Source organism: Xanthomonas sp. NCPPB 4037, from assembly GCF_041475695.2.
GTDB classification, from domain to species: Bacteria; Pseudomonadota; Gammaproteobacteria; order Xanthomonadales; family Xanthomonadaceae; genus Xanthomonas; species Xanthomonas campestris.
Window position 1 is genome coordinate 4352097 of record NZ_CM191261.1, and the last position, 461373, is coordinate 4813469.

382 protein-coding genes, 3 tRNA genes, 17 other RNA genes and 6 pseudogenes (2 of these 408 running past the window's edge) are annotated in these 461373 nt (G+C 65.8%); 200 read left to right on the top strand and 208 right to left on the bottom strand.

The annotated features are described in order from the left end of the window. A protein-coding gene (locus ACCQ01_RS19120) for a M28 family metallopeptidase (RefSeq protein ID WP_228431388.1) crosses the window boundary here: on the bottom strand, nt 1–150 show its 5' end (the start). It extends 1500 nt beyond the left edge of the window; only the first 150 of its 1650 coding nucleotides appear in the window; it begins with the start codon at nt 148–150; its stop codon lies off the left edge, out of view. Between the two features lie 226 nt (nt 151–376). Between ACCQ01_RS19120 and ACCQ01_RS19125 the strand changes: the two genes are divergently transcribed. After that, nucleotides 377–2605, top strand: a complete 2229-nt coding sequence (locus tag ACCQ01_RS19125) for a TonB-dependent siderophore receptor (RefSeq protein ID WP_228431390.1) — start codon at nt 377–379, stop codon at nt 2603–2605. A 36-nt stretch (nt 2606–2641) separates the two neighbouring features. Here ACCQ01_RS19125 and ACCQ01_RS19130 read toward each other — a convergent pair whose 3' ends face one another. Together ACCQ01_RS19130 and ACCQ01_RS19135 are read right to left on the bottom strand one after the other, a co-directional pair. Further along, nucleotides 2642–3622, bottom strand: a complete 981-nt coding sequence (locus tag ACCQ01_RS19130) for a GGDEF domain-containing protein (RefSeq protein ID WP_175611690.1) — start codon at nt 3620–3622, stop codon at nt 2642–2644. A gap of 238 nt (nt 3623–3860) precedes the next feature. Further along, nucleotides 3861–5348 (bottom strand): SulP family inorganic anion transporter, encoded by a 1488-nt coding sequence (locus ACCQ01_RS19135; RefSeq protein WP_228431392.1) that lies wholly within the window; start codon nt 5346–5348, stop codon nt 3861–3863. A 212-nt stretch (nt 5349–5560) separates the two neighbouring features. On the opposite strand from ACCQ01_RS19135, the gene ACCQ01_RS19140 reads away from it, so the two are divergent. Continuing rightward, nucleotides 5561–7015, top strand: coding sequence for a cellulase family glycosylhydrolase (locus tag ACCQ01_RS19140; RefSeq protein WP_228431394.1), 1455 nt, complete (start codon nt 5561–5563; stop codon nt 7013–7015). Between the two features lie 499 nt (nt 7016–7514). Beyond that, nucleotides 7515–9641, top strand: a complete 2127-nt coding sequence (locus ACCQ01_RS19145; RefSeq protein ID WP_175611873.1) for a methyl-accepting chemotaxis protein — start codon at nt 7515–7517, stop codon at nt 9639–9641. A gap of 903 nt (nt 9642–10544) precedes the next feature. Here the strand turns inward: ACCQ01_RS19145 and ACCQ01_RS19150 are convergent. Further along, the gene (locus ACCQ01_RS19150; protein WP_372358820.1) at nt 10545–13142 is read right to left on the bottom strand and encodes a sensor domain-containing diguanylate cyclase; all 2598 of its coding nucleotides are present in this window, start codon (nt 13140–13142) and stop codon (nt 10545–10547) included. Between the two features lie 98 nt (nt 13143–13240). Between ACCQ01_RS19150 and ACCQ01_RS19155 the strand changes: the two genes are divergently transcribed. The 3 genes from ACCQ01_RS19155 to ACCQ01_RS19165 all read left to right on the top strand — a co-directional run bounded on the left by ACCQ01_RS19155 (nt 13241) and on the right by ACCQ01_RS19165 (nt 17640). Then, nucleotides 13241–13315: non-coding RNA, sX9 sRNA (locus tag ACCQ01_RS19155), on the top strand. Nucleotides 13316–13506: 191 nt separating this feature from the next. After that, nucleotides 13507–16386 (top strand): M16 family metallopeptidase, encoded by a 2880-nt coding sequence (locus tag ACCQ01_RS19160; protein ID WP_228431396.1) that lies wholly within the window; start codon nt 13507–13509, stop codon nt 16384–16386. A gap of 306 nt (nt 16387–16692) precedes the next feature. Further along, a complete protein-coding gene (locus ACCQ01_RS19165; protein ID WP_285447824.1) occupies nt 16693–17640 on the top strand; it encodes a GAF domain-containing protein in 948 nt (315 codons plus the stop codon). A gap of 891 nt (nt 17641–18531) precedes the next feature. On the opposite strand, the gene ACCQ01_RS19170 is transcribed toward ACCQ01_RS19165, so the two are convergent. Then, complete coding sequence (locus ACCQ01_RS19170; protein ID WP_267131959.1) at nt 18532–19542, bottom strand: hypothetical protein; 1011 nt, start codon at nt 19540–19542, stop codon at nt 18532–18534. 154 nt (nt 19543–19696) lie between these two features. Beyond that, nucleotides 19697–20449: a DNA-formamidopyrimidine glycosylase family protein gene (locus tag ACCQ01_RS19175; RefSeq protein ID WP_228431399.1), complete on the bottom strand. Its 753-nt coding sequence runs from the start codon at nt 20447–20449 to the stop codon at nt 19697–19699. Nucleotides 20450–20534: 85 nt separating this feature from the next. Here ACCQ01_RS19175 and ACCQ01_RS19180 point away from each other — a divergent pair, with 85 nt between their 5' ends. The 4 genes from ACCQ01_RS19180 to ACCQ01_RS19195 all read left to right on the top strand — a co-directional run bounded on the left by ACCQ01_RS19180 (nt 20535) and on the right by ACCQ01_RS19195 (nt 25114). Then, nucleotides 20535–21326 (top strand): DUF72 domain-containing protein, encoded by a 792-nt coding sequence (locus ACCQ01_RS19180; RefSeq protein ID WP_228431400.1) that lies wholly within the window; start codon nt 20535–20537, stop codon nt 21324–21326. Nucleotides 21327–21578: 252 nt separating this feature from the next. Further along, nucleotides 21579–23252 (top strand): alpha,alpha-trehalase TreA, encoded by a 1674-nt coding sequence (gene treA / locus ACCQ01_RS19185; protein ID WP_228431401.1) that lies wholly within the window; start codon nt 21579–21581, stop codon nt 23250–23252. Between the two features lie 352 nt (nt 23253–23604). After that, nucleotides 23605–24300 carry an AIM24 family protein gene (locus ACCQ01_RS19190; RefSeq protein ID WP_012437307.1) on the top strand — a complete coding sequence of 232 codons (696 nt, stop codon included), beginning with the start codon at nt 23605–23607 and terminating at the stop codon, nt 24298–24300. Between the two features lie 151 nt (nt 24301–24451). Then, nucleotides 24452–25114, top strand: coding sequence for a hypothetical protein (locus ACCQ01_RS19195; RefSeq protein WP_116888959.1), 663 nt, complete (start codon nt 24452–24454; stop codon nt 25112–25114). Nucleotides 25115–25193: 79 nt separating this feature from the next. On the opposite strand, the gene ACCQ01_RS19200 is transcribed toward ACCQ01_RS19195, so the two are convergent. Together ACCQ01_RS19200 and cycA are read right to left on the bottom strand one after the other, a co-directional pair. Then, entirely contained in the window at nt 25194–26111 is a 918-nt protein-coding gene (locus ACCQ01_RS19200; protein WP_161962052.1) for a CorA family divalent cation transporter, read from the bottom strand. A 140-nt stretch (nt 26112–26251) separates the two neighbouring features. Further along, nucleotides 26252–27631 (bottom strand): D-serine/D-alanine/glycine transporter, encoded by a 1380-nt coding sequence (cycA, locus tag ACCQ01_RS19205; protein WP_228431402.1) that lies wholly within the window; start codon nt 27629–27631, stop codon nt 26252–26254. A 733-nt stretch (nt 27632–28364) separates the two neighbouring features. Between cycA and ACCQ01_RS19210 the strand changes: the two are divergent. After that, a pseudogene (locus ACCQ01_RS19210) lies at nt 28365–30136 on the top strand (expansin EXLX1 family cellulose-binding protein). 480 nt (nt 30137–30616) lie between these two features. On the opposite strand, the gene ACCQ01_RS19215 reads toward ACCQ01_RS19210, so the two are convergent. Next, nucleotides 30617–30841: a hypothetical protein gene (locus ACCQ01_RS19215; RefSeq protein ID WP_228431403.1), complete on the bottom strand. Its 225-nt coding sequence runs from the start codon at nt 30839–30841 to the stop codon at nt 30617–30619. 172 nt (nt 30842–31013) lie between these two features. Here ACCQ01_RS19215 and ACCQ01_RS19220 point away from each other — a divergent pair, with 172 nt between their 5' ends. Then, nucleotides 31014–31784, top strand: coding sequence for a transporter substrate-binding domain-containing protein (locus ACCQ01_RS19220; protein ID WP_228431404.1), 771 nt, complete (start codon nt 31014–31016; stop codon nt 31782–31784). Between the two features lie 168 nt (nt 31785–31952). On the opposite strand, the gene ACCQ01_RS19225 is transcribed toward ACCQ01_RS19220, so the two are convergent. Continuing rightward, nucleotides 31953–32828, bottom strand: coding sequence for a DMT family transporter (locus ACCQ01_RS19225; protein WP_012437301.1), 876 nt, complete (start codon nt 32826–32828; stop codon nt 31953–31955). Nucleotides 32829–33139: 311 nt separating this feature from the next. On the opposite strand from ACCQ01_RS19225, the gene ACCQ01_RS19230 reads away from it, so the two are divergent. Continuing rightward, nucleotides 33140–34081, top strand: coding sequence for a class I SAM-dependent methyltransferase (locus ACCQ01_RS19230; RefSeq protein ID WP_267131960.1), 942 nt, complete (start codon nt 33140–33142; stop codon nt 34079–34081). A 22-nt stretch (nt 34082–34103) separates the two neighbouring features. Here the strand turns inward: ACCQ01_RS19230 and ACCQ01_RS19235 are convergent, their stop codons facing one another. Further along, a complete protein-coding gene (locus tag ACCQ01_RS19235; protein ID WP_228431430.1) occupies nt 34104–34394 on the bottom strand; it encodes a hypothetical protein in 291 nt (96 codons plus the stop codon). A gap of 154 nt (nt 34395–34548) precedes the next feature. On the opposite strand from ACCQ01_RS19235, the gene ACCQ01_RS19240 reads away from it, so the two are divergent. Beyond that, nucleotides 34549–35085: a hypothetical protein gene (locus ACCQ01_RS19240; protein ID WP_228431405.1), complete on the top strand. Its 537-nt coding sequence runs from the start codon at nt 34549–34551 to the stop codon at nt 35083–35085. A 189-nt stretch (nt 35086–35274) separates the two neighbouring features. On the opposite strand, the gene ACCQ01_RS19245 is transcribed toward ACCQ01_RS19240, so the two are convergent. Further along, nucleotides 35275–35637 carry a hypothetical protein gene (locus tag ACCQ01_RS19245; RefSeq protein ID WP_228431406.1) on the bottom strand — a complete coding sequence of 121 codons (363 nt, stop codon included), beginning with the start codon at nt 35635–35637 and terminating at the stop codon, nt 35275–35277. A 291-nt stretch (nt 35638–35928) separates the two neighbouring features. Between ACCQ01_RS19245 and ACCQ01_RS19250 the strand changes: the two genes are divergently transcribed. After that, on the top strand, nt 35929–36477 hold the full coding sequence (locus ACCQ01_RS19250; RefSeq protein WP_228431407.1) for a hypothetical protein: 549 nt from the start codon (nt 35929–35931) through the stop codon (nt 36475–36477). 338 nt (nt 36478–36815) lie between these two features. Here ACCQ01_RS19250 and ACCQ01_RS19255 read toward each other — a convergent pair whose 3' ends face one another. After that, on the bottom strand, nt 36816–37733 hold the full coding sequence (locus ACCQ01_RS19255) for an NAD(P)/FAD-dependent oxidoreductase (protein ID WP_228431408.1): 918 nt from the start codon (nt 37731–37733) through the stop codon (nt 36816–36818). A gap of 218 nt (nt 37734–37951) precedes the next feature. On the opposite strand from ACCQ01_RS19255, the pseudogene ACCQ01_RS19260 reads away from it, so the two are divergent. Continuing rightward, nucleotides 37952–38131: pseudogene (locus ACCQ01_RS19260) on the top strand (hypothetical protein); the annotation flags it as partial. A gap of 294 nt (nt 38132–38425) precedes the next feature. Here ACCQ01_RS19260 and ACCQ01_RS19265 read toward each other — a convergent pair. Both ACCQ01_RS19265 and ACCQ01_RS19270 read right to left on the bottom strand, forming a co-directional pair. Continuing rightward, nucleotides 38426–38872, bottom strand: coding sequence for an Rrf2 family transcriptional regulator (locus ACCQ01_RS19265; RefSeq protein WP_016944769.1), 447 nt, complete (start codon nt 38870–38872; stop codon nt 38426–38428). A 128-nt stretch (nt 38873–39000) separates the two neighbouring features. Further along, a pseudogene (locus tag ACCQ01_RS19270) lies at nt 39001–40886 on the bottom strand (diguanylate cyclase domain-containing protein). Between the two features lie 495 nt (nt 40887–41381). Here ACCQ01_RS19270 and ACCQ01_RS19275 point away from each other — a divergent pair. Continuing rightward, complete coding sequence (locus tag ACCQ01_RS19275) at nt 41382–42473, top strand: DUF1615 domain-containing protein (RefSeq protein WP_228431409.1); 1092 nt, start codon at nt 41382–41384, stop codon at nt 42471–42473. A gap of 160 nt (nt 42474–42633) precedes the next feature. Next, complete coding sequence (locus tag ACCQ01_RS19280) at nt 42634–44958, top strand: S9 family peptidase (RefSeq protein WP_228431410.1); 2325 nt, start codon at nt 42634–42636, stop codon at nt 44956–44958. 355 nt (nt 44959–45313) lie between these two features. On the opposite strand, the gene ACCQ01_RS19285 is transcribed toward ACCQ01_RS19280, so the two are convergent. Continuing rightward, nucleotides 45314–47284, bottom strand: a complete 1971-nt coding sequence (locus ACCQ01_RS19285) for an alpha/beta hydrolase family protein (RefSeq protein ID WP_228431411.1) — start codon at nt 47282–47284, stop codon at nt 45314–45316. Between the two features lie 167 nt (nt 47285–47451). After that, nucleotides 47452–47787 (bottom strand): DUF3817 domain-containing protein, encoded by a 336-nt coding sequence (locus ACCQ01_RS19290; RefSeq protein WP_228431412.1) that lies wholly within the window; start codon nt 47785–47787, stop codon nt 47452–47454. Between the two features lie 307 nt (nt 47788–48094). Here ACCQ01_RS19290 and ACCQ01_RS19295 point away from each other — a divergent pair, with 307 nt between their 5' ends. From ACCQ01_RS19295 to ACCQ01_RS19345, 11 genes are all read left to right on the top strand, one after another. Next, nucleotides 48095–48721: a YiiX/YebB-like N1pC/P60 family cysteine hydrolase gene (locus ACCQ01_RS19295; RefSeq protein ID WP_228431413.1), complete on the top strand. Its 627-nt coding sequence runs from the start codon at nt 48095–48097 to the stop codon at nt 48719–48721. Nucleotides 48722–48952: 231 nt separating this feature from the next. Beyond that, nucleotides 48953–49966 (top strand): glycosyltransferase family 2 protein, encoded by a 1014-nt coding sequence (locus ACCQ01_RS19300; protein WP_228431414.1) that lies wholly within the window; start codon nt 48953–48955, stop codon nt 49964–49966. Between the two features lie 2 nt (nt 49967–49968). Further along, the gene (locus ACCQ01_RS19305; RefSeq protein WP_228431415.1) at nt 49969–50712 is read left to right on the top strand and encodes a hypothetical protein; all 744 of its coding nucleotides are present in this window, start codon (nt 49969–49971) and stop codon (nt 50710–50712) included. Beyond that, complete coding sequence (locus ACCQ01_RS19310) at nt 50709–51857, top strand: glycosyltransferase family protein (RefSeq protein ID WP_228431416.1); 1149 nt, start codon at nt 50709–50711, stop codon at nt 51855–51857. The genes ACCQ01_RS19305 and ACCQ01_RS19310 overlap by 4 nt, the downstream gene beginning before the upstream one ends. Continuing rightward, a complete protein-coding gene (locus tag ACCQ01_RS19315; protein WP_228431417.1) occupies nt 51854–52780 on the top strand; it encodes a fatty acid desaturase family protein in 927 nt (308 codons plus the stop codon). Before ACCQ01_RS19310 ends, ACCQ01_RS19315 begins: the two co-directional genes overlap by 4 nt. Before the next feature lie 108 nt (nt 52781–52888). Then, on the top strand, nt 52889–53869 hold the full coding sequence (locus ACCQ01_RS19320; RefSeq protein WP_228431418.1) for an alpha/beta hydrolase: 981 nt from the start codon (nt 52889–52891) through the stop codon (nt 53867–53869). Between the two features lie 65 nt (nt 53870–53934). Then, entirely contained in the window at nt 53935–55212 is a 1278-nt protein-coding gene (locus ACCQ01_RS19325; protein ID WP_372358821.1) for a M1 family metallopeptidase, read from the top strand. A 478-nt stretch (nt 55213–55690) separates the two neighbouring features. Further along, a complete protein-coding gene (locus tag ACCQ01_RS19330; RefSeq protein ID WP_372358822.1) occupies nt 55691–56434 on the top strand; it encodes a M1 family aminopeptidase in 744 nt (247 codons plus the stop codon). Between the two features lie 336 nt (nt 56435–56770). After that, entirely contained in the window at nt 56771–57256 is a 486-nt protein-coding gene (locus ACCQ01_RS19335; RefSeq protein WP_043921970.1) for a MarR family winged helix-turn-helix transcriptional regulator, read from the top strand. A 78-nt stretch (nt 57257–57334) separates the two neighbouring features. Beyond that, nucleotides 57335–58210: a CPBP family intramembrane glutamic endopeptidase gene (locus tag ACCQ01_RS19340; RefSeq protein WP_228433909.1), complete on the top strand. Its 876-nt coding sequence runs from the start codon at nt 57335–57337 to the stop codon at nt 58208–58210. Nucleotides 58211–58488: 278 nt separating this feature from the next. Beyond that, nucleotides 58489–58950: a DUF4126 family protein gene (locus ACCQ01_RS19345; protein WP_019237241.1), complete on the top strand. Its 462-nt coding sequence runs from the start codon at nt 58489–58491 to the stop codon at nt 58948–58950. Nucleotides 58951–59115: 165 nt separating this feature from the next. Here the strand turns inward: ACCQ01_RS19345 and ACCQ01_RS19350 are convergent, their stop codons facing one another. The 3 genes from ACCQ01_RS19350 to ACCQ01_RS19360 form a co-directional block, all read right to left on the bottom strand. Continuing rightward, nucleotides 59116–59508 carry a VOC family protein gene (locus ACCQ01_RS19350; protein WP_012437278.1) on the bottom strand — a complete coding sequence of 131 codons (393 nt, stop codon included), beginning with the start codon at nt 59506–59508 and terminating at the stop codon, nt 59116–59118. Nucleotides 59509–59601: 93 nt separating this feature from the next. After that, nucleotides 59602–60573: a glutathione S-transferase family protein gene (locus ACCQ01_RS19355; protein ID WP_228433911.1), complete on the bottom strand. Its 972-nt coding sequence runs from the start codon at nt 60571–60573 to the stop codon at nt 59602–59604. Between the two features lie 153 nt (nt 60574–60726). Continuing rightward, nucleotides 60727–61899: a hypothetical protein gene (locus ACCQ01_RS19360; protein ID WP_228433912.1), complete on the bottom strand. Its 1173-nt coding sequence runs from the start codon at nt 61897–61899 to the stop codon at nt 60727–60729. A gap of 382 nt (nt 61900–62281) precedes the next feature. Here ACCQ01_RS19360 and ACCQ01_RS19365 point away from each other — a divergent pair, with 382 nt between their 5' ends. Continuing rightward, nucleotides 62282–63868 carry an SDR family NAD(P)-dependent oxidoreductase gene (locus ACCQ01_RS19365; protein WP_228433914.1) on the top strand — a complete coding sequence of 529 codons (1587 nt, stop codon included), beginning with the start codon at nt 62282–62284 and terminating at the stop codon, nt 63866–63868. A 141-nt stretch (nt 63869–64009) separates the two neighbouring features. On the opposite strand, the gene ACCQ01_RS19370 is transcribed toward ACCQ01_RS19365, so the two are convergent. Both ACCQ01_RS19370 and ACCQ01_RS19375 read right to left on the bottom strand, forming a co-directional pair. After that, nucleotides 64010–64504, bottom strand: a complete 495-nt coding sequence (locus tag ACCQ01_RS19370; protein WP_228433916.1) for a hypothetical protein — start codon at nt 64502–64504, stop codon at nt 64010–64012. A gap of 142 nt (nt 64505–64646) precedes the next feature. Further along, on the bottom strand, nt 64647–65408 hold the full coding sequence (locus tag ACCQ01_RS19375) for a DJ-1/PfpI family protein (protein ID WP_228433918.1): 762 nt from the start codon (nt 65406–65408) through the stop codon (nt 64647–64649). A gap of 205 nt (nt 65409–65613) precedes the next feature. On the opposite strand from ACCQ01_RS19375, the pseudogene ACCQ01_RS19380 reads away from it, so the two are divergent. Continuing rightward, nucleotides 65614–65820: pseudogene (locus ACCQ01_RS19380) on the top strand (GFA family protein); the annotation flags it as partial. Between the two features lie 78 nt (nt 65821–65898). Next, the gene (locus ACCQ01_RS19385) at nt 65899–66027 is read left to right on the top strand and encodes a hypothetical protein (protein WP_256267585.1); all 129 of its coding nucleotides are present in this window, start codon (nt 65899–65901) and stop codon (nt 66025–66027) included. 189 nt (nt 66028–66216) lie between these two features. Here the strand turns inward: ACCQ01_RS19385 and ACCQ01_RS19390 are convergent, their stop codons facing one another. The 5 genes from ACCQ01_RS19390 to ACCQ01_RS19410 all read right to left on the bottom strand — a co-directional run bounded on the left by ACCQ01_RS19390 (nt 66217) and on the right by ACCQ01_RS19410 (nt 69300). Next, complete coding sequence (locus tag ACCQ01_RS19390; protein ID WP_147424138.1) at nt 66217–66453, bottom strand: hypothetical protein; 237 nt, start codon at nt 66451–66453, stop codon at nt 66217–66219. Between the two features lie 225 nt (nt 66454–66678). Beyond that, nucleotides 66679–67833 carry an XVIPCD domain-containing protein gene (locus ACCQ01_RS19395; protein ID WP_228433920.1) on the bottom strand — a complete coding sequence of 385 codons (1155 nt, stop codon included), beginning with the start codon at nt 67831–67833 and terminating at the stop codon, nt 66679–66681. Between the two features lie 34 nt (nt 67834–67867). Further along, complete coding sequence (locus ACCQ01_RS19400; RefSeq protein WP_228433922.1) at nt 67868–68275, bottom strand: hypothetical protein; 408 nt, start codon at nt 68273–68275, stop codon at nt 67868–67870. Nucleotides 68276–68632: 357 nt separating this feature from the next. After that, nucleotides 68633–69031 (bottom strand): SymE family type I addiction module toxin, encoded by a 399-nt coding sequence (locus tag ACCQ01_RS19405; RefSeq protein WP_228433924.1) that lies wholly within the window; start codon nt 69029–69031, stop codon nt 68633–68635. Continuing rightward, complete coding sequence (locus ACCQ01_RS19410) at nt 69028–69300, bottom strand: XAC0095 family protein (protein WP_228433926.1); 273 nt, start codon at nt 69298–69300, stop codon at nt 69028–69030. The genes ACCQ01_RS19405 and ACCQ01_RS19410 overlap by 4 nt, the downstream gene beginning before the upstream one ends. A gap of 379 nt (nt 69301–69679) precedes the next feature. On the opposite strand from ACCQ01_RS19410, the gene ACCQ01_RS19415 reads away from it, so the two are divergent. From ACCQ01_RS19415 to ACCQ01_RS19425, 3 genes are all read left to right on the top strand, one after another. Continuing rightward, a complete protein-coding gene (locus tag ACCQ01_RS19415) occupies nt 69680–70405 on the top strand; it encodes a hypothetical protein (RefSeq protein WP_228433927.1) in 726 nt (241 codons plus the stop codon). A gap of 165 nt (nt 70406–70570) precedes the next feature. Then, nucleotides 70571–71002 carry a hypothetical protein gene (locus ACCQ01_RS19420; protein WP_168960109.1) on the top strand — a complete coding sequence of 144 codons (432 nt, stop codon included), beginning with the start codon at nt 70571–70573 and terminating at the stop codon, nt 71000–71002. Further along, complete coding sequence (locus tag ACCQ01_RS19425; protein ID WP_323370339.1) at nt 70999–73473, top strand: XVIPCD domain-containing protein; 2475 nt, start codon at nt 70999–71001, stop codon at nt 73471–73473. The genes ACCQ01_RS19420 and ACCQ01_RS19425 overlap by 4 nt, the downstream gene beginning before the upstream one ends. A 24-nt stretch (nt 73474–73497) precedes the next feature. Here the strand turns inward: ACCQ01_RS19425 and ACCQ01_RS19430 are convergent, their stop codons facing one another. Then, a complete protein-coding gene (locus ACCQ01_RS19430; RefSeq protein WP_228433929.1) occupies nt 73498–73911 on the bottom strand; it encodes a very short patch repair endonuclease in 414 nt (137 codons plus the stop codon). Nucleotides 73912–74040: 129 nt separating this feature from the next. Here ACCQ01_RS19430 and ACCQ01_RS19435 point away from each other — a divergent pair, with 129 nt between their 5' ends. Further along, nucleotides 74041–75363 (top strand): DNA cytosine methyltransferase, encoded by a 1323-nt coding sequence (locus tag ACCQ01_RS19435; RefSeq protein WP_228433931.1) that lies wholly within the window; start codon nt 74041–74043, stop codon nt 75361–75363. A 122-nt stretch (nt 75364–75485) separates the two neighbouring features. On the opposite strand, the gene ACCQ01_RS19440 is transcribed toward ACCQ01_RS19435, so the two are convergent. The 5 genes from ACCQ01_RS19440 to ACCQ01_RS19460 all read right to left on the bottom strand — a co-directional run bounded on the left by ACCQ01_RS19440 (nt 75486) and on the right by ACCQ01_RS19460 (nt 82878). Further along, on the bottom strand, nt 75486–76316 hold the full coding sequence (locus ACCQ01_RS19440; protein ID WP_228433933.1) for a hypothetical protein: 831 nt from the start codon (nt 76314–76316) through the stop codon (nt 75486–75488). 55 nt (nt 76317–76371) lie between these two features. Continuing rightward, entirely contained in the window at nt 76372–79059 is a 2688-nt protein-coding gene (gene aceE, locus ACCQ01_RS19445; protein WP_228433935.1) for a pyruvate dehydrogenase (acetyl-transferring), homodimeric type, read from the bottom strand. A 459-nt stretch (nt 79060–79518) separates the two neighbouring features. Beyond that, nucleotides 79519–80520 carry an arabinogalactan endo-1,4-beta-galactosidase gene (locus ACCQ01_RS19450; RefSeq protein ID WP_103702798.1) on the bottom strand — a complete coding sequence of 334 codons (1002 nt, stop codon included), beginning with the start codon at nt 80518–80520 and terminating at the stop codon, nt 79519–79521. Between the two features lie 385 nt (nt 80521–80905). Further along, a complete protein-coding gene (locus ACCQ01_RS19455; protein ID WP_228433937.1) occupies nt 80906–82222 on the bottom strand; it encodes an XVIPCD domain-containing protein in 1317 nt (438 codons plus the stop codon). Beyond that, nucleotides 82219–82878 carry a hypothetical protein gene (locus ACCQ01_RS19460; RefSeq protein WP_228433980.1) on the bottom strand — a complete coding sequence of 220 codons (660 nt, stop codon included), beginning with the start codon at nt 82876–82878 and terminating at the stop codon, nt 82219–82221. Before ACCQ01_RS19460 ends, ACCQ01_RS19455 begins: the two co-directional genes overlap by 4 nt. A gap of 126 nt (nt 82879–83004) precedes the next feature. On the opposite strand from ACCQ01_RS19460, the gene ACCQ01_RS19465 reads away from it, so the two are divergent. The 4 genes from ACCQ01_RS19465 (at nt 83005) to ACCQ01_RS19480 (ending at nt 86630) form a co-directional block, all read left to right on the top strand. Further along, entirely contained in the window at nt 83005–85065 is a 2061-nt protein-coding gene (locus ACCQ01_RS19465) for a SpoIIE family protein phosphatase (protein ID WP_372358823.1), read from the top strand. Further along, nucleotides 85066–85497 (top strand): ATP-binding protein, encoded by a 432-nt coding sequence (locus ACCQ01_RS19470; protein ID WP_228433939.1) that lies wholly within the window; start codon nt 85066–85068, stop codon nt 85495–85497. Further along, on the top strand, nt 85494–85913 hold the full coding sequence (locus ACCQ01_RS19475) for an STAS domain-containing protein (protein WP_014509125.1): 420 nt from the start codon (nt 85494–85496) through the stop codon (nt 85911–85913). The genes ACCQ01_RS19470 and ACCQ01_RS19475 overlap by 4 nt, the downstream gene beginning before the upstream one ends. 93 nt (nt 85914–86006) lie before the next feature. After that, nucleotides 86007–86630 carry an HAD family hydrolase gene (locus ACCQ01_RS19480; RefSeq protein WP_228433940.1) on the top strand — a complete coding sequence of 208 codons (624 nt, stop codon included), beginning with the start codon at nt 86007–86009 and terminating at the stop codon, nt 86628–86630. A 1098-nt stretch (nt 86631–87728) separates the two neighbouring features. Here the strand turns inward: ACCQ01_RS19480 and ACCQ01_RS19485 are convergent. From ACCQ01_RS19485 to mdcA, 9 genes are all read right to left on the bottom strand, one after another. Continuing rightward, nucleotides 87729–88448 (bottom strand): GntR family transcriptional regulator, encoded by a 720-nt coding sequence (locus tag ACCQ01_RS19485; protein ID WP_011038701.1) that lies wholly within the window; start codon nt 88446–88448, stop codon nt 87729–87731. A 79-nt stretch (nt 88449–88527) separates the two neighbouring features. After that, entirely contained in the window at nt 88528–89883 is a 1356-nt protein-coding gene (locus tag ACCQ01_RS19490; protein WP_115575947.1) for an SLC13 family permease, read from the bottom strand. Between the two features lie 89 nt (nt 89884–89972). Continuing rightward, nucleotides 89973–90893 carry a malonate decarboxylase subunit epsilon gene (gene mdcH, locus ACCQ01_RS19495; RefSeq protein ID WP_228433942.1) on the bottom strand — a complete coding sequence of 307 codons (921 nt, stop codon included), beginning with the start codon at nt 90891–90893 and terminating at the stop codon, nt 89973–89975. A gap of 163 nt (nt 90894–91056) precedes the next feature. After that, nucleotides 91057–91896: a triphosphoribosyl-dephospho-CoA synthase MdcB gene (mdcB, locus tag ACCQ01_RS19500; protein WP_228433944.1), complete on the bottom strand. Its 840-nt coding sequence runs from the start codon at nt 91894–91896 to the stop codon at nt 91057–91059. A gap of 314 nt (nt 91897–92210) precedes the next feature. Continuing rightward, nucleotides 92211–92852 carry a malonate decarboxylase holo-[acyl-carrier-protein] synthase gene (gene mdcG / locus ACCQ01_RS19505; RefSeq protein WP_228433946.1) on the bottom strand — a complete coding sequence of 214 codons (642 nt, stop codon included), beginning with the start codon at nt 92850–92852 and terminating at the stop codon, nt 92211–92213. A 2-nt stretch (nt 92853–92854) separates the two neighbouring features. Then, the gene (gene mdcE, locus ACCQ01_RS19510) at nt 92855–93559 is read right to left on the bottom strand and encodes a biotin-independent malonate decarboxylase subunit gamma (protein WP_115007173.1); all 705 of its coding nucleotides are present in this window, start codon (nt 93557–93559) and stop codon (nt 92855–92857) included. Further along, entirely contained in the window at nt 93556–94452 is an 897-nt protein-coding gene (locus tag ACCQ01_RS19515) for a biotin-independent malonate decarboxylase subunit beta (RefSeq protein ID WP_228433982.1), read from the bottom strand. Before ACCQ01_RS19515 ends, mdcE begins: the two co-directional genes overlap by 4 nt. Nucleotides 94453–94891: 439 nt before the next feature. Continuing rightward, nucleotides 94892–95209, bottom strand: a complete 318-nt coding sequence (mdcC, locus tag ACCQ01_RS19520; protein WP_228433948.1) for a malonate decarboxylase acyl carrier protein — start codon at nt 95207–95209, stop codon at nt 94892–94894. A gap of 9 nt (nt 95210–95218) precedes the next feature. After that, nucleotides 95219–96865, bottom strand: coding sequence for a malonate decarboxylase subunit alpha (gene mdcA / locus ACCQ01_RS19525; protein WP_228433950.1), 1647 nt, complete (start codon nt 96863–96865; stop codon nt 95219–95221). Between the two features lie 197 nt (nt 96866–97062). On the opposite strand from mdcA, the gene ACCQ01_RS19530 reads away from it, so the two are divergent. Together ACCQ01_RS19530 and ACCQ01_RS19535 are read left to right on the top strand one after the other, a co-directional pair. Continuing rightward, nucleotides 97063–97596: a PadR family transcriptional regulator gene (locus tag ACCQ01_RS19530; RefSeq protein WP_042597227.1), complete on the top strand. Its 534-nt coding sequence runs from the start codon at nt 97063–97065 to the stop codon at nt 97594–97596. Nucleotides 97597–97708: 112 nt separating this feature from the next. Further along, the gene (locus tag ACCQ01_RS19535) at nt 97709–98497 is read left to right on the top strand and encodes a siderophore-interacting protein (protein WP_228433952.1); all 789 of its coding nucleotides are present in this window, start codon (nt 97709–97711) and stop codon (nt 98495–98497) included. Between the two features lie 358 nt (nt 98498–98855). On the opposite strand, the gene ACCQ01_RS19540 is transcribed toward ACCQ01_RS19535, so the two are convergent. Together ACCQ01_RS19540 and ACCQ01_RS19545 are read right to left on the bottom strand one after the other, a co-directional pair. Continuing rightward, on the bottom strand, nt 98856–99578 hold the full coding sequence (locus tag ACCQ01_RS19540) for a YceI family protein (RefSeq protein WP_012437248.1): 723 nt from the start codon (nt 99576–99578) through the stop codon (nt 98856–98858). Between the two features lie 90 nt (nt 99579–99668). Then, a complete protein-coding gene (locus ACCQ01_RS19545; protein ID WP_228433954.1) occupies nt 99669–100259 on the bottom strand; it encodes a malonic semialdehyde reductase in 591 nt (196 codons plus the stop codon). 135 nt (nt 100260–100394) lie between these two features. On the opposite strand from ACCQ01_RS19545, the gene ACCQ01_RS19550 reads away from it, so the two are divergent. The 7 genes from ACCQ01_RS19550 (at nt 100395) to ACCQ01_RS19580 (ending at nt 106187) form a co-directional block, all read left to right on the top strand. Next, complete coding sequence (locus ACCQ01_RS19550) at nt 100395–101342, top strand: mitochondrial fission ELM1 family protein (protein WP_228433956.1); 948 nt, start codon at nt 100395–100397, stop codon at nt 101340–101342. A gap of 51 nt (nt 101343–101393) precedes the next feature. Then, on the top strand, nt 101394–102245 hold the full coding sequence (locus tag ACCQ01_RS19555; RefSeq protein WP_228433959.1) for a DUF2145 domain-containing protein: 852 nt from the start codon (nt 101394–101396) through the stop codon (nt 102243–102245). Continuing rightward, on the top strand, nt 102242–102751 hold the full coding sequence (locus ACCQ01_RS19560) for a hypothetical protein (protein WP_372358824.1): 510 nt from the start codon (nt 102242–102244) through the stop codon (nt 102749–102751). The genes ACCQ01_RS19555 and ACCQ01_RS19560 overlap by 4 nt, the downstream gene beginning before the upstream one ends. Before the next feature lie 156 nt (nt 102752–102907). Next, complete coding sequence (locus ACCQ01_RS19565) at nt 102908–103465, top strand: VUT family protein (protein ID WP_115556866.1); 558 nt, start codon at nt 102908–102910, stop codon at nt 103463–103465. Between the two features lie 798 nt (nt 103466–104263). Next, a complete protein-coding gene (locus ACCQ01_RS19570; RefSeq protein WP_228433961.1) occupies nt 104264–105292 on the top strand; it encodes an alpha/beta hydrolase in 1029 nt (342 codons plus the stop codon). A 272-nt stretch (nt 105293–105564) separates the two neighbouring features. Further along, nucleotides 105565–105939, top strand: a complete 375-nt coding sequence (locus ACCQ01_RS19575) for a cyclophilin-like fold protein (RefSeq protein ID WP_228433962.1) — start codon at nt 105565–105567, stop codon at nt 105937–105939. Between the two features lie 173 nt (nt 105940–106112). Further along, nucleotides 106113–106187, top strand: a non-coding RNA gene (locus ACCQ01_RS19580) — sX9 sRNA. A gap of 4 nt (nt 106188–106191) precedes the next feature. On the opposite strand, the gene glnE is transcribed toward ACCQ01_RS19580, so the two are convergent. The 8 genes from glnE to ACCQ01_RS19620 all read right to left on the bottom strand — a co-directional run bounded on the left by glnE (nt 106192) and on the right by ACCQ01_RS19620 (nt 116131). After that, nucleotides 106192–109014: a bifunctional [glutamate--ammonia ligase]-adenylyl-L-tyrosine phosphorylase/[glutamate--ammonia-ligase] adenylyltransferase gene (glnE, locus tag ACCQ01_RS19585; protein ID WP_228433963.1), complete on the bottom strand. Its 2823-nt coding sequence runs from the start codon at nt 109012–109014 to the stop codon at nt 106192–106194. A 188-nt stretch (nt 109015–109202) separates the two neighbouring features. Further along, nucleotides 109203–109562 carry a DUF3325 domain-containing protein gene (locus ACCQ01_RS19590; RefSeq protein WP_228433964.1) on the bottom strand — a complete coding sequence of 120 codons (360 nt, stop codon included), beginning with the start codon at nt 109560–109562 and terminating at the stop codon, nt 109203–109205. Then, the gene (locus tag ACCQ01_RS19595; RefSeq protein ID WP_228433965.1) at nt 109550–109870 is read right to left on the bottom strand and encodes a DUF3649 domain-containing protein; all 321 of its coding nucleotides are present in this window, start codon (nt 109868–109870) and stop codon (nt 109550–109552) included. The genes ACCQ01_RS19590 and ACCQ01_RS19595 overlap by 13 nt, the downstream gene beginning before the upstream one ends. Further along, nucleotides 109867–111465, bottom strand: coding sequence for a PepSY-associated TM helix domain-containing protein (locus tag ACCQ01_RS19600; protein WP_228433966.1), 1599 nt, complete (start codon nt 111463–111465; stop codon nt 109867–109869). The genes ACCQ01_RS19595 and ACCQ01_RS19600 overlap by 4 nt, the downstream gene beginning before the upstream one ends. A 55-nt stretch (nt 111466–111520) precedes the next feature. After that, entirely contained in the window at nt 111521–114049 is a 2529-nt protein-coding gene (locus tag ACCQ01_RS19605) for a TonB-dependent siderophore receptor (RefSeq protein ID WP_228433967.1), read from the bottom strand. 402 nt (nt 114050–114451) lie between these two features. After that, nucleotides 114452–114523: non-coding RNA, sX9 sRNA (locus tag ACCQ01_RS19610), on the bottom strand. A gap of 60 nt (nt 114524–114583) precedes the next feature. Then, a complete protein-coding gene (locus ACCQ01_RS19615; protein WP_183111968.1) occupies nt 114584–115609 on the bottom strand; it encodes a FecR domain-containing protein in 1026 nt (341 codons plus the stop codon). A 12-nt stretch (nt 115610–115621) separates the two neighbouring features. Then, on the bottom strand, nt 115622–116131 hold the full coding sequence (locus ACCQ01_RS19620) for a sigma-70 family RNA polymerase sigma factor (protein ID WP_042597244.1): 510 nt from the start codon (nt 116129–116131) through the stop codon (nt 115622–115624). Between the two features lie 490 nt (nt 116132–116621). On the opposite strand from ACCQ01_RS19620, the gene ACCQ01_RS19625 reads away from it, so the two are divergent. Both ACCQ01_RS19625 and ACCQ01_RS19630 read left to right on the top strand, forming a co-directional pair. Continuing rightward, on the top strand, nt 116622–117140 hold the full coding sequence (locus ACCQ01_RS19625) for a cupin domain-containing protein (RefSeq protein WP_228433968.1): 519 nt from the start codon (nt 116622–116624) through the stop codon (nt 117138–117140). After that, nucleotides 117140–118057, top strand: a complete 918-nt coding sequence (locus ACCQ01_RS19630) for an SMP-30/gluconolactonase/LRE family protein (protein ID WP_228433969.1) — start codon at nt 117140–117142, stop codon at nt 118055–118057. Before ACCQ01_RS19625 ends, ACCQ01_RS19630 begins: the two co-directional genes overlap by 1 nt. Before the next feature lie 210 nt (nt 118058–118267). Here the strand turns inward: ACCQ01_RS19630 and ACCQ01_RS19635 are convergent, their stop codons facing one another. Together ACCQ01_RS19635 and ACCQ01_RS19640 are read right to left on the bottom strand one after the other, a co-directional pair. After that, the gene (locus ACCQ01_RS19635) at nt 118268–120715 is read right to left on the bottom strand and encodes a hypothetical protein (protein WP_228433970.1); all 2448 of its coding nucleotides are present in this window, start codon (nt 120713–120715) and stop codon (nt 118268–118270) included. Between the two features lie 411 nt (nt 120716–121126). Next, nucleotides 121127–123304, bottom strand: a complete 2178-nt coding sequence (locus ACCQ01_RS19640; protein WP_228433971.1) for a translocation/assembly module TamB domain-containing protein — start codon at nt 123302–123304, stop codon at nt 121127–121129. 169 nt (nt 123305–123473) lie between these two features. Here ACCQ01_RS19640 and scpC point away from each other — a divergent pair, with 169 nt between their 5' ends. Then, complete coding sequence (scpC, locus tag ACCQ01_RS19645; protein ID WP_228433972.1) at nt 123474–124988, top strand: succinyl-CoA:acetate CoA-transferase ScpC; 1515 nt, start codon at nt 123474–123476, stop codon at nt 124986–124988. A 189-nt stretch (nt 124989–125177) separates the two neighbouring features. Further along, the gene (locus ACCQ01_RS19650; RefSeq protein WP_267132168.1) at nt 125178–125303 is read left to right on the top strand and encodes a hypothetical protein; all 126 of its coding nucleotides are present in this window, start codon (nt 125178–125180) and stop codon (nt 125301–125303) included. Between the two features lie 821 nt (nt 125304–126124). Here ACCQ01_RS19650 and ACCQ01_RS19655 read toward each other — a convergent pair. Further along, nucleotides 126125–127198 carry a 3-deoxy-7-phosphoheptulonate synthase gene (locus tag ACCQ01_RS19655; RefSeq protein WP_228425164.1) on the bottom strand — a complete coding sequence of 358 codons (1074 nt, stop codon included), beginning with the start codon at nt 127196–127198 and terminating at the stop codon, nt 126125–126127. A 408-nt stretch (nt 127199–127606) separates the two neighbouring features. Beyond that, a non-coding RNA gene (locus ACCQ01_RS19660) (sX9 sRNA) lies at nt 127607–127681 on the bottom strand. A gap of 367 nt (nt 127682–128048) precedes the next feature. Here ACCQ01_RS19660 and yjjJ point away from each other — a divergent pair. Then, nucleotides 128049–129425: a type II toxin-antitoxin system HipA family toxin YjjJ gene (gene yjjJ, locus ACCQ01_RS19665; RefSeq protein ID WP_115541135.1), complete on the top strand. Its 1377-nt coding sequence runs from the start codon at nt 128049–128051 to the stop codon at nt 129423–129425. Between the two features lie 71 nt (nt 129426–129496). Here the strand turns inward: yjjJ and ACCQ01_RS19670 are convergent, their stop codons facing one another. Next, nucleotides 129497–132283 (bottom strand): TonB-dependent receptor plug domain-containing protein, encoded by a 2787-nt coding sequence (locus tag ACCQ01_RS19670; protein ID WP_228433984.1) that lies wholly within the window; start codon nt 132281–132283, stop codon nt 129497–129499. Between the two features lie 369 nt (nt 132284–132652). On the opposite strand from ACCQ01_RS19670, the gene xopX reads away from it, so the two are divergent. Then, complete coding sequence (gene xopX / locus ACCQ01_RS19675; protein WP_228433973.1) at nt 132653–134926, top strand: XopX family type III secretion system effector; 2274 nt, start codon at nt 132653–132655, stop codon at nt 134924–134926. A 301-nt stretch (nt 134927–135227) separates the two neighbouring features. Here xopX and groL read toward each other — a convergent pair whose 3' ends face one another. Then, nucleotides 135228–136868, bottom strand: a complete 1641-nt coding sequence (gene groL / locus ACCQ01_RS19680) for a chaperonin GroEL (RefSeq protein ID WP_011035771.1) — start codon at nt 136866–136868, stop codon at nt 135228–135230. A gap of 145 nt (nt 136869–137013) precedes the next feature. Further along, the gene (locus ACCQ01_RS19685) at nt 137014–137301 is read right to left on the bottom strand and encodes a co-chaperone GroES (RefSeq protein WP_003483210.1); all 288 of its coding nucleotides are present in this window, start codon (nt 137299–137301) and stop codon (nt 137014–137016) included. Nucleotides 137302–137573: 272 nt separating this feature from the next. Here ACCQ01_RS19685 and ACCQ01_RS19690 point away from each other — a divergent pair, with 272 nt between their 5' ends. From ACCQ01_RS19690 to ACCQ01_RS19700, 3 genes are all read left to right on the top strand, one after another. After that, complete coding sequence (locus tag ACCQ01_RS19690; protein ID WP_228433974.1) at nt 137574–139364, top strand: endonuclease; 1791 nt, start codon at nt 137574–137576, stop codon at nt 139362–139364. A 601-nt stretch (nt 139365–139965) separates the two neighbouring features. Beyond that, nucleotides 139966–140298, top strand: coding sequence for a divalent-cation tolerance protein CutA (gene cutA / locus ACCQ01_RS19695; RefSeq protein WP_228433975.1), 333 nt, complete (start codon nt 139966–139968; stop codon nt 140296–140298). A gap of 5 nt (nt 140299–140303) precedes the next feature. Further along, complete coding sequence (locus ACCQ01_RS19700; RefSeq protein ID WP_228433976.1) at nt 140304–142610, top strand: protein-disulfide reductase DsbD family protein; 2307 nt, start codon at nt 140304–140306, stop codon at nt 142608–142610. Nucleotides 142611–143681: 1071 nt separating this feature from the next. On the opposite strand, the gene ACCQ01_RS19705 is transcribed toward ACCQ01_RS19700, so the two are convergent. Beyond that, nucleotides 143682–143957: a helix-turn-helix domain-containing protein gene (locus ACCQ01_RS19705; protein WP_228433977.1), complete on the bottom strand. Its 276-nt coding sequence runs from the start codon at nt 143955–143957 to the stop codon at nt 143682–143684. 83 nt (nt 143958–144040) lie between these two features. Between ACCQ01_RS19705 and ACCQ01_RS19710 the strand changes: the two genes are divergently transcribed. The 8 genes from ACCQ01_RS19710 to accC all read left to right on the top strand — a co-directional run bounded on the left by ACCQ01_RS19710 (nt 144041) and on the right by accC (nt 152928). Further along, nucleotides 144041–145039 carry an AAA family ATPase gene (locus ACCQ01_RS19710; protein WP_228433978.1) on the top strand — a complete coding sequence of 333 codons (999 nt, stop codon included), beginning with the start codon at nt 144041–144043 and terminating at the stop codon, nt 145037–145039. A 159-nt stretch (nt 145040–145198) separates the two neighbouring features. Beyond that, complete coding sequence (locus tag ACCQ01_RS19715; RefSeq protein ID WP_228433979.1) at nt 145199–147586, top strand: S8 family peptidase; 2388 nt, start codon at nt 145199–145201, stop codon at nt 147584–147586. A 280-nt stretch (nt 147587–147866) separates the two neighbouring features. Beyond that, nucleotides 147867–148969 (top strand): IS3 family transposase gene (locus tag ACCQ01_RS19720; RefSeq protein ID WP_372358826.1). Its coding sequence is split into 2 segments (ribosomal slippage): nt 147867–148125 and nt 148125–148969, totalling 1104 coding nucleotides; the frame shifts between segments, so codons are not numbered across the junction. 95 nt (nt 148970–149064) lie between these two features. Further along, a protein-coding gene (locus tag ACCQ01_RS19725) for an IS5 family transposase (protein ID WP_372358827.1) occupies nt 149065–149863 on the top strand; the annotation gives its coding sequence in 2 pieces (ribosomal slippage) (nt 149065–149336 and nt 149335–149863; 801 coding nt in all). 244 nt (nt 149864–150107) lie between these two features. Then, nucleotides 150108–150554, top strand: a complete 447-nt coding sequence (gene aroQ / locus ACCQ01_RS19730; RefSeq protein ID WP_011035767.1) for a type II 3-dehydroquinate dehydratase — start codon at nt 150108–150110, stop codon at nt 150552–150554. A 79-nt stretch (nt 150555–150633) separates the two neighbouring features. Next, nucleotides 150634–151116, top strand: a complete 483-nt coding sequence (accB, locus tag ACCQ01_RS19735; RefSeq protein ID WP_228434249.1) for an acetyl-CoA carboxylase biotin carboxyl carrier protein — start codon at nt 150634–150636, stop codon at nt 151114–151116. Between the two features lie 77 nt (nt 151117–151193). Continuing rightward, nucleotides 151194–151571, top strand: a complete 378-nt coding sequence (locus tag ACCQ01_RS19740; protein WP_372358828.1) for a four helix bundle protein — start codon at nt 151194–151196, stop codon at nt 151569–151571. Next, nucleotides 151561–152928, top strand: a complete 1368-nt coding sequence (gene accC, locus ACCQ01_RS19745; RefSeq protein WP_014509173.1) for an acetyl-CoA carboxylase biotin carboxylase subunit — start codon at nt 151561–151563, stop codon at nt 152926–152928. The genes ACCQ01_RS19740 and accC overlap by 11 nt, the downstream gene beginning before the upstream one ends. Nucleotides 152929–153264: 336 nt before the next feature. Here accC and ACCQ01_RS19750 read toward each other — a convergent pair whose 3' ends face one another. Next, the gene (locus tag ACCQ01_RS19750; RefSeq protein WP_011035763.1) at nt 153265–153630 is read right to left on the bottom strand and encodes a hypothetical protein; all 366 of its coding nucleotides are present in this window, start codon (nt 153628–153630) and stop codon (nt 153265–153267) included. After that, a complete protein-coding gene (locus ACCQ01_RS19755) occupies nt 153627–154547 on the bottom strand; it encodes a hypothetical protein (protein ID WP_228434251.1) in 921 nt (306 codons plus the stop codon). The genes ACCQ01_RS19750 and ACCQ01_RS19755 overlap by 4 nt, the downstream gene beginning before the upstream one ends. A 408-nt stretch (nt 154548–154955) precedes the next feature. Here ACCQ01_RS19755 and prmA point away from each other — a divergent pair, with 408 nt between their 5' ends. Then, nucleotides 154956–155876 carry a 50S ribosomal protein L11 methyltransferase gene (gene prmA, locus ACCQ01_RS19760; protein ID WP_228434252.1) on the top strand — a complete coding sequence of 307 codons (921 nt, stop codon included), beginning with the start codon at nt 154956–154958 and terminating at the stop codon, nt 155874–155876. A gap of 1 nt (nt 155877) precedes the next feature. Here the strand turns inward: prmA and ACCQ01_RS19765 are convergent, their stop codons facing one another. Then, nucleotides 155878–156372: a hypothetical protein gene (locus tag ACCQ01_RS19765; RefSeq protein WP_228434253.1), complete on the bottom strand. Its 495-nt coding sequence runs from the start codon at nt 156370–156372 to the stop codon at nt 155878–155880. Nucleotides 156373–156520: 148 nt separating this feature from the next. On the opposite strand from ACCQ01_RS19765, the gene ACCQ01_RS19770 reads away from it, so the two are divergent. The 3 genes from ACCQ01_RS19770 to fis all read left to right on the top strand — a co-directional run bounded on the left by ACCQ01_RS19770 (nt 156521) and on the right by fis (nt 159041). Then, complete coding sequence (locus tag ACCQ01_RS19770) at nt 156521–156898, top strand: helix-turn-helix domain-containing protein (RefSeq protein WP_011035759.1); 378 nt, start codon at nt 156521–156523, stop codon at nt 156896–156898. A gap of 475 nt (nt 156899–157373) precedes the next feature. Further along, nucleotides 157374–158654: a DUF3426 domain-containing protein gene (locus ACCQ01_RS19775; RefSeq protein WP_228434254.1), complete on the top strand. Its 1281-nt coding sequence runs from the start codon at nt 157374–157376 to the stop codon at nt 158652–158654. 114 nt (nt 158655–158768) lie between these two features. After that, nucleotides 158769–159041 (top strand): DNA-binding transcriptional regulator Fis, encoded by a 273-nt coding sequence (gene fis / locus ACCQ01_RS19780; protein ID WP_228434255.1) that lies wholly within the window; start codon nt 158769–158771, stop codon nt 159039–159041. 180 nt (nt 159042–159221) lie between these two features. Here fis and ACCQ01_RS19785 read toward each other — a convergent pair whose 3' ends face one another. The 8 genes from ACCQ01_RS19785 to ACCQ01_RS19820 are packed head-to-tail and all read right to left on the bottom strand — an operon-like array spanning nt 159222 to nt 167166. After that, entirely contained in the window at nt 159222–160196 is a 975-nt protein-coding gene (locus ACCQ01_RS19785) for a phosphatidate cytidylyltransferase (RefSeq protein WP_161962068.1), read from the bottom strand. Continuing rightward, the gene (locus ACCQ01_RS19790; RefSeq protein WP_228434256.1) at nt 160193–160825 is read right to left on the bottom strand and encodes a lysophospholipid acyltransferase family protein; all 633 of its coding nucleotides are present in this window, start codon (nt 160823–160825) and stop codon (nt 160193–160195) included. The genes ACCQ01_RS19785 and ACCQ01_RS19790 overlap by 4 nt, the downstream gene beginning before the upstream one ends. After that, nucleotides 160822–161469, bottom strand: a complete 648-nt coding sequence (locus ACCQ01_RS19795) for a CDP-alcohol phosphatidyltransferase family protein (RefSeq protein ID WP_019237209.1) — start codon at nt 161467–161469, stop codon at nt 160822–160824. Before ACCQ01_RS19795 ends, ACCQ01_RS19790 begins: the two co-directional genes overlap by 4 nt. Next, nucleotides 161469–162962 carry a TIGR04222 domain-containing membrane protein gene (locus ACCQ01_RS19800; protein WP_228434257.1) on the bottom strand — a complete coding sequence of 498 codons (1494 nt, stop codon included), beginning with the start codon at nt 162960–162962 and terminating at the stop codon, nt 161469–161471. Before ACCQ01_RS19800 ends, ACCQ01_RS19795 begins: the two co-directional genes overlap by 1 nt. Continuing rightward, complete coding sequence (locus ACCQ01_RS19805) at nt 162959–163402, bottom strand: hypothetical protein (RefSeq protein ID WP_228434258.1); 444 nt, start codon at nt 163400–163402, stop codon at nt 162959–162961. Before ACCQ01_RS19805 ends, ACCQ01_RS19800 begins: the two co-directional genes overlap by 4 nt. Next, complete coding sequence (locus ACCQ01_RS19810) at nt 163399–164736, bottom strand: phosphatase PAP2/dual specificity phosphatase family protein (RefSeq protein ID WP_228434259.1); 1338 nt, start codon at nt 164734–164736, stop codon at nt 163399–163401. Before ACCQ01_RS19810 ends, ACCQ01_RS19805 begins: the two co-directional genes overlap by 4 nt. Then, a complete protein-coding gene (locus tag ACCQ01_RS19815; RefSeq protein WP_228434260.1) occupies nt 164733–166496 on the bottom strand; it encodes a bifunctional alpha/beta hydrolase/class I SAM-dependent methyltransferase in 1764 nt (587 codons plus the stop codon). The genes ACCQ01_RS19810 and ACCQ01_RS19815 overlap by 4 nt, the downstream gene beginning before the upstream one ends. Before the next feature lie 55 nt (nt 166497–166551). Continuing rightward, a complete protein-coding gene (locus tag ACCQ01_RS19820) occupies nt 166552–167166 on the bottom strand; it encodes a CDP-alcohol phosphatidyltransferase family protein (protein ID WP_040940510.1) in 615 nt (204 codons plus the stop codon). Nucleotides 167167–167241: 75 nt separating this feature from the next. Here ACCQ01_RS19820 and purH point away from each other — a divergent pair, with 75 nt between their 5' ends. The 4 genes from purH to yccS all read left to right on the top strand — a co-directional run bounded on the left by purH (nt 167242) and on the right by yccS (nt 173354). Continuing rightward, complete coding sequence (gene purH, locus ACCQ01_RS19825) at nt 167242–168825, top strand: bifunctional phosphoribosylaminoimidazolecarboxamide formyltransferase/IMP cyclohydrolase (protein ID WP_228434261.1); 1584 nt, start codon at nt 167242–167244, stop codon at nt 168823–168825. Between the two features lie 23 nt (nt 168826–168848). Next, nucleotides 168849–169694, top strand: a complete 846-nt coding sequence (locus ACCQ01_RS19830) for a hypothetical protein (RefSeq protein WP_228434262.1) — start codon at nt 168849–168851, stop codon at nt 169692–169694. A gap of 33 nt (nt 169695–169727) precedes the next feature. Continuing rightward, complete coding sequence (purD, locus tag ACCQ01_RS19835; protein WP_228434263.1) at nt 169728–171023, top strand: phosphoribosylamine--glycine ligase; 1296 nt, start codon at nt 169728–169730, stop codon at nt 171021–171023. A gap of 117 nt (nt 171024–171140) precedes the next feature. Then, the gene (yccS, locus tag ACCQ01_RS19840) at nt 171141–173354 is read left to right on the top strand and encodes a YccS family putative transporter (RefSeq protein ID WP_228434264.1); all 2214 of its coding nucleotides are present in this window, start codon (nt 171141–171143) and stop codon (nt 173352–173354) included. 186 nt (nt 173355–173540) lie between these two features. Here yccS and ACCQ01_RS19845 read toward each other — a convergent pair. Continuing rightward, a non-coding RNA gene (locus tag ACCQ01_RS19845) (sX9 sRNA) lies at nt 173541–173615 on the bottom strand. A 61-nt stretch (nt 173616–173676) separates the two neighbouring features. Continuing rightward, nucleotides 173677–174867, bottom strand: coding sequence for an MFS transporter (locus ACCQ01_RS19850; protein WP_042597284.1), 1191 nt, complete (start codon nt 174865–174867; stop codon nt 173677–173679). Nucleotides 174868–174967: 100 nt separating this feature from the next. Between ACCQ01_RS19850 and ACCQ01_RS19855 the strand changes: the two genes are divergently transcribed. The 5 genes from ACCQ01_RS19855 (at nt 174968) to ACCQ01_RS19875 (ending at nt 179260) form a co-directional block, all read left to right on the top strand. Further along, entirely contained in the window at nt 174968–175870 is a 903-nt protein-coding gene (locus ACCQ01_RS19855; protein ID WP_228434265.1) for a LysR family transcriptional regulator, read from the top strand. Nucleotides 175871–175937: 67 nt separating this feature from the next. Then, a complete protein-coding gene (locus ACCQ01_RS19860) occupies nt 175938–177860 on the top strand; it encodes an MFS transporter (protein WP_228434266.1) in 1923 nt (640 codons plus the stop codon). A 334-nt stretch (nt 177861–178194) separates the two neighbouring features. Further along, a complete protein-coding gene (locus ACCQ01_RS19865; protein WP_014509198.1) occupies nt 178195–178539 on the top strand; it encodes a CD225/dispanin family protein in 345 nt (114 codons plus the stop codon). Then, a complete protein-coding gene (locus ACCQ01_RS19870) occupies nt 178539–178949 on the top strand; it encodes a DUF2752 domain-containing protein (RefSeq protein WP_014509199.1) in 411 nt (136 codons plus the stop codon). The genes ACCQ01_RS19865 and ACCQ01_RS19870 overlap by 1 nt, the downstream gene beginning before the upstream one ends. A 17-nt stretch (nt 178950–178966) precedes the next feature. Continuing rightward, entirely contained in the window at nt 178967–179260 is a 294-nt protein-coding gene (locus ACCQ01_RS19875) for a hypothetical protein (RefSeq protein WP_228434267.1), read from the top strand. Nucleotides 179261–179264: 4 nt separating this feature from the next. Here the strand turns inward: ACCQ01_RS19875 and ACCQ01_RS19880 are convergent. Further along, a non-coding RNA gene (locus ACCQ01_RS19880) (sX9 sRNA) lies at nt 179265–179307 on the bottom strand. 81 nt (nt 179308–179388) lie between these two features. Between ACCQ01_RS19880 and ACCQ01_RS19885 the strand changes: the two genes are divergently transcribed. Then, a non-coding RNA gene (locus ACCQ01_RS19885) (sX9 sRNA) lies at nt 179389–179463 on the top strand. Nucleotides 179464–179521: 58 nt separating this feature from the next. Here the strand turns inward: ACCQ01_RS19885 and ACCQ01_RS19890 are convergent. The 5 genes from ACCQ01_RS19890 to ACCQ01_RS19910 all read right to left on the bottom strand — a co-directional run bounded on the left by ACCQ01_RS19890 (nt 179522) and on the right by ACCQ01_RS19910 (nt 183187). Further along, a complete protein-coding gene (locus tag ACCQ01_RS19890) occupies nt 179522–180415 on the bottom strand; it encodes a hypothetical protein (protein WP_228433113.1) in 894 nt (297 codons plus the stop codon). A gap of 136 nt (nt 180416–180551) precedes the next feature. Continuing rightward, entirely contained in the window at nt 180552–181451 is a 900-nt protein-coding gene (gene nudC, locus ACCQ01_RS19895) for an NAD(+) diphosphatase (RefSeq protein ID WP_228418663.1), read from the bottom strand. Between the two features lie 76 nt (nt 181452–181527). After that, complete coding sequence (erpA, locus tag ACCQ01_RS19900; protein WP_011035737.1) at nt 181528–181914, bottom strand: iron-sulfur cluster insertion protein ErpA; 387 nt, start codon at nt 181912–181914, stop codon at nt 181528–181530. A 79-nt stretch (nt 181915–181993) separates the two neighbouring features. Further along, complete coding sequence (locus ACCQ01_RS19905; RefSeq protein WP_011035736.1) at nt 181994–182446, bottom strand: bactofilin family protein; 453 nt, start codon at nt 182444–182446, stop codon at nt 181994–181996. Between the two features lie 3 nt (nt 182447–182449). Beyond that, nucleotides 182450–183187 (bottom strand): DUF6776 family protein, encoded by a 738-nt coding sequence (locus ACCQ01_RS19910; RefSeq protein WP_228433112.1) that lies wholly within the window; start codon nt 183185–183187, stop codon nt 182450–182452. Nucleotides 183188–183314: 127 nt separating this feature from the next. Between ACCQ01_RS19910 and ACCQ01_RS19915 the strand changes: the two genes are divergently transcribed. Genes ACCQ01_RS19915 through ACCQ01_RS19925 form a run of 3 tightly spaced genes read left to right on the top strand, consistent with a single transcriptional unit; the run spans nt 183315 to nt 188236 of the window. Next, nucleotides 183315–183941: a DUF4126 domain-containing protein gene (locus ACCQ01_RS19915; protein WP_011035734.1), complete on the top strand. Its 627-nt coding sequence runs from the start codon at nt 183315–183317 to the stop codon at nt 183939–183941. A 38-nt stretch (nt 183942–183979) separates the two neighbouring features. Further along, the gene (locus ACCQ01_RS19920) at nt 183980–185932 is read left to right on the top strand and encodes an EAL domain-containing protein (RefSeq protein ID WP_014509205.1); all 1953 of its coding nucleotides are present in this window, start codon (nt 183980–183982) and stop codon (nt 185930–185932) included. A 39-nt stretch (nt 185933–185971) separates the two neighbouring features. After that, nucleotides 185972–188236 (top strand): ATP-binding protein, encoded by a 2265-nt coding sequence (locus tag ACCQ01_RS19925; protein WP_228433121.1) that lies wholly within the window; start codon nt 185972–185974, stop codon nt 188234–188236. 309 nt (nt 188237–188545) lie between these two features. Here ACCQ01_RS19925 and bfr read toward each other — a convergent pair whose 3' ends face one another. The 3 genes from bfr to ACCQ01_RS19940 form a co-directional block, all read right to left on the bottom strand. Next, a complete protein-coding gene (gene bfr, locus ACCQ01_RS19930; protein WP_011035731.1) occupies nt 188546–189016 on the bottom strand; it encodes a bacterioferritin in 471 nt (156 codons plus the stop codon). A 222-nt stretch (nt 189017–189238) separates the two neighbouring features. Further along, nucleotides 189239–189448 carry a (2Fe-2S)-binding protein gene (locus tag ACCQ01_RS19935; RefSeq protein WP_228433111.1) on the bottom strand — a complete coding sequence of 70 codons (210 nt, stop codon included), beginning with the start codon at nt 189446–189448 and terminating at the stop codon, nt 189239–189241. 80 nt (nt 189449–189528) lie between these two features. After that, on the bottom strand, nt 189529–190146 hold the full coding sequence (locus ACCQ01_RS19940; RefSeq protein ID WP_070689517.1) for an RNA pyrophosphohydrolase: 618 nt from the start codon (nt 190144–190146) through the stop codon (nt 189529–189531). Between the two features lie 117 nt (nt 190147–190263). Here ACCQ01_RS19940 and ACCQ01_RS19945 point away from each other — a divergent pair. Further along, nucleotides 190264–190340: transfer RNA gene (locus ACCQ01_RS19945), tRNA-Met, on the top strand. 54 nt (nt 190341–190394) lie between these two features. Beyond that, a tRNA-Gln gene (locus tag ACCQ01_RS19950) sits at nt 190395–190469 on the top strand. 814 nt (nt 190470–191283) lie between these two features. Here ACCQ01_RS19950 and rpsI read toward each other — a convergent pair. Beyond that, nucleotides 191284–191676 (bottom strand): 30S ribosomal protein S9, encoded by a 393-nt coding sequence (rpsI, locus tag ACCQ01_RS19955; RefSeq protein WP_011035728.1) that lies wholly within the window; start codon nt 191674–191676, stop codon nt 191284–191286. A gap of 2 nt (nt 191677–191678) precedes the next feature. Beyond that, nucleotides 191679–192107, bottom strand: a complete 429-nt coding sequence (rplM, locus tag ACCQ01_RS19960) for a 50S ribosomal protein L13 (protein WP_003483082.1) — start codon at nt 192105–192107, stop codon at nt 191679–191681. Between the two features lie 183 nt (nt 192108–192290). On the opposite strand from rplM, the gene coq7 reads away from it, so the two are divergent. Further along, on the top strand, nt 192291–192944 hold the full coding sequence (gene coq7 / locus ACCQ01_RS19965; protein ID WP_228433110.1) for a 2-polyprenyl-3-methyl-6-methoxy-1,4-benzoquinone monooxygenase: 654 nt from the start codon (nt 192291–192293) through the stop codon (nt 192942–192944). Between the two features lie 399 nt (nt 192945–193343). On the opposite strand, the gene ACCQ01_RS19970 is transcribed toward coq7, so the two are convergent. Both ACCQ01_RS19970 and speD read right to left on the bottom strand, forming a co-directional pair. Beyond that, nucleotides 193344–193658 carry a DMT family transporter gene (locus tag ACCQ01_RS19970; RefSeq protein WP_011035726.1) on the bottom strand — a complete coding sequence of 105 codons (315 nt, stop codon included), beginning with the start codon at nt 193656–193658 and terminating at the stop codon, nt 193344–193346. 163 nt (nt 193659–193821) lie between these two features. After that, nucleotides 193822–194616, bottom strand: a complete 795-nt coding sequence (gene speD, locus ACCQ01_RS19975) for an adenosylmethionine decarboxylase (RefSeq protein ID WP_042597304.1) — start codon at nt 194614–194616, stop codon at nt 193822–193824. 137 nt (nt 194617–194753) lie between these two features. Between speD and crp the strand changes: the two genes are divergently transcribed. Next, on the top strand, nt 194754–195446 hold the full coding sequence (gene crp, locus ACCQ01_RS19980; protein WP_011035725.1) for a cAMP-activated global transcriptional regulator CRP: 693 nt from the start codon (nt 194754–194756) through the stop codon (nt 195444–195446). Between the two features lie 340 nt (nt 195447–195786). On the opposite strand, the gene ACCQ01_RS19985 is transcribed toward crp, so the two are convergent. The 11 genes from ACCQ01_RS19985 to rpe form a co-directional block, all read right to left on the bottom strand. Further along, on the bottom strand, nt 195787–196503 hold the full coding sequence (locus tag ACCQ01_RS19985; RefSeq protein ID WP_014509211.1) for a haloacid dehalogenase-like hydrolase: 717 nt from the start codon (nt 196501–196503) through the stop codon (nt 195787–195789). Then, complete coding sequence (gene trpC / locus ACCQ01_RS19990) at nt 196496–197293, bottom strand: indole-3-glycerol phosphate synthase TrpC (RefSeq protein WP_115556899.1); 798 nt, start codon at nt 197291–197293, stop codon at nt 196496–196498. Before trpC ends, ACCQ01_RS19985 begins: the two co-directional genes overlap by 8 nt. 123 nt (nt 197294–197416) lie before the next feature. Continuing rightward, nucleotides 197417–198454 carry an anthranilate phosphoribosyltransferase gene (trpD, locus tag ACCQ01_RS19995; protein ID WP_076037336.1) on the bottom strand — a complete coding sequence of 346 codons (1038 nt, stop codon included), beginning with the start codon at nt 198452–198454 and terminating at the stop codon, nt 197417–197419. A gap of 124 nt (nt 198455–198578) precedes the next feature. Beyond that, a complete protein-coding gene (locus tag ACCQ01_RS20000) occupies nt 198579–199211 on the bottom strand; it encodes a flavin reductase family protein (protein WP_042597311.1) in 633 nt (210 codons plus the stop codon). 129 nt (nt 199212–199340) lie between these two features. Further along, nucleotides 199341–199919, bottom strand: a complete 579-nt coding sequence (locus ACCQ01_RS20005) for an anthranilate synthase component II (RefSeq protein ID WP_040940494.1) — start codon at nt 199917–199919, stop codon at nt 199341–199343. Nucleotides 199920–199929: 10 nt separating this feature from the next. Then, nucleotides 199930–200718: an SIMPL domain-containing protein gene (locus tag ACCQ01_RS20010; protein ID WP_228433120.1), complete on the bottom strand. Its 789-nt coding sequence runs from the start codon at nt 200716–200718 to the stop codon at nt 199930–199932. A gap of 18 nt (nt 200719–200736) precedes the next feature. Further along, nucleotides 200737–201813 carry a threonine aldolase family protein gene (locus tag ACCQ01_RS20015; protein WP_228433109.1) on the bottom strand — a complete coding sequence of 359 codons (1077 nt, stop codon included), beginning with the start codon at nt 201811–201813 and terminating at the stop codon, nt 200737–200739. Further along, nucleotides 201813–203288 (bottom strand): anthranilate synthase component I, encoded by a 1476-nt coding sequence (trpE, locus tag ACCQ01_RS20020; RefSeq protein WP_011035712.1) that lies wholly within the window; start codon nt 203286–203288, stop codon nt 201813–201815. Before trpE ends, ACCQ01_RS20015 begins: the two co-directional genes overlap by 1 nt. Before the next feature lie 468 nt (nt 203289–203756). After that, a complete protein-coding gene (gene yegS / locus ACCQ01_RS20025; protein WP_228433108.1) occupies nt 203757–204686 on the bottom strand; it encodes a lipid kinase YegS in 930 nt (309 codons plus the stop codon). 389 nt (nt 204687–205075) lie between these two features. Continuing rightward, nucleotides 205076–205567, bottom strand: coding sequence for a GNAT family N-acetyltransferase (locus tag ACCQ01_RS20030; RefSeq protein ID WP_042597322.1), 492 nt, complete (start codon nt 205565–205567; stop codon nt 205076–205078). Continuing rightward, nucleotides 205564–206265, bottom strand: coding sequence for a ribulose-phosphate 3-epimerase (gene rpe / locus ACCQ01_RS20035; protein WP_016945174.1), 702 nt, complete (start codon nt 206263–206265; stop codon nt 205564–205566). The genes ACCQ01_RS20030 and rpe overlap by 4 nt, the downstream gene beginning before the upstream one ends. A 279-nt stretch (nt 206266–206544) precedes the next feature. Here rpe and ACCQ01_RS20040 point away from each other — a divergent pair, with 279 nt between their 5' ends. After that, nucleotides 206545–207384 (top strand): outer membrane protein, encoded by an 840-nt coding sequence (locus tag ACCQ01_RS20040; RefSeq protein WP_103700922.1) that lies wholly within the window; start codon nt 206545–206547, stop codon nt 207382–207384. A 403-nt stretch (nt 207385–207787) separates the two neighbouring features. On the opposite strand, the gene ACCQ01_RS20045 is transcribed toward ACCQ01_RS20040, so the two are convergent. After that, nucleotides 207788–208117, bottom strand: a complete 330-nt coding sequence (locus ACCQ01_RS20045) for a J domain-containing protein (RefSeq protein WP_011035707.1) — start codon at nt 208115–208117, stop codon at nt 207788–207790. A 335-nt stretch (nt 208118–208452) separates the two neighbouring features. Between ACCQ01_RS20045 and ACCQ01_RS20050 the strand changes: the two genes are divergently transcribed. The 3 genes from ACCQ01_RS20050 (at nt 208453) to ACCQ01_RS20060 (ending at nt 212182) form a co-directional block, all read left to right on the top strand. Beyond that, nucleotides 208453–209379 (top strand): phosphoribosylaminoimidazolesuccinocarboxamide synthase, encoded by a 927-nt coding sequence (locus ACCQ01_RS20050; RefSeq protein ID WP_161962832.1) that lies wholly within the window; start codon nt 208453–208455, stop codon nt 209377–209379. 223 nt (nt 209380–209602) lie between these two features. Continuing rightward, nucleotides 209603–210268, top strand: a complete 666-nt coding sequence (locus tag ACCQ01_RS20055; protein WP_228433119.1) for a hypothetical protein — start codon at nt 209603–209605, stop codon at nt 210266–210268. Between the two features lie 51 nt (nt 210269–210319). Next, complete coding sequence (locus ACCQ01_RS20060) at nt 210320–212182, top strand: C40 family peptidase (protein ID WP_323370331.1); 1863 nt, start codon at nt 210320–210322, stop codon at nt 212180–212182. Nucleotides 212183–212373: 191 nt separating this feature from the next. On the opposite strand, the gene ACCQ01_RS20065 is transcribed toward ACCQ01_RS20060, so the two are convergent. Beyond that, nucleotides 212374–212448: non-coding RNA, sX9 sRNA (locus tag ACCQ01_RS20065), on the bottom strand. 320 nt (nt 212449–212768) lie between these two features. Between ACCQ01_RS20065 and ACCQ01_RS20070 the strand changes: the two genes are divergently transcribed. After that, complete coding sequence (locus tag ACCQ01_RS20070) at nt 212769–214364, top strand: M4 family metallopeptidase (RefSeq protein ID WP_228433107.1); 1596 nt, start codon at nt 212769–212771, stop codon at nt 214362–214364. A 3-nt stretch (nt 214365–214367) separates the two neighbouring features. Here the strand turns inward: ACCQ01_RS20070 and ACCQ01_RS20075 are convergent. Beyond that, nucleotides 214368–214442: non-coding RNA, sX9 sRNA (locus ACCQ01_RS20075), on the bottom strand. Nucleotides 214443–214758: 316 nt separating this feature from the next. Here ACCQ01_RS20075 and ACCQ01_RS20080 point away from each other — a divergent pair. Beyond that, entirely contained in the window at nt 214759–215244 is a 486-nt protein-coding gene (locus tag ACCQ01_RS20080) for an Mpo1 family 2-hydroxy fatty acid dioxygenase (protein WP_042597335.1), read from the top strand. Nucleotides 215245–215291: 47 nt separating this feature from the next. Here the strand turns inward: ACCQ01_RS20080 and ACCQ01_RS20085 are convergent, their stop codons facing one another. Beyond that, complete coding sequence (locus tag ACCQ01_RS20085) at nt 215292–216194, bottom strand: NAD-dependent epimerase/dehydratase family protein (RefSeq protein WP_223646884.1); 903 nt, start codon at nt 216192–216194, stop codon at nt 215292–215294. Nucleotides 216195–216358: 164 nt separating this feature from the next. Here ACCQ01_RS20085 and ACCQ01_RS20090 point away from each other — a divergent pair, with 164 nt between their 5' ends. The 6 genes from ACCQ01_RS20090 to ACCQ01_RS20115 are packed head-to-tail and all read left to right on the top strand — an operon-like array spanning nt 216359 to nt 222320. Next, a complete protein-coding gene (locus tag ACCQ01_RS20090; protein ID WP_228433106.1) occupies nt 216359–219187 on the top strand; it encodes a monovalent cation/H+ antiporter subunit A in 2829 nt (942 codons plus the stop codon). Then, nucleotides 219187–219561 (top strand): Na+/H+ antiporter subunit C, encoded by a 375-nt coding sequence (locus tag ACCQ01_RS20095; protein ID WP_005990640.1) that lies wholly within the window; start codon nt 219187–219189, stop codon nt 219559–219561. Before ACCQ01_RS20090 ends, ACCQ01_RS20095 begins: the two co-directional genes overlap by 1 nt. Then, a complete protein-coding gene (locus ACCQ01_RS20100; RefSeq protein ID WP_228433105.1) occupies nt 219558–221117 on the top strand; it encodes a monovalent cation/H+ antiporter subunit D in 1560 nt (519 codons plus the stop codon). The genes ACCQ01_RS20095 and ACCQ01_RS20100 overlap by 4 nt, the downstream gene beginning before the upstream one ends. Beyond that, nucleotides 221114–221620: a Na+/H+ antiporter subunit E gene (locus tag ACCQ01_RS20105; RefSeq protein WP_228433104.1), complete on the top strand. Its 507-nt coding sequence runs from the start codon at nt 221114–221116 to the stop codon at nt 221618–221620. Before ACCQ01_RS20100 ends, ACCQ01_RS20105 begins: the two co-directional genes overlap by 4 nt. Next, nucleotides 221617–221901 (top strand): K+/H+ antiporter subunit F, encoded by a 285-nt coding sequence (locus ACCQ01_RS20110; RefSeq protein WP_011035695.1) that lies wholly within the window; start codon nt 221617–221619, stop codon nt 221899–221901. Before ACCQ01_RS20105 ends, ACCQ01_RS20110 begins: the two co-directional genes overlap by 4 nt. Beyond that, nucleotides 221898–222320, top strand: coding sequence for a Na+/H+ antiporter subunit G (locus tag ACCQ01_RS20115; RefSeq protein WP_076053420.1), 423 nt, complete (start codon nt 221898–221900; stop codon nt 222318–222320). Before ACCQ01_RS20110 ends, ACCQ01_RS20115 begins: the two co-directional genes overlap by 4 nt. Before the next feature lie 111 nt (nt 222321–222431). Here ACCQ01_RS20115 and ACCQ01_RS20120 read toward each other — a convergent pair whose 3' ends face one another. Beyond that, the gene (locus ACCQ01_RS20120) at nt 222432–223058 is read right to left on the bottom strand and encodes a lectin (RefSeq protein WP_228433117.1); all 627 of its coding nucleotides are present in this window, start codon (nt 223056–223058) and stop codon (nt 222432–222434) included. A 215-nt stretch (nt 223059–223273) separates the two neighbouring features. Here ACCQ01_RS20120 and ACCQ01_RS20125 point away from each other — a divergent pair, with 215 nt between their 5' ends. After that, nucleotides 223274–223864: a hypothetical protein gene (locus ACCQ01_RS20125; RefSeq protein WP_228433103.1), complete on the top strand. Its 591-nt coding sequence runs from the start codon at nt 223274–223276 to the stop codon at nt 223862–223864. 96 nt (nt 223865–223960) lie between these two features. Here the strand turns inward: ACCQ01_RS20125 and ACCQ01_RS20130 are convergent. The 5 genes from ACCQ01_RS20130 to hppD form a co-directional block, all read right to left on the bottom strand. Further along, a non-coding RNA gene (locus tag ACCQ01_RS20130) (sX9 sRNA) lies at nt 223961–224037 on the bottom strand. Nucleotides 224038–224344: 307 nt separating this feature from the next. Further along, nucleotides 224345–224419: non-coding RNA, sX9 sRNA (locus tag ACCQ01_RS20135), on the bottom strand. A 138-nt stretch (nt 224420–224557) separates the two neighbouring features. Continuing rightward, a complete protein-coding gene (hmgA, locus tag ACCQ01_RS20140) occupies nt 224558–225862 on the bottom strand; it encodes a homogentisate 1,2-dioxygenase (RefSeq protein ID WP_228433102.1) in 1305 nt (434 codons plus the stop codon). A gap of 99 nt (nt 225863–225961) precedes the next feature. After that, a complete protein-coding gene (locus ACCQ01_RS20145) occupies nt 225962–226354 on the bottom strand; it encodes an endonuclease domain-containing protein (RefSeq protein ID WP_228433101.1) in 393 nt (130 codons plus the stop codon). A gap of 277 nt (nt 226355–226631) precedes the next feature. After that, the gene (gene hppD / locus ACCQ01_RS20150; protein ID WP_228433100.1) at nt 226632–227747 is read right to left on the bottom strand and encodes a 4-hydroxyphenylpyruvate dioxygenase; all 1116 of its coding nucleotides are present in this window, start codon (nt 227745–227747) and stop codon (nt 226632–226634) included. Between the two features lie 122 nt (nt 227748–227869). Here hppD and ACCQ01_RS20155 point away from each other — a divergent pair, with 122 nt between their 5' ends. Next, complete coding sequence (locus ACCQ01_RS20155) at nt 227870–228358, top strand: MarR family winged helix-turn-helix transcriptional regulator (protein WP_011035688.1); 489 nt, start codon at nt 227870–227872, stop codon at nt 228356–228358. A gap of 492 nt (nt 228359–228850) precedes the next feature. On the opposite strand, the gene ACCQ01_RS20160 is transcribed toward ACCQ01_RS20155, so the two are convergent. The 3 genes from ACCQ01_RS20160 to ACCQ01_RS20170 form a co-directional block, all read right to left on the bottom strand. Then, on the bottom strand, nt 228851–229441 hold the full coding sequence (locus ACCQ01_RS20160) for a thioredoxin family protein (protein WP_012437177.1): 591 nt from the start codon (nt 229439–229441) through the stop codon (nt 228851–228853). 11 nt (nt 229442–229452) lie between these two features. Then, the gene (locus tag ACCQ01_RS20165) at nt 229453–230973 is read right to left on the bottom strand and encodes a peptide MFS transporter (RefSeq protein WP_040940481.1); all 1521 of its coding nucleotides are present in this window, start codon (nt 230971–230973) and stop codon (nt 229453–229455) included. Nucleotides 230974–231382: 409 nt separating this feature from the next. Then, nucleotides 231383–232279 carry a tryptophan 2,3-dioxygenase gene (locus ACCQ01_RS20170; RefSeq protein ID WP_011035685.1) on the bottom strand — a complete coding sequence of 299 codons (897 nt, stop codon included), beginning with the start codon at nt 232277–232279 and terminating at the stop codon, nt 231383–231385. A gap of 403 nt (nt 232280–232682) precedes the next feature. Between ACCQ01_RS20170 and ACCQ01_RS20175 the strand changes: the two genes are divergently transcribed. From ACCQ01_RS20175 to ACCQ01_RS20200, 6 genes are all read left to right on the top strand, one after another. After that, nucleotides 232683–236264, top strand: coding sequence for a lamin tail domain-containing protein (locus ACCQ01_RS20175; RefSeq protein WP_228433099.1), 3582 nt, complete (start codon nt 232683–232685; stop codon nt 236262–236264). A 177-nt stretch (nt 236265–236441) separates the two neighbouring features. Continuing rightward, entirely contained in the window at nt 236442–237530 is a 1089-nt protein-coding gene (gene pdhA, locus ACCQ01_RS20180) for a pyruvate dehydrogenase (acetyl-transferring) E1 component subunit alpha (RefSeq protein ID WP_042597367.1), read from the top strand. Further along, nucleotides 237523–238593, top strand: a complete 1071-nt coding sequence (locus ACCQ01_RS20185; RefSeq protein ID WP_042597370.1) for an alpha-ketoacid dehydrogenase subunit beta — start codon at nt 237523–237525, stop codon at nt 238591–238593. The genes pdhA and ACCQ01_RS20185 overlap by 8 nt, the downstream gene beginning before the upstream one ends. Before the next feature lies 1 nt (nt 238594). Next, a complete protein-coding gene (locus tag ACCQ01_RS20190) occupies nt 238595–238978 on the top strand; it encodes an SH3 domain-containing protein (protein ID WP_040940478.1) in 384 nt (127 codons plus the stop codon). Next, entirely contained in the window at nt 238975–240441 is a 1467-nt protein-coding gene (locus tag ACCQ01_RS20195; RefSeq protein WP_228433098.1) for a dihydrolipoamide acetyltransferase family protein, read from the top strand. The genes ACCQ01_RS20190 and ACCQ01_RS20195 overlap by 4 nt, the downstream gene beginning before the upstream one ends. Before the next feature lie 554 nt (nt 240442–240995). Continuing rightward, nucleotides 240996–242273, top strand: coding sequence for a DEAD/DEAH box helicase (locus tag ACCQ01_RS20200; RefSeq protein WP_228433097.1), 1278 nt, complete (start codon nt 240996–240998; stop codon nt 242271–242273). A gap of 206 nt (nt 242274–242479) precedes the next feature. Here the strand turns inward: ACCQ01_RS20200 and ACCQ01_RS20205 are convergent, their stop codons facing one another. The 5 genes from ACCQ01_RS20205 to ACCQ01_RS20225 form a co-directional block, all read right to left on the bottom strand. After that, entirely contained in the window at nt 242480–242812 is a 333-nt protein-coding gene (locus tag ACCQ01_RS20205) for a DUF6172 family protein (RefSeq protein ID WP_042597375.1), read from the bottom strand. Nucleotides 242813–243142: 330 nt separating this feature from the next. Beyond that, nucleotides 243143–243889, bottom strand: a complete 747-nt coding sequence (locus ACCQ01_RS20210) for an NADPH-dependent F420 reductase (protein ID WP_115556918.1) — start codon at nt 243887–243889, stop codon at nt 243143–243145. A gap of 355 nt (nt 243890–244244) precedes the next feature. After that, complete coding sequence (locus ACCQ01_RS20215) at nt 244245–247334, bottom strand: efflux RND transporter permease subunit (RefSeq protein ID WP_228433096.1); 3090 nt, start codon at nt 247332–247334, stop codon at nt 244245–244247. After that, a complete protein-coding gene (locus ACCQ01_RS20220) occupies nt 247331–248446 on the bottom strand; it encodes an efflux RND transporter periplasmic adaptor subunit (protein WP_228433095.1) in 1116 nt (371 codons plus the stop codon). Before ACCQ01_RS20220 ends, ACCQ01_RS20215 begins: the two co-directional genes overlap by 4 nt. A 75-nt stretch (nt 248447–248521) precedes the next feature. Further along, nucleotides 248522–249139 (bottom strand): TetR/AcrR family transcriptional regulator, encoded by a 618-nt coding sequence (locus ACCQ01_RS20225; RefSeq protein WP_164497988.1) that lies wholly within the window; start codon nt 249137–249139, stop codon nt 248522–248524. Nucleotides 249140–249229: 90 nt separating this feature from the next. Here ACCQ01_RS20225 and ACCQ01_RS20230 point away from each other — a divergent pair, with 90 nt between their 5' ends. Beyond that, nucleotides 249230–250702: an efflux transporter outer membrane subunit gene (locus ACCQ01_RS20230; protein ID WP_040940471.1), complete on the top strand. Its 1473-nt coding sequence runs from the start codon at nt 249230–249232 to the stop codon at nt 250700–250702. A 202-nt stretch (nt 250703–250904) separates the two neighbouring features. Here the strand turns inward: ACCQ01_RS20230 and ACCQ01_RS20235 are convergent, their stop codons facing one another. Then, a complete protein-coding gene (locus ACCQ01_RS20235; RefSeq protein ID WP_115576010.1) occupies nt 250905–251336 on the bottom strand; it encodes a VirK family protein in 432 nt (143 codons plus the stop codon). 320 nt (nt 251337–251656) lie between these two features. After that, nucleotides 251657–253066 (bottom strand): FAD/NAD(P)-binding protein, encoded by a 1410-nt coding sequence (locus ACCQ01_RS20240; RefSeq protein ID WP_186829722.1) that lies wholly within the window; start codon nt 253064–253066, stop codon nt 251657–251659. A 327-nt stretch (nt 253067–253393) separates the two neighbouring features. Here ACCQ01_RS20240 and ACCQ01_RS20245 point away from each other — a divergent pair, with 327 nt between their 5' ends. Further along, nucleotides 253394–254152 carry an SDR family NAD(P)-dependent oxidoreductase gene (locus ACCQ01_RS20245; RefSeq protein WP_228433094.1) on the top strand — a complete coding sequence of 253 codons (759 nt, stop codon included), beginning with the start codon at nt 253394–253396 and terminating at the stop codon, nt 254150–254152. A 674-nt stretch (nt 254153–254826) separates the two neighbouring features. On the opposite strand, the gene ACCQ01_RS20250 is transcribed toward ACCQ01_RS20245, so the two are convergent. The 8 genes from ACCQ01_RS20250 to glgA are packed head-to-tail and all read right to left on the bottom strand — an operon-like array spanning nt 254827 to nt 267985. After that, nucleotides 254827–255459 carry an NAD(P)H-binding protein gene (locus tag ACCQ01_RS20250; RefSeq protein ID WP_228433093.1) on the bottom strand — a complete coding sequence of 211 codons (633 nt, stop codon included), beginning with the start codon at nt 255457–255459 and terminating at the stop codon, nt 254827–254829. A 16-nt stretch (nt 255460–255475) separates the two neighbouring features. After that, the gene (gene glgX / locus ACCQ01_RS20255) at nt 255476–257638 is read right to left on the bottom strand and encodes a glycogen debranching protein GlgX (protein ID WP_011035667.1); all 2163 of its coding nucleotides are present in this window, start codon (nt 257636–257638) and stop codon (nt 255476–255478) included. 42 nt (nt 257639–257680) lie between these two features. Beyond that, a complete protein-coding gene (locus tag ACCQ01_RS20260) occupies nt 257681–257869 on the bottom strand; it encodes a DUF2934 domain-containing protein (RefSeq protein ID WP_011035666.1) in 189 nt (62 codons plus the stop codon). Next, nucleotides 257866–260484, bottom strand: coding sequence for a malto-oligosyltrehalose synthase (gene treY / locus ACCQ01_RS20265; RefSeq protein ID WP_228433092.1), 2619 nt, complete (start codon nt 260482–260484; stop codon nt 257866–257868). Before treY ends, ACCQ01_RS20260 begins: the two co-directional genes overlap by 4 nt. Further along, nucleotides 260481–262412: a 4-alpha-glucanotransferase gene (locus tag ACCQ01_RS20270; RefSeq protein ID WP_228433091.1), complete on the bottom strand. Its 1932-nt coding sequence runs from the start codon at nt 262410–262412 to the stop codon at nt 260481–260483. The genes treY and ACCQ01_RS20270 overlap by 4 nt, the downstream gene beginning before the upstream one ends. Then, entirely contained in the window at nt 262409–264166 is a 1758-nt protein-coding gene (treZ, locus tag ACCQ01_RS20275; RefSeq protein ID WP_228433090.1) for a malto-oligosyltrehalose trehalohydrolase, read from the bottom strand. Before treZ ends, ACCQ01_RS20270 begins: the two co-directional genes overlap by 4 nt. 1 nt (nt 264167) lies before the next feature. Then, the gene (locus ACCQ01_RS20280) at nt 264168–266402 is read right to left on the bottom strand and encodes a 1,4-alpha-glucan branching enzyme (RefSeq protein WP_228433089.1); all 2235 of its coding nucleotides are present in this window, start codon (nt 266400–266402) and stop codon (nt 264168–264170) included. Beyond that, nucleotides 266399–267985 (bottom strand): glycogen synthase GlgA, encoded by a 1587-nt coding sequence (gene glgA / locus ACCQ01_RS20285; RefSeq protein WP_012437158.1) that lies wholly within the window; start codon nt 267983–267985, stop codon nt 266399–266401. Before glgA ends, ACCQ01_RS20280 begins: the two co-directional genes overlap by 4 nt. A gap of 484 nt (nt 267986–268469) precedes the next feature. On the opposite strand from glgA, the gene ACCQ01_RS20290 reads away from it, so the two are divergent. Further along, nucleotides 268470–270092, top strand: a complete 1623-nt coding sequence (locus ACCQ01_RS20290) for a GGDEF domain-containing protein (RefSeq protein ID WP_115541196.1) — start codon at nt 268470–268472, stop codon at nt 270090–270092. A 111-nt stretch (nt 270093–270203) separates the two neighbouring features. On the opposite strand, the gene ACCQ01_RS20295 is transcribed toward ACCQ01_RS20290, so the two are convergent. Continuing rightward, on the bottom strand, nt 270204–271145 hold the full coding sequence (locus ACCQ01_RS20295) for a DUF808 domain-containing protein (protein WP_228433088.1): 942 nt from the start codon (nt 271143–271145) through the stop codon (nt 270204–270206). A 214-nt stretch (nt 271146–271359) separates the two neighbouring features. Between ACCQ01_RS20295 and ACCQ01_RS20300 the strand changes: the two genes are divergently transcribed. Continuing rightward, nucleotides 271360–273084 (top strand): ABC1 kinase family protein, encoded by a 1725-nt coding sequence (locus ACCQ01_RS20300; RefSeq protein WP_011035657.1) that lies wholly within the window; start codon nt 271360–271362, stop codon nt 273082–273084. Nucleotides 273085–273863: 779 nt separating this feature from the next. Continuing rightward, complete coding sequence (locus ACCQ01_RS20305; protein ID WP_228433087.1) at nt 273864–275972, top strand: phosphoglycerol transferase I; 2109 nt, start codon at nt 273864–273866, stop codon at nt 275970–275972. A 1033-nt stretch (nt 275973–277005) separates the two neighbouring features. On the opposite strand, the gene ACCQ01_RS20310 is transcribed toward ACCQ01_RS20305, so the two are convergent. Then, nucleotides 277006–279429: a DUF3772 domain-containing protein gene (locus ACCQ01_RS20310; RefSeq protein WP_323370332.1), complete on the bottom strand. Its 2424-nt coding sequence runs from the start codon at nt 279427–279429 to the stop codon at nt 277006–277008. 593 nt (nt 279430–280022) lie between these two features. Between ACCQ01_RS20310 and ACCQ01_RS20315 the strand changes: the two genes are divergently transcribed. After that, nucleotides 280023–280364 carry an HPF/RaiA family ribosome-associated protein gene (locus tag ACCQ01_RS20315; protein WP_040940458.1) on the top strand — a complete coding sequence of 114 codons (342 nt, stop codon included), beginning with the start codon at nt 280023–280025 and terminating at the stop codon, nt 280362–280364. A gap of 130 nt (nt 280365–280494) precedes the next feature. Here ACCQ01_RS20315 and ACCQ01_RS20320 read toward each other — a convergent pair. Further along, nucleotides 280495–280571 (bottom strand) — tRNA-Arg (locus ACCQ01_RS20320). Nucleotides 280572–280837: 266 nt separating this feature from the next. Here ACCQ01_RS20320 and ubiA point away from each other — a divergent pair. Further along, nucleotides 280838–281743: a 4-hydroxybenzoate octaprenyltransferase gene (ubiA, locus tag ACCQ01_RS20325; RefSeq protein ID WP_228433086.1), complete on the top strand. Its 906-nt coding sequence runs from the start codon at nt 280838–280840 to the stop codon at nt 281741–281743. 392 nt (nt 281744–282135) lie between these two features. Here the strand turns inward: ubiA and ACCQ01_RS20330 are convergent, their stop codons facing one another. Next, entirely contained in the window at nt 282136–282861 is a 726-nt protein-coding gene (locus ACCQ01_RS20330) for a ComF family protein (protein WP_228424947.1), read from the bottom strand. A 49-nt stretch (nt 282862–282910) separates the two neighbouring features. Between ACCQ01_RS20330 and bioB the strand changes: the two genes are divergently transcribed. The 7 genes from bioB to lpxO all read left to right on the top strand — a co-directional run bounded on the left by bioB (nt 282911) and on the right by lpxO (nt 290108). After that, on the top strand, nt 282911–283945 hold the full coding sequence (bioB, locus tag ACCQ01_RS20335; RefSeq protein WP_228433085.1) for a biotin synthase BioB: 1035 nt from the start codon (nt 282911–282913) through the stop codon (nt 283943–283945). Nucleotides 283946–284044: 99 nt separating this feature from the next. Continuing rightward, on the top strand, nt 284045–285250 hold the full coding sequence (bioF, locus tag ACCQ01_RS20340; RefSeq protein WP_228433084.1) for an 8-amino-7-oxononanoate synthase: 1206 nt from the start codon (nt 284045–284047) through the stop codon (nt 285248–285250). Between the two features lie 2 nt (nt 285251–285252). Then, nucleotides 285253–285618: a DUF7079 family protein gene (locus tag ACCQ01_RS20345; protein WP_228433083.1), complete on the top strand. Its 366-nt coding sequence runs from the start codon at nt 285253–285255 to the stop codon at nt 285616–285618. A 31-nt stretch (nt 285619–285649) separates the two neighbouring features. Further along, nucleotides 285650–286411 (top strand): pimeloyl-ACP methyl ester esterase BioH, encoded by a 762-nt coding sequence (gene bioH / locus ACCQ01_RS20350; RefSeq protein ID WP_228418769.1) that lies wholly within the window; start codon nt 285650–285652, stop codon nt 286409–286411. 754 nt (nt 286412–287165) lie between these two features. After that, the gene (locus tag ACCQ01_RS20355) at nt 287166–287948 is read left to right on the top strand and encodes an SDR family oxidoreductase (protein WP_228433082.1); all 783 of its coding nucleotides are present in this window, start codon (nt 287166–287168) and stop codon (nt 287946–287948) included. Nucleotides 287949–288044: 96 nt separating this feature from the next. Further along, nucleotides 288045–288929, top strand: coding sequence for a malonyl-ACP O-methyltransferase BioC (gene bioC, locus ACCQ01_RS20360; RefSeq protein WP_114997021.1), 885 nt, complete (start codon nt 288045–288047; stop codon nt 288927–288929). A 273-nt stretch (nt 288930–289202) separates the two neighbouring features. Then, a complete protein-coding gene (gene lpxO, locus ACCQ01_RS20365) occupies nt 289203–290108 on the top strand; it encodes a lipid A hydroxylase LpxO (RefSeq protein ID WP_011035636.1) in 906 nt (301 codons plus the stop codon). A gap of 162 nt (nt 290109–290270) precedes the next feature. Here lpxO and ACCQ01_RS20370 read toward each other — a convergent pair whose 3' ends face one another. From ACCQ01_RS20370 to ACCQ01_RS20380, 3 genes are read right to left on the bottom strand one after another with little or no spacing between them, the layout of a single operon-like run. Then, entirely contained in the window at nt 290271–290690 is a 420-nt protein-coding gene (locus tag ACCQ01_RS20370; RefSeq protein ID WP_076037385.1) for a nuclear transport factor 2 family protein, read from the bottom strand. 43 nt (nt 290691–290733) lie between these two features. Next, complete coding sequence (locus ACCQ01_RS20375; RefSeq protein ID WP_228433081.1) at nt 290734–291285, bottom strand: YdcF family protein; 552 nt, start codon at nt 291283–291285, stop codon at nt 290734–290736. Nucleotides 291286–291335: 50 nt separating this feature from the next. Beyond that, nucleotides 291336–292295 carry a pyridoxal-phosphate dependent enzyme gene (locus ACCQ01_RS20380; RefSeq protein WP_228433080.1) on the bottom strand — a complete coding sequence of 320 codons (960 nt, stop codon included), beginning with the start codon at nt 292293–292295 and terminating at the stop codon, nt 291336–291338. 157 nt (nt 292296–292452) lie between these two features. Here ACCQ01_RS20380 and ACCQ01_RS20385 point away from each other — a divergent pair, with 157 nt between their 5' ends. From ACCQ01_RS20385 to ACCQ01_RS20395, 3 genes are all read left to right on the top strand, one after another. Then, a complete protein-coding gene (locus ACCQ01_RS20385; protein WP_076037387.1) occupies nt 292453–292923 on the top strand; it encodes a hypothetical protein in 471 nt (156 codons plus the stop codon). Nucleotides 292924–293475: 552 nt separating this feature from the next. After that, complete coding sequence (mnmG, locus tag ACCQ01_RS20390; protein ID WP_228433079.1) at nt 293476–295380, top strand: tRNA uridine-5-carboxymethylaminomethyl(34) synthesis enzyme MnmG; 1905 nt, start codon at nt 293476–293478, stop codon at nt 295378–295380. Nucleotides 295381–295707: 327 nt separating this feature from the next. Further along, entirely contained in the window at nt 295708–296418 is a 711-nt protein-coding gene (locus tag ACCQ01_RS20395; RefSeq protein ID WP_372358829.1) for a DUF2490 domain-containing protein, read from the top strand. Between the two features lie 83 nt (nt 296419–296501). Here ACCQ01_RS20395 and ACCQ01_RS20400 read toward each other — a convergent pair whose 3' ends face one another. Together ACCQ01_RS20400 and ACCQ01_RS20405 are read right to left on the bottom strand one after the other, a co-directional pair. Beyond that, nucleotides 296502–297470: an alpha/beta hydrolase gene (locus ACCQ01_RS20400; RefSeq protein ID WP_228433078.1), complete on the bottom strand. Its 969-nt coding sequence runs from the start codon at nt 297468–297470 to the stop codon at nt 296502–296504. Nucleotides 297471–297759: 289 nt separating this feature from the next. Continuing rightward, entirely contained in the window at nt 297760–298617 is an 858-nt protein-coding gene (locus ACCQ01_RS20405) for a PA4780 family RIO1-like protein kinase (RefSeq protein ID WP_011035628.1), read from the bottom strand. Between the two features lie 151 nt (nt 298618–298768). Between ACCQ01_RS20405 and ACCQ01_RS20410 the strand changes: the two genes are divergently transcribed. After that, on the top strand, nt 298769–299629 hold the full coding sequence (locus tag ACCQ01_RS20410; RefSeq protein ID WP_011035627.1) for an IclR family transcriptional regulator domain-containing protein: 861 nt from the start codon (nt 298769–298771) through the stop codon (nt 299627–299629). A 15-nt stretch (nt 299630–299644) separates the two neighbouring features. On the opposite strand, the gene ACCQ01_RS20415 is transcribed toward ACCQ01_RS20410, so the two are convergent. The 9 genes from ACCQ01_RS20415 to ACCQ01_RS20455 all read right to left on the bottom strand — a co-directional run bounded on the left by ACCQ01_RS20415 (nt 299645) and on the right by ACCQ01_RS20455 (nt 308112). After that, nucleotides 299645–300571: an alpha/beta hydrolase gene (locus ACCQ01_RS20415; protein ID WP_228433077.1), complete on the bottom strand. Its 927-nt coding sequence runs from the start codon at nt 300569–300571 to the stop codon at nt 299645–299647. A gap of 490 nt (nt 300572–301061) precedes the next feature. Further along, complete coding sequence (pcaC, locus tag ACCQ01_RS20420) at nt 301062–301475, bottom strand: 4-carboxymuconolactone decarboxylase (RefSeq protein WP_103700881.1); 414 nt, start codon at nt 301473–301475, stop codon at nt 301062–301064. Nucleotides 301476–301502: 27 nt separating this feature from the next. After that, nucleotides 301503–302285: a 3-oxoadipate enol-lactonase gene (gene pcaD / locus ACCQ01_RS20425; RefSeq protein ID WP_040940445.1), complete on the bottom strand. Its 783-nt coding sequence runs from the start codon at nt 302283–302285 to the stop codon at nt 301503–301505. 9 nt (nt 302286–302294) lie between these two features. Further along, nucleotides 302295–303647, bottom strand: coding sequence for a 3-carboxy-cis,cis-muconate cycloisomerase (locus ACCQ01_RS20430; protein ID WP_487247914.1), 1353 nt, complete (start codon nt 303645–303647; stop codon nt 302295–302297). Nucleotides 303648–303880: 233 nt separating this feature from the next. Beyond that, on the bottom strand, nt 303881–304444 hold the full coding sequence (gene pcaG, locus ACCQ01_RS20435) for a protocatechuate 3,4-dioxygenase subunit alpha (RefSeq protein WP_228433075.1): 564 nt from the start codon (nt 304442–304444) through the stop codon (nt 303881–303883). Between the two features lie 4 nt (nt 304445–304448). Continuing rightward, complete coding sequence (gene pcaH / locus ACCQ01_RS20440; protein ID WP_040942205.1) at nt 304449–305180, bottom strand: protocatechuate 3,4-dioxygenase subunit beta; 732 nt, start codon at nt 305178–305180, stop codon at nt 304449–304451. 78 nt (nt 305181–305258) lie between these two features. Further along, the gene (gene pcaF / locus ACCQ01_RS20445; RefSeq protein WP_228433074.1) at nt 305259–306467 is read right to left on the bottom strand and encodes a 3-oxoadipyl-CoA thiolase; all 1209 of its coding nucleotides are present in this window, start codon (nt 306465–306467) and stop codon (nt 305259–305261) included. Next, nucleotides 306464–307252 (bottom strand): CoA-transferase subunit beta, encoded by a 789-nt coding sequence (locus ACCQ01_RS20450; RefSeq protein ID WP_042597505.1) that lies wholly within the window; start codon nt 307250–307252, stop codon nt 306464–306466. The genes pcaF and ACCQ01_RS20450 overlap by 4 nt, the downstream gene beginning before the upstream one ends. Next, nucleotides 307249–308112, bottom strand: a complete 864-nt coding sequence (locus ACCQ01_RS20455) for a CoA transferase subunit A (protein ID WP_012437130.1) — start codon at nt 308110–308112, stop codon at nt 307249–307251. Before ACCQ01_RS20455 ends, ACCQ01_RS20450 begins: the two co-directional genes overlap by 4 nt. 253 nt (nt 308113–308365) lie before the next feature. On the opposite strand from ACCQ01_RS20455, the gene ACCQ01_RS20460 reads away from it, so the two are divergent. The 6 genes from ACCQ01_RS20460 (at nt 308366) to glpK (ending at nt 316133) form a co-directional block, all read left to right on the top strand. Further along, on the top strand, nt 308366–309442 hold the full coding sequence (locus ACCQ01_RS20460) for an aromatic ring-hydroxylating dioxygenase subunit alpha (RefSeq protein WP_014509300.1): 1077 nt from the start codon (nt 308366–308368) through the stop codon (nt 309440–309442). Between the two features lie 159 nt (nt 309443–309601). After that, nucleotides 309602–310585 carry a PDR/VanB family oxidoreductase gene (locus ACCQ01_RS20465; RefSeq protein ID WP_228433073.1) on the top strand — a complete coding sequence of 328 codons (984 nt, stop codon included), beginning with the start codon at nt 309602–309604 and terminating at the stop codon, nt 310583–310585. A gap of 235 nt (nt 310586–310820) precedes the next feature. Beyond that, nucleotides 310821–311642, top strand: a complete 822-nt coding sequence (locus tag ACCQ01_RS20470) for a DeoR/GlpR family DNA-binding transcription regulator (RefSeq protein WP_012437127.1) — start codon at nt 310821–310823, stop codon at nt 311640–311642. Between the two features lie 348 nt (nt 311643–311990). Next, nucleotides 311991–313517: a glycerol-3-phosphate dehydrogenase gene (glpD, locus tag ACCQ01_RS20475; protein ID WP_228433072.1), complete on the top strand. Its 1527-nt coding sequence runs from the start codon at nt 311991–311993 to the stop codon at nt 313515–313517. Nucleotides 313518–313741: 224 nt separating this feature from the next. After that, nucleotides 313742–314566, top strand: a complete 825-nt coding sequence (locus tag ACCQ01_RS20480) for an MIP/aquaporin family protein (RefSeq protein WP_011035613.1) — start codon at nt 313742–313744, stop codon at nt 314564–314566. A 67-nt stretch (nt 314567–314633) separates the two neighbouring features. Beyond that, complete coding sequence (gene glpK / locus ACCQ01_RS20485; RefSeq protein WP_076053336.1) at nt 314634–316133, top strand: glycerol kinase GlpK; 1500 nt, start codon at nt 314634–314636, stop codon at nt 316131–316133. 49 nt (nt 316134–316182) lie between these two features. Here the strand turns inward: glpK and ACCQ01_RS20490 are convergent, their stop codons facing one another. Continuing rightward, nucleotides 316183–316695, bottom strand: coding sequence for a nuclear transport factor 2 family protein (locus ACCQ01_RS20490; RefSeq protein ID WP_014509305.1), 513 nt, complete (start codon nt 316693–316695; stop codon nt 316183–316185). Between the two features lie 216 nt (nt 316696–316911). Further along, nucleotides 316912–318096, bottom strand: coding sequence for a 4-hydroxybenzoate 3-monooxygenase (pobA, locus tag ACCQ01_RS20495; protein WP_228433071.1), 1185 nt, complete (start codon nt 318094–318096; stop codon nt 316912–316914). A 92-nt stretch (nt 318097–318188) separates the two neighbouring features. Here pobA and ACCQ01_RS20500 point away from each other — a divergent pair, with 92 nt between their 5' ends. Beyond that, nucleotides 318189–319085 (top strand): helix-turn-helix domain-containing protein, encoded by an 897-nt coding sequence (locus ACCQ01_RS20500; RefSeq protein WP_228433070.1) that lies wholly within the window; start codon nt 318189–318191, stop codon nt 319083–319085. Between the two features lie 27 nt (nt 319086–319112). On the opposite strand, the gene ACCQ01_RS20505 is transcribed toward ACCQ01_RS20500, so the two are convergent. From ACCQ01_RS20505 to ACCQ01_RS20530, 6 genes and pseudogenes are all read right to left on the bottom strand, one after another. Then, the gene (locus ACCQ01_RS20505; RefSeq protein WP_228433069.1) at nt 319113–320594 is read right to left on the bottom strand and encodes a benzaldehyde dehydrogenase; all 1482 of its coding nucleotides are present in this window, start codon (nt 320592–320594) and stop codon (nt 319113–319115) included. Between the two features lie 36 nt (nt 320595–320630). Then, nucleotides 320631–321398, bottom strand: coding sequence for a coniferyl-alcohol dehydrogenase (locus ACCQ01_RS20510; protein ID WP_011035607.1), 768 nt, complete (start codon nt 321396–321398; stop codon nt 320631–320633). Between the two features lie 32 nt (nt 321399–321430). Beyond that, nucleotides 321431–321889 (bottom strand): annotated as a pseudogene (locus ACCQ01_RS20515) (transporter); the annotation flags it as partial. Between the two features lie 74 nt (nt 321890–321963). Further along, nucleotides 321964–322440, bottom strand: a complete 477-nt coding sequence (locus tag ACCQ01_RS20520; RefSeq protein WP_075285217.1) for a MarR family winged helix-turn-helix transcriptional regulator — start codon at nt 322438–322440, stop codon at nt 321964–321966. A 764-nt stretch (nt 322441–323204) separates the two neighbouring features. Then, nucleotides 323205–324446: an HD-GYP domain-containing protein gene (locus ACCQ01_RS20525; RefSeq protein WP_228433068.1), complete on the bottom strand. Its 1242-nt coding sequence runs from the start codon at nt 324444–324446 to the stop codon at nt 323205–323207. A gap of 148 nt (nt 324447–324594) precedes the next feature. After that, a complete protein-coding gene (locus ACCQ01_RS20530) occupies nt 324595–325905 on the bottom strand; it encodes an MFS transporter (RefSeq protein WP_228433067.1) in 1311 nt (436 codons plus the stop codon). A gap of 889 nt (nt 325906–326794) precedes the next feature. Between ACCQ01_RS20530 and ACCQ01_RS20535 the strand changes: the two genes are divergently transcribed. Continuing rightward, a complete protein-coding gene (locus tag ACCQ01_RS20535; protein ID WP_042597523.1) occupies nt 326795–327340 on the top strand; it encodes a gamma carbonic anhydrase family protein in 546 nt (181 codons plus the stop codon). An 81-nt stretch (nt 327341–327421) separates the two neighbouring features. Next, nucleotides 327422–328315 (top strand): DUF2167 domain-containing protein, encoded by an 894-nt coding sequence (locus tag ACCQ01_RS20540; protein WP_228433066.1) that lies wholly within the window; start codon nt 327422–327424, stop codon nt 328313–328315. A gap of 398 nt (nt 328316–328713) precedes the next feature. Here ACCQ01_RS20540 and ACCQ01_RS20545 read toward each other — a convergent pair whose 3' ends face one another. Then, the gene (locus tag ACCQ01_RS20545) at nt 328714–328980 is read right to left on the bottom strand and encodes a YkgJ family cysteine cluster protein (RefSeq protein ID WP_228433065.1); all 267 of its coding nucleotides are present in this window, start codon (nt 328978–328980) and stop codon (nt 328714–328716) included. A 55-nt stretch (nt 328981–329035) separates the two neighbouring features. On the opposite strand from ACCQ01_RS20545, the gene ACCQ01_RS20550 reads away from it, so the two are divergent. Both ACCQ01_RS20550 and ilvD read left to right on the top strand, forming a co-directional pair. Then, nucleotides 329036–329834, top strand: a protein-coding gene (locus ACCQ01_RS20550; RefSeq protein WP_228433064.1) for an IS5 family transposase whose coding sequence is annotated in 2 segments (ribosomal slippage) — nt 329036–329307 and nt 329306–329834 — 801 coding nt in all. Because the reading frame shifts where the segments join, the coding sequence is not laid out codon by codon here. Nucleotides 329835–330108: 274 nt separating this feature from the next. After that, the gene (gene ilvD, locus ACCQ01_RS20555; RefSeq protein WP_012437115.1) at nt 330109–331947 is read left to right on the top strand and encodes a dihydroxy-acid dehydratase; all 1839 of its coding nucleotides are present in this window, start codon (nt 330109–330111) and stop codon (nt 331945–331947) included. Nucleotides 331948–332068: 121 nt separating this feature from the next. On the opposite strand, the gene ACCQ01_RS20560 is transcribed toward ilvD, so the two are convergent. Next, a non-coding RNA gene (locus ACCQ01_RS20560) (sX9 sRNA) lies at nt 332069–332139 on the bottom strand. A gap of 76 nt (nt 332140–332215) precedes the next feature. Then, nucleotides 332216–333199, bottom strand: coding sequence for an integron integrase (locus tag ACCQ01_RS20565; protein WP_228433114.1), 984 nt, complete (start codon nt 333197–333199; stop codon nt 332216–332218). Nucleotides 333200–333752: 553 nt separating this feature from the next. Here ACCQ01_RS20565 and ACCQ01_RS20570 point away from each other — a divergent pair. The 10 genes from ACCQ01_RS20570 to ACCQ01_RS20615 all read left to right on the top strand — a co-directional run bounded on the left by ACCQ01_RS20570 (nt 333753) and on the right by ACCQ01_RS20615 (nt 342190). After that, the gene (locus tag ACCQ01_RS20570; protein WP_228433063.1) at nt 333753–334514 is read left to right on the top strand and encodes a hypothetical protein; all 762 of its coding nucleotides are present in this window, start codon (nt 333753–333755) and stop codon (nt 334512–334514) included. Between the two features lie 2395 nt (nt 334515–336909). Then, a complete protein-coding gene (locus ACCQ01_RS20575; RefSeq protein WP_006449292.1) occupies nt 336910–337716 on the top strand; it encodes an IS5 family transposase in 807 nt (268 codons plus the stop codon). A gap of 125 nt (nt 337717–337841) precedes the next feature. After that, nucleotides 337842–338351 carry a hypothetical protein gene (locus tag ACCQ01_RS20580; protein ID WP_012437101.1) on the top strand — a complete coding sequence of 170 codons (510 nt, stop codon included), beginning with the start codon at nt 337842–337844 and terminating at the stop codon, nt 338349–338351. 67 nt (nt 338352–338418) lie between these two features. After that, complete coding sequence (locus tag ACCQ01_RS20585) at nt 338419–338820, top strand: hypothetical protein (RefSeq protein ID WP_228434059.1); 402 nt, start codon at nt 338419–338421, stop codon at nt 338818–338820. Between the two features lie 218 nt (nt 338821–339038). After that, entirely contained in the window at nt 339039–339497 is a 459-nt protein-coding gene (locus tag ACCQ01_RS20590; protein ID WP_228434058.1) for a GNAT family N-acetyltransferase, read from the top strand. 65 nt (nt 339498–339562) lie between these two features. Further along, entirely contained in the window at nt 339563–340354 is a 792-nt protein-coding gene (locus ACCQ01_RS20595) for a hypothetical protein (RefSeq protein ID WP_228434057.1), read from the top strand. 153 nt (nt 340355–340507) lie between these two features. After that, nucleotides 340508–340582: non-coding RNA, sX9 sRNA (locus ACCQ01_RS20600), on the top strand. A gap of 70 nt (nt 340583–340652) precedes the next feature. Continuing rightward, complete coding sequence (locus ACCQ01_RS20605) at nt 340653–341039, top strand: VOC family protein (RefSeq protein WP_228434056.1); 387 nt, start codon at nt 340653–340655, stop codon at nt 341037–341039. 243 nt (nt 341040–341282) lie between these two features. After that, nucleotides 341283–341660: a YfeK family protein gene (locus ACCQ01_RS20610; protein WP_119960548.1), complete on the top strand. Its 378-nt coding sequence runs from the start codon at nt 341283–341285 to the stop codon at nt 341658–341660. A gap of 83 nt (nt 341661–341743) precedes the next feature. Then, the gene (locus ACCQ01_RS20615; protein WP_323370342.1) at nt 341744–342190 is read left to right on the top strand and encodes a methyltransferase family protein; all 447 of its coding nucleotides are present in this window, start codon (nt 341744–341746) and stop codon (nt 342188–342190) included. 33 nt (nt 342191–342223) lie between these two features. Here the strand turns inward: ACCQ01_RS20615 and ACCQ01_RS20620 are convergent, their stop codons facing one another. The 3 genes from ACCQ01_RS20620 to ACCQ01_RS20630 form a co-directional block, all read right to left on the bottom strand. Beyond that, nucleotides 342224–344389 carry a methyl-accepting chemotaxis protein gene (locus tag ACCQ01_RS20620; protein ID WP_228434054.1) on the bottom strand — a complete coding sequence of 722 codons (2166 nt, stop codon included), beginning with the start codon at nt 344387–344389 and terminating at the stop codon, nt 342224–342226. Beyond that, nucleotides 344386–344829 carry a hypothetical protein gene (locus ACCQ01_RS20625; RefSeq protein WP_014509331.1) on the bottom strand — a complete coding sequence of 148 codons (444 nt, stop codon included), beginning with the start codon at nt 344827–344829 and terminating at the stop codon, nt 344386–344388. The genes ACCQ01_RS20620 and ACCQ01_RS20625 overlap by 4 nt, the downstream gene beginning before the upstream one ends. Before the next feature lie 707 nt (nt 344830–345536). Then, on the bottom strand, nt 345537–345965 hold the full coding sequence (locus ACCQ01_RS20630) for a winged helix-turn-helix transcriptional regulator (RefSeq protein WP_011035577.1): 429 nt from the start codon (nt 345963–345965) through the stop codon (nt 345537–345539). A gap of 135 nt (nt 345966–346100) precedes the next feature. On the opposite strand from ACCQ01_RS20630, the gene ACCQ01_RS20635 reads away from it, so the two are divergent. Together ACCQ01_RS20635 and ACCQ01_RS20640 are read left to right on the top strand one after the other, a co-directional pair. Further along, nucleotides 346101–346988 (top strand): SDR family oxidoreductase, encoded by an 888-nt coding sequence (locus ACCQ01_RS20635; RefSeq protein ID WP_228419657.1) that lies wholly within the window; start codon nt 346101–346103, stop codon nt 346986–346988. Nucleotides 346989–347755: 767 nt separating this feature from the next. Continuing rightward, nucleotides 347756–349195: an OprO/OprP family phosphate-selective porin gene (locus tag ACCQ01_RS20640; protein ID WP_014509334.1), complete on the top strand. Its 1440-nt coding sequence runs from the start codon at nt 347756–347758 to the stop codon at nt 349193–349195. A 180-nt stretch (nt 349196–349375) separates the two neighbouring features. Here the strand turns inward: ACCQ01_RS20640 and ACCQ01_RS20645 are convergent. From ACCQ01_RS20645 to ACCQ01_RS20665, 5 genes are all read right to left on the bottom strand, one after another. Continuing rightward, nucleotides 349376–349450, bottom strand: a non-coding RNA gene (locus ACCQ01_RS20645) — sX9 sRNA. Between the two features lie 86 nt (nt 349451–349536). After that, the gene (locus ACCQ01_RS20650; protein ID WP_103700555.1) at nt 349537–349962 is read right to left on the bottom strand and encodes a DUF1801 domain-containing protein; all 426 of its coding nucleotides are present in this window, start codon (nt 349960–349962) and stop codon (nt 349537–349539) included. 130 nt (nt 349963–350092) lie between these two features. Continuing rightward, on the bottom strand, nt 350093–351091 hold the full coding sequence (locus tag ACCQ01_RS20655; RefSeq protein WP_228434053.1) for an NADP-dependent oxidoreductase: 999 nt from the start codon (nt 351089–351091) through the stop codon (nt 350093–350095). Between the two features lie 58 nt (nt 351092–351149). Further along, nucleotides 351150–351992: an oxidoreductase gene (locus ACCQ01_RS20660; protein ID WP_372358830.1), complete on the bottom strand. Its 843-nt coding sequence runs from the start codon at nt 351990–351992 to the stop codon at nt 351150–351152. A gap of 184 nt (nt 351993–352176) precedes the next feature. Continuing rightward, entirely contained in the window at nt 352177–352788 is a 612-nt protein-coding gene (locus ACCQ01_RS20665) for a TetR/AcrR family transcriptional regulator (RefSeq protein WP_228434051.1), read from the bottom strand. Between the two features lie 572 nt (nt 352789–353360). Here ACCQ01_RS20665 and ACCQ01_RS20670 point away from each other — a divergent pair. Further along, entirely contained in the window at nt 353361–354296 is a 936-nt protein-coding gene (locus ACCQ01_RS20670) for an NAD(P)-dependent alcohol dehydrogenase (RefSeq protein ID WP_115529690.1), read from the top strand. Nucleotide 354297: 1 nt separating this feature from the next. After that, a complete protein-coding gene (locus tag ACCQ01_RS20675) occupies nt 354298–354996 on the top strand; it encodes a helix-turn-helix transcriptional regulator (RefSeq protein ID WP_228434050.1) in 699 nt (232 codons plus the stop codon). A gap of 96 nt (nt 354997–355092) precedes the next feature. Here the strand turns inward: ACCQ01_RS20675 and ACCQ01_RS20680 are convergent, their stop codons facing one another. Next, nucleotides 355093–355830: an SDR family oxidoreductase gene (locus ACCQ01_RS20680; protein WP_228434049.1), complete on the bottom strand. Its 738-nt coding sequence runs from the start codon at nt 355828–355830 to the stop codon at nt 355093–355095. Between the two features lie 411 nt (nt 355831–356241). On the opposite strand from ACCQ01_RS20680, the gene kdgT reads away from it, so the two are divergent. Beyond that, nucleotides 356242–357216, top strand: a complete 975-nt coding sequence (kdgT, locus tag ACCQ01_RS20685) for a 2-keto-3-deoxygluconate transporter (protein ID WP_228434048.1) — start codon at nt 356242–356244, stop codon at nt 357214–357216. Between the two features lie 63 nt (nt 357217–357279). On the opposite strand, the gene ACCQ01_RS20690 is transcribed toward kdgT, so the two are convergent. From ACCQ01_RS20690 to msuE, 3 genes are all read right to left on the bottom strand, one after another. Beyond that, a complete protein-coding gene (locus tag ACCQ01_RS20690; protein WP_115541240.1) occupies nt 357280–358311 on the bottom strand; it encodes a methionine synthase in 1032 nt (343 codons plus the stop codon). Continuing rightward, nucleotides 358304–359323, bottom strand: a complete 1020-nt coding sequence (locus ACCQ01_RS20695; protein WP_228434047.1) for a DUF1852 domain-containing protein — start codon at nt 359321–359323, stop codon at nt 358304–358306. Before ACCQ01_RS20695 ends, ACCQ01_RS20690 begins: the two co-directional genes overlap by 8 nt. A 171-nt stretch (nt 359324–359494) precedes the next feature. Next, a complete protein-coding gene (msuE, locus tag ACCQ01_RS20700) occupies nt 359495–360088 on the bottom strand; it encodes an FMN reductase (protein ID WP_161960251.1) in 594 nt (197 codons plus the stop codon). A 97-nt stretch (nt 360089–360185) separates the two neighbouring features. Between msuE and ACCQ01_RS20705 the strand changes: the two genes are divergently transcribed. From ACCQ01_RS20705 to ACCQ01_RS20715, 3 genes are all read left to right on the top strand, one after another. Beyond that, the gene (locus ACCQ01_RS20705; RefSeq protein WP_228424868.1) at nt 360186–361091 is read left to right on the top strand and encodes a LysR family transcriptional regulator; all 906 of its coding nucleotides are present in this window, start codon (nt 360186–360188) and stop codon (nt 361089–361091) included. A gap of 109 nt (nt 361092–361200) precedes the next feature. After that, nucleotides 361201–362076, top strand: a complete 876-nt coding sequence (locus tag ACCQ01_RS20710) for a methylenetetrahydrofolate reductase (RefSeq protein ID WP_228434060.1) — start codon at nt 361201–361203, stop codon at nt 362074–362076. Nucleotides 362077–362352: 276 nt separating this feature from the next. Next, nucleotides 362353–364308, top strand: coding sequence for a choice-of-anchor X domain-containing protein (locus tag ACCQ01_RS20715; protein WP_228434046.1), 1956 nt, complete (start codon nt 362353–362355; stop codon nt 364306–364308). Between the two features lie 621 nt (nt 364309–364929). Here ACCQ01_RS20715 and ACCQ01_RS20720 read toward each other — a convergent pair. After that, a complete protein-coding gene (locus ACCQ01_RS20720; RefSeq protein WP_228434045.1) occupies nt 364930–365688 on the bottom strand; it encodes an SDR family oxidoreductase in 759 nt (252 codons plus the stop codon). A 97-nt stretch (nt 365689–365785) separates the two neighbouring features. Here ACCQ01_RS20720 and ACCQ01_RS20725 point away from each other — a divergent pair, with 97 nt between their 5' ends. Continuing rightward, on the top strand, nt 365786–366703 hold the full coding sequence (locus tag ACCQ01_RS20725; RefSeq protein WP_228434044.1) for an AraC family transcriptional regulator: 918 nt from the start codon (nt 365786–365788) through the stop codon (nt 366701–366703). A gap of 90 nt (nt 366704–366793) precedes the next feature. On the opposite strand, the gene purU is transcribed toward ACCQ01_RS20725, so the two are convergent. The 5 genes from purU to ACCQ01_RS20750 form a co-directional block, all read right to left on the bottom strand. Beyond that, nucleotides 366794–367645: a formyltetrahydrofolate deformylase gene (gene purU, locus ACCQ01_RS20730; RefSeq protein ID WP_076037419.1), complete on the bottom strand. Its 852-nt coding sequence runs from the start codon at nt 367643–367645 to the stop codon at nt 366794–366796. Nucleotides 367646–367863: 218 nt separating this feature from the next. Then, nucleotides 367864–368256, bottom strand: a complete 393-nt coding sequence (locus ACCQ01_RS20735; RefSeq protein WP_115005373.1) for an XVIPCD domain-containing protein — start codon at nt 368254–368256, stop codon at nt 367864–367866. Nucleotides 368257–368611: 355 nt separating this feature from the next. Beyond that, nucleotides 368612–369487, bottom strand: coding sequence for an NAD(P)-dependent oxidoreductase (locus ACCQ01_RS20740; protein WP_228434043.1), 876 nt, complete (start codon nt 369485–369487; stop codon nt 368612–368614). A gap of 52 nt (nt 369488–369539) precedes the next feature. After that, the gene (locus ACCQ01_RS20745; protein WP_503257143.1) at nt 369540–370637 is read right to left on the bottom strand and encodes an NADH:flavin oxidoreductase/NADH oxidase; all 1098 of its coding nucleotides are present in this window, start codon (nt 370635–370637) and stop codon (nt 369540–369542) included. An 81-nt stretch (nt 370638–370718) separates the two neighbouring features. Continuing rightward, nucleotides 370719–371600, bottom strand: coding sequence for an NAD-dependent protein deacetylase (locus ACCQ01_RS20750; RefSeq protein ID WP_014509346.1), 882 nt, complete (start codon nt 371598–371600; stop codon nt 370719–370721). Between the two features lie 698 nt (nt 371601–372298). Between ACCQ01_RS20750 and ACCQ01_RS20755 the strand changes: the two genes are divergently transcribed. Together ACCQ01_RS20755 and ACCQ01_RS20760 are read left to right on the top strand one after the other, a co-directional pair. After that, nucleotides 372299–374824, top strand: coding sequence for a TonB-dependent receptor (locus tag ACCQ01_RS20755; protein ID WP_228434041.1), 2526 nt, complete (start codon nt 372299–372301; stop codon nt 374822–374824). 68 nt (nt 374825–374892) lie between these two features. Then, nucleotides 374893–375921, top strand: coding sequence for a phospholipase C/P1 nuclease family protein (locus tag ACCQ01_RS20760; RefSeq protein WP_228434040.1), 1029 nt, complete (start codon nt 374893–374895; stop codon nt 375919–375921). Between the two features lie 205 nt (nt 375922–376126). On the opposite strand, the gene ACCQ01_RS20765 is transcribed toward ACCQ01_RS20760, so the two are convergent. After that, complete coding sequence (locus ACCQ01_RS20765) at nt 376127–377395, bottom strand: MFS transporter (RefSeq protein WP_228434039.1); 1269 nt, start codon at nt 377393–377395, stop codon at nt 376127–376129. Nucleotides 377396–377492: 97 nt separating this feature from the next. On the opposite strand from ACCQ01_RS20765, the gene ACCQ01_RS20770 reads away from it, so the two are divergent. Continuing rightward, nucleotides 377493–378380 (top strand): LysR family transcriptional regulator, encoded by an 888-nt coding sequence (locus ACCQ01_RS20770; protein ID WP_228434038.1) that lies wholly within the window; start codon nt 377493–377495, stop codon nt 378378–378380. A gap of 286 nt (nt 378381–378666) precedes the next feature. Here the strand turns inward: ACCQ01_RS20770 and ACCQ01_RS20775 are convergent, their stop codons facing one another. Next, entirely contained in the window at nt 378667–379536 is an 870-nt protein-coding gene (locus ACCQ01_RS20775) for a hypothetical protein (RefSeq protein ID WP_228434037.1), read from the bottom strand. A gap of 134 nt (nt 379537–379670) precedes the next feature. Here ACCQ01_RS20775 and ACCQ01_RS20780 point away from each other — a divergent pair, with 134 nt between their 5' ends. Then, on the top strand, nt 379671–379823 hold the full coding sequence (locus tag ACCQ01_RS20780; RefSeq protein WP_228434061.1) for a hypothetical protein: 153 nt from the start codon (nt 379671–379673) through the stop codon (nt 379821–379823). A gap of 16 nt (nt 379824–379839) precedes the next feature. Here the strand turns inward: ACCQ01_RS20780 and ACCQ01_RS20785 are convergent, their stop codons facing one another. Then, a complete protein-coding gene (locus ACCQ01_RS20785) occupies nt 379840–380646 on the bottom strand; it encodes a TatD family hydrolase (protein WP_228434036.1) in 807 nt (268 codons plus the stop codon). 252 nt (nt 380647–380898) lie between these two features. Then, nucleotides 380899–381816, bottom strand: coding sequence for a LysR family transcriptional regulator (locus ACCQ01_RS20790; RefSeq protein ID WP_011035553.1), 918 nt, complete (start codon nt 381814–381816; stop codon nt 380899–380901). Between the two features lie 127 nt (nt 381817–381943). Here ACCQ01_RS20790 and ACCQ01_RS20795 point away from each other — a divergent pair, with 127 nt between their 5' ends. The 7 genes from ACCQ01_RS20795 to ACCQ01_RS20825 all read left to right on the top strand — a co-directional run bounded on the left by ACCQ01_RS20795 (nt 381944) and on the right by ACCQ01_RS20825 (nt 391898). Beyond that, nucleotides 381944–382996 carry a Rieske 2Fe-2S domain-containing protein gene (locus ACCQ01_RS20795; RefSeq protein WP_228434035.1) on the top strand — a complete coding sequence of 351 codons (1053 nt, stop codon included), beginning with the start codon at nt 381944–381946 and terminating at the stop codon, nt 382994–382996. 17 nt (nt 382997–383013) lie between these two features. Next, nucleotides 383014–383973, top strand: coding sequence for a PDR/VanB family oxidoreductase (locus ACCQ01_RS20800; protein ID WP_228434034.1), 960 nt, complete (start codon nt 383014–383016; stop codon nt 383971–383973). Nucleotides 383974–384427: 454 nt separating this feature from the next. Continuing rightward, nucleotides 384428–385741, top strand: coding sequence for an NCS2 family permease (locus ACCQ01_RS20805; protein WP_228434033.1), 1314 nt, complete (start codon nt 384428–384430; stop codon nt 385739–385741). 121 nt (nt 385742–385862) lie between these two features. Beyond that, on the top strand, nt 385863–387431 hold the full coding sequence (locus ACCQ01_RS20810) for an adenosine deaminase family protein (RefSeq protein WP_228434032.1): 1569 nt from the start codon (nt 385863–385865) through the stop codon (nt 387429–387431). Nucleotides 387432–387560: 129 nt separating this feature from the next. Continuing rightward, nucleotides 387561–388724 (top strand): nucleoside hydrolase, encoded by a 1164-nt coding sequence (locus ACCQ01_RS20815; RefSeq protein WP_228434031.1) that lies wholly within the window; start codon nt 387561–387563, stop codon nt 388722–388724. 133 nt (nt 388725–388857) lie between these two features. After that, nucleotides 388858–390318, top strand: coding sequence for an AtzE family amidohydrolase (locus ACCQ01_RS20820; RefSeq protein WP_228434030.1), 1461 nt, complete (start codon nt 388858–388860; stop codon nt 390316–390318). Continuing rightward, nucleotides 390318–391898 carry a gamma-glutamyltransferase family protein gene (locus tag ACCQ01_RS20825; RefSeq protein ID WP_228434029.1) on the top strand — a complete coding sequence of 527 codons (1581 nt, stop codon included), beginning with the start codon at nt 390318–390320 and terminating at the stop codon, nt 391896–391898. Before ACCQ01_RS20820 ends, ACCQ01_RS20825 begins: the two co-directional genes overlap by 1 nt. Before the next feature lie 601 nt (nt 391899–392499). Here the strand turns inward: ACCQ01_RS20825 and ACCQ01_RS20830 are convergent. Further along, a non-coding RNA gene (locus tag ACCQ01_RS20830) (sX9 sRNA) lies at nt 392500–392574 on the bottom strand. 158 nt (nt 392575–392732) lie between these two features. Between ACCQ01_RS20830 and ACCQ01_RS20835 the strand changes: the two genes are divergently transcribed. Further along, on the top strand, nt 392733–393287 hold the full coding sequence (locus ACCQ01_RS20835) for a DUF2199 domain-containing protein (RefSeq protein ID WP_228434028.1): 555 nt from the start codon (nt 392733–392735) through the stop codon (nt 393285–393287). 204 nt (nt 393288–393491) lie between these two features. Here ACCQ01_RS20835 and ACCQ01_RS20840 read toward each other — a convergent pair whose 3' ends face one another. Both ACCQ01_RS20840 and ACCQ01_RS20845 read right to left on the bottom strand, forming a co-directional pair. Beyond that, complete coding sequence (locus ACCQ01_RS20840; protein WP_372358908.1) at nt 393492–395990, bottom strand: S9 family peptidase; 2499 nt, start codon at nt 395988–395990, stop codon at nt 393492–393494. Nucleotides 395991–396070: 80 nt separating this feature from the next. Next, nucleotides 396071–397126, bottom strand: a complete 1056-nt coding sequence (locus tag ACCQ01_RS20845; RefSeq protein WP_372358831.1) for an alpha/beta fold hydrolase — start codon at nt 397124–397126, stop codon at nt 396071–396073. 154 nt (nt 397127–397280) lie between these two features. Between ACCQ01_RS20845 and ACCQ01_RS20850 the strand changes: the two genes are divergently transcribed. Then, the gene (locus ACCQ01_RS20850) at nt 397281–398258 is read left to right on the top strand and encodes a LysR family transcriptional regulator (RefSeq protein WP_372358832.1); all 978 of its coding nucleotides are present in this window, start codon (nt 397281–397283) and stop codon (nt 398256–398258) included. Between the two features lie 150 nt (nt 398259–398408). Here ACCQ01_RS20850 and clsB read toward each other — a convergent pair whose 3' ends face one another. From clsB to ACCQ01_RS20875, 5 genes are all read right to left on the bottom strand, one after another. Beyond that, nucleotides 398409–399533 (bottom strand): cardiolipin synthase ClsB, encoded by a 1125-nt coding sequence (gene clsB / locus ACCQ01_RS20855; RefSeq protein ID WP_503257152.1) that lies wholly within the window; start codon nt 399531–399533, stop codon nt 398409–398411. A 38-nt stretch (nt 399534–399571) separates the two neighbouring features. Further along, nucleotides 399572–400306 carry an endonuclease/exonuclease/phosphatase family protein gene (locus ACCQ01_RS20860; protein WP_228434023.1) on the bottom strand — a complete coding sequence of 245 codons (735 nt, stop codon included), beginning with the start codon at nt 400304–400306 and terminating at the stop codon, nt 399572–399574. 207 nt (nt 400307–400513) lie between these two features. Continuing rightward, the gene (locus ACCQ01_RS20865) at nt 400514–401710 is read right to left on the bottom strand and encodes an MFS transporter (RefSeq protein ID WP_228434022.1); all 1197 of its coding nucleotides are present in this window, start codon (nt 401708–401710) and stop codon (nt 400514–400516) included. A 783-nt stretch (nt 401711–402493) separates the two neighbouring features. Continuing rightward, complete coding sequence (locus ACCQ01_RS20870; protein ID WP_372358833.1) at nt 402494–402862, bottom strand: hypothetical protein; 369 nt, start codon at nt 402860–402862, stop codon at nt 402494–402496. Nucleotides 402863–402895: 33 nt separating this feature from the next. Next, nucleotides 402896–403789: a LysR family transcriptional regulator gene (locus ACCQ01_RS20875; protein ID WP_228432749.1), complete on the bottom strand. Its 894-nt coding sequence runs from the start codon at nt 403787–403789 to the stop codon at nt 402896–402898. A 313-nt stretch (nt 403790–404102) separates the two neighbouring features. Here ACCQ01_RS20875 and ACCQ01_RS20880 point away from each other — a divergent pair, with 313 nt between their 5' ends. The 8 genes from ACCQ01_RS20880 to ACCQ01_RS20915 all read left to right on the top strand — a co-directional run bounded on the left by ACCQ01_RS20880 (nt 404103) and on the right by ACCQ01_RS20915 (nt 410724). Next, entirely contained in the window at nt 404103–405374 is a 1272-nt protein-coding gene (locus tag ACCQ01_RS20880; protein WP_228432750.1) for an allantoate amidohydrolase, read from the top strand. Beyond that, nucleotides 405364–406620, top strand: coding sequence for a pyridoxal-phosphate-dependent aminotransferase family protein (locus tag ACCQ01_RS20885; protein ID WP_115572100.1), 1257 nt, complete (start codon nt 405364–405366; stop codon nt 406618–406620). Before ACCQ01_RS20880 ends, ACCQ01_RS20885 begins: the two co-directional genes overlap by 11 nt. Beyond that, nucleotides 406617–407507, top strand: a complete 891-nt coding sequence (puuE, locus tag ACCQ01_RS20890) for an allantoinase PuuE (protein WP_228432751.1) — start codon at nt 406617–406619, stop codon at nt 407505–407507. Before ACCQ01_RS20885 ends, puuE begins: the two co-directional genes overlap by 4 nt. Further along, nucleotides 407504–407899, top strand: a complete 396-nt coding sequence (gene hpxZ / locus ACCQ01_RS20895) for an oxalurate catabolism protein HpxZ (RefSeq protein ID WP_228432752.1) — start codon at nt 407504–407506, stop codon at nt 407897–407899. Before puuE ends, hpxZ begins: the two co-directional genes overlap by 4 nt. Next, nucleotides 407896–408387 carry a 2-oxo-4-hydroxy-4-carboxy-5-ureidoimidazoline decarboxylase gene (uraD, locus tag ACCQ01_RS20900; RefSeq protein ID WP_076038125.1) on the top strand — a complete coding sequence of 164 codons (492 nt, stop codon included), beginning with the start codon at nt 407896–407898 and terminating at the stop codon, nt 408385–408387. The genes hpxZ and uraD overlap by 4 nt, the downstream gene beginning before the upstream one ends. Continuing rightward, nucleotides 408384–409805, top strand: a complete 1422-nt coding sequence (hpyO, locus tag ACCQ01_RS20905) for an FAD-dependent urate hydroxylase HpyO (RefSeq protein WP_228432753.1) — start codon at nt 408384–408386, stop codon at nt 409803–409805. Before uraD ends, hpyO begins: the two co-directional genes overlap by 4 nt. Further along, nucleotides 409775–410134, top strand: coding sequence for a hydroxyisourate hydrolase (uraH, locus tag ACCQ01_RS20910; protein WP_228432754.1), 360 nt, complete (start codon nt 409775–409777; stop codon nt 410132–410134). Before hpyO ends, uraH begins: the two co-directional genes overlap by 31 nt. Before the next feature lie 116 nt (nt 410135–410250). Further along, nucleotides 410251–410724, top strand: a complete 474-nt coding sequence (locus tag ACCQ01_RS20915) for a YehS family protein (RefSeq protein WP_040940393.1) — start codon at nt 410251–410253, stop codon at nt 410722–410724. Nucleotides 410725–411030: 306 nt separating this feature from the next. Here the strand turns inward: ACCQ01_RS20915 and ACCQ01_RS20920 are convergent. Then, nucleotides 411031–413148, bottom strand: a pseudogene (locus tag ACCQ01_RS20920) (methyl-accepting chemotaxis protein). Between the two features lie 161 nt (nt 413149–413309). Here ACCQ01_RS20920 and hrpB point away from each other — a divergent pair. Both hrpB and ACCQ01_RS20930 read left to right on the top strand, forming a co-directional pair. After that, on the top strand, nt 413310–415811 hold the full coding sequence (hrpB, locus tag ACCQ01_RS20925) for an ATP-dependent helicase HrpB (RefSeq protein WP_228432755.1): 2502 nt from the start codon (nt 413310–413312) through the stop codon (nt 415809–415811). Between the two features lie 393 nt (nt 415812–416204). Then, a complete protein-coding gene (locus ACCQ01_RS20930; protein ID WP_011035529.1) occupies nt 416205–416636 on the top strand; it encodes a hypothetical protein in 432 nt (143 codons plus the stop codon). A gap of 355 nt (nt 416637–416991) precedes the next feature. Here ACCQ01_RS20930 and ACCQ01_RS20935 read toward each other — a convergent pair whose 3' ends face one another. Next, nucleotides 416992–417555 (bottom strand): pseudouridine synthase, encoded by a 564-nt coding sequence (locus ACCQ01_RS20935; RefSeq protein ID WP_228419800.1) that lies wholly within the window; start codon nt 417553–417555, stop codon nt 416992–416994. A gap of 385 nt (nt 417556–417940) precedes the next feature. On the opposite strand from ACCQ01_RS20935, the gene ACCQ01_RS20940 reads away from it, so the two are divergent. Next, complete coding sequence (locus ACCQ01_RS20940) at nt 417941–418168, top strand: hypothetical protein (RefSeq protein ID WP_228424803.1); 228 nt, start codon at nt 417941–417943, stop codon at nt 418166–418168. Here the strand turns inward: ACCQ01_RS20940 and ACCQ01_RS20945 are convergent. Then, nucleotides 418158–419012, bottom strand: coding sequence for a class I SAM-dependent methyltransferase (locus ACCQ01_RS20945; RefSeq protein ID WP_114996851.1), 855 nt, complete (start codon nt 419010–419012; stop codon nt 418158–418160). The genes ACCQ01_RS20940 and ACCQ01_RS20945 overlap by 11 nt on opposite strands. Nucleotides 419013–419207: 195 nt before the next feature. On the opposite strand from ACCQ01_RS20945, the gene ACCQ01_RS20950 reads away from it, so the two are divergent. From ACCQ01_RS20950 to ACCQ01_RS20965, 4 genes are all read left to right on the top strand, one after another. Then, the gene (locus ACCQ01_RS20950) at nt 419208–420176 is read left to right on the top strand and encodes an aldo/keto reductase (RefSeq protein ID WP_228432756.1); all 969 of its coding nucleotides are present in this window, start codon (nt 419208–419210) and stop codon (nt 420174–420176) included. Nucleotides 420177–420288: 112 nt separating this feature from the next. Then, nucleotides 420289–421317, top strand: a complete 1029-nt coding sequence (gene curA / locus ACCQ01_RS20955) for an NADPH-dependent curcumin/dihydrocurcumin reductase (protein ID WP_228432757.1) — start codon at nt 420289–420291, stop codon at nt 421315–421317. Nucleotides 421318–421384: 67 nt separating this feature from the next. Next, the gene (gene dkgB / locus ACCQ01_RS20960) at nt 421385–422188 is read left to right on the top strand and encodes a 2,5-didehydrogluconate reductase DkgB (protein ID WP_115572108.1); all 804 of its coding nucleotides are present in this window, start codon (nt 421385–421387) and stop codon (nt 422186–422188) included. Between the two features lie 162 nt (nt 422189–422350). Then, nucleotides 422351–422653, top strand: coding sequence for a hypothetical protein (locus ACCQ01_RS20965; protein WP_011035523.1), 303 nt, complete (start codon nt 422351–422353; stop codon nt 422651–422653). Nucleotides 422654–422834: 181 nt separating this feature from the next. Here ACCQ01_RS20965 and ACCQ01_RS20970 read toward each other — a convergent pair whose 3' ends face one another. Next, nucleotides 422835–423251 carry a hypothetical protein gene (locus tag ACCQ01_RS20970; RefSeq protein WP_228432758.1) on the bottom strand — a complete coding sequence of 139 codons (417 nt, stop codon included), beginning with the start codon at nt 423249–423251 and terminating at the stop codon, nt 422835–422837. Between the two features lie 446 nt (nt 423252–423697). Beyond that, nucleotides 423698–423772: non-coding RNA, sX9 sRNA (locus ACCQ01_RS20975), on the bottom strand. Between the two features lie 48 nt (nt 423773–423820). On the opposite strand from ACCQ01_RS20975, the gene ACCQ01_RS20980 reads away from it, so the two are divergent. Continuing rightward, nucleotides 423821–424558: a DUF2884 family protein gene (locus ACCQ01_RS20980; protein WP_372358834.1), complete on the top strand. Its 738-nt coding sequence runs from the start codon at nt 423821–423823 to the stop codon at nt 424556–424558. 131 nt (nt 424559–424689) lie between these two features. On the opposite strand, the gene ACCQ01_RS20985 is transcribed toward ACCQ01_RS20980, so the two are convergent. After that, entirely contained in the window at nt 424690–425391 is a 702-nt protein-coding gene (locus tag ACCQ01_RS20985; RefSeq protein WP_228432759.1) for an alpha/beta fold hydrolase, read from the bottom strand. Nucleotides 425392–425704: 313 nt separating this feature from the next. On the opposite strand from ACCQ01_RS20985, the gene ACCQ01_RS20990 reads away from it, so the two are divergent. After that, a non-coding RNA gene (locus ACCQ01_RS20990) (sX9 sRNA) lies at nt 425705–425779 on the top strand. Between the two features lie 4 nt (nt 425780–425783). Here the strand turns inward: ACCQ01_RS20990 and ACCQ01_RS20995 are convergent. The 6 genes from ACCQ01_RS20995 to ACCQ01_RS21020 all read right to left on the bottom strand — a co-directional run bounded on the left by ACCQ01_RS20995 (nt 425784) and on the right by ACCQ01_RS21020 (nt 430623). Further along, nucleotides 425784–426815: an alpha/beta hydrolase gene (locus ACCQ01_RS20995; protein ID WP_228432760.1), complete on the bottom strand. Its 1032-nt coding sequence runs from the start codon at nt 426813–426815 to the stop codon at nt 425784–425786. 20 nt (nt 426816–426835) lie between these two features. Next, on the bottom strand, nt 426836–427264 hold the full coding sequence (locus ACCQ01_RS21000; RefSeq protein ID WP_011035519.1) for an organic hydroperoxide resistance protein: 429 nt from the start codon (nt 427262–427264) through the stop codon (nt 426836–426838). A gap of 97 nt (nt 427265–427361) precedes the next feature. Then, nucleotides 427362–427823: a MarR family winged helix-turn-helix transcriptional regulator gene (locus ACCQ01_RS21005; RefSeq protein ID WP_228432761.1), complete on the bottom strand. Its 462-nt coding sequence runs from the start codon at nt 427821–427823 to the stop codon at nt 427362–427364. A 286-nt stretch (nt 427824–428109) separates the two neighbouring features. Further along, the gene (locus tag ACCQ01_RS21010) at nt 428110–428697 is read right to left on the bottom strand and encodes a hypothetical protein (protein WP_228432762.1); all 588 of its coding nucleotides are present in this window, start codon (nt 428695–428697) and stop codon (nt 428110–428112) included. A gap of 89 nt (nt 428698–428786) precedes the next feature. After that, complete coding sequence (zapE, locus tag ACCQ01_RS21015) at nt 428787–429881, bottom strand: cell division protein ZapE (protein ID WP_014509389.1); 1095 nt, start codon at nt 429879–429881, stop codon at nt 428787–428789. Nucleotides 429882–429960: 79 nt separating this feature from the next. Then, nucleotides 429961–430623: an alpha/beta hydrolase gene (locus tag ACCQ01_RS21020; protein ID WP_076037950.1), complete on the bottom strand. Its 663-nt coding sequence runs from the start codon at nt 430621–430623 to the stop codon at nt 429961–429963. 66 nt (nt 430624–430689) lie between these two features. On the opposite strand from ACCQ01_RS21020, the gene ACCQ01_RS21025 reads away from it, so the two are divergent. Both ACCQ01_RS21025 and xopR read left to right on the top strand, forming a co-directional pair. Beyond that, on the top strand, nt 430690–431577 hold the full coding sequence (locus tag ACCQ01_RS21025; protein WP_075285186.1) for a DMT family transporter: 888 nt from the start codon (nt 430690–430692) through the stop codon (nt 431575–431577). Nucleotides 431578–431673: 96 nt separating this feature from the next. Continuing rightward, entirely contained in the window at nt 431674–432876 is a 1203-nt protein-coding gene (xopR, locus tag ACCQ01_RS21030) for a type III secretion system effector protein XopR (RefSeq protein WP_228432829.1), read from the top strand. 175 nt (nt 432877–433051) lie between these two features. Here the strand turns inward: xopR and ACCQ01_RS21035 are convergent, their stop codons facing one another. Further along, nucleotides 433052–434377, bottom strand: a complete 1326-nt coding sequence (locus ACCQ01_RS21035; RefSeq protein ID WP_075285184.1) for a GTP-binding protein — start codon at nt 434375–434377, stop codon at nt 433052–433054. A 61-nt stretch (nt 434378–434438) separates the two neighbouring features. Here ACCQ01_RS21035 and ACCQ01_RS21040 point away from each other — a divergent pair, with 61 nt between their 5' ends. Further along, nucleotides 434439–434822: a MerC domain-containing protein gene (locus ACCQ01_RS21040; RefSeq protein ID WP_075285183.1), complete on the top strand. Its 384-nt coding sequence runs from the start codon at nt 434439–434441 to the stop codon at nt 434820–434822. Nucleotides 434823–435030: 208 nt separating this feature from the next. Here ACCQ01_RS21040 and ACCQ01_RS21045 read toward each other — a convergent pair whose 3' ends face one another. Further along, nucleotides 435031–436749 carry an ExeM/NucH family extracellular endonuclease gene (locus ACCQ01_RS21045; RefSeq protein WP_228432763.1) on the bottom strand — a complete coding sequence of 573 codons (1719 nt, stop codon included), beginning with the start codon at nt 436747–436749 and terminating at the stop codon, nt 435031–435033. A 204-nt stretch (nt 436750–436953) separates the two neighbouring features. Next, nucleotides 436954–437472: a c-type cytochrome gene (locus tag ACCQ01_RS21050; RefSeq protein ID WP_011035509.1), complete on the bottom strand. Its 519-nt coding sequence runs from the start codon at nt 437470–437472 to the stop codon at nt 436954–436956. A 273-nt stretch (nt 437473–437745) separates the two neighbouring features. Here ACCQ01_RS21050 and ACCQ01_RS21055 point away from each other — a divergent pair, with 273 nt between their 5' ends. Genes ACCQ01_RS21055 through ACCQ01_RS21070 form a run of 4 tightly spaced genes read left to right on the top strand, consistent with a single transcriptional unit; the run spans nt 437746 to nt 440669 of the window. Then, nucleotides 437746–438393, top strand: coding sequence for a DUF4198 domain-containing protein (locus tag ACCQ01_RS21055; RefSeq protein WP_228419704.1), 648 nt, complete (start codon nt 437746–437748; stop codon nt 438391–438393). 19 nt (nt 438394–438412) lie between these two features. Then, entirely contained in the window at nt 438413–438724 is a 312-nt protein-coding gene (locus ACCQ01_RS21060; protein ID WP_228419705.1) for a DUF3649 domain-containing protein, read from the top strand. Continuing rightward, nucleotides 438721–440337: a PepSY-associated TM helix domain-containing protein gene (locus ACCQ01_RS21065; RefSeq protein WP_228432764.1), complete on the top strand. Its 1617-nt coding sequence runs from the start codon at nt 438721–438723 to the stop codon at nt 440335–440337. The genes ACCQ01_RS21060 and ACCQ01_RS21065 overlap by 4 nt, the downstream gene beginning before the upstream one ends. Continuing rightward, the gene (locus ACCQ01_RS21070; RefSeq protein WP_042596762.1) at nt 440334–440669 is read left to right on the top strand and encodes a DUF3325 domain-containing protein; all 336 of its coding nucleotides are present in this window, start codon (nt 440334–440336) and stop codon (nt 440667–440669) included. Before ACCQ01_RS21065 ends, ACCQ01_RS21070 begins: the two co-directional genes overlap by 4 nt. A gap of 297 nt (nt 440670–440966) precedes the next feature. Here the strand turns inward: ACCQ01_RS21070 and ACCQ01_RS21075 are convergent, their stop codons facing one another. From ACCQ01_RS21075 to ACCQ01_RS21085, 3 genes are all read right to left on the bottom strand, one after another. Beyond that, complete coding sequence (locus tag ACCQ01_RS21075; protein WP_011035504.1) at nt 440967–441503, bottom strand: RES family NAD+ phosphorylase; 537 nt, start codon at nt 441501–441503, stop codon at nt 440967–440969. Beyond that, on the bottom strand, nt 441500–441874 hold the full coding sequence (locus tag ACCQ01_RS21080; RefSeq protein ID WP_014509401.1) for a hypothetical protein: 375 nt from the start codon (nt 441872–441874) through the stop codon (nt 441500–441502). Before ACCQ01_RS21080 ends, ACCQ01_RS21075 begins: the two co-directional genes overlap by 4 nt. Nucleotides 441875–441959: 85 nt before the next feature. Beyond that, on the bottom strand, nt 441960–442577 hold the full coding sequence (locus tag ACCQ01_RS21085; protein ID WP_225043221.1) for a TetR/AcrR family transcriptional regulator: 618 nt from the start codon (nt 442575–442577) through the stop codon (nt 441960–441962). 128 nt (nt 442578–442705) lie between these two features. Here ACCQ01_RS21085 and ACCQ01_RS21090 point away from each other — a divergent pair, with 128 nt between their 5' ends. From ACCQ01_RS21090 to ACCQ01_RS21105, 4 genes are all read left to right on the top strand, one after another. After that, entirely contained in the window at nt 442706–443869 is a 1164-nt protein-coding gene (locus ACCQ01_RS21090) for an isovaleryl-CoA dehydrogenase (RefSeq protein ID WP_116902543.1), read from the top strand. Nucleotides 443870–443879: 10 nt separating this feature from the next. Further along, nucleotides 443880–445490: a carboxyl transferase domain-containing protein gene (locus tag ACCQ01_RS21095; RefSeq protein ID WP_228432765.1), complete on the top strand. Its 1611-nt coding sequence runs from the start codon at nt 443880–443882 to the stop codon at nt 445488–445490. A 239-nt stretch (nt 445491–445729) separates the two neighbouring features. Then, on the top strand, nt 445730–447772 hold the full coding sequence (locus ACCQ01_RS21100; RefSeq protein ID WP_228432766.1) for an acetyl/propionyl/methylcrotonyl-CoA carboxylase subunit alpha: 2043 nt from the start codon (nt 445730–445732) through the stop codon (nt 447770–447772). A gap of 102 nt (nt 447773–447874) precedes the next feature. After that, nucleotides 447875–449968, top strand: a complete 2094-nt coding sequence (locus ACCQ01_RS21105; RefSeq protein ID WP_115576104.1) for a S9 family peptidase — start codon at nt 447875–447877, stop codon at nt 449966–449968. Between the two features lie 204 nt (nt 449969–450172). Here the strand turns inward: ACCQ01_RS21105 and ACCQ01_RS21110 are convergent, their stop codons facing one another. Then, nucleotides 450173–451369 (bottom strand): putative peptide maturation dehydrogenase, encoded by a 1197-nt coding sequence (locus ACCQ01_RS21110; RefSeq protein ID WP_228432767.1) that lies wholly within the window; start codon nt 451367–451369, stop codon nt 450173–450175. An 86-nt stretch (nt 451370–451455) separates the two neighbouring features. Here ACCQ01_RS21110 and ACCQ01_RS21115 point away from each other — a divergent pair, with 86 nt between their 5' ends. Continuing rightward, nucleotides 451456–451794 carry an NHLP-related RiPP peptide gene (locus ACCQ01_RS21115; protein WP_161960243.1) on the top strand — a complete coding sequence of 113 codons (339 nt, stop codon included), beginning with the start codon at nt 451456–451458 and terminating at the stop codon, nt 451792–451794. Here the strand turns inward: ACCQ01_RS21115 and ACCQ01_RS21120 are convergent. The 4 genes from ACCQ01_RS21120 to aceB all read right to left on the bottom strand — a co-directional run bounded on the left by ACCQ01_RS21120 (nt 451734) and on the right by aceB (nt 458735). Further along, complete coding sequence (locus ACCQ01_RS21120) at nt 451734–454394, bottom strand: putative peptide modification system cyclase (RefSeq protein WP_103700497.1); 2661 nt, start codon at nt 454392–454394, stop codon at nt 451734–451736. The genes ACCQ01_RS21115 and ACCQ01_RS21120 overlap by 61 nt on opposite strands. Nucleotides 454395–454397: 3 nt before the next feature. After that, entirely contained in the window at nt 454398–455441 is a 1044-nt protein-coding gene (locus ACCQ01_RS21125) for a GGDEF domain-containing protein (RefSeq protein ID WP_114996766.1), read from the bottom strand. Nucleotides 455442–455631: 190 nt separating this feature from the next. After that, on the bottom strand, nt 455632–456927 hold the full coding sequence (gene aceA, locus ACCQ01_RS21130; protein ID WP_228432768.1) for an isocitrate lyase: 1296 nt from the start codon (nt 456925–456927) through the stop codon (nt 455632–455634). Between the two features lie 185 nt (nt 456928–457112). Next, the gene (gene aceB / locus ACCQ01_RS21135) at nt 457113–458735 is read right to left on the bottom strand and encodes a malate synthase A (protein ID WP_228432769.1); all 1623 of its coding nucleotides are present in this window, start codon (nt 458733–458735) and stop codon (nt 457113–457115) included. A gap of 120 nt (nt 458736–458855) precedes the next feature. Between aceB and ACCQ01_RS21140 the strand changes: the two genes are divergently transcribed. The 3 genes from ACCQ01_RS21140 to ACCQ01_RS21150 all read left to right on the top strand — a co-directional run bounded on the left by ACCQ01_RS21140 (nt 458856) and on the right by ACCQ01_RS21150 (nt 460999). Further along, entirely contained in the window at nt 458856–459812 is a 957-nt protein-coding gene (locus ACCQ01_RS21140; protein ID WP_228432770.1) for a LysR family transcriptional regulator, read from the top strand. Between the two features lie 46 nt (nt 459813–459858). Then, a complete protein-coding gene (locus ACCQ01_RS21145) occupies nt 459859–460584 on the top strand; it encodes a helix-turn-helix domain-containing protein (RefSeq protein WP_228432771.1) in 726 nt (241 codons plus the stop codon). 73 nt (nt 460585–460657) lie between these two features. Continuing rightward, nucleotides 460658–460999, top strand: a complete 342-nt coding sequence (locus ACCQ01_RS21150; RefSeq protein ID WP_372358835.1) for a VOC family protein — start codon at nt 460658–460660, stop codon at nt 460997–460999. A gap of 222 nt (nt 461000–461221) precedes the next feature. Here ACCQ01_RS21150 and ACCQ01_RS21155 read toward each other — a convergent pair whose 3' ends face one another. Beyond that, nucleotides 461222–461373: the end of a TetR/AcrR family transcriptional regulator gene (locus ACCQ01_RS21155; protein WP_012437039.1), read on the bottom strand. It continues 481 nt past the right edge of the window; only the last 152 of its 633 coding nucleotides appear in the window; its start codon lies off the right edge, out of view; it ends in the stop codon at nt 461222–461224.

Genomic DNA, 461373 nt, shown 5'->3' on the forward strand with positions numbered 1-461373 from the left:
GCCGGCAGTGGCCGGGCCACGGCCTTCATAGGCGTCGGAGGCCAGCTCCTTGACGTCACGCGAGATGCGCGCGCCATCGAACGTCGGCGTTGCCGCCATCAGTGCGGTGGAGACCGCCATTGCCAGCATTCCCAGTCCAACTCGCTTCACTGCAGCACCCCGGTGTGATCAAAGACAGCCCCGGAGTGTAGGCCACCGCGCGGCGACGCCACGTGCCATTGGATGGGTTGCACAGCACGCACGTACTCGACGCCCGCGCGCAACTTTAATAATATTCATTCTCACTTACGCGCTGCGCAACGTGCCTGCCCCTTGCGGCGGCAACGCCGTGCCTGCCGCATGCGCGTGCCTTCCCCCTTCGTTGCCGAGTGTGTCCATGCCCGTTGCCCTGCTGCGCTCTGTGCGCGCCCACTCCCGCTTGTTGCTGGCGCTGCAGTGCGCCTGTGCGCTGTGTGCCACCGCCGCGCATGCGCAAGACAATGCCCCCGCACCGACAGCGAACACGCTGGACCAGGTGCTGGTGACCGGGCGCACCGAGGGCTACCAGGTGCGCGGCACCAATACCGCCACCAAGTTGCCGCTGACGTTGCGCGAGACGCCGCAGTCGTTGACGGTGTTCACCCGCCAGCGCATCGAAGACTTCAACCTCATCACCATCGCCGAGGTGTTGCAGCAGACGCCAGGCGTCACCGTGCAGTCCTACGACAGCAACCGCACGCTGTTCACTGCGCGCGGATTTGCAATCAACAACTTCATGTTCGATGGCGTGCCGACCAACTACACCACCGGCGCCGGCGGCAATTCGATCCTCAGCGACACCTCGATCTACGAGCGTATCGAAGTGGTGCGCGGCGCCAGTGGCCTGGTGACCGGCTCGGGTAATCCATCGGCCACCGTCAACATGGTGCGCAAGCGCCCCACCACGGCGTTCCAGGCCAGTACCAGCCTCAATGTCGGCTCCTGGGACTACCGCCGCGCCGAACTCGATGTGGCCGGCCCGCTGACCTCCGGCGGGCGCGTGCGCGGCCGCGTGGTGGGCGCCTACACCGAAAAGGACAGCTGGGTGCGCTTCCAGCAGGACCGCTCGCCCAGCGTGTACGGCGTGCTCGAAGCCGACCTCACCGACAGCACGCGGCTGCGCGCGGGCATCGACCACCTCGCCACGCATTCCGATGGCGGTGCGTGGAGTGCCGCGCCGCTGTTCTTCAGCGATGGCGCACCGGCACGGCTGCCGCGCTCCTACAGCGCCGCGGCACGCTGGAACCGGTGGGAGCGCGAAAGCACCAATGTCTTCGCCACCCTGGAACAGCAGTTTGCCGGCGGCTGGAGCGGGCGGCTGGCCTACAACCATCGCGCCACCGATACCGACAGCCTGCTGTTTGCCGGCTCCAACAGCGCCTCGTTCGCCGATGCGCGCACCGGGTTGGGATTGCGCGTGTCCGACACCTACGGCGTGTCGGAAACCCGCGAGAACGCGCTGGATCTCTACGCCTCCGGCCCGTTTCAGTGGTTGGGCCGTGCGCATGAGCTGGTGGTCGGCGCCAACCACTACAACCGCGATCTCGGCACGCTGCGCACCGCCATCACCGCGCGTCCCTACAGCCTGACCGCCTTCCCCAGCATCTTCGACTGGAATGGCGATGTGGGCCAGCCGACCACCACCAATGCCGACATCCCCAGCAGCATCACCAACACGCAGGAAACCGGCTATTACGCGGCCGTGCGGCTCAATCCCACCGATGCGTTGAAGCTGATTGGCGGTGCGCGGTATTCCAGCTGGAACACCGCCACGGACAACTATTCGCCGGCCAATCAGTTCACCGGACGCAGCGCCGACTACGACGCCAACGCGCTTACCCCGTACCTGGGCGCGATCTACGATCTGAGCCGGCACCTCTCGGCGTTTGTGTCGTATTCGGATGTGTTCCAGGCACAGAACCTGCGCGACCGCACCAACCAGCAACTGGATCCGGTGGTGGGTGCCAATCTCGAATACGGCTTCAAGGGCGAGTTCTTTGGCGGTGCGCTCTACGCCGCGCTCAACGGCTTCCACATGCAACAGGACAACGTGGCCGAGATCGATCCGGAAATAGCGCCCAACAGCCTGCCCGATGGCAGCTCGGCGTATCGCGCGGTGTCGGGTGTGGAATCCTGGGGCGGCGAGTTCGAAGTCTCCGGCGCGATCACCCCGGACTGGAGCATGACCGGCGGCTACACCTACGCCTACAGCACCGACCAGCGCGGCGCACGGGTGTTCACCACCAGCCCGATGCACCTGGCGCGCTTCAACACCACTTACCGGTTCGGCGACTGGACGCTGGGCGGCGGGATCAGCTGGCAGAGCGCGGTGTATCAGAACCAGACCATCCCCACCGGGCGCTTCACCGCGGCCGGGGCACCGATCACGCGCAGCGGGCGGGTCACCCAGGGCGGCTATCTACTGGTGGATCTGATGGGCCGCTACCGCATCAACGAGCAGCTGAGCGTGGGCGTGACGGTGACCAACCTGTTCGACAAGGTCTATTACCGCAACGTGGGCTTCTTCAATTCCGGCTATTGGGGCGAACCGCGGCGGCTGCTGTTCAATCTGCGCGCGAATTTCTGAGCGCATGGCGTGCCGTCAACGGCGCGCCATGCAGGCTCAGAACAGGTCCACGCTACCGGTCTGCTGGTCCACCCGCTGCATCTGCCCGCTGGCAATCAGTTCGCTATACACCGCCGCGCGGTTGCGGCCGTGCTGCTTGGCCCAGTACAGCGCCTTGTCGGCTTCGTCCAGCATCTGGCTGACCAGCCGGCCGTCGCTAAGTTCGACGATACCGGTGCTCAAGGTCACCGTGCCCACTTGCGGGAAACTGTGCTCGGCCACCGCGCGCCGGAATCGCTCGAACAGGCTCACCGCGGTGTCGCGGTCCACCCCGCGCAGCACGATCACGAACTCCTCGCCACCGAAACGGAACAGCAGATCGTCCTGGCGGAAGCAGCGCTGCATCAGCTGGGCCACCAGCAGCAGCACCTCGTCGCCATACAGATGCCCGAAGGTGTCGTTGACGCGCTTGAAATGGTCGATGTCCACGATGCCCAGCCACACCGCGTTCTCCTGCGCGCCATCCGCGTTGGCGGCGAACAGGCGCAGGATCATGTCGTCGAAGGTCTTGCGATTGCGCAGGCCGGTGAGTGCGTCGCGCTGGGCGTCGTCGAGCAGGCTGCGGTAGTTCTGGAAGAAGCGTGCAAAGCCCTGCAGCAAGAGCTGCTCGGCAGCGCCGGGGGCCTGCGTGCCGCCCACGCGCAGGCAGGTGCGGATGCCGCGCGCTTCCATCATCGGGTAGACCAGCAGCGCGCGGCCGTCGTGCTGCAGCTGCACCACCTCGCCCGGGCCGCGGACGTCTGCCAGCAGCGCGCGCGTGGCGGCGTCGTGAATCTCGGCCACCGTCAGCGACAGCCGGCCGTCCTCGCGCAACCGGGTTTCGGCCATGCTGCGGCCATCGGGGGCGATGCGCAGCAGCGACAATTCTTCGGCCGCACACACTTCGCGCACGGTGCGCAGCAGGGTGAGGTCGAGCAGATCGGCGTCGCGGATGGCGGTGAGGTCGACCATCCGTTCCAGCAGGGGCGCTTCGGTCATGGTGGCGGCACCGCACGCACCGCCGCCCGCCGGGAACACCGGTGGCAGGCAGGCTCAGGCCTGTGGCGGGTACGCACTGGCATCACGACAGATCACCGCAATCAGAGATGTCGGTTCATCGGCGTCCGGGGGGCGAACTTGAGTCCGCTGCCCGGCCCCGCTCAGCGCGCGGCCAGCAAGGTCAATCCCGCCGTTGCCGGCCCCTGACGCCGTGCGGGTACAGGGGCCGCGGCCTGGCTCAGGGCAGCGCCGATTCCAGCGCATCCTCGCCCAGGGCGTGGGCCTGCATCAGCCGCCGGCTGGCGGCATTCAGGCCCTGCACCCGGACCTGCAAACCGTGGTGGCGCAGGCGCTGCACCACCTTGTCCAGCGCCGCCACCGCGGTGATGTCCCAAAAGTGCGCGCGGGTCACGTCGATGATGACCTGCTGGCCGGGCACCTCGCGGGCATCGAAGGCGTCGATGAACACATCGGCCGAGGCGAAGAACACCTGCCCGCGCACGCTGTAGGTGCGCAGCCCGGTGGCCGCGTCGCTGGGGACGATCTGCAGCAGCCCGGACACCTTGAAGGTGAAGAACACCCCGCTCAGCAGCACGCCCACCGCCACGCCAGCGGCCAGGTTGTGGGTGGCCAGGGTCACTGCGACCGTGGCCAGCATCACCACGCTGGAGGTGCGCGGGTGGGTGATCACGGTGCGCAGCGAGCGCCAGTCGAAGGTCTCGGCCGAGACCATCACCATGATCGCCACCAACGCCACCACCGGCACCTGCGACACCCACGGCTTGAGCAGCACCATCAGGATCAGCAGGAACACGCCGGCAAACAGCGTCGACAGCCGGCCGCGGCCGCCGTATTTCACGTTGCCCACGGTCTGCCCGATCATGCCGCAGCCGGCGATGCCGCCGAACAGGCTGGCGGCCGCATTGGCCAGGCCCAGGCCGGTGCATTCGCGGTTCTTGTTGCTGGGCGTGTCGGTGAGTTCATCGACCACGCGCGCGGTCATCATCGATTCGAGCAGGCCCACCATTGCAATGGCCAACGCCGGCAACGCGATGATGCGCAAGGTCTCCAGCGTCAACGGCACGCCGGGCCATTGCAGGAACGGCAGCGCGGTGGGCAGCTTGCCCAGGTCGGCCACGGTCTTCAGCGGCAGGTGCAGCGCGCTGCTGGCCACCGTGAGCAACAGGATGCACAGCAGCGGCGACGGAATGGCCGAGACACCGGGCAGCCGCAACCGCGGCAGGCCGTAGATGATGGCCAGGCCCACGCCCAGCGTGACCCAGGTGGTGGGGTTGGCACCGAGCAGATGCGGCAGCTGTGCGGCGAAGATCAGCACCGCCAGCGCGTTGACGAACCCGGTCCGCACCGAGCTGCTGACAAAGCGCATCAGCACGCCCAGGCGCAGCAGCCCGAACACGATCTGCACCAGCCCGGCGAGCAGCCCGGCGGCGAGCAGATACGGCAACCCGTGCGTGGCCACCAACGGCGCAGCCACCAGCGCCACCGAGCCGGCGGCTGCGGAAATCATCGCCGGCCGTCCGCCACAAAACGCGATCACGATGCCGATCACAAACGACGCGAACAAGCCAACCTGCGGGTCCACGCCTGCGACGAACGCAAAGGCGATGACTTCGGGAATCAGGGCGAACGTGGCAACGGCGCCAGCCATCAGTTCGCGCGCAGGCGAGGCGCGCCATTGCGCCAGTTCGGTGCGCAGGAAGGACATGGGGGACACTCCAGGGACAAGAACGACAGTCCTGCGGACAGTGCGCAGGGGGCACTAGTGTGCGGGAAAGCGACCGCTCCCGCAGCCGCGATGTGATCGGTGCGGCAATGGTGTTTTCTGTGGGGACGATCACGCCACCCGACGCGCGCACAGACCAAGATGCCCGCCTTACCGCGCTCGGGTGTCGAGCCCGGTTCTCTAGGGAGATCACCATGTCCATGTTCAGGACCGCAAGCACGCTCGCTTTGGCCACCGCCCTCGCACTGGCCGCCGGGCCGGCCTTCAGCTATTCCATCAACAGCAGCAGGCAGATCGTCGACGACAGCGGCAAGGTCGTGCAGCTCAAGGGCGTGAACGTGTTCGGCTTCGAAACCGGCAACCACGTGATGCATGGCCTGTGGGCACGCAACTGGAAGGACATGATCGTGCAGATGCAGGGCCTGGGCTTCAACGCCGTGCGCCTGCCGTTCTGCCCGGCCACGCTGCGCAGCGACACCATGCCGACCAGCATCGACTACAGCCGCAACGCCGACCTGCAGGGCCTGACCTCGCTGCAGATCCTCGACAAGGTGATCGCCGAATTCAACGCGCGCGGCATGTACGTGCTGCTGGATCACCACACCCCCGATTGCGCCGGCATTTCCGAGCTCTGGTACACCGGCTCCTATACCGAGGCACAGTGGCTGGCCGACCTGCGCTTTGTGGCCAACCGCTACAAGAACGTGCCGTATGTACTCGGCCTGGATCTGAAGAACGAACCGCACGGCGCCGCCACCTGGGGCACCGGCAACGCTGCCACCGATTGGAACAAGGCTGCCGAGCGCGGCTCGGCTGCGGTGTTGGCGGTCGCGCCGAAGTGGCTGATCGCGGTGGAAGGCATCACCGACAACCCGGTGTGCTCCACCAACGGCGGCATCTTCTGGGGCGGCAACCTGCAGCCGCTGGCCTGCACCCCGCTCAACATCCCGGCCAACCGACTGCTGTTGGCCCCGCACGTGTACGGCCCGGACGTGTTCGTGCAGTCGTACTTCAACGACAGCAATTTCCCCAACAACATGCCGGCCATCTGGGACCGCCATTTCGGCCAGTTCGCCGGCACGCATGCGCTGTTGCTGGGCGAGTTCGGTGGCAAGTACGGCGAAGGCGACGCGCGCGACAAGACCTGGCAGGACGCGCTGGTGAAGTACCTGCGCAGCAAGGGCATCAACCAGGGCTTCTACTGGTCGTGGAATCCCAACAGCGGCGACACCGGCGGCATCCTGCGCGATGACTGGACCAGCGTGCGCCAGGACAAGATGACCCTGCTGCGCACGCTGTGGGGCACCGCCGGCGATACCACGCCGACGCCGACTCCCACACCGACACCGACGCCTACCCCCACGCCAACCCCAACGCCGACGCCCACCCCGGGCGCCAGCACCTTCAGCACCAAGGTGATCGTGGACAACAGCTGGAACGGCGGCTATTGCAACCGCGTGCAGGTCACCAACACCGGCACTGCCAGCGGCACCTGGTCGATCGCAGTGCCGGTCACCGGTACAGTCAACAACGCCTGGAACGCGACCTGGTCGCAGAGCGGCAGCACGCTCAGGGCCAGCGGCGTGGACTTCAACCGCACCCTGGCAGCCGGCGCCACCGCCGAGTTCGGCTTCTGCGCCGCGAGCTGAGTGCAGCGTGGCGGGCATGGCTCCCGTGCCCGCTACCTCTGCAACATCCAGTGGAATTGTGGAGGCGCTGCGTAGCAGGTTGATGATCACCTGCAGCGCCTAACCCACGACCTCGTAGGAGCGCCCTTGGGCGCGATGGGCATTCCCGATAACGCCCCATCGCGCCCAAGGGCGCTCCTACGTTTTTTGTGGCATCGGAACGTCGTCCAGCGTCTGCACGGTCACCTGGTTGGCGAAGACGCCGCAAGATCGCAGCGACAGCCGTGATCGGGTAGCAACACCGCAGAACCACCCAATCTTCCTGTAGGAGCGCCCTCGGGCGCGATGAGGCATTGCCGATAACGCCCATCGCGCCCGAGGGCGCTCCTACCGGTTTCCGTGCGACTGCAGACAAGCAGGCGCGGCCGCAGATAGCATTAAATCGCCGCGTGAAACAGCCGATATCCACGACAACGCTCCCGCGTCTTTGTGGACATCCTTCATGTATCTCGTCAGTTCGTTGCGCCGGCATGTTGCCAATCTCCCGCTCACCCGCAAGTTCGTCCTGTTGTGCACGCTGCTCGCAGTTGGCGTGATCCTGCTGGCGGTTGCCGCCGCGCGCCTGCAGTACCTGGATCTGGTCGAAGCACGCAAGCTCAGCGTCAAGACCGAAGTGGAAATGGGCCTGACGGTGATGCAGCACTACGCCGACAAGGTGAAGGCCGGCGAGCTGAGCAAGCAACAGGCCATGGAAGCGGCGCGTACCACGCTGGCGGACATGCGCACCAATGACGGCGTGGATTACTTCTTCATCGTCGACCCGCAGATGCGCATCCTGATGCATCCCAAGCGGCCGGTCGGCACGGACATGTCCGATTACAAGAGTGACGCGGGGCAGTACGTCTACCGCGACATCAAGACCGCCATCGACAGCGGCGATGGCTTCAGCTACTACGACGCGCCCAAGCCCGGCAAGAAAGAGCAGTTGCCCAAGATCAGTTATGCCAAGGTGTTTCCGGCCTGGAACTGGGTGCTGGTGATGGGCGTGTATGCCGAAGACATCCAGGTGCAGGCGTGGGGATTCACCCGCACGCTGACGCTGATCGGCGGCGCGCTGGTAGCGATGGTGATCGGCCTGTGCTGGTTGATTGCCTCGGCCATGGCTGCACCGCTGCGTGCTGCAACGCGCACCGCCGAGGCGATCGCTTCGGGCCGCTTCGACAACGACATCCGCGTCGAGTCGCGCGATGAAACCGGCCAGCTGATGCACAGCATGGCGCAGATGCAAACCCAGCTGCAGCGCTTCAACGGCGAGATGCAGACCATGATCCGCCTGCAGCAGGGCGAAAACATCGCGCACCGCATCCCGGAGGATTTCCCCGGCGATTACGGCAGCCTGGCGCATGGCGTGAACACAGTGGTGTTTGAGCACCTGGACGCCATCAACGAAGCGATGGATGTGATGAGCGACTATGGCCGCGGCGATCTGCGCCGCGACATGCGCCGCCTACCCGGCCAGCGTGCAGCGCTGCATGAGGCGCTGGACACGGTGAAGACCAATCTGTCGGCGATCAATGGCGATATCGCGCGGCTTGCCGATGCCGCCGCGCGCGGCGATTTCTCTGCACGTGGCGACCAGGCGCGCTATCAGTTCGCGTTCGCCGAAATGGTGCAGGCGCTCAACCGTTTGATGCAGCAGGCCGACGCCGGCCTGGACGATGTTGGTCGCATCATGGCCGCGATCGCCGACGGCGATTTGTCGCAGCGGGTGGAATCGCATTACGAAGGTGCTTTCGGGCGCCTGGCCAATGCGGCCAACCGCACCGCGATCCAGCTCACTACTATCGTGCAAGGCATCCAGCAGTCGGCAGAGATGATCAACACTGCGGCCGGTGAGATCGCCAGCGGCAATTCCGACCTGTCTACGCGGACCGAGCATCAGGCCGCCAACCTCGAAGAAACCGCTGCCTCCATGGAGGAGCTCACCTCCACCGTGCGCCAGAACGCCGACAACGCGCGCCAGGCCAATCAACTGGTCAAGGGCACCGGTGACGTAGCCGAAAGCGGCGGCCGCGTGGTGCAGGAAGTGGTCAGCACCATGCTGGCGATCACGCAATCGTCCGCACGCATCTCCGACATCATCGGGGTGATCGACGGCATCGCGTTCCAGACCAACATCCTGGCATTGAACGCCGCGGTGGAAGCCGCACGTGCCGGCGAACAGGGCCGCGGCTTTGCGGTGGTGGCCAGCGAAGTACGCGCACTGGCGCAGCGCTCGGCTGGCGCGGCAAAGGAAATCAAGCAGTTGATCTCCGACTCGGTGGAAAAGGTCGAGCAAGGCTCAGGCCTGGTGGAACAGGCCGGCAGCACCATGACCGAGGTGGTGAGTTCGGTGAAGCGGGTGACCGACATCATGGCCGAAATCACCGCCGCCAGTACCGAGCAAAGTGCTGGCATCGAGCAGGTCAGCACCACGGTGATGCAGCTGGACGAAATGACCCAGCAAAACGCAGCGCTGGTGGAAGAAGCCACCGCCGCAGCGCGCAGCCTGGAAGATCAGGCCGCCGAGCTGACGCGTGCGGTGTCGGTGTTCCGTCTGGCGCCGGCGCAGGCCGAGCAACGGCAGCGGCACGTACAGGCCGCCTGACGTTCTGTATAAGGCGGGCACTGCACACCGCGGATGTTGGTGTGCAGTGCGCTAGCCGTTGCGTGGTACGTGGCGGGCCAGTGCGCTAGCAGACTCGTAATGAAGTGCCAGGGTTTCGGAAGCGCTTGTGGTTGAGCGTAGGTGTCTCGTATTGCGTCCTGCAGTGTCAGACCAGGTTCGCCAGCTGCATCGGCTACCTGCGAAGCATTGACGATCCATACCGCGTGCGGAGGCCGCACCCTCAACGCGCTTGGCAACACTCTTCTGCCATCTTCTCCAGGCGAGATGGACGCAGTTGTTCGGTTGCATTGAAGTAACTGCTAACCGCCACACCTCGCATGCGCTCACGTGTTTGATTGCTGCTTTTTGCAATGCAGCCGTTCTATGTGCATTCGACTTGCCGTTCGATTGATCTGGCGCCCGTACCCTCATCCGCCCTGCGGGCACCTTCTCCCGACGGGAGAAGGAAGTGGTTGATCGGCTTGCTTCTAACGGCTGCTGGCGACTGCGTTTCGCCATGCACTGATGCAATTGATGGCTGCTTTGTAGTGCCGCGGCTCATGCGTGCAACGCATTGACCGGCCGGCAACGCGTTGCCGATGCGATTGATCTAGCAGCCGTACCCTCATCCGCCCTGCGGGCACCTTCTCCCGACGGGAGAAGGAAGTGATTGATCGGCTTGCTTCTAACGGCTGCTGGTGACTGCGTTTCGCCATGTATTGACGCAATTGATGGCTGCTGTGTAGTGCCGCGGCTCATGCGTGCAACGCATTGACCGGCTGGCAGCGCATCAACGATTTGATTGATCCAGCGCCGCACCCTAATCCGCCCTGAGGGCACTTCTTCCGATAAGAGAAGAAGACACGGCATGCAGACATCGTCGGTACAACCGCACACAGAAGCTCAGCGCGCCGCGTCACGCCCAGTGGGTGTATCTCCATCGCCGCAGCGCGCACGCTTGGCGGCATACATCGCTTCGTCGGCGGCGTGCATCAGGCTAGCGGTGTCGGCGGTGGTGCCGCGTTGCCAGGCCACGCCGATGCTGGGCTGGATCGGCAGCCATTGCTCGCCGAAGGTGGTGCCAGCAGCCACGGCGTTGCGGATACGCTCGGCCACGGCGGCGCATTCGCGCTCCGGGGCGTGCAGGTCGTCCAGCAGCACCACGAATTCGTCGCCAGCCAGGCGTGCCACCAGGTAGCGCGTGCCCACTGCCTGCTGCAGGCAGCGGCCGAACGCCACCAGCACGGCGTCGCCGGCGCGATGGCCGTGCACGTCGTTAATCCGCTTGAAGCCATCCAGGTCCAGGAACATCACCGCCACCGCGGTGTGCTGCTGCTGTGCATGCGTCACCGCGGTCTGCAATGCTTCCGACCAGGCGTGACGATTGGGCAGGCCAGTGAGCGCGTCGCGGGTAGCGCGTTCGTGCATCAAGCGGTGCAGAGTCTTGTGCGCGGTGACATCCTGCGCCATCAGGAAAAACCCTTGCACTTGCGCCTGCGTGCCCTTGGTTGCCGGCACCAGGGTGATCTCCACATCGCGTGCGCTCGCACCGGCCTGCAGCACGTAATCGAAGGTGGCGCGCTCGCCGCGGGCGGCCGCAGCGAGCGCGGCGTACACCGGCTCGCCCAGGTCATCGCCCAACAGGCGGGTGATGTGACAGCCGACCAGACTGGCCGGGTCCACGCCCAGCCAGCTGCGGTGTGCCTCGTTGGCGAACAGGCAGCGCTGCGCGGCGTCGAACTGGCTGACCAGCGTGGGCGTGGCGTCGCTGATCGCCCGCAGCCGCGCTTCGCTTTCGGCAAGCCGTTCGGCGGCGACATGCTGTTCGGTAACGTCCAGTACCTGCGAGACGAAATGCACCGGCGCGCCGTCGCTATCGCGCACCAACGACACCGACAGCAGCGTCCATAGCACCGCGCCCTGCCGGCTGACATAGCGCTTGGACAAGGTGTAGCTGTTGCGCTTGCCGTCCAGCAGCTCACCGAGCAAGGCCAGATCCACATCCAGATCGTCCGGGTGGGTGACGTCCTGGAAGGTCATGCCCAGCAGTTGCGTGCGTGAGTAGCCCAACAGGGTGCAGAGCGCAGAGTTGATCTCGCTCCAGCGGCCTTCCAGCGAGACGATGGCCATGCCCTGCGGCGCGGTGTCGAAGGCGCCACTGAAGCGCTTGGCGGCCAGCTGTGCGGCGGCCTGCGCCTGCAGTTCGGCGGTGACGTCGATGGCCATCGCCAGGTAGCCGGTCAGGCCCTGCTGCGCGTCCTGGATCACGTTGAAACTCAAGCGCACGCGGCGGTGGCTGCCGTCCTTGCGCAGCAGCGTCCACACTTCCTGCTCCAGCAGGTCACCAGCTGCGGCGGCAGCCAATGCCACATACGAAGGTGCGGGCACGGCCAGCGTGGCGCGGTGGCGTGCGAGTTCTTCGGGCAGATGGAATCGTGTCGGGCACTGCCCCATGACCTCGGCGGCGCTGTAGCCCAGCAAGCGTTCGGCCCCCGGGTTGAAGACCTCGATGTGCCCGCGCGGGTCGAACACGATGATGGCCACATCGCGCGAGGCGTCCACCAGGGCCTGCAGGCGCGCGCGCTCGGCTGCCAACGCGGCGGAGGCATCCTTGAGCTGGGTGATGTCGTGCATCACGCACACCGCGCCCAGGGCCACGCCGTGGTCGCCATCGATGGGGTCGGCGTTGCACAGCACGCTGCGTGGCGGCTGGCCGGTGGCACGGATCACCAGTTCGGCGTTGCGCACATGCTCGCCGCGCCAGGCGCGCACCAGCGGGATCGCGTCGGTCGGCAGCACGGTGCTGCCATCGGCGGCGTAGAGATCGAAGTGCTGTGCCCATTGCGCCGGTGGCAGCACGCGCGGGTCGGTACCGTGCCATTGCCGCGCGGCATGATTGAATTCGCGCAGCAGGCCGTCGGTGCCGCAGGCCACCACGCCATCGGGCATGGATTCCAGCAACAGGCTCAAGGTCTGCCGCTGCGCCTGCGCATCCAGGCGGTCGCGGCGCGCCTCCAGCTGATTGACGGCCTGACGCGCCAGCCGGATCAAGGCCTGTTTCTGGTTCTCGTCGAGCACACGCGGCTTGGTGCTGAGCATGCACAAGGTGCCGTAGGCATAGCCCTCGCGGCCGATCAGCGGCACGCCGACATAGGAGCGGATGCCCGGCGCGGCGGTCACCAACGGATTGTGCGTGAACCGTGGGTCGGCGATGGCATCGGGCACTTCCAGCAGGTCGGTGCCCATCACCGTGTACGAGCAGAACGACACGCTGCGCGGCGTGCCCTCCAGATCGGTGCCGCAGCGCGCCTTGAACCATTGACGGTCGGCATCCAGCAGGGAAATCAGCGCCATCGGCGAACCGCTGATATGCGCGGCCAGCCAGGCGAGGTCGTCGAATTCGGCTTCGGCCGCGGTGTCCAGCACCCCCAGCCGGCGCACCGCATCCACGCGCAAGGCGTCGTTGGCGGGGATCGGGACGGGCGGCGACAGGGCGGTCATGAAGGAATCGGCTGACAGGTCGGATGACGGTAGGTCGCCCCAGGTAACGGCAAGGCGACGGGCAACTTGAGCGGGCGCGGCCGGTGCTCGGAATCGGCATGTACCTCCGTACACTCCGGTTCCTCCGCGCCGTCCGCACCCACCTGACGACTGCTCGCTACGTTTTGTTAGCCGCGCTTAGTCCCGTGGCCATTGCCGCCTTGCCCACGTGGCGGCATGGTCCCGATGGCACGCTCATCTGCTTGCTGCGGTGACAGAGATTTGCCAGGCATCCGGCCAGCCCGCCCTCCCCTGACCACCGGCATTTGCGACGCCGCCAGGCAGCCACTACCCTCGGCCGATTGTCCTGCCCCTGGAGTGTCACATGCTGCGTCCGTTGTCCTTGTTGATCGCCGGCGTGCTCGGCGTTGCTGCCGGTACCGTTCCGCCCGCCGCACAGGCCGCCCCGGCCAGCCTGTCCAAGACTGCGAACAGCAGCGCCATTCCCGACATCGCCTACACCCGCTTCACCCTGCCCAACGGCCTGACCGTGGTGGTGCACGAAGACCACAAGGCGCCGGTGGTGGCGGTGAGCATCTGGTACCACATCGGTTCCGGCGATGAGCCGGCCGGCAAGACCGGCTTCGCGCATCTGTTCGAGCACCTGATGTTCTCCGGCTCGGAAAACAACAAGGGCAGCTTCTTCGCGCCGCTGGAAAAGGTCGGCACCACCGACATGAACGGCACCACCTGGTTCGACCGCACCAATTACTTCGAAACCGTGCCGACCACCGCGCTGGATACCGCGCTGTGGCTGGAATCGGACCGCATGGGCCACCTGCTCGGCGCCATCGGCCAGGAAGAACTCGACACCCAGCGCGGCGTGGTGCAGAACGAAAAGCGCCAGGGCGAAAACCGCCCCTATGGCCGCGTGGACCAAAACATCCTGTCCAACCTGTTCCCGGCCAACCATCCGTACCAGCACGACACCATCGGCTCGATGGAAGACCTGGACGCGGCCTCACTGGCGGATGTCAAACAGTGGTTCAACGATAACTACGGCGCGGCCAACACCACACTGGTGCTGGCCGGCGACATCACCGTGGCGCAGGCCCGCGCCAAGGCCGAGCAGTATTTTGGCGATATCCCGTCCGGCAAGCCGGTGGCGCGTCAGCAGCCGTGGGTGACCCCGCTGGCCGCACAGAGGCGCGGGGTGCAGCACGACCATGTGTCGCAGCCGCGCATCTACCGCACCTGGGCCGCGCCGCAGCTGGGCACCGACGACATGATCCAGCTGGATCTGGCCACCACCGTGCTGGGCGGCGGCAAGACCTCGCGGCTGTACCAGCGCCTGGTCTATCAGGACCAGCTGGTGGACGACGTCTCCGCGGCGATCCAGCCGTTCGCGCTGGCCAGCCAGATGCAGATCCAGGCCGACGTGAAAGATGGCGTGGACCCGGCCAAGGTCGAGGCCATCATCGATGAAGAGCTGAAGAAGTTCCTCGCCGAAGGGCCCACCGCCGACGAACTGCAACGTGCCCAGGTGGCCTACCGCGCCGGCTTCGTGCGCGGCCTGGAGAAGGTGGGCGGCTTCGGTGGCAAGGCGGTGATCCTGGCCGAGGGCCAGGTCTATCGCGGCGACCCGGGTGCCTACAAGCAGGATCTGCAGCGCGGCCAGGCCGCCACCATCGGCAGCGTCAAGCAGGCCGCATCGACCTGGTTCGGCAAGGGCGACTACCTGCTCACCGTACTGCCGGCCGGCAAGGACTTCGACCCCGCCGCCGAAGACAAGGCCGTGGTCGCGCGCGGCACCGAGCCGGGCAAGCCCGCGCCCAAGCTGCCGGCGGCGGGCAAGTACAAAGTCACCGCCAGCAAGCTCGATCGCAGCAAGGGCGTGCCCGACACCGCCAGCTTCCCGGACCTGAGCTTCCCGCAGCTGCAGCGCGGCAAGCTGAAGAACGGCGTGGAAGTGATCCTGGCCGAACGCCACACCATCCCGGTCACCCAGGTGGAGCTGTTGTTCGACGCCGGCTACGCCGCCGACCAGGGCAAGAAGCTCGGCACCGCCAGCTTCAGCGCCGCACTGATGAACGAGAGCACCGCGTCGCTGGATTCGGTGGAAGTGGCGCAGCGCCGCCAGCGCCTGGGCGCCATCACCGAGGTGGGCTGCGATCTGGACAGCTGCAGCGCCTCGCTGAATGCCCTCAACGACCAGCTGCAGCCGTCGCTGCAATTGTTCTCCGACATCGTGCGCAACCCGGCCTTCAAGACGGCGGACATCGAGCGCATCCGTGGCCAGTGGCTGGCCGGGATCGCGCAGGAAAAGACCCAGCCCAACAGCCTGGGCCTGCGTGCGCTGCCGCCGCTCATGTACGGCGACAAGCATCCGTACGGCATCCCGCTTACCGGCAGCGGCACCGAGGCGGCGATCAAGAGCCTCAATGCCAAGGACCTGCAGGCCTTCCACAGCCAATGGCTGCGTCCGGACAACCTGCGCATCCTGGTGGCCGGCGATACCACGCTGGCGCAGATCATCCCGCAGCTGGATGCCGCCTTCGGCGACTGGAAGGCCCCGGCCGCACCGGTGCCGAAGAAGAACCTGGTCAACGTGGCCGCGCAGCCCAAGCCGCGCGTCTACCTGATCAACCGCCCGGACGCACCGCAATCGGTGATTCTGGCCGGCCTGCTGGCACCGTCGACCAAGGCGCCGGACAACCTGGCAATCACGGTGGCCAATGGCGCCTTCGGCGGCACCTTCACCTCGCGCTTGAACATGAACCTGCGTGAGAACAAGCGCTGGGCCTACGGTGCACGCACCCAACTGGTGGATGCGCAGGGCCAGCGGCCGTACATGTTCTCCGCGCCGGTGCAGACCGACAAGACCGCTGAGTCCGCCAATGAAATCTTCAAGGAAGCCACGGCCATCATCGGCGACAAGCCGCTGACCACCGAGGAGATCGAGAAGATCAAGAACCAGCGCATCCGCGCCCTGCCCGGCAGCTTCGAAACCACCGGTGCGGTGCTCGGCGCGATCGAAGGCATCGTGCAGTTCGACCGCCCGGACAACTACGTGCAAACGCTCAAGCCGCGCCTGGAAGCGATCGATCAGCCGGCCGCGCAAGCCGCCATCAAGGACATCATCGCGCCCAATGCGATGACCTGGGTGATCGTGGGCGACCTGAAGAAGATCGAAGCCCCGGTGCGCGCGCTCAAGCTGGGCGAGGTGCAGGTGCTGGACACCGACGGCAAGCCGGTCAAGCGCTGAGCGCGCTGATCGGCACGGCCGCGCAGCCCTCACAGGCAGGCGCGGCCGATCCGTGGACACCGATAGGCATAACGTGAGCGGCGGTTTCTGCGAGCCGTCCGCACGCGTCCAGACGTTGGCCTGCTGGATCTCGGCAGCCGTGCGAACGCCGAGTCTTGCAGCCACATGGCAACGCGCACTGCAGCGCGCGTTACCGTTAGTGCATGATCGCGTTCACTGCCTGCCTGCGCGCAGGCGATATCCACGCCACGTTATCGGCCTGCCCGCTAGCGTGGCGTCCTTCCTTTTGCTGACATGGCGCATTCAATGAAAGACATGCCGATGGCAGACGAAGCGTCGCGCCAACAGGTGTTGGACGGCTATCGCATCGTCGACAGCCTGCCCGAAGACACCTACCAGGACATCGTGCAGGTAGCCGCCTCGCTGTGCGAGACGCCGATCGCCCTGATGTCGCTGGTGGACCGCGACCGCCAGTGGTTCAAGGCCCGCTTAGGCCTGGACCTGCAACAGACCGACCGCAGCCAGGCGGTGTGCGACCACGCGATCCGCAGCCCGGACCACTTGATGGAAGTGCCAGACCTGAGCAAGGACCCGCGCTTCACCGATATTTCGGTGGTCACCGGCGAGGTGGGCGCGCGTTTCTACGCGGGCATGCCGCTGGTGACTTCCGAAGGCGTGGCGCTGGGCACGGTCTGCGTGCTGGACACCGAACCGCGCGCCCTCAACGAGGCCCAGCGCACCGGGCTGCAAGCGCTGGCGCGCGTCGCCATGCGCCTGCTGGACGAACGCCAGCGCGAACTGCAGCGCGAACGTGACGCCATCCTGCAGCCGGCCGCTCCTGCGGCAGCGGCGGGCACCGCGACCATTACCGATGCCGACACCGGCTATCACCTGGTGATTCTGGAAGTGCAGGAACTGGCCGCCCTGGCCCAGCAGCAAAGCGAGCGCCTGCTCGGACGTGCGTTGCAGCAGCTCGACCAGACCCTGGCCAGCTTTCTGCAGGCCAGCGGCGACAGCGTGGACCGGGTCACCGACAGCGCCGAGTTCATCGCGGTGCTGCGCGGCAACGATGCCGAACGCAAACTGCAGGGGCTGCGCGAGATCGCCGAGCAGCAGCGCGCGCACGGCCTGACCGTGCTGGTGGGCGAGGCTTACGCCGGGCGCGCCGACGAGCCGATTGGCCAGGTCTTCCTGCGCGCCGAAGTGGCACTGAGCGCAGAGAAGGATCGCTACCGGCAGGGACTGGCGCAGTAGCGCCACAGGACCGCAGGTACGCAGGTACGCAGGTACGCAGGTACGCAGGTACGCATCCGCAGCGTTGTGGATGTGTGCGGTGGTAGTGGCGGCGGCCGTTGAGGATGCTGATGTCTTCGCCAGCCCGACGTAATGCTGCATCGGTTTGAACAACGCTGCTCATGTAAGCACTGCCGCATCCGCATTTGCAGAGCGCTGCAGACCTGGAACTACGTCGTCTCAGGTACCGCTTACTTTAAAAAAATTGGACGCCCCCTGCGCACGTCCTTGCCCGGCACTCACACCAGACAGCAACCGCACCTTTAACGGCGCAAGCGCAGTTGCATTGATGCGCTGATGCAGCGATCACCCTGCACCGCCACGCCGTCGTCCATCCGACTGGATCTACGTCGTCTCAGGTACCGCTTAGCCTTCAGAAAAAATGGACGTCCCTTGCGCACGTCCTTGCTCGCATCCACGGCAAGCAGCAACCGCACTTTCAACGGCCCGCGCGCAGTTACATTGATGCGCTGATGCAGCGATCACCCTGCACCGCCACGCCGTCGTCCAGTCGAACTGCGCGCACTTAAGCAGCTGAGATGCGCTGCTGCGTTGCACGGATCGATGACCAAGGACCATCGCAGCGCCGGCAAAGTACGTCCCTGGCGGTGGCGGTGGCGGTGGCGATGGCGATGGCGATGGCGATGGCGATGGCGATGGCGATGGAAGGTATAAGACGCCACGCCTACGCAATCCACGCGCGGCATCGGCGCCCCAATTCGCAACGACGACGCGCATCGAAACAAGCGCACCACACAAAACCGCGACCGCCAGCGCACTCAACGCAATGCCCCGCGACTGGTCACGCGAACCATAGCCTTCGCAACGAACCCTATGCGATGTGCACGCGGATCAGCCAGCGGCGCACTGCTTGAGTTGGCGATCCGCGTACCACAGCGCGCGGCGCGCCAGGTCGTAGGCGCTGTCGGCCTGCCGCGGCAGCAACTGCGCGGCCAGGACCGGATCGGCGCCGTTGTTCAAGGCATGCTCGGCGCGCTCCAGGTCGGCCAGGTGGCCGCGGACCGTGCTGAGCAACGGCGTGCGCGTGGCTGCTTCGCAACGCGCGCTGCGTTGCTCCAGCGCCGCCAATGCATCGCGGATGCGCCGGCTGGCCTCGCCCTTGAGATCGGGCAGGCTCTCATGCGCGATCGGCGCGGCCTTGTAGGCATCGCCGGTGGCAGCGCTGCCCATCTCGGCCTGCTTGCCGGCCAGCGCCGGGTTGAAGCGCACATCCGGCGGCGGCCGCGCCTTGGCCACCTGCGTCTGCGGCCCGTTGATCTTGTCGTTGAGCTTCTTCATGCCGCGATTGAGTCCCTGCATCGCCACATCGCCCAGCGTGCCATCGCTCTTCCAGTCCTTGGCAAAGCGCGTTTCCTGGTACTGCACCGGGTTGACCCGCTCCATCACGCTGCGCGTTTTGGCTGCCACGCGGGCGTCGTCCATGCCCGGCGGCACCGCACCGGCCTGCGCCAGCGGATCGATCTGCGCGCCAGGCGGCATGCGCAGGCGCCCTTCGCGGGTGTACAGCTGGGCGGCCATCGACGCCTCGGCGGGTGCGGTCGCGGTGGATGCGGCCACCTGCCGGGGTGGCGGCGGCGTGCGTGTGGGCGGCGGTGCGGCGCGGGCCGCGGCGGTGGCGGCACGTGGGCGTTGCGCACGCTGTTGCGGTGTGGCCGGCTGCACAGCCTGCGGCAGGGTCGGCAGCGCACGCGGCACGAAGTACACCTGCAAGCTATCGTCGTGTCGCACGCTGTCGCGCGGCGGCGGCATGTACAGCAACAGACAGGCAAGAAAGAACAGAATCGCGCCCGTGCATGCGGCCGCGGCAACATGCGGGATAAGCGATTCCTGCTTGCGAGTCATCACAATGCGGCAGACCAAAAGGGGGGTGATAAGCGGGCGTCGACGCATTGGGGCGCCGCGCAACGCGCAAATCTAGCGGGCCGCGCGCACCGGCGCGTTTGGAATTCGTTGTCTGCCGGCATCGGGCCAGCCGCCATTCACGTTGCGACGGCGGTCACGCTTCCTCCAGCCGGTAGCGGCGCTGGCACACCTCGCAGAAGAAGGCCCGCCGGCCGGCCTTGCCCAGATGCTTGCGGTATTGCAGCGGCGCGCCATCGCGCGGGCAGGTGGTTTTGGTGTGCACCTGGTAGTGCTTCTTCAGCACGAAGGCCTTTTTCCAGGTGTAGAAATCAAAACTGTAGTCGCGCGCCTGCGTGACCAGTTCGCCCAGCTTGCGCGCCGGCAAGGCGCCGACCTGGCTTTCCGGATGCACGCGGATGCGGTGCAGCACTTCGTTCTTGATGATGTTGCCCACGCCGGAAAAAATACTCTGGTCCAGCAGCGCATCGGCAGCCAGCAGCTGCGGGGCTGCACGCAACTTGCGCCGTGCCTGCGCGGCATCCCACAGCGGATTCATGACATCCGCGCTCCAGTCGTACACCTCATCCAGCGGGCGCTCGATGAATTGCACCGAGCAGGCGTAGAAATTGAGTGTCTCGCCCTTGGAAAATTCCAGTCTCAGCCGCGGCACGGCGTTGGGTTTGTCTTCGTTGATGCGGTAACTGCCGAACAACAGGAAGTGGATGCGCACGCTGAACTGAGCGCATTCGATCAACAGATGCTTGCCCCAGCTGCGCAGCGCCAGCACTTTTTGCTGTTGCAGGCGCGCGATGTCCTGCTTGCTGTTGCCCTGCACGCGCAGGATCTTGCGGCCGACAAACGCCGCAGCTTCTTCGCGCAGGATGACAAGGGAGGGACCTTCAGGCATGCCATCAGTATCGAAGCGTGGCGTGAGTCGGCCGTGAGCGCAGTGCAGACATCGTGCAGACGCGCCTGCCTGCATACAGTGCGGCGTGTCCACCTCCGCACCGCCCCCGCAGCCCGCTGCCGCCGCCCTGCCACGGGTGTACTGCGGCTGCGCAGGCTGGTCGATTCCCGCAGCCGAGCGCGCACAGTTCGGCGCCGGCAGCAGCGTGCTACAGCGCTATGCCACGCGCCTGGATGCGGTGGAGATCAACTCCTCGTTCTATCGCCCGCATCGCGCGTCCACTTACGCGCGTTGGGCCGACAGCGTGCCGGCGCACTTTCGCTTCTCGGTCAAGCTGCCGCGCAGCATCAGCTACGATGCGCGGCTGCACCAGGCCGGGCCATTGCTGGACGCGTTTTTGGCGCAGGCGGGCGCGCTGGGCGAGCGCCTGGGCTGCCTGCTGCTGCAGTTGCCGCCCAGCGCGGTGTTCGATGCACGCGTGGCGGCCAGCTTCTTTGCCGTCCTGCGCCGGCGCTGGGACGGCGCAGTGGTATGCGAGCCGCGCCATCCCAGCTGGTTCACCGCCCAGGCGCAGTCGCTGCTGCACCGCCACCGCATCGCGCGGTGTGCGGCCGACCCGGCACCGGTGCCTGCCGCCGCGCTGCCCGACGCGCCAGGGATGCCCGGCGCGCCGGCATATTGGCGCTGGCACGGCACCCCCACGGTCTATTACAGCGGGTACGACAATGCGGCCTTGCAGCGCCTGGCGGCCGCGGTCCGCAGCGGCATGGCCGCGCATGCGGCGAGCGAGCAGTGGGTGATCTTCGACAACACCGCTGCCGGGCTGGCCGTGCCCAATGCCTTGCAGCTGCAACAGCTGCTGGGAATCGACCGCTAGCGCGCGGTGGCGCGCATCTTGCAGCAGCCCTGACGTGTGACACGCACCGCCGTGTGCTCAAGCTGCGCTGGCACGGGCCGATAGGCCTGAATCGGCAGTGTGGCCTTGCACCACGCGGCATTGCGCGAGATCACGTTGCTGAACCCCGTTTGCCGCGTGCGGCGTGCCGGTCCCCCGACACAGCGCCTGCGGCTCCACCCGCCACTTCGGTCGTTTACCATGCCGCACGCCCCCGCCCGTTCTGGAGATGCCATGAGCGCTGCTGCGCCCCCGTGCTGCACCTCGTTGCTTGGTCTGTCGCTGAGCATGTTCGTTGCGCCCTGCGCCCTGGCGGCCACGCCGCTGGAAGGTGCGGTGGTCAGCGCGCCCGCGCCCACGCCGCCCACGCCCGACCTGGCGTATCCGGAGCTGTTCCAGGCCGTGCAGCGCGGCGAGCTGTTCGACGACCAGAAGCACTTCGTCGACTTTCTGCCGCTGCGCGACCCGGCCCTGATCAACGCCGATTATCTGGCGCAGCACGAACATGCCGGCTTTGACCTGCGCAAGTTCGTGGATGCCAACTTCGAGGAATCGCCGCCGGTACAGACCGATGCGATCCGCCAGGACACCGCGCTGCGCGAGCACATCGACGCGCTGTGGCCCAAGCTGGTGCGCAGCCAGACCAACGTGCCCGCACACAGCAGCCTGCTGGCGTTGCCGCACCCGTACGTGGTGCCGGGCGGACGCTTCCGCGAGGTGTATTACTGGGATTCGTACTTCACCATGCTGGGGCTGGTGAAAAGTGGCGAAACCACCCTGAGCCGGCAGATGCTGGACAACTTCGCCTACCTGATCGACACCTACGGGCACATCCCCAACGGCAACCGCACCTACTACCTGAGCCGCTCGCAGCCGCCGTTCTTCTCCTACATGGTGGAACTGCAGGCCGGCGTGGAAGGCGAGGCGGTGTACCAGCGCTACCTGCCGCAGCTGCAGAAGGAATACGCGTACTGGATGCAGGGCGGCGACGATCTGCAACCCGGCCAGGCCGCACGCCATGTGGTGCGCCTGGCCGATGGCAGCGTGCTCAATCGCTATTGGGACGAGCGCGATACGCCGCGCCCGGAAGCCTGGCTGCACGACACCCGTACTGCCGCCGAAGTGAAGGACCGCCCCGCCGCCGATGTCTACCGCGACCTGCGCGCCGGCGCCGAAAGTGGCTGGGACTACACCAGCCGCTGGCTGGCCGACGGCAAGACGCTGAGCACCATCCGCACCACCGCGATCGTGCCGATCGATCTCAACAGCCTGCTGTATCACCTGGAACGCACCCTGGCGCAGGCCTGCGCGCACACCGGCACCGCCTGCAGCCAGGACTACGCTGCGCTCGCACAGCAGCGCAAGCAGGCCATCGACGCGCACCTGTGGAATGCAGCCGGCTACTACGCCGACTACGACTGGCAGACCCGCACGCTGAGCAACCAGGTCACCGCGGCAGCGCTGTACCCGCTGTTCGCCGGCCTGGCCTCGGACGACCACGCCAAGCGCACCGCCACCAGCGTGCGTGCCCGCCTGCTGCGCCCCGGCGGCCTGGCCACCACCGCGTTGAAGACCGGCCAGCAGTGGGACGAACCCAACGGCTGGGCGCCATTGCAGTGGGTGGCCGTGGACGGCCTGCGTCGCTACGGCGAAGACGGCCTGGCCCGCACCATCGGCGAGCGCTTTCTCACCCAGGTGCAGGCGCTGTTCGCGCGCGAGCACAAGCTGGTCGAAAAATACGGCCTGGACGCCGATGCAGCCGGCGGCGGCGGTGGCGAATACGCCCTGCAGGACGGCTTTGGCTGGACCAATGGCGTCACCTTGATGCTGTTGAACCTGTACCCCTCACAGGGCGCCATCCAGGCGCCGGCCAAGACCAAGCGCAAGCCCGAGCCCGCCGCGCCCTGAGCGTGGCGGTGGTTGGCGCATGCCACGCCATCAGCGCCGGCAGCATTGCGGCCTGATCGACGACGGCTGGTAGGAGCGCGCTTGCGCGCGATGGCGCTTTACCGAGAGCGTTGCATCGCGCGCAAGCGCGCTCTCCTACGACGCAGCTCGTGGCCTTCGTCACGCATCGCAACTGGCCACCGGCCAGCACATGCGGCGTATGCGACAACGGCGCAGCTGTGAAGGGAACTGCACCTCAGGCAATCGGCCACGCGCACGGAAGCCTGCGGGCAGCGCATGCATCGCCTTGCCTGCCTCCAGGTACGCGGGCGGCGAGTATCATGCGCACTCTTTACACTTCCAGGACGGACCCATGGCCGTACGCACGCTCAACGAATTTCTCGCCCATTCCAAGGAAAAGGACGTCAGCCCCGATCCGTTCGAACTGGAAAACCCGCATCTGCTCGAGGTGCGCCTGGACGGCATGGTGTGGTCCAAGGCCGGCGCCATGGTCGCGCGCACCGGCAACGTCAAGTTCACCCGTGAGGGCCTGCTGGAACAAGGGCTGGGCAACCTGCTGAAAAAGGCAGTCAGCGGTGAAGGCATGCAGCTGATGAAGGCCGAAGGCCAGGGCCGGGTGTATCTGGCCGACCTCGGCAAGCTGGTGACGCTGCTGCGTTTGAACGGCGAGGCGATCTTCGTCAATGGCAACGACGTGCTGGCGTTCGAGTCGGGCGTCGAACACAAGATCACGATGATGCGCAAAGTGGCCGGCATGCTGTCCGGCGGCCTGTTCAACGTGCGCCTGAGCGGCCACGGCATCGTGGCGATCACCTCGCATTACGAGCCGCTGACCCTGCCGGTCACCGCCGCCAGCGGCCCGGTGTTCACCGATCCGAACGCCACGGTGGCCTGGTCCGGCACGCTGACCCCGGAGCTGGTGACCGATGTGTCGATCGGCACGCTGTTCGGCCGCGGCTCGGGCGAAAGCCTGCAGATGCGCTTCGCCGGCGAAGGTTGGGTGGTGGTGCAGCCGTACGAAGAAGCCAGCTTCCAGGCCAAGGGCTGATACCCGTTGCCCAGCTGCGTATTGCGTGGCTGGGCAACACACCTCCATGTCGGCCACGTTATCGCCAGCCGTAATCGGCGGCGATGCACGTTGCTTCGACAACGCCGTGTCGAGTGCAACGGTTCTGGCGCCACACGCGTGAGCGACGACAATGACGACGAAAGCCGAATTCAAAAAGCAGCTTCAGCATCGGATCGACGCCGCACTTGGTGAGCTGGGATACAGCTACAACAGGAGTCGGGCCGCGTTCGTCAAACAGACCGCCGCCTGCGAGGCCAGAATCGGTTACGACATCACCGCCGCCGGCTATCCAAAGAATATCGTCTCGGTCGATGTGTTGGTCTTTGTCGACCTGCCCGAGGTCAATCGCATTGGCGAGACGCTTTTCGCTCCTCCAGCGGTCAACCCGGCCACGCTCTGGGGAAACCTACGTCTGTTCACGCCAGCCAATAGCGCGAGGGACACCAGCTACTATTTCGACGTATCGGGCAATGGGGATCAGCACGTCAAAGCTCTTGTAGAGGACCTGGGCATCTTCGATGCATTCGCATCGAAGATTTTCGACCTCAGCGCACTGTCGAACACCCACCTTTCAAAACTGCCGCGCATCTATCGAAACTTTGCGGGAGGGCTGACTCATGACTACAAGTACGGCCTGCCGCAATTGATTTCCATCCTGCATGCATTGAACGATGAGTTTGCGCAGGCGCGCGCCTGCGCCGATCATGCAGCGCATCTCACCCTTGCCGAAAAATCGGCATTGCATGCATTTATCGATACAAGAAACGCGCAACCAACCGGCACTACTGGTTAGCGCTAGCTGGTCGATTACCAGCTGCCAGACAGCACCAACGCGTTGTGAAAACGGGCAACGCGCAACCCTGGGCGGCGCATCACACCCATCCGCGCTTGCGGAACCAGGCCAGTGGCACCACCACGCTCAGCGCGATGACGCCCAGCGCCCAGTAGTACGCGTCGTGCCATTTGAGCTCGGGCATATGCGCGAAATTCATGCCCCAGATGCCGACCAGCACCGTGGGCGGAATGCCGACCACCGAGGCCACCGCCATCACCTTCATGACGTTGTTCTGCTCCATGTTGATCATGCCGAGCACGCTGTCGAGCAGGAACTCGATGCGGTCGTCCATGTGCTGCTGGAATTCGCTCAAGGTGGTCAGGTCCTTGTGCAGTAGCCCGATGCGCCTGGGCGCATCGTCGCCAAACCACTCGGGGGCGGCGCCATCCAGGTACGTCACCAGCCGCAGCAGCCCCTGCCCGGCGTTGTGCAGCCCACCCAGGCGGCGCCCCATGTCGCCCACCTGGTGCAGCATGCGCTCCAGCGCGCCCGTCTTGGTCTTGGCAGAGGTGTCGAAAACCGCGCGAGTGGTCTCGGTGATCTCTGCTTCCAGCGCTTCCAGACGGTCCGCCAGGTGGCCGACCAGTTGATCGAAGATGCGCAGCAGCAGGTCGTCGCCGCCCCGGCAGGGCGCGTGCGCCAGCCGCGCGGCCACTGCATCCAGCGAGCCCATCGGCTGCTCGCGTTGGGTGACCAGCATGTGGGGGGAGACCGCAAAGCCCAGCGGCGCGGTCGGGCCGTCGTCGTCCTGGAAGCGCGGCACGTTGAGGAACAGCACATCGCCTTCGTGCCGCACCCGGCTACTGAATTCGATCTCGCCGATCGCCGCGCGGTCGGGCAGCGCAAAGCCCACGCGTTTGGCCGCCTCGGCCAACTCCTGCGCGCTGGGCTGGCACAGGTCCACCCACCATCCCTGCGTGTGATCGGCGGCGGAGGTGGAGTGAATGGTGATCATGCGGTGGGCCATGGCGGAAGACTGCTGGCGAGCATCCGGTGCCGCCTCACCCGCGTCAACGCCGCCGGCTGTCTGCACTCAGCTGGCGGTCGTGTTTGCCCCATGTGCCCGCGCCGCCCGCATGCGGCGGCGGCGCACACTCAGCGGGCTGTGGGCAATTGGTTTTGCTTCACCCAATAGGCAATCGCCAGTACCAGAAACCACAGCGGGCTCACCAGCAGTGCATGCAGCGTGTCCGGCTGCAAGGTCAGCAACACGATGATGAAGGCGAAGAACGCCAGGCACACGTAGCACATCAACACGCCACCGGGCATCTTGAACGCCGAAGCTGCATGCTGCTCCGGGCGCTTGCGCCGGTATGCGATGTAGGCGCACAGGATCAGCGACCACACGAACATGAAGAGCACGGCCGACAAGGTGGTGACCAGCGTGAATGCGGTGACCAGATCGGGAATCAGATACACCAGCATCGCGCCCAGCAGCAGGCAGATGCACGAGAACAGCAGGCCGCGCGCCGGCACCGCCGCCCGCGTCAGCTTGGCAAAGCCCCTGGGCGCGTTGCGTTCTTCGGCCAGGCCGTAAAGCATGCGGCTGGTGGAAAAGATGCCGCTATTGGCCGATGAAGTGGCCGAGGTGAGCACAACGAAATTGATCAGACTGGCCGCCGCCGGCACACCGGCCAGCACGAACAACTCCACGAACGGGCTCTTGTCGGCCACCACCTGCCGCCACGGCGTCACCGCCATGATCGCGATCAGCGCCAGCACGTAAAAGATGAGGATGCGCACCGGGATCGAGTTGATCGCCTTGGGCAGATTACGCTGCGGGTCGGCGGTTTCCGCAGCGGTGGTGCCCACCAACTCGATGCCAACGAAGGCGAATACCGCGATCTGAAACCCGGCAAAGAAGCCGCCGATTCCCATCGGGAACATGCCGCCGTCGTTCCACAGATTGCTCAGCGATGCCACGTGGCCGGAGGGCGACCGGAAGCCCCACATCACCAGGCCCGCACCGGTGATGATCAACGCGCAGATCGCGATGATCTTGATCAGCGCGAACCAGAATTCCAGCTCGCCAAACAACTTCACCGTGACCAGGTTCAACGCCAGCAGTAGCAGCACGCACAGCACCGCCGGCACCCACGGCGCCAGTTCGGGAAACCAGAACTGGGCGTACGCTGCAATCGCGATGACATCGGCAATGGCGGTGATGATCCAGCAGAACCAGTATGTCCAGCCGCAGAAGAACCCCGCCCAGGGCCCGAGCAGATCGGTGGAGAAGTCGATGAATGACTTGTAGTCCAGGTTGGACAGCAGCAGCTCGCCCATGGCGCGCATCACGAAGAACAGCATCACGCCGATGATCAGGTACACGAACAGGATCGACGGCCCGGCCAGGCTGATCGTTCTGCCGGAGCCCATGAACAGGCCGGTGCCGATCGCACCGCCGATCGCGATCAGTTGCAGGTGGCGATTGGACAGACTGCGTTGCAGGTGATCGGGCGCGGACGGGTCGGACATGGGCACGGTACCAACGGTGAGCAAGCAGACAAAAATACGAGATCGCGCCGGCGCGCACCAGCGATATGCGCAGCTGCGTCGTGTGGCGCGAAGGACGCACCTCAACGTTCGCTCATGCTTGGTGCGCGCGTTTCCTACGCCATGGCTGGTGGTGCTGTGGTTTTGCGGCGTGGCACTGCTGGTGGCAGTGACCAAGATTGGATGACGCGAGGTGAGTGAGTGCTAGCCGGCGTTGCGGCGTGCAAGGGCGTTACTCAAGATGCCCCGGGTGAGGGCTCGCGGCTGAATGACACGCTGTTTGCTTGCTTCGCAATGCGGCGCCGACCGATGGACCTGCATCATTATCGCTCTGAGCTTCGACACGACCATGGCGCGACGACATAACTTTCACCTGCAACTTTCTGCCCCACCTTGCGTGTCAGTCCGGATCGGCAGCGCACAGTCGCGGCCCGTACGGGGCGAGCAGCATGACGCGCAGCTGTCGTTGCACACGATGCCTTGCGCAGATGCTGGTATCGATTCGATGCTCGCCATGTCAATGCACCGGCGAAGATCACTGAAACCTGCAACCAGGAGAGCGACGACACCACCGCAGACGAAAGGCGATGCGCGTCGCAGGCCGTTGTTTCATTCGGCACACCGCGCATGCTCCTGCCCGCTTCCTTGACTGCGCGCACGGACCGCCGAGGCGATAGCTGGTCTCCTGCGCGGGCCCAATCCTCAGGAGAGTTCCATGAATCCACGTGCTCAGTGGCTGGTCGCATGCGCGGCACTGGCCCCGGTCGTTGCCTGCGCCATGCAGGTCGACGCTCACGGACAGCTGCGCGACACCAGCGGCCACGCAGTGCAGCTACGCGGCGTGACCTGGCCTGGCTTTGATGGCGCATCGCATGTCGCGCGTGGCTTGCAGGACACCACGCTGCAGCAGGCACTTGATCAGATGCAGGCCGCGCAGATCAATGCGCTCCGCATCCCGGTCTGCCCCGCATCGCTGCAGGCCCAGCCACTGGTCGCGCGCGACGTGGCCGGTGAGCCGGCGCTGCGCGGCGCCACCGCACTGCAAGCGCTGGACGCGGTGGTCAGTGCAAGCACGCAACGCGGCATGCAGGTGATGTTGGCGTTCGCCAATGGCGGATGCGATGACCAGGCACCGCAGCTGAGTGCAGACACGACAACCTGGACACGCGGCCTGCGCATGCTCGCGCAGCGCTACCGCACCAACACCGGCGTGATCGGCGTCGACCTGGGCAGTAGCGGGTATCGCAACGCCACGTGGGCAGGCAATCCATCTGCAAGTGACTGGAACCGCGTTGCCACACGCGCGGCGGCAGCGGTGCTGCAATACGCGCCGCGCTGGGTCATCGGCGTGGAAGGTGTTGGCAGCAATGCGGTGTGCAGTGACACGGCGCGCAAGGCACCTGGCAGCAACCTGCAACCGCTGGCCTGCGTGCCACCCCGCATCGCGGCTGCCAACCTGGTGTTGATGCCCAAACTGGCCGGGCCCGACCGCGATGCGGCCGAGGCGTTCGCAGCGCGCGATTTCCCCGATGCACTGCCCGCCACATGGCAGCGCGATTTCGGCACGCTGGCTGCCACGCATGCCGTGCTGCCGGTCAGCACGGGCGGCGGGCTGGGCGATGGCGACCCGCGCGACCCTGCCTGGCAACAGGCGCTGAGCACCTATCTGGATACCACCGGCCTGCGCAGCGCGTTTCTTGGCAGTTGGGAGATCGGCGATGCGAACAACGGCGGCCTGCTCGCCCGCGATGGCACGCCGCGCGCCGACAAACTGCAGGTGCTGCACCGTGCGTGGGGCGTGTCGACGGCCCTGCCCGCAACCGCGTCCGCCAAGCACGCGAGCGCAGCCGATGCGAGCAAGGCGACCGGCTGGGACAGCACCTTCAGCGGTACGGCGACCTACACCGGCTCAGGCTATTCGGGCGGCGCGCTGCTGCTCGATCCATCCCCAGCACGGCCTTCATCACCGCGCTCAACCCGGTGCAGCTGAACTTCGGTGGCGTCAAGGCCGCGCTTGCCGGCGCGTACCTGCAGGTGACCGGCCCAAAGGGCACCACCACGGTCTACGTGACCGATCTATATCCGGAGGGCGCAACCGGCGGTCTGGATCTATCGCACAACGCGTTCGCGGCGATCGGCGACATGGTGCAGGGGCACATCCCGATCAGCTGGAAAGTGGTGCGCGCGCCGGTCACCGGCAACCTGCAATACCGCATCAAGGAAGGCAGCTCACGCTGGTGGGCGGCGATCCAGGTGCGCAACCACGCCTATCCGGTGGTGAAGCTGGAAGTGAAGCAAGGCAGCACCTGGAAGAACCTGCAGAAGATGGACTACAACCATTTCCTGGGCGAGCAACTGGGCGACCAACCGCTAACCCTGCGCATTACCGACATTCGCGGCAAGGTCCTCACCGATACCTTGCCACGTCTGCCAGAAGACGGCAGCAAGCCGGCGTATTTCGAACCGGGGCATGTGCAGTTTCCGTAGCGCGAACACGTGGTTTGCCTGAACTGGTGGTTGGCTTGGTTAACGCGCGTGAGCTTGTTAGCTCGTTTGCTTGTTTAGAGCGACAAGCGCTTTCAACGCCACTAGTTGATCTCGTTGGGTCAGCCCGTGCGTGCGGGTCGCTGTCACGCACCGGCTGCACGCACCGGCCGTCGCCACGCAAGTTAGTGCGCGTGCAAGTGCTTCACGCATGCATTGCCAGAGACACAGTCATCCGCTTCAGCGAGCCAGCCTTACGCAGTTTCGCGCGTGTGGCCAGCGCTTGGCCGCTTGAGTAGAGCACCGTGAATCGCCAGCAATACCGACCAAATAGCGGCATGCGCGAACTGGCGCTGTTGTAAGCAGCAGTGAGGCATGCGGTTATTCACCATGCCCTTCCCGCCGCGAGCGGCGGCGCAGCCTCTAAGCAACGTCGCACCGGCGTCTACTCGCGTAGTGTCCGCCGGTGCGACTCCACGTGCATCAACCACCCGCCAGGCCACCACCGACGCGCCCGGGCAATGCGTGATCGTCGTCGTTCTCGGGGTTGTCGAGATCGCCCACTTCATCGTCGATACCGCCGCGCCGTGGCGAGGGGTCGTTCGAGGGCGGCAAGTCGTCGTCGCGCTGCGGCCCCGGCGTGCCGTGCAAGCGAAACTGCGAGACAACGGACGCAGGCGGATCGGTGTTGAGCGAATACAGGATCATGCGACATTTCCGGCTGGGAACCAGTACCCGACGCTAGTGCGCGCAGCGCTAGCAGGCCGTGAGGCGTAGCGCGTGGGCGCTGACATGCCGTTGACGGTGAGCGCGCACCGCTGCGCTGTGGTTGCCTGCGTGCCAGTGGCTATCATGGGGCTCCGCCCTCCAGGCCGCTGTCATGCGCCCACGTCTTCTGATCATGCTGCTGCTCCTGTGCGGCACCGCGACGGCAGCAGCACCCGCCTCGCGCCTGGATGCGGTGGTGCGCGCCGGCGTGCTGCGTGTCTGCACCACCGGCGACTACCGCCCATATTCGCTGTTGCGCGCCGATGGGCAGTTCGAGGGCAGCGATATCGCGCTGGCACAGGCGTTGGCAGACAGCCTGGATGCGCGGGTGCAGTTCGTCCGTACCAGTTGGCCACAGCTGATGCACGACCTGCTGGCCGATCGCTGCGACCTGGCGGTGGGCGGCATTTCGGTGACCTTGCAACGGCAGCGCCAGGCCAGTTTCAGCAGCGTGCTGGATGTCGACGGCAAGATCCCGCTGGTGCGCTGCGCCGATCAGGCGCACTATCGCAGCGTCGCCCAGATCAATCGCCCGGAGGTGCGTGTGATCGAGCCGCCCGGCGGCACCAACGAGGCGTTCGCACGGCGCCAACTGCCGCAGGCGAACCTGCGGTTGTTTGCAGACAACACCACCATCTTCGAAGAACTCCGGCAGGGCCGCGCCGACGTGATGATTACCGACGCCTCCGAAGCCACGTTCCAGCAAGCACGCCTGCCCGGCCTGTGCGCGGTCGCACCCGAGCAGCCCCTGCAATACAGCGAGAAAGCCTTCCTGCTCCCGCGCGACGACGCGGCATGGAAGGCGTACGTGGATCAATGGCTGCACCTGAGCAAGGCCAGTGGCGACTATGCGCGCATCGTCGAGCATTGGCGGGGGCGCTGACGATCACGCTGTGATGTCGGGAATGGGGAATGGGGAATGGGGAATGGGGAATGGGGAATGGGGAATCGGGAATCGCAAAGGCGCTGCGCCGTAATGATCAGCGCCAGCAGCTGCTCTTACGATTCCCGATTCCCGACTCCCCATTCCCGCGGCGCTACGCGCCGCACCTCACACAATCTTGGTGCGTCGCCACCAACGCGATACCTGCTCCTCGCGCACCAGGGTGAACAGGCCGGCGCCCAGGATCAGTGCGATGCCAACCGCCATTGGCCAATCCAGGTGGTCATGGAACAACAGGTAGCCGAAAGCAATCGCCCACAGCATCTGGCTGTACTGGGTAGGCGCCACCACGCTGACCGGGGCCATGCGCGTGGCGTACATCAGGCAGATCGCCGCCAGACCCGCCAACAGGCCGTAGCCGGCCAGCAGGCCCCATTGGTACAGCGTGGGCCACACGAAAGTCGGCAGCATCAAGATCGCGCCCATCACCAGCGGGCCGATCACGCCGGCACCGTACAGGGTGAGGCGTTTTTCGCTGTGCCCGGCCATGCGCAAGGTGATCACCGAAATCGCACCGACCAGGCCACACACGATCGCGGCCACATGCCCATGGGTGAGGTGGCGGAAGCCCGGCCGCAGCACGATCAGCACACCGATAAAGCCGACGATCACCGCCGACCAGCGCCGCCAGCGCACTTCCTCCTTGAGGAACACCACCGACAGCACCGTGACAAAGATCGGCATCAGAAAGATCAGCGCGAACGCTTCGGCCATCGGCAAGGTAGTGAAGGCGATCACCGAGGTCAGGTTGCCGATGGCGCCGGTCAGCGCACGCAACAGCCACAGCGCCGGCTGCTTGGCCATCACCAGCTCGCGCAAGCGGTCTTCGGGCTTCTTCAGGAACGGCACCGCCACCAGCATCAGTAGCGCGCCCAGGCACAGCACTTCATAGGCCGGCAGCGTGCCTTCCAGCAGCTTCACAAACGCATCGCTGATCGAATAGGCCGCGTAGCACGCAAACCCCAACAACACACCCTTCAGCATGGACCGCACTCCGCAGTGGCGCTGCATCCGACGCGGTGTCGATGCCGGCATGGCCAAGTATGCGGCGCGATGCGCTCAAGCGGAATTGGCGCGCAGTGAATCCGGGCACGGCAGTACCGCGATAGCAGCGACATGGCGGGTTGTTGGCCCAGCGCGGCCCGCTTGCGGAGCGCAGTCGCTTCGAAATGTGCATGCCACGCAGTGCAGAAGCGCATCTTGCGTACCGGATCGTCGGTCGCGCGCACCCAAGGGTGGCCAAGCCGCCAGCGCTACGCCAGCACAACGGCCGCCAGCACGCATCCACTGCCCCGATGCCACGGCGCAATGGCTCAGGTACGCTGCCGGTCCCTCCCCTTCAGCCTGGTCGTGCATGTGGCGCGGCCCGGTGCAGACCCGTCATCGTGTCCCATTACTCCGGCCCCCTGCTGACCCGCTCCGACGCCCTCGCCCTGCTTGCCGCGCGCGACCACGGCCACCCACGCTGGACCGGCTCGCTGGACCTGGGCCGCACCACGGCCACCGCCGAGCTCGATGCGCAGACCTGGCAGTGGCAGGGCAAGGGCTACCCGTATCCGGGCAAGCTCAAGGACCGCACGCTGTATTTCTGGGATGGCGACGACTTCGAACCCATCTCGCGCTTCGGCAGCAGCTTGATCAAGCTGGTGCCCACCGACTGGGGCGCGCCAACCTTCGAGATCGATGGCATCAAGATGCTGCCCTCCGCGCAGCTCTCGCCGTTCGAGGATGCGCAACGCAAGGTGGCGCTGGTGGAACCGCGCGGCAAGACCGTGCTCGACACCTGCGGCGGCCTCGGCTACTTCGCGGCCTGCTGCCTGGAGGCCGGCGTCGCGCAGCTGCAGTCGTTCGAGAAGAACGCCGACGTTCTGTGGCTGCGCACGCTCAACCCCTGGTCACCGGATCCGGACGCAGCAGCAGCGGCCGGCCGCCTGCACCTCACCCATGGCGATGTGGCGCAGCACATCACCACCCTGGCCGATGCAGCATTCGATGCCATCCTGCACGACCCGCCACGCTTCGGCATTGCCGGGGAGCTGTATTCGCAAGTGTTCTACGACCAGCTGGCGCGCGTGCTGCGTCCGGGGGGGCGCCTGTTCCATTACACCGGCGCGCCCAACAAGCTCACCAGCGGCCGCGACGTGCCCAACGAAGTGAGCAAGCGGCTGAGCAAGGCCGGGTTTCGCACCCAGCTGGCGCTCGATGGCGTGCTGGCGGTGCTGCCGCCGCGGCGGTGATGCGCGTCTGAGGCAATCAGCGTCAACCTCGCAGGATGATGACGACCAGCACCATCACGCCGGGAATGACGCTGAGCACCGCACCGGCCCATGCGAGCGGCGCATAGCGCTCGTTGTTGAGCCGCGACAGCATCAGGCACGCCAGCCCGATGACGGCCGCCACGCAGACCGCGACCATCAGCCCGGCAATCGCCGCGCCGTAGCCGCCATAGCCGGCGGCGGCGATGATCCCGACACCACCACCCACCGGCACCGCCAGCAACGACAGCCCACCGAACACCGGCGGCCGCCGCGCGGCCTTCAGGGTTTCCATCTCCACGCGGTGCGCTCCGTTTGCAGTGCCGGGAGTCTAGCAATGCAGGCGCATTGCCCAACGCTTGGGCCGCTGCATCCCTGGGCTGGATGATCTAAAGGAAGGAGCAGCCAGCGCATCTGCCATACTGCGGCGCCATCGACACGGACGTTGCATGCGCCTGCCAGTTGCCGCCAGCACCCTCGCACTCGGTTTGATGCTCGCTTGCCTGCCGGCAGACGCACAGACTCCCGCCGCCGCATCGTCACCGGTGACCACGCGCCATCCGGTGACCACCGCCACCCTGGCGGGCCGGGTCCTGCAGTTGGGCGAACGCGATGGCCAATGCGTGATCCAGTGCGATGCCGAGAGACTGCCGCTGGGCATTCCGGCACCCTGCTATTTCAGCACCGGGCGCGATCACGCTGCACAAGTGCATGTGTTCAACGGCACGCCAATCGTGTTGATCCAGCATGCCAAGCCCAGTACGCGCACCGATTGGAACGTGGCAACCGACGGCCCGATCTGCGACTACGCCGCGCAGGCCGTGCGCGATGTGGGCGGAAAGCTGGAACCCGGCATCGCCGCTAGCGGAAGTTCGCCACGCTGCGACCCCACCGAGGGCACCGACCAGAAGAACTTCGTCTACGGCTACGACACCTGGCCGAATCTCAAACCGAAGAAGCCAGCGGCTGGGCAGCCCACACGCTGAGCGGGGATGGCCGAACTGCGGCCGTGATGGCGCTTGATCATCAAGCAATACGCTCGATGCAGCGCCATGCCGCGCCGGAATGCGCAATGCACGTCACGTCTCAGAACAGCGCTGCGTTGATGCGCGGTGCTGGCAGAGCGCTGCCATGCGCAAGACGCACCGCTGCACAACAATGCGCTAAACGCGGCATCAGCGCCGCTGCAGCCACCACATGCGGGCGATCACCAGCAGCAGCACCAACAAGCCACCTGTCAACGCCGCATCCCAGCCAATGGCGATCCAGTAACGCTGCGGATCCGCCTCCAGCAGGAAAATGCGTGTCGGCCGCCCACGGATGACGCTGACATAACGCCCCTTCACCACGGCCTCGACCAGCAGCGCCAGCCGCATGCAGCAGGCTGCCGCCACCAGTAGCATGCCCGCACCTTGCAGCACCGCCGCGATGCGCTCCTTGCGTGAATTGGGTGCTGGTACAACTGCACGGCGACGGGGTGGTTTCAACGTAGTGCCATCGCAACGAATCGTTCGCCAGTTTACCGATGTCGCATGCACGCACCGCTACGCACAGATCCACGCTGCCAATACCGGCGCCTACCGCACAGCACGCGATGCAGGATTGAGCGCGTGCAGATCGCGCTTGAGCGGGCAAGGCCGCATGCATCTGACGACGGCCGCTATACTCCATGCCGTAGCGCACCCGCATCGTGGGATGGACCCAAGCGCTGCTTCGTATCAAGGAAGATCGTCCGCATCGGTCGCGATGCTGCAGGCCGTTGGCGCTTCCTTGGTGTTCTCCTGTTCGCTGCGGCCCTGCCGCGGAAAACCCGTACCAAGGACTCTGCTTTGAAGACTTTCACCGCGTTTGTCGTGCTTTCCTTCAGCCTGCTGCTGTCTGCCTGTGGCGGAAGCGATATCGCCAGCGGCGCCTCCAAGATGTCCTCCAGCGACTATCTCCTGCATAACATCTCGGTCTGGAACGGCGTGGTCCAAATCGTCGACCCATGGGTGTCGGGCGAGCGCGGTCAGTCGCTGATGGCCGATGCCATCGCGCACAAGCCGCTGGAGCAGTACAAGATTGCACTGGCCGGCCAGCGCAAGGCCCTGGCCGCCAATACGCAGGCCAACACGATGATGGCCTCGGGCGTGCCCGATAACGCCAAGGAGCTGGATGCCAAGCTGGTTGCCACGCTCAAGAGCGCCGACGCCACCATGGCCGCGATGGAGCAGATTGCCGCGTTGCCGGATGGCTACACCAAGGAGACCCTGGCACCGCTGGGCAAGCAGCTGCAGACCACCGCCAACGGCCTGGTGGCCGACATCCAGGCCTTGAACACGGCGCAACGTGCGTATTCCAAGGAACATAACGTGCCGTTCCAGGAAGTGCAGCAGTAACAGCAGAGACGACTGCGCACTGCAGTCGTCACCACGCGCCCGGTACAGGGAGATCGGCAGACACTACGGTTTGCTGCCGATCTCCCTGCACCGGGCGTATTTGTATGCGGCCGATGCGCAGACGCAACGGTGTTGCTGCGGGCGATTCGCAAACCACTGCAGCGGCTGACGCAATGCTGCGCGCACTCGTCAGTAAATGCAGAGGGCGAGCGCACGCTTCGGCATAGATCGCGGTACATGGCTGTTACCGCCGACCAACATTCATTAGCTGGATCCGGTGCAAAATGGCTGCGATAACAACGATCACGCGCGCGAGTTCTCTCTTCGCCGCTCCGCGGTCACTGCGCCGGCTCAGCTGACGCCGGCAAGCCAAAGATCAGCGAGCGATGCGCGGCCACGCCGGCCATGGCACCGCTGGCCACCGCGAAGGTCACCGAGGCTGCGGGGCTGGCAATGTCGCCGCATGCAAAGACCCCGGGAACCGAGGTCGCCTGCATTGCATCCACCGCTACATGGCTGCCCAGTGGCCCGTCCGCCAGGGCGCACCCCATTGCCGTCACCACAGGGCTGATGTGGGTTTGCGTGGTGATGAACAGGCCGTCTAGTTGTGTGGTTTGCCCATCGCGCAGCACCACCTCCACATGCGCGTCGTCGCCCTGGATGCGGGCCACCGCGCCTGGCACCAGGGTCACGCCGCGTGCCTGTAGTTGGGCGTTCTGCGTGGCGTCCAAGGCCAGCGCGTCGTTCAAGAACAAGCGGGTGGCGCCCCAATCCGGCAGCATCGCGGCCTGATGCACCGCAAACTCAGACGTGGCCAGCACGCCAATTTGTCCCTGCTCCAGTTCGTAGCCATGGCAATACGGACACACGAAGATCTGCTTGCCCCAGCGCTCGGCCAGGCCCGGGATATCCGGCAGGCGGTCCACCACACCCGTGGCAATGATGAGACGGCGCGCCATGTGGGCCCCACCATTGCCAAGCGTCACGCGGAATGCCTCTGCGGTGCCGTCCACCTGCGTCACCTCGGCATCGGCCCAGTGCGCATCGGGATACGCGCGTAACTGCGTGCGCCCGTGCGCGGCAATCTGCGCAGGCGACTCGCCGTCGCGGCTCAAAAAACCATGCGAGGTTGCGGCAAAGCGATTGCGGCGCAGACCACTGTCCACCACCAGAATGCGGCGGCGTGCACGCGCGAGCTGCAAGCCGGCCGAGAGTCCCGCGTAGCTGCCACCGATGATGATCACGTCGTAGTGCATTGCGCTGCCTTGCCTTTTGCTTCTTTATGTACTTTTCGATGTTACATGAGTGGGGCAGCGGTTCAAGCGGTTACCGGAGGGCTATGTGATTGTGCATGCGCTTATCAGCGAGCTCAGCGGCTGCGCTGTTGTCGAGACTGGAGTCAGCACTTGAAGCGACTGTGTGTGCCGTGTTGATCGCATGGCCACTGCAGGGCGACAGCCTGGAGTGAAGCCAGCCGGGGACGCAGCTCTATGGCTTCAAGGTACTGGGCGACGCCGGCAACGGGCGCGATTCGTTGATGATCAAGGCGGTGCAGCACGTGACCAACCTCAACGCGCGTGCCGGCGAGCTGGTGATCCACGGCGTCAATCTGTCATGCCCTGCAACGCCAAGCACTGCGAGATTGCGGAGGTTGCGAGGCGATTACGCGCACCGCGCTGATCACATGGCCAACACCGCGCCACGTACAGCGTGCAGCCTGCCGCGTGATTGCCTGCAATGCGTAGCACTGCGATGAGCAAGGCCTACAGAGACCACAAGTGCATGCGTCGCCCGTCACCTCATTCGACGCGCAGCGATTGAACTACTCATTTCGTTGAAGCAGCATCAGGCTGCATGCAAGCAGACAGATCAGTCAACCATCGCTGGCAAGCGAGGATCCCAGCAACCGAGCGCACCCACCACAAGGCCACCGGCGCTGCCGAACCGCTCAATCGCGCCGTACGCGCTTGGCTTTTCCCGCGGCTTGCACGGGCGTGGCGGTCTTGCACAAGGCATCGAAGTCGCTGGCCAGGTCTGCCAGCGTTACTGTCCCCAAGCGCTCCAACAGCAAGGTTTCGGCGGCGGTGAGCGCGTCGGCGATGGCGGCATTGACCACACGCTCCACACCGCATTGCGGGTGGTCCTGGTCGGTGCCGATCGCGAACAGATGCGGGCCACCGACAGCGCGGTGCACATCCAGCAATGTGACCTGGGCGAGATCGCGCGCCAACTGCCAGCCACCGTGGTGGCCCTTGGACGATTGCACGTAGCCGGCCTCGCGCAGGCCGGCCATGGTCCGCCGCACCACCACCGCATTGGTCGACAGCATGCGGGCGATCTGTTCGGAGGTCATCGGCTGCGCACTTCTGGCCATGTGCAACAGCACATGCAGCATGCGGGAAAGGCGGCTATCGGTACGCACGGAATGGCATCGCTGAGCAGGCAGGAGGTGCGGCAGCGCCGCGCGCAAAGTGTGCCGCAGTGCGGCGCCATTGTCGCACTCCACCAGCGCGCGCACCTGCACTACGCGCCGTACACGGCCCATTGGTCGCGTCCGGCGGTCTTGGCGGCGTACAGCGCCAGGTCGGCCTGACTCAGCAGCACGTCCAGCCCGGTTGCCGGGGTGACGCGCACCGCGCCCAGGCAGAAGCGCACCGGCGCATCTGCTGGCAAGCCTGCGATGGCAATCGCCGCGACCGCACTGCGCAGACGCGCGAACACGTTGCCGATTTCGTCAGCGGTGCAGCCGGGCAACACCAGCAGAAATTCCTCGCCGCCCAGGCGGCCGAGCTGGTCGCGCTCGCGCAGGGCGCGCCGGGACGCGGCAGCCAGCGCCTTGAGCACCGCGTCGCCGGTGGCATGGCCGTGCACGTCGTTGATCTGCTTGAAGTGGTCCAGGTCGATCAAGGCCAGCATGCAGGAGGTGCGCGTACGCAGCGCATGCTCGATCTGCTGCTGCGCCTCGGTGCGGATCGCGCGACGGTTGGGCAGGCCGGTCAGTTCGTCGCGCATGGCCAGGGTGGAGAGCTGGCGGCGATGGCGCCAGCCCACCGCCACCACCACCAGCGCGGCGATCAGCAACAGGCAGGCCGCACACAGCGCGATCCACAAGGTGCGCTGGCCGGCTTCGCGCGCCTGCAGCGCCAACTGCGCGGTTTCGCTGCGGCGGCGCAATTCCGCGGTTTCCGCACTGCGGCGTGCATCTTCGTAGCGTGCCTGCAGCCGCAGCATTACGGTGTCGCGCTGGCCTTCCTGGCTGCGCTCACGCAAGGCGTTGGCACGTTGCAGCTCGGCGTAGGCCTGCGCGTGCTGGCCCATCGAGGCCAACGCCGCGGCAATGGCGTCGGCCAGGTCCACACGCCGGCTTGATGCCAGCCGCGGGCCATCGGCGCGCCTGGCCGCGGCGATCTCCTCGCCCAGGTGCGCATCCTTCAGCGCGGTCATCGCCTTCAACAACACCGCGTGACAGGCGCGACGCGGCCGATGTTGCCCTGCGCCTGCATCAGCGGCAGCGCTTCGTTGGCGGTGACGAGCGCCGCGGCGGCATCGCCGGTCTCGATCAAGGCTTCGCTGGCGCTGGTCAGTGCCGCTGCCACGCCGGCCTGATCGCCCAGCGCGCGACTCAAGGCCAGTGCGCGGCGGAAATGCACCAGCGCCGCGTCCGGCTGCTGCAGCGCCAACGAGGCACCGTATTCGTATTCGTATTCGATCAGGCTGCGCTGGAAGCGTGCCGGCAGGTCCCCCAGGCGCGCCAATGCGCGCAGCAGATATGCTTCGGCTTCGTTTTCCTTGGCGGTGCGCCCGCCCACGCGGCTGGCCAGTGACCCCAGTTGTGTCAGCGCATCCAGCTCGAGCGACAGCGATCCTTCGCGCACCGCACATTGGTAGCTGGCCTGCGCGGCATTCCAGGCCTCATCGCTGCTGCCCGATGCGAGCATGCTCCACATGTCCACCGCATCGATTTCGCACAGCAGGTCACGGCGGCCCAGCGCGCGCGCCTGCCGGCGCAATTCTTCCAGGCGCGCCACCATGGTGTGATTGGGGTTTTCGCGCACGTCGCTCAGTGCCTGCACCGTGTCCAGCCACAGCCGCGCCTGTGCGCCGCTGCCATGCAGCTGGTCCAGCACGTCGCGTGCCTGCGTCAGCGCCTGTGTGCGGCGTGCACTGTCTTCCAGCGAAATCAGCACCCGCGCCTGTGCCAAGGCCGCCCAGAACGTGGCATCGGCCTGCCCGCTTGCGCGCGCCTGGCGCAGCTGTCGCTCGGTGGCCTGCAGCGCGGCGGTGGGGTCGTCGAGCAGCATGGCTTCGGTCGTGGCCCAGGGTTGCGGCTGGCTCCAGGCCGCGCCACTGACCCACAGCAGTGCAGTGCACAGATGCGGAAGCCACCACGCCGTGCGCTGACGTTTCATCGCACACGCATCGCGCTCACCATGGCATCGCGGCCGTGGCACGCAGGTGGCCCTGGTGAGGAGGTACTGATTGCTGTGGCATGGCGCAGTCCTCCGTCGTAGGTGATGGAACCGATGCTGCAGTCGCGCGCAGTGCCCGACCAGGCGATCGCGCAGATGGTCGAGCTCGTTATCGGCCGTGTGGCCAGGGTCTTGAATGGCGCCCGCTGAACGTGGCAGCGCTGCGCGCTCTACGAAGCGTGCTACGAAGCGCCGCCCGAGCTGTGGCGGGCGCCGGTCCTGCACCCGTCCCCGCACGCAGCGCGTCGCCGCGGCCATTGGCGCCCGTGTGACAAGCCGTATGGCCAGTAGCAAACGCGCTGTCCCGGTGAACCACGCCATGCCACCGGCAAGCCGTGCATGCGCCTGCCGCCGCCATCTGCCCTCCGCAGCCCGCCAACAGCGCGCCACGTAAACTGCCACCCGGCAGTACCACCCGCCTTTCCCGGAGACGCCGTGACCCGTTCGATTCCGCGCCTGTTGGCGCTTGCCGTGCTCGCCCTGTTGTCGGCCTGTGCGACGCAGGCGCCCCGCGTGCCGCAACGTTCGCCACAGGCCGTGCAGGCCGATATCGCGCGCCGCCTGCCGGCATCGCTCAGCGACCGCGCCGGCTGGGCCAGCGACGTCTACGTGGCGCTCGCCTCGCAGGACATCGCCACCACGCCCGAACACATCTGCGCGGTGCTGGCGGTCACCGAGCAGGAGTCCACCTATCAGGCCAATCCGCCGGTGCCGAACCTGGGCAAGATTTCGCGCGCGGAGATCGACCGCCGCGCCAGCGCCCACCACCTGCCCGGCTTCATGGTCGATGCCGCGCTGCGCATCACCTCGCCCGATGGCCGCAGCTATGCCACCCGCATTGCCGCTGCGCGCACCGAGCAGGAGCTGAGCGGCATCTTCGAAGACTTCGCCGGCAGCGTGCCGCTGGGTGGGCGCTTGTTTGGCGGGCTCAATCCGGTGCGCACCGGCGGGCCGATGCAGGTGAGCATCGCCTTCGCCGAGCAGCATGCCGACCGCTACCCCTACCCGCCTGACGACTCCATCCGGCATGAGGTGTTCAGCCGCCGCGGCGGGCTGTGGTTCGGCACCCGGCATTTGCTGGGTTACCCCGCCCGCTACGACGCGCTGCTGTACCGCTTTGCCGACTTCAATGCCGGTTGGTACGCCAGCCGCAATGCCGCGTTCCAGGCCGCGCTGAGCAAGGCCAGCGGCATCGCGCTGGCGCTGGATGGCGACCTGCTCACCCCGGGCGCCAGCCTGGACGCACCCGGCGGCACCGAACGCGCCGCACGGGCGCTGGCCAGCCAGCTGGGCATGAATGACCGCCAGATCCGCGCCGCGCTCGAAGACGGCAACCGCGCCGATTTCGGCGACAGCCCGCTGTATCGCCAGGTCTTTGCGCTGGCCGAGCGCGACGGCCGCGCGGCGCTGCCACGCGCGGTGCTACCGGGCATCACCCTGGAGAGCCCCAAGATCACCCGCACCCTCACCACCGCCTGGTTCGCCCAACGCGTCAACGACCGTTGGAAGCGCTGCATGGCCAAGTAGCAGCACCCGCTGCGCGGCACGCGCCGCGTCTGGCACCACGCCCGCAGCTGCGCGCCGTGGCAAAGCACGACGTATGGCAGGGTCGCAGGCCCCGCCCGCGCACGTAGCATTGCCGGGTTGCGCCACTCTGCTCGGCGCGCGTCCTTTTGATGAGGTCCACATGCCCACACCGTTGCCGATGCACCACCTGCTCACCGCCCTGGCCGTTGCCCTGCTGCCCACACTGGCCAGCGCGCAGGCGCCCAGCGTGACCGCCGCCGATTACGCGCGCGCCGAACGCCTGGTCAGCTATCTGGCGCAGCCGCTGGTGGACCACGCCGCCACGCAGGTGACCTGGCTGGACCCCACGCATGTGGTGTATGTGGACCATGACGCCAAGGGCGACCGCCTGCTGCAGCTGGACACCGCCACCGGCAAGACCGCACCACTGTTCAAGCCTGCCCGGCTGGCCACCGCGCTCAACAGCTTGCTCAAGACCGGCGACAAACCGCTCAAGGCCGCCACGCTCGCGCCCAAGGTCAGCCTCACCGCCGATGGCCGCTACCGTTTCGAGATCCGCGACACCGACGTGATCTGCGATGCGCGCGCCGCCTGCAGCAAGGTCTACGCCAGCGACAAGGCCGAACCGGGCGTGCTGTCGCCGGACAAGACCCGCGAGGCCTTCATCCGCAACTGGAACCTGTGGGTGCGTGAGCTGGCCACCGGCAAGGAGACCCAGCTGACCCGCGATGGCGTGGAAAACTTCGGCTACGCCACCGACAACGCCGGCTGGCAGCACAGCGACAAGGCCATCGTTGCGTGGTCGCCGGACTCGCGCAAGATCGCCACCTTCCAGCAGGACCAACGCAAGACCGGCGATATGTATCTGGTCAGCACCAAGCTCGGGCATCCGCAACTGCAGTCGTGGAAGTACCCGCTGGCCGGCGACAAGGACGTGACCATGATCGAGCGCGTCATCATCGACGTGCCCACCGCCAGCGTGGTGCGCCTGAAGCTGCCACCGGACCAGCACCGCTCCACCCTGTGCGATGACGTGAGCTGCTCGCCGGGCCTGTGGGACGACGTGAAATGGGCGCCGGACAGCAAGACGCTGGCGTTCGCCTCCACCTCGCGCTTTCACAAGCAGGTGTGGCTGCGCATTGCCGACGCCAGTACCGGCGCGGTACGCACCGCCTTCGACGAAACCGCCAAGACCTATTACGAAAGTGGCCAGGTCGCGGCGAACTGGGCCTATCTGCCCGGCAGCAACGAAGCGGTGTGGTTCTCCGAGCGCAGCGACTGGGGCCAGCTGTATCTGTACGACCTGCAGACCGGCAAGCCCAAACGCGCGATCACCAGCGGCGAAGGCAATGTCACCGAGCTGCTGCGCGTGGACACGGTGAGCCGCACCGCGTGGTTTGTCGGCGTGGGCAAGGTGCCGGGCGTGGACCCGTACTACCAGCAACTGTGGAAGGTGAGCCTGGACGGCGGCGCACCGGTGCTGCTGACGCCGGAAGCGGCCGACCACAGCATTGCACTCTCACCCGATGGCGCGCGCTTCGTCGACACCTATTCCACCACGCTCACCCCACCGGTCAGCGTGCTGCGCGACGCAGCCGATGGACGCACGCTCAGCACCGTCGCCACCGCCGACATCACCCGCCTGAAGGCCGCCGGCTGGGTCCCGCCGGAACCGATCACGGTGAAAGCGCGCGACGGCAAGACCACCTTGTACGGCTTGCTGTTCAAGCCCACCCACTTCGACCCGGCACGCAAATATCCGGTGATCGATTACATCTACCCCGGCCCGCAGACCGGCTCGGTGCGCGGGCGTGGCTTCTACGCCGGCCATGGCGACAATCAATCGCTGGCGGAACTGGGCTTCATCGTCATTGCCATCGACGGCATGGGCACGCCCTGGCGCTCCAAGACCTTCCACGACACCTGGTACGCCAACATGGGCGACAACACCCTGCCCGACCAGGTGGCTGCGGTGAAGGAACTCGGCCAGCGCTACCCGTGGTTCGACACCACCCGCGTCGGCATCTGGGGCCACTCCGGTGGCGGCAATGCGTCCACCGGCGCGATGCTGCGCTACCCCGAACTGTTCAAGGTGGCATGGTCGGAAAGCGGCAACCACGACAACCGCGGCTACGAAGACGACTGGGCCGAGAAGTACCACGGCGAGCACATCGTCAACAAGGACGGCACCTCCAATTACGACGACCAGGCCAACGCGACCCATGCAAGCAAGCTGCAAGGCCGGCTGATGCTGGTGCACGGCACGCTCGACGACAACGTGCCGCCGTATCTCACCCTGCTGGTGGCCGATGCGCTGATCAAGGCCAACAAGAACTTCGACATGCTGATGCTGCCCAATGCCAAGCATGGCTATGGCGACCTCACACCGTATGTCACCCGCCGCCGTTGGGACTACTTCGTGCAGTACCTGCTCGGTGCTACGCCACCGGCGCAGTACCAGATGCAGCCGATGCCGCAGAAGTAAGCGGCGCGGGACACGGCACCGTTGACCACCGGCGGTGCCGTGCTATCGGGTAGTTGAAAGGGGGAGCGCCGAAAAAGCGGCGATGCAGCTGGCCTGTTCCGTCGGGCAGCAACTGCCTTAGGTGCAACACTAACGCTCCAATGCACCGTGCATCGCTCGCACGGCCAGCAAAGAACTGTAGGAGCGGCCCTGGCCGCGATGCCTTACCCATAGGCCGCATTCTTTCGCAACGCAGCGTCGCGAAGAATGCGGGCGACTGCACAACGCAGTCAACGCATCACGTTTCGTGCAGCCCCACCGCAGGCGCTCTCGATCACGCGTTCCATCAGCCGACGCCTGATGGAACGCCAACGCATCACTTCGCCGTCCCACCACCCAGCTGCTTGCTCAAGAACGCCAGCAAGTGCGTGTAGTACTCACGCCGATGCGCTTCGGTGTAGAAACCGTGGCCTTCGTTGGGGAAGTACAGCGACTCCACCGGCACACCGGCGCCCTTCAACGCGCGCTCCATGGCCTTGGTGTGTTCGATCGGGGCGCGCTCGTCCTTGCCGCCGGCCGCCAGGAACACCGGCACCTTGATCTGCCGTGCCAGGGTTACCGGCGAGCGCGCGGCCAAGGTGTCGCGTGCGCCCAGCCAATCGACCGTCCAGTTCTTGGCCCAGCGCGCGGAGCGCCCGGTATCACGCGCCATCATGTCCAGATCGTAGACACCCACATAACCGGCCGCGCAGCGATACAGCGCTGGCTCCTTGGCCACGCCCATCAGCGCCGCGTAGCCGCCGTAGCTGGCGCCGTAGATGCAGATGCGCGACGCATCGGCAATGCCTTCACCGATGGCCCAGCGGGTGGCATCGGTGACATCGTCCTGCATGCGCCCGCCCCACTCCTTGGCACCGGCCTGGGTAAACGCGTAGCCGTAGTTGGCCGAGCCGCGGTAGTTGACGCGCAGCACCGCATAACCGGCTGCGGCCAGCAGCTGGGTGTCGTCATTGAACTCCCACTTGTCGAAAATCCCGAACGGGCCGCCATGCGGCATTACGATCAACGGTAACGGCTTGCCGGCTTGCGCATGCAATGGCTGCGTCAGGTAGCCATGCAGCAGCAGGCCATCGCGCGCCTTGAAGCTCACCTGCCTGGTCGCCGGCACGCCATCGGGCGCAAACCATTCGCGGCGGCTGAACACACGATCGGCCTTCTTGCTGACCGTGTCGAACAGATAATAATCGCCGTTGTTGCGATCGCTCCACACATACACCAGCACCAGGCGGCGGTCGCTGGTGGCCGAGGTGATATAGACCGCGTTGCCATCGAAGGCCTTTTCCAGGCTGCGGTACAACTTGGCGGTAGGCGATGTCTCGTCGAAAAAACGATTACGCACGCGATCGCTCATGTACGACGCACCGATCGGCGTGGTGCCATCCAGATCGCGCAGGATGCGGTACGGGTCCACGGCATCGTCGTGCAGGAGCGGTGTTGTCTTGCTGGTTGCCGGATCCCACGCCACCAGCACATCGGTGCCGGCGGCCTGCTCCACTTGCAGATATGCGCGGCCGCCATCGGCAGAAAAACCCAGTGGAAACTGGCGCTGTTTGCTGGTGGCCGCATCATTGATCAGCCGCCACGGCGCATCGTCGTTGTCGCGGTAATACAACTTGCTGACGTTGCTGATGTCCAGGCCGTTGGCAAAGCGGATACGCCCTTGCTGGTCTGTCACAAACCCCGCCCGGCGTACCGGCGAGGTGGCCACGGTTGTGCGCCGGCCGCTCTGGATGTCGAGCTTGTCGATGCGGACGTTGGGATCGCCCACGAACGGAACCGCCGACACCAGGATGTTGCGCGCGTCGCCGGGCAAGGTGTCCAGCATGTAGGTCGCCGGGTCCAGGTCCATCTTCAACTGCGCGCCATTGATGTCCGGATTGGTGCCGTACGGGCTGGCCAACAGGCGGCCATTCTTGCCATCGGCATCGATGGCATGCAGCTGGCCGATCGCCACCGGCTCGTCGCGCGAGCCCAGCCGCTGCGCCATCGACACCACGATGCGCTCATCGCTGGCCCACCAGAAATCATCCACCACGCTGTTGACGCCGCCGGTGACCTTGGCCGTGGCCACCTTGTCCTGCCGCCGCACGATGCCCAACACGGTGCGATCTTCCAGCGGCATGGTCAGTGCGAAGTACGCACCGGACGGCGAGATCTTGATCCGCTCGAACTGGTCGCTCTTGAGATACGGCGCCAGATCCACGGTTTGCGGCGCGCTCTGCGCATATCCCGGGCTCGCCACTCCCCACACCAACACACTCAGCACGCCTATCGTCCAACCACGCATATCGCCCCCACGACCTGTCCTTGAGAGGCGCATGGTGGCAAACGACCGCTGCCGCGTCCACGCCCCCATCATCGCAATCGGTGAGGGAGGAGCGCTGCAGTTGGCTGGCGTGATGCGCTCGACCTACTGCGGTCGATGCCGCAAGCGGCCGGTGCGCATGCGCCACCTCACCCTGCAGACGGCGTCCGCACACCCAACAAACCAATGCGCCGGAACCAAAGTTCCAACGGCACCGTCACCAGTGGCGGCAGTGCGGCCAGCAGGCTCAGCGCCCAGGCCCACCACGGCCAACGCAGCCGCACCGCGGCCAGCACGCTTACCACCACATAGAACAGAAAGGCACCGCCGTGCAGGCGGCCAAACAGCCAGACCACCGTCTCGGTGGTCTGCAGGCCATATTTGAGCCACATGCCGATCAGCAGACCGGCCCAGGTGATTCCTTCGATCAGGGCGGCCACGGCAAACAGCCGGCCGATCGGCGACAACGCAGCAGACGAACGCATGCAACACTCCAGGCGACCAAGGCAATGCCGCGACACGATGGCGACGGCGACGCCCGCTGGCCTGCGTAGTCTACAAAACACGGGCCAGGCTTGGGCTTTCGTTGTTGCGATCCAGGGCAAGCCAGGGCTTATTGCAAGCCGCTGCGGCTGGAACCCCCGATCGCCAGCGGAGCAGACGCCTCGCTGCGTGCACCACGCGGCCAACAGCCGCTGCCCTCGCCCCGGGCTGCGCCTTCCTCGGCATACGCGCCGAGACAGGCGTTGTTGTCCATAATCGGTACGTCCTGCCACCGCCAAGCATCCACACATGCACACGTTCCGGCTGTTGTTGTCCCTGCTCCTGCTGGCCTTGCTGCCGACCTCGGCGCTGGCCCTGCGGCTGCACGATGGCGATCTGCTGTTCGTCACCGCCGCGCGCACCGGCCTGAGCGGCGCCATCGACGATGCCACCGCCACCCAGGGCGCACCGAGCTTCGATCATGTGGGCCTGGTGGCCCATGACGGCCGCGCGCGCGTGGTGCTGCATGCCGACGAGGAAGGCTCGCGCCAGCAACCACTTGCCGACTTCATTCAGCAGGCGCGTGCCAAACAGCGGCAGATCTTCGTGTACCGGCTCAACGTCGCGCAGCGTGCGGCGATTCCCGATGCCATCGCACAGGCCCGGCGCATGCTCGGCAAGCCCTACAACCTGACCTACGTGCAGGACGACAACAGCTATTACTGCTCGGACTTCATCGAGCGCGCCTTCCGCGCGCATCAGGTCTTCGCGCTGCAGCCGATGAACTTCAAGAATCCGCAGAGCGGGCAGATGTCCGCGTATTGGACAGAGTTTTACCGCAGTAAGGGCATGGAGGTGCCACAAGGTCTGCCCGGCACCAACCCCAACGATATGGCGCGCGCACCAGCGTTGCAGGCGCTTGGACCACTGGAGTGAGCTGACCGCAGCGCGACCGTTGCGGTCGCACTGATGCGGCACGCTGGGCGTCACGGCTACTTGCACACCAGGCTGCACGTCGAACGCGGTGACATGGGGTACCGGGACCCGCCAGCCGTCCCAACCCGGGCTTTCCCGGTATAGTCGCGCAACTCTCGGCACTTGATGGCATCTGCGCTCCGTCCAACGGCGCAGCTGCCGGGAGATCACGACGTCACAGGGATCCGTACGATGTCCACGCCGATTGCACCGCGCTGCGCCCTGGTCCTGGAGACCAACAACCTGCGCGGTGGCGACGCAGCACACAACGCTGTGCTGGAGAGCCTGCAGCGCGCAGTGGCCGCACTGGCCGCGCAAACGGTTCCGCTCACGGCGCTGGCGCAGCTGATCGTGACCCACGACGGCCTGAGCGAAACCGCCTGCGCCGCGCTCAGCGGCATCGCCGGGCGGCCGGTGACCTTTGTCCGCATTGCGCCCACCACCGGCTATTACGATGCGAAGAACAGTGGCTTTGCCGCCACCGATCCGGCGCTGTGCGACTACGTGATCTTTGCCGATGCCGACTGCCTGCCGGCGGCGGACTGGTTGGCCGAACTGTTACTGCCCTTCAGCACACAGCCGCAGCTGGCAGCAGTTGCCGGGCGCACCAGCTACGCGGCCACGCTGGTGGGCACCGCACTGACCACGCTGGATTTCATGTATTTCCCCAGCCCTTTGCAGCCGCAGGCCACGCGCAACTTCTATGCGAACAACGTGGTGTTCCGGCGCGAGATCTTCGCCGCGCATGCCTACCAGCCATTGGATGGCGTCTACCGCGCGCACTGCCAGGTGCTGGGGCTGCATCTGCAGGCCTGCGGCATCGCGGTGCACTACGCACCCCGTGCGCACACGGTGCACAAGCTGCCCGACACCCGTGGCGAAGCACTGCAGCTGCGCTGGTGGCGCGGTCAGGACACGCTGGGCCTGACCCCGCACCTGGTCAAGGCGTATCTACCGGCATCGCTGCACTGGCTAGCGCGCAGCGGGCCGGTCGGGCCGCTGTGCGTGCTGGCATCGCGTCTGTGGTTCAGCGCGCTCGCCTTGAACACACAGGACCTGCCGCCCGTACGCGGGCTGCGCCGGGGCGCCGCGCTGGCACTGATCGCCGCGTTCTCCGCGGTGGACATGCTCGGCAGCCTGGCCGCCGGCCTGGGCTGGCGCCGCCGCCGCGCCGATGCGCAGGCGCTGTCTTACCACCACTCCTAGCAGTGAGCAGCACGCTGCCAGCTGACCCCGGCACCGGTGGCAGCGTGCCGCTCCTGGCGCTGCAGCCACCGCCCCTGCGTGGCTGGGCGCGCACCCAGGCGTGGCTGGTCGATCGGATCAAGGCGGCCGCATTACGTCAGCTGCATGCCAGCGTCGCCGGCGAGTGCTTGCTGATGCGGATGTATCTGGTGGGCGAAGAGGCCACCGAGCTGGCCTTGCAGCGCGAGGTGCCGGTGCAGCGGCCTGCGTGGCTGGTGCCGCTGATGGACCAGCATCTGCAGGAAGAGCAGTGGCATGCAGAGGCGTTCGCCGCCGCGCTGGCCGCACGCGGTGCCGCACGGCCCTCCGCGCAGCCCGATGCCCTGAGCCGGCGCAAGATTGCGCAGTGGCATCGGCTGGCAACACATCATGCGGGTGAATTCCGGCAGGGCCTGCTGGTGCCTGCGTTTGCAATCGGGCTGTGCGCCGAGCAGATGGCGTCGCGCGTCTTGCAGCGGCACTGCGGCGTGTTGCCTGACGGCCACGCGCTGCAGCCGCTGCTCACGCGCGTGCTCAGCGATGAGCAACGCCACGTGCAACAGTGCCAGAGGATCCTGCAGCGGCTGGTGCCTGCAGGTGAGCAGGCAGCGCTGCAGGCACTGCTGGCGAAGGTGCGGCGGATCGACCGTGCATTCGGCGTCAGTGGTGCGCTCGGCATGTATGCCGCCGGTGCGGTGCTGCGTGTACGGGCTTACCTGTGGCGGTGAAGCGCCCGCGCCTGCTGTACCTGGCCACCGCCGACGCACGCGGCCACCTGATGCGCGCACAGCTGCTGACGCATGCGTTGCAGGCGCAGGGCGCCGCGGTCGAGATCATCACGACCTCGGCAGCCGGCGCACAGTTTCTCCACACCTTTGGCATCCAGGCAAGCGTGTTGTCGCCGCATTACGCCGTGCAGTTCGATGCGCGCCAGAACATGCGCGCGGCCGCCACCGATGCCAACGTCGCCGCCTATTTGCTGCATCCGGCGCGGCTGCTGCGCGATGTCCTGCAACTGCAGCGGCGCCTGCGCGAGGTCGACCTGGTCCTCAACGATTCCTTTCATCCGGCGCTGCTGGTGATGGGCATGCTGCCGGTCTGGCGGCACAAGATCGTGCACATCTATGGCGGCAGCTTGCGCGCCGCCCTGCAGGGCAATTTCGAAGGCCGGCTGCCGCGCGTGCTGGCTGCGCTGTTCTCACGCGCCATCGGCTGGCAGATCGACCGTGCCGCCGCGCAACTGGAGCACGACTTCGCGCAAGCACAACCGCACGCCAGCGGACGACGCGTGCGGCTGCCAACGCCGGTAGCGATTGCATCCCCATCTGCCAGCCCCACGGCGCCAATGGCCGCGGTCTATCTCAACCCGCACTTCCGCGACCCCGCGCTCGCGCAGGCACTGGAGCTAGGACTGGTACGCGCCGGATTGGGCAGCCTGTGTATCGGCGAGGGCTATGCGCAGCGCCCCGGCTGGCAGGCCGACCACCCACAGTGGATCGACCACGCCGCAACCAGCACGCTGCTGATCTCGGCGCCCGGCATGGCCGCGCTATCGATTGCGCAGGTGTACCGGCGGCCCATCCTGCTGATCGTCACCGGGCAGCCGGAGCAACAACGCAATGCCGCGCATGCCGCAACCTGCGGCCTGGCGCATCAAATCGTTGCGTGGACGGGCGATGCAGACGCCTTCGCGCACGCCATCCACCGCGCCTGCGACGCGTTGCGCACAACCCCGCCCGCCGCCGGGCACGACGCGTCCACGCTGGACGCGCCACAGCGCCTGCAGCTGTGGGTCAGCCTGATCCTGGCCTTGGCACGCGGCGCACCTGCACAGGCATGGGTGGAACTCACAGCCACCGGACAGCACGCATGAGCGCTACGGTGCCGATCGCGCTTGCCCGCCTGCAGCCCTGGCGCAGCGGCATGGCACTGGCCGCCGACTGGGCCGTGATCGCGCTGTGCTTTGGCGCCGCCATGCTGTATCCGCATCCGGCGGTGTATGCGTTGGCGCTCGTGGTGATTGCCCGCACCCAGCTTGCGCTCGCGGTGATGATGCACGAGGGCGCCCACCGCCTGCTGGCGCATCACCAGTCACGTAATGACCTGGTGGCGCAGGCACTGGCCGCCGGCCCGCTGTTCCTGTCGCTGTTCGCCTACCGGCAAGGGCATTTGCAGCATCACCGCGCACCGATGTCGCCGGATGATCCGGTGGCCATCATGTTCGGCATTGCCGACTACCCTGTCTCGCGCCGTGAGCTGGCGCTGCGATTGCTCCGCGATGTGACCGGCATCGGCTACGTACTCGCCATCCATGGTGCGCTACGCAGGCGCGGTACACAACCAGCCAGTGCGCACACCCGTACCGTGCCGCAGCGTGCGGGGTTGGTTGCCGGCACGATCCTGCTCAGCAACGGGCTGCTGTTCGGGGTTCTCGCCGCCCTTGGTCACCCTCTGCTGTATCTGGGCCTGTGGCTGCTGCCGGCGTTGACGCTGCTGCAACTGTTCGCCCGCATCCGCGCCATCACCGAGCATGCCGGCTACGCCGCGTGCGAGGACCAGCGCCACAGCGCGCGCACCATCGTCGCACGCAGCTGGCAAACCTTTTTTTGCGGCCCGCATGGCATCCACTACCACATCGAACACCACCAGCATGTGCGCGTGCCGTTCTACCAACTGCCGGCCTTGCATCGCTGGATGCACGCGCAAGACCAGCTGCCCACCGCGAATCTCTACCATGGCTACGGCGCCGTACTCAGGGACGTGAGCCGGGGCGCGCCTGATGACGATCAGCGTTGACGCTGCAGCCTCCTCAACGCCATGCGCTGGCGATCCGCTCATGATCTGAACGCATGCAATCATCACCCCCTGTCCGCACGACGGACCATACGCAACTTCAGGCTGGGAATGTCTTTGAATCGAATCGGATTGATCGGGTTGGTCGTGCTGTTGCTGAGTGCGTGCGACAACACCGCCAAGGCGCCGCCCGCCGCAGCAGCACCTGCAGTCACCAGTCAGGCCATTGCAACGCCGCCACAGGCCACGCCGCTGGGCGGGCAACGTGGTGGTGGCAAGCCCTATGAATTGGTCGACAGCGAGGTCTGGGACGTGCCCGACCCGGCAACAGGTCGCACGTACCAGGTCTTCGTCGCCCTGCCACGTGGCTATGCAGACAATCCGCAACGCCGTTACCCGGTGCTGTACGCCACCGATGGCGACTATGCGTTTCCCCTGGTCAAGCAGATCGCGCGGCGCTTGAATGGCGAAGGCCCGGCGATCGAGGACTTCATCCTGGTCGGCCTGTCCTACGCCGTCGGCGACGAGCCCATGCCCAGCCGGCGGCGCGATTACACGCCCACACCGGAAGACGGCCCAGGCGCGGCGCCGGTTGCGACCCATGGCAAGAGCGCCGACTACATCCGCTACCTGCGCGATCGCGTGCTGCCGTTCGTTGCCAGCCGCTACCGAACCGACGAGCAGCGGCGTCTGTATCTCGGGCATTCGTACGGCGGTCTGCTAGGCACGCAGATCCTGTTGAGCACACCGGACATGTTTGCCGGCTACATCCTGGGCAGCCCATCGTATTGGTATGGCGAGCACGCGATGGTGGCGCAGGAAAAAACCTTTGCCGCCTCGCATACAGACCTGCCAGCGCTCGTCTATCTATACGTTGGCGAGTACGAGCAAGTGCGCTACCACCAGAATCACGACATGGTCGTCGACACACAGAACATGGCGCAGGCATTGCGCGCGCGGCACTATCCGTCGTTGCATCTCACGCTGGACGTTCTCAATGACGAGGACCACCTGACCATCGGGCCACGCGGCACCACCCACGGCTTGAAGGTCTTGCTCGGGATCAAGACGGCTGATCGGAGCGAGCGGTGACACATCGAGGACTCACTGGATACACGGTCCTGCTTGCACTGTTGGCACTTGTATCGTCCTCGGTGATGGCCGCAGCGCCGACACTGCCAGGCGCGGGGTTCGAGGTCGAGGGCTATCAGCTGCAACTGCGCCCGGACCTCAGCACCACCGCGCTTTCCGGCGTGCAGCGCATTCGCCTACGCAGCACCTCCGACTACCTCACCCAGCTGACGTTCTCGCCTAATGCACTGCAGGTCCTCTCGGCCGAACTGAATGGTCAGCCGATCGCAGTGACCAGCACCACCGATGGCATCACGTTTGCGTTGCCAAGCGCGCTTGCCAAAGGCGCCCGCGCGTCGCTCACCTTCAAGATCGTCGGCGTGCCGGCCCAGGGTGTTGTTCGCGCGGCCAGTGGCTTCTACACCAGCTACTTCGCGTGCGACTGGATGGTCTGCCTGCAGGACAGCCCCGGCCAAAAAGCGTCTTTCGCTTTGGATCTGTTCGTGCCTGCCGGCATCGATACGTTGAGCATCGGCGCAGGCTTGCCCCAGAAGGTGCTTCCCAACGGCCTGGTGCTGCACCGCTGGCGCGCTACCAGGCCGTATTCGGCCTATCTGTTCGGATTTGCGGTTGGCAGCTTCTCGCAGCAGTCATCCAAAACCACGGCCGGGACGCTCGTCTATCTCGATGGCACAGGTCGAGGTGCGGACCTGGCAGACGCATTCCAGCAGACACCCTCCATTGCGGCATTTCTTGCGCAGGCGGCAGGCGTATCGCTCCCGGATGGTCGTTACACCCAGCTGCTTGTGCCCGGACAGGAGGCGCAGGAGGCGGCCACCTTCTCGCTCATTGGCGTGCAAGCACTGCAAGACGAGCAGGAAGACCCCGCTTCGTCATGGATCATCGCGCATGAAATGGCGCATCAGTGGTGGGGAAACCTTGTCACCTGCGCATCGTGGCAAGACTTCTGGTTGAACGAGGGCATCACCACGTTCATGGTCGCCGCCTGGAAGCAACACGCCTTCGGCGAGGCGGCCTACCAGCAGGAGTTGAATGAAGCACGCCGCCGGCTTGCCATCGCCCGTGACGCCGGCTTCGACAAACCGCTGGCCTGGTCAGGTGAGTACCCCTCGTTACGTGTCCGCCGCGCCGTGCAGTACAGCAAAGGCGCGCTGTTCATGGCGCACTTGCGGCAGACGCTGGGTGAGCAGGCGTTTTGGGCGGGTATGCGCCGTTACACCCGCAAGAACGTGGGCAGAACCGTCGTCAGCCACGATCTTCAGGGAGCAATGGAGCACGCCAGCGGGCGCGATCTTTCAGCACTGTTCGCGCAGTGGGTGTATGGCGACGAAGCGACCAACTGACGACGGCCAGCCAAAGCCATCAAGACCACATGCTCCGCAGCTTGGCCGTGCGCGGAACAGCGTAGCGCTGCTGTGTAAGAGTGCGTCTTGATCGTTGCACCCCTGAGCCACGTGGTGCGGTGCCGCCAGCGTGTGATGCGCGCGACGCGCCAGCTCTTTCCGCAGCCGGCAGTCCAGAACCGATCAGCGCATCCATCGATACGCCCCCATTGGTTTCGCGCGATCCCGCAATGTCATGCAGCGGCAGCGCCGAAGCCTTACCCGACCCGCCGCTAGCGCTGGCAGATGCCAATACTTCTGGCACAGGCGCAATTACAACAGCGCTTATACATTTCGGTCATGACCCCACCTGCACCTACCCTTGGCACCCTGGTCCGGCAACTCATCGAGCGACTCGATGGTGATCTGGAAGGTGTCTACGCGGCTGCGGGGCTAACCTGGCGGCCACGCTACACCCCCGTGTTACGCGCCCTGCTGCGTGTTTGCGGTTGGCAGCTTCTCGCAGCAGTCATCCAAAACCACGGCCGGGACGCTCGTCTATCTCGATGGCACAGGTCGAGGTGCGGACCTGGCAGACGCATTCCAGCAGACACCCTCCATTGCGGCATTTCTTGCGCAGGCGGCAGGCGTATCGCTCCCGGATGGTCGTTACACCCAGCTGCTTGTGCCCGGACAGGAGGCGCAGGAGGCGGCCACCTTCTCGCTCATTGGCGTGCAAGCACTGCAAGACGAGCAGGAAGACCCCGCTTCGTCATGGATCATCGCGCATGAAATGGCGCATCAGTGGTGGGGAAACCTTGTCACCTGCGCATCGTGGCAAGACTTCTGGTTGAACGAGGGCATCACCACGTTCATGGTCGCCGCCTGGAAGCAACACGCCTTCGGCGAGGCGGCCTACCAGCAGGAGTTGAATGAAGCACGCCGCCGGCTTGCCATCGCCCGTGACGCCGGCTTCGACAAACCGCTGGCCTGGTCAGGTGAGTACCCCTCGTTACGTGTCCGCCGCGCCGTGCAGTACAGCAAAGGCGCGCTGTTCATGGCGCACTTGCGGCAGACGCTGGGTGAGCAGGCGTTTTGGGCGGGTATGCGCCGTTACACCCGCAAGAACGTGGGCAGAACCGTCGTCAGCCACGATCTTCAGGGAGCAATGGAGCACGCCAGCGGGCGCGATCTTTCAGCACTGTTCGTGCAGTGGGTGTATGGCGACGAAGCGACCAACTGACGACGGCCAGCCAAAGCCATCAAGACCACATGCTCCGCAGCATGGCCGTGCGCGGAACAGCGTAGCGCTGCTGCGTAAGAGTGCGTCTTGATCGTTGCATCGTTGCTGAGCCACGTGGTGCGGCGGCGCCAGCGTGTGATGCGCGCGACGCGCCAGCTCTCTCCGCAGCCGGCAGTCCAAAACCGATCAGCGCATCCATCGATACGCCCACATCGGTTCGCGCGATCCCGCAATGTCATGCAGCGGCAGCGCCGAAGCCTTACCCGCCGCTAGCGCTGGCAGATGCCAATACTTCTGGCACAGGCGCAATTACAACAGCGCTTATACATTTCGCTCATGACCCCACCTGCACCTACCCTTGGCACCCTGGTCCGGCAACTCATCGAGCGACTCGATGGTGATCTGGAAGGTGTCTACGCGGCTGCGGGGCTAACCTGGCGGCCACGCTACACCCCCGTGTTGCGCGCCCTGCTGCGTGTGGGCCCGGTTCCCATCAAGGTGCTCGCGCAGGAGATCGGCATCAGCCATTCGGCCGCCAGCCAGACGGTGGCGCAGATGACCACGCACCGTCTCGTTGCCTTGAAACCAGGCACGGACGCGCGCGAACGCATCGTCGTGCTGACGCCCAAGGCGAAAAAGATGATTCCCGCGCTGGAGCGGCAATGGGCCGCGACCAATGCCGCCGCTGCGCAGCTCGATGCAGAGTTGTCCGTCCCACTGTCCCGCATTCTCAGCGAGGCCATCGACGCGCTGAACCAGCGTGCGTTTTCCACCCGGATTGCAGACGCATCCAACGCGTCATCCCGCTCCACCACCCGCTAGCAACCACACCACATGGAGTCGTACATGCACGCATCAACGCAATCGGTTGCCGGACAGTCCTTGGCCACGACCAGACAGATGAGCCGCCCGATCGAACTGGGTGAGCGCAAGTTCCTGCATCCCGGACGCCTGCGCTGGCTCCGCGCCATCGCCTGGGCGGTGCTGTTGCTGGTCGTGGTTGCCACGCTGGCGCCCATGAGCGGCCGGTTCGTCAGCGGCCTGCTGCCCAAGGACTCCGGCCCGCTACAGCTGCTGGCCAGCCTGGTGGGCATCGCGGTAGGCCTGGGCGTGTACGTGCTTGCGGTGCGCCTGGCCGAAGGGCGACGCGCCAGCGAGCTCGCGGTGCGGCCGATGGTGCCGCACGTGCTCCTCGGCCTGCTGATCGGCGCGGCGATGTTCGCCTCGGTCATGGGCATCATGGCGGTGTTCGGGCTGTACGACATCCAGTCCCTTGGCATGGCGCCGGCATGGACTGCGGTGCGCAAGGCATTGCAGGCGGGCGTGATCGAAGAGCTGATGTTTCGCGCGATTTTCCTGCGCCTGGTCTGGCGTGCGTTCGGGCCGTGGATCGCCTTCGCCGCGTCCGCCGCGCTGTTCGGTTTCGGCCATATCGCCAATCCGCACGCCACGGCATTCGCGGCGATCTGCATCGCGCTGGAAGCCGGCATTTTGCTGGGCGCGTTCTATGCCCTGACCGGCCGCGTGTGGATGTCGATCGGTGTGCATATCGCCTGGAACTTCACCCAGGGCTATCTGTTTGGCGCAGCCGTCTCCGGCACCGACATGGGCCCGGCCATCGCGCGTAGCACGGCCCGCCCGGGATTTCCCGAATGGCTCACCGGCGGTGCGTTTGGCCCGGAAGCGTCGTTGCCTGGCGTGCTGATCTGCCTGGCGGTCGGCCTTGCCGTGCTGGCAATGGCGTGGCGCGCAGGCCGGTTTGCGAAGCAGCCCTGATGCGCATCCGCCACGCTGCAGCGCCCACAAGGTGATGCAGCGTGGTGGCACCTGCCACGCACCACAGCGGCGCGGTGCCTGCAGGGCGTCACCATGTTGCGGCAGAGATCAGCGGCCAGGCGGACACAGCGTTGTCCTCATCACCTACGTCGCATCGCCCTGGCACTGCCTTGCCATCTCGCACACATCTGACCTCCTAGGCTCTGAGCACCAATAACCTGATGCGCGCCTGCGGGCTCCATGGCGGAGCACGTCGATGCGTACCTGCAGAGGTGCACATGGCTCTGATTCATTCGATTTTGATGGGCGCCGTCGCTGGCATGCGCTCGATGACCCCGCTTGCCGCGGTCGCCAATGCGGCACGCACCGGCACCCTGCCACGCGACAATGGCGCTCCGCGGCTACTCGCCAACCCACTGGCGTCTGCCGGCATGCTGGCGCTGGCAGGCGGCGAGTTGGCGGGCGACAAGATGAAAACCGCGCCAGACCGCATCGTGCTGGCCGGCATGATGGCCCGCGTCGCCACCGGTGCCATTGCCGGCGCCGCGTTGGCGCCGCGCCATCAGCGCGGCATTGCGGCCCTGCTGGGTGCCGGCACCGCGGTCGCGGCGGCCTATCTCACCTTCAATGCGCGGATGCGCGCGATCGAACGCTACGGGCAGACCAGCACCGGTGCGGTTGAGGATGCTATCTCCGTGGGTGCGGCCACGTTGATCGTGCGTAGCGCTGCCGAAGAGTGAGCGGCCGATAGGCCACGTCGGCAGGCAGCATTTAACGAGGGACTGCGCGGGGTCGTTGCCGAGCGCGCGGTCGATCCGAATGCGTTTGCCCGTCTTGCCTACGTAACGCCCGTCTCAAGGGCCGCGCCGCATCAGCGCGTCGCGCGGCCCGCAGTACACGAAGGCTTACGGCCGATGGATGGCGCAGAGTTTGTTGCCATCCGGGTCGCGCACATACGCCAGCCAGGTCGGCCCCATGGTGCTGTCACGCAGACCAGGCGGCTCCTCGATACTGGTGGCACCTGCCGCAACCGCCGCATCATGAAATGCCCGTACCTGCTCGGGCGAGTCGCAGACGAACCCAACCGTGGTGCCGTTGCCCGGGCTGGCCGGCGCGTCGTCGATGGGCTCGCTGACGCAGAAGCTGCTGCCCGCATGCCGATAGAACAGCCGCGTATGCCCGGAGTTGGCCTGGTTGACGAACGCCGCCGGCGCGCCGAACACGCTCCCCAGCAGCGTGTCGTAGAAGGTCTTCGAGCGGGCGATGTCGTTGGACCCGACCATGACGTGACTCAGCATGCAGCACTCCGGTGTATTCGCAGGGCGCGCAGCATAGGGCAACCCGCGCGCAACGGTAAACCGCCCACCCACTGCGAGCGACCATGGCCGCCATCATCCCCGGCCGTGCGGCGCATCCAGGTCCAGCACCGGCCCCATCGGCACGATCCCGGTGGGATTGATCATGGCGTGGCTCTGGTAGTAATGGCCCTTGATGTGCTGGAAATTCACCGTCTCTGCGATGCCCGGCATCTGGTAGAGCTCGCGCAAAAATCCCGACAAGTGCGGGTAGTCGGCAATGCGCCGCAAATTGCATTTGAAATGCCCGACGTACACCGCATCGAAGCGGATCAGCGTGGTGAACAGACGCCAGTCTGCTTCGGTGAGGTAATCACCGCACAGATAGCGCTGCGTGCTCAGGCGCGTGTCCAGCCAATCCAGTGTGTCGAACAACGGCACCACGGCTTCTTCGTACGCCGCCTGCGTGGTCGCAAAGCCCGCCTTGTACACCCCGTTGTTGACGGTGTCGTAGACGCGTTCGTTGATGGTGTCGATCTGCGCACGCAGCGCTTCCGGATAGTAGTCGCCCTCTGCCGCGCCCACCGCATCGAACGCACTGTTGAACATGCGGATGATGTCGGCTGACTCGTTGCTCACCAACGTATTGCGCTCGCGATCCCACAGCACCGGCACCGTCACGCGCCCGGAATACTGCGGATCGGCCTTGAGATAGACCTCATACAAATACTCGGCATGGTGGATGGGATCGCCCACCACACCGGGGCCATGTTCGAAGGTCCAGCCCTGCGTGCCCATCAGCCAATGCACCACCGACACATCGATCAGCGATGCCAGGCCCTTCAGCTGCCGGAAGATCAATGCGCGATGCGCCCACGGGCAGGCCAGCGACACGTACAGGTGGTACCGCCCAGGCGCAGCCTGAAAGCCGCCTTCGCCATGCGGCCCAGCACGCCCATCGGCTGTCACCCAATGCCGAAACTGCGACTGCGAACGCTCGAATCGCCCATCGCTCTTGTCGGTTTCATACCAACGGTCTTGCCACTTGCCGTCGACCAGCAGGCCCATGGTGTCTCCCGGAAATAGGTCAGCACTTACCGTAGCGCACGCCATTCCAAAGACATGTGATCGGCGAACACAACGGCGGCGCAACTGAACACCGCAGCACACGGAGCGGTCGCATTGTTCCAACCGCGCCTTGCGATCCGCTGCATGACGTTGCTAATGCATCGGTATAACGCGGTCGCCTCCGCCCACCGAGCTCCAGCCCGCCACGTCGTTCCAGTACCAGAAGCTGGCCGCTTCGTCGCAGTGCTTGCGCTTGGCAACGCATACCAGCCCGCGTGCATCGCTGCTCCAGAGCAAGCGGGGATAACGGCGCGAAACAATCAAGGCACTTGCTGCGCCATTGACGATCAACTCCACCCACGGGTCTGCAAGCGGCGCCACTGGATCGGCCAACGCCATCAAGCGCTGCGGTAGGTAGGGCACCACGGTCAGTACCAGTCCGCCGACCGGTGCGGGAGGAAATTCGCCCGTTTCTAATTGACGCACCTGTTCCAAATAGTACGCTGGCACCATGAGATCACCGATGTTCACCATCGGAACTGCACAGGCATGTGCGATCACGTCGTCGATCAATACGCAAAGCATGGTTCCGTCCTTGTGCACGCGACTACCCCAGCCGTGGATCTCGGTCGCGGTGACGGCATGAAGCGCGACAAAACTTTCGCGCTGCGTGAAACGGCACAGGATGCGTGCCTGCCGGTCATAGATCAGCAGCCCCCAGAAACCGGTGGTTGGCATCGGTGAAACGCAGTAGCGGCCATCTGGAGAAAACATCAGCGCCGTACCCGCTCCAAACAGCACGCTGCCATCGGGAAACAGATAATCGTATTGCAGCGGAGCACTATTGCGCACTTCGTGGCAACCGATCATGCGTATCTGCCCACCCTCCGGCGTCAGCGGTGCCGGATCGTCAACGACGCGTCCGGATGGCCGCCCGGGCCCTGCGATGCGCGTAAACGTTGGGCCCTTGCTTGGGCGTTCGATTGAAAGCCCAGCAAGCTTCTCCCATGCCTTTCCCAGCACCACAAGAACCGCGAAAACGGCCACCCCCGCCAGCAGCGCGACGGTGCGCGATGGAGCAACCTGAGCGACGGCATAACTGACGCCAATGCAGGCCCCCAATCTGTAGAGTGGCATCCACTCGACACGACCAAAAACGCGCTCTTCGGCCCACTCAAACAGCAGCGTCCCGCCGAGGTACAGCCATGCCAGCGGTGGCGACAGCAAAAGCGGTAGAGCCAATGGCGCCAACACCAGAACCGCATCAAGCAGCAGGCGCCCTAATGCACCTGCGAATGACTGATCCTTGTCGACTGCGGACTGCATGAGCAGCATTTCCGGTAGCAAAACTGACTATGAGGGTAACCCACCTCTGACTGGCCCCGTTGTTAGTCTTGACTCGCACAGGATCCACGCGAAGAGCATTGTCCTTTCAGCGCTGTTGCAGGTGCACGGCAGCAGGTGCAAATGCCCACCCGTGTGTTCCGCCGAAGCGGACCGCCAACGCCACAACACGCCGGCCGCCTCGGGGCGCTCGGACACCACCCCGGGCCCCGGATTGGCGCTGCCGCCGCCAATCGGCGAAAATGGCGCCCAGCCTGAAACTCACTGGCAAAGCCCACGTTTTCTATGGGGCTCAGCACCGTCTTGCCCACCGGCCGCCTGCCGCCACACCCACGGCTTTCAGCCGCTTCTGCCCGGATCTGCCTTGAATACCACCGCCTCGCCCCTGCCCGCCGACGACCTGCCGCTCACCGACCGCCTGCGCGCCGCGCTGGATGTGCTGGAGGCCATCGAGGCCGACCGCAGCGTGCTCGATACGCTCTCCGAGGCCGACCGCGTGCGGCTGCATCAGGTGGTGGCCAAGGTCTACCACCCCGAGCCCAAGGCGCGCCGCCAACTGCTCAAGCAGCGCGAGCGCGAACGCCATCAGGAAAAGGTCCGCAAGGCCGAGGCCTTGCTTGAGCAGACCGGTATCCGCGCGTTGCGGCGCAAACCGGTGTTCAGCACGCCGAACTATTTCCCGCCGCACGCCGCTGGCCTGCACGATGCACACAATGGCGAAGGCGTTACCGCTGTCGAGGCGCCACAGCAATCGCCGGAACTGCGGCACTGCTATGTGTGCAAGCAGAAGTTCACCCAGCTACATCACTTCTACGACCAGATGTGCCCGGCCTGCGCGGAGCTGAACTTCTTCAAGCGCACCGAAACCGCCGACCTGCGCGGGCGCGTGGCGCTGCTCACCGGCGGCCGGGTCAAGATTGGGTATCAGGCCGGATTGAAGCTGCTGCGTGCCGGCGCCGAACTCATCGTCACCACGCGCTTCCCGCGCGATTCGGCCGCGCGTTATGCGGAAGAACCCGACTTTGCCGAATGGGGCCATCGCCTGCAGGTGTTCGGGCTGGATCTGCGCCACACGCCCGGCGTGGAAGCGTTCTGCAGCCAGTTGCTGGCCACGCGCACGCGGCTGGATTTCATCATCAACAATGCCTGCCAGACCGTACGCCGCCCGCCGCAGTTCTACGCGCACATGATGGCCGGCGAGACCGCCGCGCTGCACGACCTGCCCGAAACGGTGCGCAAGCTGGTGGGCCATTACGAAGGCCTGCGTACACCCGAACTGTTGCGCGACGCCTCAGCCACCGCGCTGCCGGCCGTGCACGGACGCGGCCTGGACGGCGCCGACGGCCTCACCCGCGCCGCCGAGCTGTCGCAGGTCGCGCTGCTGGACGACGAGCTAGTGGGCCAGGAGCACCTGTTCCCCGAAGGCCGTCTCGACCAGGATCTGCAGCAGGTCGACTTGCGCGGCCGCAATTCCTGGCGCCTGCTGCTAGCCGAGGTGCCGTCGGTGGAATTGCTGGAGACGCAACTGGTCAACGCCATCGCGCCTTTCATCATCAATGCGCGCCTCAAGCCGCTGATGCTGCGCACGCCCGAGCGCGACAAACACATCGTCAATGTCTCGGCGATGGAAGGGCAGTTCTACCGCAACTTCAAGACCACCCGTCACCCGCACACCAACATGGCCAAGGCCGCGTTGAACATGATGACGCGCACTTCGGCGGCCGATTATCAAAACGACGGCATCCACATGAACAGCGTCGACACCGGCTGGGTCACCGACGAAGATCCGGCCGACATCGCCGCGCTCAAGGTGCAGCAGGAACGCTTCCACCCACCGCTGGACATCGTGGACGGCGCCGCCCGCATCGTCGACCCGATCATCCACGGCTTCAACACCGGCGAGCACGTGTGGGGACAGTTCCTGAAGGACTATGCGCCGACGGATTGGTGAGGCCGGTCAGTAGCGGAGCGCATCGGCCGGCGCTGCCAGCGGTGCAGAAAGGACGCTGTTGAATCATGCAGCAGGCGAACTACGTGTTCGCCGCGCTGGGATCGCCGGAATAGCGCTTTGGATGAGTCGATACAGCCTGACTCAGGCACCGTGCGCTGCTTTCTGAAACTCGATCGGCCCGTGATCACCTGGGTATTTCTTCTTGATCAAGATGTGATCGGAGGGCCTGACACAGCCGCCCTCAAGAGAATGCTCCACATGCCCCTCGTCCACGAAGAACGCTTCGTACGGTAACTGCAGAACTGATCTCTTCCCACCCTGATCAAACCTCAGCACCAGACTGTCATCGCGCTCGAAGCACAGGGTCGTCCATTTGAATTCGGTGAGCTTACCTGCCTCAACCACCGCCGAATCCTTGCCGGCCAGCAGCATCGCGACATGATCGGAGAACTGCTTCTGCGAGATCGGCGCCTCCGTCGCCGCGCATCCTGCAAAGGTAGCAACCACCACTGCGGCCGCTATCGAAACGTGGGACCGGAAAATAACGAATGGCATCCGGCGCGGCTCCTTGCTGCGGTAAACAGTGCTTTTATCAGAAGTGCGCAGCGCATGCGTGCCTGGAAGAAGATCAACCATCCGCGCGGCGACAACCACATCTCACGACTTGGGCGCGGGCTGCGTCAGCAGATAGATTGAGTCGCTAACGAGAGAGCTCGGACGAGCTTTGGCAGGCGTGTTCATTGCCCCGATCCAGCGACGCATCCGAGCACTCCTTCGCTCACCCAGCGTCGATCGCGGCAGTAAACGGATCGTTGGTGGAATCCGCGTTCCAGCGGTACTCGGCGATATCGGCGGCCTGCTTGGCGGCATCGGGGCCGAACAGTTTTGCGATCAGGGCCAGCGCCATGTCCGTACCCGCGGAGACGCCAGAGGAGGTGAACACATGGCCGTCCTCCACCCAGCGCGCTTGCTTCACCCACTCTACCTTCGGCCCCTGCGTCGTTACCCAGTTGAAGGCGCGCTTGTTGGTCGTGGCACGCCGCCCATCCAGCAGACCGGTGCGCGCTAGAAGCGCCGCTCCGGTGCAGATGCTGGCGACGTGTGGCGCCGAGCGCGCCAGGCGCGTGATGCCGGCGATGAGTGCGGCGTTGCCCACCTCGCGCCGTGTCCCCATGCCGCCCGGAACCATCAGGATGTCGATGTGCGGCGCCGCGCCCAACGCATGGTCAACGGCAACCGCAGGGCCGGCGCTGCTGGCGACCATGCCAGCGTGCTCGCCCAGGATGACGATCCTTACCTTGCCATCAAGATTGCCGAACATATCCAGCGGACCGAACACATCCAGTAGCTGGAAGCCGTCGAACACCACCATTCCCAACGTCAACTGGGCGCTGCGTTTGGATAAATCGCCACTGGCCGCGCTGGCCGGGCGCAGGTCTTTCGCCATCGCAGCCGTGCCCGGCGCCATCATCGCCGCGCCCGTCAGCAGGGCATTGCGCAGTAGCGTGCGACGCGCACAACTTGCCTGGGTCTGATCCACTTCGATAGACATGGCAGCTCCTTGATGATTCGGTGGGTGTGGGCTTGCGCGCCTGCCGGATGAGCTCCTATTGGGGACCTAGCCCAGCGGGGCTCAAGGCGCAAACCACTGTATTCACCCGGACGAAGTGCGATGTGACGGGCACGCGCGTCTGGATTCCAACCTGCTAGATTGCGGCGATTGCGCACGGACACAGGGATTCGAGGTGGCACCAGACACACTCAGCGGTAGCTGCCATTGCGGCAGCGCAGGCTGGCACCTCTCCGGTGACCCAAGCGCGGTCACGGCTTGCAACTGCACGCTGTGCCGGCGCTACGGCGCGCTCTGGGCGTACGACGTTGAACACGGGCGCATAACGCTACACGGGCCAACGCAAACCTATGTCCGTGCCGAGAAACAAGACCCCACGCTAGAGATTCACTTCTGCCCTGCCTGCGCCTGCGTGATCTGCTGGCGCGGCCTGCGCCTCGAAGCCGACGGAAGCCGGCGCATGGCAGTCAACATCAGGCTCGCCGATCCAGACGCCGTCGCGCACTTGGCCATCGACCACTTCGATGGTCTGGACAGCTTTGACGACCTGCCGCCCGACGGCCGTTGCGTTCGTGATCTGTGGTTCTGAGGTGCGTGAGTGCACTCACTCGCGAGCCAGATGGCCGAATTTCAAGCACAAGCATCTGGCCACTACTGCTGGGTTTGCTCTTTCGCTGCATCCCATTTAGTTACTGCAGTTGGCCAAGGGTTGCGCGATCGGTTGGCGATCGCGTCACCCGTGTTCATGTCTGTCATCTTGAGCGTGCTGTCATTCAACTCACTGACAGCGACGATACTGGCTAACCGATTTGCCATCAGAGATCACCAGATAGTCGCCTTTCAGAATGTAAAGGTCATCAGTTCTGATATCTGGCGCGATATCCGACTTAGCGGAAACCAGCCAAGCATGTGGATCAGAAGAAACACGCCTGATCGATATGGGCGTCTGCTGGTGCTCGTGGCCACGCAACCAGGTCTTCTCGATATGTATCGGCGTATCGGAGTCAGGATTCATGGGTAGCTTGCAAGCGTGAGGGCCTAGGTCCCATATGCCCTGAAGCTCTTACGGATACGCAACAGACTGGCGCACCTTAGTAGCCGACGCGGCGCCGGTGCCAAGCAGCAACGGTAGGGCTAAAAGAAACCCGGTCATCATCCGCATACACTCCTATCCCGTCGGTGTGTTCAGCACGCCAGGCTTGGTACGGTGACTGGCTCTGCCTATTTCTCTTGAAAAATATCAGCGCGTCATCGACGGACCGGCCTGTGAGACGGCTTGCTGCGACTGTTCCAATGCCTGCTGCTGCTCGCGCGCCTGGGCCTGAGTCTGGTTGAGTGCCTGCAGGCGATCGAACGACTGGGTCTCAGGTGTCTGCACGGCTTCTATCGTTGGCATATGTGCCCGCTGGTGTGCTGGGTCATTGAGCGCGCCTTGTACAACGAAGACCTTCTCGCCGCCGGCCAGCTGAGGCGTGGGGTTGTTGAGTGCAACATGGTCCACCCGCGACAGCCCGTCCTCTTTTGCCAACGCAAGCAAGCTGGCGGTCATGCGCTGGCTGGCCCCATCCCACTGTTTGCCGTGTTCGGCGTCGAGCTGCATCACGCCGCTTTTGATCTGCTGGTAAAGCGCGTGGTCCGCATGGCCTGGCTGTGAGGGCAACAACGCGGTCTTCGGTGACGCCGAGGGTGATTCAGGACCAAGTCCACCCTGCTTCACATCAGAAGTAGTGATGTCGCCAACGACTCCGGGTTCCGGTCGCCCCTGTTTGCGTTGCAGCGGTGCAATATGTTTATCGTAGTAATCTCCGTAATATTGTTCATATGTCTTACTTGGACCAACAGAAGGTTTTTCCGTCTTGAAGACCTGAGCAATCTGGTTCAATGCAGCATCGCGCGTGATGCGACCTGACATTTGTTGATCTGCAATTGCCTGGTACTGCTGTGGCCTTGTACCGCTTCCAGAGATACCGATATCCGGTCCCTTATTATTTATAATCTCACGCCGAATTAGTGCGTTGCTAAGCGTTGCTGCAGCTTCGCCGCGGAGCATGCTCGTGACGTACCCATTCTTGGAGGACTGATCGGATTGCTCAGAAAATCGATGATGTCCAATTTCATGCGATAGCGACCGAGCGATGCGCGCACCGTTTCCAATTGCATTTTCGTCAATAACTACTTGCGTGCGAGGAACGAGATAGGTGCCGGCACCGGCAGTCCCCCATACCACCCCAATGTTGTCCCGATTCAGCTGCGCGAGGCCTGCCTGAAGTGTTGGAGACCTCTGCAAGAAAGGCGTGACCGAAGGATCCGATAGCGGAGAGGACGGCTTCACTGCAGCGGCTCCTGACACCGATTGCTGCGGCTGCGGATACTTCGACTCGTCGATATTTTCCATCATGCACTCCGTTGCGGGAACCCAACTCAGCAACTTATTTCTTGCTGATTGTGATGTAGCTTAGACCAGACTGATCTTGGTTCAATCCAAAGATGACAGTTGCCGTTTCTCTCTGCATCGACCAGTAAGCGCTCGAGCCGGCCGCGTCTGGGCGCGGTGGGTAGAGGGAAGCATCTGGCGAGGGCATACCCTCGAACTTCGGCCCAGGCGGCGAAAAGTCAAGCACAAGAGTCGCATGCGAAGGGGCATCCTGATTACTGCGAAGCTCAATGCGCTTCAAGGCTGCACCGGCCAGCACACCACTTACACCGGCCCGTATCACCATCACACCTTGCGATCCACCTGGGCCCAGTTGCGTTTGAAGCTGAGCGTTAAGTGCTGCGATATCGTGGAAGTCAGTTGCGATCAAACGATCCACATCTTGCTTGAGGCGTTCCGTCACGTCTTTGCTCCTGGTTTCAACGGAGGACTTTGCAGCCGCTACGGCTGGCTGATCGCGTGGAGTGCTGAGGGCACATCCCGCATGAAAAGTGCATAGTGTCAGCAGCGCAACTGGTAACAACGCTGCCCAAGGGAGGGCATTACGTCCTTGGTCAACTTGCCGGCCATGGGATTTCCCAAGGTGAAGGGCCATCTCTCTGATCCTGCGCTAAGAGTGTCGCTGAAATTTACCACGTCAATAACCTCGGATCAGGCCGCGGCAGCAATCCGCCTCACGTGGCCTGCGGTTGCAAGATCGACCAGCGGCGCACAGGCATGCACCTGAATGCGGCCGGCGGTGCCAGCGACGCGTCCTAAGTCATTTTGCAGGCACCTCCACCGGCGCCACCACCTCCATCACCAACTGCCCTTCGCTTGCAGTAATCCGCAGCTTGCTACCGATCGCAAAGCCCAACTGCTCCAGCCATAGGCCACTGAGGCGGACGTGGGGCACGTGCTGGTCGCCGGCGTGGTCGTGGGCGCCGGGGTAGAGGGTGTAGCTGACGGTGCATTGGCGCGGGCGGCGGGCGCGGCGGGGTGCATGCAAACGGCCGGGGCCTTGCGGCGTTGTGTCCGGCTCGGGCGGCAGCATCGGTGGCAGCTGGGTGCGATCGGGTTCGACGATGACCCACTGCACCCGCTTGGGTGGCGCAGGGCGCGCACGTTGACGGGTGGGCCGTGCGGTGGCGGACGCGTTGGGTGGGCGGCGGCGCGTCATGGCGCCCCCGGGTGGCGAGTGTTGGTGATGGATGCAGCAACGCACTGCTGCAGCGCCACGTCGATGCGGGCGGACAGGCTGCGCAAGGCCTGCGACAACACACCGGGCTGGCTGAGCAGCTGCTGCGCGGGATCGTCGCTGGCCTGCTCAATAGCTGCGCGTGCAGCCAGCCGGCGCAGCACCTCGCCTACATCCCACAGCAGGCCGTGAGCGGAGGCTGGCAACAGACAACCCGGCACCGATGCCGGCGTGGATGGTGCGGTAGACATGGCAACGCCCTCCTGGAACAACCCAAGAACCGCCGCCAACGGCGACGGGATGTCGGGAGGTTCGAAACCGTACATAGTCGGCGGGCATATTCCCCTTGCGGGTGTTGTATTAGCCGCCCTCCCGACGCAGGCATCGCATCGGCTTGTACCTGCAGGATGCAGGCACAAAAAACCCACCGGTTTGACGGAGGTGGGTACCGCTATGTACGGAGTTTCGACGCTCCTTAGGCTTAGATTGCGAGTGCAAGGTGTGGCGTGTCAATAGCAACCGAGGAAGAGACTCGACGCGCTTGAGTAGCGCGCTGGCGCGCTGTAGGCAGCTGAGGAATACTGACCATCACAGATGCATGTCGCACGCGCGATCGCCGAGGGAGGCTAGATGAGTTCAGTGGATGAAGCGGTAGCGAAACGCAGCGCCGACATCGATGGAGAGGCAGTCAAGCTCACAGACCCGAGCTTTCCATCGCTCTCTGCGGCGATGGCTCACTACGCACAGGTGACCGAACAGAGCCGCGCCGGCCCAGTCGAGCGCTGGAGCCTTGCGATTGGCCTGATCGGTGCGGGCGTCGGGATCTTGGCCGGTACTTTGCTGGATGGCAAAACTGGCGCTTACTTGGCCGTTATTGGCCTTGTCACTGAGTTGATAGGCTTTGTTGTGTCGGCAGCGCTAACCGTCAAGCGCGAATGGCCTGGGTTCCGCCGCCCCTATGCGGATCACGCAGACCTGATGGAGCGGGAGTTCCACCAATATCAATCGATCGTTGCATCGCTTCGCAGATTTCCGCTGGAACAACGACGTCGACGCGAGGCATTTATGCGTGACCGTCGCACCAACATGCACGACCGCCTGGGACTGTTCACCGGTGGCATTGAGAAGCTGGGATTCATGCCCGTCTTGCTTGCCTTGTATCTGCAGCTGAAAGACTGGCGTATAGGAGACTGGACGGTATTGAGCAAGATCACCCTGATACAGGGCGTGCTGGCCTTCACGCTCCTGTTTGCCTTTGCGATGTCATGGCATCTCATTCGCCTACGTATACGCGTGCAGTCGTACGAGCAATTATTGGCTGAGGCAAATCGGCAAGATAGCGCCTCTAGCAAGTAAGCGGCCACCAAGCACGATATGCCACTTATGGTGCAATAATGAGTAACCACGCTTGCCGATGCCGCACCCTTGCTGGTTGCCCTTGGCACGACGTAGCACAACGACCATTGCCTATCGCCCTGTTCGATAAGCCATACCATTTGGACCAGCAAGAAAGGAATTGAGATGTCATCGACATTTGAATGGGTAGATTTGCCAGCAGGTCGGGCCCGTTTTTCGGGCGGCATCCGGGGTGCTGACGAGCTTGGGCACGAAACCTTCGCCATTGAAATTGATGGCACGGAGTATTTTGGAGAGCTAAAGAATGATTGGCTTCCAGACCAAACCCACTATGACGTAGCAGTTGTTTCTTTTGGATTTTCGGTAGAGCTTCAGGTCGGGATGCCAATTACCGCCTGGTCAGTTCGCCCTTTCACCGATGACGAGCTTGAATCCATAAAGACCATCATCATCCAATTAATACAGACTGGAACTACCTTTACGAAAAAGCCGCTAATCATTAGTGAAAGCGGAGGGGCGATCTTCACGGGAAAGATCATTTTTAATGAGAACTGGGCATTGATCAAGCGCAACGATCAACCCGGAGTTCAGAAATGAACGACCACGCCGCCTCGATCTCCCTGATAGAGAGAGCAAAGTCTCTAGATGAAATATCTGAAATTGCAAGGTCGTATTCTGCAAAATCGGTTGATCAGGGCGGAATTCTTTATAGTCGTTGGGTTGGGGATGTCTCATCCGAGGTTATGGCGGTTGAACTTTCTGACAGGACTGGACTTCCCATCATCAACGATACTCCGCGCGCCAAGTTCCTCATGGAAGCCAGGACTGCCATCGAGGAGAAGGCTTCCGAGATTTTCAGATCTCAGGGATTGCCTCCGAAGATGGCCAAGGAGTCTGCTGCGTCGTTTTTGTTCGGCGACCCGGCGGTTCCATCACAGAGCCCCACGTCCTTGTCGAAATGCCTCTGGGGAGAGGCCTCGCACGAATTCGCAAGCTCGCTGCGTGGCGACATCAAAGTAGTGGCTTCTGCTGCCAACCTGGAACGTGTCTTCGGTCAGGTTGAAGTGCCTGCTGTGCTGAACAACCCAAATGTCAATTCGCTGGGCGGTCAACCGATTCCCAAGTTGCAGGCACTGTACGCACAAGGTGGCGCAGGCGCTGTACTGCCGGAGGTGCAAACACACTTTATCCAGGCGGCACCCAAGGGCATCTTTGTAGCGCCAGAGAGCATCGGCTCAAAGATTGAAAGGGTTACGTTTTCGCGTGAGTTCGCTGGGAGCTTAGAACTGCAGCAAACACACTTCAAGCCATCCGCAGAACTCACTGCATCCGGCATGGTCCGCGCACCGACCGGGCTTGATGTGCCAGCCGCGAACCTTGCAGAAACAGCGCTTACCGCAGAAGCAGCAGCATCGCGCAGGCTCTCTCCCGGCACCGTCCGTGGGCTGGGCGTTGTGGGCGCGGCGGCGGCGGTGTACGACCTGGGCGGTACTGTGAGGAACAACGAGCGGCTGGACGCGCAGGGCAACAGCACTGCGGCCGATGCAGAGGTCACTCGCTATGCCACACGAAATCTGGGCACCTTTGGCGGGGCTGTGCTTGGCAGTAGCGTAGGCGCAGCGCTAGGCGTGGAGTCTGGCCCAGGCTTGCTGGTCACAGGTGCGGTTGGCGGCATTGTTGGCGCGGTGGGCGGCGACAAGCTGGCCGATGTGATCAATGATCATCGCATTTCCCATCAACAAGATGCGCAAGGCAATACGTGGCGCCTTGAGAATCACCAAACCGGAGAACGGTGGGCGCGGGACGTCAGCACTGGTGAGGTCGATCCAGCCGCTGTCGCCTTTGGAGAGGCCGGCGTGCCGCTCTTCAAGACGCGGACCGAAGTTGCCACGCCGGAAGTCGCGGACTTACTGACCTTCAAAGCATCTCGTACGTCTATCGAGCTGGCACTCGGCTCGCCGCCGCAGAATAAAGATCCCTACACCCAACCGGCCAACGAGCACGACACGCGCAGCCTGCGTGAGTCACCGTGGGTACACAACGCGAATACGCAGCAGTGGACGCGCCAGGTAGCCGATGGCCTGATTGATCGCACGATGAGTACGCACACCGAAACGGCGAGCTCTCAGCGTGCGTCCCAACTCGATGAAGCTTCGCAGCAAATCATCAAGCAGAACGCGATGCACACGCCAGCAGCGATGGCCGCGCACTACAAGGAGACCTACGAGCAGAATGGCTGGGAGCGTCACGCCTACATGCCCGCCGCAGTACATGACGCACTGAAGCATCCCGGCCGGATCGTCGGCTCAGACGGCGACCTCTACGAACGTGGCAAAGATGGTCAATGGACCCATGACGGTATGCTCTGGGACAGCCAGGCCAAGGGAAATTTAAAGCAAGAGCTTGATGGAACCTACGCAGCCCAGACCCTAGGCACACAGCGTACGGCTGCACAGCCGGTGGCAGAGGCTGCTGCCGAACCGATCAAAACGCTAGAGACGGTCCATGTCACTGCGCCGCGGACGCAAAGCCACAACAACACGGACACCTCTTCGAAGAAAACTCAGGAAGACGCAGATGTACGCGGCCATAGCGCCCCCGCACGGCCGCAAGCCTCGGGCCCGCAAGATCCGGATCATCCCGATCACCACATGTTGAAGCAGATCCGCGAAGGCGTGGCCAAGATCGATGAAAGCGTTGGCAAGCCGTATGACGAGATGAGCGAGCGCGTCAGCCGCTGCCTGCTGGCCGCGTGCAAGGACAATCGCGAGCGTTATCCAGACGCCGACAACACCTCGCTTGCCGCTAATGCACTGCAGCGCGTGGATCACGTGCTGATGGGAAAGAACGGCAACCTTGTCGCGATCGAAGGGCGCATCGACGACCCAACACACAAGCGCGCAGCTGTCTCTATCGACCAAGCAATTAATGTGCCTTTGGAGCAGTCGGATGCAAAGCTGCAGGCCGCCAACCAAGCCATTGTCCAGGAGCAGACACAGACACGACAGCAAGAAATGACGCGAAGCCAACAGCAAGATGCGCAGCAGGCGCCGCGTATGAGTGTCTGACAAATTCCTGCATCTAGAGTTTTTCTAACAATGCAGGCTATCGATCACGCGTACGAGCTTATCCGACAGCTTGGAGGGATCTTTCAGCTCGCATTCCCACACGGTGAGTACATGCCAGCCAAGCGCACGCAGCAGCTTTCGCTTCTTCGCATCCCGCTGACGATTGGCTTCGATCTTAGACCCCCAGTACTCCACCCTCGACTTCGGCATCTTGTTGCGCTTACACGCATGACCGTGCCAGAAACATCCGTGAACAAAGATGGCGGTTTTACGGCCGGGGAGGACCACATCAGGGGTGCCGGGCAGATCTCGACGGTGCAACCGAAATCTGAACCCCAGTCCATGCAGCAACGACCTTAATGCAAGCTCTGGCTTCGTGTTTTTCGAGCCTATCCTGGACATCAGCCAGCTGCGCCGCTCCGGAGTCAATCGATCCACAGATCCTCCGTCTCAAACCTTGAGACAGTATTGCCGCAACATCCGGCACTCTTAAGAGAAGGATCTCTGATCATGCAAAATGACCTCTTCCGATCGACAATGGAGCGAGGGCCTACTATACTTCCCACTATGAGCAGACCCCTAGGAATCGACCTCTTCGCCGGCGCCGGCGGCCTTAGCCTTGGTTTCGAACAGGCTGGATTCGACGTAGTTGCGGCAGTGGAGATAGATCCAGTGCATGCAGCCGTCCATGAGTACAATTTCCCGCATTGCCGAGTGATCCCGAGATCAGTTACAGAGTTAAGCGGAGCGACCATTCGCGCGGCGGCAGGGATAGGCGAACGCACTGTTGACGTAGTGTTCGGAGGCGCCCCTTGCCAAGGCTTCTCGCTTATCGGGCAACGCGCACTGGACGACCCGAGAAATTCATTGGTGAAGGACTTCGTGCGGATCGTTCGCGAATTGGACGCAAGCTATTTCGTCTTCGAAAACGTCAAGGGACTTACGGTCGGCAAGCATCGAAAGTTCCTCGTCGAGATCATCGAAGAGTTCAAGATAGCGGGCTACGACGTCGTTGAGAACTGGAAGGTCCTCAACGCCTGCTCTTATGGAGTACCCCAAGATCGGCAACGCCTTTTTCTTATCGGAGCCAAGCGGGGACTTCCGCTCCCATCCTATCCGATACCGACGACCCGCAAGCCCGGAACCCTAGAGACCGAGCTTCCTACGGCACCAACCTGCCTCGATGCTCTGAGCGATTTACCGGATGCCGAAAGATTCGCTCGACTGAATGGAAACGAAGCTGTGCGCGTAACAAACTGGAACGACACCAACAGCTATGCTTCCCGAATGCGCTGTTTGGATTCGACCGGCTGGGAATATGGATATAAGAGAGACTGGAATCCCGCCATTTTGACTTCGAGCGCGCGCTCTAATCATAGCGACATATCGCGCGAACGCTTCGCTTCAACGCCTCCAGGCGAGGTAGAGCCCGTTTCCCGCTTCTTCAAGCTTCACCCTGAGGGCGTATCAAACACGCTTAGAGCAGGAACAGATTCGGCGCGCGGCGCTTTTACCAGCCCACGCCCAATCCATTACAAATGGAATCGTTGCATCACCGTACGCGAGATGGCCCGACTTCATGGCTTTCCCGATTGGTTCCGCTTCAATGGGACGAAGTGGCATGGTGCGCGCCAGATCGGAAACGCTGTACCGCCTCCTCTCGCTCGATCAGTAGCAAGCGAGGTGATGCGCGCTCTGGGGATCAAGCCACAACGTCCTAGGAAAGTCGTTTCGCTTGGAGACGATGCCCTGCTACGCTTCGGCACGACCGAGGCGGCGGCCTACTGGGGTATAGCAAATCCAATCGGTCGCAGGGACAAGAAAAGCGGAATAAAGAAGCGTAAGCAGTCAGAGATTTCGCCAATTGCCAGTCTCAATTTGAGACCATAGATTGGCGCACCTTATGAGCAACCTCTTCGAAGCCGTGCCAGCCACAAATTTCGATGAGATATTTAAAAGAGGTGCCGGTTACCGACACCTCTTTGCTCGTGCATCCAAACAATTAAAACTTTTTAGATCCCTCTGACAGCGGGAACTAAGCGATAGAGAGCATCAGAAGAAAATTCTAAGTCGACAAAACTTCCAAGCAAGGCACGTGAAACGGACTTGAACTCTATAACGTGAATTCCGAGATCCTTTTCGGACCTAATGGCGATAGGAACGACCAAATCCGCATTTGTTGTTTCAAATGCAGCTCTAACCTGACTCATTATTTGGCCAGTTAATATTCGCTCGCTACCTTTTTTTGCTTCGCACGTTATAAAAACGCTGGAATAGCCCGGAACATTAGCTAGATACAGTGCGTCAATTTCAGTGGCTCGCAGCTTTACCGTCATTTGGAGATGCGTAACCTCTTTGACCTGCAGCGCGGAGACGGTGGCCATATGCTGCTCGATTACACGCAGGTTTACAGCAGTTTGGATTAACCAAGCCTCGTCTGATCGACCCAGTTCCCTTGAGGCCAAGGACATGCTTACCGACTGCATGTCTATTCTTTCGGTTTTATCTGTTACTCGATAGAGATCGGGAAAGGGCTCATCATAGCCAGCAGATAAAGGAACGAACTCGAAAGAATCGCCCGTTCCGGTACGCTGCTCGCCGGTATACCCAAGAAGCGCTATTTTTCTTGGCCAAATCTTCGAAGCCCCACGGCTACGTATCACGTCCTTAAGGAAGTTCGCGGGGTTTCTATCGCTACGATCTTTACCGTCTTGAGCATTGCAAGCACGAATCGCTTCCGCGACATCTTGCAAAGTCATAAGCGTTTTAGTGAGTCGAAGGCTGCCAGGATCCCAGTACTTTTCGAACAGGTGCAGAATTACGTCCGTTTTATCTGAAGCCATTACTTATCCTCATGCAAGGCTGCGCCGCGCTTTTTGTAAAGCGCGGCGCTCCGCATCAAACTCCAACCGGATTCGCCTTCTCAGGATCAATCTTGTACTGCTTGATCGCCCGAGCCACGTCCTTCCCCGTCATCTTGCCATCCTTCGCAAGCGCGGCAATCGCCGCATGCGCGATGTAGTAACGGTCAACCTCGAAGAACCGACGCAGGTTCGCACGCGTATCCGAACGACCGAACCCATCCGTGCCGAGCACGGTGTAGGTCATCGGGACGAAGGCGCGGATCTGGTCGGCGAACAGGCGCACGTAGTCCGTTGCGGCGATTGCCGGGCCCTGGCGGCCTTCCAGCAGCTGGGTGACGTAGGGCTTGCGCTGTTCGGCCTCCGGATGCAGGCGGTTCCAGCGTTCGGCGGCGAAGCCGTCGCGGCGCACTTCGTTGAAGCTGGGGCAGGACCAGATGTCGGCGGTGACGCCGAAGTCCTTGTCCAGCAGCTCGGCTGCGGCAATGGACTCGCGCAGGATGGTGCCGCTGCCCAGCAGCTGCACGCGCAGCTCGCCCTTCTTGGGCTTGCCGGCGTCCTTGAGCAGGTACATGCCCTTGATGATGCCCTCGGCTGCGCCTTCCGGCATGCCGGGGTGGGCGTAATTCTCGTTCATCAGGGTGATGTAGTAGTACTCGTCGATCTGGTCTTCCATCATCGCCTTCATGCCGTGCTGCATGATGACGGTGACTTCGAAACCGAAGGTCGGGTCGTAGCTACGCACGTTCGGGATGGAGCCGGCGATGACCTGGCTGAAGCCGTCTTCGTGCTGCAGGCCTTCGCCATTGAGCGTGGTGCGGCCGGCGGTGCCGCCGAGCAGGAAGCCCCGCGTGCGCATGTCCGCTGCCTGCCAGGCGATGTCGCCCACGCGCTGGAAGCCGAACATGGAGTAGTAGATGTAGAACGGCAGCATCGGCACGTCGGAGACCGAGTAGCTGGTGCCGGCAGCCATCCACGAGGCGATGGCGCCCGGCTCGCTGATGCCCTGCTGCAGCACCTGGCCGGTCTGGTCTTCGCGGTAGTACATCAGCTGGTCGGCATCGACCGGCTTGTACTTCTGGCCGAACGGGGCATAGATGCCGATCTGGCGGAACATGCCTTCCATGCCGAAGGTGCGCGCCTCATCGGCCACGATCGGCACGATGCGCGGGCCCAGTTCCTTGTCGCGCAGGGCGATGTTGAGGCTCTGCACAAACGACATGGTGGTGGAATAGCTGCGCTCGCCGCTGTCCTTGAGCAGGCGCTCGAACTTGTCCAGCGTGGGCGCGACGAACGACTTGCTGGCCTTGGGACGGCGCGACGGCAGGAAGCCGCCCAGCACGTTACGGCGTTCTTTCAGGTACTGCACTTCCGGGGAATCTTCGCCGGGGTGGTAGAACGGCACCTGGCCGTCTTCCAGCTGGGCGTCGGTCACCGGGATGTTGAAGCGGTCGCGGAAGTGCTTGACCGCCGCGTCGTCCAGCTTCTTGGTCTGGTGGGTGGGGTTGAGCGCCTCACCGGCCGAACCCATGCCGTAGCCCTTGACCGTCTTGGCCAGGATCACGGTGGGCATGCCCTTGGTGTTCACGGCCTGGTGGTAGGCGGCGTACACCTTGTGCGGGTCGTGGCCGCCACGGTTCAGGCGCCAGATGTCGTCGTCGGACAGGCCGGCGACCATGGCCGCGGTCTCCGGGTATTTGCCGAAGAAGTTGGCGCGGGTGTAGGCGCCGCCGAAGGCCTTGCAGTTCTGGTACTCGCCGTCGACGGTTTCCATCATCAGCTTGCGCAGGACGCCGTCGGTGTCCTTGGCCAGCAGGGCATCCCAGTAGCCGCCCCAGAGCAGCTTGATGACATTCCAGCCGCCGCCACGGAACACGCCTTCCAGTTCCTGGATGATCTTGCCGTTGCCGCGCACCGGGCCGTCCAGGCGCTGCAGGTTGCAGTTGACCACGAAGATGAGGTTGTCCAGGCCTTCGCGGCCGGCCAGTGCGATGGCGCCGAGGGTTTCGGGCTCATCCGACTCGCCGTCGCCGATGAAGCACCACACCTTGCGGTCGGACTTCTCGATGAGGCCGCGGTTTTCCAGGTACCGCATGAACTGCGCCTGGTAGATGGCGGCCAGCGGGCCCAGGCCCATCGAGACGGTGGGGGTCTGCCAGAACTCGGGCATCAGCCACGGGTGCGGGTAAGACGAGATGCCCTGGCCGTCCACTTCCATGCGGAAGTTGTCCAGCTGGGCTTCGTTGATGCGGCCTTCCAGGAAGGCGCGGGCGTAGATGCCCGGGGCGCTATGGCCCTGGATGAACAGCAGGTCGCCCGGGTGCTGGTCGCTAGGCGCACGCCAGAAGTGGTTGAAGCCCACGTCGTAGAGCGTGGCGCTGGAGGCGAACGAGGCAATGTGGCCGCCCAGGTCACCCGGCTTGCGGTTGGCCCGCACGACGGTGGCCATGGCGTTCCAGCGGATGATCGAGCGGATCTTCCACTCCAGCGCGGAGTCGCCGGGGTTCTTGGCCTCGTTGGCCGGAGAGATGGTGTTGACGTACTCGGTGGTGGGCGAGAACGGCAGGTAAGCGCCGGCGCGGCGGGTCTGTTCGACCATGCCTTCCAGCAGCTGATGGGCGCGCTCCGGGCCTTCGACGTCGATGACGGCCTTGATCGATTCGAGCCACTCCTGGGTCTCGAGCGGGTTCGGATCGTTGTGCAGCACTTCGTTCAACCAGTTCATTAGCGCTCCCGGGGGGACACACCCCGCGGGTGTGTCGACATCGTGAATTCGTGAACCCCCAAGTGTACCGCACGCACCTGTTGGCATTCCTCGCTACGGGTGCGTATGGAATGGGACGGTGTTGTGCGGTGAATGCGTTGGTGGCGGATGCCACGCATGCGGCCGCTACTGGTGTACGACCAAAGGATAAGGGCCGCTGGCGGCGGAGTCGCCGCATGCCCCCCCCTTCTCCCATCGGGAGAAGGTGCCCCGCAGGGGCGGATGAGGGTACGGGCGAAGCCTCGTGCAGTTGTAATTACACGAGGGCTTCGCCCGTACCCTCACCCCAACCCCCCGCTGCGCGCCCCGGCCCGCGCTTGCGGCGCGGGCGCTCCAAGGCACGCGCGCCAGTGGCGCGCAAGCCGTGCCTTCTTGCCCCGAGGGGAGAGGGGCGGCGAATGGGCAAGCAAACGACGCCGATCAGAACGCCTGCAGCGCTTCGGTGAGCCGGCCATTGTTGTCGACGGCGCCCATCGTGTAGCCCTGCCAGCCTGGGTAGGCGTTGGGTTCCCAGTAGAAGATGCCGAGCATGCGTGAGCCGATGGCGTTGCTGCGGGTGATCAGGTTGCCGAGCATGGCGCGGGTGGTGGCGGCCTGCTGCCAGTCCATGCCGACTTCGGCCACGATCACGTCGCTGCCGTAGCGGGAGATCATGTCGCGCAGGTTGGTGTCCAGCCTGCTGTTGTAGTCCTGCCAGCTGCCGACCGGCGGATAATGCGACATACCGATGACGTCCCACTTGCCGCCGGCCGAGCGCAGGTTGTCGAAGAACCAGCGGAAGTTGGCGTTGTCGTAGCCGTTGGCCAGATGCACGATGACCTTGGCGTTGGGATACACCGCCTTGGTGGCGTTGTAGCCGCTGTTGATGAACTGCCCGAGGTTGGCGAAGTTGGGCGTCTTGCCCTGGTCCCACAGCATGCCGCTGTTGATCTCGTTGCCCACCTGCACCCAGGTGACGGTGATGCCGTTGTCCTTGAGATATTTGAGGATGCCCTGGGTGTGGTTGTAGACGTCGGTATTGAGCTGAGCCACGGAATGACTGGCCCAGGCGGCCGGTTTGGTCTGCTTGCCCGGGTCGGCCCAACTGTCGCTGTAGTGGAAGTCGATCATGATGCGCATGCCCTGCGCGGCGGCGCGCTTGGCCTTGTCGAGGGTGTCGCGGCCATCGTTCCAGCCGCCTTGCGGGTTCACCCACACGCGCAGGCGGATGGCGTTGCCGCCCACGTCCTTGAACAGCTTGATGAAGTCGGTGGTCTTGCCCGATGCATCCTGAAACACCTGCGGCGGGTTGGCGGCGGCCTGCTGATTGATCCAGCTGACATCGGCGCCCTTGGCCAGCCCTTGCGCGCCCGCACCGGCACTGACGATGCACAGCACCAGGATCAGCAGCAGACGGGTGTGACGCGTAGAAAACATCCTCATGAAACGCTCCCTTGATCGATGGATGACGCGCCAGGTGGCGCAGTACCGGATCCCCCCGATGTGCACTGCGTCGCGCGCACGTACTGCTGTTTCCAGCTGGCCAACGTGCTACGACGAACCGCTGGCGATTCAAGCATGGCGATCCAGCGCGGTCGAGGTCGCTATAGGCGAACTGTGATTGCGGAATATCTCAGCGCGAGAAAACACCGCACTGGCGCACCTGAGCATTGGTTGCGGGCGGTTCTGTTGTGCGTGTGCAGCACAAACCCGGTGCATCCGTGCGCAAACAGACAACGAAAACGCCGGCAAGCCGGCGTTGTGTCGAAGTGCTGGAGGTGGCGCGATACGAGGTAGCGCGCGCCACCCCAATGCAATCGCGGCGCACTCAGCCTATGGCGCGCGCGCCCTGCTGCTGTTGCTGGGTCTGCGTTTGCTGCTGTTCCAGCGCCACGGCCTGACGCGCGGAGTTTTCTGCCACGCGCTGGCTGCTCTGCTCCAGCGGGGTGTTCATTGCGGTCATGGTGTCGACGCTGACGCGCAGCTGCGCCGGATCATCGGCACGGCCCTGCACGGCAAACGTGCGCGCCGCATCCGGGCTCATGGCCACCGAATCGATACGCTGGCCGCCAGCGGCGTGCATCTCCGAGGCGAGCACGCCCGAGAGCTGCGCGCTTTGGTGATCCGGCGCACGGCCGGCACGCAGGTCCTGCGCATGCACGCCGCGCTGGGCGTCCTGAAACAGCGGGTTGCCAGCGTGGCCGGGCTGATCGATGCGCAACGAGGTGTGGTCGTTGCTGTGATCGCGCTTGGCGGGCTCGCCCGGGGCTAGCGGGCCGCGGACTGCGTTGATCAAGTCCGTTTGAAGCCCACCAGGTCCACGCCCAAGCAACGTGATGCCTGCACGAATCTCATCTAAATCAGAGCGGTACTCGTTGATCATTCTCTTGTTTTGATCGGCGAGCTGACGCGCTTGCGGATCATTGAGCGGAGAACGCTCATCCAGGAAATTCTTGATCGTGTGCGAACCCAACGAATTGACAGCAGAGGCGACGGGTGAGTCAGGGATCAGGAAATTCACCCTGCTATTGCTATAGCCCATTGCACTCAGCATCGCGACCTCATTCGGCCGGGCATAAATACGCACTTCGCCGTAGTGCGGAGATGCTGCACTGACAGGATCAGCCGCCATGACATGGTTGATCATGCTCGTACCGCCTTCCGGGATCCGGTAGGCCAGGCTCGCTGCTCCGTAAGCGTTGAAGGTCTCACCTTTGAGATCGAAATGATGCGCGCTAATTTGCGCTAACGCCCCACCCAATGAATGCCCCGTCACGGTCACCTCGGGAGCGTGGCCGGTCCGTTGTTCCTGCTTGGCTGCATAACCAAGCGCGCTTTTTGTCAGTGCTATCGCATCTTCAGCCTGCGGGTTGGTGCGCTGAAAAACCATAGAACCATCGGCTTGCACCGCATCGCGATAGATCTCCTCGGTCCCTCTGTGCGCGACAACAATATCTCCGCCACCCACGCGCTGATAAATGGTGCCCTGGTATCCCGTCTTCGGATTATTGACGTGCTCCAGAATTTCATAACTCTCGCCGCCAACATCCACCCGCTCACGGTCACCGGGGCTTCGCTTGCCCACCTTGTGGTCCACGTATCCCTCGTTGGAGAGAATGGCGTATTGCTGCGAGGTCGGCTTCACGGTGAAACCTCCTTCGCCATCAGGGTCACGGAGAACAGCTCGTCACGCAGCTCCGGCTTGAAATCAGAGGCGGAAGGCAAGCCGTTGTCGGCGTAATCCTCGATATCTTCCCTGGGATAGCCGCCCTTCCAGAAGTACAAGGTGACCGGCTTGCCGGCGATGACGTCCTTGGTCTCAATAAACGGAAGAAAGGCTGTTTCTTCCTGCTTGCCACTTGCCTTTAAAGAGACGCGCGCACCGGTCATCTCCCAATGGCACTCCCCTCGCCCGTAGTAATCCTCATCCTGCATGAGGTCGAGGTAGAGAACCCCGCGGTATTGCTGGTCGGAGACTTTCTTGAGCGAGATCGATTCGCTGCTGGTAATGCGCTGGCCAACACCCGTCTGCGGATGAATCTGACCGCACTCGCGATCGTTACTCACATCGTATTGCGCATACCCATTCACGGCCGCAAATACACCCGGCGCCTTGTCTAATGTGAGCGTTAATTCATACGCACGGCGCGGGTCGGGATTCAACTTGGCAAGGCCGCGGCCACCCGCTTCGACGTCAGCTTCTGCGGCGGCCTCGGTGGCGGGGGATTGGGTCTGGGTCATGCTGGTCTCCGGGGCGCTACAGGCCGAAAGCAAAAGGGCCAGCAGGCTCGGGGTGAGAATCTGGCGCAAGGCCGGCCTCCATGGCGGTAGGGGGGCCAATCTAGTCCGCTTGAGCCCGCGAGGTCAATTTACGGCAGCTAAGCCCGCACCCGACGTGCGGCCATTGTGGGCGGCCGCAAAGCTGCGATGATCCTGGGCATCTGCCAGGGAGCGCATGCCATCACCACCGGCCCCATTCCACCTGTTGAGCGGGTTGCGGTCATCACCCCGCGCGTGCGCTGGCAACGCAGCCTGCGCATGCGTGTGCTGCTGGCAGCCACCGGCGTGCTGGTGGTGTTGCTGGCGGTGCTGGGCACGCTGTTTTATCTGGGCGCCCGCGCAGAGCTGGTGGACGCCGCACGCAACGAGGTGGACGGGCTGACCGAGCAGACCGCGCGCAGCCTGGCGGCGATGCTGGATTCGGTGCAGGTGAGCGGGCGCACGCTGGCGGCGAGCAGCAGTGCGGTGGGGCTGCAGCCGTTCAATCTGCGGGCGTTGTTGCTGGCCACGCTCAGCGGCGACCCGGATACCGGTGCGGCGCGCCTGATCATTGCGCCCGGCACGCAGAAGGCCAACGACACCGGATTTGTCTGGTACGTGCGCCGCGATGGCACGCGCATGGTCGAGCATTCGGCGCAGGAGCTGGGCTACGACTACCGGCGCATGCCGTGGTACCTGCGCACCCAGCGCGAGGGGCGTGCGTGGTGGTCCGAGCCGTCCGTCAACAGCGCCGGTGGCGGCGAGTTGTACACCAGCTACAACCTGCCGTTGCGCCGGCCCGGCGATGCGCCCGATGCCGCGCCAGTGGGCATGGTGAGTGTGGATCTGCCGCTGCGGCATCTGCGCGAGATCATCGACCAGCTACCGCGCGATATCGGCATCCAGCCGATGCTGTTGTCGCCGGAAGGCATGCTGGTATTCAGCCCGGACCCGGCGCTCAACCTGCGCCGCACGCTGGCCTCGTACGTGGCCCGTTCGCGGCCGGATCTGGCGCCGTTGCTCAAGGCGGTGGCCGCCGGCCAGCCGATTTCGTTTTCGCACACCGCGCCCGATGGCGAGCGCTTCCTCACCCATAGCGCAGCGGTGGGGCATAGCGGGTGGACGTTTGTGCTCTCGGCCTCCGAAGGCTATGTGTTGTCCGGCCTGAACTGGCTGGCAGCCTGGGTGGCCCTGGCGGCCTTGGTGGGTGCGTTGGTGTGGTGGTGGCTGATGCAGCGCATCACCCGCAAGTTGACGCGGCCGATCGAGGAACTGACCGATACCGCCGAGCATTTCCGTCGTGGCGAGTTCGAGTACCCGCTGCGGCATATCGAACGCGACGACGAAGTGGGCGTGATGGCGCGTGCGTTCGATAGCGCGCGCGGCGCGATCCGCGACCATATCGCCGAGATTGGCGAGATGACCGCCGCACGCGAACGCATGCAGAGCGAGCTGCAGATTGCGCGCGAAATCCAGCAGGCGATGCTGCCTTCCGGGCGCACCTTCGACCGTGCCAGTTCGCACCTGGAAACCTGCGCATGGCTGGAGCCAGCCAAGATGGTGGGCGGGGACTTCTACCACTTCGTGGAGACCGAACCGGGGCTGCTGTGGTTCGTGGTGGGCGATGTCTCCGACAAGGGCGTGCCGGCGGCCTTGTTCATGGCGCGCGCGGTGAGCGTGCTGGAGATTGCCGCGCGCCGCCACACGCGCCCGGACGGGATCTTGATCGCCGCCTCCACACGGCTGGCCGAGAACAACGAGACCTGCATGTTCGCCACCGTGCTGTGCGGGTTGATCAACGTGGTGAGCGGCGACTACTGGCTGGCCAGTGCCGGGCACGAGCCGCCGCTGTTGATCGACCTGGACGGCCAGGCGCGGCCGCTGCCATTGGAAACCGGCGCGCCACTGGGCATCGAGGTGCAGGACCATTACCCGGTGCTGCAGGGGCGCATGACGGCCGGGCAGACCTTGCTGGGCTACACCGACGGCGTGATCGAGGCGATGGACGAACACGGCGCCAGTTACGGGCTGCCGCGGCTGCTGGCGGCCATGCACCCGCGGCGCAGCGCGGCGGCGCAATGCAAGGCGCTGATCGCGGACATTGCCCGCTTCACCGGCCAGGCCGACCAATACGACGACATCACCCTGCTGGCGATCCGGCTGCGCCAGGAGCATGCTGGCACGGTCGACACCGCTGGCCGGGAGGATCCCGGGGAGGCCGGGACCTAAATGAAGCTCGATCTGGCCATCGCCCCGTCGCTGGCGCAGCTGGCCGGCGCCAACGACGTGCTGGAAGACTCGCTGGCCCGTGAAGGCCTGCACGCCGAGCGCCTCGGCCAGGTGCGGCTGATTGTGGAGGAGCTCGGTTGCAACGCGCTTACCCATGGCCAGTGCGCCGAGCAGCCGCTGCAGCTGTATCTGCAGCTGGACGCGCAGGCACTGGTGCTGGAACTGCGCGACCCCGGCAGCGCATTCGACCCCTCCCAGGCCGGCACGCCGGAATTGGAGGCCGACCTGGAGGCCCGCCCCATCGGCGGTCTGGGCCTGTATCTGGTGCATCAGTTCGCCGATCACATCCACTACCACCGCGATGGTGCATACAACGTGGTGCGCATCACCCTGTTACAGCCGTACGCCCCCGTCCCCGAGGCATTGCCATGACCACGCTCGCCATTCAGATCGACCCGCCGCAAGACACCCGCCAACGCGTCATCCTCAGCGGGCGCCTGGACACCCACACCTTCCACGACCTGGACGAAGCGCTGTCGCCGCTGCTGGCCACGCCCATCACCACCCTGGTGCTGGACCTGGCCGACCTGGAGTACATCTCCAGCGCCGGCATCCGCAGCATCTTCAAGGCACGCAAGGCCCTGGCCACGCGGCATGGCAAGGTGCTGGTGGCGCACCCGCAGCCGCAGATCCGCAAGGTCTTCGACATGGTCAAGGCCGTGCCATTGAGCGATGTGTTCGCCTCCACCGAAGAACTGGACGCGTACTTGTCCACCATGCAGCGCAAGGTGATCGAAGAACACGCAAACGGCGATGCGCCGATCGTGTCGCACTTCGCCAACGCCTGACGCCATCGCCTGCGCGCGCACGTGGGGACGTGTGTGCGTGCGGCGAACGTGTGCCGGCGCGTACGCTAGGGCGCCCCATATCCCTGCGTCGCAATGCCCGCACTGATCATTTTCGATTTCGACGGCACGTTGGCCGATTCGTTCGGGTTCTTCCTGAGCACCCAGCGCACCCTCGCCGCCCGCCACGGCTTCCGCGCCGCCGAAGCGCATGAAGTGGATGCCGCACGCCGGCTGACCACCCGCGAATTACTCAAACACTCAGGCCTACGCAGTTGGCGTGTGCCGCTGGTGGCCGCCGACTTCATCCGCCTGATGCGCGCCGCACCACCGCCCGCACTATTCCCGGGCGTGGACGCGGCACTGCGCGCCCTCCAAGCCAGCGGCACACGGCTGGCCCTGGTGTCGTCCAACTCGGTGGAAAACGTGCAACGCGCCCTCGGCGCGGAGCTGAGCGCCCTGTTCGCCGTGTTCGAAGGCGGCGCCCACCTGCTAGGCAAACACCGCGCCCTGCGCCGCGTGCTACGCGCCACCGGCCACACCCCCGCACAAGCCATCTACGTCGGCGACCAAGTCGCCGACTGGGAAGCCGCACAGGTCCTCGGCCTCCCATTTGCTGCGGTTGCCTGGGGTTACGCCCATCCGGACGTCTTCATGCAACTGCCAAACACACACCTGATTGAAGAGGTTGAGGGATTGCTTGCGTTGCCTGGGCGTTAGCGCTTCAACTGTCGCCTGGCCTGTCCTTTGGATCGTTGTTCGAGGAAAGCCAAACGTGCTGGACGCATCTGCCCAACATGCACTGATTGAACAGGTTGAGGGATTGCTTGCTTGCCCGAGCGTTAGCGCTGCAGCCGCAGCCTCGTCTATTTGTTAGGCACCTTGCCGGAGCAGAGCCGGAAGTGCTGGACGCATCTACCCAACATGCACTGATTGAACAAGTTGAACGATTGCTTGCGATGCCCGAGCGTTAGCACTGCAGCCGCCTCGTCTTTTCCTTTTGCGCCTTCCCGGATGAGAGCCGGACGTACTGACGCGACTGCCCAACACGCACCTGATTGAACATCTGAGCGGATTTACTCGAATTGCTTGGGCCTATTGCAGCACCGCGCTCTCATGACCTTCGGGAACCTTCCCGAGAGGAGCCGGGCGTACAACGCACCTCTCCACATACACCTGACGACCACTGAGCTGGCTGCTAGCTTTGGCCAAGCGTAGTGCAGCACCCGTACCCTCATCCGCCCTTCGGGCACCTTCTCCCGAAGGGAGAAGGGAGTGGTTTACGTGTTCGTGCGGATCGCCTCTAGCCCACATCCACTCTGCCTCTGCCTCTGCCCATATTTTGAGCGTTAGCCTTTGCTCTGTCGTTGGCCTTTGTCGTCGGCCTTTGCTCTGCCGTTGGCCTTGCCCTGCCGTTTGCTTTTGCTCCCTCCAAGTCGCCTTAAAGCAAGCCGAGCACCGCAGTCACGCGTGGCCGAAGAGGCGCCCTTGTCTGAGCGTAGCGAGTTTGGGCGCCGTGCCGCGCGTGGCGAGGAGCGCAGGGCACCGGTGCGGCTTCACCGCACCGGATTGCGTCGGCGACAGCGGTTTTGGTTCCTTTTGCCAAGACAAAAGGAACTCGCGCCGCAGGCGCGAAAGCCCTGCACTTGCCGTGCTATGCACGTTGTCGTGCTCCGCACTTCGCAATTGCACCGCACCGCACCGCACTCAGAACACCCCGAAATACCGCCCAAGATTCGCTACAGCGAAACAGCCACATGCCGCTGCACCCTCACCCACCCAGCGAACAACGCCTCAAAACAGCAGAACGAAAACCCCCTAAACCCCACCCGACCGCGGCAACGGCGCAGGCACATTCAACATCCCCCCCGCCGCCACATACGCCGCCAACGCCTGCCCCTGACTCAACAGATGCGTGTGCATGGTCCGCTCGGCACCTTCCGCATCGCCGCGCCGCACGCACTCCATCAACTCCCGATGCTCGGCCAACGACTGCGCCATGCGCCCGGGCGTGAGCAACTGCCTGCCGCGGTGCATCTTGAGGATGCGGTGCAGATCGTGGGTGACGCGGATCAACCACGGATTGCCCGCGTAGTGCTGCACGGTTTCGTGGATCAGATAATTGTTGCGGTAGTACTCGGCAAGGTCGCCAGCAGCAGAGGCCGCTTCCATCGCCGCATGCAGTTCCTCCAGCCGCTGCACACCGGCCGCATCGATGCGCTTGACCGCGTCGTGGGCGCAGCGGCCTTCCAGCATCGCCATCACCGGGAATAGCTGATTGAGGTCTTCCAGCGACAAGCGCGTGACGCGGCTGCCACGGCCGGCGTCCAGCTGCACCAGGCCTTCGGCCGCCAGCAGCTTGAGGCTCTCGCGCAGCGGGGTGCGGCTGATGCCCAGTTCCTCGGCCAGGGCGGGTTCGTCGATCCATTCGCCCGGTGGCAGCACGTAGTCGTAGATCTTCTGGCGCAGGCGCTCGGCCACTTCCTCGTAGAGCGGTACGCGCTTCTTGGTCGTGCGCGAATCGGGGGCGAGGGTCATGGCGGGAACATCGTCGTGGCAAGGAAGAGGGCGCCCATTCTACGGGCGCGCCCCCCTGCCCTGCCGGCGGCGTGCCGGCTCACAGCCAACCCGGCACCACGAACAGCAGCCACGCCGCCAACGGGCCGAGCACCACTACCAGGCCGCTATAGACCAGGAAACGGCGGAACAGCGCGTCGCGCTCTTCCTTGGCGGCCGAGGCCACCACCAGCGCGCCGTTGGTGGAAAACGGGCTGACATCGACGATGGTGGACGACACCGCCAGTGCGCAGATCACCCCGGCCGCACCCAGATGCCCTTGCATCAGGAAAGGTACCGCCAGCGGAATGGTGGCACCGAGCACCGCCGCCGACGACGCGAACGCCGACACGATGCCGCCCACATAGCAGACCAGCAACGCGCCCAGCAGCGGCATGCCGATGTGCGAGACGCCGGTGCCGATGTAATCCACCGCACCGGCCTTTTCCAGCACCGCCACATAGGTCACCACGCCGCTGATCAACAACACCGTGGACCAGCTGATGCCATCCACCGCGCCCTTTTGCGCGCTGGGCGAAATCAGTGCCAGTGCCACCGCAACGGTGATCGACACCAGGCCGACGTTGAGGTTGTAGACCAGCGCAGCCACGCCCAGCCCGAGCAGGCCGACCAGGGTGATCACGCGGTCGCGGGTGATGGCCACCGCTTCCAGCGCAAGCGGGTTGGTCGACAAGGTGCCGCCGCCGGCCGCCACCAACGCGCCGTGGCCTTCGATGGCGAACGGCCGCTTGGAGGCCTGGTCGTCGGCTACCGGCACGTACTGCGCATCGGCCAGCGACAGCTCGTTGCGGCGCATCAACTGCAGACCACCAAAGGCGCAGAAGCAGATGATCGCCATCATCAGGTTGAAGCCCAGGCTGGTGAGGAATACGGCCATCTCGGTGACATCGAGCCCGGCCTTTTCCACCACCTTGTTGGTGATGCCGCCATACACGCTGATGGGCGAAAACCCGCCGCCCTGCGCGCCGTGGATCACCAGCAAGCCCATCATCAAGGGATTGATGCGGTACTGCTTGGCAAAGCGCAGTGCCACCGGGCCGATGATGGCCACCGCCGCCGGCCCCAACGCACCAAACGCGGTGAGCAGGCCCGTGATGAGGAACATCACCCACGGGATGGCCACGATGCGCCCACGCACTGCGCGGACCGCCCAGTGCACCAGCAGATCGATGGTGCCGTTTTTCTGCGCGATGGCGAACAGATAGGTGATGCCGACCAGGGTGAGGAACAGATCGCCCGGGAAGCCTGCCAGGACCTCCTTGCCATCCAGCCCCACCCACACGCCACCGATGATGAAAGCCAGCGCGAAGGCCACCGCACCCATGTTGATGGGCAATGCGGTGGCCACGATGAACATGATCACCAAGCCAAGAATCGTTGCAATTTGCGGGGTCATGCGCCCTCCCAGACACCTGATACGCGTACAGCACGGATGGCCGCCCGCCACCCCAGGGTTACTACCTGTGCACCACGGTCAACCGCACCTCACCCCACACGCTCGCAGGCGGCGCTCACCCACTCGGCGGCACCGTCCAGGCTGTGGAAATCTTCCACCGAGCGCGCTTCGCACGCAGGCAGCAGCTCACGCGCCATGCGTGCCAGCGCGCTGCCCGGGCCAAGTTCGAGAAACACCCGCGCGCCACGTTCGGCGGCCTGCACCAGCACGTCATGCCAGCGCACGGTGCGCGCGATCTGCGCAGACAGGCTGCTCACCACCGCCTGTGGCGTGGTGACGGCACGCGCATCGATCCCGGCCAGCACGCGCTGCATCGGCGCACGCACGGCGCTGTCCTGCAGCACCGCGGCGAATGCATGGGCGGCCGGCTGCAGCCAGTGCGTATGCGCGGGCACGCTGACCGGCAAGTGGGTGACGCGGGCCCCGCGCGCGGACGCGTCGTTGCCCAGTGCGGCCAGCGCACTGCGCGGCCCGCCGAGTACGGCATGGTCGTCGCCGTTGATGATCGCCACGGCCACGCCATGGCTCTGGCAGAGTGCGTCCAAGGCGGGGATCGACAGGCCGACCACGGCCATCAGGCCGGCGTCTGCCGGGCTGGCAGCATCCATCACCCGTGCGCGGGTGGCCGCGAGGTGCAGGCAGGTAGGGATATCGATGCTGCCGGCCACCGCGTGCGCGGCAAGCTCGCCCACGCTGTAGCCGAGTACCAGCGTCGGGGTGGGCAACTGCGCACGCAACGCCTGCCAGTGCGCCAACGTGCCTGCGCAGACCAGCGGTTGCGCGATGGCGTTGTCGAAGCGATGTGGATCGGCAGCGAGTGCGATGGGATCAGTGCCAAGCACGCTGGCAGCGGTGGCGATCACCTCGGACGCCGCAGGCAGCTGCGCGATGCGCGCGAACATGCCGGCGTGTTGGCCGCCCTGCCCCGGGCACAGGATGGCGAAGCTCACGCGCAGCCTCGCGATGCGTGCGCCTGACGCGTGCCGCGCGTGTCGTTGTGGCGGCGTACGCGTTGGCCATTGCCGCGCAGGTGGTGCTGTTTGCCCTGCAGACCTGCCGCGCATGCAGCAGGCGCGCAAGAAAGCTGTGCTGCCAGCAGTGCGGCGCGCATGCTTACAGCGCCTCCTGCGCATGCAGAAACCACGCACAGGCCAGCAGGTCGGCGCTGCCGCCCGGGCTGAGCCGGCGCGCGACGAATCCATCACCGATGTGCGCCAGCTGTGCACGCCAGCCCCCCTGTGCAATGCCGCCGGCCGCCAGGAACGCGCGCGCCTGCTGTTGCGCATGCGCCAAGCCGGCCTGGCCGCCACGATGCAGCAGATTGAGATCGTCCACCTCGGCAATGAGCTGCATCAACGTCTGCGCCAAGGCCGCCTCACGCGATGCGCCACCAGCCAGCGCGGCACGCAGCGACGGCAAGGCCACATTGCGTAGCAGCGGGTAACCGGCTGCGGCCTGCTCGCGCACGCCAGCCACGCGGTACTGCGCACGCATGCGTTGGCCGTGACTTTGGGAATCCAGCGGTGCAGCCTGCAGCGCGACGCTCCACGCCTGCACCGCGCAACACACCTGCTCGCCGCTGGGGCTACGCCCATGCAACGCACGCAGGCGCGCTGCCTGTGCAGTGAGCAGGCCGAGGCTGAAGATCGCGCCACGGTGGGTGTTGATACCGCCGGTGGCACGCGCCATCGCGGCTTCGGCAGCAATGCCGAGCTGGCGCAGATGCTCGAATGGCGCCTGCGCAAATCCGGCCTGCGCGATGGCGACAAAATAGCCACGCAACGCAAACAGGCTGCGCAGGAAGGTGGACGCATCCATATCGCTATGACTGCCTGCATCGAACGGCGTGACCAGACCCGGCTTGGGCGCGCAGGCCAGCTCGGCGTGCAGCGCGCATACCGCAAGGCGGCCCAAGCGGTGGGCCAGGGGCGATGCAGTTGCTGCAGAGGTCACGCCCGCGGGGGTGTGCGTCTCCGTGTCAGTGATAGCGCTTGCGTGTGGAACGTGGCGCGGTCTTTCTCCTGTAGACACTGGAACTTGCCGAGGCGCCGCATCGGCATGGAGTGCCTGCATAACGCGATTCGGCAGCGTGCTGCTGCTTGAAGTGTCAGGCTCTGATGCTAGGCCGGTAGTGACCGAGGACATACGAGCGCATTCCATATAGATAGCGCACGCTGTTTCGGGCGTGTTACCGGGAGTGCTTGTCGCGCCCAGGCGCGCTCCTACGGGGGTAGCGGTGAGGGTGGGTGATACGGCTGCACGCATATTCATGCCGCGCACCGCTCTGGAAACAGCGCGGTGCGCGGCAGCAACCGGCATCCGTCGTTGCGCTTCACCAGCACCTGCTGCGCGTCGCCGGCATATTCGCGCCAGTTCACCGCGTACCCTTCGGGCAGCAGCAGTTCGCCATCGGCACGTCGTGCCGTGACGTGTTCCCATTGCTGCAGCAGCGTGACCACCGCGTGCGCCTGCGTAGGCGTGTCCAGTGTCCACAGCAGATCCACGTCCGAAGCGGCATGCACATACGACAGCCCGGTCACCGCCTGAAACGCAAAGCTGCCGAAGACGCGCGGCTGCATGCCGATGGCTGCGGCCTGCGCCTGCAGTGCCTGCAGCGCGCCTTGCCATTGCGGTGGCGCATGGGAGATGACCTCGGGCAAGGCCAGCGCAGGCACGCTGCGGGCGATGTCGCTCACTTGCGCGCACAACGCAATGCGCTGTTTGCCTTGCGCAGGTGCCAAGGGCACGCCCAGCCGCACCTGGCCGGGCTGTTCAGCGCCATCCCGGCGTGCAACCACCGCCGGAAATCCCGCTGCAAACCAGACCTGCAGCCGAGGCTGTGCTCCAGGCGTGAGCGCCTGCCACGGCGCATCTGCCCGTAACCACACCAGGGCGTGGCGGCCGGCCATGCTCAGGCCTCGCCCGCTGCCACGGCGGCGCTGACATCGCGCGCCAGCGTGCGGCCACCGCGCTCGGCACCGAGCGTACGCCGCTGATCACCGGTACCGGGCGTTGCCAGGGCGTCGAGCAAGGCTTGCGCCAGGTCGCCGTCCCACAGCGATTCCACTGCGCCCATGCGCACGTAGTTTTCGACGCCCGGCGCGAACACCGGCGAGCTCTTGCTCAAGGCCTGCAAGGTGTCCACGGTCTGCTTGGTCACGCGCGCCATCGCACGCAGATCCATCACGCGGATCTGCGCATCCGGCAGGGCGTGGATGTGGTCGGCCATCAAACCGAACGACAGAAACCCGCCGCTCACCGATTCGCCATACACCAGCGTCACCAGCCGTGCGCCGCGTGCACGCGCCAGATCGAGCGACTTGGCCAGATGCGCGAAATAGCCATTGATGCCCAGCAATTCGTCACGCCGTGCCAGCCGTTGCCCGGCGGTGTCGGCCAGCATCACAATCGGCCGCTGCGGATGCGTGCGCGTGCTGGCCAACACCGTGGCGGCCAGGGCGAGCGCATGGTCCACACCGACCTCCAGCTTGTTGGCGGTGCCGATCACGGTGACCTCGCCGGCTGCGGTGGTGGCGCTGCCGGTCAGCACATCGTCGTTGCAGGCGATGGCGTGGCCCAGCGGAAACAGCTGGTCGAATAACGCGCTCAGGGTCATGGCGTGCTCCGGTCGGCAGTGGCCGCGAGAAAGGCGTCGGTGTCCAGCAGCGGCAAGCGCTCCGGGTCGGCAATGCCCTGGCGGCGCCAGATCTCCACCCCGTCGCGGCAGTCGCCATACGCGGTGATGCGCGCAGCCAGCGCGTGGTGTTCGCGCTCCAGTGCCTGCAACGCGGCATCGCCCTGCGGTTCGGCCAGTGTGTCCAGCGTGGTGGCCGCGGCGTCTGCAAAGGCGGCAATGCGGTCGGGCACCAGCGTCTGTGCATCGCCAATCAAATAGCGATGCTTGCCACCGGTGACGCGCCATACCAACGCACGATCGCGTGCGTCGAATTCTTCCACGCCACGCACGGTTTCGATCACATCCGGGCCGGACAACGACAGCCGCCCTTCTTCGGAAATGATCACCGCACTGCAGCAGCGCGCCACGATGCCCATGCCGCCGAAGGCGCCATTGCCGCTGCCGATCAGCGCCAGCACCGACACGCCGGCCGCGCGGGCACCCAGGGTGGCGCGCATGATTTCGGAGATGGCGATCAGGCCGGCATTGGCTTCGTGCAGGCGCACGCCGCCGGTGTCTAGCAATAGCAAGATGGCATCGGACGTGGTGGCCGCGGCGCGTTCCAGCAAGCCGGTGAGTTTGGCGCCATGCACTTCGCCAACGCCACCGCCCATGAAGGCGCCTTGCTGGGCGGCGATGAGGACGTGGCGTCCGCGCAAGCGCCCTTCGCCGACCACGATGCCGTCGTCGAACGCGCCGGGCGTGTCGAGTTGCGCCAGGTGCGGGCTGATCAGGCGGCGACGTGGGCCGACGAATTCAGTGAAGCTGCCGGCGTCCAGTAGCCCGTCGATGCGCTCGCGCGCGTCGGCTTCGTAGTAGCTGCGCTCGGCCATGGGAATGGTGGTGCTCATGCGCGGCTCCGGATGGCGTGTGTAGCAGCGCAGGTGGGCGCGATTGAGGCGTTGTTACTGGTAATGCCCATCGCGCGCGAGCGCGCTCCTACGGTGCTGATGCGTTGGCTGATGACTGCTTGTGTAGGAGCGCACTTGTGCGCGATCGAGGCATTACCGGTAACGCCCATCGCGCGCGAGCGCGCTCCGACGGTGCTGATGCGGCGGCTGGCGACTGCTTGCGTGGGAGCGCACTTGTGCGCGATCGAGGCCTTACCGGTAACGCCCATCGCGCGCGAGCGCGCTCCTACGGTGCTGATGCGTTGGCTGGAAACTGCTTGCGTAGGAGCGCACTTGTGCGCGATCGGGGCATTACCGGTAACGCCCCTCGCGCGCAGGCGCGCTCCTACGAGGTCATGCGTGTGTGCTGGATCGTGGCGGCTCATGCGTCGGCTCCTTGCAGCACGTCGATGGCCTGCTCCAGACGCAGGCTCACCACCGCCGGCGTAGCGCCGACATCGTTGATGCTGATGCGCACGTCTTGCAGCGAATGACGCGCGGCGAAATCGTCCAGCACCGCTTGCCAGATCTCACCAAAGCCGCGTGCGGCGGTGACGATTTCGATCTCCATCGCACCGCTTAGCGGCACGCGCTCGACCAGCACTTCCAGATTGCCGGAGGCAACCACGCCGACCAGGGCGTGATCGAGCCCGGTGCGTGCGCTATTGCGGCCATCGAAGCGATAACGCAGGGTTTCCATGCACTACCCCTACCAGTTGCGAAAACGTTTCGGCGGGTCGTACAACCCACCGGACCAGCGCACCAGGTCCTTGACCGTGCGCGCGGCAAGCAGATCGCGCGTGGCATCGCGCGGGCGGATGCCCAGATCGTCGGGGCGCTTGATGACCCCGCGGTCGCGCAGGTTTTCCACCATGCGCTTGTCGCGGCCCAGGCCGACCGCGGTGTAACCGGACACGCCGCGAATCGCCTGCTCGCGTTCTTCCGGCGTGCGGCACAGCAGTAGATTGGCGATGCCTTCTTCGGTGAGCACATGGCTGACGTCGTCGCCGTAGATCATTACCGGCGGCAGCGGCAGGTTGGCGCGCTCGGCCAGCTCCCACGCATCGAGCTTGTCGACGAAGGCCGGCGCCATGTGTTCGCGAAAAGTTTCCACCATCTGCACCACCAGCTTGCGCCCGCGCGGCATCTCGCCCGGCCGTGCGGCTTCACGCCCGGCCTTGAGCCACGCAGCGCTTGCATGGCGGCGGCCCCGCGCATCCGAGCCCATATTCGGCGCACCCCCGAAGCCGGCGATGCGATCGCGCGTGGCGGTGGAACTGTTGCCTTGCAAATCGATCTGCAAGGTGGAGCCGATGAACATGTCGCAGGCGTACAGGCCCGCGGTCTGCGAGAGCGCGCGGTTGGACCGCATGCTGCCGTCGGCACCGGTGAAGAACACATCCGGGCGCGCGGCGATGTACTGCTCCATGCCCAGTTCCGAGCCGAACGAATGCACCGATTGCACGAAGCCCGACTCAATCGCCGGGATCAGCGCCGGATGCGGATTCAGCGCCCAATGCCGGCAGATTTTGCCCTTCAGCCCCAGCGACTCGGCGTAGGTGGGCAGCAGCAATTCGATGGCAGCGGTATCGAAACCGATGCCGTGATTGAGCCGGTCCACACCGTATTCGGCGTAGATGCCCTTGATAGCCATCATCGCCATCAGCACCTGGATCTCGGAAATCTGCGCCGGGTCGCGGGTGAACAGCGGTTCGATGTAATTGGGCTTGGGCGCGTGGGTGACGAAGTCCACCCAGTCGGCCGGGATGTCCACGCGCGGCAGCGTGTCCAGGATTTCGTTGACCTGCGCAATGACGATGCCGCCCTTGAACGCGGTGGCCTCCACGATCACCGGCGTGTCTTCGGTGTTGGGGCCGGTGTAGAGATTGCCGTGGCGGTCGGCCGCCTGTGCGGTGACCAGCGCGATGCGCGGGGTGAGGTCGATGAAATAGCGGCCGAACAATTCCAGGTAGGTGTGGATGGCGCCGATCTCGATGCGCCCTTCGCTCACCAGCCCGGCCAGGCGCGCGGCCTGCGGGCCGGAGAACGAGAAATCCAGACGCTTGGCGATGCCGCGTTCGAACACGTCCAGGTGCGCGGGCAGCGACAGCACCGACTGCACCATGTGCAGGTCGTGCACGCGCGCCGGGTCCACCTCGGTGAGGCAGCGCGCCAGGAAATCGGCCTGCTTCTGGTTGTTGCCTTCCAGGCAGACGCGGTCGCCCGGCTCGATCACCGCTTCCAGCAGCGCCACCACATCGTCGGCGGCCACCACCCGCCCGCGGGGCGCGAGCGCGGCGGCGCGCTGCAGGCGCTGGCGGCGGCTCTCGGCCTGGGTGTCCCACTGTCGACTCATCGCGTACGCCTCACCGGGCCGAGCCCGTAATGTCGAAGTAATTACATCGTAATTATGCAGACCTTCCCTGTCTAGCGGCGCTGCAGCATCAAGCTGCGCCGAGCAGTTTCCGTGCTGGGCAAGTCAGCTGGGCGACAGCTGCGCACTTGCTGCAGCCCGCATTTCGATATATCGTTTCGAAAACTTCGATATATCGAATGCAAGCTCCTTCCGACCCCATCGCCGCGTCAGATTTCGACACTCCCGCCGGGCGCGCCCGGCGAGCTGGCACCGCGCGCCCGCTTGGCCATGGCGACCTGCGTCTGCTGTTGCTGGCGCTGATCGAGCAGCAGCCGCGCCATGGGTACGAGCTGATGCGCCAGATCGCCCAGCTGTTCAAGGGGCTGTATACGCCCAGCGCCGGCACGATTTACCCGGCGCTGGCGCAGTTGGAAGCCGACGGTTGGGTGCTCACCGACCAGGACCACGGGCGCAAGCGTTACCAGATCACCGAAGCCGGCCGCGGCCACGCCAGTGCGCACCGCGATGCGCTGGACGCCGCCCTGGCACGCACGCACCGGCGCGCGCGCGACCTGATCAAGGCACAGACGCCGGCGCCGATCCGCGACGCCATCCACCGCATCAAACACGGCCTGTTCGCCCGGCATGGGCAATGGACCGAGGCCGAAACCGCGCGCATTGCCGCGCTGCTCAACGCCGCCGCCGACGGCATGGAGCCGGGCGACACCTGAGCCTGCGCACCGCGCTTGTACCGTGACATTGGCCCGCCGCCGCCAGCCTGACCGCGCCGACGCGCCCCTCCCCCGCCACGTGCTGCGTGGCCTTCCCCAGGAATTGCACTCCATGGCTGTCCACACCAATACCCAAGTTCGCCGCGATCCCCACCTGCGCTCCGTGCAGGTGCTGCGCTGCGAAACGATCACCCCGCAGATGCGCCGCATCGTGTTTGGCGGCAGCGAGTTGGCCGGTTTCCAGAGCGATGCCCCGGACGACCACGTCAAACTGTTCTTTCCCAATGCCGACGGCGCCTTCGTGCTGCCGACGATGACGGCCGAGGGCCCGCGCTACGACGCAGGCGCCGTGCCCTCGCCCGGCCGCGACTACACGCCGCGCTATTTCGACCCGCAGAGCGGCGAATTGAGCATCGATTTCGTGCTGCATGGCGATGGCGTGGCCTCCAGCTGGGCGGCACAGGCGCAGCCCGGCGATGACTTGAAGATCGGCGGCCCACGCGGCTCGTTCCTGGTAGCCGACGATTACGACCACTACGTGCTGCTCGGCGACGAAACCGCATTGCCGGCAATCGGCCGCTGGCTGGAAGCCATGCCGGCCGACATGCACGTGGAGGTCTACATCGAAATTGCCGACGCGGCCGAGCGCCAGGAGCTGCTCAGCGCTGCCGACGTGGATATCTACTGGCTGGAGCGCAACGGCTTCGACGCTGCGACGAGCACGCTGCTGGAAGACAGCCTGCGCGACTACGAGCCGCACGACGGCGATACGTTCTACTGGATCGGCGCCGAATCGATGCGCGCGCGGGCAATGCGCAAGTTCCTGGAAGAGCACCTGCAGGTGGACAAGGAATCGGTGCGTGCAAAGGGCTATTGGAAGGCGAATCCGGCTGGGGAGTGAGGCGTTGGTGCGTGGTTTACGCGTGCGTGGTGCGTGGAGTTGGGCTGAGGGTGGAGCCCTCGCGGCCTAGGCCGCTCCTACACGAGCTGATTGGTCGTGCGTGGTGCTGGGGCTGAGGGTGAAGCCCTCGCGGCCTGGGCCGCTCCTACAAAAAACTGATTGGTCGTGCGTGGTGTTGGGCTGACGGTGAAGCCCTCGCGGCCAAGGCCGCTCCTACACGAGCTGAGCGGTTGTGGTTCACCGCATCACTGCATGGCGCCGGTCACGCGCACAAACAAAAAGCCCGCCAATTGGCGGGCTTTTTGTATTCCACACATCGGTGCGATTGCGCGCACCGGTGCGTCGGCAGCGCGGCGAATTACTTCGCGGCAGCGTCGCCGGCCTTGGCCTGCAGGGCCTCGGTGGTGATGCGGATCTTGACCTCGTCGCTGACGTTCGGCGCGTACTGGCCCACGCCGAAATCGCTGCGCTTGATCGTGGTGGTGGCGTCGAAACCAGCGGCCGGCACCTTCTTCATCGGGTGCTCGCCGGCACCGTTGAGGGTGACGTCCAGCACGACCGGCTTGGTCTGGTCCTTGATGGTCAGATCGCCGGTGACGGTCAGCTTGTTGGTGCCGGCCGACTCGACCTTGGTGCTCTTGAAGGTGGCGCTCGGGAACTTGGCCGCGTCGAAGAAATCACCGCTCTTCAGGTGTTCGTCGAACTTGGCGGTGAAGCTGTTCAAGCCGGACAGCGGCAGGGTCACCTGCACGGTCGACTTGGTCACGTCGGCCGCGTCGTACACCAGGGTGCCGTCGACATTGCCGAAGTGCGCGGTGGGGTTGGAGAAGCCGAAGTGGCTCCACTGCGCCAGCACGTCGGTGTGGGTCGGGTCCAGCGTGTAGGTGCCGGAGGCCACCTGCACGGCCGGCGCGGTCGACGCATCGGCAGCCGGTGCGGGCGCAGCAGCGGCGGCATCGGCCGGGGCGGTGGCGGCCGGGGTTTCGGCAGCCGGCGCGGCGGCGTTGTCGGCCGGCTTCGAGCAGGCGGCGATGGCCAGGGTCAGGGCGAGCGGCAGCAACAGCTTATGGGTGGTCTTCATTGAAACTCCTTGAGATGGGTGAGCGCGCCGAGGCGACGCGATGGGACAGGGGCAGACGGACGAGGACTGCGGGAAACAGCGACCGCGCGCTTAAGCGATGCGTGCGGCTTCGTCGAAACTCAGGCGCGGCAGGCGCGGGAACAGCCCGGCCGGGTCACCGTACCCGAGATTGACCAGAAAGTTGGATTTAATCGGCGTGCCGGCAAAGAACGCGGCGTCCACCTTGGCATTGTCGAAGCCGGACATCGGGCCGGCATCCAGGCCCAGCGCACGCGCGGCCAGGATCAGGTACGCGCCCTGCAGCGAGCTGTTGCGGAATGCCGACTCGGTGCGCGCCGTACGCGGGCCGTCGAACCAGCTCTTGGCATCGGCATGCGGGAACAGGTACGGCAGCTTTTCGTGGAACTCCTCGTCGGAGCCGACGATCACTGTGACCGGTGCGGCCAGGGTCTTGGCGGCGTTGCCTTCGGACAATGCCGGCTTGAGCTTTTCCTTACCCTCGGCGGTGGTCACGAACACGAACCGCGCCGGCGAGCCATTGGCCGCGGTGGGGCCCCACTTGACCAGGTCATAGAGCTCGCGCAACAGGTCTTCGCTGACCGGCGTATCGAGGAAGGCGTTCTGCGTGCGGGCGGTGCGAAACAGCTGATCCAGCGCGGCAGCGTTGAGCAGGTCGGACATGGAGACTCCGGGAGACAGTTGGATGGCGACAGTAGGGTGCAGCAACGGCGCCAGTGTGAAGACCCGCAGTGTAGAGTGGTGCGATTGCTGGAACACACGCTCAATCTGAAACAAATCTATGTCGGATCTGAAACGATGGCAGTGACCTGGGCGGTGAGCGACGGGCGCGCCGGCAATGCCCGCCAGGCCGAAGCGCTGGCCCGCGCCCTGCACCCCGACACCGTGCATGCACTGCATCTGCAGGCCAGAGCGCCCTGGCGCTGGGCCGCGCCGCGGCGCCTGCCCGGCGCCAACTCGGCCTTCGGGCCGGCATTTGCCGCGCAACTGCAACAGCCACCCGGCCTGGTGATTGGGTGCGGACGCCAGGCGGCGTTGGCCACGCGTCTGTTGCGCGCCCGCGGCAGCGTGGCGGTGCAGATCCTGGACCCGCGACTCGACCGGCGCCAGTGGGACCTGGTGGTGGTGCCCGAGCACGATGCACTGCTTGGCGAGAACGTGCTCACCCTGCTTGGCAGCCTGCATCCGGTGGACGACGCCTGGCTGGCCGCCGGCCGCGCGGCATTCCCCGCAGTGGGCAGGTTGCCGGGCCCACGTGTGGCGCTGCTGATCGGCGGGCCCACCGCGCAGGTGCCGTGGACACCGCAGGCGCTGGCAGCGCAGTGCAATGCGGTGCAGGCGCAGGTGCGCGCCGCAGGCGGCAGCCTGCTGATCACCGCCTCGCGCCGCACGCCGCCGGAGGTGGTTGCGCTGTTGCGCACCCTGCAGCAGGGCAACCCCGGCCTGCTGTGGTGCGACGCGCGCGATGGCGCCAACCCGTATGCCGGCCTGCTTGGCTGGGCGGACGCGATCGTGGCCAGCGCCGATTCGGTCAACCTGCTCTCCGAAGCCTGCGCCACACCCGTGCCGGTGGTGGCTGCTTGTGCAGAGGTTGCGCGCGGCCGTGTCGGCGCCTATGTGCAGGCACTGCAGCAGCGCCAGCGCCTGTGCGCAGCCGATGGAGTTCTGGCTACCACGGCCGCTATGACACCGGTACGCGAAACCGAACGGATTGCGGCGCAGGTGCGTATGCGCCTTGGCCGATGATGAAAGGCGCGACCATAGCAACCGCCCACAAGGACGATGAGGAAGCCAAACATGCACTGGATCACACCGACGTCTCGTGCCGTCATCGGCAGCGCCCTGCTTGCGCTGTTGCCGCTGACCGCTGCCGCCGCAACACCGCAGTGCGCCGAGCGCTATCCGACACCGGCCAGCAGCGCGGCGATGTTCGATATGGCGGCCTCCACGGCGCAGGCGCTCGATGCACTGGCCGACGCCCGCGTGGTGGTGCTGGCACGCGGTGGCCAGGATCTGAGCCGCTACGGACTTCAACATAGTCATCTGGCCTTTGCCATGCGCGATGACGACGGCATCTGGCGCGTGCGCCATCTACTCAACCGCTGCAAGAGTGATGCCTCCCAGCTGTATCTCGAAGGCCTGAGCAATTTCATCGGCGAAAGCGCGACCAAGAGCAGCGTACGCATCGGCGTCCTCGCATCTGGCGTGCAACAGCGTCTGTTGCAGATGCTTGGCGGCGCGGGCACGTCCGCGCATCGCCTGCATGCGCCGCGCTACAGCATGGTTGCCTACCCGTTCTCCACCGAGTACCAGAACTCCAACCAGTGGGTGCTCGAAGTGCTGGCCGCGGCACTGGCTGCGGATGCGCAACCGGCGGTGACCATCACCGATCGCGCCGAAGCGCAGCGCTGGCTACGCGCTGCACGCTATCACCCCACCAAGCTGCACCTGGACCTGAGCCAGCGCATTGGCGCACGCATTGCCGTGGTTAACGTCGCGGTCACCGACCACCCAGCCAGCGAGCGAATTTCCGGCAACTACTCGGTGGTTACCGTCGAATCGGTGTTCGACTTCCTGCACCAGCGCGATGCGATTGCGCAGGAGCTGTCCATCCCGCCTGCACTCACTCCAACCGGAGCATTGCCATGATCTCGTTGCGCTCGCTGTCTTGCGGTGCAGTGATGCTATTTGCTGCCGTGGCCCCGCCGAGCATCCATGCCGGAGAAGTCAACACACCCGGCGAAAAATCGGCGTTCTACGTGACGGTGTCAGTGGCGGTACCGATCGCATTATCGGTAGGTGCGGTCGGCTCAACCCTCAGTGGCCCCTACTTCGCATCACAGGCAATCCGCGATCGCAGCGGCAACAAGCGCGCCGGCACGGTGGCGCCGATGCGCGTCGAGGCCGTGGAGACACTGCCCGACGGTGCGCGTCAGGTGCGCTTGCAGGACCCGCAACAGGCCGACAACGCGGCGCTGTTGCGCTGGCAGGCACGGCAGGATGACCCGGCCGCGGGCTTCCATGTTGGCCAGATGGTGTCGTTCCAGCCCACGCCCGCGGGCAGCGGCTGGCTGGTGCATGCACCGCAAGGTGAACCATTGGCTTTTCTGCCAACCGATGAAGCAGCGGCATCCAATAGCAGCCATACCTGGTGATGCCAAGGCACTGCCAACACCGGTAGGCCGCGACGGCAACCGGTATTGTGGCCGCGGTGAGAGCCTCAGGTTGCCGAGCCAGTGTTGCGCTTGTTGGCGCACTGGCCCGGCAGTGCCGGCATGCGGATAATCGACACACCATCTTCGTGTCCCGCCATGCCTGCCGCCCCTGCTCCCACCTTCGCACCGCTCACCGTTCGCGCCCTGTTGTGGGCGGTCTCGGCCATGGGCGCGGTGGTGCTGCTATCCAACATCCTGGTGCAGTACCCGATCAACGACTGGCTGACGTGGGGCGCTTTTTCGTATCCGTTGGCGTTTCTGGTGAGCAACCTGATCAATCGGCGCTTCGGCCCACGCGCGGCGCGCACGGTGGCCTGGTGCGGGTTTGCGCTGGCGGTGCTGTTATCGATCTGGCTGGCCACACCGCGCATTGCCGCTGCATCGTGCACGGCCTTCATCGCCGCGCAATTGCTGGACATCACCGTATTCGACCGGCTGCGTCACGGCCGCTGGTGGCGCGCGCCGATCGTGGCGACCACCTGCAGTGCCACCCTGGATACCGCCATCTTCTGGAGCATCGCCTTTGCCGGCGCCGCGCTGCCCTGGCTGAGTTGGGCGGCGGGCGATCTGGCCGTGAAACTGGGCATGGGCGTGTTTTTGCTCGGCCCGTTCCGCGCCTTGCTCTGGCGTGGTGTCCCGCACGCCAATCCATGAGTGTGCGCGAGCAGGCTGCTTGTACGAGCGCAGCCGCGCTTGTGCACTGCATGCACCGGGGCTGATCGCTGAGCGTCCAAGCGCGGGCAGCCCGGTAAATTCTTTGATGGCGTGCTGTCGGCGTGTCGCATGCATCCACCATGCCCCCACCCACGGCGGGCACACTCAAGTTCCTTGTCATAGCGACACGCGGCAACGGCCAGTTGGGTGGTATGTAGATGCACTGCTGCCACCGCAGCTGTCACGTCTACCGTTGTGTTTCGATGCCGCCAATCAGGCAAAGCGGACCGACGCTGTTGTGCTGCTTGAGCCGGACACTGCCTCACCACGCGCGCTCTATTCCAGCTTGTGAGCGTCGCTGGCATTGCGACGCCACTCGACAGCACAGGTGGGGTTGCGATCACTCGCCGCTCGTCGCCATGCACACCACTCATGAAACGGCCACATGAAGGCATGCACGGAGCGGTAATGCTCCCGCGCACCGGCTGACCTACAGTAGGCCACCGCGAGATACAGCAGCAGCAATCACGTTAGTCACGGCCACCTGTAGTCGCAGGTAGCGAACATACAAATGCTGCCATGCGGTTACGTGTCGCTTTGCGCAGTCAATCGCGGAATCTCCGCCGTCAGTGCAGCGCGGTCATTGGCAAGACAGCACTGCGCAATTGCGAAGCGATGCAAAGCAATAACAGCGTCTCTCGCGAACGCACTGCCGCGGCACCCACTCCATCCACCAGCAAGCGCAGTGCAACCACCGAAACGGTGTGCTGTGGCGCGCGCCCTCCATGAGAATCCACCATGCAACTGCGCCTTCTTGTTCTGCTGCTCTTGCTGATCTCACCCACTATTTTCGGAGCAGATATGTCCCATGACGCGAATAATTTCTACACCAGCGACAAGGTGACCCTGCAGCAGGTCACCTTCAAGAACCAGTACCAGATGACCGTGGCCGGCACGCTGTTCGTGCCCAAAGGCCTGGACACCGGCAAGCGCCATCCGGCCATTGTGGTCGGGCACCCGATGGGTGCGACCAAGGAGCAGAGCGCCAACCTCTATGCCACCAAACTTGCCGAGCAGGGCTTTGTGACGTTGTCGCTGGACCTGTCGTTCTGGGGCGCAAGCGAGGGCCAGCCACGCAATGCGGTGTCGCCGGATATTTATGCGGAAGACTTCAGCGCAGCGGTGGATTTCCTGGGCACGCAGGCATTTGTGGACAGCGCGCAGATCGGTGCGCTGGGCATCTGCGGCAGTGGCAGCTTCGTGATCAGCGCGGCCAAGATCGACCCACGCATGCGCGCCATTGCAACGGTGAGCATGTACGACATGGGCGCGGCCAACCGCAACGGCCTGCGCCATGGGCTCAGCCTGGAACAACGCAAGCAGATCATTGCCGCAGCTGCCAAGCAGCGCGCGGCCGAACTCAGTGGCGGGCCGGTGGAGTACACCGGCGGCACGGTGCTGGCGCTGACGAAGGACTCCAATCCGATCGAACGCGAGTTCTATGATTTCTACCGGACGCCACGTGGCCAGTACACCCCACAAGGCCAATCGCCCGATCACACCACGCGCCCGACGCTGACCAGCAACGTCAAGTTCATGAACTTCTACCCGTTCAACGATATCGCCACCATCTCGCCGCGGCCGATGCTGTTCATTGCCGGTGAAAACGCGCATTCAATCGAGTTCAGCGAAGAAGCGTACCGTCTGGCCGGCGAACCCAAGCAACTGGTGATCGTGCCCAACGCCGGCCACGTGGACCTGTATGACCGCGTCGCGCTCATCCCGTTCGACACGCTGACTGCATTCTTCCGCAAGAATCTGCAGTAAGCGCAACGCCATGGCGCGGTATATGGCGATGCGTTTGGCACGCACAGCGGGCGGAGACGCAGGTTCATGGCGTAACAAGTCCAGGCCGCACCTACCTGACGGCAGCACATGTGGTGTGTGAATTACCTAAACGTTCGAGGGCAACACCAATGCCGACGCTTCGCACGCACACGTGCCTGCAAACCCTACTGCTGGGGTGCGCCTTTCTGGTCACCGCGTGTTCGGCGGCCACGCCACCGGCAGTGACCCACCCACAGACACCGGAGCGCATCATGCGCATCACCCTCACCATTGGCAGCGATGTCGTGGCGGCGGAGTTGGTCGACAACTCGGCCACCCGCGACCTGTTGGCACAGTTGCCGATGAAGCTCGACTTCGAAGACTTCCATGCCACCGAGAAGATCAGTTACCTGCCGAGGAAACTCGACCTGTCCGAGGTGGGCCCGGCTGGCAAGGCGCAGGCGGGCGACCTGATGTATTACGTGCCGTGGGGCAATCTGGCGGTGTTCTACCGCGGCTATACGCCGTCGCGTGATCTGGTCCGGCTGGGGCGCATCGTCGCCAATCCGCAGGCCCTGACACGCTCGGCCAGCTTCACCGCCACCGTCGAGCGTGCCGCACCTGCGGCACCCGCACCGCGACCCTGACACGTAAATCGCACGGCAGCGCGGAGCACGCGGGCTGCGTGCATTGTGCATTGCATCAGCGACAACGCGTCTGCTCGACGGTCTCTAACCCCACGCCCCTGGCACACCGTTAAAGCAGCTATCAAGACGACTGCGCAGCCGCCAGGCGGGCGCGGCCGGTGCTCGGAATCGGCATATACCCCCGTACATTCCGGTTCCTCCGCGCCGTCCGCACCCACCTGACGGTTGCTCGCTACGTTTTGTTAGCCGCTCTTAGTCCCGCGGTGCGTCGCGCCCGCGTGGAAACGCCAGGCCTTGCGCCTGCGCGCAATCGAAGATGGTGCGCGTGGCGTCCTGGATGGCCGCAGTTGGCGTGATCAGGCGCGGCCGCCGGTCCAGCGTGCAGGCCAGGCCAGCGTCCACCAACGTGGCATGCGCGCCGTGCAATCGCTGCGCGGCATCGGCGGCCAGCCACTGTGCCTGCGCCAGGGCATCGATCAAGGCCGGCGTGTCGCAGGCCTGCAGCAATGCCGGATGCTGCGCGGCCTGGCCGAGCACGCCGGCCTGCAGCAGGAATTCCAGGTCGACCAGACCGCCGGCCCCCTGCTTGAGATCCAGACGCCCGGCATCGCTGCGGTCCAGCTCCGCACGCATGCGCGCACGCATCTTGCACACATCGGCCAGCAGCAACGCGGTGTCGCGCACGCGCGCCAAGGTGTCCTGCCGCACCTGCGCAAATGCGGCGCACAGCGCCTGATCACCGGCCACCGCGCGTGCGCGCACCAGCGCCTGGTGTTCCCAGGTCCAGGCACGCTCGCGCTGGTACTCGCGGTAGCTGGCCAACGACGACACCAACGCGCCCTTGCCGCCATCCGGGCGCAAGCGCACGTCGATGTCGTAGAGCCGGCCTGCGCCGGTTTCGGCACCCAGCAACGCCATTACCTTTTGCGCGAGGCGCGCAAACCAGCGCCCGGATTCCAGCGGGCGCGCGCCATCGGAGGCTTCCACCGCGCGCGGGTGATCGTAGAGAAACACCAGATCCAGGTCCGAGCCGAAGCCCAGCTCCATCCCGCCCAGGCTGCCGTACCCGATGATGGCGAACGCACCGCCCGGGACCTGCCCATGCGCGGCCTGCAATTGCGTCTGCGCCAGCTGCAGCACCGTCTGCACCACCGCTTCGGCCAACCAGGCGAGTTGGCGGGTGCTCTCCACCGCCTGCTGGCGCCCATCCAGCGTGGCCAGCGCGATGCGGAAGCTCAACGCAAGCCGGCGCTCGTTGAGTTCGCGCAGCGCCGCTTCCGGGTCGTCGATCTGCAGTGTGTCTACGCACGCGGCATGCAGTGCAGCGCGGTCCGGCAACGGCCCCGCAATGTGGGTGTCGAGCAGTTCGTCCAGCAGCAGCGGATACGCAGCCAGGCGCTCGGCCAACAAGGCACTGCGCGAGAGCACATCGACCAGGCGAGCCAGCGCGCTGGGTTGCTCGTCGAGCAGCGCCAGGTAGCTGGTGCGGCGCAGCGTGGCCTGTAGCAGGCCAAGCACGCGCCGCAACGCGGCGTCTGGCTGGGTCGCGCGGATCGCTGCATGCAGCAGCGCCGGCATCACCCGGTCCAGCCGCGTGCGCGCGCCATCGGACAGTGCGCGCACGCCGGAGGACTGTGCGAAATCGGCCAGCATGTGATGCGCGTTGTTGGGATCATGCAGGCCGATGCCCAGCAACGGCGCCGCATCGCCCTCGGGCAGCGCGCGCCAGTAGTCGGCCAGCGTATCGGGCGCGGTGGCGTGCACGCGCGGTGCCAGCAACTCGGCAAATTCCGCCGCCACCCGCGTGCGGTGCGGTGCCAACGCCTCCAGCAATGCCTGCCAATGCGCATAGCCCAGACCGAGCGCGATGCGTTCGCGCTCCGGCTCGCCCTGCGGCAAGGCATGCGTCTGTGCATCGCGCAGCATCTGCAGGCGGTTCTCCACCCGGCGCAGGAAGCGGTAGGCCTCGGCCAGCGCCTGGCCGGTGGGTGGATCGATCTGCCCGAGGTCCACCAGCGCCTGCAAGGCTGGCAACAAACGCCGCTCGCGCAAGCTGGCTTCGCGCCCACCGCGAATAAGCTGCAGCGACTGCGCCAGGAATTCGATCTCGCGGATGCCGCCCGGCCCGCGCTTGATGTCGTCCAGGCGTGCATGGCGCGCCACTTCAGCGGTGATCGCGGCCTTCATGTCGCGCAGCCCGTCGAGCGCAGTGAAATCCAGGTAGCGGCGATACACGAACGGGCGCAGCGTTTCCAGCCACGCCTCGCCGGCAGCGATGTCGCCGGCCACCGGGCGGGCCTTCAACCAGGCATAGCGCTCCCAGTCACGGCCTTCGCGCTGGAAGTACTGGTCCATGCCGTTGAACGACAACGCCACCCGCCCAGCAGTGCCGAACGGGCGCAGGCGCAGATCCACGCGATGGCTGAAGCCATCGGCGGTGGTTTCGTCGAGCAGCTTGGCCAGCTGTTGGCCCAGCCGCGCGAAATATTCTTCGGCCGCCAGCGGGCGCGTGCCATCGGACTGCCCGGACTGCGGATACGCATAGACCAGATCCACGTCGGAGGAAAAATTCAGTTCGCCACCACCGAGCTTGCCCAGCCCGAACACCACCAGCCGCTGCACGCTGCCGTCTTCGGCAATCACCTGCCCATGGCGGGTGGCGAATTGCTGTTCCAGTGCCTGCAGCGCGCATTGCAGGCAGGTTTCCGCCAGCGTGGTGGCACCGGCCAGAGTGGCGTCCACCTCGTCCAGGCCGAGCACGTCGCGCCACACCAGGCGCGCGGAGGCGGCTGCGCGGTAACGGCGCAGTTGTGCGGCCCACTCCTGCGGCTGCGCCGGGTCCAGGCGCGGCACCGGCAGCGGCGGCGGGTCTGGCTGTGCCAGGTGGGCGAGCAGTGCAGGTTGGCGGGCGAGCGTGTCGACCACGAAGTCGCTGGCCAGCGCTACGCGTGTCAGCGGGTGCTCAACACCTTCGGGCCACGGTGCATCGGCAGGCAGGGCGTGGCGGACGCGCGCCACGGCCCGCTCGATCAGAGCGGCCAGCGCAGGAGAGGCAGACGGAATGGGCTGTGACATGGCCCGATTCTGGCATCCTTGCCGGGTAGCACCATGTGCAGATGCGCTGCCGCGCGTGCGCCGCCACCGCTGTGCCCAGTGGGAGCGCACGCGTGCGCCAACGCGTTACCGGCACTGCCAAGCGCGCGCGAGCGCGCTCCTACCCAGGCAATGACGCACCCGCTACGCATCTGTGCGCTGCGCTCGCGCTAGCCGAGCCCCAGCACCGCGCCGGCCGCAGCCACGCCGCCCAGGCATCCCACCGCTACCGCCACCCAGGCACTGCGGCGCGGCGCATATGCCAGCCCCAGCGCCACCCACAAGGCCCCAGCGCTCGCCATGCCCAGCCATAGCACCGTGCCCGCACTGCCGCCCCAGGCGCGCACGCACACGCCCAGTGCGCTCAGCAGCAGGCACGCACCGAGCACGCGCAACTGCCAGCGCTGCGCACGCGGCGCATTGCGCTGGCCGGTGAGTTGTTCGTAATGGCGATGCATCGCTACGCAAATCGCCATCATGCCGGCGTGGCATAGCGCCAACGCGGTGAGCGAGGCGATCATGCCGGCCATGCACTGCCCCGCAGCACCCAGTCGATGCCTCCCAGCACCGCCAGCGCGACGAGCATCGACAACCACATCCGCCACGCACTGCGCGCGCGGAACATCCACATCGCCAGCAGCGTGTAGACCACGAAACTCAGCAGCGTGGTCGCCAGCACCGCAATCGCCGGCGCCATACCCGCCACGCGGGCCAGTAGCTGCGCGGCCACGCCGCTGCCACTGGCGGTGAGCGCATAGCCGCCCATGCTGGCCGCGAGCACGCGCCCGGCGACGGCGCCGCGGTAACGCCATGGCGATGCCTGTGGCGGTTTACTCATGCACCGGGCTCCGCTGCCGGCGTGCGCCGCGCCGCACGCACGGGTGGCGGCGCACTGATGCGCTGCTGCACGCGATACGCGGCGTAGGCAACGCTCACACCGAAGCCCACGGCGGTGAGTTCCACCGCGGCGCGCTGCAGATCGCCATCGAGCAGATAGCTGCCCAGATGCTGCCCCGTGCTGGCCGCGTTGAGCAGTGGCAGGCCAATGCACAATGCGGCGGTGATACCTAATTGCTCCACCCAGGCACGCAGCGGTGGGCGCAGCAGGCCATGCAGCAACGTGCCGGCCCACACCCACAGAAACACCCGGATTTCCGTCTGCGCACGCGCCTCCAGCTCTGCCGGCAGCAAGCGGTTGGCATAGAAGTACACAATGCAGGCCAGCGCGGTGCCGGCCAGTGCGGCCACGTTGCACGCTTCCACCACCCGATAGATGCTTGCCGTGGCAGCGCCGAATTCCTGCTCGCTGCGGCGCCGGCGCTTGACGGTGAACAACACCGTGCCGGTGGCGATCATCGCGGTACCGGCCAGGCCACAGACGAAGTACAGCCACTTGGCGGTCCAGCCGCCAAACCCGGCCACATGCAAGGTCTTGATCGTCGCATCCACATCGGCGGCTTGCAGCGGTGTGTGCGCCGCAACGGCATGCCGCTCCAGTAGCGCGCCGCTGCCGGTATCGAACACCACGCTGGCCGGTGGATTGAGCAACTGCCGCGAGTGCGCGGTGTCGGCAACACGCGCAATCACCCGCAGCGTGCCACCAGGCTGGTCCGGGCGTTGGATGACCAGTGTTTGCGCAGGCTGACCATTGAGCGCTGCGGCGCGTTGCACAAGATCGGGCAGATAGGTGTGCATACGCTCGTGCTGGGTTGGCTGCGCCGCTGGTGCTGCGGCGGCAGGCGACAACGCCGCCTCGTACCGGGCGTAGGCGTCTTCGTCCTGGCCATACAGCGCATGCAGCGGAGCGGAGAGATAGCTGGTGGAGAAATACGCCAGCCCGGTGTAGACGATCATCAGCAGGAACGGCAGCGTGAGCACGGCGGTGGCGTTGTGCGCATCCAGCCACGAGCGCTGCCCCTTGCCCGGGCGGAAGGTGAAAAAGTCCAAGAAGATGCGCTTGTGCACCACCACGCCGGACACCAACGCAATCAGCCCGCACATCGATACCCAGCCCACCAGCCAGTAGCCGGGAATGCCGCCCTGCAAGGTGTAGTGGAAGCTCATGAAATGCCGCCCGCCCTCGGTCTGGCGGCCCCATGGCGCGGGCAGGACTTCGCCGGTGATGGGGCTCAGCGTGGCCTGGCCGGCGCCAGCGGGTCCACGCCAGACCACATCCAGGGTGTCGCCCGGGTGCACCGGCAAACTGATGCGCCACAGCGTGGCCTGCGCCGCCTGTTGGCGCAGGTGTGCCAGCGCGCGTGGCACCAGCTGTGCCTGGGGCAGCGGCGCATGCGTCGCGGCGCCGGGCAGTGCCGGCCTGGCCTGCATCCAGCTGGTGATCGGGTAGCGGAACACGCTGAGCGTGCCGGTGAGGAAGATCGCGCACAGCAGCCAGCCGCAGGTGAGGCCGCACCAGGTGTGCAGCCACGCCATACTTTGCCGAAACCCCTCCCTCATGCGGCCATCGCCCCGTGCATGCAGTGGCGCATCACAGCGCGCCGCGCAGGGTCACCATCACGTTGCGCGGCTCGCCGTAATAGCGGCCATTCACGAAGCTCGACAAGGTGCTGTAGTAGCGCTTGTCGAACACGTTGTTGAAGTTCACCGCCAGCGACCACTGCCGGTTCACCTGGTAACGCGCCAGCGCATTCCACACCGCACGCCCGGGGATATCTGCAGTGGCCGCGCCGATCTGCCGATATGCCGCACTCTGCGCGCTCACGCCGCCCCCCACGGTGACATCCTGCAGCACGCCCGGCAGCCGGTAGGTGGTCCACACCCGCAGCAGGTGCTTGGGCGTGTAGCTGTTGAAGGTCTGGCCCTGGCTGCTGACATCCTGCAGATAGGTGGTGCGGTTGAAGGTGTAGCCGGCGAACAGGTTCCAGTCGCGCAGCACTTCGCCACTGACTTCCGCATCGAAGCCGCGGCTGCGCACCTTGCCGGTGTCGATGTAGCAGAAGTCGTTGTTGCGGCAGGTGGGGCTGGTGCTCAGGTCGGCCTGCGCGCGGTTCTTCTGCTCCACCTGGAACAGCGCAAAGGCGGTATTGATGCGTCCGTCCAGCCACTCGCCCTTGAGCCCCAACTCGTAGTTGGCGCCGGTCATGGGCTTGAGCATTTCACCGGCTTCGTTCTGCGCATTCTGCGGCTGAAAAATATCCGCATAACTGGCATACGCCGACCAAGTGGGCGTGAGCGCGTACAGCAGGCCGGCATACGGGGTGACCTGCCCGGTTTCGCGGGTGTGTTCGATCGACTGCGAGGGCGACAGACCAGTGGTGGTGGTGTTCCATTTGGTGTCGTGCCAGCTCACGCGTGCACCCACGATCGCCTTCAGCGGGTCGGTCAGCTGCCAGCGCAACGCGCTGTACAGACCCAGCTCGCGCGAGGTGCCGTGACGCGCCTCGCGCGCACTGGCAAAGATTTCCTCATCGCTGATCGCGCGCACGTTGCGTTGCAGCGAAAACACGTTGAAGGTCTGAAAGTTGTTCTTGTTGCCGTAGACCGTATCCACTGTGGTTTCGGCGTAGTTGCTACCTAACACCAACTCGTGGCGCCGCCCGAGCGCGTTGAAATGACCAATCACATTGGCATCGACGCCGGCCACGTCCGCTTCGGAAATCGTGCGCGCCGCCAGCAGGGCGCCGGTGCCGTTGGCCGGGTTGATCGCGCGGCTGGAGCTGGCGTACTTGAGGTTGTGCCGCTCATGCACCTGCACCGCGCTGAGCTTGAACACCCAATCGGCGTTGAAGCGATGGTCCAGGTCCAGGTACAGGCCGCGGTTGGACGAAGATTGCCGGTTCCACTGCGCGCCTAAATTGGTGCTGCGCGGCAGGCCGATGTCGCGGCCGTCGGTGTAACTCGGCAGGCCGCCAAAAAATGGCCGGCCTTCGACTTCTTCGTAGCTGGCGGCCAGGCTGACCTGGGTCTGCGGCGAGACGCTGTAATCCAGCGTGCCGTAATAGGTGGGCGTGCGCCGCTCCACACCATCGACGAACGAGCGCTGGTCCTGGTAGTCGATCACGCCGCGCGCGCGCAAGGCGCCATCGTCGGTGAGGTTGGCGCTGGCATCCAGCAAGGCGCCGTAGCGGTCCCAGGAGCCGGCCTGCAGCATCACGCTCACGCCAGGCACGTCCAGCGGGCGCTTGCGCACCAGGTTCACCGCACCGCTGGGATTGCCCGCGCCCTGCAGCAGGCCGGCGGCGCCGCGCAGCACTTCGGCACGGTCGTAGATGCCCATGTTGGCGCTGTAGTTGCTGGCGCGGCCATACATGCCGCGATTGAGCGGCACGCCGTCGTACTGCACGGTGGTGATGTCGAAACCGCGCGCATAGATGTATTTGCCACCCTGCGGGCTCTGCACGATGGTGATGCCGGTGGTGCTGGCCAGCGCGTCGTAGACCGAGGTGATGTTCTGCTCGTCCATCAGTTGGCGGGTGACCACGCTGATCGACTGCGGGATGTCCTTCAGGCGCTGCTCGCCACGGCCGATGCTGACCGCACGCGCGGTATAGCTGCCGGTGCCGCTGGTAACGGCGCGGCGTTCGGCCTGCGCGGTGACTTTTACCGTCGGCAGCAGCCAGGCATCGGCTTCGCCCTGGCTGGTCACCGCCGCAGGCGCCGGGCGCAACACGTAGCCGCCGGTCTGCAGTGGAACGGCCTGCAAGCCACTGCCGGCCAGCACCGCAGTCAGCGCGCCGGCAGCGGTGTAGTCGCCGTCCAGCCCGGCGGTGGTGCGTCCATCGGTCTGCGCAGCGGTGAAGCTCAGCAACAGGTTGGCCGAGCCGGCCAGGCTGCGCAGGGCCGGTGCCAGCGGCCCGGCCGGGATGCTGTAGCGCTGCCGGGCCGCGGACGCGGTTTGGGCATCCTGCGCGGCGGCAGCGGGACTGGTGGCGAGCACCGTCAGGCCGCACAGGGCCAGCGCAATCGCAGTGGCGATGGGCCTGGGCAGTGCAGCCCGCGGCAGTGAGAGGTGCAGCGAAACAGCGTGGTGGCCGCGGCGGCGGTCGGAGATGGACATGGGGTTCCCACAATCTGAGGTGGCGTCGCACTGACACCGTCATCAAGGAGGTGCCACGAGCGCGCCGATCGGGCAGCCCATCTCGCAACTTTTTTTCGGGTCTCGCAGCGGCGGTGTCTGCCGGGCGTCTGCAGACGCGGGCCGGACTGGCTGATGACCGCAGCGCGCGGTCGTCGGACAGAGGTGTCTTGCGCGAGCACCCGCAGTGAGCGCGTTGGGAACTTCGGGCGCATACCGACTCGCCGACACCACGGCGTTGCGTGCCTGGCAGCCGTTCCAGACCCCCGACCAGCCCGGCGATACGCGCCTCGCCCATCAGAGTGCCCACCCCGTTCAACTCTGCGCTGCGCCACGTGCTGCGCGATCTGCGGGGCGCCGCAGCGCGATCGCCGCGTTTGGATCCGCGAAAAACGTAGCGAGCAATCGTCAGCAGATGCGGACGGCGCAGAGGAACTGGAGTGTCCGTAGGACCATCAGAATTTCGAGCAACGGCGGCACCCGCCTCGCAGCTACGCAGTCGTTTGATCGCTGCGCCTAACCGGCCGCCTGGATGCTCACCCAGTAGCGGCTGCGCTGGCGTACCCGCACTGGCAGCACGCTGGGCAGCATGGCCAGGATGCGGTCGGTATCGTCCAGCGGAAACACCCCGGAGACGCGCAAGCCGGCCACCGCCGGGTCGCAGCGCAGCAGCCCGGGGCGGTAGCGCTCCAGCTCGGCCACGAACGCATCCAGCCGCAACTCGTCGGCAATCAACTGCCCGCGCTCCCAGGCGGTGGCCTGCGCATCGGCCGGCCCCGGCGCCTGCAGGAACGCGGCATTGAACACGCATTGCTGGCCGGCCTGCACGCGGCGCGCGGCGTGAGTGGCATCACGCGGGCGGATCTCCACCGCGCTCTCCAGCACGGTGACACGGCTCTGCGCCTGGTCCTGGCGTACGCAAAAGCGCGTGCCCAGCGCGCGGACATCGCCGTGCACGGTGCGCACCAGCAGTGGGCGCGGGTCCTGCGCGGCGCCCAGCGCGTGCGCGGTCACCACCATGATCTCGCCGGCCACCAGATCCAGCAGGCGCTGGTGCGTATCGAAGCGCACATCCACCGCGCTGCGCGTGTTGAGGGTCAGGCGGGTGCCGTCGTCCAGCTGCAGTACCCGGCGCTGCCCGGTGGCGGTGGCGTAGTCGGCCGTTGCCTGTTGCCAGCGCTGGGTGCGGGTGGCCAGCAGCCCGGTGGCGCCGGCCACCCCGCCCCACAGCACCAGGTTGAGCGCCTTGCGCCGGCCCGGCGAGGCGGGGCGCTTGCCGTCGGCATACGGCGACAGGCTGCGGTAGGCCGCCTGCGGTGCCAGGGTCTTCAGCCGGCCGGTCACCGCCTCCAGATGCGCCCAGGCCCGCGCGTGGTCTGGATGCGCGGCGCGCCAGTGTTCCCAGTCACGCAATTGCGCCGCGCTGGCGGTGCCGGACATCAGCACTGTCAGCCACTCGGCAGCCTGGTCGGCCACCTCTGCGCTGATCGGCTGCCCGCCGGCCAGGGGCGTACGCGGCGTGCTGGCGTTGCTCGCAGACATCCGTGCCGCCACTCAGGCCGACACCGCGAACAGGCACTGCCGGTTGGCGCGCGTGAGGTATTGCTTGACCGAGCTGCTGGACACCCCCAGGCGCTGCGCGATCTGCGCGTAGCTGAGCTCGTGCAGGTGCGCCAGCAGGAAGGCCTCCTTCACTTTCGGCGGCAGGCCGTCCAGCGCCTGGTCCAGCTGCTGCACCGCCTCCAGCGCCAGCAGGTGCAACTCCGGCGAAGGCGCCAGCTCTTCCGGCAACGCGGCCAGCATCTCCAGGTAGCTGGCCTCCAGCAGCTTGCGCCGCTGGCGGTGCGCCATCAGCCGCCGCGCGATGGTGGCCAGGAACGGCCGCGGCTCGCGGATCTGGTCGGCCGCGCCGGCATCGATCACGCTGATGAAGGTGTCCTGGGCCAGGTCGGCCGCCACGCACCCGTCGCCCAGCTTGCGCCGCAACCAGCCCTGCAGCCAGCCGTGGTGGTCGGTGTACAGGCGCTCCACCTGCTGCTGAAGCGCGACTTGCGTGGCCGACACGATGACCTCCTGGACGCCGGACCCGGGCAGGGTGCACCCGGGATTAAATGAGAATTGATCTCATTCTAACGGATGCGGCGCCGTGTTGCAGACGCGACCGGGTCTGAGTGGTTCCGGCAGCGGCAGCGCTTTTGGCTGCAGCGGAGGTCAGTTGCCGCTGGTGGGAATTCCTGCAATCCCAGCCGTGGGCAGGTAGGCCGCGATACACGGCTGCAATCTCAGGACGTGCGTATCGCGCTCAGGCGTCAGGCAGTGCAGCTGAAGCTACGCGCCGACCACGCGCCGGCGACCGACGCGCCTGCTCAAACTGCGCGCCAAGGCATGCCACGCTGATGTCATCGCCATCGTCAGCAAGACCCCGCGCACCTGCCAGCAAGGCCGTATGCACCCGTCCACAGTCGCCCTGTGCACCGGTTCGACCTTTTACGCCCCGCAGACAACGCCCTGACAAACGCCGTGCTGCACTGCGGTTTTCGCACGAGGTCACCGCATGTCGCCCACCCTGTTACCCGCTGCGGCCCTGCCCTCGCAGGTCGCGCTGCATAACGACGGTACCGATCAGTCCCTGCCGCCCAGCCTGCCGTTCCTGCATCTGTGGACCGGGCCGGACGGGCTGAGCCGGCTCAACACCTCGCAGTTGGCCGGCTTCCAGAGCAAAAGCGTGGGCGGTGGCGCCGCGCCGCAGTGGCTGCGGCCGTTTCCCGGCGAGGTGGTGGGTGTGCAGTTTGCGGTGCTGCCGGTGGGCTGGGTCGGCGACTGGCACGAAAGCCCGCACCCGCAGTGGGTGATCCCGCTGCGCGGGCGCTGGTTTATCGAAACCGGCGACGGCACGCGCGTGGAAATGGGCCCTGGCGATATCCATTTCGGCCAGGACCAGGGCACCACCGACGCACGCGGCCACCGCTCCGGCCAACTGGGCGACACGCCCTGCCTGCAGATGATGGTGCAGTTTGCGCACTCCCCCGGCGTGGCGGCAGCGCACCCGTTCGCTGAAACAGCGGCGCCATGATGGACAGCCATTGCCGCGTCCGGCCGGCCGGCCCGGCCGTTCCCGCCGACTGCGACCCGCCCCGCACCACGCACGCCGGGCTGGCCACACGCCTGGGCAATGCGCGCCTGCTCACCCTGTACGACCAGGCCACCTGGAGCGAAGGCCCAGCTTGGTGGGAGGCCCAGCGCACGCTGGTGTGGAGCGACCTGGTTGGCCGCCGTGTGCTGGGTTGGCGCGAAGACGGCGCCGTGGATGTGCTGCTGGATGCCACCGCCTTCACCAATGGCAACGCGGTGGATGCGCAGCAGCGCCTGGTGCACTGCGAACACGGCAGGCGCGCCATCACCCGCAGCGATGCCGATGGCCAGGCCCACCTGCTGGTGGGCCGCTATGCCGGCAAGCGGCTCAACTCGCCCAATGACCTGATCGTGGCGCGCGATGGCGCGATCTGGTTCACCGACCCGCCGTTCGGCCTGCGCAAACCCAGCCAGGGCTGCCCGGCCGATCCGGAGCTCGCCTACCACAGCGTGTACCGGCTGCCGCCGAACGGCGGCCCGCTGCAGCGCATGGCCGACCTGGACCACCCCAACGGCCTGGCGTTCTCGCCCGACGAGCAGACCTTGTACGTCTCGCAGACGCCGGAGCAGGGACACGGCAGCGTGGAAATCACCGCGTTTGACTGGCGCGATGGCGCGCTGCACGACCGCCGCCACTTCGCCAGCGTCCCGGACGGGCTGCCGGATGGCTTTTGTGTGGATCGCGGCGGCTGGCTGTGGAGCAGCTCCGGCACCGGCGTGTGCGTATTCGATAGCGACGGGCAGCTGCTCGGGCACATCCCCACCCCGGGCACCGCCTCCAACTGCACCTTCGACCAGGCACAGCAGCGGCTGTTCATCACCGGCGGGCCGTGTCTGTGGATGCTGCCGCTGCCCTGAGCACGTGCGCAGACTCACGGCGTAGACTGTTCAGGCAATAAAAAAGCCCGCTTGCAGCGAACTGCCAGCGGGCTTTGCTCCCTCCCCCACGTCGGGATGCAGGATCATAGTGCGCGCCTGTTCGGCGACTTGCACGCTGCACTGCAAAACAATACCCGGCAGTACAGAACTAGAGTTTTTCCTTCACACCGGATCCGCCACGCGGGGGCCTCAGCGCAACAGATCCGGCTGCGCGCGATACCACTCGGCGGCGCGCAGCAGATGCCATTCGGGCGTGTCGTTGCGCAAGCCCACCGCCGCGCTCAATACACCCCAGCGCGCCAACAGGCTGCCGCTGCGCTGCGTGCCACGCAGACGCAAACGCGCATCCACCTGATAACGCGCGTTGTGCGCCTGCAAACGATCCACGATCACTTCCTCGCCTTGCCAATGCACGCGTGCGGTGAGCTGCGCCTGGCCGGCATCCACCAGCCGCACCATCCAGTTGGGCAACGACCGATCGCGTGCATAGATGGCCATCAAGAACGCCAGGTCACGCACGTCGATGCGCACGCGTCCGTCCACACCCACTGGCGCATGCCAGTGCATGTGCGTGTCATCCAGCACGATGCGCGCCCACCAGCCATCGCGTCGCTGTCCATCGGGGCCGGTGAAACCGACATTGCGCAGGTTGATCTGGCTGGCATCAAGGCGGAAATTTTCTGCACGCAGATCGCCGCGTTGCAGTCGCAGGTTTGCATCCACATCGCCGCGCAACGCGAGCCCGGCAAACTGCAGGCGTGCCGCCCGCGCGGCGATGCGCAAACCGCCCTTGCCGATACGTCCGCCCGGCTCGATCTGCAGATCGCCACTGAGCGCACCGCTGCCCCCATCGAACCGCAGCTGCTGTTGCGGCAGGTAGCGGTTATAGGCGCGCAGGTCTGGCACACGCGCATTGGTGAACACCAGATGCGCGCGGGTGGTGTCACGCAAGCTGGCCAGGGTGCGTGCGTCGGCGCGGGTCTGCAGGTCCAGGCGCAGATCGCGCCCTTGTACGAACGGGCGCGCCAGTGCCGTGCGGTGGGCGATTGAAAACTGCTGCATGCGCAGTGCCAGCGAGGGCAGCAGATGGCCGGCGGCATCAGCCTCCACGCGCAGGTCGGCGCTGGCCTGGCCTTCGATGGCGTGCTCCATCACGCCCACGCGCGCGGTGACGCGCGGCACCTGCAATCGGCTGCCGGCGGCCAGCTGTCCGCGCACGATGCGCAGGTCTGCATCCACCAGGCCGTCGCCCTCCAGCGTCAGCCAATCCACGCCGGGAAACAGTGCCGGAATCCAGCTCAGCGAGGCCAGCTGCCAATGCATGCGCGCGTGCCCGGACGTCCGCGGCAACAGGTTGCGCGGCGCCTGCAGTGGCAACCGCCGGCCCTGCACGCGCAGGTCCGCATCCAACGTCAGGCCGGCATCGGCCGGCTCGGGCATGCTGACGCGCAGGCGCATGTCCTGATCCACCTGCAACTGCGCGGCCAACTCGCCCAGCAATGCGTTTGGTGTGCGAGTGCCGTCGTGCAACGGCGTCCGCCATTGCAGGTGGCTCCCCGGCTGCAGTTCACCGCGCGCCCAGCGCACCTCACCATCGGCGCGGCCTTGCCCGGCCCGCGTCTTGAGCGTGGTTTTTCCTTGCGCATCGCGTGTCACTTCCAGCGCGGCGGTATCGCCACGCACACCGATGAGCGCGTCGGTGAGTTGCAACACCGCCAACCCGCGTGCCTGCGCCCCTGTATGCCGCGCAATGCTGGCTTCCACCCGTAACTGGCCATTGCGCAGCAGCTCGGTGTCGGCCCAGTGCAGCGTGGCGTGCTCGAACACCGCACGCGATGGAAACACCTCGATCGAACCACCGCGCAATTGCTTGAACAGGCCGAATTGCAGCTGCCCGTCACCGGCGACTTGTAACTGGCGAAGTGTCAGCGCCTGCACCTGCTCGGCGACGATGCGATCGAACTGCAACGTCCACGCGGGGGAGTGGGTTTGACTGCGGGTGGAGCGTGCTGCTGACTGCGTGGTTGCGGTGGCGGCTGCGGTGGGCGCGGTGGCTGCGGTGGCAGTAGTGGGTGCTTCGCCGGCTGCGGCGCTGGATGCGTTCGCTGCATTGGTTGCAGCAGGATTGACTGGCATCCCATCGGCTTGCGAAGTGCGTGGCGTAGATGCGCCGTTTGTAGTCGCGGCTGACGCTGCGGCGCCGGAGGCAGTTGCAGTTGCCGACGAAGAGGCAGGCGCGGGAGATGCCACAGCAGCGCCAGGCAGATCGGACGCATGCAAGCCGCCGCGCACACCCTGTGCATGCAGTTCCGGCACCAACAGTTGGCGATGCAACAGCGGCAGCAAGCGCACCTGGCCATGCAGGCGGTCCGCACTCGCCTCCCAACGGCTGCGCGACGTGCGGCCGTGCAAGTTGACGTCCCACAGGGTCAGGCGGCCCGGCCACCAGGTCATCCCCGCGCCCCACTGCATGGCGAAGCGGTCCGGCGTGCGATTGAGTGCGGCAGTGCCCAGCGGCGTGTTGAGGAACAGATTGCCGAGCAGCAGGTACGCGGCGTACAGCGCCACCACCGCAAGCACCGGCCAACGCACGGTGCGGGGCACGGCACGCCAACGGGCGCGGACAGGCATCGTCATGACGGCAAGCTCCTGAAGACCGCGCAGGCGGCACAGCGCAGTGTGCCAAGCCACGCGTGATTGTCACGCGCAGCGGTGCGCATCGCGATGGGCGTGATCCGGGCATTGCCAGCCTATGCGGCGATCCCATCGCTCACAGCATCTCGTAGAGCGCACCGGGGCGCGACTGGGCATCACCGGGAAACCCTTGTCGCGCCCAAGTGCGCTCCTACGTGGTTATCCGTGTCAATCAGATGCGGTGTACGCGCCGATGACAAAGACCCACACACGTCCAATTACCCGCGAGCAAATGCGCTTGCGGTTGCTCCTGCATATTCCCGTCAGCTGCAGCAACCCGTAGAAGCGCACCCGGGCGCGATGTGGCGTCACCGGCAGATTCCATCGCGTCCAGATGCGCTCCTACGCACACGCTCACTTCTTGTTCGCCATCGGCGGCAGCAAGGACGGGCGCCCCTCATACCACTCGCGTGCGACGGCCAAATGCCATTGGCGCTGTTGCCCATCGAGCTCGATGCCTGCACCAAGCACGCCCCAGCGCAGATACAGGTCGCCCCGCTTGTGATCATCGTCAATCGCCAGGCGCGCGCGTAGCGACAGGCGTGCGTTCTCCGCGTGCAGGTCGTCCACCACCACCTGCTGCTTGCGCCAGCGCAGCCGGCCGGTGGCGTCGAGCTGGCCGGCATCCAGCAGGCCCAGCACCCAGCGCGGGTAATCGGCGCGTTGTGCGAACACCGACAGCAGCGGCGCGGCATCGCGCATGCGCACTGCCGCATCGGCATCCACCTGGAAGGGCGCGGCGGCCTGAATCGTGCCGGCCGGCACCTCCACCTCGCCCCACCAGGCGGCGTCGGTGGCGGCATCGCCCACGCGCATGTTGCGCAAGCGAATGTGCGTGCCGCTCAGGTCGAAGAACTTGGCCTTGAAGTCGGCACGCCGCAGGGTCGCCTGCAATTGCGCATCGCCGCGCATCTGGATGCCGGCGATGGACAGGTGCGCGCCCTGCCCACGCAGGTCCGCATGGCCGTTGCCCACGTCACCGGCCGCATTGAGCGCCACGTCGCCACTCAGGCGGCCGCTGCCACCCAACAGGCGCACGGTCTTGCCGGAGAGATAGCGGTTGTAGACGGTGAGGTCCGGCACGCGCGCATCGCTGAAACGCAGCTGCGCCTTCATTGTTTCGCGCAGCCGCGCCAACTCCGCATCGCCCTGCATGGCCAGTTGCAGGTCGCGGCCGTCCAGCAATACCTGCCGTGGCGCATCGCTGGGCGTGGCCTTGAACGTGGGGATGCCCACATCCAGATGCGCCTGCGGCGTGGTGGCATCGTCGATGTGCCCGTGTGCCTTTGCAACACCGGCCAAGCGGGTGCCCGCCACCTGTGCCACCGCTTCCGCCCGCGGGATATCCAGCGTGCTGCCACTGGCCAGCCGCCCCTGCGCCAGGTGCAGATCCGCCTCGACCAGGCCACCGCCTTCCAGCTGAAACCACGGCTTGCGCACGAACAACTCGGCAATCCAGTTCAGCGACTCAAACTTCCAGCGGCCGCGCACCTGCCCGGACAGGCGCGGCAGCAGTTGCGCCGGTGCGGCGAACGGAATGCTGCGGCCGGCGATGCGCAGATCGGCATCCAGTTCGCTGCCGGTGTCGGCATCGCGCGGTAGCCGCGCCTGCACGCGGATGTCCTGCGCCACATCCAGCTGCAGCGCGAGCATGCCGCGATCGGTGGCACCCACACCGGCCAGCAACGGCAGCCGCCACACCGCGCGGCTACCCGGCTTCAAGGCCCCGTTTTCCAGCGTGATATCGGCCTCCACGCGTGCGGCGGAGGGACCGCTGCTGATGTCCACGTGCGGCGCGCCGGTGTCGATCTTTAGCGCCACCGTGCTGGCGTTGAGCTTCAGGCGTGCACGGGTGATGCCGAGCTTGCGCAGGCCCGGCGCCTGGTCGCGGTAATGGCGGGGGAACTGGAACTGCGCGTCCAGTTGCGCGCCGTTGAACACCTGCACGCCGTCATAGCTGACCACCGCATCGGTAAAGCCCGCTTCGGAAGGAAACAACTCCGACGGCCCGCCCTTGAGCTGTTTGAGAAAACCCACCGTGCCATGGCCGTGCCCGGCGATGAGCAGCTTGCCCAGACGTGCACTGCGGATGCTGGTGCTGCTGATCGCATCGAAGCGCAGCGTCCAGCCGCGGTTGCCGCGCGGCGGCGGCGGGATGGCCTTTTCGGCGGTTTCAACCTCGGCACTGAGGCCGGACGCATGCAGCCACGGCAGCCGCACCTCGCGCCGGAACAACGGCAGCAGCGCGATGCGCGCATGTGCGCGGTCGGCATGAAAGACGTACACGGTCCGGTTGGCCTGCCCACGCATGCGCACGTTCCAGGCCATCACCTGCCCCGGAAACACCGTGATTGCCGGGCCGGTCTGCATGGTGAACTTGTGCGGCTGCCGGTTGGTGGTGGCATCGAACAGCGGCGTGTTGAGAAAAATGTTGCCGGCCAGCAGATACAGCACGTACAGCCCCAGCAACACGACCACTGCAATGCGCCATGGCCGGGGCCAGCGCTGGAAGCGATCGCGAAGAGAGGGCATGGGTGCGCAGTGTGATGAGTCCGCCGCCACTATCCCGGTTGGGCCGACGGCGAGGCGTGAATGCCTGCTCCGCCGCCTGAGCGCACATACCATTGCACCATCGTCGAAGCCCCGCCCAGGCAGTGCAGCAGCGATAATTCGGCTTCCCCCGTCACACGCTGTGCCGCCCATGTCCGACGAACGCATCCTCAACGCGCCGCTGCGCGACCGCCTGATCTCTGCCGAGGCCGCTGCTGCGCTGATCCAGCCCGGCGAAACCGTGGCGATGAGCGGCTTCACCGGGTCGGGTTATCCCAAGGCAGTGCCGATGGCGCTGGCGCAGCGCATCGAAGCGGCGCACCTGCAGGGCGAAGCGTTCCAGATCAAGCTGATGACCGGCGCCTCCACCGCGCCAGAGCTCGATGGCGCGCTGGCCAAGGCCGACGGCATCGCCATGCGCATGCCGTTCCAGTCCGACCCGGATGCGCGCCAGCGCATCAATGCCGGCACGCTGGACTACATCGATATCCATCTGAGCCACGTTGCCCAGCACGTGTGGTTCGGCTTCTACGGGCAGATCGACACCGCGGTGGTGGAAGTGTCGGCAATCCGCGCCGATGGCAGCCTGGTGCCGTCCACCTCCATCGGTAACAACAAGACCTGGCTGGACCTGGCCAGGAAAGTGATCATCGAGGTCAACGACTGGCAACCGGCCGGCCTGGATGGCATGCACGATGTGTATTACGGCACCGCGCTGCCGCCGCACCGCAAACCCATTCCGCTGCTGCACGGCGACGACCGCATCGGCGAGCCCAGCCTGCGCTGCGACCCGGACAAGATCGTGGCCGTGGTACGTACGCATGGCCCGGACCGCAACAGCCCGTTTGCCGCCGCCGATGACAGCAGCGAGCGCATTGCCGAACACCTGATCGCCTTCCTGCGCCACGAGGTAAGCAAAGGCCGGCTGCCGGCGAACCTGCTGCCGCTGCAATCGGGCGTGGGCAATATTCCCAATGCGGTGCTGGCCGGCCTGGCGCGTAGCGGTTTCCGCGACCTGGAAGCCTTCACCGAAGTGATCCAGGACGGCATGCTGGCGCTGCTGCGCGATGGCGTCTTGCGTTATGCCTCGTGCACCGGTTTTGCGCTCAGCCCGGAAGGCAATGAAGAGTTCAAACGCAACATCGATTTCTACCGGCAGCGCATCGTGATGCGCACGCAGGAAATCTCCAACCATCCCGAGCTGGTGCGGCGGCTGGGCTGCATCGGCATGAACGGCATGATCGAGGCCGACCTGTACGGCAACGTCAATTCCACCCATGTCATGGGCAGCCGCATCATGAACGGCATCGGCGGGTCCGGCGATTTCGCGCGCAACGGGTTCCTGTCGATCTTCCTCAGCCCCAGCATCGCCAAGGCCGGCAGCATTTCCTCAATCGTGCCGATGGTCAGCCATGTCGACCACACCGAACACGACGTCTCAGTGATCGTCACCGAACAAGGCCTGGCCGACCTGCGTGGCCTGACGCCCAAGCAACGTGCACGCCAGCTGCTGGAGCACTGCGTGCACCCGCGTTATCGCGACGCGCTGGAAGACTACGTGGCACGTGCCAATCGCGACAGCTATGGCAAGCACACGCCGCATCTGCTGACCGAAGCATTGGCGTGGCACCAGCGGTGGCTGGAGACTGGAGATATGTTGGGGTGAGGTAGGGAATCGGGAATCGGGAATCGGGAATCGTTAGTTTCAGCCGCTCTTTGCGGTGCGATCAATGTGTTGCACGAACTTCAACTTGGGCCGGTGCTTTGCCGTAGATACTTGGCCGCGCCGCAGCCTTAGCGGCTCGCATCATGGGTGTCGTCGCTTTTCGCAACACGCATAAATCGTGCTGTGGCAATGCAAACTGCCTTGCTGTTGCTGTTGCTGTTGCTGTTGCTGTTGCTGTTGCTGTTGCTGTTGTTGCTGTTGCTGCTGTTGTTGCTGCTGCTGTCATTGCTGTTGCTGTTGTTGCTGCTGCGCTGAAGCTGCGCAGCACGGTGTTTTCGGGGACGCCATGGTTCGACGGCAACGCTCCTACCCTTCTGATTCTTGCGGCATGCGAACGCTGCGCTGCAGCCCTGCTTTTGTCGGTGAGCACGCACAGCACAGAGCTCAGCGTGCGATTGCCATACCTAGCATTTAACGCTTCCCGAACTTCATTGCTGGCGTTGCCACGCTGCGACATCGCGCTGGCACGTGCGTCGCGGATAACGTTCCTGCCCGCTCGTCACCGGCGGCAGGACGCCCCTCTCTCCCCTCCTGCCTCCGGTGGCATCGGGTCATCACTGAGTAGTGTGCAATCCGTCGGGCCGGCTCCCTGCGCCGGCCCGGCGTTCTTGTTTTAGAACGCCATCGACCGACACTAGTGTGCTCACCGTCAGGCTACTCGATACGTTTTGGTGGCCGCTCGTGCCAACGAGATTATCGCCACCGACGTCAACGCCGCCGGCGTGCAAGCACCTGTTTGGACGTGCTGCGCTTGGATACGCCGCGTGTTTTTATGCGTTGCGCTTTGAATACTTCGAGCGCTGCTTGACGATGCCGAACCATGACTGTGCTGCGCTTTTGATGTGCTGCACGCAAATGTTCTGGGCTTTGACTCTGTTGCACATGCGCGCTTGTTGCGGCGTCAGGTCAGTTGCAGGCACACGGCTCGGGATGGCTGTCTTCCGCCGTACCCTCACCCCACCCTCTCTCCCGGCGGGAGAGGGGCTTTATCCCTTCTCCCGCCGGGAGAAGGTGGCGCGGAGCGCCGGATGAGGGTGCGGGCGAAGCCTCGTATTCTCACGCCACTGCCTCAACGATCACGCAGCCTCGGCAACCCGCCGCGCGCGGCGTGCGCGCACGGCGGTGGCCAAGCGCTCCAGCACCTGCAGCGAGGTGTCCCAATCCAGGCAACCGTCGGTGATGCTCTGGCCGTAGGTCAGCGTGCCGCCCGGCACCAGTTCCTGCCGGCCGCCGACCAGGTGGCTTTCCACCATCACGCCGACGATGCGCGTCTCGCCGCCTTCCAGCTGCGTGGCGATGTCGTCGATGACCTTGGGCTGGTTGTCCGGGTTCTTGCCGCTGTTGGCGTGGCTGGCGTCGATCATCAGCCGCGCCGGCAACCCGGCCTTGTTGAGCACCTGGCTGGATGCTTCCACATTGGCGGCGTCGAAGTTGGGTTGCTTGCCGCCGCGCAAAATCACATGACAATCCGGGTTGCCCGCGGTGGCCGCCACCGCGGTGTGGCCATCCTTGGTCACCGCCAGGAAATGGTGCGGATGCGAGGCCGCACCCACCGCGTCCACGGCAATCTTGACGTCGCCACCGGTGCCGTTCTTGAACCCCACTGGGCACGACAGGCCAGAGGCCATTTCGCGGTGCACCTGGCTTTCGGTGGTACGCGCACCGATCGCGCCCCAGGCCACCAGGTCGGCGATGTACTGCGGCGAGATGATGTCGAGAAATTCAACGCCAGCCGGCAGGCCGAGGTTGTTGATATCGCGCAGCAAGCCTCGCGCCACGCGCAGGCCCTTGTTGATCTGGAAACTGCCATCCAGGTCCGGGTCGTTGATCAGGCCCTTCCAGCCGATGGTGGTGCGCGGCTTTTCGAAGTACACGCGCATCACGATTTCCAGCGCATCGCCAAACTGCTCACGCAAGGGGCGCAGACGCTGCGCGTACTCCATGGCGGCCACGGGGTCGTGGATCGAACAGGGGCCGATCACCACCGCCAGGCGGTCATCGCGCCCGTGCAGAATCTCGTGCAGGGCGGCACGTGCGTTGGTGACGGTCTCGGAGGCGCGCTCATCGCAGGGCAGCAGCGACAGCAGCTGCGAGGGCGGGGTCAACGGTTCGATCTTGCGGATACGCAGGTCATCGGTCAGCGGCGGCATAACGTTGTCTCGGGTCGGCGGTGCATCAGGGAAGCCAGGCGAGGCGGCAACAAAAAAGCCGCCAGTGTGCGCTGGCGGCTTTTCGGGAATGCTGCTGAAGTTTCCTTCAGGGTGAGCGCACTCCTTCCTCCGCCAGCGGCATCGGAAAACCGTAGTACCAAAAATAAAATTGGCTGCGGGGTGCGTTCATGGGATGCATTGATAACACGCACGTTTCGGGCGTGCCACTGTTTCATCGGCAACGGAAAAGTGCAGCTGCGCGTTCGCGCTACCTTCTCGCCTACCCCGAGTCACACTGACGTTGCGCGCAGCACTCCACGTCGCATCATTCGCCCAGGAGGGCCACTTCCCATTGGGTGTGGCCTGCGCAAGCTGGATGCAGATCGGAAGCAATGTGCGACTTAGAGCGGCTAACAAAACATAGCGGGCAGTCGTCAGTTGGCTGCGGACGGCGCGGAGGAACCGGAGTGTACGGGGGTACATGCCGATTCCGAGCACCGGCCGCGCCCGCCTGGCGGCTGCGCAGTCGTTTTGATAGCTGCTCTTAGTCAGCCTTTCGTGGAGCATCGAGCGCGATAGACGCTACGAAGCGCTGGCACGATCACGGTGTGGATTGATGCCGGTCCGCCGCAAGTTGCACCTTCACACCGGAGCCCCCCCCCGGACACCGCCACCGTTCCCATTGGTCCATCCTTGGATATGCTCAAGGAGCTAGCCACGTCGGGAATATCGTTTCATTTTCCAGGGCCGGAAAAGCGGAAACTGAACATAAAACCCTTACAGATCAGTTGACCGTAGAATTTCTTACGGCTTAGTATCGTTTCAGACATCGTTTCAAAAGCTGCGTTTCATGCCCCGTATAGCTGCAGTAGAACGCCTGATCACCACTCTGCGCGTCAACGGCCCCATGCGTGCGGCCGAGTTGGCGGTGCGCTTGGGTGTGAGCCGGCCGACCCTGTCTCGCCTAGTCGCAGATGCAGGCCCTGCGGTGCTGCGTTATGGCAGGGCGCGCAGCACCGGCTACGCGGCCACCGGTGAACTGCGGGGCGAGCGTATGTGGCCGCTCTATCGGATTGATCACGATGCCCGCGTCATACCGCTGGGCCAACTATTGGCACTCCACAACGACCACTTCTTTGTCGAACTTTTGCAGGACAACCCCGTTCTATTGCATTCGCCATTGGACACCGGCGTGTTCGCATCGCTGCCCTGGTTTATCGACGACCAAAGGCCACAGGGATTTCTTGGTCGCAACCTGGCACACCGTATTTCCGCGCCGTTGCGCCTTCCGGACAACTTGGCGCTGTGGTCGCCCAGGGACAACCTTGTGGCCATGCTGTCGGTTGGCCACGACCAGCCTGGCGACCTGCTGATCGGCGAACGCGCATTGGCTCTGGCTTTGGCGGCGATCGAACAGCCTGAAGTCATCGCCACGCAGGCACGCTCCGAGGAATATCTCAGTCGCGCCGAAGCTGCATTGCGCGGCGAGGCCGTTGGCTCGTCTGCCGCCGGCGAGCAGCCGAAGTTCACCGCAGTGCTGAAGGAACACGGCGCGTATCGCCCCGTGATCGTCAAGTTCACCGATCAGATCGATCAACCCACCGGCCGGCGCTGGGCGGATCTTTTACAGATGGAATGGTTGGCCAGCCAGATTCTCGTTGCCGCCGGCATCCCTGCTGCGGCAACGCAGGTACTGCAGGCAGGCGGGCGCGTTTTTCTCGAATCGACACGCTTCGATCGGACTGCTGCGTTAGGCCGACGCGGATTCGTCTCGCTGATGTCGCTGTTTGCGTCCTTTTATGGCGACGCAAACATCAGCACCTGGCGAACACTTGCTCCACTACTCAAACGCGATGGCTGGCTGAGCCCGGAAGACGCCGAGCGCCTGGAAGTGATCAGCTGGTTCGGGACCCTCATCGGCAATACCGACATGCACCTGGGCAATGCCGCACTGGTACTCGCCGATACCCTGCCCCTGCAGCTTGCCCCGGTGTACGACATGTTGCCGATGGCGCTGCGCCCGGCATCCAGTGGCGAAGTCGTGCACAGAGACATCGAGATTCCGCCGCCCACCGTGGATCAATTCGCCCAATGGCGGCGCGCTGCCGGAATGGCCGAGCAGTTCTGGCAACATGCGATCGACGACGACACTCTGAGCGAACAGATGCGCGGCATTGCCACGCGCGCGTTGGCAAGCTTGCGTCGAACCGCGTCACGCCTTGCCTGACCATGTGGCATCAACACCGCACCACACGCCGCGGTGCAATACCGTGACGTGCGATGCGGCACCACCTTCACTCAGAACGTAAACACATACTCCGCCGCCACTTCGCGGCCGATCGGGTTGAACAGCGTGGTGTTGTAGAACCCGTAGCCGTAGAAGCGCTCCTTGTTCTCGTAACCCACCTCGTTGAACACATTGTTGACGTAGAAGTTGACCTTGGCGTGGTCGGTGATTTTGTAGCCGGTGCTCAGGTTCCAGTAGATCGCCGGGCCCACGCGGCCAAAGTAGCGCTTGCTGGTCTCGCCCAGATGCACGTTGGCGGTATCGGTCACCAGGCATTCGTCGGCGGCGCTGGGCTGGTAGCCGTCGTCGAAGCGTGCGCAGGTGCCCCAGTTGACCGCACGCATCGAACCGAGCCGGCGGAAATACACCGTCCAGTCCCAGGCGCCGCCGTTGTCCCAATGCACGCTGCCACGCACGCGGCTGCGCACGCGTTCGTCGCGGCGGTTCTCATCGCTGTCGGTGCGGTAGATCTGTTCGCGGTAGGCGATCAGCGTGTTGTAGTCCAGCGACAACTGGAAGTTGCCCCAGCCGGCGGTGCTCAGGCGATATTTCAACGACGCATCGATGCCGGAGGTTTCCATCTGCGCCAGATTGATCGGGCCGCGCTCGATGCTGGCGATGGTGCCGTCGGCATTGCGCAGCACGCGCGAGGTGATGGTGTCGCAATAGCCTGCCCCGCCTGGATTGTTCCAGGCGCCACCGCTGACGGTGGTGCCGGTGCGGCAGCCGGCTTCGGCCGACAGGATCTCGTCGCGATCAAGATCCTTGATCATTTCCTCCAATTGGATGCGGTAGTAATCCACGCTCAACGACAGGCCTTGCGCGATATCCCACACCACGCCGCCGGTGAACGAACGCCCGGTTTCCGAGCGCAGATCCGGCGTGCCGCGGCGGTTTACATCCACGGTGTAGTAGATGTTGCTGTTCTCGTCGTTGCAGCTGCCGGTCAGATACGCGCCGGAGGAAATGCAGCGGTATTGGTCGATCACCGTCTGGTTGGTGGAGCTGGGTTCGCCGAGCACGTAATGCATGTCCGGTGCGCGGAAGCTGGTGGCCAGCGTGCTGCGAAAGAGCAGGCTATCGATGGGCCGCCACTCCAGGCCGGCGCTCCAGGTGGTGTCGCTCTGCGTGCCGACTTCGGTCTGCACCGCCGAGGAGCGGTAATTGCCATAGCGGTCGTACCGGCCGGCGATGTTGGCGCTCAGCGTGGACAATAGCGGGATCTGCAATTCCAGCCCGGCCGAACTGCGCAGGCGTTCGCCGCCGCCGCTGTCGACCACGTCCACCGGGTAACACGCGTTGGCGCACGGGTCAGGCGACAGTTGGTAGCCCTGCTTGGCCACTTCGGCCACGGTGGCAAAGCGGATCGGCCCGGCCCAGCCCTGGAACAGATCGCCACTGAGACTGAAAGCGGCCTGATTCACCCACGAATAGGCCGAGTTGTGCGACTTCACCACCAACGAATCGTAATGCTCCGAAGACAGCGGCGCGTACCAGCGCGCGGTGTTGACGGCATAGATGGCGCTGCCATCGGCGGCGGTGCCCAACGGGCTGCCGAGGAAATAGTCGGTGGCGCGCGCGGTGTCCACGGTGCGCACGTATTCGTCCACGGTGTAGCGCGAGCGGCCCACGCTCAGTTCCCAGTCGAAACGGTCGGCCCACAGGCCGCGCAGGCCGGCGCTGAGGTCCCAGGATTGTTCCTTGTTGTAGTTGGCCAGGCGGTCCCAGCCACCTGCTTCGCGGCGCGTCATCTGGCGGATCGCATACAACGAGCGGCCGGTGTCGGCATCCTGGAACGGGCCCAGATACGCGTACGGCGGGTCGTAGGTCCAGCGGCCGATGCTGCGGTTGGCCGAGAACGTGGCCCAGGCTTCGGTGTGCTCGCCGAAGCGCCAGGTGCCGTAGAGATACGCCGAATAATCTTCGCTGCCGGTGACCAGGCCCCAGTCCGCGTAATCGCGCGCCATGCCGCAATAATCGCCGGCGTTGGTGAGCGCGCCGGTGTTCTGGTTGTAGCTCAGCCGCGAGGCATCGACGAATTCGCCACCGAAGCGCGCGCAGGTGCCCGCTGGCGGCGCCAGGCGTTCGTTGGTGTTGGCATCGACCAGGCTCAGGCCGGTGAACGGGTTGAACCCGTAAAGGCGGTTTTGCCCGGTCCAGTTGGAATAGGACATGTCGTCCGAATCGTCCATCTGTGCACGGTCGCGTCCACTCAGTGGGTCGCGCCGGGTCGCCTGCAGCGCGTAGGTCAGGCTCCAGTTTTCGCCGGTGCGGCCACCGGCCCAGGACACATCGAAACTGTCGCGGCCGCCCTCGGTGGCGGTGCCGCCGCGCAGGCGCACCTGGTCGCCCTGGTAATCGCGCTTGAGGATCACGTTGACCACGCCGGCCACGGCATCGGAGCCGTAAATTGCCGAAGCGCCGCCGGTGAGGATCTCGATGCGCTCCACCGCGGCGGAGGGAATATTGCTGTAGTTGGAGAAGTTGCTTTCGCCGCCGTAGGGCAGTGGGTAGTCGGCCACGCGACGGCCGTTGACCAGCAGCAGCGTGCGCCCCGGGCCGAGGTCGCGCAGATTGATCGGCGAGGCATTGGGCGTGTGCGAGCCCCACTGCGTGTCGGCTTCCACCGAGCCTTGCTGGTTCATGCTGTTGAGCACGTCGTAGACAGTGGCGAAGCCTTCCTGCTGGATCTGTTGCGCGGAAATGGTGACCACCGGCTGCGCACCTTCCACCTGGGCCCGCTTGATGCGCGAGCCGGTGACAACGACTTCGCCAAGGTCTGTGGTTTGTTGCGCCATCGCCGGTGAAGTGCCATAGAGCGCGGTCACGGTGCAGAACGCGAGAAGAGCCCGTTGGTAACGGTGCATGCTGGAGTCCCCGATGCAGGCTGAGAAAAGAGACGTCGTCGATCACGGCATCCTCAGTGCGCGCATGGCCCCCTGCCTCACGTGCCGAACAAAACTGCTATGCAGCGACAGCGCTGTCAACTCGACACCGGGCAGATGTATCGACCTCGCGTGATTGACTGAGCAGATATTCAAGCGAGCCGCTGCTCGATTCTGCTTTCAGTGCAACATTTCGCACTTGCCGCATGGTGTGGCTGCGCCTGTTCCGATCATGGCGCGCGGGACTGTCGTCCTGCCCCCCTTCCCCGAAGGTACTACGCTATGAGGATCCAACCGCGGCAAATCGAAGAATCGTCATCCCCAAGCGCTACATCACACGAGCAGACGCACGCTGACACCGGCGTGGCGAGAGAGACATCTGCATCACCGCCACAGACACCGGTTGCGGCGCCCTTGGCGGCCCTGTCTCCCCGTCGACGCGCAAGCAGCTCCGCTCCCGCCACTGCAAGTCACGCAACCGTGACAGAGGCATCCTCCAACGAAACGGCGTCTGTGGCCACGCCGGCACCCTCGACCGAAACAGGACTGCTCGCGCGCGCGCGCTCAGCACTGGCAACCGGCACGCAGCAGGCGGTGACGGGCCTGTCGCAAGCGGCCCACGGCCTATGGTCGATCTCCGATTTACGCAGCATGCTGGAGCCCCAGGCGCACGATCCTGCATTCCTGCAGATGGTGCGTCAGCTCGATCAAGAGCAGGCCGCGCCCCATAGCCTGGCGCGTTTGAGCGCAGCCATCACGCAGCTACGCGGGGCCATTTCAAACCCTGAAAACGGACTGGAAGAGCGCTTCCGTAACGCGTTCTTGAGCGACATCAAAGCGGTCGAAGACGCACTGCATCCGCTGGAGCACGGAACGCCGGCAACCGGTCGTGCGCTGAAGGCACTGCTCAACCTGGCAAATGCCTGGCCACTGCTCGTGCCAAGCCCGTTCATGGCGAATCAGGCCAAGACGTTTGCGTATTCGCTTGCGCTCGCCGCCAGGGGTGTGTTGATGCTGTCGGCATCCGCACTACGCCCTACCGCCGATGGCCTTCCCATCCCGATCGTTGGCGGCGGGCAGTTCGGACGCGACGCCAACGAGCTGCATCTGTATGCCTACCTGCTTAATGGTTTGTTCCTGCCATTCGAAATCACCAAGAAGGCCGGCAACGAGGCTATGCGACATCAAGCCGAAGCAGTGGAAAACAACATGGGGTTTGGCGCAGCCGCCGCAACGGCCTGCGCGGCGATCATGGTCACCCCCTTTCTCTGGAGCAGCATTAGCGCCTTGGGCAATCGCGCGCGCGACCAGGCGTCGCGGTTGCGCGTGAGCGCTGCGCACCAACTGGGCTTCACCGACTACGCGCAGCGAACGCGCGCCGGCATGACCCCCGGCCAGATCAGCGCGGAACTACGCACGCAGCTCGACCAGATCGCAGCCGCGCTGCTCAACGGCCGGGATGCATTTCAACAGGTGCGCCGAGACTTCACCGGCCCGGGCCAGGGGCATGAACTCACCCGCACGCTCAATGCCCAGTGCACCCAACTGCTGGAAACGCTCGATCGTTGCAGCCAGCGCCTGAGCACTGCGCTACAGCACGGCCAGGGCCGGTCTGAGTCGATTCCACGGCAGCTATCCAACGACGACGTTGCCTCCAAATTGTCGTTGGCCTTGCTGGGTACCGCGGTGACCGGTTCGGTGATTTACCTGATTCAGCCGGACCGGATCGGGACGGTGGATTCGCTGGCAGATACCGCAGTCGTGACGACGGTGATGTTGCAGTCGGCTTTCAACAAGAATGCGAACCGGCAGGACACGATGGAGCGCTTCAAGGCCATGTGCGGCGGCAGCATGGTCATTGCCATGGCACTTACGGCTGAGAAACTTGCCAAGACCTTCGCCGACCGGAGCCTGATCGAAGCGTCGTCCGCCTCGCCCTACTATGCGGGTGCAGTCATGTCACTGATGGCGATGACGATGCCGGGTCCGGTCGCCAACGCCACCGAGTCGGCGATGAACTGGGGTGGACGGCAGATCGGCCGGTTGTTCACCGGACCCGACGGCACGCAGCTCGCAACCACCATTGCTTCCACGCCGGAGGAGCTGCAGGAGACGACGCATCGCACGTTGCAGTATCTGCTGCAGCTGTCGCCGCAGCACTTGCAGGCTTACGAGGAGCAGGTCGCTCCAGACGCCGCGCTGCAGGCGATGCAGGACGCCAGCGCCGCGGCGCGGCCGAGCACCAGCGGCGTCACCATCACTGAGATCGAGGAGGATGGCAGCGTCACCGTGCCCATCGCAGCAACATCGGACAACAGTCCGCCACAACTGTCGACCAGCGCCGAGGCAACAGCGCCGACCACCGCCGCGTTGGAAGCTTCTACGCAGACAATCCCGCTGCAGACGCTGCGGGGTGCCGACGCTGTGGCGCTCGCGCAGCCCACTGTCGGCGAGAGCGAAAAAGACAGCGATGTTGCCGAGCCCAGCGCACCGACAGTACTCGACGATGCGCACAGTGATGACGCAACAGCCGGCCGTCCTTCGACGTTGCATTGATGCTGCAAGACAGGCGCGCGCAACTGCGCGCCAATGATCCAGGCCCCGTCTCGCGGCGGGGCTTGCTTGGATCCAAAGCCGCGGCGATGAGATGGCACGCCGTGGATGTCCTGGCGCGTGCGGTGTCCTTCAAGACTGCGGTGCTCACCACGGCTCCGTTGCAAGCAGAAGCGTGCGCCGCTCGTCGCGCAGCGTCCTGCAACCGGCACGACGATGCACAGCGCGCTGCATAAAAAAAGCCCCGCATCGCTGCGGGGCTCCTTTTGACTACGGTGTTGCGTGTCGGCTTGCGCCGGCTGGATCAGAAATCCATGCCGCCCATGCCGCCCATGCCACCGCCGGCCGGCATCGCGGGCTCGTCCTTCTTCGGTGCATCGGCCACCATGGCTTCGGTGGTGATCATCAGGCCGGCGATCGAAGCTGCGTTCTGCAGCGCCGAACGGGTGACCTTGGTCGGGTCCAGGATGCCGAACTCGACCATGTCGCCGAACTCGCCGTTGGCTGCGTTGTAGCCGTAGTTGCCGGTGCCTTCCTTGACCTTGTTCAAGATCACGGACGGCTCTTCGCCGGCGTTGGCCACGATTTCGCGCAGCGGGGCTTCCATGGCGCGCAGGGCGATCTGGATGCCGTGGGTCTGGTCTTCGTTGGCACCGGTCAGGTTGCCGACGGCCACCAGCGCACGCACCAGGGCCACACCGCCGCCCGGGACAACGCCTTCTTCAACGGCTGCACGGGTGGCGTGCAGGGCGTCTTCGACGCGTGCCTTCTTTTCCTTCATTTCGATTTCGGTCGATGCGCCGACCTTGATCACTGCAACGCCGCCGGCCAGCTTGGCCACGCGTTCCTGCAGCTTCTCACGGTCGTAATCGGACGAGGTGTCTTCGATCTGGGTCTTGATCTGGCCAACGCGGGCTTCGATCGTGGCCGAATCGCCGGCGCCGTCGATGATGGTGGTGTTCTCCTTGGAGACCTGCACCTTCTTCGCGCGGCCGAGATCCTTGATCGTGGCCTTTTCCAGGGCCAGACCCACTTCCTCGGAGATCACGGTGCCGCCGGTCAGCACGGCCATGTCTTCCAGCATCGCCTTGCGACGGTCGCCGAAGCCCGGTGCCTTGACGGCCACGACCTTGACGATGCCGCGGATGGTGTTGACCACCAGCGTCGCCAGGGCTTCGCCCTCGACTTCTTCAGCGACGATCAGCAGCGGCTTGCCGGCCTTGGCCACGCCTTCCAGCACGGGCAGCAGGTCACGCACGTTGGAGATCTTCTTGTCGTGCAGCAGGATGAACGGGTCGTCCAGATCGGCCGACTGGCTCTGCTGGTTGTTGATGAAGTACGGGGAGAGGTAGCCGCGATCGAACTGCATGCCCTCGACCACGTCCAGCTCGTTTTCCAGGCCCGAGCCTTCTTCAACGGTGATCACGCCTTCCTTGCCGACCTTCTGCATCGCTTCGGCAATGATGTTGCCGATCGATTCGTCCGAGTTGGCCGAGATGGTGCCGACCTGGGCAATCGCCTTGTCGTCGGTGGTGGGCTTGGAGATGTTCTTCAGCTCGATGACGGCGGCCTTGACGGCCTGGTCGATACCGCGCTTCAGATCCATCGGGTTCATGCCGGCGGCCACAGCCTTGGCGCCTTCGCGGATCAGGGCCTGGGCCAGCACGGTGGCGGTGGTGGTGCCGTCGCCAGCGTTGTCGTTGGTCTTGGAAGCAACTTCCTTGACCATCTGCGCGCCCATGTTCTCGAACTTGTCAGCCAGTTCGATTTCCTTGGCGACGGAGACGCCGTCCTTGGTGATGGTCGGCGCGCCGAAGCTCTTCTCGAGCACGACGTTGCGGCCCTTCGGGCCCAGGGTTGCCTTCACGGCATTGGCGAGAACGTTGACGCCACGCACCATACGGGTACGCGCATCTTCACCGAAACGAATGTCTTTAGCAGCCATTAGTTGAAACTCCGGAAATTGGGAATGGGGAATGGGGAATCGGTCAATCAAAGGTGGATATCGGGGCTGGGTGGGATGGCGAGGGCGTTGGCTGCTCTACCGATTCCCGATTCCCTACTCCCGATTCCCAGCGCATAGCGCCTGATCAGCCGATGACCGCCAGGATGTCGTCTTCGCGCAGCACCTTGTACTCGACGCCTTCGGACTTGTAGCTGCTGCCGGCGTACTGGCCGTAGATGACCTTGTCGCCAACCTTGACCACCGGCGCGCGCAGGCTGCCGTTGTCCAGGGGCTTGCCGGCGCCGATGGCGACGACTTCACCCTTGGTGGACTTTTCCTTGGCGGAGTCCGGGATCACGATGCCGCCGGCGGAAACTTCGTCGGCTTCGATCGGCTTGACTACAACGCGGTCGTGAAGCGGCTTGATGCTCATAGAGAAAGACCCTCTTAAGTGATTGATTGGTCTGGAAATTATCGGCGATGTTAGCACTCGCATGTGACGACTGCCAGCACAGCGCGCGGAAAAAACCCGACGAAGCGGGTGCGGGCCAGAGATTGTGCTGGGCGCGCGGCTTTCAAGGGCCAGGCGCAAAATTTTTTCGCTGGCGCACCCATGCGCGGTGACGAAATGGAACCAGGTACCAACGATTGTCATGCGTTGGTTCTACAGTCGGGACCGCATTCCCCGATCACAAGGAGCTGTCGATGAGGTTGCCGTCCCGAGTTGTGTCCCTGCGCTGTGCGCTCCCCCTGGCCTGCGCCGTGGCGCTGGCCGTTCCCTCCGCGCACGCGGCGGTGTTCATCAACGAACTGCACTACGACGACGCGGGCGCCTCCGGCGACAGCGGCGAAGGCGTGGAAGTGGTGGCCACCGCCGGCGAGTCGCTGAGCGGCTATCGCATCTATCTCTACAACGGCAGCGCGCCCAGCGCGGCGGTGAGCTACGCCAACACGGCGGTACCGGCCAGCAGCGTGGTCAGCTGCGGCAGCCAGGTGCGCATCGCCACGGTCAGCTACGCCAGCAACGGCGTGCAGAACGGCCCCAACGACGGCGTGGCACTGGTGGACCCGAGCGGGCAACTGGTGCAGTTCCTCAGCTACGAAGGCGCCATCACCGGCAGCGGTGGCCCGGCCGCAGGCGTCACCAGCCAGAACCTGCCGGTGAGCGAGAGCAACAGCAGCGCGGTCGGCAGCTCGCTGCAATTGACCGGCACCGGCAGCAGCGCGGCCAACTTCAGCTGGGCCGGTTCGTCGGCGCAGACCTTCGGCGCCTGCAACCGCGGCCAGACCTTCAACGGCAGTGGCGGTGGCGGCACCACCGGCGCACCCACCATCACCAGCACCACGCCCACCCAGGGCGCCACCGGTTTCCCGGCGGCGGGCGACCTGGCCGTGGGATTCAGCGAGGCGGTCACGTTGAGCAGCGGCGCGTTCGCGCTGAGCTGCGCCAGCTCCGGCACGGTGGCGCTGAGCTACCCGACGACTGGCACCCGCTTCACCCTGTCCACCAACACCGCCCTGGTCGGCGGCGAACGCTGCACCCTGGCCATCACCGCCAGCGCCATCCGCGACGCCAGCGGGCTGAGCCCGGCCGGCAATCAGTCGATCGCCTTCACCGTAGCCACCGCCAGCGGCGGCGGCACCGGCTACTACTCGCGGGTGAACACCACCAGCCCCAGCCAGCTGCGCTGCTCGCTCAACGCCACCATCCGCGGCCACACGGTCTACCCCTACAGCGGCACCGGCACCAGCACCTGGACCATCCTGGAGATGGCCGACGAGGACCCCAACAACAGCGGGCGGATCCTGGACGCCTACCGCAACCGCAGCTACGCCAAGGTCAGTGACCGGGCCGGCACCGGCAGCGGGCTCACCTACAACCGCGAGCACACCTGGCCCAACTCGCTGGGTTTCGGCAGCGCCACCGGCGACCGCGGCCTGCCGTACGCGCCCTACACCGATACCCACATGCTGTATCTCACCGACACCACCTTCAATGCCGACCGCGGCAACAAGCCCTATGCCGCCTGCACCAGCAGCTGCGGCGAGCGGGTGACCGAGGTCAACGACGGCAGCGGCGGTGGCAGCGGGCGCTACCCGGGCAATTCCAACTGGGTGCGCACACCGGACGGCAATGGCGGCACCTTCGAGGTGTGGGGCCGGCGCAAGGGCGACATGGCGCGCGCGGTGATGTACATGGCGATCCGCTATGAAGGCGGCGCTGACGCGGCCACCGGGCAGTCCGAGCCGGACCTGGAGCTCACCGACGATCGCAGCCGGATCGTGCAGACCTCGGCCTCGCCGGCCTACATGGGCCTGCTGTCCACGCTGCTGGCCTGGCACCAGGCCGACCCGCCGGACGACGCCGAGCGCGCTCGCAACCAGGTGGTTTTCAGCTTCCAGGGCAACCGCAACCCGTTTGTGGATCACCCGGAATGGGCCACCTCCAGCCTGTTCACCTCAGCCAAGCCGGCCAGCTGCCAGCTGGCCAACTGATCCATCCCGCCCCGGCGCGCACTGCGTCGGGCCGGGGTGGTGTGCGCCCGGCGGCCGGGGTTCCGCCGGGCGCGCATCACTGGAACAGCGGCGGCGGCGTGCCTGGCGTGGCGCCGGTTGGGGTTACGTCGCCGGTTCGAAGTGCAGTGGTGTTTTTGCTGGGCGACGCAGCCCGCTTTGTCATCGTTTGTTGAGCACAGCGGCGGCGGCCAGGTCTTCGGCACACCAAAGCACGCATCCATCCAAACGCAATCTCCCTCGACGGTCTGACCAAAAGGGCCAGGCCTCGCCAGCAGCGCAACGCCCTGCTTCGGCAGATGACCGAATGTATGCGCCGCCTGAGTTGCGCCCTAGCCGGCATTGCCGCGCTGACCATCGGGCCGACAATGCCCTGGCGTCCGATGAAGCATCGATCCCGGTTGCCCAGCCAGGACCCCAGGTCGTGTGCCCCCGGCCCCACATCGCCCCGCTCCACTACCGACCTGCCAACGCCCGGGCGTCCCCATGCTGAATCAAGCCCCCGATCGCCCACGAAGCCGCGGCGCCGTGCCGGAAGACGCGGTCGATCCCCCGCAATTGGGGGATTACACTGCCGTGTCTGATGAGCGCCTCCTCCCTCCATTTGTTGTTCAGCACCTGCCCGGATGCCCAAAGCGCCGATCGCATCGCGCGGGCACTGCTGGAGGAACGGCTGGCCGCCTGCGTCACCCAACTGCCCGGCGCACGTTCGCTGTACCACTGGAACGGGGCCATCGAGGAATCCACCGAAGTGCAGTTGCTGATCAAGACCTGGGAAGACCGCCTGCCTGACGCCATCGCGCGGCTGCACGCGTTGCATCCCTACGACGTGCCCGAAGCCATTGCCGTACAGGCCAGCGCCGGCCTGCCGGCCTATCTGGACTGGGTGCGTGCCGAAACCCGCAAGGAATCCTGACGTTCATGAAGTCCCTGTCCCGCTGGATCGCCCGCTGCGCCGTACTGGTCGCGCCCCTGTTCGTCGCCTTGCCGCTGCTGCTGACCGCGCCAGCGGCGCAGGCGGTTACCGAGGCAGACCTGTTGCCGGTGGACCAGGCCTTCGCACTGAGCGCCAAGGCTGACGGGCGTGACCGCATCGCGCTGACCTGGAAGATCGCCCCGGGTTACTACCTGTACCGGCATCGCATCAGCGTCAAATCCGGCCAGGGCTTCACTGCCGGTGCGCTGGATCTGCCTGAAGGCGAGAGCAAGCACGACGAATTCTTCGGCCAGGTGCAGACCTACCGCACCGCGCTGCAGGCCAGCCTGGCCGGCAAGGCCGCGCCCGGTCAGCGCAGCGCGATCCTGCAGGTGCAATACCAGGGCTGCGCCGATGCTGGCGTGTGCTACCCGCCGCAACGCCGCGAACTGCGCGTGGACCTGCCCGACGCGCCAACCGCCGCTCCGCCGCGCGAAAGCCTGGGCGCGCTGGTGCCACGCGGCCCCAGTGGCGCACGGCTGTTCGGCGCGCCCGGCCAGACCGCTGGCGTAGACGCCCTGCCGCTGCCGGCCGACCAGGCCTTCAACTTCGAGGCGATCGTCGGCGACGGCAACAGCCTGCTGCTGCGTTTCACCCCGGCCCCCGGCTACTACCTCTACCGCGACCGCACCTCGCTGTCGCTGGAAGGCACCAGCGACATTCGCACCGGCCTGCCGCGGTGGCCGCAGGGCCGCACCCACCGCGACGAGCACTTCGGCGATGTGGTGGTGTATTTCGACCAGGCCGAAGTCACCCTGCCGCTGCTGCGCGACCGCCCCGATCCGGCCCGCGTGACGCTGGTGGCCACCTTCCAGGGCTGCCAGTCCGACGGCATCTGCTACCCGCCGATGACCCGGCGCGTGCGCCTGGACCTGCCGGCCGGCATGGTGTCGCCGCACAACCAGGCCACTGCCACGCCGCTGCTGATCTCGCCGCTGTCGGCCGGTGAAGTGGCCGCCGAGCGCGCCGCGCCACCGGCGCCTGCGGATGCCGCACCTGGCCCCGATGCGACGGCCGGCAACCCGGAGCGCAGCCGCCCACCGCACCTGGAGCGCAACCTGCTTGCCATCCTGCTGCTGGCGCTGGCCGGCGGCCTGGTATTGAACCTGATGCCCTGCGTGCTGCCGATCCTGTCGCTGAAGGTGCTGGGCCTGGCCCACAGCGGCGAGAGCCGCAACCACGCGCGCAGCCACGCCATCTGGTATTCGCTGGGCGTGCTGGTGTCCTTCGCTGCGATCGGCGGGCTGGTGATCGGCCTGCGCGCTGCCGGCCAGGCGGCCGGCTGGGGCTTCCAGCTGCAGCAGCCGTGGTTCGTGGCCGCGCTGGCCTACCTGATGTTCGCGGTGGGCCTGAGCCTGTCGGGCGTGTTCACGCTGGGCAGCAACCTGGGCGGCATCGGCCAATCGCTGGCCGCGCGCAATGGGCCGCTGGGCGACTTCTTCACCGGCGTGCTGGCCTGCGTGGTCGCCAGCCCGTGTATTGCACCGTTCATGGGCACCGCGCTGGCGTATGCGTTCACCGCGCCGGCACCGCTGGCGATGCTGGTATTCCTGACCCTGGGCCTGGGCCTGGCGCTGCCGTTCCTGCTGATCGGCTTCATCCCCTCGCTGGCGCGGCGGCTGCCCACGCCCGGCGCCTGGATGGAGACGCTCAAGCAGGTGCTGGCCTTCCCGATGTACCTCACCGCGATCTGGCTGCTGTGGGTGCTGGGCAAGCAGCGTGGCGTGGATGCGCTGGCGCTGATGCTGGTCGGCGCCACCTTGCTGGCGCTGGGCCTGTGGTGGTTCGAGCGCAGCCGCTGGAACAGCCATCGCCTGGGCATGGGCCTGGCCGCGGCGATGCTGGTGCTGGCGATCGTGCCGGTGGTGGCGGTCACCCGCCTCAGCCTGCCACGCGCCACCGCCGCCGAAGGCAGCGTCACCTACACCCCCGAGTTGCTGGACCGCCTGCGCGCAGACAACCGCGTGGTGTTCGTCAACATGACCGCCGACTGGTGCGTGACCTGCAAGGCCAACGAAAAGAACGTGCTGAGCAGCACCGACTTCCGCGACGCGCTGCGCCGCGTGGATGCGGTCTACATGAAAGGCGATTGGACCAACGTCGACCCGAAGATCAGCGCCTTTCTCGACCAGCACCAGGCGGTTGGCGTGCCGCTGTACGTGGTCTACGGCCCCGGCGCCCCGCCAGCGGTGCTGCCCACCGTGCTCACCGGCGCCATCACCGAAGACGCGCTGCTGCGCGCAGCGCGCTGAGGCCTCGGCCAAGCAGTCCTGACTGCTGCGGCGCGCGGCGTGGCACGTTTCCGGTGACCGGCTGAGTGTCATCGCGTCATTGCGTGTGGGCGGCCGCTAAATTACGGCGCGGTCTGCCAGGCCACTGCGGTCGGCCACGCGCTTGAAAACTCGGCACCTGCATTGCTGCCACTGCGCAGTAATTTGCGCGCTGAGCAATGCGCTGCTGCGCGCAGCGCGCTCAGGCTTCAAGCCAAACGCACTGCAACCAACGCGCTCGCACGGGGCGCACCCTGGAGGGCCATCGCTTCGTGCGCCTGGGCCATCCATAAGTGGCAGCCGCACTCTGTGGCGCACGCTGGTCGCAACGGGTTTGCTTCTCCCGCCCTGACGTGTGCTGCCATCGGGTCGCGAAACGCTGCCCCAGCGCGCTCGCACTGCGCGTGTTTGGAGGTCATCGCTTCAGCGCCCGGGCTGCCAAGAGCTGCCAATGCGGTCTGTGGCGCCAATTCGGTCGACAACGCACCCGAGCACCCCACACGTGCGCTGCTGCCATCGGGTGGCAATCTGCGCGTATTCGCACGGTTCGCCGACACGGAAGACTGGATACTCCAGGTGCGGTCTCGGTGCAGCGCCTGAGGCCACATGCGCGTAGCGAACTGCAACGCGCCCGCTCCAGCACGCTATGCACCAGCGCTACCTGCGCGGCACAGCCTGTGCGGCTCAGCATAGTTGGTGGTGATGGGGCCGCCAGTGGCCGCTCCACGGCATTGCTGTCGAAGAGCTAGCCCCCTGGCCTTAGGCATTCGTCTGCTCGGCGATCTCTAGCGAGTCGTAGACCTCGATGCTTAGGTATCGCACGGCGCTTTCTAGCTTCGTATGCCGCAGCAGTGGTCGCGCCCAAGTTAGCTTCCGACCTAGATCGGGCAATGAACTGCACGTAGTAGCCGCTTTTATGAATGCCCGCCATTAGCCCAAATCCGACAATGCGAGCATTCTAGGAGCTGCAGTCTGCGGGACTGTATTAGTCATGCTTCAACAAGTGGTGTTCCCATCTCACGCTGTGCGAGGAGGTCGGGGCTTTGACCTGCACTAAAGCTTTTCGACCCTCTCCAACGTCTCGGCAGCGCGTCGGACAAGGATCAAAGCTTTTTGCACTGCAGATGTCTGGCCGCCCTGCATCTGATTGGCCACCGCTTGCAGGCAATAGTTGAGGACGCTGGTTGGAGCGCCGATCTTCTCGCTCTCATAGCGGGACAGGCTGGATTTGTTCACGCCCAGCTTTATCGCGAAAGCAGCTTGAGTGTCTCCACCCCTGGCTACCTTCAAGAGCTCCGCCTGTGATGTCGGGAACTGCGATTCATTCATGTTGCAACTATGGCATTATGTTGCAATAATTGCACTAACAAGATTTGCGCTATTGCCCGGTACCATCCGGGTCAGGAGAAAACATGGCTCGTGCTGACCAACTTAAGGCTTTGCTCCGCGCATATGCCGGGGAGGAAGACGCCCAGTTCGCCGCAATCGCGTTGCAGATGGCGGCGGATGAGGCGCAGAAGGGCCATGTCCGCTTGGCTGCTGATTTGAAGGCGCTCGTAGAAGAGGCGCAGGCTCGCCAACATAGTCGAGTGGAGGCGCGCCCAGGCCCGGTGCCCATGGCCCAACCGAAGGGCGAGTTGGCCGAGCTGCTGACTGTCAGGTACCCCCGTCACTACCTCGCCGAGATGGTGGTTACACCCGGCGTTGAGAGCCGATTGAATCGTGTACTCAAGGAGCAGCGCTCACACGAAAAGTTGAGCCGGCACGGTCTTTTCCCGCGCCGCAAACTGCTGCTGGTGGGGCCGCCGGGAACCGGCAAGACCTTGACGGCCAGCGTTCTGGCCACCGAACTGCGGCTGCCGCTGTTCGTTGCCCGATTCGACACGCTCATTACCAAGTTCATGGGCGAAAGTGCGTCCAAGCTCAGGTTGGTCTTTGAGGCGCTGAAAGCCACTCGGGGCGTCTATCTCTTCGATGAGTTCGATTCGCTTGGCCTGCAGCGCGGTGTCCAGCACGATGTGGCTGAGATGCGCCGAACGCTTAACATGTTCTTGCAGCTGATTGAGCAGGACGCTTCGGACAGCCTCATCATTGCGGCCACAAACCATGGTGAGTCGCTTGACTCTGCGCTGTTCCGTCGTTTCGACGACGTCATTCGATATGGGACGCCCGATGACGCCCAGATTGAGCAACTGCTTAGGAACAGCTTGGCTTTGCTTGAGAACCCGAACATGGACTACGCCCCGCTCGTCCAGGCGGCAGTAGGCCTTTCCCACGCAGATATTGCCAGGGCTTGCCAAGACTCCATGAAGGACGCGGTGTTGGAGCAGTCCCCAAAGGTGAGCCCTGACAGTGTGTTGCTGCACCTGCGGGAACGTTCTGCTAGTCTAAATTCACTCAAGTCAAGCTAAGGATATGCTGGCGAGGCCTATCCAAGGGGGTAGGCTATGGCAGAACCAAAGATCCACCTGACGATTGCCGATTCAACGGAGCCTCGCGACTTCAGGTCGATGCAGTCCGGCCCTAGGCCCAAGGCAGTGCCTAGAGACAGAATTCCCCATGGGCAACGATTGCTGGCCGAGCTTCAGCAACTCCGCCTCAGGGCCCAAGGCATCGCGGCACGACGCCAAGCGCTTGAGTTGGAGCCCCGAGTTGGTCTGACGATCGCAATCAAGATCTCACCGAGCGGGGTGTTCGACCCAAAAGGTGTGGAATGGGTGCGCGACGGAACCGAGGTTCTGAACGTCAAGCCAGGGCAGGACTTCGATCTGGTCGTAGTCCACGTACCCGAAGGGAAACTGACAGCGTTCGAGACGCGAATTCAAGAGTACCTTCAAGGGGCAAGCGCGCCAAAGCCTAAGCATGCCCAGCTTGTAAACGCCATTGAGAGTTTCAGAAGCGGCGCGTTCGATGAACTTTGGACGGAAGCTTCCGACCCACCTCCTCCGGCACAAGCTCAGTGGTTTCAGCTCTGGCTGCGAATTGGCGATAGGTCACCACTGGAGGCCCGGCAGGCTTTTGAAGATGCTTCAAAGCCGTTTGGAATTCAACTAGAAGAAGGCTACGTTCCTTTCCCTGGTCGAATCGTCGTGGTAGCCCTTGCTACTAGGGAGCAGCTTGAGCAAGCAGTTGAACTGCTGGATATGGTGGCCGAGATTCGAGGGACGCAACCTACCGCTGAGTTCTTCCTGGCGGACCTGAAGCCGGCAGAGCAAGCGGAGTGGGTGCGCAATCTCGAAGAGCGCATTGAAGATCACTCTCACGAAGGCTCGGCCTACGTGACACTCTTGGATACCGGCGTAGCGCAGGGACATCCATTGATTCAAAGGAGTCTGCTGCCGGCGGACATGTTTGCGGCAAACGCTGCTTGGCCCGTGGCGGACATTGAGGGACATAGCACAGAGATGGCAGGCCTCATCCTGCACGGGAATCTGACCCACCCGCTGGCGTCAGGTGACAAGTACCCACTGCACCATCGTCTGGAGTCTGTAAGGATCCTCCCGCCAGTCGGCAGCACGCGCCCCCATCTTTATGGATGGATCACAAGTCTGGCTACAGGCGCGGTGGAAGCGGCAAACCCTGGCCGCAGGCGCTCATACGCCATGATGACTACGGCAACGGGAGCTACGACTGGATCGCCATCAGAGTGGTCAGCCACGCTTGATCGCTTGAGCTTCGGCAGCTCGGGAACTCTAGAGCGGCCGCAAGGTGAGCAGCGCCGGCGTCTGTTCGTTCTCTCCGGCGGGAACATCGGCTGGCCCCAATGGCAACGCTACCCAAACATAAACACGCTGACCACGATGGAGAGTCCAGCTCAGGCATGGAATGCACTTACGATAGGCGCCTACACCGAGTTGACAGACATTGATGCCTCAAAGTGGCCTTCACTGAAATGCATTGCCGCAGACGGAGGCCTCGCTCCCAGTTCATCCACGAGTATGTTATGGAACCGCGCCTGGCCACTAAAACCGGATGTTGTCGCGGAGGGCGGCAACGGCGCGCTAGACGCGCATGGTCCGATTGCCGGTCCAGACAGCGTTCGTCTGCTGACTACTCACCATGACATGGCAACTTCCGTGCTCACTCATACAGGGGATACCAGTGCTGCTGCAGCCGAAGCTGCGAGAGTCTGTGCGCTAATCGCGACTAGGTATCCAGACTACTGGCCCGAGACGATTCGTGGACTGCTGATTCATGGCGCTCGATACACGGATGAGATGCTCAAACTTCTTCCGGCCCACCCTGGTGCCGACGACAAAATTGGACTGCTGCGGCGTATGGGACACGGGGCAGTCCGAGCCACCAACGCGTTGAATTCCACCGCGCAGCGGCCCACGCTGATCTTGCAGGAGACGATCGTTCCTTATCGCAAGGATCAAGGGTCTGTGAAGCTTAACAAGGTCAATATGCATCTGCTTCCATGGCCAGAAGAAGAGCTGAGAGCCTTGGGTGCGACTCAGGTAAAGATGCGTGTGACGCTCTCATACTTCATTGATCCGAATCCGAGTCAGCGGGGCTGGCAGTCCAAATTCCGCTATCAGTCCCACGGGCTGAGGTTTGCGGTGAAAGCTGCGACGGAAACGCACGAAGAGTTCGGGCAGCGAATCAACAAAAACGAGCGTTTGGATGCAGCGGGTGACGATGGTATCGAGGCGATGCCGGATCCAGATAGCAGCAAATGGTTCTTCGGAAGCAAGGTCCGAGCACGCGGATCAGTCCACTCTGACGTCTGGACCGGCACAGGCGCCGAGCTGGCAAACAAGTCTCACCTTGCGGTCTACCCAGTAGGCGGTCCGTGGAAGGACTGGAGTCAGGCGCAGCGCCATGGCATCGAGGTCCGGTATTGCCTCATCGTCTCTTTGGAGGTTGCCGAAGGTATCGAGGTAGACATCTATACGCCCATCCAGATAAAGATCGGCGTGCCGGTGGTTGTAGAGATCGATGTGGCTGGGGGCTAAGAACAGCCTCGCTTATGGCGAAGGGCTCTAGGCATGCGGTCTTTGACTGCAAGCCCGCCGTACCATTTGGTAACCGATCCACATTGAAAAGATGCCCGCACGAGTCTTTCGCGATTTGGCGCTCAAGGCCGGCTTTGAACGAAGCATGCCCCCGTCTGGCCGATAGCAGGCCCAGCGACGCTGGGGACTGTCTACAGCACCTTGGGCGACTCCGACGTCCCCCCAATTTTGAGTAGTGCCTCAGTTTGGAGTCCAATTCCCTACCCCGAGGAGATTGGACGTGAAGAAGCGTTTTTCCGAAGAACAGATCATCGGCTTCCTGCGCGAAGCCGAAAGCGGCGTCGCCATCAAGGACCTGTGCCGGCGGCATGGCTTCAGCGAGGCCTCGTACTACCTGTGGCGCAGCAAGTTCGGTGGGATGAGCGTGCCCGATGCCAAGCGGCTCAAGGACCTCGAGTCCGAGAACGCGCGGCTGAAGAAGTTGCTGGCCGAGCAGCTGTTCGAGAACGACCTGATCAAGGATGCGCTGCGAAAAAAGTGGTAAGCGCACCGGCGCGTCGTACGCTGGTGCGCGAGTGGATCGGGCGCGGTGCCAGCGAGCGTCGTGCCTTGGCAGCGATCGGCATGAGCGCCAGTGCGCTGCGCTATTGCCCGCGCGAAGACCGCAATGGCGAACTGCGCGAGCGCATTGTTGCGCTGGCGCATCGCCATCGTCGCTATGGCGTGGGGATGATCTATCTCAAATTGCGGCAAGAAGGACGCATCGTGAACTACAAACGCGTGGAGCGGTTGTACCGCGAACAGCAGCTACAGGTCCGACGGCGCAAGCGCAAAAAAGTGCCAATAGGCGAGCGTCAGCCGCTGCTGCGGCCATCGCAGGCCAACCAGGTGTGGTCGATGGACTTTGTGTTCGACCGCACTGCCGAAGGGCGGGTGATCAAGTGTCTGGTGATCGTGGACGATGCAACCCACGAAGCGGTCGCCATCGACGTGGAGCGCGCGATCTCGGGCCACGGCGTTGCGCGCGTGCTGGACCGACTGGCGCACAGTCGCGGTTTGCCGAAGGTGATCCGCACTGACAATGGCAAGGAGTTTTGCGGTAAGGCGATGGTCGCCTGGGCGCATGCCCGTGATGTGCAACTACGGCTCATCCAGCCAGGCAAACCGAACCAGAACGCCTACGTCGAATCCTTCAACGGCCGACTGCGCGACGAATGCCTCAACGAGCACTGGTTCCCAACCCTGCTGCATGCGCGTACCGAGATCGAACGCTGGCGACGCGAATACAACGAGGAGCGACCCAAGAAGGCCATTGGCGGCATGACGCCATCTGCGTATGCCCAACAGCTGGCCAACACCGATATCATCAACCCCGGACTCTAAACCCGGCCGCTACTCAGAGCGGGGGGACGTCGCTCACAGGGTGCTCTGACTTAGAACCTGTTCACGATCTTTCCTGATCAGTGCAGACTATGCGGATGCGCCAAAAGACCTATCCGAGTGACATGAGCCGGGAGCATTTCGAACACGTCCTGCCGATCCTGGAACAAGCGCGTAAGCGCACCAAGCCACGCCGTGTGGATGTGTATGAGGTGTGGTGCGCAGTGTTGTACGTACTGCGAACCGGTTGCCAATGGCGAGCGCTCCCCAGCGACTTTCCGAAGTGGCGGACCGTGCACTCGTACTTTGCCAAGTGGAGCGAGTGCGACGATGAGGGAGTGAGCCTGCTGGAGCAGGCACTTAAAAAATCAGGTTGGCGTGGCCCGCGCCAGACAGGAGCGCAACGCCTGCACCAGGTTCTTGATCGTGGACGCGCAGAGCGTAAAGAACACGGACACAGCGGGGCAAAAGGGATATGACGCGGGCAAGAAGGTGTCGGGCATCAAGCGGCATATCGCTGTTGATACTCAGGGATTGCCCCATGCAATCGCGGTGACGACGGCGGAGGTGACCGATCGCAAAGGTGCGCTGCAGGCGTTGGAGCGCTGCCAGTCAAACTTGACGCATGTACAAAGCTTCCTGTGCGACAGCGGTTACACCGGAGTACGGTTTGCCGACGGCGTGCGAGAGATTTTAGGCGAGCAGCTCACGGTGCAGATTGCCAAGCGCAGCGAACTGCACACCTTCAAGGTCATGCCCAAGCGATGGATCGTCGAGCGTAGTTTTGCTTGGCTGGAGAAGAACCGAAGGCTATGGAAGAACTGCGAGCGCAAACTCAACACCAGCCTGCAGTTCATCCATTTGGCCTTCTTGGCACTATTACTCAGAAGATCGTGAACAGGTTCTTAGGCGCCCGGCGCCTTCGAGACCCTTGGAGTTGGTCCTAGGTAAAGACTGGCCACCATCTATGGTGGCCAGTCTCCCACCAACTATGCTGAGCCGCACACAGCCCGCCAATCCACGCCTGGCGCGGGGGCGGCGCAAGAATCAAACGATTGTTTAAAACATCGATAACTTCGCCCATCTGGACAGCATCGCCTGCATCGCGCAGACTTCCGGCCTTTCCGCTCTTCCGGATGTCATGGCCCACCTGCTGCTGTTGCACGGCCCCAACCTCAACCTGCTCGGCACCCGCGAGCCGGAGGTCTACGGGCGCACCACGCTGGCGCAGATCGATGCGGCGCTGGTGGACCGTGCGCAGGCGGCCGGGCACACGCTGGACTGCCTGCAGTCCAATGCCGAGCACGTGCTGGTGGAGCGCATCCACGCCGCGCGCGAAGACGGCACCGCCTTCATCCTGATCAACCCGGCCGCCTTCACCCACACCTCGGTGTCGCTGCGCGATGCGCTGCTGGGTGTGGGCCTGCCGTTCGTGGAAATCCATCTGTCCAACCCGCACACCCGTGAGCCGTTCCGGCACCACAGCTATCTGAGCGACAAGGCCGCCGGCGTGATCTGCGGCTTCGGCGCCGACAGCTACCGGCTGGCGCTGGAAGCGGTGATCGCGCGCCTGGAGCGCGACAGCTGACGCGCACTTCGCGCCAAACCCCACCCCATTCCGCCGACACCCGCCGGCACTCTCCACCGATTCACCTCAAGAGGCCCTTATGGATCTCCGCAAAATCAAGAAACTGATCGACCTGCTCGAAGAATCCAATCTCGCCGAAATCGAGATCAAGGAAGGCGAAGAAAGCGTGCGTCTGGCCCGCGTGCCCAAGGGCACCCAGGTGATGAGCGCCCCGATGCAGCAGTACGCGCCGGCCCCCACCGCGCCCGCACCGGCGGCCACCATGCCGATGCAGTCGCCCACCGAAGCCTCCACCGGTGGCGCCAAGCAGGGCGCCGCCTTGCCGGAAGGCCACGTGCTGCGCGCGCCGATGGTCGGCACGTTCTACACCTCGCCCTCGCCCGACAAGCCGGCCTTCGTCACCGTGGGCCAGCAGGTCAAGGCCGGCGAGACGCTGGCGATCATCGAAGCGATGAAGATGTTCAACCCGATCGAAGCCGACATCTCCGGCACCATCGTCGCCGTCCTCAGCGACACCGGCCAGCCGGTGGAGTTCGATCAGCCGCTGTTTGTGATTGGCTGAGCAGCGGAGATTGGAGAGTCGTGATTCGGGATTCGCAAGAGCGGCCGCACGAGCGCCTGACGGTATGGCGCGATGCGATGTCGCTTGTCGAAGCGATCTACCGCCTGAGCCACGACTTTCCCGATTCCGAACGCTTTGGACTGACGGCGCAGATGCGGCGCGCGGCGATCAGCGTTCCTTCCAATATCGCCGAAGGAGCTGCACGGCGCTCCACTGCCGAGTACCTGCGTTATCTATCGATGGCGCGCGGCTCGTTGGCAGAGCTGGACACGCAACTGCAGACCGCAACGCGGCTGCAGTTCGTTTCACCCGATGCGGCAATTCTCGATCTCTTGAATCGTACGTTTGCCAGGCTCAACGCATTGATCCGCACGCTGGACGAGTCGCGACATCTCCGCGAGCCCGGCGCCCTCTACGAATCCCCAATCTCGAATCCCCAATCCCATGCTCGATAAAGTCGTCATTGCCAACCGAGGTGAAATCGCGCTGCGCATCCTGCGCGCGTGCCACACGCTCGGCATCCGCACGGTCGCGGTGCACTCCACGGTCGACCGTAACCTCAAGCACGTGGCCATGGCCGACGAGTCGGTGTGTATCGGCCCGGCCGCGTCCAGCGACAGTTACCTCAACATCCCGGCGCTGATCGCCGCGGCCGAGGTCACCGACGCGCAGGCCATCCACCCCGGCTACGGGTTTCTCTCGGAAAACGCCGATTTTGCCGAGCGGGTGGAAGAATCCGGCTTCATCTTCATCGGCCCCAAGGCCGACACCATCCGCCTGATGGGCGACAAGGTCGAGGCGATCCGCGCGATGAAGGCCGCCGGCGTGCCGTGCGTGCCCGGCTCGGGCGGCCCGCTGGGCGATGAGATCGTGGCCAACACCAAGATCGCGCGCGAAATCGGCTACCCGGTGATCATCAAGGCCGCCGGTGGCGGCGGTGGACGCGGCATGCGCGTGGTGCATTCGGAGGCCGCGCTGAAGGCGGCGATCGAAACCACCAAGTCCGAAGCCAAGGCCGCTTTCAGCAACGATCAGGTCTACATGGAGAAGTTCCTGGAGAACCCACGCCATGTGGAAATCCAGGTGCTCGCCGATGGCCAGGGCAACGCCATCCATCTGGGCGAGCGCGATTGTTCGATGCAGCGCCGTCACCAGAAAGTGGTGGAAGAAGCGCCGGCACCGGGCATCACCGAAGAACTGCGCGCTGAGATCGGCAAGGTCTGCGTGGATGCGTGCATCCGCATCGGTTACCGCGGCGCGGGCACCTTCGAATTCCTGTTCGAAGGCGGCCGGTTCTACTTCATCGAAATGAACACGCGTATCCAGGTGGAACACCCGGTGACCGAGCGCATCACCGGCATCGACCTGGTGTGCGAGCAGCTGCGTATCGCTGCCGGCCACAAGCTCAGCATCAAGCAGAGCGACATCGTGCTGCGCGGGCATGCGATCGAATGCCGCATCAATGCCGAAGACCCGGAAACCTTCATGCCCAACCCGGGCCTGATCACCGCGTTCCATCCGCCGGGTGGCCCGGGCGTGCGCGTGGATACGCACATCTATGCCGGCTACAAGGTGCCGCCGAACTACGACTCGATGATCGGCAAGCTGATCGTGCACGGGCCGGACCGCGAGACCGCGATCGCGCGCATGCGCGTGGCGCTGAGCGAGATGGTGGTGGACGGCATCAAGACCAACATCCCGCTGCAGCAGCGCATCATGCGCGACAAGGGCTTCCAGGCCGGTGGGCAGAACATCCACTACCTGGAAAAGCGCCTGGCCGAGCGCAAGAACAAGTCGATCGCGCTGGTCTGATCGCAGTAGCGCTGGCCAAGAAAAAGGCGGGGAAACCCGCCTTTTCGTGTCTACGTGTGCGCCGGGAGCGTGGTGTTCAAACTGCGGGGCCGCGGCATTGCGCCGGCGTGTTATCTGGCGAACGACTTACGCGTCACGTCTGCGCGCCGAACGGTGTGACCGGCTTCATCGCATGGAGCGCATCGCGTGCGCGACCATGCGTCAGTACTGCGTGGCGAACGATCTGCGCGTCACGCCTGCGCGCCGAACTGCGTGACCGCCTTCGACGTGTGGAGCGCATCGCGTGCGCGACCATTGGCCGCTCGCACGCGCAATCGCGCACTGCACAAGCAGCACTCAACGGCGCTTTGCTGCCGGTTGCTGGCTGCCCGGCACCGGCACCGCGCCGCTGGGCGAGGATGGGTCGACCACGGTCATGGTTTCGGTGGAGCCATCCGGCCAGACCACCTGGAACGTGGCGCCGGCCGGCAGCGAGGCGAACGGCATGCCGCTGCTGGCGCGATACACCGCGGCCACCTGGCTGGCGCCGTGCTGGCGCAGCTGCGCGTCGGCACCGACAGTGATGCGCTTGACCGACAGCGGCTGGTAGCGGTGATCGGCGGTGTCGATCATCACGATGCCCACCGCTGCGGCCGAATACGCCACGAACAGTGCCACCCAGAACCAGAACTTGGCGCCGTGCGCCAACCGACGATAGTTCATGACTGTGTCTCCGACCGCGTTACGAGTGTATCGACCATCTCATCCACCTTGTCTGCTCCCTGCCGCGGCACCGCGGCATCGAATACGAACGACACGAAATCCTGTGCGCTATCGCGCGAGCAGATGCCCGCGTTGGCGCAATAACTGGTGACCAGCGTGCTTTGCGCGCTGCAATCCAGACCCAGCCTGCAGGCGGCTACCTGCCAGGCCAGCTCGGCGAACTGATCGCCCGCCACATAACCGTCCAGGCTGTCATCGCCACTGGCGCGCGCGCCCATCGCCGGCGCCAGCGCCAGATACGCTTCCGGGTCGCGCGAGGCCAGCACGCGCTGCACTAGCGCGCGCTTGTAGCCGGGCGTGGTCTGCAAGGGTTCGCCCAACGCAAGCATGGCCGCTTCCGCAGCGAGGCTGCCGGCACGCGCGGCGGCCTGACGTTGCTGGGCCACCACGCGCGGGCTCAGCCCATCGCTGGGCGCGAAGCCGGCGCAGCGCTGCGCCACACGTTCGCGTGCGGCGTGCATGGCGGCCACGCCGGGCGCGGGTTGGGTGGCGATCCAGGCACTGTCGGCCGCGTAGCCAGCCGGGCTCATCGCATAAGGAGCGCAGTAGTCGTAGACCCGGCTCAGGCGCCAACCGGCCTGTGCGTCACCGGCGCGCACTTGTTGCTGCAGCTGCTGCGCATAGCGGTAGAGGTCCTGCGGCGGCTCGCCTGCGGTGCCGCGCGCCAGCTGCAACGCAGCGCTGCGCTCGGGCACCGCGTGCGGTTTGCCGGCTGTGGGTGCGACGTGCGCAGCCGCAGTCTCCACGACGGCCGCGGGCGAGATGCCCGCTGTCTGCGGACGCGCCTGCCACCACGCCGCCGCAAGCGCGGCGGGAGCGAGCAACAGCCAGAGATGGCGGGCACGAACGAGCGGCATGGACGGCAACAGGCCTGGCGCGGGAACGTCCCGCAGCGACGGCGCGGAGTCTATCACCGGCGCTGCTGCGGGTCGGCGTTGAAGCGGGCGCTAGCGCTTTTGTGGGAATTGGGAATTGGGAATTGGGAATTGGGAATTGGGAATTGGGAGTCGGGAGTCGGGAGTCGGGAGTCGGGAGTCGGGGATCTGGGATCTGGGATTTGGGATTTGGTGATTCGTTCCATCCACATGATCGGTGCGAAGCGGGCCACACACGCAGAAGGCTGCCGTTCTCCTTCCCTCCAGCAAACACGTGCAGCCGCAGACAACGCGTTCCCAGCGCAGGCGATGGGGCGTGCTGCCGCGCGACGCGCAGGGCGCGGCGCGCGAATCGTCTACGATGCACGTTTTACCGCCGCGACCGTCCCGATGCCGTTCCTTGAATTGACCCTGCCCTGCACCCGCGCCACCCAGCCCCGTTTCGAGAACGCGCTGGAGGATGTGGGCGCCTTGGCCGTGACCATGCTCGATGCCCACGCCGGCACCATCAACGAGCGCGCCATTCTTGAGCCGGGCGTGGGTGAGGTGCGGGTGTGGGAGGAGACAGCGCTCACCGCGCTGTTCGACGGCGACAGCGACCCGCTGATGCTGCTGGCCGCGCTGGAAGCCTTCGACCCGAGCCTGGACACGCGCCATGCGACGTTTCGCAGCGTGGAAGACAGCGCCTGGGAACGGGCCTGGATCGACCAGTTCAAGCCGATGCGCTTTGGCGCGCGCACTTTCATCGTGCCGTGGAATCAGGACCTGCCCGAAGAGGCCAACACGCCCGATGCGGCGGTGGTGCGGCTGGACCCGGGCCTGGCGTTCGGCTCGGGCACCCACCAGACCACCGCGCTGTGCCTGCGCTGGCTGGATGCGCTGGCCGGCGAGGGCCAGTTGCAGGGCCGCAGCGTGCTGGATTTCGGTTGCGGCTCCGGCATCCTGGCCCTGGCCGCGCTCAAGCTCGGTGCGGCCAACGCGGTGGGCGTGGATTACGACCCACAGGCGTTGCTGGCCACGGCCGAAAATGCCGAGCGCAATGCGATGGAAACGCAGATGCAGGTGTACCTGCCGCAGGACGAACCCGTGCAGACCTACCCGGTGGTGCTGGCCAATATCCTGGCCACCGCACTGGACGCGCTGGCCGAGACCCTGGCCGCGCGCGTGGCGCCCGGCGGACGCATTGCGCTGTCGGGCATCATGCAGGGCCAGGAGCAGGACCTGGTGCAACGCTACACGCCCTGGTTCGAGCATCTGCACTGCGAATACGACGCGGAATGGGTACGCATCGACGGCGTTCGCCGCCACTGACTTACTCCGGCCGGAGTTCACCGCTGCGGATCCGCGCGGTGGTGACGGCATCCTCGACGCTGATGGCGCGCAGCTGGGTCACCGGCTGCCAGCCAGCACGCTGCAGGGCCGCGCACCGCCAGCGGCTGGCCTGCCGCACCGCAGACGCGCGCATGCCCAGCTCGACCAGACCCAGCGCCGCCCACGCCAGCAACCAGCCGCCGGCGAACGCACCGGCGAGCCACAGCCCACTCGCACTGCCCAGCACGCCTAGGCCGGCGGCCAGCAGCCGCCAATGGCGATGTCGCCATGCCCACCATCGGGGCGCCAGCGCCGGCCCCCAGTGCAGCCCGTCGATCACCGCGGTCCAGTCCTGGTCGCGGCGCCAGACCAGGTAACGGGCCGCCCCCGCAAAGCGCGCCACCGCTGGATCCAGCGGCGAATAGGCCGGCCAGGGCGTGGGCGGCACAGGTTTTGGACGCGGCGCCGCGCGCCGGCCCCACAGACGTTTGCACATGACGGCTCCTCCTTGAGTTCGCTGTGATGTCGTGACCACCCAGCGAACGCCAGTATCGCAAACATCTGCCGATATGAAAGTCATACGAACTATTTGATTGCGTCGCTGGCGCTATATCTCCCGGCCCGTTCCCGCCACCGGTGTCCGTGTGAGCAAGCTATACGAGCGTGTACGCGAGGCCCGCAGCTTGACCAAGCTGACCCAGGAAGCCCTGGCCGGCGAACTGGGCGTGACCCGCAGCGCGGTGGCGCAATGGGAGATGGCCGAAGGCACCGCACCGTCGGTGGACAACCTGATCGGCCTGGCCAAGCGCAGCGGCATGACGTTCGAATATCTGGCCACCGGCCGCGGCGAGCGCGTGTTCGGCCCGCCGGTGTCCTCGATTGCCGAAGAACCCGCCCAATACCGCCACCTGGACGAGCAGCAGCGCGTGCTGCTGTCGCGCTTCGACGCATTGGCCCCGCGCCAGCGCACCGGTTTGCTCGATCTGCTGCTGGCCGAAGGCAAGCCGCGTCGGCGGCGCTGAGGCCCGGCCGCAGCGGGCGCGTGGTCGCAATCGCTGGTGTTTTCGATTGCCGAAGGACCTGCGCAATAGCGCCATCTGATGAGCAGCAGCGCTGGTGTCGCGCTTTGACGCGCTGGCCCCGCGCCAGCGCACCGGCCCGCTCTCGATCTGCTCCTGACCGAACGCAAGCCACGCCTGCGGCACTGGAGCACACGCCGAGTCTTGTTCTGCTCCGCGGGCCAGTCGCCTGAGCCTGTGCGGCGCGGCGGCGCCGCCTAATCCATTTCCATCGCAGGGCAGTGTTCGCTGGAAACAGTGCTCGCGAGAAAACGTCGGCCTTTCTGAAGACGCCTGCGGCATGGGGGGGCACGTCCCTGAGCACTACGCCGTGGCGCCGCACGCAACAGGTGGGTGCGGCGGTCACTGACCGCGGCAGCGGGTTCGCCATGCGGCGCGCGCGTGGTTGAATAGGGGTCTTCCCGCTGCACGCCTGCCGATGTCCGAGACTCCGCCTCCGCGCCGCCCGCTTGCCACGTTCCTGCGTGCGGCCCCGGCCGCCCCGCCGCTGGTCCCGACCCCGCCCGCGCCTTCGACCGCGCCGGCCGACACCGCAGTGCCTGCCCCCGAGTCCGCGCCGGTGGCAGCGCCGCTGGCCGCGCCTGTTCCGGCGCCGGCACGTCCGTTGCCAGCGCCACCGCGCAGCCCGGAGGCCGCCCCGCCAGACGCCGCTGCACGTGCGCCTGACACCCTGATTGCACCCGCACGGCGAGACGCGCCGCTGTCTGCGTCGCCACTGCCATTGCCTGCCACGCCACCTGCACCGGTGCCGGCGCATTCGTCTGCGCAGACTACGGACCCGGCCATGGGCCGCAGTGCAGACGACGGCCGGCACCCTGCAGCGGCGGCGATCGCTCCGGCAGCTGCAGCAACGTCTGCAGCTCCGTTAGCTCCGGCCGCAGCAGCGCGCGCAACCAACGCCCCCGACCAACCTGCAATTGCAGCGCAGTCCGCTGCGAGCGCGCCGGGCGCCACGGTCACGCAAACGCCGCAGGCGTCCCCCCCGGCGAATCAAGACGGCCAGCCTGCCCCCGCTGCTCCCCAAGCTGCCCCGGCCCCGGAAGCAGAGGCAGATGCAGCGGCCGAGGCCGAGCTGGAAGCAGATCCGGACGTTACCGCAACCACGCCTACGTCCACGTCCACGTCGGCACCGGCACCGGCATCCACACCAACGTCGCCATCCCCCTCCCCAACCCCGGCACCCACGCTGGAACCCGCCTTCGCCCGCCGCGGCCTCGTTCGGCCGCGGCTGCGCGCCAGCGGCTGGCAATGGGCGGTGCTGGTCGGCTTGGTACTGCTGCTGGGCCTGCAGATCGTCCTTGCCGACCGCGCGCGCCTGGCCGGCGATGCGCGCTGGCGGCCGCTGGTCAGCGCGGCCTGCGCAGTGGCACGCTGCGCGCTGCCGCCGTGGCGCGACCCGGCCACGCTAACGCTGCTGACGCGCGACGTGCGCCCGCTGCCCGCCTACCAGGGCGTGCTGCAGATCCAGGCCAGCTTCCGCAACGATGCACGCTGGGCACAGGCCTGGCCGTGGCTGCAGCTATCACTGTCCGATGCCGACGGCCGGGTGATCGGCACGCGGGTGTTTAGCCCGCAGGATTACCTGGGCCAGGCGCCCGCCGCGCAAGACACGCTGGCGCCCGGCCAAGCGGTGCAGGTGGCGTTTCGCGTGCGCGAACCGGCCGCGAGCACGGCTGCCTTCAGTTTTGATTTCCGTTGAGCGGACGCGACCTGACCGCCACCCACATGGGCGTGGCGAGCGGTGAGGTCACGCGCTAGACTCACTCCCCCTCGCCGGCCACGCGTCCCGGCTTCGTGACACTGGGAACCTCCTTTGAACGCAACCCCCTCTCGTCCTGACAGCAGTCGTGGCGCCCCGAAGTCGCCGCTGCGCGAACACGTGGCGCAGTCCGTGCGCCGCTATTTGCGCGATCTGGATGGCAGCGATGCCGACGACGTGTATGAAATCGTGCTGCGCGAGATGGAAATCCCGTTGTTCGTCGAAGTGCTCAACCATTGCGAAGGCAATCAGAGCCGCGCCGCGGCCATGCTGGGCATTCACCGCGCCACGCTGCGCAAGAAGCTCAAAGAGTATGGGCTGACGTAGGTTTGGGGATCGGGAGTGGGGAATCGGGAATCGCAACGGCGGTGTTGCGCTGTGTGTGCGTCCCCTGTGCGATGAAACATCGCTTGGTTTGCACCATGATGGCGCAACGACTGGGGCACATGCGACGTCTGACGGTTTAGCCGCTGTCACTGCTTGCCGACGGCGCGCTGCGGCACACCGCTACGCCCAGCCGTAGCGAATCAGGTGGAAGAACACCGGCGCGGCGAAACACACCGAATCCAGTCGATCGAGCACGCCGCCGTGGCCTTCGATCATGTGGCCCCAATCCTTGATGCCGCGATCGCGCTTGATCGCCGACATCACCAGCCCGCCGAAGAAGCCCATCAGATTGGCCACCAACGCCAGCCCGAACGCGTGCCACGGCGCGAACGGGGTGATCCACCACAGCGCCATGCCGAGCAGGCTGGCCGAGAGCACGCCACCGATGAAGCCTTCCACGGTCTTGGACGGCGACAGCTTCGGTGCAATCAGATGCCGGCCGGCCAGTTTGCCCCACACGTACTGCAACACATCCGAGGACTGCACCACGATCACCAGGAAGGCGATCAACAGCAGATTGCGCCCGGCATAGCCGGGGATCTCCAGATTCAGCAGTGCCGGCACGTGCGAGATGCAGAACACGCAGATCATCAAGCCCCACTGCACCTTGGCTGTGCGCTCGAGATAACGCGTGGTGTCGCCGCCGATGGTGGCCAGGATCGGCAGCACCAAGAACGCATAGACCGGGATCAGCAACGTGTACATGCCATACCAGCCGGTCCACACCAGCCCGTACTGCCAGGGCAACACGATGTAGAACGCCGCCAGCAGCGCGTAGTAATCGCCGCGCCGGGTGGGCGTGAGGGTGATGAACTCGCGCAGCGCAAACAACGACACCAGCGCAAACAGCCCGATCACCCCGGCGCGCCCGAACACGAACGCAATGCCCACCACGCCGGCCATCACCCACCAGGCACGGATGCGGGCCACCAGGTTGTCGAGCACTGCGCTGGGCTGCGCGCGTGCGCGCCAACGCAAGGCTTCGGAAATCAGCGTGGCCACCACCAGCACCAGCGCAATGCCGCTGAACAACCATAGCGTCTGCTGGTGCATTGAGGACTGCTGCAGCTGCCCACTGAACGCATACGGATTCATGCGCGCGCCTCCAGCTGATCCGGCGACAACGCCAGCAGCGCCTCACGCGCACGTGCCAGAAATGCCTGCTTGTCTTCGTCGGCTTCCAGCCGTAATGGCGCACCGAAGGTGGTGGTGCATAGCAGCGGCAACGGCAGCCATTTGCCCTTGGGCATCACGCGCTTGAGGTTGTCGATCCACACCGGCACGAACTCCAGTTCCGGGCGTTGCCGCGCCAGGTGGTACAGCCCACTCTTGAACGGCAACACGCCCTCGTCGGGATTGCGCGTGCCTTCGGGAAACAGGATCAGCGAATCGCCGGCGTCCACCGCATCGCACAGGCATTCGATCGGGTCGCGGGTGCGGCGCGCCGCATCGCGTTCGATCAGCACGCCGTTGAACACCGCATGGATCAGGTAGCGGCGCAGCGCGGTGCGTTGCCAGTAATCGGCCGCGGCCACCGGGCGGACTTCATGCCGCAGGCTGGCCGACAGCGAGGACCAGATCAGCACGAAGTCGCCGTGGCTGGCGTGGTTGCCGTAGTACACGCGGCGTTCGTTGGACGGCGCGCAGCCGCGCCACAACGCGCGGGCACCGGTGAGGGTGCGGATGGCGCCACTGCAGGCACGCGCGATCAAACGGGCAATCATGTCCACTCCAATGCGCGCACGATCATGCGCAGCCGCAACACCACCGTCAGCACCGCACCGGCGATCAACACCGCCAGTGCGCCAATCAACACCCACGCCGCCGCACGCGGCTGGCCCATCCATTGCAGCGGCAGTGCCAGCACGGTCATCAACGACAACCAGTGCATGCGCTGCACGCGGCTCATTGGCCCCTGCCGCGGCTCGGCGGTGCCACAGGCCAGCCCGAGCATGCGCACGTAAGCGGTGGCCACGCAGCACAATGCCGCGGCCCAGCCCAGTTGCGCGGCCCACGGCACGCTGGCCTGCAGCCCGTAGCCCAGGCCGATGCACACCAGCACATCCGACAGGCGATCCGGTGCGTCGTTGTAGACCTCACCGGCGCGCGACACCAGCCGCGCCTGTCGCGCCAGCACGCCATCCAGGCGGTTGCACCACAGCCGCCCCTGCAGCCCGAGCAAGGCCAGCAGCAGCGGCGCGGCACCTTCGCGCGCCGGCGCGCTCAAGGCGATGTAGAACATCAGCCCGGCCAGCGCCGCGAAGGCGATGCCCACCCACGACACGCCATTGGGTGTAGCGCCGCGTCCGCGCAACGCGCGTGCCAGCTGCCGTTGCCGCGCACGCAGGCCGGTGGTCTCGTGTGCCATCAGTCGCCTCCTCCGCCACATCCACCACAGCCGCCGCCACCATCGCCGCCGCTGTCGCCTCCTGCATCGCCGCCGTCACCGCCACCGCCGCAGCTGCTCCCCGTGCTGTCGTGGTGATGCGTGTTCGGTGCGCGGATCTCGTGGTAACTGGCCCAGGGTGTGCCGACCAACGCCACTGTGCCGTACAGCGCCACGGCCTCGCCCGGATCGGCGCCGGTCCGCGCAGCATCGCGGCGCACTGCCTGGCGGCGCGCCTGCAGACGCGCATCACCGGCCAGGGTGCGCCGCACTGGCACCAGCAAAAAGCCCAGGACCAGCACGCTGGTCAGCACCATGCAGCCGAGCAGGTACCCCACCGGATACCCGCCCTGCACGCCAATCACCAGCTTGCATGCGCCCAGCACCCACACCACTGCCACGGGTAGGGTGCTGACAACGCGCACCCCGCGCGCAGCGCCAGGCGCAAGCCACAGGCCCTTGTCGATCAGCTGCTGCCTGACCGGCCCGGTAAGCCCGCGCAGGGCCTGCCAGGCCACGGTGGGATCTTCGGCACTGCGCAGCGCCTGCAGCGCCGGTTCCAGTGCAGGCGGCACCGCAATGCGCGGCTGCCATCGCACCCATCGCCGTGCCTGTGCATCCTCATCGCGGTCCAGGTAAACCGCGTTGCGCACCAGCAACTCGGTGAACAACAGATCGGCAACGCGATCGGCGCCACCGCTCAGGTAAGCGAATTCGCTGGCATCGACGACATCGACCACGCGTGCGCGGCCACCACGCAACGCCCGCCGCAACCATGCCGCCGTGGACCAGCCCAGCCCGATCAGCGTGATGAAAAACGGCAGGAAGTGGACCCCGCGCCACTGCAACGGCTGCGGTATGCCGCCATTGGCCGAGTAGGCCAGCCAGGCGGCGACCGCCGCGGCAAGCGCCCACCCGATGACCGCGCGCGGGAGTCGCCTGACCGACGGCGGCGCTGGCTCGCCGCGCAGCGCACGTAACGCGGCCTCGGACGCGTCATCGTGCGCCGCCGGCACGGCTGTGGGAGCCAGCCGCGGGGCCGGCCACAGCAGTGCCGGCGGCGCGCCAAACTGCAGCTCATACCGCTCCAGCGTGGCGCGGTATTGCTGCTGGAAGCGCGCATCCTCGGCGGCGCTGCCGCGGCCGGGTTGATGATGCAGCGTGGTCTGCAACACCAGCGGGCAAAAGCTGTCCCAGTACTCGCGGGTGTCGGTGAGGTGGGTGTGCCAGACCTGATCGACCAAGGGGCTGGGCGTGGCCTGCGCGGTGCTGGTGCAGGCCAGAAAACAGAAGCGCCGGTATTCCTCTACCAATTGCTGCGCCACCGCCACGCTGCAGTGCGCCTGCTGGGCGACGCGGCGCTCGAAGGCAGGCAAGGCATCCGCATCGGGGCCGAAGGCATACGCCTGCAGCCGCAGCCATAACGCGTGCTGCTCAGGTGTGGCCTGCAGTGGCACTGTGGGCGAGGTAGTCACAGCACACCCTTGGCCAGCAGGCCGATCGCCAACGCCAGCACCTGCAACGCGGCGCACAGCAGTTGCGTGCGCAGCAGGCCGCGCATGCCGCGCCAACGCGCGGCCCAATCACGTACAGGCGGTGCATGGCGCAGCAGCCCGATGTCTTGCAAGGCCTGGTCGAGTTGCTGGCCGGCTTGAGTGTCATCGGCATGACCGAGTTCCAGCTGGCCGAGCACCGCGTCGAGCAGGTCGGCGTCCAGGCCCACCCGAAACGCCCAATAGCGCTGCGCGAGGCCGGCCAACGCGCTCAGCGCATAGGCAACTTGCGCAACCGTTGGTGCATCAGTGATGCCCAGCAACAACACCGCAGCAGCCAGCAGCAGCAACGCGCAGCGGTCGATTGCCGCGCCCTGGCGCAACAGCGCGCGCATGCTGGCCAGCGTCATCACCGCGGTCATGCCGGCACCTGCGCGATAAGCGCATCGGCCGCAGCATCATTGGCACACGCAGCGGCAATCGCCGCCTGGTGATGAGGCCCCAGCACGATCGACGGGCGCGCCGCGCGCACGCAGGCCATGGCCTCGCTCACGCTGGCCGCGCGCTGGCTGAGCACCAGCCACGTCACCACGCTGGCTGCACTGCGCGAATAGCCCAGCGCGCAGCACACCAACACCGGCCCATGCGCGCGCGCGGCCTCGATCGCCTGCGCGGCAGCACGCAGGCTGGCGGGCGCCGGCGCCACCAGATCCAGCATCGGAATGATGCGGTCGTTCGCATGCGCATGGCGCAACGACAGTTCCGCACTGACATCCACCACCACCGCGAATGCCGCGCGCTGCGCCGGCAACGGAATCCGCCCCAACCACACGTCGTCGCACACCGCGCGCGGCAACGGCGCGCGCCGCGTCCACAGCCGCGAGTTGCACCAGGCTGCCAGCAGATAGGGGGCATACAACCAGCGCGCGGCCAGGCTCAGTTGCCCATCGCTGCGCTTTTGAAACCCGCCCGGTCCCAGCAGTGCGTAATTGAGCGCCACCAGCAGCAGCGCGCCACTCATCCACAGCAGCCACAGCGCTGCACCGCCCAGCCACAGCGCCAGGCCAGCCGTCACCCCTGCGCCACCCAGATACAGCGCCGCCAGCCGCCAGCGTCGCGGGTCGCGCGCGAGGCGTGCATCGGTCCACGGTGCTGCGATGCGCTCGGGCCACAGCCACACGCATAGCCACCCGGCCGCCAGCCCGGTGGGCACATCGATGAAATGATGCTGGTAGGTGGTGAGTACCGAGATGCCGATCAGCGCGAACCACCCATGCAGCAGCCAACGCCACACACCCTGCAGCTGCGCGCCGTAGCGCACCCACAGCACCACCAGCAGCACGATGTGCAGCGATGGCGCCTGGTTGTACGGCTTATCGAAGCCCAGCAGCACCGCGAACAACCACCCGAACACGCCCTCGGTGTCTGGCCGCACGAAGCTGTAGCGCAACGGCCACAGCAGGAAACAGCTCACGCACAGCAGCTGTGCGGTGAACAGGCGCAATGCATGCGTATCCAGCTGCCGCCGCGTGCGGCAGGTAAAAAACGACACCGCGTAGAACACATCGATGGACCAGTACGGCACGATGGTCCACGGCCAGAACGGCATGCCGTGTTCCCAGCCGAACACCACCGACGGCACGCTGGCCGCGCGCCCGGCCAAAGTATTGGCCAGCCCGTAGCTGAGGAAGAAGAACGGCCCCAGCACCGCCAGCCACAGCGCGGCGCGAGCGAACGGGCGCGCGCCTGCATTCATGCGTTGATCCGCTGCGCCAGCGACACGGTGAAGATGCCGAACGCATCGATGCGCTGGTCCACCTTGCGAAACCCGGCCGCTTCCACCAGGCCGTCCATCTCCTGCTGGCTGCGCCGGCGCATCACCCAGGCCACGCCATCGCGGTGGCTGGTGAGTGCGCGCGCAATGAATTCCAGCTGCGGATGCCAGGGCTGCCCGGTGTAGAGCAGATAGCCACCGGGCGGCACCGCCGCGGCCACGCCAGCGAGCGAGCGCGCCACCTGGTCGTTGTCGGCAAACAGTTCGTACAGGCCCGACACCACCGCCAGCGTGGGCGCCGGGTCCACCGCGCCCACCGAGACCGGATCGAACGCATCGCCCTGCTCGAAGCGGGCGATGTCGCCGGCGCCCAGCGCCTGGATCAACGCCGCGCCCTGGGTGACGTTGAGCGGGCTGAAGTCGCGCAGCACGATCGCATCGGCACGTTGCGCGCCGCTGCCCAGCGCTTCCAGCACGTAGCGGCCATGCCCGGCAGCGATGTCCAGCACGCGCACCGGTTGCCCGGCCTGGCGCAGGCGGGTGGCGGTTGCGCGCAGCAATTCGCCCAGATGCGCGCCACGGATGCGGATGCCGCGCCAGCCGATGGCGTTGAGGTAATTGCGGTCGATCATGCGGCCGAGCGGGCCGCGCCCACGCGCCTGGTTGCGATAGATGTAATCCAGCGTGCTGCCGGAATCGAAACCGGTTTGCAGGCCCAGCGCGATGCCTTCGGACAACGTGCCACCCAGCCGCAGGCCCGCACGCACACCGCGCCAGCGCAGGTCTTGCAGGCTGTTGCGTTGCGGCGGCCAGGCGAGGCGTTCGGCTTCTTCGAAACTCGGACCCACACGATGCGCATCGCGCAGGTCCGCGCGCACCGGTGGCTGCGCAAAGCGCTCGCTGACGAACTGACGGATCTGCGTAATCGCCACCGCACGGTCGCGCTCGCCCAAGGTGTCGTGGAAGAACCCGGGCAGAAAATGCCGTTGCTTGATCGGCGAGCGCAGGTTCTCATAGAAGCGGTCCTGCGGGCCGCGATGCACCACGAAATCCGCGCCGGAGACCAGCAGCTGCGTCGGCACGGTGATCGCCTGCGCATCGGCCACCACGCGGTCGGCCGCCGCGTACAGCCCCAGCAGCACACGCACCGAAATCGGCCGGGTGATCAGTGGATCGGTGCGGTAGCTGTCCACGCGCGCCGGATCATGCGTCAGCCACTGCGGCTTGACGTAGCTGTTGACGAAGAAGTTGCCGCGCAGCGCCTGCATCAGCGCCAGCCCCGCGCGTGCAAACGGCACATACAACTTGACCTTGAACGCCGGCGAGGCCAGCACCAGCGCGCGCAGCGGCGGCGCGTAATCGTGCACCCAGGTGGATGCCACCACCGCGCCCACGCTCTGCGCGATCACCACGATGTCCTGCACCGCGATGCTGTGGGTGGCACCGATGTGCGCAATGAAGCTGTCCAGGTCGCGCACTAGCGCATCGAACCCGGGCGCGTCGCCGCGCGCGCCGGGCGAGCGCCCGTTGCCGCGCGCATCCCAGGCAAAGAACTGCGCGTCCGGCAGCTGCAATTCTTCGGCCAAGTGCATCACCCGCCCGGAATGCTCGTGCCCACGGTGCAGCAACACCACGGCCTTGGGCGGCGTCGCGGCGTCGGCAGCGGCCTGCACCGGCCAGTGCCGATAAAACAGGGGCGCACCGTCGAAACTGGCGAACTCGCGCTCTACAACTGTGCGCATCGGATCATCCTGAGGGGAAAGAGGTTGGGGATCGAGAAAAACCGGGCGCTGCGCGTCAGCGCGCAGCGGCGTCGGCCAGGCCGGCGCGCACGCGCCGCCACACGGTTGCGGCGCAGGCCAGGCACAGCAGCAGCGCGGCCCAGGTGACGCCATGCCCACCGAGCAGGCCAAACGCCAGCGCCAGACCGAGCGCACCAATGACGAAGGCACGGTCGCTCTTGCCCATCGGCCCGTCGTAACGGCGGCCGGCGCCGACCATCAGCCCGAGCACGCCGGCGTATTCGGTCAGCGCGGCCAGCAGCGCAAAGCTCCACAGCGCGCTGGCATTGACGCCGGGCACGCCGAGCAGGCTCAAGTACAAGGTTGCATCGGCAACCACGTCGCACAGCTCGTTGAGGTAGGCGCCCAGGCGCGATTGTTGGCCGAACTCGCGCGCCAGCATGCCGTCGATGGCGTTGAGCGCCATGCGCAGCAGCATCCACACCGGCAGCAACAGATACAGCAGCGGCCAGCTGGCGCCAGCGCGGTACACCACCGCGGCCACCAGCACCGAGATGGCCGCCGCGATCAGGGTGACCTGATTGGCGGTGATGCCGCCGCGGTAGAGCGCGCCAACCATGGGCCGCAGCAGGTCCTGGAAGCGTCCTTTCAGAGCATAGATCGAGGCCATACCGGTGGTTGAGTCCATTCGAGCGCTGGCGCAGCCTACAATATCGGCTGCCCCGCAACGACTGCCCTTTCACCCATGGCCTCTGATTTCCTGCCCGTGCGCCGGGCCCTGCTCTCCGTTTCCGACAAGACCGGCCTGATCGACCTGGCCCGCGCGCTGGTGGCGCGCAATGTCGAGCTGCTGTCCACCGGCGGCACCGCCAAGGCAATCCGCGATGCGGGCCTGCCGGTGAAGGACGTAGCCGAGTTGACCGGTTTCCCGGAAATGATGGACGGCCGCGTCAAGACCCTGCACCCGCTGGTGCACGGTGGCCTGCTCGGCCGCGCCGGTGTCGACGAAGCAGTGATGGCCGAACACGGCATCGCGCCGATCGATCTGCTGGTGCTCAACCTGTACCCGTTCGAGTCGGTCACCGCCAAGGCCGACTGCACGCTGGCCGATGCGGTGGAAAACATCGATATCGGCGGCCCGGCGATGCTGCGCAGCGCGGCGAAGAATTTCGCGCGCGTGGCCGTGGCCACCGACCCAGCGCAATACGCCGACCTGCTGGCCGAGCTGGAAGCCAACAACGGCCAGCTCTCGGCGGCCCAGCGCTTTGCGCTGTCGGTGGCCGCGTTCAACCGCGTGGCGCAGTACGACGCGGCGATCAGCAACTATCTCTCGGCCGTGGCTGACAGTGCGGAGAGCGTGCCCACGCGTAGCCCGTTCCCGGCGCAGATCAACTCCAATTTCATCAAGGTGATGGACCTGCGCTACGGCGAGAACCCGCACCAGTCCGGCGCGTTCTACCGCGACCTGTATCCGGTGCCGGGCACGCTGGCCACCTTCCAGCAGCTGCAGGGCAAGGAACTGAGCTACAACAACCTGGCCGATGCCGATGCGGCGTGGGAATGCGTGCGCCAGTTCGAGCGCTGCGCCTGCGTGATCGTCAAGCACGCCAACCCGTGCGGCGTGGCGGTGGGCGTGGCCTGCGGCGATGCCTATGAGCTGGCCTATGCCACCGACCCCACCAGCGCGTTCGGCGGCATCCTGGCGTTCAACCGCACGCTGGATGCAGCCACCGCCAAGGCCATCCTGGACCGCCAGTTCGTCGAAGTGCTGATCGCCCCGGACTACGCGCCTGGCGCGCTCGACTACGCAACCAAGAAGGCCAACGTGCGCGTGCTCAAGATCCCGCACGGCGCCGGTCTCAACAACTACGACACCAAGCGGATTGGCTCTGGCCTGCTGATGCAGTCGGCCGACAACCGCGGCATGTCCCTGGGCGAGCTGAGCGTGGTGACCAAGCGCGCACCCAGCGATGCCGAACTGGCCGATCTGCTGTTTGCCTGGCGCGTGGCCAAGTACGTCAAATCCAACGCGATCGTGTATGCCAAGGACAGCCGCACCATTGGTGTGGGCGCCGGGCAGATGAGCCGCGTGGTCAGCGCCAAGATCGCCGCGCTCAAGGCCGAAGAAGCCAAGCTTACGGTGGCCGGCTCGGTGATGGCATCGGATGCATTCTTCCCGTTCCGCGACGGCATCGATGCCGCGGCGGCGGCCGGCATCCAGGCGGTGATCCAGCCGGGCGGTTCGATGCGCGATGGCGAAGTGATCGCCGCCGCCGACGAACACGGCCTGGCGATGGTGTTCACCGGCGTGCGCCACTTTCGGCATTGATCCACACGACAAGGACCGTCCCGATGCACCGATCGCACGCACTGGCCGCGCTGCTGGCGGCAGCCGCCCTGCTGGGTGGATGCAAGCAGGCTCCCGCACCCACCGCGGCGCCTGCCACCAAGGCGCCGGCCACGCCGGCCGCCACATCCCACCTCAGCCGCACTGCGCGGCTGGAGGCGTTCGTGCGCACGCGCTATGGCGACAAGGCCAGCCTGTCGGCCGACTGGGCCGGTGAGGCCGATGGCTTCAAGGCCAACAGCCAGGTGTGCGCCGAGCAACCGGTGGTGGTGGGCGAGCAGGTGCAGCAACTGCTGGCGGTCTGCCACAGCCTGAGCGACGGCGGCCACGGCAATCCGGGCCTGGTCGACTTCTTCGTGCTGCGCGGCGACGGCGATGGTTTCAAGGTGGTGGCGGAGAAGCTGTCCGACACCTTCGGCAGCGATGGCCAGCCCGGCAGCGTGGACATCCTGCGCCTGGGCAGCGACTTCTATGGCTTCATCGTGCACAGCTTCTGGATGGGCCAGGGCCTGCTGCTCGAATCGCAGGACCTGGTGGTGCCCGGCCCCAAGGGCCTGGCCAACGCCGGCTCGCTCCGCGCCCATATCGACAACAGCGGCTCCATCAGCTGCGAAGACGATGCGCGCGAGCCGGACCAGACCGAGGCGCAATGCCGCGCCGAAGCCTTCAACGTCGACTTCACCCTGGACGTGGACAGCAGCAACATCCAGGCGCGCACCTGGCCGCTGCAGATCCACGAGCACGGCACCGATTGCGGCGCTGCGCTGGACACCACGCATACGTTCGCGCTCGACACCAAGACCTGGACCTACCCCTTCCCCAACGCCCTGCAGCGCGAAGATTGCAGGTAGCGCCCCTTTCCTCCGTACTAGCGAGCAGCCCTCTTGAAAATCCTCGTCATCGGCTCCGGCGGCCGTGAACATGCCCTGGCCTGGAAGATCGCGCAGTCCGCGCGCGTGAGCGAGGTGCTGGTCGCACCGGGCAATGCCGGCACCGCCACCGAAGCCAAGTGCCGCAACGTGGCGATCAAGGTCGATGACCTGGATGGCCTGCTGGCGCTGGCACAGCGCGAGGCCGTTGCGCTCACCGTGGTCGGCCCGGAAGTGCCGCTGGTGCTGGGCGTGGTCGACCGCTTCCATGCCGCTGGCCTGCGCATCTTCGGGCCCACCGCCAAGGCCGCGCAGCTGGAAGGTAGCAAGGCGTTCGCCAAGGACTTCCTGGCCCGCCACGGCATTCCCACCGCCTATTACGCGGTCCACACCGAGGTGGACGCCGCGCTGGCCTACGTGCGCGAGAAGGGCGCACCGATCGTGATCAAGGCCGATGGCCTGGCCGCCGGCAAGGGCGTGATCGTGGCGATGACGCTGAGCGAGGCCGAAGACGCGGTGCGCGACATGCTCTCGGGCAATGCGTTCGGCGATGCCGGCGCACGCGTGGTGATCGAGGAATTTCTGGACGGCGAAGAAGCCAGCTTCATCTCGATGGTCGACGGCACACACGCCTTGCCGATGGCCACCAGCCAGGACCACAAGCGCGTGGGCGATGGCGACACCGGCCCGAACACCGGCGGCATGGGCGCGTATTCGCCGGCGCCGGTGGTCACGCCCGAGGTGCATGCGCGGGTGATGCGCGAGGTGGTCGAGCCGACCGTGCAGGGGATGATTGCCGACGGCGTGCCGTTCACCGGCTTCCTGTACGCCGGGCTGATGATCGATGCGCACGGCGCGCCCAAGGTGATCGAATTCAACGTGCGCTTCGGCGACCCGGAAACCCAGCCGGTGATGCTGCGCCTGCAATCGGATCTGGTGGATCTGGTGGAAGCGGCCATCGACGGCACCCTCGACACCGCGCAGGCGCAGTGGGACCCGCGCCCATCGCTGGGCGTGGTCATCGCCGCAAAGCCCTATCCGGAAACCCCGGTCACCGGCGAGGTCATCACCGGCCTGGACGCGGTGCCGGCCAGCGCCAAGGTCTTCCACGCCGGCACGGCGCTCAATGCCGCAGGCGAGGTGGTCAGTGCCGGTGGCCGCGTGCTGTGCGTGGCCGCGCTGGGCGACAGCGTGCTGGACGCGCAACGCACCGCCTATGCCGGCCTGCAGCCGATCCACTGGCCCAACGCCTTCCAGCGCAGCGACATCGGCTGGCGCGCGATCGCCCGCGAGCGCGACGCGCAGGCCTGATGCATGGCGTGCAGCGGCGCCGGCCACGCCGCCTACTGACAAAGAATTAGCCGCCCTCCACACCGGCGGCGCGTGCCTGCGGCAATAATGCCCGGGCACGCTTGCCCTTCAGAGACCGTGGCCACCACTTCGTTCGAATCCCGCCTCAGCCGCCTGTGGGCCCATGAAAAGGCCAGCTATGGCCTGCGTGTGTTCATCGCGCTGGCGGTGGCCATGGGCGTGTGCTGGCACTGGCAGCAGCTCACCGCGGTGCCGGCGCTGTTCCTGGGCGCGATCGCCAGCGCCATCGCCGAGACCGACGACAACTGGCTGGGCCGCAGCAAATCGGTGCTGCTCTCGCTGCTGTGCTTCGCTGCGGCTGCGGCCGCGGTGGTGGTGCTGTTCCCGTATCCGCTGGCGTTCGTCACCGGCATGGCCGTGGCCACCTTCTCGCTTACCCTGCTGGGCGCGCTGGGCGAGCGCTATGCCTCGATCGCGCAGGCCACGGTGGCCTTGTCGATCTACGCCATGATCGGCATGGATCAGCACGGCAGCCACGATCCGCGCATCGCCTGGCATGGCGCAGCGCTGCTACTGGCCGGCGCCACCTGGTACGGCGTGCTGTCGATCCTGTGGACCATCCTGTTCGCCAATCGCCCGGTACGCGAGCGGCTGTCGCGGCTGTTCTTCGAACTTGGCCGCTATCTCACGCTCAAGGCCGACCTGTTCGAACCGGTGCGGCAAAGCGACCTGCATGCACGCCGGCTGGCGCTGGCCGAACAGAACGCCAAGGTGGTGGGCGCGCTCAATGCGGCCAAGACCGCGATCATGAGCCGCTTCGGCCGCTCCGGCCGGCCGGGCGTGCAGTCCGGGCTGTATTTCCGGCTGTACTACATGGCGCAGGAATTCCACGAACGCGCCAGCTCCTCGCACTACCCGTACGAAGCCCTGACCGACGCGTTCTTCCACAGCGATGTGCTGTACCGCTGCCAGCGCCTGCTCGCGCTACAGGGCAAGGCCTGCGCCGCGCTGGGCGAGGCGATCCGGCTGCGCCAGCCGTTCGATTACGGCGATCACAGCCGGCTGGCCACCGACGATCTGCGCCAGTCGCTGGACTACCTGCACGCCCGCGCCGATCCCGCGCTCACCCGCCTGCTCGGCGCGCTGGAATTGCTGGTCACCAACCTGCAGACCATCGAGCGGCGGCTGTCCGAAGCGGCGCAATCCGATTCCACCAGCGACAACCTCGACACCCGCCTGCGCGATTCCTCGCCGCACACCGTGCGCGAGATGGCCGCTCGCCTCGGCCAGCAACTCACGCCCGGCTCGGTGCTGTTCCGCCACGGCCTGCGTATGGCCATTGCGCTGGTGGTGGGCTACGCGGTGATGCAATCGATCCATGCCGACAACGGGTACTGGATCCTGCTCACCACCGCGTTTGTGTGCCGGCCCAACTACGGCGCCACGCGGCTGCGACTGGTACAGCGCATTGCCGGCACCTTGATCGGCCTGATCGCCACCTGGGCGTTGATGCAGTTGTTCCCCGGCACCGAGGTGCAGTTGCTGCTCGCACTGGCTGCGGCGCTGATCTTCTTCATCACCCGCACCGACCGCTACATGCTGGCGACCGCCGGCATCACGGTGATGGCGTTGTTCTGCTTCAACCTGCTCGGCGATGGCTTCGTGCTGATCTGGCCGCGCCTGATCGACACCGTGATCGGCTGCGCCATTGCCGCCGCCGCCTCGTTCCTGATCCTGCCAGACTGGCAAGGCCGCCGCCTCAACCAAGTGATGGCCACCGTGCTGGCCAGCTGCGCGCGCTATCTGGCGCAGGTGCTGGAGCAGTACGCCAGCGGCATGCGCGATGATCTGCCGTACCGCATTGCCCGGCGCGACATGCACAACGCCGATGCCGCGTTGTCGGTGGCGCTGTCGAACATGCTGCGCGAACCTGGCCGCTACCGCCGCAACCTGGACGCGGGCTTCCGTTTTCTGGCGTTGTCCAACACGCTGCTGGGGTATCTGTCGGCACTGGGCGCGCACCGCGCCGCACTCGATGGCGAACACGACGCCGGCATTGCCCAGGCCGGCGATTACCTGCAGCGCACACTCGGCGAGATCGCCAACGCACTCAGCCTGCGCCAGGTGCTACCTGTGCACGATGAAACCGAAGAACTGGCCATGGCCGATGCACTCGAGCAGCACGCCGTGCAACTTCCACCCAAACAGCGGTTGGTGCGTGACCAACTGGCGCTGACCCTGCGCCTGCTGCCCAAGCTCCGCGCCGCAGCGGTGGCGGTCACCGCCGCCCCGGTCGAGGCCACCGCGCCCAAGGCGCTGCAGGGCGCTTAAGCTTCAGGCAGTGCGCGATCGGCACACCGCCGTCTCTGCCATGTCGTCAGCACCTGCAGGTGGCCCCACACGAGAGGCCTGCGTCGAACAATCACCCGCATTTCAGCGGTGCCCCTCGCGCGCACCGCTGCCATTGCAGACCACACGCATCTGCAACACTCACCCATCTGCTGCTGCACTTAGAGCGGCTAACAAAACTTAGCGAGCAGCTGTCAGGTGGGTGCGGACGGCGCGGAGGAACCGGAGTGTACGGGGGTACATGCCGATTCCGAGCACCGGCCGCGCCCGCCTCGCGGCTGCGCAGTCGTTTTGATCGCTGCGCTTACTTCCAGCTACCACGCGCCACACTGAGTGCCACCCAGCCCAGCGCCGCCAACGCCAGTACGGCGCCGCCGATCACCACGCCATTCCAGCCAGCCTGCGCATACGCCGCAGTGCCCAAGGTGGAGCCCACCGCGCCACCGATGAAATAGCAGGTGATATACGCCGAGGTGATGCGGTTGCGTGCATGCGGATTGCGCTGATAGATCACGCTCTGGTTGGCGATGTGCACGCCCTGCACCGCGATATCCAGCAACAGCACGCCGATGATCAGCAGCACGATCGAGTGCGGTGCGAAGGCCAGCAGCCCCCACGACAGCAGCAGCATCACCAGCCCGCCCCAGCTGACGCGATCGCCGTGCCCATGGTCGGACCAGTGCCCGGAGCGATTGGCCGCCAGCGCGCCAGCAGCACCGATCAGGCCAAACAAGCCGATCACCGCAGTGCCGTAGCCATAGCCCGGCCCGGACAGCAGGAACGCCAGCGTGGTCCAGAACATGCTGAAGCCGGCAAACAGCAGCCCACCCAGCACCGAGCGCGAACGCAGCACCGCATCGTCGCGCAGCAACGTCAGCACCGAGCCCACCAACTGCGGATACGACAGCTGCGCATTGCCTGGATGGCGCGGCAGCCCGCGCCACAACAGGCCGGCGGTGAGCAGCAGCAGAGCCGCGGCAATCCAGTACACGGTGTGCCAGCCACCAACATCTGCAAGCAACCCGGCGGCGGTGCGGGCCAGCAGGATGCCCAGCAACAGCCCGCTCATCACCGTGCCGATCACCCGCCCGCGCTCCTGCGGGGCGGCCAGGGTGGCCGCGAACGGCACCAGGATCTGCGCCGCCACCGAGCTGGCACCGGTGACGATCGTGCCGGCCAGCAACATGCCGAAGCTGTGCGAGGCCGCGCTCACCAGCAGGCCCAACGCACTGAGTACAAACAGGCCCACGATCAACCCGCGCCGCTCCAGCCGGTCGCCCAGCGGCACCAGCAGCAACAGGCCTGCCGCGTAGGCCAGCTGCGCGGCGGTCACCACCGCCCCGGCGGTGCGCACCTGGATCTGGAACGCCTGCGCCAGGGTTTCCAGCAGCGGTTGCGCGTAGTAATTGCTGGCCACGGCCAGGCCGGTGGCCGCGGCCATCAGCAGTACCAGCCGGCGCGGCAGCGGTGGGTGGGAAATCGGTTCCGACGTCATGGCAGCGACCTGGTGTGAAGTGGATGGGCGCAGTGTGGTCGGCACAGGTCCATCTTTCCAATGTATTGTTTTCACCGTCTCCATCTTGTTTCGAGATCGTATGTTGACCCTGCGCCAGCTGGAGTTCGCCGTGGCGGTGGCCGACGAAGGCGGCTTCACTGCGGCCGCGCGCCGCTGCAACACCGTGCAATCCGCGCTCAGCCACCAGGTCGCCAAGATCGAGGAGCTGCTGGGCGCGCGCCTGTTCGAACGCGGCACCCGCCAGGTGCGGCCCACCGCCGCCGGCGAGGTGTTTCTGCACAACGCGCGGCAGACGCTGCGCGCGGCCGAGCGCCTGCATGAAGAAATGGCCCAGGCGCTGGGCACCGTGCGCGGCCGGCTCACGCTGGGGCAGATCTCCTCGCTCACCACGGTGCAGGTGCCGGCGCTGCTGCACCGCTTCCGCAGCGCACATGCGCACGTGGATGTGCACCTGCGCACGGCCATGAGCGACGCCCTGCTGCACGACCTGCGCGAAGGCCGGCTGGACCTGGCCCTGGTCGGCGTCGGCCCGCAGGTGGCGGTGCCGGAGCAGCGCCTGCTACTGCACGAAGAGGCACTGGCGCTGATCGTCGCGCCCGGCCACCGCTTCGCCAGCCGCAAGCGCGTGGCATTGGCCGAGCTGGACGACGAGCCGATGGCCGGGCTGATTCCCGGCGCCGGCGTGCGCGGCATCATCGACGCGGCCTTCGACCAGGCCGGCCTGCACCAGCGCCTGCAATACGAAGTCACCCATGCCGATCTGGTGCGCGAGCTGGTCGCCGCCGGGCTGGGCGTGGGCATCGTGCCGCAGAGCATGGCCGGCGCCATGCGTGGCGTGGTGGCGCTGGCGCTGAAGGAACACTTCCGCTTCCTCACCTATGCGGTCTGGCGGCCGGACCCGACCCCGGCCACGCGCGCCTTCATCACCCTGCTGCGCGCGCCGGTGGAGCAGCAGCGCCCGGCGCGACGCAAGGTGCGCTGAGCCGCAGCGGGCGCTCCCAGCCCGGCGCTGAAGCCTGCTAGGCTGCGCGCGTCGCGAAGGAGTCCGCATGTCCGGTCACAGTCAGTTCGCCCTGCTCAGGCAGCGCCGCTTTTTGCCGTTTTTCACCGTGCAGGCGCTGGGCGCCTTCAACGACAACGTCTACCGGCAAGCCATCATCGGGCTGCTGTTCTACCTGGGCATCGACGCGGCGCAACGCACGCTCTACACGAATCTGGCGCCGGCGCTGTTCATCCTGCCCTATTTCCTGTTCTCCGCCCTGGCCGGGCAGATCGCCGAGAAGCTGGAAAAGCAGAAACTCATCGTGATCACCACCACCATGGAGATCGCGATCATGTCGCTGGCCGCGGTGGGCTTCATCACCGAGAACATGGTGATCCTGCTGATCGCGCTGTTCTGCACCGGCCTGCAATCCACGCTGTTCGGGCCGGTGAAGTATTCGATCCTGCCCTCGGTGCTGAAGCCCGAGGAACTCACCGGCGGCAATGGCCTGGTCGAGATGGGCACCTCGATCTCGATCCTGTGCGGCATGATCTCCGGCGGGCTGATCTTCCAGATCGCCGGCAGCCACGGCCCGGTGGCTGCGGCCACCGCAGTCATTGCCATTGCCGTCACCGGCAACCTGGTCGCGCGGCTGGTGCCCAAGGTCGATGCCGGCGCGCCGGAGTTGAAAATCAACTGGAACCCCATCCCCGAATCGCGCGCGATCATGCGCCTGACCCGGCGCACGCCGGCGGTGCGCAACGCGGTACTCGGGGTGTCGTGGTTCTGGTTCATCGGCACCGTACTCACCGCGCAGCTGCCCACCTATGCGCAGCTCAATCTCGGCGGCCAGCAGGACCTGTACGTGTTCGCGTTGGCGCTGTTTTCGATCGGCACCGGCGTGGGCTCGCTGCTGTGCGAGCGGCTGTCCGGGCGCACCGTGGAAATCGGCCTGGTGCCGCTGGGCGCGTTCGGCATCAGCGCGTTCCTGCTGGATCTGTATTTCGCCCGTCCGGGTGCGGCGCTGGCAAACGACCTGTCGATCGGCCAGTTCGTGCAGCAGGCCGGCAGCGTGCGGCTGATCGTGGACCTGGTCGGCATCGGCCTGTTCACCGGCCTGTTCGTGGTGCCGCTGTTCGCGCTGATCCAGAGCCGCACGCCCAAGGCCGAGCTGTCGCGCGTGATCGCCGGGCTCAACATCCAGAATTCGTTGTTCATCGTCGCCGCGGCCATCATCGGCATCGCCCTGCAGCTGCCGCAGCTGGTGCTGTTCGGGGTGCGCATTCCGCTGCCGGGGTTGAGCATTCCGCAGGTGTTCCTGGCGCTGGCAATCGCCAATACGCTGGTGGCGCTGTGGATCTTCACCCTGGTGCCCGAATTCCTGATGCGCTTCCTCAGCTGGGTGCTGGTGAGCGTGCTGTACCGGCTACGTGCGCACGAGATCGATCGCCACGTGCCCGACGAAGGTGCCGCACTGCTGGTGTGCAACCACGTCAGCTACATGGACGCGCTGATCCTCTCGGCGGTGATTCCGCGCCCGGTGCGCTTTGTCATGTACTACAAGATCTTCCGCATCCCGGTGATGCGCTGGATCTTCCGCACCGCCAAGGCCATCCCGATCGCCGGCGCGCGCGAAGACCCGGCACTCATGCAACAGGCTTTCGACCGCATCGATGCGGCGCTGGCCGATGGCGAGCTGGTGTGCATCTTTCCCGAAGGCGCGTTGACCAAGGACGGCGAGATCGCGCCGTTCAAATCGGGTGTGGAAAAGATTCTCGAGCGGCGCCAGGTGCCGGTGATCCCGATGGCGCTGCGCGGCATGTGGTCGAGCATGTGGAGCCGGCGCGACACCCGCCTGGGCCGCATGCGCGTGCCGCGGCGGATGCGGGCGCAGATCGAAGTGGTGGCCGGCCCGGCGATTGCCGGCGATCAGGCCAGCGCCGCGTTGCTCGAACAGCAGGTGCGTGCGCTACGCCAGGAGCACGCCTGACGGCCAGGGCGCGTGCGTGCCCGGTACTGGCGGGCGCTGGCTTTGCGTCCGCCGCGCCCGGCGAGTAGCCTGTGCGCCATCGCACGTTTCGCGCCGCTGCCCGCGGCGCGCAGACAGCAGGTCGCAGCAAGGGGGAAGTGCCGTGTGTCCACATGTCATGCCGCAGGCGCAGGTCCTGGCCGGCGGTCGCTGCCTGTGCCAGTCACGGAAGGCGCGCATGGTGCCCACGCTCGCGCTCGCTTGACTGCGGCCAGGGACGTCGCTTCGGTGCCGGCCCATTGATCACCGTGTCTTGTTTCACCGCTGGATTCATCACCACCCAAGGAGCTTCACCATGAGTGCCGTCCCACCGCCGATCCACACCCCGTCCACCGCCGCGCCCGGCCCGGTTCCCAATCACCTGATCTGGGCCATCGTGTCCACCGTGATCGGCTTCTGCCTGTGCTGCCCGGCGCTGATCTCCGGCATCGTGGCGATCGTGTTCGCCAGCAAGGTCAACAACCTGCTCAACCAGGGCGACATCGACGGCGCGCGTCGTGCCTCCAACACCGCCAAAACCTGGTGCATCGTGACCTCCGTGCTGGCCGGTATCGGCCTGCTGATCAACATCGGCATGGTTGCCACCGGTGGCATGCAGGGCTACATGGACTACATGCAGCAGTTGCAGCACATGCAGTAATGGAGCTGCGTCCACGCCACTGGCTTGGACTGGGGGCGGCCACCAGCGTGGCCGCCGTCGGCGTGTCGCTGCTGTATCGCTTCGACCCGAACGCGAGCAACAGCCCGTTCCCGCCCTGCATGTTCCGCGCCGTCACCGGGTGCTACTGCCCCGGTTGCGGCATGACCCGCGCGTTGTATGCGCTGGTGCATTTCGATCTACCCGGCGCCTTCGCCATGAACCCCGCCGCCGTGCTCGGCCTGTTCACCCTGCCCGGCCTGATCGCCTGGAAAGCCGGCTGGCGCGCCCGCTGGTTCGCCCCGGTAGTGGCAGTGATGTCGGAACCGAAATTCTGGTTGTGGGCGCTGCCCACGTATTGGGTCGCCCGGAATCTACCGTGGTACCCGTTTACGCTGCTGGCACCGGGTTAGGACGGAAAGCACACGCAGTGACGCTTGAAGAAGAAGCGGACCGCGCTAGCGTGCATCTCGCAGGAAAGATTGTTCAAACGGTCTGGCGCCACCGATCCAGCGAACTCGTTATCCAGTTACCGATGCAAGCCGGATCTTCGCTGATGTCAAAGAAGATGCGCTTGAGCTTTCGATTACTGGTTGCAGCAACGACTAACAGATCGCCTCCGATCGGATCGTTGCTCCAACAACTCTGCAAATTGAACGCGATGTTCGAATCGCATGCAGGCCTCGACAGAGAACAGCTGCGTGATCGGTTGATGCTTTATTAAGAGCGGCTAACAAAACGTAGCGAGCAGTCGTCAGGTGGGTGCGCAATCGTTTTGATAGCTGCTCTAAGAGCAGCTATCAAAACTACTGCGCAGCCGTCAGGCGGGCGCGGCCGGTGCTCGGAATCGGCATGTACCCACGTACATTCCGGTTCCTCCGCGCCGTCCGCACCCACCTGACGACTGCTCGCTACGTTTTGTTAGCCGCTCTAAGTCGCTACGCGCGGATTCTGCAGTGCTCACAAGTAGCAATGCACGCACCGCTTAGCGCACCCAACCGGCAATCACCAACAGCGCCAGCATCACCATCCACAGCAGCAACACGCGCCACACCAGGCTCATTGCATCGCGCACTTCGGGCAGGCGGCGCCATACCGGCACCAGGCCCGAATCGGTGTAGTCGTGCGCTTCCTCGCGCAGCTCAGCACTGACGCTGGCACGCGCCACCGCACCGAGAAAATGCGGCTCCAGCGACCAGCGATTGCCATGCGCTTCGCGCCAGGTGCGGAACACCGTGTCGAAGTTACCCACCAGCGCCATCGACACCGTCATCAACTGCGCCACCGGCCATTCCAGCGCGGCCAGCAACCAGCGCGCGCCGGTCAGGTTGCGGGGCGGCAGCAAGACCGACACCGGGCTTTCCACTGCCAGCGCAGTGAGCCGGTACAGCACCGCGCCGAACGGCCCCAGCAGCAGGAACCACCACAACACCGCAAACCAGCGGCGCAGGCCGTTTACCACCACCGCTTCCACCAGCGACGGCGCATCTTCGTGCACGCTGCCGCCGGCCGCCTGCAGGTGCGAAATGGCCTCGCGCCGCAGCGCCGGCTCATCGGCGTCGATCACCGCTTCCACATCGCGGTCCAGATCGCGCGGGCCCCAGGTCCAGGCCAAGACCGTCACACCGAACAGCAAGGCCAGAAATCCGTGCCACACATCGTCCAGCAGCCATTGCAGCAGGAGCACCACCGCCAGGGCCGGCAGCAAGGCCAGCAGCACGCCATAGCGGCCCTGCCACGCACCGCGCCCGGCGGCGTAGCTGTCCAGCCGGCGCAGCCACTGCGCGAACCACTCGAAACGGCGCAGCCGCACCACCTGGGCAGGCAGCACATGCCCCAGCGCGAGCGCAACGATGACGGCAACCAGGGTGGTGAACATGGGCGGGCCTCCTCAGCCGAGTCTAGCCGAGCGGGCGCAACCGGCGTGCGTATGCCGCGCGCCGGCGCTGCACACGTAGCGCCGCGGTGCGTAGAAATCGCTGGCGTTCACCAACTCGCAGGCGTGGCGGGTGCGCTCAGCCATGCGTGCGGTACCAGTGCTCGATCAACGCACGCGCAATGGAAATAGCCGGCGGCAGGCCAATACCGATGTCGCCCGATTCGCCGGCCAATGCAGCGCCGATCTCCGCATGCGAAACCCAGCGCGCGTCTTCCAGCTCGCCAGTGACCTGCGGCACTTCGGTGGCTGCGGCCGTTGCCGCAAAGCCGAGCATCAAGGCACCGGGAAACGGCCACGGTTGCGCGCCCAGATACTGGCAGCCCTGGACCTGCACCCGGGTTTCTTCGAACACTTCGCGCGCCACGGTCTGCTCCAGCGATTCGCCCGGCTCCACGAAGCCGGCAATCACCGAATAGCGCCGCGGCGCCCAGCTGGCTTGCCGCCCGAGCAACAGGCGCTGCCCGTCACTGACCGCCACGATGATCGCCGGGTCCACACGGGGGTAGTGTTCGGTCTGGCATTGCGTGCAATGCGCAATGAAGCCGGCACGGCGGAACGCGATCGCCCCACCGCACACCCCGCAAAAGCGGGTGCGCGATTGCCAGTGCAGCATCGCCCGCCCATAGGAAAACGCAGTGGACAGTTCGGCCGGCCAGTCGGCGGCGGCCTGGCGCAGGTCCACGCGATGCGGCAGCTCCGTGGTCACCTGCTCGGCCGCCAGGGCGAACCAGCCCACTCCATCGCGCAGGCCCAGGAAGATCGCCGCGCCCGGCGCATCGGCCAGGGCGGCGCCGTCGCTGAGCAACGGCTGGCCCTGGGCATCGGCGGCGGCCGTGCCCTTGGCATCGATCAACAGCACGCGGCCTGTGGGCCATAGACGCGCAATTGCGTCGGGATCGTCACGCAACACGTCGCCACGATCGAGCGGCGCATGCGTGAAGGCAAAAGCAGACAACGAAAAAAGAGGCTCTGACATCGGCGCAAGCCTGCCGACAATCGGCAACGCCCGCAACCATCGCACCGGCCCAACCCCGGCTAGCGCCGGGGTGCGTTCAGACGCTGAAGCTGCTGCCGCAGCCGCAGGTGGTCTTGGCGTTGGGATTGCGAATCACGAACTGCGCACCGGTCAGGCTTTCGGTGTAGTCCACCTCGGCACCCATCAGGTACTGCAGGCTCAACGGATCCACCAGCAGGGTGACGCCGTCGGTGGCCACGGCCAGGTCGTCCTCGGCGCGGTTCTCGTCGAACTCGAAACCGTACTGGAAGCCGGAACACCCGCCGCCCTGGATATACACACGCAACGCCAACTCGGCGTTGCCCTCCTCCTGGATCAGCTCGCGCACCTTGGCGGCAGCGGCATTGGAGAAGTTCAGCGGCCGGTCGATGGACTGGTAGTCCGGCGCCGGGGCGGCAGTGGGAAGCGAAACGAGCGTACTCATGGCGTCAGCATGGGGGCCAGGAGCCCCCACTTCAAGCCGGGGCGCCCTGATCCGGCGCCCGGGGCTGCTGGCGCTGCGCTCAGGCGTCGGCCGCTTCGGCCTGCAGGGCCTTGACCGGCTCGGCGGCGCGGCTGGGTTCCGGGGCCGGCAAGGCAGCAGTGGCACCGGCGGCAGCGGCGTGGATCAGCCGCCCGGTCAGCTGCGCACCGGCGCTCATTTCCACCACCTGGTAGTGCACATTGCCCTGCACGCGCGCATTGGCGGCCAGCTCGACCCGCTCGGCGGCATGCACGTCGCCGGTCAGCTGGCCGTTGATGATCACCACCGGTGCGCGCACTTCGCCTTCGATGCAGCCCTGCTCGGCCACGGTCAGGATGGCACTGGCGCCGTCCTCGGCAATCACCTTGCCCAGGATGCGGCCTTCCACATACAGGCCACCGCTGAAGGTCAGGTCGCCGCGGATGACCACCTGCGGTCCGATCAAGGTATCGACCACGGTCTGCGCGCCACGGTTGGACTTGTTTCCGAACATGAGCTACTCCCCCGCGCCGTTGCCGGCGACTTTCCAATCGAATGTCTGATTGACCGGCGCCCCATCGCCGCTCAGGGAGATTTTGACACGTTGCGGGGTGAAATCCTTCGGCAGGATCACGCTGCCGTCCAATTGCTGGAAATAGCGGAACGAATACGGCTGGCCGACCGCATCAGGCTTCTGGTGCAGCTCGTTCCAGCTCACCGTAACCAATTTGCCGGCGCGCACGCCTTCCACCGCAAAGCGCAGCTGTCCCTGGCTGATCGCGCCGCGGTTGAGGTTCTGGGTGAGCACCACGCTGTAATTCCAGGTGCCGCCGGCTTCGGCGGTGAACTGCACCGAGTGTGCATTGAGCCCCTTGCGCTGCGCGGTGGAGCCCACCAGCCGCTCGTAGAAGGCTACGTCGGCGCGCAGCGCGGCGATCTGTTCATCGCGCTCGGCCAGCGAGGCCTGCACCTCGGTATTGGCAGCGCGACTGATCTTGTCGGACATCGCCAGATTCACCTGCCGCTGCTGCAGTTGCTCGATCTGGCGGCGCTGCTCGGCCTGCACGCGCTGGGCCTGCTGCAGGCCGGCTTCGGCCTCGACCAGGCGCGGCGCGGCGGTGCGGCTGGCCATCCACCAGACCCCACCCAGCGAGGCCAGCCACACGATCACCAGCACCGCCCACAGCCAGGGCCGGCCGGAGCTGGGGCTGCCGGCATCGCGTGGAACGATTTGAACGCGCGCGGTAGGTCTCATGGGCGTGGGCTCCGGACGGGCCGGTCTGTGATCGGCGGCGTAGTGTGCCAGAGCATCGCCGGCCCTCACGCTGGCGCCCGGCCGGCCGTTATCCGATAGTTCCGCATCCTTTGCGTGGAGCAACGCCATGAGCGAGGCCCATCTGTTCGTCATCGGCATCCTGCTGGCCTGGCTGGCGGGCATCCGCGTCTATCTCACCGTGTTCGGGGTCGGGTTGGCCGGCCTGCTCGGCTGGATCGAACTGCCACCGGCCCTGGTGCCCGCGCAATCGTGGTGGGTGCTCGGCACTTCCGGCGCCCTGGCGGTGGCGGAGTTCTTCGCCGACAAGATCCCCGGCGTGGATTCGGGCTGGGATCTGCTGCAGACCCTGGCGCGGGTGCCGGCCGGCGCCTTCCTGGCCGCGGCCACGCTATCGCCAGACGGCGATCTGGCCACCGGCGCCCTGGCGGCCGGCGCGGGCGTAGCACTGACCAGCCACACCCTCAAGGCCGGCACGCGGGCCTTGCTCAACACCTCGCCCGAGCCGGCCAGCAACTGGATCGCCTCGCTGGCCGAAGACACCCTCACCGCCGCCGCGCTCGCCCTGGCAGTGGCGCACCCCTGGCTGGCGTTAAGTGTGGCGGTGGGCAGCAGCCTGCTGGCCGCGCTGGTGGTGGTCTGGGTGTGGCGCCTGTTGTGGCGTGGCGTGCACCGATTGGTGGCGCCACTGCGCGCCGCCTCGACATCGGCTGTACGCCGCTCCCCGCTATCGTGAAGTTCATCGCATAATCATCGCGACTGCAGGGAGTATCGATGGCCGCCCGAGATCCGGTTCCTTCCACCCGTGACGACACCGCGACACGTAACCGCGCGCTGCGCGCTGAAACCCCGCCGGCCGACTATTGGCGCCGCTGGGCCGACGATGCCGCGTCCGCCGACAACGCCGAGCCGGTGAGCGCCACGATCATTCCCGCACCCGCGCTTGCCGCAGTGCCCAACGTCACGCCACCGGTCCAGCAAGCCGCTGCCGGCCTGCCGCGCAGCGCAGCCTCCAGCGCACCTGCGCCGGCCGCTGCCGCGCAGCCAGCTGGCGGCAATGGTGCCGACAATGTCGCCGCCGACGCGCCCTACCGCGTGCTGATCGTCGAGGACGACCGCTCGCAGGCCTTGTTCGCCCAGAGCGTGCTGCACGGCGCCGGCATGCATGCGCAGGTCGAAATGACCGCTGCCAGCGTGCCGCAGGCGATCCAGGACTATCACCCGGACCTGATCCTGATGGATCTGCACATGCCCGAGCTCGATGGCATCCGGTTGACCACGTTGATCCGCCAGCAACCCGGCCAGCAGCTGTTGCCGATCGTCTTCCTCACCGGCGACCCGGATCCGGAGCGCCAGTTCGAAGTGCTCGACAGCGGCGCGGACGATTTCCTGACCAAGCCGATCCGCCCCCGTCACCTGATCGCTGCGGTGTCCAACCGCATCCGGCGCGCGCGCCAGCAGGCGCTGCAGCAGGCAGGCGAACAGGTCAGCGTGCGCAGCAATCCGGAAACCGGGCTACCCACGCGCGGCCACGTCATGGAACTGCTCGCCGATGCACTGGCACGCAAGCAGAGCGGCGGCCTGTTCTTCATCGAAATCGCCAGCGCGCTCGGTTTGCGCGAGCGTTATGGCTACGCCGCCTACGAGCGCCTGATGACCCAGGCCGGCCATCGCCTGGCCAGCGTCGCGCAGCCGTATCCGCTGGCGCGCCTCAACGACAACAGCTTCCTGCTGCTGGGCGTGGAGATGGACGAAGCCGGCCTGGAAGCCTACGCACTGGAGATCCGCCAACGCCTGTCCGCACATGCCTTCCCGGTGCGCGAGGAAGAATCCGTGCATGTGCGCTGCGCTATCGGGGCCGCGCCGCTGGGCCTGGGCTTCGACGATACCGGCAGCGCGCTGGAAGCGGTCGAGCGCACCGCACTGCAGGCACGCCTGCGCAGCGACGGCGTGCAGACCTATCTGGCGCCCAGCCAGGCCGAGCAACAGGAACAACTGCGTCTGGTCGAAGGCCAGCTCGAACTGGCCTACCAGCCGATCGTGGCGGTGGCCGGTGGCGATACCGCGCAATACCAGGTGCTGCTGCGGCTGCGCCAGGCCGATGGCACCTTGCTGTCGGCCGGTCAGGTCATCCCTGCCGCCGAAGCGGCCGGGCGTATCGCCGATCTCGACCAGCAGGTCATGGATCACGCGCTCGGCCTGCTGCATCTGTACCAGCACGCCAGCCCGCCGCTGCGGCTGTTCGTCTCGCAATCGCCGCGCACGCTGGCGCGCGACGCCTTCGCCGACTGGTTGCTCAAGGCCATCACCGAGCGTGGCGTGGCCGGGCAGTCGCTGATCGTGGACCTGCGCCTGGACGATGCGCTGATCCACGCCGTCACCGTGCAGCAGTTCTGTGCCCGCCTGATGCCGGCCGGCGTGCAGTTCTGCCTGAGCCAGTTCGAACCCGGCGATGAAGCCAACGCACTGCTCAGCCAGTTGCCGCTGAGCTTCGTGCGCATGGCCAACCGCTTCGCCGATGCACACGGCAACGCGGCCGTGCGCGACGAGTTGCGCGGGGTGATCGACATCGCGCACCAGCGCGGCCTGCTGATCATCGGCCAGCGCATCGAGGATCCGCAGGCTGCCGCCGCCATGTGGATGAGCGGCGTGGACTTCATCCAGGGCAACCTGGTGCAGACGGTCGGCAAGGAGCTGGACTTCGACTTCACGAACGCGGTGCTCTGAGTGGCAGCGCGGGCAGGAGGCCTTCGCGGCTGGAGCACGCTGGTCACCCTGGCCGCACTGGTTGCAGCATCCGCTGCGGCGTTGCAGTGGCTTGGCGTCGCAGGGCCATGGCGGATCGTCACCACCGCTGCCAGCGTGCTCGCGCTGGTTTGCGGCATCTGTACCGCTGTTGCTGCTTATCGCGCCAGCCGCACGCTGGGCGCACTCACCCGCCAGCTCGACGACACCAACACCGCGCAGGCGCGCATGCAGCAGGAGTTGCAGCGCCACGGCGAACTGGAACAGGAACTGCTGCGCGCCAAGCAGGCCGCCGAAGCCGCCTCGCTGGCCAAGGGCGAATTTCTGGCCACCATGAGCCATGAGATCCGCACCCCGCTCAACGGCATCATCCCGATGCTGGAGCTGATCTCGCGTGGCCAGCTCAGCCTGGACCAACGCGACATGCTGCAGACCGCCACCGGCAGCTCGCTGCAGCTGCTGCGCATCGTCGACGACATCCTCGATTACTCCAAGCTCGAAGCGAACAAGCTCGAACTGGAAATCACCACCTTCAACCTGCGCGAACTGCTCGACGGTGTCGCCCAGCTCATGCAGCGCACCGCCGAAGGCAAGCAACTGCGCCTGGGCCTGGACATCGAACCGTCGGTGCGCCTGCTGGTGCGCGGCGACCCGATCCGGCTACGCCAGGTGCTGGGCAACCTGATCGGCAACGCCATCAAGTTCACCGAACGCGGCAGCGTGGACATCCAGCTGCGGCGCCTGGGCGAAACCCGCGCCCAGCACCTGCTGCGCTTCCAGGTCCGCGACACCGGCATCGGCATCGCAGCGGACCAGCAGGCGCGCCTGTTTCGCTCCTTCGCCCAGGCCGACGCCTCCACCACCCGCCTGTATGGCGGCACCGGGCTGGGCCTGGCCATCTGCAAACGCATCATCGACCTGATGGGCGGCCGCATCGGCGTGGAATCGGAGCCCGGTCGCGGCGCCACGTTCTGGTTCGAAATCCCGCTGCTCAAGGTCATCGGCGACCTGCAACAGACCACCGGCGCCGACGCCGCACGCGTGATGGTGATCAGTTCCGACGCGCGCCTGTCGCAGCGGCTCAAGCGCCTGCTCGATAGCTGGGGCATCTCGCACGTGCTGATGGAAACCACCCAGGAGGCGCTGGAGCGCGTGCGCCGCCACACCGACGACGAAGGCTTCCGCTGCGTCATCGCCGACCACGAGACGCTGCGCTACAGCGCGCGCGCCGTGCATCGCGCCCTGGCACGGCCGGAAGACCTCAGCGGCTCAAGGCTGATCTGGCTCTACGGCGACGAGCCGGTACCCGACGAACTGCAGGCCAATGCCACCCTGGTGCCGCGCCAGAGCCCGGACGAAACCCTGCGCGCGCTGGTGCTGCCACCCGAGCCCAAGCCATCTGTGGCGCCCACGCTGGCGTCCGCGATGATCCCCGAGCCACTGCCGCCGCCAGTGGCGCATGCGCGCGACGTGCGTATCCTGTTGGTCGAAGACAACCCGGTCAACCTGCTGGTCGCGCAAAAACTGCTGGGCGTGCTCGGCTTCGAGGCCGACACCGCCACCGATGGCGAAGCCGCGCTGAGCAGCATGGAATCCACCCGCTACGACATGGTTTTCATGGATTGCCAGATGCCGGTGCTGGACGGCTATGCCGCCACCCGCCGCTGGCGCGCCATGGAAACCGAAAGCGGTGGCCGCCCGATCCCGATCGTGGCGATGACCGCCAACGCCATGGCCGGCGACCGCGAACGCTGCCTGGCCGCGGGCATGGACGACTATCTCTCCAAGCCGGTCGCCCGCGAACAGCTCGATGCCTGCCTGCAGCGCTGGCTGCCGCGCCAGGCCCTGGTGCCGGGCCCAAGCACCGGAGCCCCCAGCGCGGATGCCGAGAGCGCTGCCAGCGCCGCACAGGCGCGCGCGCTGCCGATCCTGGAAAGCGGCGTCATCGACGAGTTGTACGAAGTGGCAGGCGCGGACACCATCCGCATCCTGCAGCTGTTCCTGGAAGACGCCCCCGGCATCATCGAACGGCTGGAAGCGGCCGCCAGCAATCGCGACAGCATGCAGCTGCGCGATCTGGCCCACACCCTGAAGTCCTCCAGCGCCAACGTCGGTGCCCAGGCGCTGGCCAACGCCGCCCGCCGCATCGAATTGGCCGCACGCACCGGCACCATCGAACGCCCGTCGGTCATGGTCGCCCTGGTCATCGCCGAATACGCCCGCGCCCGCCTGGCGCTGCTAGGCCAGGTCACCCGTTTGCAAGCCGCCAGTCGCGCTGCGGGCTGATTGGCGGGTTAGCCGTGTGGCTAAGTGGCGCAGCTCTCTCTCAAGATCGCAGCGTCGTCGTTCTTCAATCGAGCGTCGTGGTTCTCAACGAGCGCCAACCGCGTCTTCGCCTTCGCCAGTCCTGGGCACGCGCGATCGAACGCGCAAGTCAGCCACAGGTTGATAACGATGCGCCCGCGCAGCGGCCATCATCGCGCCCAAGGTGCCGACATTGAGAAGTCGCAACAGCAGGCAGGCGCGGGCAGACGCCACGCGCGCACAAGCGCCTCACCGCAGCAGCCGCAGGACCTGCGGCCGCCCTCAGCTAGCTCAGTCGTCCAGCTTGGTCAGCAGATAATTCGGTTCGCCGATACGCGCCACCAGATCCAGCTGGGTCTCCAGCCAATCGATGTGCTCTTCTTCGGACTCGAGGATGTCCACAAACAGCTGGCGGCTCACGTAGTCCTTGACGGTCTCCGCATAGGCCACCGCTTCGCGCAGCACCACGACCGCCTCACGCTCAAGCGCCAGATCGCAGCGGAACATCTCGGTCGGGTTCTCGCCGATGCGCAGCTTGCCCAGCGCCTGAAAATTGGGAAGCCCCTCAAGGAACAAGATGCGGTCCGACAGCTTGTCGGCATGCTTCATCTCGTCGATGGATTCCTTGTACTCATGCTCGGCCAGTTCTTTCAGGCCCCAGTTCTTCAGCATCTTGGCGTGCAGAAAATACTGGTTGATCGCAGTGAGTTCGTTGTAGAGCACCTTGTTGAGGTACTCGATGACTTTGGTATCGCCCTTCATGCGATGTCTCCGAGACAGTGAGCCGGCCGCACTCTAACGCGTTGCCGCGGCGCATGAAGGAACGCGAATCGTGATCAGTTGCGGAACGCGCCGTTGACGCGTCAGTCTCTGGGACTGCTGTGGTGCAGCCGCCAATGGCATCACCAAGTGCGATGGCCGCAGAGGATTAGGCGCCGCTTGCCTCCAAGCGTGGCACCTCAGCACCTACGCCAACAACCAGACTCAGGCAGCGCTGGCGAATCCCAACATCGGCAAGGGCAATGCGCGGCTGGAATGTGCCTGGCTCAGCAAATCGCCCGCCATTTCCAGGCAGGAGCCGCAGTTGGAGCCACAGCCGGTGCGCATGGTCAACTCGGCAAGGCTGGCGCAGCCGTTCTCGGCCGCTTCGCGGATCTGGTGGTCGGTGACCCCATTACAGATGCAGACGTACACGGTATCGGTTGGGTGCTGGCGGTCCGGAGGAGACCGGGTCTGATTGCACCGCAAACGAGAATAGGTGTCAATTCCAAACGTTAATCATTATTAATCCGCACGGGCAGAGCCCCGCCGCGCTTACGTGGGCGCTTGCGTGGCCGGTCGTGGCCGGCTGCGCTGCTGCCCGGCAACCAGGCTTCCAGCGCACGCTGCGGCATCACGCCCACCGCCGCAGACCCGGCCACGGTCTGGGCGAGCGGCGCGAGATGACGCAATGCACGTGCATACACACCGCGCTTGAACATCACCACATGCTCCACCGGATACCAGAAATCTACCCAGCGCCAGTGATCGAACTCCGGGCTGTCGGTGTGGTCGAGCTTGAGGTGCGATTCCTGCCCGGTGAACTGCAGCAGGAACCAGACCTGCTTCTGGCCGATGCACACCTGGCGCTCGTTGCGACGCACCGCCCGGCTGGGTAGGCGATAGCGTAGCCAACCAGGGGTGGCACCGAGCAATTCCACATGCTCGGGCAACAACCCGGTTTCTTCGCGCAACTCGCGGTACATGGCTTCCACCGGAGTCTCATCGGTATTCATGCCGCCTTGCGGGAACTGCCAGCCATCCCTGCGCACACGTCGTGCCCAGAACACCTGACCATCCTCACGCATCAGCACAATGCCGACGTTTGGCCGGAAACCGTCCGGATCGATCACGATGCGGACTCCTGAAAATCTACTGTCACCGACTCTGCCACGGCGACGCCCGGCTCACAAGCTGAAAACGAAATGCTTGACAACATCTCCGCCCATCGTAAAATTGGCGGTTCCCTAGGCTATGTAGCTCAGCCGGTTAGAGCACAGCACTCATAATGCTGGGGTCGGTGGTTCGAGTCCACCCATAGCCACCAAGGTGTTCAGGCCCTCACAGGCATGCGATACTCTTGGGCCAACACGTTTTATATTGCCCCGTCGCCAAGCGGTAAGGCACCTGACTCTGACTCAGGCATTCGGTGGTTCGAATCCATCCGGGGCAGCCAAACACGAAAGGTCCGATCTAACGATCGGGCCTTTTTTGTTGCCCGCCATCTCGCCGTTGCACGTAAACGATAGCGTGCTGGCCTGGAGCGACACCTGCTCTCAGCGAGATCGCCTCGCGCAGCAGACTTGCGTTGCAAGGGTTTACACGCGCGAAAGCGCGGCCAGAGCAAGCACCTTGTAGGAGCGCGCTCGCGCGCGATGAAGCTTTCCCAGTAACACCCCATCGCGCTCAAGCGCGCTCCTACCGAAGCAAGCGGGCACGGCTGCCACAACACCGGCAACCATAAAACCCGCAGCACGCGGCTAGAGCACCCGGTTCGTGCGCGACGATCGCGCTGCAACGGCTCCACCACGTTACAGCTGCTACTCGCGGAAGTGCGGGCCAAGCAAGCATCTGTAGGAGCGCGCTAGCGCGCGACGAAGCTTTCCAGGTAACGCCCATCGCAAACATCGCGCCCACGTGCGCTCCCACAGCGGCGACCTCGTCAAGATTTCCACAACACCGGCAACCAGAAAGAACCGCTATCCCAGAGCGGCGCTTCGCCACATCCGATTTGTGACTTGCCTGCATCAGTCTCAAAACGGCGCCGATGCCGCTACTCCCAGTCGAACAGAAGGCGAGCCTTACACAGACCCAAATGCGTATGACGGAGGCAAACGCCCGATCGTTCGACCAAACCAGCACCACGCCGCATGACACAACGGCCGCCAATAATCAGACCAAAAAATGACGTGCCCAAAACGACAAAAGCCCCGGCATTGCCGGGGCTCTTGAAGCATCCCGGCGAACCGGGACGCAGCAAACGCGATGGATCAGCGCTTTGAGAACTGGGTCGCGCGACGCGCCTTGTGCAGACCGACCTTCTTACGCTCGACTTCACGGGCGTCACGGGTCATGAAGCCAGCCTTGCGCAGCTCGGACTTCAGGGTTTCGTCGTACTCGACCAGTGCACGGGCGATGCCCAGACGGATCGCACCGGCCTGGCCAGTCGTGCCGCCGCCGGAGGCGGTGACCAGGATGTCGAAGCTCTCGGTGTTCTTGGTGAGTTCCAGCGGCTGACGCACGATCATGCGCGCAGTCTCACGGCCAAAGAACTCGTCCAGCGGACGGTTGTTGACGGTGATGTTGCCGGTACCCTTGCGCAGGAACACGCGAGCGGTGGAGGACTTGCGGCGGCCAGTGCCGTAGTTTTGCGTGATAGCCATGATTAGATATCCAGAACTTGCGGCTGCTGAGCGGCGTGCGGATGCTCGGCACCCGAATAGACCTTGAGCTTGCGGTACATGGTGCGGCCCAGCGGGCCCTTCGGCAGCATGCCCTTGACGGCGATTTCGATCACGCGCTCCGGGTGGCGCTGCAGCGCCTGCTCCAGGCTCTCGGTCTTCAAGTTACCGATGTAGCCGGTGAAGCGGTGATACTTCTTGTCTTTCAGCTTGTTACCCGTGACCACGATCTTCTCGGCGTTGATTACCACGAGGTAATCGCCGGTATCGACGTGAGGGGTGTAAACAGGCTTGTGCTTGCCGCGCAGGCGGCGAGCCAATTCGGTGGACAGACGGCCGAGCGTCTTGCCGGCGGCGTCAACGAGATACCAGTCGCGCTGGACGGTCTCGGACTTGGCGGTGAACGTAGTCATGAGAAAACTCTTGAGTGTGGTCGGGCGGATTGCAGCGGCAATGACCGCTGGAACTTTGCCACGCGTTGTGAAGGCGAAACAGAAGAGGCGGGATTGTACGGGACGCCCCTCCCCGGCGCAAGTCGAGGCCTCACATGGCCGGCAGTGGTTGGCAGCACGTCGACCGGGGGCGAGAATCCCTACATGACCCAGATCCCCCCTTCCCGACTGCACAGCCCGCTCGACCGCCTGCTGGTCGAAGCCCAGCGCGCGCTGGACACGGTGTTCGGCAATCCGCCGGCCGAGCGCCCCAATCCCGCTGGCGACACTCCCGATGCCGCCCTGGCACCCGCGCAACGCCAGCACGCCGCCGGGCTGATGCGGATCAACCACGTCGGAGAGGTCTGCGCGCAAGGCCTGTATTTTGGCCAGGCCGCGGTGGCGCGCGATGACCACACCCGCCAGCACCTCCTCACCGCCGCGCAGGAAGAGACCGACCACCTGGCCTGGTGCGCGGACCGGCTACGCGAGCTGGAGAGCCGCCCCAGCCTGTTCAACCCGCTCTGGTACGCCGGCAGCTATGCGCTCGGCGCTGTCGCCGGGCTGCGTGGCGACGACTGGAGCCTGGGCTTTGTGGTGGAAACCGAACGGCAGGTGGAAGCGCATCTGGACGAACACCTGGAGACCCTGCCGGAGACCGACCAGCGCAGCCGCGCGATCCTGCGCGTGATGAAGATCGACGAAGCACGCCACGCCGATCATGCCGAGCAGGCCGGCGCACGCGTTCTGCCGCCACCGATCCCCAGCGCGATGGCCCTGGCCTCCAAGCTGATGAAGACCATCGCCTACCGCTTCTAGGGGATTGGGGATTGGGGATTGGGGATTGGGGATTGGGGATTGGGGATTGGGGATTGGGGATTGGGGATTGGGATTGGGATTGGCGGCTGGCGGCTGGCGGCTGGCGGCTGGCGGCTGGCGGCTGGCGATCAGAATCTTGCGTGCATTCATCCCCGGAGGTCGCACGGTGGGACGCGCGCCATGCCGTGTCCGCCAACGGCGACTTCGGCATGAGTGTCTGACGACGACTCCGACGCCTGACCCAATCGCGGCGCATGCCTCGGCGCACGCCGCTGCAGCAGAGCCCCCTTTTGTTGGGAAGGCGCGCCAAAGGCGCGGGGATAGGCTGCGACGGAGTGGGGCCCAAGGTTTGCAGAGCAAACCTCGGAAGGCAGGCCTGCGAAGCGGGACTGACTACAACTACGACACCAGCTTCAAACCGATCACGCCGGCCACGATCAAGCCAATGCAGGCCAGCCGCGACCACGAGGCGCTGTCGCCAAACAGCGCGATCCCGGCGATGGTCACGCCCAGCGCGCCGATGCCGGTCCAGATCGCGTAGCCGGTGCCCACCGGAATGGTCTTCAGCGCCTGGGTCAGGAACCACAGACTCACGCCGGCCAGGCCGATCGTCAGCACGCTCGGCCACAGGCGGCTGAAGCCGTCGCTGTATTTGAGTCCCAGGGCAAAGCCGATTTCGAACAGGCCGGCCAACACCAGATAGATCCAGGGCATCACATCACTCCTCACAGAAAAAACGGACAAAAAAAAAGCGACCCGGTGTCTGCACACCGGGCCGCCGTCGGCTATGGAACGCGAGGTCATCGCGTGGCGGGCCGTCCCGCCGTGTCATGTGGTTGCGCAGCTGCAAGCAGCGGCGCAACGGTCGAAGCTGCGCTTATTCGCTCAGATTGCGGCCGTGGAACAGTTCTTCGATCTCGCGCTTGAGCAGTGCTTCGATCTTCATGCGCTCCTTGAACGAGAGGTTCTTCGCACGCTCTTCGAACAGGTACTGATCCAGGTCGAAATCTTTCAGGTGCATCTTCGTGTGGAAGATATTTTCCTGGTAGACGTTGACGTCGAACATCTCGTAGCGCGACTTCACGTTCTTGGCGAGGAAGTGCTGGATCGAGTTGATCTTGTGGTCGATGTAGTGCTTCTTGCCCTTCACATCGCGGGTAAAGCCACGGACGCGGTAGTCCATGATCACGATGTCGGACTCGAGACTCTCGATCAGGTAGTTCAACGCCTTCAGCGGCGAAATCACGCCGCACGTGGCGACATCGATATCGGCGCGGAAGGTGGCGATGCCTTCCTGGGGATGTGTCTCGGGGTATGTATGGACAGTGATATGGCTCTTGTCCATATGCGCAACCACGGCGTCGGAGATGAGCTCCTTGCCGGCCTGCTTCTTGTCGATCACCGGCTCTTCCGAGATCAGGATCGTCACCGACGCACCCTGTGGATCGTAATCCTGACGCGCGATATTGAGGATGTTGGCGCCGATGATTTCAGCCACATCCGTCAGGATCTGGGTCAGGCGGTCCGCATCGTACTGCTCGTCGATGTACTCGATGTAGCGCTGACGCTCCTCTTCGGTACGTGCATAGCAGACGTCGTAGATGTTGAAGCTCAACGCCTTGGTGAGGTTATTGAACCCCTGCAGCCTCAGACGAGGCAACGGCTTGACCACGGCGGTCGGTCCTTTGGGAAGACGGGAAAGGGGGCAATTATGGGCCAAAGCTCTCATCAACGAAATGCCGGCGTTGAGAATGGTTTACCTTGCATGACTCATGCCGTTAAGCTTCGGGAATTACACGCGGAACTACCATGAGCCTAGGGAACACGACGGTTGTGACTACGACGGTACGTAACGCTACCCCCTCACTGACGCTGGACGCGGGCACCATTGAGCGATTCCTGGCGCACAGCCACCGCAGGCGCTATCCGACCCGGACCGATGTGTTCCGGCCGGGAGACCCCGCTGGCACCCTCTACTACGTGATCAGCGGCTCGGTGAGCATCATTGCCGAGGAAGATGACGATCGTGAGTTGGTGCTGGGCTACTTCGGTAGCGGCGAGTTCGTTGGTGAGATGGGGTTGTTCATCGAATCCGATACGCGCGAAGTGATCCTGCGCACCCGCACGCAATGCGAGTTGGCTGAAATCAGCTACGAGCGCCTGCAGCAGCTGTTTCAGACGAGTTTGTCGCCGGATGCGCCGCGAATCCTGTACGCCATTGGCGTTCAGCTTTCAAAACGACTGCTCGATACCACAAGGAAAGCCAGCCGCCTGGCGTTCCTGGATGTGACCGACCGCATCGTGCGCACGCTGCACGATCTGTCGAAGGAGCCGGAGGCGATGAGCCATCCGCAGGGCACGCAGTTGCGCGTCTCGCGGCAGGAACTCGCGCGCCTGGTCGGCTGCTCGCGCGAAATGGCCGGACGCGTCCTGAAGAAGTTGCAGGCCGATGGCCTGTTGCACGCACGCGGCAAGACCGTCGTGTTGTACGGCACGCGCTAAGCGTGTGGTGGCGATCGGTGCGCTGGCGCACCGATCGCTTCGCAATACCGGTGGCGCCGGCGCAAAACCGGCCAAACGCTGCGCCAGAGCGCTGCATATCGCCTTAGCGAGCCCATCCGTAGCGCGACCCAGTCCACAGATCACAACATTGCTTTGCAGGACCTGTGGGTGATGTACGGCAGCTACTGCGCATCGATTGCGTCACAGTTGTTGCGTTATCCGCGTACAGCAGTTCGACAGTGATCCACGCCATCGAACGCGGGCGAGATCACCGAATGACCGCAGCGACGCTTTCTATAGTGATCACCAAGCGCGTACGGGCTGCCGGTGATCGGCGCGGCTAGAGCGCCTTGCCACCGCGATCGCGACAGCCCCAGTTGAGAATCGGAGTACCGACGGGCAGCACCTGGCGGAACAGGCTCTCGCGATTGGCCTTGGGGTTGACCACGACCGGTGCGCGCGCAGCCTTGAGCAACGGCAGATCCGCGGTGCTGTCCGAATAGGCAATAGCGATATCGGCATAGCCGCGTTCGCGCAGCATGCGCATCTTTTCTTCGTTGTGGCAGTGCCGGCGTGCGGTCACTGCACCCAGGCGCGGGCCCACCAAGGTGCCGATCACCGGCACGTCCTGATGCGCAACGAAGCCCAGGATTGCGCGTGCCAACTCCGGCGGCGCACCAGTCGCCACGACAACCCGATCGCCTGCGGCGCGGTGTTCGGTGAAGACCTTCAATGCATGCGGCAGCAGCCGCTGCCGGATCTGCGCTTCATGCTTGAGCACGTAGGCGTCGATGAAGCGATTGAACTCGCGTGCACGGTGCAGGCCGAAGGTGGCGATCCAGACATAGCCGGACACGCCGCGCCGACGCGTGGGCAGCATCGCCACCATGGGCCCCAGGATCGGCGAGGCCAACAGCGCCACCAGCAGGCGCAACGGGTTGCGGCGGATCAGCCAGGCAAACAGATGGCTGCCGGAATCGCCGTCGTACAGGGTGTGATCGAAGTCGAAGACCACCAGCGGTGCGTCCTCGCGCGGGGCGGGATACGACTCAGTCATGCGCAAAGAATAGCTGACGCAGTGCTTCGCCGGGTTCGGGCGCGCGCATGAAGGTCTCGCCGACCAGAAACGCGTTCACGCCATTGCTGCGCATCAACTGCACGTCGGATGCGGTGACGATGCCGCTTTCGGTGACCAGGACGCGATCACGCGGCACAGCTGCGCGCATGTCCAGAGTGGTCTGCAACGACACTTCGAAGGTGCGCAGATTGCGGTTGTTGATGCCCACCAGCGGCACCGGCACCTGCACCGCACGCTCGAGCTCGTCGATATCGTGCACTTCCACCAGCACATCCAGGCCCAACTGCATCGCCAGACCGGACAGGTCGGCCAGTTGCTGGTCCTCCAGCGCCGAGACGATCAGCAGGATGCAGTCGGCACCCAGCACGCGCGCCTCGTAGACCTGGTACGGATCGATGGTGAAATCCTTGCGCAGCACCGGCAAGGTGCAGGCCTCGCGTGCCTGCTGCAGATACGCATCGGAGCCCTGGAAGAAATCCACGTCGGTCAGCACCGACAGGCAGCTGGCACCACCGAACTCGTAGCTGACCGCGATGTCGGCCGGGCGGAAGTCGGGCCGGATCACGCCCTTGGACGGGCTGGCCTTCTTCACTTCGGCAATCACGGCTGGCTCGCCGGCCGCAATGCTGGCCTTCATGGCGGCGGCAAATCCGCGGGTGAGCGGCAGGTCTGCGCTACGCGCGACCAGCTCGGCCAGCGGCACGCGTGCACTGCGCTCGGCGATTTCGTCGGCCTTGCGGGCAAGGATGGTGTTGAGAATATCGCTCATCGTTTCGGGTCCTGGCGGGCGGGCATTATCGGTCAAGATCATGGCGGCGACCTGACCAGGGCGCGCTGCGCAGCATGCCAGCGCCGCCGTGAGGGTGTCGGCCAGCGTGGCCGGACACGGGAATCAGCCTTGTGCGGCGGCCTGCTGGGTGAAGGCGACATAGGCGTCCAGACGGGCACGTGCCGAGCCATCGGCGAGCACCTGGCGGGCGCGCACGATGCCATCGGCGATGCTGTCGGCCACGCCGGCCACGTACAGCGCCGCGCCAGCGTTCAGCGCCACGATGTCCAGCGCCGGGCCGGGCACGTTGTCGAGCACCTGCAACAGCATCGCGCGCGACTCGGCGGCATCGGCCACCTTGAGATTGCGGCTGGCCGACATGGCAATGCCGAAATCCTCCGGATGCACTTCGTATTCGTGCACCTGCCCGTCGCGCAACTCGCCAACCAGGGTGCCGGCACCCAGCGAGAGTTCGTCCATGCCATCGCGGCCCCACACCACCAGCGCGCGCTCGGCACCCAGCTCCTGCAGCACGCGCGCCTGGATGCCCACCAGATCCGGATGGAACACGCCCATCAAGATGTTCGGCGAACCGGCGGGATTGGTCAGCGGGCCGAGAATATTGAAGATGGTGCGCACGCCCATCTCGCGGCGCACCGGTGCCACCACTTTCATCGCCGGGTGATGCACGGGCGCGTACATGAAACCGATGCCGGTCTGTGCCAGCGATGCGGCGACTTGCTCGGGTTGCAGCTCGATCACCGCGCCCAACGCCTCCAGCGCATCGGCGCTGCCGGATTTGGACGATACGCTGCGGTTACCGTGTTTTGCGACTTTTGCGCCGCCGGCAGCGGCCACGAACATGGCGCAGGTTGAAATGTTGAAGGTGTGCGAACCGTCGCCGCCGGTGCCGACGATATCGACCATGTGGCGGCGATCGGTGACCTCCACGCGGCGCGAGAACTCGCGCATCACCGTGGCCGCGCCGGCGATCTCGCCAATGGTTTCCTTCTTGACCCGCAAGCCGGTCAGGATGGCCGAGACCATGGCATCGGACACCTCGCCGCGCATGATCTGCCGCATCAGATCGACCATTTCGTCATGGAAGATCTCGCGGTGCTCGATGGTGCGTTGCAGGGCTTGTTGTGGGGTGATGGGCATGGAACCAACCGTGGAGTAAGAAGAAAGACATCAGGCGATGCGCGCAGTGTGCGGGGCCAGCGTGACCGAGCAAGCCCCGTGCGTAAGCCTGCGTGCGCAGGACCGAATCAGTACCGCCCGCTGGTCACTGCCCCGGGCGCCGCATGCGAAAGCGCGCCTGCGCCTGCACTTCGAAATAATCGGCCGGGCCACCGGCGCGCAGGATGGTGTGCACAGCAGCCGGATCGTAAATGCCATCGCTCAGCGCCGCGTGCGCCAGATGCACGCCGACCACTTCGCCCAGCACCAGCCAGGTCTGGATGGGCTGCCCATCGGCAGCCTGCAACGGAATCAACTGGCTAAGCCGGCACTCGAAGCTCACCGGGCTGGCCGCCACCCGCGGCACGTCGATCAGCCGCGACGGCGCGGCCTGCAGGCCGGCCAACTCGAACTCGTCAACCTCCTGCGGCACCAACGCGGCGCTGGCATTCATCGCCTCGGCCAACGGGCGCGTGGCCAGGTTCCAGGTGAACACCCCGGTGGCCTCGATGTTGCGCACGCTGTCCTTCCAGCCAATGCTTGCGAAGCCGACGATTGGTGGGGTGTAGTTGAAGGCGTTGAAGAAACTGTACGGCGCCAGGTTGACGATGCCCTCGGCGCTGCGCGAGCCGATCCAGCCGATCGGCCGCGGGCCGACGATCGCATTGAACGGATCGTGCGGCAGCCCGTGGCCTTGCGCGGGTTCGTAGAAATGGAAGGTGTCGCTGGGCGGGTTCATCGTGGTCCAGGGCATTGCGGTGCTAGTGCGGGAAATGGATGCGTTGGCGCCGCGATGGGATGGGAAGTGCTATGCGTTGCGGCGCGCATGTGTGCTGTGCTGCATGCGCGTTGGCGCAGGCAGCGACGCTCAGCGCTCCAGGAAATTCTTCAGCAACGCATGGCCGTGCTGGGTGAGGATCGACTCCGGATGGAACTGCACGCCTTCGACCGGGAACTGGCGATGGCGCAGGCCCATGATCTCTTCCATCGAGCCGTCCGGATTTTCGGTCCACGCGGTGACTTCCAGGTCTGGCGGCAAGGTGGTCTTGTCTACCACCAACGAGTGGTAGCGCGTGGCCTGGTAGCTATCCGGCAGCCCGGCAAACACGCCCTTGCCTTCATGGCGGATCGGCGAGGTCTTGCCATGCATGATGTTGCCGGCGCGAATGACATCGCCGCCGTAGACCTGGCCAATGCTCTGGTGACCCAGGCAGACACCGAGAATCGGCGTGGTCTGGCCCAGTTGCTCGATCAGCTGCAGCGAGATGCCAGCCTCGTTCGGCGTGCACGGCCCCGGCGAAATCACGATGCGCTCGGGTTTGAGCGCAGCGATCTGATCGACGCGCATTGCATCGTTACGCACCACCGTCACCTCGGCACCCAGGGCCTGCAGGTACTGCACGAGGTTGTAGGTGAAGCTGTCGTAGTTATCGAGCATCAGCAGCATAGCAAGGGACTCATTGCGCGATCAGGAAGACCGCATAGATATTTTCGGTGTAGGTGATGGTGCCGGTCAGCAGACTTTCGCCCAGACCCTGCGCACCCGCACCTGGAGCAGGTGGCGGCGGAGGGGGCGGTGCCGGTGGCGAAGGCGGCGATACTGCCGAGCCGGGCCTGGGCACTGCAGGGGCGGACCAGGTGCCTGCTTCGACACCGTAAGCAAAACTCGGCGCTACATCGGAGATGCTGTAAATCCCGCCCAGTCGAACGCCGTAGGCAGCGGCCAGACCCTGGGCAGATTCGCGTGACTGCGTGGCCGCTTCGCGCTTGAGTGCTGCACGCAAGGCGGCCGCGTCGGCGAATGCTGTCTGCATCGACAGCACCTGGACATTCTCGTTGGCATCCAGCCCGCCGAGGAAGGCGCGCACGTCCTTCAAGGACGTGAAGGTGCCGCGGATCTTGCGCTCCACCTGGGTTCCCTGGAAAGCCAGCTTGCCGTTCTCGTAGCGCGATTGCGGAGAGATCGACAGTGCCGAGGCGTAGAGCGAATCCCTCATGACGTGATTGCGCTGAAGCCCCTGCAAGACCTGTTTGGCGCGCTCCTCAACGAACTGCCGTGCCAGATCTGGCTGCAGGTCGATCTTGCTGATCTTGAGGTCGACGATGAAACGATCCGGATCGACGGTACGAAATGCCTGCCCCTTCACCAGCAAGTGCGGTTGCGAGGGCAGCGTGTTGATCTGTGCCGATGCCATCACGGGCAACATCAGGGCGCCAGCGAGCATCCAACCTACGATTTTTTTCATCGTCATCATCCTTGTGTCCTACAAACGGTCCTGAAATGTGGGGTCTTGCACAAGCGCGGCAACCTCCGCGCACAGACGATCGACTGCGGCGGGCGTCGTGGCCCATGAGGTCACGAAGCGAATCACCAGGCGGCCGTCGCTGCGCGTTTCCCAGCGTTCGAAGTCGTAGCGCTGCGCGATCTGCTCGGCCTGCTGCGCGCTCACGGCAATGAATTGCTGGTTGGTCGGCGAGTTGCTGGTGAATTCGGCGCCGGCGGCCAGCAAGCCGGCACGCAGCCGCTGCGCCATTGCATTGGCATGCGCGGCTAATTCAAAGAACAGCCCCTCTTCGAACAGCGCAGCGAACTGCGCACCCAGCACCATGCCCTTGGCCAGCAGCGCACCGCGTTGCTTGATCAGGTAGCGGAAATCGGCCTGCAGTGCGGGCGTCATGATGACCAACGCTTCGCCGAGCAAGGCGCCATTCTTGGTGCCGCCGATGTAGAACGCATCGGTGAGCGCGGCGATGGTGGGCAGATCCAGATCGTTGCCATGGGCAGTCAATGCCGCGCCCAGGCGCGCGCCATCCAGATACAGCAGCAAGTCGTGCGCGCGGCAGAACTGCGCGAGCGCTTCAAGTTCGGCACGCGTGTAGATGGTGCCGCTCTCGGTGCTGTTGGAGAGATAGACCAGCCGCGGCTGCACCATGTGCTCGTTGCTGTGCACCGCAAGCAGTGGCGCGATCAAGGCAGGCGTCAGCTTGTCGCGCAGCGCGGGCACGGTGAGCACCTTGTGTCCGGTGGCCTCGATCGCGCCGGTTTCGTGCGTGGCGATGTGGCCGGCTTCCACCGCAATCACCGCCTGATGCGGGCGCAAAAATGCGCTGATCGCAATCAGGTTGGTCTGCGTGCCGCCGACCAGCAGATGCACGGCGGCCTGCGGTTGCGCGATGGCAGTGCGAATCAATGCCGCAGCACGTTCGCTATGCCGATCAGTGCCGTAGCCGCCATTTTGCTCGGCACTGGCCTGCGCCAATGCCTGCAAGACGCGCGGATGTGCGCCCTCGCTGTAATCGTTGCGAAAGCTGATGCGTGCAGCGCTGCCATGCCCGTCCATCACAGCCCCTTGGCGGCCTGAGCAACCGCGCGGAACAGGGCGCGGCCCTTGTTCATGGTTTCCTGCCATTCCAGATCGGGGTCGGAGTCGTAGACCACGCCGCCGCCGGCCTGCACATACAGATAGCCGTCCTGGATCACGGCGGTGCGGATCGCAATCGCGGTATCGGCGTCGCCATGCCAGCCGATGTAGCCCACGGCGCCGGAATACACGTTGCGCTTGACCGGCTCCAGCTCGCGGATGATTTCCAGTGCGCGGATCTTCGGTGCGCCACTGACAGTGCCGGCGGGAAATGTCGCGCGCAGCACGTCGCTGTAATTCAGGCCGGCTTTGAGCGTGCCGGTGACTTCGCTGACGATGTGCATGACGTGGCTATAGCGCTCGATCACGAACTGCTCGCCCACCTTGACCGTGCCCGGCTCGGCCACGCGGCCGACATCGTTGCGGCCCAGATCGATCAACATCACATGCTCGGCGCGCTCTTTCGGGTCGGCCAGCAATTCTTCTTCCAGCGCCTTGTCCAGCTCCGGTGTTGCGCCGCGCGGGCGGGTGCCGGCGATGGGACGCACGGTGACCACGCCATCGCGCAGGCGCGCCAGGATTTCCGGCGAGGAGCCGACTACCTGGGTGCCGCCGACATCCAGAAAATACATGTACGGCGAAGGGTTCAACGCACGCAGCGCGCGATACACATCCACCGGGCGCGCGCGGAACGGCACCCGCAGGCGTTGCGACGGCACCACCTGGAAGATGTCGCCCGCGCGTACGTATTCCTGCGCCTTGCGCACCACTGCGTGGTACTCCTCGCGGGTGAACGAGGAATGGAAATCCGATTCGTCGATGGCATCGGAAATTTGCGCCTGCGGATAGCCGGCGCCGCCCTGGCGCAGGCGATGCGCCAGTTCGTCCAGGCGGCGGTTGGCGCGCACATAGGCCTGCGGCTGGCGCGGGTCGGCATGCACGATCAGGTACAGGCGGCCTTTGAGATTGTCGAACACCGCCAGCTCTTCGGAGAGCATCAGCAGGATGTCCGGCGTGCCCAGTTCGTCGGGCTTCTCGCCACTACCCAGGCGCGGTTCGATGTACTGGATGCATTCGAAGCCGAACCAGCCGACCAACCCGCCGGTGAAGCCGGGCAGGCCATCGAGCTGGGGCACCGAGTGCTCGGCGCGCAAGGCGTCGACTTCGGCCAGCGGGTCGGCGACTTCGCGGGTCTCCAGCACTTCGCCGTGTTCGCTGACTTCCAACGTGTGGCCGCGGAAGCTGTACACGCGCCGCGCCGGCAGGCCGATGATGGAATAGCGCCCGAAGCGCTCACCGCCTTCGACCGATTCGAACAGGTAGGTGTAGGCGCCGTCGGCGAGCTTCAGATAGACCGACAGGGGTGTGTCCAGGTCGGACAACACTTCGCGGACAACGGGGATACGGGTGTGGCCTTCAGCGGCCTGGCGCTGGAACTGCTCTGCAGTGATCAAGACGACTTTCCTTCCGGGACTCTGTGGCGGGGCGGACGACGGCAACGGGCCACCATCGCCACCAGCGGCGAGCGGAAGAGAAGGAGCGTGGAGTCGTCAGGCGGGACACGTGGGTACTGTAGCGCAACTGCCGGTTTAGGGCAGCAGGTGCCAAGGCGAAAACTGTGGGAATTGCGAGGGTGGGTTGTGCCAGGTTGGGCGGTGTTGGTTATGGCGTCTCAGGCTGACCGACATCGGCTCCGGATAGCGCGTCCTTGTTGTAGAGCGCGTTTTTCGCACAAGGTGAGACATTGCCGTGCGCCGGTGCAGAGCGAGCTACCTGGTAGCGGCATGTGTGTCGGCAAAGGGACCCTCACCCCAACCCCTCTCCCAAAGGGAGAGGGGCTTACACTGGTGCGTTGGCGGTTGCTTCGCTTGAGCCGCAGTTGCTTCGCTTGAATCCCGATTCCCGATTCCCCATTCCCAGCTTCAAGCGCTCCGCAACGGGCAATCGATCGGCAAATGCATGCGCAGGCGGGCCGCCACGCATTCGACGCGGAAATGCCGCGAGGTCTCCGGTTCGCCATCCAGATTCAAGGTGAGCGGTTGCACGGAGGCGATCTCCAGCCAGGGCAGCCGGGTGCGCACCGCGACCCGTTCGAGCGCGGCCTGCTTGCCGCCGGTGACCAGGGTGCCCAGCGTGGCGGCGACCTCGCCGTTGAGCGCGGGCACGATGGTGACATCGAGCAGGCCGTCGTCGATCAGTGCTTCCGGGCACAGCGCCTGGCCACCGCCGGCCTGGCGCCCGTTGCCCAGGCCCAGTGCGATGAATTCGCCTTCCCAGCTGAAATCCGGGCCGGTGAAGCGGGCACTGATCGGGTCGATCCGCCCCAGCCGCGACATGCCGGTGATCAGGTAGGCCAGCCCGCCGAGCATCTTCTTCAGGCCCTCATCGGTTTCCACGGTGACCTGCGTGCCGAAGCCGCCGCTGGCCACATTGGCGCACCAGTGCGGGCCGTGGTCGGCGTCGATGCGCAGCAGGTCGATGGGCTCGGCCGCACGTTCGGCAATCAGGCCCAGGGCGCCGAGCGGTTCGAGCGGGATCATGGCGGCGGCTGCGAAATCGTTGGCGGTACCCAGCGGCACCAGGCCCAACGATGGCAGCGTGGCGGCGTCGTCCTGGTGGTGTGCCAGTGCGGCGGCCACTTCGCTCAGCGTGCCATCGCCGCCGGCGGCCACCACGGTCTGCACGCCATCGGCGATGGCTTCGGCCACGTAGCGCTCGGCGTCGCCCTCTTCCCAGGTCACGCGTACATCGAGCTGGATGCCGCGCTTGCGCAGCACGCCCACTGCCTCGCGCAGATCCTCGTTGTCGGTGGACTTGCCGTTGAGGATCAGTCGCCAGTGGGACGGGGCCATGCGCGCTGCCGATGGAGGAGGTGTGGTGCGCGCAGGCTAGCAGCGGCGGAATGCGTGGATCGTGAATACGCAGCGCCCGCACCTGTCATCGGCATGTCATCGATGACCCGGAGGATAGAAGGCCATAGCAGGGACGACGGGCGGAGGCAGGATCAGCCTCCAAATTTTCTTGAAGGCCGCTCCATTGGGGCGGCCTTTTTTATGCGTGTTTCGCAGGGGTGGCGAGGTGACGCGCGGTCGCTTGGCCACGGGCCGTATGGTCGAAGCAGGATGCCCTGGGCAGAGCCTGCGCTTCGCGCCCAAGCGGGCGTGAACTGCCAGGCAAGGCTAGAAGCCCGGCCTACGCGCGGTTCGTCCCTTGCCCCGCCGCCTCAGCTGCCTCAGCTGCCTCAGCTGCCTGCAGCAAACGCGGCCAGGCGCTCGCCGTCGAGCCGGTACACGGTCCAGCCCTCCATGGGGCGGGCACCCACGGCCTGGTAGAACTCGATCGCCGGCTGGTTCCAGTCCAGCACCGACCACTCGAAGCGTCCGCAGCCCTTGTCCACCGCCAGCTGCGCCAGATGCCGCAGCAGCGCCAGGCCGGCGCCCTGCCCGCGCGCTTGCGGCCGCACGAACAGGTCTTCCAGATACAGGCCGTTGCGGCCCAGCCAGGTGGAGTAATTGAAGAAATACACCGCGAACCCAAGCACCTGGCCGCCCTGCTCGCAGAGCAGCGCGTGCGCGGTGGCACCGTCGCCGAACAGGCTGGCGCGCAGATCCTCAGGCGTGGCCTTCACCGCGTCGGGCTCGCGCTCGTACACCGCCAGCGCGGTGACCAGTTCGTGCAGCAGCGCCGCATCGGCGGGCGTGGCGGGGCGGATTTGCAGCGGCGCCTGACTCATCGCGCCGCATCCACCGCCGCGCGCATCTGCGCGATGATCTGCGCGTAATCGGGCGCATTGAAGATGGCCGAGCCGGCCACAAAGGTATCCGCACCGGCGGCAGCGATCGCGCCGATGTTGTCGGCCTTGACGCCGCCATCGATCTCCAGGCGGATCGGCTTGCCCAGCGCATCGATCTTGCTGCGGATGGCGCGCAGCTTGTCCAGCGCCGAGGGAATGAAGGCCTGGCCGCCGAACCCGGGATTGACCGACATCACCAGCACCAGATCCAGCTCGGGCAGCACCCAATCGAGAATATCGACCGGCGTGGCCGGGTTGAGTACCAGCCCGGCCTGGCAGCCATGCGACTTGATCAACTGGATGGTGCGGTGCACGTGGCGGCTGGCTTCGGGATGGAAGCTGATGGTGGTGGCACCGGCGTCGGCGAAGTCCGGCACGATGCGGTCCACCGGTTCGACCATCAGGTGCACGTCGATCGGTGCAGTGATGCCGTGCTTGCGCAGCGCCTGGCAGACCATCGGGCCGATGGTCAGGTTGGGCACGTAGTGGTTGTCCATCACGTCGAAGTGCACCCAGTCGGCACCGGCCTTCAGGACGTTGTCCACTTCCTCGCCCAGGCGGGCGAAATCGGCGGACAGGATGGACGGGGCGATCGCCGTCGGTTGCATGGGCAGCTCGGGAAAATGCAGGAGCCCCATTGTCGCAACCGTGGCGCGGCGAGGAAAGCCGAGCGCGGCGGCAGTTGCTCTGCAAACGGGCGTGCTGTGGAACTTCGGGCCGGCTTGGCGTTGGCTGCCGGCGATGGGCGCCTGGCGCAGCCAACACCGGCCGCTTTGCACTCGATCGACCAGAGCCGCTGCCTGGCAGGCCTTCCAAATCCACGACAGCCTCCCAAAACGCGACGATGCGTGCATCCGCAGCGGACGCGAGCGCGTAGGTACTGGACCGGCGCGCCGCGCCAGATGTCAGGAGACCGCATGAAAACCACCCCGCTCGCTTCCGCTGCCCTCGTTCTATTAGCCCTGGCCCCCTCGGCCTGGGCGCAATCCGGCCCCGCTGACTGGTCCGGCTTCTCGTTGGGGGCCAATGTGGGCGGCGCCGACCCGGCCGGCGTGTCCGGCGGCCGTTTCGGCTTCGATACCAACCTGGACGGCCGCGACGGCGACCAGGTCAGCACCGCCACCGGGGCGGATGCGTTTTCGCCGGGCTTCTGCGGTGGCGCCGCGGCCGGGCGCACGCCGGCGAGCGGGTGCAGCAAGGACAAGGGCGGCGCCGAATACGGCGTGCGCGCCGGCTACGACTGGCAGGTGGGCGACTGGGTCTACGGCGTGGTGGCCGAGTACACGCGCAACGACCTGCGCGACAGCGTCAGCGCCTTCAGCACCACACCGGCGCTGTACACGTTTACCCGCCAGCTCAATCGCACCGCCGCGCTGCGCGGGCGCGTGGGCTATGCGTTCGGCGCGCAGGGCGACTACCTCGCCTACGTCACCGCCGGCGTGGCACGCGGCGAGTTCGACCACAGCTTTGCCAGCAGCAACACCGCCAACAGCTTCACTGGCAGCGGTGGCGACAGCGCAAATGGCTACCAGGCCGGGATCGGGCTGCAGCGTCGCTTGAGCGACCATGTCTCGGTGGGCGTGGAATATCTGTTCACCCGCCTGCAGGACGAAGACACCCGCGTGCGCGTCGGCCCAGGCACCGCCCCGGCGACCAACCCGTTCCTGCGCGTGAACCCAGCCGGCACCGACCTGCGCCGCACGGACACGGATTTTTCGTCCAATGCGGTCCGCCTGACCGCCAGCTACCGCTTCTGATCCGGCGAACGGGCCTGGCCTGAGGGCTGGGCCCTGGGTGACATATTCGCCCCGTGTGCGCCCGGGAATCTCTAGGTTCCTGGGCGTTTATGTAAGACCTCGCCGACTGTTGCAGGGTCGGTTCTGGAACGCGCTTCGCCAAGCGATGCGCGCATCGAGTCTCCGTTTAATTTGGCGCGTTCAAGGCCCAGTCGCGGACTGTTCCAAGGCCTGTTCCTACATTCCTGCAGTTCTGGCCCGAGAGAGCCAGGCCCATGGGGGAGGCTGTGCCCGCAATGCGCGGCGTCAGAGGCTGAGGATGGCTCAGCAACGCACACCTGATGTTGGGCAAATGCGATCAGGCAGCCCCGCATTGATCCGATGATCCTGCTGCGGCCCATTGCCCTGCTCCCCGCCAGAAACCTCAGCGCTTGCGCTGCCGCTGGATGCGGTCGTAGGCGGCGTTGATCTGGCTGGCCTTCTTTTCGGCCTGCCGGCGGTCTTCCGGGCTGGCGTTGGCCACCTTGTCGGGGTGGTAGCGCGACATCAGGCGGCGATAGGCCAGGTCGATCTCGGCTTTGGTGGCGTCTGCTTCCAGGCCCAATGCCTCGTACGGGTTCTCTTCGCGGCGCTTGAACCAGCCCGCATCCACCGCATGCCCGATCGCCAGGCCGATCATCACCCCGATCAGCGGCGCCCCGCGGAACAGCAAGGCGCCGGCAAGTGCGCCGAGCAATTTTCCGTACCAGGACATGGGGGCGATCGGCAGCCAAAGAGGCGGGCCGGCGATTTTACCCGAAGCCCTGTGTGGCTTGGCTGTCGATCGGCGTGCGAGGCGCTCATGGGCGAAGTACCGGGTAGGTTTGCGGCGCGCCGCATGCCGGCGGCAGCGTGCCTGACACCCGGGTGCGACCGTCGGCCCTGCCGGTTCGGCCCAGCGGCCATGGCCGCCAGCTGGCAGTGCAACGCCTGCCAGCCACTGCGTGCAGCGGGGCGCCGCGAAGCACCGTACACTACGCGGCCCGCTGCCTACCCGCGGGCCCGCCGGGTCCTGGGGACAGCGTCATTGCGACGTCCTTAGGAGTGCCTGTGTCGACCACGCTGTTGCAATCCGATCTCCCCGGCCTGCCGTTGCGCCACCGTGGCAAGGTCCGCGATGTCTTCGACATTCCCCGCGACCGCCTGCCCGCCGATGCGCCCCCCGGCGACTACCTGTTGATGGTGGCCACCGACCGCCTGTCTGCGTTCGACGTGGTGCTGCCCGACCCGATTCCCGGCAAGGGCGAAATGCTCTGCCAGGTGTCCAACTTCTGGTTCCACAAGACCGAACACCTGATGCCCAACCATCTGGTGGACATCCGCGTCGAGCAGGTGTTGCCCGAGGGCGTGGATCCGGCGCTGTACGCCAAGCGCGCGGTGGTCACGCGCAAGCTCAAGCCGGTGCCGGTGGAAGCGATCGCACGCGGCTATCTGATCGGCAGCGGCTGGAAGGACTATCAGCGCACCGGCAAGATCAGCGGCATCGAATTGCCCGATGGCCTGCGCCAGGCCGAGAAACTGCCCGAGCCGATCTTTACCCCTTCGACCAAGGCTGCGGTCGGCGACCATGACGAGAACATCGACTTCGATGCGATGGTCAAGACCGTCGGCGCCGAGCTGGCCGAGCGCGTGCGCGATGCCACCTTGCGCATCTATCGCTTCGCCGCCGATTTTGCCGCCGAACGCGGCATTTTGCTGGCCGACACCAAGTTCGAGTTCGGCACCGACGCCGATGGCCGCCTGTACATCATGGACGAGATGCTGACCCCGGATTCCTCGCGCTATTGGCCCGCCGACCAGTACGAGCTGGGCACCAGCCCGCCGAGCTACGACAAGCAGTTCGTGCGCGATTATCTGGAGACGCTGGACTGGGGCAAGACCGCACCGGGCCCGAGCCTGCCGGCCGAAGTGATCGAACGCACGCGCGCCAAATACGCCGAGGCATTGCAGAGGTTGGCCAATATTTCGGTTGATTGATGATTTGCCCCCCGATTTAAAGGGGGGTAAAACGTCGCATTACGCTGACGCCGTTGTGACTAAAGCGCTGACATACTCGGCGCGTTTCGAGGCAATCGACTGCCAACTGAGGCGAGGCTGACGGTTGCACGTGAAACTTCATGACGGCCACTGCACACACTCGCATCCATTTATTCCACTAAGCTCGCCGCGATGGCGTGCTCTCTTGCCCAACGAGGTCGCAATGGCTCGGTCAAGTCACCTCTTCCGCATGCTGCCTCCCTTCCGCAGTGTGGTAATTCCCGGTTTATTGCTCGCACTGAGCGCCTGCACCGCCGGCGAGTCTGCTGCCCCTGCCGCTCCCGCTGCAGTAGCACCTGAGCAAACCAGCAAACCCGCAGCGCCGGCGGCCAACGACAAGCTTGGCGCGCTGATACAGGCCACCGGTGTCACGTGCACGGATATCAAAACCGCAAAAGGATGCACAGCAGGCAATCTCGACAGCGGCGACTTTTATGATGTGGAGCTTTCACCCGATTGTGGCGATGAGGGATTTTTTGCCGGCGTAGCCCAGGCGAAGGGAGTTGATTTATTGGATGCGGTGCCCGCCACCGGCAGCAACACAACGACGACAGCAAACTTAGCAAAAGGCCAGCTTGTCTGCGTCCAGGCAATCGGCCGCGCAGGACAGAACCCGCTTTATTACTACGTTGCCGCAATTCCAGCGGACACCATTGCCAAGTGCAAGAACAACGTATTGTGTAAAACCTATGGCGACAGGCCGATCAAGCAGATCAAGCCTGCAAGTGGCGAGAGCTGCCACGCAGAAGCACCAGGACAGTACGTTGGAAATTGTGCACAAGGATGGGTGAGTGCGGATGCACTCGATGTATTTTCGAACGGATTGTGAGCCGTCTAATCCGTATCAGGTTCGACCAACCAACCAGCAAAGGAACAGCTCATGTCGGATCCAAAAATTACCCGTGTGGTCAGTAGCGTAGGCACGACACGTACGCTGGAAATGGACGATGGCAGCATCATCACGCGCTCTGGAGGCACCGTATCGTGGCGCAACAACAATCCCGGCAACCTCAAATTTGAATTCGCCGGAAGTGCCGATACGACTGTCCATAACCCACGTACCCGTGAGCAGGCACTCGATGCCGCTCAGAACCGTTACCAGGGTGTGGTTGGCCTGGACCAGTGGGGCAATGCTGTCTTCGAAAGCTACGAGGCCGGCCGCGCAGCCAAAATTCAGCTCCTAGAGCGTCGCTTCGCAGAAAAGACCGTCGAGGAGATGCTGCCCAGTTATTCAACCGCCGACTACAGTGGCAAAACCCACCACAAGGAGCAGGCGGCCGCGATTTTTGCCGAGGGCGATCGACACGGCGTGGACTTGCGCGAGAAAACTGTTGGGCAGATGAGTGTCCGCGAACGCGAGGTACTTGCAGATGGAATTCGGCGTTTTGAGGGCTGGCGCGCAGGCGAGGTAGCGACCGTCCAGCAACCCTCGCACACACAGGCACCAGCACCAGTGCAAACGCAATCACCCGCTGCACAGGCGGGGAACACGCCTGTGGCCGGCCAGGTGGCAGCAGCTGCCGGTGGTGCGGCCGTTTATAACGAGGCGTATCAGCACTTCCTCGGCGGAAGTCAGAAGTATGAGTATGGGCGTCCAGACAACCCGCGCCCCGGTCGAGATAGCAGCCGGCTAGAGCGTGACGCCGACGGAGATGGACGGCGGGGAGTGGATTGCTCAGCTTTCGTCTGGCGGGGACTCAAAAATGCTGGGTACGATGTGCCCGGAGAGAATGCGGCTGCCTTCACGACCGCCAAGCTGTTCAGCGGCACCAACATCACGCCCTATGCGCGCGAGCATTTCGACGTCACGTCTGCCGCAGAGGCGCGCAAACCGAATGGATCGTTGCAGCAGGGCGACATTTTGATGTTCTCGTCGTCGCAGGGCCAGCATGTCGGCATTTTCAAAGGCTACGACGCAAAGGGGAATATCCAGTTCATCGGCTCCCAGGGCAGCACGGGGCCGGCCGAAGTCACCATCACTCCCGGCGGCTACTGGGATGGCAGCGGTACGCGTATCGTTGGTGCGTTGACTCCCAAACCCGAATTCCAGGTCCGTGCACCACTCCATGGCACGACTGAACCCACCGCTGCGCGCACTCAGACACCTGCGAATGTGTCGCAAATTCACCAGGGCACGGGTGATGCCACCGCTCAGCACCTACTCAAGCACGGGACCCGCGGGGACGAAGTGCAATCGCTGCAGCAGGGCCTGAATCGTCTTGGTGTACGCGACGCACAGGGCAACCGGCTTGCTGAGGACGGGCGCTTTGGCGACAACACGCGCGAGGCGGTGATGGCGTTCCAGAAGCAGCATGGACTGCAGCAGGACGGTGTCGTCGGCCGTGATACGCGGGCCGCGTTGTCTGCGCCTGCGGCCAAAGCGGTCGATGCCCCGGCCGCTGCGCCCAAGGGTCCGTCGCTTAACGATGCCTCGCATCCGGACCATGCGTTGCACAACGCAATCCGCAGCAAGCTGCCAAGCATGATCTCTAATGAGACTGCTGCCAACGTCACTTTGCAGGCCAAGCAGAATGGCATCGACAGCGCAGATAAACTGCAGAACGTGACGGTGCAGGACGGCAAGGCGTTCGTGATGGGCACCACGCCGGGGTTCCGTGCGGCGGTGGATCTGAACCAGCCTGCCCCGTCATTGGAGCAGACCAGCGCGCAGCTTCTGGCTGGCCAGTCGCAACAACAACAGGCGCACGAAGAGCAGCAAAAGGTCGCCATCGGCGGTCGCTGAGTTCACGATGCACGAAAGAGCCGGCCGGCCTGTCTGGCCGGCTTTTTTGTATCTGCCGTTTACCTGGCGCAGCTTCATGCACTCGGGTAGAAGCGAGACGTCACACATTTGAATATTTGAATCCGCGGGGCCGCGTCATTCACTGTGATTGTCTGCCGCACGACGCGCACGTCGGCGCTTCCACTAAGAGCGGCTAACAAAACGTAGCGAGCAGTCGTCAGGTGGGTGCGGACGGCGCGGAGGAACCGGAGTGTACGTGGGTACATGAGGATTCCGAGCACCGGCCGCGCCCGCCTGGCGGCTGCGCAGTAGTTTTGATAGCTGCTCTAAACCTGCTGAACGCGACAAGAGGTTGCGCGGATGCAGTCGTGCGGGAGCCTTACGCGCAACGGGACAGGCACATCTCTGCGATGCGGTCCGCAGCGCAAAGTGGCCCACCGCACAGAACGCAATACCTCTGTAACTTTTACTACTGTCCAGTTCGGGACTGTGCAAGCGTAGCTACCGGCACCATAGGTGTCATCGGCGACCGGCTATCGGGGGGGCAGCCGGTCTTTGCATTGCACGTTTTCTGGAGAGAGTCGTCATGCAATTCCATGTACTGGGCGCGGCAATTTGCTGCGCGCTATCGTTTTCTGCTGTCGCTACTGCGGCTGATTTGTCGACCACTGCGGCGGTATCGCGCGCGCAGTCCCTGCTGGGAAACAACGCCGCAGCGCTGGTCAATCGTGCGCCGGCCGATGCCTTCATCGCGCGCGACAGTATCGTCGATGCCGATGGCACCGAGCATGTGCGTTTTGACCGCACGTATCAGGGCTTGCCGGTGATCGGTGGCGATGTGGTGGTGCATTCGCGGCGCGGGGTGATGCGCGAGTTGAGCCAGACCATGGCCACCACGCTACGCCCGGCCACGGTGCCCGGCATCGATGCGGCGACCGCTGTGCGCGTGGCCGGCACGCGCTTCGATGTGGCGCCCGATGCCGCACCGCGTGCAAGCCTGGCGCTGTACGCGCGCCAAGGCACGCCGCGCCTGGTGTATGAAGTGATCTACAGCGGCATCAAACCCGATCAGACGCCTACCGAAATGCATTACATCGTCGATGCGGTGGATCAACGCATTCTCGAGTCGTGGGACACGGTGCATACCGCCTGCGCCGGTGGGACCAGCGCGGCCGGCACCGGGCGCGCGCTGTATGCCGGTAGCGTGGCGTTGTCGACCACGCGTTGCAGCAGCGGGTATGAGCTGACCGATCTGAGTCGCGGGGGCGGTGCCACCTACACCATGCGCAACAGCACCTCCGGCAACGGCACGTTGGTCACCGACGCCGATAATGCATGGGGCAGCGGCGCCAACAGCGATACGGTGACAACAGCGGTGGATGCGCATTACGGCGTGGCGTTGACATGGGACTACTATCGCACCGCGCATGCACGCAGCGGCATCGCCAACGACGGCGCCGGTGCACGCAGTCGCGTGCATTACGGAAGCCGCTACAACAACGCCTTCTGGTCGGATAGCTGTTTTTGCATGACCTTCGGCGATGGCGATGGCAGCGCATTTACACCCTTGGTGTCGGTGGATGTGGCCGGCCATGAGATGACTCATGGCGTGACCAGCCGGACAGCGCGATTGGTGTATTCCGGCGAATCCGGCGGCTTGAACGAAGCGACCTCCGACATCATGGGCGCGATGGTGGAGTACTCCGCCAACAACAGCGCGCAGCCGGGCAATTACCTGATCGGCGAGAAGATCGTGCCCCGCAACACCACCGGCACGCTGGCGCTGCGCTACATGTTCAAGCCGAGCCTGGATGGCGATTCACCGGACTGCTACAGCAGCAGCCTGGGCTCGCTCGACGTGCATTACAGCTCCGGTGTGGCCAACCATTTCTATTACCTGTTGGCCGAAGGTGCGGTGGTGCCGAGTGGCTTCGGTGCAGGCACCAGCTGGAATGTGACGCCGGCCGGCTTGGTCTGCAACGGCAACACGGCATTGACCGCGATCGGCAGGGCGGCGGCCAGCCGCATCTGGTATCGCGCGCTCACTGTCTACATGACCTCGTCCACCAACTACGCCGCGGCACGGCGCGCCACGCTCAGCGCGGCGACCGACCTGTATGGCAGCACCTCCAGCCAGTACCGGGCGGTGGCTGCGGCCTGGAGTGCGGTCTCGGTCAACTAGAGCGGCTAACAAAACGGAGCAAGCAGTCGTCAGGTGGGTGCGGACGGCGCGGAGGAACCGGCGTGTACGTGGGGACATGCCGATTTCGCGCACCGGCCGCGCCCGCCTGGCGGCGGCGCAGTCGTTTTGATCGCTGCTCCAGGTCTGGCTGCGGGCCGTGGTCCGCAGTGGGCCAGGCCGGTGCGCGAGAACCGGCGTGGATGCAACGGACGACGCCGCTGGAACCACCACCCTCGCCCGCCTGGCGGGCAATCGCCGATGCGTAGAGCGTGATACGCAACACAGGCAACCTGCCACGCGCTGGTGCGTGGTAGGTCCTGTTCCCGGCAGCTGCCCCGCAAGCGCCACTGCGGCCATCCGCGCGCGTATGCTTGGGCCATTCCTGGGAGGGAACATGACCGAACGCACCACGACCGCGCGCCCGCTCGAGCGCTATTTCGCCAGTTATTCCGACGACCACCGCAATGCGACCAACCAGCAGATCCACGTGCTGGCGGTGCCGGCGATCCTGTGGTCGGTGGTGGCCTTGCTGTGGTGCATCCCGGTGGGCGGGACCTGGTTCAGCAGCGGCGTGTGGGCGGCGCTGGCAATGTTCGCCGCGTGGTCGTATTACAACCGGCTGTCGCGGCCGCTTGGCCTGGGCATGTTGGCGATCTTTTTCTTTTTCGGCTGTCTGTGCCGGCTGATCGAAGGCCGACTGGGCCTGGGCGGCCTGTTCACGCTGGCGGTGACGGTGTTCGTGCTGGCGTGGATCGCGCAGTTTGTCGGCCACAAGATCGAAGGCCGCAAGCCGAGCTTTCTGACCGACCTGACCTATTTGCTGATCGGACCGCTGTGGGTGCTCGCGAAGTTGTATCGCCACCTGGGTTGGCGGTTCTGATCTTTGGGTTCCCCGAGTCAGCGATACCGCGCTGACGCCAACGCAGGCTACTCGCCGATGCCCAGCTCTTCCGGCAGCGGGCGGAACGCACGCGGTGCATAGCCGAAGTCGCGCCGCGCCGGCTCCAGGTCGAACACCAGGTCATCGCGCATGCGCTGCAACGCGGCGGTATTCATGCTGCGCAGCCGGCCCAGGCGTTGCGCGGTGGTGAGCGCCAGACCGAACAGCGAAGGCGGCACCTGATACAACCGTGCCGGCCGCGGCAAGGCCTCCAGCACGCGTTCCACCATCTGCGTGTAGGCCAGCACTTCGCCACCGCCCACCGCATAGCTGCGCTGATGCGTGGCCGGCTGGGCGACCACCGCCAATGCCGCGCTGGCGAGATCGTCCACATGCACCGGCTGGCGCAGCCCGGTGGCATTGGCCGGCAACACGAAGGCGCCCGTGCGCCTGGCCAGCCCGGCAATCTGGGTCAGCGTGCGGTCGCGGCCGGCGCCGTAGACCAGGGTGGGGCGCAGCACGGTGGCCGCGGCGCCACGCGCCTTGGCGGCGGAGAACAGCGCTTGTTCGGCATTGGCCAGCCGCTGGGCGACATCGCGCTCGGCGGCATCGATCGAATGTTCCTTGACCTCCACGCTGGTGGAACCGAACGCGACAATGCGCGGCGTGCTCACTGCGTTGGTCTCGTACCAGTGCGCGAAGTGATCCAGCGGGCCGCAGCTAAAGATCACCTCGAAACTCTCGCCCGCCACCGCCGGTGCCGCCAGGTCACCTTGGCGCCAGATGAGTCCTGCGCGTGCGGCGCGCGGCGCGCGCGACCAGGCGGTGACCTGCCAGCCACGCCCCAGCAGGCGGGTGAGCAGGCGTTCGCCGATCTGGCCACTGCCGCCGAAGACCAGGGCACGGGGTGCAGCGGCGGCGACGGAAGGAGCGGGATTGGCAGCAGTCACAAGTTACGCAGGCGGTGGCGATAGCGTCAGCATACCCAGTGCAACGCGGCGGTGCGACGGCACATCCTGTCGTTTTCCCGACAGGCGCGCGCTCACCTTGACGCCGGCGTCAGTCAACGGTTTGTTAAGCTCTCTGGCCTGCTCGCGAATCTCGTGTTCCCTGCATGCCTGCACCGTTGGAAATTCTGCTCGCGCTGCCGTTCCTGATGGCGGCCGCCGTGGCGCTGTCGTGGCGCACCTCCCGTTCGATCACTGCGTGGTTGGCTGCGGCCGCGCCGTTGGCCGGCCTGGGCATCCTGGCACTGCTGACACCGGCGGTGCTGCGCGGGGAAATCATCCGCAGCGAACATGCCTGGTTACCGCAGATCGGGCTGCTGTTCTCGCTGCGCATGGACGGGCTGGCCTGGATGTTCGCGCTGCTGGTGCTGGCGATCGGCGCGCTGGTGGTGATGTATGCGCATTACTACCTGAGTGCACGCGATAGCGCCTCGCGCTTCTTCGCGTATTTGTTGCTGTTCATGGGCGCGATGCTGGGCATGGTGCTGTCGGGCAACCTGCTGCTGCTGATGGTGTTCTGGGAACTCACCAGCCTCAGTTCCTTCCTGCTGATCGGCTTCTGGTCGCATCGCAAGGATGCGCGCGAAGGCGCACGCATGGCGTTGGTGCTCACCGCCGGCGGCGGCCTGGCGCTGCTGGGCGGGGTGCTGCTGATCGGCCGCATCGTTGGCAGTTTTCAGCTGGATGCGGTGCTGGCCTCGGGTGATCTGATCCGTGCAAGCCCGCTGTACCTGTATGCGCTGGTGCTGGTGCTGCTGGGCATCTTTACCAAGAGCGCGCAGTTTCCGTTCCACTTCTGGTTGCCGCATGCGATGGCCGCGCCCACACCGGTGTCGGCGTATCTGCATTCGGCCACGATGGTCAAAGCCGGCGTGTTCCTGCTGGCGCGCCTGCACCCGGCGCTGGCCGGCACCGACCTGTTTCTGTACACGGTGACCAGCATCGGCGCGATCACCGTGCTGCTGGGCGCATGGCATGCGATTTTTCAGCACGACCTCAAGGGCGTGCTGGCGTATTCGACCATCTCGCACCTGGGCCTGATCACCATGCTGTTCGGCCTGTCCACGCCGATGGCGGTGGTGGCCGGCGTGTTCCACATCCTCAACCACGCGGTGTTCAAGGCCTCGCTGTTCATGGCCGCCGGCATCATCGACCACGAAACCGGCACGCGCGACATGCGCAAGCTGGGCAACCTGCGTCGCCTGATGCCGTTCACCAGCGCACTGGCGATCACCGCATCGCTGGCGATGGCCGGCATTCCGCTGCTCAACGGGTTCCTCTCAAAGGAAATGTTCTTCGCCGTGGCGCTGGAGGCCGAAGGCCCGCAGCTGCTGCGCCTGCTCGCCAGCGGCGCGGCGTTGATGGCCGGCCTGCTCGGCGTGGCCTACAGCCTGCGCTTTGTGCACGACACCTTCTTCGGCCAGGGCCCGCGCGACCTGGACCGCACCCCGCACGAGCCGCCGCGCTGGATGAAGATTCCGGTGGAAGTGCTGGTGCTGACCTGCGTGGCGGTGGGCATCGTGCCGGCCTGGACGGTGGCCCCGGTGCTGCGTGCCGGTGCCAGCGCGATCCTGGGCGAGCGCCTGCCCGATTACAGCCTGGCGCTGTGGCACGGGTTGAACTGGCCGCTGGCGATGAGCATCGCCGGCGTGGTGGGGGGCGTGCTGCTGTACATGGCACTGCGCAAGCTGCTGGATCTGTACGCGATCGAAAACCGCTCACCGGGCAAGGCCTTGTTCAACTGGAATCTGCGGGCGCTGTTCGCCGCCTCCGCACGCGCCACCGATGCGATCACCAACGGCAACCTGCAGCGCATGTTGATGCTGCTGGTGCTCAGTGCGGTGGTGGTGGCGCTGGTGCCGTTCCTGCAGGGCGGCGCGTTGCGACCGTGGCCGACACCGGCGCCCATGCCGTTGCTGGGCTGGGCGTTGTGGCTGCTGATGCTGGCCTGCGCGCTGGGCAGCCTGTTCCTGTACCGGCAGCGGTTGCTGGCGGTGCTGGTGCTGGGCGGCACCGGGTTGGCGGTGAGCCTGACCTTCGTGTTCCTGTCTGCACCGGACCTGGCACTGACGCAGTTGCTGGTGGAGATGGTGACGCTGGTGCTGATGCTGCTGGCGATGAACTACCTGCCGGAAACCTCGCACCCGGAACGCGCGCCGCTGCGTAAAGTCCGCGATGCCTGCATTGCCGTCGTTGCCGGCGGTGGCCTGGCGGCACTGGCGTACACGTTGATGACCCAGCCCAGCCCGACCATTGCCGGCGAGATGCTGCAGCGCGCCTTGCCGGAGGCGTATGGGCGCAACGTGGTCAACGTGATCCTGGTGGACTTCCGCGGCTTCGATACGTTTGGCGAGATCACCGTGTTCGCCATCGCCGGGCTGGTGGTGCACGCGCTGCTGCGGCGCTCGCGCATGGCGCCGGAACGCACCATGCCCGGCCCGGCGATCAAGCTGCCGGTGCCGGCGGATCTGGCGCAGATCATGTTCCCGCTGACGCTCACGGTGTCGCTGTTCCTGTTCCTGCGCGGCCACAACGCGCCCGGCGGCGGCTTCATTGCCGGCCTGGTGCTGGCGGTGCCGTTGCTGATGCAGTACGTGATCCAGGGCGCGGCGTCGGTGGAGTCGCGCTTCGGGTTCGACTACATCCGCCTGATCGGCATCGGGCTGCTGTGCGCACTGCTCAGTGGCGCCGGCTCGCTGCTGTTCGGCCGGCCGTTCCTCACCAGCGGGCACGCCGAGATTCCGCTGGGATGGCTGGGCGAGCTGGAGCTGGCCAGCGCGTTGGGGTTCGATACCGGCGTGTATCTGGTGGTGTTCGGTGCGGCGATGTTGATGCTGTCGATGATGGGCACGATCAAACCCTCGCGTACCCGCGACTCGCATCGCGGCGAGATCGATCCCACCCAGCGTTCGACGCGCACTGCGGAGCAGCATTGATGGAACTGGCACTGGCAAGCGCGATCGGCGTGCTCACCGCCCTGGCGATCTACCTGCTGCTGCGTGCGCGCAGTTTCGATGTGATCCTGGGGCTCACCTTCCTGTCGTATGCGACCAACCTGCTGATCTTCGCCGGTGGGCGCCTGCGCAGCGGGCAGCCGCCCGTGCTGCGCGACGGCATTGCCGCCGACCTGAGCCAGCACACCGACCCGCTGCCGCAGGCGCTGGTGCTCACCGCGATCGTGATTGCCTTTGCGATGACCGCGGTAAGCCTGGTGCTGGCGATCCGCAGCCGCAGCGACAACGGCAGCGACCACGTGGATGCGCACGAAGATGCGGATACCGGCGAAGACACGCGTGAGGCGCGCCGATGAACCATCTGCTGATCCTGCCGATCCTGATCCCGATGCTTGGCGCGTCGGCGTCGTTGTTTGTCGAACACCGCCGCTATGGCCCGCGTGTGCAGCGCGCCGTGGCCTGGACCAGCATGGCCCTGCTGGCGGTGGCAGTGGTCGCCCTGTTCGCCCGCGCTGCGCACGGCGAGGTGCTGGTGTACCTGCTGGGCGACTGGCCGGCGCGGCTGGGCATCGTACTGATGGGCGACCGGCTGGCCGCGTGGATGCTGATGACCACGCTGGTGCTGGGCGCGGCCTGCCTGCTGCACGCCTGCGCCGGCTGGGACCGCCGTGCGCCGCATTTCCATGCGCTGTTCCAGTTCCAGCTGATGGGCTTGAACGGGGCATTTCTGACCGGCGATATCTTCAATCTGTTCGTGTTCTTCGAGGTGATGCTGATCGCCTCCTACGGCCTGCTGCTCAGCGGCGGGCGCGGGTTGCAGATGCGCATCGGCCTGCACTACGTGGTGTTCAACGTCTGCGCCTCCACGCTGTTCCTGATTGCGCTGGGGCTGTTGTTCGGTTTGTTCGGCACGCTCAACATGGCCGAGCTGTCGCAGCGCATCGCCACCCTGCCCGCAGCGGACGTGCCGCTGGCGAAGGCCACCCTGGGATTGTTGTTGCTGGTGTTCTGCAGCAAGGCCGCACTGCTGCCGCTGTACCTGTGGCTGCCGGAAACCTATTCGCGCGCGCCGGCCTCGGTGGCGGCCTTGTTCGCCATCATGACCAAGGTAGGCCTGTACGCGGTGCTGCGGGTGTCGTCGCTGTGGTTCGGTGCCGGCGCAGGCGCATTGCACGGCTTCGGCCGGCACGCGCTGTTGTGGCTGGGCATCGGCACGCTGGTGATGGCGGCCTTCGGCGTGATGGCGGCATCGCGGCTGCGGGTGATGGTGTCGTACCTGGTGGTGTTTTCGGCGGCGACGTTGTTCATCGCCTTCTCGCTGGACGATGCACGTGCGCTGGGCGCCGGCCTGTATTACCTGCCGCATAGCTGCTTCGTGGCGGCGGCGTTGTTCATGGTGTCGGACCTGATCCGCCGGCGCCGTGGTCGCGCCAGCGATCGCAAGGAAGTGGTTGCCCCACTGCCTGGGCGGGCGATTCCTGGCGCGATGTTCATGATTGCGGCCGTTGCCGTGGCTGGCCTGCCACCGCTGTCCGGGTTCCTGGCCAAGGCCGCGCTACTGCAGCATGTGCCCGGCGATCTGGTGGCCCCGGTGTGGGGCGCGGTGCTGGGCAGCAGCCTGCTGGTGGTGATCGGCCTCACGCGTGCAGGCGTGCGCCTGTTCTGGCGCGTGCCCGAGGCGGTGGAAGAAGCAGTCGAGGACGACGCACCTGAGCGCTTGCCGCAACGGCGCGCGCGCATGCGCCCAGTGGAAACCGCCGCCACGATCATCCTGTTGAGCGGCCTTGTGGCGATGACGATCGGTGCCGGCCCGTTAATGCACTACACCGATGCGGCCGGTGCGCAGCTGCGTGGCCCCGGCGCGTATCTGGAACAGGTGCGCGGGACCACGCCGCAACGGAGGCAGCCATGAGCGCACAGGTGTCCTGGCAACGCCGGCTGTTTCCCTCGCGCCCGTTGAGCGTGATGGTGTTTCTGTTCTGGCTGCTGCTCAGCGATAGCTTTGGGCCGCAGCAGTGGGTGCTCGGCCTGCTGCTCGGCTGGGCGGTACCGATCTTCGCCGCGCGGCTGGACCGTGAGTTCGCGCGCATCGGCTCGTTGCGTTCGGTACCGCGCATGCTGCTGGTGGCCGCTGTCGATATCGTGCGCTCCAACATCAAGGTGGCGCTGCAGGTGCTGGGGCCGGAATCGCGTATCCACCCCGGCTTTATCTGGGTGCCGCTGGACATCGAGAATATCCACGGCATCGCCGCGCTCACCAGCATGATCACGTTGACGCCGGGCACGGTGTCGGCGGCGCTGTCAGACGACCGCAAATATTTGCTCGTGCATGTGCTGCATCTGGATGACCCGGATGCGCTGATCGCCGAGATCAAGTCACGCTATGAAATGCCCCTGATGGAGATCTTTCCATGACCGGCCATACCTTCATCGAAACGACCATCGTCGTGTGCATGCATGCGGTGGCGCTGGCCATGCTGATGTCGCTCTGGCGGCTGCTGCGCGGGCCCACCGTGCCGGACCGCATCCTGGCACTGGACACGCTCTCCATCACCGCCATTGCCGAGCTGATGTTGCTGGGCATGTACCTGGATTCGCCGATTTACTTCGAGGCCGCCTTGGTGATCGCCATGCTGGGCTTCGGCAGCACGGTGGTGCTCAGCAAGTACGTGCTGCGCCGGGATATCGTCGAATGATCGCGCTCACCGAATATCTGCTCAGCGCATTGCTGCTGGTGGGCACCTTCTTCATCCTGATCGGCGCGTTCGGGCTGGTGAAGTTGTCGGACTTCTTCAAGCGCCTGCATGCGCCCACCAAGGCCAGCACGCTGGGCGTGGGCTGCGTGCTGCTGGGCTCGGTCGGTTATCACCTGTTCCTGGGCGTGGACCCGCAACCGCGAGAGTTGCTGATCACCGTGTTCCTGTTCATCACCGCGCCGATCAGCGCGCACATGATGGCCAAGGCCGCGCTGTCGCTGATGATGGAAGACCGCCCGGAAGTCCCCAACCACGGCGACATGCAAAAAGAAGGGCTGCCGCCGGCGCAAGGCGATGTGGGCGAGAACATGGAAACTACGCCGGACCGGTCGACGTCGGAGCACAATTCCAGCGGTTGATGGGTTGACTGGTCAGCACTCCGGTTGTCCCGCGGTGCTACGTTCGATGCGGGTTTGGTCATTGAACGCAGGCGACACTGACGCACAGCACCGCGCGCTGCGCTGCCCGGATCAGCCGCAGCCTTCCACGTAATCCACCTGCGGCGCCACACCCACGCGCCAACTGGTCACCTTGCCGTCGGCATCGGTGTCGAACACCAGCGCGCTTTGCGATTGCGCGTCGGCATGCCGCAGGCTCAGCGCACCGGGGATGTACTTGTGCGGTTGTTCCGTCAGGCCATCGGGATACAGCGCGCGCAACTCGGCAGCCGTCATGCCCACCCGCCCGCCACCGGGCGCCACTTCCTTGGGCTCGTTGGTCTGGTAACGCACCAGCCGGTCGCCCTCGAACATGAAACCGAAGCGGCGCGCGTCGTCGGCCCACTGCGGGCGCAACAGGTAGCAACCGCCATCGGCCGCTGCATCGCCGCGTAAGGCACCGCCCCAGGCCGCACGCGCCTGCGCGGCGTCCATGCCCAGGCGCACGTCGCCATAGCCATCCAGGCGCGCCAATGCGGCCGGGTCCTGACGCAGGCGTGGCGGCAGGCTGCCCGGCGGCGCGGTGGCCGGCGGAACGTCGCCGCGCGGTTGGTCCGCCTCGGCGGCGGGCGCGGCCGGCAGGCTGGACGCAGCGGCGTCATCCGCGGCCGGGGTTTCAGCGGTGCGGCTGCAGCCGGTGGCCAATGCCGCGAACGCGATCACTGCAATCAGTCTGGATGTCATGCCTGCACTCCCCACCAAGTCGCCATCAGCCTACACAGTGCGCATCGCGGCCATGTGCAGGCGTTGCGTGTTCGGGGCGTGGCAGGTGCGCGGCTTGGGGTGTTCACGACGCCTGCCGTCATGCGGTCGCGCCGATGTCATCGTCGCTTCATTGGCGACAGTCACCCTGGCGGCTTCGCAGGACCGCCGCCATGTACCCACGCAAGACCGATCTCGCCCTGACCGCGCTGCAATCCCATCGCAGCCCGCTGACCTTGCTGCAGCGCCGTGCACTGATCCTGGCCGATGGCCAGCGCGATCTGGACACCCTGGCGGCGCTGCTGGGCGGCGAGGCCGCCACGCTGGTGCAGACCCTGTGTGCGCTGGGCTATCTGCACCTGGGCGCAGGCGTGGCGACCAACGCGGCGCCTCCCTCCCCCCCCGCAGCACCTTCAGCACCGAGCGACGCCGAGCCAGCAGCACCGTTGCTGAGCGAAGAAGAACAACAACGGCAGCGGCGGCGCGCGACCACCAACGCACGCCTGTATCTGCTGGATATCCTGCAGTTGCAGCGCAACCCGGTCGCGGTCCTGCTGCACCGTCGCCTGCAGGCCGCACGCAGCGACAACGAGATTCATGCCGCCATTACCGAGGCGCAGCAGGCTTTGCCGCAATTCACCTCAGCCAGCTATGCCGAACGCGTGCGTGCGCGCATTGCGGAGTTGCTGCCTGACACACTGGGTGAAGCGACTGCAGCGGCTGCGGAATCAGTCGTGCGCCATGCGGATAACGCATCGGTTTAGTTGAAGCGGCGATGGGTAGCACGACGCATGTGCTTGGAAGCGAATGCGGTGGCTGCAATCGACTTACGGCATAGCATCAAGATGCTGGCTTAGAGCAGCTAACAAAACGTAGCGAGCAGTTGTTGTCAGGTGGGTGCGGCCGGCACGGAGGAACCGGAGTGTGAGGGGTACATGCCGATTCCGAGCACCGGCCGCGCCCGCCTGGCGGCTGTGCAGTCGTTTTGATAGCTGCTCTTAGCTCAACGCCAGCTGGTCACGCGATGCAACTGATGAAACGTAAGCTCCTGATGAGCTGCGTTGCTGCCGATGCTGTCGCTATGCAGCTGGCGATGAACCCGATGGATCCGACGTAAACCTAGCCACCGGGCGTCGTCCGCGTTTTGCATTTGGTCGCTGGTTAACCGCCCATATCCCTCAGCAAAAATCGCAACGGCCATCGAGGATGCTTCGGAACGCTTGTGCTGTTGCGAGACTTAGAGCGGCTAACAAAACGTAGCGAGCAGCCGTCAGGTGGGTGCGGGCGGCGCGGAGGAACCGGAATGTACGTGGGTACATGAGGATTCCGAGCACCGGCCGCGCCCGCCTGGCGGCTGCGCAGTAGTTTTGATAGCTGCTCTTAGGGTTAATGCGCAACAGCGTGCAGCGTCATGAGGCACCGCTCAACACCACACTATTGCGCCGTCGCTACCGCACTCAGCTAGCCGGCGGCGCCTGAAATGCATTGCGCAACCCCGCCCAGCACTGCTGATAATCGCCCTGCCGATGCGGTGCCTGCAGCGCTTGCGCGGTGGGGCGCAGCACGGCGCGGGTTTCGAACATGAAGGCCATCGTCTCGGTGATGACGTCCGGCCGCGACAGGTCCGCTTGCGAGGCCTTGTCGAAGGTGGCGGCATCCGGGCCGTGGCCGCTCATGCAGTTGTGCAGCGACGCACCGCCCGGCGCGAAGCCGTCGGCCTTGGCGTCGTACACGCCGTGCACCAGCCCCATGAACTCGCTGGCCACATTGCGGTGGAACCACGGTGGGCGGAAGGTGTTCTGCGCCACCAGCCAGCGCGGCGGGAAGATTGCGAAATCCATGTTGGCCGTGCCGTGCGTGTCGCTGGGCGAGGTCAGCACCGTAAAAATACTCGGGTCCGGATGATCGAAGCTGATCGAGCCGATGGTATTGAAACGGCGCAGGTCGTAGCGGTACGGCGCGTAGTTGCCATGCCAGGCCACCACGTCCAGTGGCGAATGGCCGATGTCCGCACGCCACAGGTGGCCCTGGAATTTGGCCACCAGTTCAAAGCGGCCTTCGCGTTGCTCGAAGGCCGCACACGGGGTTTCGAAGTCGCGCGGATTCGCCAGGCCATTACTACCGATCGGCCCCAGGTCGGGCAGGCGCAGCAAGCCACCGAAGTTTTCGCAGACATAGCCGCGCGCGGTGTCGTCGCGTAGCTCGATGCGGAAGCGCACGCCGCGCGGAATCACCCCGATCTGCTGCGGCTCCAGCTCGAGCATGCCGAGCTCGGTGTGCACCCGCAGCCGGCCCAGCTGCGGCACCAGCAGCAGCTCCCCATCGGCGTTATAGAAGAAGCGATCGTGCATGGAGGCATTGGCCGCATACAGATGCACGGCCACGCCATTCATTGCTTCGGAGCTACCATTCCCGGCCATGGTGTACAGGCCATCGATGAAATCGGTGGGTGTCTGCGGCAACGGCAGCGGGCTCCAGCGCAACTGGTCCGGCGGCACCGGTCCGTGGCCGAAATCGTTGTGGAACTGCGACTGCTCGATCAGCGAGAACGTCCCGTGCACCGCAGCAGGACGCATGCGGTACAGCCAACTGCGCCGATTTTCGCTACGCGGCGCGGTGAACGCAGTGCCCGACAACTGCTCGGCATACTGCCCGTGCGCCACCCGCTGCGGCGAGTTCTGGCCGACTGGCAAGGTATCGGCTACCGCCTCGCTGGCGAATTCATTGCCGAAGCCGGTCATGTAACGCTGGTCATTGTGCATGGGTGCGTCCGGATGTTGACCCGCCCTCCACGACAGCAGAAGGGTGGGATCGAGTTGGATCAAGCCGCTCTTACCGAAAAAGAGCTCAAGCCTGGCGGATCAAGCCCCTCTCCCGTCGGGAGAGGGGTTGGGGTGAGGGTACGGCGGCGCAACGACATGACAGATCGCCTCGACCACCGCATCCAGCGAAAGCAGTACATCGTTGTTCCAGAACCGCAGCACTGTCCAACCCTGCGATCGCAGCCACTGCGTTCTTGCCTGATCGCTGGATGCTTGGTGCTGCGATCCATCCAGCTCAATAATCAATGCTGCATCGATACAACAAAAATCTGCGATGTACGGCGGAATCGGATGCTGACGCCTGAACTTGAGACCTTGCAGCGGGTTGCTGCGTAGACAGCGCCAAAGTGCGCGCTCTGCGTCTGTCATCCCCGTGCGTAACGCACGCGCGTTGGTGAGTGCAGCAGTGGGTAATGGTGGTTTGATGTTCATCGCTCCACCGTACCCTCACCCCAACCCCTCTCCCGCAGGGAGAGGGGCTTTGACTACGTGCGTCTTCGTTGCTGTGTGTTGTCAGAAAAACGCCTTGCCTGGTCGTGCTTGATCGCGGCCACTTGCCGCTCGCTTCGTCGGATCTGTACCGGAACCACATCCGACATCACGGGCAGCCAGGCGCGGCACCGCAACAATCTGCACCACTCAAAACCGCACCGAAGCAATTAATGGCAGCAACCACAAATCCCGAGTAGCGAATCACCCATCCCGGCCCTCAAAGCACCCCACGCTTCATCTGATCGCGCTCGATGCTTTCGAACAAGGCCTGGAAGTTGCCTTCGCCGAAGCCTTCATTGCCCTTGCGCTGGATGATCTCGAAGAAGATCGGGCCGATGCAGTTGGTGGTGAAGATCTGCAGCAATTTGCGCTGCTTGGTGTCCACGTCGGCGTCGATCAGGATCTTGTTGCGACGCAGGCGCTCGACGTCTTCACCATGATCCGGAATGCGTAGGTCCACCACGTCGAAATAGGTGTCCGGCGTGTCCAGGAATGTGACGCCGGCAGCGCGCATCCGTTCCACCGAGGTGTAGATGTCGTCGGTGAAGCAGGCGATGTGCTGGATGCCTTCGCCCTGATAAGCGTCCAGGTATTCGTTGATCTGGCTCTTCGGGTCGGAGGACTCATTGAGCGGAATGCGCACGATGCCGTCCGGGGCAGTCATCGCCTTGGACACCAGGCCGGTCTTGGCGCCCTTGATGTCGAAGTAGCGGATCTCGCGGAAGTTGAACAGCCGCTCGTAGTAATCCGACCACTGCTGCATGTTGCCGAAGTACAGGTTGTGGGTCAGGTGGTCGATGAAGGTGAGCCCGAAGCCGGCCGGATGCTGGTCGGCGCCTTCGATTGCCTCGTAGTCGGCGTCGTAGATGCTCCCCGCCTCGCCGTAGCGGTCCACCAGGTACAGCATGCAATCGCCAATGCCCTTGACCACCGGCGCCGGCACCGCGCGCGTGTCGGGCTTGTTCTGCACGGCTTCGCCGCCGTTGCCGAGCACGGTCCGCAGCACGGTATCGGCCGGGGTGCGGAAGCGGATCGCAAAGCCGCAGGCACACGGGCCGTGCGCGGCGGCGAAATCGGTCGCGAACGAATCCGGGTCTTCGTTGAGCAGGAAGTTCACCCCGCCCTGGCGATACACCGTGATCGGGCGGCTGCGGTGGCGCAGCACCGCGGTGAAGCCCATCTTGCGGAAATAGTCGTGCAGTTGCGCGGCCTGGCCGGCAGGGGCGGCGAATTCGACGAATTCGAACCCATCGATCCCCATCGGATTTTCGAAGGTGGTGACCTGCATGCCCGGGTCTGGGCGCGTTGCAGTGGTGTTCGGTTGTGCGCTCATCGTCGTTTCTCCACGCTAGGGCGCCCGCGGGGCTATGCGGGGTGGCAGAAGACCCGCGAGAATGCGCAGGCCACCCTCCGTTTGTAGTTGCAAATGAAACCAAAATCAAGACACAGTGCAACATGAGCGATCTCGACACCCCCACACCGTCGCCGCATCCCGTCCTGCTCAACCTCGAGCAGTTCCTGCCCTATCGCCTCAGCGTGCTGTCCAACCGCATCAGCGGCAACATCGCCAAGGTCTACGGCGACCGCTATGGCATGGCCATTCCCGAGTGGCGGGTGATCACCATCCTGGCACTGTATCCGGGCTCCTCGGCCAGTGAAGTGTCAGACCGCACGGCGATGGACAAAGTTGCCGTCAGCCGCGCGGTGGCGCGCCTGCTGGAACGGGGCTTCATCCGCCGCGAAACGCACGGCGACGACCGCCGCCGCTCGATGCTGGCGCTGTCGCCGGCCGGGCGCCAGGTGTACGAAACCGTGGCACCGCTGGTCAACGAGATGGAGCAGCGGCTGATGTCGGTGTTCAGCGCCGAAGAACAGCAGACGCTGGAACGGTTGATCGACCGCTTGGCCAAGGACGGGTTGCCGCGGATGGCCAGCAAGGACTGAGTGCGGGTCTGCGGTGCTGCTTCGGGGAGAAGCGCTGGTTCGGTCGTGCGCTGTGCGCCATCCGCGTTCTGGAAGAGCACGCGTGCGGTCGGTTTGATGCGCCGCATGGCGATGGCGTAAGGCTGGTGCGGCCAGTGTTGCATGTACTGTGGCGTTGGCCTGCGACGTGTGCCGCGACCTGCGGCTACGCAAGCAGAGCCGCGCGGTCTTGCGCAGTCACAGGTTCGCCGCCCACTGCGCGGCTTCCGGTGCGCGCATTTGCAGCCGGCGTCGTCGCACCATTCCCGGCAGAGCGCGGTGCGTTGCCTTGCGCTAGACAGCACGTCCCTGTGGCACCACACCGGTTATCTGCGGCGCTGGGCGTCCACTGCCACGCACCTGCACGCCCGGATCGGCTTGGGCACATGCGGCACGCAGCGATCCAACAAGCCACCCTCAACAAAAACCCCCGCACTGGCGGGGGTTTTGTTTTAACTCCAGCAGGAACCGTGCTCAGGCTTCCGGCGGTGCCCACTGCTTGAGAAAGTCGAACAGCTTCTTGCGGTCGTAGCCATCGCCCTTGCGCAGTTCCGGGCCGGCCTGCAGCGTCAGCGGCTTGCCGTCGTTGTCCAGCACCAGCAGCGAGGGGAAGTCGTTGAGCTGGGCGAACTGCGACAGGAATGCGGCATTCTCGTTGGACGCATCGCGGTTGACCTTGACCACCACGAAATGCGCGTCGCGGAAGCTGCGCAGCTCCGCATCGCCGCCCATCACTTCGTCCAGTGCCTGGCACGGCGCGCACGCGGCATTGCCGACATTGAGCACGATGCGCTTGCCACCGCGCTTGGCTTCGACCTTGGCCGTTTCCAGATCCGCTGCCGGATCGCGCGAGGGGTCGTACTGCGCATTGAGCGCAGCTGCCGCGGCGATATCCGCCGCGGTGGGCGTGTTGCCCGAGGACACCGGTTGGCTGGGATCGGCACTGGGTGGTTTCTGCATGGAAGTGTCCAGCGGCCGTGGCGCCTGTTGCTGGTCGGTGGGCTGCCCACAGGCGCTCAACAGACCTGCCATCAGCAGGCCACAGACAGTCGCTTTGATCGGCATTGCGGTTCTCCTCACTTCACACCATGCATCAGTTTGTTGATCAACGGCGCGATCAGGAACAGCAACGCGCCAGCGCCCAGCAGGGCCCAGAACCCGAAGGTATACCCGCCCAGGGCCGAGGACACGCTCATGCCTTCGCTACCGCTGACATGGCCGGCAAAAATACCCGACAGGTTGTTGCCGATGCCGGTAGACAAAAACCAGCCGCCCATCCCGAAACCGACCAGACGCACCGGGGCCAGCTTGGTCACCATCGACAGGCCGATGGGCGACAGGCACAGCTCACCCACCGACTGAATCACGTAGACCATGAACAAGGTCCAGAACGGGATCTTGCCGGCGTCGCTCACCAGGCTGGAGAGCGCAAACATCAGCAGCAGGAACGCCAGACCGTTGAAGATCAGGCCCAGGCCGAACTTGCGCGGAATGGACGGATTGAAGCGGCCGGACTTGACCCAGATCCAGGCGATCACTGGCGCCAGGGCGATGATGGCGATGGAGTTCACCGACTGGAACCAGGCGGTGGGGAAGGTCCAATCGCCGAACGTGCGGTTGACGATGTTGTCGGCCAGGAAGGTGAACGAGCTACCGGCCTGTTCGAAGAACATCCAGAACAGCACGTTGAAGGCGAAGATGATCAGCATCGCGATCACCTTGTCGCGCTGCACCTTGCCCTCGCGGATGCCTTCGATCAACAGCAGCACCGACAGGCCGATGAACAGCACCGTGAGCACCGCCTGCAGCACATCCGCGCCGACTGCCAGCAGGAAATACACCACCGGGATCGACACCAGGCAGCCGCCCAGCACCATCAGCACACGGCCCATGCCCTGCGCGTTGGGCGCCGGGGCGCCGATGCCGGCCAGCTGACGGCGGCCGATCCAGAACCAGACCAGGCTGATCAGCATGCCCACGCCCGAGGCCATGAACACCATCTTGTAGGACGGCATGGCTTCGGTGCCGAAGACCTTTTCGGCCAGCAGCTGGGTCAGCACCGGCGAGATCATCGCGCCGAGGTTGATGCCCATGTAGAAGATGGTGAACCCGCTGTCGCGGCGCGGGTCGGCCACCGAATACAGCTTGCCGACCATGGTGGAGATGTTGGGTTTGAACAGCCCGTTGCCCACCACGACCGTGGCCAGGCCGATCTCGAACACCACATGGTTGGGCACCGCGATCAGGAACAGGCCCGTGGCCATCACCGCCGCGCCCACCAGAATGGAGCGCTGGTAGCCGAGCACCCGGTCGGCCACGTAGCCGCCGAAGATCGCCGCCGCGTACACCAGCGCCAGATAGGCGCCGTAGGTGCGCCCGGCCGGGGCCTGGCCGCTGGCTTCGCCGCCGAAGAACTGCGCCACGATGTACAGCACCAGCGCCCAACGAATGCCGTAGAACGCAAAGCGTTCCCAGAATTCGGTCATGAACAGCATCCACAGCGGCCGGGGGTGGCCGAGCAAGGTGGGGAACTGGGGAGGCGCAGGCGGTTGCGGCGGAGTGGAAGCGGAAGTCGGCGCGGCAGCGTCAACGCTCATGAAGTATCCCTTGCGTATTCAGTAATGGCTGGGTGCCTGGGGCGAACCCGGGGCGACGCGCGAGGATCACTTAGACGTCATGTACGCGTCAAATTCGCCGGACTCGGCGACCTGATGGGGATGGGTGGAAACGCCCGCATCTCCCACCGCCGCATGCCCGCTTCCCCTCCTCTCGCCGGGAGAAGGTGCCCGCAGGGCGGATGAGGGTGCGATGTCGCTGGTTGGTGCCGATCGCCGAAGTACGAGCATCAGCAAGTAGCTGATCCCGGGGATGAGGCCCGTACCCTCACCCCAACCCCTCTCCCGCCGGGAGAGGGGCTTCGTGCGACTTCTCCACTAAGTGCTTTCCCGAGTAAGTGCTCTCCCGAGCTTCAGCGCCCCCCCTGCGTTGCCAAGCTTTTTGCCTCGCTCAGCGCTTCCCAGCGTCCGCACTCCCCTGCGGCGGTCGGTTGTCCACGCCTACGGACGTACGCACGTCGAACAGCTCCGGGAAGAAGGTCAGTGCCAGGGCCTGCTGCAGGAACCCCACGCCGCTGGAGCCGCCGGTGCCGCGTTTGAAGCCGATCACCCGCATCACCGTGCGCATGTGCCGGAAGCGCCACAGCTGGAATTGGGTTTCCACATCCACCAGGTCTTCGCACAACGAATATTCGCGCCAGTAGCGGTCGGTATTTTCGTAGATGCGCTCGAACACCGGCCGCAGCGTGTCGTCGGCCACGTGCGCGGCGGTCCAGTCGCGGGCCTGGTATTGCTGCGGAATCGCATGCCCGAAGCGCGCCAGGTAACGTAGGAATTCTTCGTACAGGCTAGGGGCTTCCAGTACTTCGCGCAGCCGTGCCTGGCCGGCAGGGTCATAGGCGAACACCTGCAGCATTTGCGGATTCTTGTTGCCCAGCAGGAACTCGATGTAGCGGTATTGCAGCGACTGGAAGCCCGACGAGGGGCCGAGCACATCGCGAAACCCCATGTACTCGCTGGGGGTCAGCGTTTCCAGCACCGACCACTGCTCGGTCAGCTGGCGCAGCACCTGCTTGCTGCGCGCCAGCACCTTGCGGCATTGCCAGACCTCGTCGCGCTGCAGGTGCACGATGGCCGCGCGCAGCTCGTGGGCCAGCAGTTTCAGCCACAGCTCGGAGGTCTGGTGCTGAATGATGAACAGCATTTCGTCGTGGTGCGCCGGCTCGGACAAGGGCTGCTGCGCACTCAGCAACTGGTCCAGGCGCAGGTAGCCGCCGTAGGTCAGCCGCCCTTCCAGATCGGTGTGGATGCCGGGTTCCAGGTCACGCAGGTTCTTGTCGACGGGCATGGGAAAGCGCTGACGATGGGCAGGCAAGGGTAGCGCGGTGGGGCCGGCTTGGCAGCGGGGTGGGAATCGGGATTCGGGATTCGGGATTCGGAAAAGAATGCGCGTCGCTGGTGCTTGGTGCTGAAGATCGGCTCGGACTGGAAGCCTGACTGGCGCGGCAGCAGCGCAGGCACCGCCAAGCACCGGCGGGCTCTGCCATGCCGCTTGCAGTCGCGCCCGGCGGTCCTTCACTGCTGAAAAAACCGACTCTCTCCACAGGCTCAGTCGCAGCCGCTGCGCCGGTGTCACCCTATCGTCAACCTGAGCCTGCAAATTCATGCAGAATCGAACAGCGCTGCCGGCCAGGGACGTGGCCGGATCAGGGGAGCGCTCCACGTCTCAAGGATCAGGGGACTCTCATCTCATGCAAGTGTTGCAGCGTCGTGCAGCCTTATTCGTCTGTGCGCTGGCGTTTGCCGGCCACGCCAGCGCCGAAGTCGTTATCAGCCAGGTCTACGGCGGTGGCGGCAACAGTGGCGCCACCCTCCGCAGCGATTTCATCGAGCTGCACAACACCGGCACCACCACGGTCAGCCTGGACGGCTGGTCGGTGCAATACGCCTCGGCCGCCGGCAGCAGCTGGCAGACCACGCCATTGGCGGGCACGGTGCCGGCCGGTGGCTATTACCTGATCAAACAGGCCGATGGCAGCGGCGGCAGCGTTGCGCTGCCCACGCCCGATGCCACCGGCACGCTGGCCATGAGCGGCACTGCCGGCAAGGTGGCGTTGCGCAACAGTACCGCCGCGCTGAGCGGCACCTGCCCCACCGAATACGCTGATCTGGTCGGCTACGGCAGCAATGCCAGCTGCGCCGAAGGCAACGCGCCCGCCCCGGCGCCCAGCAACACGCTGGCGGTGCTGCGTGGCAGCGAAGGCTGCAGCGACACCAACAACAACGCCGCCGATTTCGCCGCTGGCGCCCCGGCCCCGCGCAATGCCGCCAGCGGCGCACGGCTGTGCAGCGGTGGCGGCCAGCCGATCGCCACGCTGGCCGATGTCAGCCAGGCCGAAGGCAACGCCGGCAGCCGCAGCGTCGTGTTCACGCTGAGCCTGAGCCAGCCGGCCGGTGCCGGTGGCGTGCGCTTCACCGCCGCCACCGCCAATGGCACCGCCATGGCCGGCAGCGACTACGTGGCCCTGCCCGCCACCAGCGTGCAGATCGCCGCAGGCGAGCGCACTGCGACCGTCGCGGTAGAGGTGCTGGGTGACACCACGCCCGAACCCGATGAAACCTTCACCCTGCAGATCAGCGGCCTCACCGGCGCGCTGCCGGCTACGCTGAGCGCCACCGGCACCATCGTCAACGACGATTTCCAGCTGCTGCCGATCCACGCCATCCAGCGCAAGGGCGCACGCTCGCCGCTGGAAGGCCAGGTAGTGGCGACCTCCGGGATCGTCACTGCGCGCCGCAGCGCCGGTTTCTTCCTGCAGGCGCCCACGGCCGAAGCCGATGCCGACACGGCCACCTCCGAGGGCGTCTACGTCTATACCGGCAGCGCCCCGCCGGACACCGCCGCCATCGGCAACCGGGTGCGCGTGCAGGGCACGGTGATCGAATACGTGCCCACCGCCGACCCGACCCAGCCGCCGCTGACCGAAATTGGCGGCACCCTGACCGTGCTGCTGGATTCCACCGGCAATGCGCTGCCTGAGCCCGTGCTGCTGAGCGCGGCCCTGCCCAACCCGAATGGCGCCTTTGATCAGCTCGAAGCGCTGGAAGGCATGCGCGTGGCGGCGCCCAGCCTCACCGTCAATGCGCCCACCGGCGGCAACGTCAACGAGACCACCGCCACCGCCACCAGCAACGGCGTTTTCCATGCCGTGGTCAGCGAATTGCCGCGCGCCTTCCGCGAGCCCGGCGTGCAACTGCCCGACCCCTTGCCGGCCGGCTCGCCGGCGGGCGTGCCGCGCTGGAACACCAATCCGGAAGTGATCGCCGTCGGCAGTGCCGGGGTGGGCGCCGAGCGCCTGGATCTGGCCGCCGGCTGCCGCGTGTTCAACGTCGTCGGCCCGCTGGATTACAGCTTCCGCCGCTACACGCTGTACCCGGAACGCACCCCGCAGGTGAGCTGCACCGGTGCCGACCAGCCGCGTCCGGCGCCGCGGCCGCAAGCCGACGACGTGGCCGTGGCCACTTACAACATGGAGCGCTTCTTCGACGACCAGAACGACCCGGCGATCGGCGAGCCGGTACTCACCCCGGCTGCATTCCAGGCCCGCCTCAACAAGGCCTCGCTGGCGATCCGCAACTACCTGCACACGCCCGACATCCTGGGCACGGTGGAAGTGGAAAACATCAGCGTGCTGCAGACCCTGGCTGCCCGCATCAACGCCGACGCCGTGGCCGCCGGCCAGCAGGATCCCAAGTACGTGGCGTATCTGCAGGAAGGCAATGACGTTGGCGGCATCGACGTCGGCTTCCTGGTCAAGACTGCCGACGTCAGCGGCGGTGTACCGCGCGTCGAAGTGGTTTCGGTGGCGCAGGAAGGCAAGGCCACCACCTGGACCGAACCGGGCGGCGCGGTGAGCCTGCTCAACGACCGCCCGCCGCTGGTGCTCAGCACCCGCGTGCATCAGGCCGACGGCCGCGTGCTGCCGCTGACCACCATCGTGGTGCATCAGCGCTCGCTCAACGGCGCCGAAACCGATGACGCCGCCGGCACCCGCATCCGGGCCAAGCGCCAGGCGCAGGCCAGCTACCTGGCGCGTTTGCTGCAGGCGCGCCAGCAGCTGGATCCGGCCGAACGCGTGCTGGTGATGGGCGACTTCAACGCCTTCGAGTTCAACGATGGCTATGTGGACGCGATGGGCACGGTCACCGGCAAGCCGGCCGCGGATGCGCAGACGGTGGTCAGCGGTGATGGTATCGATCTGGTTGACCCGGACTACACCGACCTGACCTGGTTCAACACACCGGACCAGAGTTACTCGTATGCGTTCGACGGCAACGTGCAGTCGCTGGACCACATCCTGGCCAACGACGCCTTGATGCGCGCATCCAACATCGCCTCGTTGTCGGTGGGCCACGCACGCATCAATGCCGACTTCCCCGGCACCGCGCGCAACGATGCCAATACGCCCACGCGTCTTTCCGATCACGATCCCACCGTGGTGCTGTTGCGCATGACGCCGCAGGTGCATGCAGACATGCGCGTAGCGGTCACTGCAGCACGTGATCAGGTGCTCGAAGGCGAGCGCATCGACTACACCGTGGATGTGGAAAACGGCGGTCCGGATCGGGCACCGTTCACAGCGCTCGCGCTGGTGTTCGACCTCCCGGTGCAAGCCCGCATCACCGCGCCCGCCGGTTGGATCTGCCAAAACCTAACCAATGCCACGCAGACCACGTTCACCTGCAACATCCCGCTCCTGGCCGCCGGCAACGCGCAGAGCTTCACCGTGCAGCTGGATGCCGGTGCGGACCTGGCGGGCCGCACCCTCACCCTGGCCGCCTCGGTCGCCTCTCAATCGCCCGACCCGCAGCCGGACAACAACACCGACACCGCCAAGGTGGCCGTGCAGGCCCGGTTGCGCAGCGATCTGGCGGTGCGTCTGGAAGGCCCCGCCAGCCTGCCGACCACCGCCTTCAACGCGAGCTATCGCGTGCTGGTGGACAACCGCGGCAACGCACCGGCAACCGGCGTCAGCGTGCGCGTGGAGGGCAACACGCTGTCTGCGCTGTCGCTGCTGGTGGCCCCACGCGGCTGGCGCTGCGACAAGCAGCTGCAGTCGCTGCGCAGTGCGGTGTTCGTCTGCACCACTGCGGCTGCGCTGCAGCCCGGTGCGCAGACCGCCTTCCAGCTGAGCGTGGCGACCAAGCCGATCCCGGCCGAACGCGCGGTGCAGGTGCAGGCCACAGCCAGCTCCAGTTCACCGGATGCGAACCCGGCCGACAACGCTGCGCGGATCAGCACCCCGATCGGAGGCGGCGCCGGGCTGCGTTGATCGCACTGCAACACGTCGCAGTTTTCAACTGTGGCAAAGGGCGCGGCCTGGTCCGTGCCCTTTTTTTTGTGCAACCCAGCATCATTGTGTGCTGCGGTGCAGGACAGCTTTTTGCTTCGCCGTCCTTAACATCGCAACTCATATCATTTGAAACTTCTTGATGAAGGTGTCGCCGCAATGAGCGTAGCCGCGCAGTTCGAAATCGAATATCTGCAATACATGGACGCGGACGGCCAGTTGGTCCGCGACGATCTGCCGGCCGACGCCGCCAACCCGCAACAGTTGCTCGCCCTGTTCAAGCGCATGCTGTTCGTGCGCACCTTCGACAGCAAGTCGATCGCGCTGCAGCGCACCGGCAAGCTCGGCACCTACGCCGCCAGCCTGGGCCACGAGGCCACCCATGTGGGCATCGGTGCCTCGATGCGCAGCGGCGATGTGTTCGCGCCCAGCTACCGTGAATATGGCACCATGTTCGAACGCGGCGTGCGTCCACGCGATGTGCTGCTGTACTGGGGCGGCGACGAGCGCGGCAGCGACTACCCGCGCGATGCCGATGCGGCGATCGACTTCCCGATCTGCGTGCCGATTTCCACCCAATGCCTGCACGCGGCCGGCTCGGCGCTGTCGTTCAAGCTGCAGGGCAAGGCGCAGGTGGCGGTGGCGTGCTGCGGCGATGGCGGCAGCTCCAAGACCGACTTCTACGCCGCGCTCAACTCGGCCGGCGCCTACAAGCTGCCGCTGATCCTGTGCGTGATCAACAACGGCTGGGCGATCTCGGTGCCGCGCTCGGCGCAGACCGGTGCGCAGACGCTGGCACAGAAGGGCCTGGCCGGCGGCCTGCATTGCCTGCAGGTGGACGGTAACGACCTCATCGCCGTGCTCGAAGCCATGCGCCAGGCACGTGCGCGCGCCCTGGCCGGCGATGGCGGCACCGTGATCGAATTCCTCACCTATCGCCTCACCGACCACACCACCGCCGACGACGCCCGCCGCTATCGTGGCGAGGACGAAGTGAAGCAGGCCTGGGCACGCGAACCGATGCTGCGCCTGCGCCGCTATCTCACCGCGCAAGGTCTGTGGGACGAGGCGCAGGAAGACGCCTGGAAGGCCGAGTGCGGCGCGCGCATCGACGAAGAGGTCAATGCGTACCTCAATACCCCGGTGCAGCCGGTGGAAGCGATGTTCGATTATCTGTACGGCGACCCGCCGGCCGAACTACTGGCCCAGCGCGCCGAGGTCATCGCCCTGGAGGCCCGTCATGGATGAGCTCAACCACGCACAGCTCGCCGGCTCACAGCAGGCCAGTGCCCCTTACAACGCCGCTGCCACGCGCGGAGAGATCGCCATGAGTTCGCCCATCACCCTGATCGAAGCCATCACCCAGGCGCTGGCCTGGGAGCTGGAACACGACCCCGCGGTGCTGGTGCTGGGCGAGGACGTGGGCGTCAACGGCGGCGTGTTCCGCGCCACCGCCGGCCTGCAGCAGCGCTTCGGCAGCGCGCGCGTGCTCGACACGCCGCTGGATGAAACCACCATCGCCGGGCTGAGCGTCGGCCTGGCCGCGCAAGGCATGAAGCCGGTGGCCGAAGCGCAGTTCGACGGCTTCGTGTATCCCATGGTCGATCACCTGATCTGCCACGCCGCACGCCTGCGCAACCGCACCCGTGGCCGCCTGCATTGCCCGATGGTGCTGCGCGTGCCGTGGGGCGGCGGCATCCGCGCACCGGAACATCACAGCGAGGCCAACGAAGCCATCTTCACCAACGTGCCCGGTTTGCGTGTGGTGCTGCCGTCCTCGCCGCAGCGTGCCTACGGCCTGTTGCTGGCCGCGATCCGCGACCCGGATCCGGTGATCTACATGGAGCCCAAGCGCATCTACCGCCAGTACAAGGAAGTGGTGGCCAATGACGGCGAAGCGCTGCCGCTGGATGTCTGCTTCGTGCTGCGCGACGGCACCGACGTCACCCTGGTGACCTGGGGCGCGCAGGTGAAGGAAGCGCTGGAAGCAGCCGACAAACTGGCCGGCGAAGGCATCAGCGCCGAAGTCATCGACGTGGCCACGCTGCGCCCGCTGGATTTCGACACCATTGCCGAATCGGTCGCCAAGACCGGCCGCTGCGTGATCGTGCAGGAAGCCCCGCGCACCGCCGGCTTCGGTGCGGAGATCGCTGCGCAGCTGGCCGAAAAATCGATGTACGACCTGCTCGCCCCGGTGGAACGGGTGACCGGCTATGACACGCATATCCCGCTGTTCCGGCTGGAGATGAAGTTCCTGCCCAGCGTGGAGCGCATCGTCACCGCCGCCCGCCGCGCGGTGGCTGCCGGCTGACATGCGCGCCCGCCTGCTTTGCGACTACCGCGCCGCTTACGCCAACCCGATCCGCTTCCATGCCGGCCAGCAGGTCGCCATTGGGGTGCGCGATGAAGAATGGCCGGCGTTTGCCTGGGTGAACACCGGCGAAGGCCACGCCGGCTGGGCGCCGGTGGCCTGGCTGCGCCCGCTGGGCGACGGCCTAGCCGAAGCGCTGCGTGATTACGATGCACGCGAGCTCGATGCCCACCAGGGCGAGCACGTGCTGCTGCATTACGAACACGGGGGGTGGTGGTGGTCCGAGCGTGCCGATGGCACGCAGGGCTGGCTGCCGGCCGCCGACCTCGAACTCCTCGACGACACCACGCCGCAGCTGCAGACGGCGCAAGAGAACCTGCCATGAGCGAAGCCAAGAATTTCCACCTGCCCGACCTGGGCGAAGGCCTGCCCGACGCCACGATCGTCGAATGGTTCGTCAAGGAGGGCGACCCCGTGCGCCTGGACGACCCGCTAGTGTCGATGGAGACCGCCAAGGCGGTGGTCGAAGTGCCCTCGCCGTTCTCCGGCACCGTGGTCAAGCTGGCCGGCGCGGCCGGCGATGTGATCACCACCGGTGCGGTGCTGGCGCAGTTCGCGCTGGATGCCTCGCAGCCGCAGCGTGCCGACGGCCAGGATACCGGCCACGGGCATGGCCATGGCGCGCCTGCCGCAGCGCCGACTCCAAGCACCGGCGAAAGCGCGGCCGGCCCCACCACCCGCGTGGTGGCCTCCGATGAGGGCGGCGAGATTGCCGATGCCGACAGCGACGGTGGCCGCGACGATGCCGGCACCGTGGTCGGCGCGATGCAGAGCTCCAACGCCGTGCAGAGCGAGCAGGCCATCGCCGTGGGCGGCGTGCGCGCCATGCCGGTGGTGCGCGCGCTCGCACGCAAGTTGCGCGTGGACCTGACCCAGGTGCGCGCCACCGGCCCCGATGGCACGGTGACGCTGGCAGACGTGAAGCAGGCAGCGGCGGCAGGCACGGCGCAGGCCGTGCGCGGCGCAGTGATCGCGCCAATCGGCGGCGCAGCGGCGGCAAGCCTTGGCGGTGATCATGGGCAGCGCCCGGCCGCAGCCGGCACGACGTCGCCGCAGGCCAGCAACACCACGCGCACTGCCGACCAGGCGCGCTCCACGCTGTCGGCCAGCGGCAAGCCGATGCGCACGCAATCGCCGGGCACCCTGGTCAAGGGCCAGCCCGAACAGCTCAAGGGCGTGCGCCGCAACATGGCACGCGTGATGGCCGATGCGCACAGCAAGGTGGTGCCCACCACGCTCAACGACGACGCCGACCTGCACGCCTGGCAACCCGGCAACGACGTCACCGTGCGTCTGGTGCGCGGCATCGTGCGCGCCTGCCAGGCCGTGCCCGCGCTCAACGCCTGGTTCGACGGCGAGGCGCTGAGCCGCACGCTGCACCCGCAGGTGGACATCGGCATTGCGGTGGACACCGAAGAAGGCCTGTTCGTGCCGGCACTGCGCAACGCCGACATGCTGGACGCGCACGGCATCCGCGAGAGCATCAATCGCCTGCGCCAGCAGGTGGAAAACCGCAGCATCGCCGCGTCCGAGCTGAGCGGCTACACCATCTCGCTGTCCAACTTCGGCATGTTTGCCGGCCGCTACGCCACACCGGTGGTGGTGCCGCCGTGCGTGGCGATCGTCGCCGCAGGCCGTGCGCGCTACCAGGTCACCCCGGTGATGGGCGGGGTGGAAACCCACAAGGTCATGCCGCTGTCGCTGACCTTCGACCACCGCGCCGCCACCGGCGGCGAAGCGGCGCGTTTCCTGCGCGCACTGATCGACGATCTGGCATTGGCCAACTGAGTGGTTGCCCAGTGGCGCCAGATGGCGTCACTGGGCTGTTGCAGCGCCCCGCGGCCGCGCACCTGCTAGATGCTGCCTTGCGCCCTGCTGCTGTCGTGCGCTCTGCGCCAGACCCTATTGAAGACGTGCAACCGCACTGCGTGCTGCACCGCAGTTCCCCATGACGATTCGTCTGTGCGGAATGTTGGTTTGTGCGCGCAGTGATGCACGCAATTCCGCCAGTGGTTTTCAGGCTGTTTGCCCGTAAGCTGAGGAAGCCAGGCACGCCGCATGCTCAAACCCATGCGGCATTTGCGTGCCTGCACTGACAGATCGAGTGCGCCGCGCCTTTGCACCTGGCTGCGCTACAGCACGACACCGCAGCATGGGTAGCCGCATGCTGCTGCACGGCAGACACCTCGGAACAACAGCCTGCATAGCGCCACCACGACGCGCTCCCTCGCCTGCGTTGATGCCGGCCCCGGAGCGTCCGTTTTCCTTCGCAGACACAGGCATAGAACCCCCATCACGCCCACAGTCAGCCGCTGCGCCGCAAATGGCCGGATAATCGCCGCATGTCATTTGCCCACCTCTCGCTGTCGCCAACGCTGCAGCCCTGTTTCGATACCGCACTGGCCAAGGCCGGGCACCACACGCCCACGCCGATCCAGCAGCAGGCAATTCCGGCCATGCTGGCCGGGCGCGACCTGATCGCCATGGCGCAGACCGGCTCCGGCAAAACGCTGGCCTATGCGCTGCCGCTGCTGCAACAGTGCATGCAGGCGCCAGACCAGGCGCCGCGCGTGCTCGGTGGCTTGATCCTGGTGCCCACCCGCGAACTGGCCGCCCAGGTGGAGCAGAGCCTGCTGCAGCTGGCCGCGCATCTACCGCGACGGCTGAAGATCGTCGCCGCCACCGGCGGCAGCTCCATCAACCCGCAGCTGATGGCATTGCGGGGCGGCGCCGACATCGTGGTGGCCACGCCGGGGCGCCTGCTGGACCTGGTGGAACACAACGCGCTGCAGCTGGGCACAGTGGCCACGCTGGTGCTGGACGAAGCCGACCGCCTGCTCGACCTGGGCTTTGGCGCCGAGCTCGAACGCATCCTGGCGCTGCTGCCGGCGCAGCGGCAGAGCGTGCTGTTTTCGGCCACCTTTCCGCCGGCGATCACGGTCTTGGCCAAGCGCCGCCTGCGCGACCCGCTGCGCATCACCATTGCGGCCACCCCGGAGCAGGCCCCGGCGATCGCGCAGCGCGCCATCGCCGTGGACGCCGGCCTGCGCACCCAGCTGGTGCGGCAGTTGCTGCAGGACCACGGCTGGCCGCAGCTGCTGGTGTTCGTCGCCAGTCGGCACACCGCTGAAAAAGTCGCCGAGAAGCTGGAAAAAACCGGCATCACCGCACTGCCGCTGCATGGTGACCTGAGCCAGGGCCGGCGCGAGCGCACGCTGCACGCCTTCAAACAGGCCGAGGTGCAGGTGCTGGTGGCCACCGATCTGGCCGCGCGCGGCATCGACATCGCCGCGCTGCCCGCGGTGCTCAACTACGACCTGCCCCGCGCCACGGTCGACTACACCCACCGCATCGGCCGCACCGCGCGGGCCGGTGCCAGCGGCACCGCGATCAGCTTCGTCACACCGGAGAGCCAGCCGCAGTGGCGCCTGATCGAAAAACGTGAGGGTGTGCGCGTACCGATCGAGGTGTTGGCAGGCTTCGAGCCGATGGCCGCGGCGCAGACCGATGCAACCGCGCGTGCGCCGGACGCCACCGGCGGCATCAAGGGCAAGCGACCGAACAAGAAGGACAAGCTACGCGCGGCCCAGGCCGCCGCGGCATCCGGCGACCAGCACTGACACCGGCGCGCCGATGGTGCGCTTCAACCCCAGTGGGGTGCGGCTGGTGCGTAGGCGCGTGGTAAGCCTGCGCATGCAGTGACGTCCAGCGGGCCTGCTTGCAGCGCAGCACGTGCGGCGACCTGCGTGGCCTGCACCGTCATCCAGCAGTGTCAGGTAGCCGCTGCAGTGCCCGGACTACCGCAGCGCGCAGGTACGGGACGCTCTTAGTCCTGCTCGAAATCCAGCTCGTCGCCGTGGTCGCTTTCGCCGGCTACACGCGGGGTGCGCTTGCCCGGCTTGCGCAGGATCTCCACGAAATATTGGTCGCCGCCTTCGCTGGTCAGCGCATTGATCGCCCGGATCAACTCGGCCGGCGGCAGCGGCGTGGCGCTGGCTTCGTCCACGCCAAAGCGCATATCGAAATCCCAGTAATCGGCGCCTTCCGGCAGGTCCTTGCGGCGCTCGCGGCGGATGTACTTGCGGATATCGTTCTTGCTGGCTTCCAGCAGACGGTCGCGGTTCTTGCCTTCGAGGTTGAGCTGGTAAGTCTTGCGCATGGGGACATCGTTCCGGAACTGGCCGCCTATTGTGAGGCCGCGCGGCCGTTCTGGGTGAATCGCCGGCCACAGCGGCCTTGAGGTCACGCGCCGGCTGCACAGCCTGGCGGTGTCAGAAGACGGGCTTGCGACGATCAGGGCAGTGACGCCTGATGCAGAAGCGCTGATCAAGGCAACGATATCTGACAGACGCGCTACCGGTTGAAGCAGTGCCGCCACGCGGACGCGCTAGCCAGGCGATAGACGCCAGACTGGCAGCACGCTGCCCCACCGACCAGCGCTTCACCCGGCGGCACTCCAGCGCCGTCCCGGTGGCACGCACCGGCAGGCTCAGTCGGCGGTGTTCAACGCACGATTCATCGCAATGATCTGCGCATGGCTGGGATTGGGGCCGAGCTTGGCGAACCACTGCGGCAGCTGATCGCGCTTGCCCGGCGCCACACCCGGGACCGCTGCGGCCAGCGCTGCGCGCATGCGCGCTGCGTCGTCGTCGCAGCAATATGCCGGGGTGCCTGGCTGCTGCCGCCAGGAGTCGGCTAGCGCGCCACCATCGACAGGATCGAAACCGACCTGGTCCACCAGCTGCATCACGGTCTGCTTGGCGGCGGCATCGTCGCCGGCCACCGCGACCGCCAGACGCCCTGCACTGCCGGCCGGGGTGCCGCGCTCGGCCAGCGAGTCGGCCAGAATGTTGTTGAACGCCTTGATCACCGGCCGGCCGATCTGCTCGGACACCCAGGCGCTTTCCGGCGTGCCGGCGTCGAGCGCGGCAATGCGCGCATCGCGCATGCCCGGGTAATAGTTGCTGGTGTCGATCACCGGCACCTGTGGCGGCACTGCGTCGAACAGCCCGGCTGCAAGCTCGGCAATGGCGGGCAATGGAATCGCAAGCACGATCACATCGACATCGCGCACCACCTCGCGCACATCCGCCGGGGTGACGCCGATCTCTTGCGCAAACGCGCGCACGCCCTGCTCACCGCGCGAATTGGCAACGCGGACGTCGTGTTGCGCGGCATGCAGCTTGCGCGCCAGGGTGCCGCCGATATTGCCGGTTCCAATGATTCCAATCCGCATCGGTGTCAGTGCCTCATCACGTGGTCAAGTCACCAGTGTTGGGGCCGCGTGCCGCAATGAGAAGAACGCACGAAAAAGTAAGTGACTTACCGAGGCCACCGCACGGCCACGCGCGACGGGGACTGTGGCGACCCGCAAAAACGCCTGGATGGGCCGCATCCACCGCCGATGCACTGCGTGTGCTCAAGGGCAAACGAAGCACGTCAGGTCAACGCACTGCGGCGCGAGACCTTGCATGGGAATGAGCGTGACATAACGCGACACCGCAGCCGTGGGCGTGCGAACCGCGATATTTCTGCAGCGCAAACGTGCGTCACCGAATCGGCGCCGGCCCGGTGGCCGGCGCCGCGACACTTCAGGCAGGCAGTGGCTCCGGTGCTGCGCTGTGGTTGTCCGGGCGGATCTTGAACCAGATCGAATACATCGCCGGCAGGAACACCAGGGTGAGAATGGTGCCGGCCAGGGTGCCGCCGATCAGCGTGTAGGCCAGCGTGCCCCAGAACACCGAATGGGTGAGCGGGATGAAGGCCAGGATCGCCGCCAGCGCGGTGAGAATCACCGGGCGCGCACGTTGCACAGTGGCTTCCACCAGCGCATGGAACGGGTCCAGACCTTCGGCCTCGTTGTGGTGGATCTGCCCGATCAGGATCAGCGTGTTGCGCATCAGGATGCCCGACAACGCGATCAAACCCACCAGCGCATTGATGCCGAACGGTTGCTGGAAGGCAATCAACGTTGGCACCACGCCGATCAGGCCGAGCGGGCTGGTGAGAAACACCATCACCATCGCCGAGATCGACCGCACCTGGAAGATGATGATGATCAAGGTGATCGCCAGCATGATCGGGAACAGCGGCAGCATCGCGGCGGTGGCCTTGCCGGATTCCTCGATGGAACCGGCTTCCTTGATGTGATAACCCGGCGGCAGCGAGGCGATGAGCGGCTGCAGTTGCTGGGTGATCGCCGCCGACACATCCGGTGGCTGCAAGGCATCGTCGACATCGCCACCGACGGTGATCGTGGGCACGCGGTCGCGGCGGCGCAGGATCGGCTCTTCCATGCGCACATCCACGCTGCCCACCTGCGAGAGCGGGATGCGCTGCCCGTTGGCGCCGGCCAGCGTGAAGTCGGCAATGCGCGCCGGATCGAAGCGGATATCGCCCGCCGAACGCGCCACCACCTGCACACTGCGGATGTCTTCGCGCACCAGCGTGATCGGCACGCCGCTGAGCAGGAATTGCAGCTGCTGGGCCACCGCGGAGGAACTCAAGCCCACCGCCTGCAGGCGGTCCTGATCCAGGGTGAAGTGCAGCGTCGGCGTGCGCGTGCCCCAGTCGGTATTGACGGTGCGCAGCATCGGGCTGTCCTGCATGCGTTGCTTGACCTGCGCGGCGATGTCGCGCACCACGGCCGGGTCGGCGCCACTCACCCGGTATGCCACCGGAAAGTGCGAGTACGGCCCGAAGGTCAGTTGCGTCACCCGCAGGCGCGCTTCCGGAGCCAGGCCTTGTGCAACCGCCTCGCGCAGGCGCAGCTTCAAGGCATCGCGCTCGTGCTGGCTGTCGGTGCGGATCACGATCTTGGCGAACGAGGGATCCGGCAACTCCGGGCCCATGGCCAGGAAGAAGCGCGGCGCGCCCTGGCCGATATACGCGGTGACAATCTTGGCCTCGGCCTGCTTGGACAGCCATGCTTCCACCTTGGCGGTGGCCGCGCTTGTCTGGGTGATCGCAGTGCCGTAGGGCAGTTGCACTTCGACCAACACTTCAGGGCGATCGGAGATCGGGAAGAACTGTTTCTTGACCACGCCCATGCCCAGGATGGACAGCACGAACAGCCCCACCACCGAGCCTGCCACCAGCCATTTGCGGGCAATCACACGCCCCAGTGCATGGCGGAAACGGTTGTAGCGCGGGGTGTTGTACATCGCTTCGTGGCCGCCTTCGATCTTCTTCAGATCCGGCAGCAACTTGACGCCCAGATACGGCGTAAACACCACCGCCACCACCCACGAGGCGATCAACGCGATGCCGACGATCCAGAACATGTTGCTGGTGTATTCGCCAGCGGTGGAGGCGGCAAAGCCATTGGGCATGAAGCCCACTGCGGTCACCAGCGTGCCGGACAACATTGGTGCGGCGGTGTGGCTCCACGCATACGCCGAGGCTGCAACGCGGCCGTAGCCTTCTTCCATCTTCACCACCATCATTTCGATGGCAATGATGGCGTCATCCACCAACAGGCCCAGCGCCAGAATCAACGAACCCAGCGTGATGCGGTCGAAATTCTTGCCGGTGGCCAGCATCACCACGAACACCGCCGCCAGCGTCAACGGCACCGCCGCCGCCACCACGATGCCCACGCGCCAGCCCATGCTGACGAAGCACACCAGCATCACCACCAGCAGCGCGACGAAGAACTTGGTCATGAACTCGCCCACCGACGCATCGATGTTGACCGCCTGGTCGGTGACTTTGCTCAGTTGCATGCCCAGCGGCAATTCGGCATTGATGGCGCCCACTTCGGCGTCGAGCGACTTGCCCAGATCCAGGCCATTCCAGCCGTCGCGCATGATGATGCCCAGCAACAAGGCCGGCTCGCCGCCGCTGCGGATCATGAACGTGGACGGGTCTTCATAGCCACGTTTGACGGTGGCGATATCGGACAACTTCAGGCTGCGGCCCTGCACCACCAGCGGGGTATCACGGATCTTCTGCAGGTTGTCGAGTGCGCCGTCCAGGCGAATGAACACATCCGGCCCGCGCGTTTCCACCGAGCCGGCCGCCGTCAATGCATTTTGCGCATTGAGCGCGGCAAACACGTCCTGCGGGCTGACGCCCAGCGTGGCCAGGCGATCATGCGAGAACTCGACGAAGATGCGCTCGGGTTGTTCGCCGATGATGTTGACCTTCTTGACGCCGGGCACATGCAACAGGCGTTGGCGCATGGTTTCCGCATCGCGGGCAAGCAGCCGTTGCGGCTCGCCCTTGGCCTTGAGCGCAAACAGCGCGAAGGTGACATCGGCGTATTCGTCGTTGACCATCGGCCCGATCACACCGGCCGGCAGGTTGCCGGCTTCGTCGCCAACTTTCTTGCGCGCCTGGTAGAACTGCTCCTGCACTTCACCGGGCGGCGTGCTGTCCAGCAGCGTCAAGGTGGTGAACGCCAGGCCCGGGCGCGTATAGGTTTCGGTGCGGTCGTACCAGCGCAGTTCCTGCATGCGCTTTTCGAGTTTTTCGGCCACCTGCTCCTGCATTTCCTGCGGCGTGGCGCCGGGCCAGGCAGTGATGATGGTCATGACCTTGACGGTGAACGCCGGGTCTTCCGCGCGCCCCAGCTTGAGGAAGGCCACCAGGCCCGCCAGCGAGATCAGCACGATCAGGAACAAGGTGATGGAGCGCTCGCGGACCGCCAGCGCGGAGAGATTGAAGCGACCTTCGCTCACGGCTGCGCTCCTGCCGCAGGCGCGGGCTTGGCGGTGGCGCCGGCAACGCGCACGTGCTGCCCGTCGCGCAACAGATGCGCACCCAGCGCAACGATGCGCTCACCGCGCGCGAGCGTGCCGGCGACATTGGCGTGATCGTCATCCAGGCGCAGCACCCGCACCGGCCGCCACGCCACCTTGGCCGGCGTGCCGGCGATCACCCACACGCCCGGGCCCTTGCCGGCATCGAACAGCGCGCCCAGCGGCACCTGCACCCCCGCCTGCGTGGTGGCGGCTTCGGGAATGCGGATGCTCACCGTGGTGCCCAGGGGCGCGTCGGCCAAGGCACCGCCAAGCACGTAGCGCGCCTCGAACGTGCGCGTGAGCCGGTCAGCGCTGTCGGACAACTGGCGCAGCGTGGCTGGCTCGGTGACCGCGGCATTGCCGAACAAGGTGGCTTGCGCGGTTGAGCCCACCACCGGCCGCAGCGTCTCCGGCAGTTGGATGATGGCTTCGCGGCGCCCGGCATGCGCCAGCCGCACCACCGGCTGCCCGGCCGCAACCACCTGGCCGGGTTCGACCAGGGTTTCCATGACCACGCCATCGGCGTCGGCCAGCAGGTCGGTGTAACGGTTGGCATTGCGCGCCACATCGGCCTGCGCCTGCGCTGCGCTCAACTGCGCCTTGGCGGCATCGGCGGCGGCCTTGATCTGGTCGTAGGCCGAGGCCGAAATGGCGCCGGTACCGCGCAGGTCGCGGTAGCGCGCTTCGTCCTCGCCTGCCTGCTGCGCCCGCGCCCGCGCGGCAGTCACCGCTTCCTGTTGCGCCTGGGCAGCGAGCTTGAGATCGACCGGATCGATCCGCAGCAGTGGCTGGCCGCGGGTCACCCGCTGCCCGGCATCGACCAGGCGCTCGGACACCTTGCCGGAGACGCGGAAGCCCAGATCGCTCTGGACCCGCGCCGCCACCGTGCCGGAAAAGCTGCGCGCCGCCGAACTGGCGTCGCCCACCGTCGCCACCCGCACCAGCGGCGTGGCGGTGCGCGGATCAGCCGGGGTCTTGTCGCCACAGCCGGCCAACGCCAGCGGCAGCACACACAGCAGGGATGCAACAACAAGAAGGCGCCGACACATGCGAGTTCCAGTGGAGTTCTAGGATGGCTCGCATCTTGGTACTTGTGACCAAATCAGTCAATAGTCACAAACGAATTATGGCGACAGGCTGCGCAACACCAGGCCCGACAACAGCCCGGGAACCTCGTCGATGACGTCCAGGCTGTGCTGCATCAGCACGGGATTGGTGTACGGGCGGATCAGCACGTAGAGCGCCCGGGTGGCTTCGTCCAGCGGGGTCTTGCGCTCGAAATCGCCGCCCTGGCGGCCCTGTTGCAGGATCTCCTGCAGCAGCGCCAGCACCCGTTCCTCGTAGGCCAGCACCGACTGCCAACGCTCGGTGGCCGCCGAGGCCGCAATCTCATACAGCTTGCGATCCTCGAAGAACAACCGAAGGCTCGCCTCCACGATCACCTTGAACATCCGGCGAAATTTCTCGGGTGGCGAGTCGGTTTCGTCCACGGCGGCGCGCACCTCGTCCTCGATCTGGCGCAGGCAGTTGGTGCAGATCATCTCGCCGATGGCCTGCTTGGATTCGAAGAACTTGTAGATGTATGCCTTGGAGAAGCCGATGGATTTGGCCAGGTCCGAGACGGCGGTCTTCTCGTACCCATAGCGTCTGAAATGCTCGGTGGCGGCGTTGACGATCTGGTCGCGCACGTCATGGTCGGCCGGGCCGCGGCCCGACACGGGATAACTGGATGCTTTGCTCATGCGCACAGCTTAACGCTCCGACGCAGGACATACAAAAGTGACCGATCCGTATTATAGTCACTACACTTCCACTGCCAGACCGGCCCCGCCATGCCCTCTTTGCGCACCCTCACCGTGCTGCTTGCCGCCAGCCTTGCCGGCTGCGCGGTCGGCCCCGAGTACGCTCGCCCCGACGCCCCACTGCCGGACCGCTACCTGGCCCAGGACGCCGCCGAGCAGCGCAGCGCCGCTGCCCCGGTCGATCTGTCGCGCTGGTGGGCCGGCTTTGGCGACCCGGCCCTGGACCGGTATGTCACGGCGGCGCTGGCGCAGAACCTGGACCTGGCCCAGGCCGCCGCGCGCGTGACCCAGGCGCGCGCGGGGCTGGGCGCGGCCAACGCCGCCCTGCTGCCCTCCGGCAGCATCAATGGCCAGGCCACCCGCGCCTACCAGTCGCTGGAAACCCCGCTCGGGCAGGTGCTGCGCAACACCCCGGACTTCGACCGCTATGCCAGCGTCTACGAAGCCACTGCCAACGCCAGCTGGGAGATCGATGTGTTCGGCGGGCTGCGCCGTGGCCGCCAGGCGGCACTGGCCGATTACCAGGCCAGCGCTGCCGGTGCGGCCGCCACGCGGCTGGCGGTGGCGGCGCAGACCGCCGACACCTACATCAGCATCCGCGGCCTGCAGGCACGGCTGGCGGTGGCCCAGCGCCAGGTCGCCACCCAACAGCAGCTGCTCGCCATGGTGACGCTGCTGCAGGGCAAGGGGCTGGCGGCCGACCTGCAGGTGCATCAGGCGCAGGGCGCGCTGACCCAGGCCCAGGCCGGCGTGCCCGCACTGGAAACCGCGCTTACCGCCGCGATGAACGCCCTGGACGTGATGCTGGGCGCCACACCCGGCACCCACCGGGCCGAACTGGCGGCCAGCACGCCGATCCCGACCGCCCCGCAGGTGACCGGCGCCGCCTCGCCGGGCGATCTGTTGCGGCGGCGGCCGGACCTGATCGTGGCCGAGCGCCGGCTGGCCGCGGCCAACGCGCGCATCGGCGTGGCCATGGCCGAGTACTACCCCAAATTCTCGCTGAGTGGATTGATCGGCAGTGCCACCGCCATCTCCGGCGCCAACCTGTTCACCGGCGACGCCGCGCAGTCGGCGGGCGTGCTCGGGCTGCGCTGGCGGCTGTTCGATTTCGGCCGCATCAACGCGCAGATCGCACAGGCCAAGGGCCAGGAAGCCGAACAGCTGGCCGCCTACCGGCTCGCCGTGCTGCGCGCCACCGAAGATGTGGAAAACGCGCTCACCGCGCTGGTCAAACGCGAGCAGCAGGCCACCGTGCTGGCACAAGGCGTGGACGCGCTGGGCAAGGCACGCGGCGCCTCCGCCGCAGCCTACGAGAAGGGCGTGGTCAGCCTGATCGAAGTCCTCAACGCCGACGACGCCTTGCTGCGCACCTCCGATGCGCAACTGCAGGCGCAGACCGAGGCGGCCCGCAGCGCGGTAGCCGCCTTCAAGGCGCTGGGCGGCGGCTGGGAGAGCACGCCCGCCACCGCAGTGGCGGTGCAGGAACCCGCGCAGCACTGAGGGTGTGCGTTCGGTCACGGGCCGTGCAGGGCGATAGCGCTGCCGGTGCCTGCGGCTGTGGTTGCGTGCAGGGTGCAGGGTGCAGGGTGCAGCGTGGTAGCGGAGCACGCGTTAGCGGTCGTGCTCCGTGCGCGGCGCAAAGGCGCCTGCTTGCAGCAGGTCAACAAACCAGCGCGCCTTTTTGGCAGCACGCGCGAGCGCTTCAATCCGCGTGGAAACGCGCACCCTCATTGAACGCGCACTGATACGCCAGTACCGGGCCGCGCTGCTGCAGACCGGGCAGGTCGTACATGTAAGTGGTGAAACGCACGCTGCCATCCGGGCGCAGCTGATAACGCATGAACTGCTGGATCGGCTTGCCGTCGTTGGCCACTGTGAAGTGCGCGCCGGAGAAGGCCACGTTGCCGTCCTCGGTGATGCGATACGCATCGATATGGCGGCCGCCACGCGTGCGGCTTACCGGCGTGCCCTCTTCCGGTGTGCAGCGGCTCAGGTCCGTGCTCACGCTGACGTCGTAGCCGGCTTCCAGTGCGGCAAGCACGTCGGTGCGGCTGTTGAGGGTTTCACTGGCGAAGGCGGGCAGTGCGCAAGCGCACAGCGCGGCGGTCACGGCGATAGATGCGGAACGAAACATGGCAAGCTCCAGGCAGACAGGGGAATGAAGCGGCCTGGACTCTAGGCAATCCAGGGCCCACAACATGACCCAGTGCTGTCTGCAGCAGTGCAGTGCGCTACGCATCACGCGGCATGTTTGCGCTGTTTGGCGACGGCTGCGCAAAAGTGCGCAACCGATCCACATCGCCGGCTATACCCATGCGCGCAGAGGCTGTGGCATTGCCAGCCAACTGCGACGAATGCGATGCCAACCCTCTCCACACTGCACCGCTGTCAGCGGCCGCAACATCGATCCGCCTGACATCTCACTGCACGCGCGTGGCGGCAGCCGGTGCAACCCTACGGCCTTGCGTTGACCTCGCGCGGTGTGGCGTCGGGTTGCGGCTGTAACGCAGGCGTTGCGCCCTGCAGCAAACGCTCGGCCAACGCGCGCGTGGCCACACGCAATTCCGGCACCGCAGTGATTTCCCAATAGCGCCCACGCAGCAGCGGCCCCACGCAATACAGCCCCGGCACCACCTGGCCGGCGCCATCGCGCACGCGCAGTTGCGCGTCGGTATCCACGCCCAGGCCAAGCGGATCGGCCCGCAGCAAGCCGGCTTCGCGCATGCCGGCGATCAAGGGGTCGCTGGTGCGGTCGATGTCGGTATCCAGCCCGGTGGCGCGCACCACCGCATCGAAACGGCGGGTCTGCGCATCGGCGCCCCCGCGTGGACGGATCACCGCTTCCACACCGTCCGGCACCCAGCGCGCACGCAATAACCGCGCCGCCACCACCTGCAGCTGCCCGCTGTCTTGCAGCTGCGCCAGTTGGTCGGCCGCACCTGGTGCCACGCGGTGCCGCGCCACTTCCCAATAAGGGCGCAAATGGCGCAGAAAGCGCGCGCGCTGGCTCAGCTCCAAACGTTGCCAGAGCGGCTGCAGATGCGGGCGCAGCGCATCCACCACGCGCCGCCAATCGTCCACCACCACGCTCAGTTGGCGCACGCCACGCAACAGGGCGCGCAGATCGGCATCCTTGATGGCCCGTTGCAGATGCGGCGGTAACTCCAATGCCGCACCTGGCTGGCGTAGATGCGCCTGCGGTGCCAGGCCGCGCCGCGAGATCGCCAGCAGGCGGCCGCGGTGGCCACGTGCGTGCAAGCTCAGCGCCACGTCCACCATGGTCAGGCCAGTGCCGACGATCAGCACGTCATCGTCGGGGGACAGCCGCGACAACGCATCGCCCTGCCATGGCCAGCCGATGTAGCGCGGGTGCACGCTCAAACGCGGCCCGATGCCGGCCAGTGCCTGCGGCTGCAACGCGCCTACCGCGAGCACCACCTGGTCGGTCTGGAACGCATCGCCATTGGCCAGGAACACACGAAAACCCCGCCGCGCGCGCTCCACCGCCACCGCTTCCTGCGACAACCGCACGATCGACGCTTGCGCGGCGCTGACTGCCGTATCCAGCTCGCTACGCAGATAGTCGCCATAGGCCAGCCGCGGCAGAAATTCCAGCCGTCCCGATTCGCCCAGGTGCAGCGTATCGGCGAAGGCTGCCGGCGCCTGGGCATCGATGCCCAGGTCCTTGGCACGCACGTTGAGCAGATGCTCCGGCCGTGCGGCGCCATAGGCGATGCCGCTACCGAAGGTCTCGGCCACACCCACCAGCGTGATGCGTACTTGCGCGTCGGCGCCCTGTGCCAATGCGCGCACCAGCGCACTGCCGCAGAAGCCGGCGCCGATGACCGTGATGTGGGTTTCCATGTGCAGTTCCCGCTCGAAGACCTGCACGTTGTGCCCGCAGCGCTGCGGCGGTGTGTAAACAATTGGTTAGCGGCGCGCATGCGATTGCGCATGAGCACATGCCGCATGGTGATGAGGATTGCGCTGCGCGGGTCACGCATGACGGGTTGCATTCAGATGACAGCGGGCACTGCCTGGGAAAGGTGCTGCGTCATGCAGCGCCGATCGCAGTGCAGCGCCGTGCTGCGCAGAATCACACCGCGCGGTTGCTGGGCCGCAGCGCAGCAAGTGCACAGTGGCTGGCATGGCGGTGATCGATAATGCGGCTTTACCAATGCGAGTGCCGCCATGTCCACACCTCCCCCACAACCGCATCGCGTGCTGATCGCCGGCGGCAGCCGCGGGATCGGGCTGGCGATTGCGCAGGCCTTTGTCCGTAGCGGCGCGCAGGTCTCGCTGTGCGCACGCAATCCCGAAGGCCTGGCAGATGCCGCTGCCCAGCTCGCAGCGCACGGAGCGCCGGTGCATACGTTTGCCTGCGACCTGGCCGACGCCGCGCAGATCGAGCGCTATGTGCATGCCGCTGCACAGGCGTTGGGCGGCCTGGACGTGGTGGTCAACAACGCCTCCGGCTACGGGCACGGCAATGACGACGAAAGCTGGCAAGCCGGCCTGGATGTCGACCTGATGGCGGCGGTGCGCTGCAACCGCGCCGCAGTGCCGCATCTGCGCCAGAGTGGCGATGCGGTGATCCTCAACATCAGCTCGATCAACAGCCAGCGCCCAACCCCGCGCGCGATCGCCTATTCCACCGCCAAGGCCGCGCTCAACTACTACACCACCACGCTGGCCGCCGAGCTGGCACGCGACCGCATCCGCGTCAACGCGATCGCACCCGGCTCGATCGAATTCCCCGGCGGGCTGTGGGAACAACGCAGCCGCGACGAACCTGCGTTGTATGCACGTATCCGCGACAGCATTCCGTTCGGCGGCTTCGGGCAGGTGCAGCATGTTGCCGACGCCGCGCTATTCCTGGCATCGCCACAGGCACGCTGGATCACCGGGCAGGTGCTGGCGGTGGATGGTGGGCAGTCGTTGGGGGTGTGAGGGCGTGGTGTGTGGCTGTGTGTTTCGAGCCACGTGTGTTTGACGGCCTGGTAGGAGCGCGCTTGCGCGCGATGAGGCGTTACCGGTGATGCCTCATCGCGCGCAAGCACGCTCCTACAGACAGCGGACTGCGTATGGCTGCAGATCGTGGGCGCTTTGATCTGGCGTGCGATACAGCCTAGGCAGCGCATGCGTGCACGAGATTCTTCTGCGCGCGGACTCGTAGGAGCGCGCTTGCGCGCGATGAAGCGTTACCGGTAAAACCCATCGCGCGCAAGCGCGCTCCTACGACGAGCGGGGTTCGCAATACGGCAGATGATGCACAGTGCTGTGCGGCGTGCCATTACGGCGTCGGGCTTGCGCGCACTTGCGCTGGAACTGCTCTGCACGAGAATTTGTAGGAGCGCGCTTGCGCGCGATGAGGCGTTACCGGTAAAGCCCATCGCGCGCAAGCGCGCTCCTACGACGAGCGGGGTTCGCATTGCGGCGGATGATGTGCACAGTGCTGTGTGGCGTGCCATTACAGCGTCGGCAAGGGCCCTGCGCGTACTTGCGCTGGAACTGCTCTGCACAAGATTTGTAGGAGCGCGCTTGCGCGCGATGAGGCGTTACCGGTAAAGCCCATCGCGCGCGAGCGCGCTCCTACGGGTGCTGTCGCTGGCGCCGCAGTTCGCTCAACCAGCCAACTCCGCGGCGCCAACGCTGTGCTCGCCGCGCGCCGGTGCGAGCGCGGCACTGACCATGGCGGCGGCGATGCGGTCTGCGGGGTTGATGCGCAAGCGGCGTGGCAGAACGGGGCCCAGGGCGCCGAGCACCAGGCTGCCGAGGTGCTCGCCAGTGCGGCGTTCTTCGCGTTCGCCGCCGATCAGGCCTGGGCGCACGAAGGTCAGCGAAGGGAATCCCACGGCGCGCAGGTCGCGTTCCAGCTCGCCTTTGACACGGTTGTAGAAGATCCGCGAATCGGCATTGGCGCCGGCCGCCGAGTTGAGCACAAACACCGAAGTGCCCTGCGCGCAGGCGGCGCGCGCGATCGCCATCGGGTAGTCATGGTCGATGCGATAAAACGCCTCGCGCGAGCCGGCCTGTTTCATGGTGCTGCCCAGCGCGCAGATGGCCGCTTCCATGCGCGGTGCGGTCCAGCTGTCTAGGCGTTCGAAGTCGATCACCTGGTTGCGTAGCTTGGGGTGGATCTGCGTCAACGGCCGGCGCGTGATCGCGACCACGCCGGTGCAGCGCGCGTCGGCCAGCAATTGCTGCAGGACATGTTTTCCGACCAGACCGGTCGCCCCGGCCAACAACACGTCCATCAGTGCGCCCCCGCCATCAGCGGGCGCCTTCCGACACGATCCGGGCGCTGCTGGCGATACGGTCACGCTCCACCGCCAGCAAGGTGAGCGAATGCGCCGGTGCCTTCCATTCGCTGCCACCGGCGACCACGCGGCCACCATGACGTGCGGTGTCCACCAGCACGCGCCAGTGTTCGTCGTGCATCGCCGGCAGCGTAAACGCGACGCTGGTGGGCGCGGCATTGATCAGCATCAGCAGCGTCACGTTGGCGGCGATCTCGCGCAGGCCGGTGGTCGGCGAGCGGCCGTCCAGGCGCAGCATCAGCGCGCGCGCTTCGGGGTCGTGCCAGGCGGCTTCGTCCATCTCGTTGCCGTTGGGCGCCAGCCAGGTCAGATCCTTCAGGCCCAGTGCTTCATCGAACTTGCCGTCGAAGAAGCGTGCGCGATGCAGCAACGGGTACCGCTGACGGATGCGGATCAGGCGGCGAACGAAGGCGGCCTGATCGGCGGCGGCGGCTTTGGTGGCCGCAGTCCAGTCGATCCAGGTCAACTCGTTGTCCTGGCAATACGCGTTGTTGTTGCCGTTCTGGCTATGCCCGAATTCGTCGCCGGCCAGCAGCATCGGCGTGCCTTGCGAGAGCAGCAAGGTGGCCAGCAGGTTGCGCATCTGTTGCCGCCGCAGCTGCTTGATGGCGGGGTTGTCGGTCTCGCCTTCGGCGCCGTAGTTGGCGGAGATATTGTGATCGCTGCCATCGCGGCCGTCTTCGCCGTTGGCAAGGTTGTGCTTGCCTTCGTAGCTGACCAGATCGCGCAGGGTGAAGCCGTCGTGCGCGGTGACGAAATTCACCGACGCGGTGGGGCGGCGGCCGCTGTGGTTGAACAGGTCTGCCGACCCGGTGAGGCGCGTGGCCAGTTCTGCCAGCTGGCCGCCATCGCCACGCCAGAACGCACGCACGTTATCGCGGAATTTGTCGTTCCACTCCACCCAGCCTGGCGGGAAGTTGCCCACCTGATAACCGCCGGGGCCGATGTCCCACGGTTCGGCGATCAGCTTGGTCTGGCTGAGCACCGGATCCTGGCGCACGGCATCCAGGAAGCTGCCCGAGGGATCGAATCCATAGCGCTCGCGGCCGAGAATGCTGGCCAGGTCGAAGCGGAACCCGTCGACATGCATTTCCTGCACCCAGTAACGCAGCGAATCCATCACCATGCGCAGCGCGCCAACGTTGGTGAGGTCGAAGGTATTTCCGGTGCCGGTGTCGTTGATGTAGAAACGGCGATCATCGGCCAAGCGGTAATAGCTGGCGTTGTCGATGCCCTTGAACGACAGCGTGGGCCCGAGCTCGTTGCCTTCGGCGGTGTGGTTGTAGACCACGTCCAGCAGCACTTCGAGCCCGGCGTGGTGCAGCCGCGCCACCATCTGCTTGAACTCGGCCACCGTGCGCGTGGACATGTAACGGCCCTGCGGCGCGAAAAAGCCCAGCGTGTTGTAGCCCCAGTAATTGCGCAGGCCTTTTTCCAGCAGGTACTGGTCATCGACGAAGGCGTGCACGGGCAGCAATTCGACCGCAGTGACGCCGAGTGAACTGATGTGATCGATCAGCTCGTCGGTCTTCAGTGCCGAGAACGTGCCGCGGTTTTCCGGCGGCACGGCCGGGTGCAGCATGCTCAGGCCGCGCACGTGCGCCTCGTAGATCACGGTGCGGTTCCACGGGGTCTGCGGCGGGCGGTCCTGGCCCCAGGTAAAGGCTGGGTCGATCACTGCAGATTTGGGCATGAACGCAGCGCTGTCGCGGCGGTCAAAACTCAGGTCCTTGTCGCGATGGCCGATGGTGTAGCCGAACAGATGCGGCGCCCATTTGAGCTCGCCCACGATCTGCTTGGCATACGGGTCCAGCAGCAATTTATTGTGGTTGAAGCGGTGCCCGGCATCGGGTGCGTACGGGCCATGCACGCGGTAGCCGTAAAGCTGGCCCGGGCGCGCATCGGGCAGGTAACCATGCCAGACCTCGTCGGTGTATTCGGGTAGCGGAATGCGTTCCTGCTCGCGGCCACGCTCGTCGAACAGGCACAGTTCCACGCGGGTGGCGTTGCGCGAATACAGCGCGAAATTGACGCCCAGGCCATCCCAGGTGGCACCGAGTGGATTGGGACGGCCTTCGCGAATGCGCGAGCGCTGGGTGAACTTGCGAGTGGCCATCGGTGACTCCTTAGAACGCGGTGAACGAATACGGGAACGCGATTACGACGATGCAACGATACGCGGGCCGGCCGGCGCGGCGGCGCCCTGTTCGGCGGCGCGAATTTCTGCCTCGACCAGGCGCTCGGCCATGGCCCAGTGGCGATCGGCATGCCCGTCCGGGCGGCCTTCGGCCTCCCATATTTCCTGTGCCAGCTGACGGAGGCGTGCCTGGCGCTGCGTGTCGTTCATCGTGTTTCCTCTGAGGGGGTCAGCAACACTGCCACCGGGGAGCGTGCAAATAGCGTGGACAGCGCAAGACGCCCGCGCTGGGGCTGCAGTGTGCTGCCATCGAGCACATTGCGATACGCCCCATCCGGCAGAGCCAGCGCCGCGTTGCCCCATTCCGCCGGCGGCACCAGCAGCGGCAGCTCGCCAGATGCCTGCTCACCGGCACCCAGCCGGGTGACGGCCACGATCAATGATTGACCACGATGCTGGCGACGGAAGGCGATCACTTGCGCCTGCGTGCCGGTGGCTACGTTCAAGGGCTGGTAGTCGCCTTGCGCGAACAGCGCCGGATGCGCGGCGCGCAGTTGCAGCAGCACCGCGGTGAGGCGCGCCTTGACCGCGCCATCGCGCCAGCTGCGCAGCAGCGCATGCCAGTCGCGGCGCAGCGTCAGCCACTGCTGGCGCTGGGCGTAGTCCACCGGCCGGCGGTTGTCCGGGTCCACCAGCGACAGATCCCAGCCTTCGGTGCCCTGGTACAGATCAGGCACGCCGGGCACTGTGAGGCGCAGCGTGGTCTGCGCCAACGCATTGCGCGCACCGGCAGCGGCGATGTGGTTGCTGGCGCGCAACAGCGCGCGGCGCAGCGGCAGGCCGGCGCGGCTGCACAGCACCTGCTCCACGGTGGCCTGCACGGCCTGTTCGTAATCGGGCGAGCCATCGGTCCAGCTGGTGTGCAGCTTGGCTTCGCGCACGGCCTTGAGCAGCCACTGCGCCACGCGCTCGGCAAACGCGGCCAGCGGCTCGGTCTGGTCGGCGCCCAGCCCGATCGGCCAGGCGGCCACCAGGGTCTGCCACAGCATCTGCTGGTCGCCGCCGGCCAGGGCCGGTGCCTCCAGCGATTCGGTCAGCGCATCGAACTGCGTGCTCTGCTCCACCCACCAGCGCGGTTGCTCGGACAGCACCGCCATGCGCATGCGCAAGTCTTCGCCGCGCTTGTGGTCATGCGTGGCGGTGGCCAGCAGCGCACGCGGGTAGTGCTTGGCGCGTTCCTGGTTCTGCGCGTGGAACTGCGCGATGTCATTGGCGAAATGGGTCGGATGGCTGCCGACCTCGTTGCGCGACAACAACACGCCGTGGCGGTAGAACGCGGTGTCTTCCACGGCCTTGGCATTGAGCGGGGCCGACAACTGCTCCACCCGGCGGCGCAGGATGCGGCGTAGCGCGATCTGCGCGCGGTCGGCGCCGTTGTCGTCGAGCAGCCAGCGCTCGATGGCATCCACCGCCGCCACGATTGCCTCGGGCATGCCCTGGCGCGCGCGCGCGGCGGTGCTGCGCAGGCGCTCCGCATCGGCACCGCTCAGGCCCTTGGCGCCAGCATAGGTGCGGTACACCGGGAACCAGCGCAGCAGCACGCACAGCCCACGTGCCAGCATCTGCGGGCTGAACTCACGCGTGGGCGGATCCAGCCGCGCCAGTGCCGACAACGCACCCACCGCGCGATTGAACTCGGTCTGCAGCGAGCCGCGCAGCATCTCATCGCGTGCGCTGCGTTCTTCCTGCGCAAAGTCGCCACTGCGCCCGCTCACCTTCTGCCAGGCGCGCGCCAGCGGCTTGAAGCCGGCCGCGTCGTGCAGCACGCCGCCCACCTGGTCCATGAAGTCATAGCCGGTGGTGCCGTCGCACGGCCAGTCGGCCGGCAGGTGCTCGCCGGGGGCGAGGATCTTTTCCAGGTACAGGCCCAGGCTGCCGGGCTTGAGCCCGCGCTGACGGCCGGCCGCATCCAGCCGGCTGCGCAGCTTGCGCACGTAGCCGGTGGGATCGGTGAGGCCATCGACATGGTCGATGCGCAGGCCGTCCAGGTGGCCTTCGGCCACCAGCCGCAGCGGCAGCGCATGCACCGCGTCGAACACTGCCGGCAGCTCCACCCGCAGCGCCACCAGCGAGGTGATGTCGAAGAAGCGGCGGTAGTTGAGCATGTCGTTGCCCACGCGCCACCAGTTCAGGCGGTAGGGCTGGCGTTCGATCAACTTGTGCAGGCGGCCGTCGCCGCGTTTGGCACCGTCGTTGTAGTCGCGCAGCCACTGCGCGCGCGCCGAGGCTTCCGGCACGTCGAGGGTCTGCGGACGGATCGGGTAGCGTTGGTCGTAATGCGCCAGCGCGGGCGTGCCATCGTCATCCAGCACCAGTGTGATCAGGCCGTCGGCCAATGCGTTGGCATAGGGCCGGTCGAGCACCGCCAGCCACAGCTTGCCGTCGCGGCCCGGGGCGCGCCAATCGATGTCGAACCAGTCGGCGTGCTTGGCGCTGCGGCCGTTGCGCAAGACATCCCACCACCACGCGTTCTGCGCGTGCGTGGCCATATGGTTGGGCACGATGTCGGCGATCAGGCCCATGTCGTGCGCGCGTGCGGCCTGTGACAGCGCCACCAGTGCCTTTTCGCCGCCGAGCTCCGGGTTGACCACCGTGGGGTCGATGTTGTCGTAGCCGTGGGTGGAGCCCGGCACCGCGGTGCCGATCGGCGACAGATACAGATGGCTGATGCCCAGCCCGGCGTAGTACGGCACCTGCGCAAGCGCATCGTGCAAGGTGAAACCGGCATGCAGCTGCAGGCGGGCGGTGGCGCGAAGGGGAATCATGGATGCGGTTCCGAAACGGCCGAGACGCGGCGCGCCTCGGCAAAACCCTGCAGCGCGGCGGTCAGCTGCGCCTGGGGCAAGGGGTCGGGCAGGCGTCGGCGCCAATTGGGATGGACCTCGACGGTGCCCGGCAGATTGGGTTGTTCGTCCAGCGCCAGCGCGTCTTCCACCGGCAGCAGGGCCAGCGGCGACACGCTGCTGGCGGTGAAGCGCAGCGCATCCAGCAACGGCGCATCGCTGCCCAGGCCGGCGTCGGCCACGGCCGCGTCCAGGCGCGAAGCGTCACGGATGCGCGTCTGGTGGTCGGCCTGCGCCTGCGCGGGCTGGATCAGCTCGAGCTTGCGGCGCCAGTCGATGTCGCGGCCGGCGCGCCAGCCGGTCAGGGTGGGCAGATCGTGGGTGGTGGTGGTGGCCACCGCGTCCGCACGCCACAGCGCCGGCGGCACGAAGGCACCCTCCTGGTCGCGGGTGAACATCAGCACGTCGATGCCCATCACGCCGCGACGCGAGAGCTCTTCGCGGATGCCCGGCGGTACCACGCCCAGGTCCTCGCCAATCACGATGGCGCGATGCCGCCAGGATTCCAGCGCGAGCAGATTGAGCAGGTCCTGCAGCGGATACGCCAGGTAGGCGCCATCGCCGGAGCTGGCGCCATCGGGCACCACCCACAGCCGTAGCAGGCCCAGGATGTGATCGATGCGGATGCCGCCGCGGTCGCGCAGCACCGCACGCAGCAGCGCGATATACGGCGCAAAGCCGCTACGGCGCAGCGCGGTGGGCGAGTACGCACCGATGCCCCAATGCTGGCCATCGGCATTGAAGGCGTCCGGCGGCGCGCCCAGCACCAGCCCCCGCAGTACGGTGTCGGCCGCGGCCGCGGCTTCGGCACCATTCGGATCAAAGCCCACCGCCAGGTCGGCGATCAGGCCGATCCGCATGCCGCGCTCGTGCGCTTCGCGTTGCACGTCGGCCCAGCTGCGTGCGGCCAGCCATTGGGTGAACACATGCAGGTGCGCTTCGCCATCGCCGAAGTCGCGTGCGGCGAAGTGTGCAAATGCCTCCAGCGCCGCGCCACCCTGGGCGCGAAAGGCGGCCAGCTCCGGGTGGTCCGGCGTTACTTGCGTGGAGAGCTGGCGCAGCAGCTCCCACTTGGCAGCGGCCGAGGCCGGCCAGTCGATCAATGCGGTGCCATGCAGCCCGTCCAGGCGCTCGCGCAGGCCGGGCACGGCAGCAATCGCCGTGTGCACGGCATCGCCCAGCACGCGCACCGGTGCGGCGTGCAAGGGGTCCAGGAACCGCCGGTCGCTGGGCGAATACGGGCTGTAGCCGCCGGTGATCGGGCGCGAGGCATGCACCGGGCTCAGCGCCAACGCGTCGGCATTGGCGCCGGCGGCCTGCCGCACCCACTCCATGGCTCCGGCCGCATCGCCAATGCCGCCATCGTCCGCGCTACGGGCCGAATACACCTGCAGCGCCATGCCCCACGCACGCGGCGCCGGCTGGCCACAGGCGTCGGCCACGCTGAAGCAGCGCTGCGGCGCCACGGCCACCTGTTGGGTCGTGGTGCCCAGTTCCAGCGTCCAGTAGCCAAAGCGCGCCGGCGCCAGCAGCTGGCCCTGCGCATCGGCCCGCGCGGCCTCGCTGCTGCCGTCTTCGTCCTGCCAGCGGCCTTGTTCGTTAGGCGCAACCCGCAACGGCAAGGGCTCGCCCACCTTCACCGTCACCAGCGGCGCCGGCTCGGCGGCAGTGACGCGGATGCGCTGCAGACTGTCGGCGCGCTGCGCGGCGCTGGCGGCGGGCAATTCCAGCGCGGTGAGCACGGCATGGATCGACTCCGGCGCCACCTGGCGCGGCTGGTCGCTGGCGTCCACCCAATCCACCATCACCCCGGCCGCGGCGGCCAGGGCATGCAGGTCCTGCGTACTCATGCGTGTTCCTCGTACCAGGCGATGAAGCTGTCGGTGGGCAGCGTCTGCGCATCGGCCGCAACGTTTTCGGCATGCGCCACACGGCCGCGCAGCGGCGGCAACGGCACTGCCTCGGTGCCGACATTGAAGGCGATATGCCACAGCCCGCCCGGCAACTCCCAGGTGGCGGTGACTGCACCGTCGGCCAGCACGCTGGCACGCAGCGCGCGCGCCTGCGCCAGGCCGGGCACCAGCCACTGCCGGCGCACGCCCAGCAGCGCCTGGAACCAGGCCGCCCACTGCGCGCCGTCGCCGTGCGCGGCGTCTTCGATCGGCGCACGCGAGGCAGCAAAGGTGGCATGGCTGTTGGGGTCGGGAATGGTTTCGCGCTTGGCCGGGTCGGCGAATGCGGCAAAGTGCGCAAACTCGCGGCGGCGGCCTTCGCGCACCGCATCGTCGAGCGGCGGGCCGAAGTCGGTGAAGAACAGGAACGGCTGCGTTGCGCCCCACGGCTCGCCCATGAAGAACAGCGGGATCATCGGCGTCAGCGCAGTCAGTGCCAGCGCCGCACGCAGCCGTTGCGGCGACACCAGCACGCTCAGCCGCTCACCGCAGGCGCGGTTGCCGATCTGGTCGTGGTTCTGCGCAAAGATCACGAACTTATGCGGCGGCAGCGCCCCGCTCGGCTCGCCACGCACATGCCCGCGCGGATCGGGCTGGCCCTGATAGGCGAAGCCTTCGCCGAGCACGCGCGCCAGATGCTGGGTGGGCTGGTCGGCAAACGCGGCGTAATAGCCCTCTTCCTCACCGGTCAGCAGCACGTGCAGCGCGTTGTGGAAATCGTCGTCCCATTGCGCGGTGTAGCCACGGTCCAGTTGCGAGGCCTGGTTGGCTTCGTTTTCCAGCACCAGATGCACGTGCCGCCCGGCCGGCAGGCTGGCCTCGATGGTCTCGCGCAAGGTATCCAGGAACGCATTGGGCGTGATCGCATGCACCGCATCCAGGCGCAGCCCGTCGAAGCCGTATTCGTGCAGCCACATCAGCGCGTTGTCCAGGAAGTAGCGCTGCACCGGCGGCTTGCGGAAATCGATCGCTGCGCCCCACGGTGTGGGCTTGTCTTCGTTGAAGAACGCCGAGGCGTAACTGCCCAGGTAATTACCGTCCGGGCCGAAGTGGTTGTAGACCGCATCCAGCAACACCATCAGGCCATGGCCGTGTGCCGCGTCGATCAGCGCCTTCAACTCGTCCGGCGTGCCGTAGGCCTCGGCCGGCGCATACGGCAGCACACCGTCGTAGCCCCAGTTGTGCGCACCGGGAAACGCGCTCAGCGGCATCAGCTCGATCGCGGTGATGCCCATTGCCGCCAGCTGCGGCAACTGCGCCTGCACACCGGCGTAGCCGCCGCAGGCACCGACGTGCAGTTCATAGATCACCGCCTCGTCCCACGGCCGGCCCTGCCACTGCGTGTGCGTCCAGTGGTAGCCGTCAACGCGCTGCACCGCACTGGAGCCGTGCACGCCATCGGGCTGCCAGCGCGAGGCCGGGTCCGGCACCGGCGTCTGGCCATCCACGCGGTAGCGGTAGCGCGCATCCAGTGCGCAGGCCACCACACCACTGAAAAACCCATCGTCCTGCCGCTGCAGCGCGGCACGCTCGCCGCTGTCGAAGATCACTTCCACGGTATGGGCATCGGGCGCCCAGAGCGCAAAGCGCACCTGCCCGTCGCCCGCCGGCCATGCACCCCAGGCGGGCGTGGTCACATTGCGCTCGATCATGTCATTTCTCCGCTTGCAGGTAGATCGTGGCCAGCGGCGGCAGCGTCAGGCGCAGGCTTTGCGCGTGGCCATGCATCCCGGTGGGCTCGGTCAGTAGACGACCACCATTGCCGAGATTGCTGCCGCCGTAATGGGCACTGTCGGTATTGAGGATTTCGCGCCAGCCGCCGGCACGCGGCACGCCGACGCGGTAGTCGTGATGCGGCTGCGGGGTGAGGTTGCTCACCACCAGCAGCGGCGCGCCGCCGTCGGGGTCGTGGCGAATGAAGGCCAGCACGCTGTTGCGCGCATCGTCGGCCACGCTCCACTCGAAGCCATCGGCACGGTGGTTGCCGCGGTACAACGCAGGCACGCGGCGCAAGGCGCGATTGAGATCGCGCACCAGCTGTTGCATGCCGCGATGCGGCGCATGATCGAGCAGGTGCCAGTCCAGCGAGCGGTCGTGATTCCAGTCCGCCCACTGGCCGAATTCGGCGCCCATGAACAGCAACTTGTCGCCCGGGTGCGCCCACATCAACGCCAGGTAGGCGCGCAGGTTGGCAAAGCGGCGCCAGTCGTCGCCGGGCATCTGGCCAAGCAGGCCGCCGGTGCCGTGCACCACTTCGTCATGCGACAGCGGCAGCACGAACCTTTCGGAGAACGCATACACCAGCCCGAAGGTCAGCTGGCTATGGTGCTGGGCGCGCGCGGCTGGGTCGCGCTGCATGTAGTGCAGCGTGTCGTGCATCCAGCCCATGTTCCACTTATGCGTAAAGCCCAGCCCGCCTTCGCTGATCGGCGCGGTCACGCCCGGCCAGGCCGTGGATTCCTCGGCGATGGTCAGCACGCCAGGGAACTGGCTGGCGATCTCGCTGGTGAGCTGGCGCAGGAACGCCACCGCCTCCAGGTTCTCGCGCCCGCCGTGGGCGTTGGGCACCCACTCGCCCTCGGCACGGCCGTAGTCGCGGTAGAGCATCGAGGCCACCGCATCCACGCGCAGGCCATCGAGGTGGTAATGCGCAATCCATTCCATCGCACTGCCGAGCAGATACGCGGTGACCTCGGGCCGGCCATAGTTGTAGATCAACGTATTCCAGTCGCGATGCATGCCCTCGCGCGGGTCGGCGTGCTCGTAGGTGGCACTGCCGTCGAACTGACTCAGCCCATGCGCATCATCGGGGAAGTGCGCGCTGACCCAGTCCAGGATCACGCCGATGCCGGCGCGGTGACACGCATCGACGAACTGGGCAAACCCGTCCGGGCTGCCGTGCCGTGCAGTGGGCGCGTACAAGCCCAGCGGCTGATAGCCCCACGAGCCGCCGAACGGGTGCTCGGTGATCGGCAGCAGTTCGATATGGGTGAAGCCCAGCTCCTGCACGTACGGGATCAACTGCGCCGCCAGCGACACCCAGTCCAGCGGCTGGTCGTGGCCGTCGCGGCGCCAGGAGGCAGCGTGAACTTCATAGATCGACAGCGGCGCCGGCTCGGCAGCGGCGCTGCGGCGTGCCATCCACTCGGCATCGGTCCAGGCAAACGCATCGGCACTGGCCACCACCGAGGCGGTGGCCGGTGGCAACTCGCTCTGGCGGGCCACCGGGTCGGCCTTGAGCAAGACCCGGCCATCGGCGGTGGTGATGGCGTACTTGTAGCGCGCGCCGGTCTCCACGCGTGGCAGCACCAGCTCCCAGATGCCGCCGCTGCGCTGGCGCATCGGGTGGCGGCGCGGCTCCCAGCCGTTGAAGTCGCCCACCACTGCCACGCGCTGGGCATGCGGCGCCCACACTGCGAAGCGCACCGCGGGCACCTCGCCAACCTGCACATGCCGCGCGCCCAGGTTGGCGCGCAGCGCCTGGCCGTCGCCGGCGGCAATCTGCAGCAGCGCCGATTCATCGATCTGCGGCGCAAACGCGTACGGGTCTTCGATCTCCTGCACCACGTCCGGCCAGACGATGCGCAGGCGGTACGGAGTCTCTGCCGCCAGTTCGCCTTCGAACACATCGTCGATCGGGCTTGCCTGCATGCGGGCCAGCAATTTGCCGCGGCCATCGATCAGCCCCAAGGCCTCGGCGCCCGGAGCCAGGACCCGCACACGTAAGCGGCCATTGGCCTGCACGTGCGGCCCCAACACCGCAAAGGCGTCGCCGGGGAGCCCGGCGGCGATCGCCTGCAGGTCCTGCAGCGCTACGGCGCTTCCTCCGCCGCCTTCCGCCATGTCCTGCTCCGCGTCCCGGCCGTGCACGCCCAACCGTTCGCTCATGACACCGTCGCAACAGCGGGTGCGGTTGCAGCGGTGCGCTCGTATAGCGAGATGTATTTCTTGCCCGCCACATCCCACCCGCTGGGCCGCAGCATCGCGGCGCGGCGCATCGCCGACAGCAGGCTGGGCAGGCGGAAGGTGCGGAAGGCACGCTCCAGGCAGCGCCGCAGCGCTTCGGCGCTGGCCTGCTGGAACAGGAAGCCGGTAACGCCATCGTCCACGGTGTCGATCAGCCCACCAGTGGCATGCGCGATCGGCAGGCAGCCAAAGCGCTGCGCGTACATCTGGCTCAGGCCGCACGGCTCGAAGCGCGAGGGCATCAGCAGGAAGTCGGCGCCGGCGAACATGCGCCGCGCCAGGCCTTCCTCGAAACCGATGAACGCACCGACCTGGCCGGGATAACGCCGGGTCAGCTCGGCCACCTGTTGCTCGATCTCCGGCTCGCCGCCGCCGATCACCGCGATCTGGCCGCCGGCGGCCACGATCTGCGGGGCGACCTCGCAGATCAGGTCCAGCCCCTTCTGGTGCACCAGGCGCGACACCACCGCGAACAGCGGGCCGGTGCTCTCGCGCAGACCGAAGGCCTTGCGCACCTGCGCGGCGTTGGCCTGGCGGCCCTGCCAGTGGTTCACGCTGAAATGGCTGTCCAGGTATTCGTCGGTGCGCGGGTCCCAGCTGGCGTCGATGCCGTTGACGATGCCGCTCAGCGCGCCCTTGGCGGCGCGGCCGGCCAGCAGGCGATCCAGCCCGCAGCCCTGCGCCGGGCCGGTGATCTGCTGTGCGTAGCTGACGCTCACGGTGTTGACGTGGTCGGCATGCACGATGCCGCCGCGCAGGAATGACATTTGCCCGTAGAACTCCAGCTCCGAGACGCGCTCGGCCGGGATGCCCAGTGCGGCGGCCATCGAATACGGCACCAGGCCCTGGTAGGCCAGGTTATGGATGGTCAGCAGGCACGGGGTGGTGCCGCCGGACCAGCGCACGTAGGCGGCAGCCAGCGCACACGGCCAGTCGTTGAGGTGCAGCAGGCGCGGCCGCCAGCCCAGCCCGGCACGGCCGGCGGCGATCTGCGCGGCGGCGTGCGACAAGGTGGCAAAGCGGATTGCGTTGTCTTCGAACTCCGAACCGCTGGTGCTCACATACGGCGAGCCATCGCGTTCGAACAGTTCCTTGGACAGCAGGATGTAGATCGGCAGGCCGTCCGATTGCACGATGCGGCCGATGTCGCAGGCCGGCAGCGCGGCATGCGCCAGCACACGGCCCACGATCTCCACCTTCCCCGCGCGCGCCAGCACGGCGCGGTAGCCGGGGATCAACACGCGCACGTCGTAGCGATGGCGCAATGCGCGCGGCAGTGCCGCCGCCACATCACCCAGGCCGCCGGCCTTGATGAAGTCCGCCATCTCCGATACCACGAACAAGGCACCGCGCGTATCGGCCAGTGCAACCGGCAGACGCTCGTGGTGACGGATGAAACGGCCGCGCGCATCACGCGGCCGCACGCTCTTCTTGAGCGAAGTCGGGATCATCGTGCTGCGCTCTAGGCGTGCGGTAGTGGCGTGAAGCGGCATCATGGCAACCATCTAAACGTCCGTCGTAAAGTGGGTGGAGACGGAAAAACAGGGAAGCAAAAACCATCGCCTGCCTGCGTGGCCAGACGACTTGCAACGAAGAGAGGAGCGGGGCCAACGCGCGTACTCCACGTCGTCCTTGTCAGTGAATCTACACCCCGTCTAAATAAAAGATGCGTGAACACGTGCTGACTTTTCCAAGACAGCACACATTCCCTTGCAGTGGTTCTACTGCGTCGTTCGGCATAAGCGTGAGATTGCAGTGCGATGACATCCCCACATAGGTGCGCGGTGGTTGCGTTGCACCGAAATCGGGAGCCGCGGCCGTGGCTGTCGTCATCTGCGTAACTGGTTCAGATGCGCTCGATCCGCCCTTGCGTGTGACGGCCGTCGGCGTTGCTGCGGTCGCGTCTGCAAACCGCGCACGCGCGTGCTCAAGGGGCCTGCACCAACGCCGATAACGTGGCGTTGGTACTTCACCCTCGAGACCTGGCGCATGGCAGAACAGCCCGAACACCCCAACCGCCCACGTGGCGGGCTGCGCCGTCTGCTGCCATGGGGCGGTGCCGGCACCGCGCGCCCGGCTACCTTGCCCAGCGTGCTGGGCGAGCGCGACGGCGCTGGATTGGCTGCGCATCAGCTGGTGCCGGCCAAGGCCAAGTCGGGCGCGCATGACCCTGCCGCTGCCACTGCATTGCTGATCCGCCTGTTTTCGCATGCCGCGCACCCGGAAGCCTTGCTGCTGGCCTTTGCCGAAGGCATTGCCAGCCTGCATGGTGAGCTCGGCGACATGGGCGTACGCCTGAGTACGGCGTATGCCGCCGGCGACTGGCCCGGGTATGGCCGCGCCCTGCGCCAGCTGATCGACAAATACATCCGCACCATCGACACCGGCGATTCGCTGGCCGAAGGCCGTACCGAAGCCGAACAGCTGCGCGACCTGCTGCGGCACGCGTTGGGCAATGCATTGGCCACGCTGCTGCAACGCAGCCCGGAGTTGGCCGAAGAAGCGCAAACGCTGGCCTCGGCACTGCGCCACTGGCGACCCGGCCACGAACTGATCACGCTGGAACAGCGGCTACGCGAGCTCAGCCACCAGATCGGCTTGCGCGCCGAAGATGCCAGCGAGCAACAGAACCTGTTGCTGGGGTTATTCGACCTATTGTTGGAGAACGTCGGCGAACTCCTGGACGATCGCAGTTGGCTGCAGGGCCAGATCTCGGTGGTGCGGCAGTTGATCGCCGGGCCGATGGACGTGGGTTCGATCGAACAGGCGCGCGGCACCCTGCGCGAGGTGATCTACAAGCAAGGCCTGCTCAAGCAGGGCATTGCCGACTCCAAGACCGCCATGCGCGAGATGATGGTGTCCTTCGTCGACCGGCTCGACGGCATGGCCACCAGCACCGGCGAATACCACGACCGCGTTGCCGGCTATTCGCAGGCGATCGGCGACGCTCGCAGCATTCCCGACCTCAACCGTTTGCTGCAGGACCTGTTGCAGGACACCGCCGGCGTGCAGGCGCAGGCGCTGGCCGCCCGCGACGAACTGCTGTCCGCGCGCCGCCAGGTGGAAGAAGCCGAGCACCGCATCGCCTCGCTGGAGCAGGAGCTCAAGGACGTGGCCGGGCTGGTGCGCGAAGACCAGCTCACCGGCGCGCTCAACCGGCGCGGCTTCGAAGAACTGTTCGAGCGCGAGGCCACCCGCACCCAGCGCAGCGGGCAACCGCTGTGCGTGGCGATGCTGGACCTGGACGATTTCCGCCGCCTCAACGAGACCCATGGGCATGCCGGCGGCGACGCCGCGTTGCGCCACACCGTGGACGTGGCCAAGTCAGTGCTGCGCACCACCGATGCGATTGCGCGCTTCGGTGGCGAGGAATTCGTGTTGCTGTTGCCGGACTCGACCATCTTCGAGGCCAGCGCCGCGGTGATCCGCCTGCAGCGCGCGCTCGCACAGCGCTCGCTGCTGCACGAGGACGTGCGCGTGTTCGTCAGCTTCAGCGGCGGCGTGGCCATGCGCCGCACCGACGAAGCCCAGGACGAGGTGATCCGCCGCGCCGACCGCGCCATGTACGACGCCAAGGCGGCCGGCAAGAACCGGGTGATCAGCGCCGACTGAGCGCTGCCGTAGCTAGTTTCCACTGCAGCCCGGTCCAGAGCCGCGGGGTTCTCAGCCTCAGCGTGCCGGCAATAGCCAGCACGCCGCCCAGTCGCTTAGGGCGCGGCTCGCTTAGTGCGCAGCCTTGTTGCCGCGCAGCTTCTGAAACCCGGTCACCGCCGCCAGCACCACCGCACCGGCCACCACGCCCACCAGCATGTTGCCCAGCGCCTCCACCAGCCAGCCCAGGCTGCCGGAGGCCTTGGCCAGGTCCATCACCAGGTGGTGCAGCACCGGGATGTTGTGCACCAGGATGCCGCCGCCGACCAGGAACATCGCCAGCGTGCCGGCCACCGACAGGAACTTCATCAGCCACGGCGCCGCCACCAGGATGCCGCGGCCCAGGGCCGCCAGCGCCGCGCCATTCTTGCTAAGGTACAGCCCCAGGTCGTCGAGCTTCACGATGCCGGCCACCAGGCCGTAGACGCCGATGGTCATCGCCAGCGCAATCGCCACCAGCACGGCCACCTGCTGGCCGAACGACACGCCCGCCACCACGCCCAGCGACAGCACGATGATTTCGGCCGACAGGATGAAGTCGGTGCGGATCGCGCCCTTGACCTTGTCCTTTTCCAGCGCCACCACGTCCACCGCCTCGTCGGCCAGCACCCGGGTGCGCTCGGCATGCCGCTGCGCGTCTTCTTCTTCGCTATGCAGGAACTTGTGCGCCAGCTTCTCCACGCCTTCGAAACACAGGTAGGCGCCGCCGATCATCATCAGCGGCATCACCAGCGGCACGTTGTAGCCGCGCCCGCGCAGCCAGGCCTCCAGCGCGCTGATCGCCAGCGCCGCCGGGACCAGGATCACCTTGTTCACCAGCGAGCCCTTGGCCACCGCCCACACCACCGGTAGCTCGCGGTCGGCGGTGACGCCGGTGACCTGCTGCGCGTTGAGCGCCAGATCGTCGCCCAGCACGCCGGCCGTCTTCTTGGCCGCCACCTTGGTGAGGATGGACACGTCGTCCAGCAGCGTGGCGATGTCGTCGAGCAGGGTAAACAGGCTGGCACCGGCCATGCGGAGGTCCTTCTTGGGTGGGCGTGAATTCTCGCCGATCCTGCGCGCCGATGGGGTGACGGCTGCACCAGGGTGCTGGCGAGACACCGCGGGGCACTGGCAGCGCGCGCCGCCGGCAGCAGCGGCACGCCCACCCCGTTCGCAGGCCCGGGCGCGGATTCACCACGCGACGACCCGGCGCTGGCCACACTCGGGCGCTCAACACCACCCGGAGATGGCCTTGAGCCCCAACGACCCGCACCGCACACCGGCTCAGGCCACGCACCCGGCCGACAACGCCGTGGTCGGCGGCATGAGCCGACGGACGCAGATCCTGCGCCTGTTGCTGCGGTACCGCGGGTCGGGCGTGTTTGCCGGCATGAGCCTGGACCCGGCGGCGGTCAATGAATACGAAGTGCCCGCAGAAGGCACGCCGGACCAGTTCGTCGCCGACCTGGAAGCGCTGGGCCCCACCTTCGTCAAACTCGGCCAGATGCTCTCCACCCGCCCGGACATCGTGCCGCCGGAGTTCGCCACCGCGCTGGAGCGCATGCAGGAGAACACCAGCTCGGTGCCGGTGGAGCGCATCCGCCAGATCATCGAAGAAGAGCTCGGCGTGGCGGTCAACAAGGCGTTCTCGCATTTCGACCCGGTGCCGCTGGGCTGCGCCTCGCTGGCGCAGGTGCATCGCGCCGCCCTGCGTGACGGCACGCCGGTGGCGATCAAGGTGCAAAAGCCCGAGGTCGCCGCGCAGGTGCGCTCGGACCTGGACGTGCTCAAGAGCTTCGCCAACGCCGCCGACCGCCTCACCGGCATCGGCCGGCGGGTGCGCTTTGCCGACTGGCTGGGCGAATTCGGCAAGACCCTGCGCGCCGAACTCAACTACGAAGCCGAGGCCGAGACCCTGGTGCGTTTTGGCGAACACCTCAAGCCGTTCCCCTTGCTGTGGGTGCCGCAACCGGTGTGGGACCTCAGCAGCCGCAAGGTGCTGACCATGCAGCTGGCCGAAGGCGTGCGCGTGGACAAGATCTCCGGCCTTCGCCGCACCGAGCAGCCGATGGACGAGCTGGCTGCGGCCCTGGTCAAGGGCTACCTGGACCAGATGTTCGTGCATGGCGAAATCCATGCCGACCCGCACCCGGGCAACCTGCGCGTGATGCCCGACGGCCGCCTGGCCATCTTCGACCTGGGCATGGTGGCGCACGTGCCACCGCGCCTGCGCGAGCGCCTGCTCAAATTGCTGTTTGCCGCCGTGGACGGCCGTGGCGAAGAAGTCGCCGAGGAAACCATCGCACTCAGCACGCGCCTGGAGGACTACGACGAGGAGCGCTACCTGCGCGAAACCGGGCAGATGATTGCCCGCTACGCCGCCCACGACGCCACCTCCGAGGGCCGCGTGGTGCTGGACCTGGTGCGCATTGCCACCGCCACCGGCCTGCGCACCCCGCCGGAGCTGAGCCTGCTCGGCAAGACCCTGCTGAACCTGGAAGGCGTGTGCCGCGCGCTGTCGCCGGCACTGGACACCCGCCGCATCGTCGAGCGCCACCTGCAGCACGTGATGCGCGCGCGCCTGAAGAAGTCGATGTCGGCGGCCAACCTGGCCAGCGAAGCCATGGAATTGCAGCACCTGCTGCGCGAAGGCCCGCGCCGCATGTCCGACATCCTCTCGCTGGTGGCCGAAAACCGCATGCAGATGCGGGTGACCGGGCTGGAAGAGTCGCACCTGATGGAAAGCCTGCAGAAGATCGCCAACCGTGTCGCCGCCGGCATCGTCACCGCCGCGCTGATCATGGCTTCTTCGCAGATGATGCGGATCGAGACCGGCCTCAAGCTGTGGGGCTACCCGGCGATCGCGATGGTGCTGTTCCTGCTCGGCGTGTTCCTGGGCCTGGGTATCGTGCTCAGTGCGCTGGTCTTCGACCGCCGCGTGCGCGCACGTGAGGAACGTGGGCACCGGTAAGGCGGGATCGTTGGTGCCTGCTGCTTGTGCGCGTGTTCTTCGTTAGGCGTTCGATGGCGCATGCGGGCGGGGTGGCGGTGGCGTTGAAGTCAAAGGTGTCTGCACGCCGGCGTCGTGGTTGCCTGCATGGATCTCGCTTGCGACATCATTGAAGAGCATGAAGCGGCCATGGTGCATCTGGTTGGCGACAAGCGCCGGTGCCAGCCTGATTGCAAGTTGATCGGTTGATCGGTTGATCGGTTGATCGGTTGATCGGCGCCGTCGATGATTTCTCGCTATCGCGCCACAGCGCAATGAACGCGTGCTTTCAACCGCACGCGCCTGGATTGACCTTGGCCAACGCACCGAACACACGCGCAGCCGCGCGAGTATTCGAAGATGCCCCCCGGGACAGCGGTGCCACGAACACCAGGCGCACTTGCTGCCTAGTGCTCGATGTCCCACAGCAATCCTCGCCGCGCCGCAACCAGTCTTTCTCCAGACAACGATTAGCTCCCCACGCGTTTTTAGAGCGGGCAGAACCGCGCCAATACGCCCGCATAGCGCAGCGTGCGCAGGGCGCCCCCGCGTCCACACGCGCTTCGGCGAGAAAGCAGCCCACCTGGCAAAGCAGCGCGCACAGTGGCCGCAGCACTACATCAGGGTCCTCAACAAACATTTCAGTCAGCTTTGTCGCGGCATAGTCCGTCATCCCGGTGTCACATTTCGCGTGAAACCCAAGGACACGGCGAGCAAAGCGTGCGGTGCGTGCTCGCCTCTTTCCCCCACGGACGCTGCACATGCATTGGATTTTGGCGCTGTCGTTGTTGCTGTTGCTCTGGTTGCTGGTGGCGTCGCCGCGTCTGGCGTGGCTGAAAGCTGGGCTGCTGTCGTTGTTGTTGCTGTTGCTCAGCGCATGGGGCCTGGTTGATCGGCTCAGTGGCGACGGCATCAATGCCGCAACGCTCTACCACCTGCGCGCCGACATGGACGGCGCCGGCGTCAGCGATTTTTCCGGCTATATCGCCGTGTTTATCGGCATGGTGCTGCTCTCGCTCAGCCCACTGGTGCTGTTGCGGGTGCACCGTTTCCGGCGCCCGCGTGGCGGCGGTGCGGTGTTCGGTGCGTTCGTGGTGATGCTATTGGTCAGCGTGGCAGTCAGCCCGCTGTATCGCGATGGCAAGCGGCTGTACTACCAGTTGCGCCCGGTCGATTACGCCACCGTGGTGCCGGAATACCAGGTGCCGCAGCAGCCGCTGCAAAAGCGCAAGAATATCGTCTGGATCTATGGCGAAAGCCTGGAGCGCACCTACTTCGATGAGGCGACGTTTCCCGGCTTGATGCCCAACCTGCGCCAGCTCGCCACCGAAGCAGTGGACGTGCGCAACCTCACCTCCACCGAAGGCAGCGGCTGGACCATTGCCGGCATGGTCGCCTCAATGTGCGGCGTGCCGCTGACCACTGCCCCAGGTGATGAGAACAGCATGGGGCGCATGGGCCTGTTCCTGCCCGAGGCGCGTTGCCTGGGCGACTATCTCAAGGACCAGGGCTACCGCAATCACTACGTGGGCGGCGCCGATGCCAGCTTCGCCGGCAAGGGCAGCTTTCTGGCCAGCCACGGCTTCGACGTGGTGCACGACGTGAATTACTTCCACGACAAGGGCGTGGCACCGAAGCATTTCTCCGCATGGGGCGTGCACGACGATGTCTTGCTCGACGATGCCTGGGAGAGCTTCCAGACGCTCTCGCGCGCCGGCCAGCCGTTCATGCTCACCACCTTGACCATGGACACCCATCACCCTGCCGGCCACCTGCCGCTGGCGTGCAAGAACCAGCGCTACGAGAGCCCGCTGGGTGACATCGGGCTACTGCATGCCATCAAGTGCAGCGACCGGCTGATTGGCGAGCTGGTCACGCGCATCCGCAACAGCCGCTATGGCCGCAACACCATCATCGTGATCGCCTCCGATCACCTGGCCATGCCCAACGATCTCAGCGACGTGCTGGCCAAGCAAAAACGCGAAAACCTGCTGCTGTTCCTCGGCAAGGACATTCCGCCGCAACAGGTGGTCACGCGCGCCGGCAGCACCCTGGATTCGGGCGCCACGCTGCTGCAATTGCTGGAACCAGGCATGCGCACGCTGGGCTTCGGCCGCTCGCTGCTGGCCAATGACACCCCGCCAAGTGCCAGCGTTGCCGCCAGCCGTGACAGCGGCAAGGACTACCCGCGTTATCTGGCTTATGCACGCACGTTGTGGACCGGGCGCAGCACGCGCATGTTGCGTGTCAACGGCAATGGCGATGTAGTGGTAGGCGTGCAGCAGGTGCGCCCGCCGGTGCTGCTGGAATACGACGACGACACCAACCTCAAGACGGTGTATCTGGAAAACACCTCGCGCCAGTTCGACCGCACCCACAGCGACGGCACGCTGGCCTATGTGGACCGCTGCACCGCCTTCGAAGACGGTTCGGCTGATGGCGACTGGTGTGCGCTGGTGGTGGATCGCAATCAGTACATGAAGCTGTACCGCGACTCCGACCTCACCCGCGGCATCGCCGTGGATGCGCCGCTGGATGTCACCCCGCAAGCGCCGCGCCCGCGCGTGCGTCAGCCGATCATGCTCACCCAGGCCGCGCGCAAGACCGAGGCCGGGCGCTACATGCTCGAGCTCTACGCCAAGCGCCGCCCAACCCGCGCGTTCTGGGTCGAAGCCGTGTCGTCCGAACGCAAGGTAGTGCTGGCCCAGCAATGGGTGGTGCCCGACGCCTCCGGTCGCATCCGCATGCCGGTGGGCCTGGAGCATGCAGTCGAGGATCTGGAGATCCGCGCCTGGCTGGACTACACCGAAGAGGTGAGCGTGGACGACCTGGCATTGGTCAAGGACACCGCGGTTGCGGATCGCTCCTGATCGGGTCTCTGCACGGCTAGCGGGCGTTGCTGTTGCTTGCTGCGGCATGTAGCACGCAGGCCTGCAGGTTCCGAGGCGGTGTCCTCACGGCGTGCGGGGCATTGAGGCGACACCAGCGCCGGCACCTGGGTTTCCATGGATGCATTCGCGGCAAGATCTTGAAGTGGCATGCCCGTTGCGCGCTCGACCAAGCTGGCGTGGCGTGTGCGGCATCGGAGTTGGCGATGCTGTCGGCTTCACTGCGCATTGAACGCCAGCAGCTAAAGCCAGTCGTTCTGGTTTGAAAAAGGCGGTGTGGATGAGGCAACGCCGGAGCCGGAGCGGACACCAAAGCCAAGCATGTGTTCTGCGGCCTGGCTGCAGGGCCCTCGCCCGCCCACCGGCGCGGGACCTTATGCGGCATGGATGCCGCACAAGAGCCTCCATGGACGGATTCACGGCGTGTCCCGCGCCGGTGGGCGGGCAAGGAACAGTGGGGATGATCGGTGTGCATGGCACAAGCAGTGTTTGATGCACTCTGTTCGATAGTGGTTGGCCGGTTCAACTTCGGATGCATGTTGCGACCGCCGCTTTTCAGGTGACCACCGACCAACTCTCCGGCGCGGTGTCCTCACCGTTTGAGCGACCCTTGGCATGGATGCCGCTAAGGAGCGTCCATGGACGGATTCACGGCGTGTCCCGGAAGCGGTGAGGGCACCGCGCACTCAGCAGATCAGACGGTTGATCCAGGCAGTCGACCGCGCCTAAACGCGCGGCGCTTCAAATCCCGGTCGTCCTATGTGTGAAGCCAGCGGCGATTCGTTATTCCGGCTCCTCGACGGAACGGAGAGACGGTGAGCGACACGCGGCGTGACCGGATAGGTAACGACTCGCGCGGCGCTCGTCGTCACGTTAGATGCATCGTAAGCGCCGAGGCAACCGCACCTGCCGCCCACCCGGCCTGGAACATGCAGATGACGCGCCGCAGCCGGTGCATTCCCCGCGCCATCCACCGCGCTGGCGCATTACCAGCGCACCACACGCTCACGCCAGCTCAGCCTTCCGAAGCAGGCGTGGCATCGCCCGCCTCGCGCGCCACCGCTGCACCCGCACGGCTGAAGCGGATTTCCTGCGGCGATTGCAGCGCAATACCGGCAGTGTCCATGCGCTGCAGCAACGCAAAGAACAGTTCGCTGCGCACGCCGTACGAATCGCGCGGGCTGCGCACATAGGCAAACGAATTGAAGTTGACATGGCCGCCGGCCAGCGAGTCGATGAACACCACCGGCGCAGGCTCGGCCAGCACCTTGGTGTGCTCGGCAAACAACTCCAGCAGCATGTCGCGCACCTTGGCCACATCGGTTTCCAGCGGCACCGAGAACTGCAACTGCACCCGGCCCAACGGATTGGACAAGGTCATGTTGCGCACGCTCTTGGTGATCAATTCCGAGTTGGGCACGATCAGCGTGGAGCGGTCGCCGACCTGGATCTCGGTGGCGCGCACGCTGATCTTGCGCACATCGCCTTCCTGGTCGCCAATGCGCACCCAATCGCCAATCTTCACCGGCCGCTCGGCCAGCAGGATCAGGCCCGACACAAAGTTCTGCGTGATCGCCTGTAAACCAAACCCGATACCCACCGACAACGCGCTCAGCACCAGCGCCAACCGCTTCAGGTCCAGGCCCAGCGCAGTCAGGCCCCACACCACCACGATCAACCAGCCCAGATAGCGCGCCACCGTGCTGATGGAATTACGTGCGCCGGCATCGAGTTCGGTCTTGGGCAGATAGGTGTTGAGCAACCACTGCTGCACCACATGCACCACCCCCATGCCCAGCAGGAACACGCACAGCGCCCGGAACACATCGCCGGGGGTGATCACCAGCTCTTTGCCGATGTTGATGCCGTGGGTGATGTTCTCCGCCCAGTCGGCCACCACGCTGAGATTTGCGCCATACGGCGTCAGCAGCAACGCGATGCCCAACAGCACCAGCACCACGCGGGCCGCCGCCGAGATCAGCAATCCAAGCTGCACCAGGCGTCCACTGCCGATGCTGAGCGCGTGCGCGAGCGCGCGGCTGAAACGGCCATCGGGCTTGAACAGCCAGGTCATCAGATCGTCGGCGAACACCACCAGCAAGCCGAGCAGGCTGCAGACCAGGGTGATCCAGATGATCTGCCGCTCCACGAACAACGCCAGATTGAGATAGCCGAACAAGGCGGCGATCAGCGCAAAGATCACCGCCAGATGCCCGAGCAGGCGGATCAGCACGATGAAGCCGCCGCCGCGCGAGACCACCGGTGGTGGCGCGTCGCTGTCGGGATCGACCACGCCCGCATTGGCCGCGTGCGCGCGCAACGACAGACTCAGGCCCGCCAGCGCCGACAAAATCAACCCCGCATACAGCAATGCCGCCACCGCATCGGTGGCTGTATTCAACGCCGGGCTGCTACCCGCCGCTTCGTTGATCTTGGACGCCATGCCGCTGCACCAGATCACCGCCGCGGTGGCCAGGCAATGCACGCGCAGCCGATCGACGGTGGCGTCATCCAGCGGGAACAACCGCCAGCTGGGTTGGTGCTTCATCAGCAGGCTGGCACTGAGCGAACCCACGAAGGCGGCCACCAGACTGACCGCGACAAAGCCGGTCAGCAACTGGTCCAGATCCTCTGCCACCTGGCCGAGCGAGCGGATACTTTCGACCAGCACGAACGCCGCGACTCCAAGCGTCAGCGTGCCGATCAGCAGGAACCACAACGCCAGCCCCGAGCGTCGCAGGCGCCCACCCGGCGCGCGCGAGGCGGCATAGCGCCGGCCCAGATGGCGCAGAAAGATGCGCAGCGGCAGCGCCAGCAACAACGCGATCACCACACCGGTGATCAGCCCGCCGACGCCATTGGCGGCGGTTCCGGCCTGCACCATCTGCACCGTCCTGGCCGACAACGCCTGCAGGCGCGCGCGATCGTCAGGCCACTGCTGCACAATCTGGTTCCAGAATGTCGGCGACAACGGCGAGGCGACGCGCGTTGAGAGCTGCACGCTGAAGCGTTGCACGCGTTCGCGTTCGAGCCGATCGGCCAGGTCCTTGGCATCGGAGACCAACAGCATGGCGCGCTTGGATTCGGCATCCAACCCATCGCGTTCTTTGGTCAACGACTCACGTTGCTTGGTCAGGTCTCTTGGCTCGCCTTCTTGCTTGACGCCAAGCGCCTCCAGCCGCACGTTGAGTTCCTTCAGCGGCGGATCCAACGTGCGCACCAGATCCTGCGCCTGCCGCTGCGCGCCGGTGACCTCATCGGTCAGCTTGCCGAGCTGATCCTTATCGGCCTTGTCCAGCCCCGCTTCGGCCTGCTTGAGAACCTTCTGCATGCTGTCGAGTTGGGCCTGCGCATTTTCCTGCAGCGTGTCCTCGTCCTGCGCCACCGCAGCACCCATGCAAACCATCCACAGGGCCACCAGCAACAGCAGACGCCGCACGACGCCGCGATGGGCAGTTGGAACCAATCGAAATTCAGACACGGGCAGGTATCGGGCAGGCGCGGACGGTGCGCCGAGCCCGCAATCTTAAGCCACCGCCCGGAGCGGTTCCGGCCATTCGGCTCACGCCGGCCGCGCCGATTCAGCGATGAGTGCGCCCACCAGCGGAAACCATTGGGAGCCGCAGTGCACGTAGTGGGCCCATTGGCCAGCGGACCGACCGGGTCGGATAGCCCAGCGAGCGGTGTGCATGTCGAGACCGTGTCCAGGGCGATGAGCCACGTGAGCCGAAGACAGTCCACGTTCGAGTTGAGCATGTGATCGAAGCCAGACAGGCTCACGTAGGCGAATGTGGGGTGCGCGCAATGGCGAGCAGCTAGGGACGACAGGCGAGTCGCCGACACACGCATCCTCGCCAGTCAGCACGCCCTGGCGCGCCTGGGCATCCAGTCCCCAACCACATGGCTCTGCGACGCCAGCCAACCAGCGCATGAACGTCGGCGCCGGGCTGTCACCTCGTGCCAACAGTTGGCTGTCGCAGAATCGAATCACCGCTGCGGCAGACGCAGCGGATGACCGCGAAGGAGACTCCTATGCAGATCCAGATCCAGACCGACAACCACGTGCCGCATGACCCCTCCGTTGTGCAGCACGTCGAGAAGACCTGTGCCGCGCAGTTGGCGCACTTTGCCCACGACATCACCCGCGTGGAAGTGCATTTGCGCGACGAGAACGGTCAGCGTGGCGGTGCGGCGGATCGGACCTGCAGCATCGAGGCGCATGTCGCCGGCCTGCCGCCCATCGCCGCCAGCAACAGCGCCGAAACCACCGCGTCTGCGGTCACCGGCGCGGCCCGCAAGCTGCGCAGCGCCATCGAAAGCGCGCGTGGCAAGCAGCAGGCCAAGGCGACCGCTCCGGCGCCAGACCCCTTATAAGGCCCCACAGGGCGGGCACGCCCGCCCTGTGGCAGCCATGGCCCCGCACATCGCGTGGCCGCGCATCCCCTGAAAACGCGATCGGCCCGTTTGCAATGGCAGTGCCATCACAAACGGGCCGACTCATATCTGGTGCGCCCGGAGGGATTCGAACCCCCGACCAATGGCTTCGGAAGCCACTACTCTATCCGGCTGAGCTACGAGCGCCTGGCCGCGCATTATGCCAGAACCGGCGCCATGCGCGTGATCCCCTGGGCCGTGGCCTGCTTCCCGGCGCGCATCCCTCCGCGCATACCAGCCGAACGCGCATCCTCGTCTATCCGCGCGGTCGCAAAGATGGGGCGATCCCTCCAGCACTGCAGCGCCGCGCACCTGAAAACCCACCTCAAAAGCGCGCCCAACCACAGCCAACAGCGACGTCCCTACCGTCAAGCGCATGACCGCGGCCGAGCGGCGCTGCTACCCTTTGCAGCATGAGCAAGCAAGGTTTCGAGAACGTGCCCACGGCGCCTGCGCTGACGTGGCCAGAGCGCCTGGGACAGTATTGGAAGTTGGTTCGTGGTGACCGCCCGATCGGCAGCCTGCTGCTGCTCTGGCCTACTTGGTGGGCGCTGTGGCTGGCGGCCGGAGGCCTGCCACCGTTGTGGACCTTGTTCGTGTTCACCGCTGGCGTCTGGCTGACCCGTTCGGCCGGCTGCGTGATCAACGACTACGCCGACCGCTGGCTGGATCCGCACGTGGAGCGCACCAAGTCGCGTCCGCTCGCCACCGGCGCGGTCTCCGGCCGCGAGGCGCTGTGGGTGTTCGTAGTGCTGATGCTGGTCGCCTTCGCGCTGGTGCTCAGCCTCAACTGGCTGACCGTAGCGCTGAGCGTGCCCGGCCTGTTTCTGGCGGCCAGCTACCCCTATCTGAAGCGCCACACCCATCTGCCGCAGGTGTACCTGGGCATGGCGTTCGGCTGGGGCATCCCGATGGCCTTCGCCGCCGTGCAGGGCAGCGTGCCGCTGCTGGCCTGGCTGCTATACGCCGCCAATATCCTCTGGGCCACGGCCTACGACACCTGGTATGCCATGGTCGACCGCGAGGACGACCTCCGCATGGGCAGCAAGTCCACCGCGATCCTGTTCGGCCGTTACGACCTGATCGCGCAAGGCATGCTCTACGCGCTGATGTTCGGGTCCCTGGTGCTGGTGGGCTTGCGCGCCGGCCTCAGCATCGCTTACTGGGCTGGGCTGGGCGTCGCAGCGCTGCTGGTGGCCTACGAATTCCACATCGCCCGCCACCGCGAACGCGGTCCCTGCTTCCGCGCCTTCCTGCATAACAACTGGGTAGGCCTGGCGATCTTCGTCGGCATCGCCGCGGCGCTGGCATTGCGCTAGCGGGCAGATGCGGCAATCGCGTCGCGCGTTACGCCCGGGGCGCGAAGACAGTGGTTGCGCGCCACTGGTGCGCGCCTTGGAGCGTCCGCGCGGCAAACGCAGGCCGGAGCGCGAAAGGTGCTTTGGTTACGGCATGGCTCCACCCGTCAGGCGCCGGCTTCGGCGGGATGCGACAGCGCGCCCGGAAATCGGCTATTCGGCTTGGTCAGACATCCTCTGTCTGACCAAGCCGCGACACATCCATGTGCCGCGCTGCGCCAATCCCCGGGCGCGCTGTCGCCTCGGCACGTTGTTGTCATTACACCGATAGCAGCGCAACTGGATGACCCGTGCCGACAACCTTGCTGACCAAGTCTCATGACGCAACGCTACAAGGCGCGAGCCACCACCCCTCACGGCACCCGCGCGCAGACCCAGGCGTCCACGCGCTGCACACCGGCGCGCCGCAACGCCTGTGCGGCTGCATGCAAGGTGGCGCCCGTGGTCATGACGTCGTCCACCAGCGCCACATGGATGGGCAGCGGCCCACGCGCCAGAAACGCATCGCGCAGATTGCGCTGGCGCTCGTCGGCATCCAGTTCGGACTGTGGCGCGGTGGCGCGTACGCGGCGCAACAGCGGCAGGCAGGGCAGCTGCAGTGCGCGGCCCAGCGGCCGGGCCAACTCCAGCGCCTGGTCGTACCCGCGCTGGCGTAGCCGCTGCCGGTGCAGGCTCACCGGCACCAGTGCCTGTGGCCGCGGCAAGGCGGCACAGCGCGCGGCCATCAACTCGCTCAGCACCCGTCCGGCCGCCAGATCCTGATGGAACTTGAAGCGTCGCAGCAGCCCGTCGACCGGCCAGCGATAGGTGAAGCAGGCATATGCGCGCTGCAGCGGCGGCGGGTGCTGCAGGCACTGGCCGCACAGTGGCAGCCCGGCAGCGGCAAACAACGGCGTGGCGCAGCATACGCAGGCAGTGCCGTGGTCAGGCAGCGCCGCCCGGCAGGATGGGCACAGGTCGCAATCGTCGGTGCCCGACTCCGCGCACACCAGGCACAGCGACGGCAGCAGCAACCGCAGCAGCCGTTGTGGCCACCTGTAAACCGAATGCGGATACGTGAAGTTGACAGCCTCGTCCATGCTCACCAGACTGCCTGGCTTCCAAGCCGCTGACTGTCAGGAAACCCCGATGTCCGTTGTCGTCTGCCATGACTGGGATCGCAAAGAACTGCATGCGCTGTTCGCGCTGCCGTTTCCCGAGCTGCTGCATCGCGCCGCCAGCGTGCACCGTGCCCACTTCGACCCAGCCGAGGTGCAGGTCTCCACGCTGCTGTCGGTCAAGACCGGCGGCTGCCCGGAAGACTGCGCCTACTGCCCGCAGGCGCAGCGCTACGACACCGGGGTGAGCGCGCAAAAACTGATGGATACCGAAGACGTGGTGGCCAAGGCCCGCCAGGCCAAGGCGGCCGGCGCCTCGCGCTTCTGCATGGGTGCGGCGTGGCGCTCGCCCAAGGACCGCGACATCCCCAAGGTGGCCGCGATGATCCGCGAGGTCAAGGCGATGGGCCTGGAAACCTGCGCCACCCTGGGCATGCTCGACGCCGGCCAGGCGCGCGCGCTCAAGGACGCCGGGCTGGACTACTACAACCACAATCTGGACACCGCGCCGGATTACTACGATTCGATCATCCACACCCGCCAGTACCAGGACCGCCTGAACACCCTGGAGCACGTGCGCGATGTGGGCTTGAAGACCTGCTGCGGCGGCATCGTCGGCATGGGCGAAACCCGCGAGCACCGCGTCGGCCTGTTGCATGCGCTGGCCACGTTGCCCGCGCACCCGGACTCGGTGCCGATCAACCAGCTGGTGCAGGTTCCCGGCACTCCGTTGCACGGCACCGAGCCACTGGATGCATTCGAGTTCGTGCGCATGATCGCGGTGGCGCGCATCGCCATGCCCAAGTCGATGGTGCGCCTGTCCGCCGGCCGCGAGGCGATGAGCGACGAACTGCAGGCGCTGTGCTTCCTGGCCGGTGCCAACTCGATCTTCTACGGCGAAAAGCTGCTCACCACCGGCAACCCCGATACCGAGCGCGACCAGGCGTTGTTCCAGCGGCTGGGCTTGCGCCCGATGCAGATCACCGTCGACGCCGCCGAGCACGACCACCCCGGCACCGTGCATGCGGACATCACCTGCGGCGCCGCCTGCGAGCACGCGGCCTGACCGCATCAGCGCCCAGCTAGCACCGGCCGTCGGTGCCGGCTGGGCGCGCTGGGCCCGGCACGCTACGCTAGCGGCCCTCTTCCGCTGTCGACGAACACCATGGCTCGCCCCGATCTGCACGAACGGATTTCGTCGCTGCGCAAATTGCGCGTGGCCCAGGAGCGGGTGCGGGTGCGGCGGCAGGTGGGCCGCCGCGACGGCGTGCGCCTGGAAATCGATGGGCGCTGGCTGACCGGTTTCTGTTCCAACGATTACCTGGGGCTGTCGCAACAGTTCGAAGTGGTGGCCGCACTGCAGGATGCCGCCGCGCGCGATGGTGCCGGGGCGACTGCTTCGCATCTGATCTGCGGCCATCACACCGCGCACGAAACGCTGGAGCGCGACATCGCCGAATGGCTGGGCTATCCGTCGGCGCTGCTGTTCGGCAGTGGCTTCATCGCCAACCTGGCCGTGCAGCAGGCGCTGCTCAGCGAAGAAGACGATATCTGCGTGCAGGACCGGCTCAATCACGCCAGCCTGCTGGATGCTACGCGCCTGGCCGGCTGCCGGTTGCGCCGCTACCCGCACCTGGATGTGGAAGGCGCGATGCGCCAGCTCAAGGGCGCGCCGGAGGGCGCGGCAATGCTCGCCAGCGACGGTGTTTTCAGCATGGATGGCGACGTTGCGCCACTGCGTGCGCTGAGCCTGGTCGCGCGCATGCAGGAGGCCTTGTTCTATGTCGACGATGCGCACGGCGTGGGCGTGCTGGGGCCGCAGGGCCGCGGTTGCGTGGCCGATGCCGGGCTCGGCGTGGCCGAAGTGCCGCTGCAATTGGTCACCCTGGGCAAGGCCCTGGGCGGCTATGGCGCGGTGGTGGTGGGCGAAGAAGCGCTGATCCGCCATCTGGCCGAAACCGCGCGCCCGTACATCTACACCACCGCGCTGCCGCCCGCGCAGGTGGCCGCCACCCTGGCCGCCGTGCGCCTGGCGCGTCGCGACGATTGGCGCCGCACGCGGCTGACCGAACTGATCGGCACATTCCGCGATGGTGCTCGCCGGCACGGGTTCGAACTGATGGCCTCGGACACCCCGATCCAGCCATTGCTGTGTGGCGAAGAGGCCACCGTGATGGCGATGTCGGCGGCGCTGGAGCAAGCCGGCTTCATGGTCGGTGCAATCCGCCCGCCCACCGTGCCCGAAGGCAAAGCGCGGCTGCGGGTGACGTTGTCGGCGTTGCACACGCCGCAACAGGTGCAGACCCTGGTCGATGCCATCGTGCAGGCGCGCGATGTGGTCAGCCGCCAGCCGCAGCGCGCGCTGGCCTGAGCATGCACGCCCCGACGCCGGCGCAACGCCGTGTGTGGGAGGCAATGGCCGAGCTGTATCTGGATACCGCAGTCGATGACATGCACGCGGGCATCGTGCGCTGCCTGGCGGAGTCGCCGTTTTCGCTGGAACAGCTGCGCACGATGTTGCTGCACGACGTGCATCCGGTGCTGCGCAGCAATGTGTACAGCGTGGCCGGCGTGTGGGACGGCTTCGATCCGGCGTGGTTGAGCGCGGCCATCGCCGCACACCGTGCGCGTGCTTGGCGCTGGCCCGATCGCTGGTGCTGGCGCGGCTACGCACGTGCGCAGTGGCGTTGGCTTGGCCCACGCGTGGCCGCGTTGCGCGCCGAGGCAGCAGCTACCTGACCAAGCACGCGTGATCGGCGACACTACGCGCATGCATATCGACGTCATCGGCCACGGGCCGGCACTGGTTCTTCTGCACGGCTGGGCACTGCATGGCGGTGTGTTCGCGCCCTTGGTGGAGCGCCTGGCACCGCACTACCAACTGCATCTGGTGGACCTGCCCGGGCATGGCTTCAGCCACGACGACACTACGCCGCTGGCCTTGCCGCACGTGGTGGCCGCAATTGCCGCGGCCACGCCGCCGGCGGTCTGGGTGGGCTGGTCGTTGGGCGGCCTGTTCGCACTGCATGCGGCGGCCACCCAACCGCAGGTCCGCGCGCTGGCGATGATCGCCGCCACGCCACGCTTCGTGCGTGGCAATGACTGGCCCGATGCGGTGGAACGCGAGGTCTTCGTGCAATTCGGCCAGGATCTTGCGCGCGATTACCGCGGCACGCTCGACCGGTTTCTCGCCCTGGACACGCTGGGCTCGGCGCATGCGCGCAGCGAATTGCGCAGCCTGCGCGAGACGCTCACTGCGCGCGGCGAACCGGCAGCCAGCGCGCTGCAGGATGGCCTGGGCCTGCTGGAACGCACCGACCTGCGCCGCGCGCTGGCAGCGCTTGCGCGGCCCAGCCTGTGGATCGCCGGGCAACGCGACCGTCTGGTGCCGGCTGCCGGCATGCATGCCGCGGCTGCGCGCGCGCCACATGCACAGGCACTGACCATCGACGGCGGCGGACATGCACCGTTCCTGGGCCACGCCGACCAGGTGGCCGAGGCGTTGCACCGCTTTGTTGCAGCATTGCCCTGAGAGACTTGCACCGTGCGATGCGGCAGGAAGGTGCCTGCGCAGATGCATGGCAAAGGCTTCACGTCGGCCTGCGGCGTGTAGTGAGGATTCACTGGCCGCAAGCAATCGTGAGCTGCGTTGGATGGGGTGCGCTTCCGCTGACGCAGGCCTGAGCCTGCCCAGTACATCGATAACGCAATGCACGAGTGCTGCAGATGCAACTATCTCGTCAGCGTTTTCGGTGGCATGCCACCCAGGATCGCGCATGGCGCACTCATGCCTCTCCGCGCCACAGTGCGAATCGCACTGCACGCAGCACACTGTTTCTTTGTTTCCCGTCGCTATCGCCGGTCAGTGCAACAGCCTCTCGCGCCTGATCAACGCCAGCTACGTCTGCAGGGCCTGAGGACACGCGCTTGTACGCCGACAGCTGCCGTACACCGGGCTGTGCGTACGCGACCCACGCAGGCGTTTACTTCGCATCGAAGACATGCTGATCCCGGACGAGAAGACGGGTGCGCGCATCCTGCGCAGGGTGTGCGCCCGACTAACTACAACGCACACCCAAAATCGTGAGCCAATTCCGTCCTGGTGCCACGCGCCTCTGAGCCGCGGCAATCACGCATCACAGCAGCGTCTCACAGCCATTGCAGTCATCGCGAATCGCCACGCAATGCGAGACCACTCCTGGGACCACCGCCAGTCCGATCCACCACCACACGCCGTGCAGCCGCGATCACCGATCATGCGCATTCGTTGATTGAAGGAGCACCGCATGGATCTGGGAATCGCCGGGCGCTGGGCCTTGGTATGTGCCGCCAGCAGGGGCCTGGGACTGGGCTGCGCACAGGCGCTGGCACGCGAAGGCGCCAATGTCGTGATTGTCGCGCGTGGCCGCGAAGCATTGGAGCAGTCCGCTAGCAACTTGCGCGCCCTGCCCGGCGCGGGGGAAGTGCGCAGCGTCGTCGCCGACATCACCACCAGCGAAGGCCGTGCCGCGGCGCTGGCCGCCTGCCCGCAGGTCGATATCCTGATCAACAACGCCGGCGGGCCGCCGCCGGGCGATTTCCGTCAATGGGAACGCGCGGACTGGCTGCGTGCGCTCGACGCCAACATGCTGGCCCCGATCGAACTGATCCGCGCCACGGTCGATGCAATGCGCGCGCGGCGCTTCGGCCGCATCGTCAACATCACCTCCAGCGCGGTGAAAGCGCCGATCGACATCCTGGGCCTGTCCAACGGTGCGCGTGCCGGTCTCACCGGCTTTGTGGCCGGGGTGGCGCGCAGCACCGTGGCTGACAATGTCACCCTCAACAATCTGTTGCCGGGCCAGTTCGCTACCGACCGGCTGCGCGGCAACTTCGCCGTAATCGCCGAGCAACAAGGCACCAGCGCCGAGGCGGTGGCCGCGCACAAACGCGCCGGCATCCCGGCCGGGCGCTTTGGCGAGCCGGACGAATTCGGCGCGGCCTGCGCATTCCTGTGCAGTGCCCAGGCCGGCTACATCACCGGGCAGAACCTGCTGATCGACGGCGGCGCCTACCCGGGTACGTTTTGACGCCACTGGCGCTACGCATCAACACGCCGGCGCGCATCACACCGTGTCGCTGCGGCAATTCCCTCGGCGGCGCGCAGCGGCGACAATAGCGCGGCAATGAACAGCACTTTCGACCCCCGCCACGTCCGGCGCGCCTTCGCGCGTGCCGCCAGCAGCTATGCCGCCGCCGCCGCCCTGCAACGCGAGGTGGAAACGCGCCTGCTGGAGTCGCTCGACTATCTCGGCGACACCGCGCCCAAGGTGGTGCTGGATGTGGGGGCCGGCCCGGGCCATGCCAGCGCCACGATCAAGAAACGCTGGCCCAAGGCGCAGGTGATCGCGCTCGACCAGGCGCTGCCGATGCTGCGCCAGGCGCGCAAGACTGCGGGTTGGTGGAAGCCGTTTGCGCAGGTCTGCGCCGATGCCCGCGCGCTGCCGGTGGCCGATGGCAGCGTGGATGTGATCTTCAGCAATCTGTGCCTGCAGTGGGTGGAAGACCTGCCGGCGGTGTTCGCCGGCTTTCGGCGCGCGTTGCGGCCCGGCGGCCTGCTGCTGTGCTCCACCTTCGGCCCGGAGACGCTGATCGAACTGCGCGAGGCCTTCGCGCAGGCCGACCCGGCCCCGCATGTGAGCCGCTTCCCGCCGATTGCGCAGTTCGGCGATGCGCTGATGATGTCCGGCTTCCGCGACCCGGTGCTGGACCGCGACCTGTTCACCCTCACCTACAACGACCTGCCGGCCTTGATGCGCGAGTTGCGCGCGATGGGCGCCACCAATGCGCTCAGCAACCGCCGCGCCACGCTGACCGGCCGCGGCCGCTTCGCCGCCGCCAGTGCGGCCTACGAACCCCTGCGGCGGCCCGATGGCACCCTGCCCAGTTCGTGGGAAGTGATCTACGCGCACGCCTGGGCACCGGCGCCGGGCGCCCCGATCCGCGAGCGCGGGCAGGACATCGCCAGCGTGCCGGTGGGCTCGATCCCGATCCGCCGCCGCCAGGACTAAGCGTGGCGATCACTGCGCGGGCGCAGCCGCCAGGCAGGCGCGGCCGCGGCCCGCACGCGGCGCGCACCAGTCGCCTGCTTCGGTCCTCTGCGTCGTCCGACAGCGCCACGGTGCGTCAACCGCACGCAAGCGGCGCATACCCTGTCGGCGCATGTCGCCGGTCATCGGTAGGACACAGTATTACCGCCGAGCCCATCCCGATCAGGCAGGCTCGGCGCTTGCAACCGGTAGAATTCACCAGTTAACGGCCCCCGCCCCCAACCGGCCTCCCCAATGTTGAAGTGGCTCATCATCGCGCTGTTCATTGCCTCAGCGCTGTACATCCATTACCGCGGTCGCGTGCGCCACCGGCTCAGCCGGCAGCTGCTGGACCATTCCACCTTCATGGCCCCGATCAACACGCTGATGTATCTGTGTTCGCGGGTGCCGACCACGCCGTTCATCGATCCGGGCAAGGAATTTCCGGAGCTGGCCCCGTTGCGCGCGAACTGGACGCTGATCCGCGACGAGGCAGTGGCGCTGCAGCAGATGCAGAAGATCCGCGCGGCCGACGGCTACACCGACATCGGCTTCAATTCGTTCTTCCGCCGCGGCTGGAAGCGCTTCTACCTGAAGTGGTACGGCACCGCGCACCCGTCGGCGGCCGAGCTGTGCCCGCAGACCACCGCGCTGCTGCGCTCCATTCCCACGGTCAAGGCGGCGATGTTCGCCGAGCTGCCGCCGGGCAGCGAACTGCGTCCGCACCGCGACCCGTTCGCCGGCTCCATGCGGCTGCACCTGGGCCTGGCCACGCCCAACGACGACCGCTGCTTCATCGACGTCGACGGCCAGCGCCACAGCTGGCGCGACGGCGAGTGGACCATGTTCGACGAGACCTACATCCACCACGCGCGCAATGACACCGACCAGGACCGCATCATCCTGTTCTGCGATATCGAGCGCCCGATGCGCTGGCGCTGGGCGGCGGCGGTGAACCGCTTCGTCGGCCGCAGCCTGCTCTCGGCCGGCGCCTCGCCGAATCAGGAAGGCGACAAGACCGGCGGCATCAACCGGGTGTTCCGGTATTTCTACGCCGCACGGCTCAAGGCCAAGGCGCTGAAGGAGCGCAACAACCCGCTCTACCAGACGCTCAAGTGGGGCATCTTCGTGCTGGTGGTCGTGGGCATCGTGCTGCTGTAACGCAGGCACTACGCCCGTCAGCTGCGGCAATGCCCGACCAACCACGTAGGAGCGCGCTCGCGCGCGATGTGGCGTTATCGGTAACGCTTCATCGCGCGCGAGAGCGCTCCTACGCAGCCCAATGTGCAGATTTAGCCAACCTGCACCGCAGCAGCCCTGGCGTCAGCGCGACACCTGCGCAATCCATTCCTGCAGGTTGTAGTAATTGGTCACCCGCGTGATCTGCCCATCGCGCACATCGAAGAACGCGCCACCGGGCAGCACATAGGTCTGCCCGTTCGCGTCCGGCAGGCCTTCGTCGGTGGTGTGGTAGACGCCATGCACCACGTACTCGGCACCCACGCGCGTGCCCGCGTCATTGGCAGTCACCACGATGTCGCGCAGCTGCTCGCGGTAGCTGTCGTTCATGCGCTGCAGGAAGCTGGCGAAGGCTGCCCGGCCGATCTCGCGTGGCCCCTGGTTGAGGTCGTGGGCGACGTCCTCGGCCAGGAACGCCAGCATGGCGTCCCAATCGCCGCGGTTGAATGCCTCGTAGTAGGCCTGGACCAGGCCGGTGGCGCGTTGCCGATTGCTTTCGCTCATGCTCGAACCTGCCGCTGGGAAAGCCGCCATCATAGGCCCGGCATCAGGCGCCCTGCACCACCAGATCGCGGTGGAAGTAATAGACCTCCTGCAACAGGAAGCGCCAGCTGGTGTGGAAGCTGCGGAAGCGCGTGCTCGGGGTGGACGACGCCAGCGCATCCACGCCCAGCTCCTGGCACAGCCGTAGCGCGCGCGCCATGTGCAGCGGGTCGCTGACGATGATCGCCCGGTGCATGCCATGCCGCTCCATCAGCGCGCGCGCCTGCAGCAGGTTCTGCCGGGTGGTGCGTGAACTGGTCTCGATCACGATGGCTTCCGACGGCACGCCATGCCGCAGCGCGTAGCGCCGCGCCACCTGGGATTCGGCAAAACGCGCCCCGTTACCGAAGCCGCCGGTAAACAGCAGATGCGGCGCGTAGCCGCGTGCATACAGGTCCAGCGCGTGCCGGATGCGCTCTTCGAACACGGGAGAGGGGCGCGCGTCGTAGGCCGCCGCGCCCAGCACGATGATCACGTCAGCCGGTGCGGCCTGGTCGCGGTCGCCCACCCAGACGATCCAGCCGGCCACGCCCATCAGCCAGATCAGCGCCAGCATGCACAGCCGCCACCCCCAACCCCACAGGCCGAGCCCACGCGAGGGCCTGCTCACGCGGCGGCCCGCGGCAAGGCGTCCAGGTCGACGTTGCCGCCAGACAAGATGACGCCCACCCGCTTCCCGGCAAAGCGCGCCGGGTCGGCCAGCACGGCCGCCAGCGCGATGGCCGACGACGGTTCCACCACCTGCTTCAAGACCTGCCAGAGCAGGCGCATGGCCTGCACCACGGCGGCATCGTCAACGGTGATGACCTGCGCGCCGGCGGCCTGCAGCAGCGCGAAGTTGGGCGCCCCCAGGGTGCCGCGCAGCCCGTCGCACACGGTGTCGGGAACGAAGTCCACCAGCCGCTGCCCTGCCGCCAGCGACCGCGCGGTGTCGGCTGCGCCCGCCGGTTCGGCCAGCACCAGCGCGCAGCCGGGCGAAGTCTGCAGCGCCAGGGCCGCCCCGGCCGCCAGCCCGCCGCCGCCCACGGGCGCCACCAGCACATCCAGGCCGCCGCTGTCGTGCAGCAGCTCCAGCGTTGCGGTGCCCTGCCCGGCAATCACCGCCGGATCGGTATACGGGTGAACCAGGGTCGCACCGCTGCTGGCCTGGACCTCGGCGCATAGCTGCTCGCGTGCGGCGATGGTCGGCGCGCAGCGCCACAAGGTGGCGCCATGCCGGGAAATATTGGCCAGCTTGGCAGCCACCGCGCCTTCGGGCACCACCACATGGCAGCCGATGCCGCGGGTGCGCGCGGCCAGGGCCAGCGCCGCGCCATGGTTGCCGGAAGAGTGCGTCACCACGCCCTGTGCGGCGGTCTCGGCCGGCAATGCCCAGACCGCATTGCAGGCGCCGCGGAATTTGAACGCACCGCTGCGCTGCAGGTGTTCGGCCTTGAACATCAGCTGCGCACCGCTGAGCGTGTCCAGCGTGTGCGAGCGCAGCAACGGTGTCGGTGCGGTGTGCGGGGCAATGCGTGCAGCCGCCTGCAGGACGTCGGAATAGGCAGGAAGAAGCGTTTCGATCATGCTCCCAAGATTAACGTATCGCCTCACTCTTCACGGTCGAGGGTCGGCGTTCCGCGCATGCTCGTTCAATGAACATACGCGCCATCACCGCACAGTTAAGGACCGATTCAATGCCGCGGTTCGACAGTGACACCATGGTTGCAGGAGGGCACCATCCATGAAATTCCGTCTGATCCTTGCCGCCGGCCTGCTGGCCTTGAGCGGCTGCGCGACGTACGACTACACCGGCGCCGGGTCGGGTGGGTATTACCGTGGTGCGCCCGCGGTGCAGTACCGCTACCCGCCGGGCTATGCGCCGTATTCCTATGGCAGCCCCTACGGGGCCGGCGGGATCGGTCTGTACGACTATCCGGTGTACCCGGTCTATCGCGGCGGCGGCGGCTATTATTACCGCGAGTACGATCGACGTCCGCAGTACCGTCCCTACAACAACTATGGTCCCCGACCGAATGGCCCGCGCCCGAGTGGCCGGCCTAACGGTCCGCGCCCGCAGCGCCCCAACCCGCCACCAGCCACCGGCGCGCCACCGCGTCCGGCGCAGCCGCCGCGTATCGGCGCTCCGCCGCGGGTGATCCGCGAGATCCAGCGACAGACCGCACCGCGCACTACGCGCCAGCAGATTCCCTGATCTGCTGACTGCGACGCAGCCCACACTTGGCAATGTTGGGGGCTTGCGTTCAGTCTGCACTTGGCTGCAAGCTAGGTGCACTGTGTGACCCGCCACGTCGTTTTCTGACCTGGCCACTCCACTGACCGACTTATGTCGATGTCCGACAGGGAAATCTGGATCCCCCCTGTTCCGGCCCTGTCGGATATCGGCGCCTCCAATGCACAAAGCCCCGGCATGCCGGGGCTTTGTGCATTGGAGCGTTGCGAAGCAGGCCAGAGCGTGTGCGCCGGCGACGTGCAGATAAAACTAAGGGCCGGCAGTCCCCCGACTACCGGCCCTTACGCTACCCCATCGCACGCGCGGCTGGCCCCTGTTCCAATTCCAGCCTTGCGCCCATGTCGCAATGCCACGACGGGTGCAGTAGGGATATCCGCACGAAACATGCCAACTTGAGTGCCAGTGTTCGATAATGTGATTCGCGTCACACATTTAACGTGTTAATGCCGCAAACCGTCCTTCAGCCGCTACGTTCGCGGCCGCTGGTCTTCCTCCTGCTTCTGGTCCACGCCCATGTCCGACTCCTTCTATCGCTACGACGTCATCGTGATTGGTGGCGGCCACGCCGGCACCGAGGCGGCGCTGGCGGCTGCCCGCGCCGGTGCACGCACGCTGTTGCTGACCCACAACATCGAGACCGTGGGCGCGATGAGCTGCAACCCGGCCATCGGCGGGATCGGCAAGGGGCACCTGGTCAAGGAGATCGACGCACTGGGCGGGGCGATGGCCAAGGCGGCGGACCTGGCCGGCATCCAGTGGCGCACCCTCAATGCCTCCAAGGGGCCGGCGGTGCGGGCCACCCGCTGCCAGGCCGATCGCAATCTGTACCGCAGCGCGATCCGCCACATCGTCGAAGCGCAGCCCAACCTGACCGTGTTCCAGGCGGCAGTGGACGATCTGATCATCCACAACGGTGCCGCCGAAGGCGACAGCGTACGTGGGGTGATCACCCAGACCGGGCTGCGCTTCGAGGCCACGGCCGTGGTCCTGACCGCAGGCACCTTCCTGGCCGGCAAGATCCATGTCGGCGAGACCCAGTACGCTGCCGGGCGCATGGGCGACCCGCCGGCCACCACGCTGGCCGCGCGGCTGCGCGAGCGCCCGTTCGACATCGATCGGCTAAAGACCGGGACTCCGCCGCGTATTGATGGGCGCACCCTGGACTACACGTTGATGGATGAGCAGCCGGGCGACGACCCGCTGCCGGTGATGTCGTTCATGGGCCAGCCCAGCGACCACCCGACCCAGGTCAGCTGCTGGATCACCCATACCACCGAGCAGACCCACGACATCATCCGTGGCGCGCTGCATCGCTCGCCGCTGTATTCGGGGCAGATCGAGGGCATTGGCCCGCGCTACTGCCCGTCGATCGAAGACAAGGTGGTGCGTTTCGCCGACAAGACCAGCCATCAGATCTTTGTCGAGCCGGAAGGCCTGGACGTCACCGAGATCTATCCCAACGGCATTTCCACCTCACTGCCGTTCGACGTGCAGCTAGCGCTGGTGCGCTCGATTCGCGGCTTTGCGCAGGCGCATATCACCCGCCCCGGCTATGCGATCGAGTACGACTTCTTCGACCCGCGCGGGCTCAAAGCCTCGCTGGAGACCAAGGCGGTGGGCGGGCTGTTCTTCGCCGGGCAGATCAACGGCACCACCGGTTACGAAGAAGCCGCCGCGCAGGGCCTGTTGGCCGGGCTCAACGCTGCGCGCCACGTGCAGGCGCTGCCGGCCTGGTCGCCGCGCCGCGACGAAGCCTACCTAGGCGTGCTGGTGGACGACCTGATCACCCACGGCACCACCGAGCCGTACCGTATGTTCACCAGCCGCGCCGAATACCGGCTGCAGCTGCGCGAAGACAACGCCGATCTGCGGCTGACTGGCGTGGGGCGCGCGATGGGCCTGGTCGACGATGCGCGCTGGGCACGCTTTTCCAGCAAGCAGGAGGCGGTGCAGCGCGAAACCGCGCGCCTGTCGGCACTCTGGGCCACGCCGGGCAATGCCCTGGGCCGTGAGGTGGTCGACACCCTGGGCGTGCCGATAAGCCGCGAGACCAATGTGCTGGACCTGATCAAGCGCCCGGAACTCAGCTACGCCGCGCTGATGCGGGTGCCGACGCTGGGCCCTGGCGTGGACGATGCGCAGGTCGCCGAACAGGTGGAAATCGGCGTCAAGTACGCCGGTTACCTGGATCGCCAGCGCGACGAAATCGCTCGCCAGCAGCGCCACGAAACGACGCCGATCCCGGAAGGCTTCGACTACGCCGGCGTGCGTGGCCTGTCGCTGGAAGTGCAGCAGAAACTCGAACGCGTGCGTCCGCAAAGTATCGGCCAGGCACAGCGCATTCCGGGCATGACCCCGGCCGCGATCTCGCTGCTGCTGGTGCACCTGGAACGCGCGCGGCGCAGCCAGGTGGCGTGACGCTGTCATTGGCATGCAAGGCAGCGACGTGACGTTACACGCGCTGCCTTGGCCTTGAGGTCTGCATCAGCGTGAGTGACGGATGTTCCTGGCTGCCGTGCAGCTAGGTACCCGCAGAGCCCTTATGTGTCTGCTCGACTTGGCCGATCGTTCACGAGAGATCAGGGGCACCGAAACGCAGGCGCTGATTGCCAACAGATGTCACGCAGCGAGTTCATGTCGCCCGGTGCGAAGCGATTGAGCCGTATCGCATGGCGGATGCCGCGAAGTTTGATGGCGGTCGCGACCGAGTTGGTATGCTCCGGCACCACTGACGACTTCCTGATCATGAACAGACTGCGTGCGCTGCTGACGGCAACCTACCGAATCGCCTGTCCCGCTCTGTTGCTGATGCTGGGCAGCACCTCGCAGGCGGCGGCACAGACCGAAGAAGACGGGCGTTACTGGCTGAGCGTGTATGCGCAAGGCAAGCTGCCGGTCGAGAATCTTTACTGGAGCATGGACGTGCACCCGCGCTGGCGCGAGGAAGGCGAGCAGTTCGATCAATTGATCCTGCGCCCTGCCGTGTTCTACCGGCGCAATCCCAAAGCCAGTGTCTGGATGGGTTACGACACCATCATCAGCCACCCGGCCGGGCAGCCGTCCAACCTCGAAAATCGCTGGTGGGGGCAGTTCCAGTATCAGTTCGATCCGATTGCCAACATCACCATCACCAGCCGCACGCGTCTGGAGCAACGCCACCGCGAAGGCTTCAGCGATGAAGGCTACCGGGTGCGGCAGATGATCAGGGCCGTGCGTCCGAGCAGCCTGAGCCCGCAGTTGTCGTGGGTAGCGTTCAACGAATTGTTCGTCAATCTGGATCAGACCCAGTGGGGCGCACGCAGCGGCATCGATCAGAACCGGGTGTTCGTGGGCATCAACTGGAAGTTCAATGCGATCTCCAATGTCGATGTCGGGTATTTGAATCAGTTCGTCAATAACCGCACGATCGACCGCGAAAACCACGTCTTGATGACCACCTTCCGCTTCAATTTCTGAGCGCACGCACAGGCCGCGCGACTTGGTCGCGGCCTTTCGGTAATGCGTTGAATGCGCCGCCGGCGCGCCGAGGCAAGTGTTGGCTACGCAGCAAAGCGCGGCTGCACTGGCAGCAGCCGTTGCCGCAGCATCAGCGCCGCCAGGTCGATGGTTTCGTCGGCCGCACGGATCACACCACCCATGGTGATGAAGCCATGGATCATGCCGACACAGGTGCGCTGGGTGACTTCCACGCCGGCGTTGCGCAGGCGCTCGGCGTATTGCAGTCCCTCGTCGTGCAGGATGTCGCGGTCGGCCAGCACCACCAGAGCCGGCGCCACGCCGGCCACGTCCGGCGCCAGCAGCACGGAGATGTGCCAGTGGTCGGCCAGGCGCATGTCCGGCAGCAATTGATGATTGAAGAACTGCACCGCGCTGCGGGTCAGCGGCGGGATCTCGGCATTGCGGCCGCGTGAGGGATGCACGCCGGTATCCGGGCGCGCATCCGTCAGCGGGTACAGCAACAGCTGACAGCGCAACGCGAGACCTCGCTGCTGTGCAGTGATCGCGGCCACCGCCGCCATGCCACCTCCGATACTGTCACCGCAGATCGCAAGACGCTGCGGATCGGCGCCCACCGCGTCGGCATGCTCGGCCAACCAGTGCAGCGTGGCGATGACATCCTCCACGCCGGCCGGCGCCGGATGTTCGGGCGCGAGGCGATAGTCCACCGCCAGCACCTGACACGGCGTGCGTGCCGCCAGCTGCCGGCAGACGTCGTCATGCGAGTCCAGATCCCCCACCACACCGCCACCGCCGTGCACGAACAGACACGTAGGTGCGGGCGTGTCACCCAGGCCCGGCGGCCGGTACAGACGTAGCGGCACCGTGCCGGCGGCAGTGTCGGCCTGCAGGTCGGTTACCTGCGCCATCGGCAGCCGTGGAAATCCCAGCTGCACCCCCATGCCGCGCATCATGGCGCGTGCTTCCTGCAACGGCAGCGCCTCCATCGGGGGCTGCCCCGCTTGCTGCAGCTGCACGAACAGGCGCACGACATCGGGATCGAATTCCATGACGGACTCCAGCAGGGATGAGAGACGCCGAGCTTGCCAGATCGTTATGGTCTTTAACCATTACGCGTCATCAATTGTTTCGATCATGCGCGTGATGTCGATGCAGGCAGGTCACTGCAATGCAGCGTATTGGCCAGGCGCATCACCGCGGCATCGTCCATGCTGGCGTCACGTGTGCGTGCCGTTAGACACAGGCAGCCAAGCGCTGTTGCGGATGGCCGCAGCAACCTTTAGACAGCAGCGTTAGCCGCTGGCAACGCCGCAGCTACAGCTGCTGCAGCCATCGCGATCAATCGTCTTCGGCGGCCGCCTCGCGGCCCTGCTGACGGATCAGGTTTTCCTGGCGCGCGTCCTCGATCGAGGCGCGGATGGCACGCACGTCGGCGCGCTTGGTGTCGAAGGTGAAACGGCCGGTCAATGCACTGTCCGGGCGCAGCTCTCCCTTTTCGAACAACGCCCACATTTCTTCGCCGTAATAGGTGTCCAGCAGCTCGGGGGCGAATCGGCCCAGGCAGTCGCGCAGGTTGTGCACGTCGCGCAGCAACATGTCGCGTGCGGCGTTGTTGCCGGCCGCGCTGACCACCTGCGGGAAGTCGATCACCACCGGGCCGTCGGGCGAGACCAGCACGTTGTATTCGGAGAGGTCGCCATGCACCAGGCCCAGGCACAGCATCTTGACCACGTCGCCGACCAGGCTGGTGTGGAAGAGGCGCGCCTGTTCCGGCTCCAGCTCTACTTCGCCCAGCCGTGGCGCGCTGTGGCCGGCGTCATCGGTCACCAGGTCCATCAGCAGCACGCCGTGGAAGTAGCCGCGCGGCTTGGGCACGTGCACGCCGGCGTCCACCAGTTGGTAGAGGGCGTCGGCCTCGGTGTTCTTCCAGGCGGTCTCGGCTTCCTTGCGGCCGAACTTGGTGGCCTTGCCCATCGCACGGGCCTGGCGGCTGCCGCGCACCTTGCGTCCTTCCTGGTATTGCACGCGCGCCTGGAAGCTGCGCTGCGCCATGTCCTTGTAGACCTTCGCGCACAGGATGTCTTCGCCCGCGCTGACCACGTAGACGGAGGCTTCCTTGCCGCTTTTCAGTGGTCGCAACACTTCGTCGATGACGCCATCGTCGATCAGCGGTTGCAGGCCCTTGGGGGTTTTCATGGAGGAAGAGGACCAACGCAGGAAAAAGACCAGTGACGATTATGCGTCAAGCAGGGTGAAGCGCTCACCCCGTGCGGGGCCGAGCTGAGACCGGGGCCATGCATTGGGACGATGCGCTTACCATGCAGGCACCTGCCCCTAGCGCGATGCGATGCCCGAGCCCACCTCTTCCCGCCGCAAACGTCCCGCCGCGCCGGCCATCGCCAGCAGCGAGCGCGGCCTGCCGCATGCCTTGATGCAGCAGATTGCCGCTGCCAAAGGTGACCCGGATTTCATGACCTCGCTCGGGCGCGGGCTGGTGGTGTTGAGCGTGTTCGCCCAGCACGCACGCGAGGTGACGATGTCGCAGATCAGCCTGGAGACCGGCATCTCGCGCGCCGCGGTCAGGCGCGTGCTGCACACCCTGGCGGCCCTGGGTTATGTGGGTGAGCAGGGCCGCGGCTATGTGTTGCTGCCGCGGGTGCTGGGGCTGGGCGGTGCGTACACCGCGTCCTCGTCGATGACCGCCGCGGCGCAGCCGGTGCTGGATGGCCTGCGCGATCAGGTGCACGAGTCGTGCTCGCTGGGGGTGCTGGATGGCGATGACCTGCTGTACGTGGCACGCGCGGAAACCGTGCGCATCATGTCGATCGGGCTGCGGCCCGGCACCCGCCTGCCGGCCTATTGCACGTCGATGGGGCGGGTGCTGCTGGCGGCCCTGCCTGCCGACACGCTGCAGGCCTATCTGGAACGCACCACCTTGCGTCCGCGCACCGACCGCACCGTGACCCAGCCCGCCGCCCTGCTCGAGGTGCTGGCACGGGCGCGCCGCGAAGGCGTCTGCCTGACCGACCAGGAGCTGGAGATCGGCCTGCGCTCGATCGCGGTGCCGGTGCGCAACCTGCGTGGCGAGGTGATTGCCGCGCTCAATATCGGTGCGCAGGCCGGGCGCGTGAGCCTGCAGACGATGCAGACCCAGTGGGTGGAGCCGCTCAAGCAGGCGGCGCAGCGCTTGGGCGCCCTGCTCAGCTGAGCGCGTCACGGTGACTCAGCGCGGGCGGCGCAGGAAGGCGACCACCGCGTCCACCCAGGCGGCATGGCTGTCTTCGACATGCGCCACATGATCGGCGTGCGGCAAGGTGACCCAGCTGCGGTCGGCGCTGCCCAGGCGTGCGAACAGGTGCGCGTTCTCTGACTGCGTGGCGAGCGGATCATCCACACCACGCAGCAGCAGCACCGGCACGCGCGTCAGCTGTTCGGGCTGGTAGGCGAATTGCTCCATCGCGCGCCAGTCGGTGCGCACCGGGTCGGCCGCGAGTGCAGCGGCCACATACGCCTTCTGTACGGCGGTGGGCGCGGCATTGGCAGTGATGAAGTCCGAGCCAGCGGCTTCGGCGGTGGTGCGCTCACGCGGCGGCTGTGCTGGCACGGCAGTGGCTTCGGGCGCGGCATCGACATCGTCCGGAAAGCCATACAGCACCAGCGCCGACAACAGCTCCGGCTGCGCCTGGGCGAGCAGCAAGGCGACCCGTGCGCCATTGGAATACCCCAGCAGGGCGGGCGGCGGCAGACCGGGATGGCGCGTGGCGATCCATGTCAGCGTGGCCCGCACATCGGCCACGGCGCGGACCGGCGTGTTCCACCCGCTGCCATCGCGCGCGGTGCCGCCATAGCCGCGTAGATCCAGCGCGTACACCGCGTAGCCCGCCTGTGCCAGCGCCGCCAGCACCGAGCGCGTGTCGGCAGGCTCGCCGGCCACTTGCAGATCGAAGTTGGGCAATGCACTCCAGGTGCGCCCATGCACCAGCAGCAGCGTGCCACGCGGCCGTGCCGGCAGCCGCGACCACACCACCAGTGGCTGGCCATCGTCGGCCTGCACCTGCGCACGCTGCGTGCCCGGGCCGGGCTGTGGTTGCGCCTGCGCGCCGCAGGTGAGGAGCAGTAGCACTGCCAGGCAGGCGAGACGTAGCATCATGTGGAGCCTCGTGGATGGCGGCGTGCTGCAAGGACGCGGCAGGCCGGCGTATTGGGAGGCTGCATCATCACCGCAGTGCGGGCGATGTGTCATGGCCGCTGGCGATCAGGCGATGCGCTGGCGGCATCAGTGCGGGGATGCGCTGCTGTTGCGGATATGTTTCCTGCGGCGCGCGTGCGGGTGGTTCTCCATCGTTGATCACAGCGTTCTCTCAACGAAACCCTCTCAAACGCAGAGCGACTACGGTGCAATTGCATGGTTGGTGCGCGGCCGCCGCCGGTAAGACGCATGCGAGGCGCGTCCATGCGCTTGACCACCTTCGATCACAGCGCGGTCTTGCGCCGTGCACGCGCCCTGCCCCTCTCCTGGCGGAGGAATGGCATCGGGTGCGATGTCTTGGTGTTGATGTGCGCTGCGGGCGCCGGCGCGTCTCATCCGTTACGCGTGCATGGTGTGCCGTGCCATCCGCGCTCGCGGTCGTGCCGATCCGCTAACCGTCGGCTGCCGGCTCGCTCGGCTCACCTTCAGCCGCCTGTGCTTCCAGGATCGGTTGCGCTAACGCGAAGGCGTGGTTGGCCGCTGGCACGCCGCAGTAGATCGCCGCCTGCAGCAGCACTTCCTTGATCTGCGCGGCAGTGACGCCGTTGTTGCGCGCGGCGCGCACGTGCAGCTTGAATTCCTCATCACACCCCAACGCCACCATCATCGCCAGGGTCAGCAGCGAGCGGGTGTGGGCGGGCAGGCCGTCGCGGGTCCAGATGGTGCCCCAGGCGTGGCGGGTGATCATGTCCTGGAACTCGCCGGTGAACTCGGTGCGCGCGGCCAGCGCGCGGTCGACATGTGCATCGCCCAGCACGCGCCGGCGCTCGCGCAGGCCGGCCTGGTACCGTTCGTCTTCGTGCATCGGGTGTCCTTGCAGTTGGGGGAAAGCTCACTCGGCCTGGAGAAAACCCAGCAGCACGTCGTTGAACGCTGCGGGCGATTCCAGGTTGCAGATGTGGCGACCGGGCACCTGCGCGTACTGGCCGTCGGGCACCGCATAGGCGATGTCGCGCAGGTCGGTGGGCGGGCAGACCGGATCGTCGTCGCCGGCGATGGCCAGCAATGGCACCTCCAGGGCGTCCAGTGCGCCACGGAAATCGGCATCGGCTACTGCCTGGCAACAGGCGATGTAGCCGTCGGGGGAGGTGGATACGAACGCGGCGGCGATCATGTCCAGACGCTGCGCATGCGACAGGGCGAAGTGCGGGGTGAACCAGCGCTGCAACGTGGCGTCGATCAACACCGGCAAGCCGTCGTGGCGCACCTGCTCGATCCGTGTGGCCCAGGTGTCGGCGCTGCCGATCTTCTGCGCTGTGGCGCAGACCACCAGCCGCCGCAATCGCTGCGGCACGTTGAGGCCGAGCCATTGGCCGGTGAGCCCGCCGATCGAGAGCCCGCAAAAATCACTGCGCGCAATCTGCAGCGCATCCCAAAGCGCAATCACATCCTGGCCCAGGTCGGCCACGCTGTAGGGGCCGGGCGGCGATTCGGAGTAGCCGTGACCACGGCGGTCGTAGCGCAGGATGCGGTAGTGCGGCGCAAGCGCCTCCAGCTGCACGTCCCACATGTGCAGATCGGTGCCAAGCGAGTTGCAGAAGGTCAGCCAGGGGCGCCCTTCGGTGCCATCCAGGCGGTAATGCAGGCGATGTGTCGGCAACTGGAGAAATGCCATGGGCCACCGTCAGGGGGAAGGTGAAGCGGCCAGGACGCGGTCGATCCAGACCGACGCCATGCCACGCCAGCTGTCGGGCGCGAAGATCGCCTCCAGTTGTGCCGGCGAGAGCATTGCCTGCACGTGAGGATCGTCGGCCAGCTCCTCGCGCAGATGACGCCCTGCCGACTGCGCACGCGCCACGGCATGTTCGACCAGCGTATGCGCCTGCGATTTGCCCAGCTGCGGCGCCAGTGCGAACACCGCGGCCTCCGCGTAGAGCACGCCACCGTGGCTGTGCAGATGCGTCTGCATGCGCGTGCGGTCGAGCTCCAGCCCGGCCAGGCAGGCCTGCATCTGCGCCAGGCTGCCGGCGGTCAGGCGCACGATCTCCGGTAGCGTTTCCCATTCGGCATGCCACTGCCCGGCCGCGCGCTCGTGCGGCTGCGCCATCGTGGCGAACAAGGTGGCCACCAACCCGGGCACGCGCGCGGCCGCGGCCACCGCCACCACACCGGCCACCGGGTTGCGCTTGTGCGGCATCGCCGAGGAGCCGCCCTTGCCCGCCGCCGCCGGCTCGAACGCCTCACCCACTTCCGATTGCATCAGCAGCACCACATCGCCGCCGATCTTGCCCAAGCTGCCGGCCAGCAACGCGAAGGCGCACCCCACCTCCACCAGGCGGTCGCGCGCGGTGTGCCAGGGCAACGCCGGCAGCGGCAACTGCAGCGCCTGCGCCAGGGCCTGCGCCACCTCCAGCCCACGCGTTTCCAGCGCGGCCAGGGTGCCGGCGGCGCCGCCGAATTGCAGCACCAAGGCTTCGGTGCGCGCGGTATGCAGGCGGCGGCGTGCGCGCTGCAAGGCATCCAGCCAGCCGGCGGCCTTGAGCCCGAAGGTCACGGGTACCGCCTGCTGCAACAGGGTGCGACCCGGCAGCCCGGTGGCGCGCTCGCGTGCGGCCAGCGTCGCCAGGCAGGCGCACAGTGCGTCCAGGCGCGGCAGCAGCAGGTCGAAGGCCGCGCGCAGCTGCAGCACGCTGCCGGTATCGATCACGTCCTGGCTGGTGGCGCCCCAATGCACCCAGCGCGCGGCATCGGCATCGTGCGCGGCTACCTGCCGGGTCAGTTCCTTGATCAACGGAATGGCAGGGTTACCGGCAAGCGCGGTGGCCTGCGCCAATGCGCCCAGGTCGTAGTGCGCTGCGTGGCACTGCGCGGCAATGACCTGCGCGGCCGCCTGCGGAATCACCCCGCATTGCGCCTGCGCCTGGGCCAGCGCGGACTCGAAGTCCAGCATCGCCTGCACGCGCGCGGCATCGTCGAACACTTCATCGCACGCGGGGTCGCCAAACAGGCCGCCCAGCAGGGAAAACGTTGCACTCATGCATTGCATCTCTTGGCGTGGCCGGAGCATGGCACCGATGTGCACAGGTGCCAACCATGCGCGTGCCGGACGCGCGGCTCGCGTGAGCGGCGGTGGCGCACCGGCACCTCGCTTGCGCGGGCGCGATGCCACGCCGATGACGCGACCTGGAGGCTGTGGTTGCATGGGCCAACCACCTGGCGACCTGTGCAAACAACTACCTCGTCAGGCACGCGTTTCAGTGCACGCGCCCATCAGTAACTGAAGAACACCGTCTCGGCATCGCCCTGCATGTGGATGTCCCACACGTAGTCGCCGGCGCTGCGCGCGCGGGCCAGCAATGTGCCACGCCGTTCGGGCGGCACCAATGCAAGGATGGGGTCATCGCTCAGTTGTGGGTCGTCGGCGAAGTACAGCCGCGTTGCCACGCCGCGCAACAGCCCGCGCATGAACACGAGTACGACCAGATGCGCCGCCTGCGGCTGCCCGTTCGGGCCGGCCACCGGGCCTGGCCGGATGGTGGTGAGCCGGTAGCGGCCCTGTGCATCGGTGGGCACGCGGCCCCAGCCATCGAAACTGGGGTCGTGCGCGGCGCAGCGCGGATCGTGCGCATGGGCATAGATGCCGGCGGCATCGGCCTGCCACAGCTCCAGCACCGCATCGCTCACCGGCATGCCGGCCCCATCGAACACGCATCCGCTGATCTGCACCTGCGTGCCGGCCGCGTGCTCCGGTGCGATCTGTGCGCGATACAAGGGCTCTAGCCCCAGCCGGTAGTACGGGCCAACCGTTTGCGACGGCGTTGCATGCAGGCTCATTGGCTCACTCCCAGACGGTTTGCTTGCGGCCGCGCAGCACGATGTCGAACCGATAGGCCAGCGCGTATTCGCTCACCGCGTGCTCCCAATCGAAACTGGACACCATGCGTTCGCGTGCCAGCGGGTCGTCCACGCAGTTGTAGATCGGGTCGTGCGCGAGCAACGGATCACCGGGGAAATACATCTGCGTGATCAGGCGTTGGCCGATGCCATCGCCATGCAGCGAGAAATGGATATGCGCCGGCCGCCAAGCGTTGTAGTGGTTGCGCCACGGATAGGCACCTGGCTTGATGGTCTTGAAGGCGTAGCGCCCGTGCGCGTCGGTCAGCACCTGGCCGGTGCCGCGAAAGTTGGGATCAAGCGGCGCATCGTGGCGGTCGCCCTCGTGTTGGTAGCGCCCGGCCGCATTGCATTGCCAGACTTCCACCACGCTATTGCGGACCGGCGCGCCGTTTTCGTCGAGCACACGGCCTGAAACGATGATGCGCTCGCCCAATGGCTCACCAGCAAAGCCGGCGGTGAGGTCGGCCGCATGCGCGCCCAGGGTGATCTGCGAAGGCCGTGGCCCGGTGACTTCCGACAGCGTGACCGGCATGGCGATCGGTGCACGCGTGGGCGCACGCAACGCGGTGGACGCATACGGCGCATGCAGGTAGGCAGGCTGCGTGCCGGCGCGGGGGCGCCGATAGCCGAGCAGGACATCGCCGGGCGGCGTATCAGGGGGAAGGTCGTGCATCGGCATCTCCGTCAGACGCAGGTGTGAGGGTGATCGATGAAGTGGGCATGCAACGGCGCGGGCGCGAGATCATGGCGCTCAAACACGCTCGATCGCCAGCGCTACGCCCTGGCCGACGCCAATACACATGCTGGCCAGCCCGCGGCGGCCGTTGCAGGCGTCGAGTTGACGCAGCAGCGTCAGTGCGAGCCGTGCACCGCTCATGCCCAGCGGGTGGCCCAGCGCAATCGCACCGCCATTGGCGTTGACGTGCGCGGCATCGTCGGCCAAGCCGAATGCGCGCGTGCAGGCCAGCGCCTGCGCGGCGAAGGCTTCGTTGAATTCGATCGCGTCGAACTGGGCGATCTGCAGCCCCAGCCGCGCCAGCAGGCGTTGCGTGGCCGGGATCGGGCCGATGCCCATGTAGGTTGGCTCCACGCCTGCCGAAGCAAACCCCAGCACCCGCGCGCGCGGCGTAAGCCCATGCAGGTGCAGCGCGCGCGCCGAGGCCAGCAACAGGCTGGCGGCACCGTCATTGAGGCCGGCCGCATTGCCGGCCGTGACCGTGCCCGGCTGGCGAAACACCGGCTTGAGCCGGGCCAGGGCCTCGGCACTGGCATCGGCCCGCGGATGTTCGTCGCGCATCACTTGCACGCCCTCGCCGCCCTTGCGCCCGGCCACCGCCACTGCGGTGATCTCGTCGTCGAAGAAGCCGGCGGCCTGCGCGGCGGCGGTGCGCTGCTGGCTGCGCAGGGCAAACGCATCCTGGTCGTCGCGGCTGATGGCGTAGCGCTGCGCGACGTTCTCGGCGGTCTCGCCCATCAGCTCCACGCCGTAGGTCGCTTCCAGGCGCGGATTGATGAAGCGCCAGCCCATCGTGGTGTCGTGCAGGTGCTGGGTCCGCGCGAACGCCGATTCCGCCTTGCCCATCACCCACGGCGCGCGCGACATCGATTCCACGCCGCCAGCCACTGCCAGCTCCAGTTCGCCGGCACGGATGCCGCGTGCGGCAATGCCCACCGCTTCCAGCCCCGAGCCGCACAGGCGATTCACCGTGCTGCCCGGCACCGAACTGGGCAAGCCAGCCAGCAACACACTCATCCGCGCGACATTGCGGTTGTCTTCGCCGGCCTGGTTGGCGCAGCCCAGGTAGACATCGTCGATGGCCGCCGGGTCCAGCTGCGGATGCCGCGCCAGCAACGCGGCGATCGGCACCGCGCCCAGGTCGTCGGCGCGCACGCTGGACAGTGCGCAGCCGTAACGGCCGATCGGCGTGCGAATGCCATCCACCAGATACACCTCGCTCATGCCTCGGCTCCCGCCGATTGCGTTCCGTGGGCTGCTGCGGTGCGTGCCTGCAATGCACGCAAGGCGTGCAACTCGGTGGCGGTGGGTGCGGCAGTTTCGGTCAGCGTTGCGGCAAAGCGCACCGCCCAGCCGGTGGCCGCGCTGACCTGCGCCTGGGTCACGCCAGGATGCAGCGCGGTCACGGTGAGCTCGCGGCTGACCGGGTCGGGTTCCATCACGCATAGATCGGTAACCACCACGGTGGGGCCGGCACCGGGCAGGCCGGCGCGGGTGCGCGCATCACCGCCGTCCAGATGACCGACGGTGGTGATGAAGTCCAGGGTCTGCACGAAGCTGCGCGTGGACTGCCGCATGATGATGAACACCTGCTTGGCGCTGGTGGCGATTTCCGGCGCGCCGCCGGCACCGGGCAGGCGCGTCTTCGGCGCAGCGTAGGGGCCGATCACGGTGGTGTTGAGGTTGGCATGGCGATCGATCTGCGCCGCGCCCAGGAACCCTACATCCACCCGCCCGCCTTGCAGCCAATAGCGAAAGATCTCCGGGGTGGAGACCACGGTGTCGGCGGTCTCGGCCAGTTCGCCATCGCCGATCGACAGCGGCAACACCTGCGGGCGCGCACCGATCGGGCCGGATTCGTAGATCAACGTCACCTCCGGTGCATGCGTCAGACGCGCCAGGTTTGCCGCGGTGGAGGGCAGGCCGATGCCGACGAAACACACCGCGCCATCGGGCAGGCGACGTGCTGCCGCCACGGTCATCATTTCGTTGGTGCTGTAGTCGCTCATGCCGCCTCCGCGTGCTGGCTGCCGGCATACACGCGCTGGAACCCGGCAAAGTCGTCGGTGTCCAGGATATGGGCCTGGATCCACGCCTGGAACCGCGCGCGATCGCGGGCGATGGCATCCCACGCCAGATAGAAGCGGTTGTCGCGCGCGGAGTAGCCATGCGCATACGACGGCGCGGCGCCCCCGGGCACCACGCAGACCGCACTCACCACCCAGCGCGGCAGGATGCAGGCATTGGGCGGCGCATCGAGTGTGTCGACGATCTCCTCCACCGTCACGATCACCTTGCGCGCGGCCAGCGCGGCCTCTTTCTGCACGCCCAGAATGCCCCACAGCAACACATTGCCGCGGCGGTCGGCCTGCTGCGCGTGGATCACGGTGACATCCGGATTGACCGCCGGCGAAGTGGCCAGGGTCTGCCCGGTGTAGGGGCATTGCAGGAAACGGATGCTGTCGTTGACCTTGGGCAGGTCCGAGCCCACATAGCCGCGCAGCACCGCGAATGGCAGGCCCGACGCGCCGGCCACATACGCGTTGGCCATGTCTGCGTGGCTGTGTTCGCGCAGTTGCAGCGGCGCGGGCCAGCCATGTTCCACCGCATCGCGCAGCCGGTGCAGCGAGCCCACGCCAGGATTGCCGCCCCAGGAAAAGCGCAGCGCCGACGCGCAGCCGGCGCCGATCAGCTGGTCGTAGATCAGGTCCGGGGTCATCCGCACCAGCCGCAGGTTGCGTTTGCGCTGGCGGATCACCTCGTGGCCGGCGGCGTGCGGGATCAGGTGGGTAAAGCCTTCCATTGCCACGCAATCGCCATCGGCGATCAGCTGTGCCACGGCCTCGGACAGGGAAACGATGTCGGCCATTCCAGACTCCTGCACACCACGGTGTCGCCACGGTAGGCCCCGGTTTGCGCGCCGGTCAATCCGATTATCGAAATTTTCATTCGATAATCGCACATAAATACCGGCCGCTTGTGCCGCCAACATTGTCTCCGGTGTATACATAACTTCGCCCGCAAGCGGACGCCAGCGCGGCAGTGCGCGTCAACTTCGGGTTGGGCGCAGTGCCTTGCGCCAGTCCTTACCCAGGTTGCCCAGAAGCCCAGGAGTCACGGTCATGTCACAGTCCAAGCCGCTGTTCCCCCTCAACGCGTGGTACGCCGTCGCCTGGGACCACGAGGTCAAGCACGCGCTCACCCCGCGCAAGCTCTGCAACCTGGACGTGGTGCTCTACCGCACCACCGCCGGGGCCGTGGTGGCGTTGGAAGATGCCTGCTGGCACCGGCTGGTGCCGTTGTCGATGGGCAAGCTGCGCGGCGACGACGTGGTGTGCGGCTACCACGGGCTGGTCTACAACGCGCAGGGCCGCTGCGTGCACATGCCCTCGCAGGAAACCATCAACCCCTCGGCCTGCGTACGCGGCTTTCCTGTGGCCGAAAAGCACCGCTACGTGTGGGTGTGGCCGGGCGACCCGGCGCAGGCCGATGTGGCGCTGATCCCGGACCTGCACTGGTCGCACGATCCGGCCTGGGCCGGCGACGGCCGCACCATCCATGCCAAATGCGATTACCGGCTGGTGCTGGACAACCTGATGGACCTCACCCACGAAACCTTCGTGCATGGCTCGAGCATCGGCCAGGACGAAGTGGCCGAAGCGCCGTTCGAGGTGGTGCACGGCGACCGCACGGTGACCGTGTCGCGCTGGATGCACAACATCGACCCGCCGCCGTTCTGGGCCGGCCAGATCGCGCGGCACCTGAACTACCACGGCAAGGTGGACCGCTGGCAGATCATCCATTTCGAAGCACCGGGCACCATCGCCATCGATGTCGGCGTGGCCATCACCGGCACCGGCGCGCCGCAGGGTGACCGCAGCCAGGGCGTCAACGGGTTCGTGCTCAACACCATCACCCCGGAAACCGACACCACCTGCCATTACTTCTGGGCGTTCATGCGCAACTACGCGCTGCATGACCAGTCATTGACCACGCTCACGCGCGAAGGCGTCACCGGCGTATTCGGCGAAGACGAAGCCGTGCTGGAAGCCCAGCAACGCGCGATCGACGCGCATCCGGACCACGCGTTCTACAACCTCAACGTGGACGCCGGCGGCATGTGGGCGCGGCGCGTCATCGACCGCCTGATCGCGCGCGAACAGCGCGCCGGCGACCTGTCCCTGCGCATGGTGGGGTGATGGCCATGCGCGATGCATCAACATTTCTGCACGCTGCGTGCATGCGCCCTGCCGTGTGGCCAGGCGCTCCGCGTGCCTCTGCAGCGGATCAACGTCGCGCGTGCGCCGAGCATGGGCTAGACGCAGCCTGCATATCGCGATCGAAGCAAGGAGATCAGCATGCGTAAAGACACCCATTGGCACCACGCCCGCGTGGTGAGTGTTGCCGATGCCTGCCAGGGCGTGCGCGAGATCGTGCTCGACCCGGGCGCGAACACGCGCAGTTTCGAGGTGGGCAGCCATCTGGATTTCCGCCTGCAGCTGCAGGGGCGCGAGGATGTGCGGTCCTATTCGCTGGTGGGCGAGCCCCGCGCCGATGGCTATTACCAGGTGGCGGTGCGGCAGATGCCCGAAAGCCGCGGCGGCTCGCGGCATATGTGGACCTTGGCACCGGGCGACGTGGTGGAAATTTCGCCACCGAGCAATAACTTCGCGCTGGATGAAGCAGGCGAGGAAATCCTGCTGATTGCCGGCGGTATCGGCGTGACGCCCATCGTGGGCATGGCGCAGCGGCTGGCGCGCCGGCATGAGGCGTTCCGCATGCTGTACGTGGGCCGCGCACGCGACACCATGGCCTATGTGGAGACGCTGGAGGCGCTGCTCGGCGCACGCCTGCAACTACATTGCGACGACCAGGCCGGCCCGCTGGATCTGGCTGCGGAACTGGCCACCTTGTCGCCCAATGCCGAGGTCTATGTCTGCGGGCCGCTGGGCATGCTCGAAGCAGTGCGCCAGCAGTGGCACGCCGCCGGCCGGCCGCGTGCGCGCCTGCATTTCGAGACCTTCGGCAACAGCGGGCGGGTGCCGGCACAGGCCTTCGTGGTCAAGTTGCCTGGACTGGGCATGGAAGTGCAGGTGGCCGAGAACGTATCGATGCTCGACGCCATGGCCGACGCCGGCGTGGAGCTGATTGCCGAATGCCGACGCGGCGAATGCGGGTTGTGCGCGGTGGACGTGCTCGACACGGCGGCCGACATCGACCACCGCGACGTGTTCTTCAGCGATGTGCAGCGCAGCGAGAACCGCAAGCTGTGCGCGTGCGTGTCACGTGCGGTGGGCGGCAGCATCAGCATCGATACCGGCTACCGCGCGAGCTCCGGCTGAGCGCGCGGGCATCGTGCTTGGGGTGAGCCGTTGCGACCACCAACGCGGCGTGTGAGCGACAGACCCCCTCGCCTTTCGGGGCAGTCATAGTCGAACCGTTTCGCCACCGCACACCATCCATCGACTGGCCGGTGGTGCGTATGGCACGCAGTGATCGCAGTGGCCAGGCGGCCACTGCCGTGGTCGGTCTGGCCCAGCGCGGCGCGGCCATGCTCGTGCTTGCATCCTCACGCGCATGGGCGATGATCTGCGCATGGAGTCGACTCATTACAGGACCGTGCCGGCGCCGGCACTCAATCCGCGCCAGGAGCAGTTGGTGGCCTTGGTGCGCCAACAGGGCTTTGCCGATGTCGAAGGGTTGGCGACGCGCTTTGAGGTCACGCCGCAGACCATTCGCCGCGACCTGACCTTGCTCTGCGATGCCGGCGTGCTGCGCCGGTATCACGGCGGCGTCAGCATGCCGTCCAGCGTGGAGAACCTGGCGTATGCGGCGCGCAAGGCGCTGCAGGCGCGCGAGAAGCAGCAGATCGCCACGCAGGTGGCGCGCTTCATTCCCGACGACGCCTCGCTGTTCATCAATCTCGGCACCACCAACGAGGAAGTGGCGCGTGCTTTGCTGCAGCACCGCGGCCTGCGCGTGATCACCAACAACCTCAACGTGGCGGTAATGCTCAGCGCCAATCCCAGCTTCGAGGTGATCGTGGCCGGCGGCGTGGTGCGTGGCCGGGACCAGGGCGTCACCGGCGAGGCGACGGTGGAGCTCATCCGCCAGTTCAAGGTGGACTTCGGGGTGATCGGCATTTCCGGGATCGACCTGGACGGCACGCTGCTGGATTTCGATTACCAGGAAGTGCGCGTGGCCCAGGCGATCATCGAGCATTCGCGGCAGGTGCTGCTGGCCGCCGACCACAGCAAGTTCGGCCGCAACGCGATGGTGCGGCTGGGGGCGATTGCGCAGGTGCACGACTGGTTCACCGACCGGCCGCCGCCGGAGGAGCTGCGCACGGTGCTGGCCGAGGCTGGCACACGCGTGCATCTGGCCGGCGTCGCGGGCTGACTCCCGCGCTTGAGGGCTGGGCGGCCGGAGCCGCAGGGCTTGCGCTGGCGGTCCAGCAGGCGGCTGATGTACGTGGTGCTGTTCGGCATGCAGCGGGGCTCGGGCCGGGGTTACCGACCAAGCCTGGATAATGTTCGTTTGTGTGCGATTGCGGCGATCTGCGGCACACGCGCCATCCATCCATCGCCAAGATCTATCGAAATACGCAGATCAATAGTCAAAATGTTGCCAAAAGCCGCAGATCAGCAACATACACCTCTTCACGCCTACGCAAGGTGCTATGTTCGAATATGTTCGAACATGACAACTTAGGTTCGCTGTTGCGGGCGAGCCGGGACGGAGGCACCGATGGGCGAGACATACGATCTTCTGGTAATCGGCGGCGGCATCAACGGGGTCGGCATTGCCCGTGACGCGGCCGGGCGCGGCCTGTCGGTGTGCCTGTGCGAGCAGGACGACCTGGCCGCGCACACCAGCAGCGCCAGCACCAAGCTCATCCACGGTGGCCTGCGCTATCTGGAACAGTACGAGTTCGCATTGGTCGGCAAGGCGCTGGCCGAACGCGAGGTACTGCTGCGGCTCGCGCCGCACATCATCTGGCCGCTGCGCTTCCTGCTGCCGCATCAGCCGCATCTGCGCCCGGCCTGGATGATTCGCGCCGGGCTGTTCCTTTACGACCATCTTGGCGGCAGCAAGCGCAGCCTACCGCGCTCGCGCCGGCTGTCGCTGCGCACCCATCCGGTTGGCCAGCCGCTGCAGGAGTCGCTGCGCACCGGCTTCGTGTATTCCGACGCCTGGGTGCAGGACGCGCGGTTGGTGGTGCTCAACGCGATGGACGCGGCCAAGCGTGGCGCCCAGATCCATACGCGTACGCGTTGCGTCGGCGCCTGGCGCGATGCCGGGTTCTGGTACGCGGAGCTGGAAGGCCGCGACGGCCGCCGCCGCACCGTGCAGGCGCGTGCGCTGGCCAATGCGGCTGGTCCGTGGGCGGTGTCGTTCCTGGACAAGGTGGCCGCCGTGCCGCACCAGCATGCGCTGCGCCTGGTCAAGGGCAGCCACATCGTGGTGCCCAAGCTGTTCGACCACGACCACGCGTACATCTTCCAGCAACCCGACCGACGCATCGTGTTTGCCATTCCCTACGAGCACGACTTCACCTTGATCGGCACCACCGACGTGGACTACGAGGCCGACCCGTCCGCACCCAAGATCGACGCGGCCGAAGTGCAGTACCTGTGCGATGCGGTGAACTTGTATTTCCAGCAGCAGATCACTCCGCAGGATGTGGTGTGGAACTACAGCGGCGTGCGTCCGCTGCTCGACGACGCCGAAGACAACGCCGCCGAAGTGACCCGCGACTATCAGCTGGAAGTGCTCACCGACGGCGCACCATTGCTCAACGTGTTCGGCGGCAAGCTCACCACCTACCGCAAGCTCGCCGAAGAGGCGGTCGACCGGCTGACCCAGGCCCTGGGCGCGCGCAAGCCGGCGTGGACCGCGCGTGGCGAGGCCCTGCCCGGCGGCGAACAACGCGACATCGCCAGCCTGCTGGAGCGTGTGCGCACTGCGCGTCCCTGGCTGCCGGCGGCCACCGCACAGCGGCTGGTGCGCAACTACGGTACCTGTGCCGAGCAGCTGCTTGGCGATGCGCAAGACACGGCTGCACTCGGCCAGCATTTTGGTGCGGACCTCTACCAGGCCGAGGTGGATTACCTGTGCGCTCGCGAATGGGCGCAGACCGCCGACGACATCCTGTGGCGCCGCAGCAAACTGGGCCTGCGTGTGGATGCCGAGGGGCGCGCGCGCCTGGAGGCGTATCTGCAGACGCAGCCCGCTGCGCACGCCGACGCGCAGACGCACGCGGTGCCAGCGTGACAGCGTGACAGCGTGACAGCGTGACAGCGTGACAGCGTGACAGCGTGACTGACGTTGCCAACGAGGAAGGGTCGTTGGCAACGTATCCTGGCGCGCGCGCCGCGCATCATCATGGATATTTCGTGGAGGGCAATTGAGATGAGCACAACCAGACACACTTGCGCGTCGCCAGACGCGTCGCAACACCGCCATGGCCATGCACCGCGCAGCGCGCAAGGCCGCCCATGAGCCGTCAACTTGTTGGTGAGTTGATCTCCGAAGCGGTGGCGATGTTCATCATCATCGCGCTGGGCGATTCGGTCGCGGCGATGTACATCCTCTACGACCCCAGCCCGTATCAAAACGCCTACTGGGGCGTGTGCATTGCCTGGGGCCTGGCGGTCACGCTGGCCATCTATGTCACCGGCTCGGTGTCCGGCACACATGCCAACCCGGCGGTCACGCTGGCGCTGGCGTTGTTCCGCGATTTTTCCTGGAAAAAGGTGCTGCCGTACTGGGGCGCGCAAGTGGTCGGCGCGTTTCTTGGCGCGGCGATTGTCTACCAGCTCTACGGGCCGGTGATCGACCACTACAACCAAGTGCAGCAGCTCACCCGCGAAGCCGGCGGCGCTGCCGGGGTGTTCTTCACCGCGCCGGGCCTGGCGGTCACGCCGATGCATGCATTGGTGGACCAGATCATCATCACCGCGTTTCTGATCTTCGGCATCTTCGCCATCACCGAGCGCTTCAACGAGGCTGCGCCAACCGCCAACTCGGGCGCGTTGATGATCGGCTTGCTGGTTGCCACTCTGGGCGCCTCGATGGGCTATCTGGAAGCCTGGGCGATGAACCCGGCGCGTGACTTCGGCCCGCGCCTGTTCGCGTATTTCGCCGGCTGGGGCGAAGCCGCACTGCCGGCCAAGGACAACTACTGGTGGATCCCGATCGTCGGGCCATTGATCGGTGGCCCGCTGGGCGCCCTCGCCTACCAGTGGCTGATCCTGCCCTTCCTGCCGGCGCGGGTGTTGCACCTGCAAAAAGCCGCCACGCCGCCACTCGATCCGCCGTGATCGCACCGCTGCACTGACAGTCACGCCGTGCGCGCGGTGCGCCGGCCTTTGTTTCGAGGAATGCACGATGGAAAAGAAATACGTCCTTGCGATCGACCAGGGCACCACCAGCTCGCGCGCGATGTTGTTCGATCGCCAGGGCAAGGTGGCCGGCGTGGCGCAGCGCGAATTCGGCCAGATCTTTCCGCAGCCGGGCTGGGTGGAACACAACCCGCGCGAGATCATGACCAGCGTCTACACCACCATTACCGAGCTGCTCAACAACGCGCAGATCGACGCGCGCGAGATCTCAGGCATCGGCATCACCAACCAGCGCGAGACCGCGGTGGTATGGGACAAGGCCACCGGCCAGCCGATCTACAACGCCATCGTCTGGCAATCGCGGCAGACCAAGGACATCTGCACCCAGCTCAAGGACGCCGGCCATGAGCAGATGGTGCGCGACAAGACCGGGCTGCTGATCGATGCGTATTTTTCCGGCACCAAGGTCAAGTGGATTCTCGACCACGTGGACGGCGCACGCGAACGCGCACGCAAGGGCGAGCTCGCCTTCGGCACCATCGATAGCTGGCTGATCTGGAACCTCACCGGCGGCAAGGTGCACGTGACCGACTACACCAATGCCTCGCGCACCATGATGTACAACATCCACACCCTGGAGTGGGATGCCGAGCTGCTGGAGATGCTGGACGTGCCCGCGCAGATGCTGCCGGAGGTGCGCTCCTCCAGCGAGGTCTATGGCATGACCCAGACCCAGTATTTCTACGGCGAACAGGTGCCCATCGCCGGCATTGCCGGCGACCAGCAGGCCGCATTGTTCGGGCAAGCGTGCTTTGAACCGGGCATGGCGAAGAACACCTATGGCACCGGCTGTTTCATGCTGATGAATACCGGCGACAAGGCCGTGGCCTCCAAGGCCGGCTTGCTGACCACCATCGCCTGGGGCATCGACGGCAAGGTGGAATACGCACTGGAAGGCGCCATCTTCGTGGCTGGCTCGGTGGTGCAGTGGCTGCGCGATGGGCTGCGCATGTTCGGCAAGGCGAGTGATTCGCAAGCCTACGCGGAGCGTGCCGGCGACAACGACGGCGTGTATTTCGTCCCGGCCTTCGTGGGCCTGGGCGCACCGTACTGGCGCAGCGATATCCGCGGTGCGGTGTTCGGCCTCACCCGCGGCACCAGCAAGGAACACTTCGTGCGCGCGGCAGTGGAATCGATGGCCTACCAGACCCGCGATGTGCTCACCGCGATGCAGAGCGATTCGGGGATCGAACTGAAGGAGCTGCGCGCCGACGGTGGCGCGATCGCCAACGACTTCATGGCGCAGTTCCAGAGCGACATTCTCAACGTGCCGGTGCTGCGTCCGGAGGTGGCCGAAACCACCGCGCTGGGCGCGGCCTACCTGGCGGGCCTGGCCACCGGATTCTGGAGCAGCCGCGAAGAAATCGCCAAACAATGGGCGGTGGATCGTCGCTTCGAGCCAAACATGCCCGAAGAGCGGCGCGAACAGTTGTATGCCGGCTGGCAGCAGGCAGTGGAAGCCACCATGGGCTTCCGCATCAGCTGATCACCCTACATTGCCGGCCCGCACCTGCAGGCCGGCAACGCATCACTGGTTACTGACCGCCGGTATTGGCACGGCCGGCGATGGTGTCCGGGTCCCAATGTTCCTTGATCAGGCCTTTTTCGATGCGGAACATGTCGAACCAGGTGGTGGTGTAGGTCTTGGACGGATCACGCGGGTCAGGCAAGGTCCGCACCGATACCAGCGTAACCAGATCGCCATCGGCGGTGATCGCCACCAGCGGCAACTGCACGCGCGGCTGCACCGGGGTGGGCGGCACGAACGCGGTGAGGAAGGCGATGAACGCATCGCGGCCATTGGCCACGTTCGGGTTGTGCTGGATGTAGTTCTTGTCCATGTACATCGGCGCGTACTGCACCTGGCCGGCTTCGAACACGATGCGCCAGAAATCGTAGACCAGGCGCTTGTTGGCGGTTTCGGACCAATTGGAGCCGATCAGCAGTTTCTGGTGGTTGGGATTGGCGGTGACGGCGGTCTGCGCGAAGGCCGCCATCGGCGCCAACAGCATGACCAGCAACAGCGCGCGGGAGAACAGTTGTTTCATGGGGTACTCCTGGGTAGGGAGGCCAGCCTGCCGCTCGCATGCCATCAAGGCGGTCAGTGCCGACGATTGGGGGAATGACGCGTCCTTGCCAACGTTGCGCTCCGCACGCGTCACCGCCACCCTACCGGCCGCGCTCGTTCGCCCGCTAGACGCTTTGACGTGTACCAGGGCACTTTTTGCTTCCCTTTGATCGGCCATCGCGTTGGTGTGCGGGGCTCAATCAGGCAAGGTGACCAGCGGCAAGCCGGCATAATTTTCCGCCACGGTGGTGCGGCCAGCATCGCTTTGCAGCAGATACGCCAGCTCGGCATCACGAATGCGTGCAGTAAATGCATCTTCGCCCTCGAAGGTGTGCAGCAAACTGGTCATCCACCACGAGAAGCGCTCGGCTTTCCACACCCGCTGCAATGCCAGCATCGAATACTGCTGCAACACCGCCGCATCGCCGCGCTGATGCCAGCGCGCGAACAGCTGGGCCAGCAGGCCCACATCGGCCAGCGCCAGGTTCAAGCCCTTGGCGCCGGTCGGCGGCACGATATGCGCCGCATCGCCGGCCAGGAACAGCCGCCCGTATTGCATGGGCTCGGCAACGAAACTGCGCAGTGGCGCGATGCTCTTCTCGATCGATGCGCCGGTCACCAGCTGCTCGCCCAGCGATGCCGGCAGACGCGCGCGCAACTCCGACCAGAACGCCTGATCGTCCCACTGCGCAAGCTGCGTGCCAGTGGGCACTTGCAGGTAGTAACGGCTGCGGGTGGGCGAGCGCATCGAGCACAGCGCAAAACCATGCGCGTGCCGTGCGTAGATCAGCTCCTCATGCACCGGCGGCACATCGGCCAGCATCCCCAGCCACCCGAACGGATACACCCGCTCGAAGAGTTGCAGCCGCTCGGGCGGAATCGCCGCGCGGCTGATGCCATGGAAGCCGTCGCAGCCAACGATGTAATCGCAGGCCACGCGATGACGCTGCCCGTGCTGGGTGAATTCCACCGCCGGCTGCGCGCTGCTGATGCCGCACAGCGCCACGTCCTGCGCTTGATAGTAGCTGCGCAGCCCAACGCGCTCGCGTGCCTGCATCAGGTCGAAGGTGACCTCGGTCTGCCCATAGACAGTCACGCTGCGCCCACCTGCGCGCTGCAGGTCGATGCGTTCGCGGCGGCCGTCCACGACCAGCTCGAATCCACTGTGGCGCAGCCCTTCGCGCTGCAGGCGTGCGTCGACGCCGGCGTGCTGCAACAGCGCCACGCTGCCCTGCTCCAGCACGCCGGCGCGAATGCGTGAGAGCACGTGTTCAGGCGTCTGGCGCTCGATCAACACCGCATCGATGCCGACGTTCGCCAACAGCTGGCCCAGTAGCAGACCGGCAGGGCCGGCGCCGATGATGGCAACCTGGGTGCGCATACGGAGTTCCTTCAGCGACGATGGTTGCAGTGTCGGTAGCCATGCCGCCCGATTGAAGGGATGATTGCCGGCAGTGCTTGGACTTTTCGACGATGCCCACTCGCGTGCGTGATGTATCTGCAGCTGCAGCGGTTCCAGCGTTCGGCCTGTATGGCGAACACGGCGTGGCGGTGCCGGATCTGCTGCACTGGGAATCGATCGGTGCGCGCAGCCGGCTGCATGATTGGCGGATTGCGCCACACCGCCACGACGAACTGGCGCAGTTGCTCTATGTGCAACGTGGCCCGGCCACCGTGCATTTGGATGGCCGCACACAGCGCATCGGCGGTGCCACGGTGATCTGGTTGCCACCGATGTGCGTGCATGGCTTCAATTTCGATCCGCGGGTGCGCGGGCATATCGCCACGTTGTGCATGCCGCTGGTGCACGCCACCGTGCAGGGTGCACCTGCGTTGCGTCAGGCGTTAACGTCTCCCCAGCTACTTGCGGCTGGGCGCAGCCGCCCGTTGCTCGATCTTGTCTTTGCCAGCATTGCCGACGACCACGCACGGCAACGCATCGGCCGCGAGGCGGCGATGCAGGCAGCAGCCGCGCAACTGCTGGTCTGGTGCGCGCGCACGGCGCTGGAAAAGGCCCACGACCACGCAATCACCAGTGCACATGCCGACCCAGGCCTGCGGCATCTGCGCAGCTTCCAGGCCTTGATCGATGTGCACTACCGCGCGCATTGGTCCATTGCCCGCTATGCCGCGCAGGTAGGGCTCACGCCCGGGCATCTCAACGCGGTGTGCCAGCGCCTGGCCAACGCCTCGGCGCTGCAGTTGCTGCAACGCCGGCTCATGTTGGAAGCCCGGCGCAGCCTGCGCTATACCAGCATGAGCGTGCAGCAGGTAGCCGGCGACCTTGGATTTTTCGACGCTGCGTACTTCAGCCGGTTTTTCGCCCGGCACGCCGGCTGCTCCCCATCGCACTTCCGTGCGGCGGGGTAAGCCACCGGCCGGGCATCAGCCGCACACTCAGAACGGGTACTGCGGCACCGCGTGCTTGATCGTCAGCCACTGCCAGTGCATGTATTGCTCCCAGTCGGCCGGCCCACCCACGCTGGTGCCGTTGCCAGAGGCGCCCGTGCCACCGAATGGATTGATGACCTCATCGGCCACGGTCTGGTCGTTGATGTGCAGCAGGCCGGTGTGCAATTGCTCGCCCAGCGCCATGGCGCGCGACACCGACGCCGACATGATGCCTGCCACCAGGCCGTATTCGCCGTGGTTGGCCAGTACCGCGGCTTCTTCGTCGGTGTCGAACACCGTAATGTTGATCACCGGGCCGAACACCTCTTCATCGAACACCCGCATGCCCGGGCGCACGTTCGACAACACGGTCGCTGCATAGAACAGGCCGTCATGGGTGGCGCCGGCTTCGACCACCGCGCCGGCGTCGATGCTGTCATCGACGATGTCCAGCACGCGCTGCAGCTGGCGCTGGTCGATGATCGGACCCAGCGCCACCGTGCCGCTGACCGGGTCACCCACCGGCAGATGGCGTGCCTTGTCGGCCAGCAGTTTGGTCAGCGCGTCGGCCACACCGCGTTGCACCAGCACGCGGCCGGTGGCCATGCAGATCTGGCCTTGATGCAGGTACGCACCGAAGGCGATCGCCGATGCGGCGCGCTCCAGGTCGGCGTCGTCGAGCACGATCACTGCGTTATTGCCACCGAGTTCCAGCGCCACCTTTTTCAGGTGACGGCCGGCGAGCTCGCCGATCCGGCGCCCGGCGGCGGTGGAGCCGGTGAAGGCAATCATCGGCACGTCCGGCGCTTCGACCAGGGCCTGGCCGATGTCGGCGCCGCCGTGCAGCACGTGCAGCAGCCCCTTGGGCAGCCCGGCTTCTTCGAGCACTTGGGCGATGATCACACCACCGGTATACGGCGTGCGCGGGTCTGGTTTGAGGATCACCGCATTGCCCATGGCCAGCGCCGGTGCCACCGACCGCAGCGACAGGATCAGCGGGAAGTTGAACGGCGAGATCACCGCAATGATGCCCAGCGGCAGATGCCTGGCCAGGCTGAGCTGGCCTGCGGCGGTTGGCAGCACCTGGCCCATCGCCTGCAGCGGCAGCCCGGCCGCTTGCTGGTAGTAGGCAATCGCCTCGCCCACCTCGCGCTCGGCCTTGGGCATGATGCCGCCGGTCTCACGCGCGATCAGCAAGGTGGCCTCGGCGCGGTGCGCTTCCATCAGTTGCGCAGCGCGGTGGAACACCGCTGCACGCTCGCGCGGCGAGGTGGCTGCCCAAGCACGTTGGGCATGTTTGGCCTGCGCAATGGCGGCCTCCACATCGGATAGATCGGCCTTGCCGACCTCGTGCAACAGGCCGCCGGTGGCCGGCTCATGGATCTGCAGCGTACCGCCGCTACCGGGAACCCAGTCGCCATTGAAGATACAGCCGTGCCACGCCGGTGTGGCGGTCGTGGGTGTCGCAATGCTGGGGAGCGCATGCATGGTCGAGCCTCCTGCTGGTTGGGGGTCCAAGGGGACTTACAGAGTGGTGGATGCCAGGCCGCCATCGACCGGCAAGGTGATGCCATTGATCCAGCGCGCGGCGTCCGATGCCAGGAACACGATCGCCTCGGCCACCTCGTCGGCATACGCGGGGCGTTGCATGCGTTTGGCGTCTTCCTGCACACGCTCGGCGCCAAGCATCGCGGCAAAGTCGCCCAGGATCGGGGTGAATACTGGCCCGGGCGAGACGTTGTTGACGCGCACGCCGTGATCGGCGAACCACGGCCATGACTGCAGCAAGGTCCACACGATCAGGGCTTCCTTGAAATACTGATAGCAGGTGTCGTGCGCAACCGGGTGCGCGGCCAGCCACGCGCTGCCGTCGGCAAAACTGGCAGCGGCGGCCAGCTGCTTGTGCAGGTCCAGCCGTTGCGGCCATTCGGCGCCGAGAATCGAGGCGACGTTGATGATGGCGCCGCCACGGCTGATGCGCGGCAGCAGCGCGTGGCTGAGGTGACGCAGGCCCAGGTAGTTGACCCGCGCCACCGCCTCCAGCGGCGCGGTGCCGGGGACGCCGGCCACATTGGCCAGCGCGTCGATCCGTTCCGGCAGTGCCTGCACCAGCGCATCGATCGCAGCGGGATCGCCCAGGTCGGCCTGATGGAAGCCGTGCAGGCTCATATGCACCGGCGTGCGATCGATGCCGATCACGGTTGCGCCTTCAAAGCGCGCCAGGCGCGCCACTTCCGCACCAATGCCCGATGCCACGCCGGTCACCACGATGGTCTTGTTCAACAAGCGCATTGCCTTCTCCGAAGTTGCCGGCATCACCGGCGCTAGAACACGTGGACGAACTGCACATTGAGGTTGCTGCCGGAGGCCGCGTTTTTGACCTCCACCGGCAGATAGAGATTGGCGAACAACAGATTGTTGGCATCCACGCGCCAGGCACCGTCCGGGTCGGCATGGAACGCGGGCTGTCGACTGTTAGCCACGCGTTGGCCATTGCTGCGGTTGTCGCGCAACTGGGTGAGGGAGTCGGCGTTGATGCCGACCCGCACATCGCTCACTACCTCCCATGAGGTAGTGAAGTTGATCCAGGCCGCATCGCCGGCCTGGCCATTGCGGAACGCAACGCCATCGGGAAGATTGGGCCGGCGGTCGCTGCGCAAGGTGTCGATGTAGTTCAGGCGCGCACTGATCTCCCAATGCGGCGTGGGCAATGCGGTGACCGCGGAGTTGGGCACCAGCGACCAGTACCCGGCGCCTGGATTGAGAGCGCGACGACCACTGAACGTGGATCGCAGTCTGGACTGGCGGATACGTGGTGTACTGCACGTGCCATCGCGCGATGCGCGCGCGTGGTCGGTTACAGCGTGTCGAGGCGATCCAGGCGATCGAGCGCGCGCAGCAACGGCGCTTCGCTGGGGCCGAGCACCACACTGAGCTGCTGTTCCATGCGCAGCACCTCCGCTTCGGCCTGCGCCAGCAGGCTGGCCCCGGTGGCAGTCAAGGACAGATGCTGCATGCGACGGTCCTGGCGCCCACGCACCTGCCGCAGCAGGCGCCGCTTCACCAGACGGGCCACCACGATGGCCAGATTCGGCGCCGAGACATGCAGCACGTCGCCGATCTGGCGCTGATTGATGCCCGGGTTGCCATCCACCAGCATCAGCAGCGAAAAGTCGACCGGCTTGAGCTCGAAGGCAGCCACGCAATCCTGGAACATGCGCCGCACCAGCAGCTCGGTGCGGGTGATGCGGTAGCCCAGCAACCGCAGCAGGCGCGTCTGGTCCACCGTGGCAACAGGATCGGGGAGCAGCACGGCGCTGGACGTGGCAGGCATGTGGATTCTCGCGACAAGGGCCATCACCGAACCAGGGAGCGGCGCGCCAGGCGCCTGCAACGCCGGCCCGCGACGTGAGCCGCATTGTAGACGTGGCGGGGCGTGCCGGTATCGCTTGCGTTGCGCGGTCAGCCTGCTGTGCGACCCAAAGCGGCAACACGCCGGCCACTGCAGTGCCCATGCTGGAGACCACGCACCGGCGCCGCACCGGCGGCGGGAAAGCGAAATGGTCCAGGTGCGGGTACGGCATGGAGATCCGGGCGCCAATGATTGCGTTCCGGAATAGTTATGCACCATAACTACATTGCCAAGCTGCAGCGCAGCATGGTCGCGCTCGCTAGGCGCCGAGCTGGCGGCCGCTGGTAGTGGTGAGCGCCTGTCCAGACGAGGAAAAGCCCATGTCATGGCAAGCGCCTGAGGGCGTGAGATGGCGCTGGGGAAGAGGCCCAGGCGCATCGTGGCCTGCGACGGCAGCACGGCCGGGTCGCCGGCAGTGCCGGGCTGGTGGCGCACGGTGGACTCTTGGCGCGCGCAGCAGCAGCGTCGCGCCGCTGCAGCACTCGGTGGTCACCGCGACCGGCGACGGCTGCAGAGCGCGCTACAGGGGCGCGTGACGCACCAGGCCCTGGAGGAGGAGCGCGCCTGGGCGCGATAAAGCGCCACGCGGCTCCCAGCTGCGCAGCGCTGATCCGGCACACGGCCCGGCGACTACTACCGCGCGTGTACCAGCAGCTCTCCGCACAGCGTCAAACGTTCAAGACGCCTTACGGCAGCCAGAGCTTCTCAAGATCGCGGAAGCCCCAATCAGTCGGGCTTTCCATCTGCACGATGCGGTCCTGGCACTCCGCACGCGACAGATCGATGTCCTGCACCAGCACGTGGCTGCGCAGCTTGGCCGAATAGAACACCCGCACCTTCGGCTTGAGCAGGGACTCGGCAGCCTGTTCGATCACCACCGCCAGCTTCTGCGACTCCAGCCGCACCAGTGAGCCCACCGGGTAGATGCCCAGCCGCCGCACGAAGGCCTGGAACACCACCGGGTCGAAGTGCCCCGTCCATGAGGCCATGCGCTTGAGCGATTCGGCCGGGTCCCAGCCGCGCTTGTAGGGCCGGTCAGAGCTGATCGCATCGTAGACATCGCACACCGCGCCCATGCGCGACATCAGCGAGATCTCTTCGCCTACCTGGCCCTTTGGGTAGCCACTGCCATCCATCTTTTCGTGGTGATGCAAGGCAATTTCCAGCACCACCGCGTTCTGCACCCCGCCGGCCAACAACAGGCGATGGCCATCCAGCGGATGCCGGCGGATGACGTCCATTTCTTCGTCGGTGAGCTTGCCGGGCTTGTTGAGGATATCCAGCGGCGTCACCGCCTTGCCCATGTCGTGCAGCAGGCCGCCCATCGCCGCCTCCACCACCTGCGCATCGGGCAGGCCGAGCTGGCGCGCCAACCCGCTCATCAGGCCGGCCACCGCCATCGAATGCAGGTAGGTGTAATCGTCGGCGGTCTTGAGCCGCGCCACGCTGATCAAGGCCTGCGGATGGCGCAGCACCGAATCGTTGATGGCCTCCACCAGCGGCATCGCCGCCTCGGTGTCGACAGTGCGGCCCAGCCGCACGTCGCGAAACATTTCTTCCACCACGCTGCGGCCGTCTTCGAAGATGCGGCGTGCACGCACCACTTCGGCTTCGATGCCCACCTTGGGCGCAACGTTAGTGGCGCGTGCGGCGCGTTCGACAGGCGCAGCGACCGAGGGTTCGGAGGCTGCAGGCGCGGGCGCCGTCAGAGCGGGCTCTTCCACCGCGGCGGGCGCAGCCGCTTCCACGTCCAGCCCACGTGTGGTATCGATCACCAGCTGCTCGATGCGGCTGTCGTGGATCTTGCCCACGTCGTCGGCATCGACCAGGAACGAGGTCTTCCAGAACGGATGGTGCACCCACGCGCCCAGCAGCTTGTAGACATACATGCCGGGGCGGAGTTGGTCGGAGTCGATGGTTCTGAGCATGCCGGCGCTGGTCTGCAAGTGGTCCGCGTAGCGCCCACCACAGGCGTGGCGGGTCTGCTGAGTTATCGGCAGCCGCGCAGAATTCTTTGGACCGGGCGCAACCGCAGCCGCCTCCCCAACCGGCAATGGGCAACGCCCGCGGAGCAGTTCAGCGCTCCGGCAGGCGCATCGCCACCACCGCGGCAGCGGCGAACAGCAACGGCACGCCGCAGGCCAGATACAACATGGCCGGCGACCACCCGGCATCCAGCAGCACCCCGGCGCACAGCGGCGAGACAATCGCGCCCAGCCGCCCGATCCCGATCGACCAGCCCATGCCGGTGGAGCGCACCGCCGCGGTGAACACCACCGGCGCCACCGCATAGAGCCCACCCATCGCTGCCGTCAGCGCGGCACCGGTCAGCAACGCAGTGGCAAATGCCCAACTCAGCACCGTGCTGCTCAACCCGAATGCGACCATCCCCACCGCCACCAGCACCAGTGCGCCAGCGGTGAGCCACGACAAGCGGCCACGTAGGGCCAGCCAACTAAACAGCGTGCCGCCCACAATGCCGCCCAGATTCAACAGCACCCCACCGGTGACACCCTGGGCAGCCGACAGGCCCGCGGTCACCAGCAGCTTGGGAGTCCAGCTGAGCACGAAGTAGAACGCGAACATCAACAAGAAAAATGCCAGCGCGATCAACAGCGATTGCCGCCGCAGCGCACCTACGAACAGGGCCGCATACCCCTGCACGTGCCCGGCCGCCTGCGCAGGTGGCAGTGGCAACTGCGCATGCGGCGGCATCCCCATGCGTGCCAGCACCGCGTTGAAGCGCGCCTGCGCGTTGGCCGGCCGGCGGGCGATCAGGAACTCCAGCGATTCGGGCAAACAGGCCAGTACCAGCGGGACGCAGAGCAACGCGCCGAACGCGCCAAGCCAGAACACCGATGGCCAGGACCAGTGTTGCAACAGCAGCGCGGCGATCGCGCCCCCAATCGTCGCCCCGACCGGGTAACCGGTGGCCTGCAGCACCGTCGCCGTGCTGCGCCAGCGTGCAGTGGAATATTCGGCGGCAGTGACCGCCACGCAGGCCAGCATGCCGCCGATGCCGACCCCGGTGAACGCCCGCAGTGCGCCCAGCTGCCAGGCACTGCCTGCCAGTGCGGATGCGCCCATGCCGACAGTCAGGATGGCCAGACACACCAGGATCAGCGCACGACGGCCAATGCGGTCTGCCCACGGCGCCAGCACCAGCGAGCCGACCGCCATGCCGACCAGCCCGGCACTGAACAGCGCTCCCAGCAGCTTCCCGGACAACTGCCAGTCCGCCGACACGTGCGGGGCGGTGAACGCCATCGCCATCACGTCGAAGCCGTCGAGCATCGTCAGCAGCACACACACCGCCAGGGCTCTCCACTGGAACGGCGTCATGCGCTCCAGAACAAAGTGCGCGGAAGTTGGCGTGCTTTGAAGCATTGGCGTGTCCTGTGAGGGGGGCTGATGTGGCGCAGCGGTTGCACGGGCGCATCCACGCTGCGCCTGGGGCACCGTGCGGGCGCACCCTCGAAAACCGTGTGTGTTGCGACAGACGCAACCGATACGTCGCAATGGCCTGCACGCTAGGCCGATTGCGGGTGCCGTTCAAGGCTGATCCCCGCAGTGGTGTGCGCTTATCGGATGCAGACCCAATGAGCTTCGCTTGCGCAGCACCAGGTTCGGATGTGGTGTCTGCATTGTGTGGTGCGCCTCAAGGCATGGAGCACGACGGGCAACCGGATCCTGCGCGGTAGCATCGTTCATCGCCGCATCGCTACCGCGCTAGCTGTTCGAGATCGCTCTGACGCGCGTGTGGGGTGATTGTCCGCACTGTCGCGCGACCTTGCGCAACGCACATACCGGCGACTAGCAACGCGACAAAGATCCATGCGACTAGAGCGGCTAACAAGACGTGGCGAACAGTCGTCAGGTAGTCATGGACTATGTGCTCAAAATCGGAGCGTACGAGCGGCCGATGCCGATTCCGATAACCGGACGCGCCCGCCTGGCGGTCGCGCAATCGTTTTGTCAGTTGTTACTGACCAGGCACGCATCGTGGTTAGCGGACGCGCTGCGTCCCCCCGTCAGATCGCCGGATACACCGCATGCCCAAGCAACAGCATCGCATATGACTTCAAACGCGCGACTCACTTGCAGCGATACACACAGCTTCACCCAAGACGCATCGAAACGCGCCGCCTCCAAGCATCCACACCCCGCATCCATGCATCTGCATCCATCGCGCAGCACCGCCGCAGCAACACGCACCGCACAGGTATCATCCACCTGTGCCCGCAGTTGGCGGCACGCTAACTTGCCGGAGAGTGCCGTGACCCCCATTCGCCCGTTTCTGGAACACACCCCGCAGCTGGGCGCGCGCGTCTATGTCGACCCGGCTTGCACCATTATCGGCAAGGTGCAGCTGGGCGACGACGTGTCGGTATGGCCGGGCACGGTGATTCGTGGCGACGTCAACCATGTGCAGATCGGCGCGCGCACCAACGTGCAGGATGGCACCATCATCCACGTCAGCCACCACAGCCCGTTCAACAAGGGCGGCTACCCGACCGTGATCGGCGAAGACGTCACCGTGGGCCACGGCACCATCCTGCATGCCTGCACCATCGAAGACCTGTGCCTGATCGGCATGGGCGCCTGCGTGCTCGATAACGCCACCATCAAACGCTACGGCTTTGTCGGTGCCGGCGCGGTGGTGGGCCCGGGCAAGGTGGTTGGCGAAGCGGAATTGTGGCTGGGCAATCCGGCCCGGCTGGCGCGCCGCCTCAGCGACCAGGAGATCGAAAGCCTGCACTATTCGGCGCAGCATTATGTGCGGCTCAAGGACCAGTATCTGGGCGCGGCCAGCGCGGGCTGACCCGTTGTCTGCCATGTGAACGCGTGGCAGAATCGGCGGCCTGCGGCGTGGGGACGCTGCCATCGAATGGATTCGACCTGCATGCACACTACCGTTGTCCTGCGCGGCCTGCTGGCCGCTTGCCTGCTTGTCGCAAGCCCGCTGTTCGCCATCCCGGCCGACGCCGTCGACGAAGCGCAAGTGCTGGCTGCGCTGCAGTACCGCGATGGCCACATCGCCGTGCCGCAGGCCAAGGCGCATTTCGATCTGGACCCGGCCTTCCGTTACCTGGACAAGGCCGACACGCGCCGTGTGCTCGAACAGCTGTGGGGCAACCCGCCCGACGACAGCGTGCTGGGCATGATCGTGCCGCGCACGCCTGCGCTGGATGCACCAGACAGCTGGGCGGTGGTGGTGACCTATAGCGATGAGGGCTATGTGTCCGACGAGGATGCCGCCAAGATCGACTACAGCGAACTGCTGGCCGACATGCAGAAAGGCACCGCCGAAGACAACGCTGCGCGGCGCGAACAGGGCTACGGCACGGTCGACCTGCTCGGCTGGGCGGTACCGCCGCGCTACGACGCCGGCAGCAAGAAGCTCTACTGGGCCAAGGAGCTGCGCTTCGACGGCGCCCAGCAGCACACGTTGAATTACGACATACGCGTGCTGGGCCGTAGCGGCTATCTCAGCCTCAACGCCGTCGCCGGCATCGGCCAGCTCGACCAAGTGCGCCAGGGCATGCAGCAGCTGCTGCCGATGACCGAGTTCGACCAGGGCGCGCGCTATGCCGACCACAACCCCTCCACCGACAAGATTGCCAGCTATGGCCTGGCCGGCCTGATCGGCGGCGGCCTGGCGGCCAAGGCCGGGCTGTTCGCCAAGCTGGGCCTGCTGCTGGCCAAGGGCTGGAAGCTGGTGTTGTTCGGCGTGCTGGCGCTGGGCGCCGGCATCAGGCGGGTGTTCGCCGGTCGCAAGGCGAACGGCAACGGTTGAACGCGGTGCTGGCGCTTCTTCGCCGTCCTGCATCGGCTATGTGGCTTGGCAGTGTTTCCTGCCTGCCGCGCTGTGAAGCGCGATAGTCGCTGGTGGCACTGCGCTGTGCGGCAATGGTCAGGCTGACCGGCTGGCATCTGTGCAAGTGCAGGCCCAAGAAGGCAGCCTGGTCACCGCACCCGGCTACGGCGGATGCACCGCATGCGGCAACGCTGCGCGGCATGCAGCGCCTAGGTTGGCGTGTCCATCAGAGCGATGCGCCGGTCGATCACACCGATGCAAGCATTGCCCAGATTGACCTGGAACGCGCAAAGCGGCGCAGCTAAGCCGCAGCGATCCCTGCAGTTCCAGCGCGGCGCTCCAGTCGGCCGTGCGCAACGGCACAACGCGCCTCACATTCAAGGCTCTGTCGCGCGCTCCAGGGCGGCGAGCATCGCCAGTGCCTGCGTCCGCGAGCTGCCGCACATCTCCAACGAAGGACGCAGGCTGGCACAGACCGCCGGGCGGCTCGGCTGCCCGAACAGGCGGCAGCCCCACTGCGCATCCAACTGCACGCACGGCACACCGGCCGGCTTGCCGTGCGGCATGCCCGGAATCGGCGAACTGATGGACGGGGCAATGCAGCACGCGGCACAGCCGGAGCGGCACGACAGAGTGGAGGTCATGCGCACAGTCTAAGAACCTGTTCACGATCTTTCCTGATCAGTGCAGACTATGCGGATGCGCCAAAAGACCTATCCGAGCGACATGAGCCGGGAGCAGTTCGAACACGTGCTGCCGATCCTGGAACAAGCGCGTAAGCGCACCAAGCCACGCCGTGTGGACGTGTATGAGGTGTGGTGCGCAGTGTTGTACGTGCTGCGAACCGGTTGCCAATGGCGAGCGCTCCCCAGCGACTTTCCGAAGTGGCGGACCGTGCACTCGTACTTTGCCAAGTGGAGCGAGTGCAACGATGAGGGAGTGAGCCTGCTGGAGCAGGCACTTAAAAAATCAGGTTGGCGTGGCCCGCGCCAGACAGGAGCGCAACGCCTGCACCAGGTTCTTGATCGTGGACGCGCAGAGCGTAAAGAACACGGACACAGCGGGGCAAAAGGGATATGACGCGGGCAAGAAGGTGTCGGGCATCAAGCGGCATATCGCTGTTGATACTCAGGGATTGCCCCATGCAATCGCGGTGACGACGGCGGAGGTGACCGATCGCAAAGGTGCGCTGCAGGCGTTGGAGCGCTGCCAGTCAAACTTGATGCATGTACGAAGCTTACTGTGCGACAGCGGTTACACCGGAGTACGGTTTGCCGACGGCGCGCGAGAGATTTTAGGCGAGCAGCTCACGGTGCAGATTGCCAAGCGCAGCGAACTGCACACCTTCAAGGTCATGCCCAAGCGATGGATCGTCGAGCGTAGTTTTGCTTGGCTGGAGAAGAACCGAAGGCTATGGAAGAACTGCGAGCGCAAACTCAACACCAGCCTGCAGTTCATCCATTTGGCCTTCTTGGCACTATTACTCAGAAGATCGTGAACAGGTTCTAAGAGCAGCTATCAAAACTACTGCGCAGCCGCCAGGCGGGCGCCTGCGCTATTGCTGCGCATGGATGAACCGTTTGGCGCAGCGGAATGGCGTGCTCGACGTTTGATGTCATCGCCCCAATGGCAGTCACGTTTGGCCGCCCGTTCACCCGGCAGCTGCGTGCTACCGTGCGAGATCACCGGAACGCGCCGCGACGGTTGCAGCAGCAACAGTCCTGGCGCGGTCTAATTGCCAGCCACCGCTCGCTCACGTTGTCGATCCCGCCATGCCCGAATACCGCTCCAAGACCTCCACCCACGGCCGCAACATGGCGGGCGCCCGCGCACTCTGGCGCGCCACCGGCATGAAGGATGGCGATTTCCACAAGCCGATCATTGCCATCGCCAATTCGTTCACGCAGTTCGTGCCCGGGCATGTGCACCTGAAGGATCTTGGGCAACTCGTGGCACGTGAGATCGAACGTGTCGGCGGCGTGGCCAAGGAGTTCGACACCATCGCCGTGGACGACGGTATCGCGATGGGCCACGACGGCATGCTGTATTCGCTGCCCAGCCGCGAAATCATCGCCGACTCGGTCGAGTACATGGTCAACGCGCATTGCGCCGACGCGCTGGTGTGCATCTCCAACTGCGACAAGATCACCCCCGGCATGTTGATGGCCGCCTTGCGCCTCAACATCCCCACCGTGTTCGTCTCCGGCGGGCCGATGGAAGCCGGCAAGACCAAGCTGGCCGACCATAATCTGGATCTGATCGACGCGATGGTGATCGCCGCCGACGACAGCGCCTCCGATGAAAAGGTCGCCGAGTTCGAACGCAGCGCCTGCCCCACGTGCGGCTCGTGCTCGGGCATGTTCACCGCCAACTCGATGAACTGCCTCACCGAAGCGCTGGGTCTTTCATTGCCAGGCAATGGCACTGTGGTGGCCACGCATGCCGACCGCGAGCAGCTGTTCCTGCGCGCCGGGCGCGTGGCGGTGGAACTGTGCCATCGCTGGTACGGCGGCGAAGACCCCACCGCACTGCCGCGCGGCATCGCCACCTTCGAAGCGTTCGAAAACGCGATGACGCTGGACATCGCCATGGGCGGCTCCACCAACACCATCCTGCATCTGCTGGCTGCCGCGCAGGAAGGCGAGGTGCCGTTCGGCATGCGCGATATCGACCGCCTGTCCAAGCGCGTGCCGCAGCTGTGCAAGGTGGCACCGAACACGCCCAAGTACCACATCGAAGACGTGCACCGTGCTGGCGGCATCATGTCCATCCTCGGCGAACTAGCACGTGGCGGCTTGCTGCACACCAATGCAGCCACCGTGCACACACGCACCCTGGCCGACGCCATCGCGCAATGGGATGTCACCCAGGTCGACGACGACAAGGTGCATACGTTCTACAAGGCCGGCCCGGCCGGCATTCCCACGCAGATTGCGTTTAGCCAGGCCACGCGCTGGGACACCCTGGACACCGACCGCAGCGAAGGCTGCATCCGCGATGTTGCGCATGCGTTCTCGCAGGAAGGCGGCCTGGCCGTGCTGTACGGCAATATCGCCCGCGATGGCTGCGTGGTGAAGACCGCCGGCGTGGACGAATCCATCCACGTCTTCGAAGGCAATGCCCGCGTCTACGAGAGCCAGGATTCGGCAGTGAAAGGCATCCTCGCCGACGAAGTCAAAGCCGGCGACGTGGTGGTGATCCGCTACGAAGGCCCCAAGGGCGGCCCCGGCATGCAGGAGATGCTCTACCCCACCAGCTACCTGAAATCCAAGGGCCTGGGCAAACACTGCGCACTACTCACCGACGGCCGCTTCTCCGGCGGCACCTCGGGCCTGTCGATCGGCCACGCCTCGCCGGAAGCCGCCGCAGGCGGTGCGATCGGCCTGGTGCGCAACGGCGACAAGATTCTCATCGATATCCCCAAGCGCTCGATCGACCTGCTCGTCTCCGACGAAGAACTGGCCGCACGCCGCACCGAGCAGGACGCCAAGGGCTGGAAGCCGGTGGAAGTGCGCCCACGCAAAGTCACCACCGCGCTGAAGGCGTACGCGTTGCTGGCGACCAGTGCGGACAAGGGCGCGGTACGCGACAAGGCGATGCTGGACGGCTGAGGCATTGCGATGAAGACCGCGGATATTTAGCGGTCTTCGTCGTATCCCGGCATCGGACGATGGAAGGGACTTCCTTCCCGATGCGTGACTGCAAACCCAGCGTTGGGTGGCTTTTTAGAGCCGCTAACAAAACGTAGCGAGCAGCCGTCAGGTGGGCGGACAGCGCTCGAAACCGGCGCGTAGGGCGTACATGCCGATTCCGGGCACCGGCCGCGCACGCCTGGCGGCTGCGCAGTCGTTTTGATCGCTGCTCTTATTGGCGGCAACGTCACCCACCGCTGAGATGCAGCCCATCCAGCGGGCTGCGCACCGCCGACGCTCCGCGCCCCAGCACATGCGTGTAGATCTGCGTGGTTGCCACATCCTTGTGGCCCAACAGCTCCTGCACAGTGCGGATATCGTGGCCGGCCTCCAGCAGATGCGTGGCGAACGAATGCCGCAGGGTGTGGCAGGTCGCCGGCTTGTCGATCCCGGCACGGCGCCGTGCCGCCTGTACCGCACGCTGCAGGACCTCTTCCGATACGTGATGCCGACCAACTCGGCCACTGCGCGGATCCACCGATCGACGCGCGCCGGGGAACAGATACTGCCAGCCGGGCTCGACATCGGCAGTGGGATACTTGCGCGCCAACGCATGCGGCAGGAACACCCGTCCTGCTCCCTCGGCGAGATCAGCGGCATGCAGCAGCAGCGCCCGCTCGCGCTGCTGCATTAATTCCCCTCGCAGGCTGCGCGGCAGCGGCACCCGCCGATCCTTGCCGCCTTTTCCGTCGCGCACCGCGATCTCGCAACGCACCATGTCCACATCCTTGATCCGCAACCGCAGGCATTCCAGCAACCGCATCCCGCTGCCGTAGAGCAGCCCCGCCATCAGCCGACACGCCCCCTCCAGCATCGTCAGCAGGCGCGTCACCTCCTCGACCGAGAGCACCACCGGAATGCGCCGCGGTCGCTTGGCGCGCACCAGGTTTTCCATCCAGGGCAACTCCAGGCCCAGGATCTCGCGATACAGGAACAGCAGTGCCGCCAGCGCCTGATTCTGCGTTCCGGCCGACACCTGGCCCCGCGTCGCCAGGTCGGTGAGAAACGCCTCGACCTCTGCCTGCCCCATCTGCGCTGGATGCCGTTTACCGTTGGCCAGGATGAAGCGTCGGATCCAGCCCACATACGCCTGCTCGGTGCGCAGGCTGTAGTGGCGAAGCCGCAGCCGACCACGGACCTGATCCAACAGCTTGGGGGTCAGACGCGTCATTACGCCTGCATCGTCACGGGTGTAACTCATACGCCGGCTCACACGTCGGATAACGCAACCAGCATCGACGCCAAGATTGTCGGTTGCTATCCGGCAAGTCACTGTTACGGAATAGGAATTCCCCCTTCCCAGCCATCCGGCCTTCGTCGATACTTGGCGCAACACCGCTTTTAGGCGGTCCAATATTAGTTAGGCAGTGGTGGAGCAAACACGTTGGTGGATCCGGCTTCGGTGCATTGACTGGGATGCATGCGGTCGGCTCCGGGCGGCAGTCATCACCGTTGCGGGGCGTGGCAAGTTCAGTGCTTCGCCCTCGTAAGTCACTTCCGCGCTGCGCTCGTTGCATTGTCTTCGGCAGCAGCCCGCACCGGGGCGTCGCTGGGCAAGCTCCATCCCGCAAGCAAGCTGTGGCACACTCGGTCCAGGCGGCAGTGCTGGGGAGCATGGTTGCATCATCCAACCTTTGCGGTCACTCACTGCCTAACAATTCATTCAAGCCGAAGTTGCTTCGCAACTCGGCTTAATTCAAGCGTTAGGCGGCAAGGAGAAGTTCATGGTGCCTTTGAAAGAAGTGCTGGAGAAACGCTTCGGCGGTGACTTCCCCGTTGGCGCGGGAACCACCAAGCGGGACGACCCGCTAGTCATTACAGACCAGCGCGATTACGTTTCAATCGAGTACGGAGTGGCCCAATTCCTACTGGAACAAATGGGCTTCGAGTACGAGTTCGAGAAACAGCAGACCCACAACTATGACGGCCGCGTGATAGATGAACTTATTTATGCCGCAAAGGAGACAGGAGAACCCGAGTGGACTCAAACGCGGAGATTTTTCTTCGACATAACTGCCGGGTTCAACCGCAACTCAGCAACTTCACCACAGAAGCCAAAAATTCCATCCGGCCACGTATTTGGTCACTCAAATTACAGCGACGCCCCAACCAAGGGTGGGAACGGCAAGATTAGACGCTACACGATGTGGGCACACCCTGGAGATGCAGACCTAAAGTACCTGAAGTCGGTAGAGCACAAATGGGAGATTGGCGGCTTCTTGCTTGGCCCAATCTGGGTTCTTATTCAGGGAGGTCCACCACTACTGGCTCTTTTGATCCTTGCCTTGGCCATCGCACCGTTTTTTGTCTTCGGCATCAACATTTTCACTATTCTTTGGGCAGTGATTGTCTGGACGCTCAATGCGAGAAGTCATTCGGGTTTGCAAGCTATGAGGCTTCGATCATTGGGGCACGATCGTTTAGGAGACATCTCCGCACAGTCCCACGAAGAGGCGCAGGATCTATTCAGGCGGTCACGCGGGTAGCCGCCTAACAATTCATTCAAGCCGAACTGGCTTCGCCAGTCGGCTTAATTCAGGCGTTAGGCCGTGGTGGAGCAAATGCGTTGGTGGTTGCCGCTTCGGTGGGTTCGCAGGCGTGCATGCGGTTGGCTCCGGACAGAGGTCATCACCGTTGCTGGTTGCGGTAAGTTCGGTGCTTCGCCTTGGCACGTCGTTCCCGCGCTGCGCTCGTTGCAGTTGGCTTCGGTGGCATCACGCGCCGCTGCATCGCTGAGCAAGCTCCACCCCGCAAGCTGTGGCACACTCGGTCAAGGCGGCAGTGCTGGGGAGCATGGTTGCACCATCCAACCTTCGCGGCCACTCACTGCCTAACAACTCATTCAAGCCGACGTTGCTTCGCAACTCGGCTTAATTCAAGCGTTAGGCCGTGGTGGAGCAAATGCGTTGGTTGTCGCCGCTTCGGTGAGTTCGCAGGCGTGCATGCGGTTGGCTCCGGACAGAGGTCATCACCTTTGTGGTTGCGGTAAGTTCGGTACTTCGCCTTGGCACATCGTTCCCGCGCTGCACTCGTTGCAGTTGGCTTCGGTGGCGTCACGCGCCACTGCATCGCTGGGCAACTTCGATCCCGCAAGCTGTGGCACACTCGGTCCAGGCGGCAGTGCTGGGGAGCATGGTTGCACCATCCAACCTTCGCGGCTACTCACTGCCTAACAATTCATTCAAGCCGAAGCCGCTTCGCGGCTCGGCTTAATTCAAGCGTTAGGCAGTGGTGGAGCAAACACGTTGGTGGATCCGGCTTCGGTGCATTGACTGGGATGCATGCGGTCGGCTCCGGGCGGCAGTCATCACCGTTGCGGGGCGTGGCAAGTTCAGTGCTTCGCCCTCGTAAGTCACTTCCGCGCTGCGCTCGTTGCATTGTCTTCGGCAGCAGCCCGCACCGGGGCGTCGCTGGGCAAGCTCCATCCCGCAAGCAAGCTGTGGCACACTCGGTCCAGGCGGCAGTGCTGGGGAGCATGGTTGCATCATCCAACCTTTGCGGTCACTCACTGCCTAACAATTCATTCAAGCCGAAGTTGCTTCGCAACTCGGCTTAATTCAAGCGTTAGGCCGTGGTGGAGCAAATGCGTTGTGGTTGCCGCTTCGGTGAGTTCGCAGGCATGCATGCGGTTGGCTCCGGACAGCAGTCATCACCGTTGCTGGTTGCGGTAAGTTCGGCACTTCGCCTTGGCACGTCGTTCCCGCGCTGCGCTCATTGCAGTTGGCTTCGGTGGCGTCACGCGCGTGCATCGCTGGGCAAGTTCCCTCCCGCAAGCTGTGGCACACTCGGTCCAGGCGGCAGTGCTGGGGAGCATGGTTGCACCATCCAACCTTCGCGGCCACTCACTGCCTAACAATTCATTCAAGCCGAAGTTGCTTCGCAACTCGGCTTAATTCAAGCGTTAGGCAGTGGTGGAGCAAATGCGTTGTTGGTTGCCGCTTCGGCGAGTTCGCAGGTATGCATGCGGCTGGATCCGGAAAGCAGTCATCACCGTTGCGGGGTGTGGCAAGTTCGGTGCTTCGCCCTAGCCCGTTGTTACTGCGCTGCGCTCATTGCATTTGGTTTCGGTGGCATCACGCGCCGCTGCATCGCTGAGGCAAGCTCCATCCCGCAAGCTGTGGCACACTCTGCCCAGGCGGCAGTGCTGGGGAGCATGGTTGCACCATCCAACCTTTGCGGCCACTCACTGCCTAACAACTCATTCAAGCCGACGTTGCTTCGCAACTCGGCTTAATTCAAGCGTTAGGCCGTGGTGGAGCAAATGCGTTAGTGGTCGCCGCCTCGGTGAGTTCGCAGGCATGCATACGGCTGGCTCCGGACAGGAGTCATCATCGCTGCTGGTTGCGGTAAGTTCGGTGCTTCGCCTTGGCACTTGGTTCCGGCGCTGCGCTCGTTGCAGTTGGCTCCGGTGGCATCACGCGCCGCTGCATCGCTGAGCAAGCTCCATCCCGTAAGCTGTGGCACACTCGGTCCAGGCGGCAGTGCTGGGGAGCATGGTTGCACCATCCAACCTTTGCGGTCACTCACTGCCTAACAATTCATTCAAGCCGAAGTTGCTTCGCAACTCGGCTTAATTCAAGCGTTAGGCCGCAGAGAGAAGCTGCTTGTGACCAAAGACTCCAAAGCGCGCCTCGTTTATTTCGTGCTTGCCTTGGCTGGCGTCTTCTTGCTTGGGGTAGCAACACCTTGGCTCAAGACTTTTGGTTCAACTGTGTACGTCTCGGCCGCCTTTGCATATCTAGCTGTGTTGTGGGTTGGGCTAAACTGGGTCGCGCACCGTGTCCGTACTAATGATAATTCGTAGTCACACGCGACTTTTGAATGTGGAGCCGCGGCTAGAGCGTGTTATGAACTTTGCCCTTGTCACGATAACGTATACGGATGAAGCCTCGTAAGCCATATCCAACCGATATCTCCGACGAAGAATGGGCCTTCGCTGCGCCATATCTCACACTGATGGATGCGCAAGCACCGCAGCGCAAATACGCGCTACGCGCGATGTTTAACGCACTGCGCTGGATCGCACGCGCCGGCGCACCGTGGCGATTGCTTCCCAACGATTTCCCGCCTTGGGAAGCGGTGTATCAGCAAACGCAGCGCTGGCTGCAGGCTGGCTGCTTTGAGGCCATGGTCAGCGATCTGCGCTCACTCTTGCGTGTGGCACAGGGGAAGAAAGGCCAGCCGAGCGCGGTGATTTTTGATGGCCGGACGCTGCAGTCCACCTGTGAAAGCGGGCCGCGTGCTGGATACGATGGCTATAAGCGCAAGAAAGGCAGCAAGGTGCATATGGCCGTCGATACGCTGGGACATCTGCTTGCCGTCCAGGTCACGCCGGCCAACGAGCAGGAACGCGCACAGGTCCGTTCGTTGGCCCAGGAGGTACAACACGTGACCGGTGAAACGGTCAAGATCGCTTTTGTGGATCAGGGCTATACCGGCCAAGAACCGGCGCAAGCGGCTAAGGAAGAGGGCATTGAGTTGCACGTCATCAAGCTGCAAGAAGCGAAGAAAGGCTTTGTCTTGCTGCCGCGCCGCTGGGTTGTCGAGCGCAGCTTCGGCTGGGTCAATCGCTTCAGACGACTGGCGCGCGACTATGAGCGATTGCCGGAAACGTTGGCCGGTTTGCACTTTGTCGTCTTCACGATCCTGATGCTTGGAAATGCAGCCGCTCTATTTCAAAGTTCATAACACGCTCTAACAATTCATTCAAGCCGAGCCCACATCAGGGCGGCGCCTAAGTGCACGCCTTCGGCTATATTTGCACTCAATCGCCGCCCTGCTGTGGGCCGGCTTAATTCAGGCGTTAGAGGGCTATGGGAAGTTCCGATGTCATCGCAGTTCTCGCGCTCATTGTCAGCTTGGCATCTGCCTACATCAGCTACAGAGCTTTCTCGCATTCCGTCATTGTGCATGAGCTCGAGTCGACACTAGCATTTGAGAGAGATAAATCTGAGTTGCTCATGCACGTGGAGCAAAGCCGTAACCTGTTCTCCTCGGCGCGCCGCGAGATCGAGCAGCTTCAATTTGTCTTGTCCCACGAGCCACAGCAGGTGCAAAGCGCCCTAAAGAACTACGACAATTTGTTCACTGAGTTCCTGCCGAGGCTTGTGGGTTCAGAGCGACAAGCCGGCCTGCTCTGGGATGAGATTCATGCATGGCGCGACAAGTCCGGCAGGAGCGCCTTCGCACACCACACACCGAGATTTCGGTCGCTAATTGAGAATGACCGCGTAGTCCACGACTCTGCGCTATTCTGCGCGCAAGAGGTGCGGGCACAGTTGGCGCGCGCGCGGGATTTATTCAACAGGGGGTTGCTCGGATAGCCCTCTAACAATTCGTTCAAACCGATGCCGCTTCGCAGCACGGCTTAACTCAGGCGTTAGGCACCGCATGAAAGTTCGATGGTTATTTGTTGCATGGGGAATTTTGGCAGCTTGGGTTCTTTTGCTTCGTTTCGGAGTGGTCGGTCCACGAGAGTGGCTAATCACGCTTTATGCCGTGGGTAGTCTTGCACTTGCAGGCGGAGCTGGCGCGCTACTCAACATCCGTTTTCGCCAAGATCTTCTGGCCGTTGATCGAGCTGCCTGGGAACACCTCACGCAATTTCCTGTTCTTGGTCCTGGCTACCACAACAATTTTTGTGAGCTGAGCTGGATCACACAGCCGTCGTCTACTATCCCGCCCCACCTCAAACCGCTGTGGCTTCGGGCACGCAAGCTCGTCTGGCTGCCAGTTGTCTGGTTCCTAACCACACCGGCAATCTGCGTTGTTGTAGGTGTCGGCAGTGCCTAACAATTCATTCAAGCCGAACCCGCTTGGCGGGCCGGCTTAATTCAGGCGTTAGGTCTCTGATGAGACTTCTCGTACTACTTCCTTTGCTCTTGCCACTCACCGCATCCGCGCGTGATATGGCGCCCTTGAATAATCCAGAGCTTGCTCCGGTCCTTGGCCTTTTCCAAGAACTGGTAACAACACCATCAAATTCAGACCATCCCTAAAGCACTCCCGTCATGCTCTCATCATCCCTGTATCGCGTCGTACATCAAACGCCGACTATCGAAGCGTATCGTCATCTTCGCCAAGCAAGCGGCTTGAGCCCGAAAGCGTTGGAAGCCGCAGAGCGCGGGTTGCCCAACTCGCTGTTCAGCGTGCAGGTGCTTTGCGATGGCGAGCCGGTGGCGATGGGGCGCGTCATCGGCGATGGCGGCTGTTTTTATCAGATCGTGGACATTGCCGTTTTGCCAGCGCATCAGGGCCGTGGTCTGGGCAAGGCTGTCATGGGTGAGATCGCAAGCTACATAGAACGCGAAGTACCTGCGTCTGCGTATGTCAGCCTGATTGCGGATGGTGAGGCGTATAAGCTCTACCAGCAGTTCGGTTTTGCGTTGACTGCGCCTGCCAGTGTAGGCATGGCCTTCAAGAGGAAAACATCGAGGACAAGCGCGGCGTTTGACGTTCTGAAGAGCTAAGATTGTTCTGCTGCGCTCGCGCCAGCGCTCCAATCTGTCATTCCAGCATTACCGCCAAGGAACGCATGTTCTCCATCTTCAAGAAGCAAGCCGCTCCATTACTGATTGTTCGTGCCGATGGGCGGGAGTTGTGTCGCATTAGCCAGAGCGATATCCCGTGTGAGATCAAGCCTTCCGCATGGTTGAAAGCCGATAGCGTCCTGGAATTTACCGACTCGGCGGGAAGCGTGCATCGGCATGAACTTGGTACTGCGACAGGATGGTTCCACTTCTCCATTCGCGTACATCCCAACCTGGGGTGCCAGGCAGACTGTGTCATTTCCCAGACCGAGCAGCTCGATCCAGACGCGTTTGCGAATGGGCACGCAGACGGGATCAGATTTCAGCCGTTCTTCCTGCCGGGCGCCAGCGTCAGCAGTACCGCACTTGCAGGCAAGGGGCTTTTTGCCAGGGGTCTGCACTTCAGTGGACTAGTCACCGGCGGCAACGTGCTGCTTTCCTGTGAATGCGACCACTGCAAACGTTCGTTCCTGATCCGTTCCTACCACGCCGGTTTCAGCAACGCGGGCTATTTCTACTCGGAATCCGGCAGGTACACCATCACGGTGGAGGACCACATTACCGGCAGTCCGGCCGCATTGACAGAGCCGGACCCCGAGCAGCTGCATGCACTGGAAGAACGGCTGCCGCTGGCACCGGATGGGTCGGCCTATCGCTATATGAATCCGTTCCGCTGCCCACACTGCGCTGCGCCCTATATCGACTTTGCGGCACACCCCGGCCTTCGAAAGAACGAGTACTACGGCAACTACTTTGTCGGTAGCGATCTGCTGCGGTATACGCCAGCCGATCCCTGAGCCGTATCTGCTTACGGCGTCTCTGCTTTCGCGGCAGGCAAAGCTATTAGCGGGCTCGGGCTTAAATTTTGCGTAGCGGTGCCTGGTAATAGGAGCAGCTATCAAAACTGCTGCGCAGCCGCCAGGCGGGCGCGGCCGGTGCTCGGAATCGGCATGTACCCCCGTACACTGCGGTTCCTCCGCGCCGTCCGCACCCACCTGACGGCTGCTCGCTACGTTTTGTTAGCCGCTCTTACGTTCTTGCCTGGAGCCTTGTTGGGGCAGACTAGTCGCTACCCACCAGACCCGAGGTCAAGCCATGTCGCAAGCTGCCAGCGCCGGCTTGTTTATCTATGCCAAGGATCTTGAGCGCGTGGCGGCTTTTTACCAGCGCCTGCTGGGTATGCAGGCGATCCATTCCAGCAAGGAATTGGTTGTGCTGAACGCAGCCGCGTTGCAACTTGTCATCCATGCAATACCTGAGGCGATCGCCGCCTCCATCACCATCGCCGATCCGCCCAGCAGGCGTGAGAACAGCGCGCTCAAGTTCTTTTTCACCGTCCCGAGTATCACGCAGCTCGCCGGGCTTGCAGCTGCGCTTGGCGGCGAAATTTTGCCAGAGCAGTGGCGCGGCGCCGGCTTCGTTGCCTGTAATGCCGTTGACCCGGAAGGCAATATCTTCCAGCTGCGCGAACGCGCTGCCTAGAGAGTGGTCGAGCAGCGCATCAGAGCGGCGAGGCTTCGGTCGCGTCGAGGCGCAGTGCTGCAGGGTGTTGTGAGCCTTCGCCCATGCGACGCCACGGGCACGTTCGCTCTGGGCGCACGCAATCATTCAGCCGTCCATGGGCCAGATCCCGCTGCACGCCAGCGGCTGCAAAGCGATACTGGCACTGCTGTTCTGGCCTATGCTTCGCATCTTCCGAAACAACGCTTGGCGAATGGATTCACGATGAAGAAAAGAATATGGCTCATCTGCTTGCTGGTGTCGGGATCGGCGTTTGCGCAAGGCGTAGCCCCTACCACGACACGGGAGATCAACCAGCTGTTCGCAGCGTTGAAAAGCTCTAACTGCGAGTTCTCGCGCAACGGGTCGTGGTATTCGGCGCCCAAAGCCAGCGAGCATTTGCAACGCAAGTACGACTACCTGCAGAAGAAGGGCCTGGTCACCAGCACCGAATCCTTTATCGAGCTTGCTGCGACCAAGAGCAGCATGTCAGGTAAGCCGTACGAGGTGCGATGCGGTGGCGCGGCGGCGGTACCGAGCCAATCCTGGTTCACCGGCAGGCTGCGCGCATTACGCAAGGGCACGCCGGCCTCCGGCAGCTGATACCTCGGCCGAGCGATGACGTGCGTGATGGCGGGCATGTACCGCCGGCTTCCCTGCGGCACTGAGCACGGCGGAGCGTCTGGATGCTGCAACGGTTAGAAACACGCGTTCCACCGCCTGTGCTGCTAGCGCTGCTGGGCGTGATCGCCGCCGGCACGGCAGCGCTGTTACCGAGCATCGCGCTCCCGCTGCCGGGCCGGATGTTGATGGCCGGTACCTGTGTGCTCGGGGGCATCGCGTTGAATGTGCTTCCAAAGCTGACATTTGCCAGGGCCGGGACCACGATCAACCCACTCGCGCCGCAGCGTGCAACGCAGCTGGTAACCACGGGCCTGCATCGCCACACCCGCAACCCGATGTATCTCGGCCGTGCGCTGCTGCTGGGCGGCTGGATCGTGTCGCTGCAGCAGGACGCCGCCCTGGTCCTGGTGGGGCCTACGTGCTGGCAATCACGCGGCTCCAGATTCTGCCGGAAGAGCGCGCATTGGCGGCGCAGTTTGGCCCCGCCTACGCCGCGTATTGCCGGGTGACGCCGCGTTGGCTATAGACCACCACAGTGTTGCTCACGCGGCATGGCGTGCCTGTCTTGCAGCACTCTGCGCTGTGGGCGCTGCGTCTTCTACAAAAAGGCTCACTGCATCTTCCAGCTGTGCGGCATGGTCGCCCATGGCACGCGCGGCGGTGCTGGCCTCCTGCATGCGTAGCACGCCGTCGCGCATGTCGATATCCACGCGACTCAAGGTCTGATGCACTTGCGCGATGCTGCCGGCCTCTTGCTCGGAGGCGACCGCAATCGTGCTCAGCGTGCTGCTCACCTGGCCAATGGTGGTCACGATGTGCTGCATGCCGGCACCGGCGCTGCGTACTTGCTGCACACCGGCTTCAACGTGCGTCACCGATTCGCCGATCAACGCCTTGATCTGGCTGGCGGCGGTGGAGGAGCGTAGTGCCAGCGCGCGTACTTCGCTGGCCACCACCGCAAAGCCACGGCCTTCGTCGCCTGCACGCGCCGCTTCCACGGCAGCGTTGAGCGCCAGGATGTTGGTCTGGAAGGCCAACCCATCGATGACGGCGATGATGTCCTGGATACGCCGCGAGGCGGCTTCCATCTGTTGCATGGTGCTCATCGCCTTGCCCATGGTGTCGCCGCCTGCACGCGCCGCTTCCGATGCGGCGGCAGCCAGCACATCGGCATCGGCTGCCTGCGCGCTGTGCTGCTGCATGGTGCCAAGCACGGCCTGCATCTGTTGCGCCGCCTCGCCCAGCGTGACCGACTGGCGCCGCACCTGCTGCTCCAGTGCGTCGTTGCCGTGCAGGATCGTGACCGACTGGCGCCGCCACTGCTGCTCCAGTGCGTCGTTGCCGAGCAGGATGTGGCCGGTTGCCGCGTTGATGGCGCCGCTGGAACTGCGGATCTGCACGATGATGCGGGCAAGTGCATCGGCCGTGGCATTGGCATCGCGCTTCATGTGGTCGAACACGCCCTCGCAGGCACGATCGATGCGTTGCGACAGGTCGCCGTGCGCCAGTGCCGCCAGCATGCGCCGCATGTCCTGCAAGCTGTCTTCGGTAACCGCAAGAAAGCGGTTGATGCCTTCGGCCAGCTGGCCCAAGGTGCTGTCGTGCGCATGCCCATGCAGCCGCGCGCCGAGCTCGCCGCGGGTGGCTTGCGCAATCACGGTGGTCATTTGCGCTTCGAGCAACAAGGCCTGGGTGCGGTCCTGCCATTCCACCACCACGCCCAGTGGCATGCCGTCGTGATCGTGCACGGGTGTGACGCTCTCCTGCAGCTGCAATGCGCCCAGCGCGCGCGCACCTGCGCCGCTTTCGACAGCACGCCGCTGTGCGGCCTCGGCAAGCGCCTGCTGCACGGTGTGCGCATCGCTGCGCGCGCTCAATTGTGCGAAGGAGTGATTGCGGTAGAGCGCCTCGCCCTGCGTGTCGACGATGGCCACAGCCATGGCCGAGGCATCCAGCGCCAGGCGGATCCGGCGATTTTCCTGCAGCAGCTGCTGTTGCGTGGTGATGCGTTCCTGCACCTGCGCGCTCATGCGCACCAGCGCCTGCGCCAGCGAACCGGCACGAAAATGCTGCTGCATGATGGCCGGCGGCAAGGCGTCGCCCTTGGCCAGCGTGTCGGCAAGCTGCGCCAGCGCCTCTGCTTCGTGATCCAGCGCGTCCAGTTGGCGTCGCAGTTGCACGGCCATGACGCAGACGAAGGCGGTTTCCACGATCACATAGCCGGCGTGCAGCACGACGATGCCGAACCCGCTGCCGGCACTGAAGGCCTGCACCGGCAGCCCGCGCGCCTGCAGCCAATAAAACGCAAGGTGGTGCACGGCGATGGCAGCGGCGGCCACCACCACCGGCAGCCAGTCGCGGTAATACAACAGCAGCGCCAGGATCACGAAAACGCCGAAGTGCATTTCCACCAGCCCGTGTGCCTGCTGGATGGTGGCAGCCACTAAAGCCATCAGCACCAGCGCGGTGGTCACACTGGTCAGCCGCGTGCCGGGATTGAAGCGCGCCTGCCACAGCATCAGCAGCAGGCTGGGCAGCGTGACCGCCAGGAAGGGCGTCCACTGCCCCTGATACCAGGCCAGCGCCAGCGAGCCAGCGCTCTGTAAGGTGGCGAGCCAGAGAAAGAGACGGTCGGCCTTGATCGCCAGCCGGTTGGCGTAGCCCGAGGCCAGCTGCGCGGTGGGTGCGTGCGTTGCGGTGCTGCTCATGCCGACACCCCCGCAGCACAGGCGCACGGTGCCACCAGCGCGGCATCCGCCGGGCGTGCCAAGACCTGCGGCAGCCAGCGTGGCCACTCTGCCGCACCGGCACGCCCGCACACCGCGCCGCCCTGCGCGGGGCCGGCATAGCGCGGCTGGCCATCGGTGCCGAGCAGCCACACCGCATAGCCGCTGCCATGCAGGGCCGGCACATCGATCTGCTGGACGCGCCCGCCGCGCGCGCGAACCGCCTGGCTCAATAACGCCCAGGCACGTGCATCGGCGGCGCCGTCGCAGGTGCAGGCACCCACGACGCCGACCAGCATCGGTGCGGTCGACAGCGCCGGCAGGCTGGCCTGTACGCGCGCCCAGGCGCTGGCCGCATCGCCGGCAGCAGCCTGCGGCGTGGTCCAGGCAACGGCGATCCAACCGCACCACAGCGCCAGCAAGGCGACGCCGGCGGTACGCCGGGGGCGGGTGAGGAGGAACCGACTAAGGGCATGTGCGCTGAATCCGACTGGCTGGTGTCGCCTTATCGGACTTGGCCGCTTACGCTTGAGCCGGCTTCGATTGGTATTTCTGATCGCTGCGATAGCGGATGACGCTGCACGTTGCAGCGCAACGGTTTGCGGTGATGGCAGGTGTGCAAACCCGAAAATCATGTTTAGTCGGCGCGCGCCTTTGTGAGTGTGTTTTCACAGAACGATTGCAGCACATGCCCTAGCGCAGCTGCCGATGCGTGCAACGGTGGTGGGCCCGACTGGATTGCCTGGGCCGTGCCTGTAGTGGGCCAACAACCATCCGCTCAGGTGTCGCGGCCGCGCCAATACGCCACCGCATAGGATTGCGCGCCAGGACGAACACTCGGCGCGCAGCAGCAACGAGTACAAGGCATCACACGGTCAGAGCCGTGTGAGTGGCATGCAGAACGATGCGCGACCCCGACTCACGGCGATGTTGCCGCAGGCGACAAAACGAGCGCTGAGGCATACACGCCCAGCAGCCGACTACCGAAGGACCAACACCTAAGTCACCACGTCCAACGTTCGCCTTGCATGCCGGTGCATCGCAGGGGCGACCTGACGCGTGCACCAGCGTCGGCGCGCAGACCCTGCCGCGGTCACCGCGATCGCCGTGACTGCGGCAACGCGCAGCGTCAGGCGATCGGGTCGTTGGCTTCCATCAGGCCGGCGGTCTGCGCGCGGTCGAAACGCTCACGTGCGGTGCGGATGTCGGCGTGGTGTTCGCCGGCCCAGTTGAGCAACTGCGAGACCGGGCCGAGCAGCGCCACACCCAGCTTGGCCAACGCATACTCCACGCTCGGCGGCTTGGTGGCGTAGACCTTGCGAGTGATCATGCCGTTGCGCTCAAGGTTGCGCAGGGTCTGGGTGAGCATGCGCTTGGAGATATCCGGCACGGCGCGCTGGATGGCGCTGAAACGGGACGGGCCAGGGATCAGCGTGAGCAGGATCAGCAAGGTCCACTTGTCGCCAATCTGGTCGAGCACATCGCGCACCGGGCACTTGGTGGCGTCGAACGGCCCTTCCAGGGACGGCGGCGGCGGAAACAGGGCAATGGCATTCACGGGGGCATCTCACGGTAACCAGGGGGAGAAAAACTGCCTCCTTGCGGAGGATGGGACGACCCCGACAATAGGCTCGCTGGACTTCCGGTCTAAATACTAGACCAAACCTCTTATCGATACCTGACGGAGCGCATCATGGCACACACCTCCCCCCTGATTCTTGTCACCGGCGCCAGCGGACACCTGGGAGCGCTGATCGTCGATGCGTTGCTTGAGCGTGTGCCTGCCGGCCGCATCGTAGCAACCGCGCGCGAGACCGCGTCACTGTCGGCATTCGCAAAACGCGACATCAGCGTACGTCGCGCCGATTACGCCGACCCGGCCTCGCTGGACGCCGCCTTCGCCGGGGTCGGCACGGTCCTGCTGGTGTCCTCCAACGCGGTGGGCGCGCGCGTGGAGCAGCACCGCAACGTGATCGAGGCCGCCAAGCGTGCCGGCGTGGGTCTGCTCGCCTACACCAGCGTGCTGCGTGCCGACACCAGCACGCTCTCGCTGGCCGGCGAGCACGTGACCACCGAAGCACTGCTGCGCGACAGCGGCGTGCCGCACGTGCTGCTGCGTAACGGTTGGTACACCGAGAACTACACCGGCTCGATCGGCCCGGAACTGGCGCACGGCGCGGTTATCGGCAGCTCCGGCGATGGCAGGATCAGCGCCGCAACCCGTGCCGACTACGCAGCCGCTGCGGCGGCAGTGCTGGCCTCCGCCGAACCGCAGGCCGGGCGCATCTACGAGCTGGCGGGCGATCAGGCCTTCAGCATGGCCGACTACGCCGCCGAGCTGGCGCAGCAGGCGGGCAAGCCGGTGGCCTACAACGACATGCCGGAGGCGGACTATGCCGCGGCCCTGGTCCAGGCCGGGCTGCCGGCCGGCTTCGCCCAGGTGCTGGCGCAGTGTTCGGCGTCCGCAGGCGGCGGCAGCCTGTTCGACGACAGCCACACCTTGAGCAAGCTGATCGGCCGCCCCACCACCCCGCTGCGCGACACCATTGCCGCTGCGTTGGCGGCGCACCCGGCGGGCTGATCCCGGCACCGTTCGCAGGCAGGTCCTGCGAACGGTGGGTGGGCCCGGCGGAGACCTGTTGCCGCCAACGCAGCCGGAGCGAACGCGCCGGTCACTCGGCCAGAAGGGCGCCAGGCATGCGGCGCCCAGCTGCCGGCATGACGGCATGCCTGTGCCGTGCGTGTCGCGCCGACTGAAGCGAATTTGGCTTGAGTCGCTGCTGCGCCCGATGCGCAAGGAACACAACTCCGGTCGCTGCCGATGGCGTGCAGGCTTGGTCGCCATGGCGTCGTGCGGAGATCCTTGGCTCCGAGACGCAGAACGGCACCACCATTGATCCCTCGAACAAAGGCCCTGCATCCGGTAGGCGCGCGGTACCGGGCGGTCATCGCTGCGTCGTCCGCGCTCCACCGACCACACAGGCGACGCCAACGCGCTGTATCTCCGCGCCGCTGTCCATGGCCGTGGTCACGCATCCCGCAGCGCTAGCCGCATGCGCCATCGCGCCAAGGCAGTGGACGCCCGGCCTGGGCAGGCGCGCACTGCGCCGCGCCTGCCGCAGCACTGACATCTGCCGGACATGCAGCTGACACAGTCATCCGTCGGATGGCGCTGCCGATGTCACCAAACTGACATCAAACCTAAATATAACTGCACCCCATCGCTGCTACGGCAGCACTGCGGAGCGCCATGACGGTGCCCGGCATCTGGCCGCACGCGCCCTTCTTGCAGGAGCGCCTGGGCCGGCCACGCCACCGCCGCCCAGTTCCCCTTGCCGAGCCGGATCCATGAAAAAACGCAATCTCGCCACCGTCCTGTGCGCCCTGAGCGCGACCGCCAGCGGCAGCACGCTGGCCGCCGAGCTGGAGCTGTACGTCGACCGCAAGACCAAGCAGATCTTCGCCGAGCCCGCGCCCGGGCGCGACAAGCTGGGCAAGTTCGTGCAGGTGGACGAAAACGGCAAGCTGCCGGCATCCGCCCTGCCTGAAGCGCCCGCGGCACCAGTCCCGGCCACCGCGCCCAGCACCGGCGTGGCCCAGGCAGCGCCGCCCGCTCCGGCGGCCGCGCCCGTGCCCACCGCTGCCAGCGACGCGCCCAAGAAGTGGTACGACAAGTTGAGCCTGCGCGGCTACACCCAGATCCGCTACAACCAGGGCATCGGTGGCGATGCGCAGGACCTGCGTGCGCCCGGCGACCGCTTCATCGGCAATGACCAGAGCCTGGGCATCCGCCGTGCGCGCCTGGTGCTCAGCGGCGATCTCAACGAGCACGTGTCGTTGTACTTCCAGCCGGATTTCGCAAGCACCCCGACAGGTTCGACCACCTCCAACTTCGCGCAGCTGCGCGATGCCTACGCCGACATCTTCTTCGACAAGAAGCGCGAATACCGCGTGCGCGTGGGCCAGTCGAAGATGCCTTACGGCTGGGAAAACCTGCAGTCCAGCCAGAACCGCTTGACGCTGGACCGTGCCGACGCGCTCAACTCCGGCCTGCGCGACGAACGCGACATCGGTGCGGTGTTCTACTACAGCCCCACGGTGGCCAAGGGACGCTTCCAGGACCTGGTCAAATCCGGCCTGAAGGGCTCGGGCGACTACGGCGTGCTCGGTGCCGGTGTGTACAACGGCCAGGGCGCCAACCGCGCCGAACGCAACGACGGCATGCATGCGGTGGTGCACGCCACCTACCCGTTCAAGTTCGCCAACGGCCAGTATCTGGAAGTGGGCGCCGATGCCTACGCCGGCAAGTTCGTGCCGACGGCGGCAGCGGTGAACATCGGTGGCCGCAGCTTCACCCCGACCATCACCGAGCCGAACGGCTACACCGATCAACGCGTGGCCGCGCACATCATCTATTACCCGCAGCCGTTTGGCCTGCAGGCCGAGTGGACCGTGGGCCGCGGCCCGGAGCTGGACGTGGCACAGCGGCGTATCCGCACGCGTTCGTTGAGTGGCGGTTACGTGCAGGCGATGTTCAAGCACGACTTCAACTACGGCACGCTGCTGCCTTACCTCAAGTGGCAGACCTACCGTGGCGGTTCCAAGTTCGATACCAATGCGCCACGCATGCGCCTGGACGAAGTGGAAGCCGGCGTCGAATGGCAGCCGATGGATGCGCTGGAACTGGTCTTCGCCTATTCGAAGATGAAGCGCACCGACGTCACCACCGCGCCGTATCCGGTGGTCGAAGGCGATCTGCTGCGGCTGCAGCTGCAGGTCAATTACTGATCAACGTGGCTGCACCACGGCGCATGGGTTGCGCCGTGGTGGTGCGTTGTCAGTCGATCAGCGCGTCATTGCCAGCCTGCGACTGCATGGGTGGCGCGATGGTTGCCTGCATCCGCAGGCTTGAACGCAGCGCGGCTTACGCAACGGCCGCCCCCTGCAGTCTGCGCCGGTGCTTGGAGCGGCTCAAAAAACGTAGCGGGCAGTCGTCAGGTGGATGCGGACGGCGCGGAGGAACCTGTGTGTACGTGGGTACATGCCGATTCCGAGCACCGGCCGCTCCTGCCTGGCAGCTGCGCAGTCGTTTTGATCGCTGCTCTTAATCACGCTGGCGCCACAGTGCTCTACAGCAAACCAATCCACTGCCGGATCACCGCTTGAAACGTGGCGCGCTCGGCAGCGAGATGGGCAAGGTCACGCACGGTCAGCACCGCGCGGTCCGCGGCCGGCCAACGCAGCCACTGCGCCGGGTCATCGATCACTAGCCCGCCCGGTGGCAACGCACGCACCTTGGCGCCCCGGTGCAGTACCACTGCGATACCCGTCTTGGCGCGGAGTTGTAGCGTGGCGAAGTACTCAACCGTGCGAAAGCTCGGCGCATTCCACTTGATGCCTTCGGCAATCGCCGCATCCGCCGACAGCAGTGCACTGCGCACCGCCACAATCAGGTCCTTGTGCGGGTGGTTGAGCTGCACCAGAAACTGCTCGACGGCCTGCGTTGAATCGGCGGCTGAGGTATGCGCGGTGGAAAAGGTCGAGGTCGCTTGCATGCTGTCCCGCCTGGCAAGAAGAAAGTTCCGTTGCACGGCTGCACTATAGCCTTGCCACAGCGTGTGACAGCGCACCTGCGCACTGCGCCGTGATGTCGCGCCTGCTCATTGCAGCGCGAATGCCGCGCGATTACAGCCGCACCACCACCTTGCCCTTGGCGCGACCGGTTTCGACATAGGTCACCGCGTCCTGTGCCTGCGCGAACGGATAGACCGTATCCACCACCGGCTGCAGCACGCCGCTGTCGAGCAGCGTTGCCAGCGCTCGTAGCTGCGCGCCGTCGGCGCGCATGAACAGGAATGTGTAGGCCAGGCCACGCTGCCTGGCCTGCTGGCGCACCTTGCGGCTCAGCAGCCGCACGATGAGCCGCAGTGGCACTGCCAGGCCCAGCTGCTGCGCAAACGCAGGCGTCGGCGGGCCAGAGAGCGACACCAGTGCACCACCGCGCTTGAGCACACGCACCGATTTCATCAGTACCGGCGTATCCAGGCTATGCAACACCACATCGTAATCGCGCACCAGGTTTTCGAAATCCTGCTGCGTGTAGTCGATGACCAGATCGGCGCCAAGGCGCTTGACCAGCTCCACATTGGCCGTGCTGGTGGTTGCGGCGACGAAGGCGCCCAGATGTTTGGCCAGCTGGATCGCGATGGTGCCCACGCCGCCGGAGCCTGCGTGAATCAGCACCTTTCGGCCCGGCTTGAGCGCAGCGGTCTCCACCAACGCCTGCCACGCGGTCAGGCCCACCAGGGGAAACGAGGCCGCTTCTTCCATGCTCAAGCGCGCCGGTTTGCGCGCCACCGCTGCCGCGTCGATCGCCACGAACTCGGCCAGGGTACCGATGCGCCCCGGTTCGGTCTTGGCGAACACCGCATCGCCAACCGCGAACCCGCGCACCGCCGGGCCGACTTGGGTCACCACGCCGGCAACATCGTTGCCCAGGACGAATGGCGGCTTGAACGGCAACATCAGCTTGAAGTCGCCATTGCGCAGCATCAGGTCCAGTGGATTGATGCTGGCCGCGTGTACCTGGATCAGCACATCGTTGGCGCGCACGTGCGGCACTGGCACCTCACCGATCCGCACCGGCCTGCGCTTCTGGTAGCGATCGACAATGACGGCTTTCATCGGTGCACCTCGCACCGGCCTGCATGCAGACGCGTGCTAGTTACGGTGGTGAGGTGGCTCACGAGCGCACGCCCGCGGCCTGCGCGGCATGTGCCGCTGCCGGCACTGCGGCCACCTGGTGCAGCTTGAGGTCCTTGCGCACCGCGTCTCCCACCATCCGGTTCGGCAGCAGGCGGCGCAGGAAGCTCAACTGCCGAGCGACCTTGCCCGCGGTGTAGCGGGCTTTCGGGCGTGCGTCTTGCGCCGCGGCGAGCACCACGTCGGCCACCACGCTGGGTGCATCGGCCTTTTGCATGACCTGCGCAATGTGCGCGGCCACATGCGTGCGCACTGCCTGATAGATCTCCATCGGTGTATCGGGCTGCAGCGCGTTGGTGTCGAACGCCGTCCTGGTGTAGGCCGGCTCGATGACCGACACGCGGATGCCCCAGTCGCGCAGTTCGTGGTCCAGCGACTCCGTATAGCCCTCGATGGCGTGCTTGCTGGCCACGTACAGCGCCGCGTACGGGATCGGCACCAGGCCGAGCACCGAACCGATATTGAGGATGCGCCCACCGCCTTGCTTGCGCATCTGGCCGATCACCGCATTGGTCATGCGCAGGGTGCCGAAGAAATTGGTGTCGAACACCGATTGCGCCTGCTGGATGGAACTCTCTTCCGCAGCAGACGGCGCCACGTTGAAGCCGGCATTGTTGACCAACAGATCCAGCCGGCCTTCCTTGCACAGGATGGTGTCCACCGCTGCGGCCACTGACGCATCGTAGGTGACATCCAGCGCAAGCATCTGCACGCCGGCCGTTGTGGAGGTGCCACCGCGCCGGCTGGTGCCGTAGACCGTGTAGCCGGCGTTGGCCAGACGTGCGGCGGTCGCTTCGCCGATGCCCGAGGAGGCTCCGGTCACAAGTGCAATTTTGCTGTTCATAGGTGCCTCTGTCTCTTGGGTGAGGTGCCGGCCGGTCGGCGCTGGAGGCGCTGCCGTCGCCACGGAATCGGGCTGTCAAGAAGGAAAAACCGGTGAGCGATTGCTGCGAAAAACTCTATTTAATATTACGAACGTCATATTTTTGAGCAAAAACAATTCGGGGCTACTCCACGCCGCCTGCACCGAAGTGCGCCAGCACGGCGTCGCGCATGGCCGCAGACAGCGCAGGGTCGTCTACGGCACGCGCCAGCATCAAGGTGCCTGCCATCGCACACACCGTGACCAACGCGCGCTCATGCGCCTGCGGCGTTCCCCAGTCCGGGAATTGGCGTGCGGCCAGGTCGATCATCTCCTTGATACGGCGGGTTGCCGCCTGCCGCACCGCCGGTGCCTGGCGTGGCATTTCCGAACCCAGCGCAGCGATCGGGCAGCCGGATTCGAGGTTATTCAAGTGCCCATCGGAGAGGTACGCCTGCATCAGCGCCACGGCTGCCTGCTCCGGTGGCACGGACGAAGCAATCTGCGCCGAGGTCGCCACGGTCTGCGCGCCGGCGTGGTCCGCGGCCTCGGCCAACAACGCATCGCGCGAGGCGAAATGCGCGTAGAAGCCGCCGTGAGTCAGACCCGCCGCTTTCATGATGTCGGCCACACCGGTGCCGTCGTAGCCGGTCCGGCGGATGGCACGCGCAGCGACCTCGACAATGCGCGCATGGCTGTCGGCCTTGCGGCCTGACGATGCGCGGGAGCGTGGCGAGGCGTTTTTCATGATGGTCATCATACATAAGATCGGCAGCGATGGACGCCGCACCGGCGACTGTCCGACGAGCGGTAGGCGTGGGTGCCGGGCACCGCCTGCTTTCAGCACCCAGCCGGCGCCGCGACAGCGCATACGAGGGAGCGGGAATGGCAGTCGCATGCATCCATGAAGCGATGGCTTGCGGTGCGCGGCTGTTTGATCGAGCGAATGGTGAGGTCAGGTTCGCGCGGGTATGCGGCGATGTCACGCGGTGCCGGCGACGCCTGTTGCGCATTGAAGGCCTGATGAAAGCATGGTGCCAGAATCTGTCACTACGGCTTTCTACACTGGGCGCCCACTCCGAGGAATGTCCTGGTGACCATCTTCACCCGCTCCCACCCGACCGACCCCGCAGCGTCATGCGCGCGCGATGTCCACGCGCCCACCCTGATGCCCTCGCCTACGCACGCGCGCTATCGCGCCGGCGGACCTTTCGCCGCTCGCCGAACCGACCCTACCGCCCATCCAGGCAGTCCAGTCGCCCAACTGCGCGCACATCTTGCCTGCAAGGTCACATCCGCAGGTGCCGCTGCCACCGGAGCATCGCGCCCATGAAGCGCCTTCAATACAACCGCTACGGTGGCCAGGATGTCATGCAGCTGGCCGACTTCACGCTTGCTGCGCCGGCAAAGGGCCAGGTCGCGGTGAAGGTGAAATACGCCGCGATCAATCCGGTCGACTGGAAGATGCGCAATGGCGTCATGAAGATCGTGACCGGCCGGCAGTTTCCGCGTGCGATGGGCATGGATCTGTCGGGCGTGGTGCTCGCGGTGGGCGAAGGCGTCACCCGCTTCAAGCCGGGCGACGCCGTCTTCGGACTGGCACGCTTCAAGGAGTGCGGCGCATTGGCCGAGGCGGTGATTACCACCGAAGAGAACCTGGTCAAGAAGCCCGACAACGTCTCTTACGAAAACGCCGCCAGCCTGGGTACGCCCGGGGTCACCGCGTGGAATGGTCTGGTCGACAAGGCTGGCCTGAAAAAAGGCCAGCATGTGTTCGTCAACGGCTGCGCCGGCGCGGTCGGCGAAGCGGCGGTGCAGCTGGCGCAGCGATTGGGTGCAACCGTGTCCGGGAGTTGTAGCGCAGGCTCGATGGAACGGGCCAGATCGCTGGGCCTGAAACAGGTCTACGATTACAGGGTGACCCGACTGCAAGACATCCGTGAGCGCTTCGATGTGATCTTCGACACCTCGGCCGTCATGAAGGCAGCTGCAGGGTTGGCGCTGCTGCGCGACAAGCGCGGCAGTGTGCTGGATCTGGAACCGGACCTGGGGAAGTTCGTCCGCGCCGTGGTGGATCGCCGCTTCAAGCTGGTGTTCTGCAAACCCTCCGCCGCCATCCTGACCCACCTCGCCAACGCGGCGGCGGCCGGCACCTTCGGCCTGCCCATCGGCGAAATCGTTCCGCTGGACGGTGCCATCGGCTTGATGAATGCACTTGAATCCGGCCAAAGACGCCCGGGCAAGGGCTTGGTCAGGATGGACTGACATGTCGCGTAGCCAGCGCCTGTTCGATCTGTTGCAAGTGTTGCGTCGACACCGCGGAACGGTGTCCGGTCGCACGCTTGCGCAAGAACTCGGCGTGTCGCTGCGCACGATCCGGCGCGACATTGCGACCTTGCAAGCGACGGGTGCCGATATCGAGGGAGAGGCGGGGGTGGGATACATCCTGAGGCCGGGCTTTGTGCTCCCGCCTCTCGCCCTCACCGAGGAAGAACTCCGCGCGCTGGTCACCGGCGCGCAGTGGGTCAGCCGCCAGAGCGATGAGGCGATGACCCAGGCGGTGCAGAATGCGCTGGCAAAACTCGGCGGCGTGATCCCGCAGGAGATGCGCCCGGCGCTGGACGACAGTGCGCTGTATATCAGCCGGGGACACCAACCGGAGTCCATCGTGGACCTTGGCAAGATCCGCAAAGCGCTGCATGCACAACGCAAGCTGCGAATCGGGTACACGAGCACGGCCGGCGTGGTGTCGGAACGCACGATCTGGCCGATCATGCTGGGCCTGGTCGACGCGCGGTGGAAGATTGCCGCGTGGTGCGAAGCATGCGGCGATTTCCGCATCTTCCGCGCAGAGGCCATTGGCACGATCGATTATCTGCAGGAGCAGTATCAGCGCAATCGCCGCCAGCTGGTGAAGCAGTGGCGCGCCAGCGATCGCCATCCCTGCAAGCAGGGCGATTGCTGAGCGCCTGACATTCAGCGGCCACACCGATCGTTACCGCAGCCGAGAGCCGCTGGTGGTGGTTGTACGACGCAACCACCACTAGCGACGTTGCCCAACCTAGCGGTGATTCATCCGCGCGAACAGGGCTTCACCCAAACGACGGGTGTCGGCCGAGATCCCGATCAGCACCTCGTCCTTGTCGTCTTCAAGTTGGGTGATCGCCTCGGCGGCAAACTGCTCGGCAGACATCATGTTGCGTGTTGCCGTGCCTGCACTGCGCGTCCCGCCACCCAGCCCGGTATAGACGATTGGCGGGGCGATCTCGATCACGCGGACGGCACTGCCTTTCAACTGGTGACGCAGACTCAGGGTGAAGGAGTGCAGCGCCGCCTTGGTGGCGCAGTACACCGGCACATCGGCCATCGGCGAGAACGCCAGCCCCGAGGTGATGTTGATGATGGCCGCATGCTGTTGCTGCTGCAGCAACGGCAGCAGCTCGGCACTCAGCTGGATCGGCGCGGTCAGGTTGATGGCGATCTCCTGATCGAGATTGGCCACAGCATCGGTGCCGGTGAAATCACGATGCTGCTGCACACCGGCGTTGTTGATCAGCACGTTGCAGTGCGGGTGATCTACCCGCAACCAATCCACCAGTGCACGACGACTTGCGGTGTCGGTGATATCGCAGACCTGGGTGATCAGCGCAGGCAGCGTGTCCTTGGCCTGGCGTAACGCTGCGGCGCTACGCCCACAGATGATGACGGTGTTGCCCTGCACCACCAGCGCACGTGCGAGCGCAAAGCCGATGCCGGTGGCACCGCCGGTGATCAAGATGGTGTTTGAGGTGAGATTCATGCGCAATATCCTTCCAGGGTCAGTGGAGGCGCGCCGATGATGGGTCGTGAGAGATCACCGGGCACACCTCGTTCCGGCAAGGCCGGTCTCGGTGTCGCGGATACCCTCAGCGGGAGAGCTTGCCACCCGGATCGGATGAATGACCGGGCTACCATCCGGCCTGCACTCTTTCGACCCCGCAACTGTAGCGAGGCCACGCAGCGCAGACAATTGGGCAGCCCGCAGCGACGAGAGAAGGTTCAGCATCGGCGCTGTGTCGGCAGGCCGGCATGCACCCCGTTCGCACGCGGCCGCATCGGTTCGCGCCGCGCGCAGGTGCCACGCCGGGTGACGCCGCATGCTGTTGTCATGGCCGATTGACGCATGTGCAGACCACGCATGCGCGCATGGCTGCTGGTCCCCGAGGGTTGTATGCGCATCAAAGCCACACTTGAGCGACTGCCTGGCGGCATGATGCTGGTCCCGCTGTTACTGGGGGCGCTCTGCCACACGTTGTGGCCAACTGCCGGCACCACCTTGGGAAGCTTCAGCAACGGCTTGATCAGCGGCACCATCCCGATTCTGGCGGTGTGGTTCTTTTGCATGGGCGCGACCATCCAGTTACGTGCCACCGGTCAGGTCCTGCGCAAGTCCGGCACGCTGGTGCTGACAAAGATCGGCGTGGCATGGCTGGTGGCGGTGCTGTGTCAACCGCTGCTGCCGCCCGCCGGCCTGCCCAGCGGCCCGCTGGCAGGATTGTCGGTGCTAGCGTTGGTGGCGGCCATGGACATGACCAACGGCGGCTTGTATGCCTCGTTGATGCAGCAATACGGCAGCCGCGAGGAAGCCGGTGCGGTGGTGCTGATGTCGCTGGAATCGGGCCCCTTGGTGACCATGCTGATCCTGGGCGCCAGCGGTGCCGCCTCGTTCGAGCCGCGTCTGTTCCTCGGTGCCGTACTGCCGTTGCTGGCAGGCCTTGCGCTTGGGAATCTCGACGCGGAGCTACGGCAGTTCCTTGCGCAAGCCACGCACACACTGGTGCCGTTCTTCGGCTTCGCACTCGGCAACACGCTGGACCTGACCACGATCGCCACCACCGGCGTGCATGGCGTGCTGCTGGGCATGGCAGTGGTGGTCATCACCGGCGTGCCACTGATCCTCGCCGACCGCCTGATCGGCGACGGCAATGGCACCGCCGGTCTGGCTGCCTCCAGCACTGCGGGTGCGGCGGTGGCCACACCAGCATTGATCGCAGCGATGGCGCCGCAGTTCGCAGCGGCCGCACCGGCCGCCACCACATTGGTGGCCAGCGCGGTGATCGTCACCGCGTTGCTGGTGCCGCTGCTCACCGCCTGTTATTGGCGCCTGCTCAAACGAACCGCATCGGCGGCGGCCTCACCGGGCTGAAGGCCATACGGAACGCGCCGCCCTCACTTCTTTCGCCAGGCGATCTACACAAGCACCAGTGCGCTACTGCGCCGACAGTTCTGCGCGAATGATGTCCGCACCCGCACTGAGAGCGCTGAGTTTGCCGCGTGCGACGTGCCGGGCGAGCGGCGCCATGCCGCAGTTGGTGGACGGGTAGAGCTTGTCGGCATCCACAAACCGAAGCGCCTTGCGTAGCGTGTCGGCCACCTCCTGCGGTGTTTCGATCGTGTTGCTTGCCACGTCGATGGCGCCGACCATCACCTTCTTGCCACGCACCAGTTCGATCAGATCGATCGGCACATGCGAGTTGTGGCACTCCAGCGAGACGATGTCGATCGTGGATGCCTGCAGCTTGGGAAACGATTCTTCGTACTGACGCCACTCCGAGCCCAGGGTCTGCTTCCAATCGGTATTGGCCTTGATGCCGTAGCCATAGCAGATGTGGACGGCGGTCTCGCAGGTGAGCCCTTCGATCGCGCGTTCAAGCGTGGCAACGCCCCAGTCGTTGACTTCATCGAAGAAGACATTGAAGGCGGGCTCGTCGAACTGGATGATATCCACGCCAGCAGCTTCGAGTTCTTTGGCCTCCTGATTGAGGATCTTTGCAAATTCCCAGGCCAGCTTTTCGCGGCTTTTGTAGTGCGCATCAAAGAGGGTGTCGATCATCGTCATCGGGCCGGGCAGCGCCCATTTGATCGGCTGCCGGGTTTGCTGGCGCAAGAACTTGGCATCGTCCACGAAGACGGGCTTGGGCCGGCTCACCGCGCCAACAACGGTCGGGACGCTGGCGTCATAGCGATTGCGAATGCGTACGGTCTCGCGCTTTTCGAAATCGACGCCGCTGAGGTGTTCGATGAAGGTGGTCACGAAATGCTGGCGGGTCTGTTCACCGTCGCTGACGATATCGATGCCGGCGTGCTGCTGTTCCTGCAGCGACAAGCGCAATGCATCCTGCTTGCCTTCGGTCAGTTCCTCGTCCTGCAGCTTCCAGGGCGACCAGAGTTTCTCGGGCTGCGCGAGCCAGGACGGCTTGGGCAGGCTACCGGCGGTGGAGGTGGGGAGCAGCTTATTCATGATGGGCAATGTCTTGCGTTGGTGTTGATGAGAAAGCGTGGCTGGAGGCCCACCGCGCAAGAATGTCCCCGTAGGGCTTGATGAAATGCTCCTGGGTGAATTTGCCCTGCGTCACCGCGAGCTGGCTGCGCTCTTGCCGGTCGTAGACGATCTGGGTGGCGGAGTAATCCTGATGCTTCAGGCTCGGCTGGTAGATGGTTCCCGCCGCGGAATTGGCGTTGTAGATTTCCGGCCGGTAGATCTTCTGGAAGGTCTCCATCGTGCTGATGGTGCCGATCAGCTCCAGATTGGTGTAGTCGTTCAGCAGGTCGCCGAGGAAGTAAAACGCCAATGGGGCGACACTGTTCGGCGGCATGAAATAGCGCACCTGCAGTCCCATTTTTTCGAAGTACTGATCCGTCAACGAAAATGCGTCCTGCCTGTATTCAAGGCCCAGGATGGGGTGGCGGTTTCCGGTGCGGTGATAGACCTTACTGCTCGAGACGCTGATGCAGATGACCGGCGGCTTGGCGAACCGCGCCGTGTAGGCATCCGAGTTCACGAACTGCTTGAACAGCGTGCCATGCAGGCTGCCGAACCCCTCCGGCAGGCTGAAGCTGGATGTGTCCTGATTGTGCGCTGGCAGCAGCACGCTGAAATCGTAGTCGCGCACATAGGAGGAAAAATTATTCCCTGCGATGCCGTCGATACGCGCGCCGGTTGTTTGATCGAGGATGCTGGGCTGCAATATCTCGATCAACGGGAATGCATCGCCTGTGTCGCGCTCGCCGATCTTCATCTCGACAGAGATGATGTCGATTTCGACAGCGTAGCGGTCACGCGTGGGGTTATCCCAATGCGCCAGGTCGTTGAAGCGGTTGTTGATCATCGCCAGCGTGTTGCGCAAATTCTCCTGACGCCGCTGCCCTCTGGCCAGGTTGGCAAAATTCGTCGTGTTGCGTGTATTGGCCGCGGGACGGTAGTCCTCATCGAAGCGGAGGCTCTTGATGCTGAAGGTCAATTCTTGAGTCATTGCACACTGACGCCTTGTTCTCGAAATCAATACGAAACGCCGTTTTCAGCGCAGCAGTTGATGCTGGCTGCATGGAGGCCGGGACGCTGGACCGGCAAGCAATTCGCCAGCGGACCCGGTGGCCAGCGAGCGGCGTGGTGGCACGCAAAGCGCCCGTGGGCGTGATAGCCCTCAGGCCGCAGCCACGTTTTCTTTTGCGATGGCGCTTGCCTGCCGCGTCATTGCGATCAGCGGCAATGCCCGCTGCACCGCAAGCCTGGCACGTTCGGCCAGGGCCTCGTTGTGCACGCGATAGTCCAGAAAATCCCGGTCGGTTGCGTAGACGCCCAGCGGCAACGTGCGTGCCTGGAAAAAACTGAAGAGCGGCCGCAGCTGGTGGTCGATCACCAACGCATGCCGCTCGCTGCCACCGGTGGCCGCCAACAGGACGGGCGTGTCGATCAAGGCATCTTGATGGACGAAGTCGAAGAAGTGCTTGAACAACCCGGTGAAAGACCCGCGATACACCGGTGTGGTCACCACCAGCACGTCGGCCTGCTCCACGGCGACCAGTTCCTGCTCCACCGTTGCGGGCAGCTGGGAGCGCCAGAGCGCACCCGCGAACTGCGGTGCCAATGCCCCGAGTTCCACCAGATGCTGCTCGCACGGCACCTGCGCGGCGATCAATGCCAGCAGGTGCTCGGCCAGGGCGGCCGCCTTGGAGGGGCGTTGCATCCCGCCGGACACCGCAACGATGCGGAGTGGGTGTGGCACGTTGACAGTCATGCAGATGGCCTTAAAACGACGAACCCCGATGCTAGGGCTCGCATTCGATGAAGTAAAATGGTGTTATTTCAACAATCCATGAATTCGGATCATCTGAATGCTTGAGCGCATCCATCTCTCCATCGTCCAGCAGGTCGAGCAGCAGGGCTCGCTGACCGCCGCCGCAGGCGTGTTGAACCTGACCCAGTCGGCGCTGAGCCACAGCATGAAAAAGCTGGAGCAGCAGCTGGGCACCGATGTCTGGCTGCGCGAAGGGCGCAGCTTGCGGCTGACCCAGGCTGGCCAATATTTGCTGGCGGTGGCCAACCGGGTGCTGCCGCAGCTGGATCTGGCCGAAGAACGCCTGGGGCAGTTCGCGCAGGGCGAACGCGGTGCGCTGCGCATCGGCATGGAATGCCATCCCTGCTACCAGTGGCTGCTCAAACTGGTGGCGCCCTATCTGGCCACGTGGCCGGATGTGGATGTGGACGTCAAACAGAAGTTCCAGTTCGGCGGCATTGGCGCCCTGTTCGGCTACGAGATCGATCTGCTGGTCACGCCCGACCCGCTGTACAAGCCCGGGCTGCGCTTCGAGCCGGTGTTCGACTACGAGCAGGTGCTTGTGGTGGCCAGCGGTCATGCGCTGGCGTCGGCGGCCTACGTCACGCCGCCGCAGCTGACGCGCGAGGTGCTCATCAGCTATCCGGTGGACCTGGAGCGGTTGGATATCTATAGCCAGTTCCTGCTGCCGGCCGGCGTCACGCCCAGGCGCCACAAGGCCATCGAAACCACCGACATCATGATGCAGATGGTGGCCAGTGGCCGCGGTGTGGCCGCCATGCCGCGCTGGCTGGTGGAGGAATATGCCGCCAGGATGGACGTGGTGCCGGTTCGGCTGGGTGCGCGCGGCATCGCCAAGCAAATTTTTTTGGGGGCGCGCGAGGCAGATATCGCCATCGACTACCTGCGCGCGTTTATCGAACTGGCACGCCAGCCTGGCAATGGCAGCGGCACTGCGTCGTGATTCCACTGATGGACACCACCGCCCAGGCGCACGTGTTGCATGGCCGCCTCCCCGCACGAACGCTGATGTGCGCGAGCCAACCACTCACCACCACAGGACGGCGCCGCCTTTGATGTCCCCGGATCCACCCAGCCGCGCCGCCACCATCACCGATGCTTATTCGTTGGAGGTCGGCGCACACGACATGCCGGCACTGACTGCAGCAGCGCCGCAGATCATGCGCGGCTCAAGCATGTTCATTCCCTACCTGCCCAGCCAGAACGACGAGGCGCGACTGGCCGCCGCACAGAGGGTGCGCGCCCTCGGCTTCGCGCCCATGCCGCACCTGTCCGCGCGCCGCATCGCCTCGCTGGACGCGCTACAGGCGTTCGTCCGGCGCGCCGTCGAGGACGCCGGCGTTGAACGCTGCCTGGTGATTGCGGGTGATGCGCCGTCTGCGGTTGGGCCGTTTTCGGATAGCGAGTCGCTGATCGAGACAGGTGTGTTTGAGCATTTAGGCATCAAGGCCATCGGCGTGGCAGGACATCCGGAAGGCCATCCGAGCATGCCTGCAAGCGCGCAGTGGGATGTGCTTGAACGCAAGTGCCGCAGCATCGCCGAGCGCGGCATGGCGCCGCTGATCGTCACCCAATTCGCGTTCGATGCCGACACTGTGCTGACGTGGTTGGACGCGCTGCGCGCGCGTGGCATTGCCCATCCCGTGCGTGTGGGCGTGCCAGGTCCTGCGGGCGTCGCAGTGCTCGCACGCTATGCCGCACGGTGCGGTGTTGGCGCATGCGCATCGATGCTCTCCAAGTACGGCATCTCGCTCGGCAAGCTGTTCGGGACTGCGGGGCCGGATCGCTTTGTGGATCGGCTCACCGCCGGCCTTACCCCAGCGCATGGAAATGTCAGCCTGCATTTCTATCCATTCGGCGGCATCGCACAGTCTGTCGCGTGGGTTGAGCAGTACCGCCACCGCAGCGCGCGCCCCTTGGCGGACTGACACCCGCCAAGTTTCGGGGTTCGCCATCAACCGCAGACCTCTGGTTTTCTGCGGCCTGCAGGTGCGAAGAATCGGCACGTCCACGACCTGGATCACACTCTGTACTATTTATTTCGGCAGGGTTGTTTGTTGCGCGTGAGGTGTTGCAGCGCACAGCGGCACTGTCATGCGTGCGGGGTATAACCGACTCCGAGTCGCAGCGAGGGGGCGCTGCATCCGATGCCGCTGTGTTCGATCGCAGCGCATCACTTTGCAACTCCAAGGAGCGCTGTTGCCATGCATACGCCGTCGCTGTTGTCGTTGTCGTGCGCCCTCTCGCTCATCGCCGCGCCCCTGGGCGCGGCCGAGCTACAGCCCAAGCAATTGGCCGGCCCGCCAGAAGAGTTCGCGCAGATGCGCGCACCCGATCCGGCGGAATCGGCCATCCTTTCAAAAAGCGCGTTATTGCCGGTCGAGCTGGCACCGGCCGGTGCCAGCGCACGCTGGCAAGGCAGCCTGCCGGTGGAAAACGGCCACCTGCGTTTCATGGTGCTGGCCGGTGACCAGCAGTGGGACGCGGCCGTGGCCGCGCCGCGCGTTGCCGGCGCGCGCGCAGCAGCAGCGCCGCAACTGCAAGCACAACGCACACAGCTCGGCAGTGCCGACAGCGGCACCAGCGGCATGCGCTATGCAGTGGACGCTGCGCAGAACGGTGTGTGGTCGCTGACGCTGCAGTCGGCCTCGCCCACGGCGCAACGTGGCTATGTGTTGATGGAAGGCGACCCGCGCACGCAGCTGGCCTCCTATCCACGGCATCGCCACCAGCAGGTGGGCCAGTCGTTGACGCTCAACGCGCTGCTCAGCGGCAGCAATGCACAAGGCGCAAGCTTATTGGCCGGCCAGGCCGGGCAGATTGATCAGGCCAGTCTGCGCGTGCTCGATCCACAGGGCACGGCACGCACGTTTGCGATGGCCGATGACGGCAAGCACGACGACGGCGCCGCCGGCGATGGCGTGTATGGCGGCAGCTTTCAGCCGAACAGTGCCGGCACCTGGGTCGCACAGGTGATCGTGCATGGCCGCGACCAGGCCGGGCAGCCATTCGTGCGTACCAGCGAGCACGTGTTACCCGTGCTGGACACCTCTGTGCGTCTACTCGGCACGGCGCTCAGCGCGCGCGCCGCGGACGGCACGCGCCTGAGTATCGGGCTGCCGATCGCCGCGCGCGGGCAGGCGCCCACGCATTACCGCGTGTTCGGGCAGGTGTGGGGCACCGACGCCAAGGGCAAGCAGATTCCGGTGGCCTGGATCGGCGGCATGCTCACACCGCAGCAAGGCCAGCTGCCGTTGAGCCTGGACGAGCGCTGGGTGGCGCGTGCCGGTGCGCGCGCACCATTCACGCTGCGCGGCCTGCGCATCGAAGACCCGGACCATTACATCCCGCTGGCACAGGCCGACGCGCTGCCGCTGCAGCTGCCTGCACTGCGCCGGGCGAGCATTGCGCGCACCACGGCCGGCATCGACGAAAGCATGCGCATGGGGCCACGCCCGCGCACGCTGGCCACTGCCAGTGCACTGGCGCAACCGCAGGCCGCTGGATCGCGGCTGGTGCTGGTGCATGGGTACTGCTCCAACGGCGTGTGGCCGGAAGCGCAGTTCAGCAACGCGTCGTCGTTTATCGATGTCAAGCAGAACCGCAGCAACGATCAGTTCGCGCAGCGTTTAGCGCAGTTTGCCAGCCAATGGTCCTCGTTCGCCACGGTGGCGCACAGCCAGGGCGGCATGGCGGCGTTGCATCTATACACCTACTACTGGAGCGGGCTGGATAACGCTGCCGGTGGGCGCGTGATGCAGTCGGTGGGCACGCCGTACCAGGGCACCAACCTGTCCGGCATTCTGGCTGCAGTGGGTTCGTGGTTCGGCGTTGGTTGCGGCAGCAACACCGACCTCACCTACGACGGCGCCAAGGCCTGGCTGGCCGGCATTCCCGCCGATGCGCGCACCAAGGTCAATTACTACACAACCTCGTTCGCCAAGACCAACTGGTACACCAACGACTACTGCAACGCCGCCTCGGACCTGGTCTTGAACGACCCCGAAGACGGCACCGTGGAGCAGGCCAATGCGCAGCTGCCGGGCGGCGTAAACAGGGGGCACACCACCGGGCAATGCCACACCACCGGCATGCGCGACCCGGCGCAATACCTGGACGCCAGCCGCAACGCGGTGATGAACGCCAACGCGGCGAAGTGATGTGGGTTTAGCGGTGTGCACTGCGATGGCCGGCGTTTGCGTCGGCCATCGCAGCGTGCGTGGGACCACGTAGCGTGTTGCGTGCAGTCAGTTTTCTCTTGCTTAGGCGAGGCCCAAGCAACGCCTGCGTTCACCGCTCTTGGTTGCTTGAGAGGTGATTGAACGGTGTGGATTGGTTGGTTTTTTAGAGCGAATGATCTGCGGGTTTGCTGCAGGGCCCTTGCCCGCTCACCATCGCGGGACACGCTGCAAGTACGTCCTTGTAAGCTCTTACGCGGCATCCATGCCGCGTAAGGTCCCGCGACGGTGAGCGGGCAAGGACCAGTCGCGGGTGTCGGTGCGCATGGTGCTAGAAGCGCACGCCGTTCTTCTGATTCGCTGGCTCTCGTGTAGTTGTGACCCACATCGGCAGGCCAAATGTAACTAGCGCGATGGCCTGCTGGTTACCTCGCTGCGGACCACCTTTCTGGTGCGGTGCCGTCGCCGATTGCGGGACCATGTGGTTGCATGGATGCCGCCACCGAGCCTCCATAACTGGATTCTCGGCGTGTCGCGCGATCAGCTAGGCACCGCGCTAGGCCGATTCAGCGTTTGGTTTCCGTATGGCGTTCGAGAGATGTATTAGCGACGCTCGGCAGCTTCGGCAGCCCACAGTTCTGCATCTGCGCCTGCAGGAATAAACATCGGCGCAGCCGGGTCGGTGGCTGCGCGCCAGATGACCTGCGCGACGTCGATCGACTGCGTTCCAGGGCCAGCGGATGCACTCATGCGCGCCAGCGTCTGTTGCATAAACGCACCATAGATCTCGTCATCAGCACCGCGTAGACCCGCGCGGGCGGTGGCACGAAAGTCCGTCTCCCCGCACGAGCCCGGCGAGACGACCCGCACGCGGATACCGAACGCCTCCAGCTCGGCGGCCAGCGATTCACTCAGCGCATTCACCGCCGCCTTCGCTGCACGGTAAGCGCCGATCAGCGGAAGTGGCTTGAGCGTTGCGCTCGACGACACATTGACGATCACCCCGGCGCGGCGCGCGCGCATCTGCGGCAAGACCGCCTGCGTAACAGCCAGCGTGCCAAAGGTGTTGGTTTCGAACAGGTCGCGTACCGCCTGCAGGCTTGCCAGTTCCAGCGGTGCGGGCGCACCGAAGCCTGCGTTGTTGACGAGCGTGTCCACCGTGCCGGCCGCAGCGATCGCGGTCTGGATGCTCGCGGCGTCGGTGACGTCGAGCTGCAGCACCTTCAACCTTGGCGATGCAGGAAACAGGTCCTCACGTGGAGTGCGCATGGTGGCAACCACGTTCCAGTCGCGTTCGAGAAAGTAATGTGCGGTTGCCAGGCCAAAGCCCGACGAACAGCCGGTGATGAGTACGGTTTGCATGAAGCGCCCTCGGTGACGGTGTGAGGGATCTACGTTAGGCTGCCTAGGTCGGACTTTCGATATTCCAAAGTGCGTAATCCATTAGCGAGAGTCCAATATGCTCGACCCGCTTGCTGAGGTCGTCCTCCTGCTGAGGCCGGCACCAGGATTCTCCAAACTTGTCCTTGGCGCTGGTGTGTGGTCGGCGTACCGCTCCGATGCGCCCGGCCCGTTTTACTGCGCGGTGATCGAGGGAAAGTGCCGGCTGGCGCTTGAAGATGGCCAGGCGCATGTGCTGGAAGCAGGCGACTTTGTGCTGGCACCCGCCATGCTTGCTGTCACGCTCTCCAGCGCGCAGGCGTCGACCGGGCAAGCCCACACCGTGCCGACCCAGATGGACGATGGCAGTTTCCGCATCGGCGCGCAGGATGGCCCGGCGGATGTTCGCATTGTGATTGGGCATTGCAGCTTCGGCTCGCCCGATGCGGCGCTGCTGGTGTCGCTGCTGCCCCGGTTGGTGCATGTGCGCGGTGAGCCGCGGCTCACCACGCTGGTGAATCTGGTTGGTGAGGAGGCGCGCACAAACCGGCCCGCCCGTGCGGTGGTGCTTGCACGACTGTTGGAGGTGCTGTTGATCGAAGCATTACGCTCGCTGACGGCGAGCGACACCACGCCAGGACTGGTGCGGGCGTTATCCGATGCGCGCCTGGCGGCGGCGCTGCGCGCCATGCACGGCGCACCGGCGCATGCCTGGACGATCGACGCATTGGCCAAGGAAGCGGCGCTGTCGAGGTCATCGTTCTTTGCGCGCTTCAACCGTGCGATGGGTGTGACGCCAATGGAGTATCTGCTGGCATGGCGCATGGCGCTGGCAAAGACGCTGCTGTCAGAACAGGGGCTTGGCGTGGCGCAGGCGGCGCAGCGGGTGGGCTATGGCTCGGCCAGTAGTTTCAGCGTTGCCTTCACTCGCCACACTGGCAGCCCACCATCGCAGTACACCGCCGTGCGCACTGCAACCTCGTTAGATGCTGTGTAACGGCACCCAATGCCGTCAGACCCCAGCGCGCGGTGATGCGCCTGCAGCTGCGGTGAGAGACAGCTGCGGCTACGCCCTTGCAGCGCTCCGCTAGCGAAACACCACCGTGCGGTGCCCGTTGAGCACGATGCGATGTTCGACATGGCGGCGTACTGCGCGTGCCAGCACCAGCGATTCGGTGTCGCTGCCCAGGCGCACCAGGTCGCGCGGGGTCATGGCGTGGTCCACGCGGGCGACGTCCTGTTCGATGATCGGGCCTTCGTCCAGGTCTTCGGTGACGTAGTGCGCGGTGGCGCCGATGATCTTGACCCCGCGCGCGTGCGCCTGGTGATACGGCTGGGCGCCCTTGAAACTGGGCAGGAAGCTGTGGTGGATGTTGATCGCACGCCCGGCCAATGCGCGGCACAGTGCAGGCGAAAGGATCTGCATGTAGCGCGCCAGCACCACCAGGTCCACCTGCAGGCGCTCGACCAGCGCCAGCAGCTGCGTTTCCTGTTCGGCGCGCGTATCTGCGCTCACCGGCAGATGGTGGAAGGCGATGCCGTAGGACGCCGCCAGCGGTGCGAAGTCGGCATGGTTGGAGACCACCGCCACGATATCCACCGGCAACTGCCGGCTATGCATGCGGAACAGCAGATCGTTGAGGCAGTGGCCCTGCTTGCTCACCAGCACCAGCAGCCGCGCGCGGCGGCGCGCATCGTGCAGCTGCCAGGTCATCTCAAAACTGGCGGCCAGCTGTGAGAACTGTTGCTCCAGCTGCGCGATGTCGGTTCGCGGCGGCTTGTCGAAATGCACGCGCAGGAAAAACCGCCCGCTCTCGTCGTCGCCGAATTGCTGGGCGTCGAGAATATTGCAGGCAAGATCGAACAACAGCCCGGTCACGCGATAGACGATGCCGGTACGGTCGGGGCAGGACAGGGTGAGGATGTAGTCAGAGCGCATCGGCGAGATGATAGCCAATGGATGACACCGCTGGCGCAGTGCTTGCGTCGGTAACTTTTACGTTGCGCCTCGGCGCAACGTTTGGGCCAGCCGCACTGCAGCTATGCACCGTGGCACTGTGCTCGCCGTGCATGCAGATCCGCTGACCAACGCATCGCAGGTGTTGCGCTGGTGGCATGCATCGCAGGACGCGGTGCGCATGCCACTGACGATGAGGATCAGCGCGGCGGCAGGCGCAGCATCAGCCGCCGGTTGATTTCGTCCAGCTGCGCAAGCGAGGCGTCGACCGATGTCTCCATCGCTTCCTGGGTGGTGATGTGGGCGCGCAGATGCGCCGGGTCGTCCAGGGCGCCACGCACGAGGAACACGTTTTCGCCCACCTCGCCGAGATGGCGGCTGAGCACCACCAGATCCACCTGATCGAAGCCATGCTGCTTGGCCAGCGGCAGCAGCCGCGCGGCCATGCGCATGCTGGCCTCGTCGGTAGGCTTGCCTAGTTCTGTGTCCAGCACGCTCACCGCTTCCTGGATCTGTGAGAACAGGTGATGGTCCGGATGTTCGGGATGGTCCGGGCCGACCGGGCCCTGATGGATGACCGGTGCGTTGGTCATCGTGCGCCACCACCGGCGTGGGCCGATGTGCGCGTGGTGTGCACGGTCGAACCGGGCCTGATGTTGGGGTGTCGCATCGCATCCTCCCTGGAGCGGCGGCTGTTACGAGCAGGCACCTTAGCCGCTTGCCTGCCAGGCCTCAAGCCAGCCACGTCGCACCAGGCGTCATGCCTGCGGGCATACCGCAAGATGCGCAATGCGGGCGCTTGATGCGCATGTCGTTGAAGGCGGTTGGCGCAGCGCGTGTGCCTGAGCGGCGTGCCGTCGTAGCCACACCGTGTTGCACGGCGCCGCTCGCACACGATGCCACTGCGAACAGCGCGCGCGACTCCATCAGTCAAACGGGCCCGAGGTGCTAGGCCTGCCCTGCACGGCGTGCGGAGACCTCGGCCAGCACCGCCCAGTCGGCGTTGCCATCGCCGTGCGCAATTGCCTCGTCCAGGCCGCTGCGCAGCAGCTCGCCCAGCGGCATCGGCACCTGTCGCGCTGCGCCGGCCTGGATCGCCAGATCCACATCCTTGCGGCCCAGGGTGGCAGTGAAGCCGGCAGGCGTGTATTGGCGCTGCATGATCAGCTTGCCGTAGCCCTGGTACGCGGGCGCAGCGAACAAGGTGCTGGTGAGCATGCCCAAAAACTGCGTGGCATCCACGCCATGCCCACGCGCCATCGCGCTGGCTTCGGCCATCGCGCCGATCGCACTGGCCAGGCAGAAGTTGGCGGCCAGCTTTACTGCGTTGGCCTGCTCGGGCGCGCTGCCAATCTGCCAGGTCTGCTGGCCCAGCACATCGAACATCGGCTGCACGCGGGCAAGTGCGGCACCGTCGCCAGCGGCCAGGATGTTGAGCTTGCCCGCTTCGGCCACCTCCACGCGGCCAAGCACCGGGGCGGCGACGTAGGCCACGCCCCGCTCGGCATGCAGTGCGGTCAACTCGTGCGCCAGCGCCACCGAGATGGTGGCCATGTTGACGTGCACGCTGCCGGCCGGCAGCGCATCCAGCACGCCGCCGTCGAGCACCGTCTGCCGCACCGCGGCATCGTCGGCCAGCATCGAAAACAGCAGCGGGCCGTGCGCGGCGTGCTGCGGCTGCTCCACCACGTGTGCACCGGCCTCACGCAGCGGCTGCGCACGTGCCGGCGAGCGGTTCCATACGGTCAGTTCAAAGCCGCCGCGCAGCAGGTTGTGCGCCATCGGCAGGCCCATCGTGCCCAGCCCCAGAAATCCTATTGGCATGCATGCCCTCTGCTTGGTCGAGATGATCGGTCCATGGTCGGTTGTGCGCGCGTCAGCTGGCGAACACGCCACGCGCTTCGCGCGGTTCGCAGCGCTGGTACTGCGGCGCCGGGGTGACCGATGCGCCCAGCGCGGCGGCGGCATGCCACGGCCAGCGCGGGTCGTAGAGGATGCCGCGCGCCAGCGCGATCGCATCGGCCTGACCATCGCGCAGGATCGCTTCGGCCTGTTGCGGTTCGGTGATCAGGCCCACGCCGATCACCGGCGTGTCCACCTGCGCGCGGATCGCTTCGGCAAACGGGATCTGGTAGCTGGCCTGCACCGGAATCTGCTGGCGCGGATCCAGCCCGCCACTGGACACGTGGATGTAGTGCGCGCCGCGCGCATCCAGCGCCTTGGACAACGCAATGCTCTGCGGCAGGTCCCAGCCGCCATCCACCCAGTCGGTGGCCGAGATGCGCACGCCGATGGCCATCTGGTCAGACACCGCCGCGCGTACCGCATCGAAGATGCGCAGCGTCAGCCGCATGCGGTTGTCCAGCGAGCCGCCGTATGCATCGCTGCGCTGGTTGCTCAGCGGCGACAGGAACTGATGCATCAGGTACCCGTGCGCAGCATGCAGTTCGATCAGTTGCAGCCCCAGGCGTTCGGCACGCTTGGCCGCGGTCACGAAGGCCTCTACCACCGCATCGATGCCGGCGGCGTCCAAAGCCTGCGGCAGCGGCTGGCCGTTGCGGAACGGCAGTGCCGAGGCGGACACGGTCTGCCAGCCATTGGCGTGGTCCGGGGCGATCGCCTCGCCGCCCTTCCACGGCAGATCGGTGGAGGCCTTGCGCCCGGCATGTGCCAGCTGGATGCCGATCGGCATCGGCGACCAGCGCCGTACCGATGCCAGCACTTCGCCCAGCGCCTGCTCGGTGGCGTCGTCGTACAGGCCCAGGTCGGCATAGGAGATGCGGCCCTGCGGCTGCACCGCGGCCGCTTCCAGGATCAACAGCGCGGCGCCGGATTGCGACAGCGTGCCCAGGTGGATGCGATGCCAGTCGGTGGCGCGGCCGTCCTGTGCGGAGTATTGGCACATCGGCGCGATCACAATGCGGTTGGCGAGCGCAAGCGGACCAAAATTGATGGGGGTGAACAACTGGCTCAAGGCGACATCCACACGCGACGTAGGGATGCCCATTGCACTGCGCCACGCGCGTGGGCACAACCGCTGCGATGGATCACTGCGTCATGCCGAACGCGCACTGTGGTACCTGGCGGTGGCCGTGTGCAGGGGGTCCGGCGGCTGTTGCAGGAACGCCAGCGCCTGCGCGCAGGATTGTTCCACCTTCAGGCTGAGCAGGTCGTCGGCACGGGTGCGCCCGAAGTTGAGCGCGGCAATCGGCAGGCCGGCGCGTGCGGCGGCCTGCACGAAACGGAAGCCGGAATACACCATCAACGAAGACCCCACCACCAGCACCGCATCGGCGGCCTGCAGATGCGCAAAGGCGCGCTCCACGCGCTCGCGCGGCACGTTCTCGCCGAAGAACACCACATCCGGCTTGAGCACGCCGCCGCACGCCGGGCAGGCCGGCACCACGAAGCTGTCGAAGGCCACGTTGTCCAGATCGGCATCGCCATCGGGCGCCTGGGCGGCCTCCAGGTCGGCCCAGCCGGGGTTGTCGCGCTCCAGCAGCAACTGGAACTCGGTGCGCGGCATGCGTTGTTCGCAGCCCATGCAACGCACCACATCGAGCCGGCCGTGCAGATCGATCACCGCCTGGCTGCCGGCGGCCTGATGCAGGCGGTCCACGTTCTGGGTGAGCAGCAACTCCAGTTGCCCGCGCGCTTCCAACGCGGCCAGGGCGTGATGAGTGGCGTTGGGCCGCGCCAGGCCGAAGCGCGGCCAGCCCACCAGGCTGCGCGCCCAATAGCGCTGGCGCGTGGACAGCTCGCCCATGAACGCCTGGAAGGTCACCGGTTGCGGGCGCTTCCAGCCGCCCTGCAGATCGCGGTAATCGGGAATGCCCGAATCGGTGCTGCAGCCCGCGCCGCTGAGCACGAACAAGCGCTGGTGGCGCTCGATGAACTCCTGCAGCGCCGGGCCGGCCTGCGTGATCGCAACAGTCATCGTGCAACTCCGGTCATGGTGTGGTCACTGTGCAACAACGCCCGCGCGAGTGCCTGTAGCGGTGCAACAAGTTCAGGCGCTGCGGTGAGCGCTGGCCGGTGCCGCGGCAGTGGGCTGCACGCGGCGCGCAGGCGCTGGTTGCGCACCCTGGCAGGCCGATCCTTCATGCCCACGTTGCCACGGACGCGCGCAGTGGCGAGGTGCATGGGACGGGAGATGACGCAGAGCGATTCACGATGCAAAGACGCCACGGGAGATGGCCTTTCAATTGGGGTGCGCGGTGCGATTCCAAGCACAGGCGCATCTGCCTGCATCGCGGTTGCGCTCGTCTCCTGGTTACACGCTGCGCGCGTGAGGCGCGGCACCCGGTCAAGCACCTGTTCGCGATCGCCGAGCTCAAGCTGCAGGCCAATGCCTTGGGCGTGCGCAAGCTGGATCTTGGCGCGTTCACTCCCACAGGCACGCTGCCCCGCATTTGATTCGTCTTGGCGAACTCCACCATCACTGATGCAAAGTGCAACGCCGCAGCCGATGCGAGCGCCAGCGCAGGGCGCGCTGATGACAGAGCGAAGTAAAGCCTGCACACGTCACAGTTCCACGCACTGCATCGGCGTTTTTGCGTGATCTGCCGCACACGCAACGCATCTGCAATATGACATCGCGAAAGTGACGCGCTCCCCCGCTCGCCCATGCCCGCCATGCCAACCACCGACATCCGGATCGCCTCCGGACTGCGTCGCGCCCCGCTGCGTCTTTGCCTGCCCCTCGCACTTGCCTCCACGCTTGCCGGACCGGCGCTGGCGCAGCAGACCACCGCTTCAATGCCGGCACGTGCGGCCGACGACGGCATCTTTTCGCTCGACCGCATGATCGTCACCGGCGCCGGCCAGGCACAGAGCCAGTTCGAAGCGTCCTATGCGATCACCTCGATGACCGCCGAACAGATCGACAAACTGGCGCCGCTCAACCTGACCAGCCTGATCGGTTCGATGCCGGGCATCTACGCCGAATCCACCGGCGGCGAAGTGCAGAACGTGTACCGCATCCGTGGCATTCCCGATGAAGGCTCGTTTGCGGTGATCCAGGAAGACGGTATCAGCCCGTATCCGGACAACAACGGCTATTTCTACAAGACCGAAGGGCTAGTGCGCCCGGACTTGATGGTCGAATCGGTGGAGACCGTGCGCGGCGGGCCCTCGCCGATCTTCGCCTCCAATGCCGCGGCCATCGTCAACTTCGTCACCCGCCAGGGCGGCGACACGCCCGAAGGCGCAGTGCGCACCACCGTGGGCGATACCGGCCTGTATCGGCTCGATGGCTACTGGTCGGGCAAGCTGGCGCAAGACTGGTACCTGGCCGCCGGCGGCTTCGTGCGCCGCAACGATGGTTACCGCGATGTGGGCTTTCCTGCCGATGAGGGCGGCCAGTTCCGCATGAACCTCACGCACACGCTGGACCACGGCAAGATCACCTTCACCGCCAAGCATCTGGACGACAAGAACGCGTTCTACATGCCGATCCCGCTGTATGACCCGCGCGACACCACGCGGTCGCTGGACCCGTTGATCGACCGCTTCACCGGCACCTTGAGCGCGCCGCAACTGCAGCGCGCCACGATTATTTCCAGCGATGCCAACGGCCAGCCGCAACGCGAGGCGCGCGATCTTTCCGACGGCCGCCACATGAAATTCAACCATCTGGGCGCGAACCTGGACCTGGCGTTCGACAACGGCTGGAGCCTGTCCAACAAGGCGGTGGTCAATCGCCTGGACATGACCTTCGACGCGCTGTATTCCAGCAACGCGCCGCAGGATGCCACCGCCTATGCGAACAGCCGCCGTGCGGCCGCGAGCGCAGCGTTTCCGGGCCTGACACGGCTGGGCTACGTGTACACCGACGATGGCAGGCGCTTCGATCCGGCCAGCACCGACGGGCTGGTGATCCAGGGCCAGTACCGTGCGATGGATGTGCGCGCCGATTCCATCGCCGACGATCTGCGCCTGCACCGCAGCTTCGACTGGGGCGGCGACACCCACGACATCACGCTGGGCCTGTATGGCGCCTATTACGCGCGTTCCTACAACTCGCGCTACCAGAGCTATCTGTTTGAAATGCGCCAGAACCCGCGCAGCATCGACCTGCTCGGCTATGACGCCAATGGTGCGGTTGTCGGCGGCGTCACCCAGGACGGCGTGGTGATCTACGGCGCCGATCGGATCCAGGGCAAGGCCTACACCAGCATGCTGGCGCCCTATATCGCCGATACCTGGCAGGTGACCGACAAGCTGCGCCTGGAAGGCGGCGTGCGCCACGAGCGCTATCGTTACCGCGCCTGGGCCATGGCCCGCACCACCGGCACGTTGGGCATTCCAGACACCCTGGCCGACGATGCCGCACGGCTGTTCACCGGTGCCCGCACGCAGACCGCGCTGGATGTTGGCGTGACCAACTGGACCGCCGGCTTCAACTACGACTTCACCCCGATTGTCGGTGTCTACGGCCGCGCCTCGCGTGCGCACCGCGCGCCCAGCGAGGGCGCCAACGAAGGCAACGTCAACATCCCCACCGCCGAACAGTACGAGTTGGGCACCAAGCTCAACTTCGCCACGCTGGATGTGTTCGCCACTGCCTTCTACACCAAGTACGACCCGTACAACATCGGCACCAGCGCGGTGAATCCGTTGACTGGTGCGGCCGAGTCCAAGGATTACCGTGGCAGCGTCACCAACCCGGGCGTGGAAGTGGCCGCGGTGTGGACGCCAGCGCAGTGGCTGCGCCTGGATGCCAATGTCACCTACAACGACACCGAGGTGTCCGACCTGACCGAAGTGGTGGCCAACGGCGCGGTGGCGGTGGTCGATGTGGACGGCAACATGCCCAACCGCCAGCCCAAGCTCTATGGCAACGTCGGGCCCACGCTGCTGTTCAGCACCGGCGCATTCGATTGGGAAACCTCGCTGCGCTACGCCTACGTGGGCAAGCGCTACGCCGACCTGGAAAACACCACCGAACTGGCCGCCTATCACACGCTGGCGGCCAACATCCTGGTGCGCAACGGGCCGTGGGATGTGCAGCTGGCGGTGGACAACCTCACCAACACCTTCGCGCTGACCGAAGGCAACCCGCGCACCGACACCATCTCCGGGCAAGGCACGCGCGAACCCATCTACGGGCGGCCGATCTACGAGCGCAACACCCGGCTGGTGGTGACCTACCACTTCTGAGCAGCACGGCCACCGCCGCTTTCGCGTGCGCCGCGGCCCTGCCCGGCGCGCGCCCGACCAGGATCCTTATGAAGCCTTCCCTGCTTGCTGCGGCCGTCCTGCTGACGGCCTGCTTCGCCCCCACGGCTGCGCTGGCCTGGGGAAAACGCGCTCACGCGGCGGTCGATACCGCGGCAATCCAGGCACTGCCCGACGACGGGCCGGTGTTTCTCAAGCGCCATGTGCAGGTGATTGCCGATGGTGCGGTGCTGCCCGATGGCTGGCGCAGCGAAAGCGAGCCGTTCCTCAAGATCGAAGAAGATCCCAACCACGGCTGGTTCCGCGAGCAGTTCGCATTCATGGCCAACCCGCCGCGCTCGCGCTATGCGTTCGTGCTGGCCTTGTACGACGAGCAGCGGCGCCTTGCACAACGCGACCCGGCCGCCGCCGAGCGCATGAATGTGCGCTGGGCCGGCACCTTGCCGTATGCAGCCACCGAAGGCTACGAACGCATCGTTGCCACCATGCGCCAGATCCGCGCGTTGCGTGCGGCCGGTGAGGACACGCGCGAACTGGAGCGCACCTGCGCGTTCCTGGTGAGCTGGTTTGCGCACTACATCGGTGACGGCGCGCAGCCGCAGCACGACAGCATCCACCACGATGGCTGGCAGGGACCCAATCCCCACGGCTACAGCACCGACCCGAAGGTGCACGGCAAGTTCGAGAGCGACTACGTCGACAAGATCGCACTTACCCCGCAGGACCTGCTGACCCGCATGCCGGCATTGGCGCATCAGGACGGCGATGTGTTCGAGCAGTTGCTGGGTTTTCTCGCCATCGGCACCGGCCGCGTCGAGCAGGTGTATCGCCTGGAAAAAGCCGGTGCGTTCGATGATGCCTCCCGCACCGACGGCCGCGCGATGGTCTACCTCACCGCCGGCGACGGCGCGGCGATGCTGCGCGATCTGCTGGTACGCGCGTGGCGCGAAAGCGCGCTGCAGCCGGTTCCCGTGCGCGGGCCGCGCAGCATGGATCCGGCGCATCCGCAGTACGACCCCAGCACCGGCAGCGCGCCTGCGCCGCGCTCACCAGCGTTGCCTGCAACGCAAACGCAGTAGCGCGATCTACCGGTGCGCGCGTGAGACGGCTCGCACGGTTGCCGTTGTTGGCACGTGGCGCGACGCGCGGATGCAATGGCGCGCGTAACCGGTGCGCGCAAAATCACAGGCCGCGAGGACTTGAGTGCCGACCTTGCGACAGAGCGCACGCAAGCACCCCGACCAACCGTACAGCGATCGCAGACAGCGCAGCGCCGCGCGGCGCTTATTCCCCGTGCGGCGGATGTGGCGCAAAGCGCCCATACGGGCGCGAGTCGTCCGCACTGCGGCGTAGCACCTGCGCCGCCAGCAAGGCCAGGGCGAGCAAGCTGCCGCAGAACGCCACCAGCGCGACCCAGCCGCCGTGCTGCCAGAACCAGCCGCTGACCGCGCCGACCAGGCTGGCACCGCTGTAGTAGGCCAGCAGATACAACGACGCTGCATGGCTACGCGCCGCACCGCCCAGCCGGCCCACCCAGGCGCTGGCCGACGAATGCGCAATGAAAAACCCGATCGTCAGCAACACCACCCCGGCGATCACCACCGGCAAGGCATGCGCCAGCGTCAACGCCACACCGGCCGCGGCGGTGAGCGTGCCGGCCAGCACCACCGGGCCCCGGCCGTAGCGGTCCGAGGCGGCACCGGCCACTGATGAAGACACGATGCCGAACACGTACGCGCTGAAGATCATGCCGATCTGGCTCTGGCTCAGGCCGTATTCCGCGCCGCCCAGGCGGAACCCGGCGTAGTTGTAGACGCTGACGAACACGCCCATCAACAGGAACGGGATCGAGAACAGCCACAACAACTGGCGGTTGCGCAGATGCCCGCCCCAGGCGCGCAGGTGGTAGTGCAGGTTGACGCCGTGCCGGCGCACGAAGTGGCGCGAGGGTGGCAGCAGCCACACGAACGCCGCCGCGCACAGCAGGTCGAACACGCTCAACACTGCCAGCGCGGTACGCCAGTCGTAGTGGTCGGTGAGCAGGCTCATCACGATGCGCCCGCTCATGCCGCCAAACGCGTTACCGGCCACGTACAGGCCGGTGGCCGCGCCCAGTTTGCTGGCCGGCAGCTCTTCGGCCAGATAGACCATGGCCACCGCCGGCACCCCGCCCAGCGCAATGCCGGACAAGGTGCGCACTGCCACCAGCGCGCCCCAGTGCGGCAGGAAGGCGGCGATCAGGTTGAGCACCGCGGCCAGCGCGATGGAGACGAACATCAGCCCGCGCCGGCCCAGGTTCTCCGACACCGCGCCGGCACCGAAGATCGCAATCGCCAGCGCGCCGGTGGCCAGCGACAACGGCAACGAGGCCGTGGCCGCATCCACGCCGAAGGTGCGGGCAAATTCCGGCAGCACTGGCTGCACGCTATACAGCAGCGAGAAGGTGGCAAAGCCGGCCAGGAACAACGCCAGGCGGATGCGGCCGGTTGCCGGCGTGTCTGCGGGCAGGGCGGCGGCGGACAGGGCGCCGGGGCGGCAATCGGAGGAAGACACAGGAGCGCAACCGAGACGTGGGACGGCGAGTGTTCGCCCCGGCCCACCCCCTGTCCAATATATGATTGTCGCAGCGCCCATATGCGAAACAGATACCTTGGAACTCCGCCACCTGCGCTATTTCCTGGCCGTTGCCGAAGAAGGCAACTTCACCCGCGCCGCCGCACGCGTGGGCATCGGGCAGCCGCCGTTGAGCCAGCAGATCCAGGCACTGGAACGCGACCTGGGCACGCCGTTGTTCCGTCGCACCCATGCCGGCGCCGAGCTCACCGCGGCCGGCGAGGCGTTCCTGGGCGAGGTGCGCCGGGTGTTGGTCGATGTGGAACGGGCTGCCGAAACCGCACGCCGCGTGGCGCGTGGCGAATCCGGCCGGCTGCGGCTGGGCTTCACCGCCTCGGCCGCGTTCAACCCGGTGGTGCCACGGCTGATCCGCGATTTCCGCCGGCAGTGGCCACAGGTGGAGCTGCTGCTGGAAGAAACCAACACCGCCGGCTTGCTGGTGGCCCTGGCCGAAGGAAAGCTGGATGCGGCGTTCGTGCGTTACGGCCTGAGTACGCCGCCGGACCTGCAGTTGCTGCGCTTTGCCGACGAACCGATGAAGATTGCCGTGCCCGCCGCGCACCGGCTTGCCGCGTTGGACAGTGCACCGTTGGCGGCGCTGGCCGGCGAGCCGTTCATCCTGTTTCCGCGCAGTTTTGGTTCGAGTCTCTACGACGAGATTCTCGCCGCCTGCCGGCAATCCGGCGTGACCTTGCGCATCACCCAGGACGCGCCGCAGATGTCGTCCATCGTCAATCTGGTCGCCGCCGAATTGGGCATCTCGGTGGTGCCCGCCTCCACCGCGCAACTGCAACTGCCCGGCGTGCGCTATCTGGACATCGAAGGACAAATGCCGCTGGCCCGGCTCGCCTTGGCGGTGTCGCCCGGTGCCTTGGAGACCGCGCCATTGGTACGGCATCTGTGGGCACTGGCAACGCTGATCTAGCGCTGGCAGCACAACCACGACACCGCGACGTTTTTGTTTGATGCTCTTGAACGATGTGGACCCTGGACCCTGGTCACTGCCGACTGCATGCACTGACCGCGAGGGGCCGATGCTCACTGCAGACATCGTTTGAAGTAGGAACCCGTCATTTTCAGACCATCGAAGTCCGGGGTAGTTCCGGGTTGTTATTCGCGGTAGCGGAGACAAAGACAGAACTTACGTTGCTACGCTTCGAAACACCAATCGCCACCCCATGGAGACCATTGAGGCTCTGCGGGCTCGCTCGTCAAGAAATGCCATCGCTGTCGCCACTATGCATCCCAGGATCGCCTACCGCCCTCCGCCTGCTCGGTGAGTAACCATCCTTTAGGACAGCAGCCAATGCGGGTTGCATATAATGATAATAGCCCAGCTCTTGACCTCGAAGCATCGTTTCAAACGATGCCGTTACACTATCGAAGTAAGCGATAGCATTCCCGTAGGAGCCGTTGTAGTCGATGCCGGTGCCATTGGCATCAACACCCGTCAGTTCATTCAAGATGCCTTCCAAATCTTTTATATTTGAATCGATACCATCCAAAATTTCGTTGTTATCGTCTCGGATCGAGAGTTCGCTTTTCACTATTTTCAGCCGACCCAAGAAATCGGTCGCTTTTGCAAGATGTGATTCCAGTTTTTTTTGATTACTGATATTTTTCTCGAATTTCAGCAATTGGCGGTCAATTTGGTCAAGGCGGCGCTCATTGATATCGCCACCTTCATCGCCGATGCTCTCCAACGCCTGTTTGTTCCGGTCAATGATTCCCTTGAGAATATTCAGATTGCGCGCTTGCCATCCGCCGACATCTGTTTCCGCGCAGCGTTCCTGAAAACTCCGCCAATGACCATCCAGAGTTATCGCGCGTTGTAGCATCGATTGACGTTTCTCATCCAGATTCGATTGGAAGGGCGCCTGGGCCGTGGATTGGATCCTACGCCCGGAAGATCTGCGGGCCGGTCGCTCCAGCGATGACAGCCACATATCGGCAATCTGGCTTCCGGCGCAACTCTCGACGGCGCTATGCTCTTGCGGCCCGGGCGTCATGTTTCCTGCCTGCGGCATGGGGTTGCTGGTAGACGCTTCGACGGTGCCATGCTCGCGCAACTCGGGCGCCATGTTTGCAGCGGGTATGCGTAGGCAATTTCCCATGAGCTCATCTCCCATATCGTTTGCAAATGTTAGTCAATGCCGCTCACGCCGCAACCACGCCGACGGAAGGTCCACTTGCATATGCGAAGTTCCGGCCTGCCATGAAGCAGACTAATCGTGCCGACCAGGCGCGGCGCTGGTTTCCGCAACAGCGGCAGCTACCCTGGGCCGATGGTTTACGGATCAGCGTGGATGCACCGCAACCGGGGCTGCGGCTACGCGACGCGCAAGGGTGGGAATTGCTGGCGGCGTGATCCGCCGCCGCTCGACTCAGGCAGCGACCGCAGGCGCGGGCAAACGGAAAAACGCACGTGCTGCCGCCGTGCTGTTGGCCGCGGTCAGTGCCACGTCCTCACCACGATCGCGTGCGAGTTCTTCCACGATATGCGACAGAAACATCGGCTCGTTGCGGCGGTCCTTGGGCATCGGCTTGAGTGTGCGCGGCAGCAGGTAAGGCGCGTCGGTTTCGATCATCAACCGGTTGGCCGGGATCGAGCGCACCAGCTCGCGCAGATGCGCACCACGGCGCTCGTCGCAGAGCCAGCCGGTGATGCCGATGTAGTAATCGCGGTCCAGGTAATCGAACAGTTCTTCGCGCGTGCCGGTGAAGCAATGCACCACGGCCGGGCCCAGGCGACCATCGAAGCTGCGCATGATCGAGAGGAAATCCTCATGCGCATCGCGCTGGTGCAGGAACAGCGGTTTGCCGTTATCGGCGGCCAGCTGCAGCTGCCGTTCGAAGGCCTTGTGCTGGGCCGGGCGCGGCGCGAAATCGCGGTAATAATCCAGCCCGCATTCGCCCACCGCCACCACCTGCGGCTGCGCCTGCAGCGCGCGCATTTCCCGCTCGCATTCGGCGGTGAATTCCACTGCATGGTGCGGATGCACGCCGGCGGTGGCGTAGAGAAATCCGGGGTGCTGCTGCGCCAGCTGCAGGGCCAGCGGCGAATGCTCCCGGCTGGCACCGGTGATCACCAGCTGCGCCACACCGGCATCGCGCGCGCGTTGCAACACGGCGTCGCGATCGCGATCGAAGGAGTCATGGGTGAGGTTGGCGCCGATATCGATCAACTGCATGGTGCGGGTGTCGTGTGGGGGAAGCCTGGCAAGTTTAACTAACGGAAGTTGTATGCGCTTGGCGTCCCTTCTCCCATCGGGAGAAGGTGGCGCGCAGCGCCGGATGGCGCCTCCTGCATCTGTCAGTGCCTGCAGTGACAACGCGTCGCCACGCGCCTTCAGAAGTGCTGCACCGACTGCTGCGCCGCCGTACCCTCACCCCTATCCCGCAGGAGACGGGCTTTGCTCCCTTCTTCCAAGCGGCAGCGCGCCCTACCCCACCGCCGGTACCGCCATCGCGTCGATCTTCGCCGCCAGCGCCTGGATCGCCAGCTGTGCCGAGCGCGAGAGCTGGCGCTGCGGGGCCACGCACAGGGCCAGGGTCATCGGTTTGGTCAGGTGCTGGCGGAACGGCACGAAGGCCAGGCGGCCGTCGGCCACATCGGGGGCGGCGTCCAGCCACGACATCAGGCCCACGCCGGCGCCAGCCCGCACCAGCCCACGCAGCGTGCGTACGTCGTTGCAGTGGGTGAGCCGCTTCACGTCGATATGCTGGCGCTGGTACAGCACCTTGGCGTGCTCGCCCACGATCAACGGGGCGGCCGGCAGCAGCAGGCGGTGCTCCAGCGTTTCGCTCAGCTGCAGCTCGCTGCGGCTGCTCAGCGGGTGGCCCACCGGCATCGCAATGCCGAGCGGGATGTCGGCGAACGCGCGTACCTCCAGGTCCACGCTGCTCACCGGGTCCAGCAGCAGGCCGATATCCACATCCGCCGAGGTCACCATCTCCATCACCCGCTGGTTGCGCGCGGTGGACAGGTTGAAGGTGATGCCGGGGTATTCCTGCACCAGCGCCGCCACTGCGGCCGGCACCACGCCCTCGCTGAGCGCGTCGATCATGGCGATCTCCACGTGCCCGCGGCGCAGCCCCTTGAGCTCGTCGAAGCGCTCCAGCGTGCGCGCATAGGCCTTCTCCCACTGGCGCACATCCACCAGCAGCAGCTCGCCGGCGGCAGTGAGACGCAGCCGCCCGGGCAGGCGTTCGAACAGCTGCGCGCCCAGCTCTTCTTCGGCCTTGAGGATCTGCCGGTCGATCGCCGAGGCGGACACGTGCAGCACGTCCGATGCCTTGCGGATGCTGCCGCAGCGGGCCACTTCGATGAAGTAGCGGGTGAAGCGGGAGAAGGTCAGCATGGGGCGGGGCTCGGTTAGCCGTTGCATTTTTTGCAATGGCTTGGCGGAAAAACGATGTTTGATCACACACCCCCGGCTTCCTAGAGTCAATCCGGCACCGCTCCCGCCTTACGCCAGAGACCGCCCCATGGATGTCGCCGTCCCCGCCCTGCCGCTGCACTGCACCTTTGAGGCCGCCGACTGGCAGCGCCTGGCCCAGCACTGGCACGCGGTGGCGCTGAGCAGCGAGGTGAGCGAGGCGCCGTTCAAGGCCATGCTGCTGGACGAGCCGTTGGTGCTGTACCGGCTGGGCGCCGAGCTGGTGGCCGCGCGCGATGTCTGCCCGCATCGCGGCGTGCCGCTGAGCATGGGCAGCGCCGATGGCGCCGGGGTGGTGTGCGCCTATCACGGGCTGCGCTTCGGCGCGGGCGGGCGCTGCAACCACATTCCGGCCAGCCCGAATCAGAACATCCCCGCCAAGATGCGCCTGCACACCTATGCGGTGGCCGAGCGCTACGGGCTGATCTGGGTGTGCCTGGCCAAACCGGCCGGGGTGAGCGCGGCCGAGGTGCAGATCCCGCCGATGCCGGGTTGGGACGAAGACGGCTTCCAGCAGATCGTGTGCCCGGGCTTCGACATCGCCGGCAGCGCCGCGCGGCAGCTGGAAGGCTTTATCGACGTGGCGCATTTCGCCTTCGTGCACACCGCCACTTTCGCCCAGCCGGACAAGCGCGAAGTGCCGGCCTACACCACCACCGAAACGCCGACCGGTTTCAACGCCGATTACCTCAGCAGCGTGGCCAACTATTCGGTGGACATGCCGCTGCCGGACGTGGACCCCGGCTTCCAGTGGCTGCGCCATTTCGAAGTGCATCTGCCGTTCACCGCCACGCTCACCATCCACTTCCCGGTGCCGGGCAAGCGCTTGGTGATCATGAACGCGGCCAGCCCGGTGTCCAAGCACAAGACCCGGCTGCTGGTGCCGATCGCGCGCAACTTCGATACGCATCTGCCGGTGGAAGACGTGCATGCCTTCAACCTGCGCGTATTCGAGGAAGACCGCGCGATGGTGGAAGCGCAGCGCCCCGAATACCTGCCGCTGGACCCGCTGCTGGAAGTGCACATCCCCGCCGATCGCAGTTCGATCGCCTATCGCCGTGGCCTGCGCGGCCAGGGCTATAGCGACTTTTTCCTGCGTTGACCGGCGAGGATGACGGCATGAGCCTGCATGAGGTGCGTGTGGCGGAAGTCGTCGACCAGGGGCATCGCCAGCGGGCGATCCGGCTGGAGCCGATCGGCGCGGAATTGCCGGCGTTCGAAGCCGGCGCGCATGTGGACCTGCACCTGCCCGACGGCTTGATCCGCCAGTACTCCATCGCCAGCGCGCCGCATGCGCGCGACCATTACCTGTTGTGCGTGAAGCTGGCCGATGCCTCGCGCGGCGGCTCGCGGCATCTGTGCGAACAACTCGCGGCCGGCGACCGGCTGCAGATCTCCACGCCGCGCAACCTGTTCCCGTTACACCCGGGCGAACGCCATGTGCTGCTGGCCGCCGGCATCGGCATTACTCCGCTGCTGTCGATGGCCGAGGCGCTGGAGGCGCGCGGCGAGGCCTTCGTGCTGCACTACTACGCGCGCCGGCAGGCGGATGTGGCCTTCGGGCAGCGCCTGCAGCAGGGTTTCCAGCACGGCCAGGTGCAGGTGCATCTGAGCGATGACGGCGAGAGCCCGCGTGTGCACATCCCCACCGAACTGCGCCAGGCACGCACGCGTGACCAGCTGTATCTGTGCGGGCCGGCCGCGTTCATGGATCACTTCAGCGCGCTGGCCCTGGCGCAGGGCTGGGCGCCGGCGCAGCTGCATCGCGAACACTTCGCCGCGGTCGCGCCGGCCGTGCCGCACGCCGCCGACGACGCCTTCGAAGTGGAGCTGTCCGCCAGCGGGCGCGTGGTGCAGGTGGCGGCCGATTGCAGTATCGCCAATGCGCTGATGGCCGCAGGCGTGGAGGTGCCGCTGTCGTGCGAGCAAGGCATGTGCGGGGCCTGCCTGACCGGCGTGCTCGATGGCGTGCCCGATCACCGCGACAGCGTGCTCAGCGACAGCGAACACGCGCAAAACACGCAGATCACCCTGTGCTGTTCGCGCAGCCGCACGCCCCGGCTGGTGCTGGACCTTTGAGCACGGCGACAAGGCCGACAGGTGATGCGACCGACGCGGCAGCGATCAACGCAGGCGCGTTGGCGATGCTAAAACACGCTGTGATCCATGTCCCCGCTAGCGATCCCTGCCATCACTGGTACCGCTGCGTCACGCTCGCCGCCATCCAGCGAGAGTCACGAGTCAGCTATTGCGATTGCCGGGTTCCGGGTGCGATGCAGACATCAGCACGCTCCGGCTTGCCGCCCAGGCACACGCGTGGCGCAACGGCGCGCTGCAACCTTCCCATCAAGCGTTGCCAACCAACGCGATCCACAGGCCACTGCCCATTTCGGGCACCACGTCCACGGCATGCAAAGGCGCACAGTGCAAGATACGCGGCCCGCGCTTATGCGCCGGTGCCTGCGTTCGATGAGATGTTGCGGATGACACTGTTCTGCTGTGCCGCCGCTTGCCGGCCGCTGGGGCGCGCCTGATGCGCTGGCCCAACTTTGCGCTTGCCGCCAACGGCAGCAACGTGCGCACCGAGCTGCTGGCCGGCGCCACCACCTTCCTTACGATGGCCTACATCGTGTTCGTCAACCCGGACATCCTGGCCACTACCGGCATGGACCACGGCGCGGTGTTCGTGGCCACCTGCCTGGCCGCGGCATTCGGCTCGGTGGTGATGGGCCTGCTGGCCAATTACCCGATCGGCATGGCGCCCGGCATGGGCTTGAACGCCTTCTTCGCCTTCAGCGTGGTGGGCACCCTGGGCTACAGCTGGCAACAGACGCTGGGCCTGGTGTTCGTGTCCGGCTGCGTGTTCCTGCTGCTCACCCTCACCGGCGCGCGCCGGTGGCTGGTCGACGGCATCCCCACCACGTTGCGCAGCGCAATCGCCGCCGGTATCGGCCTGTTCCTGGCGGTGATCGGCCTGCAGAAAGCCGGGCTGGTGGTGGCCCACCCGCAGACCTTGATCACCCTGGGCGACCTGCACCGGCCCGAGCCCTTGCTGGCGTTGGCCGGGTTGCTATTGATCGGTGTGCTGGAGCTGCGGCGCGTGCGCGGGGCGATGCTGCTCGGCATCCTGGCGGTCACCGCTGCGGCGCTCGCACTCGGGCTGGTGCAGTACCAGGGCGTGATCGCGCTGCCGCCGAGCCTGGCACCCACCTTGCTGCAACTGGATATTGCCGGTGCCCTGCAGGGCCACGCTGGCGAAGGCGCATTGACCGCGGTACTGCACGTGGTTCTGGTGTTCGTGCTGGTAGAGATGTTCGATGCCACCGGCACCTTGATGGGGGTGGCGCAGCGCGCCGGCTTGCTGCGCACCGCAGCCCAGCGGCGGCAGTTCGACCGCGCCCTGCTCGCCGACAGCAGCGCCATCCTGGCCGGCTCGCTGCTTGGCACCTCCAGCACCACGGCTTATGTGGAAAGCGCCGCTGGCGTGCAGGTGGGTGGGCGCACCGGGCTGACCGCGCTGGTGGTGGCCGCGCTGTTCCTGCTGGCCCTGCTGTTCTCGCCGCTGGCAGCCATGGTGCCGGCCTACGCCACCGCACCGGCGTTGCTGTATCTGGCGGCAGTGATGCTGCGCGAGTGCGCGCATCTGCAGTGGGACGATGTCGGCGAAGCGTTGCCGGCCGCCATGTGCATGCTGGCGATGCCCTTCACCTATTCGATCGCCAATGGGTTGGCGTTGGGCTTCATCACCTATGCGGTGCTCCGGCTGGGCAGCGGGCGTTGGCGTGAAGTGCATCCAGCCACCTGGGCCATCGCCGGCCTGTTCGTGCTGCGCTATGCACTGGAGTGACGCGCCCGCACCGCGCTGTCTGCAGGCGCGCAGCGCGCTGGCCGTGCAACGCACTGCAAGGCAAGCTATTCCTCCGCTGGGCGCACGTGCGCGCCGGTACACCCTTTTGCGAGTTTTCTGGATGCCCATGCTGCGTCGTTGTCTGATCCTCACCGTGTGCGCGCTGCTGCCCGCACTTGCGCAGGCGCGCCAAACGCCTACGCCGGCACAATCGCGCGAGCAGCAGGTTGCGCAGTTGTTTCGCGATGCGGCCGGCCAATCGGCGCAACTGCGCAGTTGGTTGCAGGCCATGCCCAAGGGCGGCGACCTGCATAACCACCTCTCCGGCTCGGTGTATGCCGAGGACTACCTGCAGTGGGCCAGCGAAGACGGCGCCTGCGTGCAGCTGGACGACCTGAGCCTGCGCGCACCGCCGTGCGTGGCCGGCCAGGTGCCCGCACGCGGGCTGGCCACGCGCGATGCCGCGTTGTATGGCCGCGTGGTGGATGCCTTGTCGATGCGCAATCACCTGGCCAGCCCATCCCAACCCAGCGGGCACGGGCAGTTCTTCAGCACCTTCGGCAAGTTCGATGCGGTGGTGCGCGCACGCGTGGCCGACACCGTGGCCGCCGTGCTGGAGCAGGCCGCGCGCGACCGCGTGCCGTACGTGGAAATCATCGCCAACCCGCCGCAGATGGACGACGCCGCGCAGCGCATGCAGGCGCTGCCCTGGCATGGCACCGACGATGCCGCCAACCTGCGCGAACTGCAGGACGCGCTGCCGCCGCTGGTGCAGGCCGCGCAGCGCAGTCTTGCCGACCTCGACGCGCAGGTGCGCCGCGTCCTGCAGTGTGACCAGGCGCAGCCACGCGCGGCCTGCCAGGTGCAGTACCGCTATGTGCCGTATGTATTGCGTGTGCTGCCTGCGCCGCGGGTGTTCGGGCAGATGGCGCTCGCTCATGCGCTCGTGGCCGCCGGCGGCAGCCGCGCGGTGGCGGTGAACATCGTCGCGCCCGAGGACAACCCGGTGGCAGTGGCCGATTACGCGCGCCACATGGCGATGTTCCGGTTCTTTGCACGGCGCTACCCCGGCGTGCCGTTGTCCTTGCATGCCGGCGAGCTGACCCTGGGCCTGGTGCCACCCGCGCAGCTGCGCTCGCATATCCGCCAGGCGGTGGATGCCGGCGCGCGGCGCATCGGTCATGGCGTGGATCTGCCTTACGAAGACGACGCGGAAGGGCTGCTGCAGCGCATGCGCCGCGACCAGGTGGCGGTGGAGATCAACCTCACCAGTAACGATGTGATCCTGGGCGTTACCGGGGCCGCGCATCCGTTGGCGATGTATCTGCGCGCCGGTGTGCCGGTGGTGCTCTCCACCGACGATGCCGGCGTGTCGCGCGCGGACATGACCCATGAATATCAACGCGCCGTGCAGGAGCAGGGCATCGACTACCCCACGCTCAAACAACTCGCCCGCAATGGCCTGACGTACAGCTTCCTGCCGGGCGCGAGCCTGTGGAGCGCCGACGGTAAAGCTGCGCAGGCCTGCGCCACTGCATTACAGCGCGAAACCGATGATGCTGGGTGCCAAGCATTTCGCCAGAGCAGCGAGAAGGCACGGCTGCAATGGCAGCTTGAAATCGATCTGGCGCAGTACGAGCGCATGCTGATGGAGCAGCGCAAAGTGCAGACAACACCAGCTGACGCATAACCCATAGGAGCGCGCTTGCGCGCGAAGAGGCTTCACCGATAACGCCTCATCGCGCGCAAGCGCGCTCCTACAACGCGACTTCCGCTGCATCGCCGCTGCAATACATTTTCCCTCCATGACGACAGCGCAATGACCCACTCGCACGCCGCCCCATCCAAACGCCGCGTCATCCTCGAAGACGACATCGACGGCTTCACGCCGGCGCAGTTGCTGTTGCTGCAGTCGCCAGAGGTCGAGGTGCTCGGCATCAGCGCGGTCAGCGGCAACATCTGGCGCGATGAGGTGATCGCACACAGCTGCCGCCTGCTGGAACTGGCCGGGCAGCCGCACATTCCGGTGCATCCCGGCCCGGTGCATCCGCTGCTCAACAGCGAGCTGGTCACCGAACGGTGGGAGGCGCTGTACGGCAAGCTGGTGTGGAAAGGTGCATGGACCAAACACTGGGTGGATGGCGACACCGTGCAGAGTGCGCCGCGTTATCACGCGCACGACGTGGTGCCCGATCTGCAACTGGGCAACCCCAGCGTGGTGCGTGCATCCGACGAACCGGCGGCGTTGTTCATGCTACGCATGGTGCGCCAGTACCCCGGCGAGGTGAGCATCATTGCCACCGGCCCGTTGACCAACCTGGCCCTCGCGCAGGCGCTAGACCCGGCCTTCGCCACGCTGGCACGCGAACTGGTCTACATGGGCGGCAGCCTCAATCCACGGCAGCAGCGCGATAGCGTGAGTGCGCGCCAATTTGCGCGCGAGTTCGTCAACTCGCCACGCCGCGAATTCAACATCCGCTGGGATCCGGAAGCCGCCAGCATCGTCATGCGTGCACCGTGGCGGAAGATCACCATGGTGCCGGTGGATCCCTCCACCGCCACCGAACTCACGCCGGAGCTATTGGCGCGCATGAGCGCGGCCGATACCCCCATCGGCCACGCATTGCGTCGCCGCGAAACCGGCTTTCCGATGTGGGATGAGCTGGCCACCGCGGTGTGGCTGCGCCCCGAATTGGCAACGCACACCGAAACGCTCTACGTCGATACCAATACCGCTTTCGATGCCGGCTATGGCGACATCTTGTCGTGGGCGCCGGGCTACCAGCCGGGCCTGGGCGAACAGGCACAGACGGTGGTGCATGCTGTGGATGTGGAAGCGTTCGAGCAGTTGCTGATCGATCACCTCACTGCACCGCAATCACCAGCAGTGGGTTTACCGCTCCCCCTTCTCCCATCGGGAGAAGATGCCCGAAGGGCGGATGAGGGTACGGCAACTGAGAAAAATGCTGCGCCAGTTGAGTAGGTGGCAAGCAAGGTAAACGCGTACCTGATACATCTCCAACTAGCGGGGCACCCTCACCCCAACCCCTCTCCCGGCGGGAGAGGGGCTTGGACGACACCCACACCCGCAACTCCCAGCAACCCAAGGTGACCCCATGCAACTCCCAGCGCAGTGGCAGGCCGGCATCGATCGCAATACCGAGGTCCTGCGTGGCCACGCGCAGCTGCTCGCCAGCTTCAACGCCCCGCGCCCCGCATCACCGGACACAAGCACTTCGCGCGGGCAGATCGCTTCCATCGTCGGCAGCACGCGCAGCCAGCCCGCACAGGCGGCGCGCCTGGCCACCCAGACACTGGGCCGCATCAATCAGGCCAACGACGGCCTGCATGCCATCACCCGCTTGTTGCCGGCGCGCGCCGCGGCCGATGCCGCGCGCGTGCAGGCCGCGCTGGCCGGCGGCAGCGATGGCGGCGCGCTGGCCGGCGTGCCGTTCGTGGTCAAGGATCTGTTCGATGTGGCCGGGCAGGTCACCACCGCTGGTGCTGTGCTGCGCGCACAAAGCGCGCCGGCCACGCGCGATGCGGCCGTGGTGCAGCGCCTGAGCGATGCCGGTGCAGTGCTGGTGGGCACCGCCAACATGGACGAATTCGCCTACGGCTTTGCCACGGTCAATGCGCATTACGGCACCACCGCCAATCCGCACAACCATCGCCATCTGGCTGGCGGCTCGTCCGGTGGCTCGGCCGCCGCGGTGGCGGCTGGATGGGTGCCGTTTGCACTGGGCTCGGACACCAATGGTTCGATCCGCGTGCCGGCTGCCCTGTGCGGCGTGTACGGGTTGCGACCGACCCACGGCGCGCTGCCGTTGCAGGGCGTGTTCCCGTTCGTGGATGCGCTGGATGTGGTGGGCCCGTTCGCGACCTCGGTTGCCGACTTGCGCCGCGTCTACGAAGTGATGCACGGGCACCCGTTGCCCGCTTGCAGCGTGGAGACGCTGCGCATCGCGCAATTGGGCGGCTGGTTCCAACGCAATCTCGATCCCGAGCTGGAGGCCGGCCTCGGCACGCTGCTCACCGCGATCGGCAGCACCACTAGCATGGAGTTGCCGGACGCCGAACGCGCGCGCGCCGCCGCCTTCGTGCTCACCGCCGCCGAAGGCGGGCACCGCCATCGCAGCAGCCTGAGCACACAGGCCGACCAATTCGACCCAGCCACCCGCGACCGCCTGTTGGCCGGCTTGCAATTGCCGGCCAGCGCGGTGGCCGATGCACAGCAGTTCGCGCAGTGGTTCGCGCGGGCCATGCGCATGCTGTGGGACCGTGTGGATGTGTTGATCGCGCCGGCCACACCTGGCGTGGCGCCACGCATCGACCAAGAGAGCATCATCATCGATGGCCTGCCGGTCTCGGCGCGCGCCAACCTGGGCATCTTCACCCAGCCACTTGGGCTGGCCGCCTGCCCGGTGCTGGCCGCGCCGCTACCGCGGCCGGGTCGCTTGCCGCTGGGCGTGCAGCTGATTGCCGCGCCAGGCCGCGAAGACCGTCTGTTCGCGCTGGCCGCGCAACTCGAACGCGATGGGCTGCTCGCGTTCAGCGCACCGGCGGAGACACGCTGATGCTGCACACCTTGCGCGCACGCCGCGGCATGGTGGTCGCGCCTCACCATCTGGCCGCGCAGGCCGGGCGCGACATCCTGCGCGCCGGCGGCAACGCCATCGAAGCAGCGGTGGCCACCGCCGCCTGTCTGGCCGTGGTGTATCCGCACATGACCGGCATCGGCGGCGATGGCTTCTGGCTGATCCACGAACCTGACGGCCGCGTACACGCCATCGACGCCTGCGGCCGCGCCGCACAGGCGGCCACGCTGGACTTCTATCGCGGCCACACCCACATCCCGTGGCGCGGCCCGGGCGCTGCCAATACCGTAGCCGGCACCGTCTCCGGCTGGGCACTCGCGCTCCAGCACGGCGGTGGCACGCTTCCGCTGCAGCAGCTGCTGGAAGAGGCCATCCACCATGCCGAGGTGGGCGTGCCGATCACACTCGGCGGCGCGCACATCGCCGCCAGCAAGGGCGATGAACTGCGTTGCCTGCCGGGCGCCTATGCAAGTATCTTCGAGCCGCGCGGCGCGCCCCTGCACGAGGGCGCCGTGCTGCAGCAACCGCAGCTCGCGCGCACCCTGCAACGGCTGGCGCACGATGGCCTGGACAGTTTCTACCGCGGCGCGCTCGCCGATGACATCGCCGCCGACCTACGCACACTCGGCAGCCCGTTGCATGCGGATGACCTGGCCGCACACACCGCCGAGGCCAGCGTGCCGCTCTCAGTCGCCATCGCCGGTGCACGTTTGTATAACCACGCACCGCCCACGCAAGGGCTGGCCTCGCTGTTGATCCTGGCGCTGTTCGACCGCCTGCCGGCCACGCAGGCAGACAGCTTCGCGCACCTGCATGGCTTGATCGAAGCCACCAAACAGGCGTTCCTGATTCGCGACGCCCACATCGGCGACCGCGCCTGGATGACGCTCGACGCACAAGCCCTGCTCGACGACAGCGCTGCGCTGGACGCACTGGCCGCGCGCATCGACCTGCACGCGGCCCTGCCCTGGCCACAGCCTTCGCAGGCGGGCGACACCGTCTGGTTCGGCGCCATCGACGCGCAGGGCCGCGCGGTGAGCTGCATCCAGTCCACCTATTTCGAATTCGGCTCCGGCCTGGTGCTGCCGCATACCGGCATCACCTGGCAAAACCGCGGCTGCAGCTTTCGCCTCGCCACCGACGGCTGGAATGCACTCGCCCCAGGGCGTAAACCGTTCCACACCCTCAACCCCGCCCTGGCCACCTTCGACGATGGCCGCGTCATGGCCTACGGCACCATGGGCGGCGAAGGCCAACCGCAAACCCAGGCCGCTCTGTTCTCGCGCTACGCCCACTTCGGCATGCCGCTGCAACAAGCCATCACCGCACCGCGCTGGCTGCTGGGCCGCACCTGGGGCGACGACAGCACCACGTTGAAGCTGGAAGACCGCTTCGACCCGGCCGTGGTGCAAGCACTGCGCGACGCCGGCCACGCCGTCGAACTGTTACCGGCCTATAGCTCGGTGATGGGCCACGCTGGCGCCCTGGTGCGTGAGGTCACCGGCGTGGTGAGTGGTGCGAGCGACCCAAGATCGGACGGTGCGGCGGCTGGGTGGTGAGGGTTGGGTGCGACCTCTCGTGCTTTTTCGTCAGCCAGCCCGGATGATGGGTTTACAACGCACTGCCATGGAAGCGCAAAGATCATGCTGACGCACCCAGACAACACAGCACAGCAACATCGCCCTGCCAGCTCCTACCATTCTTGCGTCGTGTCTGTTTTTAGGCTGGTCGCAGGGTGCCGGGGACGCAACCCAGCCCTTTTTGCACCATCTGGCGTCATCCGTGCCCGTTGCCCGTGGCTCATTTCGGTCCCGTTATTGCTGGTCGCGGCCTCAGTCTGCGCCAGCAGCACCATGTGCACGTTCCGGCCTTCCAGTGACGCGTCCCGTTACGAACTTGAGTTCCTGGGCTATGGCGAGATTCAGCAAGTTTTATTCCGCTGGCCTGGCTCGGCGTCGCCAAGCAGCCTCCCAGGTGGCTCCTACAAGGTGCTGTCATTCGACGAGCGCAGTGCAACCATTGATCTTGTTTATCGGAGCCCCGGTGATCCGGATCTCCCGCCTTCCTTTACTCTCAACGGCACTGGAAAACAGGTGCATCTGCGTACCGCGGACGCAGCCATTTCAGGCGAGCTGGATTGTGCGCACTGAGGCTTAGGGCGGCTAACAAAACGTAGTGAGCAGCCGTCAGGTGGGCGCGGACGGCGCAGAGGAACCGGGGTGTACGTGGGTACATGCCGATTCCGAGCACCGGCCGCTCCCGCCTGGCGGCTGCGCAGTCGTTTTGATAGCTGCTCTTAGGGCCGCTGAGCTAGCAGACACGGCACACGGTGCCGATCCCGATAGCCGCTGAGCGATTGCGTGGCAAGATGATGCGCACCCATCCGCATTGCGTTGAGACACAAGACATCCATCACCATGCATCATTTTGTTTGCCACACCTGCGGTTCCACACACGAAGGGTTACCCACCGATCATGGCTGGACACTGCCGGACGTGGTGTGGGCCATCCCGGAGCAGGAACGGGCTAATCAAGCCAAGTTCGACAGCGATCTCTGCCAGCTGGGCGAGCGCTACTTCATCCGCTGCGTCTTGAAGCTTCCATTCAATGAGCAGCGTGACTTTTTTAGCTGGGGCATTTGGGTGGAAGTGGCGAAGCAGGACTTCTGGCGTTATGTCGAGCTGTACAACGCGGACGGAAGGAGTGAACCGGCCATCTCGGGCGCGATCGCCAACATGATCTCCGGCTATCCGCCAACGCTCGGGCTTCCGGTCATGGTGCAGTTTCAAACAAGTACGAGCAGGCCCTCGGTGATCGTACCGAACGGCAGCGACCATCCATTGGCAGCCGAACAAATCGGCGGCATCAGCAATCAGCGCCACCACGACATGCTGGTCGCCACCGGTTCACTGCCGTCGCATCATCCTGCATCTGCTCAGCCTGCCTGATATCCAGCGCTTCCCAACAGCATGGGCAAGACCACGCAATCTGTTTGCGATCGCAGCACGCTCAGCGTGCGTCCCCGCGATGCAAGGGGACGTCACGCGAGGGACCAGCACGGCACGTGATCAATCGCCCGCCGCGCTGGTCTGCAAGTTGGAGCGCGGCGCCTGCTCAGCCGTTCCGCGCGCCATTCTTCAGGTTGCCGATATCTAGCGTTTTGGCGCTTGTTCGCGCGGTGGCGCATTCTTCACATAGCGATCGAACCAGTCGAGCATTTCCGCCACCAGGTCCTCGTTGGATTCGCGCGCGGTGTACCAGTGCGGTTCGAATGGCAGCAGCACCAGACGCGCAGTGCCACCGTTGCCGCGGATCGCCTGGAACAGGCGTGGCGCCTGCGTGGTTTCCGTGCCCGGGTTTGCGTCGTCCATGCCATGCACAATCAGCAACGGTTCGTTGATCTTGTCGGCATGAAAGAACGCCGACGCCTGTGCATAGACCTCGGGCGCCGCCCAGAACGAACGACGCTCGTTCTGGAAGCCGAACGGCGTCAGTGTCTTGTTGTAGCTGCCGCTGGTGGCGGCGCCGGCACGGAACAGATCGGTGTGCGCCAACAGGTTGGCCGTCATCAACGCGCCGTGGCTGTGGCCGGTGACGCCGATGCGTTGACGGTCAACCACACCCAGCTCCACGGCCTTGTCCACTGCGGCGGTGGCGTTGTCGACCAACTGCTGCAGATAGGTGTCGTAGGCGGTCTTGGGATCGCCGACGATCGGGAAGGCGGTTTCGTCGATGATGACGTAGCCGGCCAGCAACAGCAGCTGATAATCCCACAGACGCGTGAAGTCGCGCTCGCTGGCGCCGCTGACCTGGCCGGCTTTGGAGGGGTCGGCATAGTCCAGCGGGTAGGCATACAGGATCGCGGGCACACGCGTGCCTTCGGTGTAGCCGGGCGGCGTGTACAGAGTGAACGACAACTCCACGCCATCCTTGCGCTTGTAGGTCACCAGTCGCTTCTTGATTTGCCGTACCAACGGCGTGGCGTCCGGGAAGTGTGTGATCGGTGTGGCGGTGGAGGTATACGCCGCATCGCCTGCGGCTGCGGAGGGCAGCGGCTGGCCGAGCGTGCGCAGATGGATGTTGGGCGGCGCTGTCGGCGATTGGTACCAGGTCAACAGGCGTGAGGCGTCTTCGCCGGCAAACCCCACGAACAGTTCGTCGACATCGGCAGCGCTGCGGAATAGCCGCGTGGTCTTGCCGGTGGCCAGATCGTAGCGGTCCAGGAAGGGACGGTCACCCGCCGGCGAAGCGCCCTTGCCGCCCAGGAACAGCGCGCCTTGCTGCTCGCGCACCACGGATTGGCCGTTGCCCAGCGTCTGCAGGACCGGCTTGCCCGGATCGGCGTACAGGTCATCGGTGGAGAGATCGAACAGCACACGTCCGGCAACGCCAGGGTGGTCGGTGTCCAGCAGCGTGGTGCGTCGCCAATGGCGGTTCTCGTCATAGTCGTCCAGCAGCGCCTTTCCACCCTGGGCAAACCACGACAACCCGTCGAAGCGTTGCTGCACGCGTGCAATTTCGCGTGGTTTGGCGGTGAATGGCGCTGACAGGGTCAGCAGTTTGTCGCGTGCCGGCACCGTCGCTTTCCAGTCGCCGCCATCCAACGCTTCCGCCCAGATCAGCGTGGCCGGCTGATTGGCGCGCCAGGCATAGGCACGCGGTCCAGTTGCCACGCCTTGTACCGGCACACGGTCGGCGACCGGCAGCGTGGCCAGCACGCGCTCGCTGCCGTTGCGTCGGTCGAGCACCGCCACATCGCGCGCAAACCGCGCGTAGGTGGTGACATACGAATAAGGCCGCTTCAAGCGTTCCACCAGCACATGGTCCCCGTCCGGCGCACCATCGACCTCCGCGTACACGGCCGGTGCTGCCAGCTTGGTCACGCTGCCGTTGGCGACATTGACCGTGAGCAATTGTGAGGTTGCGTAATAGGTGAACAACGCCTCGTCTTCCGGGCTGGACAGCGTGTCGCGTGCTTCGTACGTGCTGCTCTCGCCCTTGCCCTGGATGGTCTCCTTGACCTCCGGGCCGGGCGGCACCGCTGCCTTGCGCGGCGCGGCGCCCAGGTCTTGCGGGACTGCCTTCACCAACAGCGTGTCGCTGCCGCCCAGCCATTGGATTTCGCCATCGAGCACTGGATTGAGCTGCACGCCATCGATACGGCGCACGCTGCCGGTGGCCACGTCGCCAAGCCATAACTCCACACGGTCGGCAGCGGTGTTGTTGAACGCGAAACGACGTCCATCCGGCGACCACACCGGTTGCGCGGGACACGCCTCGGCCGGCAGTGCGATGTCGGTCTGCTTGCCGCTCGCGATATCGACCAGGCTCAAACCCGCCAGGCAGGAGCGAATGCCATAGCTATTGCGCCTGTCGTGCCGACTATGTGTGCGCGGCTCGACCCGCACGCCAGCGAGCTTCAGATAGGGCTCGGCCACACGCGCAATCGGCGGATACGCAGTGCGCTGCGCCAGGAGCAGTGTCTTGCCCGTGGGATCCGGGAGTGATGAGGGATACAACGGCGCGCGCATCACGCTGAGCAATGGCTCCGGTGGTTGCCGGTAGCCGCCGTCGGGCGTTCCCGCAAACGCAGACGCTGCTAACAGGCTGGCAAGCACCAGCAACCCACTCCATCGGTGCGACGTGGCAATCATGGTGTCCCTTCGGAAAAATCACGAGCAGACCGTAGCAGGGCGCTGCCAACCGAAGCCGCACGCAGACGCATCCCCGTCTAGCCCACGACGCGCGGCAGCCGCTCCAGGAAATCGCCGATGTGCTGCGCAATCTCCACCGCGTGCGTCTCAAGCGCGAAGTGGCCGGCGTCGAGTAGATGCACTTCGGCGTTTGGCAGATCCTTGCGATAGGCGTGTGCGCCTGCGGGAATGAAGGCCGGGTCGTGCTTGCCCCACACTGCAAGCAGCGGTGGCTGCTGGGCGCGGAAATACGCGTGGAATGCGTCGTAGGCGGCCACATTGCTGCGGTAGTCCAGGATCAGGTCGAGCTGGATCTCTTCGGCACCCGGGCGCGCCATGTAGGCGATATCCAGCGTATAGCCGTCCGGCGACAGCCTGGCCGGATCGGCGCCGGTGCCGTACTGCCAGTCGCGGATGGTCTGCGGCGACAACGACGCGCGGCAGGCCTCGCGATGGGCGGGCGTGGGGTCACGCCAGTACGCTTGCCAGGGCCCCCATTCGTCGCTGAAGCCTTCCAGATAGGCGTTGCCGTTCTGGCTGATGATGGCGCTGATCTTGTGCGGATTGGCCGCAGCCAGACGCAACCCAATCGGCGCACCGTAGTCGAACACGTACAGGCTGTAGCGTGCGAGCCCGAGCGCTTCGGTAAAGCCTTCGATCACCTTGTAGAGCTGCTCGAAGGTGTACGCAAACTCCCCGCGCGGGGGCGCCTGGGTATTGCCGAACCCCGGCAGATCCGGCGCGATCAGGCGATACCGGCTGGCCAGCAGCGGCATCAGGTCGCGGAACATATGGCTGGCACTAGGGAAGCCGTGCAACAGCAACAGCACCGGTGCGTCCTTGGGGCCGGCCTGGCGATAAAACACCTCCACATCGCCCACCTGCTGGGTATGGAAGGTGACGCGTGGGGTGGCGTTGCTGGACATGGAGAGTTCCTTGGTGGTCGAAGAGGTGGAAGCCGCGGTAGTGGTACTCACGGCGCCGGCGCCCAAGGCAACAGCGGTCCCGACCGCATGTGCGAGTAGCTGGCGCCGCTTGAGATCCGGCGCGGTGATGGCGGGCGCGGCAGCGGCAGATGTGGGGAGTTGCGTCATGACGGTCCGGGCGGTGAACAGGCGGCAATGCTAGGCCTGGCCGCCAATGCGTAGAACCAACCTGGCGCTCAATTCACCATTGCGCCCGCTGCAACGCGGCGATGCGTCAGCATGCGAAACGGCGGGGAATGATCGCCGGGCAAACCAGTGCCCCATGCGCCGGTGGATACTGTGCACTTCACCCAGGCACAGCGCACCGATGGACCGTATCCAGGAAATGACGTTGTTCGCCGCCCTGGCCGAGGACAGCAGCTTTGCCGGCGTGGCGCGGCGGCTCGGGCTATCCACCGCGACGGTCACGCGCACCATCGCGCAACTGGAGAGCCGCCTCGGCGTGCTGCTGGTCGTACGCACCACGCGCAGCATGCGACTCACCGATGCCGGCCAGCAGTTCGCCGCGGACTGCCGGCGCCTGCTCGCCGAACTTGAAGAGATGGAAGGCCGCGCCAGCGGGCTGCATGCAACCCCGAGCGGCCTGCTCACCGTCACCGCGCCGCAGATGTTTGGTGCGCTGCATGTCACGCCGGTACTGACGCGGTTTCTTGCGATGTATCCGTCCATCGCGATCCGCGCGGTGATGGTGGACCGCGTGGTGCCGCTACTGGAAGAAGGCATCGACGTGGCGGTGCGCATCGGCACGCTGCAGGATTCGGGCTTGACCGCCATCCCGGTCGGCAGCGTGCGGCGCATGGTGGTTGCCTCCCCGGGCTATCTGGCCGCACACGGCACGCCGCAGCATCCAGACGCGCTGCGCACGCACGCCACCATCTCGACCTCCGCCGCAGAACGCGCGCACAAATGGCCGTTCCAGATCGACGGCACCGCGCATCTGGTCACTGTGGAGTCGCGACTCACCGTCAGCGCGTTCAATGCTGCGATCGGCGCAGCACTGCAAGGCTGGGGGCTGACGCAAGCGCCGTCGTACCAGGTGCGTGCTCACCTGCAAGCAGGCACGCTGTGCAGCGTGCTGGATGCGTTCGAGATCGCCCCCGAACCGGTGCACGTGGTGTATCTGGCCGGCCGCCGTGGTTCCTCCAAAGTGCGCAGCTTCGTGGAGGCCTGCGTGACCTCGCTGCGACAGGATTTGGGCTTCGACCAACGTACAGAGCAGGTAGCGTCATCGCAACGGTGATGCGCGCTTCCAGATAGATCGCGGTACATGCCGATGCACCAAATAATCGACACGTGCCCGCGTCTTCACCAATGCAGGGGTTACCCTCGAACGATCACAGCCGTCGTTCCAGGCAGGCACGCGCCCGGCCGATGTGGGCAATGCATCAGCTCATGCAAGCTGGCCACGCAGGTGGCGCGCCCATCGCGGAAAATGGCGCATCACATGGAACAGCAATGGCCGTATCAGCAGCTCCCAGAAGCGGCTGCGTGGAACGTGTGCCGGCTCCACGCGCTGGCAGTGATGGGTCATCAACCGTTGCAGGCGCTCACGCAAGACCTTTGCGAAGGCATGGTCGCGTACCAGCACGTTCGCCTCCAGGTTCAGTGCCAGGCTCAGTGGATCGAGGTTGCTGGAACCGACCGTACTCCAATGCCCATCGATCACCGCAACCTTGCCATGGAACGGCCGCTCGCAGTACTCGAAGACCTGCACACCGGCAGCGAGCAGCTGGCGGTACAGCAAGCGCGCCGCCAACAAGGCAAGCGGGGTGTCGGGTTGTCCCTGCACGATGAGGCGCACCTGGACGCCGCGCCGCGCGGCCGCACACAGATCACGCAGACATCCGTAGCCCGGGAAGAAGTACGCGTTGGCGATGATGATTTCCTGCCGCGCATCGTCAAATGCCTGCCGGTACGCCTGTTCGATGCTGCGCGTGCGTGAGCCGCTGTCACGCGCGATAAAGCAGACCTCTCCGCTCTCGGCCGCTATTGATGCGGGCGATGACGGATCCGGCGTCCAGCCCTCGCCGGTCCCACTGCCACGCGCGGCCTGCTGCATGAAGGCGGCGATATCACACACCACCGGCCCCTGCAGCTCGATGGCGTAATCCTGCTTGCCCTGCGGCCCCGACCCGGCCAGTTGATCGGCCGAATAATTGATGCCGCCGACGAAGGCAATGGCCTGGTCGACGACGAGCAGCTTGCGATGCAGGCGGCGGAACACATTGACGCGTCTGCGCAGCGGCGTGGGCTCCGGGTCGAACAGGCGCAGCTGCACGCCTGCCTCGGCAAGGTCGCGTACGTACTGCGCGGACAATGCGCGCGAGCCGAATGCATCCACCAGCAGGTGCACCCGCACACCACGCTGTGCCGCGTCGATCAGGTGCTGCTGCAATCGCAGGCCCACCGCATCCTCGAACAGGATGAACGTTTCCAGCAGAATCTCGTCTTGCGCGGCGGCGATCACCTGGTAGATGCGTGCGAAGTAGTCCTCGCCATTTTCCAGCAGGCGCATGCGATGCCCTTGGCGCCAGCAGAGCGCGGGCTGCCGGCTCATGGCGCGATACTCGCCAATAACGGCAGATGATCGGAGAGCCGCGACCACGGCGGACCGGACAAGACGCGCGCCTGCACCACCCGCAGATTGCGCAGATAGATGCGGTCCAGCGGCAAGATGGGAAAGCGCGACGGAAAGCTGCGTGCCACGCGCCCGTGCATGCATTCGACGGCCTCGACCAGACCACAGCGTGCAAGCAGCGGATGGCCGCGCCCCCGCCAGTCGTTGAAGTCGCCCGCCACCACGACCGGCGCATCGGCCGGGAGCGCAGCCACGCGCGCGCATAGCAGGCCGATCTGCTGCTGCCGGTGCGCCTCGTGCAAGCCGAGGTGCACGCAGAACACGTGTAGCTCCTCCGACCAGCCCGGCACCTGCAGCACCGAGTGCAGCACCCCCCGTGGCTCGTGGCCGGGCACGGACACATCGTGATTGGCGAAACTTGAGATAGGAAACTTCGACAACACCGCGTTGCCATGGTGCCCGTGCGGATACACCGCATTGCGCCCATAGGAGAACTGCGGCCACAGCGTTTCCGCGAGATATTCGTAATGCGCTACGGCAGGCCACTGCGCGTGTCGCCGGGCGTGCAGCGCGTGTTCGCCCAGGACTTCCTGCAGGCACACGATCTCGGCGCAGACCTCGCGAATGGCCTCACGCAACGCGGCAAGAATGAAGCGCCGCTTGAGCAGGTCAAAGCCCATGTGGGCATTGAGGGTCAGGACATTGATCAACGGATGTCAGTTGCGTGGGGCTGACAACCGATTGTGCCGATGGCGTGTTCAGTGCGTGTGTGAGCGTGCGGCTGGCGTTGCGCCAGCGACCGCTCGGCCTCCTTTGAGTCAGTACCTGTGCGGATGTGACGGATCGGCTCGCTTTGGTCGATCTCTCCGCTGTTTGGCGCTGATTTGGACGCAGCCAGTCTACCTAGCGCATCGCGGTCAAGGCTGCAACCGCGCACCACTACCTGCCACCAACGATGCAGCCAACAGCAGCACGCTGGCACCGATGAAGGTGGCGGCGATGGAGACGTGATCCAGCAGCACGCCGCCCAGTGCGCCACCGAGCATGATGGCCAGCTGGATGGCGGCCACCATCAGGCCGCCACCGGGTTCCGGTGCATCTTTGATGCAGCGGCTCAGCCAGGTGGACCACGCCACCGGTAGTGCCGAATTGAGCGTACCCCACGCAATCATCGCGATTGCAACGCCCCACAGCAGATGGCTGGTCAGCAGCATCGCCAGGGTGGCCACGCCCAACGCCACCGGCAGCACGGTGAGCAGACTGAACAAGCGCTTCGGCAGCAGGGCCGTGGCGGCATAGGTGCCGGCAAAACCGGCCAGGCCCAGCCCGAGCAGCAGCAACGACAAGTGCGACACATCCACGTGCGCGGCGTTCTCCAGGAACGGGCGGAAATAGGTAAACGCAGAGAACGCACCGGCGAAGCCCAACATGATCGCCAGCATCGCGCGCGCCACGTAGCGACGCTTGAGCAATGCGGCGATGCTGCCCAGCGAGGTGCCACCCTGCGCAGGCAAGGATGGCAGGCTGCGCCACTGCCAGACGATGGTCAGCGCCACCAACGGCACCATGCCCCAGAACACGCCACGCCAGCCGATCACCGCGCCCAGATAGCTACCCAACGGCGCGGCAAATGCGGTCGCCACCGCGTTGCCGATGTAGACGATGCCCAGCGCCTTGGGTACCGCCTCTTCCGGCATCATGCGCATCACCGTGGCGGTGGCCAGTGCCCAAAAACCACCGATGGTGATCCCCAGCAGCGCACGCGCCGCCATCAACATGCCGAACGAATGGGCATTGGCGATCAGCAACAACGAAAGCAACATCACCGCGCTCAGGCTGATCAGCACATGCCGGCGATTGAAGCGCGACGTGAGTGGCGCGATGAGCAGGCTGGCCAGCACCGCAAACAACCCCGAGATGGAGATGGCCTGTCCGGCCATGCCGGCGGTGGCATGCAGATCGGCCGCGATCGGCGTGAGCAGGCTGACCGGCATGAACTCGGAGGCGATCAACAACGCCACGCACAACGACAACGAGCCCACCGCACTCCAGGTCTGGCGGCTGGCGCTGGGCACAGCGCGCACGGCGGCGGAAGCAGTGGATGCGGAAGACATGCAGGATCCTTTGAAGACTGGAACGGGAGAGCGCCACTGCGCTTTAGCGCCGCACATGACGGCGTGGGAGTACCGAGCTGTGGCGTATGCATACGCTGCGCCGTGAGGCATTGTTCTGAAGAAGTCACGGTTGGCGCATAGCGCCCACGCCGCAACGCACGCAGCGTTGCAAGCCTCAACAAGGGCAACGCCAGGCTGCGCAGCGTACGCAGAATGGCCAGTGCGATAAAGCTGGGCAAGCCGCATGGGCTTATGAGCGCTGTTCATTGGCTCGTGTGCGTTCCCGCTGCCTGGCCGTCTGCGGCATCTGTCTACTCAGGCACGGGCGGAGGTCATGCGCCCGGTGCGGAACGCGGCACCGGCTGGCCACGCACATGCCCTCCGTAGGAGCGCGCTTGCGCGCGATGGGGTGTTACCGGGACAGCTTCATCGCGCGCAAACGCGCTCCTACGTGATGTGTGCCGCCATCACGGACGGCGGCCACAGTCACGCATTCAACACCTCCGCCAAACAGTCGAATCTGCGGCGCCTGGTCTGATGTCCCGGCACTCCCGCACGCGTCGGCGGTCGTAGGAGCGCGCTTGCGCGCGATGGGCGTCACCGCGACAGCTTCATCGCGCGCAAGCGCGCTCCTACATGATGTGCTCCGCCGTCACGGATGGCAGTCACAGTCACGCGTGCAACGCCTCCGCTAAACAGGCAAAGCTGCGGCGCCTGGTCTGATGTCACGACACTCCCACACGCGTCGGCGGTCGTAGGAGTGCGCTTGCGCGCGATGGGGCGTCACCGCGACAGCTTCATCGCGCGCAAGCGCGCTCCTACATGCTGTGTGCCGCCGTCACGGATGGCGGTCACAATCACGCATACGACACCTCTGCCAAACAGGCGAATCTGTTGTGGCTGGTCTGATGTCACGACACTTCCGCACGCGTCGGCGGTCGTAGGAGCGCGCTTGCGCGCGATGGGGCGTTGCCGGGACAGCTTCTTCGCGCGCGAGCGCGCTCCTACGTGGTGTGCGATGACGACAGCGTTGGTGTAGTCCGGCCTATCGCGCACCGCGCCGCCGAGAAAGTCGGTGGCAATGGCGCCGGGCGCCACCGTGTTGGCCGTGATACTGCGTGGGCCCAGCTCCCTGGCCAGATACACGGTCACCATTTCGACCGCGTCCCAACACAAGCGCAACCCTCAGCCCTTATGCCGCAGCGCCTCCAGTACCAGGTTGAACGCGGGCGAGGAATGCCGGCGGCTGGGGTAGAACGCGTGCAGGCCGGGCCAGGTGGGTGACCAGTCCTTCATCACCCAGCGCAGCCGCCCGGCCTTGATGTGCGGCCGGGCCAGGTCTTCCTGCACAAAGGCAATGCCGAACCCCTGCAGCGCCGCATCCAGCGCTTCGTAGATGCTGTTGAAGGTGAGCTGGCCCTCCACGCGCACCGCGATCTCGCGGCCGTCCTTTTCCAGTTCCCAGGCGTAGATGCCGCCGGCGCTGGTCATGCGCAGGTTGATGCACAGGTGCGCGGTGAGATCCTGCGGGGTCTTGGGCAGCGGCCGGCGTTCCAGATAGGCGGGCGAGGCGATCAATGCCATGCGCATGTCCGGCGCGATGCGCGCGGCGATCATGTCTTTTTCCACCTGGTCGCCCAGGCGCACGCCGAGATCGTAACGGTCGGCCACGATGTCGGTCAGGCCGTTGTCCACCACCAGTTCCACCTTGATGTCCGGGTACTGGCGCAGCAGCACCGCCAGCTTGGGCCACAGGATTTCGCGCGCGGCATAGTCGGTGGCGGTGATGCGCACACTACCGGCCGGGGTGTCGCGCATCTCACTCAGCGCCGACAGCGCCTCTTCGATCTCGGCAAAGCGCGGCGCCACCGTCTGGATCAGGCGCTCGCCCGCCTCGGTCGGCGCCACGCTGCGGGTGGTGCGGGTGAGCAGGCGCAAGCCAAGCGTCGCCTCCAGGCCGCGGATGGTGTGGCTGAGCGCCGACTGCGACACCCCCAGCTTTGCCGCGGCCCGGGTGAAGCTGCCTTGTCGCACGATGGCGATCAGCGCCAGCAGGTCCTTGAAATTATCGCGCGCCATTGGTGAATCCGATTCATGCCCCGCACCGACTGTAACAGTCCGGCAATGGGCCTGACACGCCCGGTTGGCTATGTGCGCAGCACGGGATTCGGCCACTGCATGCTCCCGCGCTTCTCTGTGCAGGTGCTCGCTCCAGGCCCGTCGCATTTTTTGCAACGCCAACCTCGAAAAAAACCGCTTTGGGGCGACACGACCGCGTTCGTATAGTCGAGACGCCCCTCCCGCCCCGCAACACGGGCCACGACATCGAGCACGCAGACATGCCCCAGCCCACCGCTGCGTTTGCCCTGTCCCACCACTGCCGGATCACCGCATGCTGAGTGCGGTAGCCAGCAACGCCCCCGTTGCCTCCGGCGCACGGGCCGTGGCGCGCTGTGATGCGCTGGGCGTGGCGCCCTTCAGCGACACCCCCACCGGTCTGTTCCGCAGCTGGCTCAGCCCGGCGCATCGCGCCACCACCGAGCAGGTGGGCGCGTGGATGCGCCAGGCCGGCATGCAGGTGCGCCTGGATGCGGCCGCCAATCTGGTCGGGCGCTACGAAGGCGCGCATGCGCACGCACCGGCGCTGTTGATCGGCAGCCACCTGGACAGCGTGCGCGCGGCCGGGCGCTATGACGGCCCGCTGGGCGTGCTGCTCGGCATCGAATGCGTGGCCGCGCTGCACGCACAAGGGCGCCGGCTGCCGTTTGCGATCGAAGTCGTTGGGTTCGGCGATGAAGAAGGCTCGCGCTTTCCGGCATCGATGTTCTGTAGCCGCGCGGTGGCCGGCACGCTGGATGCGGCCGCCCTGGCCGTGCGCGATCCAGACGGCGTCGACGTGGCCACCGCGCTGGCCGCGTGGGGCCTGGACGCCGCACGTCTACATGAAGCCGCGCGCGTGCCGGGCAGCGTGCTGGCGTATCTGGAAACGCATATCGAACAAGGCCCGGTGCTGGAAGCCGCACAGCTGCCGGTTGGCATCGTCACCGGCATCGCCGCGCAACGGCGCTTCCGGCTGCGCTTCGACGGCCGCGCCGGCCACGCCGGCACCACCACCATGGCGCTGCGCCGCGACGCCTTGAGCGCGGCGGCCGAAGCGCTGCTGATGATCGAGCAGATTGCGCGCAGTGGCGGCGACGATCTGGTTGCCACCGTTGGCAAGCTGGAGGTCGCCCCTGGCGCCATCAACGTGGTGCCCGGCCGCGTGGACTGCACGCTGGACGTGCGCGCCGGCGATGACCACCGCCGCGACGCTGCAGTGGCGCAGATCGAACGCGCCCTGGAGCAGGTGGCCGCCGCGCGCGGCGTTGCCATCGCCGTCGAGCCGCTGCAAGCACTGGCGGCCAGCCCTTGCGCGCCGGCATTGATCGCCCGCCTGACGCAAGCGGTCGCCGCGCAGGGCATCACACCACGGCCGCTGGTCTCCGGTGCCGGGCACGATGCCATGGTGATGGCGGCGCTCTGCCCCACCGCGATGCTGTTCGTGCGCTGCGCCGGCGGCATCAGCCATCATCCGGACGAACACGTCGACCCGGCCGATGCCGAGGTCGCCCTGGCGGTGATGCGCCATTTCATCGAACACTTCGGAGCTCCCATTGGCACCTGACCTGCGCCACCTGCACACTTTCGGCGAACTGGATCCGCCGCAACGCCTGTTGATGGGCCCCGGTCCGGTCAATGCGCATCCACGCGTGCTGCGTGCGATGGCGGCCGACCTGCTGGGCCAGTTCGACCCGGAAATGACCACCTACATGAACGAGGTGATGGCGCTGTACCGCCCCTTGTTCGGCACCCAGAACCGCTGGACTTTTTTGGTCGATGGCACGGCCCGCGCCGGCATCGAAGCCGCGCTGGTGTCGCTGGTGCAGCCGGGCGACCGCGTGCTGGTGATCAACTTCGGCCGCTTTGGATTGTTGCTGACCGAAATCCTTGGCCGGCTCGGCGCCGAGGTCCACACCGTGGATGCACCGTGGGGCGAGGTGGTGCCGCTGGCGGCGATTGCCGAGGCGATCGCACGCGTGGCACCCAAGCTGGTGGCCACCGTGCACGGCGACACCTCCACCACCATGGCGCAGCCGTTGGATGGGCTGGGCGCGCTGTGCCGCGCAGCGGGCGCGCTGTCTTACGTAGACGCCACCGCCACCATCGGCGGCATGGACATCGCCAGCGACCGCTGGGATGTGGACGTGGTCACCGCAGGGCTGCAGAAATGCCTGGGCGGGCCGTCCGGCTCGGCGCCGATCACCGTCTCTGCCGCGGCAGCGGAGGCGATCTTTGCGCGGCGGCATGTCGAACGCGGCATCGTGCGCGAGGACATCGTCAACGGCAGCGGTCCACGCATCGCCTCCAATTATTTCGACCTGGCGATGATCATGGATTACTGGTCCGACAAGCGCCTCAATCACCACACCGAAGCCACCACCATGCTGTACGGCGCGCGCGAATGCGCACGCGTGGCCTTGCAGGAAGGCCTGGAGGCGCGCTACGCGCGGCATGCGGCTGCCGGCCGCGCGGTCAGCGCCGGCGTGCGCGCACTGGGGCTGGAAGTGTTCGGCGACGATGCGCACCGCATGAGCAATGTCACCGGCGTGGTGATCCCGCACGGCGTCGACAGTGAAGCGGTGCGCCGGCGCATGCGCGAGGATTTCGAAATCGAGATCGGCACTGCGTTCGGCCCGCTGCAAGGCAGGATCTGGCGCATCGGGGCGATGGGCTACAACGCGATGAAGCACAAGGTGCTGCTCACCCTGGCCGCGCTGGAAGCGGTGCTGCGCGCCGAGGGCTACGCGTGCACCCAAGGCCTGGCGGTCGAAGCCGCACGCGCCGCCTGGCATGCGGAGCCGGCTGCATGAGTGCGGCGCGCGACCTGGTCGGTTATGGCGCCACGCCGCCGCCGGCACAATGGCCAGGTAGCGCGCGCATCGCCGTGCAGTTCGTCATCAACTATGAAGAAGGCGCGGAAAACTGCGTGCTCAACGGCGATGCCGGTTCGGAAGCGTTCCTGTCGGAAATGGTCGGCGCGCCCTCGCATCCAGGCGTTCGCGCCATGGCGATGGAAAGCCTGTACGAATACGGCAGCCGCGCCGGGTTCTGGCGGCTGCATCGGCTGTTCAGCGCGCGCGGCGTGCCGGTCACCGTGTTCGGTGTCGCCACCGCGCTTGCTTCCAATCCCGAGGCGGTGGCGGCGATGCAATCGGCCGACTGGGAAATCGCCAGCCACGGGCTGCGCTGGATCGACTACCAGCACGTGGATGCAACCATTGAGCGCGCGCATCTGGCCGAGGCCATCGCCCTGCATACGCAAGTCACCGGCAGCCGCCCGCTTGGTTGGTATCAAGGCCGCACCAGCCCCAATACCGCGCGTCTGGTGGCCGAGGAGGGCGGTTTTGTCTACGACGCCGATAGCTATGCCGACGACGTGCCGTACTACGACCGGCGCCACTGCCGTGCGCAACTGATCGTGCCGTACACGCTCGATGTCAACGACATGAAATTCGTCGCCTATAACGGTTTTGCCGATGGCGAGCCGTTCTTCCGCTATCTGCACGACAGCTTCGAACAGCTGCGCAGCGAAGGCGGGCGCATGCTCTCCATCGGCCTGCACGGGCGCATCGTCGGCAAGCCGGCGCGTGCTGCGGCGCTGGCACGTTTTGTCGATCACGTGCTGGCCAGTGGCGATGCCTGGGTTGCACGCCGTATCGACATCGCGCGCCACTGGCTACAGGTGCACCCGGCATGAGCATCGACACGGCCAGCATCGATCTGCCGGAGGTGATCACCGAGGTCACCGCGGCGTTCCACGCGTATGAGCAGGCCTTGATGCACGACGATATCGCCGCGATGGATGCGCTGTTCCATGCCGCGCCAAGCACAGTGCGCTATGGCGTGGGCGAAGTGCTGTACGGCAGCGAGGCGATCCGTGCATTTCGCATCGGTCGTGGCGGCTCGCCGCAGCGCCAGCTCGTGCACGTTGCGGTGCACGGCTTCGGCCAGGATCTTGCCACCACGCATGCGGAATTCGTCCGCGAGGGCAGCACCGCGCACGGCCGCCAGAGCCAGACCTGGGTGCGCTTTACCGATGGCTGGAAAGTGGTGGCTGCGCACGTCTCGCTGCAAGGCAGCCACGCATGAGCGTGATCGATGCCAACGCGCTGGACACCGCCGCTTTCGTGGCGCGCTACCGCGCGCTGTTCGAACATTCGCCGTGGGTGGTCGAACGCGCTGCGCGCCGCCGCCCGTTCGACGATGTGTTTGGCGGATTGATGCAGGTGGTGTACGACGCCTCACCCGACGATCAGCTGGCGCTGATCCGCGCGCATCCGGAACTGGCCGGCAGGGCCGCAATCGACCGCACCCTCACCGCCGCCTCCGCCGCCGAGCAGGCCTCGGCCGGCCTGGACCGGCTCGACGAAGACGAATTCCACCGCTTCCACGCACTCAACCACGCCTACCGGCAGCGCTTTGGATTCCCCTTCGTGATCTGCGTGCGCCTGCAGGACAAGGCCGGAATCCTGGCCGAACTGCAGCGTCGCCTGGACGCATCACGCAACGACGAAATCGCCACCGCCCTCGCCGAGATCGGCAAGATCGTGCACCTGCGCCTGGAGGCATTGCCATGAGCCTGGCTCAACTCGAACACGCGCTGCAACACGACCTGCAACGCCTCGCCCACGGCGGCGAACCCTGGGTGCGCCCGCGCGTCCACCCGGCCGGCCATGTGTACGACGTGGTCATCGTCGGCGCCGGGCAGAGCGGCCTGGGCGCGGCCTTCGCCCTGCAACGCGAGCGCGTGCATAACGTGCTGGTGATCGACGAAAACCCGCCCGGGCAGGAAGGCCCCTGGATCACCTACGCACGCATGCAGACGCTGCGCACGCCCAAGCAGATCACCTCGATCGACCTGGGCGTGCCCACGCTCACCTTCCGCGCCTGGTGGGAAGCGCAGCACGGTGCCGCCGGCTGGGACGCACTGGACAAGATTCCGCGCGGCACCTGGATGGACTACCTGCGCTGGTACCGCGCGGCGCTGCGGCTGCCGGTGCGCAATGCCACCCAGCTGGTGCGCATCGAGCCAGACGCCGCGCCCGGCATCCATCGCCTGCACCTGGCGATGGGTGCGCCGCTGATGGCGCGCAAGATCATCCTGGCCACCGGCATCCAGGGCGGCGGCCAATGGCAGGTGCCGGAGTGGATCACCCAGGCCCTGCCGGCGCAGCGCTACGCGCATACCTCCGGGCCCATCGATTACGCCGCATTGGCCGGCAAGCGCGTGGGCATCCTGGGCGGCGGCGCCTCGGCGTTCGACAACGCCTGCTTCGCGCTGGACCAGGGCGTGGCGCGTGCGGAGGTGTTCGTGCGCCGTGCCGCGCTGCCGCGGGTCAACCCGATCCGCCACATGGAACAGGCCGGCATCATTCCGCGCTTCGCCGCCCTGCCCGACGCCGACAAGTACCGCATGATGGCCAGCTTCTTCGGCCGCAACCAACCGCCCACCAACGACACCTTCCAGCGTGCCTGCGCGCATGCCGGTTTTGCGCTGCACCTGGACGCGCCATGGCTGGGCGTGGAAGAACGCAACGACGCGGTGGTGGTGCGCACCCCGCAGGGCGAGCACCGCTTCGACTTCCTGGCCATCGCCACCGGCCTGGTCACCGACCCGCGGCTGCGCCCGGAGCTGGCCGCGCTGTCCGGGCGCATCGCCTGTTGGGCCGACCGCTACCAGGCCCCGCCCGGCCAGGCCAATCCGGTGCTGGACGCGCACCCCTACCTGGGCCCCGGATTCGAGCTGCTACCCCGCACGCCCGACGATGCCGCCGCGGTGCACGGGCTGTTCGCCTTCAACTATTCGGCGCTGATCAACCACGGCCTGTCCGCAGCGGCCTTGTCGGGGCTGAAAGTGGCGCTACCGCGGCTGGCACGCGCAGTGGCCGACCAGCTGTTTCTGGACGACCGCCAGGACATGGTCGAGGCTTACCTGGGCTACGACCAGGCCGAATTCATCGGCCAATGGCCGCAGCCGGCCCAGGCGGTGGCATGAGCACGCTCTCCACCCATGTGCTCGACACCGCCGCCGGCCGCCCGGCTGCGGGCGTCGCGCTGCGCCTGTTCGCCGGCGACACCCTGTGCCTGGAGGCGGCCACCGACACCGACGGGCGCTGCCCGGCCCTGGCCACGCTGCATCTGGCAGGGGGCCGCTACCGGCTGGAATTCGACGTGGCCGGCTACTGGCAGGCCAGCGGCACCGCGCTGGCCGACCCGCCGTTCCTGGAGATGGTGCCGATCGTCTTCAACCTGGGCGAGCATGGCCATTACCACGTGCCGCTGCTGCTGTCGCCTTACGGCTATTCCACCTATCGCGGCAGCTGATCTGCGCCGGTGTGGGCCGCGTCACCGGCGCAAGCGGCACCGACCACACGCCCGGTTTCACCGCGCGCCCGTAGAATGGCCGCTTTCCGGCACTGCGCCGGAGCTCCGGAACCGCCATGATTCACAACGATGTACTGCGCAGCATCCGCTACATGCTCGACCTCAGCGACGACAAGGTGGTGGAGATCGCCCAGCTGGCCGACCCCGCATTCGCGCTCGACAAGCCGCAAGTGCAGGCCTGGCTGAAGAAAGAAGACGAGCCCGGTTTCGAGCCCTGCACCGATGCGATGCTGGCGCGCTTTCTGGATGGCCTGGTGCTGCGCTTCCGCGGCCGCGACGAAAGCCAGCCGCCGCGCCCGCTGGAAACCCGCGTCGGCAACAACCTGGTGCTGAAGAAGCTGCGCGTAGCCTTCGAACTGAAGGACGTGGACATGCACGCCATCTTCGCCAACGCCGGCTTCCCGCTGTCCAAGCCGGAACTGTCGGCACTGTTCCGCCAACCCGGCCACAAGAACTTCCGCCCCTGCGGCGACCAGCTGCTACGCGCCTTCCTCAAGGGCCTCACCGCCCGCATGCGCGAAGCCGGGTAAGCCTCGACCAGCAGACGCCTGCTCAACCGGCAGGCGGCCGTTTGCGTGGAACCGGCATGGACGACGCGTACGTTCCGGTCCCTTCGCAGCATTGCACCATCTGACCGCCGCTGACGGCGTCTCGCGGCCGCCCCCAACGCGACCTGCCGTGCAACGGCCGTTGCGGGTGATGAAGCTCGGCACGCCAGTGCGCCGCCCCTGCACGCATCGCAGCGTGCGAGAGGGTAGCAATGCACCCGCGCTGCGACACGCATGACCTCGATGCAGCCTGATGACACGGCCACATCGCCAGGTCGATGCGCTTGCTCAGGCAGCCGCCACCAGACGCGGGCGCCGTGCATCCAGGCGGAACACCGAGACCGCTTCGCTCAGTTCCACGGCCTGTTCTTCCATCGCACGTGCCGCGGCCGAGGCTTCTTCCACCAGCGCGGCGTTGCGCTGGGTGGTTTCGTCCATGTCGTTGACCGTGCATGCTACCTGTTCGATGCCGGACGACTGCTCGCGCGACGCCGCGGAAATTTCCGCAATCAAGGTGGTGACCTGCTGCACCGACTGCACGATCTGCTGCATCGTCTGCCCGGCCTGCTCCACCCGTGCACTGCCGCGTTCGACGCTATCCACCGAGGCGTCGATCAAGTGCTTGACCTCCTTGGCGGCACCGGCCGAGCGCTGCGCCAGCGCACGCACTTCCGAGGCCACTACCGCAAATCCACGGCCCTGCTCGCCGGCGCGCGCCGCTTCTACCGCAGCGTTCAGGGCCAGGATATTGGTCTGGAACGCGATGCCGTCGATGACGCTGATGATCTCGGCGATCTTCTTTGACGACACTTCGATCTCGCCCATCGTCTCCACCACGCTGCCCACCATGTCGCCGCCACGGCCGGCGATGTCGGCTGCCGCCTGCGCGCCGCGACTGGCCTGCTGCGCGGTGTCGGCGTTCTGCCGCACGGTCTAGGTGAGTTCCTCCATCGAGGCGGCCGTTTCTTCCAGGTTGGCGGCCTGTTGTTCGGTGCGTTGGGCCAGGTCGGCATTGCCGGCGGCAATTTCCGCCGAAGCAGTGCGGATGGTCTGCGCCGCCAGCGTGATGTCGCCGACGATGTCGGTGAGCCGCTGCACGGTGGCGTTGGCATCGTCACGCATGCGCGCGAATACGCCTTGCTGGTTGCCGTGCATGCGCGCGGTCAGGTCGCCGTCGGCAATGGCCTTGAGCAACTGCGACAGCTCGCCCAGGTTGTGGTCCACGTTGTGCATCAGGCCATTGAGGCCTTCCACCATGCCGCGAAATTCGAACTGATACGCCTGCGCATTGCCGCGCGTGGCGAAGTCGCCGGCTGCCGCGGCCTCGACCAGCCCGCGGATTTCGCCGTTGATGGCGGCCAGGTTGTGCTTGGTGGTGTCCATGGCTTCGGTGATGCGTGCCTTTTCGCCCGGCAGACGCGGCATGTCCACCGACATGTCGCCCACCGCGTAATGCTGCATCACCTGCAACATGTCGCCGATCAGGCCCACCTGCGCACCCACCAGGCCATTGGTGTCGCCCACCATGCGGCCGTAGGCACCCGGGAATGCGTCGGCGTCCATCCGGTAGCTCATTTCGCCGGCTTCATGCCGCTGCGCCATGTCGGCCTGCGCGCTGGAAACATCGGTGAGCGTGCTGACCACCTGGGTCATGGCCTGGCCCAGCAGGCCGATTTCATCGCGGTTGCCGATCACCGCACGTGCGGCCAGATCACCGGCCGCCACCGAACGCGCCGCGCGCGCCACGGTTTCGATCGGGCGCACGATGGAACGGCGGATCCACCAGCCCAGCACCACCACCAGGCACAGCGCCGCGGCAATCGTCGCCACGCCGGCATACACCAGCTTCTGCTGCGCTGCCTGGGCACTGGCGAGCACCGCGGCGTCGGCCAGCGTCTTGGCGCGGGTCACCAGTGCCTCCAGGGTCTGGCTGGGCGCGCGGTCCTGCCCCTTCACCAGCGCATCGCCCACTTGGGTGTCATAGCCGGCATCGGCGAACTTGCCCAAAGCGGCTTCGTAATGCGCCTGTAGAGTCAGATGCGCCTTGGCGAATTCCTGCGCCAGCGCGCGCGCCTGCGCATCCGACAGGGTCCTGGCCAGCGCTTCGGTACCCGCCTGCACCTTGCTGCCCTGCGCGCGGAAGGCGCTCAAGTGCTTGTCCAGCTGCGCCGGGTCGCGGCCGCGGATCAACAGATTCTTCCATTCCTGCACCTGCATGCGGAAATCGCGGGTGACCTCTTCGCTCGCCGATGCCTGCGCCACTTCCAGCGGCACCTTGCCGGACAGGCTCAACCACGCGGTTCCCAGGCCCCCGAGCGCGCACAGCAGGATGATCGATAGACCCAGCGCGAGCGCGCCAAGCAATTTGCTTTGCAGACTGATGAAGCGGGGGGACGGGGGGGACATACCGGAGATTCACTGGAGGATGTCTTGTTGATATCGACGCCTCTGTCTGGCACTGAAGTCTGCGGCAGGCCACGGCGGACGGGCCACGGACACCGGGTGGGTCGGTCCCGGACACGGCCGGTCATCGCCCGCGCCACCCGCCCCCAGTATCCTTGCCGCGCATGAGTGACCCCGCCTTTCCGATTTCCCCGCTGCTGCCGCAGATCCGCGACAGCCTCGCCGCCCATCCGCGTCTGGTGCTGGAAGCGCCGCCCGGCGCCGGCAAGACCACCCAGGTGCCGTTGGCGCTGCTGGATGCGCCCTGGCTGGCGGGCCGCAGCATCGTGATGCTGGAACCGCGCCGGGTGGCCGCGCGCAGCGCCGCGCTGTTCATGGCGCGCCAGCTCGGCGAGCCGGTCGGCGAGACCGTGGGCTACCGCATCCGCTTCGAGAACAAGACCTCCGCGCGCACGCGGATCGAGGTGGTCACCGAGGGCATCCTGACCCGCATGCTGCAGGACGACCCGATGCTGGAACGCGTGGGCGCGCTGCTCTTCGACGAATTCCACGAACGGCATCTGGCCGGCGACCTGGGTCTGGCGTTGGCGCTGGATGTGCAGGGCCAGGTGCGCGAGGACCTGCGCATCGTGGCAATGTCGGCCACGCTGGATGGCGAGCGCCTGGCCAGTTTTCTCGATGCCCCGCGGCTGAGCAGTGCCGGGCGCAGCTACCCGGTGGAAGTGGTGCATTTTCCGGCGCGTCGCGACGAAGCGCTGGAGCCGCAGACCCGTCGCGCGGTGGAACATGCGCTGGCCACGCATCCTGGCGACGTGCTGGTGTTCCTGCCCGGTCAACGCGAGATCGCACGCGTGCAGGCGGCCTTGCAGGACGCGCTGGATCCTTCGCTGCAACTGCTGCCGCTGCACGGCGAGCTGCCGGTCGAGGCACAAAGCAAGGTGCTGCAGCCCGACCCGCAGGGCCGTCGCCGCGTGGTGCTGGCCACCAACGTGGCCGAGTCGTCGGTGACGTTGCCGGGCGTGCGCGTGGTGATCGACAGCGGGCTGGCGCGCGAGCCGCATTACGACCCCAACAGCGGCTTTTCGCGGCTGGACGTCACCAGCATCGCGCAGGCCTCGGCCGATCAGCGCGCCGGCCGCGCGGGGCGCGTGGCCAGCGGCTGGGCCTACCGGCTGTGGCCGCAATCGCAGCGGCTGGAGCCGCAGCGCCGCGCCGAGATCACCCAGGTGGAACTGACCGGCCTGGCGCTGGAGCTGGCCGCCTGGGGCAGCGATGCGCTGCGCTTCGTCGATGCCCCGCCCAGCGGCGCACTGGCCGCCGCGCGCGAGCTGTTGCAGCGGCTGGGGGGTTTGAACGCAGGGGGCGGTATCACGGCGTTGGGACGGCGGATGCTGGCCCTGGGCACGCACCCGCGCCTGGCCGCACTGCTGGCACAGGCCGGCACATCGGCGCGGCTGGCGCTGGCCTGCGACCTGGCCGCACTGCTGGAAGCCCGCGACCCCCTCCGCCAGGGCGGCGACGGGCTGGCCGCGCGCTGGCGGGCGCTGGCTGCGTTCCGCCAGGGCCGCACTGGCGCAGACGCCAACCGCGGTGCGCTGGCCGCGATCGATGCCGCCGCCAAACAGTGGCGCCGCCGCCTGCGCTGCGATGCCACCCCACCCACCAGCATAGAGGCGCATGTGCTGGGCGATTTGCTTTCGCATGCGTTTCCGGACCGCATCGCCGCACGCCACCCCACTGACCCGCTGCGCTACCTGCTGGCCAATGGCCGCAGCGCGCGCCTGTTCGACCACAGCGACCTGCGCGGCGAGCCCTGGCTGGTCGCCAGCGAATTGCGTTACGAAGCCAAGGACGCCTTGTTGCTGCGCGCCGCACCGGTGGACGAAGGCTATCTGCGCCAGAGCGTGCCCGAGCGCTTCGTGCAGCAGGACGTAGTGCAGTGGGATGCCGACAAACGCGCACTGGTTGCACGGCGGCAGTCCAGCTTCGACCGCATCGTGCTGGATAGCCGCCCGGCCGGCCGCGTCGACCCGGCCCAGGCCGCCGCCGCGCTCACCGAGGCGGTCCGCCAGCTCGGGCTGGACGCCTTGCCGTGGACCGAGGGGCTGCGCCAGTGGCGCGCGCGGGTGGTGTCGCTGCGCGCCTGGATGCCGGAACTCGGCCTGCCAGACCTCTCCGACACCGCACTGCTGGCCTCGCTCGACCACTGGCTGCGCCCGGCGTTCGCCGGCAAGACCCGGCTGGATGCGCTGGACGAAGCCAGCCTGGGCGACGCACTCAAGGCCGCGCTGCCCTGGGAGCGCCGGCAGGCCATCGACCGCCACGCGCCCACCCGCATCAGCGTGCCCTCGGGCATGGAGCGCGCCATCACCTACGCGCTGGATCACGACCAGCAGCCGCTGCCGCCGGTGCTGGCGGTCAAACTGCAGGAGCTGTTCGGCCTGGCCGAAACCCCGCGCGTGGCCGATGGCCGCATCCCGCTCACCCTGCACCTGCTCTCCCCGGGCGGGCGGCCGTTGCAGGTGACCCAGGACCTGAAGAGTTTCTGGGCCACCACCTATCCGGACGTCAAGAAGGAAATGAAAGGCCGCTACCCACGGCACCCCTGGCCAGCCGATCCCTGGACCGCCAACGCCACGCATCGGGCCAAACCCCGGGGCACCTGAGGCAATCGCGCAGCTCATGGGCGCAGGGATGCGTGCCGTGCGATGCGTGCGCAAACCCCGACAAACTGCGGCCTGAGCGTCAGGCAACGCGGCGCGTATTACGAGTCCGGACTTTGCCCGTGCGCGAAAGCCTCAATTTTGTTTTGGCACGGGCCACGCGGATAGCGCCACGTACCCCGCGCGCAGTTGCAGAGCGCCGCGCTTGCCACGATAAAACTGCGGTCCGCAGCGTGCTCTGCCACACGCCAACCACCGTGCCCGGCCAGCGCTGCCGAGCAGCCCGCCGTGCGCCAATCCTAACCGCGAGCAAAACGCGCGCGGCCGCGCTAACACTGCCTATACGCGCCAGCGCACAGACTGCCCCCCACGATACTCAGAAAGGAAACGCCCCCAATGAGCAAGCTGACAGTGATCACCGAACGCGCCCTGGAGCGTGCCCTGGAACTGGCAGGCAATGCCGGCGACCACCTGCGTCACGCGGCTTCCAATGCGGGCGACCAGGCACGTCATGCCGGCAGCAGCCTGCGCCACTTCGGCCCCGGTGCCAGCGAGTGGTTGAAGACGGGCGCAGCGCTCGGTGCCGTACGCACCGGCGGCAAGGTTGCCACGCGGCTGGTCAAGCGCAATCCGGCCGTCACGGTCGCCGCAGCGGTCGCCGGCCTTGGCCTGATCGGCTATGCGGTGTATCGCAAGCGCAAGCGCGATCAGGAAGTGCTGGGCGGCAACGTGCATCGTCTGGACCGTGAGCACGCGAGCAATGCCAATGCCCGTCGCGCCGCGTACCAGCGCCGCGGTGCAGTGACACCGAGCGACGGCATCGAATAAGCAGCCGCGCTGTAACACCCTTTGACGCCACGGCTGACACCGTGGCGTTTTTCGTTGTGGCGCTGGATGTTTCTGGGCGATGTCCGGATGCACATGCGGCCTGGTTCTTGGTCCGTGCGTCATGCATCTAGCGTCTAGCGTCTAGCGTCTTCAGCTCAGCGGTGAGTCGCTAGACACTGCATGCAAGCTGGCAGCCATTTGCGCGGCCAAGCGCCATCCGGTGACCGTATGGCAGTGGCACCGCGGAGCAGCGTCGTGCATCGATGGCGCAATCAGCACTGTTCGCGCCCGTACGCCCGGCGGCCTTCTCAGCGCAGCGGCTGCACGTGACCAGCATGACCCAGGCCTCGGCCGATCAACGCGCCGGCCGCACCGCAGGCGCATCGTCCACGCGCCATTGCCCGGGCTGTAGCGACGCCAGCGACCATCCGCCGATAGCCACGCGCACCAGGCGCAAGGTGGGCAGGCCCACCGATGCGGTCATGCGGCGCACCTGGCGGTTGCGTCCTTCGGTGATCTGCACTTCCAGCCAGGCATCGGGCACGGTCTTGCGCACACGCACCGGCGGATCGCGCGGCCACAACACAGGTGCGCACTCCAGCCTGCGTACGTTGGCCGGGCGCGTCGGGCCGTCGTTGAGCACCACGCCATCGCATAGCGCCTGCAGCTGAGCCGCATCCGGGTCGCCTTCCACCTGCACCCAATAGGTCTTGGGCTGCTTGTGGCGCGGGTCGGTCAGCCGATGCGCCAGCGGACCATCGTCGGTGAGCAGCAGCAGGCCTTCGCTGTCGTGGTCCAGGCGCCCGGCCGCGTACACCTGCGGCGGCAGGCCGAACTCGGCCAGCGTGCGCTTGGGTGGCGTGGAGCGGTCACTGAATTGCGACAGCACACCGTACGGCTTGTTCAACAGCACCAACATCGGAGCCCATCCAGGCAGATCGCGGAAGGCGACATGATCGGGCAATCGGCAGCGCGTGGGAAATCGCGGGCAGCGCAGGAGCTGCGTCGCGCAACCCACATCTCAGGAAACGCGCTGACGACAGCGATGCAGCGATTTTTTCCTGGTTCCCGAAGGCCTTACGCCCTCTGGAAGGTCCATGGAGGCACAGCATGTGCGATCACTTCAATCAAGCACTCATGCTCGCAGCTGCTGATCCGCCGTTACCCCGCACTGCCGATCCTTAGCGAAGTGTCGGTGATACGGGCACGGGGTTGCTCAGCGGCTCTGCACGTGCAACCAATATCTACGGCTCATGCGGGTTTGCGGTTTGCGAATTACGAATTACGAATTACGAATTACATCAGTGAGCAATTCGCCGATCTCTTGCAAGACGCCTTATATCGGCGCACTGATGCGTCAAAAAGTACTCCGCAATGCGCAGCACTCACCACGCCCTGAGCCAATTCAAAGCAACAAAAAATGGCGCAGACACGCAGAGCGCCGCGCCACTTACCAACTGCCATCAACCCAGCAGAAGCTGCGCCAGCCCATTGACCGGCGCAGCCACCGCATCGCCGCGGTCAGCGCTTGACGAACTTCAGGGTCATGCGGTCGCTCTCACCGATCGCCTTGTACTTGGCAGCGTCGGCTGCGTCGTGGCTGTTGCTCGGCGGCAATGTCCACACGCCCCCCGGGTAGTCCTTGGTGTCGCGCGGGTTGGCATTGAGCTCGCTCTTGCCGGCCAGGGTGAAGCCGGCCGCCTCGGCCATGGCGATCACCTGCGCCTGGCCCACGTAGCCGCTCTTGTCATCGGCCGGCACATCGGTCTTGGCACGGTGCTCGACCACACCGAGCACGCCGCCGGGCTTGAGCACCTTGTAGAAGCTCTTGAACATCGACTCGGCCTGGCCTGCCATGCGCCAGTTGTGCACGTTGCGGAAGGTCAGCACCAGGTCTGCAGAATTGTCCGCACCGAAGCTGGGCGCGGTCGGGTTGTACGCCACCAGCGTGGGCTTGCCGTAGACGTCCGGCTTTGCGGTGAACTTCTTTTCCAAGCCGTCGCGTGCACGCTGCGCGTAGTCGCGGCTGCGCCCTTCCGGCACCGCGGCCGGGTCGACCACCGCACCCACGTACTTGCCCTTTTCGCGCAGGTACGGCGCCAGGATTTCCGAATACCAGCCACCACCGGGGGTGATCTCGATAACGGTCTGGGTGGGCTTGATGCCGAAGAAGGCCAGCGTCTGGCCCGGGTGGCGGTACACGTCGCGCTGCACGTACACGCGGTCGCGCCACGTGCCATCAATAGCCGCCTGCAACGCCGCGTCGGGGGCGGGAAGCGTGGCGGTGTCCGCCGGCTTCATCGCCATCACCAACGGCGCGCTCATCGCCAATGTCACACCTACCACGCATGCACAGGCCAGTTTGTTGCGGATCATCGCAGCGCCCTCCTCCGGGAAAAGTAGCGCGAGCCTAGCATGCAGGCTGCACCGCACCACGCACGCCTGGCGCGGTGTGTTCAATTTCCGTGAGCGCGGCAGCGCGGTGTGCGGAACGCTGAATCCACACCGATGTCACAAGCAACAGCACCGGGCATGACTATCCTGTGGCCAGTTCGAAACAGGAGCCCTGTGATGCCCCACTCCCGTGCGCTTGGCCGCTCCGGCCTGCAAGTCCAGCCGATCGTGTTCGGTGGCAACGTGTTTGGCTGGAGCGCCGACGAGGCCACCTCGTTCGCGTTGCTCGACGCCTTCGTCGATGCCGGCTTCAACATGATCGATACCGCCGACGCGTACTCCGGTTGGGTGCCCGGCAATCGCGGTGGCGAATCGGAAACCATCATCGGCCGCTGGCTGGCCCGCAGCGGCAAACGCGACAAGGTGCTGATCGCCACCAAGGTCGCCAAGTGGAGCGAACACCCGGGCCTGTCGCCGGACAACATCGCAGCGGCGGTGGAAGATTCGCTGTCGCGCCTGCAGACCGACGTGATCGATCTGTACCAGGCACACGAAGACGACGAATCGATTCCGCTGGAAGCCACGCTGGCAGCATTCGGCCGGCTGATCGAACAGGGCAAGGTGCGTGCGATCGGCGCCTCCAACTACACGGCCGCGCGCCTGCGCGATGCGCTGGACGTGTCGGCGCAATACAACCTGCCGCGCTATGAAAGCCTGCAGCCCGAATACAACCTCTACGACCGCGCCGGCTTCGAAGACGAGCTGGAACCGCTGGTGCAGGAACGCGGCCTGGGCGTGATCAGTTACTACTCGCTGGCCAGCGGTTTTCTCACCGGCAAGTACCGCAGCGCCGATGACGCCGGCAAGAGCAGCGCGCGTGGTGCCTCGGTGGTGAAGCAATACGTCAATCCGCGTGGCTTGCGCATCCTGCAGGCGCTGGATGATCTGGCCGCCACCCACACCGCCACGCCTGCACAGATTGCGCTGGCGTGGTTGATCGCGCGCCCCAGTGTCACCGCGCCGATCGTCAGCGCCACCAGCGTGACCCAGTTGCAGGACGTGCTGGCGGCCGGGCAGATCACCCTCAGCGATGCGCAGATTGCGCAGCTCGACGAGGCCAGCGCAGCGGAACCAGCCGGCGCCTGATCCGCATCAGCCACTGCGCCACCGCGCTCGCCATTCACTCACCTCGCGCAGCCGCCCCGCGGCTGTGCCCCCACGACCGCGCCTTGCGCGGTCCCTTCCGCGAGGACTTCGCATGACATCGCTCACCAACCGCCGCATCGTGCTGGCCTCACGCCCGCACGGCGAACCCGGCGCCGACAACTTCCGCATCGAAGACGCCCCGGTGCCGCCAACCGGGCACAACCAGATCCTGGTCCGCAATCGCTTCCTGTCATTGGACCCGTACATGCGCGGTCGCATGGACGAAGGCCCCTCGTACGCCGCGCCGGTCGCCATTGATGCGGTCATGGAAGGCGGCACCGTGGGCGAGGTGCTGGAATCGAACCATCCCGATTACCACCCAGGCGAGCTGCTGGTGCTGGGCGGCGGCTGGCAGACCCACACCGTGCTGGAGCCCACCGCGCCGCTGCGCAAGCTGCCCAAGGACGATGCGCTGCCGTTGAGCACCGCGCTCGGTGTGTACGGCATGCCCGGCTTCACCGCTTACGCCGGCCTGCATGAGATCGGCAAGCCGCAAGCCGGCGAAACCCTGGTGGTGGCGGCGGCCAGCGGGCCGGTCGGTGCCACCGTGGCCCAGCTGGCGCGCCTGCAAGGGCTGCGCGTGGTGGCCATCGCCGGTGGCGAAGAAAAAGTCCGCTACCTGCGCGACACGCTGCGTGTCGATGTGGCACTGGATCACCGCGCCGAGGATTTTGCCGCGCAATTGCGCGCCGCCACGTCGGACGGCATCGACGTCTATTTTGAAAACGTGGGCGGCAAGGTGTTCGATGCGGTGGTGCCGCAGCTCAACGATTTCGCGCGCATCCCGGTGTGCGGCGTGGTGGCCACCTACAACAGCCGTGGCCAGGTCGCGCCCGGGCCGGATCGGCTGCCCGATTTCATCGGCCAGGTGTTGCGCAAGCGCCTGACCGTGCGCGGCTTCATCCAGCACGATTTCATCCGCCTGATGCCTGCGTTTTTACGCGAAATGGGCCAGTGGCTGCGCGAGGACAAGATCCAGTACCGCGAGCACGTGCTGCACGGCCTGGACAGCGCACCACAAGGGCTGATCAGCCTGCTGCGCGGCGAAAACTTCGGCAAGGCCGTGGTCGCACTCGACTGAGTCGCGCCGCCATACCTGCACCCGTATCACTGCCTCACTTACCACCTCCCAACACGCAAGGAACCTCATGACTGTCCCCGCATTTGGCCTCGGTACGTTTCGCCTCAAGGACCAGGTTGTCATCGACTCGGTGCGCAACGCACTGGCGCTGGGGTATCGCGCCATCGATACCGCACAGATCTACGACAACGAAGCGCAGGTTGGCCAGGCCATTGCCGATGCCGGCATCCCGCGCGAGCAGCTGTTTGTGACCACCAAGATCTGGGTGGACCGGTTCAGCCGCGACACGCTGCAGCCCAGCCTGCAGGAAAGCCTGCGCAAGCTCGGCACCGATTATGTCGACCTCACCCTGATCCACTGGCCCTCGCCCAAGGACCAGGTGCCGATGCGGGAGTATCTGGAGGCGCTGGCCGATGCCAAGGCGCAGGGGCTGACCCGCGCGATCGGTGTCTCCAACTTCACCATTGCGCTCACCCGCCAGGCAATCGAGATCCTCGGCGCCGATGCGATTGCCACCAACCAGATCGAAGTGCATCCGTACCTGCAGAACCGCACGCTGATCGCGTTCCTGCGCGAGCACGGCATCCATGTCACCTCGTACATGACCCTGGCCGTGGGCGAAGTGCTCAAGGATCCGGTAATCCAGGCCATCGCCAAGCGCCACGACGCTACGCCGGCGCAGGTCACGCTGGCCTGGGCGCTGCAGCAGGGCTATTCGGTGATTCCGTCCTCGACCAAGCGGGCGAATCTGGAAAGCAACCTCAAGGCGCAGAGCCTGCACCTGAGTGAGCAGGACATGGCCGAGATCGCCGCGCTGGACCGTGGCGAACGCCTGGCCAACCCGAAAGCGATTGCGCCCGACTGGGACTGAGCCTGACTGCGACACACGCGATGGTTTGCATCCGTACCGGCACGCCGCCGGTGCGGATGGCGCGGCACTGCTGCACCGCTCGTCGCCATGCGCTGGCTGCGCGGCCAAGCCGCTGCTAGGGTGCAAAAACAGGGGGGTAGTCTCGACCACGGAGTCCTACCCATGCACACCGCATCTGTTTCGACCCAGCGCGTCGTCAATGTCGACGCCGAGATTTCCTACTGGCGCGGCATCCACGCCGAAGGGCATCTGGGCGGCTACGACTTCGCCGATTACGCACGCGTGCTCACGCTCGGCTACGACATCTACCTGGCCTACCCGCGCGCCACCGAAGCGCAGCTGTATCGGGTCCTTCAGGACGGCTACTACCGGTATCAACCCACGTTATCGGTGCCCTGGGATCAGGCGCGCTGGATCGTGCGGCAGGCATGGCGGCATATGGAAGACGCCGCGGTGCGTCACTAGGCGCGCGTTGCGCGCGTCACTCACCTCAAGCGCGTCGCGCTTGGACGTTGCAGGGTGCGCTAGTGCGCAGGCTACGCACTGCGTTGTGCTCTAACGGCTTGCGCGTGCGTTTGACGCGCCAACATGCGTAGTGCCTGGAATACAGCTGCCGGCGCAGCGCGCCGACCGTTACTGCTGTGGATCAATTCAACTGGCTGATCGCCATTGCCTGGCGATCGATGCGGTGCTTTTCGGCCAGCGCCTGCATGCCTTGCAGCGTGGAAGCGATCAGGCTGGCGTAGCGCAGCCGCCACAGGTTGGCGCGGTCGGCGTCTTCCTGGGTGCTGCCCAGGCCATCGAGCACCTGCGGCAGGCGGCGGTCGGCCAGTGCCGACGGCGCCAGGTAGGGCTTCGCGGGTGCGATCACATCCACCGGTGCGCGCCAGTCATTGGCCACGTGCCGTGCGATGCCGGCCAGATGCGAGAGCTGGTGCATGCCGATCAGCGTCTCATGCAGCATTTCGCGGCAGGCCCATTGCCACAGTGCCACCTTCTCCGATGGGTCCTGGGCAATCTCGGTCAGTGCCAGGTCAACCTTTTCGATGCGTGAGTCGAGCATTGCGGGGCTCCGATGCTGCTGTGCAACATAATTCACACCATACGCCGTGAGAATCCAGTGATCCAGTCGTTTGCGCGATGTCATGACGCAGATGCTCGACCCGGTTCACGCTTTAGAGCAGCTGACAAAACATGGCGAGCGTCGTCGGTGCAGGCGGCGCGGAGGAACGGGTCCATGCGGGTCCAGACGCGGCCGCGCCCGCCTTGCGGCTGCCCGGTCGCCTTGATCGTTGGTCTCACGCCCACCATTGGCCGGGTCCCCCTGTCGGCACCCTGACTTTCTGGCCATGGCGCAGCGGCGCCCACTGCCCGATGCTGCAGTCCCCGACCCGGAAGCGCATCCGATGCGTCCCAGCGTTTTCCTGCTCCCGCTGCTGTGGCTGGTGGCCTGCGCCGCGCAGACACGCCCACGCCGCAGCTGTCGACCCAGCAGTGCGGCATTAGAGCGGCTAACAAAACGTAGCGAGCAGTCGTCAGGTGGGTGCGGACGGCGCGGAGGAACCGGAATGTACGTGGGTACATGCCGATTCCGAGCACCGGCCGCGCCCGCCTGACGGCTGCGCAGTCGTTTTGATAGCTGCTCTTAGCACCTCCTACGACGTGTTGGCCGACACCGGCGGCATCTGGCTGCGCCGCAAACAGGGCGCACCGCGGGAGATCTTTTTCCATGGTGGCGAGCTGAATGTGGGCCACCGGCCGCAGCCGGTCAGCGATGCCGATGCGCAGCGCCTGCGTGCGCTGGAGCACGGCACCCGGGCCTTGATGCCGGCGGTCACCGCCATTGCGCGCTCGGTGATGGACCTGAGCTTCGATGCGCTCGGTGGCGTGGTGCAGATGCTCACCGGCAGTGCCCGCCAGGCACGCAAGGTCGAGCGCTTGCGCGGCACCGCGCTTGCCCAGGTGGAGGGCACCCTGGGGCGCGGGCGCTGGGAGCAGGAGCTATTCGATGCGCGGTTCGAAGCCAGCGTGGAGCACGCCGCCGAAGAGCTGGTCGGCAGCCTCACCCGCAGCGTGCTGTGGACCATGGTCACCGGCCGCACCGACGCGCTGGAACGGCGCGGCGCCCAGCTGGACGCACAAATGGATCAGCAGTTACGCGCGCGCAGTGAAGTGCTGGAAGCCCAGGCGAAGGCGCTGTGCACCCAGGTGCAGGCGCTGTACGCACTGCAACAGGCACTGGACTACCGCTTCGACGGCAAGCCATTGCAGCTGCTGGAAGTGACGCGGCCGGAGATGCCGCGCGCTCTGCCGCCGGGTCAGGACGACGCACCCGCTAGCGGCAGCGTGATCGCTGCGGCGAGGCACTGACAGACGCGTGGTTCGGCACGGCACGCGCATCGGCTGATGTCTTGGATGGGTTGATCCGCGCAGCGAAACGCACTGCTCCTGGCTGCTACTGCAACCCCGCGTGGAACAGCACGCAGGACACGCCTCCGCACTCAGGCCAGCAGCCACGCACGCAATGCTGCCGTCACCGCCTGCGGTTGTTCCAGCGGCGACAGATGCCCGCACTCGGGCACCTGCACCAGTTGCGCGTGCGGTGCCAGCGCCGCCATTTCCTCATGCAGCGCCGGCGGGGTGATGACATCGTCCTGCCCGCACAGCACCAGCACCGGACGCGTGTAGGCACGCAACAGCGCGCGTCCGTCCTCGCGCTCCAGCCGGTTCTGACGCAGGAACACCTCCACGCCCAGGCGCTGGGTCATGTCACGCACGCGTGCCAGCAGCGCCGCATCCTGCCAGCGCGAGGGATGCACGTACTGCCGCATCAGCCGCTCGCCAAAGCCGACGAAGGTGCTGCCCGCACGCACTCTGGCTTCCTGCGCGCGGCGTTGCGCGGCCCGCTCGGGAGAATCGGCACGCGCCGAGGTGTCCAGCAAGGCCAGTCGCTCCACTCGCTCGGGTGCGATCCGCAAGATTTCCTGCGCCACGTAGCCACCCAACGAGAAGCCTGCCAGGGCGAACTGTGGTGGCATCTGTGCGAGCAGCTGCGTGGCCAGCGCAGACAGGCTGTCACCGTGAGTGAGATCGCCGACCACGCAGTCGGCCACATCGGCCAGGTCTGCGCGTTGTGCATGCCATAACTCGGCATCGTTGAGCAGGCCGGGCAGCAGCAATAGCGTGGGACGATCGGTGGTCATCAGCGTGCCGCGCCGCACAGGGCGAATGCAGAGATGCAAGAAACGGGTTGGCGTGCGAGTGCTGCAGTCATTGCATCAGTGTGCCGCGAGTGTATGTGCGCCTGCCAGCACACGGCCGACGTGGAGGCATACCGTGCGCAGTGTGGTCACCGCCACGCAGAGGATGGGTGATGCGCAGACACCAGAATGCAGCACGCCCACTGCAGCTGCAGCGGGCGTGTGCTCCTGACAGTCCAGCAACACCGGCGCTTAGAGCAGCTATCAAAACTGCTGCGCAGCCGCCAGGCGGGCGCGGCCAGTGCTCGGAATTCTCATGTACCCCCGTACACTCCGGTTCCTCCGCGCCGTCCGCACCCACCTGACGACTGCTCGCTACGTTTTGTTAGCCGCTCTTAGTTGGCCAAGTGCTGCTGCAACTCGTCGCCGGCCTGACGGATCGCGGTACGGACGGCCGGCACATCGCTGAGTGCGTTGAGCAAGCCGTAGTCGTGAATCAGGCCGTTGTAGCGGGTCACGGTGACGTCCACGCCGGCCTGGTCGAGCTTGCGGCCGTAGGCTTCGCCTTCGTCGCGCAAGACATCCAGTTCGGCGGTCTGGATCAAGGTCGGCGGCAAGCCCCTGAGCTGTTCTACGCTGGCCTGCAATGGCGAGGCGTAGATCTCGCGGCGCTGCGCCGGGTCGGTGGTGTAGCTGTCCCAGAACCAGCGCATCATGTTGCGGCTGAGGAAATAACCCTGCTGAAACTGCTGGTAAGAGCCGTTATCGAACGCGGCATCGGTTACCGGCCACAGCAACACTTCATAGCGGATGGCCGGGGTGCCCGCCGCCTTGGCCTGCAGGGCGACCGAGGCCGCCATGTTGCCGCCGACGCTGTTGCCCACCAGGGCCAACCGCGTGCCGTCCACGCCGATCTCGGCACCGTGCGCAGCCACCCATTTGGTCGCGGCATAGGCCTGGTGGATCGCCACCGGATAGCGCGCCTCCGGCGAAGGGCTGTAGTCCACATACACCGCCGCCGCACCCGAGGCCCGCGCCAGGTCGCGAATCAGCCGCTCATGGGTCGGGAAATCGCCCAGCACCCAACCGCCGCCGTGGAAAAACATGAACACCGGCAACGTCTTGCCGGCACTGCCCGGCGGTTTGACCACCACCAGCCCGAGCGGCTTGCCGTCGACGGTGATCGTCTTGCGGGTCACCTCGGCGGCCGGCAGGGTTGCGCCGGCCTGCGCGTCCACCAGCACCTTGCGGGCCTGCTGCGGGGTGAGTTGCTCCATCGGCTTGCCGCCGGCGGAGTTGAGGACGTCCAGGAAGGCCTGGACTTTCAGGGAAGCGGCCGGTGCGGCAGGACCGGTCGGCGCGGCAACCGCGCCGCCGATTGCCGACGCCAACGTGCCCAGCAGCAGCAACGATGCGTAGCGTTTCATGGGGGATATCCGGGAAAGGATCAGGCCAGCGTCAGGGTGACGTCGATGTTGCCGCGGGTGGCATTGGAGTACGGGCACACCTGGTGGGCCTTGTCGACCAGCGCCTGCAGCTCGGCCGGCTCCATGCCCGGCACGGCGATCTTCAGTTCCACCGCAATACCGAAACCGCCCGGAATCTGGCCGATACCGACGCTGCCGTCGATGCTGATCTCGCCCGGCAACTTGAGCTTGTCTTGCGCAGCCACAGCCTTCATCGCACCGATGAAGCAGGCCGAATAACCGGCTGCGAACAGCTGCTCCGGGTTGGTGCCATCGCCGCCGGCACCGCCGAGCTCACGCGGGGTGGAGAGCTTGACGTCCAGGGCGCTGTCGGACGACACGGCGCGCCCTTCGCGGCCACCGGTGGCAGTGGCGTGGGCGGTGTAGAGGACTTTTTCGGGTGAGGCCATGGTGGTTCTCCTGAGTGAGCGCGAATTGCGCATTTAATAGCGAATTATTAAATCGTGCACTACATATTTGGCAGAATTAATGGATGACGTGGCTCGGTCAGGCGGCGCCCAGGCTGGTACGCAGCTTTTCCAGTTCCTGCTTGAGCTGACGCAGTTCCTCCAGCGAACAGGCCGACGCGCAGAACACCTGTTCCGGCACCGCGCCTGCCTTGCTGCGCAGCGCGCGGCCGGCATCGGTAAGCGTGATGATCACCTGGCGCTCGTCGTGCGCGGCCCGGGTCCGGGTCAGCAGACCGGCGCTTTCCAGCCGCTTGAGCAGCGGGGTCAGCGTCGCCGAATCCAGGTACAGCCGCTCGCCGATCTCCGACACGCTGCGACCATCGTTCTCCCACAGCACCAGCATCACTAGGTACTGCGGATAGGTGAGGTCCAGAGTCTTCAGCAGCCCGCGGTAGAGCTTGTGCATTGCCAAGTTGGCCGAATACAGCGCGAAGCAAAGCTGGTTGTCCAGCTGCAGCAAGGCGTTGGTGCGATCGGTGGTGGGCGTTGCGGTGTCCATGGGCTGCAATTTACATAGCGTGCGATTTAATTGCAAGCGATTTTTATAAATGAAGGATTGGGCTCGTTGCAGCTACCTGGGGCGTAGCTGGAAGCGAACTGGACCTATGTTTGTGTTTGGGAAAACTCGGGGACAATGCATCGGGGCACACATCGGCACCACCCTGCCCTCCGTCATCCGGTGGCAGTGCGTCGGCGCACCTGCGTCTCTCGCAGGATGCCAGCGCGGATGGCTATCACCGCATTAGTGGCGCAACGCTAGCCCGAGTGCCCGGGCTTGGCTGGGCTCAGGTGAACTGGATGAAAAAATAGCCAGCCGTATCGCCTTCGCGCAGTACCTTCGCGCGCTGTTCCGCAAACAGGTAACCCGTCCCGTCGGCGAAGACGCCATCGTAGGCCGGGTCCTGCTGACGCAGGTCCGACTCGACGAACTGAGCAAGGAAGTAATGACGCGGATGCTCGTGGATGGGATCTTGCAGCCAGCACGGGCGGCCCAGCTGCTTGCTCATGCCCGCACCGTTGTCGGCGTCTTCGGCCTCTTCCTCAGCATCGCGTTCGTCGAAGGGCTGCAGTCCCACAAAATGCCGCGGGAGCATCACCGTGTCGCGCACCAGTTCGCGCGCGGCACGTCGGTGCAACACCACCTTGCTGTGGCCAGCATCGATCTTTTCGAGCTCGCTCTGCTGGTGGATGGTGAACGTGCGCAGCGCTGTCCAGTTGTACGCGTCGCCTTCGCGGCCCAGTGCCGCGAAGACCGTCACAGCCATGTCGTCGGCCAACCAGACGCTGGGCAGGAACAGATCGGTCAGCATGACAATCGGCGTCATGGGCCGGCCGGTCGACGGATCGCTGGGCCACAACGCCGCATCGCTCAACCACGCGCCACCGCCAAACTGGCCCAACCCGCAGTCGTCTTCGCTGACGCGGATCGTGTGGCGACCCGGCGCAGGGCGCGTCTGCGCACTCATGCGCGATGCGCGGTTGCCAGATATTCGGCGCTCTGCATTTCGATCAGGCGCGAGGCGGTGCGCTCGAATGCGCCGGCCAGGCGCTGGCCGCTGTACAACGCCGGCGGTGCGTCCTGCGCGGTGCAGACCAGATTGACGTGGCGGTCGTACAACTCGTCGATCAGGTTGACGAAGCGGCGGGCGGCGTCTTCGTTCATGCGGTCGAAATGCGGGATGCCGCCCAACAGCACGGTGGTGAATTCGCGCGCGATCTCGATGTAGTCGGCCGGCCCGCGCGGGCCTTCGCACAACGCGGCAAAATCGAACCAGGCGATGCTCTTGCCACGCGCACGCACGGCGATCTTGCGGGCTTCGATCTCGATGTTGCCGCTGCGCGCCTCGGCATTGCCGCTCAACTCCGCCCAGCGCTGCGCCAGCCAGCCATCGGCCTGCGCATCCAACGGCGCGCGGTACACCGGCGACCGCGTCAGCGCACGCATGCGGTAGTCCTCGGTGCCCTCGGCGTAGAGCTCCACGCAGAACTTCTGCAGCAAGCCGATCGCCGGCAGGAAGCTGTCGCGCTGCAAGCCGTTGGCGTACAGGTTTTCCGGTGCGGTATTGGAGGTGGTTACCAAGGTCACGCCTTCGGCGAACAGGCGCTCGAGCAGGCGCGCCAGCAGCATCGCATCCCCAATGTCGGTGACGAAGAATTCGTCCAGCACCAGCACGCGCAGGTTTTCGCGCCATTCCTGGGCAATCTTGGCCAGCGGGTCGCTCTGCCCGGCATGCTCGCGCAGGCGCTCATGCACGCCGCGCATGAAGCGATGGAAGTGGGTGCGGTACTTCTGCTTGATCGGCAGGCCGTCGTAGAACAGGTCGACCAGGAAGGTCTTGCCGCGCCCCACGCCGCCCCAGAAATACAGCCCGCGCACAGGCTCGGGTTTTTTCCAGAACGCCGACAGCCGATCCAGCCAGCCGTCCTGCGCACTGTCCACCAATGCTTCGTGGATCCGGTCCAGCTCGGCCAGGGCCGCCTGCTGCGCAGGATCGGCACGCCAGTCGCCACGTTGTACGCCGGCGGCGTAGCGCTGCGACGGGGTCATCTCACTCATCGTGTTTCTCCGCGGGCCGGCCGTGGCCGGCGCCGTTCAACGGCGCATCGTCTGGCAATGCGCCTGCAAGCTGTCGCACTCAGGGCGTGGCCGGTAGCCAGCGCCGCACACCGTGCTGAAGCGCGCCGCGCAGGTCGATCAATTTGCGGTGGAAGAAGTGGCTGGTGTCGGGCATGCGTACCAGCGTGGGCTGCTGTTCCAGCGTCTCCAGCCAGTCGTAGACCGCCTGCGGGTCGACGATCTCGTCGGCATCGCCCTGGATCACCAGCCAGTGTGCCGGCGGCTGCACGTCGCTGAAATCCCAACGCCCGGCCGGCGGCGCGATCGAAATCAGCACCTGCGGTTCGAGCGCGGCGGCTGCACGCAGCGAGACATAGGCGCCGAAGCTGAAACCGGCCAGCCACAGCGTGTCGGTCGGGCGCTGTGCACGCACCCACTCGGCAACGGCGCGCAGATCGTCCTGCTCGCCATCGCCGTGATCGAAGCTGCCGGCCGAGGTGCCGACGCTGCGGAAATTAAAGCGCACCACGGTGATGCCAAGCTCGCGCAGCGCGCGCGTGGCCATGGTCACGACCTTGTTGTGCATGCTGCCGCCCTCGGTGGAGAGCGGGTGACAGACGATGGCGGTGACCGGCTGCGCGGTGACGTCCGGCTCGGCCAGGTCGACCGCCACATCGAGCGGGCCGACCGGCCCGTCGAGCACCAACGTCGAGGATTCGGTGGGGAATGGGGGATTGGACATACCGTCATAATAGCCGCCCCGCCGGCCGCGTTCATCGCCCTGCCTGCACAGATCGTTGTGTTGCCCATGCATTTTTTGTTGTTTGCCGTTGTCTGCAGCGTGCTCGTGTCGGTGCTGCTGAAGCTTGCGCCACGCCGGCAGATCGACGTGTTTCAGGCCATCACCTGGAACTACGCCACCGCCAGCGTGTTGGCCGTTGCCATCCTCAAACCGTCCTTTGCCAGCCTCACCGCCGCGCACACGCCGTGGCTGGCATTGCTGGGCCTGGCGGTCGCGTTGCCGGGCATTTTTCTGGTGCTGGCACGCTCGGTGCGTGTGGCCGGCATCGTGCGCACCGACGTGGCGCAGCGGCTGTCGCTGCTGTTGTCGCTGGCAGCGGCGTTTACCGTGTTCGGCGAACGCGCCGGTGGCTGGAAGCTGGCCGGACTGGGCGTGGGCCTGTTGGCGATCGTCGCCATCGTGCAGCGGCCGCGGGCAGGCGCTGCTGTGGTGGGCGGCAGCGTTGATGCAACCGCAGCGCGCACCTGGCCGTGGTTGCTCGGTGTCTGGGCGGGCTTTGCGGTGATCGACATCCTGCTCAAATCGCTGGCACTGTCGGGCACGCCGTCGCTGACGGCCTTGACGGTGTGCTTTGCGCTGGCGTTCGCGTTGCTGCTGTGCGTGCAATGCGTGCGGCTGCGCCGCGGCAATCGTCTGCAGCTGCGCAATCTCGCCGCAGGCGTGCTGCTGGGTGTACTTAATTTCGGCAACATCCTGTTTTACGTGCGCGCGCACCAGACGCTGCCGCACAGCCCGGCGACCGTCTTCGCCAGCATGAATATCGGCGTGGTGGCATTGGGCGCGCTGGTGGGCAAACTGACGTTTGGCGAGCGCCTCGGCCGGCGCGGGTGGATAGGCCTACTGCTGGCGGTCCCGGCTATTGCGGCGATCGCCTGGGGGATACATCTGGACTGACGAAGGCCTTCGGTCGGCGCGACTCTGGTTCGCAACTCGCCTCAAGGACAAGGCATCGCTGGTTACGATGCGTTCAAATGTCCGAGGGAGTGTGTGATGCGCCTGAGTCAGTTATTTAGTAGCCCTCGCGTCGCGCCGGAACCACATGGCGCCAACTCGACCGATACCACGCCGTCGATTGCAGACGCGTCACCGCAGCACCCGCTTTCTCAAGCCCCCAAGTCCGCAGTAGCGCAGGGCACACCGAAATCCCATCGGGGCATGCTCGCCTCAGCGCGTAAATCGCTGGCGTCGTTACACAAGCAGCTGCCTTTGATGTGCATGGGCTCCGCGACGCTTAAAGCAGTGGAGAACCCACCCCCGCGCACGCAGCAGATGCACGGGCGGCAGACCCGCGTCGACGAACGTCGGCAGCCGCCCATGCCGCATAAAACAGAGCGTGAGCGTATGCAACGACAGGAACCGCAGCAGGCGCAGCCCACGGTGCAGCTTGTGGCGATTCCGCCCAAGCCACCACGTGCGCAACAACTGCACGGGCAGCAACGTCCCCTGGATCGGAGAATGCAACCGCCTGTTCCCCAAAAAATGCGCCGTGACAAGACGCAGCTGCCGCAGTCCGGCACGCTGGCACCGGAGCTGCCGACCACGCCCAAGCTCTCGCGATCGTCAGTGGCCTCTCCGCGCCCCCAGCTCAGACGCCCCGCCTCCTTGCGCAGCCTGGATCGGGAACTGGCAGGGATAACCCAGCGGTGCAGCGACATTCAGAAACAGTTGTTTATGGAAGATCGGGAGGCAACTCCAGAGGAGCAACAATTGCTCGAGACGCGTAAGGCCCTGATCACTCAGCGCAATGAGCTCCGCGATAGTCGGCTCGATGCACTGCTGGTATCGCTTGCACCGATGGAAGACATCCGTGCACCACGCACCACGACTAGCGGCCACGCTACGGTCCAGATGGACGTCATGCAGCACAATCGACGCGAAGTACTCAAGGCTCGGCGTAAATCCTTGGACAGAAACGCCCTTGCCAAAAACTACGCGCGCGCGGAACGACACCTGGAGTCACTGAACAAGGGTGACGCCCCCGGTGACCAAATACGGCGCCTGCAACGCATGATGCAGGGTTACCGAAACATGCTCGCGTTGGAACAGATCGTCAGAAGCACCGACGACCAGCTGGAAAGGCTGGGAGCGCCACGCCTGATGGCCGGCATCCCGACCACAGCCGAGGAACGCCGACAGACGGTCGAAAAAGAAAGAGATGCCCATCAAGAGGCAATCGACAACGGCTACTACTAACATCCGGACCAGCATTGCCTGCACATGCGCGCTGACCGAGAGCCATCTGTGAAGCACGAGACACGCCGCTTCGTGGCGGCGTAACCGCACACACACAGAGGGGGGATGCAAACCCGCAGCTGCTTGCATTCAGACGATGAACGAGGGATGCCGACAGCGTGATCCACTCCCATCATCAGCGCTCCCAATGCGGGAACGGGTCGTCCAGCAACTGCCAGTGTGCCGGGCCCTGGCGCAGTTCCTGGTCGCTCAACAGGCAGGCATCGAGTGCGGCACGTGTGCGCGGGGCATCCATCTCCACACCGATGACCGCCAGTTCCTGGCGGCGATCGCCCCACAGCGGGTGCCACAGCCGCTGCATCGCGGCGTGTTCGCTGGCATCGCCCACTTCGTGCAGCTGCGGCAGCGGTGCGCTCCAGCACGTGGTCTGTTGACGTTGCCAGCCGATGTCGGTGTACGGCAGCGGCGTGATCGGGATCTGCGGTGCCTCACCGATGATCTGTGCATCCACACGATGCCGCGCGGCGAACCAGAAGCCCGCAGCCGTGGTCTGGGTCGCGCCGCCGACGCTGGACAATTCGCCCACCCAGTCCATGCGGCTGGCCAGCCAGAAGAAGCCCTTGCTGCGGATCACCTGCGGCAGGCCGTCCTGCACCATGCGTGCGAAGCGCTGCGGGTGGAACGGCCGGCGCGCACGATAGACGAAACTGGTGATGCCATATTCCTCGGTCTCCGGCGTGTGCTGGCCGCGCAACTCCTGCATCCAGCCCGGCGCCAGCTGCGCGCGGGTGAAGTCGAAGCGCCCGGTGTCCAGCAGCTGCCGCAGCGGCACCTCGCCATGCGCGGCATCGACGATCGCCGCATCGCGATTGAGCGCACGCAACACGGCATGCAGGCGGTGCAGATTTTGCGTGTCGATTTGATCGCACTTGCTGATCACCAGCACGTCGGCAAACTCCACCTGGTCGCCGAGCAGTTGCACCAGCCCGCGCGTATCGTCCGGGCCGGCCTGCTGGCCGAGCTCGGCCAGCGTGGCCGCAGAGCCGAAATCCTCGAGAAAACGGCTGCCGTCCACCACCGTCACCATGGTGTCGAGCCGGGCGATATCCGACAGGCTGAAACCATCGGCATCGCGCACCGCAAAGGTGGCCGCCACCGGCATCGGCTCGGCGATGCCGGTGGATTCGATCAACAGATAGTCGTAGCGGCGCTCGCTGGCCAGGCGCTTCACTTCCTGCAGCAGGTCGTCGCGCAGCGTGCAGCAGATGCAGCCATTGCTGAATTCCACCAGCGTCTCGTCGGTGCGCCGCAGCGCCGCCCCACCCTCGCGTAGCAGCTGCGCATCGATGTTGATCTCGCTCATGTCGTTGACGATCACCGCCACCCGCAGCCCCTCGCGGTTGTGCAGGATGCGGTTGAGCAAGGTGGTCTTGCCGGCGCCCAGGAAGCCGGACAACACGGTGACGGGCAGGCGCGAATCGCGGGGGGCGAGGACAGGCATGGCGAACTCTCGTGGCTAGAAATGTTATTGTATAACGCTTAGCCATTTCAGAGAACGATCGATGCGCGCCACTGCGTCTGCGCTGGACAGCTCGGCCATTGCCCTGTCCAGCCTGTGCCTGCTGCACTGCCTGGCCTTGCCGCTGCTGGCGGCGGCGCTGCCGCTGTTGGGGCGCTGGGAGCAAGCCGAATGGGTGCATGTAGTCTTTGCCACCGCCGCGGTGCCGCTCAGTGGCTACGCGCTCTGGAGCAGCCATCGCCGCCACCGGTTGCCGGCACCGCTCTGGGGGCTGGCGGTGTTCGGATTGGCCGGGCTGGTGCTGGGCGCCAGCGGGCTATTGACCGCCGCGCAGGAAACGCCGGTCACGGTTGCCGGCAGCCTGCTGCTGGCCGGCGCCCATCTGGTCAACCTGCGCTTGCGCCGTCATGTGCATTGCGCCCGCTAAGCGCGGCACGCCCTGGGCAATCGGCTCGCCGCGGCTCGGCAAGGCCGGGCCGGCGACGCCCCGCTCCCCGCCCGCATACGCAGGTCCACTGGGCAAGCCTGCACGCGTGCCGGCCGCGGCGCACCGCGGGCTGCCTAACCCAGCCGGCGGGTGATCGGCCAGCGTTTGCGATCACCAGCGCGCGCTGCTGCCACGCGTGGAAGTGCGCTCAGAGCGCAAATCCCAAGAGCACCGGATCGTGGTCGGAGCTGCGCCACGGGCCTGGCAGGTTGCGCTTGGCATAGCCGGCATCGTCCATCGCGTCGGCGTTGATGTGCCATTCCGCTGCGCCACGCAGCTGCTTGGCCATCGCCGGGCTCAGCAGGGCGTGGTCCAAGCGGCCGCTCATGCCGTCGTAGACGTAGCTGTAAGGCTGCTTCACGCCGACCACGGCAAAGGCGTCCTGCCAGCCGCTGGCGCGCAGGCTGCGCATCGGCGTTTCCATCGCATAGGCGTTGAAGTCGCCCAGCAACACGGCCAACTTGGTCTGCGCGCCGGTGGGGTCGCTCTGCAGCCATTGGTGCAGGCGCTTGGCCGACTCGGTGCGGGTGGCATTCCAGCAGGCCTGGCCGTCGTGCTGATCGGCATCGGCGCCACTGGCGGTGCCGCAGCCCTTGGACTTGAAGTGGTTGGCCACGACCACGAAGGTGGCGCCGCGGCTGCTGCGGAACGCTTGCGCCAATGGCACGCGGCTATGGCTGTCGAACGGCCCGCCGGTCAGCGTGGCCGGTTTGCCGACCGGGGTGACCTGAGTGCTGCGGTACACGATGCCGACGCGGATCGCGTCATCGCCCGGGCCGCTGCCGCTGTCCACGAAACGCCAATCCTTGTCCTTGCCGGCGGCGTTGAGCGCAGCCACCAGCTGCGCCACGGCGGTGTCGCCGTCGTTGCCGTCGTTTTCCAGCTCCATCAGCGCGGCCACATCGGCCTGCAGCGGCACGATGGTGGCCACCAGCTTGGCCAGCTGCGCCTGGAACTGTTCGTGCATGCGCGCCCCGCGCTTGGTCGGGAAGCCGCCGCCGCGCCCGTTGCCGTTGAAGAAGTTCTCCAGGTTGAACGAGGCGATGCGCAGATCGCCGCCCACCTGCGGTGCCACCGGCGCAGGCAGTGCGGGCAGCGTCAGCGGCGCCAGCACCTGGATGCGGTACTGGCCGTCATAGCGCTGATCGACAATGCCATCGACCTGCCTGAGCAGGCTGCCCACACGTAAGGTCGCCTCGGCCGGCAGGTAGGACACGGCCTTCGGTGTGCGGCCGTTGCGCGCGTCGTCCAGCAACACCCGGCGGCGCGCGTTGTCGGCTTCGGTCTGCGCGAAGGCGGGCGTGCCGGCCGCGGCCACTTCGCTGGGCTGCCACAACCGGCCACCGAAGGCGGCGATCAGCTCGCCGTTGCTGGCCAGGCGGTCGCTGCCATTGAGCGTGACCGCAGCCAGGCGCACGTGTTCACCTTCCAATGCTTCCCAGTTGGCCGGCGGCCCGCTGAGCATGCGCACCGGCACCGGCTGGTTGCTGGCCAGCACCTCGAACGTGGTGGCCTGCAGCGTGGTCAGGCTGGCGTCGCCGCCGGCACCGACCTCGCGCACCGTGCCCACGATCCGCACGCGGTCGCCCACCGCCACCTGCGCCTCGCCGGCGCCGGTCACGAACACCCCGTGCGAGCGCCGCGGCTCGGTGCCGGGCTGTTGCACGAACAGGCCCGCCAGACCTACGCGCGTATCGGCGGTCACGATGCCTTCCACCTCGACCAGGCGGCCATCGAACGGGCTGCGGGTGTCCTCGCCCTGCACGTCGGCAATGGTCAGGCGCTGCGGCGCGCTTTCGGCGGCGTGGCACAACACGGGCGCCAACAGGCCGATCAGGCCGAGCACGACAAGCGGACAACGCAGCATCGAGACACTCCACACGTTCAAGGGAAGACAAACACAAACGCCGCCAGGACGGCGGCGCAGGCAGGACAACGGCAGTTGCAAGATGACCCAGTGGGCCAGCCATCGCGGCGTGCGCATACCGCCGCAGCGAATGTTACGCACCCGCTGTCGTTAGCCCAAGCATGCAAAGCGCGATGACACGTGGCGCTTTGGCGCGGAAAGCCCCTATTTCAGGTTGGACAGCATCCAGTCCACGGTGGCGCGCACTTGTTCTTCGGTGAGCGCGGGGTTGCCGCCCTTGGCCGGCATGATGCCGCCATCCGGGCCGGTATAGCCCTCGATCGCATGCTTGTAGAGCGTGTCCTTGCCCTGCGCAATCCGCGCGTCCCAATGCGAGTGGTCCAGCGTCGGCGCCTTGCCCACGCCGGTGGTGTGGCAGGCGGTGCACAGGTTGTCGAAGATGGTCTTGCCGTCGGTGCTGCCACCGTAGGCGGATTGCGACGAGGCCTTGGCCAGTGCCGCAGCCTGGGCGGCGGCCTGCGCCGCAGCGCCGGTGGTGCCTGCATAGACCGCGCCGGCCGGCGCAATGCGTTGCTGCAGGCGCTTGGCGGCTGTGGGCGACACTTCATCGGGGACCGCACGTTGCAGATAGGCCGCCAGGGCGATCAAGCCCAGAGTGATCACTACCAGCAAGCCAATCACCATCGAGAATTTTTTCAGGAACTCGAGGTCGTAATTCCGCACGCGCTCACCCCTGGCTGTTGGTCGAAGACCTCTGCTAGCGCCGGAGTATAGAGCACAGTTCGCGCCGCTCTGCGCGCCCGGCGTCGCGCTCTGTGCAACACCCCTTGCAATGACTGGGCACGCGTTGCATCCAAGGTTGCGACACGCTCGCGGCCGCTCGAAAAATGCCGCAGCGCCGCATGTGCATTGGTCTCGGTTCCGGGAATTGCGTATCATTCCCATCCACCGATGGCGCGTTTAGCGCGCTCACTCCCGCGTTCGACGAGGTGTCCGATGAAATCCTTCCTGCTGTCCTGCCTGGCCGTGGCCAGCCTCAGCCTGTCCTCTGCACAGGCTCACGAGATCTGGATCGAGCGCGACGGCAGCGGCCCGGTCCGCATCTATTTCGGTGAGCCGGCGCAGGAAACCCTCGACCACGGCCAGGACGAAATCAAGCGCGTGGTCAAGCCGACCGTGTTCGGCGCCGCCGGCAAGGCCGGTGCCCTGCAGCGCGGCAGCGAGTACCTGACCGCGCCACTGTCCGGCGCCGGCGATGCCTGGCTGAAGGACGATGCGGTGTTCGAGCCGTGGAAGGGCGAAGGCGAGACCTTCGAGACGGTCAGCTACTACGCGCGCGCCGGCCGCAGCAGCACCAGCGCCAAGCTCGACTTCGAGCTGGTGCCCACCACCGCCAACGGCAAGACGTTCACGGTGATGTATCGCAACAAGCCGCTGCCCAAGGCCGAGGTCACCCTGATCGACCCGCAGAAGTGGCAGAAGACGCTGACCTCCGATGCACAGGGCCAGGTGACGCTGCCAACACTGCGCGCGGGCCGCCAGATCATGGTGGTGACCAACAAGGAGCCGGTGAAGCATGAGATCGCCGGCAAGCCGGTGTCGGTGGTGCACCACATCACCACGCTGACCTTCCTGGCCGAGTAAGCCGGCCACCGTCCTGCGCATGTCCATGGCTTCGCCCCTGCCCGCTCCCTGGTTCAAGCGCCCCTGGCTGGGTGTGCTTGGGCGCGGCGTGGCCGCGATCGGCGGTGGCTATGCGCTGGCCAGCGCGACCAACCTGCTGCTTGCAGTGGCGCTGCCGATGCCGCGCAGCGAGGCGGTGCTGACCAGCATGCTGGTGGGCATCGTGGTGTGTGCCTGCGCGCCGCTGTGGGCGTTTGCCACTGCCACCGTGCTGCGCGCCTGGGTCGGCATCGGCGTGCCGGCCGCGGCCATGTTCGCAGCCGCTGCGTGGCTGCAACGGGGCGCGGCATGAAGCAGGGGTTTCGCCAATCGATGGCATGGCTGCACACCTGGACCGGGCTGCTGGTGGGCTGGGTGTTGCTGCTGATCTTCATGGGCGGCACCGCGAGTTATTACCGCGACGAACTCAGCCGCTGGATGCGCCCGGAACTGCCCACCACCTCGGTGAGCAGCGCGGTGGCAATGCGTAGCGCCGAGCGCTATCTGCAAACGCACGCGCCCGATGCGCAAAGCTGGAACATCACGCTGCCGGATGCGCGCACGCCGGTGGTGACCATGTATTGGCAGAATCCAGCGCCGCCGCCGGGCAAGACGCTCAGCCGGCGCGAGCTGTATGGCAATGCCATCATCGACCCGGCCACCGGCAACCCGATCAGCGCGCGCGACACGCTGGGCGGGGATTTCTTCTACCGGCTGCATTTCGACCTGCATTACTTGCCGGTGGTGTGGGCGCGTTACATCGTCGGCTTCTGCGCGATGTTCATGCTGGTGGCGATCATCAGCGGCGTGATCACCCACAAAAAGATCTTCAAGGATTTCTTTACGTTCCGCCCGGGCAAAGGCCTGCGTTCGTGGCTGGATTTTCATAACGTCAGTGCGGTGACCGCGTTGCCGTACCACGCGATGATCACCTACACCGGCATCGTGACCTTGATGTTCATGTACCTGCCGTGGGGCATCAAGGCGCAGTACCCCGACAACGAAATGCGGTTTTACGAAGAGTCCGCCAACCGCGTCGCAGACACGCGTACCGCGGCAGGCACGCCGGCGCGCATGCGGCCGCTGGAGGAGTTTGTGGCGCGCGCGCGCAGCGACTGGCGTGGCGGGGATGTGGGCACGGTGGCGGTATCGCTGCCCAACGATGCGCATGCGGCGGTGGGTGTGACCCAGCGGGCGGACGACCTGTCCAACGATGCGCCGTCCATCCTCTATGACGCCGTCAGCGGGCAACGCCTGCAGTACAGCGGTGCGCCCGGCGGCGCCAGCCAGACCCGCGGGGTGATGGTGGGCCTGCATATCGCTCATTTCGCCGGTGGCTGGATGCGCGCGCTGTTCTTCGGTTCCGGCCTGCTTGGCTGCCTGATGGTGGCCAGCGGCGTGGTGATGTGGGCCGTGAAAGAACGCCCCAAGCATGCCAAGGCTGGACGCATCGGGTTCGGGCTGCGCCTGGTGGACGCGCTCAACATCGGCACGGTGGCCGGCCTGCCAATCGCGTTCGCTGCGTTTTTCTGGGCCAACCGGCTGGTGCCGGTGGCGCTGGAAGCGCGTGCGGCGATGGAAGCACATCTGTTCTTCGCCGCCTGGGGTGGCGCCTTGCTCGCCGCCTTCGTGTGGCCGCGGCGTGCGATGTGGAGCTGGCAGCTGTACCTGGGCGCAGGCTTGTTTGCGTTGGTACCGTTAATCAACGCGCTGACCACCGACCTGCACCTGGGCGTGACCGTGCCGGCAGGCCAATGGGCATTGGCCGGCGTGGATCTGGTGTGCCTGGGCCTGGGCGTGTGCCTGGGCATCGCGGGCTGGCGCCTGCAGCACTGGAAAGCGCCGCAATCCGCCGCGGCACGCAAGGCACGCGCGCAAGCCGCGCCTGCGCCGCAAAACGCGCTGCCTGTGCAGGAAGGCGCATGAGCGTATTGCTGTTGCTGGCCTTGAATTTTTCCGGCTTCGCGGCCTTGTGCCTGGCGATGGAAAAACACCAGCACGAGATGCGTGGGCGCGCGCTGGGCATGACCCGCTCACGTCAGTTGCGCGCGCTGGGATGGCTGCTGTTGCTGATCACCTTTGCGCTGGCGGTGTCGGCGCAAGGCTGGGGCATCGGCAGCGTGCTATGGCTGGGCACGCTGACTGCAGGCGCGGCGGTGTTGTCGCTGTGGCTGCTGCCGTACCGGCGTGGCCTGATCTTGCCGGCGGCCATTGCTGCACCTGTTGTCGCCGGTATGGCGTTCGCGCTGCTGCACTGACGCGTGGCGCTGCTGCAGACGGCAGCGCGGCGGTTGCGAAAGCCTGAGTGACTTCCGATGGCACAGGCGTCACGGCCATGGCGATCGTGCAGGCCACACCTTGGTTGGGCAAAGGCGCGTAGTGGTTAGGGCATGGCGCATTGCATGCAGTGCCGCGTCTCAGCGAAACGTCGCCGGGCGGTACGGCAATGCCGAATTGCCGAGATGCTTGGTCGAGCCACACCATGCTCATGTCGCCGAACAATGCATGACCTGTTTCGCACACGGTGTCGATCAGCAGGTGGGCGGAGCGCCGGCTTATTCCGGGGGACGTTCCGCCGCGGGATCTGCCCAGCTGCGCCCATCACGCGGCAGCCGGCCATCGTCGAGCACGTGCAACACCTGCTCGGGCTGCAGCATGTCCAGGAACAGCGCCACGTTGACGCCACCAGGCTGCGCCATGCTGGGAAAGATCACCCCGGGAATCGCCGCCTCGCGCAGCAGGTCGCCAAGCACCCAGCTGACCGGTTCGACCTTATTGACCAGCGCCTTGCGCCAGTCATCGGTCCAGTCGGCCCACAGCGCATCCCAGCTCGCGTCGAGCAGCCGCACATCGGCTAATGCCGGCAGGTCGGCGCGGTAGCTCACCAGGGTGAAGGGCGGCAGGAACGGCGCGGCCTGGGCGTACTCGGCAGCGGCGGTGTCCAGGTGCAGCGACAGATACAGCGCCGGCTGGCCAAAGCGGTTGAAGCGTCCACCCGAGCGCGCCGCGCCGGCGCCACTCAGCGGCTCAGCCGCCCAGCGCGGGGTGAACGCGCGATACAAGGTGCACTGCGCCGGGGCGCTCAGCTTCAACCAGCCGCTCCGGCGGCCACGGTGCGCAGATAGGTCAGCGCATCGTCGGTGCGGCCCTGCTTGACCACCTCCAGCAAGGTGGCGAATTCGAACGCCGGGATCGGGGTGTTTTTCAAGTGGAACACCAGTTGGCGCTCATCGGGCTGGATCTGCGCCATTGCCACCAGCAGGCGCGAAAGATTGCGTAGCAAGTCCTGCACGCGCGGGCTTTCCGGGTGCACCCGCAGGCTGTTGCGGTGCACGCCAGCGAGTTCGGCCAGTTCCTGTTGGGAGAGATCCAGCAGGCCGGCCATCGCCGATGGCGAGAGGATGGTCCGGTCCGGCACGCGTAGGCGCTCGGTCAGGGCCAGGGGGTTGAGGACAGCGACCATCGCGCGGCTCCGGCAAAGTGAGTGCACAGTATATGCACAGCAAACCGCACTGGTGAAGCACAGCCGCGGCACAGTTAGTGCGCTGTCAGCCCGGCCCGCGCGCTCCCACGGCCCGCAGGCAGAAACCGCAGATGGCTTCCACCAGTTGCTCGCCCTGCTGCGGGTCGTGCCGGCTGGGCGCCACCGGGCCGACCAGCGCCTCGGTGAAGGCGCCGACGATGCAGGCAGCGGCGGCGTCCAGCGATTGCTCGGGAAACTCGCCGGCCGCCACGCCTTCGGCCAGCAACTGGCGAAAGACCTCGCCAAACAGGCGCCGACCGCGGATGCGCTCGGCATCCACTTCGCCCTCCACCGGCTCGGCGATGAAGGCATAGGCCAGCGCCGGGCCGGCCAGCGCGCGCCGCACGAAGGCGGCGATCGCCTTGCGCAGGCGCTCGGCCGCACTCACCGGCTCGGCGCTGATGGCGCGCAGGATGCCCATTTCATGCTGGACGGCGGCATTCAAAACTTCCACGAACAAGTCGGCTTTGGAGGGGAAATGCCGGTAAATCTGCCCGGTGGAGACCCCGGCAGCTGCGGCCACGGCGGTGACCGGCGCATTGCGGTAACCGCCCTCGGCAATCAGGGCACGGGCCGCTTGCAGGATGCGTTCGCGGTTGCCGGCCAGGCGTTCTTCCATCAGGGCGGAGCGTCGATAAGCCATGAGATGAGTTCAAGTTCAATAGTTGAATTTTAGTTCACTTCTTCGATCAGGACCGTTACGCTGGTCACCACGCCGCGCGGCCCTGCCCGCTCCCACCGGCACGTCCCGATCCTTAGCGGAGTCGTTTCATGCATGTGCCGTCCTTGAATTTCGAGCTTGGCGAAGACATCGATCTGCTGCGCGAAAGCGTGGCCGCCTTTGCCAGCCACCATATCGCCCCGCTTGCCGCGGCGGCCGATCACGACAACGTCTTCCCCGCGCAGCTGTGGCGGCTGTTGGGTGAGCAGGGCCTGCTGGGCCTGACCGTGGAAGAAGCATACGGCGGCAGCGGCATGGGCTACCTGGCGCACGTGGTGGCGATGGAAGAAATTTCGCGCGCCGGCGGCGCGATCGGGCTGTCCTACGGCGCGCACTCCAACCTGTGCCTCAACCAGCTGCGCAAGAACGCCACCCACGAACAGAAACAGCGGTACCTGCCCAAGCTGTGCACCGGTGAGCACGTCGGCGCACTGGCGATGAGCGAGGCGGGCTCGGGCTCGGACGTGGTGTCGATGAAGCTGCGCGCCGAGGCACGCGGCGACCGCTTTGTGCTCAACGGCAGCAAGATGTGGATCACCAATGGCCCCGATGCCGATGTGTTGGTGGTGTACGCCAAGACCGACCCCAGCGCCGGTGCGCGCGGCATCACTGCCTTCATTGTCGAAAAGGGCATGCCCGGGTTTTCCACCGCGCAGAAGCTCGACAAGCTCGGCATGCGCGGCTCCAACACCTGCGAACTGGTGTTCACCGATTGCGAAGTGCCGGCCGAAAACGTGCTGGGCACGCTCAACGGCGGCGTGCGCGTGTTGATGTCCGGACTGGATTTCGAACGCGTGGTGCTGGCGGGTGGACCACTCGGCTTGATGGCCGCGGCCATGGACGTGGTGCTGCCGTACGTGCACGAGCGCAAGCAGTTCGGCGAGCCGATCGGCACCTTCCAGCTGATGCAGGCCAAGCTGGCCGACATGTACGTGGGGCTCAACGCGTGCCGTGCGTACGTCTATGCCGTGGCGCGCGCCTGCGATGCCGGCCGCACCACGCGCCAGGATGCGGCTGGCGCGATCCTGTATGCCGCCGAAAAGGCCACCTGGCTCACCGGCCAGGCGATCCAGGTGCTGGGCGGCAACGGCTACATCAACGAGTACCCCACCGGGCGGTTGTGGCGCGATGCCAAGCTTTACGAGATTGGCGCCGGCACTTCGGAAATCCGGCGCATGCTGATCGGCCGCGAGTTGTTCGAACGCACTGCCTGACGGAGCCATCATGAGCGTGATCAACAGCCAGCTGCAGGTGGGCGGCGAGAGCTTCCAGCACAACGCGGCAGCGATGCGCGCGGTGGTCGAGGACTTGCGTGCCACGCTGGCGCGCACCGCGCTGGGTGGCAGCGAGGCGGCCCGTGCCAAGCACACCGCGCGCGGCAAATTGCTGGTGCGTGCGCGCATCGATGCATTGCTGGATCCGGGCAGTGCCCTGCTGGAAATTGCGCCGCTGGCTGCGCATGGCATGTACGACGATCAGGTGCCCTGCGCCGGCGTGGTGGCCGGCATCGGCCGCGTGTCCGGAGTGGAATGTGTGATCGTGGCCAACGATGCCACCGTCAAGGGCGGCACCTATTACCCGATGACGGTGAAGAAGCATCTGCGCGCGCAAGAGATCGCGCAGCAGAACCGGCTGCCGTGCATCTATCTGGTCGACTCCGGCGGTGCGTTCCTGCCGCTGCAGGACGAGGTCTTCCCGGACCGCGATCACTTCGGCCGCATCTTCTACAACCAGGCCAATCTATCTGCGCAAGGCATCCCGCAGATCGCCTGCGTGATGGGCTCGTGCACCGCGGGCGGCGCGTACGTGCCGGCGATGAGCGATGAAACGGTGATCGTGCGCGAGCAGGGCACCATCTTCCTCGGCGGCCCGCCCCTGGTCAAAGCCGCCACCGGTGAAGAAGTCAGCGCTGAAGAATTGGGCGGTGCGGATGTGCACACACGCATTTCCGGGGTGGCCGATCATTTCGCCGACAACGATCTGCAGGCCCTGGCGCGGGTGCGCGCGATCATTGCGCAACTCAACTGGCGCAAGCCTGCACCCTCCATGGCGGTGCAGGCACCGCTGCCGCCGCGGCATGCCGCCGACGAGCTGTATGGCGTGATTCCCGCCGATACGCGCAAGCCCTACGACGTGCGCGAAGTGATCGCGCGCATCGTGGATGACTCGCACCTGGACGAATTCAAGCCGCGCTACGGCAGCACCCTGGTGACCGGATTTGCACACCTGCATGGATACCCGGTTGGCATCATCGCCAACAACGGCATCCTGTTTTCCGAGTCCGCGCTCAAGGGCGCGCATTTCATCGAGCTGTGCACGCAGCGCGGCATTCCGCTGGTGTTCCTGCAGAACATCACCGGCTTCATGGTGGGCCGCAAATACGAGCATGGCGGCATCGCCAAGGATGGCGCCAAGCTCGTGATGGCCGTGGCCTGCGCCAAGGTGCCCAAGTTCACCGTGGTGATTGGCGGCTCGTTCGGCGCCGGCAATTACGGCATGTGCGGCCGCGCGTATTCGCCCAATTTTTTATGGATGTGGCCGAATGCGCGGATCGGCGTAATGGGTGGCGAACAGGCTGCCAGCGTGTTGGCAACCGTGCGGCGCGATGGCATGGAAGCCAAGGGCGGTGCATGGTCGGGCGACGACGAAGAGGCCTTCAAGTCGCCGATCCGTGCGCAGTTCGAACAGCAAGGCCATCCGTATTACGCCAGCGCGCGCCTGTGGGATGACGGCATCATCGACCCGGCCGATACCCGCCGCGTGCTGGGCCTGGGGTTGTCGGCCGCCTTGAATGCGCCGATCGACGCCACGCGCTTCGGCGTGTTCCGGATGTGATGCAGATGCTGCGCGCCGGCCTCGCCGAAACGACACGATGCGCGTGGATACACGCAGGAGTGTTTTCGGCTGCGGGGCCGCAGCGCGCCACGTGCGTGCGCACCACAGCGTCGTGTCGGCGTAATGCAATGCAACGATGCAGCTTTGGAGCGCGCCGTGATGGGCAGTGACCTGCCGCAGCGGTTGTTTCTTCTTCGACCTTCCACCCGCCACCACGGCGGCGTGCAGAGAGCTTTGCCATGACCCAGCACGACACGCCCCAGCACGCCTCCATCACTGGCGCCGGCCAGCCGTATTTCGACAAGGTGCTGATCGCCAATCGCGGTGAAATCGCCTGCCGCGTCATCGCCACCTGCCGCCGGCTGGGCATCGCTACCGTGGCGGTGTATTCGGATGCCGACCGCGACGCGCGCCACGTGCGCCTGGCCGACGAAGCGATCCATATCGGTGCGTCACCGGCGCAGCAAAGCTACCTGCGCGGCGACGCCATCCTTGCCGCGGCACGCGCCAGCGGTGCGCGGGCGATCCATCCCGGCTACGGGTTTTTATCGGAAAACGCCGGGTTTGCCGACGCCTGCGCGCAGGCAGGGGTGGTGTTCATCGGCCCGCCCGCGCAGGCAATCCGCGCGATGGGCGACAAGAGTGCTGCCAAGGCGCTGATGCAGCGCGCCGGCGTGCCGCTGACGCCGGGCTACCACGGTGACGAGCAGGCACCTGCGTTTCTGCGCGCACAGGCCGATGCGATCGGCTACCCGGTGCTGATCAAGGCCAGCGCCGGCGGCGGCGGCAAGGGCATGCGCCGCGTGGATGCCAGCGCAGCATTCGAAGACGCGTTGGCCAGCTGTCAGCGCGAAGCGCAATCGGCGTTCGGCAATGCGCATGTGCTGGTGGAAAAATACGTCGAGCGCCCACGGCACATCGAGATCCAGGTGTTCGCCGATACCCATGGCGCGGTGGTGCATCTGTTCGAACGCGACTGCTCGGTGCAACGCCGCCACCAAAAGGTGCTGGAAGAAGCCCCCGCACCCGGCATGACCGAACAGCGCCGCGCGGCGATGGGCAAGGCGGCAGTGGATGCCGCACGTGCGGTGGGCTACGTGGGCGCCGGCACGGTGGAATTCATCGCCGGGCCGGACGGCGATTTTTATTTCATGGAAATGAACACCCGGCTGCAGGTGGAGCACCCGGTCACCGAGCTGATCACCGGCACCGATTTGGTGGACTGGCAGCTGCGCGTGGCCGCCGGCCTGCCGCTGCCCAAGCGCCAGGACGAATTGCGCATCCACGGCCATGCCCTGGAAGCGCGCCTGTACGCAGAAGATGCCGACCGCGGCTTCCTGCCTTCCACCGGCACCTTGCGGCAACTGCGCCTGCCGGCCGCGAGCGCGCATGTGCGCATCGATGCCGGTGTGGAACAGGGCGACACCATCAGCCCGTATTACGACCCGATGATCGCCAAGCTGATCGTCTGGGATCACGACCGCCCGGCCGCGCTGGCGCGCATGCGCGACGCATTGGCGCACTGCCATGCGATCGGGGTGACCACCAACAGCGCGTTCCTGGCGCGGCTGGTCAGCACGCAGGCGTTTGCGACTGCCGACCTGGACACTGCCCTGATCGAACGCGAGCAGGCGGCGCTGTTTCCCGCGCCGCAGCCGCCGTCCATGGCATGGTGGTGCCTGGCCGCGGTGCTGGTGGCCGAAGCCGCACCGCACGCCGCCGCCGACCCGGCCGACCCGTTCTCGCCGTGGCAACTCGTCGATGGCTGGCGCATCGGCGCACATGCCGCGCGTACGCTGGTGCTGGAGGCCGCAGGCGAGCGCCGCACACTGGCGGTGCGGCCCACCGCCGATGGCTGGCAGGTGGACAGTGCCGATCAAACCCACACGCTGCGCTATCACGCACACGGCGAGCACCTGCGTGTGGACATGGATGGCCGCCAATGGCGCGCGCAGATACTGCGCGATGGCGCTGCCATCACCGTGCTCAGTGGCGCGCAGCGCGCGCATTTCCAACATCACGATGCCCTGGTCGAAGCCGAGCAACCGGCGCAGGCCGAAGGTGGCCTGACCGCACCCATGCCAGGCCGCGTGGTCGCTTTGGTTGCGCCGCTCGGCGAGCCGGTTCGCCGTGGCCAGGCCCTGGTGGTGCTGGAAGCCATGAAGATGGAGCACACCCTGCATGCACCTGCCGACGGCACCGTGCAGGCCTATCTGGTGGCCGAAGGCGATCTGGTCGCAGACGGTGTCGCGTTAGTGGAATTCGTGTCCGCGTCTGCGTAGTTGCATCCGCCAGCGTGACCAACGGCACGTTCCCCGGGGCGGCCGCTGCCTCTAGCGTGGCTGCTTCGGCTGGATTGGCCGAGGTTCCCTCCGGAGGCCTTCATGCAACGCCTGCTTCTCGCATCCAGCCTGCTCCTGGCGCTCAGCGCCTGCAGCGACAAATCCGCGCCCGCCAACACCGCTGACGCCGCCGCCCCCGCTGCGGCGCCGGCAGCGACCGTGCCCGCCACACCGCCCGAATTGATCCCCCGCGACGCCCTGTTCGGCAATCCCGAGCGCGCCAGCGTGCGCATCAGCCCCGATGGCAAATATCTCAGCTGGGTCGCGCCACTGGATGGCGTGCTCAACGTCTGGGTGGCGCCGGTCGATGCGCCGGACAAGGCGCGCGCCATCACCAAGGACACCGCACGCGGCATCCGCAGTTATTACTGGACCTATCACAGCGACACCTTGCTCTATCTGCGCGACACCGGCGGCGATGAGGACTTCCACCTCTACGCGGTCAACCTCAGCGATGGCAGCAGCAAGGACCTCACCCCGTTCAAGAAGACCAATGCCGAGGTCTACGGCATCAGCGACCAGCATCCGGACGCGATCATGGTTGGCATGAACGATCGTGATGCCAAATGGCACGACCTGTACAAGGTCGACCTGGCCTCGGGCACTCGCACCCTGGTGCAGAAAAACACCGACAGCCTGGACAGCTACCTGCTCGATGGCAATTACCAGCTGCGCTACGCCACCCGCGCCACCGATGACGCCGGCCGCGAGTTGCTGGTGCCCGAGGGCAAGGGTTGGAAGAGCGTGGACCGCATCCCGTTCGAGGATGTCACCAACACCGCGCCGGCCGGCCTCACCGATGACGGCAAGACGCTCTACATGCTGGACTCGCGTAACCGCGATACCGCCGCGCTGTACGCGATCGACACTGCCAGCAATGCTCGCACGCTGCTGTTCGAAGACGCGCGCGCCGATGCCGGCAGCACCTTGAACGACCCCAAGACCGGTGTGGTGCAGGCCGTGTCCACCGACTATCTGCGCGAAGAGTGGAAGACGCTGGACACCAGCATCGCCGCCGACCTGCAGAAGCTCAAATCACTCGGCCCAGGCGATGCCGGCATTGCCGCACGCACGCTCGATGACCGCACCTGGATCGTCGCCTATTCGGCCGCCGAAACCCCGCTGACCTACTACCGCTACGACCGTGCCAATGGCGGCAAGCTCACCAAGCTGTTCTCCGCACGCCCGGCGCTGGAGGGCAAACCGCTGGTGCCGATGTGGCCGCAGGAGATTGCCGCGCGCGACGGCCTGAAACTGGTCAGCTACCTGTCGCTACCGGCCGAGGCCGACAGCAACCATGATGGCAAGGCCGATAAAGCAGTGCCGTTGGTGCTGTTCGTGCACGGCGGCCCGTGGGCGCGCGACAGTTATGGCTATGGCGCGTACGAGCAATGGCTGGCCAACCGCGGCTACGCGGTGCTGTCGGTGAACTTCCGCGGCTCCACCGGCTTCGGCAAGGCGTTCACCAATGCCGGCAACGGCGAGTGGGCCGGCAAGATGCACGACGACCTGCTCGACGCCGTGCAGTGGGCGGTCAAGCAGGGCGTCACCACGCCGCAGGACGTCGCCATCATGGGCGGTAGCTACGGCGGGTACGCGACGCTGGTGGGCATGACCTTCACTCCGGACGCGTTCAAGTGCGGCGTGGACATCGTGGGCCCGGCCAACCTCAACACCTTGCTCGGCACCGTGCCGCCCTATTGGGCCAGCTTCTACAAGCAACTGACCAAGCGCATGGGCGACCCGGCCACCGCCGCCGGCAAGCAGTGGCTCACCGAACGCTCGCCGCTCAGCCACGTCGACAAGATCAGCAAACCGCTGCTGATTGGCCAGGGCGCCAACGACCCGCGCGTCAAACAGGCCGAAAGCGACCAGATCGTCAACGCGATGAAGGCCAAGAACATCCCGGTGACCTACGTGCTGTTCCCCGATGAGGGCCACGGCTTCCAGCGCCCGGAAAACAGCAAGGCGTTCAACGCAGTGACCGAAGGGTTCCTGAGCCAATGCCTGGGCGGCCGCGCACAACCCATCGGTGCGGACTTCGAAGGCTCCAGCATCACCGTGCCCGAGGGCGCAGACCGCATCACTGGCCTGGCCGATGCGTTGAAGACACATACGCAGGCGATTCGGAAGTAGGTCTGCCGATGCGGTTCGTCGCCAGCGGACGCTGGCGACGAACCGCTCTACGTGGTTATTTTTGCAGCGCGAAAATTCAGGCCGTATCGTTGGGGCCAGCCAGCGTTTTATCTATTCTGGGACCGATGTCTGGCGCACGTGCTGCGTGTGGCGCGCCTCGCTCTCGCCTCTCGGATCGTTGGCGCAAACAGCTTGAACTTGGCCTTACACGTGGTTACCAGCCTGCGCTGAATTACCTGCTTGCGACCAGATCGCACCGCCAGGGTCCAGCTCCGTGTTGCGCATCTGCTCGGTACGCCAGCCAAATCCGCAGATGGCCAATGGCCCATCCTGCAGCCCGTCGAGCCCGAACAGTTGCTCGATGTCGACCTCATTGATGGCAGAGGTGACGAACGCGCCCAAACCCAGATCGGTCGCACTGAGATAGACGGTCTGTGCGATATGCCCTACGTCCAGGATCATCGCGCGATAGGCCTTGGCGTGATTGCGATACTTCCAGAAGCTACGCAAGAAGCGTGGCGCCAGGATCATCAGCACCGGCGCATCGGCGAACCAGTGCTGCCCGGACAGGGCATTGCGCGCAATAGCAGCAAGCGGCTGCGCAGGCGATGGCAACCGTTGAAGCGCGTGTTCCAGAGGGCGATAGTGGTACAGCCCACTGTCCACTCCCTGCACACGCTGCACCAGCAGATAGGTTTCCGTGGGATGCAGACTCCCCCCGGAGGGAACCGGCTTCTTTAGAAACGCCGTGTCATGCCCCACCTCGACGCGCGCACGCGCCATGACGCTGCGCTCCAACATCTGCCCCAACAATTCGGCAGAGAGCAAACGTTGCGGGTCGAAATTGCGGCAGGTCACGCGGCGGGCCAACAGCGCATCAAAAGGCCCTGGCGTGGCACGCGGCAACGGGATTCGCTGGCCAGCGTCGCCACGGTCCACCACCTCTGGCGGAGGTGCGCCGAGACGCTCCACCATGCCTTCGGCCGTTGTCATGCCCTGTGCTTCCATCGTTGCCACGCTGTCTTCGCCTCGCCAGCGTGCAAACCGATGCCACAGCGCGGCCAGAGGCCACCAGCGCTGCTGCTGGACCTGTTCGTCGTTGCTGCGGTGCTGTGCGTGCTCTGGCCGATCACTGATCACCAGGCCTTGCTTGATCAACTGATCAAGCGACTCGGGCAAGGATGGCAGCTGATCCACAGCACACCAGCGCACGCTGCTCAATGTACTCAGCCACTCGCGATCGGCCGCGGCGATTTCGACCTCTGCATCCAGATGCGGTGCCAACGCAAAGCAACGGACGCGCCGACGCAGACCATCGCCTCCTGCGAGTAGCTGCGAGAGATCAAACACCGCAGCGTCGCGAAGTTCAAAAAATAGCGTGGCACAGCGACGTAGTTGCATGGGACTCTCTCAAGGACGCATGAGCACGGTCGATATTGTGTCAGCTCACTGGCGTTGCACCCACCCTCACCCTTCAGAACAGACCGATGACCGACCCAGCCAACAACGTCCACGCCCCGTTAGACGCAGCCACCGCTGACAAGCTGCTTGAACTGCTTGCCAATGACGACACCTTCCGTGACTGCTTTCAATGCAATCCGGCGCAAGCACTGGCTCAGATCGGAGCGCGCGGCGCGAGCGCGAACGACAGCGCACCGGTCGCAGGCGAGCCCTATTTCTGCATGACCACTCAACAGCTTGCATCGAAGGAAGACATCGCCCAGGCGCGTGCGGAACTGCAAAGCTACCTGACCGAAAAGACCAATCACACGGTCATCTTTGCCTTCGAATCCGAAAGTATCCGCTCCACCCTGCTGCGCAGGTAAGCAGGCAAACGCGTGACGGGCCAGGCGCGAACAAACGCCTGAGCCTGTTCGCGCGCGGCCTGGTTGCGGCCAAGCGCGTACAACGACTCGGCAACCCACAACTGGGCAAGACGCGCATCCGCAACGTTGAGCGGCTGCAATGTCTGCGATGCATTAGCTTCGATGTAAGCGCGCCCGCGGTGTTGCGTGAGCCAACGCGCCTGCTCCAACGCCTCGGCATGCCGCCCCGCATCGCTCAAAAGCTTGTAGAGCGCAACGCGGGACTGAAACAGATCGTCCTCGCGCGGCCGCAACTGTGCGATTGCCCCGTTGGTGTCGCCGGCAAGCGCGAGGTGCTGCGCTTCGACGATGGCACGCAGCTCGGCAAGCATCGGTGTCTCGTGTGCAAGTGCCGGCTCGATCGTTGCAAGCGCACGCGCAGTCAGGCCATCGTCGCCATGGCGCTGCGCCTGACTGGCAACGATCAGCACCATAGCTGCACTGTCCTGCAGGTTGGCCGCTGCCCAATCCTCGTTGACGACCGCAGTGGCCAGGCGATCGAGTGTTGGCCTCAACAGCGTTGCTGTTGCGCTGGAAGGTGTGGTCAACGCCTCGGTGGTCGCTGCGATGACCGAGAACTGGCGATGGTTGAAGTCATCGTGTTGTTGACTGTGCTGCAAGCCGCGCGTGATCGCCTTACGTGCCGCGTCCCAATCCGCCTGATCGATCGCCACGCTGGTGCGGTCGATCAACGGGACCACATCATCATTGCTATAGCCATTGCCCACGATCTGGTCGAGCACGCGCTGCGCGTCTGGGTAGCGTTCCAGCACAGCCAACGCGTTCGCTTGCCGCCGCAGCGGACCAGCGCGATCGGCATCACCGGAGGTGGCAAAGCGCTGCAGCGCCGCCTCCGGCTTGCCCTGGGCCAGCAGAATTCGGCCTACGCGGTCGGCGGCAATCGAACGCAACGGATCCTGCGGTACATCGGCAGCCTGCGCGTACGGCAGCGCTTCGGCAAAACGGTTGGCCTCGAAGAGATGCCACGATGCATTCGCAGTCCCGGCGAAGTTGTCCGGATACAGTGACGCCAGGGTTCTCCACAACGACAGCGCCTTGTCCGGCGCACGTAACTCTGCCGCCCAGGCGTCCAGATACAGCTGATCACGTTGCGGCAGGCGCTGTCGAAAGCGAATGGCCTTGTCGAGGTAGGGAAGCGCTCCCGTGCGGTCTGATACCGCCACCTTGATCCGGGCGGCGCCGAGATACGCCAATGCAAATTCCGGATCGATGGCGACCGCGCGATTGAACAGCTCCAGACCTTCGCGCCATTGACCTTTGACCGTGGCATCCACGCCAAGGGCATAGGCGCGCAGCGCATCAAGACTTGCCGTGGTAACCGCCGGTAGCGGGACGGAGGTCTTGTCGATCGAGGCCACGACTTCGCCCAGGCCCTGGCGCAATTTCCGCGTGAGCTGATCAACCGAAGAGAGCGCAGACGGCAGCCCATTTCCCTGCACGAATTCCGAGTACACCGTGGTCTGCGTGCGCGGGTCCACCAGCTCCACGCTCAGGCGCAGCTTGCCGCCGATCTCGGCAACGGTGGGCAGGATGACGGCGCTGGCGCCATCACGTATCGCAATCTCCGAGGCGATGGCGCGATCGACAACTACACGGTCTGGGTCGCGCTTCATGCGCGTCACCGTGTCACGCATTTTCATGTCGCTCAGCACATTGACGTAGCGCGACTGCTCCAGACTGATCCGCAGTGCCTGCTCCAATGAGTTGTCGAGCACCGTGTTGCCAGTCAGGTTGCGCAGATCCCCCACCACCACCCAGTCACGCTCGGCGAACGCGATTGCGGGCTCGGCGCGGGTGAAGAACCAGATCGCAACACACACCGTGGTCACCAATAGCGCCTCGGCAAGCAACGCCGCCGGCCGCCGCCACAACGGAATATCCCGCCACGCCTTGGCAGAACTCTTTGGCGCGCGCAGCGGCGTGAGGCCGACTTCGCCGACTTCGTAGATCTCCATCGGCGTGGGCATGCCCTTGAAGCGCCAGCGGCCGTGGGATTTCCACAGCAGGCGCTCGCTGGGCGTGCCGAGTTCGCGCGCGGCGCGGTGGGTGAGTGATTCGGCCACCGCCGAGAGCAGGATCTGCCCGGGCCGGGCCATCGACATCAGGCGGGCCGCGGTGGGCTTGGCCAGGCCTTCCACTTCCAGCGGTTTGGCGCCGATGCTCACCGCTTCGTCGCTGTTGCGCCAGGTGAGCACTTCGCCCACATGCAGGCCTTGGCGCGCACGCACGACCAGGTCGCGCGTCTCGCCCAGTAGCTTGAGGCCGCGTGCGTAGTCCAGCGCAAAGCCCAGGCCGTCGATCGGGCGATCGAACAACAGCAGCAAGCCGTCGGAGCGGTCGATCAAGCGTCCGCGCCAGTGCTGCTGCAGCTTGACTACCAGATGGTCGTGCTCGCGGAACAGTGCGGCGGCGGCGTTGTCGCCGATGCGTTCGACCAGCGCGGTGGAATCGCACAGGTCGGTCAACAACAGGGTGCGTAGACGCGGTGCCTGGATCGCTTCCGAGGACGCCTCCTTGCGTGCGTGGCTGCGGGTGGTCATCGCTTAGCTGTTGTCCAACGGCAAGGCTTCATAGACGCACAGGCTGTTGCCGCCCTGGCGCTTGGCCTGGTACAGCGCAGTGTCCGCGCGCGTATACCAGTCGTTGTAGGAGGTGCTGGCGTCGATGCTGCAGACGCCCACGCTCACCGAGCAACTGTGGCAGCCATCCGGGCTGCTGGCCTGGCGCGCCTGCACTGCGTTGACGATGCATTCGCCCATGTGCTGCACCAGCTCGATCGAGCCCTGCGCCACCAGCACGCAGAATTCGTCACCGCCGAGGCGGCAGACCAGGTCGCCTTCGGCGATCACCGAGCGCAGCGCGTGGGCAACGTTCTGCAGCACGCGGTCGCCGGCCAGGTGGCCGTACTCGTCGTTGATGTGCTTGAAGCGGTCGCAGTCGATCAGGATCAGGCCCACGCCCGGCGCGCCGCCACCGCGGCGACATTCCTGCAGATGCAGGGCGAGGCCGCGGCGGTTGTGCAGGCCGGTGAGCTCGTCGGTGCGGCTGAGTTCTTCGGTGTGGTTGAGCTGATGCGAGGTGACGTAGAGATTGTCCAGCGCCGCTTCCAGGTCGTGGTTGCGGCGGCGCAGCTGGCGGATCAGCAATTGCTCGTTATTGACCACGCGCACGATGGAGCGGCGCAGGAAATGCGCCACCATCGACGGGTCGTGATCGACCAGGCGCTGGAAATCGTCGTGTGCCAGTTCGATCAGGCGGCTGTCGACCGCGGCGCTGGCGCCGGCACTGCGGGCGTGGTCGCCGATCAGCAGGCCGAGCTCGCCAAAGAACTCGCCCGGGCCCAGATGCTTGAGCATCAGGTCTTCGCCGAAATCCAGGTCGATCTGGCCGGTGACCACGATGAACATCTGCGTGCCCACCGCGCCGCGTTCGAACAAGGCCTGGCCTGCAGCGATCTCGCGCATACGGCCGAAACGCGCGAAAAACGCGAGTTCTTCAGCGGTCATCAAGGCATGCAGCCCGTCGGACAGCGTTTTGGCAACGCTTCCAGTCGGTTCGACGGCGCCGTTGGAGGTATGGCAGGTCATCCAGATCCCTTAGGCCGACCTGCAGCGCCGGCCCGTCGTCGAATCGTACATGAGGGTTTTGTTCAGCACCAGATCACACTTGTTCTCACAGACAAAGAGACGAAATGACGGGTTTTTGTCGCAAAAAAAGGGTCCGGTTTCCCGGACCCTTCCCCCTCCCGGGGTCGGCACGCTGGCGGCCCGCTGCAGGCTAAGCCGCCTTCTCGCCGTGAAACTGTGCTTCTTCGGTGGAGCCACGCAACGCGGTGGTCGAGGACTGCCCCTGCTGGATCGCCTGCGTCACTGCATCGAAGTAGCCGGTGCCCACTTCGCGCTGGTGCTTGACCGCAGTGAAGCCACGCTCTGCGGCCGCGAATTCGGCTTGCTGCAGCTCGACAAAGGCACTCATCTGGCTGCGCGCGTAGCCGTGGGCGAGGTGGAACATACCGTAATTCAGCGCGTGGAAGCCGGCCAGGGTGATGAACTGGAACTTGTAGCCATAGCTGGCCAGTTCGGTCTGGAACCTGGCGATGGTGGCGTCGTCCAGGTTCTTCTTCCAGTTGAAGCTGGGCGAGCAGTTGTAGGCCAGCAGCTTGCCGGGGAACTTGGCATGGATGGCTTGCGCAAAGGCGCGGGCAAACTCCAGGTCCGGCTTGCCGGTTTCGCACCAGATCATATCCGCGTACGGCGCATAGGCCAGGCCGCGGCTGATGGCCTGGTCCAGGCCGTTGCGGGTCTTGAAGAAGCCTTCCACAGTGCGCTCGCCGGTGGTGAAACCGCGGTCGTTGTCGTCCACGTCGCTGGTGATCAGGTCGGCGGCTTCGGCGTCGGTGCGTGCGATCAAGACAGTGGGCACGCCCAGCACATCGGTGGCCAGCCGCGCGGCATTCAATTTCTCGATCGCCTCGCGGGTGGGCACCAACACCTTGCCACCCATGTGTCCGCATTTTTTCACCGAGGCCAGCTGGTCCTCGAAATGCACGCCGGCCGCGCCAGCTTCGATCATCGCCTTCATCAGTTCGAAGGCATTGAGCACGCCACCGAAACCGGCTTCGGCGTCGGCCACGATCGGCTGCAGGAAGTCGATCGCATCATCGCCTTCGGCATGGTGCAACTGATCGGCGCGCAGCAAGGTGTTGTTGATGCGCTTGACCACCGCCGGCACCGAATCGGCCGGGTACAGCGATTGGTCTGGATACATCTGCCCGGCCAGATTGGCGTCGGCCGCCACCTGCCAACCGGAGAGATAGATCGCCTTCAAGCCGGCCTTGACCTGCTGCATCGCCTGGTTGCCGGTGAGCGCGCCCAAGGCGTTGACGAAGGGCGTGGCATGCAGCGATGTCCAGAGTTTGTCCGCGCCCAGCCGTGCCAGCGAATGCTCGACGTGCACGGTGCCGCGCAGGCGCACCACATCGGCGGCGCTGTAATTGCGGGTGATGCCGGCCCAGCGCGGGTGGGTGGCCCAGTCATGCTGAATCTGTTCGGCGGTCTGCAGCGGTGTGCTCATCGTGCGTCTCCTCGGGCAGGGATGGGGCAAATGCAGCGGTGTTGGGCGGTGTGATGTGGTGCGATGCTGCGTGATTGCAGGCAAGGCGTTGCCGTTGCGCGCAGCACACAGCTGCAACGCGGGTGTTTTCGGGTACATCGGTGTGCGTGCATGCGCCTGCCGTAGCCGGCGCATGCGCGGGGCGGTCAGTCGATCAGGCGATACGCTGGAACCGTGAGAAAGTCGGCCAATTCCTGGGCGCGGCTCAGTTGGTCGAGCAAGCTGATGGCCTCGGCGATACGTGCGCCGCCCGGCATGCCAGCAGTGGTGCCCAGGCGCGCCGGCAACTGCCGCAGAGTGGTGTCGAGCAGGTGTTGATCGATGGCGGTGCCGTCATCGAGATGGCGGCCGTGATGCAGCCATTGCCACAGTTGCGCGCGGCTGATTTCCGCAGTGGCCGCATCTTCCATCAGGTTATGGATGGGCACGCAGCCATTGCCGTCCAGCCACGCGGCCAGGTAACGCACGCAGACCTCGACATTGCCCTCGAAACCGGCGCGGGTGATGCCGCCGGGCGGTGTGGCAACCAACATGTCGGAGGTGATCTGCACATCGTTGCGCAGCACATGGTGTTGATGCGCGGTGGGCATGTGCTCGTCGAATACCGCCATCGCCACCGGAATCAGTGCCGGGTGCGCCACCCAGGTGCCGTCATGGCCGGCACTGACCTCGCGCAGCTTGTCGGCACGCACGCGCGCCATGGCCTGTTCGTTGGCGGCCTCGTCGTGGTTGATTGGAATCTGCGCGGCCATGCCGCCCATTGCATGCGCGCCGCGACGATGGCAGGTCTTGATCAGCAGTTCCGAATACGCCTTGAGAAACGGCTGGGTCATGGTGACCTGGCCACGCTCGGGCAGCACGCGGTCCGGATGTGCGCGAAAGGTTTTCAGGTACGAAAAGATATAGTCCCAGCGGCCGCAATTGAGCCCGACGATGCGTGCGCGCAAGGCGTGCAGGATCTCGTCCATCTCGAACACCGCCGGCAGCGTTTCGATCAGTACGGTGACCTTGATCTGCCCGTGCGGCAGGCCGAGCATCGCTTCGATATGCGCCAGCGCGGTCTCCCACAGCGCGGCTTCTTCCATGCTCTGCAACTTGGGCAGATACAGGTACGGGCCGCGGTCCTTGGCCATCAGCGTGCGTGCGTTGTGGAAGGCGAACAGCGCCGCATCGAACAGGCCGCCGGCCATCGGCTGGCCATCGATCAACACGTGCTTCTCGTCCAGGTGCCAGCCACGCGGGCGCACGATCAGTACCGCACGTTCGTGTTCCGGACGCAGCGCGTAGTGCTTGCCGTTGGGCGCATCGAATGTGAGCTCGCCGCGCACCGCGGCCGCCAACGTGCGCTGCCCGGCCAGCAGGTTGCGCCAGGTAGGCGCGGTGGAATCTTCGAAGTCGGCCATGAACACCTTGGCGCCGGAGTTCAGCGCGTTGATGACCATCTTCGGATCGGTGGGGCCGGTGATCTCGACCCGGCGGTCCTGCAGGGCGGCCGGCAGTTCGGCCACGCGCCAGTCGCCGGCGCGGATGGTACGGGTGTCGGTGCGGAAGTCGGGCAACTGGCCGGCGTCGAACGCGGCCTGGCGGTTGCGACGCTGCGCCAGCCGCTGCTGGCGGCCGGGCTCGATCGCCCGATGCAGCGACACCAGCAGGGCCAGCGCGGCCGCGGGGAGCAGCTCGGCCTGGCCCGCCAGCTGGGTGGTCAGCGACACGCCGGGGGTGGCACGGTCAGCGGCGGCGGGACGGGCGGAAGCGGCGGTGGCAGACATTGGGGGAATCCTGGTGTGATCCGGAGCTCCAACCTGCGCCTCGGCAATTTATTTGACAAAGCAGTTTTATCAATGCTGTAAATAAGCTTGACTTATAGTTATGTTCAAATCCCTAAAGCCATGGCGCCAACCCCGCGGTTTTCCTACAAATCCGACCGTCTCAAGCCACTGCGCGCGTTCTGCCAGACGGTGCGACTGGGCTCTGTCTCACGCGCCGCTGAGGCGCTATATGTGAGCCAGCCGGCGGTGACCCTGCAGTTGCAGGCGCTGGAGCGTGACCTGGGGGTGGCGCTGTTCGAACGCTCCGGCCGGCGGTTGGCGCCCAGCCGCGAGGGCCAGCTGCTGTACGACATGGCGCTGCCGCTGGTGGAAAGCCTGGACGGCCTGCAGGCCGCCTTCAGTGAGAAGGTGCGCGGGCTGGACGCCGGCGAGCTCAACATCGCCGCCAACAGCTCCACCATCCTGTACCTGCTGCCGCGCATCGTGGAGAACTTCCGCGCGCGCCATCCGGACGTGCGCCTCACCCTGCACAACGCCATCAGCGCCGACGGCACTGACCTGCTGCGCGAAGACGCAGTGGATCTGGCGATCGGCTCGATGCTGGACGTGCCGGCCGACCTCCACTACGCGCCGGTCTACCGCTTCGAGCAGTTGCTGATCACCCCGCCCGACCACCCGCTGGCCAGACAGCGCACGGTCTCGCTGCAGGACCTGTCGCCGTATCCGTTGATCCTGCCGCCGCGCCGGCAGGTGACCTATCGCCTGGTCGATCTGGTCTTTCAGCAGGCGCGCGTGCCCTACACGGTGGCGCTGGAAGTCGGCGGCTGGGAGGTGATCAAGCAATACGTGGCGATGGGGATGGGCATTTCGATCGTCACCGCCATCTGCCTGACTGACGCCGACCGCGACAAACTCGCCGCCCGCTCGCTCAAGGACTATTTCCCCACCCGCAGCTACGGCGTGGTGGTGCGCAAGGGCAAATACCTCTCGCCGCAGGCACGCGCCTTTATCGAGCTGATCCAGCCGGACCTGTTCACCCCGCGCGGCTACGACGAGAGTGGCCACTCCGAGCGCTGAGCGCGCGCTACGCTTAGGCCTACGTCCACGCGCCATGCCCGCCACGATGACCGATCTTGCAAGCCGCTATGCCGAATGCGCCGCACCCGCCGCGTTGCGCGGGCAACTGCTGTGCAGCTGGCGATTTCGCCAGGGTGCGGTGGCGGAGGCGCCGGTGCGGGTGCTGCCTGACGGGCATGTCGACCTGATCTGGGATGGTGCGCAGCTGTTCGTGGCCGGGCCGGATCGCGCGGCCAACCTGGCCTGCGTGCCGGCCGGGCGCGTGCTCATCGGTGTGCGCCTGGCGCCCGGGGCGGCCACGGCGGTGCTGGGCACTGCATTGCACGCGCTCACCGACCAGCGCGTGGCATTGGACGCGTTGTGGGGCGCCGCCGGGCTGGCCTGGCAGCACCGGCTCGAAGACGGCGCCGACCCCGTGCAGACGCTGCAGACGCTGTGTCAGCAGCACGCTGGCCGCAGCGACCCCGCCATGGTCTGGCTATTCGCACAGTTGGCGGCCGGCATGCCGCTGCAGCTGGCCGCGCTCACCGCCACGCTGGGCATCAGCGAGCGTGGGCTGCGGCGGCGCTGCCAGACCGCCTTCGGTTATGGCGCCAAGACCCTGGAGCGGATTCTGCGGCTGCAGCGCTTTTTGGCGATTGCACGCCGGCACCGCACCCTGACCGACGCCGCGCTGGCCGCAGGTTACGGCGATGCGCCGCACCTGGTACGCGATGCCCGCCAGCTGGCCGGGCTGGCGCCGCGCGAGCTGGTGCAGCAACACGCGCGGTGAGTTGGCCGTTTTCGCCAAGCCACGGGGCCGTGCGGCCGGCATGCTGGGTCCCTCGCCTTCGCAAGGACCCGTGATGGACACCCAGCACCGTATCGACTATCTCGAATTCGCCGTCACCTCGATCGCCGCCGCCAAGGCTTTTTACGGCCAGGCCTTCGCGTGGACCTTCCAGGACTATGGCCCCGACTACTGCGAGTTCCGCGATGGCCGGCTCAGCGGCGGATTCTTCCACGGCACGCCGCAGCCCGGCGGCGCCCTGGTGGTGCTGGCCTCCGATGACCTGGCACAGAGCCAGGCGCGCATCGAAGCCGCCGGCGGGCAGATCACCCGGCCGGTGTACGCCTTTCCCGGCGGGCGGCGCTTCCACTTCACCGATCCGCATGGTTATGCGCTGGCGGTGTGGTCGAAGGACTAGCGGCGACTGCGGGGCCGCTCGGCCTGCAGCTGGCGTCGCATGAAGCGCATGAGCCGCAGGTCGTGGGCGGCACAGCTGGGCGTCTCCAGGAGTTGGGGCGCCAACGCAACGGTAGGCAGCACGGCTTGCATGCGTACGTGCCGACTCACGCAAGGTCATCTGTAGCGGCTTGCACGCGTGCCCGCCATCCAAGAGCCAACGCCCGGCACGCGCAATGCGCACTCACTGACGCGCGTACACGCCCAGGAACATGTCCACCGCCGACGCCGCGACCTGCGCCTGTTCTTCCGGCGACAGGGCCGGCTGGCCCAGGGCCAGCTGCGGCCAGAACGCAAAGCCCTTCACCAGGGCCTGCAATTGCTGCGCGGCAAAGG

Excerpts from the sequence above, each read along its gene's own strand:
- ACCQ01_RS19125 (WP_228431390.1), top strand. The coding sequence starts at position 377 with ATGCCCGTTGCCCTGCTGCGCTCTGTGCGCGCCCACTCCCGCTTGTTG.
- ACCQ01_RS19130 (WP_175611690.1), bottom strand. The coding sequence starts at position 3,622 with ATGACCGAAGCGCCCCTGCTGGAACGGATGGTCGACCTCACCGCCATC.
- ACCQ01_RS19135 (WP_228431392.1), bottom strand. The coding sequence starts at position 5,348 with ATGTCCTTCCTGCGCACCGAACTGGCGCAATGGCGCGCCTCGCCTGCG.
- ACCQ01_RS19140 (WP_228431394.1), top strand. The coding sequence starts at position 5,561 with ATGTCCATGTTCAGGACCGCAAGCACGCTCGCTTTGGCCACCGCCCTC.
- ACCQ01_RS19150 (WP_372358820.1), bottom strand. The coding sequence starts at position 13,142 with ATGACCGCCCTGTCGCCGCCCGTCCCGATCCCCGCCAACGACGCCTTG.
- ACCQ01_RS19160 (WP_228431396.1), top strand. The coding sequence starts at position 13,507 with ATGCTGCGTCCGTTGTCCTTGTTGATCGCCGGCGTGCTCGGCGTTGCT.
- ACCQ01_RS19165 (WP_285447824.1), top strand. The coding sequence starts at position 16,693 with ATGAAAGACATGCCGATGGCAGACGAAGCGTCGCGCCAACAGGTGTTG.
- ACCQ01_RS19170 (WP_267131959.1), bottom strand. The coding sequence starts at position 19,542 with ATGACTCGCAAGCAGGAATCGCTTATCCCGCATGTTGCCGCGGCCGCA.
- ACCQ01_RS19175 (WP_228431399.1), bottom strand. The coding sequence starts at position 20,449 with ATGCCTGAAGGTCCCTCCCTTGTCATCCTGCGCGAAGAAGCTGCGGCG.
- treA (WP_228431401.1), top strand. The coding sequence starts at position 21,579 with ATGAGCGCTGCTGCGCCCCCGTGCTGCACCTCGTTGCTTGGTCTGTCG.
- ACCQ01_RS19190 (WP_012437307.1), top strand. The coding sequence starts at position 23,605 with ATGGCCGTACGCACGCTCAACGAATTTCTCGCCCATTCCAAGGAAAAG.
- ACCQ01_RS19195 (WP_116888959.1), top strand. The coding sequence starts at position 24,452 with ATGACGACGAAAGCCGAATTCAAAAAGCAGCTTCAGCATCGGATCGAC.
- ACCQ01_RS19200 (WP_161962052.1), bottom strand. The coding sequence starts at position 26,111 with ATGATCACCATTCACTCCACCTCCGCCGCCGATCACACGCAGGGATGG.
- cycA (WP_228431402.1), bottom strand. The coding sequence starts at position 27,631 with ATGTCCGACCCGTCCGCGCCCGATCACCTGCAACGCAGTCTGTCCAAT.
- ACCQ01_RS19215 (WP_228431403.1), bottom strand. The coding sequence starts at position 30,841 with ATGATCCTGTATTCGCTCAACACCGATCCGCCTGCGTCCGTTGTCTCG.
- ACCQ01_RS19220 (WP_228431404.1), top strand. The coding sequence starts at position 31,014 with ATGCGCCCACGTCTTCTGATCATGCTGCTGCTCCTGTGCGGCACCGCG.
- ACCQ01_RS19225 (WP_012437301.1), bottom strand. The coding sequence starts at position 32,828 with ATGCTGAAGGGTGTGTTGTTGGGGTTTGCGTGCTACGCGGCCTATTCG.
- ACCQ01_RS19230 (WP_267131960.1), top strand. The coding sequence starts at position 33,140 with ATGCCACGGCGCAATGGCTCAGGTACGCTGCCGGTCCCTCCCCTTCAG.
- ACCQ01_RS19235 (WP_228431430.1), bottom strand. The coding sequence starts at position 34,394 with ATGGAAACCCTGAAGGCCGCGCGGCGGCCGCCGGTGTTCGGTGGGCTG.
- ACCQ01_RS19240 (WP_228431405.1), top strand. The coding sequence starts at position 34,549 with ATGCGCCTGCCAGTTGCCGCCAGCACCCTCGCACTCGGTTTGATGCTC.
- ACCQ01_RS19255 (WP_228431408.1), bottom strand. The coding sequence starts at position 37,733 with ATGCACTACGACGTGATCATCATCGGTGGCAGCTACGCGGGACTCTCG.
- ACCQ01_RS19265 (WP_016944769.1), bottom strand. The coding sequence starts at position 38,872 with ATGCTGCATGTGCTGTTGCACATGGCCAGAAGTGCGCAGCCGATGACC.
- ACCQ01_RS19280 (WP_228431410.1), top strand. The coding sequence starts at position 42,634 with ATGCCCACACCGTTGCCGATGCACCACCTGCTCACCGCCCTGGCCGTT.
- ACCQ01_RS19285 (WP_228431411.1), bottom strand. The coding sequence starts at position 47,284 with ATGCGTGGTTGGACGATAGGCGTGCTGAGTGTGTTGGTGTGGGGAGTG.
- ACCQ01_RS19290 (WP_228431412.1), bottom strand. The coding sequence starts at position 47,787 with ATGCGTTCGTCTGCTGCGTTGTCGCCGATCGGCCGGCTGTTTGCCGTG.
- ACCQ01_RS19295 (WP_228431413.1), top strand. The coding sequence starts at position 48,095 with ATGCACACGTTCCGGCTGTTGTTGTCCCTGCTCCTGCTGGCCTTGCTG.
- ACCQ01_RS19300 (WP_228431414.1), top strand. The coding sequence starts at position 48,953 with ATGTCCACGCCGATTGCACCGCGCTGCGCCCTGGTCCTGGAGACCAAC.
- ACCQ01_RS19315 (WP_228431417.1), top strand. The coding sequence starts at position 51,854 with ATGAGCGCTACGGTGCCGATCGCGCTTGCCCGCCTGCAGCCCTGGCGC.
- ACCQ01_RS19320 (WP_228431418.1), top strand. The coding sequence starts at position 52,889 with ATGTCTTTGAATCGAATCGGATTGATCGGGTTGGTCGTGCTGTTGCTG.
- ACCQ01_RS19325 (WP_372358821.1), top strand. The coding sequence starts at position 53,935 with ATGGCCGCAGCGCCGACACTGCCAGGCGCGGGGTTCGAGGTCGAGGGC.
- ACCQ01_RS19335 (WP_043921970.1), top strand. The coding sequence starts at position 56,771 with ATGACCCCACCTGCACCTACCCTTGGCACCCTGGTCCGGCAACTCATC.
- ACCQ01_RS19340 (WP_228433909.1), top strand. The coding sequence starts at position 57,335 with ATGAGCCGCCCGATCGAACTGGGTGAGCGCAAGTTCCTGCATCCCGGA.
- ACCQ01_RS19345 (WP_019237241.1), top strand. The coding sequence starts at position 58,489 with ATGGCTCTGATTCATTCGATTTTGATGGGCGCCGTCGCTGGCATGCGC.
- ACCQ01_RS19350 (WP_012437278.1), bottom strand. The coding sequence starts at position 59,508 with ATGCTGAGTCACGTCATGGTCGGGTCCAACGACATCGCCCGCTCGAAG.
- ACCQ01_RS19355 (WP_228433911.1), bottom strand. The coding sequence starts at position 60,573 with ATGGGCCTGCTGGTCGACGGCAAGTGGCAAGACCGTTGGTATGAAACC.
- ACCQ01_RS19360 (WP_228433912.1), bottom strand. The coding sequence starts at position 61,899 with ATGCAGTCCGCAGTCGACAAGGATCAGTCATTCGCAGGTGCATTAGGG.
- ACCQ01_RS19370 (WP_228433916.1), bottom strand. The coding sequence starts at position 64,504 with ATGGTTGATCTTCTTCCAGGCACGCATGCGCTGCGCACTTCTGATAAA.
- ACCQ01_RS19385 (WP_256267585.1), top strand. The coding sequence starts at position 65,899 with ATGGCAGTCAACATCAGGCTCGCCGATCCAGACGCCGTCGCGCACTTG.
- ACCQ01_RS19390 (WP_147424138.1), bottom strand. The coding sequence starts at position 66,453 with ATGAATCCTGACTCCGATACGCCGATACATATCGAGAAGACCTGGTTG.
- ACCQ01_RS19395 (WP_228433920.1), bottom strand. The coding sequence starts at position 67,833 with ATGGAAAATATCGACGAGTCGAAGTATCCGCAGCCGCAGCAATCGGTG.
- ACCQ01_RS19405 (WP_228433924.1), bottom strand. The coding sequence starts at position 69,031 with ATGACGCGCCGCCGCCCACCCAACGCGTCCGCCACCGCACGGCCCACC.
- ACCQ01_RS19410 (WP_228433926.1), bottom strand. The coding sequence starts at position 69,300 with ATGTCTACCGCACCATCCACGCCGGCATCGGTGCCGGGTTGTCTGTTG.
- ACCQ01_RS19415 (WP_228433927.1), top strand. The coding sequence starts at position 69,680 with ATGAGTTCAGTGGATGAAGCGGTAGCGAAACGCAGCGCCGACATCGAT.
- ACCQ01_RS19420 (WP_168960109.1), top strand. The coding sequence starts at position 70,571 with ATGTCATCGACATTTGAATGGGTAGATTTGCCAGCAGGTCGGGCCCGT.
- ACCQ01_RS19425 (WP_323370339.1), top strand. The coding sequence starts at position 70,999 with ATGAACGACCACGCCGCCTCGATCTCCCTGATAGAGAGAGCAAAGTCT.
- ACCQ01_RS19435 (WP_228433931.1), top strand. The coding sequence starts at position 74,041 with ATGAGCAGACCCCTAGGAATCGACCTCTTCGCCGGCGCCGGCGGCCTT.
- ACCQ01_RS19440 (WP_228433933.1), bottom strand. The coding sequence starts at position 76,316 with ATGGCTTCAGATAAAACGGACGTAATTCTGCACCTGTTCGAAAAGTAC.
- aceE (WP_228433935.1), bottom strand. The coding sequence starts at position 79,059 with ATGAACTGGTTGAACGAAGTGCTGCACAACGATCCGAACCCGCTCGAG.
- ACCQ01_RS19450 (WP_103702798.1), bottom strand. The coding sequence starts at position 80,520 with ATGAGGATGTTTTCTACGCGTCACACCCGTCTGCTGCTGATCCTGGTG.
- ACCQ01_RS19465 (WP_372358823.1), top strand. The coding sequence starts at position 83,005 with ATGATCCTGGGCATCTGCCAGGGAGCGCATGCCATCACCACCGGCCCC.
- ACCQ01_RS19470 (WP_228433939.1), top strand. The coding sequence starts at position 85,066 with ATGAAGCTCGATCTGGCCATCGCCCCGTCGCTGGCGCAGCTGGCCGGC.
- ACCQ01_RS19475 (WP_014509125.1), top strand. The coding sequence starts at position 85,494 with ATGACCACGCTCGCCATTCAGATCGACCCGCCGCAAGACACCCGCCAA.
- ACCQ01_RS19480 (WP_228433940.1), top strand. The coding sequence starts at position 86,007 with ATGCCCGCACTGATCATTTTCGATTTCGACGGCACGTTGGCCGATTCG.
- ACCQ01_RS19485 (WP_011038701.1), bottom strand. The coding sequence starts at position 88,448 with ATGACCCTCGCCCCCGATTCGCGCACGACCAAGAAGCGCGTACCGCTC.
- ACCQ01_RS19490 (WP_115575947.1), bottom strand. The coding sequence starts at position 89,883 with ATGACCCCGCAAATTGCAACGATTCTTGGCTTGGTGATCATGTTCATC.
- mdcG (WP_228433946.1), bottom strand. The coding sequence starts at position 92,852 with ATGGCCGGCCGCCACGCCCTGGTGTGGTTACGGGCAGATGCGCCGTGG.
- mdcE (WP_115007173.1), bottom strand. The coding sequence starts at position 93,559 with ATGACCCTGAGCGCGTTATTCGACCAGCTGTTTCCGCTGGGCCACGCC.
- ACCQ01_RS19515 (WP_228433982.1), bottom strand. The coding sequence starts at position 94,452 with ATGGCCGAGCGCAGCTACTACGAAGCCGACGCGCGCGAGCGCATCGAC.
- mdcC (WP_228433948.1), bottom strand. The coding sequence starts at position 95,209 with ATGGAAACCCTGCGTTATCGCTTCGATGGCCGCAATAGCGCACGCACC.
- mdcA (WP_228433950.1), bottom strand. The coding sequence starts at position 96,865 with ATGAGTCGACAGTGGGACACCCAGGCCGAGAGCCGCCGCCAGCGCCTG.
- ACCQ01_RS19530 (WP_042597227.1), top strand. The coding sequence starts at position 97,063 with ATGCAAGCTCCTTCCGACCCCATCGCCGCGTCAGATTTCGACACTCCC.
- ACCQ01_RS19535 (WP_228433952.1), top strand. The coding sequence starts at position 97,709 with ATGGCTGTCCACACCAATACCCAAGTTCGCCGCGATCCCCACCTGCGC.
- ACCQ01_RS19540 (WP_012437248.1), bottom strand. The coding sequence starts at position 99,578 with ATGAAGACCACCCATAAGCTGTTGCTGCCGCTCGCCCTGACCCTGGCC.
- ACCQ01_RS19545 (WP_228433954.1), bottom strand. The coding sequence starts at position 100,259 with ATGTCCGACCTGCTCAACGCTGCCGCGCTGGATCAGCTGTTTCGCACC.
- ACCQ01_RS19550 (WP_228433956.1), top strand. The coding sequence starts at position 100,395 with ATGGCAGTGACCTGGGCGGTGAGCGACGGGCGCGCCGGCAATGCCCGC.
- ACCQ01_RS19555 (WP_228433959.1), top strand. The coding sequence starts at position 101,394 with ATGCACTGGATCACACCGACGTCTCGTGCCGTCATCGGCAGCGCCCTG.
- ACCQ01_RS19560 (WP_372358824.1), top strand. The coding sequence starts at position 102,242 with ATGATCTCGTTGCGCTCGCTGTCTTGCGGTGCAGTGATGCTATTTGCT.
- ACCQ01_RS19565 (WP_115556866.1), top strand. The coding sequence starts at position 102,908 with ATGCCTGCCGCCCCTGCTCCCACCTTCGCACCGCTCACCGTTCGCGCC.
- ACCQ01_RS19570 (WP_228433961.1), top strand. The coding sequence starts at position 104,264 with ATGCAACTGCGCCTTCTTGTTCTGCTGCTCTTGCTGATCTCACCCACT.
- ACCQ01_RS19575 (WP_228433962.1), top strand. The coding sequence starts at position 105,565 with ATGCGCATCACCCTCACCATTGGCAGCGATGTCGTGGCGGCGGAGTTG.
- glnE (WP_228433963.1), bottom strand. The coding sequence starts at position 109,014 with ATGTCACAGCCCATTCCGTCTGCCTCTCCTGCGCTGGCCGCTCTGATC.
- ACCQ01_RS19590 (WP_228433964.1), bottom strand. The coding sequence starts at position 109,562 with ATGGCCGGCATGATCGCCTCGCTCACCGCGTTGGCGCTATGCCACGCC.
- ACCQ01_RS19595 (WP_228433965.1), bottom strand. The coding sequence starts at position 109,870 with ATGAGTAAACCGCCACAGGCATCGCCATGGCGTTACCGCGGCGCCGTC.
- ACCQ01_RS19600 (WP_228433966.1), bottom strand. The coding sequence starts at position 111,465 with ATGGCGTGGCTGCACACCTGGTGCGGCCTCACCTGCGGCTGGCTGCTG.
- ACCQ01_RS19605 (WP_228433967.1), bottom strand. The coding sequence starts at position 114,049 with ATGTCCATCTCCGACCGCCGCCGCGGCCACCACGCTGTTTCGCTGCAC.
- ACCQ01_RS19615 (WP_183111968.1), bottom strand. The coding sequence starts at position 115,609 with ATGTCTGCGAGCAACGCCAGCACGCCGCGTACGCCCCTGGCCGGCGGG.
- ACCQ01_RS19625 (WP_228433968.1), top strand. The coding sequence starts at position 116,622 with ATGTCGCCCACCCTGTTACCCGCTGCGGCCCTGCCCTCGCAGGTCGCG.
- ACCQ01_RS19630 (WP_228433969.1), top strand. The coding sequence starts at position 117,140 with ATGGACAGCCATTGCCGCGTCCGGCCGGCCGGCCCGGCCGTTCCCGCC.
- ACCQ01_RS19635 (WP_228433970.1), bottom strand. The coding sequence starts at position 120,715 with ATGACGATGCCTGTCCGCGCCCGTTGGCGTGCCGTGCCCCGCACCGTG.
- ACCQ01_RS19640 (WP_228433971.1), bottom strand. The coding sequence starts at position 123,304 with ATGCCCTCTCTTCGCGATCGCTTCCAGCGCTGGCCCCGGCCATGGCGC.
- scpC (WP_228433972.1), top strand. The coding sequence starts at position 123,474 with ATGTCCGACGAACGCATCCTCAACGCGCCGCTGCGCGACCGCCTGATC.
- ACCQ01_RS19650 (WP_267132168.1), top strand. The coding sequence starts at position 125,178 with ATGCAAACTGCCTTGCTGTTGCTGTTGCTGTTGCTGTTGCTGTTGCTG.
- ACCQ01_RS19655 (WP_228425164.1), bottom strand. The coding sequence starts at position 127,198 with ATGCCGCCGCTGACCGATGACCTGCGTATCCGCAAGATCGAACCGTTG.
- yjjJ (WP_115541135.1), top strand. The coding sequence starts at position 128,049 with ATGCCCCGTATAGCTGCAGTAGAACGCCTGATCACCACTCTGCGCGTC.
- ACCQ01_RS19670 (WP_228433984.1), bottom strand. The coding sequence starts at position 132,283 with ATGGCGCAACAAACCACAGACCTTGGCGAAGTCGTTGTCACCGGCTCG.
- xopX (WP_228433973.1), top strand. The coding sequence starts at position 132,653 with ATGAGGATCCAACCGCGGCAAATCGAAGAATCGTCATCCCCAAGCGCT.
- groL (WP_011035771.1), bottom strand. The coding sequence starts at position 136,868 with ATGGCTGCTAAAGACATTCGTTTCGGTGAAGATGCGCGTACCCGTATG.
- ACCQ01_RS19685 (WP_003483210.1), bottom strand. The coding sequence starts at position 137,301 with ATGAGCATCAAGCCGCTTCACGACCGCGTTGTAGTCAAGCCGATCGAA.
- ACCQ01_RS19690 (WP_228433974.1), top strand. The coding sequence starts at position 137,574 with ATGAGGTTGCCGTCCCGAGTTGTGTCCCTGCGCTGTGCGCTCCCCCTG.
- cutA (WP_228433975.1), top strand. The coding sequence starts at position 139,966 with ATGAGCGCCTCCTCCCTCCATTTGTTGTTCAGCACCTGCCCGGATGCC.
- ACCQ01_RS19700 (WP_228433976.1), top strand. The coding sequence starts at position 140,304 with ATGAAGTCCCTGTCCCGCTGGATCGCCCGCTGCGCCGTACTGGTCGCG.
- ACCQ01_RS19705 (WP_228433977.1), bottom strand. The coding sequence starts at position 143,957 with ATGAATGAATCGCAGTTCCCGACATCACAGGCGGAGCTCTTGAAGGTA.
- ACCQ01_RS19710 (WP_228433978.1), top strand. The coding sequence starts at position 144,041 with ATGGCTCGTGCTGACCAACTTAAGGCTTTGCTCCGCGCATATGCCGGG.
- aroQ (WP_011035767.1), top strand. The coding sequence starts at position 150,108 with ATGGCCCACCTGCTGCTGTTGCACGGCCCCAACCTCAACCTGCTCGGC.
- accB (WP_228434249.1), top strand. The coding sequence starts at position 150,634 with ATGGATCTCCGCAAAATCAAGAAACTGATCGACCTGCTCGAAGAATCC.
- ACCQ01_RS19740 (WP_372358828.1), top strand. The coding sequence starts at position 151,194 with ATGTCGCTTGTCGAAGCGATCTACCGCCTGAGCCACGACTTTCCCGAT.
- accC (WP_014509173.1), top strand. The coding sequence starts at position 151,561 with ATGCTCGATAAAGTCGTCATTGCCAACCGAGGTGAAATCGCGCTGCGC.
- ACCQ01_RS19750 (WP_011035763.1), bottom strand. The coding sequence starts at position 153,630 with ATGAACTATCGTCGGTTGGCGCACGGCGCCAAGTTCTGGTTCTGGGTG.
- ACCQ01_RS19755 (WP_228434251.1), bottom strand. The coding sequence starts at position 154,547 with ATGCCGCTCGTTCGTGCCCGCCATCTCTGGCTGTTGCTCGCTCCCGCC.
- prmA (WP_228434252.1), top strand. The coding sequence starts at position 154,956 with ATGCCGTTCCTTGAATTGACCCTGCCCTGCACCCGCGCCACCCAGCCC.
- ACCQ01_RS19765 (WP_228434253.1), bottom strand. The coding sequence starts at position 156,372 with ATGTGCAAACGTCTGTGGGGCCGGCGCGCGGCGCCGCGTCCAAAACCT.
- ACCQ01_RS19775 (WP_228434254.1), top strand. The coding sequence starts at position 157,374 with ATGTCCGAGACTCCGCCTCCGCGCCGCCCGCTTGCCACGTTCCTGCGT.
- ACCQ01_RS19785 (WP_161962068.1), bottom strand. The coding sequence starts at position 160,196 with ATGAATCCGTATGCGTTCAGTGGGCAGCTGCAGCAGTCCTCAATGCAC.
- ACCQ01_RS19790 (WP_228434256.1), bottom strand. The coding sequence starts at position 160,825 with ATGATTGCCCGTTTGATCGCGCGTGCCTGCAGTGGCGCCATCCGCACC.
- ACCQ01_RS19795 (WP_019237209.1), bottom strand. The coding sequence starts at position 161,469 with ATGGCACACGAGACCACCGGCCTGCGTGCGCGGCAACGGCAGCTGGCA.
- ACCQ01_RS19805 (WP_228434258.1), bottom strand. The coding sequence starts at position 163,402 with ATGACCGCGGTGATGACGCTGGCCAGCATGCGCGCGCTGTTGCGCCAG.
- ACCQ01_RS19810 (WP_228434259.1), bottom strand. The coding sequence starts at position 164,736 with ATGAATGCAGGCGCGCGCCCGTTCGCTCGCGCCGCGCTGTGGCTGGCG.
- ACCQ01_RS19815 (WP_228434260.1), bottom strand. The coding sequence starts at position 166,496 with ATGCGCACAGTTGTAGAGCGCGAGTTCGCCAGTTTCGACGGTGCGCCC.
- ACCQ01_RS19820 (WP_040940510.1), bottom strand. The coding sequence starts at position 167,166 with ATGGCCTCGATCTATGCTCTGAAAGGACGCTTCCAGGACCTGCTGCGG.
- purH (WP_228434261.1), top strand. The coding sequence starts at position 167,242 with ATGGCCTCTGATTTCCTGCCCGTGCGCCGGGCCCTGCTCTCCGTTTCC.
- ACCQ01_RS19830 (WP_228434262.1), top strand. The coding sequence starts at position 168,849 with ATGCACCGATCGCACGCACTGGCCGCGCTGCTGGCGGCAGCCGCCCTG.
- ACCQ01_RS19850 (WP_042597284.1), bottom strand. The coding sequence starts at position 174,867 with ATGACGTCGGAACCGATTTCCCACCCACCGCTGCCGCGCCGGCTGGTA.
- ACCQ01_RS19855 (WP_228434265.1), top strand. The coding sequence starts at position 174,968 with ATGTTGACCCTGCGCCAGCTGGAGTTCGCCGTGGCGGTGGCCGACGAA.
- ACCQ01_RS19860 (WP_228434266.1), top strand. The coding sequence starts at position 175,938 with ATGTCCGGTCACAGTCAGTTCGCCCTGCTCAGGCAGCGCCGCTTTTTG.
- ACCQ01_RS19865 (WP_014509198.1), top strand. The coding sequence starts at position 178,195 with ATGAGTGCCGTCCCACCGCCGATCCACACCCCGTCCACCGCCGCGCCC.
- ACCQ01_RS19870 (WP_014509199.1), top strand. The coding sequence starts at position 178,539 with ATGGAGCTGCGTCCACGCCACTGGCTTGGACTGGGGGCGGCCACCAGC.
- ACCQ01_RS19890 (WP_228433113.1), bottom strand. The coding sequence starts at position 180,415 with ATGTTCACCACCCTGGTTGCCGTCATCGTTGCGCTCGCGCTGGGGCAT.
- nudC (WP_228418663.1), bottom strand. The coding sequence starts at position 181,451 with ATGTCAGAGCCTCTTTTTTCGTTGTCTGCTTTTGCCTTCACGCATGCG.
- erpA (WP_011035737.1), bottom strand. The coding sequence starts at position 181,914 with ATGAGTACGCTCGTTTCGCTTCCCACTGCCGCCCCGGCGCCGGACTAC.
- ACCQ01_RS19905 (WP_011035736.1), bottom strand. The coding sequence starts at position 182,446 with ATGTTCGGAAACAAGTCCAACCGTGGCGCGCAGACCGTGGTCGATACC.
- ACCQ01_RS19910 (WP_228433112.1), bottom strand. The coding sequence starts at position 183,187 with ATGAGACCTACCGCGCGCGTTCAAATCGTTCCACGCGATGCCGGCAGC.
- ACCQ01_RS19915 (WP_011035734.1), top strand. The coding sequence starts at position 183,315 with ATGAGCGAGGCCCATCTGTTCGTCATCGGCATCCTGCTGGCCTGGCTG.
- ACCQ01_RS19920 (WP_014509205.1), top strand. The coding sequence starts at position 183,980 with ATGGCCGCCCGAGATCCGGTTCCTTCCACCCGTGACGACACCGCGACA.
- bfr (WP_011035731.1), bottom strand. The coding sequence starts at position 189,016 with ATGAAGGGCGATACCAAAGTCATCGAGTACCTCAACAAGGTGCTCTAC.
- rpsI (WP_011035728.1), bottom strand. The coding sequence starts at position 191,676 with ATGGCTATCACGCAAAACTACGGCACTGGCCGCCGCAAGTCCTCCACC.
- rplM (WP_003483082.1), bottom strand. The coding sequence starts at position 192,107 with ATGACTACGTTCACCGCCAAGTCCGAGACCGTCCAGCGCGACTGGTAT.
- coq7 (WP_228433110.1), top strand. The coding sequence starts at position 192,291 with ATGACCCAGATCCCCCCTTCCCGACTGCACAGCCCGCTCGACCGCCTG.
- ACCQ01_RS19970 (WP_011035726.1), bottom strand. The coding sequence starts at position 193,658 with ATGCCCTGGATCTATCTGGTGTTGGCCGGCCTGTTCGAAATCGGCTTT.
- crp (WP_011035725.1), top strand. The coding sequence starts at position 194,754 with ATGAGCCTAGGGAACACGACGGTTGTGACTACGACGGTACGTAACGCT.
- ACCQ01_RS19985 (WP_014509211.1), bottom strand. The coding sequence starts at position 196,503 with ATGACTGAGTCGTATCCCGCCCCGCGCGAGGACGCACCGCTGGTGGTC.
- trpC (WP_115556899.1), bottom strand. The coding sequence starts at position 197,293 with ATGAGCGATATTCTCAACACCATCCTTGCCCGCAAGGCCGACGAAATC.
- trpD (WP_076037336.1), bottom strand. The coding sequence starts at position 198,454 with ATGCCCATCACCCCACAACAAGCCCTGCAACGCACCATCGAGCACCGC.
- ACCQ01_RS20000 (WP_042597311.1), bottom strand. The coding sequence starts at position 199,211 with ATGAACCCGCCCAGCGACACCTTCCATTTCTACGAACCCGCGCAAGGC.
- ACCQ01_RS20005 (WP_040940494.1), bottom strand. The coding sequence starts at position 199,919 with ATGCTGCTGATGCTCGATAACTACGACAGCTTCACCTACAACCTCGTG.
- ACCQ01_RS20010 (WP_228433120.1), bottom strand. The coding sequence starts at position 200,718 with ATGAAAAAAATCGTAGGTTGGATGCTCGCTGGCGCCCTGATGTTGCCC.
- ACCQ01_RS20015 (WP_228433109.1), bottom strand. The coding sequence starts at position 201,813 with ATGGACGGGCATGGCAGCGCTGCACGCATCAGCTTTCGCAACGATTAC.
- yegS (WP_228433108.1), bottom strand. The coding sequence starts at position 204,686 with ATGGCCCCGTCCCACTGGCGACTGATCCTCAACGGCAAGTCCACCGAC.
- ACCQ01_RS20030 (WP_042597322.1), bottom strand. The coding sequence starts at position 205,567 with ATGAGTCAGGCGCCGCTGCAAATCCGCCCCGCCACGCCCGCCGATGCG.
- rpe (WP_016945174.1), bottom strand. The coding sequence starts at position 206,265 with ATGGGGCTCCTGCATTTTCCCGAGCTGCCCATGCAACCGACGGCGATC.
- ACCQ01_RS20040 (WP_103700922.1), top strand. The coding sequence starts at position 206,545 with ATGAAAACCACCCCGCTCGCTTCCGCTGCCCTCGTTCTATTAGCCCTG.
- ACCQ01_RS20045 (WP_011035707.1), bottom strand. The coding sequence starts at position 208,117 with ATGTCCTGGTACGGAAAATTGCTCGGCGCACTTGCCGGCGCCTTGCTG.
- ACCQ01_RS20055 (WP_228433119.1), top strand. The coding sequence starts at position 209,603 with ATGGCTCGGTCAAGTCACCTCTTCCGCATGCTGCCTCCCTTCCGCAGT.
- ACCQ01_RS20060 (WP_323370331.1), top strand. The coding sequence starts at position 210,320 with ATGTCGGATCCAAAAATTACCCGTGTGGTCAGTAGCGTAGGCACGACA.
- ACCQ01_RS20070 (WP_228433107.1), top strand. The coding sequence starts at position 212,769 with ATGCAATTCCATGTACTGGGCGCGGCAATTTGCTGCGCGCTATCGTTT.
- ACCQ01_RS20080 (WP_042597335.1), top strand. The coding sequence starts at position 214,759 with ATGACCGAACGCACCACGACCGCGCGCCCGCTCGAGCGCTATTTCGCC.
- ACCQ01_RS20090 (WP_228433106.1), top strand. The coding sequence starts at position 216,359 with ATGCCTGCACCGTTGGAAATTCTGCTCGCGCTGCCGTTCCTGATGGCG.
- ACCQ01_RS20095 (WP_005990640.1), top strand. The coding sequence starts at position 219,187 with ATGGAACTGGCACTGGCAAGCGCGATCGGCGTGCTCACCGCCCTGGCG.
- ACCQ01_RS20100 (WP_228433105.1), top strand. The coding sequence starts at position 219,558 with ATGAACCATCTGCTGATCCTGCCGATCCTGATCCCGATGCTTGGCGCG.
- ACCQ01_RS20105 (WP_228433104.1), top strand. The coding sequence starts at position 221,114 with ATGAGCGCACAGGTGTCCTGGCAACGCCGGCTGTTTCCCTCGCGCCCG.
- ACCQ01_RS20110 (WP_011035695.1), top strand. The coding sequence starts at position 221,617 with ATGACCGGCCATACCTTCATCGAAACGACCATCGTCGTGTGCATGCAT.
- ACCQ01_RS20115 (WP_076053420.1), top strand. The coding sequence starts at position 221,898 with ATGATCGCGCTCACCGAATATCTGCTCAGCGCATTGCTGCTGGTGGGC.
- ACCQ01_RS20125 (WP_228433103.1), top strand. The coding sequence starts at position 223,274 with ATGTACCCACGCAAGACCGATCTCGCCCTGACCGCGCTGCAATCCCAT.
- hmgA (WP_228433102.1), bottom strand. The coding sequence starts at position 225,862 with ATGCACAATGACCAGCGTTACATGACCGGCTTCGGCAATGAATTCGCC.
- ACCQ01_RS20145 (WP_228433101.1), bottom strand. The coding sequence starts at position 226,354 with ATGAACATCAAACCACCATTACCCACTGCTGCACTCACCAACGCGCGT.
- hppD (WP_228433100.1), bottom strand. The coding sequence starts at position 227,747 with ATGAGCGCACAACCGAACACCACTGCAACGCGCCCAGACCCGGGCATG.
- ACCQ01_RS20155 (WP_011035688.1), top strand. The coding sequence starts at position 227,870 with ATGAGCGATCTCGACACCCCCACACCGTCGCCGCATCCCGTCCTGCTC.
- ACCQ01_RS20160 (WP_012437177.1), bottom strand. The coding sequence starts at position 229,441 with ATGCCGATCAAAGCGACTGTCTGTGGCCTGCTGATGGCAGGTCTGTTG.
- ACCQ01_RS20165 (WP_040940481.1), bottom strand. The coding sequence starts at position 230,973 with ATGAGCGTTGACGCTGCCGCGCCGACTTCCGCTTCCACTCCGCCGCAA.
- ACCQ01_RS20170 (WP_011035685.1), bottom strand. The coding sequence starts at position 232,279 with ATGCCCGTCGACAAGAACCTGCGTGACCTGGAACCCGGCATCCACACC.
- ACCQ01_RS20175 (WP_228433099.1), top strand. The coding sequence starts at position 232,683 with ATGCAAGTGTTGCAGCGTCGTGCAGCCTTATTCGTCTGTGCGCTGGCG.
- pdhA (WP_042597367.1), top strand. The coding sequence starts at position 236,442 with ATGAGCGTAGCCGCGCAGTTCGAAATCGAATATCTGCAATACATGGAC.
- ACCQ01_RS20185 (WP_042597370.1), top strand. The coding sequence starts at position 237,523 with ATGGATGAGCTCAACCACGCACAGCTCGCCGGCTCACAGCAGGCCAGT.
- ACCQ01_RS20190 (WP_040940478.1), top strand. The coding sequence starts at position 238,595 with ATGCGCGCCCGCCTGCTTTGCGACTACCGCGCCGCTTACGCCAACCCG.
- ACCQ01_RS20195 (WP_228433098.1), top strand. The coding sequence starts at position 238,975 with ATGAGCGAAGCCAAGAATTTCCACCTGCCCGACCTGGGCGAAGGCCTG.
- ACCQ01_RS20200 (WP_228433097.1), top strand. The coding sequence starts at position 240,996 with ATGTCATTTGCCCACCTCTCGCTGTCGCCAACGCTGCAGCCCTGTTTC.
- ACCQ01_RS20205 (WP_042597375.1), bottom strand. The coding sequence starts at position 242,812 with ATGCGCAAGACTTACCAGCTCAACCTCGAAGGCAAGAACCGCGACCGT.
- ACCQ01_RS20210 (WP_115556918.1), bottom strand. The coding sequence starts at position 243,889 with ATGCGGATTGGAATCATTGGAACCGGCAATATCGGCGGCACCCTGGCG.
- ACCQ01_RS20220 (WP_228433095.1), bottom strand. The coding sequence starts at position 248,446 with ATGTGTCGGCGCCTTCTTGTTGTTGCATCCCTGCTGTGTGTGCTGCCG.
- ACCQ01_RS20225 (WP_164497988.1), bottom strand. The coding sequence starts at position 249,139 with ATGAGCAAAGCATCCAGTTATCCCGTGTCGGGCCGCGGCCCGGCCGAC.
- ACCQ01_RS20230 (WP_040940471.1), top strand. The coding sequence starts at position 249,230 with ATGCCCTCTTTGCGCACCCTCACCGTGCTGCTTGCCGCCAGCCTTGCC.
- ACCQ01_RS20235 (WP_115576010.1), bottom strand. The coding sequence starts at position 251,336 with ATGTTTCGTTCCGCATCTATCGCCGTGACCGCCGCGCTGTGCGCTTGC.
- ACCQ01_RS20240 (WP_186829722.1), bottom strand. The coding sequence starts at position 253,066 with ATGGAAACCCACATCACGGTCATCGGCGCCGGCTTCTGCGGCAGTGCG.
- ACCQ01_RS20245 (WP_228433094.1), top strand. The coding sequence starts at position 253,394 with ATGTCCACACCTCCCCCACAACCGCATCGCGTGCTGATCGCCGGCGGC.
- ACCQ01_RS20250 (WP_228433093.1), bottom strand. The coding sequence starts at position 255,459 with ATGGACGTGTTGTTGGCCGGGGCGACCGGTCTGGTCGGAAAACATGTC.
- glgX (WP_011035667.1), bottom strand. The coding sequence starts at position 257,638 with ATGGCCACTCGCAAGTTCACCCAGCGCTCGCGCATTCGCGAAGGCCGT.
- ACCQ01_RS20260 (WP_011035666.1), bottom strand. The coding sequence starts at position 257,869 with ATGAACGACACGCAGCGCCAGGCACGCCTCCGTCAGCTGGCACAGGAA.
- treY (WP_228433092.1), bottom strand. The coding sequence starts at position 260,484 with ATGATTCCCCTTCGCGCCACCGCCCGCCTGCAGCTGCATGCCGGTTTC.
- ACCQ01_RS20270 (WP_228433091.1), bottom strand. The coding sequence starts at position 262,412 with ATGAGTACGCAGGACCTGCATGCCCTGGCCGCCGCGGCCGGGGTGATG.
- treZ (WP_228433090.1), bottom strand. The coding sequence starts at position 264,166 with ATGATCGAGCGCAATGTGACCACGCCCGCCTGGGGTGCATGGCCGGCG.
- ACCQ01_RS20280 (WP_228433089.1), bottom strand. The coding sequence starts at position 266,402 with ATGAGCGAACGGTTGGGCGTGCACGGCCGGGACGCGGAGCAGGACATG.
- glgA (WP_012437158.1), bottom strand. The coding sequence starts at position 267,985 with ATGGTTGCCATGATGCCGCTTCACGCCACTACCGCACGCCTAGAGCGC.
- ACCQ01_RS20290 (WP_115541196.1), top strand. The coding sequence starts at position 268,470 with ATGGCAGAACAGCCCGAACACCCCAACCGCCCACGTGGCGGGCTGCGC.
- ACCQ01_RS20295 (WP_228433088.1), bottom strand. The coding sequence starts at position 271,145 with ATGGCCGGTGCCAGCCTGTTTACCCTGCTCGACGACATCGCCACGCTG.
- ACCQ01_RS20300 (WP_011035657.1), top strand. The coding sequence starts at position 271,360 with ATGGCCTTGAGCCCCAACGACCCGCACCGCACACCGGCTCAGGCCACG.
- ACCQ01_RS20305 (WP_228433087.1), top strand. The coding sequence starts at position 273,864 with ATGCATTGGATTTTGGCGCTGTCGTTGTTGCTGTTGCTCTGGTTGCTG.
- ACCQ01_RS20315 (WP_040940458.1), top strand. The coding sequence starts at position 280,023 with ATGCAGATCCAGATCCAGACCGACAACCACGTGCCGCATGACCCCTCC.
- ubiA (WP_228433086.1), top strand. The coding sequence starts at position 280,838 with ATGAGCAAGCAAGGTTTCGAGAACGTGCCCACGGCGCCTGCGCTGACG.
- ACCQ01_RS20330 (WP_228424947.1), bottom strand. The coding sequence starts at position 282,861 with ATGGACGAGGCTGTCAACTTCACGTATCCGCATTCGGTTTACAGGTGG.
- bioB (WP_228433085.1), top strand. The coding sequence starts at position 282,911 with ATGTCCGTTGTCGTCTGCCATGACTGGGATCGCAAAGAACTGCATGCG.
- bioF (WP_228433084.1), top strand. The coding sequence starts at position 284,045 with ATGGCTCGCCCCGATCTGCACGAACGGATTTCGTCGCTGCGCAAATTG.
- ACCQ01_RS20345 (WP_228433083.1), top strand. The coding sequence starts at position 285,253 with ATGCACGCCCCGACGCCGGCGCAACGCCGTGTGTGGGAGGCAATGGCC.
- bioH (WP_228418769.1), top strand. The coding sequence starts at position 285,650 with ATGCATATCGACGTCATCGGCCACGGGCCGGCACTGGTTCTTCTGCAC.
- ACCQ01_RS20355 (WP_228433082.1), top strand. The coding sequence starts at position 287,166 with ATGGATCTGGGAATCGCCGGGCGCTGGGCCTTGGTATGTGCCGCCAGC.
- bioC (WP_114997021.1), top strand. The coding sequence starts at position 288,045 with ATGAACAGCACTTTCGACCCCCGCCACGTCCGGCGCGCCTTCGCGCGT.
- lpxO (WP_011035636.1), top strand. The coding sequence starts at position 289,203 with ATGTTGAAGTGGCTCATCATCGCGCTGTTCATTGCCTCAGCGCTGTAC.
- ACCQ01_RS20370 (WP_076037385.1), bottom strand. The coding sequence starts at position 290,690 with ATGAGCGAAAGCAATCGGCAACGCGCCACCGGCCTGGTCCAGGCCTAC.
- ACCQ01_RS20375 (WP_228433081.1), bottom strand. The coding sequence starts at position 291,285 with ATGCTGGCGCTGATCTGGCTGATGGGCGTGGCCGGCTGGATCGTCTGG.
- ACCQ01_RS20380 (WP_228433080.1), bottom strand. The coding sequence starts at position 292,295 with ATGATCGAAACGCTTCTTCCTGCCTATTCCGACGTCCTGCAGGCGGCT.
- ACCQ01_RS20385 (WP_076037387.1), top strand. The coding sequence starts at position 292,453 with ATGAAATTCCGTCTGATCCTTGCCGCCGGCCTGCTGGCCTTGAGCGGC.
- mnmG (WP_228433079.1), top strand. The coding sequence starts at position 293,476 with ATGTCCGACTCCTTCTATCGCTACGACGTCATCGTGATTGGTGGCGGC.
- ACCQ01_RS20395 (WP_372358829.1), top strand. The coding sequence starts at position 295,708 with ATGAACAGACTGCGTGCGCTGCTGACGGCAACCTACCGAATCGCCTGT.
- ACCQ01_RS20400 (WP_228433078.1), bottom strand. The coding sequence starts at position 297,470 with ATGGAATTCGATCCCGATGTCGTGCGCCTGTTCGTGCAGCTGCAGCAA.
- ACCQ01_RS20405 (WP_011035628.1), bottom strand. The coding sequence starts at position 298,617 with ATGAAAACCCCCAAGGGCCTGCAACCGCTGATCGACGATGGCGTCATC.
- ACCQ01_RS20410 (WP_011035627.1), top strand. The coding sequence starts at position 298,769 with ATGCCCGAGCCCACCTCTTCCCGCCGCAAACGTCCCGCCGCGCCGGCC.
- ACCQ01_RS20415 (WP_228433077.1), bottom strand. The coding sequence starts at position 300,571 with ATGATGCTACGTCTCGCCTGCCTGGCAGTGCTACTGCTCCTCACCTGC.
- pcaC (WP_103700881.1), bottom strand. The coding sequence starts at position 301,475 with ATGCACGAAGACGAACGGTACCAGGCCGGCCTGCGCGAGCGCCGGCGC.
- pcaD (WP_040940445.1), bottom strand. The coding sequence starts at position 302,285 with ATGGCATTTCTCCAGTTGCCGACACATCGCCTGCATTACCGCCTGGAT.
- ACCQ01_RS20430 (WP_487247914.1), bottom strand. The coding sequence starts at position 303,647 with ATGAGTGCAACGTTTTCCCTGCTGGGCGGCCTGTTTGGCGACCCCGCG.
- pcaG (WP_228433075.1), bottom strand. The coding sequence starts at position 304,444 with ATGAGCCTGCATGCAACGCCGTCGCAAACGGTTGGCCCGTACTACCGG.
- pcaH (WP_040942205.1), bottom strand. The coding sequence starts at position 305,180 with ATGCACGACCTTCCCCCTGATACGCCGCCCGGCGATGTCCTGCTCGGC.
- pcaF (WP_228433074.1), bottom strand. The coding sequence starts at position 306,467 with ATGAGCGAGGTGTATCTGGTGGATGGCATTCGCACGCCGATCGGCCGT.
- ACCQ01_RS20450 (WP_042597505.1), bottom strand. The coding sequence starts at position 307,252 with ATGAGCGACTACAGCACCAACGAAATGATGACCGTGGCGGCAGCACGT.
- ACCQ01_RS20455 (WP_012437130.1), bottom strand. The coding sequence starts at position 308,112 with ATGGCCGACATCGTTTCCCTGTCCGAGGCCGTGGCACAGCTGATCGCC.
- ACCQ01_RS20460 (WP_014509300.1), top strand. The coding sequence starts at position 308,366 with ATGTCACAGTCCAAGCCGCTGTTCCCCCTCAACGCGTGGTACGCCGTC.
- ACCQ01_RS20465 (WP_228433073.1), top strand. The coding sequence starts at position 309,602 with ATGCGTAAAGACACCCATTGGCACCACGCCCGCGTGGTGAGTGTTGCC.
- ACCQ01_RS20470 (WP_012437127.1), top strand. The coding sequence starts at position 310,821 with ATGGGCGATGATCTGCGCATGGAGTCGACTCATTACAGGACCGTGCCG.
- glpD (WP_228433072.1), top strand. The coding sequence starts at position 311,991 with ATGGGCGAGACATACGATCTTCTGGTAATCGGCGGCGGCATCAACGGG.
- ACCQ01_RS20480 (WP_011035613.1), top strand. The coding sequence starts at position 313,742 with ATGAGCCGTCAACTTGTTGGTGAGTTGATCTCCGAAGCGGTGGCGATG.
- glpK (WP_076053336.1), top strand. The coding sequence starts at position 314,634 with ATGGAAAAGAAATACGTCCTTGCGATCGACCAGGGCACCACCAGCTCG.
- ACCQ01_RS20490 (WP_014509305.1), bottom strand. The coding sequence starts at position 316,695 with ATGAAACAACTGTTCTCCCGCGCGCTGTTGCTGGTCATGCTGTTGGCG.
- pobA (WP_228433071.1), bottom strand. The coding sequence starts at position 318,096 with ATGCGCACCCAGGTTGCCATCATCGGCGCCGGCCCTGCCGGTCTGCTA.
- ACCQ01_RS20500 (WP_228433070.1), top strand. The coding sequence starts at position 318,189 with ATGCCCACTCGCGTGCGTGATGTATCTGCAGCTGCAGCGGTTCCAGCG.
- ACCQ01_RS20505 (WP_228433069.1), bottom strand. The coding sequence starts at position 320,594 with ATGCATGCGCTCCCCAGCATTGCGACACCCACGACCGCCACACCGGCG.
- ACCQ01_RS20510 (WP_011035607.1), bottom strand. The coding sequence starts at position 321,398 with ATGCGCTTGTTGAACAAGACCATCGTGGTGACCGGCGTGGCATCGGGC.
- ACCQ01_RS20520 (WP_075285217.1), bottom strand. The coding sequence starts at position 322,440 with ATGCCTGCCACGTCCAGCGCCGTGCTGCTCCCCGATCCTGTTGCCACG.
- ACCQ01_RS20525 (WP_228433068.1), bottom strand. The coding sequence starts at position 324,446 with ATGCTCAGAACCATCGACTCCGACCAACTCCGCCCCGGCATGTATGTC.
- ACCQ01_RS20530 (WP_228433067.1), bottom strand. The coding sequence starts at position 325,905 with ATGCTTCAAAGCACGCCAACTTCCGCGCACTTTGTTCTGGAGCGCATG.
- ACCQ01_RS20540 (WP_228433066.1), top strand. The coding sequence starts at position 327,422 with ATGCACACTACCGTTGTCCTGCGCGGCCTGCTGGCCGCTTGCCTGCTT.
- ACCQ01_RS20545 (WP_228433065.1), bottom strand. The coding sequence starts at position 328,980 with ATGACCTCCACTCTGTCGTGCCGCTCCGGCTGTGCCGCGTGCTGCATT.
- ilvD (WP_012437115.1), top strand. The coding sequence starts at position 330,109 with ATGCCCGAATACCGCTCCAAGACCTCCACCCACGGCCGCAACATGGCG.
- ACCQ01_RS20565 (WP_228433114.1), bottom strand. The coding sequence starts at position 333,199 with ATGACGCGTCTGACCCCCAAGCTGTTGGATCAGGTCCGTGGTCGGCTG.
- ACCQ01_RS20570 (WP_228433063.1), top strand. The coding sequence starts at position 333,753 with ATGGTGCCTTTGAAAGAAGTGCTGGAGAAACGCTTCGGCGGTGACTTC.
- ACCQ01_RS20575 (WP_006449292.1), top strand. The coding sequence starts at position 336,910 with ATGAAGCCTCGTAAGCCATATCCAACCGATATCTCCGACGAAGAATGG.
- ACCQ01_RS20580 (WP_012437101.1), top strand. The coding sequence starts at position 337,842 with ATGGGAAGTTCCGATGTCATCGCAGTTCTCGCGCTCATTGTCAGCTTG.
- ACCQ01_RS20585 (WP_228434059.1), top strand. The coding sequence starts at position 338,419 with ATGAAAGTTCGATGGTTATTTGTTGCATGGGGAATTTTGGCAGCTTGG.
- ACCQ01_RS20590 (WP_228434058.1), top strand. The coding sequence starts at position 339,039 with ATGCTCTCATCATCCCTGTATCGCGTCGTACATCAAACGCCGACTATC.
- ACCQ01_RS20595 (WP_228434057.1), top strand. The coding sequence starts at position 339,563 with ATGTTCTCCATCTTCAAGAAGCAAGCCGCTCCATTACTGATTGTTCGT.
- ACCQ01_RS20605 (WP_228434056.1), top strand. The coding sequence starts at position 340,653 with ATGTCGCAAGCTGCCAGCGCCGGCTTGTTTATCTATGCCAAGGATCTT.
- ACCQ01_RS20610 (WP_119960548.1), top strand. The coding sequence starts at position 341,283 with ATGAAGAAAAGAATATGGCTCATCTGCTTGCTGGTGTCGGGATCGGCG.
- ACCQ01_RS20615 (WP_323370342.1), top strand. The coding sequence starts at position 341,744 with ATGCTGCAACGGTTAGAAACACGCGTTCCACCGCCTGTGCTGCTAGCG.
- ACCQ01_RS20620 (WP_228434054.1), bottom strand. The coding sequence starts at position 344,389 with ATGAGCAGCACCGCAACGCACGCACCCACCGCGCAGCTGGCCTCGGGC.
- ACCQ01_RS20635 (WP_228419657.1), top strand. The coding sequence starts at position 346,101 with ATGGCACACACCTCCCCCCTGATTCTTGTCACCGGCGCCAGCGGACAC.
- ACCQ01_RS20640 (WP_014509334.1), top strand. The coding sequence starts at position 347,756 with ATGAAAAAACGCAATCTCGCCACCGTCCTGTGCGCCCTGAGCGCGACC.
- ACCQ01_RS20650 (WP_103700555.1), bottom strand. The coding sequence starts at position 349,962 with ATGCAAGCGACCTCGACCTTTTCCACCGCGCATACCTCAGCCGCCGAT.
- ACCQ01_RS20655 (WP_228434053.1), bottom strand. The coding sequence starts at position 351,091 with ATGAAAGCCGTCATTGTCGATCGCTACCAGAAGCGCAGGCCGGTGCGG.
- ACCQ01_RS20665 (WP_228434051.1), bottom strand. The coding sequence starts at position 352,788 with ATGACCATCATGAAAAACGCCTCGCCACGCTCCCGCGCATCGTCAGGC.
- ACCQ01_RS20670 (WP_115529690.1), top strand. The coding sequence starts at position 353,361 with ATGAAGCGCCTTCAATACAACCGCTACGGTGGCCAGGATGTCATGCAG.
- ACCQ01_RS20675 (WP_228434050.1), top strand. The coding sequence starts at position 354,298 with ATGTCGCGTAGCCAGCGCCTGTTCGATCTGTTGCAAGTGTTGCGTCGA.
- ACCQ01_RS20680 (WP_228434049.1), bottom strand. The coding sequence starts at position 355,830 with ATGAATCTCACCTCAAACACCATCTTGATCACCGGCGGTGCCACCGGC.
- kdgT (WP_228434048.1), top strand. The coding sequence starts at position 356,242 with ATGCGCATCAAAGCCACACTTGAGCGACTGCCTGGCGGCATGATGCTG.
- ACCQ01_RS20690 (WP_115541240.1), bottom strand. The coding sequence starts at position 358,311 with ATGAATAAGCTGCTCCCCACCTCCACCGCCGGTAGCCTGCCCAAGCCG.
- ACCQ01_RS20695 (WP_228434047.1), bottom strand. The coding sequence starts at position 359,323 with ATGACTCAAGAATTGACCTTCAGCATCAAGAGCCTCCGCTTCGATGAG.
- msuE (WP_161960251.1), bottom strand. The coding sequence starts at position 360,088 with ATGACTGTCAACGTGCCACACCCACTCCGCATCGTTGCGGTGTCCGGC.
- ACCQ01_RS20705 (WP_228424868.1), top strand. The coding sequence starts at position 360,186 with ATGCTTGAGCGCATCCATCTCTCCATCGTCCAGCAGGTCGAGCAGCAG.
- ACCQ01_RS20715 (WP_228434046.1), top strand. The coding sequence starts at position 362,353 with ATGCATACGCCGTCGCTGTTGTCGTTGTCGTGCGCCCTCTCGCTCATC.
- ACCQ01_RS20720 (WP_228434045.1), bottom strand. The coding sequence starts at position 365,688 with ATGCAAACCGTACTCATCACCGGCTGTTCGTCGGGCTTTGGCCTGGCA.
- ACCQ01_RS20725 (WP_228434044.1), top strand. The coding sequence starts at position 365,786 with ATGCTCGACCCGCTTGCTGAGGTCGTCCTCCTGCTGAGGCCGGCACCA.
- purU (WP_076037419.1), bottom strand. The coding sequence starts at position 367,645 with ATGCGCTCTGACTACATCCTCACCCTGTCCTGCCCCGACCGTACCGGC.
- ACCQ01_RS20735 (WP_115005373.1), bottom strand. The coding sequence starts at position 368,256 with ATGACCAACGCACCGGTCATCCATCAGGGCCCGGTCGGCCCGGACCAT.
- ACCQ01_RS20740 (WP_228434043.1), bottom strand. The coding sequence starts at position 369,487 with ATGCCAATAGGATTTCTGGGGCTGGGCACGATGGGCCTGCCGATGGCG.
- ACCQ01_RS20750 (WP_014509346.1), bottom strand. The coding sequence starts at position 371,600 with ATGACTGTTGCGATCACGCAGGCCGGCCCGGCGCTGCAGGAGTTCATC.
- ACCQ01_RS20755 (WP_228434041.1), top strand. The coding sequence starts at position 372,299 with ATGCCAACCACCGACATCCGGATCGCCTCCGGACTGCGTCGCGCCCCG.
- ACCQ01_RS20760 (WP_228434040.1), top strand. The coding sequence starts at position 374,893 with ATGAAGCCTTCCCTGCTTGCTGCGGCCGTCCTGCTGACGGCCTGCTTC.
- ACCQ01_RS20775 (WP_228434037.1), bottom strand. The coding sequence starts at position 379,536 with ATGGCGCCCGAGTTGCGCGAGCATGGCACCGTCGAAGCGTCTACCAGC.
- ACCQ01_RS20780 (WP_228434061.1), top strand. The coding sequence starts at position 379,671 with ATGAAGCAGACTAATCGTGCCGACCAGGCGCGGCGCTGGTTTCCGCAA.
- ACCQ01_RS20785 (WP_228434036.1), bottom strand. The coding sequence starts at position 380,646 with ATGCAGTTGATCGATATCGGCGCCAACCTCACCCATGACTCCTTCGAT.
- ACCQ01_RS20790 (WP_011035553.1), bottom strand. The coding sequence starts at position 381,816 with ATGCTGACCTTCTCCCGCTTCACCCGCTACTTCATCGAAGTGGCCCGC.
- ACCQ01_RS20795 (WP_228434035.1), top strand. The coding sequence starts at position 381,944 with ATGGATGTCGCCGTCCCCGCCCTGCCGCTGCACTGCACCTTTGAGGCC.
- ACCQ01_RS20800 (WP_228434034.1), top strand. The coding sequence starts at position 383,014 with ATGAGCCTGCATGAGGTGCGTGTGGCGGAAGTCGTCGACCAGGGGCAT.
- ACCQ01_RS20805 (WP_228434033.1), top strand. The coding sequence starts at position 384,428 with ATGCGCTGGCCCAACTTTGCGCTTGCCGCCAACGGCAGCAACGTGCGC.
- ACCQ01_RS20810 (WP_228434032.1), top strand. The coding sequence starts at position 385,863 with ATGCCCATGCTGCGTCGTTGTCTGATCCTCACCGTGTGCGCGCTGCTG.
- ACCQ01_RS20815 (WP_228434031.1), top strand. The coding sequence starts at position 387,561 with ATGACCCACTCGCACGCCGCCCCATCCAAACGCCGCGTCATCCTCGAA.
- ACCQ01_RS20820 (WP_228434030.1), top strand. The coding sequence starts at position 388,858 with ATGCAACTCCCAGCGCAGTGGCAGGCCGGCATCGATCGCAATACCGAG.
- ACCQ01_RS20825 (WP_228434029.1), top strand. The coding sequence starts at position 390,318 with ATGCTGCACACCTTGCGCGCACGCCGCGGCATGGTGGTCGCGCCTCAC.
- ACCQ01_RS20845 (WP_372358831.1), bottom strand. The coding sequence starts at position 397,126 with ATGACGCAACTCCCCACATCTGCCGCTGCCGCGCCCGCCATCACCGCG.
- ACCQ01_RS20850 (WP_372358832.1), top strand. The coding sequence starts at position 397,281 with ATGCGCCGGTGGATACTGTGCACTTCACCCAGGCACAGCGCACCGATG.
- clsB (WP_503257152.1), bottom strand. The coding sequence starts at position 399,533 with ATGCGCCTGCTGGAAAATGGCGAGGACTACTTCGCACGCATCTACCAG.
- ACCQ01_RS20865 (WP_228434022.1), bottom strand. The coding sequence starts at position 401,710 with ATGTCTTCCGCATCCACTGCTTCCGCCGCCGTGCGCGCTGTGCCCAGC.
- ACCQ01_RS20875 (WP_228432749.1), bottom strand. The coding sequence starts at position 403,789 with ATGGCGCGCGATAATTTCAAGGACCTGCTGGCGCTGATCGCCATCGTG.
- ACCQ01_RS20880 (WP_228432750.1), top strand. The coding sequence starts at position 404,103 with ATGCTGAGTGCGGTAGCCAGCAACGCCCCCGTTGCCTCCGGCGCACGG.
- puuE (WP_228432751.1), top strand. The coding sequence starts at position 406,617 with ATGAGTGCGGCGCGCGACCTGGTCGGTTATGGCGCCACGCCGCCGCCG.
- hpxZ (WP_228432752.1), top strand. The coding sequence starts at position 407,504 with ATGAGCATCGACACGGCCAGCATCGATCTGCCGGAGGTGATCACCGAG.
- uraD (WP_076038125.1), top strand. The coding sequence starts at position 407,896 with ATGAGCGTGATCGATGCCAACGCGCTGGACACCGCCGCTTTCGTGGCG.
- hpyO (WP_228432753.1), top strand. The coding sequence starts at position 408,384 with ATGAGCCTGGCTCAACTCGAACACGCGCTGCAACACGACCTGCAACGC.
- uraH (WP_228432754.1), top strand. The coding sequence starts at position 409,775 with ATGGCCGCAGCCGGCCCAGGCGGTGGCATGAGCACGCTCTCCACCCAT.
- ACCQ01_RS20915 (WP_040940393.1), top strand. The coding sequence starts at position 410,251 with ATGATTCACAACGATGTACTGCGCAGCATCCGCTACATGCTCGACCTC.
- hrpB (WP_228432755.1), top strand. The coding sequence starts at position 413,310 with ATGAGTGACCCCGCCTTTCCGATTTCCCCGCTGCTGCCGCAGATCCGC.
- ACCQ01_RS20930 (WP_011035529.1), top strand. The coding sequence starts at position 416,205 with ATGAGCAAGCTGACAGTGATCACCGAACGCGCCCTGGAGCGTGCCCTG.
- ACCQ01_RS20935 (WP_228419800.1), bottom strand. The coding sequence starts at position 417,555 with ATGTTGGTGCTGTTGAACAAGCCGTACGGTGTGCTGTCGCAATTCAGT.
- ACCQ01_RS20945 (WP_114996851.1), bottom strand. The coding sequence starts at position 419,012 with ATGATCCGCAACAAACTGGCCTGTGCATGCGTGGTAGGTGTGACATTG.
- ACCQ01_RS20950 (WP_228432756.1), top strand. The coding sequence starts at position 419,208 with ATGCCCCACTCCCGTGCGCTTGGCCGCTCCGGCCTGCAAGTCCAGCCG.
- curA (WP_228432757.1), top strand. The coding sequence starts at position 420,289 with ATGACATCGCTCACCAACCGCCGCATCGTGCTGGCCTCACGCCCGCAC.
- dkgB (WP_115572108.1), top strand. The coding sequence starts at position 421,385 with ATGACTGTCCCCGCATTTGGCCTCGGTACGTTTCGCCTCAAGGACCAG.
- ACCQ01_RS20965 (WP_011035523.1), top strand. The coding sequence starts at position 422,351 with ATGCACACCGCATCTGTTTCGACCCAGCGCGTCGTCAATGTCGACGCC.
- ACCQ01_RS20970 (WP_228432758.1), bottom strand. The coding sequence starts at position 423,251 with ATGCTCGACTCACGCATCGAAAAGGTTGACCTGGCACTGACCGAGATT.
- ACCQ01_RS20985 (WP_228432759.1), bottom strand. The coding sequence starts at position 425,391 with ATGACCACCGATCGTCCCACGCTATTGCTGCTGCCCGGCCTGCTCAAC.
- ACCQ01_RS20995 (WP_228432760.1), bottom strand. The coding sequence starts at position 426,815 with ATGAAACGCTACGCATCGTTGCTGCTGCTGGGCACGTTGGCGTCGGCA.
- ACCQ01_RS21000 (WP_011035519.1), bottom strand. The coding sequence starts at position 427,264 with ATGGCCTCACCCGAAAAAGTCCTCTACACCGCCCACGCCACTGCCACC.
- ACCQ01_RS21005 (WP_228432761.1), bottom strand. The coding sequence starts at position 427,823 with ATGGACACCGCAACGCCCACCACCGATCGCACCAACGCCTTGCTGCAG.
- zapE (WP_014509389.1), bottom strand. The coding sequence starts at position 429,881 with ATGAGTGAGATGACCCCGTCGCAGCGCTACGCCGCCGGCGTACAACGT.
- ACCQ01_RS21020 (WP_076037950.1), bottom strand. The coding sequence starts at position 430,623 with ATGTCCAATCCCCCATTCCCCACCGAATCCTCGACGTTGGTGCTCGAC.
- ACCQ01_RS21025 (WP_075285186.1), top strand. The coding sequence starts at position 430,690 with ATGCATTTTTTGTTGTTTGCCGTTGTCTGCAGCGTGCTCGTGTCGGTG.
- xopR (WP_228432829.1), top strand. The coding sequence starts at position 431,674 with ATGCGCCTGAGTCAGTTATTTAGTAGCCCTCGCGTCGCGCCGGAACCA.
- ACCQ01_RS21035 (WP_075285184.1), bottom strand. The coding sequence starts at position 434,377 with ATGCCTGTCCTCGCCCCCCGCGATTCGCGCCTGCCCGTCACCGTGTTG.
- ACCQ01_RS21040 (WP_075285183.1), top strand. The coding sequence starts at position 434,439 with ATGCGCGCCACTGCGTCTGCGCTGGACAGCTCGGCCATTGCCCTGTCC.
- ACCQ01_RS21045 (WP_228432763.1), bottom strand. The coding sequence starts at position 436,749 with ATGCTGCGTTGTCCGCTTGTCGTGCTCGGCCTGATCGGCCTGTTGGCG.
- ACCQ01_RS21055 (WP_228419704.1), top strand. The coding sequence starts at position 437,746 with ATGAAATCCTTCCTGCTGTCCTGCCTGGCCGTGGCCAGCCTCAGCCTG.
- ACCQ01_RS21060 (WP_228419705.1), top strand. The coding sequence starts at position 438,413 with ATGTCCATGGCTTCGCCCCTGCCCGCTCCCTGGTTCAAGCGCCCCTGG.
- ACCQ01_RS21065 (WP_228432764.1), top strand. The coding sequence starts at position 438,721 with ATGAAGCAGGGGTTTCGCCAATCGATGGCATGGCTGCACACCTGGACC.
- ACCQ01_RS21070 (WP_042596762.1), top strand. The coding sequence starts at position 440,334 with ATGAGCGTATTGCTGTTGCTGGCCTTGAATTTTTCCGGCTTCGCGGCC.
- ACCQ01_RS21080 (WP_014509401.1), bottom strand. The coding sequence starts at position 441,874 with ATGGTCGCTGTCCTCAACCCCCTGGCCCTGACCGAGCGCCTACGCGTG.
- ACCQ01_RS21085 (WP_225043221.1), bottom strand. The coding sequence starts at position 442,577 with ATGGCTTATCGACGCTCCGCCCTGATGGAAGAACGCCTGGCCGGCAAC.
- ACCQ01_RS21090 (WP_116902543.1), top strand. The coding sequence starts at position 442,706 with ATGCATGTGCCGTCCTTGAATTTCGAGCTTGGCGAAGACATCGATCTG.
- ACCQ01_RS21095 (WP_228432765.1), top strand. The coding sequence starts at position 443,880 with ATGAGCGTGATCAACAGCCAGCTGCAGGTGGGCGGCGAGAGCTTCCAG.
- ACCQ01_RS21100 (WP_228432766.1), top strand. The coding sequence starts at position 445,730 with ATGACCCAGCACGACACGCCCCAGCACGCCTCCATCACTGGCGCCGGC.
- ACCQ01_RS21105 (WP_115576104.1), top strand. The coding sequence starts at position 447,875 with ATGCAACGCCTGCTTCTCGCATCCAGCCTGCTCCTGGCGCTCAGCGCC.
- ACCQ01_RS21110 (WP_228432767.1), bottom strand. The coding sequence starts at position 451,369 with ATGCAACTACGTCGCTGTGCCACGCTATTTTTTGAACTTCGCGACGCT.
- ACCQ01_RS21115 (WP_161960243.1), top strand. The coding sequence starts at position 451,456 with ATGACCGACCCAGCCAACAACGTCCACGCCCCGTTAGACGCAGCCACC.
- ACCQ01_RS21120 (WP_103700497.1), bottom strand. The coding sequence starts at position 454,394 with ATGACCACCCGCAGCCACGCACGCAAGGAGGCGTCCTCGGAAGCGATC.
- ACCQ01_RS21125 (WP_114996766.1), bottom strand. The coding sequence starts at position 455,441 with ATGACCTGCCATACCTCCAACGGCGCCGTCGAACCGACTGGAAGCGTT.
- aceA (WP_228432768.1), bottom strand. The coding sequence starts at position 456,927 with ATGAGCACACCGCTGCAGACCGCCGAACAGATTCAGCATGACTGGGCC.
- aceB (WP_228432769.1), bottom strand. The coding sequence starts at position 458,735 with ATGTCTGCCACCGCCGCTTCCGCCCGTCCCGCCGCCGCTGACCGTGCC.
- ACCQ01_RS21140 (WP_228432770.1), top strand. The coding sequence starts at position 458,856 with ATGGCGCCAACCCCGCGGTTTTCCTACAAATCCGACCGTCTCAAGCCA.
- ACCQ01_RS21145 (WP_228432771.1), top strand. The coding sequence starts at position 459,859 with ATGACCGATCTTGCAAGCCGCTATGCCGAATGCGCCGCACCCGCCGCG.
- ACCQ01_RS21150 (WP_372358835.1), top strand. The coding sequence starts at position 460,658 with ATGGACACCCAGCACCGTATCGACTATCTCGAATTCGCCGTCACCTCG.